General features: G+C 43.9%; 353 protein-coding genes, 12 tRNA genes, 39 pseudogenes and 1 riboswitch (1 of these 405 running past the window's edge). Of the genes and pseudogenes, 175 read left to right on the forward strand and 229 right to left on the reverse strand.

Features of this window, described 5'->3' with window-relative positions; genetic code table 11:
- The 4 genes from OCV19_RS18585 to OCV19_RS18600 all read right to left on the reverse strand — a co-directional run.
- Positions 1–1,525 carry the 5' portion of an ABC-F family ATPase gene (locus OCV19_RS18585; RefSeq protein ID WP_081090187.1) on the reverse strand. The gene continues 83 nt to the left of window position 1, outside the view, so the window shows 1,525 of its 1,608 coding nt (coding positions 1–1,525); its start codon is at positions 1,523–1,525; the stop codon falls past the left edge of the window.
- Between the two features lie 324 nt (positions 1,526–1,849).
- A complete protein-coding gene (locus OCV19_RS18590) occupies positions 1,850–2,536 on the reverse strand; it encodes a putative ATP-dependent zinc protease (RefSeq protein WP_065677059.1) in 687 nt (228 codons plus the stop codon).
- An 11-nt stretch (positions 2,537–2,547) separates the two neighbouring features.
- Complete coding sequence (locus OCV19_RS18595; protein WP_065677060.1) at positions 2,548–3,732, reverse strand: amino acid aminotransferase; 1,185 nt, start codon at positions 3,730–3,732, stop codon at positions 2,548–2,550.
- A gap of 217 nt (positions 3,733–3,949) precedes the next feature.
- A complete protein-coding gene (locus OCV19_RS18600; RefSeq protein ID WP_065677061.1) occupies positions 3,950–4,786 on the reverse strand; it encodes an AraC family transcriptional regulator in 837 nt (278 codons plus the stop codon).
- Between the two features lie 211 nt (positions 4,787–4,997).
- On the opposite strand from OCV19_RS18600, the gene OCV19_RS18605 reads away from it, so the two are divergent.
- Positions 4,998–6,383, forward strand: a complete 1,386-nt coding sequence (locus OCV19_RS18605) for an MATE family efflux transporter (protein WP_065677062.1) — start codon at positions 4,998–5,000, stop codon at positions 6,381–6,383.
- Between the two features lie 153 nt (positions 6,384–6,536).
- Here the strand turns inward: OCV19_RS18605 and nrdG are convergent, their stop codons facing one another.
- Complete coding sequence (gene nrdG, locus OCV19_RS18610; RefSeq protein WP_065677063.1) at positions 6,537–7,007, reverse strand: anaerobic ribonucleoside-triphosphate reductase-activating protein; 471 nt, start codon at positions 7,005–7,007, stop codon at positions 6,537–6,539.
- Between the two features lie 155 nt (positions 7,008–7,162).
- Positions 7,163–9,283 (reverse strand): anaerobic ribonucleoside-triphosphate reductase, encoded by a 2,121-nt coding sequence (nrdD, locus tag OCV19_RS18615; RefSeq protein WP_017109601.1) that lies wholly within the window; start codon positions 9,281–9,283, stop codon positions 7,163–7,165.
- 303 nt (positions 9,284–9,586) lie between these two features.
- On the opposite strand from nrdD, the gene OCV19_RS18620 reads away from it, so the two are divergent.
- A complete protein-coding gene (locus OCV19_RS18620) occupies positions 9,587–10,462 on the forward strand; it encodes an endonuclease/exonuclease/phosphatase family protein (protein ID WP_065677064.1) in 876 nt (291 codons plus the stop codon).
- A gap of 89 nt (positions 10,463–10,551) precedes the next feature.
- Here OCV19_RS18620 and OCV19_RS18625 read toward each other — a convergent pair whose 3' ends face one another.
- The 5 genes from OCV19_RS18625 to OCV19_RS18645 form a co-directional block, all read right to left on the reverse strand.
- Positions 10,552–10,983, reverse strand: a complete 432-nt coding sequence (locus tag OCV19_RS18625) for a YeeE/YedE family protein (protein WP_065677065.1) — start codon at positions 10,981–10,983, stop codon at positions 10,552–10,554.
- Entirely contained in the window at positions 10,983–11,444 is a 462-nt protein-coding gene (locus OCV19_RS18630; RefSeq protein ID WP_065677066.1) for a YeeE/YedE family protein, read from the reverse strand. Before OCV19_RS18630 ends, OCV19_RS18625 begins: the two co-directional genes overlap by 1 nt.
- Before the next feature lie 210 nt (positions 11,445–11,654).
- Positions 11,655–12,887: a glycosyltransferase gene (locus OCV19_RS18635; protein ID WP_065677067.1), complete on the reverse strand. Its 1,233-nt coding sequence runs from the start codon at positions 12,885–12,887 to the stop codon at positions 11,655–11,657.
- A gap of 99 nt (positions 12,888–12,986) precedes the next feature.
- Positions 12,987–13,451 (reverse strand): GNAT family N-acetyltransferase, encoded by a 465-nt coding sequence (locus tag OCV19_RS18640; protein WP_065677068.1) that lies wholly within the window; start codon positions 13,449–13,451, stop codon positions 12,987–12,989.
- A gap of 32 nt (positions 13,452–13,483) precedes the next feature.
- Complete coding sequence (locus OCV19_RS18645) at positions 13,484–14,581, reverse strand: ketoacyl-ACP synthase III (RefSeq protein ID WP_016785269.1); 1,098 nt, start codon at positions 14,579–14,581, stop codon at positions 13,484–13,486.
- Positions 14,582–14,703: 122 nt separating this feature from the next.
- Here OCV19_RS18645 and trxC point away from each other — a divergent pair, with 122 nt between their 5' ends.
- Positions 14,704–15,138, forward strand: coding sequence for a thioredoxin TrxC (gene trxC / locus OCV19_RS18650; protein ID WP_004731082.1), 435 nt, complete (start codon positions 14,704–14,706; stop codon positions 15,136–15,138).
- Between the two features lie 131 nt (positions 15,139–15,269).
- On the opposite strand, the gene OCV19_RS18655 is transcribed toward trxC, so the two are convergent.
- Together OCV19_RS18655 and OCV19_RS18660 are read right to left on the reverse strand one after the other, a co-directional pair.
- Positions 15,270–16,919: a GMC family oxidoreductase gene (locus OCV19_RS18655; protein ID WP_065677069.1), complete on the reverse strand. Its 1,650-nt coding sequence runs from the start codon at positions 16,917–16,919 to the stop codon at positions 15,270–15,272.
- Positions 16,912–18,498 (reverse strand): long-chain-fatty-acid--CoA ligase, encoded by a 1,587-nt coding sequence (locus OCV19_RS18660; RefSeq protein ID WP_065677070.1) that lies wholly within the window; start codon positions 18,496–18,498, stop codon positions 16,912–16,914. The genes OCV19_RS18655 and OCV19_RS18660 overlap by 8 nt, the downstream gene beginning before the upstream one ends.
- 389 nt (positions 18,499–18,887) lie before the next feature.
- Here OCV19_RS18660 and OCV19_RS18665 point away from each other — a divergent pair, with 389 nt between their 5' ends.
- On the forward strand, positions 18,888–19,913 hold the full coding sequence (locus OCV19_RS18665; protein WP_065677071.1) for an AraC family transcriptional regulator: 1,026 nt from the start codon (positions 18,888–18,890) through the stop codon (positions 19,911–19,913).
- Between the two features lie 269 nt (positions 19,914–20,182).
- Entirely contained in the window at positions 20,183–21,334 is a 1,152-nt protein-coding gene (locus OCV19_RS18670) for an MFS transporter (protein ID WP_065677072.1), read from the forward strand.
- A gap of 119 nt (positions 21,335–21,453) precedes the next feature.
- Here the strand turns inward: OCV19_RS18670 and OCV19_RS18675 are convergent, their stop codons facing one another.
- The 3 genes from OCV19_RS18675 to OCV19_RS18685 form a co-directional block, all read right to left on the reverse strand.
- Complete coding sequence (locus tag OCV19_RS18675) at positions 21,454–21,789, reverse strand: winged helix-turn-helix domain-containing protein (protein WP_065677073.1); 336 nt, start codon at positions 21,787–21,789, stop codon at positions 21,454–21,456.
- A 176-nt stretch (positions 21,790–21,965) separates the two neighbouring features.
- On the reverse strand, positions 21,966–22,295 hold the full coding sequence (locus OCV19_RS18680) for a winged helix-turn-helix domain-containing protein (RefSeq protein WP_086738384.1): 330 nt from the start codon (positions 22,293–22,295) through the stop codon (positions 21,966–21,968).
- Positions 22,296–22,443: 148 nt separating this feature from the next.
- Complete coding sequence (locus OCV19_RS18685) at positions 22,444–23,337, reverse strand: helix-turn-helix domain-containing protein (RefSeq protein ID WP_048660132.1); 894 nt, start codon at positions 23,335–23,337, stop codon at positions 22,444–22,446.
- 50 nt (positions 23,338–23,387) lie between these two features.
- On the opposite strand from OCV19_RS18685, the gene OCV19_RS18690 reads away from it, so the two are divergent.
- A complete protein-coding gene (locus tag OCV19_RS18690) occupies positions 23,388–24,785 on the forward strand; it encodes an MATE family efflux transporter (RefSeq protein WP_048660131.1) in 1,398 nt (465 codons plus the stop codon).
- A gap of 109 nt (positions 24,786–24,894) precedes the next feature.
- Here OCV19_RS18690 and OCV19_RS18695 read toward each other — a convergent pair whose 3' ends face one another.
- Both OCV19_RS18695 and OCV19_RS18700 read right to left on the reverse strand, forming a co-directional pair.
- The gene (locus tag OCV19_RS18695; RefSeq protein WP_017060975.1) at positions 24,895–25,290 is read right to left on the reverse strand and encodes a nitrous oxide-stimulated promoter family protein; all 396 of its coding nucleotides are present in this window, start codon (positions 25,288–25,290) and stop codon (positions 24,895–24,897) included.
- Positions 25,291–25,293: 3 nt separating this feature from the next.
- Complete coding sequence (locus OCV19_RS18700) at positions 25,294–25,809, reverse strand: GNAT family N-acetyltransferase (protein ID WP_048660129.1); 516 nt, start codon at positions 25,807–25,809, stop codon at positions 25,294–25,296.
- Between the two features lie 97 nt (positions 25,810–25,906).
- Between OCV19_RS18700 and OCV19_RS18705 the strand changes: the two genes are divergently transcribed.
- A complete protein-coding gene (locus tag OCV19_RS18705) occupies positions 25,907–26,116 on the forward strand; it encodes a DUF2986 domain-containing protein (protein WP_048662822.1) in 210 nt (69 codons plus the stop codon).
- Positions 26,117–26,229: 113 nt separating this feature from the next.
- On the opposite strand, the gene OCV19_RS18710 is transcribed toward OCV19_RS18705, so the two are convergent.
- From OCV19_RS18710 to OCV19_RS18750, 9 genes are all read right to left on the reverse strand, one after another.
- On the reverse strand, positions 26,230–27,153 hold the full coding sequence (locus tag OCV19_RS18710) for a metal ABC transporter substrate-binding protein (protein WP_065677074.1): 924 nt from the start codon (positions 27,151–27,153) through the stop codon (positions 26,230–26,232).
- 2 nt (positions 27,154–27,155) lie between these two features.
- The gene (locus OCV19_RS18715; protein WP_065206162.1) at positions 27,156–28,031 is read right to left on the reverse strand and encodes a metal ABC transporter permease; all 876 of its coding nucleotides are present in this window, start codon (positions 28,029–28,031) and stop codon (positions 27,156–27,158) included.
- On the reverse strand, positions 28,031–28,765 hold the full coding sequence (locus OCV19_RS18720; RefSeq protein ID WP_065677075.1) for a metal ABC transporter ATP-binding protein: 735 nt from the start codon (positions 28,763–28,765) through the stop codon (positions 28,031–28,033). Before OCV19_RS18720 ends, OCV19_RS18715 begins: the two co-directional genes overlap by 1 nt.
- Positions 28,765–29,700 carry a metal ABC transporter solute-binding protein, Zn/Mn family gene (locus tag OCV19_RS18725; RefSeq protein WP_050622351.1) on the reverse strand — a complete coding sequence of 312 codons (936 nt, stop codon included), beginning with the start codon at positions 29,698–29,700 and terminating at the stop codon, positions 28,765–28,767. Before OCV19_RS18725 ends, OCV19_RS18720 begins: the two co-directional genes overlap by 1 nt.
- A gap of 45 nt (positions 29,701–29,745) precedes the next feature.
- Positions 29,746–30,339 (reverse strand): DUF6162 family protein, encoded by a 594-nt coding sequence (locus OCV19_RS18730; RefSeq protein WP_065677076.1) that lies wholly within the window; start codon positions 30,337–30,339, stop codon positions 29,746–29,748.
- Positions 30,336–30,671 carry a hypothetical protein gene (locus OCV19_RS18735; RefSeq protein ID WP_065677077.1) on the reverse strand — a complete coding sequence of 112 codons (336 nt, stop codon included), beginning with the start codon at positions 30,669–30,671 and terminating at the stop codon, positions 30,336–30,338. Before OCV19_RS18735 ends, OCV19_RS18730 begins: the two co-directional genes overlap by 4 nt.
- Positions 30,672–30,787: 116 nt before the next feature.
- Entirely contained in the window at positions 30,788–31,624 is an 837-nt protein-coding gene (locus tag OCV19_RS18740) for a DUF4198 domain-containing protein (protein ID WP_065677078.1), read from the reverse strand.
- A 100-nt stretch (positions 31,625–31,724) separates the two neighbouring features.
- Positions 31,725–32,243 (reverse strand): DUF2271 domain-containing protein, encoded by a 519-nt coding sequence (locus OCV19_RS18745; protein WP_065677079.1) that lies wholly within the window; start codon positions 32,241–32,243, stop codon positions 31,725–31,727.
- Between the two features lie 71 nt (positions 32,244–32,314).
- Positions 32,315–32,944, reverse strand: coding sequence for a PepSY-associated TM helix domain-containing protein (locus OCV19_RS18750; RefSeq protein ID WP_065677080.1), 630 nt, complete (start codon positions 32,942–32,944; stop codon positions 32,315–32,317).
- Positions 32,945–33,395: 451 nt separating this feature from the next.
- On the opposite strand from OCV19_RS18750, the gene OCV19_RS18755 reads away from it, so the two are divergent.
- Complete coding sequence (locus OCV19_RS18755) at positions 33,396–33,716, forward strand: hypothetical protein (RefSeq protein WP_048612629.1); 321 nt, start codon at positions 33,396–33,398, stop codon at positions 33,714–33,716.
- Between the two features lie 160 nt (positions 33,717–33,876).
- Here OCV19_RS18755 and OCV19_RS18760 read toward each other — a convergent pair whose 3' ends face one another.
- The 7 genes from OCV19_RS18760 to OCV19_RS18790 all read right to left on the reverse strand — a co-directional run bounded on the left by OCV19_RS18760 (position 33,877) and on the right by OCV19_RS18790 (position 41,087).
- The gene (locus OCV19_RS18760; RefSeq protein WP_065677081.1) at positions 33,877–35,055 is read right to left on the reverse strand and encodes a tetratricopeptide repeat protein; all 1,179 of its coding nucleotides are present in this window, start codon (positions 35,053–35,055) and stop codon (positions 33,877–33,879) included.
- A complete protein-coding gene (locus OCV19_RS18765) occupies positions 35,052–35,672 on the reverse strand; it encodes an energy transducer TonB (RefSeq protein ID WP_065677082.1) in 621 nt (206 codons plus the stop codon). Before OCV19_RS18765 ends, OCV19_RS18760 begins: the two co-directional genes overlap by 4 nt.
- Before the next feature lie 19 nt (positions 35,673–35,691).
- The gene (locus OCV19_RS18770) at positions 35,692–36,096 is read right to left on the reverse strand and encodes an ExbD/TolR family protein (RefSeq protein WP_004731145.1); all 405 of its coding nucleotides are present in this window, start codon (positions 36,094–36,096) and stop codon (positions 35,692–35,694) included.
- Positions 36,093–36,653, reverse strand: a complete 561-nt coding sequence (locus tag OCV19_RS18775) for a MotA/TolQ/ExbB proton channel family protein (RefSeq protein WP_004731144.1) — start codon at positions 36,651–36,653, stop codon at positions 36,093–36,095. Before OCV19_RS18775 ends, OCV19_RS18770 begins: the two co-directional genes overlap by 4 nt.
- Positions 36,653–38,029 (reverse strand): MotA/TolQ/ExbB proton channel family protein, encoded by a 1,377-nt coding sequence (locus OCV19_RS18780; protein ID WP_065677083.1) that lies wholly within the window; start codon positions 38,027–38,029, stop codon positions 36,653–36,655. Before OCV19_RS18780 ends, OCV19_RS18775 begins: the two co-directional genes overlap by 1 nt.
- A complete protein-coding gene (locus tag OCV19_RS18785) occupies positions 38,029–38,796 on the reverse strand; it encodes a DUF3450 domain-containing protein (RefSeq protein WP_050622345.1) in 768 nt (255 codons plus the stop codon). The genes OCV19_RS18780 and OCV19_RS18785 overlap by 1 nt, the downstream gene beginning before the upstream one ends.
- Positions 38,797–38,990: 194 nt before the next feature.
- The gene (locus tag OCV19_RS18790; protein ID WP_065677084.1) at positions 38,991–41,087 is read right to left on the reverse strand and encodes a TonB-dependent siderophore receptor; all 2,097 of its coding nucleotides are present in this window, start codon (positions 41,085–41,087) and stop codon (positions 38,991–38,993) included.
- Positions 41,088–41,647: 560 nt separating this feature from the next.
- Here OCV19_RS18790 and OCV19_RS18795 point away from each other — a divergent pair.
- Entirely contained in the window at positions 41,648–42,952 is a 1,305-nt protein-coding gene (locus OCV19_RS18795; RefSeq protein ID WP_065677085.1) for a dicarboxylate/amino acid:cation symporter, read from the forward strand.
- Between the two features lie 185 nt (positions 42,953–43,137).
- Here the strand turns inward: OCV19_RS18795 and OCV19_RS18800 are convergent, their stop codons facing one another.
- The 3 genes from OCV19_RS18800 to OCV19_RS18810 form a co-directional block, all read right to left on the reverse strand.
- Positions 43,138–44,523: a sensor histidine kinase gene (locus OCV19_RS18800; protein WP_048668964.1), complete on the reverse strand. Its 1,386-nt coding sequence runs from the start codon at positions 44,521–44,523 to the stop codon at positions 43,138–43,140.
- Positions 44,520–45,185: a response regulator transcription factor gene (locus tag OCV19_RS18805; RefSeq protein WP_017062555.1), complete on the reverse strand. Its 666-nt coding sequence runs from the start codon at positions 45,183–45,185 to the stop codon at positions 44,520–44,522. Before OCV19_RS18805 ends, OCV19_RS18800 begins: the two co-directional genes overlap by 4 nt.
- 80 nt (positions 45,186–45,265) lie before the next feature.
- Entirely contained in the window at positions 45,266–45,739 is a 474-nt protein-coding gene (locus OCV19_RS18810; RefSeq protein WP_004731130.1) for a LabA-like NYN domain-containing protein, read from the reverse strand.
- Positions 45,740–46,008: 269 nt separating this feature from the next.
- Between OCV19_RS18810 and OCV19_RS18815 the strand changes: the two genes are divergently transcribed.
- Positions 46,009–46,560 carry a DUF4174 domain-containing protein gene (locus tag OCV19_RS18815; protein ID WP_065677086.1) on the forward strand — a complete coding sequence of 184 codons (552 nt, stop codon included), beginning with the start codon at positions 46,009–46,011 and terminating at the stop codon, positions 46,558–46,560.
- 51 nt (positions 46,561–46,611) lie between these two features.
- On the opposite strand, the gene cobA is transcribed toward OCV19_RS18815, so the two are convergent.
- The 9 genes from cobA to OCV19_RS18860 all read right to left on the reverse strand — a co-directional run bounded on the left by cobA (position 46,612) and on the right by OCV19_RS18860 (position 56,481).
- Positions 46,612–47,388, reverse strand: coding sequence for a uroporphyrinogen-III C-methyltransferase (gene cobA, locus OCV19_RS18820; protein ID WP_065677087.1), 777 nt, complete (start codon positions 47,386–47,388; stop codon positions 46,612–46,614).
- A gap of 278 nt (positions 47,389–47,666) precedes the next feature.
- Positions 47,667–48,482 (reverse strand): formate/nitrite transporter family protein, encoded by an 816-nt coding sequence (locus OCV19_RS18825; RefSeq protein WP_017062558.1) that lies wholly within the window; start codon positions 48,480–48,482, stop codon positions 47,667–47,669.
- Positions 48,483–48,605: 123 nt separating this feature from the next.
- A complete protein-coding gene (gene nirD, locus OCV19_RS18830) occupies positions 48,606–48,929 on the reverse strand; it encodes a nitrite reductase small subunit NirD (RefSeq protein WP_065677088.1) in 324 nt (107 codons plus the stop codon).
- A gap of 15 nt (positions 48,930–48,944) precedes the next feature.
- A complete protein-coding gene (nirB, locus tag OCV19_RS18835; RefSeq protein WP_065677089.1) occupies positions 48,945–51,503 on the reverse strand; it encodes a nitrite reductase large subunit NirB in 2,559 nt (852 codons plus the stop codon).
- A gap of 679 nt (positions 51,504–52,182) precedes the next feature.
- A tRNA-Cys gene (locus OCV19_RS18840) sits at positions 52,183–52,256 on the reverse strand.
- A 64-nt stretch (positions 52,257–52,320) separates the two neighbouring features.
- Positions 52,321–52,407: transfer RNA gene (locus OCV19_RS18845), tRNA-Leu, on the reverse strand.
- 367 nt (positions 52,408–52,774) lie between these two features.
- A complete protein-coding gene (locus tag OCV19_RS18850; RefSeq protein ID WP_065677090.1) occupies positions 52,775–54,736 on the reverse strand; it encodes a DUF3732 domain-containing protein in 1,962 nt (653 codons plus the stop codon).
- Complete coding sequence (locus OCV19_RS18855) at positions 54,733–55,215, reverse strand: three component ABC system middle component (RefSeq protein ID WP_065677091.1); 483 nt, start codon at positions 55,213–55,215, stop codon at positions 54,733–54,735. Before OCV19_RS18855 ends, OCV19_RS18850 begins: the two co-directional genes overlap by 4 nt.
- 3 nt (positions 55,216–55,218) lie before the next feature.
- Entirely contained in the window at positions 55,219–56,481 is a 1,263-nt protein-coding gene (locus OCV19_RS18860) for an ABC-three component system protein (protein WP_065677092.1), read from the reverse strand.
- A gap of 611 nt (positions 56,482–57,092) precedes the next feature.
- Here OCV19_RS18860 and OCV19_RS18865 point away from each other — a divergent pair.
- The 8 genes and pseudogenes from OCV19_RS18865 (at position 57,093) to OCV19_RS18900 (ending at position 71,810) form a co-directional block, all read left to right on the forward strand.
- Positions 57,093–58,363 (forward strand): annotated as a pseudogene (locus tag OCV19_RS18865) (IS4 family transposase).
- Between the two features lie 302 nt (positions 58,364–58,665).
- Positions 58,666–59,426: pseudogene (locus tag OCV19_RS18870) on the forward strand (IS5 family transposase).
- Positions 59,427–59,984: 558 nt separating this feature from the next.
- On the forward strand, positions 59,985–60,539 hold the full coding sequence (locus OCV19_RS18875; RefSeq protein WP_065677659.1) for a hypothetical protein: 555 nt from the start codon (positions 59,985–59,987) through the stop codon (positions 60,537–60,539).
- Between the two features lie 39 nt (positions 60,540–60,578).
- Positions 60,579–60,833, forward strand: coding sequence for a hypothetical protein (locus OCV19_RS18880; protein WP_065677658.1), 255 nt, complete (start codon positions 60,579–60,581; stop codon positions 60,831–60,833).
- A gap of 127 nt (positions 60,834–60,960) precedes the next feature.
- Positions 60,961–61,584 (forward strand): hypothetical protein, encoded by a 624-nt coding sequence (locus tag OCV19_RS18885; RefSeq protein ID WP_132968478.1) that lies wholly within the window; start codon positions 60,961–60,963, stop codon positions 61,582–61,584.
- A 476-nt stretch (positions 61,585–62,060) separates the two neighbouring features.
- The gene (locus OCV19_RS18890; protein ID WP_261875731.1) at positions 62,061–63,398 is read left to right on the forward strand and encodes a helix-turn-helix domain-containing protein; all 1,338 of its coding nucleotides are present in this window, start codon (positions 62,061–62,063) and stop codon (positions 63,396–63,398) included.
- Positions 63,399–63,463: 65 nt separating this feature from the next.
- The gene (locus tag OCV19_RS18895) at positions 63,464–65,494 is read left to right on the forward strand and encodes a DNA polymerase (protein WP_065677660.1); all 2,031 of its coding nucleotides are present in this window, start codon (positions 63,464–63,466) and stop codon (positions 65,492–65,494) included.
- A gap of 586 nt (positions 65,495–66,080) precedes the next feature.
- On the forward strand, positions 66,081–71,810 hold the full coding sequence (locus tag OCV19_RS18900; protein WP_139093589.1) for an ATP-binding protein: 5,730 nt from the start codon (positions 66,081–66,083) through the stop codon (positions 71,808–71,810).
- A 341-nt stretch (positions 71,811–72,151) separates the two neighbouring features.
- On the opposite strand, the gene OCV19_RS18905 is transcribed toward OCV19_RS18900, so the two are convergent.
- The 3 genes from OCV19_RS18905 to OCV19_RS18915 form a co-directional block, all read right to left on the reverse strand.
- Complete coding sequence (locus OCV19_RS18905) at positions 72,152–72,415, reverse strand: hypothetical protein (protein WP_065677654.1); 264 nt, start codon at positions 72,413–72,415, stop codon at positions 72,152–72,154.
- A gap of 207 nt (positions 72,416–72,622) precedes the next feature.
- Positions 72,623–72,817 carry a hypothetical protein gene (locus OCV19_RS18910; RefSeq protein ID WP_010434944.1) on the reverse strand — a complete coding sequence of 65 codons (195 nt, stop codon included), beginning with the start codon at positions 72,815–72,817 and terminating at the stop codon, positions 72,623–72,625.
- Positions 72,818–73,119: 302 nt separating this feature from the next.
- Positions 73,120–73,377, reverse strand: coding sequence for a hypothetical protein (locus tag OCV19_RS18915; protein WP_065677653.1), 258 nt, complete (start codon positions 73,375–73,377; stop codon positions 73,120–73,122).
- 267 nt (positions 73,378–73,644) lie between these two features.
- Between OCV19_RS18915 and OCV19_RS18920 the strand changes: the two genes are divergently transcribed.
- The gene (locus tag OCV19_RS18920; RefSeq protein ID WP_065677652.1) at positions 73,645–74,526 is read left to right on the forward strand and encodes a helix-turn-helix transcriptional regulator; all 882 of its coding nucleotides are present in this window, start codon (positions 73,645–73,647) and stop codon (positions 74,524–74,526) included.
- A gap of 772 nt (positions 74,527–75,298) precedes the next feature.
- Here OCV19_RS18920 and OCV19_RS18925 read toward each other — a convergent pair.
- From OCV19_RS18925 to OCV19_RS18940, 4 genes and pseudogenes are all read right to left on the reverse strand, one after another.
- Positions 75,299–75,751 (reverse strand): DUF2787 family protein, encoded by a 453-nt coding sequence (locus OCV19_RS18925; protein WP_065677651.1) that lies wholly within the window; start codon positions 75,749–75,751, stop codon positions 75,299–75,301.
- Between the two features lie 65 nt (positions 75,752–75,816).
- Positions 75,817–76,374, reverse strand: coding sequence for a hypothetical protein (locus OCV19_RS18930; RefSeq protein WP_065677650.1), 558 nt, complete (start codon positions 76,372–76,374; stop codon positions 75,817–75,819).
- 29 nt (positions 76,375–76,403) lie between these two features.
- Complete coding sequence (locus OCV19_RS18935) at positions 76,404–76,793, reverse strand: hypothetical protein (protein ID WP_065677649.1); 390 nt, start codon at positions 76,791–76,793, stop codon at positions 76,404–76,406.
- Between the two features lie 79 nt (positions 76,794–76,872).
- Positions 76,873–77,421, reverse strand: a pseudogene (locus OCV19_RS18940) (tyrosine-type recombinase/integrase); the annotation flags it as partial.
- A gap of 111 nt (positions 77,422–77,532) precedes the next feature.
- Here OCV19_RS18940 and tnpA point away from each other — a divergent pair.
- From tnpA to OCV19_RS18965, 7 genes and pseudogenes are all read left to right on the forward strand, one after another.
- Positions 77,533–77,832 (forward strand): IS66 family insertion sequence element accessory protein TnpA, encoded by a 300-nt coding sequence (tnpA, locus tag OCV19_RS18945; RefSeq protein ID WP_065677713.1) that lies wholly within the window; start codon positions 77,533–77,535, stop codon positions 77,830–77,832.
- Positions 77,833–77,872: 40 nt separating this feature from the next.
- Positions 77,873–78,046: an IS66 family insertion sequence element accessory protein TnpB gene (gene tnpB / locus OCV19_RS25040; RefSeq protein WP_390904197.1), complete on the forward strand. Its 174-nt coding sequence runs from the start codon at positions 77,873–77,875 to the stop codon at positions 78,044–78,046.
- A pseudogene (gene tnpB / locus OCV19_RS25045) lies at positions 78,000–78,182 on the forward strand (IS66 family insertion sequence element accessory protein TnpB); the annotation flags it as partial. The gene tnpB (OCV19_RS25040) and the pseudogene tnpB (OCV19_RS25045), both read left to right, overlap by 47 nt.
- 73 nt (positions 78,183–78,255) lie before the next feature.
- Positions 78,256–78,516 (forward strand): hypothetical protein, encoded by a 261-nt coding sequence (locus OCV19_RS18950; RefSeq protein WP_261875732.1) that lies wholly within the window; start codon positions 78,256–78,258, stop codon positions 78,514–78,516.
- Positions 78,517–78,612: 96 nt separating this feature from the next.
- Complete coding sequence (locus tag OCV19_RS18955) at positions 78,613–78,804, forward strand: IS66 family transposase zinc-finger binding domain-containing protein (protein WP_261875733.1); 192 nt, start codon at positions 78,613–78,615, stop codon at positions 78,802–78,804.
- Positions 78,771–79,553: pseudogene (tnpC, locus tag OCV19_RS18960) on the forward strand (IS66 family transposase); the annotation flags it as partial. The gene OCV19_RS18955 and the pseudogene tnpC, both read left to right, overlap by 34 nt.
- Before the next feature lie 87 nt (positions 79,554–79,640).
- Positions 79,641–79,775, forward strand: a complete 135-nt coding sequence (locus OCV19_RS18965) for a transposase domain-containing protein (RefSeq protein WP_261875739.1) — start codon at positions 79,641–79,643, stop codon at positions 79,773–79,775.
- A gap of 23 nt (positions 79,776–79,798) precedes the next feature.
- Here the strand turns inward: OCV19_RS18965 and OCV19_RS18970 are convergent, their stop codons facing one another.
- The 7 genes from OCV19_RS18970 to OCV19_RS19000 form a co-directional block, all read right to left on the reverse strand.
- On the reverse strand, positions 79,799–80,416 hold the full coding sequence (locus OCV19_RS18970) for an Arm DNA-binding domain-containing protein (RefSeq protein WP_240508238.1): 618 nt from the start codon (positions 80,414–80,416) through the stop codon (positions 79,799–79,801).
- Positions 80,417–80,517: 101 nt separating this feature from the next.
- A complete protein-coding gene (locus OCV19_RS18975) occupies positions 80,518–81,138 on the reverse strand; it encodes an HNH endonuclease (RefSeq protein ID WP_065677664.1) in 621 nt (206 codons plus the stop codon).
- Between the two features lie 3 nt (positions 81,139–81,141).
- Positions 81,142–82,653, reverse strand: coding sequence for an ATP-binding protein (locus tag OCV19_RS18980; RefSeq protein ID WP_065677665.1), 1,512 nt, complete (start codon positions 82,651–82,653; stop codon positions 81,142–81,144).
- Between the two features lie 454 nt (positions 82,654–83,107).
- Positions 83,108–83,187: transfer RNA gene (locus OCV19_RS18985), tRNA-Leu, on the reverse strand.
- A gap of 84 nt (positions 83,188–83,271) precedes the next feature.
- A tRNA-Gly gene (locus OCV19_RS18990) sits at positions 83,272–83,347 on the reverse strand.
- 50 nt (positions 83,348–83,397) lie between these two features.
- Positions 83,398–83,471: transfer RNA gene (locus OCV19_RS18995), tRNA-Cys, on the reverse strand.
- 83 nt (positions 83,472–83,554) lie between these two features.
- Positions 83,555–83,641 (reverse strand) — tRNA-Leu (locus OCV19_RS19000).
- A 348-nt stretch (positions 83,642–83,989) separates the two neighbouring features.
- On the opposite strand from OCV19_RS19000, the gene OCV19_RS19005 reads away from it, so the two are divergent.
- Complete coding sequence (locus tag OCV19_RS19005; RefSeq protein ID WP_065677666.1) at positions 83,990–84,778, forward strand: lipase family protein; 789 nt, start codon at positions 83,990–83,992, stop codon at positions 84,776–84,778.
- A gap of 77 nt (positions 84,779–84,855) precedes the next feature.
- Here OCV19_RS19005 and OCV19_RS19010 read toward each other — a convergent pair.
- The 6 genes from OCV19_RS19010 to OCV19_RS19035 all read right to left on the reverse strand — a co-directional run bounded on the left by OCV19_RS19010 (position 84,856) and on the right by OCV19_RS19035 (position 88,668).
- Positions 84,856–84,929: transfer RNA gene (locus OCV19_RS19010), tRNA-Cys, on the reverse strand.
- Positions 84,930–84,993: 64 nt separating this feature from the next.
- A tRNA-Leu gene (locus OCV19_RS19015) sits at positions 84,994–85,080 on the reverse strand.
- An 80-nt stretch (positions 85,081–85,160) separates the two neighbouring features.
- Positions 85,161–85,236: transfer RNA gene (locus tag OCV19_RS19020), tRNA-Gly, on the reverse strand.
- Between the two features lie 46 nt (positions 85,237–85,282).
- Positions 85,283–85,356, reverse strand: a tRNA-Cys gene (locus OCV19_RS19025).
- A gap of 199 nt (positions 85,357–85,555) precedes the next feature.
- A complete protein-coding gene (gene viaA / locus OCV19_RS19030) occupies positions 85,556–87,001 on the reverse strand; it encodes an ATPase RavA stimulator ViaA (RefSeq protein ID WP_065677667.1) in 1,446 nt (481 codons plus the stop codon).
- An 11-nt stretch (positions 87,002–87,012) separates the two neighbouring features.
- On the reverse strand, positions 87,013–88,668 hold the full coding sequence (locus tag OCV19_RS19035) for an ATPase RavA domain-containing protein (RefSeq protein ID WP_065677668.1): 1,656 nt from the start codon (positions 88,666–88,668) through the stop codon (positions 87,013–87,015).
- Positions 88,669–88,956: 288 nt separating this feature from the next.
- On the opposite strand from OCV19_RS19035, the gene OCV19_RS19040 reads away from it, so the two are divergent.
- The 14 genes and pseudogenes from OCV19_RS19040 to OCV19_RS19105 all read left to right on the forward strand — a co-directional run bounded on the left by OCV19_RS19040 (position 88,957) and on the right by OCV19_RS19105 (position 102,992).
- Positions 88,957–89,472 (forward strand): NUDIX hydrolase, encoded by a 516-nt coding sequence (locus OCV19_RS19040; RefSeq protein ID WP_050620708.1) that lies wholly within the window; start codon positions 88,957–88,959, stop codon positions 89,470–89,472.
- A gap of 39 nt (positions 89,473–89,511) precedes the next feature.
- Positions 89,512–90,516: a low-specificity L-threonine aldolase gene (gene ltaE / locus OCV19_RS19045; RefSeq protein ID WP_065677669.1), complete on the forward strand. Its 1,005-nt coding sequence runs from the start codon at positions 89,512–89,514 to the stop codon at positions 90,514–90,516.
- A gap of 638 nt (positions 90,517–91,154) precedes the next feature.
- Positions 91,155–92,063, forward strand: a complete 909-nt coding sequence (locus tag OCV19_RS19050) for an IS5 family transposase (protein WP_261875676.1) — start codon at positions 91,155–91,157, stop codon at positions 92,061–92,063.
- Positions 92,064–92,353: 290 nt separating this feature from the next.
- Entirely contained in the window at positions 92,354–92,878 is a 525-nt protein-coding gene (locus OCV19_RS19055; protein WP_240508230.1) for a hypothetical protein, read from the forward strand.
- A 78-nt stretch (positions 92,879–92,956) separates the two neighbouring features.
- Entirely contained in the window at positions 92,957–93,454 is a 498-nt protein-coding gene (locus OCV19_RS19060; protein WP_065677675.1) for a hypothetical protein, read from the forward strand.
- Positions 93,455–93,549: 95 nt separating this feature from the next.
- Positions 93,550–94,275 carry a fimbrial biogenesis chaperone gene (locus tag OCV19_RS19065; protein WP_048613484.1) on the forward strand — a complete coding sequence of 242 codons (726 nt, stop codon included), beginning with the start codon at positions 93,550–93,552 and terminating at the stop codon, positions 94,273–94,275.
- A 2-nt stretch (positions 94,276–94,277) separates the two neighbouring features.
- Positions 94,278–94,823 (forward strand): annotated as a pseudogene (locus tag OCV19_RS19070) (molecular chaperone); the annotation flags it as partial.
- Positions 94,824–94,927: 104 nt separating this feature from the next.
- Positions 94,928–96,193, forward strand: a pseudogene (locus tag OCV19_RS19075) (IS4 family transposase).
- A gap of 15 nt (positions 96,194–96,208) precedes the next feature.
- Positions 96,209–96,361: pseudogene (locus OCV19_RS19080) on the forward strand (molecular chaperone); the annotation flags it as partial.
- A 91-nt stretch (positions 96,362–96,452) separates the two neighbouring features.
- Positions 96,453–98,837, forward strand: a complete 2,385-nt coding sequence (locus tag OCV19_RS19085) for a fimbria/pilus outer membrane usher protein (RefSeq protein ID WP_065675427.1) — start codon at positions 96,453–96,455, stop codon at positions 98,835–98,837.
- The gene (locus OCV19_RS19090) at positions 98,827–99,708 is read left to right on the forward strand and encodes a hypothetical protein (RefSeq protein WP_050634209.1); all 882 of its coding nucleotides are present in this window, start codon (positions 98,827–98,829) and stop codon (positions 99,706–99,708) included. The genes OCV19_RS19085 and OCV19_RS19090 overlap by 11 nt, the downstream gene beginning before the upstream one ends.
- 95 nt (positions 99,709–99,803) lie before the next feature.
- Positions 99,804–100,493, forward strand: a complete 690-nt coding sequence (locus tag OCV19_RS19095; RefSeq protein WP_065675426.1) for a helix-turn-helix domain-containing protein — start codon at positions 99,804–99,806, stop codon at positions 100,491–100,493.
- Between the two features lie 255 nt (positions 100,494–100,748).
- Positions 100,749–101,684, forward strand: a complete 936-nt coding sequence (gene ylqF / locus OCV19_RS19100; RefSeq protein ID WP_029405588.1) for a ribosome biogenesis GTPase YlqF — start codon at positions 100,749–100,751, stop codon at positions 101,682–101,684.
- Positions 101,685–101,966: 282 nt separating this feature from the next.
- Positions 101,967–102,992, forward strand: coding sequence for a GGDEF domain-containing protein (locus OCV19_RS19105; protein WP_164091088.1), 1,026 nt, complete (start codon positions 101,967–101,969; stop codon positions 102,990–102,992).
- Between the two features lie 168 nt (positions 102,993–103,160).
- On the opposite strand, the gene OCV19_RS19110 is transcribed toward OCV19_RS19105, so the two are convergent.
- Positions 103,161–103,706: a GNAT family N-acetyltransferase gene (locus tag OCV19_RS19110; protein ID WP_048613495.1), complete on the reverse strand. Its 546-nt coding sequence runs from the start codon at positions 103,704–103,706 to the stop codon at positions 103,161–103,163.
- Positions 103,707–103,873: 167 nt separating this feature from the next.
- Here OCV19_RS19110 and OCV19_RS19115 point away from each other — a divergent pair, with 167 nt between their 5' ends.
- From OCV19_RS19115 to OCV19_RS19125, 3 genes and pseudogenes are all read left to right on the forward strand, one after another.
- Positions 103,874–105,016 carry an acyl-CoA desaturase gene (locus OCV19_RS19115; protein WP_065675425.1) on the forward strand — a complete coding sequence of 381 codons (1,143 nt, stop codon included), beginning with the start codon at positions 103,874–103,876 and terminating at the stop codon, positions 105,014–105,016.
- 237 nt (positions 105,017–105,253) lie between these two features.
- Complete coding sequence (locus OCV19_RS19120) at positions 105,254–105,544, forward strand: putative quinol monooxygenase (protein WP_065675424.1); 291 nt, start codon at positions 105,254–105,256, stop codon at positions 105,542–105,544.
- A gap of 278 nt (positions 105,545–105,822) precedes the next feature.
- A pseudogene (locus tag OCV19_RS19125) lies at positions 105,823–106,341 on the forward strand (hypothetical protein); the annotation flags it as partial.
- A 54-nt stretch (positions 106,342–106,395) separates the two neighbouring features.
- On the opposite strand, the gene OCV19_RS19130 reads toward OCV19_RS19125, so the two are convergent.
- Complete coding sequence (locus OCV19_RS19130; protein ID WP_065675423.1) at positions 106,396–107,316, reverse strand: IS5 family transposase; 921 nt, start codon at positions 107,314–107,316, stop codon at positions 106,396–106,398.
- Positions 107,317–107,379: 63 nt separating this feature from the next.
- Between OCV19_RS19130 and OCV19_RS19135 the strand changes: the two genes are divergently transcribed.
- Both OCV19_RS19135 and dcuC read left to right on the forward strand, forming a co-directional pair.
- The gene (locus tag OCV19_RS19135) at positions 107,380–107,847 is read left to right on the forward strand and encodes a hypothetical protein (RefSeq protein WP_065675422.1); all 468 of its coding nucleotides are present in this window, start codon (positions 107,380–107,382) and stop codon (positions 107,845–107,847) included.
- A 462-nt stretch (positions 107,848–108,309) separates the two neighbouring features.
- Positions 108,310–109,677: an anaerobic C4-dicarboxylate transporter DcuC gene (dcuC, locus tag OCV19_RS19140; protein ID WP_029405584.1), complete on the forward strand. Its 1,368-nt coding sequence runs from the start codon at positions 108,310–108,312 to the stop codon at positions 109,675–109,677.
- A 170-nt stretch (positions 109,678–109,847) separates the two neighbouring features.
- On the opposite strand, the gene OCV19_RS19145 is transcribed toward dcuC, so the two are convergent.
- Together OCV19_RS19145 and narQ are read right to left on the reverse strand one after the other, a co-directional pair.
- Positions 109,848–110,480, reverse strand: a complete 633-nt coding sequence (locus OCV19_RS19145) for a response regulator (RefSeq protein ID WP_008219279.1) — start codon at positions 110,478–110,480, stop codon at positions 109,848–109,850.
- A complete protein-coding gene (narQ, locus tag OCV19_RS19150; protein WP_065675421.1) occupies positions 110,467–112,197 on the reverse strand; it encodes a nitrate/nitrite two-component system sensor histidine kinase NarQ in 1,731 nt (576 codons plus the stop codon). Before narQ ends, OCV19_RS19145 begins: the two co-directional genes overlap by 14 nt.
- A 253-nt stretch (positions 112,198–112,450) precedes the next feature.
- On the opposite strand from narQ, the gene napF reads away from it, so the two are divergent.
- From napF to OCV19_RS19180, 6 genes are all read left to right on the forward strand, one after another.
- Positions 112,451–112,930, forward strand: a complete 480-nt coding sequence (gene napF, locus OCV19_RS19155; RefSeq protein WP_048606369.1) for a ferredoxin-type protein NapF — start codon at positions 112,451–112,453, stop codon at positions 112,928–112,930.
- 23 nt (positions 112,931–112,953) lie between these two features.
- Positions 112,954–113,259: a chaperone NapD gene (locus OCV19_RS19160; protein ID WP_019824440.1), complete on the forward strand. Its 306-nt coding sequence runs from the start codon at positions 112,954–112,956 to the stop codon at positions 113,257–113,259.
- Complete coding sequence (gene napA / locus OCV19_RS19165) at positions 113,256–115,745, forward strand: periplasmic nitrate reductase subunit alpha (RefSeq protein ID WP_065675420.1); 2,490 nt, start codon at positions 113,256–113,258, stop codon at positions 115,743–115,745. Before OCV19_RS19160 ends, napA begins: the two co-directional genes overlap by 4 nt.
- Positions 115,746–115,870: 125 nt before the next feature.
- The gene (locus OCV19_RS19170) at positions 115,871–116,332 is read left to right on the forward strand and encodes a nitrate reductase cytochrome c-type subunit (protein ID WP_017062614.1); all 462 of its coding nucleotides are present in this window, start codon (positions 115,871–115,873) and stop codon (positions 116,330–116,332) included.
- A gap of 29 nt (positions 116,333–116,361) precedes the next feature.
- The gene (locus OCV19_RS19175) at positions 116,362–116,943 is read left to right on the forward strand and encodes a NapC/NirT family cytochrome c (protein WP_009845456.1); all 582 of its coding nucleotides are present in this window, start codon (positions 116,362–116,364) and stop codon (positions 116,941–116,943) included.
- An 11-nt stretch (positions 116,944–116,954) separates the two neighbouring features.
- Positions 116,955–117,092, forward strand: a complete 138-nt coding sequence (locus OCV19_RS19180; protein WP_065675419.1) for a TIGR02808 family protein — start codon at positions 116,955–116,957, stop codon at positions 117,090–117,092.
- A gap of 175 nt (positions 117,093–117,267) precedes the next feature.
- Here OCV19_RS19180 and phaC read toward each other — a convergent pair whose 3' ends face one another.
- The 4 genes from phaC to OCV19_RS19200 form a co-directional block, all read right to left on the reverse strand.
- Complete coding sequence (gene phaC, locus OCV19_RS19185) at positions 117,268–119,094, reverse strand: class I poly(R)-hydroxyalkanoic acid synthase (protein ID WP_065675418.1); 1,827 nt, start codon at positions 119,092–119,094, stop codon at positions 117,268–117,270.
- A gap of 75 nt (positions 119,095–119,169) precedes the next feature.
- Positions 119,170–119,517: a phasin family protein gene (locus OCV19_RS19190; protein WP_048613546.1), complete on the reverse strand. Its 348-nt coding sequence runs from the start codon at positions 119,515–119,517 to the stop codon at positions 119,170–119,172.
- Positions 119,518–119,647: 130 nt separating this feature from the next.
- A complete protein-coding gene (locus tag OCV19_RS19195) occupies positions 119,648–120,859 on the reverse strand; it encodes an acetyl-CoA C-acetyltransferase (protein ID WP_065675417.1) in 1,212 nt (403 codons plus the stop codon).
- A gap of 26 nt (positions 120,860–120,885) precedes the next feature.
- Positions 120,886–121,626, reverse strand: coding sequence for an SDR family oxidoreductase (locus OCV19_RS19200; RefSeq protein ID WP_065675416.1), 741 nt, complete (start codon positions 121,624–121,626; stop codon positions 120,886–120,888).
- A 551-nt stretch (positions 121,627–122,177) separates the two neighbouring features.
- Between OCV19_RS19200 and OCV19_RS19205 the strand changes: the two are divergent.
- A pseudogene (locus OCV19_RS19205) lies at positions 122,178–123,276 on the forward strand (ISAs1 family transposase).
- Positions 123,277–123,358: 82 nt separating this feature from the next.
- On the opposite strand, the gene OCV19_RS19210 reads toward OCV19_RS19205, so the two are convergent.
- Entirely contained in the window at positions 123,359–124,042 is a 684-nt protein-coding gene (locus OCV19_RS19210) for an SH3 domain-containing protein (protein WP_017072234.1), read from the reverse strand.
- Between the two features lie 96 nt (positions 124,043–124,138).
- Between OCV19_RS19210 and OCV19_RS19215 the strand changes: the two genes are divergently transcribed.
- The gene (locus OCV19_RS19215; RefSeq protein WP_065675447.1) at positions 124,139–124,714 is read left to right on the forward strand and encodes a hypothetical protein; all 576 of its coding nucleotides are present in this window, start codon (positions 124,139–124,141) and stop codon (positions 124,712–124,714) included.
- 269 nt (positions 124,715–124,983) lie between these two features.
- Positions 124,984–125,226, forward strand: coding sequence for a hypothetical protein (locus OCV19_RS19220; protein ID WP_065675446.1), 243 nt, complete (start codon positions 124,984–124,986; stop codon positions 125,224–125,226).
- Between the two features lie 169 nt (positions 125,227–125,395).
- Here OCV19_RS19220 and OCV19_RS19225 read toward each other — a convergent pair whose 3' ends face one another.
- Entirely contained in the window at positions 125,396–125,854 is a 459-nt protein-coding gene (locus tag OCV19_RS19225; protein ID WP_017062622.1) for an Lrp/AsnC family transcriptional regulator, read from the reverse strand.
- 149 nt (positions 125,855–126,003) lie between these two features.
- Between OCV19_RS19225 and OCV19_RS19230 the strand changes: the two genes are divergently transcribed.
- Together OCV19_RS19230 and OCV19_RS19235 are read left to right on the forward strand one after the other, a co-directional pair.
- Complete coding sequence (locus tag OCV19_RS19230; protein ID WP_065675445.1) at positions 126,004–126,933, forward strand: DMT family transporter; 930 nt, start codon at positions 126,004–126,006, stop codon at positions 126,931–126,933.
- A gap of 158 nt (positions 126,934–127,091) precedes the next feature.
- Positions 127,092–127,547 (forward strand): exoribonuclease R, encoded by a 456-nt coding sequence (locus OCV19_RS19235; RefSeq protein WP_065675444.1) that lies wholly within the window; start codon positions 127,092–127,094, stop codon positions 127,545–127,547.
- A 49-nt stretch (positions 127,548–127,596) separates the two neighbouring features.
- On the opposite strand, the gene OCV19_RS19240 is transcribed toward OCV19_RS19235, so the two are convergent.
- Complete coding sequence (locus OCV19_RS19240; RefSeq protein WP_065675443.1) at positions 127,597–127,824, reverse strand: hypothetical protein; 228 nt, start codon at positions 127,822–127,824, stop codon at positions 127,597–127,599.
- Between the two features lie 266 nt (positions 127,825–128,090).
- Positions 128,091–128,432, reverse strand: coding sequence for a YggL 50S ribosome-binding family protein (locus tag OCV19_RS19245; RefSeq protein ID WP_008219317.1), 342 nt, complete (start codon positions 128,430–128,432; stop codon positions 128,091–128,093).
- Between the two features lie 242 nt (positions 128,433–128,674).
- On the opposite strand from OCV19_RS19245, the gene OCV19_RS19250 reads away from it, so the two are divergent.
- Positions 128,675–130,702, forward strand: a complete 2,028-nt coding sequence (locus tag OCV19_RS19250; RefSeq protein ID WP_065675442.1) for a PhoX family protein — start codon at positions 128,675–128,677, stop codon at positions 130,700–130,702.
- A gap of 256 nt (positions 130,703–130,958) precedes the next feature.
- Here OCV19_RS19250 and OCV19_RS19255 read toward each other — a convergent pair whose 3' ends face one another.
- The 3 genes from OCV19_RS19255 to OCV19_RS19265 all read right to left on the reverse strand — a co-directional run bounded on the left by OCV19_RS19255 (position 130,959) and on the right by OCV19_RS19265 (position 134,196).
- Positions 130,959–131,579 carry a LysE family translocator gene (locus OCV19_RS19255; protein ID WP_065675441.1) on the reverse strand — a complete coding sequence of 207 codons (621 nt, stop codon included), beginning with the start codon at positions 131,577–131,579 and terminating at the stop codon, positions 130,959–130,961.
- A 164-nt stretch (positions 131,580–131,743) separates the two neighbouring features.
- On the reverse strand, positions 131,744–133,030 hold the full coding sequence (locus OCV19_RS19260) for a DEAD/DEAH box helicase (RefSeq protein WP_019821956.1): 1,287 nt from the start codon (positions 133,028–133,030) through the stop codon (positions 131,744–131,746).
- 182 nt (positions 133,031–133,212) lie between these two features.
- A complete protein-coding gene (locus OCV19_RS19265; RefSeq protein ID WP_065675440.1) occupies positions 133,213–134,196 on the reverse strand; it encodes a CobW family GTP-binding protein in 984 nt (327 codons plus the stop codon).
- Between the two features lie 540 nt (positions 134,197–134,736).
- Here OCV19_RS19265 and clcA point away from each other — a divergent pair.
- Together clcA and OCV19_RS19275 are read left to right on the forward strand one after the other, a co-directional pair.
- Complete coding sequence (gene clcA / locus OCV19_RS19270) at positions 134,737–136,143, forward strand: H(+)/Cl(-) exchange transporter ClcA (protein WP_017064484.1); 1,407 nt, start codon at positions 134,737–134,739, stop codon at positions 136,141–136,143.
- A 206-nt stretch (positions 136,144–136,349) separates the two neighbouring features.
- Positions 136,350–137,330: a TDT family transporter gene (locus OCV19_RS19275; protein WP_170926852.1), complete on the forward strand. Its 981-nt coding sequence runs from the start codon at positions 136,350–136,352 to the stop codon at positions 137,328–137,330.
- A gap of 130 nt (positions 137,331–137,460) precedes the next feature.
- Here the strand turns inward: OCV19_RS19275 and hmpA are convergent, their stop codons facing one another.
- Positions 137,461–138,657, reverse strand: a complete 1,197-nt coding sequence (gene hmpA / locus OCV19_RS19280) for an NO-inducible flavohemoprotein (protein ID WP_065675438.1) — start codon at positions 138,655–138,657, stop codon at positions 137,461–137,463.
- A gap of 368 nt (positions 138,658–139,025) precedes the next feature.
- On the opposite strand from hmpA, the gene norR reads away from it, so the two are divergent.
- Together norR and OCV19_RS19290 are read left to right on the forward strand one after the other, a co-directional pair.
- Positions 139,026–140,618: a nitric oxide reductase transcriptional regulator NorR gene (gene norR, locus OCV19_RS19285; protein ID WP_017072223.1), complete on the forward strand. Its 1,593-nt coding sequence runs from the start codon at positions 139,026–139,028 to the stop codon at positions 140,616–140,618.
- 89 nt (positions 140,619–140,707) lie between these two features.
- Positions 140,708–141,067, forward strand: a complete 360-nt coding sequence (locus OCV19_RS19290) for a glutaredoxin family protein (protein ID WP_017062638.1) — start codon at positions 140,708–140,710, stop codon at positions 141,065–141,067.
- 109 nt (positions 141,068–141,176) lie between these two features.
- Here OCV19_RS19290 and OCV19_RS19295 read toward each other — a convergent pair whose 3' ends face one another.
- Complete coding sequence (locus OCV19_RS19295; protein WP_017631828.1) at positions 141,177–141,812, reverse strand: OmpA family protein; 636 nt, start codon at positions 141,810–141,812, stop codon at positions 141,177–141,179.
- 258 nt (positions 141,813–142,070) lie between these two features.
- Between OCV19_RS19295 and OCV19_RS19300 the strand changes: the two genes are divergently transcribed.
- The 6 genes from OCV19_RS19300 (at position 142,071) to OCV19_RS19325 (ending at position 147,663) form a co-directional block, all read left to right on the forward strand.
- Positions 142,071–142,697, forward strand: coding sequence for a thioredoxin domain-containing protein (locus tag OCV19_RS19300; RefSeq protein ID WP_004731367.1), 627 nt, complete (start codon positions 142,071–142,073; stop codon positions 142,695–142,697).
- A gap of 76 nt (positions 142,698–142,773) precedes the next feature.
- Positions 142,774–143,247 (forward strand): FKBP-type peptidyl-prolyl cis-trans isomerase, encoded by a 474-nt coding sequence (locus OCV19_RS19305; protein ID WP_050634254.1) that lies wholly within the window; start codon positions 142,774–142,776, stop codon positions 143,245–143,247.
- Positions 143,248–143,411: 164 nt separating this feature from the next.
- The gene (locus OCV19_RS19310) at positions 143,412–144,002 is read left to right on the forward strand and encodes a TetR/AcrR family transcriptional regulator (protein ID WP_065675437.1); all 591 of its coding nucleotides are present in this window, start codon (positions 143,412–143,414) and stop codon (positions 144,000–144,002) included.
- Positions 144,003–144,145: 143 nt separating this feature from the next.
- On the forward strand, positions 144,146–145,177 hold the full coding sequence (locus OCV19_RS19315) for an NADP-dependent oxidoreductase (RefSeq protein WP_065675436.1): 1,032 nt from the start codon (positions 144,146–144,148) through the stop codon (positions 145,175–145,177).
- Between the two features lie 37 nt (positions 145,178–145,214).
- A complete protein-coding gene (locus OCV19_RS19320) occupies positions 145,215–145,835 on the forward strand; it encodes a glutathione S-transferase family protein (protein ID WP_065675435.1) in 621 nt (206 codons plus the stop codon).
- A 151-nt stretch (positions 145,836–145,986) separates the two neighbouring features.
- Entirely contained in the window at positions 145,987–147,663 is a 1,677-nt protein-coding gene (locus tag OCV19_RS19325) for an RluA family pseudouridine synthase (RefSeq protein ID WP_065675434.1), read from the forward strand.
- Positions 147,664–147,829: 166 nt separating this feature from the next.
- Here OCV19_RS19325 and OCV19_RS19330 read toward each other — a convergent pair whose 3' ends face one another.
- The 3 genes from OCV19_RS19330 to OCV19_RS19340 form a co-directional block, all read right to left on the reverse strand.
- On the reverse strand, positions 147,830–148,123 hold the full coding sequence (locus tag OCV19_RS19330; RefSeq protein ID WP_081090056.1) for a YkgJ family cysteine cluster protein: 294 nt from the start codon (positions 148,121–148,123) through the stop codon (positions 147,830–147,832).
- Between the two features lie 175 nt (positions 148,124–148,298).
- On the reverse strand, positions 148,299–149,483 hold the full coding sequence (locus OCV19_RS19335) for a D-alanyl-D-alanine carboxypeptidase family protein (protein ID WP_065675433.1): 1,185 nt from the start codon (positions 149,481–149,483) through the stop codon (positions 148,299–148,301).
- A 178-nt stretch (positions 149,484–149,661) separates the two neighbouring features.
- Positions 149,662–150,252, reverse strand: coding sequence for a DUF4136 domain-containing protein (locus tag OCV19_RS19340; protein ID WP_017085600.1), 591 nt, complete (start codon positions 150,250–150,252; stop codon positions 149,662–149,664).
- A 268-nt stretch (positions 150,253–150,520) separates the two neighbouring features.
- Between OCV19_RS19340 and OCV19_RS19345 the strand changes: the two genes are divergently transcribed.
- Positions 150,521–150,775, forward strand: a complete 255-nt coding sequence (locus tag OCV19_RS19345) for a YgjV family protein (RefSeq protein ID WP_010430226.1) — start codon at positions 150,521–150,523, stop codon at positions 150,773–150,775.
- A gap of 134 nt (positions 150,776–150,909) precedes the next feature.
- On the opposite strand, the gene OCV19_RS19350 is transcribed toward OCV19_RS19345, so the two are convergent.
- Entirely contained in the window at positions 150,910–152,373 is a 1,464-nt protein-coding gene (locus OCV19_RS19350) for a sensor domain-containing diguanylate cyclase (RefSeq protein ID WP_065675432.1), read from the reverse strand.
- A 239-nt stretch (positions 152,374–152,612) separates the two neighbouring features.
- On the reverse strand, positions 152,613–155,780 hold the full coding sequence (locus OCV19_RS19355) for a chitinase C-terminal domain-containing protein (RefSeq protein ID WP_065675431.1): 3,168 nt from the start codon (positions 155,778–155,780) through the stop codon (positions 152,613–152,615).
- 451 nt (positions 155,781–156,231) lie between these two features.
- On the opposite strand from OCV19_RS19355, the gene OCV19_RS19360 reads away from it, so the two are divergent.
- Positions 156,232–157,818 (forward strand): BCCT family transporter, encoded by a 1,587-nt coding sequence (locus tag OCV19_RS19360; protein WP_065675430.1) that lies wholly within the window; start codon positions 156,232–156,234, stop codon positions 157,816–157,818.
- A gap of 264 nt (positions 157,819–158,082) precedes the next feature.
- On the opposite strand, the gene OCV19_RS19365 is transcribed toward OCV19_RS19360, so the two are convergent.
- The 7 genes and pseudogenes from OCV19_RS19365 to OCV19_RS19395 all read right to left on the reverse strand — a co-directional run bounded on the left by OCV19_RS19365 (position 158,083) and on the right by OCV19_RS19395 (position 164,171).
- Positions 158,083–158,601 (reverse strand): GNAT family N-acetyltransferase, encoded by a 519-nt coding sequence (locus OCV19_RS19365; RefSeq protein ID WP_065675429.1) that lies wholly within the window; start codon positions 158,599–158,601, stop codon positions 158,083–158,085.
- Between the two features lie 71 nt (positions 158,602–158,672).
- Complete coding sequence (locus OCV19_RS19370; protein WP_065675428.1) at positions 158,673–159,137, reverse strand: acyltransferase; 465 nt, start codon at positions 159,135–159,137, stop codon at positions 158,673–158,675.
- A 118-nt stretch (positions 159,138–159,255) separates the two neighbouring features.
- The gene (locus OCV19_RS19375) at positions 159,256–159,405 is read right to left on the reverse strand and encodes a hypothetical protein (protein ID WP_167352277.1); all 150 of its coding nucleotides are present in this window, start codon (positions 159,403–159,405) and stop codon (positions 159,256–159,258) included.
- 46 nt (positions 159,406–159,451) lie between these two features.
- Positions 159,452–160,719, reverse strand: a pseudogene (locus OCV19_RS19380) (IS4 family transposase).
- Between the two features lie 179 nt (positions 160,720–160,898).
- Positions 160,899–161,255 carry a hypothetical protein gene (locus OCV19_RS19385; RefSeq protein WP_065677553.1) on the reverse strand — a complete coding sequence of 119 codons (357 nt, stop codon included), beginning with the start codon at positions 161,253–161,255 and terminating at the stop codon, positions 160,899–160,901.
- A 214-nt stretch (positions 161,256–161,469) separates the two neighbouring features.
- Positions 161,470–162,717 carry a RidA family protein gene (locus OCV19_RS19390; RefSeq protein WP_065677552.1) on the reverse strand — a complete coding sequence of 416 codons (1,248 nt, stop codon included), beginning with the start codon at positions 162,715–162,717 and terminating at the stop codon, positions 161,470–161,472.
- A gap of 569 nt (positions 162,718–163,286) precedes the next feature.
- Positions 163,287–164,171, reverse strand: a complete 885-nt coding sequence (locus tag OCV19_RS19395; protein ID WP_065677551.1) for an AraC family transcriptional regulator — start codon at positions 164,169–164,171, stop codon at positions 163,287–163,289.
- A gap of 193 nt (positions 164,172–164,364) precedes the next feature.
- Between OCV19_RS19395 and OCV19_RS19400 the strand changes: the two genes are divergently transcribed.
- The 6 genes from OCV19_RS19400 to OCV19_RS19425 all read left to right on the forward strand — a co-directional run bounded on the left by OCV19_RS19400 (position 164,365) and on the right by OCV19_RS19425 (position 170,302).
- Positions 164,365–165,513, forward strand: a complete 1,149-nt coding sequence (locus OCV19_RS19400) for an iron-containing alcohol dehydrogenase (RefSeq protein ID WP_004731461.1) — start codon at positions 164,365–164,367, stop codon at positions 165,511–165,513.
- A 225-nt stretch (positions 165,514–165,738) separates the two neighbouring features.
- A complete protein-coding gene (locus OCV19_RS19405; RefSeq protein ID WP_017082064.1) occupies positions 165,739–166,485 on the forward strand; it encodes an amino acid ABC transporter ATP-binding protein in 747 nt (248 codons plus the stop codon).
- A complete protein-coding gene (locus OCV19_RS19410) occupies positions 166,485–167,282 on the forward strand; it encodes an amino acid ABC transporter permease (protein ID WP_065677550.1) in 798 nt (265 codons plus the stop codon). Before OCV19_RS19405 ends, OCV19_RS19410 begins: the two co-directional genes overlap by 1 nt.
- Positions 167,283–167,294: 12 nt before the next feature.
- On the forward strand, positions 167,295–168,104 hold the full coding sequence (locus OCV19_RS19415; RefSeq protein WP_012600468.1) for a transporter substrate-binding domain-containing protein: 810 nt from the start codon (positions 167,295–167,297) through the stop codon (positions 168,102–168,104).
- Between the two features lie 134 nt (positions 168,105–168,238).
- The gene (locus OCV19_RS19420) at positions 168,239–169,165 is read left to right on the forward strand and encodes an amino acid ABC transporter permease (protein ID WP_017081503.1); all 927 of its coding nucleotides are present in this window, start codon (positions 168,239–168,241) and stop codon (positions 169,163–169,165) included.
- Between the two features lie 192 nt (positions 169,166–169,357).
- Entirely contained in the window at positions 169,358–170,302 is a 945-nt protein-coding gene (locus tag OCV19_RS19425; protein ID WP_065677549.1) for an ADP-ribosylglycohydrolase family protein, read from the forward strand.
- 54 nt (positions 170,303–170,356) lie between these two features.
- Here OCV19_RS19425 and OCV19_RS19430 read toward each other — a convergent pair whose 3' ends face one another.
- From OCV19_RS19430 to OCV19_RS19440, 3 genes are all read right to left on the reverse strand, one after another.
- Positions 170,357–170,788 (reverse strand): GNAT family N-acetyltransferase, encoded by a 432-nt coding sequence (locus OCV19_RS19430; RefSeq protein WP_065677548.1) that lies wholly within the window; start codon positions 170,786–170,788, stop codon positions 170,357–170,359.
- Positions 170,789–170,910: 122 nt separating this feature from the next.
- Entirely contained in the window at positions 170,911–171,405 is a 495-nt protein-coding gene (locus OCV19_RS19435) for a GNAT family N-acetyltransferase (RefSeq protein WP_065677547.1), read from the reverse strand.
- Positions 171,406–171,475: 70 nt separating this feature from the next.
- The gene (locus OCV19_RS19440) at positions 171,476–171,814 is read right to left on the reverse strand and encodes a zinc ribbon domain-containing protein YjdM (RefSeq protein WP_004731484.1); all 339 of its coding nucleotides are present in this window, start codon (positions 171,812–171,814) and stop codon (positions 171,476–171,478) included.
- A 259-nt stretch (positions 171,815–172,073) separates the two neighbouring features.
- On the opposite strand from OCV19_RS19440, the pseudogene OCV19_RS19445 reads away from it, so the two are divergent.
- Positions 172,074–173,339 (forward strand): annotated as a pseudogene (locus OCV19_RS19445) (IS4 family transposase).
- Positions 173,340–173,390: 51 nt separating this feature from the next.
- On the opposite strand, the gene OCV19_RS19450 reads toward OCV19_RS19445, so the two are convergent.
- Positions 173,391–174,554 (reverse strand): threonine/serine exporter family protein, encoded by a 1,164-nt coding sequence (locus tag OCV19_RS19450; RefSeq protein WP_017058966.1) that lies wholly within the window; start codon positions 174,552–174,554, stop codon positions 173,391–173,393.
- 331 nt (positions 174,555–174,885) lie between these two features.
- Here OCV19_RS19450 and OCV19_RS19455 point away from each other — a divergent pair.
- From OCV19_RS19455 to OCV19_RS19475, 5 genes and pseudogenes are all read left to right on the forward strand, one after another.
- Positions 174,886–175,789 (forward strand): annotated as a pseudogene (locus OCV19_RS19455) (IS5 family transposase).
- A gap of 122 nt (positions 175,790–175,911) precedes the next feature.
- On the forward strand, positions 175,912–177,426 hold the full coding sequence (locus tag OCV19_RS19460) for a DUF1800 family protein (protein WP_065677597.1): 1,515 nt from the start codon (positions 175,912–175,914) through the stop codon (positions 177,424–177,426).
- A gap of 4 nt (positions 177,427–177,430) precedes the next feature.
- Complete coding sequence (locus tag OCV19_RS19465) at positions 177,431–178,771, forward strand: DUF1501 domain-containing protein (protein WP_065677596.1); 1,341 nt, start codon at positions 177,431–177,433, stop codon at positions 178,769–178,771.
- Positions 178,772–179,240: 469 nt separating this feature from the next.
- Positions 179,241–179,315 (forward strand) — tRNA-Gly (locus tag OCV19_RS19470).
- 38 nt (positions 179,316–179,353) lie between these two features.
- A tRNA-Gly gene (locus tag OCV19_RS19475) sits at positions 179,354–179,428 on the forward strand.
- Positions 179,429–179,606: 178 nt separating this feature from the next.
- On the opposite strand, the gene OCV19_RS19480 is transcribed toward OCV19_RS19475, so the two are convergent.
- Positions 179,607–181,892 (reverse strand): glycoside hydrolase family 9 protein, encoded by a 2,286-nt coding sequence (locus OCV19_RS19480; RefSeq protein WP_065677595.1) that lies wholly within the window; start codon positions 181,890–181,892, stop codon positions 179,607–179,609.
- 300 nt (positions 181,893–182,192) lie between these two features.
- Between OCV19_RS19480 and OCV19_RS19485 the strand changes: the two genes are divergently transcribed.
- The gene (locus tag OCV19_RS19485) at positions 182,193–182,450 is read left to right on the forward strand and encodes a hypothetical protein (protein ID WP_017078262.1); all 258 of its coding nucleotides are present in this window, start codon (positions 182,193–182,195) and stop codon (positions 182,448–182,450) included.
- Positions 182,451–182,577: 127 nt separating this feature from the next.
- Here the strand turns inward: OCV19_RS19485 and copI are convergent, their stop codons facing one another.
- From copI to OCV19_RS19510, 5 genes are all read right to left on the reverse strand, one after another.
- Entirely contained in the window at positions 182,578–183,147 is a 570-nt protein-coding gene (gene copI / locus OCV19_RS19490) for a copper-resistant cuproprotein CopI (RefSeq protein ID WP_065677594.1), read from the reverse strand.
- Between the two features lie 106 nt (positions 183,148–183,253).
- Entirely contained in the window at positions 183,254–186,397 is a 3,144-nt protein-coding gene (locus OCV19_RS19495; protein WP_065677593.1) for an efflux RND transporter permease subunit, read from the reverse strand.
- The gene (locus OCV19_RS19500; protein WP_065677592.1) at positions 186,394–188,136 is read right to left on the reverse strand and encodes an efflux RND transporter periplasmic adaptor subunit; all 1,743 of its coding nucleotides are present in this window, start codon (positions 188,134–188,136) and stop codon (positions 186,394–186,396) included. The genes OCV19_RS19495 and OCV19_RS19500 overlap by 4 nt, the downstream gene beginning before the upstream one ends.
- Before the next feature lie 11 nt (positions 188,137–188,147).
- Positions 188,148–189,590: a TolC family protein gene (locus OCV19_RS19505; RefSeq protein ID WP_065677591.1), complete on the reverse strand. Its 1,443-nt coding sequence runs from the start codon at positions 189,588–189,590 to the stop codon at positions 188,148–188,150.
- 99 nt (positions 189,591–189,689) lie between these two features.
- Positions 189,690–190,154 (reverse strand): hypothetical protein, encoded by a 465-nt coding sequence (locus tag OCV19_RS19510; RefSeq protein ID WP_065677590.1) that lies wholly within the window; start codon positions 190,152–190,154, stop codon positions 189,690–189,692.
- Between the two features lie 233 nt (positions 190,155–190,387).
- On the opposite strand from OCV19_RS19510, the gene OCV19_RS19515 reads away from it, so the two are divergent.
- From OCV19_RS19515 to OCV19_RS19540, 6 genes are read left to right on the forward strand one after another with little or no spacing between them, the layout of a single operon-like run.
- Positions 190,388–197,746, forward strand: a complete 7,359-nt coding sequence (locus OCV19_RS19515) for a VCBS domain-containing protein (protein WP_261875734.1) — start codon at positions 190,388–190,390, stop codon at positions 197,744–197,746.
- Complete coding sequence (locus tag OCV19_RS19520; RefSeq protein ID WP_261875740.1) at positions 197,674–201,861, forward strand: beta strand repeat-containing protein; 4,188 nt, start codon at positions 197,674–197,676, stop codon at positions 201,859–201,861. The genes OCV19_RS19515 and OCV19_RS19520 overlap by 73 nt, the downstream gene beginning before the upstream one ends.
- A complete protein-coding gene (locus OCV19_RS19525) occupies positions 201,789–207,740 on the forward strand; it encodes a VCBS domain-containing protein (protein WP_261875741.1) in 5,952 nt (1,983 codons plus the stop codon). The genes OCV19_RS19520 and OCV19_RS19525 overlap by 73 nt, the downstream gene beginning before the upstream one ends.
- Positions 207,668–209,062: a VCBS domain-containing protein gene (locus tag OCV19_RS19530; protein WP_261875742.1), complete on the forward strand. Its 1,395-nt coding sequence runs from the start codon at positions 207,668–207,670 to the stop codon at positions 209,060–209,062. Before OCV19_RS19525 ends, OCV19_RS19530 begins: the two co-directional genes overlap by 73 nt.
- On the forward strand, positions 209,029–209,502 hold the full coding sequence (locus OCV19_RS19535) for a VCBS domain-containing protein (protein WP_261875735.1): 474 nt from the start codon (positions 209,029–209,031) through the stop codon (positions 209,500–209,502). Before OCV19_RS19530 ends, OCV19_RS19535 begins: the two co-directional genes overlap by 34 nt.
- The gene (locus OCV19_RS19540; protein ID WP_261875743.1) at positions 209,430–219,506 is read left to right on the forward strand and encodes a VCBS domain-containing protein; all 10,077 of its coding nucleotides are present in this window, start codon (positions 209,430–209,432) and stop codon (positions 219,504–219,506) included. Before OCV19_RS19535 ends, OCV19_RS19540 begins: the two co-directional genes overlap by 73 nt.
- Positions 219,507–219,600: 94 nt before the next feature.
- Here the strand turns inward: OCV19_RS19540 and OCV19_RS19545 are convergent, their stop codons facing one another.
- The 12 genes and pseudogenes from OCV19_RS19545 to OCV19_RS19600 form a co-directional block, all read right to left on the reverse strand.
- Complete coding sequence (locus tag OCV19_RS19545; RefSeq protein WP_065676240.1) at positions 219,601–220,914, reverse strand: HlyD family type I secretion periplasmic adaptor subunit; 1,314 nt, start codon at positions 220,912–220,914, stop codon at positions 219,601–219,603.
- A complete protein-coding gene (locus OCV19_RS19550) occupies positions 220,907–223,159 on the reverse strand; it encodes an ABC transporter transmembrane domain-containing protein (RefSeq protein WP_065676239.1) in 2,253 nt (750 codons plus the stop codon). Before OCV19_RS19550 ends, OCV19_RS19545 begins: the two co-directional genes overlap by 8 nt.
- Positions 223,156–224,802 carry an ABC transporter transmembrane domain-containing protein gene (locus OCV19_RS19555; RefSeq protein WP_065676238.1) on the reverse strand — a complete coding sequence of 549 codons (1,647 nt, stop codon included), beginning with the start codon at positions 224,800–224,802 and terminating at the stop codon, positions 223,156–223,158. The genes OCV19_RS19550 and OCV19_RS19555 overlap by 4 nt, the downstream gene beginning before the upstream one ends.
- Positions 224,803–224,967: 165 nt before the next feature.
- Positions 224,968–225,603, reverse strand: a complete 636-nt coding sequence (locus tag OCV19_RS19560) for a CatB-related O-acetyltransferase (RefSeq protein ID WP_065676237.1) — start codon at positions 225,601–225,603, stop codon at positions 224,968–224,970.
- A 419-nt stretch (positions 225,604–226,022) separates the two neighbouring features.
- Positions 226,023–227,135, reverse strand: coding sequence for an NADH:flavin oxidoreductase (locus tag OCV19_RS19565; RefSeq protein WP_065676236.1), 1,113 nt, complete (start codon positions 227,133–227,135; stop codon positions 226,023–226,025).
- A 241-nt stretch (positions 227,136–227,376) separates the two neighbouring features.
- A complete protein-coding gene (locus OCV19_RS19570) occupies positions 227,377–228,066 on the reverse strand; it encodes a hypothetical protein (RefSeq protein ID WP_065676235.1) in 690 nt (229 codons plus the stop codon).
- A complete protein-coding gene (locus tag OCV19_RS19575) occupies positions 228,066–229,241 on the reverse strand; it encodes an OmpP1/FadL family transporter (RefSeq protein WP_065676234.1) in 1,176 nt (391 codons plus the stop codon). The genes OCV19_RS19570 and OCV19_RS19575 overlap by 1 nt, the downstream gene beginning before the upstream one ends.
- A 93-nt stretch (positions 229,242–229,334) precedes the next feature.
- Entirely contained in the window at positions 229,335–230,147 is an 813-nt protein-coding gene (locus tag OCV19_RS19580) for a crotonase/enoyl-CoA hydratase family protein (RefSeq protein WP_017094755.1), read from the reverse strand.
- A gap of 221 nt (positions 230,148–230,368) precedes the next feature.
- Positions 230,369–232,367 (reverse strand): annotated as a pseudogene (gene fhuB, locus OCV19_RS19585) (Fe(3+)-hydroxamate ABC transporter permease FhuB).
- A complete protein-coding gene (locus tag OCV19_RS19590; protein WP_065676233.1) occupies positions 232,367–233,305 on the reverse strand; it encodes an iron-siderophore ABC transporter substrate-binding protein in 939 nt (312 codons plus the stop codon). Before OCV19_RS19590 ends, fhuB begins: the two are co-directional and overlap by 1 nt.
- A gap of 82 nt (positions 233,306–233,387) precedes the next feature.
- A complete protein-coding gene (locus tag OCV19_RS19595) occupies positions 233,388–235,535 on the reverse strand; it encodes a TonB-dependent siderophore receptor (RefSeq protein WP_065676232.1) in 2,148 nt (715 codons plus the stop codon).
- A 206-nt stretch (positions 235,536–235,741) separates the two neighbouring features.
- On the reverse strand, positions 235,742–236,650 hold the full coding sequence (locus tag OCV19_RS19600) for an AraC family transcriptional regulator (protein ID WP_065676231.1): 909 nt from the start codon (positions 236,648–236,650) through the stop codon (positions 235,742–235,744).
- Positions 236,651–236,869: 219 nt separating this feature from the next.
- Here OCV19_RS19600 and OCV19_RS19605 point away from each other — a divergent pair, with 219 nt between their 5' ends.
- Together OCV19_RS19605 and OCV19_RS19610 are read left to right on the forward strand one after the other, a co-directional pair.
- On the forward strand, positions 236,870–237,631 hold the full coding sequence (locus OCV19_RS19605) for a siderophore ferric iron reductase (RefSeq protein WP_065676230.1): 762 nt from the start codon (positions 236,870–236,872) through the stop codon (positions 237,629–237,631).
- A 77-nt stretch (positions 237,632–237,708) separates the two neighbouring features.
- Positions 237,709–238,494 carry an ABC transporter ATP-binding protein gene (locus OCV19_RS19610; RefSeq protein WP_065676229.1) on the forward strand — a complete coding sequence of 262 codons (786 nt, stop codon included), beginning with the start codon at positions 237,709–237,711 and terminating at the stop codon, positions 238,492–238,494.
- A 151-nt stretch (positions 238,495–238,645) separates the two neighbouring features.
- On the opposite strand, the gene OCV19_RS19615 is transcribed toward OCV19_RS19610, so the two are convergent.
- Positions 238,646–239,839, reverse strand: a complete 1,194-nt coding sequence (locus OCV19_RS19615; RefSeq protein ID WP_065676228.1) for a multidrug effflux MFS transporter — start codon at positions 239,837–239,839, stop codon at positions 238,646–238,648.
- A gap of 270 nt (positions 239,840–240,109) precedes the next feature.
- Here OCV19_RS19615 and OCV19_RS19620 point away from each other — a divergent pair, with 270 nt between their 5' ends.
- The 4 genes from OCV19_RS19620 to OCV19_RS19635 all read left to right on the forward strand — a co-directional run bounded on the left by OCV19_RS19620 (position 240,110) and on the right by OCV19_RS19635 (position 243,085).
- Positions 240,110–241,195, forward strand: a complete 1,086-nt coding sequence (locus OCV19_RS19620) for a PQQ-dependent sugar dehydrogenase (RefSeq protein ID WP_065676227.1) — start codon at positions 240,110–240,112, stop codon at positions 241,193–241,195.
- 448 nt (positions 241,196–241,643) lie between these two features.
- Positions 241,644–241,853 (forward strand): cold-shock protein, encoded by a 210-nt coding sequence (locus OCV19_RS19625; RefSeq protein WP_010430417.1) that lies wholly within the window; start codon positions 241,644–241,646, stop codon positions 241,851–241,853.
- Between the two features lie 118 nt (positions 241,854–241,971).
- Positions 241,972–242,511, forward strand: coding sequence for a YaeQ family protein (locus tag OCV19_RS19630; RefSeq protein WP_004731545.1), 540 nt, complete (start codon positions 241,972–241,974; stop codon positions 242,509–242,511).
- Positions 242,504–243,085 (forward strand): hypothetical protein, encoded by a 582-nt coding sequence (locus tag OCV19_RS19635; protein ID WP_065676226.1) that lies wholly within the window; start codon positions 242,504–242,506, stop codon positions 243,083–243,085. Before OCV19_RS19630 ends, OCV19_RS19635 begins: the two co-directional genes overlap by 8 nt.
- A 396-nt stretch (positions 243,086–243,481) precedes the next feature.
- Here OCV19_RS19635 and folE read toward each other — a convergent pair whose 3' ends face one another.
- Complete coding sequence (gene folE / locus OCV19_RS19640) at positions 243,482–244,135, reverse strand: GTP cyclohydrolase I FolE (RefSeq protein WP_017061725.1); 654 nt, start codon at positions 244,133–244,135, stop codon at positions 243,482–243,484.
- 216 nt (positions 244,136–244,351) lie between these two features.
- Here folE and moeA point away from each other — a divergent pair, with 216 nt between their 5' ends.
- The 7 genes from moeA to OCV19_RS19675 all read left to right on the forward strand — a co-directional run bounded on the left by moeA (position 244,352) and on the right by OCV19_RS19675 (position 253,546).
- Positions 244,352–245,587: a molybdopterin molybdotransferase MoeA gene (moeA, locus tag OCV19_RS19645; protein ID WP_065676225.1), complete on the forward strand. Its 1,236-nt coding sequence runs from the start codon at positions 244,352–244,354 to the stop codon at positions 245,585–245,587.
- 12 nt (positions 245,588–245,599) lie between these two features.
- On the forward strand, positions 245,600–246,349 hold the full coding sequence (moeB, locus tag OCV19_RS19650; protein ID WP_065676224.1) for a molybdopterin-synthase adenylyltransferase MoeB: 750 nt from the start codon (positions 245,600–245,602) through the stop codon (positions 246,347–246,349).
- A gap of 255 nt (positions 246,350–246,604) precedes the next feature.
- A complete protein-coding gene (locus OCV19_RS19655) occupies positions 246,605–248,740 on the forward strand; it encodes an LruC domain-containing protein (protein ID WP_065676223.1) in 2,136 nt (711 codons plus the stop codon).
- An 11-nt stretch (positions 248,741–248,751) separates the two neighbouring features.
- A complete protein-coding gene (locus tag OCV19_RS19660) occupies positions 248,752–249,363 on the forward strand; it encodes a hypothetical protein (protein WP_065676222.1) in 612 nt (203 codons plus the stop codon).
- Between the two features lie 206 nt (positions 249,364–249,569).
- Positions 249,570–249,884, forward strand: coding sequence for a hypothetical protein (locus OCV19_RS19665; protein ID WP_065676221.1), 315 nt, complete (start codon positions 249,570–249,572; stop codon positions 249,882–249,884).
- A 124-nt stretch (positions 249,885–250,008) separates the two neighbouring features.
- A complete protein-coding gene (locus OCV19_RS19670) occupies positions 250,009–250,857 on the forward strand; it encodes a sulfurtransferase (RefSeq protein ID WP_065676220.1) in 849 nt (282 codons plus the stop codon).
- A gap of 385 nt (positions 250,858–251,242) precedes the next feature.
- The gene (locus OCV19_RS19675; RefSeq protein WP_065676219.1) at positions 251,243–253,546 is read left to right on the forward strand and encodes a putative bifunctional diguanylate cyclase/phosphodiesterase; all 2,304 of its coding nucleotides are present in this window, start codon (positions 251,243–251,245) and stop codon (positions 253,544–253,546) included.
- Positions 253,547–253,655: 109 nt separating this feature from the next.
- On the opposite strand, the gene OCV19_RS19680 is transcribed toward OCV19_RS19675, so the two are convergent.
- The 3 genes from OCV19_RS19680 to OCV19_RS19690 are packed head-to-tail and all read right to left on the reverse strand — an operon-like array spanning position 253,656 to position 256,900.
- On the reverse strand, positions 253,656–254,816 hold the full coding sequence (locus tag OCV19_RS19680) for a patatin-like phospholipase family protein (protein ID WP_065676218.1): 1,161 nt from the start codon (positions 254,814–254,816) through the stop codon (positions 253,656–253,658).
- Positions 254,816–255,826: a DUF2955 domain-containing protein gene (locus tag OCV19_RS19685; protein WP_065676217.1), complete on the reverse strand. Its 1,011-nt coding sequence runs from the start codon at positions 255,824–255,826 to the stop codon at positions 254,816–254,818. The genes OCV19_RS19680 and OCV19_RS19685 overlap by 1 nt, the downstream gene beginning before the upstream one ends.
- 9 nt (positions 255,827–255,835) lie before the next feature.
- Positions 255,836–256,900, reverse strand: coding sequence for an HlyD family secretion protein (locus OCV19_RS19690; RefSeq protein WP_065676216.1), 1,065 nt, complete (start codon positions 256,898–256,900; stop codon positions 255,836–255,838).
- A 99-nt stretch (positions 256,901–256,999) separates the two neighbouring features.
- Between OCV19_RS19690 and OCV19_RS19695 the strand changes: the two genes are divergently transcribed.
- On the forward strand, positions 257,000–257,878 hold the full coding sequence (locus OCV19_RS19695) for a LysR family transcriptional regulator (RefSeq protein ID WP_065676215.1): 879 nt from the start codon (positions 257,000–257,002) through the stop codon (positions 257,876–257,878).
- A 126-nt stretch (positions 257,879–258,004) separates the two neighbouring features.
- On the opposite strand, the gene OCV19_RS19700 is transcribed toward OCV19_RS19695, so the two are convergent.
- Entirely contained in the window at positions 258,005–258,994 is a 990-nt protein-coding gene (locus OCV19_RS19700; RefSeq protein ID WP_065676214.1) for a sugar-binding transcriptional regulator, read from the reverse strand.
- 459 nt (positions 258,995–259,453) lie between these two features.
- Between OCV19_RS19700 and tal the strand changes: the two genes are divergently transcribed.
- On the forward strand, positions 259,454–260,404 hold the full coding sequence (gene tal / locus OCV19_RS19705; protein WP_009845571.1) for a transaldolase: 951 nt from the start codon (positions 259,454–259,456) through the stop codon (positions 260,402–260,404).
- An 87-nt stretch (positions 260,405–260,491) separates the two neighbouring features.
- Positions 260,492–262,483 (forward strand): transketolase, encoded by a 1,992-nt coding sequence (tkt, locus tag OCV19_RS19710; RefSeq protein WP_050052425.1) that lies wholly within the window; start codon positions 260,492–260,494, stop codon positions 262,481–262,483.
- A 107-nt stretch (positions 262,484–262,590) separates the two neighbouring features.
- Here the strand turns inward: tkt and OCV19_RS19715 are convergent, their stop codons facing one another.
- Entirely contained in the window at positions 262,591–264,153 is a 1,563-nt protein-coding gene (locus tag OCV19_RS19715) for a methyl-accepting chemotaxis protein (protein ID WP_065676213.1), read from the reverse strand.
- Between the two features lie 165 nt (positions 264,154–264,318).
- Positions 264,319–264,786, reverse strand: coding sequence for an Lrp/AsnC family transcriptional regulator (locus tag OCV19_RS19720; protein WP_048606174.1), 468 nt, complete (start codon positions 264,784–264,786; stop codon positions 264,319–264,321).
- A 153-nt stretch (positions 264,787–264,939) separates the two neighbouring features.
- Here OCV19_RS19720 and OCV19_RS19725 point away from each other — a divergent pair, with 153 nt between their 5' ends.
- From OCV19_RS19725 to OCV19_RS19735, 3 genes are all read left to right on the forward strand, one after another.
- On the forward strand, positions 264,940–265,905 hold the full coding sequence (locus OCV19_RS19725; RefSeq protein WP_065676212.1) for a hypothetical protein: 966 nt from the start codon (positions 264,940–264,942) through the stop codon (positions 265,903–265,905).
- Between the two features lie 502 nt (positions 265,906–266,407).
- Complete coding sequence (locus OCV19_RS19730) at positions 266,408–266,734, forward strand: hypothetical protein (protein WP_017064423.1); 327 nt, start codon at positions 266,408–266,410, stop codon at positions 266,732–266,734.
- Between the two features lie 47 nt (positions 266,735–266,781).
- On the forward strand, positions 266,782–269,538 hold the full coding sequence (locus OCV19_RS19735; protein ID WP_065676211.1) for an immune inhibitor A domain-containing protein: 2,757 nt from the start codon (positions 266,782–266,784) through the stop codon (positions 269,536–269,538).
- A 226-nt stretch (positions 269,539–269,764) separates the two neighbouring features.
- Here the strand turns inward: OCV19_RS19735 and OCV19_RS19740 are convergent, their stop codons facing one another.
- Positions 269,765–270,940 carry an MFS transporter gene (locus OCV19_RS19740; RefSeq protein ID WP_065676210.1) on the reverse strand — a complete coding sequence of 392 codons (1,176 nt, stop codon included), beginning with the start codon at positions 270,938–270,940 and terminating at the stop codon, positions 269,765–269,767.
- Positions 270,941–271,192: 252 nt separating this feature from the next.
- Here OCV19_RS19740 and OCV19_RS19745 point away from each other — a divergent pair, with 252 nt between their 5' ends.
- Positions 271,193–272,083, forward strand: a complete 891-nt coding sequence (locus OCV19_RS19745; RefSeq protein ID WP_050619689.1) for a LysR family transcriptional regulator — start codon at positions 271,193–271,195, stop codon at positions 272,081–272,083.
- Between the two features lie 94 nt (positions 272,084–272,177).
- On the opposite strand, the gene OCV19_RS19750 is transcribed toward OCV19_RS19745, so the two are convergent.
- From OCV19_RS19750 to OCV19_RS19775, 6 genes are all read right to left on the reverse strand, one after another.
- On the reverse strand, positions 272,178–277,157 hold the full coding sequence (locus OCV19_RS19750) for an ATP-binding protein (protein WP_065676209.1): 4,980 nt from the start codon (positions 277,155–277,157) through the stop codon (positions 272,178–272,180).
- Positions 277,150–278,175, reverse strand: a complete 1,026-nt coding sequence (locus tag OCV19_RS19755) for an HD-GYP domain-containing protein (RefSeq protein WP_065676208.1) — start codon at positions 278,173–278,175, stop codon at positions 277,150–277,152. Before OCV19_RS19755 ends, OCV19_RS19750 begins: the two co-directional genes overlap by 8 nt.
- Positions 278,176–278,485: 310 nt before the next feature.
- Positions 278,486–279,250, reverse strand: a complete 765-nt coding sequence (locus OCV19_RS19760; RefSeq protein ID WP_017061894.1) for an iron ABC transporter ATP-binding protein — start codon at positions 279,248–279,250, stop codon at positions 278,486–278,488.
- A gap of 12 nt (positions 279,251–279,262) precedes the next feature.
- Positions 279,263–280,213: an iron chelate uptake ABC transporter family permease subunit gene (locus tag OCV19_RS19765; RefSeq protein WP_048610914.1), complete on the reverse strand. Its 951-nt coding sequence runs from the start codon at positions 280,211–280,213 to the stop codon at positions 279,263–279,265.
- A complete protein-coding gene (locus tag OCV19_RS19770; protein WP_048606150.1) occupies positions 280,206–281,159 on the reverse strand; it encodes an ABC transporter permease in 954 nt (317 codons plus the stop codon). The genes OCV19_RS19765 and OCV19_RS19770 overlap by 8 nt, the downstream gene beginning before the upstream one ends.
- Positions 281,160–281,259: 100 nt before the next feature.
- The gene (locus OCV19_RS19775; protein WP_065676207.1) at positions 281,260–282,192 is read right to left on the reverse strand and encodes a siderophore ABC transporter substrate-binding protein; all 933 of its coding nucleotides are present in this window, start codon (positions 282,190–282,192) and stop codon (positions 281,260–281,262) included.
- Positions 282,193–283,120: 928 nt separating this feature from the next.
- Between OCV19_RS19775 and OCV19_RS19780 the strand changes: the two genes are divergently transcribed.
- Positions 283,121–283,330: a hypothetical protein gene (locus OCV19_RS19780; protein ID WP_004731601.1), complete on the forward strand. Its 210-nt coding sequence runs from the start codon at positions 283,121–283,123 to the stop codon at positions 283,328–283,330.
- A gap of 230 nt (positions 283,331–283,560) precedes the next feature.
- Here OCV19_RS19780 and OCV19_RS19785 read toward each other — a convergent pair whose 3' ends face one another.
- Positions 283,561–284,154, reverse strand: a complete 594-nt coding sequence (locus tag OCV19_RS19785) for a hypothetical protein (protein ID WP_065676206.1) — start codon at positions 284,152–284,154, stop codon at positions 283,561–283,563.
- 652 nt (positions 284,155–284,806) lie between these two features.
- Here OCV19_RS19785 and OCV19_RS19790 point away from each other — a divergent pair.
- Entirely contained in the window at positions 284,807–285,346 is a 540-nt protein-coding gene (locus OCV19_RS19790) for a DUF3332 domain-containing protein (RefSeq protein WP_052878650.1), read from the forward strand.
- Positions 285,347–285,458: 112 nt separating this feature from the next.
- Here OCV19_RS19790 and OCV19_RS19795 read toward each other — a convergent pair whose 3' ends face one another.
- The 4 genes from OCV19_RS19795 to OCV19_RS19810 are packed head-to-tail and all read right to left on the reverse strand — an operon-like array spanning position 285,459 to position 289,372.
- On the reverse strand, positions 285,459–286,118 hold the full coding sequence (locus tag OCV19_RS19795) for a potassium channel family protein (RefSeq protein ID WP_017064414.1): 660 nt from the start codon (positions 286,116–286,118) through the stop codon (positions 285,459–285,461).
- On the reverse strand, positions 286,119–287,219 hold the full coding sequence (locus OCV19_RS19800; RefSeq protein WP_065676205.1) for an AI-2E family transporter: 1,101 nt from the start codon (positions 287,217–287,219) through the stop codon (positions 286,119–286,121).
- A gap of 22 nt (positions 287,220–287,241) precedes the next feature.
- Positions 287,242–288,261: a DUF2955 domain-containing protein gene (locus tag OCV19_RS19805; RefSeq protein WP_048606138.1), complete on the reverse strand. Its 1,020-nt coding sequence runs from the start codon at positions 288,259–288,261 to the stop codon at positions 287,242–287,244.
- The gene (locus OCV19_RS19810; protein ID WP_065676204.1) at positions 288,251–289,372 is read right to left on the reverse strand and encodes an HlyD family secretion protein; all 1,122 of its coding nucleotides are present in this window, start codon (positions 289,370–289,372) and stop codon (positions 288,251–288,253) included. The genes OCV19_RS19805 and OCV19_RS19810 overlap by 11 nt, the downstream gene beginning before the upstream one ends.
- Positions 289,373–289,530: 158 nt before the next feature.
- Here OCV19_RS19810 and OCV19_RS19815 point away from each other — a divergent pair, with 158 nt between their 5' ends.
- Positions 289,531–290,526: a helix-turn-helix domain-containing protein gene (locus OCV19_RS19815; RefSeq protein ID WP_065676203.1), complete on the forward strand. Its 996-nt coding sequence runs from the start codon at positions 289,531–289,533 to the stop codon at positions 290,524–290,526.
- Positions 290,527–290,563: 37 nt separating this feature from the next.
- Here the strand turns inward: OCV19_RS19815 and OCV19_RS19820 are convergent, their stop codons facing one another.
- Positions 290,564–291,625 (reverse strand): sensor domain-containing diguanylate cyclase, encoded by a 1,062-nt coding sequence (locus tag OCV19_RS19820; protein WP_048606132.1) that lies wholly within the window; start codon positions 291,623–291,625, stop codon positions 290,564–290,566.
- Positions 291,626–291,743: 118 nt separating this feature from the next.
- Complete coding sequence (locus OCV19_RS19825) at positions 291,744–292,748, reverse strand: Solitary outer membrane autotransporter beta-barrel domain (RefSeq protein WP_065676202.1); 1,005 nt, start codon at positions 292,746–292,748, stop codon at positions 291,744–291,746.
- A gap of 343 nt (positions 292,749–293,091) precedes the next feature.
- Between OCV19_RS19825 and OCV19_RS19830 the strand changes: the two genes are divergently transcribed.
- Positions 293,092–293,559, forward strand: a complete 468-nt coding sequence (locus OCV19_RS19830; RefSeq protein ID WP_019821783.1) for a hypothetical protein — start codon at positions 293,092–293,094, stop codon at positions 293,557–293,559.
- A 96-nt stretch (positions 293,560–293,655) separates the two neighbouring features.
- On the opposite strand, the gene OCV19_RS19835 is transcribed toward OCV19_RS19830, so the two are convergent.
- From OCV19_RS19835 to OCV19_RS19855, 5 genes are all read right to left on the reverse strand, one after another.
- On the reverse strand, positions 293,656–294,855 hold the full coding sequence (locus OCV19_RS19835; protein ID WP_065676241.1) for a carbohydrate porin: 1,200 nt from the start codon (positions 294,853–294,855) through the stop codon (positions 293,656–293,658).
- Between the two features lie 165 nt (positions 294,856–295,020).
- Positions 295,021–295,569, reverse strand: a complete 549-nt coding sequence (locus OCV19_RS19840) for a DUF3299 domain-containing protein (RefSeq protein WP_420823092.1) — start codon at positions 295,567–295,569, stop codon at positions 295,021–295,023.
- Between the two features lie 203 nt (positions 295,570–295,772).
- On the reverse strand, positions 295,773–297,149 hold the full coding sequence (locus OCV19_RS19845) for a metal-dependent hydrolase family protein (RefSeq protein WP_065676200.1): 1,377 nt from the start codon (positions 297,147–297,149) through the stop codon (positions 295,773–295,775).
- A gap of 268 nt (positions 297,150–297,417) precedes the next feature.
- The gene (locus OCV19_RS19850; protein ID WP_083994292.1) at positions 297,418–298,398 is read right to left on the reverse strand and encodes a helix-turn-helix transcriptional regulator; all 981 of its coding nucleotides are present in this window, start codon (positions 298,396–298,398) and stop codon (positions 297,418–297,420) included.
- A gap of 180 nt (positions 298,399–298,578) precedes the next feature.
- Positions 298,579–299,007, reverse strand: a complete 429-nt coding sequence (locus OCV19_RS19855) for a PACE efflux transporter (RefSeq protein ID WP_065676198.1) — start codon at positions 299,005–299,007, stop codon at positions 298,579–298,581.
- 138 nt (positions 299,008–299,145) lie between these two features.
- Here OCV19_RS19855 and OCV19_RS19860 point away from each other — a divergent pair, with 138 nt between their 5' ends.
- Both OCV19_RS19860 and OCV19_RS19865 read left to right on the forward strand, forming a co-directional pair.
- Positions 299,146–300,048, forward strand: coding sequence for a LysR family transcriptional regulator (locus OCV19_RS19860; RefSeq protein ID WP_065676197.1), 903 nt, complete (start codon positions 299,146–299,148; stop codon positions 300,046–300,048).
- A gap of 418 nt (positions 300,049–300,466) precedes the next feature.
- Positions 300,467–300,811 carry a thiamine-phosphate diphosphorylase gene (locus OCV19_RS19865; RefSeq protein WP_065676196.1) on the forward strand — a complete coding sequence of 115 codons (345 nt, stop codon included), beginning with the start codon at positions 300,467–300,469 and terminating at the stop codon, positions 300,809–300,811.
- A gap of 203 nt (positions 300,812–301,014) precedes the next feature.
- On the opposite strand, the gene thiE is transcribed toward OCV19_RS19865, so the two are convergent.
- The gene (thiE, locus tag OCV19_RS19870; protein ID WP_065676195.1) at positions 301,015–301,632 is read right to left on the reverse strand and encodes a thiamine phosphate synthase; all 618 of its coding nucleotides are present in this window, start codon (positions 301,630–301,632) and stop codon (positions 301,015–301,017) included.
- 262 nt (positions 301,633–301,894) lie between these two features.
- On the opposite strand from thiE, the gene OCV19_RS19875 reads away from it, so the two are divergent.
- The 3 genes and pseudogenes from OCV19_RS19875 to OCV19_RS19885 all read left to right on the forward strand — a co-directional run.
- Positions 301,895–303,838: a methyl-accepting chemotaxis protein gene (locus tag OCV19_RS19875; RefSeq protein WP_065676194.1), complete on the forward strand. Its 1,944-nt coding sequence runs from the start codon at positions 301,895–301,897 to the stop codon at positions 303,836–303,838.
- A gap of 131 nt (positions 303,839–303,969) precedes the next feature.
- Positions 303,970–304,479: a helix-turn-helix domain-containing protein gene (locus OCV19_RS19880; protein ID WP_261875688.1), complete on the forward strand. Its 510-nt coding sequence runs from the start codon at positions 303,970–303,972 to the stop codon at positions 304,477–304,479.
- Positions 304,446–305,318 (forward strand): annotated as a pseudogene (locus OCV19_RS19885) (IS3 family transposase); the annotation flags it as partial. The gene OCV19_RS19880 and the pseudogene OCV19_RS19885, both read left to right, overlap by 34 nt.
- A gap of 87 nt (positions 305,319–305,405) precedes the next feature.
- Here the strand turns inward: OCV19_RS19885 and thiM are convergent.
- The 11 genes from thiM to OCV19_RS19940 form a co-directional block, all read right to left on the reverse strand.
- Positions 305,406–306,191, reverse strand: a complete 786-nt coding sequence (thiM, locus tag OCV19_RS19890) for a hydroxyethylthiazole kinase (RefSeq protein ID WP_065677013.1) — start codon at positions 306,189–306,191, stop codon at positions 305,406–305,408.
- Between the two features lie 29 nt (positions 306,192–306,220).
- Complete coding sequence (gene tenA, locus OCV19_RS19895; protein ID WP_065677012.1) at positions 306,221–306,901, reverse strand: thiaminase II; 681 nt, start codon at positions 306,899–306,901, stop codon at positions 306,221–306,223.
- A gap of 8 nt (positions 306,902–306,909) precedes the next feature.
- Positions 306,910–307,866, reverse strand: coding sequence for an ABC transporter substrate-binding protein (locus OCV19_RS19900; RefSeq protein WP_065677011.1), 957 nt, complete (start codon positions 307,864–307,866; stop codon positions 306,910–306,912).
- 114 nt (positions 307,867–307,980) lie between these two features.
- Positions 307,981–308,796 carry an ABC transporter permease gene (locus OCV19_RS19905; protein ID WP_065677010.1) on the reverse strand — a complete coding sequence of 272 codons (816 nt, stop codon included), beginning with the start codon at positions 308,794–308,796 and terminating at the stop codon, positions 307,981–307,983.
- Positions 308,789–309,547 (reverse strand): ABC transporter ATP-binding protein, encoded by a 759-nt coding sequence (locus tag OCV19_RS19910; protein WP_065677009.1) that lies wholly within the window; start codon positions 309,545–309,547, stop codon positions 308,789–308,791. The genes OCV19_RS19905 and OCV19_RS19910 overlap by 8 nt, the downstream gene beginning before the upstream one ends.
- Positions 309,537–310,430 carry a bifunctional hydroxymethylpyrimidine kinase/phosphomethylpyrimidine kinase gene (thiD, locus tag OCV19_RS19915; RefSeq protein ID WP_065677008.1) on the reverse strand — a complete coding sequence of 298 codons (894 nt, stop codon included), beginning with the start codon at positions 310,428–310,430 and terminating at the stop codon, positions 309,537–309,539. Before thiD ends, OCV19_RS19910 begins: the two co-directional genes overlap by 11 nt.
- A gap of 97 nt (positions 310,431–310,527) precedes the next feature.
- Positions 310,528–310,639: riboswitch (TPP riboswitch) on the reverse strand.
- A 98-nt stretch (positions 310,640–310,737) separates the two neighbouring features.
- On the reverse strand, positions 310,738–311,655 hold the full coding sequence (locus tag OCV19_RS19920; protein ID WP_065677007.1) for a DMT family transporter: 918 nt from the start codon (positions 311,653–311,655) through the stop codon (positions 310,738–310,740).
- A gap of 85 nt (positions 311,656–311,740) precedes the next feature.
- Positions 311,741–312,469 carry a helix-turn-helix domain-containing protein gene (locus OCV19_RS19925; protein WP_065677006.1) on the reverse strand — a complete coding sequence of 243 codons (729 nt, stop codon included), beginning with the start codon at positions 312,467–312,469 and terminating at the stop codon, positions 311,741–311,743.
- Positions 312,470–312,642: 173 nt separating this feature from the next.
- Positions 312,643–313,671: a DUF4382 domain-containing protein gene (locus tag OCV19_RS19930; RefSeq protein WP_065677005.1), complete on the reverse strand. Its 1,029-nt coding sequence runs from the start codon at positions 313,669–313,671 to the stop codon at positions 312,643–312,645.
- Positions 313,672–314,093: 422 nt separating this feature from the next.
- Positions 314,094–314,345 carry a DUF2999 family protein gene (locus OCV19_RS19935; protein WP_009844829.1) on the reverse strand — a complete coding sequence of 84 codons (252 nt, stop codon included), beginning with the start codon at positions 314,343–314,345 and terminating at the stop codon, positions 314,094–314,096.
- 130 nt (positions 314,346–314,475) lie between these two features.
- Positions 314,476–315,573 (reverse strand): YdcF family protein, encoded by a 1,098-nt coding sequence (locus tag OCV19_RS19940; RefSeq protein WP_017096383.1) that lies wholly within the window; start codon positions 315,571–315,573, stop codon positions 314,476–314,478.
- 483 nt (positions 315,574–316,056) lie between these two features.
- Here OCV19_RS19940 and OCV19_RS19945 point away from each other — a divergent pair, with 483 nt between their 5' ends.
- Entirely contained in the window at positions 316,057–316,731 is a 675-nt protein-coding gene (locus tag OCV19_RS19945; RefSeq protein ID WP_065677004.1) for a glutathione S-transferase family protein, read from the forward strand.
- A gap of 961 nt (positions 316,732–317,692) precedes the next feature.
- Positions 317,693–319,063 (forward strand): MATE family efflux transporter, encoded by a 1,371-nt coding sequence (locus tag OCV19_RS19950; RefSeq protein WP_083994355.1) that lies wholly within the window; start codon positions 317,693–317,695, stop codon positions 319,061–319,063.
- Positions 319,064–319,171: 108 nt separating this feature from the next.
- On the opposite strand, the gene OCV19_RS19955 is transcribed toward OCV19_RS19950, so the two are convergent.
- The 8 genes and pseudogenes from OCV19_RS19955 to OCV19_RS19990 form a co-directional block, all read right to left on the reverse strand.
- Positions 319,172–321,169, reverse strand: a complete 1,998-nt coding sequence (locus OCV19_RS19955) for a right-handed parallel beta-helix repeat-containing protein (RefSeq protein WP_065677003.1) — start codon at positions 321,167–321,169, stop codon at positions 319,172–319,174.
- A gap of 192 nt (positions 321,170–321,361) precedes the next feature.
- Positions 321,362–322,036, reverse strand: a complete 675-nt coding sequence (locus OCV19_RS19960; RefSeq protein WP_240508226.1) for a hypothetical protein — start codon at positions 322,034–322,036, stop codon at positions 321,362–321,364.
- Between the two features lie 14 nt (positions 322,037–322,050).
- Positions 322,051–323,320, reverse strand: a pseudogene (locus OCV19_RS19965) (IS4 family transposase).
- Positions 323,321–323,428: 108 nt separating this feature from the next.
- A pseudogene (locus OCV19_RS19970) lies at positions 323,429–324,529 on the reverse strand (sodium:solute symporter family transporter); the annotation flags it as partial.
- Between the two features lie 23 nt (positions 324,530–324,552).
- Positions 324,553–325,819 (reverse strand): annotated as a pseudogene (locus OCV19_RS19975) (IS4 family transposase).
- 595 nt (positions 325,820–326,414) lie between these two features.
- Positions 326,415–328,184 carry a sodium:solute symporter family protein gene (locus tag OCV19_RS19980; protein WP_065677359.1) on the reverse strand — a complete coding sequence of 590 codons (1,770 nt, stop codon included), beginning with the start codon at positions 328,182–328,184 and terminating at the stop codon, positions 326,415–326,417.
- 265 nt (positions 328,185–328,449) lie between these two features.
- Positions 328,450–329,013, reverse strand: coding sequence for an oligogalacturonate-specific porin KdgM family protein (locus tag OCV19_RS19985; protein ID WP_083994376.1), 564 nt, complete (start codon positions 329,011–329,013; stop codon positions 328,450–328,452).
- Between the two features lie 24 nt (positions 329,014–329,037).
- Positions 329,038–329,172 (reverse strand): annotated as a pseudogene (locus OCV19_RS19990) (IS5/IS1182 family transposase); the annotation flags it as partial.
- 251 nt (positions 329,173–329,423) lie between these two features.
- Here OCV19_RS19990 and istA point away from each other — a divergent pair.
- Both istA and istB read left to right on the forward strand, forming a co-directional pair.
- Positions 329,424–330,931 (forward strand): annotated as a pseudogene (istA, locus tag OCV19_RS19995) (IS21 family transposase).
- A gap of 10 nt (positions 330,932–330,941) precedes the next feature.
- A pseudogene (gene istB / locus OCV19_RS20000) lies at positions 330,942–331,683 on the forward strand (IS21-like element ISVch3 family helper ATPase IstB).
- A gap of 79 nt (positions 331,684–331,762) precedes the next feature.
- Here the strand turns inward: istB and OCV19_RS20005 are convergent.
- The 6 genes and pseudogenes from OCV19_RS20005 to OCV19_RS20030 form a co-directional block, all read right to left on the reverse strand.
- Positions 331,763–332,551, reverse strand: a pseudogene (locus OCV19_RS20005) (IS5 family transposase); the annotation flags it as partial.
- A gap of 30 nt (positions 332,552–332,581) precedes the next feature.
- Positions 332,582–332,761 carry an oligogalacturonate-specific porin KdgM family protein gene (locus tag OCV19_RS20010; protein WP_065677919.1) on the reverse strand — a complete coding sequence of 60 codons (180 nt, stop codon included), beginning with the start codon at positions 332,759–332,761 and terminating at the stop codon, positions 332,582–332,584.
- 318 nt (positions 332,762–333,079) lie between these two features.
- A complete protein-coding gene (locus OCV19_RS20015; RefSeq protein ID WP_065677918.1) occupies positions 333,080–335,080 on the reverse strand; it encodes a heparinase II/III domain-containing protein in 2,001 nt (666 codons plus the stop codon).
- Between the two features lie 7 nt (positions 335,081–335,087).
- Positions 335,088–336,527 (reverse strand): glucuronate isomerase, encoded by a 1,440-nt coding sequence (uxaC, locus tag OCV19_RS20020; RefSeq protein ID WP_240508237.1) that lies wholly within the window; start codon positions 336,525–336,527, stop codon positions 335,088–335,090.
- A gap of 328 nt (positions 336,528–336,855) precedes the next feature.
- Entirely contained in the window at positions 336,856–338,262 is a 1,407-nt protein-coding gene (gene uxaC, locus OCV19_RS20025) for a glucuronate isomerase (protein ID WP_065677916.1), read from the reverse strand.
- A gap of 66 nt (positions 338,263–338,328) precedes the next feature.
- A complete protein-coding gene (locus tag OCV19_RS20030; protein WP_065677915.1) occupies positions 338,329–339,315 on the reverse strand; it encodes a TRAP transporter substrate-binding protein in 987 nt (328 codons plus the stop codon).
- Positions 339,316–339,575: 260 nt separating this feature from the next.
- Between OCV19_RS20030 and OCV19_RS20035 the strand changes: the two genes are divergently transcribed.
- From OCV19_RS20035 to OCV19_RS20050, 4 genes and pseudogenes are all read left to right on the forward strand, one after another.
- Positions 339,576–340,040 (forward strand): TRAP transporter small permease, encoded by a 465-nt coding sequence (locus tag OCV19_RS20035; RefSeq protein WP_065677914.1) that lies wholly within the window; start codon positions 339,576–339,578, stop codon positions 340,038–340,040.
- A 6-nt stretch (positions 340,041–340,046) separates the two neighbouring features.
- Complete coding sequence (locus OCV19_RS20040) at positions 340,047–341,360, forward strand: TRAP transporter large permease (protein ID WP_065677913.1); 1,314 nt, start codon at positions 340,047–340,049, stop codon at positions 341,358–341,360.
- A 167-nt stretch (positions 341,361–341,527) separates the two neighbouring features.
- A pseudogene (locus OCV19_RS20045) lies at positions 341,528–343,060 on the forward strand (IS3 family transposase).
- 154 nt (positions 343,061–343,214) lie between these two features.
- Positions 343,215–344,123, forward strand: a pseudogene (locus OCV19_RS20050) (IS5 family transposase).
- 189 nt (positions 344,124–344,312) lie between these two features.
- Here OCV19_RS20050 and OCV19_RS20055 read toward each other — a convergent pair.
- The 12 genes and pseudogenes from OCV19_RS20055 to OCV19_RS20110 form a co-directional block, all read right to left on the reverse strand.
- On the reverse strand, positions 344,313–344,936 hold the full coding sequence (locus tag OCV19_RS20055; RefSeq protein ID WP_065677275.1) for a bifunctional 4-hydroxy-2-oxoglutarate aldolase/2-dehydro-3-deoxy-phosphogluconate aldolase: 624 nt from the start codon (positions 344,934–344,936) through the stop codon (positions 344,313–344,315).
- A 31-nt stretch (positions 344,937–344,967) separates the two neighbouring features.
- Positions 344,968–345,897, reverse strand: a complete 930-nt coding sequence (gene kdgK / locus OCV19_RS20060; RefSeq protein WP_065677274.1) for a 2-dehydro-3-deoxygluconokinase — start codon at positions 345,895–345,897, stop codon at positions 344,968–344,970.
- A 154-nt stretch (positions 345,898–346,051) separates the two neighbouring features.
- Positions 346,052–346,687 (reverse strand): RpiB/LacA/LacB family sugar-phosphate isomerase, encoded by a 636-nt coding sequence (locus OCV19_RS20065; RefSeq protein ID WP_065677273.1) that lies wholly within the window; start codon positions 346,685–346,687, stop codon positions 346,052–346,054.
- A gap of 45 nt (positions 346,688–346,732) precedes the next feature.
- On the reverse strand, positions 346,733–347,053 hold the full coding sequence (locus tag OCV19_RS20070) for a cupin domain-containing protein (protein WP_065677272.1): 321 nt from the start codon (positions 347,051–347,053) through the stop codon (positions 346,733–346,735).
- 18 nt (positions 347,054–347,071) lie between these two features.
- On the reverse strand, positions 347,072–347,575 hold the full coding sequence (locus OCV19_RS20075; RefSeq protein ID WP_065677271.1) for a YgjV family protein: 504 nt from the start codon (positions 347,573–347,575) through the stop codon (positions 347,072–347,074).
- Positions 347,576–347,620: 45 nt separating this feature from the next.
- Positions 347,621–348,382 carry a 2-dehydro-3-deoxy-D-gluconate 5-dehydrogenase KduD gene (gene kduD, locus OCV19_RS20080; protein WP_065677270.1) on the reverse strand — a complete coding sequence of 254 codons (762 nt, stop codon included), beginning with the start codon at positions 348,380–348,382 and terminating at the stop codon, positions 347,621–347,623.
- A 236-nt stretch (positions 348,383–348,618) separates the two neighbouring features.
- Positions 348,619–349,134, reverse strand: a pseudogene (locus OCV19_RS20085) (IS5 family transposase); the annotation flags it as partial.
- A gap of 37 nt (positions 349,135–349,171) precedes the next feature.
- A protein-coding gene (locus OCV19_RS20090; protein WP_390904201.1) for an IS3 family transposase occupies positions 349,172–350,706 on the reverse strand; the annotation gives its coding sequence in 2 pieces (ribosomal slippage) (positions 349,172–350,253 and positions 350,253–350,706; 1,536 coding nt in all).
- Positions 350,707–350,769: 63 nt separating this feature from the next.
- A pseudogene (locus tag OCV19_RS20095) lies at positions 350,770–351,180 on the reverse strand (IS5 family transposase); the annotation flags it as partial.
- A gap of 578 nt (positions 351,181–351,758) precedes the next feature.
- Complete coding sequence (locus OCV19_RS20100; protein WP_009844818.1) at positions 351,759–352,802, reverse strand: GMP reductase; 1,044 nt, start codon at positions 352,800–352,802, stop codon at positions 351,759–351,761.
- An 865-nt stretch (positions 352,803–353,667) separates the two neighbouring features.
- A complete protein-coding gene (locus OCV19_RS20105; protein ID WP_004731659.1) occupies positions 353,668–354,105 on the reverse strand; it encodes a PAS domain-containing protein in 438 nt (145 codons plus the stop codon).
- 1 nt (position 354,106) lies between these two features.
- Positions 354,107–355,111, reverse strand: a complete 1,005-nt coding sequence (locus OCV19_RS20110) for a response regulator (RefSeq protein WP_004731662.1) — start codon at positions 355,109–355,111, stop codon at positions 354,107–354,109.
- A gap of 102 nt (positions 355,112–355,213) precedes the next feature.
- Here OCV19_RS20110 and OCV19_RS20115 point away from each other — a divergent pair, with 102 nt between their 5' ends.
- Positions 355,214–355,411, forward strand: coding sequence for a hypothetical protein (locus OCV19_RS20115; RefSeq protein WP_065677727.1), 198 nt, complete (start codon positions 355,214–355,216; stop codon positions 355,409–355,411).
- Between the two features lie 27 nt (positions 355,412–355,438).
- Here the strand turns inward: OCV19_RS20115 and OCV19_RS20120 are convergent, their stop codons facing one another.
- Positions 355,439–355,684 (reverse strand): hypothetical protein, encoded by a 246-nt coding sequence (locus tag OCV19_RS20120; protein WP_004731665.1) that lies wholly within the window; start codon positions 355,682–355,684, stop codon positions 355,439–355,441.
- A gap of 226 nt (positions 355,685–355,910) precedes the next feature.
- Here OCV19_RS20120 and OCV19_RS20125 point away from each other — a divergent pair, with 226 nt between their 5' ends.
- Positions 355,911–356,348 (forward strand): Spy/CpxP family protein refolding chaperone, encoded by a 438-nt coding sequence (locus OCV19_RS20125; protein ID WP_017087288.1) that lies wholly within the window; start codon positions 355,911–355,913, stop codon positions 356,346–356,348.
- Between the two features lie 186 nt (positions 356,349–356,534).
- On the opposite strand, the gene OCV19_RS20130 is transcribed toward OCV19_RS20125, so the two are convergent.
- Entirely contained in the window at positions 356,535–357,887 is a 1,353-nt protein-coding gene (locus OCV19_RS20130; protein WP_065677728.1) for an MATE family efflux transporter, read from the reverse strand.
- A 100-nt stretch (positions 357,888–357,987) separates the two neighbouring features.
- On the opposite strand from OCV19_RS20130, the gene OCV19_RS20135 reads away from it, so the two are divergent.
- Complete coding sequence (locus OCV19_RS20135; protein ID WP_065677729.1) at positions 357,988–358,950, forward strand: LysR family transcriptional regulator; 963 nt, start codon at positions 357,988–357,990, stop codon at positions 358,948–358,950.
- Between the two features lie 19 nt (positions 358,951–358,969).
- Here the strand turns inward: OCV19_RS20135 and OCV19_RS20140 are convergent.
- Both OCV19_RS20140 and OCV19_RS20145 read right to left on the reverse strand, forming a co-directional pair.
- Positions 358,970–360,237 (reverse strand): annotated as a pseudogene (locus OCV19_RS20140) (IS4 family transposase).
- Positions 360,238–360,433: 196 nt separating this feature from the next.
- On the reverse strand, positions 360,434–361,834 hold the full coding sequence (locus OCV19_RS20145; RefSeq protein WP_065677694.1) for an alpha-amylase family protein: 1,401 nt from the start codon (positions 361,832–361,834) through the stop codon (positions 360,434–360,436).
- Positions 361,835–362,102: 268 nt separating this feature from the next.
- On the opposite strand from OCV19_RS20145, the gene OCV19_RS20150 reads away from it, so the two are divergent.
- A complete protein-coding gene (locus OCV19_RS20150; RefSeq protein WP_083994414.1) occupies positions 362,103–363,002 on the forward strand; it encodes a DMT family transporter in 900 nt (299 codons plus the stop codon).
- Positions 363,003–363,102: 100 nt separating this feature from the next.
- On the opposite strand, the gene OCV19_RS20155 is transcribed toward OCV19_RS20150, so the two are convergent.
- Entirely contained in the window at positions 363,103–363,522 is a 420-nt protein-coding gene (locus OCV19_RS20155; protein WP_048659886.1) for a VOC family protein, read from the reverse strand.
- A gap of 398 nt (positions 363,523–363,920) precedes the next feature.
- On the opposite strand from OCV19_RS20155, the gene OCV19_RS20160 reads away from it, so the two are divergent.
- The 3 genes and pseudogenes from OCV19_RS20160 (at position 363,921) to OCV19_RS20170 (ending at position 366,900) form a co-directional block, all read left to right on the forward strand.
- Positions 363,921–364,541 carry a heme-binding beta-barrel domain-containing protein gene (locus OCV19_RS20160; protein WP_065677696.1) on the forward strand — a complete coding sequence of 207 codons (621 nt, stop codon included), beginning with the start codon at positions 363,921–363,923 and terminating at the stop codon, positions 364,539–364,541.
- Between the two features lie 146 nt (positions 364,542–364,687).
- Positions 364,688–365,953: pseudogene (locus OCV19_RS20165) on the forward strand (IS4 family transposase).
- Positions 365,954–366,273: 320 nt separating this feature from the next.
- Entirely contained in the window at positions 366,274–366,900 is a 627-nt protein-coding gene (locus tag OCV19_RS20170) for a LysE family translocator (protein WP_083994370.1), read from the forward strand.
- Between the two features lie 70 nt (positions 366,901–366,970).
- On the opposite strand, the gene OCV19_RS20175 is transcribed toward OCV19_RS20170, so the two are convergent.
- Positions 366,971–367,951, reverse strand: coding sequence for a bile acid:sodium symporter family protein (locus OCV19_RS20175; protein ID WP_083994372.1), 981 nt, complete (start codon positions 367,949–367,951; stop codon positions 366,971–366,973).
- Positions 367,952–368,296: 345 nt separating this feature from the next.
- Between OCV19_RS20175 and OCV19_RS20180 the strand changes: the two genes are divergently transcribed.
- The gene (locus OCV19_RS20180; protein WP_065677306.1) at positions 368,297–368,563 is read left to right on the forward strand and encodes a DUF3081 domain-containing protein; all 267 of its coding nucleotides are present in this window, start codon (positions 368,297–368,299) and stop codon (positions 368,561–368,563) included.
- Between the two features lie 34 nt (positions 368,564–368,597).
- Positions 368,598–369,209, forward strand: a complete 612-nt coding sequence (locus tag OCV19_RS20185; protein WP_065677307.1) for a CIA30 family protein — start codon at positions 368,598–368,600, stop codon at positions 369,207–369,209.
- A 122-nt stretch (positions 369,210–369,331) separates the two neighbouring features.
- Here the strand turns inward: OCV19_RS20185 and OCV19_RS20190 are convergent, their stop codons facing one another.
- Entirely contained in the window at positions 369,332–370,357 is a 1,026-nt protein-coding gene (locus tag OCV19_RS20190) for a zinc-binding alcohol dehydrogenase family protein (RefSeq protein ID WP_065677308.1), read from the reverse strand.
- A 156-nt stretch (positions 370,358–370,513) separates the two neighbouring features.
- Complete coding sequence (locus tag OCV19_RS20195) at positions 370,514–371,281, reverse strand: glycine betaine ABC transporter substrate-binding protein (protein ID WP_065677309.1); 768 nt, start codon at positions 371,279–371,281, stop codon at positions 370,514–370,516.
- 268 nt (positions 371,282–371,549) lie between these two features.
- Between OCV19_RS20195 and OCV19_RS20200 the strand changes: the two genes are divergently transcribed.
- Complete coding sequence (locus OCV19_RS20200; protein ID WP_065677310.1) at positions 371,550–372,482, forward strand: LysR family transcriptional regulator; 933 nt, start codon at positions 371,550–371,552, stop codon at positions 372,480–372,482.
- A 147-nt stretch (positions 372,483–372,629) separates the two neighbouring features.
- On the opposite strand, the gene OCV19_RS20205 is transcribed toward OCV19_RS20200, so the two are convergent.
- Entirely contained in the window at positions 372,630–373,016 is a 387-nt protein-coding gene (locus OCV19_RS20205; protein WP_052878696.1) for a hypothetical protein, read from the reverse strand.
- A gap of 253 nt (positions 373,017–373,269) precedes the next feature.
- Positions 373,270–374,088 carry a hypothetical protein gene (locus OCV19_RS20210; protein WP_065677311.1) on the reverse strand — a complete coding sequence of 273 codons (819 nt, stop codon included), beginning with the start codon at positions 374,086–374,088 and terminating at the stop codon, positions 373,270–373,272.
- Positions 374,089–374,510: 422 nt separating this feature from the next.
- Here OCV19_RS20210 and OCV19_RS20215 point away from each other — a divergent pair, with 422 nt between their 5' ends.
- The 4 genes from OCV19_RS20215 to OCV19_RS20230 all read left to right on the forward strand — a co-directional run bounded on the left by OCV19_RS20215 (position 374,511) and on the right by OCV19_RS20230 (position 379,221).
- Positions 374,511–375,233 (forward strand): winged helix-turn-helix domain-containing protein, encoded by a 723-nt coding sequence (locus tag OCV19_RS20215; protein ID WP_065677312.1) that lies wholly within the window; start codon positions 374,511–374,513, stop codon positions 375,231–375,233.
- Positions 375,212–375,694 (forward strand): hypothetical protein, encoded by a 483-nt coding sequence (locus OCV19_RS20220; RefSeq protein WP_065677313.1) that lies wholly within the window; start codon positions 375,212–375,214, stop codon positions 375,692–375,694. The genes OCV19_RS20215 and OCV19_RS20220 overlap by 22 nt, the downstream gene beginning before the upstream one ends.
- 169 nt (positions 375,695–375,863) lie before the next feature.
- Complete coding sequence (locus tag OCV19_RS20225; RefSeq protein ID WP_065677314.1) at positions 375,864–377,489, forward strand: MFS transporter; 1,626 nt, start codon at positions 375,864–375,866, stop codon at positions 377,487–377,489.
- Positions 377,490–377,562: 73 nt separating this feature from the next.
- Complete coding sequence (locus OCV19_RS20230) at positions 377,563–379,221, forward strand: MFS transporter (RefSeq protein ID WP_065677315.1); 1,659 nt, start codon at positions 377,563–377,565, stop codon at positions 379,219–379,221.
- Between the two features lie 579 nt (positions 379,222–379,800).
- On the opposite strand, the gene OCV19_RS20235 is transcribed toward OCV19_RS20230, so the two are convergent.
- Positions 379,801–381,537 (reverse strand): amidohydrolase, encoded by a 1,737-nt coding sequence (locus OCV19_RS20235; RefSeq protein ID WP_065677316.1) that lies wholly within the window; start codon positions 381,535–381,537, stop codon positions 379,801–379,803.
- A gap of 574 nt (positions 381,538–382,111) precedes the next feature.
- Positions 382,112–383,756: pseudogene (locus tag OCV19_RS20240) on the reverse strand (alkyl/aryl-sulfatase); the annotation flags it as partial.
- Between the two features lie 102 nt (positions 383,757–383,858).
- Between OCV19_RS20240 and OCV19_RS20245 the strand changes: the two are divergent.
- Positions 383,859–385,124, forward strand: a pseudogene (locus OCV19_RS20245) (IS4 family transposase).
- Positions 385,125–385,132: 8 nt separating this feature from the next.
- On the opposite strand, the gene OCV19_RS20250 reads toward OCV19_RS20245, so the two are convergent.
- Positions 385,133–385,363: a hypothetical protein gene (locus OCV19_RS20250; RefSeq protein ID WP_065676884.1), complete on the reverse strand. Its 231-nt coding sequence runs from the start codon at positions 385,361–385,363 to the stop codon at positions 385,133–385,135.
- Positions 385,364–385,606: 243 nt separating this feature from the next.
- On the opposite strand from OCV19_RS20250, the gene OCV19_RS20255 reads away from it, so the two are divergent.
- Positions 385,607–386,509: a LysR family transcriptional regulator gene (locus OCV19_RS20255; protein ID WP_065676883.1), complete on the forward strand. Its 903-nt coding sequence runs from the start codon at positions 385,607–385,609 to the stop codon at positions 386,507–386,509.
- A gap of 103 nt (positions 386,510–386,612) precedes the next feature.
- Here OCV19_RS20255 and OCV19_RS20260 read toward each other — a convergent pair whose 3' ends face one another.
- Together OCV19_RS20260 and OCV19_RS20265 are read right to left on the reverse strand one after the other, a co-directional pair.
- Positions 386,613–387,806, reverse strand: coding sequence for an acetate/propionate family kinase (locus OCV19_RS20260; RefSeq protein WP_065676882.1), 1,194 nt, complete (start codon positions 387,804–387,806; stop codon positions 386,613–386,615).
- 722 nt (positions 387,807–388,528) lie between these two features.
- Positions 388,529–390,598 (reverse strand): DEAD/DEAH box helicase, encoded by a 2,070-nt coding sequence (locus OCV19_RS20265; RefSeq protein ID WP_080582207.1) that lies wholly within the window; start codon positions 390,596–390,598, stop codon positions 388,529–388,531.
- A gap of 308 nt (positions 390,599–390,906) precedes the next feature.
- On the opposite strand from OCV19_RS20265, the gene rnb reads away from it, so the two are divergent.
- Both rnb and OCV19_RS20275 read left to right on the forward strand, forming a co-directional pair.
- Entirely contained in the window at positions 390,907–392,913 is a 2,007-nt protein-coding gene (rnb, locus tag OCV19_RS20270) for an exoribonuclease II (protein ID WP_065676881.1), read from the forward strand.
- A gap of 172 nt (positions 392,914–393,085) precedes the next feature.
- Entirely contained in the window at positions 393,086–393,916 is an 831-nt protein-coding gene (locus OCV19_RS20275; RefSeq protein WP_019826406.1) for a helix-turn-helix domain-containing protein, read from the forward strand.
- Positions 393,917–394,117: 201 nt separating this feature from the next.
- Here OCV19_RS20275 and OCV19_RS20280 read toward each other — a convergent pair whose 3' ends face one another.
- Complete coding sequence (locus OCV19_RS20280; protein WP_019826408.1) at positions 394,118–394,480, reverse strand: DUF3024 domain-containing protein; 363 nt, start codon at positions 394,478–394,480, stop codon at positions 394,118–394,120.
- A 253-nt stretch (positions 394,481–394,733) separates the two neighbouring features.
- Here OCV19_RS20280 and OCV19_RS20285 point away from each other — a divergent pair, with 253 nt between their 5' ends.
- A complete protein-coding gene (locus tag OCV19_RS20285) occupies positions 394,734–395,549 on the forward strand; it encodes a phosphate ABC transporter substrate-binding protein (protein ID WP_065676880.1) in 816 nt (271 codons plus the stop codon).
- Between the two features lie 74 nt (positions 395,550–395,623).
- Here OCV19_RS20285 and OCV19_RS20290 read toward each other — a convergent pair whose 3' ends face one another.
- The 3 genes from OCV19_RS20290 to OCV19_RS20300 all read right to left on the reverse strand — a co-directional run bounded on the left by OCV19_RS20290 (position 395,624) and on the right by OCV19_RS20300 (position 400,944).
- Positions 395,624–396,310, reverse strand: coding sequence for a MaoC family dehydratase (locus tag OCV19_RS20290; RefSeq protein ID WP_065676879.1), 687 nt, complete (start codon positions 396,308–396,310; stop codon positions 395,624–395,626).
- 333 nt (positions 396,311–396,643) lie between these two features.
- Positions 396,644–399,796 carry an efflux RND transporter permease subunit gene (locus OCV19_RS20295; protein WP_065676878.1) on the reverse strand — a complete coding sequence of 1,051 codons (3,153 nt, stop codon included), beginning with the start codon at positions 399,794–399,796 and terminating at the stop codon, positions 396,644–396,646.
- Positions 399,797–399,807: 11 nt separating this feature from the next.
- Positions 399,808–400,944 (reverse strand): efflux RND transporter periplasmic adaptor subunit, encoded by a 1,137-nt coding sequence (locus OCV19_RS20300; RefSeq protein WP_065676877.1) that lies wholly within the window; start codon positions 400,942–400,944, stop codon positions 399,808–399,810.
- A gap of 259 nt (positions 400,945–401,203) precedes the next feature.
- Between OCV19_RS20300 and OCV19_RS20305 the strand changes: the two genes are divergently transcribed.
- On the forward strand, positions 401,204–401,647 hold the full coding sequence (locus tag OCV19_RS20305) for a dCMP deaminase family protein (RefSeq protein WP_004737813.1): 444 nt from the start codon (positions 401,204–401,206) through the stop codon (positions 401,645–401,647).
- Between the two features lie 130 nt (positions 401,648–401,777).
- Here OCV19_RS20305 and OCV19_RS20310 read toward each other — a convergent pair whose 3' ends face one another.
- From OCV19_RS20310 to pepT, 3 genes are all read right to left on the reverse strand, one after another.
- Complete coding sequence (locus tag OCV19_RS20310) at positions 401,778–402,620, reverse strand: mechanosensitive ion channel family protein (RefSeq protein ID WP_065676876.1); 843 nt, start codon at positions 402,618–402,620, stop codon at positions 401,778–401,780.
- Positions 402,621–402,726: 106 nt separating this feature from the next.
- The gene (locus OCV19_RS20315; protein WP_065676875.1) at positions 402,727–403,194 is read right to left on the reverse strand and encodes a DM13 domain-containing protein; all 468 of its coding nucleotides are present in this window, start codon (positions 403,192–403,194) and stop codon (positions 402,727–402,729) included.
- A gap of 76 nt (positions 403,195–403,270) precedes the next feature.
- Positions 403,271–404,503, reverse strand: a complete 1,233-nt coding sequence (pepT, locus tag OCV19_RS20320; RefSeq protein ID WP_065676874.1) for a peptidase T — start codon at positions 404,501–404,503, stop codon at positions 403,271–403,273.
- Between the two features lie 347 nt (positions 404,504–404,850).
- On the opposite strand from pepT, the gene OCV19_RS20325 reads away from it, so the two are divergent.
- The 3 genes from OCV19_RS20325 (at position 404,851) to OCV19_RS20335 (ending at position 407,330) form a co-directional block, all read left to right on the forward strand.
- Positions 404,851–404,997 (forward strand): hypothetical protein, encoded by a 147-nt coding sequence (locus tag OCV19_RS20325; protein ID WP_017068404.1) that lies wholly within the window; start codon positions 404,851–404,853, stop codon positions 404,995–404,997.
- 372 nt (positions 404,998–405,369) lie between these two features.
- The gene (locus OCV19_RS20330; RefSeq protein ID WP_065676873.1) at positions 405,370–406,422 is read left to right on the forward strand and encodes an aldo/keto reductase; all 1,053 of its coding nucleotides are present in this window, start codon (positions 405,370–405,372) and stop codon (positions 406,420–406,422) included.
- Positions 406,423–406,595: 173 nt separating this feature from the next.
- Positions 406,596–407,330 (forward strand): RNA methyltransferase, encoded by a 735-nt coding sequence (locus OCV19_RS20335; RefSeq protein ID WP_065676872.1) that lies wholly within the window; start codon positions 406,596–406,598, stop codon positions 407,328–407,330.
- A 95-nt stretch (positions 407,331–407,425) separates the two neighbouring features.
- Here OCV19_RS20335 and fdxA read toward each other — a convergent pair whose 3' ends face one another.
- Positions 407,426–407,749, reverse strand: coding sequence for a ferredoxin FdxA (gene fdxA / locus OCV19_RS20340; RefSeq protein ID WP_065676871.1), 324 nt, complete (start codon positions 407,747–407,749; stop codon positions 407,426–407,428).
- A 253-nt stretch (positions 407,750–408,002) separates the two neighbouring features.
- Here fdxA and OCV19_RS20345 point away from each other — a divergent pair, with 253 nt between their 5' ends.
- Positions 408,003–409,634, forward strand: coding sequence for an NAD(P)/FAD-dependent oxidoreductase (locus tag OCV19_RS20345; protein ID WP_048606003.1), 1,632 nt, complete (start codon positions 408,003–408,005; stop codon positions 409,632–409,634).
- A gap of 124 nt (positions 409,635–409,758) precedes the next feature.
- On the opposite strand, the pseudogene OCV19_RS20350 reads toward OCV19_RS20345, so the two are convergent.
- Positions 409,759–411,015: pseudogene (locus tag OCV19_RS20350) on the reverse strand (hypothetical protein); the annotation flags it as partial.
- Between the two features lie 168 nt (positions 411,016–411,183).
- Between OCV19_RS20350 and OCV19_RS20355 the strand changes: the two are divergent.
- From OCV19_RS20355 to OCV19_RS20365, 3 genes and pseudogenes are all read left to right on the forward strand, one after another.
- A pseudogene (locus OCV19_RS20355) lies at positions 411,184–412,095 on the forward strand (ISAs1 family transposase); the annotation flags it as partial.
- A 569-nt stretch (positions 412,096–412,664) separates the two neighbouring features.
- Complete coding sequence (gene ltrA / locus OCV19_RS20360) at positions 412,665–413,912, forward strand: group II intron reverse transcriptase/maturase (protein WP_065676566.1); 1,248 nt, start codon at positions 412,665–412,667, stop codon at positions 413,910–413,912.
- A 79-nt stretch (positions 413,913–413,991) separates the two neighbouring features.
- Positions 413,992–414,207, forward strand: a pseudogene (locus OCV19_RS20365) (transposase); the annotation flags it as partial.
- A gap of 9 nt (positions 414,208–414,216) precedes the next feature.
- Here the strand turns inward: OCV19_RS20365 and OCV19_RS20370 are convergent.
- Both OCV19_RS20370 and OCV19_RS20375 read right to left on the reverse strand, forming a co-directional pair.
- Positions 414,217–414,429, reverse strand: a pseudogene (locus tag OCV19_RS20370) (hypothetical protein); the annotation flags it as partial.
- 197 nt (positions 414,430–414,626) lie between these two features.
- Positions 414,627–416,075 (reverse strand): ABC transporter substrate-binding protein, encoded by a 1,449-nt coding sequence (locus OCV19_RS20375; protein ID WP_065677711.1) that lies wholly within the window; start codon positions 416,073–416,075, stop codon positions 414,627–414,629.
- Between the two features lie 124 nt (positions 416,076–416,199).
- Here OCV19_RS20375 and OCV19_RS20380 point away from each other — a divergent pair.
- Both OCV19_RS20380 and OCV19_RS20385 read left to right on the forward strand, forming a co-directional pair.
- Positions 416,200–417,465, forward strand: a pseudogene (locus OCV19_RS20380) (IS4 family transposase).
- Between the two features lie 327 nt (positions 417,466–417,792).
- The gene (locus OCV19_RS20385) at positions 417,793–418,629 is read left to right on the forward strand and encodes a DUF6279 family lipoprotein (protein ID WP_065677407.1); all 837 of its coding nucleotides are present in this window, start codon (positions 417,793–417,795) and stop codon (positions 418,627–418,629) included.
- 72 nt (positions 418,630–418,701) lie between these two features.
- Here OCV19_RS20385 and OCV19_RS20390 read toward each other — a convergent pair whose 3' ends face one another.
- From OCV19_RS20390 to OCV19_RS20400, 3 genes are all read right to left on the reverse strand, one after another.
- Positions 418,702–419,325 (reverse strand): 3'-5' exonuclease, encoded by a 624-nt coding sequence (locus tag OCV19_RS20390; protein WP_019825080.1) that lies wholly within the window; start codon positions 419,323–419,325, stop codon positions 418,702–418,704.
- Positions 419,326–419,395: 70 nt separating this feature from the next.
- Entirely contained in the window at positions 419,396–419,797 is a 402-nt protein-coding gene (locus tag OCV19_RS20395; RefSeq protein ID WP_065677406.1) for a PPC domain-containing DNA-binding protein, read from the reverse strand.
- 133 nt (positions 419,798–419,930) lie between these two features.
- The gene (locus OCV19_RS20400) at positions 419,931–421,127 is read right to left on the reverse strand and encodes a DEAD/DEAH box helicase (protein ID WP_065584754.1); all 1,197 of its coding nucleotides are present in this window, start codon (positions 421,125–421,127) and stop codon (positions 419,931–419,933) included.
- A 407-nt stretch (positions 421,128–421,534) separates the two neighbouring features.
- Here OCV19_RS20400 and OCV19_RS20405 point away from each other — a divergent pair.
- A pseudogene (locus OCV19_RS20405) lies at positions 421,535–421,744 on the forward strand (SgrR family transcriptional regulator); the annotation flags it as partial.
- A gap of 4 nt (positions 421,745–421,748) precedes the next feature.
- Here OCV19_RS20405 and OCV19_RS20410 read toward each other — a convergent pair.
- A pseudogene (locus tag OCV19_RS20410) lies at positions 421,749–423,013 on the reverse strand (IS4 family transposase).
- 108 nt (positions 423,014–423,121) lie between these two features.
- Here OCV19_RS20410 and OCV19_RS20415 point away from each other — a divergent pair.
- A complete protein-coding gene (locus OCV19_RS20415; RefSeq protein ID WP_065677708.1) occupies positions 423,122–423,295 on the forward strand; it encodes an RNA helicase in 174 nt (57 codons plus the stop codon).
- 140 nt (positions 423,296–423,435) lie between these two features.
- Here the strand turns inward: OCV19_RS20415 and dbpA are convergent, their stop codons facing one another.
- On the reverse strand, positions 423,436–424,815 hold the full coding sequence (gene dbpA, locus OCV19_RS20420) for an ATP-dependent RNA helicase DbpA (protein ID WP_017064348.1): 1,380 nt from the start codon (positions 424,813–424,815) through the stop codon (positions 423,436–423,438).
- A gap of 181 nt (positions 424,816–424,996) precedes the next feature.
- Here dbpA and OCV19_RS25050 point away from each other — a divergent pair, with 181 nt between their 5' ends.
- Positions 424,997–425,419: a prepilin-type N-terminal cleavage/methylation domain-containing protein gene (locus OCV19_RS25050; protein WP_370736630.1), complete on the forward strand. Its 423-nt coding sequence runs from the start codon at positions 424,997–424,999 to the stop codon at positions 425,417–425,419.
- 39 nt (positions 425,420–425,458) lie between these two features.
- Here OCV19_RS25050 and OCV19_RS20430 read toward each other — a convergent pair.
- Positions 425,459–426,379, reverse strand: a pseudogene (locus OCV19_RS20430) (IS5 family transposase).
- Positions 426,380–426,458: 79 nt separating this feature from the next.
- Between OCV19_RS20430 and OCV19_RS20435 the strand changes: the two are divergent.
- Positions 426,459–426,683 (forward strand): annotated as a pseudogene (locus tag OCV19_RS20435) (transposase); the annotation flags it as partial.
- 60 nt (positions 426,684–426,743) lie between these two features.
- Here the strand turns inward: OCV19_RS20435 and OCV19_RS20440 are convergent.
- From OCV19_RS20440 to OCV19_RS20460, 5 genes are all read right to left on the reverse strand, one after another.
- Complete coding sequence (locus tag OCV19_RS20440; protein ID WP_065677269.1) at positions 426,744–427,178, reverse strand: hypothetical protein; 435 nt, start codon at positions 427,176–427,178, stop codon at positions 426,744–426,746.
- Positions 427,179–427,294: 116 nt separating this feature from the next.
- Positions 427,295–427,561, reverse strand: a complete 267-nt coding sequence (locus OCV19_RS20445) for a hypothetical protein (protein WP_017059525.1) — start codon at positions 427,559–427,561, stop codon at positions 427,295–427,297.
- A gap of 234 nt (positions 427,562–427,795) precedes the next feature.
- On the reverse strand, positions 427,796–429,580 hold the full coding sequence (locus OCV19_RS20450; RefSeq protein ID WP_065677268.1) for an ABC transporter ATP-binding protein: 1,785 nt from the start codon (positions 429,578–429,580) through the stop codon (positions 427,796–427,798).
- A complete protein-coding gene (locus OCV19_RS20455) occupies positions 429,574–431,337 on the reverse strand; it encodes an ABC transporter ATP-binding protein (protein ID WP_065677267.1) in 1,764 nt (587 codons plus the stop codon). The genes OCV19_RS20450 and OCV19_RS20455 overlap by 7 nt, the downstream gene beginning before the upstream one ends.
- 494 nt (positions 431,338–431,831) lie before the next feature.
- The gene (locus OCV19_RS20460) at positions 431,832–432,350 is read right to left on the reverse strand and encodes an NUDIX hydrolase (RefSeq protein ID WP_017059522.1); all 519 of its coding nucleotides are present in this window, start codon (positions 432,348–432,350) and stop codon (positions 431,832–431,834) included.
- 302 nt (positions 432,351–432,652) lie between these two features.
- On the opposite strand from OCV19_RS20460, the gene OCV19_RS20465 reads away from it, so the two are divergent.
- On the forward strand, positions 432,653–432,913 hold the full coding sequence (locus OCV19_RS20465) for a putative hemolysin (protein WP_017059521.1): 261 nt from the start codon (positions 432,653–432,655) through the stop codon (positions 432,911–432,913).
- A 166-nt stretch (positions 432,914–433,079) separates the two neighbouring features.
- Here OCV19_RS20465 and OCV19_RS20470 read toward each other — a convergent pair whose 3' ends face one another.
- The gene (locus OCV19_RS20470; protein ID WP_065677266.1) at positions 433,080–433,958 is read right to left on the reverse strand and encodes a YdcF family protein; all 879 of its coding nucleotides are present in this window, start codon (positions 433,956–433,958) and stop codon (positions 433,080–433,082) included.
- Between the two features lie 356 nt (positions 433,959–434,314).
- On the opposite strand from OCV19_RS20470, the gene OCV19_RS20475 reads away from it, so the two are divergent.
- From OCV19_RS20475 to OCV19_RS20485, 3 genes are all read left to right on the forward strand, one after another.
- On the forward strand, positions 434,315–435,685 hold the full coding sequence (locus tag OCV19_RS20475; RefSeq protein WP_065677265.1) for an L-serine ammonia-lyase: 1,371 nt from the start codon (positions 434,315–434,317) through the stop codon (positions 435,683–435,685).
- A 413-nt stretch (positions 435,686–436,098) separates the two neighbouring features.
- On the forward strand, positions 436,099–437,577 hold the full coding sequence (locus tag OCV19_RS20480; protein WP_048669525.1) for a peptide MFS transporter: 1,479 nt from the start codon (positions 436,099–436,101) through the stop codon (positions 437,575–437,577).
- Between the two features lie 203 nt (positions 437,578–437,780).
- On the forward strand, positions 437,781–438,563 hold the full coding sequence (locus tag OCV19_RS20485) for a siderophore-interacting protein (RefSeq protein ID WP_065677264.1): 783 nt from the start codon (positions 437,781–437,783) through the stop codon (positions 438,561–438,563).
- A gap of 133 nt (positions 438,564–438,696) precedes the next feature.
- Here the strand turns inward: OCV19_RS20485 and OCV19_RS20490 are convergent, their stop codons facing one another.
- From OCV19_RS20490 to OCV19_RS20515, 6 genes are all read right to left on the reverse strand, one after another.
- Positions 438,697–439,599, reverse strand: coding sequence for an EamA family transporter (locus OCV19_RS20490; RefSeq protein WP_065677263.1), 903 nt, complete (start codon positions 439,597–439,599; stop codon positions 438,697–438,699).
- Between the two features lie 137 nt (positions 439,600–439,736).
- Positions 439,737–440,441 (reverse strand): phosphonate utilization transcriptional regulator PhnR, encoded by a 705-nt coding sequence (gene phnR, locus OCV19_RS20495; protein WP_004730140.1) that lies wholly within the window; start codon positions 440,439–440,441, stop codon positions 439,737–439,739.
- Between the two features lie 68 nt (positions 440,442–440,509).
- Complete coding sequence (locus OCV19_RS20500; protein ID WP_370736627.1) at positions 440,510–442,219, reverse strand: putative 2-aminoethylphosphonate ABC transporter permease subunit; 1,710 nt, start codon at positions 442,217–442,219, stop codon at positions 440,510–440,512.
- 21 nt (positions 442,220–442,240) lie between these two features.
- The gene (locus tag OCV19_RS20505; protein ID WP_017082456.1) at positions 442,241–443,350 is read right to left on the reverse strand and encodes a putative 2-aminoethylphosphonate ABC transporter ATP-binding protein; all 1,110 of its coding nucleotides are present in this window, start codon (positions 443,348–443,350) and stop codon (positions 442,241–442,243) included.
- A 227-nt stretch (positions 443,351–443,577) separates the two neighbouring features.
- Positions 443,578–444,999 (reverse strand): FAD-dependent oxidoreductase, encoded by a 1,422-nt coding sequence (locus OCV19_RS20510; RefSeq protein ID WP_065677261.1) that lies wholly within the window; start codon positions 444,997–444,999, stop codon positions 443,578–443,580.
- A gap of 128 nt (positions 445,000–445,127) precedes the next feature.
- Complete coding sequence (locus OCV19_RS20515) at positions 445,128–446,138, reverse strand: putative 2-aminoethylphosphonate ABC transporter substrate-binding protein (protein WP_065677260.1); 1,011 nt, start codon at positions 446,136–446,138, stop codon at positions 445,128–445,130.
- Positions 446,139–446,463: 325 nt separating this feature from the next.
- On the opposite strand from OCV19_RS20515, the gene phnW reads away from it, so the two are divergent.
- From phnW to OCV19_RS20535, 4 genes are all read left to right on the forward strand, one after another.
- Positions 446,464–447,567: a 2-aminoethylphosphonate--pyruvate transaminase gene (phnW, locus tag OCV19_RS20520; RefSeq protein ID WP_065677259.1), complete on the forward strand. Its 1,104-nt coding sequence runs from the start codon at positions 446,464–446,466 to the stop codon at positions 447,565–447,567.
- Positions 447,567–449,024: an aspartate aminotransferase family protein gene (locus tag OCV19_RS20525; protein WP_065677258.1), complete on the forward strand. Its 1,458-nt coding sequence runs from the start codon at positions 447,567–447,569 to the stop codon at positions 449,022–449,024. The genes phnW and OCV19_RS20525 overlap by 1 nt, the downstream gene beginning before the upstream one ends.
- 113 nt (positions 449,025–449,137) lie before the next feature.
- The gene (phnX, locus tag OCV19_RS20530; protein WP_065677257.1) at positions 449,138–449,956 is read left to right on the forward strand and encodes a phosphonoacetaldehyde hydrolase; all 819 of its coding nucleotides are present in this window, start codon (positions 449,138–449,140) and stop codon (positions 449,954–449,956) included.
- Between the two features lie 440 nt (positions 449,957–450,396).
- Positions 450,397–451,467, forward strand: coding sequence for an OmpA family protein (locus OCV19_RS20535; RefSeq protein WP_017095002.1), 1,071 nt, complete (start codon positions 450,397–450,399; stop codon positions 451,465–451,467).
- A gap of 144 nt (positions 451,468–451,611) precedes the next feature.
- Here the strand turns inward: OCV19_RS20535 and OCV19_RS20540 are convergent, their stop codons facing one another.
- Entirely contained in the window at positions 451,612–452,010 is a 399-nt protein-coding gene (locus OCV19_RS20540) for an OsmC family protein (RefSeq protein ID WP_065677256.1), read from the reverse strand.
- Positions 452,011–452,210: 200 nt separating this feature from the next.
- On the opposite strand from OCV19_RS20540, the gene msrB reads away from it, so the two are divergent.
- The 5 genes from msrB to OCV19_RS20565 all read left to right on the forward strand — a co-directional run bounded on the left by msrB (position 452,211) and on the right by OCV19_RS20565 (position 454,788).
- Positions 452,211–453,353, forward strand: a complete 1,143-nt coding sequence (msrB, locus tag OCV19_RS20545; protein ID WP_065677255.1) for a peptide-methionine (R)-S-oxide reductase MsrB — start codon at positions 452,211–452,213, stop codon at positions 453,351–453,353.
- Positions 453,354–453,445: 92 nt separating this feature from the next.
- Positions 453,446–453,796: a transposase gene (locus OCV19_RS20550; protein ID WP_261875698.1), complete on the forward strand. Its 351-nt coding sequence runs from the start codon at positions 453,446–453,448 to the stop codon at positions 453,794–453,796.
- Positions 453,793–453,963, forward strand: coding sequence for a hypothetical protein (locus tag OCV19_RS25055; RefSeq protein WP_261875699.1), 171 nt, complete (start codon positions 453,793–453,795; stop codon positions 453,961–453,963). The genes OCV19_RS20550 and OCV19_RS25055 overlap by 4 nt, the downstream gene beginning before the upstream one ends.
- Before the next feature lie 13 nt (positions 453,964–453,976).
- A complete protein-coding gene (locus OCV19_RS20560) occupies positions 453,977–454,546 on the forward strand; it encodes an IS3 family transposase (RefSeq protein ID WP_261875700.1) in 570 nt (189 codons plus the stop codon).
- A complete protein-coding gene (locus OCV19_RS20565) occupies positions 454,510–454,788 on the forward strand; it encodes an IS3 family transposase (protein WP_390904179.1) in 279 nt (92 codons plus the stop codon). The genes OCV19_RS20560 and OCV19_RS20565 overlap by 37 nt, the downstream gene beginning before the upstream one ends.
- Positions 454,789–454,857: 69 nt before the next feature.
- Here the strand turns inward: OCV19_RS20565 and OCV19_RS20570 are convergent, their stop codons facing one another.
- Positions 454,858–456,225: a TrkH family potassium uptake protein gene (locus tag OCV19_RS20570; protein ID WP_065675873.1), complete on the reverse strand. Its 1,368-nt coding sequence runs from the start codon at positions 456,223–456,225 to the stop codon at positions 454,858–454,860.
- A gap of 40 nt (positions 456,226–456,265) precedes the next feature.
- Entirely contained in the window at positions 456,266–456,922 is a 657-nt protein-coding gene (locus OCV19_RS20575; protein WP_048612923.1) for a potassium channel family protein, read from the reverse strand.
- Between the two features lie 186 nt (positions 456,923–457,108).
- On the opposite strand from OCV19_RS20575, the gene OCV19_RS20580 reads away from it, so the two are divergent.
- The 3 genes from OCV19_RS20580 (at position 457,109) to OCV19_RS20590 (ending at position 461,340) form a co-directional block, all read left to right on the forward strand.
- On the forward strand, positions 457,109–458,278 hold the full coding sequence (locus tag OCV19_RS20580) for a mechanosensitive ion channel family protein (protein ID WP_065675872.1): 1,170 nt from the start codon (positions 457,109–457,111) through the stop codon (positions 458,276–458,278).
- A gap of 86 nt (positions 458,279–458,364) precedes the next feature.
- A complete protein-coding gene (locus tag OCV19_RS20585) occupies positions 458,365–459,900 on the forward strand; it encodes a mannose-1-phosphate guanylyltransferase/mannose-6-phosphate isomerase (RefSeq protein ID WP_065675871.1) in 1,536 nt (511 codons plus the stop codon).
- A gap of 15 nt (positions 459,901–459,915) precedes the next feature.
- Complete coding sequence (locus OCV19_RS20590; protein WP_065675870.1) at positions 459,916–461,340, forward strand: phosphohexomutase domain-containing protein; 1,425 nt, start codon at positions 459,916–459,918, stop codon at positions 461,338–461,340.
- The last annotated feature ends 33 nt before the right edge of the window (positions 461,341–461,373 follow it).

Below are 461,373 nucleotides of genomic sequence, written 5' to 3' on the forward strand. Positions count from 1 at the left end.
TCACATCGATGATGTGTGTTGCCAGTGAAGAAACGAACTCACGGTCATGACTTACGAAGATAAGCGTCCCCGTATAAACCTTCAACGCGTCGTTCAGGGCTTGGATTGCTTCCATGTCCATATGGTTCGTTGGTTCGTCCATTACCAGCACGTTGATGTCTTGCATCATTAGCTTGCCGAACAACAGACGGTTCTTCTCACCACCAGAACAGTTGCGCGCTTTTTTGTTCGCATCGTCAGCAGTAAACAATAGACGACCTAGAATGCCACGTACCATAAGATCATCGTGCTTCACGGTGCGCCATTGCGAGATCCAATCGAAGATGCTCAGGTCGTTATCAAAATCCTTAGTGCTATCTTGCGGGCAGTAGCCTACCGATGCGTTTTCAGACCATTTAACGATGCCTTCGTTTTGTTCTAGCTCTTGAACTAGGCAACGTAGCAGCGTGGTTTTACCCACACCGTTCTCACCGATAACCGCAAGACGAGTACCTGCTTCAAGTAGCAAGTTACCACCAGCAAACAATGTTTCACCATCGAAGCCGTGACCAAGGTCTTGAAGTTCAAGCGCTTGACGGTGCAGTTTTTTGCCTTCACCAAAATCAATTGATGGGCTCATACGGCTCGATGATTTCACTTCATCAAGCGTGATCTTGTCCATTTTCTTAGCACGAGAACTTGCTTGTTTCGCTTTCGATGCGTTCGCACCAAAACGGTTTACGAAGTCTTGAAGCTCACTGATTTCAGCCGCTTTCTTAGCGTTGCTTGCTAGAAGCTGCTCTCGAATCAAACCAGACGCTTCTAGGAAGTACTCGTAGTTACCAGGGTAAACGCGTAGCTCACCGTAATCGATATCCGCCATGTGCGTACACACAGAGTTCAGGAAGTGTCTATCGTGCGATATGATGATCATTGTACATTTACGCTGGTTCAGCTCTTCAGCAAGCCAGTTGATCGTATGAATGTCCAAGTTGTTGGTTGGTTCATCAAGTAGCAAGATATCTGGGTTTGCAAACAGAGCTTGTGCCAATAGCACACGCAGTTTCCAACCTGGAGCAACTTGCTGCATCAGACCGAAATGGAACTCTTCTTCGATACCGGCTTGGATTAGAATATCGCCAGCACGGCTTTCTGCTGTGTAGCCATCCATTTCCGCGAATTCGCTTTCAAGTTCTGCGACTTTCATACCATCGTCTTCGCTCATTTCTGGCAAAGAATAAATGCGGTCACGTTCTTGTTTTACTTCCCACAGTTTTCTGTCACCCATGATTACAACGTCGATAACGCTGTATTGTTCGAAAGCGAACTGATCTTGGCTAAGCACACCCAGTTTTTCTCCTGGGGTGATAGAAACGTTGCCCGAACTTGGCGTTAATGCGCCACTTAGGATTTTCATGAACGTTGATTTGCCGCAACCATTGGCGCCGATCAAACCATAACGGTTGCCGTTACCAAATTTAGCAGAGATGTTTTCAAACAGCGGCTCTGCGCCAAATTGCATTGTGATGTTCGCGGTAGATATCAAAGAACTAATTCCTAAGCGTGTACTGACAGATAATTATTAGACTATTTCAATAACCTAAATAAGAAGTACGAAAGTATGGATTAAACAAAAATCGAAGCGCGGATTATATAGAGATCTCGATCACGTTGTCGAGGTTAAACAGTAAACGAATAGTAAACATAGACCATTTAGATGCTTTTCATACGTTATTGGGGTGTAAATAGAAAAATCCCCACCAGCAGAACCGGCAGGGATTTCATTTATCAACACTAAAAGTCTTTTAAGCTCGTCACTTTTGAAACTATAGCTCTTCCAAACGAAAAGCTTTGATGACTAGCAGAACTGTTATTTAGTTATTTTCTTTTGAACGTATTTTTGGCTTACATCTACTACCGCAACATCTCTAAAGAAGCTTCTACCCAACAGAAGTGGGAATGAAAGATGCGTTCGGTCCGCTAGAGTAAACTCAGTTTTGTCTTTCAGGTCACCGATTTGAATTGAAGCGACAACCACAGCACGTCGTTGTGTACCTTCCGCGCTCGACTGCTTAATCTTAACCCAACGCTCTACCGGTAAGCTGATCTCTTCCGTAGTGATGCCGTCATGTTCGATTTTGAACTTAACCCAGTCTTTTCCGTCACGTTCAAAATCAACAACATCAACCGCACTGATTGAAGAGGTTGTTGCGCCTGTATCGACACGTGCTTTAAACGCTTCTTTCAAACCTGGTACAAACACCCACTCTTCTTCACCAAGAATCAGTTTGCCATCGCTTGTTTTAGTCGGCTTTGGAGCTGGCTTTTCTTCAGGCTTTGGTTTCACTTCTGGTTCAGTTGGTTTTACTTCTTCAGGCTTCTCTGTAGGTTCCGTTACTTTCTCGCCTTCAGTTGCGTCAGTCTTTGAAGAGTCATCCACAACAGGTTGTTCTACTTGAGGCTTTTGCTCTGGCTCGACAGGAGCTTGAGTCGTCGTCGAACAAGCAAACAGGCCACCACTTAGCATCAAAACTACAATCGCTTTCCAGTTATACATTCAGTCACCTTCTATTTTGAAACGTTGGCTATCGCTTTAGCTACATAAGGAATATGAGATTCGGAAAGGCCTGCAATATTGATGCGTCCATCACCAACACCATAGACTCCATACTCTTCACGTAATTGATTCATTTGAGTTTCTTTAAAGCCTAGTACACTAAACATGCCTTTATGGCTTTCAATGAAATCAAATTGTGACGTGTTATAAGTATTTCGCAATTCATCACATAAACTTTGGCGCAGATTTAACAAACGTTGCTGCATTTCACTCAATTCTTGCTTCCAAATCGATGTTAGCTCTTGATTCTGAAGAATTGTTTTAACCAAAGCGGCACCATGATCTGGCGGCATTGTATAAGTTGAACGAGCAAGCGTAAGAAGCTTACCTTTAGCATTACCAACGTGTTCGCTGTTCTTGCCAATCACGATAGCGGCACCCGTTCTTTCACGGTATAAACCGAAGTTCTTCGAGCAAGATGTCGTAATCAACATCTCTTCGACGTTGTTAGCCATGTGTTGAAGACCTTTAGCATCTTCTTCTAGGCCATCACCAAAACCTTGGTAGGCAATATCAACGAACGGTAAGAAACCATTCTTCTGAGATAATTTGGTGATTTCCTGCCACGCTTCAAAGTCGATATCTGCACCCGTTGGGTTATGGCAGCAACCGTGCAGTAGTACCACGTCGGATGGACCCGCTTTCGAAAGGTCATCCAACATTCTTGCAGTATCAACTTGCTTCGTTTCAGGACTGAAGTAATTGTAGTATCGAACTTTTAAGCCTGCCGCTTCCATCACCGGTTTGTGGTTAACGTAGCTTGGGTTTGAAATCCAAACTGTGGTGTCTGGTTGAGAAACTTTCATTAAGTCACCCAACATGCGAAGTGCACCACTTGCACCAGGTGTTTGAATCGCAGCAACGCGATCCATTGCAGAAGTCCCTTTAAGCAGCAGATCAACCATGCTCTGGTTAAACTCTTCACAGCCTGCTAGGCCAACGTAAGCTTTGGTTTTCTGCGTATCAACAACGATATCTTGAGCCATAGAAACGGCTTTCATGATCGGTGTTTCGCCTTGTTCGTTTTTGTAAACGCCAATGCCTAAGTCGACTTTATCAGTACGAGTATCGCCGCGGTAAGCAACAGAAAGAGATAGAATTGGATCTAAAGTTGGTTTTGGTAGATGTGAAAACATGAAAGTCACAACCCTTTGAAATTCAAGTAATGAGTTTCACGTTAACATTATCGTAGACAAATCAGAAACATTTTTTAATAGAAGCGCTTAGTTACCATAAGTAATCAGAGATTGGTCATTTCAAACGGATAAATAGTGAAAATTTCAAACACCTAATGACATATTTAACAATTTAAAGCGCTTTATTTCTATGTGTCTTATGTTCCCATGTGCCCTATTAAGCACTTTGTTTGAATTGCCTTGGTGTCATTCCCGACCACGCCTTAAATCGGGTACTGAAGTTGGCAGCATTGGGATATCCCACTATCTCACCGATATGTTGAATCGACCAATCACTCGATTTCAACAAACGTGCTGCGTATTCCATTCTCATGCGCATGATATGAGTCATTGGGCTGTGTGAGTAATAGCGCTGGCACAAGCGATGGAAATGCGGCTCTGAGCAAGGGAACAAGCTCGCAAGCTCGTGAACGTTCCACTCTTTGTGAAGCTGCTTTTGTACGTTGTCGAACACGCGTCTTAAACGAATCAAATTGCGTGATTGCTGCTGCGGGACTGGCGCATTAATCATGAACTCGATTTGAGCGACACTGTGATTGGCGATCGCTCCCCCCAAATCGATCGGCAGCGCAATGCTTCTCAATAGAGTGTGAATGCACGACGAGACGACTTCTGCGGCCGGAGACAACGTGTAACTCACTTCATCACTCACTACTTTATCCCATTGCTTATCTGGCGAGAGAAAGATCCATGCGATTTGCCATGTCTCTTCTTCAATCCCAAAGCCATTCTCTGTGCCCGCTGGCACGGTAATACACGACCCTGACTCTAGAGTATAGCGACACGACCCGCTTTCTAACCACCCTTTCCCCCTAACCGTGTATAGCAGCATGTGTTTCTGTGGATTCTTCCTATGGACCGAAAAGAAATCTCGGCACGACGCCGTCCCACACTGAACGATACCCAACTCTTCGAATGCCAATACATGGCTTTGATCGACAAACTCTTGGTGTGTCTGATCAGAGATCTCGTACCGTTCGTGTTTCTCACTCATTTCACTGGTCGCTCATTAGGTTTGTCTGCAATTAAATCGCCACATTAGTCATTCGATAGTTTTGAAATAGATGATTCTGAAAACAGATCGTTTTGACAAATAGGCAGCTTTTGAGAATAGATAGTTTGGCAAAAGTTTGTGATGAACCTGAACAATACAGCCAAAACAAATACCGATAAACTTCTCGCATATTAACCACAGGGGAAATGCGATGCGCTCGACATATCGTCATCTAGACAAAGATTTTTGGCAAAAGCTTTTACACATCGTTTTGCCTGTATCGCTACAAACTATGTTGTTTTCATTACTTGGCGTAGTCGATATTTTTATGGTTAACCAACTGGGTGACTCTGCAACCGCAGCGGTTGGCGTGGGTAACCGTATATTTTTCTTCAACTTAATCATGGTATCTGGGATTAGCGGCGCTGTCAGTGTGCTAGCTTCGCAATATTTCGGTGCGGGAGATTTCAACGGAATTAGACGCACATTAGCGCAATCATGGGCATTGTCTGTCTTTGCCATCATCCCCTTTGTGTTCATTTATACATTGGCTCCTGAATCAGTCGTGTCTGTGGTGGCCTCAGATCCTGATTACGTCCGCTTGGCAACGGATTACCTTTGGATAACAGGAGCCAGCCTTATTGGTACGGCTATCGTAGTGCCACTAGAAAGCGCACTGCGATCGGTCGGCGAAGCCAAGCTACCTACCAAGATCAGCATCTGGGCGATCATCATCAACGCGATTCTCAATGCATTGCTGATATTCGGATTATTTGGCTTCCCTGAACTAGGTGTTGTAGGAGCTGCAATTGGCACCACTGTCTCTCGATTCTTTCAAACGATTGCCCTACTTGTGATGGCGAAGAGACACTACGCTCACTTGTTCCCAACACTGAGTAATTGGCGCGATACGATATTGCCGAAGCATAGAAAGAAGTATTTCAAGATAGCAATTCCGATGTTGGTTCATGATACGGCTTGGGCGGGCGGAATACTGATTTATAACGTTATTGTTGGTCAGATGGGTGTTGGCGAGCTTGCGATCATTTCACTGTTATCGCCTGTCGAAAGCATCTTGATCTCAGCGTTCATGGGCTTTGCCGTCGCTGCTTCGATCATTTTAGGCAACGAGATCGGCGCAAAGAACTATCAACGTGTTGAGAATACCGCTTGGGGATATGTCTTGGTCAGCTGTGGGCTCGCCGCTCTATTAGCCTTGTTATGCTGGTTTGCCAAACCCGCGATCGTATACATGATCGGTCTTACTCACTTAGAGCTCAAAGACACGGCCGTTAACGTCACCTTAGTCATGGCACTCGGCATGATACTAAGAGTCTTCAATATGGTCGGTATTGGTGGCGTGCTGAAAAGTGGTGGAGACATCAACTACAGCATCTTCATCGACCTGTTTGGCCAATGGGCAATCGGTATCCCCCTTGCCTACTTTACTGCGCTGGTGTTGGGTTGGCCGCTAGAATGGGTTTTGATGATTCTACTGCTGGAAGAGCTCGCCAAAATAATTCTGACCAGTCATAGGATTCAATCCAAGAAATGGATAAACAACCTAATCGACGAGCCTGAGCACATTCCTATTTAAGCAAGCGCCAAACTGACATTGATGTGCAGGCGATCGATTCAAAAGAACTCACACTCAAGGGCTGATTTGTAGCATTGCGCTAACGATGGTGCCCTTTTTTCGGTTTCTGTTTACGAGAGTACTAAATTAGAACAAGCTTATAAGTCAGCAAAGCTATAAGTCAGTAAATCGATGAATGATTTGGTTTGAACTACCACGCCAATCCAACATTGGATCTGCTTTATCTTGCTCAAAGCGGCCATCAATCAAAGTATCAACGTATTCCAGTACTTGCTTCTGTTTTTCATCAAGCTCACCTAACTCGTAACCAGTCCACATCCAGATGTCTTTACCCTCACATTCTGCTTTCACACGCTGAACCAACGTAAGAACTTCAGACACGTTTGCAGGATGCAAAGGATCACCACCAGAAAGCGACAAGCCACGACGCTTGATTCGCGGATCATTCAGATCAGCGATAATGTGGTCTTGCAGCTCTTGAGTAAACAAATGCCCAGAGTCCAACCTTTGCGTCGATTGGTTATAACACCCGCGACACTGGTGCACACAACCCGACACAAACAAAGTGCAGCGTGTTCCTGGGCCATTTACAACGTCGATTGGGTGATATTGGTGATAATTCATAAGGCAGTATTGAGAACTCGTGATGGCTTAATGGTTTAACTCGAAAAGTAGCGAGAGTTGAAACAAATGAATTGGTATCGACATAGCGCCGATACCAATCATATTTCTTGAAACCTAGCTCTTCTAAGTAAGCTAGATAATGATCTTAGCGGTTACTAAAGATGCTTCACGCGACGTTTAACTTCTTCTTGCTTACCGAAGTTAAATGGTCGTGCATCTGGGCTACCAAGGTAACCGCAAACACGGCGTGTTACCGATACTTTCGTAGAATCATGGTTGCCACACTTAGGACACGTAAAGCCCTTACTTGTACAGTCAAACTCACCGTTGTAACCACACTCGTAGCACTCATCAATAGGCGTGTTGGTGCCGTAGTAAGGTACGCGTGTGTAGCTGTAGTCCCATACGTTTTCTAGCGCTTCGATGTTCTTCTGCATGTTAGGGAATTCACCGTAACAAATGAAACCACCGCTAGAGATTTCAGGGTAAGGCATCTCGAAATCGATCTTGTCGTATGGGTTCACTTTCTTCTGCACATCTAAGTGGAAGCTGTTAGTGTAGTAACCGCGGTCTGTTACACCATCGATCACACCAAACTCTTTGGTATCGATGCTGCAGAAACGGCTACATAGGTTTTCACTTGGTGTGCCATATAGGCTGAATGCGTAACCTGTCTCTTTTGTCCAAGATTCCACTTCACGCTTCATGTATTCTACCAACTCAAGCGCTTTAGCACGCATTTCGCCATCGTCGTACAAGTGAACGTCAGTGCCGTAAAGCGCTGTCATTGCTTCGTGGATACCAATGTAACCAAGAGAAACAGATGCACGGCCGTTCTTGAAGATATCAGCAATAGAGTCGTCTGCTTTCAAGCGAACACCACACGCACCTTCCATGTATAGGATTGGAGCAACACGTGCTTTCACGTTTTCTAGACGAGAAATACGTGTTTCTAATGCACGACGAGCCAGCTTGAGTTTTTCATCAAGCAGTTCGTAGAACTTAGCCATATCTTGCTTTGCGTTAATCGCGATACGTGGCAAGTTCAAGCTCACAACACCTAGGTTGTTACGGCCTTCATGAATCAGCTCACCGTTTTCTTCGTAAGTATTCAAGAAGCTACGGCAACCCATCGGTGTTTTGAATGACCCTGTCACTTCTACTACTTTGTCGTAGTTTAGAATGTCTGGGTACATACGCTTAGATGCGCACTCTAGCGCTAGTTGCTTGATGTCGTAGTTTGGATCTTGCTTCTGGTGGTTCAAACCATCTTTGATTGCAAAAACCAGTTTAGGGAATACGGCTGTTTTACGGTTCTTACCCAAACCTGCAATGCGGTTTTTCAAGATAGATTGCTGGATAAGTTTTGAACCCCAGCTTTCGCCTAAACCAAAACCAAACGTCACGAATGGTGTTTGACCGTTAGCAGTGTGTAGCGTGTTTACTTCGTATTCCAATGACTGGAACGCGTCGTAACACTCTTTCTCTGTACGAGAGATAGCAAAAGCTTCTGGGCTATGAATGTCCCACTCTTTCGCTAACGATAAATGCTTCTCGTAGCTCGCCATTACATAAGGCTCTAGAACCTCATCGATACGGTTAATCGTAGTACCGCCGTATATATGGCTCGCCACTTGCGCGATGATTTGCGCTGTAACCGCAGTCGCCGTAGAGATCGACTTCGGAGTGTCGATTTCCGCGTTACCCATCTTGAAGCCATGCGTTAACATGCCTTTCAGATCGATAAGCATACAGTTAAACATTGGGAAGAACGGTGCGTAGTCTAGATCGTGGTAATGAATGTCACCACATTCGTGAGCTTGTACGATGTCACGCGGCAAAATGTGAGTTTTCGCATAGTGTTTAGCCACGATACCCGCCAGCAGGTCACGCTGAGTTGGGATAACTTTGCCGTCTTTGTTGGCATTCTCATTGATCAGATCAACATTGCTTTCCTCGATCAAACCTTCGATCTCACGAGTTAAAGCACTTTGCTTTTCACGTGCGATGTCGCGGTCATGACGATATTCAATGTAAGCACGAGCCAGAGACTTATATGGCCCCTGCATTAGCTCGTTCTCGACCATGGTTTGAATTTCAGAGATATGAACTTCATCGTAGTCTTCGAGCTTCAACTCAACTGCTAATGCCACATTCAGTGCATAAATAGCAATTTCCTTATCGGCTTTGTCTGATGCTGCTTCCACTGCAGCTTGGATGCGATCTCTACTGAATGGAGCTCTTGAGCCATCACGCTTGATTACGATTGATTTCACCACTTCTCCTTACTCTTGAGGTATTCACAGACTTATCCACAAACACACTATATAGAGCGATTTATCGTTTAACTAACACTAGATATTGTGGCGTATTTAACGAGAACCACCAACTTTGAGTATTGATTTGGATCAATAAAACTCTCACGCTGACTAAGATCAATTCAATATTATTACGCCAGTTCTCAAGTCGAAAAGAAACAATGTAACAATAAAAAAACTGCTAAAAAGAGTTGAATTTTTGGTAAGTGTTGTAGGATAACGGCTCATCAATATTGGCAGAGAAAATTAGGGATATTTGGCATGAAACGACTTCGAAACTGGATGATGTTAGGTTGCTTACTCAGTAGCCACGCATTTGCTGAACCTTTGACCATATCCAATTGGAATATCGAATGGTTATCAACCAACGAGGCTGTGAATAAGTTTTCCGCCCAACGTGATCAAGCTGATTTCGACAAACTTGAAGAATACTTTCAGTCTTTAGATGCAGATGTGGTCGCCTTTCAGGAAGTCGACGACTTAAATGCCATTCAGCGCGTGGCTGGCGATCAATACAAGATATTGATGTCTGACCGAGCATTACCAGAAAACAGTAACCGCCAGTTCAAAGAAGTGAACCAATACACAGGCTTCGCAGTTCGCAAAGGAATCACACTCACCGACTACGCTGACTTTCCTCTGGAGTTGGATTCTAACAGCAAGCTTAGGTTTGCCAGCTATGTGGTCGTTGAAACGGACTCAAAACCAATTCACATGCTGTCTGTGCATTTAAAGGCAGGCTGCAGCGGAGCGTATAAGTCTAACCGCGATTGTTCGCGCCTAAAAGACCAAGCACAGCAACTGAATAAATGGATACAAAAAAGAGAACGTAACGGTGAAGACTACGCGATCTTAGGCGACTTCAACCATAACCTATCCTACTCAAGAGATTGGATGTGGAAGGATTTAACTGAAAACACGGATGCTCGTTTGGCGACAAGGAAGACCCGTGCAGATTGTAAGGTTCGCTCAAATCGTAATAACCACCGCACGCACCAGTTCCGTTCTGTAATAGACCATATTGTGGTGAGCAAGTCCTTAGATGCTACTCCTGCGAAACAAAAGGTATTTGAAACGCAAGATGTGCTGGACTACAAACTCAGTGACCACTGCCCAGTTTCAACGACTATCAACTAATTGTTGTAGATCTAAAAAGAGACCGACTGGCTGCGAGTCGGCCTCTCTAATGCTTATATCAAGCCAATTCGATACACGATAGGTTTACCCTAACAGGTTTTATTCGTTCGACCTGCCAACCACATCCCCGCCAGCATGCTTATCATAAACACCCACACGGTTGGGTTACCGCCACTAAGACTCGTAACAGCAGGTCCTGGACAAAAGCCTGCAAGCCCCCAACCTAATCCAAACGCTGTTGAACCTAGAATCAGTTTTCTGTCGATTAGCGGATTGTTACGGCTATCTAACGGCTCACCATTGATCGCTTTAGCGCGCTTTTTAATGACTAAGTGATAAAACGGAGCGAACACCAGTAGCGCACCGCCCATCACAAATGCCAAGCTGATATCCCAATTGCCAGTCACATCTAAGAAGCCAAGTACTTTCTTTGGATCAACCATACCTGAGATGATCATACCCGAGCCAAACAAGATTCCAGCAAGTAAACCAACAACGATACTAAATGAAGAATTTTTCATTATGCCCCCAACCCTATCAGGTTCTTGATAAGCACGGTTGCTATTGCCACACCCATGAATACACACGTTGCGATAATGGAGCGTTTAGACAAACGCGCCATGCCGACAATGCCATGCCCACTAGTACAGCCGTTTGCCGTTTTAGTGCCAAAACCGACTAACAGACCAGCAATAACGACTACCAAAAGGTTCATCTCTTCCAATTGAGGGAGTTGGTAACCGGTAGGAATTAACAACCAACCACTAACTACCATTCCAACAACAAACGCGATACGCCAATGCTTTTCAGTTTTTTCTGCATCCGTGTCTTTGCTTTCTTTGTTGCTGGTGCGAACTGGTAATAAACGGCTGACAATGCCACTAATACCTGCAACTCGACCAATGCCCAACATTAAAACAATGGCCGACACACCTAACAACATGCCACCGAAAAAAGCATCCCAAGGAATAAAACTAACCACTGACCTCTCCTATCCACAAACTCTAATCTAACTCACCACAAGTCACATTAGAGTTTACTAATAAATATAAATTAGTCAATGCTAATGTAATGACACTATGTTTCGGTTTGCAAGTCTAGTGTCTAAAGCCAAGAAGCTTCACCCATGAAAAAGCCCCTAGGCGTTAACCTAGGGGCCTAAGATTTATTCTGTCTTTGTGGTAAAGAACAGCTATTTGATCTTGTTCTTCTCAGCAATCCACTGCGACATGTACTTAGTGCTCGCCATGCTGTGGTGCTTAAGCATCGAACCGAAGAAGTTATCCAGTCGATGTGATTCAAGCTCAGACTCTAGCGCAATCAATCGCTCGATCAATTTGTCGCCCAGTTGATTCTGTTCGTAGTGCGCTTCAAGAATTGAATGACACTGGCTTTGAGCCTTGAGCCACTTCTCTTCATCTTTATAAAGAGCAACAGCTTGTTCAACAAACTCGTCGATATCGTCTGCAACCGCGCCCGGCCATTGCAAATCACCTTGCGGCAACATGCCTTCACTACCAATTTCACTGGTCACGTTTGGAGTCTGAAGCTTCATTGCATCAAGCAACTTACCTTTAATGCCCGCACCAAAACGCAGTGGCGCTACACACACACGTGCCTGCTCCATCACTTCTTGAGCATCTTTCGCCCAACCTTTGATATGGAAACCGGTTTTAGGGTTGTGTAATGCGGTCGCTTTTGGCGGCGGATACGATCCATAAATATGAAGTTCAGTGTCAGGCAACTGCTTGCGAATCTTCGGCCAAATCTTCTGTAACTGAAGCACAGCATCCCAATTCGGTGCGTGTCTAAAGTTACCTATTGTCATGAAATGCTGACGTTCTTCAAAGCTTTTCGTGCTTACAGGAAGCGTATTAAGATCAACCATGAACGGCAGATGATGAAGCAGTTTGGGATCGATATTGAACTCGGCTTGAAGTAGTTCCATCTCGTAACTTGAAATGATCAACGAAAGATCACAGCGCAAAATCGCGGCAATTTCACGTTTAGCTAAATCACTGTACAAGTGTGCTTTGGTCAGTTCCGTCTCTTTCTTAACGGCTTCATGGCGCGCATTACGCAGGAACTGCAAGTCTTCGGTATCCAACAGCTTAAACGCATTCGGACATACCTTCTCAACACGCCAACCAAACTGTTCTTCCATCATAAAACGGTCAAACATCACGACATCGGGCTGCAGCTCTTCAATATAATCGTCAAAGCTATCGCAATTTAACTGTATAGATTGGCTTGTAATGCCCTCTTCAAAGAGATCGATCATGTGCTCGGTTTCTTGAGCTGGCGTTGCAAATTCAACGGACCAACCTTGTCTCTTGAACAGGCGTAAAAGAGACATCATATGGCTGCCCGCCGCCGATGAATTCGGTTCTGGCCAAACGTAGCCAATTGCTAAAACTTTCTTCAAAACACTTCCTAAGAAATAACAAAAGGGACTGTAGAAGTCCCTAATTAAACGTAAGTCGATTTATACCGCTGATTATAATGAGTTCTAAAAACTCAGCGATCAGATTCGCTCACCTACATTGCGAGCTATCATAAGCACTTCATCAGCTGAGTACAGGTTTGAAATCGTGGTTTCGACTTCTGCACCCAACGTAGATTGATAAAGCTTTTGTGCAAAGTTGTCTGCTCTGGTGGTCACTAGCACGTGTTTGAGCGTCGAGCCTTGATCCGCCAAATGCTGTTTTACCTGCGGCAGGGAATCTAGAATCAGCGTTTTACCCAATCCTTGCCCCTGCGCGCTTGGTAACACGGCAAGTTGCTCTAGCTCCAAAACAGCCTCAGGTCTAAACCCACTCTTTTGAACCCAAATAATGTAGCCGACAATTTCGCCATCGCTTTCAGCAACAAAGTTAAGAAAGCGTGGTGAAGCGTTTAAGTTACATTGTAACCAAGTTTTTGAGTTTTGCTGTCGAACAAAAGTAGCTTGGTGAACTAAAGCCGCCCCATCGAGGTCGGCTTTCGTCATAAGACGTACTTTGACGACTGTACCCATCAACGTTATTCGCTCGCTGAATTCGGGTGTGTTTTACAGTGTAAAATGGCTCTTTCTAGAAGCTCTAAAGCAGATTTGTCGGCTTCTGGAAGCTTAGCATCTGATTGACCTAGCGGCTCAACACGGCTACCCCATTTAATATGGCCAGCACCCCACGTCAAACCCGCACCAAACGCTGCAACAAGAATATTGTCGTTAGGCTTAACGAAACCTTGCTCTAGCGATTCACACAATGCGATTGGTACAGTCGCAGCGGATGTGTTGCCGTAATTTTGGATGTTAACAAACGCTTTCTCGCGATCGATACCCGCCATATCACACAGAGTTTGAATGATTCGGATGTTCGCTTGGTGCGGAATCACAACGTCAATGTTGTCGGTTGAGATACCAGTGCGGCTCAATACTGTGTGTGCCGCTGCACCCATGCCTTTCACTGCACGTTTGAAGATCTCTTTACCAACGAAGTCAAAGTCCCAATAACCGTTGTCAGCAGCAAAGCGATCCATAGATGTACCGAATTTTGGTACCGCTAGAATATCGCGGCCTTCGGCGTCACAACCGATCTGAGCTTCTTGTAAGCCAACTTGTTCTTCGGTGCGAGATAGAACCACAGCGCCAGCGCCATCACCGAAAAGAACCGCGGTATCACGCTTGGTCCAATCAATGAAGAATGACAGACGTTCTGCGCCCACAACGATAGCGTTGCGGTAGTTACCCGCTTGAATCAGTCGAGTCGCCGTTTCAACACCGTAAATGAAGCCAGTACACGCTGCATTAAGGTCGAAAGCCGCTGCACTCTTAATGCCTAGGTTCTGTTGAACCTTAGACGCAGTGTTTGGGATCAGTGAGTCTGGGCTGCACGTCGCGATGATAACAAGATCGATATCTTCAGCAGTTAGGCCAGCACACGCCATTGCATGCTTCGCTGCAACAGTCGCAAGTTCAGAGGTATTTACATGACTGATACGACGGTTTTCGATACCAGTTCGAGTTCGAATCCACTCGTCAGACGTATCAATGAAAGTGCTTAGATCATCATTGGACAGCACGGCTGGTGGCAGACACTTTCCCCAGCCAGTAATTTCGGCGTAAAATTTTGTCATCATTTACCTGTTTATTGTTTGTTTTTATTTAAGTATCGTATTCTAGTTTTAAACAGTATAAGCGCTCCGTGCGTGATTCGTAAATCGCGTTAGACACGGAGTTACAATAAAAAGAGAAAGTTATGTCTACATTCAACACACGTTGCCCTTCTTGTAATGGCGTAAACCGAGTTCCTTCAGAAAGAATTTCAGAAAGCCCAACTTGTGGTAAGTGCAAAACAGCGCTGCTCGATGGCGCTCCTATCGAGGGAACGTCACTTAATTTCCAATCTATCTTGAACAGTTCACAACCTGTAGTTGTCGATTTCTGGGCAACATGGTGTAACCCATGTGTGGGCTTCGCGCCTGTGTTCAGCGACGTTGCAAAAGAGCGTTCTGGAGATGTTCGATTCGTTAAGATTGATACTGAAGCTCAACAGCAGCTCGCGGCAATGTATCAAATCAGAAGCATCCCTACTGTTATGGTATTTAAGGACGGAAAACGTGTCGACACGATCAACGGTGCGTTACCAAAAGGTCAATTTGATCAATGGCTTAATCAAGCTCTAACTAAGTAACACTATTGGTTAAGCTATTGATCTGCCTTACTTAATTCTAAGTAAGCTCGCAAAAATAGGTTAGAGAGTCCTATCAAACCAAGACTTTCTAACCTACTGTTTTATTTAGGGTTATCACTTAATTTCTTGAATCACACCACAGCTTCGCCTTTCGCTTGAATGCCAGATTCTTGCTTGCCAAACCCGTATTGCTCTTTAATCTGATCAGCGACTTTTTCAGCAATCATAATGGTTGGCGCATTAGTGTTTGCCCCAATCAGTGTCGGCATAACAGAAGCATCAATGACTCTTAAGCTATTCAAACCATATACCTTGAGATCTTTATCCACCACGGCTAATGAATCACTATTAGGTCCCATTTTACAGGTACCTACTGGGTGATACTGAGTGTCTGCACGGTTACGGATATCTTGCTCTATAGCCTCGTCATCACTAGCGTCAACCGGATAGAAAGCATTGCCACGAATATCTTCAAACGCCGAACTCTCTAACATTTGATACTGCTTCTTCCAGCCCTTAATCATGATCTCCATGTCTTCAGGATGGCTGAAAAACGCAGGATCGATCTTAGGCGGATCATAGGGATCATTACTATTGAGCGTTACTGTGCCATGGCTCTTCGGTCGCAACAAGGTGACATGAGAGGTAAAGCCATGACTAGTATGGATTTTTCGGGCATGATCATCCACAACAGCAACGACAAATACAAACTCTAAATCAGGCACGGCGATATGATCATCAGAGCAAAGAAAGCCGATTCCCTCTGCAAAGTTACTGCTCATCTTGCCACGGCGCTCTTTGTGCCATAGCGGTAAGGCTTTGGTCATTTCAGAGGCCATTTGCAGCGAGATGCCGAAGGTTTCACGCTTTTCACTGCATTTGTACGAATGGACTAAGTCGATATGGTCTTGCAGATTCTTGCCCACTCCAGGTAATTCATGAACTTGTTCGATGCCATGTGTCTCTAATTCAGTTTGAGCACCGACACCAGACAGTAATAGCAATTGGGGAGAACCAAACGCGCCTGCAGATAAAATGACTTCTTTGTTACTCCGGATTTGATAACGTTTGCCTTTCGAGCCATATTCAACGCCAACCGCCTTCTTGCCTTCAAATAAGACCTTATGTGTGGTTGCTTTGGTAACGACAATGAGATTCGATCGTGACAGGTTTGGGGTTAGGTAAGCCTTGGCAGCACTACACCGTTCGCCATTTAACTGTGTTACCTGCGTCGGCATTGCCCCAAACTGAGCGACACCATTAATATCCTCGTTACGCGGGACACCTATCGACTCACAGGCTGTTAAATAGCGTTCCAACATAGGGCTTGGCGATCTAAGGTTCGCCACATTTAAAGGGCCACCTTGACCATGAAACTCATCTTGGTGGACTTCGTTATTCTCTGCTTTTTTAAAGTAAGGCAGACACGATTCATACTTCCAGCCAGCATTGCCTAAACTTTCCCATGTATCGTAGTCATAGCGATGTCCACGGGCGTACATCATGGCATTGATAGAACTGGAGCCACCGAGAGTCTTGCCCCTCGGTTGATAGCCCTTCCTACCATTTAAACCCGGCTGTTCGACTGTCTCGAAAGCCCAGTTATTGAGCTTGGTCGGCATCATAGCCACAACGCCAACCGGCGTATGAATAAATGGGCTCGTATCTTTACCGCCAGCTTCTAACAAGCAAACCGTCACATTAGGGTCTTCCGACAATCGAGAAGCCATCACACAACCAGCCGAACCGCCACCTACGATGATAAAGTCATAGTTATCCATTGATTGCCTCCGCAACTTCTAAAGGGTGTAGCTCTCGTTTTAAGACTTTTCCGGTAGCAGTCATGGGTAAGGCGCTACGAATAAACACCTTACGCGGGTATTTGTAGTCGGCGAGTTGCTCACGACACCAAGCCATCAAAGATTTGCTATCACACTGAGTATGCTCGTGAAGTACAACATGGGCGTGAATCTCTTCACCCAACTGCTCATGGTGCTCGCCCACCACCGCCACCATCTCCACATCAGGGTGACACATCAATACTTCTTCAATTTCTCGTGGATAAACGTTGTAACCACCACGGATGATCATGTCTTTAACACGATCAACAATAAACAAGTTACCGTGCTCATCGACGCGTCCGATGTCACCCGTTAAAAACCAGCCGTCTCTGATCGCTTCTGCCGTTGCTTCAGGTCGTTGATAATAACCTTTCATGACACTTGGGCTTTTAATGCAGACTTCTCCCAAATCCCCCATAGCGACTGAGTTGCCTTGTATCTCAGTAATCTTAATGAGGTGGCCACATAAAGGCTGACCCACACTGCCCGTCAAACGATCGCCATCAATATGGTTAAAGGTCGCAACCGGCGCCGTTTCTGAGAGCCCATACCCTTCTAAGACTGGTAATTCGAAACGAGATTCAAACTGTCGAATAACCTCAAGTGGCATCGAAGCACCACCAGACACACCAAGCCTCAAGCTGTGTTTGACTTGCTCTGAGCGCTCTAAAGACCCTTCTCCAGCTTTTAGAAGCGCAATATACATCGTAGGAACGCCCGCAAACACACTGACTTTATGGTTAATGATCTGCTCGATCACCAAGGACGGCTCAAAGCGCGGAATCAACACCATGGTAGAGCCCGTTAACACGCTCGCGTTCATCATCACGGTTTGGCCAAAACTGTGGAATAGAGGAAGTGTGGCCATTGTGGTATCGCTATATTCCAATCTCATAAGATACTGCGAAGACATCGCATTGGTTTGCATGTTGGTGTGGGAAAGCTCAGCCCCTTTTGGCTGCCCAGTCGTACCAGAGGTATAAAGGATCACAGCAGTATCATCGCCATGACAAGCCACAGATTCAAAAGGAGTCAAAGGTTGTGCTAACCAATCAGCTATTGATTCATGCTGCTCATGGTTTTCTGAAAGCAAGGATGTTGCGCCGTTTGGTATTGGCATAGACACGAAATGTTCGCAGTTATCGGCCTGTACAAAACCTTGTAATCCATAGCGTCCGATAGGTAACTCTTCACTGCCCTCAAAGCATAAATAAGCTTTCGCATCTGAATCATTAAGGTGATAAGCGATCTCTCTGGCCTTGAATAACACATTCAAAGGCACCACCACACAGCCCGCTTTTAGAATCCCGTAATAAGCGATTGGAAAATACGTGACGTTCGGACACGACAGCGCGACCTTATCTCCCTTTTTTAACCCGAGCCTTTTAAGGTTCGCGGCCACGTTTCCAGAAAGTTGTTCTAACTGAGAAAAGCTGACTTCATCCGATCCCATACGCAGAGCGGCTTTAGTTGGAAAAAGCGAAGCGCTGCGCTCCAAGTTAACAGCAAGATTGTGCATCCATGATCTCCTTATTCGGCTTGACCTTGCGGTCACATTCGCCTTAGACGTTTTAATCGTTGTAATAAGTGTTGTCTTTGTTGCTATCAGAGCCTGCACATTGGCGTGTCATGTAGGTAAGAATACTTATTGAGCAAAATAGTAGGTATCGAGCAAAATGTTTAAGATGTTCCAATATGCAACCCATCAAATTACAACATTTTGATAACATTTCGAACAGGTTTCAAAAAGACAAAAACCGGTGATATTCGGACGCAGCTCTATCAGGCCTTGTAAAACCTTGGACACATAAAGCAAAAGTTTGAACAAGCTTGGAAAAGTGAGAACAGGCGACAAGCGTAAATGTTAAGAGTTCGGTTAAGATGGGAATATTCAACAAGAGGCATCCTATGGAATACACCGCAGTCTACGAACCCGATATGCAAGCATTCGGTATTCTTGATCTTCAATTACTGCATCGCTATATGTCACCCGCCCTCAATATCGAAGCATTATTGGAAGGCAGTAACATTGATGCTCTGCAACTCAACACGCCAGACACCCACATTACCTTGGCGCAAAAGTTGGCGGTGTTCAGTAACGCATTGGCGAATACTGATGAAGGCGGTTTAGGGTTAAGAGTCGGCCAACAAGCACGGTTTAGCGACTTTGGTGTTCTAGGTTATGCAGTATTCAGTAGTGAAACGCTTTTAGATGCTTTGTTGATCGGATTTAAATATCTGCAGCTTGCCGGTCCTGTACTTAGAAAAACGATGTCAGTAAAAGATAACGTTGGATACTTTAGAGCCGAGCAGCTGATCGACTTGGACTCGCTGCTGCCATTTTGTTGCGAATATTGGTTCACCGCAATTCAAAGCCTGTGTGAAGAAGTACTACAACAACCATTCCCATCCCAAGTGATCCGCTTCCCTTACCCGAAGCCAGAATACGGCGACCTCTACACAGAGATTTTCCGTTGCCCTGTTGAATTCAATAGTGATCGCCTTGAATGGCAGTTTGATGCAACAAGTTTGTACTCGCCTCTTCCTACCGCCAATACCATCACGCTGCAGATGTGTCTGAAATCGTGTGACGACATGTTGGCAAAAGTCAGTGCGTCCACCAGCCTAAAAGAAAAAGTCTCTCAAATGCTACTAGAGAGACCTGGATGTTACCCTTCGATAGAATCTATTTCATCAGAATTGGGGATGTCTTCTCGAACTCTGCGTCGTCACCTGAAAGCAGCGGATACGAGCTACCAGAAGATACTGGATCATGTTCGCTTTCATCTTTCCCGGCACTATCTTTCTTCAACTCGAATGAGTATTGAAGAGATATCTGAGCGCGTTGGGTTTTCAGACAGCGCTAACTTTCGACATGCCTTTCGTAAGTGGAGTGGAAGCTCGCCCAGACAATACCGAAAAGAAGTGGTCTAACACGATTAAACGCCCTAAATTAAAATCTGATGAATACAACGAACCTCTCTCCGTCTTTCAAATTAAATAGTCGTTTGAACAACGCTTTATCGGCTATTTAACCGCAGAAAATATCGCGAAAACATGAAATATCACAACGGTATTTTAGCTAACAAACACGATAAATTTCTTTTATCTTAACGACCATTTTTATTCGTTTTACCCAATTCAGTTTCTCCCCCATAGTCGCGGAAAATTCATCGTTTCTTTCACTATCAGAGGCTCCTGCATTGGACAACATCCAACCAACAACTCGCATAACTGTTCCTGTTATTGCATTGTCTTTTTACGCGATAACTTCAGGCTACTTAATGAGTTCATTACCATTAATGCTGTCTGAGTATGGCTTAGACAAAGATCTATCGAGTTGGTTGGCGAGTGCCTTTTATGCAGGTCTTCTAGCGGGTACGTTATTGATTGAACGCGCCATCGCTCGTATTGGTCATAAAGACGCATTCGTGGTGGCACTGAGCGCATTCATTGCAACGATCCTTGTATTGCCATTGATCCCACATCAAGCGGTATGGCTATTGGCTCGTTTTGTTGCTGGTGTTGCGGTAGCGGGCATCTTCGTAATTGTTGAATCTTGGCTAATGAGCGGTGATGAATCTCAGCGTGCGAAACGTTTAGGGGTTTACATGTGTTCGCTATACGGCGGATCTGCCGTTGGTCAACTTGGCATTGGATACCTTGGTATTACAGGCGGCGTGCCTTTCATTGCAATGTTCACCTTGTTGTTTGGTGCAATCATTGTGTTGATGTACGGACAAGCGACAGCACCACAAATTCACGATGCTAAGTCTTTATCACTGAAGCAAATCAGCAAACTGAGCCACAGCGCACTAATTGGTTGTATTGTATCGGGGCTAACACTTGGTTCTATTTATGGCTTGATGCCTGTAGAACTGGCTCAGCGCAACATCGCACACCAAGATATTGGTGGTTTGATGGCGTTAGTAATTATGGGTGGTATGGCTGTTCAGCCGATGGTGACATGGTTATCTCACCACATAGGACAAGTGTTATTAATGGCTCTGTTCAGCTTACTAGGGGTTGCAAGCATTGGTGTACTAACGATAAACCATGATTTCTACGTACTAGGCATGAGCCTATTCGTACTGGGCATGGCAACATTCGCACTTTACCCAATTGCGATTAACTTAGGTTGTCGTAACTTAGACCCAAGCTATCTGGTGTCAGTGACTCAGGTTATGCTGTTGTGTTACAGCATCGGTTCAGTCGCAGGGCCATTAGTTGCAGATAGCTTTATGGACTCTCAAGCAGGACTATTTACTTACCTGTTTGCGTCTCTGCTAGCGACAACGATTTACATGTTAATCGCAAGTCTAAAGCGTTCTCCTCTACAGATTGCTGGCGAGTGATATAGCAAGTTCATTAGATAGAGAATAGTGGGGCTCTTCGTGATGACTAATCGTCTAAATGAAGCGCCCTTTTCTTTAACTGTAATAATGCGGAGAAATATAAAACCAGCGAACAGTGTTTAAGGTTGGAACACGTAACCTTCACCCGTTATCGTCATGATCAGCCCATCACCAAACAAAGACCGAATTTCCGATATGGCGACGATCACAGAAGAATTGGTGACTTTCTCACTTTCCCAGCCAATCTTCTTTAATTGACCAACACTGAACAATTCACCTCGATGTCGATTCATAAATAAAATGATCTTTCGGTATGCCAAAGGCATGGTAGCCAGTACGTAGCCATTCTCTACATTGCGAATAAGTTTGGTGTTGAGTTCAACAATTTTACCGTTTAATTCAAGTATTACGTTGTTTTCAGAGTGGTTCGTTTCTATTCCAGGATAAGAGTCCATTTTTAGATAATTCCCTTACTATATAGCCAGCGACAATGTCAGATTTGTTCGTATTTATATAACGTCGCTTATATGTGGACGTTTTAGATTTGACGATAATCAATGGAATTTGTACGGTAAAGAGATTAAATTTTTATTATTAAAATATTAATAGGATATCAATAGGAGATTATTTATCACTCCATAACATACCCTTCGTTGGAAACGGTTTGTATACAACGGCAGTCGAGAATCCTTCGTATCTCGTAAATAGCCACCAATACAGACGCACATGTCACAGCTTTACCAGCCCAGCCTACGCTCTTCAATATTTGCTTGCTAACTACTTGACCTCTGTTCAGGTAAAGATAGAAAAGCACTTTACGATGAGGCTCAGAAAGCGTTCCTATTATTGAACCACAGCCCTGTTTTCGAACAATTTTTGTGCCTGATTGAAACTCTTTACTATTTAAAATGAGCTTTGATGGAAGAACAAAATCATCCACCTCGCCGATATCTTGTTGCATTTATACCTCACCCTGCATATGCAGTCGTGCTTTTAGATGTTTCTGATAGTACCGAATAGGGCAAAAATACTAAATTGATAGATAGCTCAATACAGTAATATTACTGCAAAGTTTGATCTTGCGTAATTGATCGAGGAAATAAGCATGGCTAACCGGGCAGTCGATGACTCTTTCGATATTGACTAGGTGACAGACCGAAATGCTTTTTGAAACGATGTGAGAAGTTATATGGGTCTTTATAGCCTAGACGATTGGCTATCATCGACACCGACCAATCTTGCTGCTTCAACAAACTGGTGGCTTTATCCATTCTCAACTGAATCAATTTGCTGCGTGGTGATAGGTCGAATAGCGTCTTGGTGACTCGATTAAGTTGCTCTTCGCTGATAAACACCCTTTGTGCCATGCCAGCGACGGTCCATGGTTGGTGCAGACTGCTTTCAATCTCATTATAGAGTGCTTGAACACGTGCAGTAGTACTGGTCGACTTAGGCTCAAATCCCGTCAATGTTCGGATAATTTCACTCAAGAGTAACTTACGGTAACTGGCTCGACCGCCTATCTCAAAGTAAACCAAGTTCATTAATGACCAGATCTGCTCACACTCTCCGAACGGCACAATCCCCTGACCTAAACTTGCTATGTGCTGCCATTGCTGCGTATCGGGCGTCAGCATCCACGCCATTTTCCAATAATTATATTGAGGATCAAGTTCAAAACGAAATGGGGTTTCAGCAGGAAGAACCACCAGCGTATAAGGTGTAATCTCTTGTACCGATGTTGCGGTTGTTAGAATACCGCCACCTTCCATAGTGAAAATCAACGTATGAACATTAACGGATTCTCGCTCAACCCAATAACCATCATATAGCTTCGCCATACCTCCCATGTAGACACCAAAGCTTTTCATCTCTGGAATATCTTCAACGGTCAAAAAACGTTCTTTGCACTGTTCAGCGAGAAAAACATCATCGTGCCAAGTTGATTTTGGTCTCATTGAATCAATGACAGATTCGCACAGGTTTTGTTGTTTTTTAAACATGTTGTTACTTCGCTCAAATCACTATAGTTCTGCCATAAATCGGAGAGCTTATGACAACTAACATCAACCCTAACTCATCTATGAATAACAAGCCAGAGAGCATATTACCTCGTATCGTTAAACTTGGTTTACCTGTTGCTTTACAAAGTGCGCTTGTCGCTATTCTTGCCCTTGCTGACGTATTAATGGTCAGTGACTATGGTATGGAAGCAGCTGCGGCTGTGGGAATTGCATCAAAATGGCACTTCGTTGCTATTATGATTATGGCAGGGTTGGCTTCAGCAAACGGTACATTAGTCGCTCAATATTGGGGAAAGAATGACCGAAAAAGCGCACGAACGGTATCATCTATCGCGATGGTGTTTGGCCTAAAAGTTCTATTGCCTGTGACTGCAATCATCACTCTTGGTTCTCAGTTTTTAATGATGTTGCAAACCAGCGATCAAACCGTGATTAAGCTTGGCGCGACTTACCTTTGGTATGGATTCCCTGTTCTACTTCTGACTCACATTGTTGTCGTAGTAGAAGCAAGCATGCGCTCATCAGGTGACACCGTAACTCCATTATTGCTTGGTGCGGTGACAATTGCCCTCAACATCGCACTTAACTTCGTGCTCATCAAAGGTGCCTTCGGTATTCCAGCGATGGGTGTTGCAGGTGCGGCATTAGCAACAACTTTAGCGCGCTTGATTCAAGTGGGTTTGATGTATGGCTACATGCGTATGCGTAACCACTGGCTGTTAACGACACCGAGTTCACCACATCGCCCGTCGCTTTGGTTGTCTTACCGTCGTATTGCGCTACCACTTACTATGAATGCCGTTTTATGGGCAATGGGTACCATGGCATACCAAATGATCTTTGGTCACATGGGCACAACAGAACTCGCAGTCTTCTCAATGCTCGCGCCGTTTGAGTCGCTGTGTTACTCGATATTCTTTGGTATCTCGGTTGCGTGTTCAGTGTTGCTTGGCCACTCACTAGGTCGTGACGAATTTGATGACGCCATGAGTATGGGTCTGACCTTCATTAAAGCCGTGGTTGGTTTTGGTGCGGTTGTAGGTTTGCTACTGTTTATGGGTAAAGAGCATGTTCTATCATGGCTAAACCTGACCACAGACGCTTTATACCCGCTTGCTTCACCAGCGATGATGATCATGTGCTTTGCGGTTGTGATTCGTATGCTCAACATGGTAATCATTAACGGTATTATTCGTGCTGGTGGTGATAATGCGTTCTGCCTTCGCATGGATTTCATCGCGATGTGGATGGTAGGCATTCCAGTATGTGTTTACGGCGCATTTATCGCTGGATGGGACTTCAAATACATCTATGGTCTGATGTTAGTAGAAGAAGTAGTGAAACTAGCTATCTGTTCACACCGTTACTTGAGCCGACGCTGGATCAACAACCTAACGGTTACTTATGAAGAACCACAAGCGGCGTAAGTTACAGTTACCTGGCTATATTCAAGCTTAGATAAATCGTATCTACATCAAAAAAGGTCTGAGAAATCAGACCTTTTTCGTTTCTTTAGAAATTACTTTCAAGCGCCACTTACTTCTTGTTCATTCGGATATGACGATTAGATACGTTCGGCAGCGGCTTTTCAGGCACTTTCCGCTTCTCATGAATCAGATGTCGAATCGCTAAAATAGGATGCTTAAGTAGCATTCTTGGCCCGGCATAGCGCATCACTAAACGCATTTGCTCTTTCGGATCAGGTTTATAGCAATGAATCGGACACTTATTACAGGTCGGTTTTGCTTCGCCATAAGGACATCTATCCAGTCGTGTTTCGGCATAACGCAGCAGTTGCTCACACTCCTCACATAACGCATTATTCTGACGAACTTCACCGTGGTGATCTTTGCAATAGATGTGCACCATCGCAATAACGGTTTTGTACTCCGTTGCGAGCTCGCCTTGTAGAATATTGTTATGTTGGAACATGTTTTAATTACCTAATGAGAAACCGTACAGGTTGAGATTAACACTTTCGCTTATCACATCTTCAACTCGCTCAAACACAAAGCCTAATTTAGTCAGTAGTGCGATACTTCGAATGTTATCAGAGGTTGTGATGGCAACTAAATGATCGATATCAGCATTCTGCTTAGCTTGTTCAATTATCGCCTCCGCTGCTTCTTGGGCAAAGCCTTGACCATAAAACTCAGGAACAAACCCATAGCCAATATCATGCGACTCTAAGGTGTCTCTTTTTATTAGCCCGCAGATACCAATTGGTGTTGAACAATCCTTGATTTCAACCATCAACAAACAGACTCCCTTCTCTTCGTGCATCTTAAGAATGTTGTTTTCGATGTATTCGACAGCCTTGTCAGTGTCGCTGATTTCCTTATCACCAATGTAACGCAGGAAATCTTCTGAGCTGTATAATCGCTGAATAAACGCCGCATCTTGAGGCGTGATCATTCTTAATCGTAAACGTTCGGTCTCGACGGCCTGCATAGTGATATTTTCCTTGCTGAATACCATGTAAATATTGAGTTCTAGAGCTAAAATGATTATCCTCCACCGCCTAAACTAAATACAAGGCTATGCAGCAATGAACCGTAAGAAAAAAATCAATCAAATTCTAAAAAAGAAGCAGAAACAGGCGAATTCTAAACTGCATAGTAGCAACAAGCCTCGCTACATTTCTAAAGCTGACCGCGCAAAAATGGAAGCTGAAGAACAAGCTAAAGCGGCTCAAGAGCACGCTGAAGGTTCAGTAGAAGCGACTGTCGAAGCTGAAGAGACAAAAGCTGCAGAGTAAGTTAAAACTCGCAGTCCTCTTGTCCAAATCTCCGTACTGAGTCAATGGATAAGAACAAAAAAGCAGCCTTTATTTGGGCTGCTTTTTTGATCCTACCATTTTAATCGCGCTGATTAGCCTTTGAAAGGCTGTACTTCCCAACGGGTAAACGGTGATTTTTTGTTGATTCCTGCTCTACCCCAACGATCAACAGAATCCACCACTAAGATACGCTCATTCGGTACCAATGATTTAATCAAGTTAGTTGGCTTTTTCGCTGTGACTAACCATAGAGTATCGTCTTCCGAAAACATCTCTTTAAGCTTGGCTTTGTCTTCGTCTGTCCATTCCAGTTCAGCTTTGAACATACGCTCTTCAACAAACAGTTGGCTGCCAGAGACAAAATCTTCCAAGCTTTCTGAAAGCAGCAATACTGAATCTACGTCATTATCTAGTAATACCGCTTGCTGCTTGTTGATCAGTTCACGAACATCCAACATCACACGCTGTAAGTTGCTATCAATCGTTTCAGCTTGCGCAGGCCACAACAACTTAAAGTCGTCAGCCACAATTGCAGCCATACGCGTTAAGTTGGTCGGATTTAACCACGCGTATTTAGACACATCACCATTCGACAATGTAAGCGCTGCAACACCTTGTGCACGCGGTGTGATCGCTTGAGCCGCATCCACCTCAACCAAACGGATATTGCCTTGTCTTGCGTATACAAAGGTAGGATCCGCTTGCCAGATGGATGACAGTGTTACCGCAACGGTCGCCTTTTCGCCCGATTGAAGCACTTTACTCGCACCCTTTGTACCAAACCAATTCGGCAGGCGGTCAATACCGTAACGCTTGGGTGGTAGATATTCGGTCGTAATGTCGGTGCCTTTGGTTAGCTCTGTCGCTAACGCGTAAGTCACAGGTGTACTGGTTAGGATGTCTTCTGCATTCACGTTCAGTGACAGCACAGAACCAGCCATTAACACACTACCAAGAACACTCACTTGAGCCGTTGCTTTTACTGAGCTAGCGATACGATTCATTAAACAAGTCATGATTACGCCTTTCTTACAATTCGGTAAAGCGTTGCTGCTAGGAAAAACGTTGCAGAAACGATGATGATTGACGCGCCCGATGGCACTGGCAGTTTTAGCTCCATAGGCAACACAGTTCCGACTAAACACGCGATGGTTGCGAGTAATGCTGAAAGCAGTACAAAGCTCCCCATGCGTTTAGTCAGCAATCGAGCGGTCGCACCTGGAATCAGCAACAACGCACCCACTAAAACCGCACCCACTATTTTCACCGCTGCAATCGTTACTAAGGTGATCATCATGACAAACAGGTAGTCGTAGAAGCTGGTGTTATAACCACGAACCTTGGCAATATCAGGGCTGATACAAGTAAGGAGAATACGGTTGAACGTCGGTATCAAGAGCAAAATGATGATCGCGCAGCTGCCCGCGAGAATCGCTAAGTCTTGGTCTGTTACCGTTAGAATCGAGCCAAACAGTACGTTCTCAAGCATATGGATGTTGATCTTGCGCGCTACGTACATCAGCAATGCCGCACCCACTGCCAGCGCTAGCGCTAGAAAAACGCCAACTAAGGTATCGTATGGCACATTGGTTCTGTTTCTTACAAAATGAAGAAGCAGAGCGAAGATCATACAAAAGCTAAACAGACCAATGATTGGGTTTTCCGGTGGCTCGCCAAGCAAAACACCAATAGCGATACCGGTTAATGCTGCGTGGCCAACGGCTTCTGAGAAGAAGGCCAGACGCTTAGCAATCACCAAAGTACCGAGGCCACCTAGTAACGGGCCAAGTAATAGCGCCGCCACCAAGGCGTTCACCATGAAGGCATACATGAAGCTGTCGGATAACCAGCCCGCTTCCACACCACTAATGGCAAGTTGTCGTAACCAATCCATTACGCAACCTCCTTCGATTTGGTCATGGCAGAGCCACTGCTGTAGTGCTGGAATAAGCTTTCAATCTTACTTGGATGTAGTACCTGTTCGTGTGGACCACTATCCACCAAGAATCGATTCACAACATGTACGTTAGCTTCAAGGCGACGCACTGCGGTTACATCATGGTGAACCGCAAGGATCGTACGATCTTCATTAACACATTCACGAATCAGTGATTCAAGATAACGAACGCCCTGCTCATCCATACCGGTCGTTGGTTCATCCAAAACCAGTAGGCTTGGATTATCCAATAGCGCTTGAGCAAACAACACACGTTGCTGCTCACCACCCGACAACTGTCCCATTCGGCGATCGCTACGAGTCGCCATACCCACTCGATCCAATTGCGCGAGTGCGAGATCCAATTGCTTAGATTTACGACGCCAAAATAGAGGAATTCGAGTTTGGTTAAGCAATACAAAATCCATTACCGTCAAAGGTAAGCTTGATTCGAAGGTCGCTTTTTGTGGAACGTAACCGATGCTTGGCTTTTCTGGCCAATGAATATTGATTTGACCAGAGAAAGGCGTCAAACCAAGAACAGAGCGTAGCAAAGAGGTTTTACCACCGCCGTTTGGCCCCATGATCACATGGCACTCACCCGCTTTAAGTTCTAGTGAAATTTCGTCAAGAATGACGTTGTTGTCGTATTGCAGACCAAGTTGATTGATTGAAATCGATGGACCTAACATTATGCGTTCCCGCTTTTAGCTTGGTTCGCCGCCGCAAATTTCATTGCTTCGATTAACGTCTCAAGGTTCTTTTTCATCTCAACTTCGACTTTATCGTCTTCATATTCGCCGTGCGTCATGTGAGAAAAACGGTAAAGCTGAACACCTGTTTCCGCTTCAATCGTGTCAACAAAACGGTTTGGCATGTTTAGCTCGTAGAACAGAACATCAATGCCCGATGCACGGATCTTTTCGATCGTCTCTTGCAGCTGGCTCGCACTTGGTTCAACACCGTGTGCAGGCTCAATCACCGCCGCAACATCCACACCAAACTCTTGCAAAATATAGCCATAAGCATTGTGCGTGGTCGCTACCTTCATACCTGATGTATCTAGCTCACCTAATGACAACATCGCATCGCGCTTCATAAAGCGAAATTGCTTTGCGTATTTACGTGCATTCTTACGATAAAAAGCCGCGTTGTCTGGGTCGAGCTTAGAGACTTCACTCGCGATGGTGTAAACCTTTTGAATTGTTGTCGAAAGTCCAACAAACGTGTGCGGATTCACCGCGCCTTGACCCACAGATTGACCTAATGCGGGAAGTAAAGGCACTTCTTTGTTCGCTTCGATCACCACTAAGTCATCACGTTGCGCAGCTGAGATTACTTTTAGTGCGAAGTCGTCATGGCCAATACCGTTTACCACGATGGCGTCCATCTGGCTCAATCGCTTCAAGTCGTTCGGTTGTGGCAAGTAGTTATGCGGATTAAAGCCAGCATCAACCAAAGGAAGGATGTTCACTTTGTCACCCACCACGGCTTTTACGTAACTGTAGTAAGGCTGAAGGGTTATGCCAATCGTCAGCTTATCGCTGTCGACCTTGTATTCTTTTGCCAATGCATTGGGTGTCATTAACACCGCCAATAACGACATCAATAGAGTCATAATTCGCATAGTAATTCTCTTATTATTAGTGAGCATTTTTATAAGCCGGATTGTTTAATGAGAAGAAGCATCATGCTGCTCAACTTCTGATTCATTGACGACCACTTTCCAGCCAGCAGATTCAAGTGTGTTCTCATCAAAATTAGTCGGTTGACTTGCTACGCCGCCAAAGAAAATCCAGATTTCAGGAGAGACACTGTTGGCGTTCAAAATAAAGGAATCAGCGAAGCCGTGTTCGGTTGGCGTAGCTTGTTCACTTGGTGCAGTATCTTCACTTGGCGTAGAAAAGTAATAACCACGCTCGTCCAATAACCAAGTATGAGAACCTTTGCGCTTCCAACTCTGGTCTTCAACAAATGGCGCGACCCATTCATCTTTCAGTGACGCAACACTTGGCCATTCGCCGTCAGAGTCCATATGCAGGTCGCGAATCTCTTCATGAGCCAAGCGAAGCTCTGATAACATCGCCAAGTTTTCTTGCTCGACATCGGTCACTAAGATTTGATGATCAAGTACCGCTTTGATATGCGATTCTGCTTGATGAAATGGGATAGCAACCGTGGCAAAGCTCAGAATGAACGCAATGATCAGCCCTACCCATTTGCCTTCTCTGCCGCCCGTGTCAGCACGTACGCCTTGAATCATCATTTTTCGCTGATCTCAACAACGTCTACTTCAACAGGAAACTCGTGGCCTGAATCAAACACAAGGTAGAACTCAGTGTCAGGGTTTGGAAACTCAACAATAGAGCGCTTATCCGTCATCTCTTTTGCAATCAAGTTGTCTTCGTAGTCATACATCTCAACCGCGTAATCAATCGCTTTACTACCGTCTGAATAGCCCGCTTCGCAAGCCACAGTTTTGCCTTCAAACCAGCAGCTCATCAATGGAAAGTGTGCTTGCGCAGGTAATGCAGCGAATCCAAGTCCCAGAGCCAAGCATGGAGTGATTATCGATTTTAGTTTTATTTTTATTGTCATGGTTCGTACCCTAGCCACAGTGCAAATTCTCAGTAGTAAACTGAGCGATAAAGGGCTCAAATGAGCCCTTAAGTTTTTTGGTTGCTTAATCAGGGATCTAGCCCCGACATCACAGACTATTGAAGCAGTGCTTCGAACGTTAGGTGAACGTTCGCGCTTGCTTTGTCTGCCAGTGGGTTGTCAATCAACTCACCTTTGTAGTTCGCTTTCATTACGTAACGACCCGCTACATCTGGAGTGAACGTGATTTCGCCGTTCTCGTCGCTCACTACATCAATCTGTTCTTGGTGGTTGCGGTAAAGCGTGCCTTCACGAGTGATCTCAGCTTTCACGTCTTTTTGAATTTCACCGTTGTAGAAGAATTGGAACGTTACTGGTTCGCCTTCAACGATGTCTGAAGGGTGTGTCACAGGCTTCATTTCTAGAAGCTTCCCTTCAATTTTGAATACTGAATCCGTTGGCATACCTACTGTGATGTAGCTTTCAGCGCGAGTGAAGCTGATTTGTGTTACCACGTCACGTGATTTTTCAGGAAGTACAGAGTCACGTTCCGCTTTGTTTGCTTTGATCCATTTCACAGTGTCACGACGGCCCGCTTTGTACTGTGTGTAGTAAGATGGCTGGTTGTTAATTGCAACTTTGTGTGTACCTTCTTCTTCAAAGTAGAAATCGAAGATTGAACGACGTTTACCGCGAACAACAAAGTTAGGACGCTCGCTACGGCCATCAGGCATGATGACATGTGCATTTTCGCTGCCTGCAGGCTTATCAAAAACAAACGTACCGTGAGACGCAGTCACATCGAACGTTAGCCAATCACCGCCTTCTTTCGATACGGTAAAGTGTGATGGCAAAATCCAACGTGGGTGAGCTTGTGCCGTTGTCGTTGCTGCTAGGCCGAATGCCATCACACCCGCTAGAGCAAGTGCTTTGATTTTTGTCTGTTTCATCATGTTCAATTCCATTATTTATAATTGTTAGCCGTGTCGCTCTATCTGAGCCTACGATGACCACTGTCTATTCTGTTCTGCTTGGTTTTACTGTTCGCACTTACTATTTAGCGATGTAATTCAGTGTGATTTCACCCGTCTCTTCTGTTGCCTTTAGCTCATAAGAAGCGTTTGAATCTGTGAGTGATACTTTTTGACGAAGATAGTTACGGCCGCCGTGTTCACGAACAACTTCGATATGAACCGTGTATTCGCCTTGCTCTAGTGCTTGGCCATCATCACTCTTACCATCCCAAACGAAACGGTACTTGCCAGCTGGACGCGTAGCGGATGTTACAGCATCAACGAGTTCGCGATCGTAACGTCCAACTTTTCTCCACCAGCTGCGTAGATCTTTCAGCCATTCATCTTTACCGACCCAAAGCTCAATGGTTTTCACTGATTTTCGTTCGCTGTTCTCTACCCACACCGCCACATAAGGACGCGCATACATAGAGGTATCAATCTTTGGAAGCTCGAAGCTCACATCAAGTTTTGCCGTATCAGAAATCGCTTGTGCCATGCCTAGGCTTGGCAAAAGAGATAAAGCAAGAAGCGCCTTGCTCCAGTTCATTTTTTTCATGTTTAACAACCTTTTAAATCCGTTTAACCTTAAGTTCGTTCTTCAATCCGATTCATCAATCGAACCAAGCGTTAAGGCACGGCGACAAAATAGATAGCAAGTGAGATTACAGAGCCAAATACCGTCCATTTAATGGAAGTATTAAGCGTCTTTTTCTTAGGTAACAGTAAGCACACGCCAGTCAGCACAAAGAAGACCATCAGTAGTGCTGTGATATCGATGAACCATTTCCACACTTCACCGCTGTTACGACCTTTGTGTAGGTCGTTCAACAGGGCAATCACGCCGTAATTCGTGGTTTCGACCTCGACCATTTCAGATGTCACGTCAACAAATACAGATGCGTTGTAACCTGGTCCTTTGAAGTCCATGGACACTTCACCGATCAGCAACTCACCGTCTTCAATTTCAGCGTAGATGTCTAAACCAGAAGGAACACCGGATAAATTAGCCTCTTCAAACAGAAATGCTTCGAAGGCACTTTCGTCGGCTTTTAATCGCCCGTCTTGGATCGTGAACAAACTCGTTGGAAGCTCTAAAGTAGAGCGTTGGATATTGGGTTGGCTTGATTCAAATAACTCAGGTCGGTTCAGGGTGATACCTGTGACTGAGAAAAAAAGAACCACGAACAGAAGCGCCATAGAAATATAAACATGAAGTCGACGAGCCCATGACTGAACCGCCCTACTTTTTAACGACATACAAACCAATACCTATAAATTTTATGGCGACAATTTAGTTGATAATCATTCGTATTGGCATTCAATTTACATTGTTTACGTTTGCCGAGTGGCGTAAGGAAATTTACATAACATTACATGGGAAGTAATCGAACTGTATGCATATTCTTGCTAACGTGTACTAAAGGGATTTGATTCGTTCTATTAGAGGTTATCGATAACAGGGGGCAAAGCTCAAAAAACTCAATCTCAACACGCTTGATTGAGATGGGTTTAAGGTAGCAGTTGTGGCTTTAAGGATAGAAAGTTGGAGCTATTTAAGCTTCGTGACTATTAACCTTCGGAGCTATTTGATCTTTGGATCATTTTGAAGATCATACACAAACGGCGGACTCTTCGGTTGATGCGGTTTGTTAAATACAGACGAATAACCAGTTTAACGATAGCTAATTAGGCTTAAAGGGATTTTGAAATGCGTATTATTGTTTTGGCTTTTACCGCGCTTGTAACAGCGTGCAGTAGCCAAATGAGCAACACAGAAGAGCACGTCCAAGAATACATCGGTTCAGACATAACCGATGCACAAGAGCAATATCTAACCGAACGCTCACGTCCTATCAGCTTTTGGGCATCTCGAAACTATGCTTGGGTTGAAACAAAGAAACCACTAGATAATGGTTACACTTTACATGCCTTTAAGAACCCTTATCGAGACTGCACCATTAACTGGGTCGCTAACACCAGTGGCGCAATTCAAAGTGCAACGCTTAGTGGCACGATGTGCGAGCCTTAAACAATCCAATCCAATCCAATCCAAGGCTAGATGAGCTAAAGTCCCAAGATGGGCTTAAGTCGCCTAAATTAAAAAGGGTGTCATTTGAACGATCAAATGACACCCTTTTGCTTTTGTTGGTTCTTATGTGCTGTTCTTGTCTTCTGTTTGCGATGAGCGGTTAGACGTTTCCGTTATCGCTTACCGTTCTAAGCTGAGTCAGGTATTTGATCCAACCTTTCGCCTCAGAAGATGGCTCAATGTTGTTCGCACGCTTGGCTTGAGCAAGGGCGTTATCAAGATTCTTTAACTTGTACCATGAACGCACTTTCGCTAACGCAACGTCGGCTTGTTTGTTTTTGTCTTTCACTTTATCTAAAACAACCAGAGCTCGGTCGTAGTAACCTTGCTGAACCAATAGCTGAGCCACATTCCAATGATACTGAGTGTCTTTTTTAGACGCTAACGTCCACACTTCAATCGCATTGTCCCACTCTTTCGCTAGCTGCCAGTAGGTTGCTTGCTCTGCTAGAAGTTGAACGTCGCTGTTCGCATCATCTAGCTTACTAATTTCTTGTGCTGCGCGCTCTGGAATACCACGTTTCGCGTAAAGCTGTGCAAGCAAGCGGCGATCTGAGTTCTTCAGATCAACACCTTGTAAATCAGCCAGTGCTAACGTGTTCAATGCATCGCGATTACGTTCTAGTCTTAACTGAATACCCACAAGTTGACGCCACCAGTTATCTTTCTCTGGTTGAAGTTCAATCAGGCTTTCCAGTGTAGGAATCGACTGTTTCCACTGCTTTAACTGAAGCTGTGCGCCCAGTTTTAGCGATAGAGGTGATAACTCTGGTTTTGAATTGAACTTGTCATGATTACCGATGGCCACTAGTACTTTCGACCAGTTTTCAATTTGGTATTCAGCTTGTGCAATTCGCATCCAAAGCGTGTCTTTCTTTTCCTTTTCAGGCGCTGTTTTCACTAACTCGTAGTAGTGCGGAAGCGCGTTTTTGAACTGCTGATCATTTAATAACAGATCAGCAAGCATACGCTTCGTTATCCAAGCTTGTTCATCCACCAGTAAATTGGTATCGACGGCGTATGTAAGCTGCTTAATCGCCGCGTCGGTTTTGCCATCTTGCCAGTAAAAAACACCCAACATACGAGCTACGTATGCTTTGTCGTAACCTTTAGAAAGCTCTAAACCTGCAAGTACATCAATTGCCTGTTTAACCTGTTCATCTTGAGCAAGCTTATGCGCCTTTTGAACACGAATGGCAGTATATTGAGATAGCTCTTGCGCTTGTGTTGTAAGGGGCATTAACAACAAGCCCACTAATATCCATATCTGTTTCATCATTTTGCCAACTTAAACTCTAGTTTCACGGTTTGACCAACCTGAGCTATCGCTTTTCCATCGACGACTTTTGGTTGATATTTCCATTTTTTAAGTGCTCTCATCGCTTCACGTTCAAACATACGACGTGGGTTTGCTTCAGTGACTTGAATGTCAATTGGGCGTCCCGTTTCGTCGATGGTAAAAGACATAATCACATGACCTTCAGCGCCACGCTTCAGCGCTTTAGCTGGGTAACGAGGTTCTACTCGATACAGAGGCATTGCCTGTTGGTTTGACCCAAAATCAGAAAATGTCGGAGCGTTAATCGCTAGGCCGTCAATCGATGTATTCAAATCCAAAGAAGGCAGTGAAGACATCGAATTCAGAGGCGCAACTTCAGCTTGTGACTGAGACGTTTGCGCTTCCGGTGGCGGCTCTGGCATTTCTGGTTTTTCAGGAACTGCACGTTGTCTTCTTTGGACTTCTTGTTCTTGTTCCACCATTACCATGTTGAAACTTAACGTCTCACTGTTGTCTGGTGAACGTTGGTGGCCATTATCGACCATCCAAGCCATAAAGGAAAACAGAGCTAAGCCCAATGCACCCGCTAGAGGTAAAGCAAGAAATAGGCGAATCATTTATGAAGATCCTCCAAGATCATCGCTTTTCAGCAGCAAGCGCGATGTTTTTAACACCCGCACCTTTAGCGGCGTCCATCACTTTAACAACCGTACCGTTGTAAGCGTGTTCATCCGCTTGAATAACCAAAGAAGCATCAGGTTGTTCTAGCAACAAGTGTTCTAATGTCGCTTGAACACGCTCAACATCAACAACACGTTTATCGATGAAGATGTCATTCGCAGAAGTAATCGCAACAAAGATGCCCGCATCCTTTTGGCTTACCACGTTAGACGCTTGTGGGCGATTGACTTCAACCCCTGATTCACGAACAAATGAACTGGTCACAATAAAGAAAATAAGCATGATAAATACAATATCAAGCATCGAAGTAAGGTCTATTTGAGCCTCTTCGTTTTTTGAATGACGTCGACCGAGTCTCATCGTTGACTCCTTAAAGATTTTTCTAATTTCAATTCTAAGCGGTTACACACTTTCGCTAAACGAGCGTGAACAAACATGCCTGCTAATGCAGCAACCATACCCGCCATGGTTGGCAGTGTTGCCAACGAGATACCTGAAGCCATCAATTTAGGGTCACTGCTTCCTTGAGTCGCCATGACATCAAAAACAGAGATCATACCGGTGACGGTACCTAGCAAACCCAGCATCGGACAAATAGCGACTAACAACTTAATAAAGTTCAAGTTTTGGTTAAGTAAGATACTCGCTTGCCCCAACCAACCTTCACGAATGGCTTTGGCATGCCAAGAAGAGTGATCTTCTCTTTCATGCCACTTAGTAATCCAAGCTTGGCGCTGCTTTGGAAAGTAGAACGCAAGATAAAGCACGCGTTCTACCACAAGCACCCAATAAACTAGGACGACAGCCGCTAGCCACCACAGGACGAAACCGCCCTGCTCCATAAAGCTTGATAAAGACAGCAGCCAGTCACTCGTTAACCAACTCGCTGGTAATAGAGAACCCGACAAAATATCCATTACGCAGCAGTCCCAACTGGTGAAACCACAGCTTTTGATTCAACCGTTTTTTCTGCCTGCTCAGCAACAAGGCCAATACCTTGTTTCTCAAGAATGTTGCGAATGTTTTCAGCCTGAGTGCTAAGAATGTTGTGTGCTAATAGCAGAGGCATTGCTGCAACAAGACCAAGTACGGTTGTTACCAGCGCCATCGAAATACCACCCGCCATCACTTTAGGGTCGCCATTACCGAACTGTGTGATCACTTGGAATGTTTCGATCATGCCAGTTACGGTACCTAGAAGACCTAACATTGGAGCAAGTGCCGCTAGAAGTTTTAGCATCGATAAACCTTTCTCTAGGTGAGTTTGTTCATCCACTACCGCTTCTAAAAGTCGTAACTCTAGTGCTTCAACGGTTTGGTTTTGCTCTTTGTTGTAAACCGCAAGAACACGACCTAGAGGGTTATCACCCGCTTGCTCTGGGTTCTTAAGTTGAGCGCGAATTTTCTGACGAGCGATAGCCAAAGAAATACCACGAACTAATGCGATGATTAAGCCAATTGCAAGCAAGCCAAGAATCACTTTACCAACCACACCACCCGCTTGAAGGCGATCAGTTAAGCTTGGTGTTAGCGCTAGTTGCTCTAGCATGAACCCACGAGAAGGATCGACAAACACATTAGATACTTCGCCATTCGCAATTGAAGAAAGCGATGCCAGTGTTGGACCATTTGATGGCTGTTTCAGATACGCAATCGCATCTTCACGCTGAGTGTTCCAGCTAACATAGCCTTGGTCTGTTACTAGGCCGATTGAACCTAAACGATAAGCGTCGACAGTTTGTGTGTTGCCTTCACCATTGATGAATGCAATTTGAGATTTGCTAAGCTCAGAGCTCGCTTGGATCTGTTCAACCATGCTCATCCACAAACCGGTCAGCTGTGGCATTGAAGGCAGTGATTTAGCATCAATGATTTGATCAACAGTTGCAGTGTGTTCCGCACGATCAACACTATTCACGGTTGAGCTAAGCTCTGCGCCGAGTTCTTTTGCGTTTTGACGAACGACACCGAACAGCTCGCCTAAGCTACCGGTTTCTAAACGCAGCTTCTCTTCTAAGCGAGCAAGCTTGTTTTCGTTATCACTGAAGGTTTGAGTCAGAACATCTGTCGCACCTTGGATAGAGGTACGTTTCGCTTCAAGCTGAGCTTTGATCGCTTTCAGTTCTTGTTCTGTCTTTTTGAAATCAGCTTCACGCACTACGTTGTGAGAAGCTTGAGTTCGACTCTCTGATTTTACTTTATTAACTAGCTGAGCCGTCATGTCTGATGCAGAATAAGCAGAAAATGAAATAGACGTAATGCAAAGCAATGCTGCTAATGGTTTTAAGTTCATTACTTAACCTCCGCAACAGTTAGAGAAACAGGTAAAGTAATTAGGCTTGGAGCCGCTTGTTGGCTTGCAATGTCGTAAGCTTTATCTAGCTCAGATTTCATTGAAGAATCTAGCTCCTGCCACTGATTTTGTGTTTGATTCCAAGACCAGTATTGGCTGCCATTTAGGTTACGAGCCACCAAAGAGATACGACCTAAGTGCAACACGTCAGCTTCAATCGTTCTGTCGCTGCTCAATGCAACGCGGCCTTGATAAGCACCAAGCTTGATGCCGTAGTCCATCTCGATTTGGTAAGCTTCTAGGATACGACGGTATTTCTCAGCATCACTCACATCAGCACGAGTCATCATTGCTTGCAGCTTTTCAACTCTTTCTAGACGCTGCTCTTTCCTGATTGGCACATCTTGCTCAACTAACTGTTGAAGGCCATCAATCATCTGATACATCAAAGGCACGACACCTTGACGTGTGTATTTGATCTCGTCGATCTGCCCTTCAATGCTCTGAGCTTCTTGATTCTGGCTTTCAACCAATGCAGCAAGGTGATCGTGATAGATTTCTAAGTTTTTAACTTCTTCTTGCAGACGCTCAATCTCAGCTTGAAGCATTAAAGTCGCTTGTGAGCTTTTATCAATAACCTTTTGGCTCGAAGCCGACGCGTTATTGGTCTTGTTTTGAATTGATTGAGCTTGATCCAAGCTGTTTGCCATAGAAGACGTTGCAACCAAACTGATGGCAAGCGCTAGGCTAGTTTTTAAAAGATTCATAATTGTAGTCATTTACTATAGAAGAAGGTCAAATACATTTTATTGATAAATACTATTATTGATAAGCACTCTCATTATCATTAAAAGTCACTCGCATTACTAGGGATATTTTTACTGAATAGCAGAATCACGAAAGGGGAAAGCCGAAACTTTCCCCTTAGTATTTAGGCTAACAATAGTACCCTACTAACAAATTAGTATTTTACCTGTAAAGTCGCCATGTAGTTACGGCCTTCGCCGATTACTACGTCTTCAGCAAATTGGTGGTTTGAAGATGTTGAACCGCCGCCCGCTAGGTATTCTTTATCAAATACGTTCTCTACTGTTAGACGCGCTACGAAATCAAGAGAATCGTCGTACTTAAGTGTGTATGCAGCACCCATATCTACACGAGCGTAACCGTCTTTCTTGAACGTGTTCGAACTATCACCGTAACGAGAACCTTCGTAGATAAGACCCAGGTTCACATCAACTTCGTTTGTTGCTGCATAAGTAGACCAAACGCTTGCTGCGAACTCAGGTACGTCTACTGGACGGTTACCTTCATATGTTTCATGATTCGTGATTTCAGCATCTAAGTACATTGCAGAACCAGACATTGAGAAGCGCTCTGAAATAAAGCCTTGTGCTCCTAGCTCAGCACCACGGTGAACTTGTTCGCCACCTTGTGTCTTAGTCCAATCACCTGATGCTGTATCTTCTACATCCATAGAGATGTTTTCTTGTGTAATATCGAATACCGCACCTGAAACGAATAGACGCTCGTCCATCAGTTCCCACTTAGTACCGACTTCGTAAGATACACCTGTCGCAGCATCAAGAAGTTCGCCATCGTTCGTGTAATTACGGCTACCGCTAGAGACAACACCTTGTGGTTCAAAGCTTTCAGAGTAAGAAGCGTAAATGCTACCGTTTGATGCTGGGTGGTAAATCACGCCAAGCTTAGGTGCAACGTTTTCTTCTGCAACACCATCACTTACTTTACGGTCGAAACGAGCGCCCGCAAGAACTTGCCATTCGTCATTGATAGTAATCAGATCTTGAATGTAGAAACCCCAAGTATCGTAAGTGCTCATCTTACCTAGCGATGTTGGACCCACTGACGGTGCTGGTACCGTTGCATCTGGTGCGTATTCACCGCTGCTGAAGCGATCCATACCACGATAATAGCTGTAGCCTAACCAGTTAGCGCCGAATAATAGTTGGTGCTCTGTGCCCGCAAGATCAGCGGTTGTTGTTAGATCGACGTAAGCCGTTCTGAAACGCCATTTATCGTGACGGTAGTTACCACCTTGAGTGACTGTACCCGAACCATCAGGGTTCATATTTTTAAAGCTTGGGTAGCTTTCCATATCGATACGTTCGAAATCTTGGTAGTTGAAACCTGTTTTTAAAGACCATGTGTCAGTCAGGTTAGCAGCAATATCAAAACCAATGTTCTCAACATCGTTTTCAATCTGTGACCACTGCGCATCCCAGATGTGTTTGTCGCTACCTACTCGATTGCCATCTAGTGTGTATAGCGCACCAGAATCTACGCTGCCTTCATCGTTGGTCTTGTCGTAGTGAACAGAAACCATTACGTCTTCAGTTACATCGTAATCAACAAATACACCACCAACAAAACGCTCTGTTTGTGGTTCAGTACCGTCACCGTATGTTCTCCAAGAGCCGTAGCTTTCTTTAGACACAATTGCACGACCACGTAAAGTTTCAGCATCGTTCAATGCGCCACTTACATCAACAGTCGTACGAGAGTGATCATTCGATCCTATGTCTTGGCTTAAGCTTACTTGCGTATCATAAGTAGGCTTCTTGCTTACCATGTTGATCAAACCACCTGGTGCAGAAATTCCGTAAAGAAGACCAGAAGGTCCTTTAAGTACTTCAACACGTTCTAGAAGCTCGATTGGCTGACGGTAGTGAGACCAATGTTGCTGGCCATTTTTAAGGAATCCCGAAGAGCTTTGTACCGAAAAACCACGCAAAGAAAAACGCTCGCGGTTACGGCTTGTACCACCCGCACTTACACTTGCGTCATTCTTAAGAACGTCACCTAGCGTTGTTGCACGCTGTTCATCGATGATTTGCTCATCGATTACTGAAACTTGTCCCGGAGTCTCTAATTGAGTCGCCTCCATGCGCATTGCTGTTGTGTTCGTGTCGGCTTTATAACCGTAGTCACGACCTTCAACAACCATATGCTCGTCTGTTTTTACTGTTTCTGCCAATACTGCTGGTGAAGCTAATACTGCGCCGATCACTAAAGCCAATGGGCTCTTTGAAAACATGTCCTTTACTCCGCTTTTATTCTTTTAGACGAGCACTCTGTTAGTTATTCGATGTGCTCGCTGAACCGTTTCCGGTACCACTGAATTATTTCGGGAGAGAATATAAGTGATAATTATTACCATTTGCATTAAATTTACATTCTTTGCATTCGTAAAGTTTTGTAAAGGCGTGGCGGAAAGGCGTTTTTATAAAGTTAAACAAAACCAATTCAATACAGATATTTAGAGAACATTTACGCTTGAAAGTGGTTGTCGCCATCCAGTTTTTTTGAAACTGCGTTATTGGCCGGGTCAATTTAAGGTGCGACGATCCATAAGAAAATCATCTCTTCTTATTTACTACCTTTGAAACGACAGCTTTATGTATAAAATTCTCGATAAATGTAAATATGTGGTGAATTATTTTGTTTGATTTTGTTTGATTAACGGAATTATCAGTGATTTTGATCACATCTATAATTCCAAACTCATTTTTTGTTTTTCGATTTGAACAACCGACTGCTAATCTCCTGCTCACTTTGAAAAGGTATCAAAGTTATAAATAATAAGGAGTGTTCTAAATGAATACCAAGAAACCTATGTCTCTGACTGGTCGAGTAATCCTCGGTATGGTCGTAGGTATATTAACGGGATTCGCCATTCAATCCCTTTTTGCAGACAGCGGATTTGTTAACAACTACATCGTTAACGGACTCTTTGAAGTAGGCGGACAAATCTTTGTCGCCAGTTTAAAAATGCTTGTTGTGCCTCTAGTCTTCGTTTCACTAGTGTGCGGTACAAGTTCTCTTAAAGACTTATCAACTCTTGGCCGTATGGGTGGCAAAACGCTTGCACTTTATATCGGTACTACTGCCGTTGCCATCACTCTAGCATTAACTATCGGTAACCTGTTCCAACCTGGAGCTGGTGCGGATCTTACTGCTGCGAGCTCTTTCAAATCAGCGGATGCCCCATCTTTAGGCCAAGTTATCATCGACATGTTCCCAACCAACCCTATTCAGGCGATGGCTGAGGGCAAAACGTTACAAGTTATCGTATTTGCAGTGTTGTTTGGTATCGCAATCAGTGCAGCGGGCAAACCCGGTGAACGTATCGCTGCAGTTTTCTCTGATCTAAACGAAGTGATCATGAAGCTAGTTGCGCTACTGATGAACCTTGCTCCTTACGGCGTATTCTTCTTGATGGCGAAACTGTTCTCTGGCCTTGGCTTAGGTGCAATTTGGAACCTAGCAGAATACTTCTTAGTACTTGCAGGTACCCTACTGTTACACGGCTTGGTGACTTACAGTGCGATGCTTAAAGGATTCACAGGTCTTAGTCCGATTACGTTCCTACGTAAGATGGAAGATGCAATCATGTTTGCATTCTCAACGGCATCTTCGAACGCAACAATTCCAGTAACAATGGAAACAGCTAAGAACCGCATGGGCGTAGACAACAAAGTCGCCTCTTTCACAGTACCACTAGGTGCAACTGTGAACATGGACGGCACTGCAATCATGCAAGGTGTTGCGACGGCGTTTATCGCGCAAGCGTACAACATCGACCTTTCAATGGCTGATTACCTAATGGTTATCCTAACGGCGACACTGGCGTCTGTTGGTACTGCAGGTGTCCCTGGTGTTGGTCTTGTTATGCTAGCAATGGTATTGAACCAAGTGGGTCTGCCGCTTGAAGGTATTGCTCTAATTATGGGTGTTGACCGCCTTCTTGATATGATTCGTACCGCTGTAAACATCACAGGTGATAGTGCCGTATCTATCATCGTTGCTAAGTCTGAAGGCGCTCTAGACGAGTCTCGCTTCAACGACCCAGCAGCAGGTGAGAAAGAAGAAGAAGTTAAGCTAGCTCGCCAACAAGCATAATCTCGCTTATCTTATGCTCTTGTCTTCAAGCTTAGGCGTAATTAATGGCTACGCCTAGCCCATACCAAAGCGCATAAAGAAAAACGCCACTGCAGATGCAGTGGCGTTTTTTATTGGGTATCGCTTAAGTCAGTACTACTGAGTTGGGACAGTTATCAATTTAAGGTAATTATCAATAGGGAAAGCTAATCACCGATTGGGAACATCAAGTTCACTCTCAATCCCCCACCTTCTCTATTCTCAGCGGTTACATGTCCATTCATCACACCCATCGCTTCTTTAACAATCGCAAGACCTAGACCGTAACCACCAGACTGTTTGTCTCGGGCTGATTCTATTCGTGTAAACGGGTCGAATATACCTGCAATCTTGTTATCAGGAATACCATCACCGTCATCTTCTACAGATATGACACTGTAACGTTTATCTATTACCTGTTCATATGTCGTCACGACAACATGAGCGTTTTCACCCGCGTATTTAATGGCATTCCCGACCAAGTTACCAATCACTCGAAGCAGCAGCCTCTCATCCACGTTCACCATTGAGGTCGGTGTCTCTAGAGAGCCAATCAAAGTTTGATTCGGTTTTAAATCGTTTTGCATCTGCGCGATCAACATTGAACAATAGTGCTCAAGATGCATTAAACTTAACTTGGAGTCATAGCGAGAGGTTTCTAAGCGGCTAAATTCAAGTATCTCACCCACCAGCTTGTTCATCTCTTCTGTTTCATTTTCCATTCGCTCTAGCAAACCAATGCTTTTATCATCAACCTTGCTTCGCAGCAGGTGTAGTGCGAGGTTTTGCCTTGCTAATGGTGTTCTTAACTCGTGTGAGACATCACGAATCAAACGACGTTGCTTTTCAGCCAGAGATTTAATCTCAAAGGTCATATGATCAAAATCGTGTGCAAGCTCGTTGAATTCGCGCGTGGTGGAGTTCAACTCCGACACCACACTGACCGTGAAGTCACCTTGAGCCAGTCTGCGGCTCGCTTCCCTTAATCTATCCAACGGTTGCTGAAGGCTTTTGGCCATGATAATCGAGAACAGAGACAGTACGACCAATGCAATCAATGCTTTAAGCATATAGGAGTATGGCGCAAAAGATTTAGCGGGATGAAATTGGTGCGGTAGTTGGATAACCAGTGTTTTACCGTTATCCAATGGCAGACCGAAAATCGGCTTACTCACACGATCACTAAGTTGGTGATCTAATGTTCTTAAGTATTTGAGCTTAAATTCAAAATGGGGGTGCATGTGACGATGTGTGATCGGACGATTGTCTTTGTCGATGACGAACAGATAATACTGCTGAGCATTACCCCAGTCCGCGAGTTCATCCATGTCCCCTTCTTCAATCAACACATTCGCTTGGTAAGCAAGGTCGAGCATTTCCGCCTTAACCGATTCTGGCACTTTAAGCAGCGCTTTCATCAAGGCTCTTTCTGCTACCCCTTGCAGAATCAAAATACTCACCAAAATGACGGTTAGGTAACTGAACAGTTGGAAAGTGAGTCCGTCTTTACGCTTAGCAATAAAATCAGGGCAACGCAGCAGCTTTTTACTCATGCTCCGACCGACTCTAGGTAACTGTAACCTTTACCACGAACGGTTTTAATATGTTGTTTAGACAAACCCGCCTGAACGAGCTTTCTACGTATATTGCTGATATGCATATCTAAATTACGATCAAAAGGACATAGTTCTTTCTTCAGTACATGGATTTGCAAATCAGATTTTGAGACGACAATACCATCGTTTTTAACTAGGTAATCAAGCAAGTCTTTTTCAGTGCCGGTTAATGGCAAACGAGAGAGTTGTTCGCACAAGCCGTGATTAGAGGAAGCTAAAGATTGTCTTTGGCGTTCAAAACCCACTCGGCGCAAGATCACCTTAATACGGGTTAAGAGTTCAGGAACATTGAAAGGTTTAGCGATGTACTGGTCGGCCCCAGCTTGGTAACCATCGAGCATTGAGGCATCGTCGTTAAGCGCGGTTAGCATAAGAATGGGAGTAGCAAAACGCTGACAAATACGTCTTGCTACTTGAATGCCACTTAGGTTCGGAAGCATTACATCGAGTAGAACCAAGTCGACGGGGTGAGATTGAATAAACTCAAGCGCGGACTCACCGCAATGAACAGTATCAACGTGATACCCCTCATTTTCTAACACTTCACCCAGTAACTCACACAACTGAATATCATCATCAACAACTAAAACGCGAGACATTGCACACACCGATAAATAAGAACTGTTTGCATTCTAATTATCGTTATTATTGATTTCAATTATAAAGTGCCCAATTTCCTCTATAGAAGAAAATCTTTTTCAATCGGTACAAATTTTGAGGCAGAATCGATAAGATTTTGAGCAGTTAACCCCGGAACACCATACACTTCAACAGGCTTGCCAAAGCGCTCTTTGATTCGCTCTACAAGGATTTCGAAATCACCGTCTCCTGATACCAAAACAATCGTATCAACCGTCTCAGCAAGTTCTATCGCGTCTAACGCAATACCCACATCCCAATCGCCTTTTGCACTGCCATCTCGACGCTGAATAAACGGCTTTAACTTCACATTAAAACCCACACCACGAAGGATATGGTGAAATTGACGCTGCTTTGGATCTTGGCTTGAGATTGCGTAAGCATTAGCGGCAACAACGTTACGCCCTTCCGTGGCAACATACCAAAACTGGTTATAGTCGAAGTTAGAACGGTATTTGTCGCGCGTCGTGTAGTAAACGTTCTGAACGTCGACCAAAATTGCTATGTTTTCCATAAATTCATACCTTTAGATTTTCCGTATACCCTATTCTATTCACTTATAAAATGCGAGTCGCTTTACTCAATAAAAATGAACCTGCCAGCTATCGTTAACGTAAATCTAATATCTTTAGCGTAAAGCTAAGTGTCTTCACGTAATCCTAACTATGCTTATTGTAAGTGGATTTGTTTTGAACGTTTCTTAGGTGGGTCTGATCTTCACCTTCTTCTTTACGTAGCATTCAAATCGTACTGAGGCTTAGAACTTTTAAAGGGAGGTTGGCAATGCTGCACCGACAAACACACAAATCGAACGTAAGCATCGACACAACCAAAGCGATGCAAACTTTAAATCAACCATCAAACTCTGGTGTCTGGTTTAGTTTGCTTAAACTACTGACCATCAGCACGGTATTAATCATGAGCTTAACCATCAATTCAGTACTCGCCTACCCCGCCTATTCTCACTCAAAGCCTGTGCCGCACCGCAGTGTGATTTATTTCGCTCCAAAGGAAGATTCAGTCATTAAAGAGTTTCTGAATGAAGTGTTGCTCAATAACTGTCAATTAGACGAGCGAGACGTCGTCATTATGGTTATTGCAGAGAGTGGTTATACAGTCCCGACTTGGCTAGAAGAAGAGTTTAACTTAGAGGCTGTCACTAGCATTTATGAAATCCCGAAAGGATCACATACCGCTGTTTTGATTGGCAAAGACGGAAAAGAGAAGCACCGGTGGAGTGGCAAAACAGATTGGAAACAGATCACCAATATCATTGACGAAATGCCGATGCGCCAACAAGAAATGCAGCGACAAGGCAGCCGCTGCAGTATTTGATTCTTGCTGAGCTCAGTAGTGGCTTAGAGAGCCAACTAGAAGGTCAAACGATTAAGCTTGCTTGTTAAACCAAGCCAGTTTTTCATGGAGCTGAGCCACGCTGCCTACAACAATCAATGCTGGGCTCTTTGCGACACTAGCAAGGTCAGCCAAATCACGTAACCCACCTCTAAACACCTTTTGGTCTTGGCGAGTACCGTTTTCGATGATCGCAACCGGCATGTCCGCTCGCATACCGTTATCCAGTAAGTTTTTCTGAATGTTTGGACTCTCTTTCAAGCCCATGTAAAACACGATGGTATGGTTGTGCTGAGCAAGAGATTGCCAGTCAATATCTTCGCCATCTTTCTTCAAGTGGCCGGTAATAAACTGCACGCTTTGTGCATGATCACGGTGCGTCAACGGAATGCCCGCATAAGCCGTTGCGCCTGCAGCTGCTGTGATGCCCGGAATCACTTCAAATCTCACATCATTCTCAGCTAACGTTTCACACTCTTCACCACCACGGCCAAAGATAAACGAGTCACCACCTTTTAGGCGTACTACGTGCTTGTTCTCTTGCGCTTTAGTGACCAACAGTTGGTTGATCTGATCTTGCGGTACACAGTGATGATCAAGCTTTTTACCCACATACAGCATTTCTGCTTCTGGGTTAGCCATCGCCAAAATATCTTTTGATACCAAGCGGTCATAAACGACTACATCAGCCTGTTGAATAACACGTGCCGCTTTTAGGGTAAGTAAGTCTGGGTCACCAGGGCCCGCTCCTACTAATGAAACCAATCCTTTGGTTACTTCTTTAACATTCGATGACGATACTTCTGACATGCTGTGCTCCGAAGGTTTGCTTGTTTTATCTCAAGCTTCAATCTATATGATAAGTCACTGTATTCATGATGACTTATCCAAATCCTTAACCCTTAGACTATCAGGTGTTGATATAAATATTCAGTCTAAATACTAACGAAGATAGAAGTAATTATAACAAAACAGTCTATTGCGAGTAATTTGCGCAATAATCTAAGGACTTTCGAACTAAAAAAGCCCCAAACATATTGTTGGGGCTCTTAATCTCATACTAAATTACGTTTCACCCTAAATTAGGATTACTTAGCACCTAGAGAAGGTGCAGTTTTAGCGTGAGTTAGGTATAGAGGAACACACGTCATTAATAGACCACCAACGATGTTACCTAGGATTGTTGGGATAAGGTTGAAGTTCAACCATGTCGCGATACCAAAATCAGCGCCAAGAATCATACCTAGTGGGAATAGGAACATGTTTACCACTGTGTGCTCAAATACGAGTGCGAAGAAGATGAAGATTGGGAACCACATCATTGCTACACGGCCTGACACTGTACGAGCAGTCATGTTGCCAATCACACCTAGACATACCATAAGGTTACAGAAGATGCCGCGTACGAAACACGTGATCCATCCGTCCATTCCCATATTTTCAAAACCTAGGCTACGGCCCGTAGAAACAGCAATGAACTTTTGAGCAACAGCGTTTGGTTCTAGAGAGAAGTTACCTGTTAAAGAAACAGCCACTAGGAAAGCAACAATCAAAGAACCGATAAGGTTACCAAGACCAACAATACCCCAACAACGCAGGATACGGCCCCAAGTGATGCCTGGACGGTTGTCGAATTTAGCCAAAGGAGCAAGGCCGAAAACGCCAGTTACTAGGTCATAACCCATCACACTTAGAATCACGAAGCCAACTGGGAACACTAGTGCGCCAACAAGACCAATGCCTGTTTGTACCATTGCTGTAATTGCAACAACAACCGCTAGAGAAAGGATGATACCAGCCATAGTGCTTCGAATCAGAAGATCGCGAGTACTTGTTTTAGTTTTCGCTTCACCCACATCAATCATCGTTTGAACGAATTCAGCTGGTTTGTAATCAGGAGACATAAGGTTGTCCTTAAAAAGTTTAAATTAAAAGTTAAAATTGGATAGGAAAAGGCTCTAGTTGCCGAGTTAAGGCAATATCGAGAACTAGAACCCTTGAACTATCAAATCTTACTCATCCGAAGATTAAGCAGAGATTTCTACAGCGCCTTTGGCAACACGAGCTTTGTACGCTTTCACGTTGAAGTTGTCGTCTTCCATGCACAAACCTGTTGCTAGGTTAAAGCGTTGCTTCTTAAGTGGGCTTGCCACCCAAAGCTCTTCTTTGTGCTCAACAATCAAACCACGTGATAGCACGTTAGATTGGAAGTATGGGTCTGTGTTGCTAATCGCGAATACTTCTTCAGCCTTAGTTGGGCGGAAGATAGCTACTTGCTCACCACCAACCAATGCACAAACACCAGTACCTGGGATAATGTCTTCGATCTTACAAACTTTGGTAAATGCCATGATGTCGTCTCCCAATTAAACCAGTTCAACGTGAAGGATATCGCCCTTCGCTTCAGGATGTTTCTCAGTGAATGTCGCTGGACGGTGTTGTTCACGACCATCTTCAACAAACACAACGTTATCATCACGGTCATCAGCATTGATGAAGTGTGCAAAGCGCTTAAGTTGAGCTTCGTCGTTGATTGTATCTGTCCATTCACAAGCGAAGTTATCAACTAGGCCAGCAATGTCAGTTTCAAGTTGGTCATTAATACCAAGCTTGTTGTCTACAATCACTTCACGTAGGTAATCAACACCACCTTCTAGGTTGTCCATCCATACCGAAGTACGTTGTAGTGGCGCAGCCGTACGGATGTAGAACATCATGAAACGGTCGATGTACTTGATTAGCGTTTCTTGGTCTAGGTCGCTTGCAAGTAAGTCTGCGTGACGAGGCTTCATACCACCGTTACCACACACGTACATATTCCAACCTGCATCAGTCGCGATGATACCTAAGTCTTTACCTTGAGCTTCAGCACACTCACGAGTACAACCAGACACACCAAACTTCATCTTATGAGGCGTACGGATGCCTTTGTAACGATTCTCGATCATCACGCCAAGACCAACTGAATCTTGAACGCCGTAACGACACCAAGTAGAACCAACACATGTCTTAGCCATACGAAGTGCTTTTGCGTAAGCTTGACCCGTTTCGTAACCTGCGGCGATTAACTTTTTCCAGATTGCTGGTAAGTCATCTTTTTGAGCACCGAACAGGCCGATACGTTGTGCACCAGTGATCTTAGTGTAAAGGTTATATTCAGCCGCAACATCAGCCAGAACGCTTAGCGCTTGAGGCGTTACTTCACCACCCGCCATACGAGGGATAACAGAGTAAGTACCGTCTTTTTGCATGTTACCTAAGAAGTTATCGTTGGTATCGTGCAACTTCACTAGCTCAGGCTTAAGGATGTGTTCACCCCAGCAAGAAGCAAGGATAGAACCTGCTAGAGGCTTACATACTTCACAACCGTAGCCTTTACCGTATTTCTCTAGTAGCTCATCGAACGTTTTGATTTCTTCGATGCGAATTAGGTGGAAAAGCTCTTGGCGAGAGTAAGCAAAGTGCTCACACACATCGTTCTTAACTTCTACGCCTGCTTTAGCAAGTTCAGCATTAAGTACTGAAGTCACTAGTGGAATACAACCACCACAGCCAGTACCCGCACCCGTTACTGCTTTGATATCTCCGATTGTGTGGTGACCTTCAGCAACCGCTTGAGCGATCTTGCCTTTCGTTACATCGAAACAAGAACAGATAACTGCAGATTCAGGAAGAGAGTCTGCGCCAAGTGTTGGTTTTTCAGCACCAGCGTGTGCAGGAAGAATCAACGCATCTGGGTGTTCTGGCAGGTCAATTTCATTCAGCATAAGCTGTAGAAGATCACCGTAGTCAGACGTGTCACCAACCATTACCGCACCAAGAAGCTTCTTGTTGTCTTCAGAAACGATTAGGCGCTTGTAAACTTCTTGTTCTTCGTTTTGGTAAACGTAGCTCTTACAGCCAGGAGTACGACCGTTCGCATCACCGATAGAGCCTACTTTCACGCCTAGAAGCTTAAGCTTCGCAGACATGTCAGCACCTTCAAATGTGCTTTCGTTGCCAACAATGTGGTCAACTGCGACTGTCGCCATTTTGTAACCAGGAGCCACTAGGCCGTAGAACGTTTGGTTCCAAGAGGCACACTCACCGATTGCGTAGATGTCTTTGTCTGTCGTTTGACAGTGGTCGTTAATCTCAATACCGCCACGAGGCGCAATACCCAGCCCCATTTGACGAGCAAGTTTGTCTTGAGGGCGAATACCGGCAGAGAATACGATGAAATCAGTTTCTAGCTCAGTACCGTCTGCAAAGCGCATTACGTTACGAGCTTCAGTGCCTTCAGGAGCAATCTCAAGCGTGTTCTTACTCGTATGTACGTTAACGCCCATACGTTCGATTTTTTGACGAAGTTGGTTACCACCCGCTTGGTCAAGCTGCTCAGCCATTAGCTTTGGAGCAAACTCAACAACGTGTGTGGTTACGCCAAGTGCTTTAAGTGCGCCTGCCGCTTCAAGGCCAAGTAGGCCACCACCAACAACAACGCCAGATTTAGAGTTCTTAGCCGTCGCTTCGATAGCTTTTAGATCTTCGATGGTGCGGTAAACAAAACAGTCTTTACCTTCGTTGCCTTTGATTGGCGGAACGAATGGGAAAGAACCGGTAGCAAGGATAAGTTTGTCGTATTGAATTTCACGACCAGTGCTTGAGTAAACTGTTTTCTTTTCACGGTTAACGTTAATAGCACGTTCGCCGATCAGCATGTTGATGCCGTGTTTCTCGTAGAAGCCTTCTTTAACTAAAGAAAGTTCGTCCGCAGTATGGTGTGAAAAATAAGAAGAAAGGTGTACACGGTCATAGGCTACGCGAGGCTCTTCACAGAACACCGTAATGTCCATGTTAGCAACGTCTGTCTTCTCGACTAAATCTTCGATATAGCGATGACCGACCATCCCGTTACCGATTACGACTAGCTTCATCTTGCTCATAAGAATTCCTGAAGGTTATATATTTCTTAACTGAGCGAATAATGAATTATGAAAGAAAATGAAAATATGATGTAAATCAATTACGAAATCGAACTACCCAAAAGGGGTAGAACAAAAGAGGTAGAAGTGGCTAATTTTACGCCATAGCAAACGAATAACCATAGGTTTGATAAGGTTTAGAGGCGTTTTATAGGCAATTTCACACACAAGCATGCTTGTTGTAATATTTCACAATAGACTAGCAACAACGCAAGTAAATGACAATCATTTTCATTTGTAGTCATAAGAAGTGTAATAACTCATGAAAGCGTTACAGGTTCATGAGCAACTGTGTATAAATGTGAAGAACTGGATAACCAAAAACAGAGTCGTCCCGCTCCCCTACCCATTAATTCCATTTATAAATCGCACACTCGATTAGCTTAGGTTGTCTTACTGAGCTACTAACAGTTTTCGTCAAACAATTTTCTCAGAAATACGTTTGGCCAACTTATACAACTTGTGCAATAAAGCGCCTTGATAACGTAGAACTCCGTAAAGCAGATCAATCAGATCGAGTAATTTAGCCAGAAGTTCGATCTAATGAATGGACGGCGTTAAAAATTAGGAAAGCGGGAAGAAATGGAATTTCAGATAGCAAAAAGGCCAGCATTTCTGCTGGCCTTTCAACGTTGAATAGTGGAGGCGCCTCCCGGAGTCGAACCGAGGTCCACGGATTTGCAATCCGCTGCATAGCCACTCTGCCAAGGCGCCTTCAATAGTGTTTTAAGAGAACAACTCTTTTGAACATTACCCAAAAAGGTAATAATCAAATAGATGGTGCCCCGGGCCGGACTTGAACCGGCACAACGCGAACGTCGAGGGATTTTAAATCCCTTGTGTCTACCAATTCCACCACCAGGGCACGCAATTCTTTATTGCGATGCCGATTACTGAAAAGTAAAACACCATCTTAATGTCGACATGAATCAACATTACAAAATTCTTTATCTCTAGAACTGTGTTGTCCTGAGAACGAGGCGTACTTTAACTGATTAAGATAATGAGTCAATAAAAAAATTTATTTATTGGATTCAATTGGTTAAAAACCGTTCCAACGTTTGTTTTTCGACCTAAAATCGAGAGAGAATTATACACAACAATTAAGCACAGGATAAACTGGCAATGAGCAGCGCACAAAGAATGCAGCACAGGATGTTTATTCGATTAACATGAAAATGAAGCGGACAGAATATTCTATCCAATGTCCGCTTCGAAACTTTGTACATAAATTAAGACACAGGCCACTCTTCTGGAATTAACTTTTCTGTCCCAACCTTATGCCATCGATATTTAACCGCATTTTTATATCTTTTATCATCAGAAAAATACGCATGCTCCAAGACTAGAACTTGTAGTCCACTACGACGTTCAACTTCATCAAATAGAAAGTCAAAATATTGTTTTAGGGCTAAGGTATCTTCATCCATTTGTGTATTACTCACGCCTACTTTTAACTCAACTTCAGACTCATTACCTTCTTTCATTGAGAAGTATGGGCGACTAACTTGGTCAATTACAACAAAATTAGGAACTGGTCTCTTAGCTTCTTTAAGATATCTTTGCATTCCAAATATTAACGATAAATGTATAGTGAGATAGTTTTCATCAGATCCTACATCATCAAACTGATACTCTCTCCCAGCTTCATTATCGTAAAGAACCACGCTAGGCTTCTTTGAGAAAAACTGTATTTTGCTTGTATCACAAGGAATTCCTCTCGGTAAATCTTTCATAACCTCCGATGCATAATTAGATATTGTATTTTCAATTATACTTAATCTTTGCATCTTCCTCTCAATATTAAACCTTTCCTCTAGCTCTTCTTTTTCTTCTATATACGCATTGAGCCTTGTTGAATCAAATGAAGAGTTGAAATCATGCGAATCCAAAAAATATGAAATCCTACCCGAAATCCTTGCTGCTCTCTGTGAAAGGTTATTAAATCTTTTCGCTTCCTCTGACTCAGCAATTAATGATTTTATATTGTTATCTAAATTCACTATTTCTCGCGTATTTAATTCAATTTCTTCGTCGATACTACGAATTAGGTTATCGACATTAGGTTTATGTTTTGATACAACTTTTCTTTCAAACTCTAACGACTTAAATGAACCATTAATTTTTTCAACAACTTCGTTAACTTCTGCAATATTAGAGTCACAGATAGGACATACATGAACATCATAACAGTTATAAAGGTCTAAGGATTTTAATTTTTTAGTTTGACTTTCTACTGTTGACTTAAATGATGACGATTCACTTCCAATATTTAACGCCGACTTCCTTTTTCTCTTCAATCGACTGATCTCAGAATGAATACAAGACTTATCTTTAATTAAACTATTGATTTCATCTTCATTTGGTATATTAACTTTTTTGAAATCCCATTTGGAAACATTTAGTAACCTTTCAATCAAAGCGTCTGCCTCTACAGGAAGCTCTTGATTCTCGTATATACCAACTTGACGTGACTCCCTAAGTAAGGAATGGCATTTATTAATAAAATCCAAGTTCGACTTATTTAAGTTTTCTTTTCGCTTCACCTCAGCTTCAATCATTTTTTCCAGTTGCTTTAGCCTGCGCTCCGCCGCTATTTCATCTTCCTTTTGAGCCCCAAGGAAGAACGGCATTGCACCTACAATCATTGGTGCAGCTCGAGAATCATCCAGTCCATGCATTAGAATCGTATCACTATCCACTACGTTTTTAGTGAGATACATGTACGGAGTCGCTTGACGTATAGATATTCTATTTCTGTCTGCTATCGAACTATCGCCACCTTGGTAAGCATTGCCGATTCCAAATAGCTTCTCAATAGCTAAGCGTGCCTGCTCTAAACTGGCCCTTCCTTTTAAGTCTTCGATTTTTCCCGGTACGTTAACACAAGCACCATATTCAACGAACATTTTAGTGGACGTCTTTGCACTTTTCTTAGGAATAGCCCTAGAAACAATCAGATCTACGTCTCCATTTGTCCATTTCGTAAGTACAAATGAAGTTCTATCTTTAATAAATGAAGGAATTCTACAAGATGAGGAACCCAAACAATAATCAATTACTCTAATTATTGCTGTTTTACCAGTATTAGAGTCGCCAGTTATTATATTTACTTCTCCTAATGAGAAGTTTAAGTCACGCGTTTTACCATCAAGGCTATAAAATCTAATACTTTCTAAATTCCAACTTTTCATATTTCCAGCCCTAGATGATTATATATTGTACTTGTAGAATCAACTTGACCTAGCCATTGGCCAAATCTATATGATTTAGTTATTATTCTGCCCAACTCGCTACTCGTCGACACCTTTTTTGGAGGTATAATATTTTCACCATCAGAGATCAATCTTCCAAAAGAATTTATTCCTATAATCTTTTTTGCAGCTCCGAATTTAATTGCACTCTTAGTAATTATTTTTGTATTTGATATTAAGTCAGCCAACTCAATAATAATATTAGGATTTCTATCAACCCAAGTAAAAAAACCAGTATCTACACGCGTATTCTTGAAAGATGTATCGTAATTACTTGACATCGAAATAGGTAGTGCTAGAAACGCTAATGGAAATTCGACACCTTGCGAAGACTCACTTTGAAAACCTTGAATATAGCCATGTAATATTAACGCACAATATGCAGGATTGGTTTCCACAAAAACATCATCATAGATCAAAATTTAGTCCTCATCAGTAATACGTTCCATATAGTCAGGATGCCATCCTACTGATTTCTTCGCAGATAATATTTGGTAACTGCCTCGCACCAAATCAGGGTTTGTCCAACCATACCGGATAGGTGGAACTTCATTATGAGCTTCAAAGTGAGACCACTTTAGCAGCTTTTTACCAACTTCAACCTTCTGAGCTTCTTGTTCTATATCTTCTGTCACTTCTTCGAAAAGATCTTTCCATTCGCTTACCAATCTCGAATCATATTGCGTTATCTTGGTTGCCAACGATAACCTTCGTTCAATCCATTGTCTTCTTTGGTTTCTAGCCTTCATTTCAGTTACTGCTGATCTTCTTTTCTGGCTATCAGTCGCGTTAATCAAGTCAAGTTGCTTTTCGAGCATCGGCGTCAAATTAGGCTCAGGAAAGATATCATTAAGAATATCAGAGTCATCTGTAAGCCCATCATCAATTAAAATAGCAGCCTTTTCTGCGATAAACTGTTTTAGTTCTTCCGCATATATAGCTCTAGCTCTTTCCCCAGTGAGACTTTCAATTACTTCTCTATCCCACCAAGACAATATTAATTTTGCTAGTTCCATTCTAATATATTCCGGATATAATTTACTTATAACCTTTTCAACTTCTTTTCTACCTTCATGTATCTGAAAAGCGCCTTTTTTATGAGTTATATTATTAACAAGTTTAACTTGATCAGGATTTGACATATCTAAAAAAGACTTACAGCCTTTGTATTTATTTTCATAGGGTAACGAATTTGGTTTTTGACTATTTTTTATTCGTTGTTTGTTATCTAGCTCCACTTCCTTCCTGGCATCTATAACTTTTTTGGCCTCTTTCCGCATCTCTTCAACTAAAATACTTCTATCACTTGACGTATCAGAAAGAACCTTAAGTGGCGAGTCCTCTTTAATATCAGCAACCGTCACTAACACAAACAAACCTTGGGATAAGGAATGTTTACTAATGAAATCAACCCAAACATTAATTGTTGACCAAAATTCTCGACTGGCTACACTTATTTTCTTTTCAGCATCAATAGAATGTTTAAGCTGATGGAGCTCTTTACTAGCACCATCACACAATTCAACATCATCCCATGTCTCCACTGAGACAAAAGCTTTGTCATTTGTTGAATCAAATAAGAGAGTAAGGGCATAAACACTCTGGTAGTAATAACCTAAAGCGGGGCCAGTTGCAGAATGCACATTACTGCCGGAGGAACTCTCCCCGTGTAAGTCTTCTTCCATACCTATTTCCTAAGCATAATAAAACGTCCGTCGACAACTTAGCCTCGAACGGGTTCAAAGTAGAAGTACGTGCAATGATCCAGCAACGTGCTCTCACCGAAACTATGAACAACAGGGTATTATGAAGATGTACGAACATCAACAACACTCATCTTAATATATCAGAATATGTTGTCATGGACCCGCGCACCAAAGCTCAAAACTCTGTTTTTAGTCTTATTTTTGAGCTATGGACGAAGTGAACGATATTTCTGGCCATTAGACCTTATCTATCCTTAGTAGAGGCTCGGCAACCTTAAATGCCCCAAAGATCAATAGCATTTTCCGCGCATTCTCCATGCTCTAGTTATAGCTTGCGGGTCGTTTACACCGAATTAGCTATGGAATGGCTCTTGACCTTATTCTGCGAAAATTTCTATATGATTTAATCAGCAACGTTGTTTTCTGTCTGGTTTTAATCATGTTTTGTAAGTCAATTTTTTGGCCATTATTTAGGTGGACATCATAGACAGGATCTTAAGCTCTAAGCTATTTATTTAGATAGAAAAAAGGCTTCATTTATGATCAGATAATCGTCGCCAAACAAACCACCCATATCAACCGTGAAGCCGATGACGATTATCTCCCTACAAAAGCAGTTTAAGCAATTCTTTAATGCTGATAGCCTTCAAAAAATGGCGAAAAGTACAGGACTTATGAAGCGATGTCGGGCTATCTTACCCGACCAGCTAGTAGTAAGCCTAGTGGCCGCTTTGAGCAAAGGAAACTGCTCATCTATTGCCGATTTACTAAGGCAATTCAATGGGATGTGCTTAAGCGCTAAAGATACTGTGGCTTATAAGCCCTACCATAACCAGTTAAGAAAAGAAGAATTTCCGATATTCATGCGCCAATTGGCCATGCGAGCGATAGCTCAGTTTGCTCGCCAGCAGAGTGCCAACCTACCAGATAAACTCGCCACCTTTGATGATGTGCTGCTTCAAGATGGTAGCTCTTTCCACATTCATCGTGACCTTTCGAACGTTTACCCGAGCCGATTTAAACGCAATCCAGCCGCAGTTGAATGCCATATGACAATGTCTTTAAAAAAGCTTTTCTCCAGTCGCAATGAGCATCAGCGCTGATACAGCATCAGAAAGAGACTTTTTGCCCGCCCCCAAAACAATGAGTAACAAATTGTTGTTGGCTGACGCAGGGTACCCTGACTTCCAATTCTTTACTGAGCTTGAACTGTATGGTGGTTTCTATATTTTTTCGAGGAGCAAAGTCCCTGAATCCTCATGTTATAGAAGCGAGAAACGGTCAGGGCCGGCATTTATCTAAACTAGAAGGAAAGAAGCTCAAAGACATCACTCGAGGTACTAATCGCTCACAGGTACTCGACCTTAAAGTTCGTAGTGGTAAGCAAGAATTTAGAGTGGTAAGACGTTGGTTTGCAGAAGAAAAGCGATTCTGTATTTGGTTAACTAACTTGCCTTCAGGTACCTATACTGCTGATGACATAATGGCGATCTACCGCTGTCGATGGCAGGTGGAGTTGCTTTTTAAAGAATTAAAATCTCACACAAACTGGCAACGATTTGTCACCGCACAAAAGGCCATCGTTGATGGGCTTATCTGGGCCAGTTTACTCTCGCTGATCATCAGGCGCAGTACTGCGCTTCAGATAATGCCATCGGTCTCGCTGTTTAAGGCGGCAAAAAATGTGGATGTGTGGCTGTTGCCCATATTTGAATGTATCAGCCACAAGGCATGGTCAGAAATAGGCAATAAACTGGAATGGGCCTCTAGCTATATATTTAAGAACGCACAAAAGTCCGCCCAGAGGAAGTCAAAGAAAAACATCACGTTAGACGGGATTTATGCTGGTCTTAATGCTTAAGGTTCAGTCTATGAGGTGGACATAAATCCTTTCTATAACTTTTATTTAGGTTTTTCGTCCAGTTTACGTTGCTCGATATTTACGACACTGGTGACTGGTGTATATCCATTAGATTTTATGTTCCAATCCAAATCTAACTCCTGACTCATGCCAGATTAGCTCTGTAGTGCTATCTGCCGTTGGGGCTTTTATCGGCTTCATTATGAAACAACAATTCTAGGCCGGCTTTGTTGCTTAAGTCGATGGAACTTAATCTAGAAGCTACGATTTGTGCGGCTATCCCTATCAATCGTCGCAACCTCATGTCTAAACCTCGTTACAAAACAACCAACTGGAAGCAGTGTAATCAAGCCTTAATAAGCCGTGGTTCTCTGACCTTTTAGATTGACGCGGAAGCGATTTCCGAGTGGAAACAAGGCAAACGGGTTAGACCACGCCGATTCAGCGACATATCCTTAATTACCACACTAATGGCGAAACGAGTTTTCTCTATGCAATTGTTGCTACAGGTCTCAAGGTTTATTGCGAAGGTGAATGGAAGGTCAAAAAGCATGATACTGGGGGGAAGCGTAGAGTCTGGCGTAAACTGCATATCGCAGTAGATACAAGCACCCACGAAATAGTCGCAGCAGAGCTGAGTTTATCTAACGTAACTGATACCGAAGTGCTCCCCAACTTACTCAAACAGACACGTCGCAAAATCATTGAGATATCAGGTGATGGCGCTTATGACACAAGAAATTGCTTTGATGCCATACGGATAAAGCGAGCGGTTCCGCTTATCCCGCCACGAGAAGGAGCTGCATTCTGGGAGCTAGGGCACCCTCGCAATTTAGCAGTAGGTTGTCAGAAGCTCTACGGCTCCAACAAGAAATGGAAAAAGCGTTATGGTTATCACAAGCGTTCGCTCTCTGAAACAGCCATGTATCGCGTGAAGCAGTTGCTAGGTGGGAGGTTAAGCCTGAGAAACTTCAATGCTCAAGTTGGCGAAACCTACGCCATGATTAAAGCGCTGAACAAGCTTACAGGTCTTGGTATGCCTGAAACTCAGTGTATTGTTTAATAATCACTCAATCTCGGCTATTTGATTTTCTGTCCGAATTACGCAACAAAGCCCATAGAAACCCTACCCCGAATCACTCCGAAATTCACCAGCAAAATCACATCACCTGATTATCCGCATGAGTTTACTGACGTCGACGGCGGCGCCACTAAAACAAAAAATCCGGCATCGATGACCAAAGCCACCAATGCCGGTCGTATTGACTTGGTTAAATATTAGGCTCATATAAAACAATGAGATAAAGCTCTAAGCCGGATTTAGTAGTATCGATCGGTAACACCACAACTAAAAAACCAGACTTTCATCACAAAAGTAAAAGTTCACTCGCTCTCAGAACGTCTTTAAACAAGCGGATAAACTCAATTTTCCTTTCAAAAAGCGTCTACCCTCGCGAGAACCATTCTGAGGGGCTATCAACCATGTTTAAAAAAAATCAAGAACAAATTTCCTGCCATTTATACGCACTTTTCAAAATCAATTTTATAGGGCAAATTTATGTTCATCAGGAAAACTTAACTCCTGATTTAATTGAATAAATCATACTATCGGAATTAAAGAATGAATACTAAATTAACAACATTAACTAACTCTGTTTCACCATCTAACGTCGCTCACTACGTTAAGCTGGCGTACAACTTGGTGTTCGCTCCATCAAAATTACCTGCTGACATCGATAACATTATTGATTCAGAAGAGTGCTATAACGGCGAATGCGATTACTCAAACGGATCCACAGCAATCACCATCGCTCAAAACCATTACTTGAGCGAAATTGGTGATCCCATTGAACATATTTTTGAAATGAAAGAATGGATTGGTTCCCATGCAGAAGCCATCAACGATGCAGATATTGAAGTAACTACAAATGTTGTGTTTCCCAATCTGGAAAGAGCTTCGTTCAGTTGTATTCACAATAAAAGCAACCTAAAAGGGCTACCTCAGTCCATCTACGATGCAATGGCATATGTGATCGAGCATATTGAAATGACTAAGGTTGAAATACTCGAACTTTTTTCTGCTGCCACCCATTCACTGGCTATCGACTGCTTTTACTCAATTGATGATTTTGACTTTAATGTCAAATCCGCACTTGAGCACGACCTAAACAAATAACTGATTCAATATATCAATAAAACCCAAGGAAAAAATCTCATGCCATTTAGTACTCAAGCTCTACTCATCACTTACACAAACAAAGCCAAACGACACACCTGCAAAGGTCAGAAAGTCCGAATGGAAGAATTTGTCGAATCCGCAATCGAAGTACAGGCGCAAGTTGGCCGTATAGACAACCTAGACGCCATCACTCGTGAGTTTGAACAACGCTTAACTATTAAGTCGAATTGGGGATATAAGCTGGCTGCTGAGCAACTATCCGAAGCCATTAAAACCGTCGAAAAACACTAACCCTTTAGCAACACCACTTTTTTACTTTGATTTTTGACTAGCCGAGCCTCTCGGTGACGGCCTTCTTATACCTCAAATTCGGCAGCCAATATATTGGCTGCCGAATCAAGAATAAATTTTGGAGCACATGATGAACTACTCAAACAACACACATACTTCGGCAAACTACGAAACACATGGCCGCAACTCTATGGTGAATTTCAACGATTTTCCTAACGGCGATTCAAGTAACCAACCTAACTTTGCACCTCTGGCACTTCAGGCTGTTGATTTAAAGAATTCGTCCGCAGAGCTGACCTTCTTTACGCCTATGGCAGAGAAAGTCTACTTTCACTACATGAATGGCTTCGGGTTCCTTCAGTGCAGTGGATCCGATTGTCTGATGTGCCGCGCTCAAATTAAATTAGATAGCCGCTACCTATTTCCCGTCTACGATCACATTGAGGGAGAGGTGAAGGTGTTGGCTGTTCCACCATCCGAAAAGCCAAAATCCTTGTTTCCGCAGATCAAGCCTTACGTCACCAAGGGCGGTCAACTCGTGTCAATTGAGAAAAATGGCTTCAACTATGATGTTCATGCGACTGCCCTCCCCGAGTACGCCACTATCGATGAAGATAAAATTACCGCGTTTTCCGACTCATTCGATTCTGGCGAAATACGCTTGTCTGATATCTACCGTATTTTGACCGACGACGAACTGCGAGATATCCCAGAGATCGAGAGACGCCTACGTTTCAAAGGTGTGGCTTGATTATGGTTAATCCAGTCATCATCAGCGGGGCCGAAAGCCTCGCTGAATTTCGTTTTAATAATAGTGCTCAGGCTATGCTTGAGATGCTGACGCGACACCACTACGTGCTCAACGACTGGATGGTAGGCGTTGGTAAGTCGTACCAACTGGATAAGTTGACCACTTTGGCGTTGGAGTCGAAAACATATGATTGCGTCATTGTCTCGGCGCCGACTCGAAGAATTCTTGAAGAAAGAAAGCCCCTTCAAAGCCCTCCAGCCGATGTTAAAGTTGTCAATATACAACCCCGTCCCAGCAAGTTGTGTGGTGAAACTCGCGATCTGAGCTGGAAAGGCTACGAATGTAGAAACTTAGGTCTACTGGGCAAAAAGCACATTTGCGCCCTTTGTCCAAATAAAGATAAGTGTTTTTGGCCCGACCAATACGGCAAGAATTTGAATGGGGCGAAAATTGTATATGCAGCTCAATCCCACTTCGTGCGTAACCCCTACTTCATCCAACACATCGTAACGATGGCGAAAGCAAACAATGCTTTAGTCATTTTCGATGAAGCCAATGTGAGCATAAACCATTACAGTCGATGCATATCGCCCATATCGATTGAACAAACCCTAGAAGCCGTGCAAGAGAGTCATCTATCAGACTATGTAAAAGGCACTCTAACGCACTACCTAGAATGTTTACGACAGGCCTCGACGGAGGAACTGCGCGATATTTCTGCGTGGCGCTGCCCTGCAATTTTTCCAGATCAGATCACTCAAATCACCAGTATTGGCGATCGCATATTTGGCGATCGTTTCATCAATATTCTGTATGACATTCAAAGCTTCGGAGTGTCTGAGGTAGAATCACGCGAAAAATTAGCGGATGGTTCAATTCACTTTCCTGCGCCGCCAGTCAATGCGGGATACGACACAGTGCTATACAGCGGCACCACCTACCCGGACATACTCAAACTTAAGCTCGGGATGGATTTTTATAGCCCTTACTCTCACATTGAGTTCCGAGGGGAATCGACGATTTGGCACAATATCGCGTCCTCAATTGGGACTGCGACAAACTTTAAGAAAAACTCACCACAAATCCTAGATACCTTCGCCCAATTGACGCTCCAACGAGTGAGAGAAGGAAAACGCGTATTGTTGGTCTCTAAACAGAAACACGTCGACCACTGCGTTTCCTTGTTCAATCAATTTCTGGCAGAGGAAGGGGTTCAGGATATTCGTGTGGTTCCCGCAAGCGCTTACGCAGAGTGTGACGATATGACCTTAGTCCCCATGATCCATTACGGGGTCATCGGTATTAATCAATTCGAGGAGTTCGATTGCTGCTACTGCCTAAACAGCTATTACGTAACCCAAGACATACTTAACAACGCGATTCAGGATCTACGAGCCGAGGATGAGCGAATAGACGTGGCGATTGCAACCACTGACAACCCTCGACGGCGTTATGGCGTCATCACAGATCAAAAGTATCGGTACTCTGATGTCGCTAAAGTCGTAAACCCAATGCTGCAAACATTAGAAATGGGTGTCGTCATCCAAGCCATTGGACGTGTTCGCCCATTTACAAAATCGCGTGAAATCATCACGTTTCAAAATAACGATGCACCAAAGTCGGGTTACGACCATGAGTACACCAATCTAGATCAACTGCGAAAACACTTCTGTTTAAAAAGCAAGCAAGCCCGAACGTCGGCAAGCCTGTCAGAGCAGATCAATCAGATGATAGCCGACGGGATTAAGCAGCAAGAGATTGCTTCAACTCTTGGGATCAGCACTCGAACCGTTCGACGCCATAAGACCGGATAACCAACACTAACTCAGCAAGGAAGGCATTGTCAGAAATGCTTTCCTTACAACTTAAAGGTCATGCAATGGAATTATTACCTGGAACCCAAGCGCATCTAAAAAAGAGAACAAACCCACCATCGAGTGCCTTGATTCTGCCTCAAGATACGTCACATACCATCGGGAAAACTCAGTTCATTCAGCATGAAGCCGAGCTCGAACAATTGATTGATCTGGCATACCAATTAACTCTATCCGCTGTCAGTCTCAGCTTTCAATTCACTTACTCGACTCCGGTAGTCACGCTACCGAACGGCAATGACAGATATGATATTTCGTCCATGACTCCACGCTTACTCAGCATGACGCTGATGGAGAACACAAGTAACTCACTAGCGCTGCACTCGTTCGTCATTGACGTTGCGACTCCCTCGATTAGTCCAAAACTACAAAGCCTTTTCGATCTGCCTGTGACCTACGTAACCCACGACGCCAAATCTGACCTGCACTGTATTTGGTCATTGGGCCTACACGAGCCCAGATATTGGTGGGATACCTGCATTGCAGAAAAAGCCAGATATCTTGGTCAACACAATAACGCTAAGCCCGCACAAGGTATTTCAACGGTCGAAAAGATACAAGCCCAAAAAACATTGGCTGAACAGAACATGGTGTTTTATGGCTTAGCGGAGACAGCTCAACGTTACAATGTACAAAACGGCCTCGCTTCCAGCGTGAAGTTACAGATGGGCTCTGAGCAAGACCACCAGTCTTTTTCTGCCTTCCAGATTGAACGGACGTCGCAGCTCAGCATCACGGTGGCAAAACTGTATCTACCACAAAGCCAATCCTGCCTCATCTTTGGTATCCACCAACACCTTATCAGTATTGAGATGCCTTGGATCGTGACTAACGCCGCTATCGAGTGGAACGGCTTTAAAGTATGCAGAGATAAGTGCAGTCAAATTCTCGAAGCGTGCGAGCGTAAATTTAATCTATACAGTCAAGAGCTCGCACAACTAGGGATGACAAACCCCAATAGCCAGCATCAAAAACAAGCGCTTTTTGCTTCACTCGGATTACTACATCACTTCAAAGATGGTGACGACTATAATTTTAAACGTGAAATGCTAAGCAAAAACTATGCTTTGCACCCTGCTGTGGCATTCTTGGCCAAATATACGCATATCGATTCTGTCTACAAAGACGTCATTTTACAGCCCGGTATTGTCGGTAGTGACGGACGCGTTCACCCAGAACAAAAACAGCTTACGGCTGCGACAGGCCGACAGGCTACCGTTGCGCCGAATATCTTAGGTCTTCCTGCTGTCCTTCGTCCGTTAGTGGTTGCACAAGACGGTTACGCGATTGGAGAAGTCGATCTGGCACAGATTGAGGTGGCGATTGCTGCTGGCGTGTATGGCGACTCAAACTTAGTCAAGATGTACAACCAAGGCGACCTATACACAGCCATGGCACAAGAGTTCTTCAGCGAAGAGTTAGAATCAGAATACCGCAGCTGCGATTCGTCGGCCTTCAAAGAGAAACATCCAGAGAAACGAGCCATCATGAAGCAATGTACACTTGGCCTAATTTACGGTATCACCAGCTTCGGAATAGCGAAAAAACTCAATATCAGTGTCAACAAGGCCACGGAGCTGATGGATAAGTTTCTATCGATGTTTCCCGAACTGCAAAAAGCCATTAAGAGAATGCCCCGGTATGGCACTCTGCGAGGGCATGTCAGCACTGCAACGGGATTGCACCGATACCGCCAATTGGATGCTAAGCGCGGCCACACTGAGAAAAATTGGATGGTAAACATGCCAGTACAAGGTACAGCAGCAGCCTTGTTCAAAGCAGCCGGAAATCGACTTCATCAGTTATATAAAGGTTACAACGCCAAATTGATCGTTGCGATGCACGATGCCTTTGTTTTCGAAGTACCTAAAGAACACTTAAATGTAGTCAGTGAGTTAACAGCGCAGATCATGACCCAAGTGGTTCAGGAAATGTACCCACAGTTGAAGATAAGGTCTGATATCAACATAAGCCAACCAGACTGTTGGACCAAAGATGGTGATCCGAACACACTTGATGTGTGGCTAGCCAAATGACCAGAACTGGACGCAAAGCCTAATAAGTTTGAATTTAGGTTTTGTGGCCGACTCTTTTGGTTCTCAATCGTGACTGGTAGGTAAATCGATACTTAGTTGATTGGATAGTCAACTTTACTAGTGATCACATTTAGTGGTATCAAAGCTCTAGCTCACTTATACCCCAATATCGTTTAGTGCAAAAAAAATTAGTCCATCATATCAACTCGAGTGAGACTTACTTCAACTAACCCAAAGATCTTAAAACTATTGTCTGCTGAATATAAACCGTGAGCTTACGACTTATTAATGCATAGATTTTTTAAGTAAAATCTCCTTACTTGGTATTGCGACCTGATAATACGCATCAGAACACACAATTATCGTTCTTGCTATTTACGCTTAGGAGTGGTTTTTGTTATTTTAGTCAGTGACTTAAAGTGGTCAATAGTGCGGAGGCTGAAGTGGTTTTCGCTAAATTACTCCCGTATTTGTAATGATCAGACATGACTACCCAATACTAATCGTGACCTTATAAGAATGGTTGCCCTTGGAAGAGGTAATCCTTGTCATTTTTTAGAAAGTATATACATAAAGGATCTCTCTCTTGACAAGACTTTCAGGAATAAAGCCATCTCAGTTGACACGAGTTGGATATACGTATCAAGATCTTATGTGTATTCGTATGCTGATAAATTGGTATCACGAGCCAGAAAAATACCAATGGATGAGTATTGAGGATAACCAAGGGCTAGGTGGTGTAAAAAGCCTAGATGATGTTATTTGTTTTACAGCTAGTGGTGAGTATGAGCTTTATCAAGTCAAATTCACAATCGATTCAACTCGTGAAGACCTAAGGCTTGATTTTGATTGGCTATTAAAGAAAAAGCCGAAGGGTACTTCTTTAATAGAGAAATGGTCTGCTGATCTTGAAAGGTTCGGCGATTCAAATGTGATATCGATAGCCAAGCTCATTACGAATAGGAAGCCCGACACTGTTCTATCCAATTGTCTTCATGAAAACAAGATCGATTACAACTTAGTTCCAGACGAAGTAAAGTCTAGAGTATCTACCCAGCTTGGCGACGAACGAAAAGCCATAACATTCTTCGAAAACCTAATTTTTGAGCACAGCCAACACGAAATCGAAGATTTAGAATTCAAGCTTCAGGACTCACTAGTTCCCGATCATGCAAATAATGAAAGTTGGCTTCAGCTATTAAAAACGGTTGAGCGTTGGGCAACTCGAAAAAACGAGCCATCCCCAGACGGGAGAATTTGCCTCGAGCATATTCACGAGATCTTATCCCTTGGTTCAAAAAGGACTATATCTCAGTTTTTTGAGGTACCGGGAGGCTACATACCACCTTTAGAAGAATTCCATAGCGAAATACTAGAAAGAACCACCAAGCCTGGCTGCTCGGTTATCTCAGGTCTTCCAGGCATGGGGAAGAGTACATATCTTTCTTTCTTGACCGACCAACTTATAGAGAAGAAGACACCAGTTATAAGGCATCATTATTATTTGTCTCCACATTTTATAGGAGACAGGATTGCCTTCAATAACGCAGCACAATCCCTACAAAGCCAGATAAAGAGCCTATACCCATCTGATTTTTCTCAGGATGAACTCGATCCAGAGAAATTAGACATGTGGATTCGCAAGGCTGCTGACATGGCGACTGAAAGTAATGAAATACTTGTCGTCATCATTGATGGGCTAGACCATGTTTATCGTGAAAGATCAGATATCAGTCAACTTGAACATCTAGTTAATCGAATTGATCCACTCAAAGAAAAAATTTGCTTACTCTATGGTACACAACCAATAAGTGACGAATATTTACCTAATTCGTTATTACGATCAGCGCCAAGAGATAAGTCATGGCTCGATATTCCAGCTATGGGACTAGCTGCTATTAAGGATAGAGTAGACTTCTTGGTCTCAATTGAAGAAATAAATGTTGTTGGTGTGGATGAGCACAGAAGGCAAGAAGTCGTAGAAATATCACAGGCATTGCTAGACATTTCAAAAGGATATCCCCTCCATATTATTTATTCTCTGAACAGCATGAAGTTGGCTAGAAATAAAATCAATAAATATGACGTGGAAAGGCTTCCAACCTGCCCTGATGGGGATATACACGCATACTATGAGAATTTGTGGGTTTCACTATCTGAAAGTGCGAAAGAAATTCTCCTTCTTATTGTGAATGCTGACTTTTCATGGCCGGATAAAACGCATTTGGAATTTTGTTTTGATGACAGTCTTATTTTTAGGAATAGCTTTTCTGAAATTCAACACCTCATTGAAAATAGACTTAGCGGAATAACGCCATTTCATAACAGCTTGTTTGTTTATCTAAAGCGAAAAGATGCTTTTTCCAAATCAAAAGAAAGGCTAAATAAGAAATCAAAAACCTGGATCGACCGACATGCCCCCGAATACTGGAAATGGGGTTGGGATTGGATAATTCAAGCAAATTTAGGGAATGCTACTCCTCTACTACAAGGGATCACCAAAGAATGGCTCGTCCGGTCACTCTGCAAAGCATATCCATTAGAGCATATAGAACACATAGTCGGTGTTGCTGAAAGTATAGCCTTCGAACAATCACTATATTCTGAGCTATTAAGACTTCGGACTTTGAAAATGAGATTGCTTAATGGTCCTGAATTTCAGATACAGGACTTTAGTCAATTTTTGGACTGTTCACTTAACTGTTCATCAGATACTTTCGGGCTTCTTTGGAGAGCCGATAATCTGAGGATTATTCCTGATAATGAAATAGTAATCGTTGCTAAGCATTTACAAGGAAAAAATGAAAGAATCGTCAAAGATTGTGAAAGAGAAATTTATCGCAGGATACAATTTTATGCTCGACTGGAGGACTCTAATCACTATCAGACATTAAACAGTCTTGTTGATGACTATTTACAAGTCTTGATGAGTTATGAGAATCCTGATTTAGAGGTCATCAATGAATTTTATGAAAGACTTACTGATAAGTCATCGTCCTTCACTAGGATCGTAGAACTTCTTATCCAATATGGGCATAGACATTTACTACTAGATTTATCTGTCTTTGATATACCAAAGAGTATTTCCTCAAAAATAATTGATGAAATTGTTTTAGCAGCTTGCATTGAAGGTGTATCGTTAACAGAAGCATTCCCAAACCTTCGTATTTCCAATTCCAGCCTAGGACTACTCCATTTATTACTAAATGGGAAAGATGTTGAATCTGATGAACTCCCGCAATTAGAGTGTCCAGAGGAATATGAAGGTGCTACTTATAATCTTTTCTATCAGTACTTCTTCAATACTCTTGCTCACAGGTTTAGTAACTCGGTCGTGATTGAGGAACCGCATTTGGTCGAACCGAACAGTATCGAAGAGTTTATTAAAAATGCGTGGGTCACTTTTCAATATGCATCGACCACTATCGCTGAAAAACTTAAGGCAGGGGATAAATTCGAAGTATCGGATCTATACAATTGTTTCGTCATTCTTGCACTACCAGATCAATACCGGATGGGTTATAAGTTAACGTCCATATTATTCAATATAAGGAAATCTCTAGCTAAGATATCCTTACATCTAAGCATTATCTGTGACTCGGTTGACGAGCTTACTATGTTCAATGAAAGCGACTTTTCAATGATTACAGAAAGCCTCTGGTGGAGTTCGCATGTATTTTTCGATGTTTCAGCTCAAAATTCTATTATTAGCTTTCCTAAAGGTATTACATCTCAAGCATTTCACAAGCTCTTTGATGCCGAGATTCTCCGCAGAGAGGACACTGCCACACTAGCAAATGACAGCCTTGCAATAGGAATTTTGGCAAGCAAGTACGGACTTCACGATGAAGCTAGCCTATTTCTCAAACGTGCCGCTTTGAATATGGTCGGGTATGGCCATAGAAAAGACATTACCCTACATGAAGTTTTTGAAGCCATTGACGAGTGCTCGAACTCGAACTGTCCTCAAGTACCAGGTTGGTTGAGGCGCGTAGCAACATTTACAACAGATGTTTTTGATTTTTCAGAACGAGAAATAGGGCATATTCCAAATTGGTTCACAAAATTATTAGCAAAACACAACCCAGAACGTCTGGTTGATGAATTTGACTATCATTTGTCAGAAGAAAATTGGCATCGAACAGATGTTATTCTTGAGAACATAATCAAGACATTTCCACTGTCTACACAATCAGAGCATTCATTTCTACGTTGTATGACCACAGTTGATTCACTCAGAGCATTAAAAGAAAGGGCTGAGGGAAACGCAACACTAGACACAATTTATCAAGAGCAATACAAAATTCTTGGTGGTATTCCCCCACTTCTTAGAGAACTAAATTCGACAGAACATGAAGAAACATCTGAATTCTCTGACGTTAAGACTATCCAGCCGAACAACCTGGATGAATTTAGGTCTACTTTACACTCCATATCATACAAGGTTCGCAAGAAATTTGTCATAGATTGGATAACGTACTGGAAAGAGCAAGGTCAGGGGGCCATTATTCTCAATTCGTTTAACGAATATTATGAACAAGAAAAATCAGACTATGAGCTTGATAGGTGTCTACATGAAATATTTCTATTGAGTAAAGATATTAATGGCAAGACAAAAGCATATACATGGGCCGTTAGGGATATAAAACTAAACAATAGCTGGAATCGGTATTCTCACTCCCAATCAGAAGAATCATTAAGAGAATATGGCTCAACATATAAGAACAAATGGGAAAATATTTTACGAGATACAATGCCGGCAGGCTCATCGAAGGTACAAAGAGACGAGGCAATAATTGTTCCCTCTACTCAACTTGTGACTTATTTAGTTGCCGCAGGCCAATTGGATCTTGCTGCTGAAATTACAGAAGCCATGGTTAGTGGTCTTGAGGGAGATATTGCACATCTTCCACTAAATGAACTGTATTGGTATAAGCAACCTATTGAAAAAAGACTTGCACCCTTACATCTAATATATCTTCATTATAAATGGCCTGACCGCTATGCTAGACTCCAAACTGCAAAGCAAATCTCAATGCTCTTGCAAGACGATGCTAATACTGAGTTTCGTTCGCTATATATCCAATACCTATCAAAACAGCAGTACGAAGTTGATATCGTAGATTACTTGTCAATTCTCTTACTTATTGAAAAATCTCCCTTTCACAAAGAAGAGATAGTTCAAAACATACGTTTCCCTTCTATTATATCGGATGAACTGATATCAAAGCTGGGCTATATGGATGCAGGAAGAGATGATTTAACACCTTTATATTCTGAGTTTTTGGAAGGTCTAATTCCAAATAGAGCAAAGTATGAAAGATATGCCAATGGCCTTGCATTGAGGTACATAATGACTATCGAAGAGTTGGAAAAAGAACATAAAGCACCGCTAGTTAAGCATTTCCTTCTTGAATGGGAACAAATTCAGGAAAGGCACTTTTGTCCTGTTTTCAACCCCCATAATTTCTGTGGTGATCAGTTTTCCTCTCGAGATAAAATTAGCTGTAGTTTTTCATGGACTGCAGAGTCATCAATATTATCTGCGTATACTAGGACGTTGGCTTACGCTATCGATCAATACTCTATTCCAGTAGATATGGCTTTGATGCATGCTGAAGAAGTATTACCCTTTGGTTCCATTGCAATAAATCTCTCACCTTCAGATTCGCCTAAGCTCTGGCCTAGGTTAGATGATTTAAAGAAGGATGATCTTTTACCTGGTCAAAGTGAACTTGAGCAATACCTTTCCCAGATAGCCAACTCTGACGAAATATTATTACATGCCAATGGTCCTGTTCTCAGAAACTATACCGGTGTTTGTATTGATCTGAGGGTAATCTTAGTCTCTCTACATGAGATCGAAATGGTCGACCCTCATTACATATTCGATTCAATTAATAGTGCAAGGAATACTAAAGAAGGTATTTTTCCTTTAGCCAAGTGGACTTGGCCGTCTTCTTTTGGGCGGTGGGAAATTGATTGGCTATCTAGGGGTTATTTCCGTCCTACTTATTGTGTTGGAGATTTACCAATAAGCTCAGTAACCCAGAATGAATCCAGCGTAGAATATTTTGGCGGTACGGTAAGTAATGGTGTCTGGAGGTATTGGGTAGAACACTGGTATCCAGCGCATCGAATAGAAGTTGGTAGCTCATTGGGAACTTACATGACTGTATCTAAGGACTTTTTTTCAAAGTTCAAAGAGCACACTAACAGTAATTATTATTTAGTTGCTGAAATGACTTGTGTTGACCGTCGTGAATTCATGCGTGATGAGGACTCTATTGTAACTTTCGCCATACAGCCTATTTAGGAAATCATGTTCGTAATAGTTACATTGAACAATATGGTGAAAAAGGTAAAGTTCACTATTACCATATTAATAGCGGAAAAGTTAATGTAGAACCTACGCTTAGGAGTTCCATTACGGAAATTCAGGCTGAGCGCTAACATACGTTTAAGGTTTCAAGATACTTTTCTAATTTGAACTAAGTACTTTAGACCAAAATACCTAAAACGTTTGTGTCAAAAACAATTCAGTATCCGTAAACACAAGTAAAAAGCGGACTCGAAACCTAAAAATATATCTACTTAGGCTTTGTGTCCGCTTTTGGCGCAGATAGAGATAAGATCTCGATACGCCACATGTGGTTTTTATCTCTCGCCAACCTTGTGGAACCAACGTTTGATATAAGTCTTGAATTGCCTGCGGCCAAAGGAGTCGTAACCTCCTTTCTTGGCTAGATCATTGCGGAAGCAAGACCGAACGTAGTTACGTAGATAAGCTCTGCCTTTCATCGGAGCATACCTTTCCTCGTATTGATAAATACTGTCTTCCAGCACAGCCAAATATGCACTCATATTGCCGTTCTTAAGTTCACTTGTGTTGTGTTCGATAATATTATTGAAGTTTTCCATGACCTTATCCTTAATGATTAATTAAAAGTAATCCCTGTACAGCGAAGTGCTATCTAACAGGGTTATTACTTTGTTAAGAGTCACGGACAAAACTTGAAATACCGTAAGAGGCTTTTAGTTACCCCCGCAGTCTGCACCACTTGACCATATGGTTTGTTCTTGTCGATATAAAAAAACAGAAACATGCGTCCCTGCTTTATTGATTAACTAGTCCTCCAGTACCTCATCAATCAAAATTCCTGCTGAAAATCCGCAGATTGTCCCAATTAACATTCCATATGGCCCACCAAATCGAAGGCCTATAGCACCACCAAGCTGAGCAGCTTTAAATCCTAATTCTTTCCTACTTTTAGATAGAGTCTCTGATCCTTTTTGTGGTTCAGAATAGTTGTCTTTATCCACGTACTTACTCCTTTTCTGTAGATATGATACGAAAAGGGCCATGCTCAATGAAGAACATGACCCCTTAGATTTTTACCAATACAGCTTTAGTGAGAGTGACCGCACACCTGACAGCTACCATCATCATATGCACGCTCACCACATGCAGGACAGGTTTTAACTAGTGTTGTTATTGATTTAATCGCCATGTAAAGGTTCCTTCTTGTTGGTTTATTAGGGTGTTGCAGAGCTCATTGATACCTCAGCCTAGAGAGTTCCAATTTCGAAACTGAGATATCGTGAGCCAAGCTCCGCAACAAAACTTATTGTGCTTTACCTTTCGGGGTATCTGGGCTGCATTGAGTCACATCAGTGACATGACCATTCATTGTTCCACAGGCATCGGCATACCACTCAATACGTTGGCCAGACTGAGAGTAAACTTGTTTACCTGCTTTCCCATTCCAGGATTTTTCTATCTTCGAAATGTCAGCCGGATTACCGCCGAGCGTACCGCCAGCGAATGATGATGTGGTAACGAATAGACACGATAGACCTAGCAGGATGATTGATTTTTTCATTGTGTTGTTTCCTTGAATACGTCATGACGCCATCGGTAAAGGCACCGAAAGCGAGAATGGTTAATAGTTTAAAGAGGGTGATCGACAGGTAATGTCGAGACGAGTGAATCAATTTCACTCAAGTTACATATGCCTTGTCAGACATACGCTTTGGCGACCAATAAAAGCTATAGCAATATCAGTAACCTTATGAAGTTTCGCTAGAAATAATCGGATTCTCTCAAAGCACGACATGCCCTGACGAGTGGTCTATCTAAAATGCGTAGCATGAAAGAACACGACACCCTAGCGAAAAGACTTGGTATTATTTTGACCCGTTTGAATACGGGAGAACGGCTATGTCTGGAAGAATTGAGGCGAGAGTTCGGTGTGAGTGAAAGAACCCTGCAGCGGGATTTCAATGAGCGATTAAATTACCTCCCTATTCAACGCGAAGGTGCATGTTATTTTCTTGATCCAAAAGTCTTGGGTAAGCAGACTAGCCACGAAATATCAACATTACTTGCCAACATGGGACTAGACACCCTGTTTTCGGGCAAGCACTACCTGAGTAACGGAGTGCTTAACAACAAATCGACGCCGCCGTTTCTATTCAAGAACCCACGGATTGAAGACATCAGCGAAAACGCTTCTATGTTCCAGAAACTTATCGAATCGGTTCAACTACGGCACGTAATCAGCTTTGTCTGCGATGGACAGGCCTATGATCAGTTCCACCCATACCGGTTGGTGAACGATAGAGGACTCTGGTATCTCGCCGGAGCACACAGAAACCGCCTAGATTTACTCAGAGTTGCCAGAATTTCCGAGTTAGTCCGATATGAGGACAAATACTCTCCCGATACTAACGTCGAGCAGATCATCACTGGTTGGCGATCAGATGTTGAGTCAATAACTCCTGTCGACGTGGTTATACAGATTCGAGGACGCATTGCCGATGCCTTCTTCAATGAAAGCACCGACCATGATTTTCGAGTGTTGAAAGTACTGAATTCCGGAGACGTATTAGCCTGTAACCAAACCAATAACATTCCACACTTGCTTCGTCAGCTAAAGGCGTGGCTTCCTGATGCAGAGGTATTGTCACCCGACTGGTTACGGTACCAGTTGAAGCAAGAACTTCAGATCTACCTGAACACCGTCATGTAAAAGCCACAGTTCCTAGTCAATCACCGTCTAAATCTTGGTGTTGGCTGGCATCTCCGTCGTAGACATCCCGCTACATAATCAAGCCGCGAGTTACCCAACTCCTCGGCCCTAGCCTTGAACATTCCAGTATGAACCATTTTCTTGTCTTTCCATGCTCCGCATGCAAAGCCCTTGACTTGATGGAATCGTAGACTGATACCGAATAAGGGAAAACTTAAAACGTTGCCATTTTTTAGTACATCCTAATAAACTAATAAATAACCCGCTAGGGGCCGAATTGTTAATAATATATAGCTATTGAAATTACAGATTCAATCACCTCTGGCTATCGTTAGAGTGCATCACGTTTAACGAAAGTTGTCCGTTTGGCGATCCATTACCCTTCCTCATTGCCAGTAATGGTAATGGGGCCGGAATAGCCGATTACTAATCCGTCCCCCATCAACCGGCCAGTTCACCTTATAACAATGTGATTTAGGCTCCGTGGCCGCTTTGACCTTCCACAAACACAACGCACCTGTTTTCAGCCCTTACTTTTACATGTAGCCATGAGTCGAACGCTAACTTTCTCGGGAATTTTCCCTGACAGTTCCAACTACTGATTTGACACAAGGTCATTCAGATCTCCTCCTTTGGCTTTGAAGTTCAAGGATTTTCTAATCCCTTGGCTTAGTAACCTGTAATGAAAAGGCAAAAGCCATCACACCTTGTTTTCACTGGTATGATGGCTTGTCCAATTCACAGACCAGAACAACGTGAAAATTTCTCCTGTTCATTTCTTGTCCCGGTCTGGTACTTGGTTCCAGTCAACAGTTAGCTTAACGTCATCGTAAGCTTCCATTTCTACATAACTGATAAAGTTAGCCTGGTAGGTGTTAAAGAAGTCTTGAACATCTGGCCTGCTTAGTGGCACTTCCCCCATGAACCGTATAAAGGCAACACCGTGAATCACATCGAAATCAACTTCTTTCTCAAGTTCGGAGTAAAGGCCAGCATAGGAAAAGTCCGTCAGGTAAGACAGATACCAGCAGTCACCTTTCTTTTCGAAACGTAACTCGATTGGGTGGAATCCTCCATCTTCAGTGGAATATAAACTATCACTGTAATTAAGCGTAATTGCGGTAACATCATCGCTAATTTGATGTTCACCGACTTCATCATTGATTAGTTGTTTAAAAGCGTCAGACACAGGTATCCCTAGCTTTTCGCCATAGGTCAGTTTCATAATAATTGCTCTTTGATTTTACGTGTACTGCACTCTTGGTTTGTGCGCAGTATGAAAGGGGGGTTTTATGCAGTGGTTTTAGGGGTTCCGTCAGCGTCAACTAATGCGATCAGTTCATCACAACGTACATCAAAATCTGGCGACAGAACGTGAAGAAACAAACTATTTGGCGCAGCCTTTATTAGTCCCATCGCATCAGATCTTAGCGTACTAGCTATAAATGATGGATTATTCGCACTTCCGCCGATTATTGCTGGTTTTAACACTGTACTTTTAAATGATTTATCTTTGTACTCCTTAAGAATATTTATCAGTTTTTTCATTGGAATAAGCTCTTTGGTGAATAATCCCCCACTGTCATTACCCGTTAGCTTTAGATACAGTTCTTCATCTCCTCTCATTTTGACCAAGTCGAAATAAATGCAACTTTCGCTCTTTGGACTAAGCTTTTTTGCTTTCCCAGATAACAGAATGGAAGTATTCTCACACTCTATTGCTTCCTGATTATCTTGGTCTTGTGTCTCTTGTACTTTCTCCGGTTCCGCTCCTGTCTGTAAACTTTCTTCCATAACTTCGATTTCACTATCGGCTTTATTTTTATTGCTGGCGATTTTGCGGGACATAAATACTTATCCTTATTGTTTGGCTTGAGTTATAACGATTCTGCGTGCGGTAACAAAATCCGTACAGGGTGAGACGTATTTGATATTGGACTAACTAAATAAACGCCGCCCCCTGCTGATGTGATGATTGCAAGGGCAATTATAAAACCCGTGTCAATACTGTTAATTAGGTAAACTGTTTCGGGGTAGTTTTGTACAAAACGAATAAGGTGCTGAACACTCTCCGGTTGCTGACTAATGGTTTCATCCGTATCTGACTCTTCGATTAATATCAGGCTAGTGCTGACTTCTTGCCAGAATTCGGTAGTAATTACATCATCAAATTCGAATGGTTCAGTCATGTGGTGTCGTAAAGCTGCTATCGTCACTTCTGGTAGAGGCAATGAATCAAGCTCATTAAATTGTGTAATTATTTTCATTTTCTAAACTCCATATATGAGAAAGCCCGAACTCATTCGTTGAGTTCGGGCTTGATATGTTGATTTAATATTGAAGCGATTAGGCTTCGTCGATTAATTGGATTAGAACTTGCGAAGATTGACGAAGAGACTCATTCCCAGCTCTCGCATAACGCATTGTGCTACTAATGGACTTATGGCCGAGAAGTTGCTTTAGCACACCAACATCAACGCCTGCAGATATAAGTGATGATGCATAAGAGTGACGCGCCGTATGAAAAACGATCTGTTCGGGTTCTTTAAGCATCAATTCTTTTTTGATCTTGTTGAATAAATGTCGAGGTTGGCTTATGTGTGACTTTTCTTTTTGCCCTGGAAATACATATGGGTTCCCCTTCTTCTTGAGCCTTAGCAAAAACCGAAACTCTTGAATCGCCTGGGGTGTAAGCTGGATCTGGTGTTGAAATCCATTCTTTGAGTCTTCCCTTGGTATACGCATCACACCATTTTCAAGGTCAATATTTGGCCAACGAGCAGCCCTGAGACTGCGTTCTCTGCATCCCAGCATGAAAAGCAGAATAATAAACCGGCTACGAATAGGACAATAATCCGGTTTTCTTAGCTCTTCGAAAATCCGTTTTATCTCCTGAGGCGATAGCCATCGCTCCCTAGCTCCTGTTTCTGGGTAAGCGTCTAATTAACCACACGTTCTAATTCCAACCAGCCTTTGTCATAGTTTTTCCAACCTAACGGAGGAACTATGACTCAATCTGAAAAACACCAACATTGGACGACCATTGTCTCTAACCAGCAAGAAAGCGGACTTTCTGTTCCGCAGTTTTGCAAAGAGCACGACATCAATTACGCCACTTTTCATTATTGGTTGAAGAAACTCAAACAAACTGATGATGAACAAATCGCCCACCAAGTGGTAATGAATGATCGTCCATCATTAAGTGCAGAGACGGTTGTTGTTCATCTACCGAATGGACTTAAAGCAGAGCTGCCGACCTCGTTATCACTGACACAAATTCAAACTTGGCTTAAGGCGCTGCAATGATCCCAAGTGGTGCCGTTTATCTCGTCTCGGTATTACCGACATGAGAAAGTCGATTGATGGTCTGTCTCTCATTGTCGCAGACGTGTTAGAAATGGATCCATTAAGCAGCGCGTGGTTCATCTTTGCAATCGTGGCCGAGATAAAATCAAAATTCTCTTTGGGACACCAACGGATTTTGGCTCTACTATCGCCGATTAGAGAAAGGCCGCTTTAAATGGCCCAGACCTACAGCAGCGGGTCATATCCATATCTCAACTCAACAACTTAACTGGCTATTATCTGGGCTGAATCTTGAAAACCCTAAGGCTCATCAGCCCTTTATGGTCGAGAAGTGTGAGCTAGAATACTGATCATCATATTGGGCTTGAACGATCCTTTTTCGCTGTCAGACTAAGTGGAAATGATAGATAACGAGCCCTAACCATGACCGAACTTCCTGATGATGTAGAACAACTCAAAGCGATGCTGCTTAAGCTACAGGAAGAGAACAGTGCACTCAAAAAGACGGTCGACACTCAAGCTGAGGAAGTCGTTGAGTTAGAAAACAAAATGCAGTTGCTCCTTGAGCAGCTTAACTTGAGTAAATCAAACGCTTCTCGGCCAAAAGCGAAAAAGAGCCCAAAGGCACTTTCAACGAAGCCGAGCAGCAGAATGCATTACCAAACCAGCTCCCAAGCATCATAAGAAGGGCCGAAAGTGCTCCCTGCAGAGTTAGAGCGTGAAGTACATCAGCACACTCAATGCCCCTTACTGTGAATGCTGTAATGAACCGCTGCATGAATGCGGTACCGAAGTCTCGGAAGAGCTAAAATCATCCCTCAGAAAGTCAGCGTCGTGCGCCATGAGCGTACCAAGTACGCTTGCCGTCAGTGTGAAAAGACACAAACCAGCAGCAAAATTATCACAGCGCCTCGACCAGCCAATATGCTCCCGAAAGCATGGGTAGCCCTGAAGCTTTCGCCGCAGTCGTGACAGCGAAGTATGTTGATGCGCTGCCGCTGTATCGTCAGGTTGAGATTTTAAAACGTTCTGATATTGACTTAAGCCGTGGGACGCTTGCCAACTGGTGTGTGCAACTGGGTAATAAGGTGAATGTCATCGTTGAAGCGATGAAAGCCCATTTACTGAATGAGAAGCTAATCTGCGCCGATGAAACCACCGTTCAAGTACTGCGAGAGCAAGACCGAAGTGCTCAGAGCAAATCTTACATGTGGGTCTATCGTAGCGGCGAGTTCGTCAAACAGCCTGTGGTGATTTACGACTATCAACCAAGTCGAGCGGGACAATGCGTCAAAGACTTCTTAGGTGATTATTCCGGTTACCTGCTTACCGACGGTTATCAAGCTTATAACGGTCTCGACAATGTCAGCCAAGCCGGTTGCTTAGCGCATGTCAGGCGCAAATTTACTGATGCACAAAAGCCCAACCGAAGAAGAAATCAGGCCGTATTGAAAGGCAATTAACTTTATCGCCAAGCTTTATGGCATTGAGCAAGAAGCTAAAGGCTTAAGTGCTATCGAAAGGCAGCAGTTACGCCAACAAAATCAAAACCTATCTTAGACAAGTTCCACGAGTGGTTGCTGGAAAGCCAGGAAAAAGTGCTACCGAAAAGTCAGCTCGGTGGCGCCATCAATTACACGGTCAATCAATGGCCTAAGTTGCTCACCTATCTAGAAGATGGCGACATCAGCATTGATAATAATGTGACTGAGCGAGACATCCGCCCGTTTACAACGGGCCGGAAAAACTGGATGTTCTCAACCTCGGTTGAGGGCGCTACAGCAAGTGCCAACTTGTATAGCTTAGTGATGACGTGTCGGGCGAATAATATCAACCCGTATTACTACTTCGCACACTTGTTCAAAGTGCTACCAACGCGATCCCTTCAAGACGATCTGAACGATCTTATGCCTTGGAACTTAGAAATAGATGAGGTTGAATAAGGCCTCACTGCTTAATTAGACGCTTACGTTTCTGGAAACAACTTAACACGAGCCGCAACGTTGGGAATGGAGTACTCTTCTTCTATCATGCGGCCCATTAGCTTGAGCAAACATAACACACGGTTAATTGTTGAACGACTTAGCTTCTTACCACGTAAATGAACCTTGTCTATCAATCCTGCGACCATGGACTGTATGTGTGAGACTCTAAGCTGGTCATAACTGATATCCCAAATTTCAACACAGTGGTTAAATCTTGCTATATCATGTCGCCAACTTTTCTTGCGTGACTTAGAAATTTTAATGAAGTGATTGTTGAAGTATTCGGATACAGTAGGTATGTCTGGTTTGACAGTTGAGTTTTTTGGATCTACTCCTTCAGCAACCATTAGCTTAGTACGTTGTGCTTGCTTCCTTGCATCCGCCAACGAAACTTCAGGAAACGTCCCAAGAGATAAAGAGCCTTTTCTACCATTCAAGGTATATCGAACCAGCCACTTCTTTCGCCCATTCTTACCAACCAGAACCTTGAAGCCCGATAATTCGGAGCAGGAATACTCTGCTTCAGTGGATCGAGAATTAGGATCATTAGGCGGTAAACTCGCGATCTTATTAGTAGTAAATTTAAAGCGTTTCTCCATTGAGCAACCTCATTACATTAGAGACTGCTTTATTAATATAAATCTACACTTATTTTTAATCCGGATAGATCATCAATACTTATACAAGTAAGAAAATAGAACTACGCACCTCCAATCAATTCATTTATAGCCGCAGCTAGTTCAACACGATCTTCTTGAGATGCTGTTCTTAATTCCTCAACCAACTGTTTTATTCGGGTATCTTTAGTTGCTATTTCCTGTTTTTTCTTTAAAACCTTTTTTAATCTATATAATTTACATTTCTTGATGGTCTCACAACCTTTATCATCAAGCCCTTCATATACAGCCCCATCATGAATTTCGACACTTTTGTAATAGTTATCAAAATGTGGATGAATTATCTTTATATTACTCCCAGTTCTAGGGTAATAGGTAATGCTTTTAAATAGAACCTTCTTTTTACCTTTTGAGGTATTGCAACCTGGACAAGATAAAGCAAGATTTCTTGCATGAAAAGTAAACTGACTATACTCTGATTTAGGTATTATATGTTCGATATCTACTTCTTTTATATCAAACCCTAACTCCCAACGACAATAGCAACATTTATTCTCCTGCTTTATTCTTAGATAATCAATTATATTCCCTTTAATCCCATCAAATACGGACTTAGTCCAATCATCATGTGATGTAAAATTACCTTGTATAATTTTTTTTTCATCATTTGTAAACTTATAAGGGGTAGAAATCTTGCTATACATTGACTACCTCTCTAAAGAAATCAGTGTAACTAGTACATCTTTGAGTGGATCAACATCTTTTACATGCAAAATATATCTTTTAAACTTGCTAACAAGGAACTTAAACCTTTCACTATCTCGACCTCCTTCTGCAACTATTTCCAACGCTTCAGAGACCTCATTTGACAAGTAATAATTTCTGGTAGAAGGCATATCAAATATATTTAGTAAAATATCTTCCGCTGATAATCCATGAGTCTCACTTTCAATGTAATCACATTCTACACTTTTACCATTGTTCGCTTTAAAGTGAACCACACTCGATCTACCCATAGGTAGGTCTGATATTACAAAATGAGAATGCGTTGCAATCACAACATGGCATCCTCGTTTTCTAGACAGTATTTTATCAATCAGCTCAATGTATCTATACTGCCAAGATGGATGAAGGCTAATTTCAGGTTCGTCAATTACTATTAGGGAATCATTTTCCACATTTGGCGTCAGCGCAATCAGAGTAGATAGAATACTGGCCTCTCCGGAACTAGCATCGTTAAAGTCAAACTCACCACCATCTTTTTTATAAAGTTTAGTTGTTGGACCTCTAACTAAATCATATTTTCTTAATTCTTCTAACTTCAAGTAAAGATCAAGGTTTAACTCATCTGAACCTTGTGTATCTCTTACTTCATTTCTTTCAGAGAAGTTAACAAGCAATGAAAATTTATTCTTGTGCCTGTCTTTGTGGGACGATATTTTGATATATTGATAAACTTTCGCAAGCTCATCCCAGTGGCTATCAGAGTAACGGTTTAAACTTCTCTCAATAGAATCCTTTCGAAAACCTCCTCGACTCGATGAATAGTCATGAAGAAATTCTTTAAAGTCTTTACCTGTAATCTCAATTAAATCACCAGATAAATTTCTTGGGATGCGAACTTCGTAACTGAGCTTTACTACTGGTTCGTAATTTAGATAGTCAAAAATATACCTGTAACTTTCACTATGTTCTTGGTAACCAACATTTACCACTAAAGCCGATATAGCCTTATCCATTAATATTCTAGTGGACATGCCATTAATGGCTCTGGGACCTAAGTAAAGGTAGTAGTCGTCTCCATTTTCTTGTAACTCGGTTGGTCTAAGTTGATGGTAACCATCCCTCGGAAATTTGTCAGACAGGCTTGTTGTTATAGTGATAACGCGGTTGGGTGAACACGGCTCTCGGTTTACAGATAGTTCCGTTTTGTATCTACGACCATTTTTACTTTCAACAAACTTTCTTTCTATTTCATACAAATAACCATCTCTTACGTAATCCAAGCGATATTCTGTAAGGTCCCGCCTTTTTTTTTCATTAACGTCACGAAACGCATCAACAAGATTACTTACAAATCGACTTTTACCAGCACCATTGTTACCAATAACTACCGTGAAATAATTTTCATCTTGAGCACTATCATTCCTTGCCAACTCTACTAAAGGTGTTTTAAAACTATCACTTTCATAAGAGAAACTAACTACTCGAAAACTCATCCAATTAACTCTTTAACTGCCTAAATCACCATCAGTATATAGTCAATTAAATTACAATAAAACAATGTGTTTCTAAAATAGTATCCACTCTTTCAATACCATGTTTTTAACAGTCATTTTACTAATAAAAAATACTTGCTATTGATAACCAATGGAGACGTAAAATCGAGCTCATAGCAGGGCTAACCGGACACTAACCCTTTAGTAAGATTTTTATTAGGGTTCGCGTCCACTTTATTGCGTCCCTGTCTACAGGACTAAGACAAGAGACGCACAGAAATTCAACCTTAAGTATGCTAGCAAGAGATTTCCGCACAACACATCAGCACAGGAGATCCTTGGCACTTAACTCGCACAGGAAATCTGCACAGGGAACAGGAGATAGACAGGAGAAAGGATTCTGAGGAGAGGTTTATCTGAATTTTAGGTACAAAAAAACCAGCATTAAGCTGGCTTGATAATTCCGGACTTGAACCGGCACAGCGCGAACGCCGAGGGATTTTAAATCCCTTGTGTCTACCAATTCCACCACCAGGGCACGCAATTCTTTATTGCGATGCCGATTACTGAAAAGTAAAACACCATCTTTATGTCAAAATGAATCAACATTACAAAATTTGGAGCGATACATCGGGTTCGAACCGATGACCTCAACCTTGGCAAGGTTGCGCTCTACCAACTGAGCTAGTATCGCATTTTCATTCTACTAATTTCTTACCTTATCAAAACGTAAGAGAAAGAGAATGGAGGCGCCTCCCGGAGTCGAACCGAGGTCCACGGATTTGCAATCCGCTGCATAGCCACTCTGCCAAGGCGCCTTTATCAACATAAAAATATATTGAAGTGTTTTAAGAGGACTACTCTTTGTTCAACACTCTACTCAAAGTAGAAACTAGATAGATGGTGCCCCGGGCCGGACTTGAACCGGCACAGCGCGAACGCCGAGGGATTTTAAATCCCTTGTGTCTACCAATTCCACCACCAGGGCAACGCAATCATGCGATGCTGATTACCGAAGAGTAAAACACCATCTCTCTGCGACCTAAGCCGTGAGAACGAGGTGTACTTTAACGGATAGAAAAAATTCGTCAACAGTAAATTTTATCTTTTAATTCAAGTGATTAATTATCGAACTCAAAAGAATAAATTTAGTGCAGCTTGTACGGTTCTTATACTTGGATTTCTAATTTAAACGGACAACTCACTGACAACCCTTGATTCAAATACCAATTCCATACGGTGATTTTATTGTTTTAATCCAAGCAAATGGCGTTTTCATGTGCATTTCACATTCAACGACTAGAGTTTTAAGTAACTCTTATTAAGAAGTAAACATGTGAAACCACTAAAACGATATCAATATGAGCGCTATGCCGTTCTTTGTAACCTCGCCTACCCCAGAGTTTTTAAACAAACTCGCTATGGTTTTGACCCTAATGGACAACGCATCATCAAGAACCAGTTTGGTAAAACCATGATTCGAGTGTTGTGGAGTAGCGACAAAGATGAAGTAGTTGTGGTTATCAAAGGATCGCACAGTATCTCAGATTGGCTACTGACCTTTGCTCTATGGACAAGAAGCTGCAAGAGGATTGGGCTCAATTATCGTGTGCATGCGGGCTTCTACCATCTGATGTTTCAAGAGAGCCAGCCAAGTCGGAATGAAGATAAGCTTGGCTTGACCGTTATTGAACGCTTGGAAGCCACGCTCACTCCTCTCATCGAACAAGGCAAAAGAGTGTCTATTACTGGCCACTCTTCCGGTGGCGCTATCGGTTGTGTCTTCGCTGATTACTTTGATCAAAAGTACCCTGGCTGTATTAAGCGAATAGTGACTTTTGGCCAACCCGCCATTGGTGATTGGAGCTTTCGAAAGCACTATCGCATGAGTAAGAAGACCTACCGAATTTGCTGTGATATCGACATCGTGACCTTCATGCCACCGGTACCCTTACTCTATTGGCATGTAGGTAAAGTACTTTGGCTTTATAACGGGCGTATCTACGAGAACACCCCAACCTTAATCCGCCTTGGTCGCTCTATCTTTAGTTGGTTGATAAGACCTTTATCTTACCACTTAATGAGCAAGTATATCCGTAACAAAGATTTCTTTGATAAGCATTAAAATGGGTACGTAGGAAGCTTTTAGCGGGGCCAGAAACGAAAAAACCAGTCACTAGGACTGGTTTTTTTTCTGAATGATGGAGGCGCCTCCCGGAGTCGAACCGAGGTCCACGGATTTGCAATCCGCTGCATAGCCACTCTGCCAAGGCGCCTTCAATAGTGTTTTAAGAGAACAACTCTTTTGATTAATACCAAGCGAGGTAATAATCAAATAGATGGTGCCCCGGGCCGGACTTGAACCGGCACAACGCGAACGTCGAGGGATTTTAAATCCCTTGTGTCTACCAATTCCACCACCAGGGCACGCAATTCTTTATTGCGATGCCGATTACTGAAAAGTAAAACACCATCTTAATGTCGAAATGAATCAACATTACAAAATTTGGAGCGATACATCGGGTTCGAACCGATGACCTCAACCTTGGCAAGGTTGCACTCTACCAACTGAGCTAGTATCGCATTTTCATTCTTAATATATCTTAACTTATCAAGCTAAGAAAAAGAATGGAGGCGCCTCCCGGAGTCGAACCGAGGTCCACGGATTTGCAATCCGCTGCATAGCCACTCTGCCAAGGCGCCTTTTTAATTCAACACGTTAGGGGCTTAAGTAAGCCGCACCGCTGTGTTCGGGTGCCTACTTTACGGATTGAGGAGAGATAGTCAAACAAAAAAGTGAATTTAAATTCCGTTTGCTGACATTTAAATCAAATTGCTGCATGTTCGATCTCTTTAATCAAAAAACACACAGCAAAATCGAGTTAAACAAGATGTTCTAGCGCTACCACTTCTTCATGAAACGACCGACAAGACTCGGATGATACGCCCAGCAGTGGTCAAACATAGTCATAAGTTGAGGGTTACCATACTTAGAAAGACTAACCGCATGGAAACGGTTTTTGTGTTCTCTCAACTTTTCAACCTGAGCAATCATTTCGTCTGATTGTTTCGGTGCAATAAAGTCAGAAAGTACGATTAAATCGGCATTCTTGTATTTATCACCAGTCATCAGGTCAATCGACTTCATGAGAACAGGTTCCAAATCCGTACCGCCGTGGAATGAGTAACTTAAGAAGTCGCTCGCTTCACGTAGGCCATCTTGCCTTGTTAACTCATAGGTAATCTGCTCAGAAGAGAACAGAATCACGTAACAGTCTCTCTCTTCCGCAAGAGCGATTTGCATCAAAGCATAAGCCATTGCTTTAGCGGACTGCTCAGGGAAACCACTCATAGAGCCCGAAGCGTCCACACAGACGATAAACGGACCCTTTTCAATATCGATGTTCTTGCTATCTGGTTTTTGCGCTTTCACTTTGCGTAACGTGCGTGATTTACCTTGCGAACGATAGCTCAGTAAACGCTTGTCGGCCAAGTGCTTGTAAAAGATAACCTCAAGTTCAGGATAAGCTAGGAACATGGTTTCGTTTGGCAGCATTTTGTTCAGGTCATCACTTTCATGAATTCCTACAATATCATCAACCGCTTCATCGCTTTTCTCTTCAACCATCTGCAATTCTTCTACAGGGGCTTTGTGTAGCGAAGGATCATCTTCCTCACCAGCCATACGGCCTAGCTTTTCAGCGATCTCTTGCAAGCCCTTGTGCTTATTCAAGAACTCAGCATGACGCTTCATGATGGTAAGGTCTGTTTTGCTTAATTTGGCAGAAGCCATGTCCCACAAGCGACCTACACTGCCTTCATCACCCGACTCAGTCACTTTGTCCATGTTTTTCATGGTTTCCATGCGCTGATAAAGATCGGCTAAGACTTTTTCTTTGCTTGTTTCAAGTTCGGTTACTTGAGCTTGCTTAATCGCATCAGAAAGTGATTGGTACCATTGGTCGCAAAAGTAGTGTGGAAACATCGCGTTATAAACGCCCTTGTTGTTCTCCATAAGGCGTCGAGCTTGTAGATAAAACGCGGAATGCCACTCCAGCTTTTTGATAACGCTGTCAATCTCATCAAAGAACTGAGGTTCATCCCAGTAAATTACTTCTTGATAAAGGGCGATTTCCTCTTGGAATCGATCAGTTTCACACACCTTAGTAACGCGTTTTTTAACTTTACCGCGCCATTTAACTAAGTGGTTTTTCACTGAGGTTTTCACACCTTTGTTCTCAGCAGCCATCATGACTTGAGAACGAGCGATGAGATCATTCATCGCGGTATCAATGATTCCTGAGTCAGCTACCATCAAAGCGAGGTTTAAGCCGTCTGCTCCTAACATATGCTCTCCTCTTACTCGAAGTACTGGCTCATAAACTTAATACGCTGAGCGATCTTGGCACTCTTCACTTTCGTGGTTTCAAGATCTTGCGTTACCGCCTGCAAACTTGCTTCCATTGCCTTTGGTAAATCAGGATCAATATAGTTATGAGGCAGCGCATCATGGAATTCAGTACGAACGCGTTTTAACTTGAATTCAGCTTCAGTTAACTGTTCTAAGGCTTTCTCAGCGCCACTCAACCACTTGTTGTACAGTTCTTGGTCTAAACCGTCAGTAGTAACCACACTCACCAATACAGAGCGATTGGCGATGTCTTTAATCACTAATTGGTTTGATGCATCCAAGTCGAGTTTTAAACGGCACAGGTTTTTGTTTTCGTTTACGTAACCGTAAATATCCCCGTGGCCTTCTTTAAGAACACGATCAAAATCGTCTTTGGCTACGTATACCCAACGGCTATCGCCTTTCTCAGATTCAGAAACCGACATGTTGCTTTGCAGCATAACCAGTTTCACTAGATTGTAAGCACTGCCCACGCTGTACATTTTCGCGTTCTTGATGTCATTCTGGTAAACATCTTTACGCAACAAGCCACTGGTTGACTCCATAGAAAGCGACACCGACAACGTTGATTCAACATCGTCTTGAATCTCTTCTAACTCTTCACGAGCCATTTCAATTTGAGCTTTCGACTCTTGTTGATCAAACGCTCGGTTCAATGCAAAGTCTTTCACCACGCTACGAACCACATCACGTGATTCTGGGCTATGCCACAAACAATCTTGCAGAAGCATGATATCTAGCGGGTTCACGCTATCACGACCACTGAAGAACGCACTCGCTTTCAATAGTTTAACGGCCTTCTTCCAGCGTCTGTCTGATACATACAATTCTGACTCTGAGGCAGAGCCTTGCTTCTTAACCGTCTCTTCAAGCATGGTTTTTAGTTCAAACAACTTATCAAACGAATTATCAGTCAGTTCCAGCTTATCGAGCTCTTTCTGCCATTGATGGTATTCAATATCCGTAATCGCCAAACCTTTTGGAATTACCGCTTCTTGAGAAGTACCCGTTGTCAGCATCGATTTGAAGTTTTGTTTGTTTTGAATACGGTTTACGAACACACGTACCAACATACGGTCATAAAGTGCTTCCAAGCCGCTGTCTTCATCTGGAAGTTCGTTGGATGCCGACACGAGTAGACGCATCGGTACACGTTCAATATCGCTGCCGTTTTTGAAAGTCTTTTCGTTAACGACAGTAAGTAGTGTGTTTAGGATTGCAGGGCCGGCTTTCCAGATCTCATCGAGGAAGACGACTTGTGCGGTTGGTAGGTAACCCTCGGTCAGTCTTACGTAACGACCGTTGTCTTTTAATTCTTGGATACTTAGTGGGCCGAACACTTCCTCGGGAGTAGAGAAACGAGTCATCAAATATTCGAAGTAACTACTGTTGTCAAAAGCCTGAATGAGACGTTTAGCGATAAGGCTTTTTGCGATGCCCGGAGGGCCTAATAGAAACACACTTTCACCAGCCAAAGCAGCCAGTAAACAAAGTTTAATCGTGTCTTCTCTTTCGTAGACACCATCAGAGAGAGCATGCGCTAATTTATTGATTCTTTCAGAGAGTAGCGCCTTGTCAGCATGTGAAGAAATAGAAGGGTTCATGCGTTACTCCGAAAATCTTTGAACAGTTGAGAGTGTAGAATTGTTTTTATACATTTGTTAGCACTTTGTTACAAGTGTATTTTATTATTGAGTTGCATTTATATCAGATGGTTACGTCGGTAATTTTGGCGCAATCATAGATTCCAATTATGAGAGTAACATCACGAACGGCGTGAAACTAAATCTAATGCGAAACCTAATTTTTCTTTTATTTTCGACACCATAGACGTTATGGTGGTGCACGTCTTCCGTTATACGAAAAATTGGCAAGGAATGTGGCCAGACTGCATGAGTAAAGTTATCCATAAATGGAAAAGTATTTCTCTCATAGAAGAGAACGTGACGCTCCCTACGAACGTCGTGGTAAAACATACAACAATCAACCACCCTGGCGCGGCAGTTATTCTTCCTATCACTTCGTCTGGAAAAATCATCCTCATAAACCAGTTTCGCCCTTCTCTTAAAAAATGGCTTTTAGAACTACCCGCAGGCACGATGGAAATAGATGAGACACCTCTTCAATGTGCCCAACGAGAGCTAGAAGAAGAAACAGGTTACAGTGCAACTTCTTTTCAAAGCTTAGGGCAAGTCACCCCTTTAGCTGGCTTCTGTGATGAGATACAACATCTGTTTGTCGCGAAAGACTTAAGCCTCACTACCCGCTTTGAATGCGATGAAGATGAAGTAATAGAAGTGATCGAACTGAGTTTAGAAGAACTGCACGATAAAATACGACACGATCAAATCACCGATACCAAAACTATCGCTTGTTTAAGCAAAGCCCAATTATGTGGCCATCTATAGCCAATTATATGGCTACCTAAAGTACTCTAGGAGAGAAACATGGACTTTCGTTCTGATACCGTAACTAAACCCTCACAAGCAATGCGCGATGTAATGGCAAGCGCAGAAGTCGGTGATGATGTATATGGTGATGACCCAACAGTAAACGAGCTTGAGCAGTGGGCAGCCAAAGAAACTGGCTTTGAAGCCGCTATGTTCACCTCTTCAGGTACGCAAGCCAACCTACTTGGTTTGATGGCGCACTGTGAGCGTGGTGATGAATACCTGTGTGGCCAGCAGGCGCACAACTACAAATACGAAGCTGGCGGCGCTGCAGTACTTGGTTCTATTCAACCTCAACCAATCGAGAACAACCCAGACGGCACATTGGACTTTAAAAAGCTTGCCGCTGCAATTAAGCCCGATGACAGCCACTTTGCTCGCACTAAGCTTCTTAGTTTAGAAAACACGATCAATGGCAAAGTACTGCCGATGTCTTATCTAGAGGAAGCGCGTGAGTTCGTAAACCAACACGGACTTCAAATGCACCTAGATGGCGCTCGCGTCTATAACGCCGCAGTAGCATTAGACGTGCACATCAAAGAGATCGCACAACACTTCGATTCTATGACGATTTGCTTATCGAAGGGTTTAGGCGCTCCAATCGGTTCACTACTTCTTGGCAGCAAAGAATACATCGCCAAAGCACGTCGACTGCGCAAAATGGTCGGCGGCGGTATGCGCCAAGCTGGTATTCTTGCGGCTGCGGGTAAAATGGCTCTAACAGAGAACGTGACTCAGCTTAAAGCAGACCATGAGAACGCAAAAAACCTAGCGATTGGTTTAAACAAGCTAGAAGGTTTTTCTGTTAACCCTGATTTTATTCAAACTAACATTGTGTTTGCTAAGTTAGATGAGTCTGTGGATATCAACCGAATCGCACGCGAACTGGGCGAACAGGGAATTACGATGTCACCAGGGAACCCAGTGCGCTTTGTCACTCACCGTGACATTAGCGCAGAAGACATTTCTCGATTCCTCACTGAATTGGAAAATGCGCTTTAACTCTTTAATGAGATTAGCCTCTACCGTAATCAAGACTAAAGCTTCCTGTGACAAGCTTTAGTCTTTCAAAAAATTCATTCAACAATTCCACAGTAAATCATCTTCTCGACACAGACGAGTTTTCTAATAAGCACACTAAATTGACTGGAACAGAACGCGATCTCGTTTTGGCCTATGTGAATACCTTCTAAGAATCATTCCCCACATTTCAGCATTCTATTACCGCTCAAGTTTGACTTGCATTAATGAAATAGAACATTGAATGGTCGCTGAAGATAAATAATTCAGCTACAACAGTTAATTTTTTAATCAACACGCATGCGGTAATTAGAAACAGATTACATCATTCCTAATTATACTTCTGTAAACATCTAATTTTAATTGATAAATTGCCACCAGCTTAGGTAATCACTCTCCGTTAATAAAATTTTCAATTACACATTCATATTAAAATCAAATTACAAAATCCTTATTTACTTAATAATACTGTCAATTTTAAGACACCAAAAACAGTGGCTCATCGGAAAGTTCAATACAAATCATCATCGGTAGACCATAACGGCGTTGTTGCCTAAATCAGTTGAACCTTTTCCAAGATCTGCGATCTGATCCTTTGTGATGATTAGAATGGTGGTGACATGGGCAAAGCGAAAAAGAAGATTACTAACTGGGCGGAGTATAATAAGGCTCTGTGTAAACGTGGTTCGGTTACGTTCTGGATAGATGACTCAGCCATAGATGCATGGAAATGCAAAACCCATCATGGCAAGCGTGGTAGAGGCTTTCAGTACTCTGATACAGCGATTGAAACCGCCTTGATGATTAAAGGGGTCTTCTCTCTGCCATTGCGTGCTCTTCAAGGCTTTATCGACTCTATCTTTGAGTTATTAGATGTTCCGCTGACATCCCCTGATTACACCTGTATCAGTAAACGTTCGAAGACAGTTCAGGTCAAATATCGTAATAAATCCAGAGGAGCTATTCGCCATATAGCCATTGATTCGACTGGTCTTAAAGTCTTTGGCGAGGGTGAGTGGAAAGTGAAAAAGCATGGTGCAGAAAAACGTAGAACATGGCGCAAACTGCACTTAGCTGTTGATGTAGATACTCACGAAACGATTAGTGCGGAAGTCAGCCTTGTAAATGTTGGCGATAGTGAAGTGCTACCGACGTTGCTCAATCCACTACGCAGAAAGGTCATTGCCGTATCTGCCGATGGAGCATATGACACTAAAAACTGCCATGAGACTCTGAAAAATAAAGGCTGTATTCCGCTAATACCGCCTCGAAAGAATGCGGCGCTTTGGGAAGATGGGCATCCCAGAAACGAAGCTGTAGAGGCTCTGAAAAATGGAACAATAGCGGAGTGGAAATCGGAGTCTGGTTACCACTATCGCTCAATATCTGAGACCGCAATGTCTCGATATAAAGGACTAACCAGCGGTAAATTGAGCTTGAGATGTTACAACGCTCAAGTGGGAGAAATCATGGCGAATGTCAAAGCTATAAACAAAGTCATAGGACTAGGTATGCCTGTTAGAAGCTAACGGCTAGTCATATATGGCTTCGTTGATCTTCAAGCTGATTTGATCAACAACGCCGACCATAACCCTAATTTTATCAATTAAATAAAAAGCCCTCGTAAACCAGAATCTTCAACGGAAAACACCTATCTAATTGAATGTAATATTATTATCTAATTCTTCAGCCTCTACTCCTCAAGTTAAAATCATACTAAAACTCATACTTCTCTTAAATAATAAACTTTTTTTACTACTTCACCATTTTTTAAAGCACATATAGTTTTCAAAGTTAAGCAACAAGTTACATTCAATCGCTGAGAGGTGAAATTATGGTTAGAGTATTTAGGACCCTTCATAACTTCATCGTCTACATGTTTATTTTTAGTATGCCATTCTCATTATATGTTAGTGCTAATAGTTTAACGTTAGGAATTAGCGGTCAGATCAAAGATCGATGCGAAATAAACTTTTTTTCTGGCAACACTATGAATTTTACGGAACACCATGATGTGCAATCGTTGCCTTTTAATATCTATTGTAACCGTCCGTTGGGTATAACAATCAACTCAAAAAATGGAGGCTTAAAATATCAACATCAAGGGGTTGATATTATTGAAAGTTACAATTTGTCATTACAAATAGACGAAATTCGTCTTTATGAAAGTAGGCACAGCAGTCAACTTACTTCACCAGTAATGATAGACAGTTCTGGTGTTATTCCGTTCTCTCAACATGGGAGTCTTAGGGTAGCACTCGAAAATAGCTTGCGTTTCGCAGGTTATTATCAAGACGTTATTGAGATCGAAGTTTACCCTTCGATTCATAGCGTGACAAAGTGAAATCTCTGCAATGTATCTGCAGATACAACATACGCTCAGCAGTATTCGAGCAAATCATTTAAGATAAAGGAATTTCTAATGAAAAAGCTAACACTCTATGCAGCAACAGTCACAGCTATTTTTGGTGCTCAAGTCCAAGCCGCTCCTGGTGATGTCCAGTTAGTTGGATTTGTTTCACCTGTATGTGAGGTTACTGGTCTTTCAACACAATTGATGGACTTTGGTAACGTATCTCAAATTCAAAACCTTTCTGTTAGTGGCCTTAACATGAAGTGTAATGACGTCGATGGTGCAACGGTAACACTAACAAGTGCTGAAGGTGGTCTAGAGTCAGACGATAGCGAAGACTACGCTCTTACATATGATGCAACATTCAACCCGTCAGGCTTAGCTCCTTTCACGCTTAATGCACCAGGGGGTCCAGGTCAAAATGATGTTTCAATCAGTAACTCTTATGGCGGTTCTGGAGCATTAGCGACAGGTGTTGCCGCATCTATTGATATTGTGACGACAGAAACCTCGCCGTGGGCAGGTGGTTACTCAGATACATTGACCGTAAATATCACCTCGAATTAGAGGCTAATAAGTCGGGGGCTTTTATTTGGCCTCCGACTTAATCTCAATCTCAATCTCAATCTCAACGACATAAGTTTAATTTGGAGCTCTTCGCTATGTATAAATGGATCATGCATAAATGGATCGTTCTTTTCCTATTGTCATTCACTTGTTTGTCTGCTCATGCGTTCAAAGTAGAGCCGATGTCTATGGAAATGACACCGCTTGGCAAAAGAGCTCAAATGACCATGAGGGTTGAGAACTCATCTCAAGAACCACTCACGGTTGAGCTGTCACCTGTTTACATGACAATGGACAAATATGGCAAAGAGACCACCACTCCTGCTGATGATGAACTACTAGTGATTCCAGTGACCGCAATTATTGAGCCTGGACGATCACAATCGATTATGGTCCGGTATTTAGGCGATCCTTCTATCACAGAATCTAAGGCGTATCGCATTGCTGTTAAGCAAGTGAAAGTCCAAAGGGCTAGCAGCAATCAGGGGCAAGTAAGCCTTTTGCTTCAATTTAATACACTTATCAACGTCCGACCTCAGAACACGGCTTCTCAGCTAGAAGTCAAAAGTATCGAACAAAATGACAAAAGGAATAAATGGGTTCTTGAAGTACTTAACAGTGGTAATAGTTATGGTCGATTAACCAATACAACATGGAAAATATCTGATGGTAAAAATTCAACCTATTTAAAAGGCGTAGAAATCGCAAAACGAATTCCGGGAACTTTAGTCCTTCCCTACTCCACGCGTTTTTTTGAAATGCAGCCTCTTAAAAATTATGACGTAAACACCCTATCGATTGAAATAGAGCAGGATCAATAGTAATGAGACGTTATATTTGGGGAGCGCTCATTTCTTGCTTTCTGTGTGCACAAGCGTTTGGCATAACACTGTTTCCAACCGTCATCGAACTCAACACCGATCACCGGGCAGCATCTCAACTGGTTGTGACTAACAACTCAACACAAGCTCTCCCACTTGAAGCTAACGTTCGTCGTTTGAACTTCTTATCAGATGGTACATTCGAGACATCTGATCTAGCGAGTGAAGAGATGTTTGTGTTTCCACCAGCGGCGATGTTAGCCCCCGGAGAACGTCAAGTCTTCCGTATACAATGGTTGGGAAACAGAACACTCGAAACCTCTCAAAGTTATTTCATTCGTTTCAGTACCGTGAATATTGGACAGAACAACGCAAGAATAGATAAGCCCATCGGTTTAACCACCGGTATCAATTTGCAAGTTCACTACAATGCGTTGTTGCACATTCACTCATCCTCGTTAAAACCTGACGTGAAATTGCACGTAGATAAACAAGGCAAGCTAAGACTTACTAATTCAGGGTCACGATTTACCTATACATCGTTCATAGACAGGATCTTAAGCTCTAAGCTATTTATTTAGATAGAAAAAAGGCTTCATTTATGATCAGATAATCGTCGCCAAACAAACCACCCATATCAACCGTGAAGCCGATGACGATTATCTCCCTACAAAAGCAGTTTAAGCAATTCTTTAATGCTGATAGCCTTCAAAAAATGGCGAAAAGTACAGGACTTATGAAGCGATGTCGGGCTATCTTACCCGACCAGCTAGTAGTAAGCCTAGTGGCCGCTTTGAGCAAAGGAAACTGCTCATCTATTGCCGATTTACTAAGGCAATTCAATGGGATGTGCTTAAGCGCTAAAGATACTGTGGCTTATAAGCCCTACCATAACCAGTTAAGAAAGAAGAATTTCCGATATTCATGCGCCAATTAGCCATGCGAGCGATAGCTCAGTTTGCTCGCCAGCAGAGTGCCAACCTACCAGATAAACTCGCCACCTTTGATGATGTGCTGCTTCAAGATGGTAGCTCTTTCCACATTCATCGTGACCTTTCGAACGTTTACCCGAGCCGATTTAAACGCAATCCAGCCGCAGTTGAATGCCATATGACAATGTCTTTAAAAAGCTTTTCTCCAGTCGCAATGAGCATCAGCGCTGATACAGCATCAGAAAGAGACTTTTGCCCGCCCCCAAACAATGAGTAACAAATTGTTGTTGGCTGACGCAGGGTACCCTGACTTCCAATTCTTTACTGAGCTTGAACTGTATGGTGGTTTCTATATTTTTCGAGGAGCAAAGTCCCTGAATCCTCATGTTATAGAAGCGAGAAACGGTCAGGGCCGGCATTTATCTAAACTAGAAGGAAAGAAGCTCAAAGACATCACTCGAGGTACTAATCGCTCACAGGTACTCGACCTTAAAGTTCGTAGTGGTAAGCAAGAATTTAGAGTGGTAAGACGTTGGTTTGCCGAAGAAAAGCGATTCTGTATTTGGTTAACTAACTTGCCTTCAGGTACCTATACTGCTGATGACATAATGGCGATCTACCGCTGTCGATGGCAGGTGGAGTTGCTTTTTAAAGAATTAAAATCTCACACAAACTGGCAACGATTTGTCACCGCACAAAAGGCCATCGTTGATGGGCTTATCTGGGCCAGTTTACTCTCGCTGATCATCAGGCGCAGTACTGCGCTTCAGATAATGCCATCGGTCTCGCTGTTTAAGGCGGCAAAAAATGTGGATGTGTGGCTGTTGCCCATATTTGAATGTATCAGCCACAAGGCATGGTCAGAAATAGGCAATAAACTGGAATGGGCCTCTAGCTATATATTTAAGAACGCACAAAAGTCCGCCCAGAGGAAGTCAAAGAAAAACATCACGTTAGACGGGATTTATGCTGGTCTTAATGCTTAAGGTTCAGTCTATGATACATCGTTACTTAATTTTGCGGGGCTCGAATCTCAGAGCCAAAAAGTACATGCGGCTTTAGGTGAGCAATTTATTCCACCACACTCCACTATTACTTTCCCTTCTTCTTTAAATTACTTACCAATGGGCACTTACCATGGGCATGAAAACTGAAACCCATCACAAGATGTGGCGAGTTTTGTATGTCTTGGGATTAGTACTTCTATATTGTGCCGCCTTAAGCCCTGCAGCTTGGGGCCAGGAAATGGTCTTGAATCCAACAGGGCGAGATATTCAACTTACCTCTTTACTGAGGATAAGTGACACCATACTGGGGGAAGCGGACATTATCATTACCGCAAACAACGAGATCTTGTTACCCAAGGAAAGTACGCTTTCTCTCCTTTCTTCCGTCGTAACTCATGAAGGTATTGCGAGACTCAATGACACGACAGACGATGAGATGCTGTCTCAGCATCATTTTGAGAGCGTAGGATTAGATCTGAGTTTCGATTTCTCATCATTAGAATGCATCGTGACGGTACCACCTGAATTTAGCTTAACCCAACAACTGTCTATGAACGGCGCAGATGATTTTTATAACTATGCCGAACCAAGTTTATTAAGTGGGTACGTTAACTTTGCCCTTTCAGCCAATGAGACCCAATATGTGGACCAGAATTCGTCAAGGCAAGATCTCTATCGCGGTCAATTCGACTCCGCACTTAACATTGGTTTTCTAAACTTTGAGTACGAATCCTATTTAGAAAACAGCTCATCACAAGATTCGAGATACGTAAGAGAAGGATCTCGTCTTAATATTGACTTTGCAGAGCAAGGCACACGACTTGTCCTCGGCGATATGTACAACAGTGGTCAATCTTTTCAGGACAGTACCGACATACTTGGTATTGGGTTAACGCGAGATTTCACACTCATTCCAACCAGAAATGCGCGACCACGAGCCAATCAATCATTCACCCTTCAAAGGGCATCAAATGTCGATGTCTATATAGATGGGATCGCAGTCCAACGATTAACCCTCGGCGCTGGTAGCTATAACCTTAGTGATATCCCCCTGGCGCAAGGTAGCAATGATATTGTACTCGTCATCACCGACCGCTCCGGGAATGAAGAACGTATCGAGTTTTCTATTGCAACCGGTAACGACTTGCTCAATAGCGGTGAGTTTGAATATAGCATCATGTATGGAGCGCCTTCTGAATTACAAAATGGACAACTAGAGTACCTAACCGACGAGCGTATTTTCCATGGTTATATTGATGTGGGTATTAGCCCTTGGTTAACGTTGGGTACGAACTTTCAAACCCGTGAAGATCTTTATCAATATGGTGCCACCGCGTTACTCGCTTCTATATGGGGCGTCACTGAACTCACTGCCTCTCGTAGCGAACACCCTACATTTGGAACTGGCGACGCTTACAAATTTGCATTCGACGCGGAGTTTTCCAATACCAACACTCTGCCCCCACAACTGAGTTTTAGTTATGAATATCTGGCCAACAATTTTACTGGGGTCTCAGGGTTTGATGCTTCCGATATCGATATCAACTTAACCACTCATTATGTGTCTGCATTCAGCTCCATTTACCTTGGTCAGTCTTTACGTGCCGCCATGACCCTAAATTACCGATCAGGAATAGACAAAGAGAACGATTATTGGCTGATTAGCCCGAGTTTATCGGACGGACTGTTTGATACTCCCGCTACCTGGAGTGCACGCGTTAACTATCGACATAACGCAAGCGAAGACGATGACATCAGCACGACTGTCACCATAAGTTGGCCTCTTAGTCGACAAACTCGTGTTGTCGGTCGTTACACCACAGAGCTCAATGAAGCCGCCTTAGATTACAGCTATCAGAATAATATTGGTAACACAGGAGGGGTGTCGGCGTTTGCGAGTGTTATTACTAACGAAGAGACGGATGCCGATATGGATGCTGGGATTAACTACACGGCCAACCGTTATGAATTGAATGCGACCCACGCTTCGCGGCTTGAAGAAATTAGTGGTGAAACACGAAACCACAGTACCGACGTAACTATTAGTAGTTCACTTGCTTTTGCAGGTTCATCTGTGGCAGTCGGCAGACCAGTACGCGAAGCGTTTGCGATTGTCACTAAACATAAGAGTCTGAAAGAGAATGACGTGGCTATCGATCCCGCAAGAGACGGTGAGTACGCACGCGTTTATCTTAAAGGAGATGCAAGTGCTATGGTCCCAGACCTTGTTGCTTACAATGGCCAAGTAATCAGTTACGAGGTCGATAACTTGCCGCCCGGGTATGACTTAGGTGATGGCGCTTTTTGGATTAAGCCGGGTTATAAACGGGGCTTCCAACTCCAGATTGGATCTGATGCTGTATTAACCGTTATTGGCAAGCTATTCGATCGTCAAAGTAACAACCCTATTTCACTTGTCGCTGGTGTAGCACATTACCTTGGTGAGGCAAAACAGTTGCCCATTGACTTCTTTACCAATCGTAACGGCATATTTGCAATCTCTGGATTAAAGCCAGGTAAATATCAATTGGTACTAGACACTAAAGAACAAGAGTCAGTCATCATTTCCCTCAGTGAACGCAGTGACAACTTGATAAGACTAGGAGATGTATATGTTGAATAAACACGTACTTTGGGGATCCTTTTTCCTCATCGCCACAAACCATCTGCCTTATGCATTTGCGTGTGAAGCTAATGCGTTGACTATTCAACCCGTCTCATCTAAATCACAATATGATGTTTTCAGTGCAGGCACATTCGCGACAATTAACACTTACCGAATAGATGCAAACATAATTGGCGAACCATGCGAGTTAAGCTTAATTTTGCAGCTTAACGATACCAGTCGCTCGTTAAAAGGGTCGAACCAAGACAAACTCAACTTTGAGTGGTCAGGGCAGATTGGCATGCCGGTTGCTAATCAATGGCACTTATCAATAACCGATAGCCACCCTTCGGCAACGATACAAATGCGATTTCCGAGCAAGCAATGGTTAGCGTCAGGAACCTATCGAGGGCTTTTAGAAGTCTCGCCTTCTTATACCTCTGATAGTAAACAAGTGGAAATTAGCCCTAGTTCCATTCCGGTATCGGTTAACGTTCCGCCTGCTGCGAAAATTCATTTTTATGGATTGACCCAACAACATTATGACCTTGATCTAGGGACATTATATTCAAACAAGATTATTCGCTCTGCACCTAACCTATGGGTTCAAAGCAATACAGCTTATACCATCGTATTCGAATCATCCCATCAAGGAATGCTACGTCATGAATCTAATGAGACTAAGTGGGATATTCCATACCAACTTTCCCTCGATAGCGACAGAATAAACCTTGAGCAACTGGATGCGAGAATTCAACGTCTTTCCGCAACGATTGGTCAACCTATTCCTTTGAATTTTGTCATTGGTGAAACAGAGAACAAACCAGGAGGGAAATATGACGATACATTACAAATTTCTATTGAACCTCGACTTTCACAGCAACCATAATTATGCAATTATGTAAAAATTAAGCCGCAGAGCTCAATTTTATAAAACACAACGTCATAGAATCAAAACTTGATTTACCAGGCTCGGGATAAGTTATGCATAGAAATAATTTAAAGCACATGCTCCTAATTGGTGACAACGGTATTAACAACCAGTTTATTCAGCGCGAAATAGAAAAATACAGTGATTTTTCTTTTAGCAGAGAATGTATGACAAGCATTGGCCGCTCGAGTAACCGTAAGACTTTCGATGTCATCCTTATTAGCTACTTACTATTAGCAAATATCGAAGATATCAATATCATTTTATCAAAAGTAGAATCAAATAAATGGGTAGTCTACGATGTTCCTGCTGACATTACCGGACAGAGTATTACCGTAATGCAGTTATTCCACTTGTTTAATATAAAAGGAATCATCTATCAGGACGCTCCTGTTGATCACCTTACCCGTTGTCTAAAAACAGTGTGTGACGACGATTTGTGGCTACCGAGAAAGTTAATGTCACATATTCTATCTAATAGACACGATTACACTTTCAAGTCAAAAGTAATACTATCTAGCCTTACGAAAAGAGAAGTTCAAATATTTAAGCGCGTGATTAGAGGAGATTCAAATTCAGAAATTTCAAACGAACTATTTATTTCAGAAAGTACGGTAAAGACGCACGTATACAATATATATAAAAAAATAAATGTCACAAACCGCAAAGAAGCGATAAGAAAAGCATATTTTATCAATAGTTTAGAGACTATTATACAACCTGATATGAAGCTCAAGGTATAACCACAATACAAAGATAATAGTAAATTAGAGTTACCAACAAGCACTATGGCAGTTGAGGAAAGTCCCCTTTCAAAGCTTGGTGCAAGTTTCCCGTGAACAAATTTCTGCTCTGAGATCCAACAACTGCGCATCAACAAGTCGCCTATACTTCAAGCAAACTTACTGAGCTCATTGAAGGTCGGGATAGATATACCTTTACACGTATCATCCAACCCTTACAATGTGCAGCAAATATATTTATCAAGGTTTATCTCTATGTCTATTCAATGGTTTCCGGGTCACATGCATAAAGCCCGCAAAGAAATCGAAGAAGTTATCCCACAAGTTGATGTGATCATCGAAGTACTGGACGCTCGTATCCCGTTCAGTAGTGAAAACCCAATGATCTCTTCACTGCGCGGCGATAAGCCTTGTGTAAAAGTGCTGAACAAGCGTGACCTTGCAGATCCAGAACTGACTCAACGTTGGATTGAACACTTCGAGAAAGAGCAAGGCGTTAAAGCGATTGCGATTACGACTAGCGTAAAAGAAGAAGTTAACCACGTTATGGAGCTGGTACGTAAACTGGCACCGCACCGTGAACAGATGGGCAAAAACATTCGTACAATGATCATGGGCATCCCGAACGTGGGTAAATCGACCATCATCAACTGCTTGGCTGGACGTACGATTGCGGTTACTGGTAACCAACCTGCGGTAACTCGTCGCCAACAACGTATCAATCTGCAAAATGGCGTGATCCTTTCAGATACTCCAGGAATCCTTTGGCCTAAAGTAGAAAACCCACACAGTGGCTTCCGCTTGGCTGCAACAGGTGCTGTAAAAGATACAGCAATGGAATACGATGAAGTGGCATTTTACACAGTAGAGTACCTAGCAAAACAGTACCCTAACCTTTTGCAAGAGCGCTACCAAATTGAAGAGCTGCCTGAGTCTGACATCGAGCTGATGGAAGCGATTGGCCGTAAGCGTGGTGCACTTCGTGCCGGTGGTCATATCGACATTCACAAATGTTCAGAAATCCTGCTTCACGAATTGCGTAATGGCACTTTAGGTAAGGTAACGCTTGAGTTGCCAGAAATGATCACACAAGAGCTGATCGAAGTTGAAGAAGCGGCTGCGCTGAAAGCCGAACAACAGATCAAGAAAAAAGAAGAGCGTCGTAAGCGTTATTTGAAGAACAAGCGTTAATCGCGATTAGTTTTTATAATCTGCTTTAATTTCTGTTTACCACTCTTACACCAGCCTCTAGATATTCACGCTCTATCGATAATAGAGCGTGAATATTGCCCGCTACCGTTTGTTGATCTAGCTAACATACTGACAAATCTATAGAAATGGTCGTTTACAATCCCAAAGACTGTGACATACTACGCAAATTATTGTGTATCAATCTCGGCTAATTTCTCAATGCGCTCTTATTCTGGGTTCAAGAATCAAAGATTTAAAACCTATTTCGATAATGAAATTTATTTGCCGTACATAAATTTCATCTACATCCCTATCTCAATATTCTGTGCTTTTATCGTCACCGACTACATCCACTTTGGTAGCGAGTGCATTACGCCTATCATTTTCCGAGTCATACTTTTTTTATTGATGATGGCCGCCGCCAGATACTGTATTACAAACAAACCCAACGTATTGGAACTCGTAGAAAGTGCCTTCCTTGTAATTAGCTCACTTTTCTTGGTCTATGTCGGTCGACTAGCCATCGAGCTGAACAACTTCGATTACCAAGGTGGGATCATTTTAGTGATGATCTACATTGGTACGTTTTCAAGATTGTCAGCCAGATACAGTATATCTACGCTGTCGTTTATCTTTTTGGCTTATCTCATCGGCCTTGCGCCACTGCTTTATGAAGTGGAGCCAGAGCATGAAATAGAAACAATTTCCGTTTATATTTCGGCTTACATCCTGATCTCAGCGGCTTGTATAAGACGTGACTTGGAAGTACACAAGCGTTTCGCTCAATCCGAGCAACTGCGCAAACAAGCGATTCAGCTTCGCAAGCAATCTAATATGTTCGAGGCCCTTTCCTATCAAGACGCACTAACGGGCTGCTACAACCGCCTTTATCTTCATCAGGTGATAGAACCGAGCATAGACCGTCAGCGATCCATTACATCGATCATGATAGATATTGATCATTTCAAATCGATTAACGACACCTACGGCCATCAAATGGGTGACATGGTGATTAAAGAACTGGCCGATGAGATTCAAAAACGACTACCGACTAGCAGTAACTGCTTTCGATACGGCGGTGAAGAGTTTTTGGTGCTGGTCCAAGGAGAAACCGAGGCTTCAATTGAATCGCTGGTTAATGCCCTTTTAGAATCCCCTACTCGCCTTAGATTAGAAGTAACAATTTCAATCGGTGTGAAACATGCCCCTCAAGCCCTTGGTTCTGTCGAGCAGCTTATCGACGACGCTGACCAAGCACTCTACATTTCGAAGAAAGGCGGTAGGAATAAGATCACATGGTGTGATTAGTCGGCCAATATTTCACGCTCCTTCGAGAATCATTAAAACGACCACAGATCCAAAGACAAAAGCCCCGAGCAACTTAATACTCAGGGCTTTTGTCTTTGTTCTTCTGCTTTAAATTAGCTTCGTTAAGAACCTGCTACTCAGCAAATAAAAAGTACTCACAAGAATCGACTAAGAATACACGACGCTTGCTGTTTTCTGTTCAAGTTCAACGGGAGAGTTCCAAGAAATCACTTTCTCGTTCACTTGGCTGCCGCATGGCGCGTTCCAAACTTGCTCTAGTTCTTCTTTACCACCAATCGCTTCATAAAAAGCTATCGCTTGATGGTTCTCAGACATCACCTCTAAGTAGAGCCCTGAGTCCGAATAGTATTGCTGCAACCACTTCGATAATTCAGACAACAGACGCTTGCCTACACCTCGACCGCGATAATTATTGTCTACGTGTAACGCATCAATGAACGTGCCACGCTCAAAGTTGTGATTACCAAACGCGCAGACGAAACCAACCAGTAAACCACCTTCTTCAAGCAATAAAACATGTTGGTTGAAAGGAGGATTAATCAAACGAGTCTGCCAAATAACAGATCTGTCCTCCAAAACATCATTTTCTAAGTAATCATCAGCAAGAATGCCACGGTAATATAGCTTCCAGCTATCCGCGTGTAATTGGGCAATCCGCTCATAATCTTTATATTCAGCTACCTTAATTTCCATTTATTAGCCCTTAGTACTTCCATTTATGACTTGCTACTACATTTCACACTACCTTTATACAATATTTAAGCAAAACATACTAATACACGTTTACACTTTCAATATTGACTTACACGTGTACGCTGATATTCTAGCGCACAGATGTAAGCCCAATTGGAAATTTGCTAATGAATAGTGCCGACAAACAATCTACAAGAAAGCCGCCATTAATCTGGCTCAATATTTTTGTGTTCTCTTTTAGTATGCTGCTTGCTGTTGTAGCTGCTCCCGTTTATGGCTACTTTTTTGGCTATGGCATGGAGCACTGGATATGGCTAGCAATCTGCTTTACGTTCTGTAACCTTTCAATCACGACGGGTTATCACCGCTTATGGTCACACAAAGCGTTTGAAGCGCATTCAAGCCTAAGATTCCTGTTTGCTTTAGGTGGCGCATTTGCCCTGCAGAACAGCGCGCTACACTGGTCTTCTGATCACCGTGTCCATCATAAGCATGTCGATAACAACAACAAAGACCCATACTCTGCAAAACGTGGGTTTTGGTACTCACACATTGGCTGGATGATTCGTAATTACAGCACTTCAATGTACGAAAACTACGAAAACTGCCGTGACCTTAAAAAAGACAAGATTGTTATGTGGCAGCACAAACACTATGTTCTGTTGGCATTACTAATGAACTTCGGTGTTCCTATCGCTTTAGGTGTTATTTACGGTGACGTAATTGGCATGTTGTTAATCGTAGGCGCTGTTCGTTTGGTACTTAATCACCACACAACATTCTTCATTAACTCTCTTGCTCACATCTGGGGTAGCCAACCTTTTACCGATAAAAACACGGCCCGTGATAACGGTGTGTTAGCGGTTCTTACTTTTGGCGAAGGCTACCATAACTTCCACCACATCTTTGAGAACGACTACCGTAACGGCATCTACTGGTGGCAATACGATCCAACAAAGTGGCTGATCAAGAGTGCTTCGTTGATGGGGCTGGCAAGTAAGCTTAAGAAAACCCCTCAAGCTCGTATTGAGAAAGCTGAAGCGTCAATGTTACTTAAACGCACCCAGCAAAAAATCATGCATCGTGCCGACAAGCAACAAATCGCAGAGAAGCTTCAACAAGAGTTTGATGCTCTAGTATCAAACATGAACGAGTATTACGAAGTTAAAAAGCAGCTACTTGAAAGTAAGCGCGAAGACGTTGTGAAGAAGTACGAACATTCAGTTCTTAAGGTTCGTTATCAGCAAATCAAGATGAACTTTGAACAACAGAAGAAAAATTGGGCAATGACGGTTGAGCAATACGCTTAAGGTAAAACAGTACGCTTAACACCCCAGTAACAACACAGTTTGATTCTTATTCAAAAGCCCTCATATTGCTATGAGGGCTTTTTTAATAAGCTTGACCGCTTGCCCTTGGCTTTATGCTCTCGAGTTTGAATTGTGGATGGTAAGAACCATAGTTATTGGATTTCAGAACTCTTTCTTCATTCTGAATTTATACTTATATTACTTGAACTTATCGAGTTTAAAGCCGAGGAATTGAAAATGAGCAAACTGACTATTATTGCAACGATCGTCTCTAAAGAAGACAAAACTGAGCTTGTAAAAGCTGAGATGATTAAATTGATCGATAAAACCCGTGTTGAAGACGGCTGTATTAACTACGATCTGCACCAAGACAACAGTAACCCTGCTCACTTCATTTTTCATGAGAACTGGGAGTCTGAAGCTCATCTAGAGAAACACTTAGCGAGCCAACACATCGCCGAGTACATGGCTGCGACTGAAGGTTGTATTGAAACCTTTGTGCTTAATAAAATGACGCACATTGCTTAACCAGTCACTCAGTACTTATTCAATAAAAACCCTGCTCTGATCGCAGGGTTTCGTTTTTCTTACGTGTTAGGTTTTTTAGAGCTCATTAAATTCCTTTCTCTCCGCGCTATTTATACTCCTTAAACAACCAGAAACGAGACTCTCCACTGCCCAAATATTCCTAAACCAATATCAAGTAACCTCACGAAAGATCATTCACATTCATTTAAATACTGTTCGCGCGCTTTGACCATAAACTAAGCGCCAAATTACAAGAAAAACAGTCGGCAGGAATGTAGATGAATACCAAACAACTTGAGGACGCGGTAAGCGAAGTGAGCTTATTCAATCAGCACCTCCACTTAATCCAATCCGTGCATACCATTCCAACCCCAAAAATGAATTGGGAGTCGATTGCGATGGAACCTGCGCCGGCAATACCAACGGTCCGATTCGATCATAAAGTCAAAGCCATGGAAGCACTCGATGAGTATAAGCCTAACTGGCTAGATATGCTGTTGGGCAGCAAGTCGAAGTTGTACACCCTCACCAACAATATTGAGCGTGCCGCCGAACAAGACATCGAACAATACAAAAATGAGTTTATAAGTTGGGTTCAACACTACAGCTACTGGGCCAAAGGTAATCAGTTGTCGAAAGGCGTTTTGAATAACGATAGCGAATCAAAGCTGTCTGCCCTTTCTGAAGCTCAGCAGAACTCGATTAACGCCGCGGTAGTCGACACTAAGCTGATTAACCATAACTTCAATACCTATAAAAATGGTCACCTGCTAGAAATCAATATTCAGGTTAATAAGGGCTTTGTTGCGTAATTAAGTTTAGAGATAGAGCCACCCCGTTTCGCGTATTTCTTAGTCAATACGACAAGTTTCAGGCATACCTAACCCAGTAAGCTTGTTCAACGCTTTTATCATCGCGTAAGTTTCACCCACCTGGGCATTGTAATTTCTTAAGCTCAGTTTCCCTCCTAGCAACTGTTTAACTCGATACATCGCTGTTTCTGAGAGTGAACGTTTGTGGTATCCATACCGCTCTTTCCAATACTTATTTGAGCCGTATAATTTCTGGCAACCCACGGCGAGATTTCGAGGGTGACCACGCTCCCAGAAGGCTGCCCCTTCTCTTGGGGGAATAAGCGCAATGGCTCCCTTAATCTTAATAGCAGCGTGACACGCTCTCGTGTCGTAAGCGCCATCACCAGACACCTCAAGGATACTTCGGCGTGTTTGTTTCAGTAAGTTAGGGAGCACTTCTCCATCTGTAACCCTCGATAAACTTAGCTCGGCGGCAATGATCTCATGAGTGTTGGTATCGACGGCAATATGAAGCTTTCGCCAGACTCTACGCTTGCCATCCGTCCCATGTTTTTTGACTTTCCATTCACCTTCGCCATAAACCTTAAGGCCAGTAACATCAATAGCTAGGTGCTGTATCGCTCCTCTCGTTTTAGTCTTAAATGAAACCTCAACTTGCTTGGCTCTACGACTGATGCAGGTGTAATGCGGACAACTTAACGGTACATTGGCTAACCTAAATATCGAGTCGATAAATCCTTGAAGCGCTCTCAATGGCATAGAAAAAACTCGTTTCACCATGAGTGCTGTCGTGATAGCTAAGTCACTGAACCGACGCGGCCTCCCGCCCTTATTCTGTTTACTTTGCGCCCACCCGCATATTGCTTCTTCATCAATCCAAAAGGTCAGAGAGCCACGGTTAATGAGTGATTGGTTGTATTGCTTCCAGTTGGTTGTTTTGTAACGAGGCTTAGGCATAGGGCTACGAGAGAGGGTGGAGGTAGCTGATCAGATCGTAGGTTCTTGATTTAGTTCCATTGAATTACGCAACAAAGCCGCTGGGTTTCTACCTTTATTCCCAAGTCACATCTTGAAGGGCATTATTTAGCCAATACAGCATCAATTATTAACCCGTCCAATAATATGATTCATAACCAGTCTGCTATTAACATCGAGTTTAAGAAGAATGACAGTTATGACCTATTGTACGTATCGACTCAGCAAGTCGGCTTTACGTCATGGGGAGCTTACTCTGTCACTCAACACGACATCTCACTGGATGAGAACCAACACCAACAAATCATCCCGAATCGCGAGTTGTCGTTTTACGAAAAGGTGATGATAAGTGAAGGGTCTACCCTATCTTCTGACGCCATGCCTTACATTCCATTGAATAGAGAAGAGTTTTTACTCATTACTCGCTATGGGATGATTCATTTTTGTAAGAAGGTTATCTGTTCTGAGCTGCCAACGTATTCAAATGACACTCCTGACGTTGATATAAACTAAACTCGCTCGCTATTTTTAAACCTAATTATATTTGAGTGCCAACTTGTGTTTTAGCGCTTACTTATGGGAAATAAGTAGGCGTTAAACATAAGTAACCTTTAAATGTAAGTAAGCTTAAAAGCTAAGATTCTCACCTCTTTACTCCGATAAATACCCAGTTCGTTACACGTTCCCTTCCAAAGTACAAAAAACACTCACGATTTATAAAACAACACCACCATATGCAACTAGAACAATTAAAGGTGATCCAAGTTATATTCTAACAAGCCACAAAATTTGTTTATTAACATCTAAACAACAGTAGTTAATCACGATTTACAACCACAATTAACATCGAAAAAAATGTTTGTCTTAGATCATATCAACCTCAACTATGCCTCGTGCCACAGTGCAGTTTTCTGTACATTCATTGTCATATTCTGAAACACTTTCTTATATTTTTTAAACTTTGTGGAGATTTCTATGTTAGAGCTCTTGATCGGATTAGTGATTACTATTGCTGTTGGTTACTTTATTGTAAAAGGCTATAAAGCGGCGGGTGTATTACTAACTGCTGGCCTTGCCCTACTTCTTATCACCGGCCTTATTGGTCACACAGTCTTACCAGCTAAAATCGCTTCAACAGGTAACATGGTTACCGACTCACTAGAATTTGTTAAGTACATGCTTCAATACCGCGGGGGCGGCCTAGGCATGCAAATCATGCTTCTTTGTGGTTTTGCTTCTTACATGACGCACATTGGCGCTAACAACGTGGTAGTGAAGCAGTTCTCTAAACCACTTGCTGCGATCAAATCTCCCTATGTACTTCTTGTTGCGGCTTACATCGTAGCGTGTCTGATGTCTCTAGCAGTAAGTTCTGCAACGGGTCTTGGTGTGCTATTGATGGCAACCCTATTCCCAATGATGACGGCAATGGGTATTTCTCGCCCAGCGGCAGTTGCAGTTTGTGCATCACCTGCAGCCATCATTCTTTCACCAACCTCTGGTGATGTGGTTATCGCGGCAGAAAAATCAGGCATGTCTCTTGATGTGTTTGCTGTGCAAACGGTACTGCCTGTTTCTATCTGTGCGATCATCGTGATGGCGGGTGCGGCTTTCTTCTGGAACAAATACCTAGATAAGAAAGAAAACACACCAATGGAAAAAGTAGACGTTTCTGAAATCGAAACAACGGCGCCGGCTTTCTACGCTGCACTTCCATTCCTACCTATCATCGGCGTTTTCCTATTCAACGGTCGTACGATTCCAGGGCTGTCACTTGATATCTACACTATTGTGGTCGGTTCTATCTTCGTGGGCGCAGTTATCGATTACGTTGTTAAGAAGTTTGACGGCGAGAAAACACTAGAAGATCTAGACTCTTGCTACCAAGGCATGGCTGACGCGTTCAAAGGCGTGGTAATGCTGTTGGTTGCGGCGGGCGTATTTGCTCAAGGTCTAATGTCTATCGGTGCAATTGATAACCTAATCGGTCTTGCTGAATCTGCAGGCGCAGGTGGCATTGCATTGATGCTTATCCTGACGGGTCTAACGGTGGCTGCTGCCATCGCGACAGGTTCTGGTAACGCGCCATTCTATGCATTCGTAGAACTAGCTCCATCATTAGCGGCGAAAATGGGCTTGAACCCAGCGTTCCTAATCATCCCAATGCTTCAAGCATCGAACCTAGGCCGTACTATTTCACCAGTATCTGGTGTAATTGTTGCGACATCTGGTATGGGTAAAATCAGCCCATTTGAAGTCGTAAAACGTACTTCTGTACCCGTAATTTGTGGTCTTATTACGGTTATCTTCGGTACTCTTGTTCTAGTGCCAATGGCAGCTTAATTCTCAGTAAAACAGATATGATAATCTAGATATAAAATGCGTAAACAAAAAGGCGCTGAACCTAATAAGTTCAGCGCCTTTTTTAATATCACTTTCTCAATATAGTTAAAACTATCGAGATATGTATAAACAGTCAGGCTTGAAATAGTGTTATCTCAAAGAAACAAGCCCTACTTCATTTCACCATAGCGTTCTAGATACAGAACCGTTGCAGCGGTACGGGAAGGCACCTGCAGCTTTTTCAACAAGCTTTTCATATGTACCTTAACTGTCGATTCAGAAATAAACAGGTGATCGGCGATCTGCTTATTGCGGTAACCTTTCGCGACTTCTTGAAGGATTTGCATTTCGCGTTCAGTCAGTTGGTCGAAGATATCATTGCGGCTACCAGCGTCATTTAAGTAACGAGCAACCACACTGCTGTAAGCCTTGTCACCGCTGTGTGCTTGCTTTAGCAGTTCAATTAACTCATCGGGTTCTGTGTCTTTCAACAAGTAGCCATCAGCGCCTGCTTTTACAATCGCTTCAATGTCTGCAGGGCTATCAGAAACCGTTAGAATAACGATGTTAGCGCTTGAGCCATCAGTACGAAGTGCTTTCAGCGTATCAAGTCCAGACATGCCTTTCATATTAAGATCCAATAGGATCAAGTCAGGTTCTTCTTCATGGGCAAGAGCGACTGCTTCAGTACCGTTACTTGCTTCTGCAATCACTTCGAATTCATCTTCAAAGCTCAGTAATTGGCTTATACCTCTGCGCATCAATGGATGATCATCAACCAGCATTACTTTACAAATCGTCAACTTTAACTTCCTTCAAACTTTTATATTTCAATATGACTGTACAGCCTTCACCTTGAGCCGCTTCAATCGATAAGTCGCCATTCAGTCTTGCCGCACGCTCCTGCATAATGCTCATCCCGTAGTGGTTCATCTTAGAACTACTTGAGTCAAAGCCATCTCCATTATCTTTAATCACGACGAATACTTCACCTTCCTCATCGATACAGCATACATCTATCAAGTCGGCATTGGCGTGTTTTATTGCGTTTATTGTTGCTTCACGAATCAATTGAAGCAAATGAACCTGACTGTGTGCATCAAGCTCTATGGATGAAAGATTATTGGTTAGGTTAATCTTTGCATCTGTTCTTTCACTGAGCTCTTCAAGCATGGTGCTTAAAGCATCTCCGAAGTTGCCCTCTTTTATGGTCAACCTAAAGGTTGTGAGCAACTCTCGTAATTGAGTATAGGCATCCGCTAAACCGTTGCCGATTTCCGACGCTATTTGTTCAGATTGCTCTCGGTGCTGTTGTTCTGGCAATTTGCCAATCACACGCTTCAACAACGTCACTTGGATTTTCAGATACGACAGTGATTGAGCCAATGAATCGTGAAGTTCACGCGCAATCGTTGCACGCTCTTCCATTATAATAAGCTGTTCTGCTTTCTTCTGCGCGCGATTATAATAGATCGCTCGTGATAACAGTTGGATAAAGCTCTCAATCAGCGTCTTGGTTGAATGACCATGATGATATGAACAATATAAATAGCCCAAGATAAGCTCGTTATCATCCAACTTCATTTCAAACTTTTCATAGTCCAAGTTCGAATCATACCCTTCGTCCATAATCAATGAACGACCCGAACTATCAGCTATCTCAAGCCTTAACGACTCTATTCCTTCTAGACTGACCAGGTGTTGCAGAATAGCTCGGAAGTTTTCTGGCGCGATACGTGTAACCGTGAGCTCTTGTGAAGAGTGATAAAGCGCCTGCAAAGATTGGTTGGCGTTTTGCAACTCGACCGTCTTAGCGTCGACAACTGACTCAAGGTTTCGATAGAGCACGCCCAAATCTTTGGCCATCGAGTTAAACGTCTTAGTCAGAATACCCAGTTCATTGTTATTCGTGACCTTTAATTCCACCTCAAAGTCACTGTTTTTGATCCGCTGGCTGGCACCAACGAGCGCATGGAGTGGCTTAACAACTTGTTTACGTACAAAGTGAACAACAAAAAGAGATATGACCAGAATTCCACCAAGGCCGATCCCACCAGCCCACGCTAACTTTATTAACTTGTCTTCAGAGAACTCTTGTAGCTTATAAACGAAGCCATCGATTTCAGCCACGAAGTTTTCAACCAACACGAGATAATGATCGCGCTCTTCGCTATTTAAGACCTGTTTCAGTTCATGCCAACGGCCGATAATTAAATAGTAATCTTCTGTGATGTCTGTCGGAACATTCCAACTGACCAAATTAGTCATGGATGGCGAGTAAAGAGAACTTTCGAATTCACGAATATGAGATTCGTAATCGACGGATTCTATTTGAATATCATGGGCTAAACGGTAGCTTTGCATTCGCATTGAACCCGCCACGTTAACCGCTTCCGCATCATTCAAACTTGAAGCCAAAGTAAAGATGGCAAAGCCAGTCGTAGCAACCGACAACAGCAGTATAGAGAGCAAAGATTTTGCTATCGTACTTGTTACAGATGAAACCGGTTTTATAAGCAAAAGTGCCTTCCTATTGATAAATGACTTGCCAGCGATATCGTATTGTCACACATCAAAAATCATAGCTCCATTCAATATGTGATCACTCGCTCCGCAATTTATTGATCTAAGACAATATATACCCCTAATTAGCCCTTAGGGGGTATTTATACAATTGTTTCTAAAACTACACTACTTATGAGGACAAATTACAAGATATTAATAGAATAATGACCTACAATTACAACATCTTAGCAACATCTATAGGTATCTAGTGGTAGATCTATCAAAACGCCGTCTTTTTTCAAGACGAAAAGTTGACTCAAGCCAGATTCGTTTACCTTGGATTAACAGCCTAGAAAGCTTTACAGATGACTGTACTCGCTGCGGTAAATGCATCGAGAGTTGTGAGACTAAGATAATCATTGTAGGCGATGGTGGTTTTCCCACTGTAGATTTCTCTATTGATGAGTGTACGTTCTGCTATCAATGTGCAGATGTTTGTCCCGAACCCATTTTTAAGCCAAAGCAAGGAGAGCCTTGGCAAGCAAAAGCACAAATCTCTGATAAGTGTTTAGCGCAACAAAATGTTGAATGCCGAAGCTGTGGTGACATGTGTGAACCTATGGCCATTCAATTTCAACTTAGAGCAGGCAGTGTTGCTCTACCAAAAATCAAGTTAGATGAGTGTAGCGGTTGTGGCGCCTGCGTAGCAGTTTGCCCTACTTCAGCTATTCTTGTGAGTAATGCATAAAACAAAAATAACGAGAGCAATTTATGGCACTAAATGAAGTGCATATATCAAGTTTAGTCGTGCATGTGAGCCCAGAGCATCTAGACGAGATCAAAGCACAAATCGAACAGTTCGATAATGCAGAGATTTACGGTAGTAGCCCTGAAGGCAAAATCATAGTGGTCCTAGAAACCGAAAACCAAGGTTTTGTAACGGATACCATCGAAGAAATTAATAATATTACGAACGTTTTAGGGACAGCTTTGGTTTATCACCAAATCGAAACTGGACTGGACGAAACGGATTTAGAAACTGGAAGCAACAATTCTCAACTTGAGGGTGAAGTATGAAAATGACAAGACGTGCGTTTGTGAAAGCAAACGCAGCTGCATCAGCGGCAGCCGTTGCAGGTGTAACTCTACCGGCAACAGCAACCAACCTGATTGCTAGCTCTGATCAAACAAAAATCACGTGGGATAAAGCGCCTTGTCGTTTTTGTGGTACGGGCTGTTCAGTACTAGTAGGTACTCAAAACGGTAAAGTGGTTGCGACTCAAGGCGATCCAGAAGCTCCTGTAAACAAAGGCCTTAACTGTATTAAAGGCTACTTCCTTTCAAAAATCATGTACGGTAAAGACCGTCTTGAGACTCCTCTACTTCGTATGAAAGACGGTGAGTTCCATAAAGATGGTGATTTCGCACCTGTATCTTGGGACAAAGCTTTCGATGTAATGGCTGAGAAATGGAAAGCATCTCTTAAGAAGAACGGTCCAACAGGTGTTGGTATGTTCGGTTCAGGCCAATGGACAGTAATGGAAGGCTACGCAGCCGTTAAGATGATGAAAGCGGGTTTCCGTTCAAACAACATCGATCCAAACGCTCGTCACTGTATGGCTTCAGCGGTAGGCGCATTCATGCGTACTTTCGGTATCGATGAGCCAATGGGTTGTTACGATGACTTTGAACACGCAGACGCATTCGTACTGTGGGGTTCAAACATGGCAGAAATGCACCCAGTACTATGGACTCGTATTACAGACCGTCGTCTAAGCCACCCACACGTTAAAGTAAACGTACTGTCTACTTACTACCACCGTTCTTTCGAGCTTGCAGACACAGGTTACATCTTCGAACCTCAATCAGATCTAGCAATTGCTAACTTCATTGCTAACTACATCATTCAAAACGATGCAGTTAACTGGGACTTCGTGAACAAACACACGAACTTCAAGCAAGCAACGACAGACATCGGTTACGGCCTTCGTGACGATGATCCACTACAGAAAGCAGCAGCAAACCCTAACTCAGGTGAAATGACTGCTATCTCTTTCGAAGACTACAAAGCGTCTGTTGCTGAGTACACCGTTGAGAAAGCGTCTGAAATGTCAGGTGTATCTCAAGATGACCTTATCAAGCTGGCTAAGCAATATGCCGATCCAAACATCAAAGTAATGTCACTTTGGACTATGGGTATGAACCAACATACTCGTGGCGTATGGATGAACAGCCTTGTGTACAACATCCACCTTCTAACAGGTAAGATTTCTACTCCAGGTAACAGCCCATTCTCACTAACTGGCCAACCATCTGCGTGTGGTACAGCTCGTGAAGTTGGTACGTTCTCTCACCGTCTACCGGCAGATATGGTTGTTGCTAACCCTAAACACCGTAAGATTGCAGAAGACATCTGGAAACTTCCAGAAGGCACTATCCCTGCTAAACCAGGTGCTCACGCTGTTGTTCAAGACCGCATGCTTAAAGACGGTAAGATCAACGCTTACTGGGTAATGTGTAACAACAACATGCAAGCTGGTCCAAACATCAACACTGAACGTCTGCCAGGTTACCGTAACCCAGATAACTTCATTGTATGTTCTGACCCGTACCCAACGGCAACAGCTCAAGCGGCTGACCTTATCCTTCCAACAGCAATGTGGATCGAGAAAGAAGGTGCTTACGGTAACGCAGAGCGTCGTACACAAGCATGGTACCAACAAGTGAAAACCGTAGGTGAAGCTAAGTCTGATCTATGGCAAATCATGGAATTCTCTAAGCGCTTCACTATTGAAGAAGTTTGGGGTGAAGAACTGGTTGCGAAAATGCCTGAGTACCGTGGCAAAACCATGTACGACGTGCTTTACAAAAACGGCAATGTTGATGCATTCCCACTGTCTGAAGCTCAAGAGCTTAACGACGACGCACAAGCTCAAGGTTTCTACGTTCAAAAAGGTCTATTCGAAGAATACGCAGCCTTTGGTCGCGGCCACGGTCACGATTTAGCACCATACGATCGCTACCACCAAGTTCGTGGTCTACGTTGGCCTGTTGTTGACGGTAAAGAGACACTATGGCGCTTTAAAGAAGGTTCAGATCCATACGCTAAGAAAGGTTCTGATTGGGACTTCTACGGCAAGCCAGATGGTAAAGCACTGATCATCAATGCACCATACGAAGCGCCACCTGAAGTACCAAACGATGAATACGATATGTGGCTATGTACTGGTCGTGTTCTTGAGCACTGGCACACAGGTACTATGACTCGTCGTGTACCAGAACTTTACAAAGCAGTACCGGATGCACTTTGTTACATCCACCCTGCTGATGCTAAAGCTCGTGGTCTTCGCCGTGGTGATGAAGTTCTTATCGAAAACAAACGTGGCGAAGTACGTGTTCGTGTTGAAACTCGTGGTCGTAACCGTCCACCACAAGGCTTGGTATTCGTACCATTCTTTGATGCAAGAATTCTGATCAACAAGTTGATCTTGGATGCAACGGATCCTCTGTCTAAACAGACGGATTACAAGAAGTGTCCAGTTAAGATCACTAAGGTCGCTTAAGGACAATATGTTCTTACCACTTAGCTCGTAGATCTGACGTATTTAATATTGCGACTGCTTTTTTCGTTACTTTTTGAAAGAAGTAGTCCACTCAAAGAATTAGCCTTTAGGCGGAGAAATTAACCATGAAAAAACTGATTACTGCCCTACTATCAGCTGGTCTTTTGCTAGCTGGTGCAGTTCAAGCTGAAGCTGAGCTGGATAACCCAGGCGGCATTGGTGGCGTAGAATCTCTACGTGGTGCAAGTGAACTTGAAGCAACTCGCGCAGCAGATGACTTCAAAAAGTTCCCTCGTGACCAAGTACTTGAGAGTGACTACGTATACCAACCACCTCTAGTGCCTCATACTATTCGTAGCTATGAAGTTTCTCTTAACGCTAACAAGTGTCTTTCTTGCCACAGCTGGAAAAACGCAAAAGAAATGGGTGCTACTAAAGTGAGTGTAACTCACTACATGAACCGCGAAGATGCGGTACTTGCAGACGTATCACCTCGTCGTTACTTCTGTCTACAGTGTCACGTACCTCAAGCTAATGCTAAGCCACTAGTTGAGAACGAGTTCAAACCTGTAGATTCACTGCGTTAATCGTAGCCGGACTGTAAGAGAGGCTATATATGATAAAATTACTTAAAGCGTTTTGGAAAAGACTCGCGACACCAAGTAAAGCAGCCGTAGGCGTTGTTTTATTCTTGGGTTTCTCGGGTGGTCTTTTGTTCTGGGGTGCATTCAACACGGGTATGGAGGCAACCAACACGGAAGAATTCTGTTCTGGCTGTCACGCACCTATCGTTGCTGAAATCCAAGAGACAATTCACTACTCTAACCGTTCTGGTGTTCGTGCTATCTGTTCAGACTGTCACGTACCTCATGAATGGACTGATAAAATTGTTCGTAAGGTTCAAGCATCTAAAGAGCTATACGCACACTTTATTGCGAAAACCATCAATACTGAAGAAAAGTTCAAAGCACGTCGTGCTCACCTAGCGGAACGCGAATGGGCTCGATTGAAAAAGAACGATTCACTTGAGTGTCGTAACTGTCACCAGTTCGATTACATGGACTTCTCAGAGCAGAGCCCTCGTAGTGCGAAACAACACTCGACTGCGCTAGCTTCTGGTGAAAAAACGTGTGTAGACTGTCACAAAGGTATTGCACACAAACTACCAGACATGCACGGCGTTGAAGGCTGGCAATAAGGAGCGATTGAATGAGTACTTTAGAAAGCGTAATTTGGCACATCCTAGGTTACAGCGCTATGCCAGTTATCATTCTTGGCGGCTTCGCAGGTGTTGCAGCCGTATCTCTTTGGCTTTTATCTATGACTAAAGACAAAGAAGTCGATTAGAAATCGAAATTGCTTCAACTTAGGCCAATTATCTTTGGGATGAGTTGATACTAAAAAGCCACTGATTTCAGTGGCTTTTTTATTATCTGGCGTTTCTGTTTACTGCTAGGGGGATGATGAAACCTTAGTAAAGCGACATCGCAGCTAATATAAAGAAAGCCTTATATAACAAAATCTAAGCTTCGTTTTTCGGAGCTTCTGTGTCAGCAGGCTCTTTATCGACAGCTTCTGTATCAACAATCGGCAGTACCTGTTTTACATAGTTGCCTGGCGCTTTGCCTATCACAGGATTAAGCTCTGAACCTTGATTGAAAGGTTCGACTTTTTCGTCAGTTTCAAAACCTTGTAGCCACTGATTCCAGTGTGTCCACCAAGACCCCTCATTATGAGTCGCATTAGTTAGCCACTCATCCGCCGAGTCGTCTAGGTTGTCATTCAGCCAGAACCCGTACTTCTTCTTATCTGGATGGTTAACAATACCCGCAATATGACCAGATTCACCAAGCACGAACGTCTTGTTGCCACCAGTATTCAAGGCACCACGGTAAGTCCCCTGCCAAAGCGCGATATGATCTTCTTTAGCTGAAATGAAGTAGCTTGGTATTTTTATCTTATTGAGATCAATCCAAACACCGCCCACTTTCACACCTTTGTCTTGAACCAGTTTGTTTTCAAGATAAAGCTCTCGCAGCAAGAAGTTATGACACTTGGCCGCCACGTTTGTGCTGTCACTGTTCCAGTAGAGAAGATCAAACTCCATCGGGCTGCTGCCTTTGAGGTAATTATCAATGTAGTAGTTCCAGTACAGGCTGTTTTCGCGAAGCAAACTGAACGTCACGCTCAATGAGCGACCATCCATATAGCCTTTGCCATCGTTCTGCTTCTCAATCGCGTTAATGATCGTTTCGTTGATATACGCACCCACCTCACCCGGCTGCGAGAAATCCAACAAGGTGGTAAAGAAGGTCGCGGTTTTAATACGTTTCTTCATGCGTTTTGCAGCGTAGTAAGCCACCGTAGAAGCCAACACCGTACCGCCAATACAGTAACCCGCCGCGTTGATTTGCTCTTTACCTGTGATGTCTTCAATCGCAGCAACGGCTTTAACCACGCCTTCAGTGACATAGTCACCAAACTCAGTGTCTTTCTGCGCTTCACCTGGGTTGCGCCAAGACATCATGAATACGCTATGTCCTTGCTCAAGTAACCAGCGCACCATCGAGTTCTTCTCACGAAGATCAAGAATGTAGTACTTATTGATGAACGGAGGAACGATCAACAAAGGTGTAGCGTTAACCTGAGGTGTCTTTGGGTAGTATTGAATAAGCTCAAACAGCTCGTTTTGAAAGACAACATCACCTTCCGTGTTCGCAACATCAACACCTAATCGGAAGGCGTTATTGTTGGTCATGCGGATCTTGAGTATATCGGCGCTTGCTTCAACGTCAGCTTGTAACTGCTTTAACCCATCGAGAAGGTTTTCACCATTTCGCTCAAGCGTCAGTTTCATCAACTCTGGATTCGTTGCAATAAAGTTACTTGGAGAAAGTGCATTGATTGCCTGACGAGAAAAGAACGCCACTCGCTCTTTGGTTTTTTCGTCAATACCTTCGATCGAGTTGATGGTGTCGATATAGCTTTTACTGAACAACAAATAGGATTGTTTGATAAAGCTGTAGAACGGGTCGTTTTTCCACGCTTCATCAATAAAGCGCTTGTCGCTGCGGTCTTCTGAGATAACACTCTCGGTGTTGCCCATCAGCGCGGCATTCTGCCAGATCTTAAGTTGCTGTTCCCACCATTGAGATTGTAACTGAAGCAGAACGGCGGGTTGGTTGGCGGCTTGCTCGAAGATTTTTGATGCATCATCAAAGTTCAATTCTTGCATCGCTTGGTTTAGGGGAGATTGCGCGGCTTCCTTGTTTTGTTCAAAGCTTTCCCACCATTGCTGGTTCGTTTGTTGAAGTTTAACAAGGTAGTCCGAAAAGAAGTGTTGAAACATAACATGACTCCAATAATCGGAAAATCGCCACCGAGCCTCACAGTAAAAACTGCGCTAACTCGATGGCGATTAAATTTATGCAGGTGTAACTGTTTTCAAGTTTTCAGTTGTTAGTGTTTCAACATCTTCTTTGAACTCTTTTGCAGCAGCTTGCATTTTTGAGCTATCACTCATCATCTGTTGAGACAGTTGAGTTAGCGCTGCTAGTTGCTGGCTGTTGAACGCCGTTAGGCTAGTCACGTCTTTGATTTCAGTCACTGCTTTCATTTGTGCAAGACCCATGTCCGTGTAAGTCTGCATTGCATTCATTTGCAGTTCAGTCATCGTTTGGACGTTCTTTGCAACCAACTTGTTGAACTTTAAGTACGGTTCAAATTGCTTTTCAGTTTGGTCAGTAATTGTTTTGAAAATATCCGTGTACATAAGTAACTCCTGATGAATACATAGTTTAATAAATTTGTGTCACTATCGTTTCAGCCAACGCTCATCGATTAACTCACGATGCTTTGAAAAGCTGATCCGATATTTAAGCTTGCTACCGATATATCAGGCTCTAACCTTCAATACCTTTTAGCAAAACAGCGGTTCCCATTCCTCCACCCACACAGAGTGAAGCAACGCCATAAGTCGTTTTCTGTTCAAGCATTTCATGGATGAGTGAAACAATAATTCGATTGCCTGAAGCACCTAAAGGATGGCCAAGCGCGATTGCACCACCATTCACATTGACCTTTGGCTTGAACTCATCAAGCGGTAAGTCATGCTGCTCTGACAATTGGTACATTACGCCAAGAGCTTGTGCTGCAAACGCTTCATTCAATTCAAACAAATCTACTTCTTCTAGAGTGAGATTCGCCTTATCAAGCGTTTTAGAAACGGCTTCTACTGGGCCTAAACCCATAATCTTTGGATCTAATCCAGACTGTGCGTAGCTCGTTAGCTCTACCATTGGTGTCAGTCCGTATTTCGCTACTGCACTCTCTGAGGCTAAGATAATTGCACTCGCACCATCGTTGATGCCCGAAGCATTACCCGCCGTGACAGACCCTTCACGGTCAAAAGCTGGACGAAGCTTTTGCAGACCTTCGAATGTCGCGTCTGACTTCGGATACTCATCGGTCTCAAAAGTGACGGTTTGTCTGCGCTGCTTAACTTCTACAGGCACGATTTGCTCGTTAAACTTACCCGCTTCAATCGCAGCAACGGCTTTCAGTTGGCTTTCTAAGGCATAGTTATCTTGAGCTAGACGAGAAATATTCAACGTGTTCGCAATATTTTCAGCGGTCATGCCCATGTGGTAGTGATTAAACGCATCGGTTAAGCCATCACTAACCAGTAAGTCTTTCATTGAGATGTCACCCATTTTGTGACCATTACGAACGCTCGCTGGTACCACAAACGGAATTTGGGACATCACTTCAACGCCAGCAGCAATAACCACTTCAGCATCTTGTGCTTTGATGTGCGCCGCTGCGTCCATCACTGATTTCATTCCGCTGCCGCAAATCATGTTCACGCCGTATGCTGGTGTTTCCTCAGGAAGCCCTGCATAGATGGAAGCCTGACGAGCAACCCCCATTCCTTGACCTGCCGAAATCACGTTGCCCACGATCACTTCATCAATCGCATCTAACGAAAGATCGACAGACTCAAGTACACCTTTGATCGCAACGCCAGCTAACTCACCCGCAGATACGTTTTTTAGCGACCCGGTAAATGCACCAATAGGAGTACGCTTAGCCGCAACAATAAATACTTTTTCCATCATTCCAACCCCTTCAGTTCCGCCAATTACTGCATGTACAAGCCGCCATTCACAGACAATGTTTCGCCTGTAATGTACGCGCCAGATTCACTCGCTAAAAAGCCCACTGCGTCTGCAATTTCAACAGGTGTTGCTAAGCGTTTCATCGGGATTTGGTTCTTGATTGAATCCAGTACTTCAGGCTTCATTTGCTCAACCATAGGAGTTGCTGTGTAGCCAGGGGCAATCACGTTCACGGTTACGCCGCTACGAGCGCCTTCTGCAGCCAAAGCTTTAGAAAAACCAATCATTCCAGCTTTCGCTGCTGAGTAGTTAGTCTGTCCAAATTGACCTTTAAGACCATTGACGGAAGAGATGTTGATGACACGGCAGTTACCCTTTTCACACATAGGAGCGAACAAAGGTTGAGTCACGTTGAACAAACTGTTTAAGTTCGTTTCAATCACATCTTTCCACGCTTCGGCATCCATCTTTCTAAAGACGCTATCACGTGTAATACCTGCGTTATTGACCAGCACATCCACCGTGCCTTCTTCTTCTAACAACTTGCTTAAGCTCAGCGCACATTCCGCAGTATTGGTAACATCTAATTCAAACAATCTCACTTGATCTTCGGTGAATTGTTTTCCGTTAAACCAATCCAAGGCACATTGGTAATTTCCAGTAAAATAAGTCGCGATAACACGATAGCCGTCTGCAACTAATTTAGAGGAAATTGCTGAGCCGATACCGCCTTTTGACCCTGTAATTAAAGCAAGCTTTTTCATTAATGGTTCCATCCCTTACAAGCAATTAAATAACAATAATGTTAATAAGATAATGTCTTAGTTGATAATTAAACTTTACGTTTTGCTTTAATTAAACCCTACAACTCAAAATCAAAAATTATTATTACAAATATAAAATATTTTCGTATTATGATTAAAAACTAGACTTGCATCCCAAAACCAATGAAATGTTACGATTATGTAAATCAACGCAAGACTCTGATATTAATAAGGTTTGTTTAATTTCACTTTTATCACCAAGCAGATAAGCCTTTGTAAATACGAGATAAATCTATATCTCTCAGCTTGTTTCAAGAATAATGCAATGTGGGAATTTGAAATGATTGATCACGAGAATAATAACAAAACTCTTATTAGCCATTAATAAATGGTTCCTAATTATTCTATATAACCTTCGATATAATTAACGTTCTAAATGGGAAAGATGAACATTATGGATAGACAAAAAAGCCCACTCAACCTCAGGGCGGGATCGCACTTTGTTAACTAATGTGATCTAATAGTGGCAAATCCTCAGATACACAGCAATTTTGAACCTTATTGAATACTTATCTGTCGTCGAAGACACTCGCTCGGACATCAATCAGAAACACAACCTCATCGATGTCATGTTTCTAGTGATTAGCGCTATCGCATCGGGATGTGAAGGTTGGCAAGACATTGAATTTTATGGAGAAGAAAAGCTCGATTGGTTAAGGAAATATAGACCTTTCGAACATGGTATCCCTCGTAGACACACAATAGCTCGCATCTTGCGTTCCGTTGTTGCTGAGTCACTGCTCGAAGCTTTAGCCCTTTGGATAAACGAGCAGCGAACTAGCCATAACAAGCCCATTATCGCATTTGACGGTAAGGTGTTGCGGGGCTCCTATCGTAACGACAGAAAAACTGCGTTGCAGTTGGTCACCGCTTACGATACCGAGCGTGGTCTAGTTCTGAGCCAGAAGCCGACTGAGAACAAGAATGGTGAGATAAACATTGTACGCCAAATGCTTGATGTTATTAATGTAAAGGGTAGCGTTGTCACGGTTGACGCCTTACATTGCCAGCGTGAAACACTAGAGAAAATCAAAGACAAACAGGCACATGTCGTCGTCCAGGTTAAGAATAATCAGCCCAAGCTTCGAGCGGCTGTTGTGGAGCAGTTCAAACAGTTTTGATGCTGGCAAAGAGAAAATAGTCACCGAAATCAAAGAGAAAAAACATGGTCGCAGTGAAGAGCGATACGTGTTTCAGCTCAAGGCTAAATTGCCCGATGACTTAGCTAAGAAGTGGCCAACGGTAAGAAGCATCATAGCAGTGGAGCGCCATCGAGTGATCAACGGTAAAGGCACTGTAGATACGTCCTACTACATTAGTTCTTTGTCGCCGAACAACAAACTCCTGGGTCATTATATTCGCCAGCATTGGCGGATCGAGAACAGTCAGCATTACGTGTTAGATGTTGTTTTTAAAGAGGATAGTTCACGCATCACTTTAGATGGTGCAGTGGAAAACATAGCGTTGTTCAGGCGCTTTGTGATGAATATGCTCAAGCAATGTGACTGTGGTGCGCCAAGCCAAAAAGTGAAATTGAAAAAAGCGGCATGGAACGACGATTATCGGGCTAGAGTATTCTTTGGGTTATAAATCCATCAAAGTATGCTCCCGCCCTGCACTCAACCTATGAGTGGGCTTTAGTAAATAGCATTATTAAATAGAGCGTGGGATCTTACTTCGTAAATATTTCATTTGTATTTACATCAAGATAAATTTTGTTTTCAAGGGACAACCCACCACAATAAATAAAATATACATCTCGATTGCTGTACTTAACAGATTTCACCCATCCGCCTAATTCTTCAAAATCACTTGGGGCACACTCCCCCTCAGAGATCAGTTTAGCCACCGAATTACGGAATTTTTCTTGATGGATCTTGAGATCATCAGACTTAACCAAATAGGAATCCAATATCTCTTTGCTTTCTTTTTCCGAAATAATGACTTCATCATTCGATAAGCCTGACATAGAGACCCATTCCGCCGTCTGTGGGCCGCCATCTTTAAGGACAATATAGTCTGAGATACGAGCCCATTCTCCCTGTTTCTCGAGTACCTCCACCTTTTCCCCTTTGTAGAGGTAATCCGTTATCAAGCCATCAATTTCAGGTTGCTCGACCACTTCTAGCTTTCTCTCCAAAACGTAAAATTCCGTCTGCTCTGGTTCAGGCTGAAGATCCATGATGGGTACGAGGTCAGATTCAGATTGCTCGGTAGCTTCTAACGCCGGCTCTTCCGTTTTCTCTTGTGGGATTGGGTCTTTATTCATGACCAAGAAGTAGTATGCCGCTCCTCCCCCTCCGCCCAATATCAACAACACAAGTAAAGCGATCAGCGCTTTTTTCATCAAATCCACCAGCTCTTCCGTTATAGGGTTGTCTCAAGTGTACATCAACTCATGCTGCTGCTCATCTATACTCTCAATAGAGCGCACGGTAAGTAGAGGAAAGTCATGAGTTTTTGGGGGAAGGTTATCATTGTAAGCGTAACTTTGAGTACCAATGTCGCTCTAGCGAATCATTGTGACCGTGAAAACTGGCAAATGCTGTTGGATCGTCAGCTCTCTTTTGAAGGTCGCTATAATCAGTACACCAAAGAGTTCAACCAAGTTCTCTCAACTTATGAGTCACAAACATTATTATCTAAACACTTTAATGAAAAGCAGATCATTGAGCTTTGGGCAAAGTACGAAGGAAGGTTTAATGTGCAGCTCAATAGTCATATGAATACCGCGTATGACGTCTCTGAGGTTTTGTTACAACAGGCATATGTTGTGTCTACAGAACTTGAAGGCGCTCAATCTCTAGCGTATTCATGGAAAGCTGTCGCTAAACACTGCACTAAAGCAAAACTCACGCGCCAGGCAGAAAGCGCAAAGGTGCACGTGCAAAGCTCTCAATCACTCTCCCGAGATCTCCATACACTCAGTGAAAAATTCCGTCAGCTATCTTCAAAATATCGCAGAGAAGCGACGATGATTGATGAAGCACGCCACACAAACCAACCGGTAAACGATGCATCAAACTGAAATCACCATTAAATTCTCTCACTCGTTCGACTGGACTTTTCCGATAAATATGCTTAACCCCATTCATAATATTCTAAGAAATCGTTAATCAAAGCTTTATCAATAGGTTGTAAAATTAATGTGCTATCTATCAACAATGAAGTTCAATTTCCGACCAATACAAGCGAGCATGTGAGATATTCATCACAAAATAGATTTACAAACGCCAAAAAATTGTTATCATGAATCTTCATATAACTTAATAACAAGAAACATTTTGGCTAGGTAATATGCAAAAGACTATGGCTTTCAACTGCTTGAGTAACACGGAATGGACTGCAGAGACAAGAGGTAAACTTTTATCTGTAGCTAAACACATGGAAGAGTTCGGTTCAGTAAGTGAGCTAGAGCTATGTAAGATATTTGGAGAGACAATTTGGAATGACGGCGTGGATTATCATTCACATGCTTTTTCATTCAGAATTAACGCACAAACTGGGGATTGTTCAATCTCTAACTTTAAGTATCACTAAGTTTTGCACCTATCATATACGGAGTACCTTTCACGAGGTGCTACGTTTTTTATTGCCTGAAGCCTGACAACTTATTGATGAGTTTTTATATTGACCGAGCTTCTACTTCAAGAACAAACCATTTCGTTTTCAGCTCATTCTGCCTTTGTGTTACTGCTCAGAGTTTGGCTTAATCTGTATAAATTGGCAGTGGTGCATTGCCTTTTACTTGTCTTATCGCAAGGTGGGTATGAATATCTTTCACGTTAGAGAGCCTTTGAAGTTTTCTTGTAAATGCCTCGTAGGCCATCAAGTTCGGGCTAACTACTTCTAGCAGATAATCATAAGCCCCAGATACAACGTGACAACTGATCACCTCTTCCATCTCTACAACAGCCGCTTCAAACTTATCTATCGACACTTCTTGGTGGTTGTTTAGGCTCACCTCAACAAACACACTCATTGCGATGCCGACTTGTTCTCGTGACAAGCTCACACGATAACCGTCAATAATGCCCTTTTCTTCTAGCCTTTTGACTCGTCTTGCACAAGGCGAAGGCGATAAACCCACTTCATCAGCAAGTTCGGCCGTGGTTAACCTGCCATCTTTTTGTAGCAGTTCGAGAAGATGTCTATCAATTCTATCCATAGTAAATGCCAAACATTAGTTAAATCCGTTAATTATTTGGTAAATATTAGCAGAAATCATCAACGATAGTTCAAGTTAGGCCAAAACTTGCCAACCTGTGGCACAACAACTATTCCATAATGAGTCATCACCCATCCTCCTTCAATATTATGAATCTTGGCTATTTATCTATTACTGTCACCCTACTCATTTGGGCGAGCTTTTTTCTGTCTCTTAAAGGCGGCGCAAATTCAGATTTAACACCTGCCGATATCGCTCTCACAAGATTTCTCATACCGGCTGTGGTGTTATTGCCTTTGATGTGGAAAGCACGCAGCACGATTGTTCAAGTCCCTAAACGATATCTAACGGGTATGTTGGTGGGTAGCGGGTTGCCTTATCTGCTTGTTGCAGGAACGGCGATGCAGTTTGTTCCGGTATCACATGGCAGTGCTCTTGTTCCGGGCACGCTCCCTCTGTTCGTCACAGGAATTGCGGTACTCTTTTTTAAGCAGCCACTCAGCCGACATCGTGTTGTTGGTTTAGGTTTGGTTTTGCTCGGCATACTGTTGTTTTTAGGGAGTAGCTTAAGCAGCTTCAACTTCGAATACACCAAAGGTCATTTGTTGTTTTTATGCGGAAGCTTAATGTGGGCGATGTTCACCATCTCAGCCCGTGTCGTTAATCTTAATGCGTTAGTCAGTGCCGGTTTTATTTCTCTCTGTTCTACTTTGCTTTTACTCGTCCTAATCCTGACTGGAACCCTCCCAAGCCACCTAATGGACACACCAATCGCTAATTGGCCCTTCACAGAGCTGGCCATTCATTCAGCAATACAAGGCGTTGGGGCGGGTTTAATCGCGGCGTTCACTTACCTTTATGCGGTTAATACCTTAGGGGCTGAACGCTCTGCCGCTTTTGGCAGTGCAACACCCGCAGTGGCGACCTTGTTGGCGATCCCACTATTCAACGAGATTCCTGATGCGATGACTTGGCTCGCCCTTGGTTCTATTTGCATCGGCAGTTTGGTCGCGAGCAACATATTCATGAGAAACGACCAGTCGATGCAGTACCAACCGCCAAGCCATAGCAAAGCCTGATACTGGGTTCAAACCTAAATACAGTTCCCCTAAGCATCGATTTTAGGGCTTGTAGTACACAGATAAGCCTACAAACGTAGGCTTATCTAAAATCTGCTTTTTCTAAACTCGCTTCTCCATTAAACTGTCCGACCTTTTTGCAGATCCAAGAGAACACCATGCAACGCGACTACACCTTAAATTGCTTAATTACCATGCCTCGCCATGAACTAGAAGAATTTAGTTTAAGAATGATTCATCGCCTTGTTCCTGAAGATGCAATGACGGAATTATTTACGTTCGAGCAAGAAGAAGTCACCAGCGAAGAACGCATGCAATCAGCAAAATTTGACGCAATGCTTCGAATGACCGCTATCGCGCTTGGTGAAGTGAACCTAGCCTTCTCTGAGTCAGATAACTCGCAACAGAACATCGAGCGTATGACTCGCCTACTGCTTTGGCACTTCTACTCAATTTCTTTCAACCTTGAAGAAGCAATCGCAATCGAAGTGCACTGTGAGAAAGTTGAGAAGATCTTAAAGAACGCACCTAAAGATGCGTTTGGCTGGGTTAAAGAATTAACTGAGCTGCTTCACTTCTACGCGAAAGTGAACGAACGCAACGAAGGCGCTTAGCGTTAGTTCTACGTAAGAACACATCAAGCTAAACCGAAGGCAGACAGAGCTATACCGAAGGCAAGTAAAAGCTTTGCTGGAAGGAGTTCCCTGCCTTTGTTGTTTCTAGCACACTGTGATGTAACATCAGTATCGACTGCGTGATTTGATTCCATCCTTTATCGAGTCCTATCGTTACCAACAAAACGAGTAATGGCGATATACCGTTACCTTTGCCAGAACGAACTGTGGTGTTGTTGACTCTAAGAATGGCGATCAAATCTATCAGCAACTTCATTGAATTCTCATAAAACTCTCACAAGTTTATCCAAACTTATTACTGCCAATAAAAGTAGCGATAAGGTACTCATATTTAAAAGAAAAGTATCAATTCATTATTTACGTAGGACGGGATAGAAAAGAAGGTAAAGAATAGAAATAGAACGAATAAAACGCAAAAAGGCCGAATCGATTTAACGATTCGGCCTTTATTCTGGCGTACTGCTGTTACTCTTTCATAAGCCGTATTTGGCCTGTCAATCGAGCGAACAACACCACCTCAAATTAGAACGCGTAGTTTGCGTCAATAAGCTCGCTTACTTCAACTTTCGTTACTTCAGCACGCGCTTCAAGCCATTGTGCAACTTGCAGTTGTTCTGCTTCTGTAACTGAACGGTAGCGCTCAATTGAGCATAAGAAACCTTCAAACAGCTCAAGGCCGCCACCACCAAAACACAGACCGATGCTGTCGATGAAATCAATGAACTCGTCAATGAACACATCGTATTGGTCAAAATCAGCAATCGAAGTCTTGCAGCTTACTTCAAAACCCAGAATCGCGAATTCACCTAGGTATAGCTTTTTGCGTAGGCGGCGATTTTTGTTTTCGATTTTATCTAATTTCATAACTGTCTCTCTTTTCGTTTGATAAAGCATTTATACACAGTTCTACCCTAATCCCCAAGAGTTTTGTATTGCACGAGAATGTTAATAGCAAAATTCGTGCTACAGAAACAAAACCTTAATCAAATCTATAAAAATCTGTCACTTAACTGCTTCACGATTAGTCACACATTGACCAAACTTATTAACTCATGAGTTAGTCATGAATAACGAATAATAAAATCAGCCAATAGGAAGCAGTCGAGATGAGCAAGGAAACATTTGATAGCACTCGTTTTAATAAGAGCAAAAACAAACCCTTCGAAGAAGTTCTAGATGCGAACCTTTCAAGAAGAAACGTTCTCAAAGGCGGATTAGGCATCAGTGCAATGACTGCATTTGGCGCTTTTGGTTTAGCAGGTCACAGTACAGCGCACGCGGCGACAGCATCATCTAGCGCTCCGCAAAAAAGCACTGCTACACTTGCATTCGAATCGGTTAAAGGCTCACTGACAGACAGTGTTGTTGTGCCAAATGGCTATACAGCTCAAGTATTGGTTCCTTGGGGCACTCCACTTAATAAGCAAGGCAAGGCTTGGTTAAAAGACGGAACCAACAACGCACAAGATCAAGCAAACTCACTGGGCATGCACCACGACGGCATGCACTTCTTCCCACTTAATGGCAACAGCAACGATGGTTTGTTGGTGATTAACCACGAATACATCGACCAAAAAGCACTTCACGCTAATGGCCCTACATACGATGAAGGCAACCGCCCTAGCCTTGATGAAGTACGTAAAGAGATCAACGCGCACGGCGTCAGTGTGGTTCGTGTGAAACTGGAAGGTAACCAATGGGTGATGGTCGATAACGACCCTCTGAACCGCCGTTACACGGGCGCGACCGTAATGGATCTATCTGGTCCTGTTGCTCATAGTGAATTTACCAAAACCAAATTCTCACAAGACGGCAGCCAAGCTCGTGGCACGTTGAACAACTGTGGTAATGGCTACACACCATGGGGCACTTACCTAACGTGTGAAGAAAACTGGCCGGGTTATTTCGTTAACAAAGGCGAGACAACACCAGCGCAAGAACGTATTGGTATCGCTACTGACAAAACACGTTACGGTTGGGACACGCTTTCAGGTAACAAACAAGAACGCCTAGACGAATTTGCTCGCTTTGACGTAACACCAACAGGTGAGTCAGCAATGGACGATTACCGTAACGAAGCACACGGTCACGGCTACATTGTTGAAATAGACCCATACACAGCAAACTCTCGCGCTAAGAAACGTTCTGCACTGGGTTGTTTCCGTCACGAAGGCTGTACGTTTGGTAAGTTGACCGAAGGCGAGCCAATCGTATTCTATTCTGGTCACGATTCTCGCTTTGAATACCTATACAAATTCGTTTCTGAAGAGAAATGGGACCCGCGTGACGCAGAACCGAGTAATCGCCTAAGTGCGGGTGACAAGTACATGGATAAAGGCACGCTGTATGTGGCTAAGTTCAACGATGACGGTTCAGGTACGTGGCTACCACTGAATCTGAGCAGCAAGACAACAAACGGCGGCAAGCTAGGTGATTCATTTGACTCTCAAGCAGCGCTTATCATCAATACAGCGGGCGCTGCCGACCTTGTTGGTGCAACGCCAATGGATCGCCCTGAATGGTGCTCTGTTGACCCAATGACGGGTACGGCTTACCTAACGCTGACTAATAACAACAAGCGTAAAGAAGCGAACTCTGCGAACCCTCGCGTAGACAACAAGTTCGGTCATGTTATCCGTTGGGATGAAGGCAAAACGGCAGGCGAGTTCGATTGGGATATCTTCGTATTTGGTTCACCAGCAGTGGAAGACAAGTCTATTAACCGCTCTGGTCTAACAGACATGAACCAATTCGCGAGCCCTGACGGCTTAGCGTTTGATGCTCGTGGCATCTTGTGGATTCAGACAGATAACGGCGCAGACGAAGTAACTGGCTACACCAATGACCAAATGCTGGCAGTGGTTCCATCTCAGTTAACGGATGACAACGGCAACAGTGCGGTGATTGATGCAAACAACCAAGCACAGCTTAAACGCTTCTTTGTGGGTCCAAACGGTTGTGAAGTGACTGGCTTTACCATCAGCCCAGATTTCAAATCACTGTTTGTGAACATTCAACACCCTGCAAACTGGCCATCGTCTGAAGATGCAACAGCACAAACTCAAGGCAATGTCCGCCCAAGAGCATCTACGGTTGTGATTCGTCGAGAAGACGGCGGTGAAATCGCGGTTTAAATATACAACGCAAGCTAAGATCAGAAACATTTCTGTTATCTAGTCTCTGTTCGCTAGCTAAGTAAAATCAAAAAGAGCGATAAGGCCAAATGCCCTATCGCTCTTTTTATATTCTATGCATTCTTCGGTTTAAGTAAGAATCCGAATTTTCAAAACTCACCGTAATCCTAAGTAGTCATCATCCCAAGTACGCGTCACCCTCGAGAAGGAGGAACGACTGAGTCGGGGATCTCTGCTCGTCTTAGGCTAACTAGAATTAGCTCACAAACAACCAAACACCAACACCCATCATTAACGTGCCCGCAATACGGTTCATCAACTTAACGTTATCGGCTTTGCCCAGCATATGCTTTAAGCTCTTTCCACCTGTCGCGTATAAGGTCATGCAAACAAACTCAGAAACCAGAATAATCGACACGAGAATGAACAACTGCGGTGCTAAATCTTTATTGCTGTTAATAAAAGGAGGCAGTAGAGAAATCATAAACGCCCAGCCTTTCGGATTAGCAATAGCTGTCACGAAACCTTGAACCACCAAGTCCCAATCATTGCTGACTTTTGTTGTTTGGTTATCAGTACTGATCGCCAGCTTGCCTCTCGAACGCCACATCTGAACACCTAAATAAAATAGGTAAGCTGCGCCCACAAATTTAAAGCCCGTAAATAACCATGGGTAGTTCAACATGATAGAAGCGATACCCAATACCGCGGCAATAGAAACCACAGCGACACCAGCCAACTCACCTATCATCATCCATAATGTACGCTTGTATCCAACACTCATCCCCAGTGTCAGAGCTAAAGTCATACACATACCGGGCGTGATTGACACGAAGAAAAACGTGGGAATAAAAGCCCAAAGTAGTGCGCTATCCATATTATTACCTTATCGACTTATTTTTATTTAATAGTTCTTGTTTCTTGATCGGGCTTGAAATGAAGCGAGGTTGAAACGAAGCAGTAATGACAATAAACAATATTACGATCAATACAAACGAAAAGAGCCACATAACAGTGGCTCTTTTCAATCACCAACCGTAATTACTTACGACGGTTTTTAATTCGCTTCATCATAGTCAAACGACGTTCAGCGCTTGCTTGATCTTGCGGCTCTTCGTTCGCGTTGTTCTTACGACCCTGACGGTTTTTGTAAGCCGATTTAGTGTTCAGCTTCTCGATGTAAGCATCACGTTTCTTCGGTTCATAACCCGGTTGTTCAACACGGCGAATACGTTGTTGAATCAGTTTTTCAACTTGAACAACAGTCAGCTCTTCTTCGCGGTTAACGAAAGAGATTGCGTGACCTTGTTTACCAGCACGACCTGTACGGCCAATACGGTGAACGTAATCTTCCGCTAGGAAAGGCATGTCGTAGTTAATTACGTGTGGTAAGTCTTCAATATCAAGACCACGAGCCGCAACGTCGGTTGCTACCATCACACGTGCTCTACCTTCTTTGAAGTCATCCAAAGCACGACGACGAGCGCTTTGCGCTTTATCACCGTGACAAAGTACCGCTTTAATACCGTCAAGCTTAAGCTCTTTAACCACATCGTTTGCAGTTTCTTTGTAGTTCACAAATACAAGCACCTGACGCCAGTTTTTACGGCCGATAAGCTCAGAAAGCAGTTCAGTTTTACGTTCTTGATCCACTGGGTAAACCACGTGACCAACAGTAGCAGCCGTTGAGTTTTCGCGCTCAACACTAATACGTTTTGGTTTACGCAGAATATCAACAGACAGTTGGTTTAACTGAGTAGAAGTCGTTGCAGAGAACATCATGATTTGCGGTGATGTTTCTACATCCAACATGATCTTACGAACGGCATTGATAAAGCCCATATCAAGGATACGGTCAGCTTCATCAAATACTAGGAATTCTAGGTTAGCGATAGACACGTTACCCGCTTCTAAGTGCTCTTCTAAACGGCCAGGTGTTGCAACCAAAATATCCACACCCAGTTCTAGTTGACGAACTTGTGAAGACATCTTGTTACCACCGTAAACCGCAGAAACGCTTAGATCCGTGTATTTAACGTAGTCTTTAATGTTTTGAGCGATCTGCGCAGCAAGCTCACGAGTTGGAGCAAGAATAAGGCCGCGAGCCGTTCCTCTAGACGCTTTTTTACCGCTGTTCAAAAGGTGTTGAATAACAGGCAATGAAAATGCCGCTGTTTTACCCGTACCGGTTTGAGCAGTAGCAAAAATATCATGGCCTTTACGAGCCATTGGAATCGCTTTTTGTTGAATTGGAGTGAGTTTTTCATAACCACACTCAGTCAACGCTTTGACTAATTCAGGAGCAAAACCTTGAGAGGAAAATGACATTGTTACGGGTTCCTTAAGCAGACAGCCTACATTCTTATTTCAGCCGAGCACTATAAAGTAATTAGAGTGATTTATCTCACATTTATCGTGATATAACGCAAACTTTCTCATTTAATCTGGTGTTTATCCCGCCTTCAACGAGGTAAACACCAAGATCCTTGGTTCAAACAGCAAAAACAGGGCTATTTGATGCCACACAGCTTGAGTAGAATCTGCTCGAGATCGCCCCATGGCATGAGCTGCGAGTCGATCACTTCCAGTCGAGATTCAAAGCCATCAAGCGTAATTTCGTTCACAGACACGACTTGATTCGCCACATTGAATGCGTAGCAACCTTGGTCGGTGTTCACGACGGCTTTTACACGTTCAGCGGTTAGATCCGACAACATAGAGAATAGCGCATCGAAGTCGAACTTATGCTCTGCGCCAAACAACCAACCACAACTGAAATAGCCCTGCCCTTTATTCTCTTTACGGATGAAGGCTTCACCGGGAGGAAGTTGGAATTGAGGCTCTTGTTCAGCGTGATCGTGATGATGTGCTTCAATATGAGAGGAAGCACTGCCGTATACTCTTTCAATGTCTAACACTTCCAATGGCACTTCACCGTCATGGATTAGCTTGTGGAAGACTTTTGCTGGCGTTTGATCCGTCACCCAATCGTTAAACACATCGATGTCTTCAGAATGAACAAGGTCAACCTTAGTACCAAGAATCACATCTGCACTATTTAGTTGATCATTAAAATTCTGATTCGAGGTGTACTTTTCATTAGACAGATTTCGTGGGTCAACCAAACCAAGCGTCGCTTTTAAATCAACATAAGGCGTGTACTGATCGGAAGTCAGTGTCGCAATCACTTGTTTAGGGTGACCAAGCCCTGTCGGCTCAATCAATAGACGGTCTGGCTTTTGGCGAAGTAAGGCATTAATACCTACCGACATAGGCACGCCCGCAGTACAACACATGCAACCACCCGGTACTTCTTTAATCAAAGCACCTTGATCTGTCATCAATGCGCCGTCAATGCCGATTTCCCCGAACTCATTAACCAGAACAGCCCAGTTTTCCTTCTCAGGTTTATTTTTTAGCAGGTTCAAGATGGCTGTCGTTTTACCAACACCCAAGAAACCCGTAATTATGTTTGTAGGAACTTTTTTGGTCATATCAGTTCTCCTTTTTTAAGGAGTATATACACAATCACGGAGAAATTGACCCCAATCGCTTGTTTATACGGAGAATGATTTAAGCCAGAAGTAGTGTGAGTGTCACTAGAAAAAGGGGGAACGAAGAAAAATGAATGCTCCAGACGAACTAAAGGCGTACCTAAAGTACGCCTCACTCTCGTTACTCAATCGTGAGTTCGCGAATCAGGAAGCCTTAAATATCGACCTGAACAATTAACGAGAAACTAAAACTTTGTATCTGAATCCATCCAAATTGTGTGTAAAACCTCACGTCTCCTTGCGGTCTGTTATGTTGCTTTACGATTTAACTATGGTTCATTTCTGGGGATATTCAAGCTGCCACCAGAGAAACGATCAAAATTGTGACGGTGATACCACTATTGCCTATAGATTCCATTTATGTAACACGTATATTCCATAAATGAAATTCAACTTTGCATCTTTGTTGCTATAGGATATGCAGAGGAAGCGTATAATTTAATGCAACCCCGCCTTAACTCATTCAGGAAACTTATTTCTATGACCAGAAGAGAGAAAATTAAGCAGTCCTTACTAGCAAAAATGCCAAGGGATGCTATTAATCAATTTCTCTCAAGAGATAAGACCCCAGCTTCCGTTCTCTTTCTTTCTTGTATTGTGGGTGTACTTGCAGGTGTAGTGGGTACCTATTTCGAAGTTGCGGTTCATTTCATCACAGAAACTCGTACCGATTGGCTGAAAGATGAAATCGGTAGCCATTTACCATTGTGGCTTGCTGCTTTCCTTATTAGTGCTGCATTCGCCTTTATTGGTTATTTCCTCGTTCACCGATTTGCTCCAGAAGCTGCTGGTTCAGGTATCCCTGAAATCGAAGGCGCAATGGACGGAATGCGTCCTGTTCGATGGTGGAGAGTATTACCCGTAAAATTCTTTGGCGGCATGGGCGCGTTAGGCTCTGGTATGGTTTTAGGCCGCGAAGGACCAACCGTTCAAATGGGCGGCAGTATCGGTCGTATGGTCACTGATATCTTTCGTGTCAAAGATGATGACACTCGCCACTCACTGTTGGCTTCAGGTGCTGCTGGTGGCTTAGCCGCCGCATTCAACGCACCGCTAGCTGGCATCATGTTTGTGGTTGAGGAGATGAGACCACAGTTTCGCTACTCACTCATATCAATCAAAGCCGTCATCATCTCAGCAGTTTCGGCCAACATTGTATTTCGTTCTATCAATGGCCAATCTGCCGTTATCACAATGCCCCAATACCAGCCGCCTGAACTCGACGCACTTTGGTTGTTCTTATTGTTAGGTGTGTTATTCGGCTTGTTTGGTGTGATTTTCAATAAGCTGATTACGCTTTCCCAAGACCTGTTTGTGGCGATCCACAAGAATGACCGTAAACGCTACTTGATGACAGGCACCCTACTTGGCGGTTGCTTTGGCTTGTTGCTGCTCTATATACCTGAACTAACTGGTGGTGGTATTGGTATCATCCCGAACATCACGAATGGCAGCTACAGCGCAAATGTGTTGTTGTTGATTTTCTTAGGCCGAGTCCTCACAACCCTGCTTTGTTTCGGCTCTGGTGCGCCAGGCGGCATCTTTGCACCAATGCTTGCGCTAGGAACACTCTTTGGTTATGCGTTCGGGCTTATCGCAGCGGCATTCTTTCCTGAACTGAATATTGAACCGGGTATGTTTGCCATTGCTGGCATGGGAGCATTATTTGCCGCCACCGTGCGAGCACCTATCACTGGTATTCTGTTGGTTATTGAAATGACCAATAACTACTACCTGATCCTACCGTTGATCATTACCTGCTTAGGTGCGGTAATCATTGCTCAAATGTTAGGTGGGCAGCCAATTTACAGTCAACTGCTTAACCGTACGCTGAAAAACGAAAAACTAAGACAACAAGATCTCCCTCAGCAAGAGGAAGTACGTTAATTACAAATGACTCATAAAACAAAAGCACACATTCAACGTGCTTAATCTCCCGATTCCGTATCAAAATCAAAAAAGCAAACGTTAAACTTGGTATCATCCACTCAAAATTAGTTGAGTGCCCTCAAAATCAATTGACGAAAGACCTAGACACTCTAACTAAAGCAAATAATCTAAAAGTCTTTAATTAACTGAGTCGGAGTAAGTCGTTGAACTGGAGAAGATTAACCCAAGTAAAAAATGTGCCGCCATCTCAGGCGTCTTTAGCACTTGGCGTTATTGGGTTAGGACAAGCTTGGGCGTTATATATCCCGGGCATTGGTGAGATAATTCGTCCCTACCTAGCTGCATTCGGCGCGCTATTATTGCTGCCTGTTTTACTGCGCTATTTAACGAACTTTAATACCTTCCTTAATGATATTCGCCACCCGTTAAGCGGAAGCTTGATGGCACCAATGAGCATGGCTTTACTGATTCTGTGCGACTATTTAGCCGAGATATCGCCAGCTATCGCCTACCCAGTTTGGTTCTGCGCGCTATTGCTGCACTTTACCATGATGGTGTTGTTCTTCAGTTTTCAGATCATCAACTTCAAAATGTCGAACATTGTACCGAGTTGGTTTCTGTATCCGGTCGGTTTGATCAGCAGTTCCTTAGCTGGCACACAGTTCGGGCACACCGTATTTTCAGAAACACTTGCGGTCACTTGTATTGGTATCTATTTCCTTATGTTGCCAGTGGTGTTGTACCGCTTGGTGTTCGAAGGCAATCTTCCTCGCCGAGCAAGACCAACACTTGCTATCATGGCAGCTCCGGTTAACTTATCTTTAGCTGCTTACTTGGTTAACTTCGACAATCCAGATCCGATTCTAACAGGCGCATTGGCGGGCATTGCCATCACCATGACGCTACTGATCTACTTGTGTTACATACGATTGATGCGTCTGAAATTCCAACCTTCAATTGCTGCCGTCACCTTCCCATCTGTGATCAGCGCTATTGCCATGCATCGTCTAACCACATTTTTCGGCGCGGAATACCCGCAATGGTACTGGCTGCACAAGTTCGGATTCTTTGAGCTAACCATCGCCACCATCCTAGTAATTTGGGTCGCAGGTGGTTACGTGAAAATGTACTGGCCTGAATTTTTTGATTCCGACTACATGTCTAAGAAGGTGAAACGTTCTTAGATAGAAGAGAAAAGATCTTAGCTGAACCATCGTGTTCTGCAGTAGTCGATGATTCAGACAAAACCAACCAAACCCAAAAAGGCAAGGTATTAATAGTTCAGGCGAGTGTTAATAGAACTCTCGAGAACTATTAGAAGTTAGCGTGAGGGCCGAATACTTCGTAGTGTACACGTGAACGATCAACTTTAAGTGCGTCTAGTTGATCCACGATGTTCTTCATGAAACCAACAGGACCACAGATGTAGAAATCGCTCTCTTCAAAGCCTTTAGTATCAGAGATAGACGCTAGATCCATTTGGCCTTGATGCGTATTTTCACATGCAGATTCATCTTTGTTCATGTACCACGTTTTCGCTTCCCAACCTTTGTCGGCAACAATATCTTTAACACGAGTCGTGAAAGAGTGTTGGCCTACGTTCTCACAAGCGTGAAGGTAAAGTACTGGCTCGTTTTTATCTTCCGTGTTTAGGAACTCAAGCATAGACTGCATTGGCGTTACACCAACACCTGCAGAGATAAGCGTTACTGGCTTACTGCGCTCTTGATACATGAAGTCACCTGCTGGTGCGTATAGGCTAACTTCATCACCAACAGCAACCGTATCGTGTAGGTGGTTAGATACAACGCCTTGTGTCTCTTGGCCTTGTCCTTCACGTTTAACAGAAATACGGTATTGCTTGCCGTTTGGCTTATCAGACAGTGAGTATTGACGAATCTCGCTGTATTGAGAGCCTTCCGGTTTCACTTCGATACCGATGTATTGACCTGGTGTGTAATCCAGAACTTCACCGCCGTCTTTTGGCTGTAAGATGAAGCTTGTTACTAGCGCTGACTCTTCGATTTTGTCTGCAATTACAAACGCACGCGCTGCTTCCCAACCACCAACAGCTTGCTTACGCTGTAGGTAAAGTTCAGCTTCACGATCGATGAATACTTGCGCTAAGAATAGGTAAGCGGCTGTCCATGCTTCTTCCACTTCTGGAGTAAAGGCGTCAGCAGCTAGTTCACGTAATGTCTCAATCAGGTGTAAACCAACAATTTGGTAGTGCTCTGGTTGAATGTTAAAGCTTGTGTGTTTCTGAGCAATACGTTCAACGGCTGTTGTTAACGCTGCTAGGTTTTCAATGTTCTTTGCATATGCCGCGATAGCTTCAAACAGTGCTACACCTTGGCGACCTGCTCTTTGGTGAGTCATATTGAAGATATCTTTCAACTCAGGGTTATGCGTGAACATACGTTGATAAAAATGCTGAGTTAAAGCTGGGCCTGCGCTCTCAAGTAGAGGGATAGTAGATTTGATGATTTCGATATGTGCATTGTTAAGCATGAATTTACTCCGAACACTGAGCCTTATGACCTATATGTCATTTTGACTACTAAAAATTAAGAATGACTTATCGATTTTCTGAAACCTTAGTTATTTTTAGAAACTGAGTTATTTTGACTCGTTTTTATTTCAAAAAATCGTGAAACCTGATTAATGCCACCTGATTGATTGAGATCAAGAATAATCTGTTTAATCAGCGCTATAATTGGGCTTCGCTGTATCTTCTGCACAATCAGTGCCAACTTTATCAATCCCCGTTATTACTGGTTTTCTTCTCAAAACTCATCTTATAAAAATGTCAAAAAGACCTTTTTTTTAAGTCAATAAGACTCTATTATGTTTATAAACACACACAGTTAGAGTTTTTTATGCAAGATATCTCCGCATCTACCCTCATGGAAATGACCATTGGCCTCGCAAGTGGTGTGAACGATCAAGATCGTTTCAATCGCCTGATCGATGCCATTCGCAAAACCATAACGTGTGATTGTGTCGCGCTTTTAAGCCTTCAAGGCGACACGCTAGTACCTATCGCAATGCAAGGGCTCAGCCGAGATACATTCGGTCGTCGCTTTATCATTTCAGAACACCCACGGTTTGAAGAGATCTGCGCGTCTCGCTCTCCTGTTCGTTTCGATGCTGACAGCTCCTTACCCGATCCTTTCGATGGTTTGCTTATTGACCATGATGGCGATTTACCAATGCATGCTTGTATGGGCTTGCCTTTGCTATTTGGCGACAAGTTATTGGGCATTCTGACTCTAGATAGCTTGAAACCTGATGTCTTCGCGAATATTCCGGCGCGTAACCTTGAAGTGCTGGCGGCTATTGCAGCCTCAACCATGCAGATGGCACTGACCTTCTCGCAACTTGAACATCAAGCAAAACAGTCAAAGCAATTACTGGAAGAGTTGAACGTAGAAGCGTGGGAACGTGATGGCGGCGAGTTGATTGGTAACAGTGACACCATGGTCGCGCTTAAGAACGACATCGCTGTTGTCGCGCCGTCTGAGTTTAATATCTTGATTCATGGTGACACGGGGGTTGGTAAAGAGCTCGTGGCTCGTACCCTGCACCATCAATCTCAACGTAAACGTAACCCACTCGTCTACGTAAACTGTGCTGCAATTCCTGAAAACTTAGTAGAGAGTGAACTGTTTGGTCACGTTCGTGGCGCGTTCACTGGCGCAGACAAAAACCGCTTAGGTAAGTTTGCTTTAGCCGATGGTGGCACACTGTTCCTTGATGAGATTGGTGAGTTGCCTTTGGCTGCTCAAAGTAAGCTCCTGCGTGCTCTACAAAACAACGAAATTCAACCTGTTGGCCAAGACAACATTCAAACCATTGATGTGCGAGTATTGGCAGCGACAAACCGAGATCTAAAACAAGAAGTTGAAGACGGTCGATTCAGAGCCGATTTGTACCACCGACTGAGTGTGTACCCTATCGCGGTGCCTGCACTGAAAGATCGTGGTGACGACATCAGCCTATTAGCGGGTTTCTTCTTAGAACAAGCGCGTCGTAAGCTTGGTATCAACCAAGTTAAGTTCCGCTCTGACGTTCTTTCGTTCCTAAACCGTTATGGTTGGCCGGGTAACGTGCGTGAACTTGAGCACGTGATCAGTCGTTCAGCATTGAAAGCGTTAGCGCGCAGCACCAATAAAAACTTAGTGACAATCACCAAGGAAGATTGTGGTCCACTCGACCAAGATCAGCCTATTGCGACGACACAGGTGAAGAACACACCGTTATCGACACCAACGATCGACCTTTCTGCAGGGCTACGTGGTGCAACGGACGATTTTCAACGCAGTATCATTACTGAGGTGTTGGAAGATGCCAACTTTAACTGGGCACAAGCAGGGCGAGTTCTGAAAACAGACCGAGCAAACCTGACTCGACTGTCTAAGCGTTTAGGGCTAAATGTGGCGAAGTCTCACACGATCGAACGGACAAAATAGATATTAGCGGTTTGTTGCGAGCATCTGACAAAACTTGTGTATATAATGCTGCAAATTGTAACGCTAATTTTAAATATGTAGAGAGAGTTATGAAGTTTATCCGTTGGTTCTTAGGTCGTGTCATCTTGTTATTGAATTTTGTTTTCAGCCCACGTGGTGTGAAGCGTTCTCAAGAAGAACAAAGCAAAGTGAATGAGCAAGCAAAAACGCACACGTTATACCAATTCGAAGCGTGCCCATTTTGTGTGAAAGTGCGCCGCGCGATGAAACGTCAGTCGGTTCAATTTGAACTTCGTGATGCAAAAAACAACGAGCAACACCGTGCTGAGCTTGAAGCTGGCGGCGGTCGTGTGAAAGTGCCTTGTCTACGTATCGAAAAAGACGGCAAAACTGAGTGGATGTACGAATCTTCAGATATCGTGACTTACTTAGAAAAGCAGTTTGCATAAGCAATAAAGCGACAAAATCTAGATACAAAAAATCCCTCTAATGTGAGGGATTTTTTATGTCTGTTATTTGGCGTTAATCGCTTCAAATTGGGCGCGAAAGTTCAAACCACTACTTCGCTACAATCAGCATCAATTCCACACGGCGGTTACACGCCTTGCCTTGGGCAGAAGCGTTGGTGCAAGCTGGAACATACTCACCGAAGCCACGAGTATAAATGGAACGACTCGACACATAGTTACTCTCTAATCGAGCCTTCACTTCTTTTGCGCGCTGCTCTGAAAGCGGATCATTGATTCGATCTGTGCCCGTGTTATCGGTGTGCCCTTCAATCACCACATCAATATCTTGGCGCTGAGCAAGGTAGCTGCCTAGCGTATCTAGCCATTGATTATAAGCTGGCTCGGGGAATGCTGAGCCTGTTTTAAAGTTCACGTGCTGCTCAAGCTTTACCATCACATGGTTACCCGGCAACACTTCAAAATCGATACGGTTTTGTCTTAAAAAGACTTCCAGTGGATCGTTAGTCGAAACGCCACGTCCGTAGTTGGTCGTGATGGTTCTTTGTTGATGAGTGCTGCTCTGAATCGAGTACCCACGATTGCTTGCTACATGAGTCGTTTGAACCACACCCCATTCAGGATGCATCAAGTCGTAATCGGTTTGCGGCGCAGTTTCTAGCATGTCACCGCCAAGTAAATCAGTTGGTGACGTGGCTTCACACCCCGCCAAAGCTATGCTTAACATTATCGCTAAATATCTCATTACTTCACCAACCACTCATGCAGATAAACCATTCACTAATGTCTATATCGGCACCGAGGGAAAAACTTTAGACGAAAAGAAAGCAGAACCCAAAAAAGTGCTGTTGATCACAGTTAACCGTCTACTAGCCTGTCTTCAGCCGCTAGTTCAAACTGTTTGCATTTATTTACCCTATAATTGTTTTCCAATTCGTACTAAATAGTTAGAATCTCACGACTTCTCAACGCTAGAGCAAACATTATGTTTAAACCATTTACTAAATTCATCACAGCACTCGCTGCCGTACTCATTATCGCGGGTTGTAGTGAAACAGACGAGCCACAAAAAGGCGTTCAATACGAAGCACTTCCTACTGCTCTAACAGAATTTAACTTGTCTCCGATCACGGAAATCTTCTCTCTTAACTGTGGTCACTGCCGTCAAATGGAAAGTGCCATTCCAGAGATTGAATCTTTAACAGACCAAACTATTGGCAAGATGCACGTGACGTTCAACGAAAGCGCTCAAATCAGCGCAATGATCTACTACACAGCAGTGATGCAGCTTGATGCGACGCCTGACCACGCGTTCATGGACGACCTATTTGGTGCCGTTCAAATGGGTGCAGATGCAACACCAGAGCAGCGTCAACAAGCACTAGAGACAGCGTTTACTTCTCGTGGTTTGGTTAGCCCATACCAACTGAACAAAGAACAGCAAGTCGCTCTTTTCGACTACGTTAAAAAAGCAGAAGAGATCTCAGTAAAAGGTCAGATCAACTCAGTACCAACCTTTATCATCAACGGTAAATACCAAGTACTAACAGCAGGTCACCAAGACGTTGCTGGCATTGCAAAAACGATCAACTACCTTTTGACTCAACCATAATCACGGCTTTAGTCAACTGATTAACACATTTTGTATTAACTACGAAATTCAGCATTCAATATAAATAGGTTTTACTATGTCTAAATTTGTCATCCCGGTCATTGTCTTTCTTTTGGCGGGTTTCATGATTTACCGTACTTGGACGAATCATAAGTCTGGTGCAGAGAACTTCGAACAAGGTCAACAGTTCCTTATCGAGAACGGCGCTAAAGAAGGTGTTGTAACGACTGAAAGCGGTCTTCAATACCTTGTTCTTGAGGAAGGCACAGGCACAGAGCACCCAACTAAGAACAGCAAAGTAACGGTTCACTACCACGGTACGCTGATCGACGGCACTGTTTTCGATAGCTCTGTTGAGCGCGGCGAGCCAATCTCATTTGCTCTTAAGCAAGTAATCAAAGGCTGGCAAGAAGGTTTGACTTACATGGTTGAAGGCCAAAAAGTTCGTCTATTTATTCCAAGCACTCTAGCTTACGGTAAAGGCGGTTCTGGCCCTATCCCACCATCATCGACTCTGATTTTTGATGTAGAACTCATCTCTATCAAATAATCGAAGTAACTGATTTAAGCCCCAACATACGCGCTATGTTGGGGCTTTTTTATATCTGAACATTTGAAGCCTCTTTAGATATTGAGCGACTTTAACAACGACCAAATATACCCTCGAAAACCCATCACTAGACGACTGGTCTAATTTAAATTATAGTACTGACCATGAACGAAAAAACGAATGACACACGCCTACATGTTTTAGATGTGGGCTATCAACTAATAGTAAACAACGGCTTTAACGGCGTTGGCCTATCGCAATTGCTTAAAGAAGCGGACGTGCCGAAAGGGTCGTTTTACCACTACTTTAAATCTAAAGAGCAATTTGGCGAGGCGTTGATTCAGCACTATTTTGAAAACTACATCATTAAGATTGAAGCAATTTTAGTACACGGTGAAGGTAATCATTATCAGCGAATCTTGAGCTATTTCTCGCTATGGGCCAAGACCGAAAACGGTACCTGTAATGCTCATAAATGCTTAGTGGTTAAACTCAGCGCGGAAGTTTCTGATCTTTCTGATCCTATGCGCCAAGCGCTACTAAAGGGTGCTGAGAAAGTGACGAATACCATCGAGCAGTGCATTGTCGGCGGTATCGAAGATGGATCTATAAAGGTTGAAGACAGCCAAGAAGCCGCTCAGAACCTATACTCAATGTGGTTAGGCGCGAGCTTATTGAGCAAGCTGAGCCAAAGTTCACATAGCTTACAGTCGGTTTTGAGCCTTACCGAACGAATTTTAAAAGGTGAAAGCTAATAACGCGCAGCGCGCTTTATTGGTTTTAACTTAAAAGAAATCACCCGCCCTCTTATCAATTTGATGACGGCGGGATTTTTAGACAGCAAAACTAGACGACTGGTCTAATTCTAAATATATAAAACATAGATTAAGGATATCCAATGACTCAACAAGACAATCGCCGCATCGTATTGGCTTCTCGCCCAGTTGGCGCACCAACTCAAGACAACTTCCGTTTAGAGACAGTAGCTGCGCCAAGCATCAAAGACGGCGAGATGTTACTTCGCTCAGTTTACCTTTCTCTAGACCCCTACATGCGTGGTCGTATGAGCGATGTTAAATCCTACGCAGACCCTGTTGCGATTGATGAAGTGATGGTTGGCGCAACCGTATGTCAGGTTGAAGATTCAAACCACGCTGATTACGAAGTTGGCGAATGGGTACTGGCTTACACAGGTTGGCAAGATCTTGGTGTGTCTAACGGTGAAGGCCTAATCAAACTCGGCAAAGAACCAACGCACCCTTCTTACGCGCTTGGCATCATGGGTATGCCTGGTTTTACCGCTTACATGGGCTTGCTTGATATCGGCCAACCTAAAGAAGGCGACACGCTAGTCGTTGCAGCAGCAACAGGTGCTGTAGGCGCAACCGTTGGACAAATCGGCAAACTAAAAGGCTGTCGTGTTATCGGCGTTGCAGGCGGTCAAGAGAAGTGTCAGTACGCGAAAGACGTGCTTGGCTTTGACGAATGTATCGACCACAAAGCTGATGACTTCGCGGAGCAACTGGCTAAAGCATGTGACAACGGCATCGACGTTTATTTTGAAAACGTTGGCGGCAAGGTTTTCGATGCCGTAATGCCATTGCTTAACACCGGTGCTCGTATTCCTGTATGTGGCCTTATCTCTCAATACAATGCGACATCACTGCCTGAAGGCCCGGATCGTATGTCTAGCCTTATGGGTACGCTGCTGGTCAAGCGTATTAAGATGCAAGGCTTCATTATCTTTGATGACTACGCGCACCGTTATAACGAGTTTGCTGTTCAAATGACCGAATGGTTGTCTCAAGGCAAGATGCACTATCGTGAGCACCTAATTGAAGGTCTAGACGAGGCGCCACAAGCATTCATGGGGCTATTAGAAGGCCAAAACTTCGGTAAGCTTGTTATCAAAACAAACGAAGCTAAATAAATTCAAAACTGAACCCGTTAGTTAACTAGGTAGAATCATGATTACTTTGCATCACCTGAATAAATCACGCTCAAAGCGCATCATCTGGCTGTTGGAAGAGCTTGGGGTAGATTACCAGATCAAACCATACCAACGAGACAGTGTCACTTTTCTTGCGCCACCAGAGCTTAAGTCCGTTCACCCATTGGGTAAATCTCCTGTCATTGAAGACGATGGCATCGTGATCACTGAATCAGGCGCTATCACGGAATACCTAATCGACAAATACGGTCAGGGTAAGTTCGCACCAACACGCGGCACAGCTGACTACGTAGAATATTCACAGTGGCTACATTTTGCTGAGAGTTCAGGTATTCTCCCGATGCTGCTTAAAATCTTTGTGATGAAAGACGGTTGCAAGACTAATTTCCTTGGCGGCTACGCTGACGATGAAAACCAAAAGATCTTAACTTACGTGAATAATGCACTTGAAGGTAAAACCTACTTGGTTGCAGACACACTAACAGGTGCAGACTTTATGATGTCGTTCATCGTAGAAATCGTTGGTAACTTTGGTGCAACTGCGCTTTACCCTAACATTGCTAAATACGGTAAGCTTTTGGCTGACCACCCTGCTTACCAAAAAGCAGAGCAAGTAGAGCTAGAACACTCGAACTGATCGAGTTTCAATCAAGCTCGGACGCACTTAGGCTAAGCACAAGAAACTAAATGAAGCCAAAGCCGATTTATCTTCTGCTTTGGCTTCTCATTTGTCTTCATTTCGACAACAATACTGAACTCTAACTGAACAGCCATAGAGTTTGATCTAAATGCCAGCAAACCTCGCTCAATACACAACTCTGCACCTAGCAAACACGAATGTCGATTTAGCACTACCGACTCGTTTTACGTTTCCGTATTACTATACGCCGCACCCTACGTGTGAATTAGCTATGCTGCAGCTTCAGCAGTCACTCGTCGAATGTGGTGTGAATGAAAACTCGCAAGGTAATCTCTACGCTGTGCTTCTTGTTCAGAATCCGATCACACAAGAGTTAGGCTACCTTTCTGCGTTTTCAGGCTTGCAGTTAGATCCGGCTTTGGTCTCTCAGTTAAACAACATTCACTTTGTTCCACCAGCCTTAGATTCAGAAAAGTTTCAATCTCAGAACAGTGCGAACCTTGCTCGCCAGTTGCAACTCGCGGACGACATTGAAAAGCTGCAACAGTCGCACAATCTAGACGCATTATTGGCCGGTCTTGAAGGGTTAAAAATCGAATCAGCACAAGCTATCGAAGCCTTTCAGTTAGCTATGGCCGCGAACAAAGCCCAACGTAACGAACTCAGAGAGCAAGCAAACCAAGAAAAAGCATTAGGGAATCTAGGGTCAGCGGCAAACTTGCTCAAACAACTGGGTAATCAAAGTAGCCAAGAGAAACGTGACCTAAAAGCACTTCGTATTGAGTGGAAACAGAAGATCGCAGAGCGCCAATCACACGTTGATTTGATTGAAAGCGAACTGAAATACCGTAAGCAAGATCACCAAGCAGTTTCACAGCAGTTGGAAACTCAACGTCTCTCTCACTATCGCTTTATCAATCAAGCCAAGCAATCTAAGAATTTACTCGAATTGCTCGATGGTAAAGACGCGCTTGAAGGCTCTGGTGACTGCTGCCTACCTAAGCTGCTTAACTTTGCGTTTGGACACGGGTTCAAGCCGTTAGCATTATCTGAGTTTTGGTGGGGATTACCGCCTACAGATATCATTCGACAACACGCAAACCTCTACCCGGTTTGTCAGAGTAAAAGTTTTGAGATCCTCGACCACCAGCTAAGTGATATTGAACTTGAAGATAACCCGCTTATCGTGAACCCTGCGGTTGGTAAGTCTTTTGATATTGTTTATGAAGACAACGAGATCGTGGTCGTCAATAAGCCTGAAGAGTTCTTGTCGGTTCCCGGTAAGTTCATCGAAGATTCTGTTTATACACGCATTAAAGCGCGTTACCCGGATGCGACTGGTCCTTTGATTATCCATAGATTGGATATGTCGACGTCAGGTTTGTTGATCTTGGCGCTCACGGCGGAGTCAAACAAGCACATTCAGAAGCAGTTCATTGATAGAACCGTAGAGAAGCGCTACACCGCTTTGTTAGATGGTGAGATAACGGGCGAATCTGGCGATATCAGCCTTCCTTTGCGCGGCGACATCACAGACAGACCAAGACAACTAGTTTGCCACCAACACGGCCGAAATGCAGAAACCCACTGGCAGGCGGTGAGCACTCATAATGGCAAAACCAAGGTTCACCTGTACCCTAAAACAGGGCGAACCCACCAGCTGCGAGTGCACTGTGCTCATCCATTAGGGCTTGGCGTGCCTATTCGTGGTGACGACTTATACGGATACAAACGCGAGCGCTTACACCTACACGCTGGCTACTTAAAGTTGATTCACCCGACAACCGGTGAATGGATGGAGTTTGAAGTGCCTTCTGAGTTCTAAACTCTAACTTATCGAGCTAAGACTCTTATCTCACTCAATATTTGGTCTCATAAAACGCATCAGGTTTCTACAACTGCTTAAGGTATAGAACCCTGATATTTAATTTTAATGTGATTATCACAGTTCATTAGCGTACTTTAGTTACTGAGTTCAATACTGCAGACGCCTAGCCCATTACGTCCTTGCGCTGATCAACGCATTCATAAGAGCCCATTTCGAACTCACGACAGATCCATGGTCGGTTTTCGTAGATAGTACACATCAGTGTTTCTCTATCTACCGCAGAACACCAGCCGTCATCTAAGCGCTTCATGGTTTCACCGCCCCATTCATCGTAAGCGATGTGCTCTTCAGGTACGCCCGTATCTGTGATGATCATAACCTCTAAGCGACAACAGCATGCCTGACAATTGGCACAGGTTACTTCGGGTTCGGTTACGTTCTTTATCTCTATCGTCATAAGTGACTACACTGCTAAATTTTGCGTATAGTAATCGAAACCGCCCGCTACGGCTAATAAAGATAGTGCGGCGCGGCGTTTTCATTGATTTAGAAATAACAAAGGGCGCTGTGATTCACTCACAACACCCATAATATTTTGGCTTTTCAGCGCGGCTTATCGTCACAGGCTCTATTTAGAATAGGCTTGCGAAGAACAGCTTAACGTAGTCTATTAAACGTTTGAACAAACCGCCCTGTTCAACCGCTTCAAGCGCGATCAAAGGCTGAGTTTGAACATCTTCGCCATCAACGGTGTAATGAACCACACCTAGAGTTTGACCTTCTGCAATTGGCGCTTTCAGTTCAGAGTTAAGCTCGATAGATGCAGTCAGCTTTTTACTGTCTGACTTAGGCAGTGTGATAAACGTGTCTTCTGCAACACCCAGCTTCAATGTATCTTTGGCACCAAACCATACCTTCTCTTCAGCGACTTCATCTCCACCTTGATGTGGGTTTAGCGTATCGAAGAAGCGGAAGCCATAACTCAACAACTGTTTGCTGTCTGATTCACGGCTCTTAACGCTTGATGCGCCCATCACAACCGCGATAAGTCTCATCTCACCTTGTGTCGCCGAACTCGCTAAACTGTAGCCAGCTCCCGAGGTATAGCCCGTTTTCATGCCATCAACAGTCAAGCTTCTATCACGCAGTAAGCCATTACGGTTGTGTTGTGTGATGCCGTTGTAACTGAACGAACGTTCGCTGTATAAGCCATAAACATCCGGTAAGTCACGAATAATCGCACGACCTAATAATGCAATATCGTAAGGAGTCGAATAAAGATCGTCAGCGTCTAAACCATGCGCGTTCGCAAAATGGGTGTTTTCTAGTTTCAGAGACGTAGCCCAAGAGTTCATAAGATCCACAAATGCATCTTGTGAGCCCGCAACGTGTTCCGCAATCGCAACACTCGCATCATTACCTGATTGAATAATCAGGCCGCGGTAAAGGTCCATCATTGCTACATCGGTGTTCACTTCGATGAACATTTTTGAAGAGTCAGGGAAGTTCTTCGCCCACGCGTTCTCGCTGATTCGTACCTGATCGTCAGCTGAGATGTTGCCTCGTTGCATCTCTTGCCCAGCCACATAGCTAGTCATCAGTTTGGTCAAACTCGCTGGGTTTAACTTAGTGTGTGCGTTTTTTTCTACCAGCACATCACCAGAATTAAAATCAATTAACACATACCCTTTTGCGCCTAGGCTAGGAGGGCTTGGTACTATAGAAGGTGCTGCGATAGCTGCATTACTTACCATCGCTGCGTTACTTACAATGAATATACTTAATAGAGGGAGAGAGTATTTGGAAAACAGTTTCATTGAATCAAACCTAAGTTAACGTTTTGAGCAGTATAGACAAATGCTAGCAAAAGAAGCGCGAACTTTACGTTGCTTTACGTATTTGTACCATTCGTTACAAATAAAAAAGTATAATCTGCGATCTGACCATATTTTCAACAACTAATATTGACTCAACGAATGCATCCAACGCCTAATTCTATCGCTCAGGCATGCGTCTAAATAACATTTCAACAAAGCCAGTAATACGCTGTTTGCTCTCGCTTGGCTCTAAATCAGGTTGAATGCCAGACTGTGCTAATGCTTGCCATTGTACGACCTGAGAGTTAGGTACGAAAAAAGCAATGTACAGCGATCCTTTCTCGGCGACCTTTCCGTCACCATCATAAAATGGCACCCCAGTTGAAAGCTTAATCGCATCGAAAATCGAGTCATCATTTAACTCTGATTCTTCGGCCAATCCAAAACCGACAACAACATCACCAACTGCACCATTTTGATTCAGTTGATAACCTTTCGTAGCGAGTTGATCTTCAATCGCATCACGCACTAGATCGGTTACTACGGTCTCATCGTATTTTTGAGAAAGGTAAACCTGCTCTGATTCAGGGTGCCAAGAGTACGTCGTTACTCCGTGTTCCATGAACTCAAAATCACCACTGGTGACCACACCATAATTGTGCGTTGGCGGCATTTCTTGTGTGGTACATGCTGTCAGTCCAATCGCTATCAAAGCCAATAACGCTGCTTTTTTTATGCTTTTTGTTGCACAAATGGATCGTTTTATCATTCGCGGCCTCCTTACCTATATAAGAATAAATATCAATTAACCTCCCAACATAAATAGTAATTATGTTAATAGAAAGGTCATTAAACGTTTGCGTAATCGCTAACCTTCACTTCTGCCCGTTTTGGGGGTTTAATCACAAAAACAGAGTTGGTATAGTCTACCTCGTTAAACATAACCAGACCATTCGAGGCACGGAGCTTCCTCAATCATCTCATGAAGAGAAGAATTGGTACCGACAAAGTATCGGCAAATTTAAGAGGGTCAAACAATGGAATTCAATATGGTTGAAATTTTAGGTTACGCGGCATCTATTATGGTCGCAATTTCATTAACAATGAAAGATATCGTTCGTCTGCGTGTCCTTAACTTTATTGGCTGTACTCTCTTTACAGCATACGGCGTTATGATTGACGCATGGCCAGTGGTCGCGACCAACGGTTTCATCGCTTGTGTAAACATCTACTTCCTTGCAAAAATGCAAAAGGAAAAAAAAACGGAAGCGATGAAAGCAGCGAAAGCTTAAATTAGCGATTAGCATTTCAAATATTTCTGAAAAAGCCCAAATAGAGCGATCTATTTGGGCTTTTTTGTGTTTGTCGTTCTCAAGAGCATGATTTCCAATCTTCCAACCTCGAAGACATCGATTCTTTCAACTGATCACATATAAGCAACGCGATATTCGTTCTTTTGATACGTCTGAGTGTTGTTACGTCCCCTCTCTTTTGCTTGATAAAGCGCTTTGTCAGCTTTATCGATCGCTGTTTCAATATCGGTGAGCGCTCGATCGTGACAACAGCCAGCACTGATTGTGACAGGTGACACCAAACCTTGCAGTTGCTCTACACTTCGTCTGAGTTCCTCAGACAATTCGAATAACTCACGCTCATCACAATCAAACGTCACCAAAATAAACTCTTCACCGCCATAGCGTGCAATCAAGCGACGACGATTAACAAATCTCTTCAGTGATTTTGCGACCTCACAGATAACCCTATCGCCTTGAGCATGACCATATTGATCGTTGACCCGTTTGAAATGGTCAATATCAAGCAAAATGACACCGACATTTGTTAGCGGGTAAGGCGACCTTTGAGCAATTTTCAGCTTTAACTGCTCGATAAAACTCCGCCGGCTAGGAAGATCAGTGAGGTAATCGAGGCTCGCAACATCCAAGATTTTGAGATGACGATGCCGCAGGTAAAGCACCACCACGATGATAATGCTCAATAGGCTCACGACCAAAGCCATTAAACTAATGAACAGCAAACTATGATTTCTATTGAGCTCCTGCTCTAAAATACCGGCGGAAATGACCCAATTCAGATAGGGGTAAAACTTATAGAAGACGTTTTTGTTGGTCGTACCATTGTCACTGGAAATTGAATAGCTAAAGTGACCTTCTGGCTGGGTTGCGATTCGATCAATTAGCAGTTCGGACGAGTAGCCTATCAAAGCTTTCAATGACTTGTGTTCATAATCAGGATGAAGCACTAAGTTGCCCTGAAGATCAATAATGTACACATATCCGCTATCACCGAATGCGTAATTTCTCAGCTTGTCTTTTAAGCCTTCAAGATCGACCAAATACATCAATTCTTCTTTATAGGTCGTCGCGACCAAAGTATTACCACTCGGTAGCCTCATCGAATAGGCAACTTTTGCGCGCCGACTTATCTCATGAGGATTAGCATGAAAGTATTCGATCATACCAGAGTCGATACTGAGCTGTTTTTGGATATGAGTAAGATGCCCGCGCTTCTTTCCTTGCAAGAAAGGATGGTAGAGGTGAACGCCTTGCGGTGACATCAAATAGATATAACCTGATTGTCCAATGTGCAGTTCACTGGCGATCTGGCTTACTTGTTCAATTTCTTGTTCCGGTGTGGCATGCCATACATGGGACGCAACGGTATCCGTAATTCCTTTAAGATATGTCTTTATCGCCTCATTAACTGTGGTGTCGACAATATCGTAACTCGCGTTCACAATCGTACGAAAAAACAGTTGGTTAGATTCCAACAATGACCTTTCAGTTCGATTAAATTGAAAGGCAGAAAGAATCATCGACACGACGGCGAGCGCAATTGAAAAATTAAGAATGTATTTACGTCTGACTTTCAAGATTACCCCGTAGATTTATAATTTCAGGTAACGCTGTGACTTCTCTTATATACAGACTGTTTTATATCATGTTTTTATTTTTTACTGAACGAGTGTCGATATTTTTAAGGGTTTCTATACGCAATCTGTGACTTATGACAAAAACGCCGAACTGGATTCAGTTCGGCGTTTTAATTTTACGTTTAAATTGATGACTTGATTGATACTAAGCCCTGTTAAATTGACTTAAAAGCATCAAATTAAGAACAAACCTGAGTCCAGCTACCATCGCTACCCGGTTCAGAACTTGTCCACCAGTTTGCTTGATAAACACTACCGTTGTGAACCACTTGGTCGCCGGTGTTGGCATGGCTTGGGTTACCCGCCCAATCTTTCTGAGGTAAGTCTGGGTAAACCGCTAAACCAGCTGTATCACATGTACCTGGATTAGTGCCGCCATCGCCAGGGTTACCGCCACCTGAACTGATATCACCTAATGGTAGATCTGGCTGTTCGAAGCTAAACGCGTAATCAACGCCACCGACATTCACCGCGTAGTTAGCTGGGCCAGAGATTGGCAAGTAATACACCATATCTAGCTCATACACACCGCCAGCAGGAAGCTCTTCCCATGTCGGCAAAGTAAACGCCACTCGGTGCATGGTTCCATCTAACCCGCCGATGTTATCCGCACGAGTATGACCTGAAGCAATCACCGTCAAACCACCACCCGATTGATCTTTTGCATTATCAGGCGCAGACACAGGAATATCGAATTGGAACTCGGTACCGCCCGGAAGTGCTTGCCCTGTGTTGTTCGTGAACGTGATCTTAGGGTTGATTGGGTAGTTTTGGTCACCGACTTTGAAGCCACCAACCGATACCGCGATATCCAGCGCTTCTGTTGGGATAGCACCCGTCGCTACCTTGTTTCCGTATGGAGTCGCAGACTTAAACTTATCGTAAATAGCTTTCGTCATGGTGTTACCCATGTGGAACTCACCGTTACCACTATTACACGCTTGCTCAGTCGTATCGATAGAGGTTCGATTGCCATTCGCATCGAGTACATAACAGTTGTAATCCCCTGCTAGTTCCCAGAACATGATGCCGCCGATCTCTTTGTCGATAACGTAGTCCGCTTTCACGTCGATAGACTGTTTATCTTCCGTTGAAAGGAATACGCCCTTCTCTGCGTTCCACAACCAAGGTGCAACCGCCACGCTGTCGTAGTTTCTCGTGTAAGTGCCTCTTAGAACATCTGAAGGATCGTTTACAGGATCTAGCTTGTAGGCGTCCGCATAAGAGCCCCAAATACCTTTCTCTAGGTTCTTCGCATGCCACATTGGGTTCGAACCTGCGCCCATTTCGTTTCCTTTAGGGTCGGTATCATGCCACATGTTATCGATACCAATCGCACCGTGACCACAGTTGTTCTTCTCACCTTCACCAGTACCAGCGGCACATTCAGATTGGTTAGGCAATGCAGCGCGGCCCCAAAGGCCATTTTCGCCGCCCGTTACACCCTGCCAACCACGCGTGTAGTAAGGCACACCGATGTTAATACGACCAGCTGGCATTGAACCGCGGAAGTAATGGTAAGCCCAATCCGTGTTCAGGTAGCCAATACCGCCATAAGCCGCCGTGCCGTAAACGTTCCACTGTGCTAACTCTGAATCTTTACCCGTATCAAACAGGGCTGCGTTGTGACCTACGTGATCGTTCCACGCACCGTGAAGGTCATAAGACATGATGTTCACGTAATCGAGATACTTAGTCACATCGAATGTTTCCATACCGCGCAACAGGTAACCAGAAGAAGGCGCCGCGATCGTTAACATGTAATGATTGCCATCTTGCGCAGACGCCGCATCAAGCTTCTCACGAAGCACTTTCATCAACACTTGGTACGAAGCCCATAGGTATTGACGACGCGGCTCCATGAAGTCTTTGTCGTAAGGGTTACCGGCACCCGCCATTGAGGTTGGGTACTCGTAATCGATATCTAGACCATCGAACTGATATTTACGCAGCATTTCAACAGCGGAAGTGGCGAATGTTTCGATACCTTGATGGTTAATAGAACCGTCGGCATTGGTTGTCATTGTGTAGAAACCACCATCAGCCACTCGGCTGCCGTCAGTGGCAAAGTGACCACCGGTTTCAGCCCAACCACCGATTGAGATTAGCGTCTTCACGCCGTGTTTTTTCTTCGCTGTCGCTAATGCACCAAAGTGACCTTTGAAGCCTAATGCAGGATCAACTTCCACACCCGGCCACTCTTTGCCAACCGCTGCGTTTCCAGGATCATTCACATCACCGACGTTTACTTTGCCATCTGAGCCGATGCTCACAAAAGCATAGTTAATGTGGGTGAGTTGTTCCCAAGGGATGTCATTTACTAAGTAAGCCGCTTGTGGGTCGTCCCCTGCACGCCAACTTGTGAAGTAACCAATCACACGACGTGGGTGATCCGCGCCCATTTTCTCACGACCTTCATCATCGTAAATCGTACAGTAAGGAACATCGACACCTTGCGTTTGATATAAGCCATCAGGGCGACATGTGCTCACTGTTGGAGCGCCATTCACAGTCAACGATGCCAACGCAGAATCTGCAGTCGCACCTTGGTCGTCTGTTGCTTTCGCGTAAACCGCTAAAGAACCCGCTTGAGTCGTTGTGTAATCTAACGTGTAAGGGCTCGTTGCTGCTGTACCCACAAGAGCACCCGCTACGTAGAAATCAACCTTATCAACCGTGCCATCGCTATCTGCTGCCGTTGCTGTCAGTGTTACTACACCACCAACATCGACCGAAGCTGCTGAAAGCGCAACCGAAACCGTCGGTGCTTCGTTTCCAGGCGTAACGGAATCGACAGAGACAGAAACCGCACTTGCTAGACTTGCTGCGCCTTCATTATCCGTTGCAACAACAGAAACCTGATGATTACCCGACGTTGCAGCCCAAGTCGCTTCGAAAGGTGCCGCTGTGACTACCGCAACAGATGCGCCATCAACAAAGAACTCAACCGAAGCCACACTGCCATCAGAATCTAGCGCTGTTGCACTCAACACAACATTGTCGCCTTCAGTAATCACGTCAGAAGCAGAGGGTGCCGTTAGTGAAGCCGTTGGTACTTCATTCGGCGTACCGCCACCTCCGTCGCCGCTACACACATCGACTTTCTTCCATTGTGCGTAGTCGCCTTCAAATTGGCTTGGGTTGTTATTTTGATTCCAGTAATTTGCCGTATAAGCACTGCCGTCATGTGAAACCTGATCACCACCTGTGTATACAGTGGCAGAGTCCCACGTTTCTAACGTTGAGCAATCCACAGCCGCATAGCTGTTGAACGCCATTAAGCATGACGCGGTGAGCGTACTGAGTGTAAAAACCTTCTTGGCCACTCTTCCTTGATTTAGGTGCATGTTAGCTATCCCTTAAGTTGTTGTTTCAAGATGTTTAATTTAAATGGGACTTTCCTCACCACTTAAATCTCTTCGCAAAACAACTGTAGGTAACAGCGCCAATTTAACACCTAAAATATTCAGTATTTATAAAATGACTCGCATTAATTTGTCTATAGCATGCAATGAGTCGACACTTATTTTGCACCAACAACTAATATTAATTTATTTCGGAAAGCTAAAAAATAACGTCTCAAAAATCAGAAATGTGATTTGGATTCGAGAAAAAAATTCGTATCAAAACTAGCCAAAAAGTAGTGATTTAAAGGCGATTTGGGATTCTTTTGGGAATTCGCCCACTTTTTGATAACAAATGTGTTAGTATCGGCGGCTTTTTTGACGAACCTCACATTTCTATGCAAGTGTGGGAGAAATACATAGGCTTGAAAGAGCCAAATATAGCGAAGAAATAATGTCCAACTTGACGCAAGTCGCCAACGAAAACATCAACGCAGAATCTACTTCTATCGATTTCAATAAAGCTCAATCTTTGGGTGAAAAACTGGAACTCGGAAACCCAGTCTTTTGGCTGAGTGGCAGTTTTTTAACCCTCTTTGTCATCCTAGCCTTCACCAACACCTCCGTGTTGTCCGAACTTGTAAACATCGGCTTTAGTTATTCAACTAAATGGTTCGGTGCTTTCTGGCAAGTCCTACTACTTCTCAACTTCATTATCGGTTTAGTGCTTGCACTAGGTCGCATCGGCCACGTTCGCTTAGGAACGCTTGCCCTACCTGAAATGACCACCTTTAAATGGATGTCTATCGTCCTATGTACGCTGCTAGCCGGCGGTGGTGTGTTCTGGGCAGCCGCAGAGCCTATCGCTCACTTTGTTTCAGCTCCGCCACTGTATGGCAACGCAGATCCTCAAGCGATGGCGTTCAATGCTCTATCACAATCTTTCATGCACTGGGGTTTCCTTGCATGGGCAATCTTAGGTGGTTTGTCTTCCATCGTGTTAATGCACTTGCATTACGACAAAGGCCTTCCTCTTAAGCCTCGCACGCTGCTTTACCCAGTACTTGGCGACAAAGCGATTAACAGCTGGGTTGGTAACGTTGTCGACGCATGCAGCATCGTGGCTGTAGCCGCAGGTACTATCGGCCCTATCGGCTTCCTTGGCCTACAAATCAGCTACGCGCTTAGCGAACTGTTTGGCATTTCAGACAGCTTTGCAACTCAAAGTGTTGTTATTATCTTTGCTATCGCAATGTACACGCTTTCTGCTTTGAGCGGCGTGAACAAAGGTATCCAACTGGTCAGCCGTTACAACATCATCTTGTCTGTGTGTCTAATCGGCTACATCCTTCTTGTTGGTCCAACGAGCTTCATCGTTGATGGCTACCTGCAAGGTATGGGCGAAATGGTTGATAACTTCATCCCAATGGCGCTATACCGCCAAGATACAGCGTGGTTAGGTGGCTGGACGGTATTCTTCTGGGGTTGGTTCTTAGGTTATGGCCCAATGATGGCGATCTTCATTGCTCGTATCTCACGTGGCCGTACTATTCGCCAAATGATCGTTTCTATTAGCATCGTTGCACCGCTTGTAACGTGTTTCTGGTTCAGCATCGTTGGTGGTAGTGGTCTAGCGTTTGAATTAGATAACCCAGGTGTGATCTCTAGTGCATTCGAAGGCTTTAACCTTCCTGCTGTGCTACTAGCAATTACCTCGCAACTGCCGTTCCCAACTCTGATTGCAATTCTGTTCCTGATCCTGACGACCACGTTCATCGTGACAACAGGTGACTCAATGACTTACACCATCAGTGTGGTAATGACGGGTACGACAGAGCCAAACGCAGCGGTACGTACCTTCTGGGGTATAATCATGGGTGCGGTAGCGATCGCACTTATCTCAATGGGGTCAGGCGGCATCTCCGCTCTACAGTCGTTCATTGTAATCACAGCGGTTCCGGTATCGTTTATCTTGCTCCCGTGTCTATGGCACGCGCCGAAGATCGCGAAGCAGATGGCAAGAGATCAAGGTCTCGCTTAATGCCTAATCCGATTTAGTTTCGGATAACGTAGAACACTAAAAAGCCACTCAAGTGATTCACCTGAGTGGCTTTGTTTTATCTGGTCGCTGTTTAATTGATTAATGCTTGTGAAGTGCAAGATAGTCTAACTTCTTACTAGTGAATGATATCCTGTTATTCGCGATTGCAATTAGCGTCATTGAACATAACAAAACTCAACAGTAAGCATAAAGCTCGAAGCTGGCTGAAAAGCACCATCAGCTTCTGAGGGGGTCAGTAAACATCTAATTAGGTATTACTTTACGGTAATAATGAGCATCTTGACTCTTCCCTTTGAACACGGCGTAACCTTCAACGCGCTCAACTAACTCAAATCCTGTATTGGATAATATTTTATTTGAGCCGACATTACCCACTAACGCATAGGCATCGACAAATTTAAGTGTTGAGTGCTCAGCCAAGTAGACAAGCAATTTCCTCACGGCACTAGAAGCTATACCTTTAGAAGCAAAGGAATGACCAACTCGATAACCTAGTTCTCCACTTCCAGCGTTCTGGTCAATATCACGAACATTGATTCGCCCACAAATAGTGCCATTAGCGTCTTTGATCAACATAGGGATCATCTCGCCGTTCTTATATTCGGTGAGAAAGCTCGTGATTTGCTCGGTCACACCTGCATTTGAATAGAAGCTATCATCCCTAGCTGGGACAAGTTGCTCAAACCACTCTCTATTTTCGACCTCAAAATCCAAGAGCGCACTTGCGTCATTCAGTTGAAGTAAGTGTAAAAATACATCCATGACAAATACTCTAATGTTTCCCTAAAAAGCCGCACCTTATGATTCATGAACCACGGCTTATTAATTCAGACTTACGGTAAGTCTCTTAACTTCTTGGCTGGGTTACCTGCGTAGATACCTTTTTCGGTGATGTCTTTCGTTACCACACTGCCCGCGCCAATTACTGCACCTTCACAAATGCTGACAGACAGAACCGTAGCGTTAGAACCGATCGTGACGTTGTCAGCTATCAAGGTACGACCCCAACTGTTTGGGTTAGGATCTGGTTTGCCCTCTTTGAATAAGTCGTTGGCAAACATGACTCCATGACCAACAAAGCAGTCTCTGCCAATAGTCACATACTCGCAGATAAAGGTGTGAGATTGAATCTTACTTCTCGCACCTATCACGGTGTTCTTTTGAATCTCAACAAAGGGGCCAACGAACACATCATCTTTAAGCTCACAGCTATAAACGTTACTTGGTTCGATAATAGTGACATTCTCGCCACAGGTAATATCAGTAATCTGTGACTTTAATACTCTTGGACTTGCCATACTTCACTTCCTCTCGACATTAGCGTCACAATTCAACCTAAGCGATTGTGCCGTATGCATTAAAGTGCATCAAATAGATATGTTGAGAGTTGGTAATGGATCAAAGATTCTGCATAAATTAAAACAGTCCCACCAGCACAACTGACAACAGTACGCCACCAATAAAACTTGGAGCGTGGAATGGCCGAGCTTTAGATCTAACGTACTCTTTTTGAAGGTCTTCTTGGTAAGTTTTAATGGCGAGTTCTTTTACGTAGTTATTTTGCATAATAAGCTCCTTCTTAATCAGTAAGAGAAGCTTCATAGACTGAACCTTAAGCATTAAGACCAGCATAAATCCCGTCTAACGTGATGTTTTTCTTTGACTTCCTCTGGGCGGACTTTTGTGCGTTCTTAAATATATAGCTAGAGGCCCATTCCAGTTTATTGCCTATTTCTGACCATGCCTTGTGGCTGATACATTCAAATATGGGCAACAGCCACACATCCACATTTTTTGCCGCCTTAAACAGCGAGACCGATGGCATTATCTGAAGCGCAGTACTGCGCCTGATGATCAGCGAGAGTAAACTGGCCCAGATAAGCCCATCAACGATGGCCTTTTGTGCGGTGACAAATCGTTGCCAGTTTGTGTGAGATTTTAATTCTTTAAAAAGCAACTCCACCTGCCATCGACAGCGGTAGATCGCCATTATGTCATCAGCAGTATAGGTACCTGAAGGCAAGTTAGTTAACCAAATACAGAATCGCTTTTCTTCGGCAAACCAACGTCTTACCACTCTAAATTCTTGCTTACCACTACGAACTTTAAGGTCGAGTACCTGTGAGCGATTAGTACCTCGAGTGATGTCTTTGAGCTTCTTTCCTTCTAGTTTAGATAAATGCCGGCCCTGACCGTTTCTCGCTTCTATAACATGAGGATTCAGGGACTTTGCTCCTCGAAAATATAGAAACCACCATACAGTTCAAGCTCAGTAAAGAATTGGAAGTCAGGGTACCCTGCGTCAGCCAACAACAATTTGTTACTCATTGTTTTGGGGGCGGGCAAAAAGTCTCTTTCTGATGCTGTATCAGCGCTGATGCTCATTGCGACTGGAGAAAAGCTTTTTAAAGACATTGTCATATGGCATTCAACTGCGGCTGGATTGCGTTTAAATCGGCTCGGGTAAACGTTCGAAAGGTCACGATGAATGTGGAAAGAGCTACCATCTTGAAGCAGCACATCATCAAAGGTGGCGAGTTTATCTGGTAGGTTGGCACTCTGCTGGTGAGCAAACTGAGCTATCGCTCGCATGGCCAATTGGCGCATGAATATCGGAAATTCTTCTTTTCTTAACTGGTTATGGTAGGGCTTATAAGCCACAGTATTTTTAGCGCTTAAGCACATCCCATTGAATTGCCTTAGTAAATCGGCAATAGATGAGCAGTTTCCTTTGCTCAAAGCGGCCACTAGGCTTACTACTAGCTGGTCGGGTAAGATAGCCCGACATCGCTTCATAAGTCCTGTATTTTTCGCCATTTTTTGAAGGCTATCAGCATTAAAGAATTGCTTAAACTGCTTTTGTAGGGAGATAATCGTCATCGGCTTCACGGTTGATATGGGTGGTTTGTTTGGCGACGATTATCTGATCATAAATGAAGCCTTTTTTCTATCTAAATAAATAGCTTAGAGCTTAAGATCCTGTCTATGAGAGAAGCTTAAGACTTGAAGTTAGGTTGAGGTAAAGCAAAAAATCAGATTAATTGAACACTTTATTTTTGTTACTCGAGGATTACCCTGAACACATCGTTATTCACGCCGCCAACATCTACTAACTCTCCCGGTATCATTAGAAGCGAGGTGTTCAGCTGTCGTGTTGAACGTGGCTCTTTTGTTTCTCGAATCACTAACATATCGACAAAATAACCTGAGTCTTGCTTTGATATTGAGCCCGAAAATGTAACGCTTTCAACCCTATCGGCAAGGACTGAATTGAATGTTTTATCCTCTAAAACACCTGCGGAGATGGATGTATCACCATAAAATAGCGTGATGGTTGTTGGGTCGGGTACCAACTCTTGATTGGACGAACACCCTATTAGGGTAAGGCATAGCAGTAAAATGGCTCGAAATTGCATAAGCTGGTTTTCTTTATTACGTTAAGCGTCTGTTTTTCATATTAAAACACTTCAACCTTATAAATACCATATTTACGGGATAAGCTTAGGTGTATCGCTTCGATGGACTTGAGTAATGAGGTGAACGGATCAGATCACGGCCTGTTGAATTTGCTCCCTGTTTGGAAACTAAAGCCGAGATCTGATCGATATTATCGAGAAGGATTCAATTGATTTAAGCAACAACGTCTTGGGGAGGCGTGCCTTCACAATTAGAAACGACAGCATCAATTTGTACTAAAGCATTCATTGGGATTTCTGAAACCCCAACCACCGTTCTTGCCGGTAATTCAGCATTAAAGAATGTTGTGTAGACCTCGTTCACTGTATCAATGTCTGAAACATTTTTAAGCTGAATATTGATTTTCACTGTATCGTCCATACTATGACCAACACTTTCAATGATCGCCTTAATATTTTTCAAACATTGTTCAGCTTGCTCTTTTACACCACCAACAACAATTTCATTTGTTTTCGGGTCTAAAGGCAATTGTCCTGAAATATGATTGTAGTGAGAGAAAGCAACAGTATGCGAATAAGGCATGAATGGTGCTGCAACAGTATTATTGGTTTCAATAACCAGTAAGCGAGTGTCTTCTGGTAATTGCGGCGGTGTACCGTCGCCATGTGAAACGGATGTATCAATTTGAATTAAAGCACCCATTGGTAATTCAGCTGCGTTAACAACAGTACGAGCAGGAACGTAGCTTGGGAAGAATTTAGCACATACTTCATTTACCACTTCCGCATCTGCGATATTTTTTACGTAGATAGTCGTTTTAACCACATCATTCATGACATGTCCGATGCTTTCTAAAATAGCTTTAATGTTTGATAGACATTGGGCCGTTTGCGCTTCGATACCACCATCAACCAACTCACCTGTGGTTACATCTATCGGTAACTGAGCTGAAAGATTGTTGTAGTGAGAAAAAGCCGCAGTCTGCGTGGACACAGCACTTTGAGGCGCATTATCCGTATTTCTTGAGACCTTAATTAGAGCGCAAGGTGCTTGTGGCTTAGTGCCTTCACCGTTAGAAATCAGAGCATCCATTTGAACCAGCGCATCGCTGTTTGGCAGTGCAGCGACACCCACGACAGTACGTGTTGGCAGGCTGTTGTGGAAGAAGCTTTTGTAAACTTCATCAATAGCATCGATATCAGAAATATTCTTAACGAAAACATTAATCTTCACGACATCATCCATAACATGGTCGATGCTTTCAACAATCGCTTTAATATTATTCAAACATTGTGCTGCTTGATCTTTAATATCACCGATGACTATTTCACCCGTTTTAGGGTCAATCGGAAGTTGAGCAGAAAAGTTATTATAATGAGAAAAAGCGACCGTTTGTGTAGATACAGAATTAATTGGTGCGTTTTCAGTGTTTCTTGAAATTTTAATGATATCGCTACTCATCGGTATTATCCTTTTAATAAAATAGGTATACGTATTTATATTTAACAATCGTATTTGGAAGAATGATTAAAGTAGCGCCATGTTAAGTGAATTATTTTAGGGTAAACGTGATATCCATCAGACTCTCAGTTGACTATAAATCAGCAAGTTACAGAATAATTAGTCATCAAACGACTAATTATCCGTCGTACTAGGCTTTATCAACTGCTAAATTATCTTTAATTTTAAGTCTATTCAATAATCCTGAATACACTCTCTGATAGTACGGTGAGAAATTCCAGAATTTTAGATAATATTTGATAGGTTGTTCACACTAAAACTTCGTTAATAGCTAAGTTAGTGAGTTTCTCCCCTATACCTGTGCATAAACTCTTAGGCTATTTAATTAATTATTTTCGAGAGCTTATTTTATATAAGTACGTTAATAATATATTCGAGAATCAAATACCTACAATCTGACAATGCCTATGATTAGATACATTTACTCATATAATTCAACAAATATGAGCAATCGTCACCATAGCTTTTGGCATTATAGCTCTCAACACATAGTTTCGTTGAAAGAAGAACTAAACCGCTCTTGGAGTAGTATTGAAGTGGCGCTTAAATTCGCGGCTAAATTGAGATGGGCTGGAGTAACCGACTCGACGCGCAGCATCACTAATACGAAGGCCTTCTAGTTGAATCAGCTCTTTCGCTTTGTTGAGCCTAACCTTCTTCAAATATTGCAGTGGTGATTCAAAAGTGACATTACGGAATGCATAGTGGAAGGCAGACACGCTCATGTTGGCTTCGTCAGCGAGCGATTGAACAGTGATGGTTTGGTCGTATTCTTCATGCACTTTAGACAGCGCTTTAGCGACACGTGCGTAATGGCCATCATGATGAGCTAAATCAAACAGCACACGCCCTTCTGAACCTGTTAATGCGCGGTAGACAATCTCGCTGACCATGGCATCACCCAATATGTTGGCTTCAATGTCACAATGTAGAGTTTTGACCAATCGAGTAAAGCTCTCCAGCATTTGCTCTTCCATTGGCGCCGATTCTAAGCCGCTCGAATTCTGCTTGTGCTTGTTGCAGTAGCTCTCTAGAAAGCCTTGGTCTTCCAGCTTTTTGACTAAGCTATGCAAGCGCTGAGAATCGATGCTTATCGACAAACCAAGCAATGGTTCGCCATTTACAGGCAAGGCTTCACACTCCAATGGCATTGGCACGCCTACCACAAGATAATCACCAGCAGCGTAAGTAACGGGTCTGTCGCCAATGTAGATGTTCTTTTTGCCCTGCCCGAGCATGATAATACCCGACTGGTAAGTGAATGGCTGACGCTGATTCCCGCCACTGCTTCTATACAACCACACACCACCAATTTCAGTTTCTCTGATCCCTTCAAGATCATCCCAACCTTTGTGTTCTACATAAGACTGTAACAACTGCGCGAGTGTTTTCATAAGTGGCGACTTTCCATTCCAAGTGCTAAGAGTAAGTAAGCTAAAGCAGAGAAAGAATATCAATTTTGTAGAAATAGGCAATTTATTTGGAGGATCAGCTCTTCATCACCCTAGATTACTGTACTAATATGCAAATATAGAAATTGAGCAATCAAATAAAATAACAAATTGAGCTTTACACAAGGAATCTCTAATGCAATTCACTTATGTTAACCCTACAGTTATCCACTTCGGCCAAGGCCAAATCAACGCTATCAGCCAAGCGGTTGATACTTCGAAGAAGGTACTAGTCATCTACGGTGGCGGTTCAATCAAAAGCAACGGTGTTTACGACCAAGTTGTCGCTTCTCTAAAGGATCACGCTTGGATTGAGTTCGCTGGTGTCGAAGCTAACCCAACGAAAGAGACGCTAGATAAAGCCGTCGCTCTTGTTAAAGAAGAAAACGTAGAATTCATTATCGCTGTTGGCGGTGGTTCGGTAATCGACGGTTCTAAGTACGTTGCTGCAGCGGCTAAATACGACGGCGACGGTTGGGATATCCTAGCGGGCAAACACCAAGTAACTGAAGCAACTCCTATTGGTGCAGTACTGACACTTCCTGCGACAGGTTCTGAATCTAACATGGGTGCGGTAATCACTCGTAAAGAGACTCAAGAGAAACTGGCATTCATGAACCCTGCGGTACAGCCTAAATTTGCGGTTATGGACCCAGACGTAATGAAGTCTCTGCCAGAGCGCCAACTGATCAACGGTCTAGTTGATGCATGGGTTCACGTATGTGAGCAATACATCACAATGCCAACAGACGCGATGGTTCAAGACGGTTACGCAGAAACACTGCTTAAGAACCTACTTGTACTGGGTAAGCAATACGACGAGCGTGACAACGACGCTTGGCGTGCAAACCTAATGTGGACAGCAAACCAAGCGCTTAACGGCCTGATTGGTACGGGTGTTCCTCAAGATTGGGCAACACACATGATTGGCCACGAATTCACTGCGCTATGGCACGTAGACCACGCGCGTTCGCTTGCGATTGTTCAACCTTCACTACTTCGTAATCAAATCGAAGCGAAGCGTGGCAAGCTAGAGCAAATGGGTCGTAACGTATTTGGCCTAGAAGCGGGTGCTGATTTAGCCGAGCGTACAATCGCGGCAATCGAAGCCTTCTACCACAGCCTAGACGTTCCAACCATGTTCGACGGTTACGAAGCAACGAAAGCGGCAGCAATCGACAACGTTGTTGCTCAACTTGAATCACACGGTTACCTGCAACTTGGCGAAAACCAAGCAATCACGCCAGAGAAAACGCGTGAGATTTTAGAGTCTGCGATTCACTAAGAATTGCTAAAATAGAGAGAAAGCAAAGGCAATGGTCACACAAAGATGATTTTTTACACCTGACTGAACCCATTACTTATTTCTTTCGTACAAACAAAGCAGCGTTCATTTTGGGCGCTGCTTTTTAATTTGCCCTACAAGATGCTATTAAATTCTCATAAGTCCTTAATTTTATGTGCATTCAGATTTCTATATTGGTAAGGTAAACCTGTCTCTTTACTAGGTATGAACAACGATTTGAACAATCTCAAGGAAATGGTTAAGTTTAAGTCACTTAACAAGTGGTATGGTGATTTTCATGCCCTAAAGGATATCGATTTAAATATTGAACAAGGAGAGATAGTGGTGATTTGCGGGCCATCAGGTTCGGGCAAATCAACCTTAATCCGTTGTATCAATCAGCTAGAACCTTTCGAAAGTGGCGAGCTTTGCGTGTTAGAACAAGTGCTTCCGAGTAAATTCAACACACCTGGCCAAGTCGGAATGGTGTTTCAGCATTTTCATTTATTCCCTCATCTTACCGTGCTTGAAAACCTGACACTGTCTCCAATACGTACGCTTAAAAAAAGCAAACGAGAAGCCGAGAAGCTTGCAATGCACTATCTCGAGCGCGTACACATCGCTGAACAAGCCAACAAATACCCAGTGCAACTTTCTGGCGGTCAGCAACAACGTGTAGCTATCGCCCGTTCGCTGTGCATGAAGCCTGAATTACTGCTTTTTGATGAACCGACTTCAGCGCTTGATCCTGAGATGATCAACGAAGTGCTCGACGTGATGGTTGAACTGGCGAGCGAAGGTATCACCATGGTGTGTGTGACCCACGAAATGGGCTTTGCGAAACAAGTGGCCGACCGCGTTATCTTCATGGATGAAGGACAAATTGTGGAATCGAATACGCCACAAGCGCTCTTTGAAAACCCTCAACATGAACGCACTCAAGCGTTCCTAAATCAGATCCTGACTTATTGATGTTGATTCGAATTATTAAACCCGCCCTATCTGCTTTGGTACAGATTGTTATACTGGTGGCTGCTGTTGTTTGGATTCTAGACTCTGGCGCACAAACCATGGGATACAGCTGGCAATGGGAGCGTGTGCCGGACTATATTGCTTTCTATGAAGATGGTGAATGGTGGCCTGCAGAATTAGTTGAAGGGCTACTGGTTACCATCAATATCTCTTTGATTTCTTTGGTTGCCACACTGATCATTGGTTTAACGACAGCGCTATTGAGAAACTCAAATTCTGTGGTTGGACGCACCTTAGCCACCAGCTATGTTGAGTTGATTCGTAACACGCCGTTATTAGTACAAATTTATTTGCTCTATTTTGTATTTGGCCCCGTATTAGGGCTCGATCGCTTTAGCACTGCCGTTTTAGCCTTGGCACTTTTCCAAGGCGCTTATACCGCCGAGATATTTCGTGCCGGTTTAAATGGTATTGCGAGAGGACAATTTGAAGCAGCTCAATCCTTGGGCTTATCAAAGACCTATACTTACTGGGATGTGATTCTTCCTCAGGTGGTGCAACGCACCTTGCCACCTTTGACCAATGAAGTGATCTCTCTTATTAAAAACTCTTCAATTGTGAGTGTCATGGCTATTTTTGACCTGACGACTGAAGCCAGAAACATCGTTTCTGAAACCGCGATGCCATTCGAGATTTGGTTCTCTGTGGCGATCATTTATCTTGCTCTTACACTTTCACTTTCTGCCGTTGCTGCTTGGCTTGAGCATAAGCTCGGGGCTAACTGGCGAACACAATAAGGATTTATCAGCATGAAGCTATTTAAAACCGCGATTACAGCCCTACTTGCGCTTGCCGTAAGTTTGCCTGCACTTGCTTCTGAAACGCCTAACCTCGATAAAATCAACGAACGTGGCTCACTGCGCGTTGGTATGTCGACATTTGTTCCTTGGGCGATGCGTAACAAACAAGGCGATCTCGTTGGCTTTGAAATCGACGTGGCGAAACGCCTTGCCGAAGACTCTGGTTGGAAAGTCGAATTTGTACCTACGGCATGGGACGGTATTATCCCTTCTCTATTATCGAAAAAATTTGATGTAATCATCGGCGGTATGTCTATCACTGAAGCTCGTGCTAAAAGCGTATTGTTCACTGAACCTTACTCGCACTCTGGCGTTCAACTGGCGGCTAATAAAGAGCTAGCGGAAGGTTTTACTCAGATCTCTGATTTTGATTCTCGCCGTGTAAAAATTGCAGCACGTCGTGGAGCATTCACGGTTCAAGTCGCTCGTGAAACCTTCCCTAAAGCGAAAGTTCTACAGTTCGATGACGATGCTCAAGCATTCCAAGAAGTGTTGAACGGCAACGCACACGCGGTTATCGCGTCTAGCCCGAAACCAGAACACGAAACGATCAAAAACGCAGACACGCTATTTATTCCATTTGAAGAGCGTCTGTCAAAAGGTAACGAAGCATTTGCAGTTCGCCTAGGTGAAACTGACAAGGCAGAATTCTTCAACGAATGGATCAAAGCACGTACTGAAGACGGTTGGTTGAAAGAGCGTTACGAGTACTGGTTCTCTACTCTAGATTGGCAAGACCAGATTGCTCAAGGTCAGTAATCAGAACTTTTGCTAGTGAATCGAGGCAGTGCGTTGTCTGCACTGCCTTCTCATCGGCAACTTGATTCGCTTTATTGATGATCTAAAACTCAACAAAACAGCCTACTAATTATTATTGTTTAAACAGGAATGACGTGAGTAGTACTAGCGCATTGACAACACCTAAGCCCAACGTTCATATGAAGCCTTGGTATCAACGCCTTAACCTTTTGGATGGCGTGTTACTCGCTGTCATGTGTGTGTTTGCAGGCTGGCTTTATTATCGCTCTGCTGTTGGTATTAACTACCAATGGCGCTGGGAAGATGCGTTTACCCTGATTTTTATTCCGCCTTCTCAAGGCAGTATTCCCTATTTTTTCCAAGGCTTGATCGCAACGCTGCGCTTAAGTTTATGGAGTATGGTGTTAGCACTCTCTTTTGGCACATTGTTAGGTGTGGCAAGACACTCAAAGATCGCTTTCTTCAAAACACCGGCACTGATTTTCATTCAGTTGGTTCGTAATATTCCGCCGCTGGTGTTTGTCTTTATCTTTTACTTCTTTGTTTCTAACCAACTGATTCCATTACTTGGTTTAGAAAGCATTTTACGTGAACACAACGGCGAGATTAATGCTGTTCAAGATTTCCTGTTCGGCCCAGCTAACCTTTGGGAAAACTTGGCGTCTGGTGTTATCTGTATTGGCTTGCTCTCTTCTGCTTATATTGCTGAAGTAATTAGAGCTGGCTTAGAAGGTATTCCTAAAGGCCAATGGGAAGCGGCCGATTCACTCGGTCTGTCTGCATTGTCTAAGTATCGATTTGTGGTCGGCCCGCAAGTATTAACGGCCATCACACCGCCATTGGCTGGCCAAGCAATATCTTTGGTTAAAGACACGTCGATTGTGTCTCTGATTTCTATCCAAGAGATGACGTTTGTTGGTACTGAGATGGCAAACTCTTCAGGTTTGATCTTTGAGATCTGGCTCATTGTTGGCTTCGTATATTTTGCTTTGTGCTTTGCGCTTTCACGTCTTTTCAAAGTGATTGAGCAGCGCTCTAGTGCCTATCTCAACCATCAATAACACCACCAATCAAAAATACGAATTCACCAGACTATTCATCGCCCTTATCAATTTCACCTGATTGGTTTAAGTTATTGACCAATCAGGATTTATTCCTTCATATTTCTTCTTAGAAACACAGCAAAATACTCGGCTAATCACTATACTTAACGTATCGAATTACGTTGATTCATCTCAAGGACATCGCTCAACATGGACAATCATAAAGAAAGAGCTTTTTACGCCGTTGTTGGCGCATTGGTTGGAGACGCCGCTTCAATGGGGCTGCACTGGCTATATGACCAAGAGAGGATCTTACACGTAGCGGGTTTTGAGCCAGAATTTCGTTCACCGAATCAGTTCGATTACCAAGACAAGGGCTACTTTGCGCACCAAGGTAAAACCGCAGGCGAGCAATCGCAATATGGTGCTCAGCTATTGGCGATGGTCGATAGCTTAGTCGACAACCAAAAATACGATGAAGCGAACTACATCAAGCACTTCCGCTTCTGGTTTGATTTTGGTGGTAGTTGGAAAGGCTACATTGATAAAGCGACTCGTATGAGCTTGTTGAACATCCATCAATTAGAATTGGAAAACTCCCCGATTACAGCGTGTGGCGCGGATGATACTCAATTGCCAGCTGTTTCAAAAATCATTCCTTTGGTCGCGTGTACTTACACCTCTCACACCTTGCCAGCGATGGTAGAGAGTGCGGTACGAGTGACCAACAATAACGACAAAGCCGTCGAATGGGCGCAGGCCATCACTCTACTGGTTCAAGCGGCAATTCAAGGCAACTCGCCACTGCAATCGGTAGAAATGGTGCGACAAACTTGTAGCAAGTTTATACACGATCAAATCGACGAAGCACTGGCTGATCCAGAGCTTTCGATTACAGATGCCGCGAAGAAGTTTGGATTGCATTGTGAACTGAGTGCCGCGTTCCCCTTGCTAATTCGCATCATTGCAGGTGCTCAAAGTTATCAACAAGGCATTCGCGACAACATCTTATGCGGTGGTGACAGCTGCGGTCGTGCGATTGTAATTGGCGCGGTATTAGCGGCGTGTTTCTGCGAAGAAGATGGCGAAATTCCAACCGAATGGCTAAAACAAGTCGAACTCAATGGCGGTGTATTGTCTTTGCCTATTGAGTGACGATGACAACACAACGGCACATTGTGCCGTTGAGGTTATAACTAACGCTTGGGGTTACTGACGCCACATATAGACAAACTGATCGTTTTGCGAAGTGATTTCGAAGCCAAACCTAAGATACAACTCCCCAACTCGATTACCTTGCAGGTAACAAAGTTCGACGGGTTTATTGAGGCTGTCAGCCTTAGCTAAGCAATCTTTCAATACTTGGCTGCCAATGCCCTTTCCATGATACTCAGGCAGCAAGAAGAATCGACAAAAATAGAAGTGCTCGCCTTTGTCTTGCAACAACACACTCCCAATCGCTTTACCTTGATATTCAATGATTTCAGGTCGTTCTTCTGCCCACTCTTCGGCGTGTATATCTCGTTGAGTTTGCTCATCCCAGCCAAATACGGCTTTGATAGGTTCAAATTCAGCTGCCTTTTTTAGCTCGAACAGAAATTCATGATCTGATGACTGAGCAGGTCTTGTCGAATACTTCAAAATATCTCCAACAATAATCGATGAACTATAACCAAAGAAACCACCATCAATGGTGGTTTCAATTTAATAAAATCTCGCTAAAGGAAAGTAAGTGAACATAAGCAAGTGCCATGCTTTAGTGTTCATTTTGATTCTAGTTGGTAACGTAAGACTTCGTGTTTATCTTGCTCTGAATAAAAGGTATTCAGGAATTGTCCACCGCACTTCTCAATCACTTTTTGCGAAGCAATATTGCCCCTCTCACAGGTAATGATAACGCTTTCGGTCAATACGTGTCGTTGAATCCAAGACAACATATGACTTGCGATACCCCGCCTTCTGGCTTGCGACAGCGTCTCATATCCGATATGTCCTATGACATCGTGAATGTACGGACTGGTACCATGACGAACTCTTATCACCCCAAGAATACGCCCAGACTCGAAACAAAAATAGGTAGAAGCAGGCGTCCACCCTTCAGGCAAACCCTCACCTTTTGAATAAGCAATTCGTCTTTCTAAATAGGCATCACTGCCATCGGAAATCCCCGTGTAAATATCTAACCCATCCTCAGCGCACGCGTTCACATAGTGATGAAAGGCCGTTGAATGTGAAAGAGCAGCTTTAACCATGTCCATATGATGTTGATTCTCCAACGGCCTACGCTATTAAGTTCAGGAGTGACTCGCTATTTTGACCCATTATCGACTATTGCTTCTTAACGTACTTCGCTGTAACCAGCATTTCACCACCACCATCCAGCTTGCAATCTAGCTGGTGATCTTTGCCTTCATTGATGCGTCGAATCACGGCTTTAGTGCCGATTTTCAATACGCTAGAACTGCCTTTAATTTTTAGATCTTTAATGAAGGTAACTTTATCGCCACTTTCCAATACAACGCCATTCACGTCCTTAACACGCGCGGCTTCTCTTTCTAAACGCTCTTCTTCTGGGTTCCATTCGTAGGCGCACTCAGGGCAGATTAGGTTGTTTTGGTCTGGGTAGACATATTCAGATTGGCATTGCGGACAAGGAGGTAGAGACATACGTTAATACTTCATTTAAATAGAATTTGTTCCATTTTAATGGCTCTTGTCAGGCTTAGCGAGCATAAATCTAACAAGTTTTACGCAGAGCTAATTGTCTTTAAAAAAGAGCCGTTCCTAAAATGAACAAACACAGCCGCTAAGCTGTGTTCATAGACAGGATCTTAAGCTCTAAGCTATTTATTTAGATAGAAAAAAGGCTTCATTTATGATCAGATAATCGTCGCCAAACAAACCACCCATATCAACCGTGAAGCCGATGACGATTATCTCCCTACAAAAACAGTTTAAGCAATTCTTTAATGCTGATAGCCTTCAAAAAATGGCGAAAAGTACAGGACTTATGAAGCGATGTCGGGCTATCTTACCCGACCAGCTAGTAGTAAGCCTAGTGGCCGCTTTGAGCAAAGGAAACTGCTCATCTATTGCCGATTTACTAAGGCAATTCAATGGGATGTGCTTAAGCGCTAAAGATACTGTGGCTTATAAGCCCTACCATAACCAGTTAAGAAAAGAAGAATTTCCGATATTCATGCGCCAATTGGCCATGCGAGCGATAGCTCAGTTTGCTCGCCAGCAGAGTGCCAACCTACCAGATAAACTCGCCACCTTTGATGATGTGCTGCTTCAAGATGGTAGCTCTTTCCACATTCATCGTGACCTTTCGAACGTTTACCCGAGCCGATTTAAACGCAATCCAGCCGCAGTTGAATGCCATATGACAATGTCTTTAAAAAGCTTTTCTCCAGTCGCAATGAGCATCAGCGCTGATACAGCATCAGAAAGAGACTTTTGCCCGCCCCAAAACAATGAGTAACAAATTGTTGTTGGCTGACGCAGGGTACCCTGACTTCCAATTCTTTACTGAGCTTGAACTGTATGGTGGTTTCTATATTTTCGAGGAGCAAAGTCCCTGAATCCTCATGTTATAGAAGCGAGAAACGGTCAGGGCCGGCATTTATCTAAACTAGAAGGAAAGAAGCTCAAAGACATCACTCGAGGTACTAATCGCTCACAGGTACTCGACCTTAAAGTTCGTAGTGGTAAGCAAGAATTTAGAGTGGTAAGACGTTGGTTTGCAGAAGAAAAGCGATTCTGTATTTGGTTAACTAACTTGCCTTCAGGTACCTATACTGCTGATGACATAATGGCGATCTACCGCTGTCGATGGCAGGTGGAGTTGCTTTTTAAAGAATTAAAATCTCACACAAACTGGCAACGATTTGTCACCGCACAAAAGGCCATCGTTGATGGGCTTATCTGGGCCAGTTTACTCTCGCTGATCATCAGGCGCAGTACTGCGCTTCAGATAATGCCATCGGTCTCGCTGTTTAAGGCGGCAAAAAATGTGGATGTGTGGCTGTTGCCCATATTTGAATGTATCAGCCACAAGGCATGGTCAGAAATAGGTAATAAACTGGAATGGGCCTCTAGCTATATATTTAAGAACGCACAAAAGTCCGCCCAGAGGAAGTCAAAGAAAAACATCACGTTAGACGGGATTTATGCTGGTCTTAATGCTTAAGGTTCAGTCTATGAAGCTGTGTTTGTTTAAAAACTTGAGAAGCAAAAAGGTTTAACGTTCGACTTTTGGTGAGTAAATCGAGTAAGCGGTGATTTGCCCTGCCACGATTGCCGAGAACATGAATAACGCCGACAAACCAATACTCGGGATAGGCAAAATCGATTGTTCAAACACCGACTGGCTGGCACTCACTAATACTCGGCTACCCGGAACCAAGATGATGATCCCTTGCACGATATAAATAGAGCCCGTGAGCTCCATCTTTTTAGCAATCCAAGTTCCGTACAAAGTAATAAGAACCGTCGTAACCCAAGTACCGACAACCCAACCACTATCAAAACCTAGATAGAATGGGCCCCACATACCGAGAACAGCTACTGGCAAGCCAAGCAAGATGTCTTTAGGGCGAGCATTGAACATTACACCGATAGACACAGAAATAAGCACCAAGCCAGATATGTGCATCCACATCGGTACCGCATTGGTATAGTCGATGGAGACCGCTTGTCCCCATATCGCTTCACCGATGTTGAGCCCCATGATAATCCCAACAAACAGCTTAATCAGCGTTAAGGCACTCTGCCCTAGCAAGCTGGTACCAGAAACCAAGTCATTAAAGGCCAAACATTCTAATGCGTTGGCTATGGATAACCCGGGGACAAACAAGACAATCGAGGCGATACATAACGCCCACACCGGAATCGGCAACCCTGTACTCGCCAGAAACGCCACAAAGATACCCGTTAACAGTGCCGAGATGAATTCAACCGCGATAGCGCGACGTGAATGAAGAACTTGCTGACATACCCACACCATCAAACCCAATAACGCGGAAAAGCCGACCGCTTCCAACGTACTGCCCACCAGCATCAAATACGCAGGCGGAATACCCATATTGGCAAGTGCCGTCACAAATTTAGAGTAGCCGACAGGCTCAGGTACTGGCTCACTGCTCGGTTGGTTAATACGAATGATCGTATTGGCCAGCAAACTCAGGTTAATTGACGCAGGCTTTAGACGCTTAAGAATAACGGCGTTGTTATCGTCTGGAAATTGATAGTTAATCGCAGTTGGCGTTGCTTGGATCATCACATCCACACCATGCTTTTTAGCATAATATTGTGTATATTTTTCAAGCTTATACGGAGCGCAACCACTGCGGTGAAGAGTGTCACCAATTTCAACAATTTTGTTAATTCGGAACTGAGAAGGCATGGGTATTTTAGGGGAGACAAAATGTGCGGCAAATGTACCAAACGATAGATGGAATGACGAGACTTTTGCGTAAATTATCAACTGAACTCGTTACTTTTTTCTGCAAAGGCTTAGAAGTCTCTATAACTCTACTCATTTGGGATTAGTTTACTGAATGTTTTGACAAATTAATAAGTTAAATTTATGCATTCAGATTGTTATTAACGGACGCCAAAACACGATTAAAAATCAGTTTATGTTAACACTCCAAATAGGCGCTGTTGCCTAAATCAGTTGAACCTTTTCCAAGATCTGCGATCTGAACCTTTGTGATGATTAGAACGGTGGTGACATGGGCAAAGCGAAAAAGAAGATTACCAACTGGGCGGAATACAATAAGGCTCTGTGTAAACGTAGTTCGGTTACGTTCTGGATAGATGACTCAGCCATAGATGCATGGAAATGCAAAACCCATCATGGCAAGCGAGGTAGAGGCTTTCAGTACTCTGATACAGCGATTGAAACCGCCTTGATGATTAAGGGGATCTTCTCTCTGCCATTGCGTGCTCTTCAAGGCTTGATCGACTCTATCTTTGAGTTATTAGATGTTCCGCTGACATCCCCTGATTACATCTGTATCAGTAAACGTTCGAAGACAGTTCAGGTCAAATATCGTAATAAATCCAGAGGAGCTATTCGCCATATAGCCATTGATTCGACTGGTCTTAAAGTCTTTGGCGAGGGTGAGTGGAAAGTGAAAAAGCATGGTGCAGAAAAACGTAGAACATGGCGCAAACTGCGCTTAGCTGTTGATGTATATACTCACGAAACGATTAGTACGGAAGTCAGCCTTGTAAATGTTGGCGATAGTGAAGTGCTACCGACGTTGCTCAATCCACTACGCAGAAAGGTCATTGCCGTATCTGCCGATGGAGCATATGACACTAAAAACTGCCATGAGACTCTGAAAAATAAGGGCTGTACTCCGTTAATACCGCCTCGAAAGAATGCGGCGCTTTGGGAAGATAGGCATCCCAGAAACGAAGCTGTAGAGGCTCTGAAAAATGGAACAATAGCGGAGTGGAAATCGGAGCCTGGTTACCACTATCGCTCAATATCTGAGACCGCAATGTCTCGATATAAAGGGCTAACCAGCGGTAAATTGAGCTTGAGATGTTACAACGCTCAAGTGGGAGCAAATCATGGCGAATGTCAGTGTGACGGTGGTTTGTGGAATCGATATATCACTTTTGTAATATCTAAACAAACTATCACTCAAGGCTGACATAAATCGATTTTTGTCATCTACGATGCTCCTCTTCGAAAAAAGCGGGTAGAAAGTATGCCTGCATAACGTCAATAACGAAAAGGAAGAGCAATGAGTATCGACACCTTATCTGCCTATCGTACGCTTTGTCAGTGTACGTTTGGGCCCAATCAAACCGATATCGGAGAGCTCCAATCCAGTGGCTCCATCGAAATGTGGATCGAGAGCCAAACCAACAAACCGATAAGCAGTTGGTATAAACGTTTTGAACGAGACCAGAACCGAAGTGACCACCGCGATGGTGTGTTATACGCGACAAGTTGGACAGGACTGACGCTAGACAGTGATTATGAAAAGCAAGAATACGTTGATCACTTAAGGCAGCGTGTTGCTTATATTCTGACGCAACTGTTTGTCGTAAGTACAAGAGATCCGGCACTCTCACCTGTTGCAAGACGTTCCGCATTTTGCCTCTATTTTGATGGGTTATCAGAACGGGCTTTTGGTAATTTCCGCGAGCTACTAAAATTTGTTTCCACATCTCCTGTTATGGGGGAGTACCTAACGTTTATTGACAACATGTCAAACGAGGCTCATCAAGCCGATGAAAACTACGCCCGAGAGATACTGCAGCTTTTTACTCTTGGTCCCGTCAAGCTCGAAGGCAATGGCAAGCCGGTTCTTGACAGCGAAGGGAGACCTGTGCCGACTTACACACAGGAAGACATCGAGCAATTGGCCAAAGTATTTACCGGCTGGAAGTTTGCAAAGAGGACAAGTGGTCACGAACGTTACATGGAACCATTAGAGCCGATTGGTGAGCACAATCAGGATGAAAAACGCATTCTTGGGAAAACCTTTCCAGCGGGTCAATCGGCCTCGGAAGATCTCGACAGTTTTGTCGAACATTTAATGAATCAAAGTAATCTATACACTTACATCGCCTATTTCTTTATCAGTAAAATGGTCACCAGTAACCCCAAACCGGGCCATGTAAGAAGGGTGCGTAATGCTTTTATAAACAGTGGTGGAGATATGCAAACGCTAATCACCGCAATATTAACCGACCAAGTTGCGTTACACAGTAGCGATACCGATGGCAAGGTTCGAGATCCTCTCATTGTGTTCACTCACTCTCTACGTGCATTGGGGGCAAAGCTTTCTCGAGGAGAGTCAGTGTGGGCGAAAAACTTTAACTGGTACGACAGAATGTTACCAATGAGTGCACCTTCGGTCTTCTATTACTATCAACACGACGATGCCCCGTCTGATCCCGCGTTAGAAGGACATTTTGCACCCGAATTTAACATCTATGAGTGGAACAATATCTACCAGTACGGCCGTGAAATTAAAGAACTAGTCGTCCAATTCAATCATCACCAAAAAGGGTGGGAAATTGATAGCAAATGGGACGACCTCTATTGGAAGAACACACCAGAAACCGATTTGGACCTGATCAACGCGTTTGATGACCGCTTATTTGCTGGACAAATGACAGCAACGACAAAAAGCGCATGTCTGGCGTTTCTAGAAGAGTGCCCTCGACATAACGAAAGTTATTACGCTGATATTCGTGCGCTCGTTATGAATCTTGTTATTTCACCAGAATTTATTGTCCAGAGGTAATCTTATGTCCATTTCAAGAAGACGATTTTTGCAAGGTACCGCAGCCGCGGCAGGCGTAACCGTACTGAACTTCACCTCAATGCCAGCATATGCTCACCTATTTAACGACTGTAATGATGGACGTTACAAGGCGCTGATAGGGATAGATTTTGCGGGCGGCAATGATGGGTTCAATATGATCATTCCTCAATCAGACAGTGTTTATACAAACTACCAACGTTTACGTGGAAACCTACAAATAGGCAAAGGCGATGGAGAAAATCTGACAAACGAGTTCAATCTAAACCCTGCGTTAGACGCGATGGCGGAACTGTGGAACAAAAACGAGCTATTACCTATTTTGAATGTTGGCCCTTTGATTGTGCCTAGAGGAGAGAGCGGTCTGACCGACGAGCTAAAACCCGCGCATTTATTTAGCCACAATCACCAATCGGCCATGGTTCAAACATCGTCCCGCGTCAGTCTCGATAAGCAAGGGTTTGGTGCCAATGGTGAGATAGCTTTAGGGTCAACCTCTCGAGGGTTTGAAGGCTATTCTCCTCTGTTCGATATCGGTGGCGGGCAAGAGTGGACGAACAACTTAAACATGCAATCCAACAAAGTCGGCAGCTCTGCACCACACGATATCTTTATTAACAATGAAAGCAATCGTGACAAGCGGTTGTTTGAAAGGATACAGCAACAGAACAATTACCAACATGTGTTCCAACGCCATTACGCCAAGCTCGCGGCTAATGCGCCAGATACGCATGGTAAAATGAGCGATATCTTCAATACCGTTCTCGATGCGTCTATTGTGTTCCCAGAGACCGCCATTGGCCGACAACTTGAAGCGGTCGTTAAATTGATTCTGAATCAAGAAGCCTTTGGTCAGCAAAGGCAATACTTCAGCTGCAAGTTGGGTGGCTTTGATACGCATTCAAATCAATTAGCACAACAGTCTCAACTTCTAATGGAGTACAGTGAAGCCATTACCGTTTTCCATCAAGCACTACGACTCTACAAACTAGATTCGCAAGTTACCTCTTTTACCCATTCTGAATTCGGTCGTACCTTGATCCCCAATGCAAATGGCGGATCCGATCATGGCTGGGGCAGTCACTCTTTCGTGATTGGCGGTGCGGTTTCAGGGAAACGTTTTGTGGGCGCATACCCAAGCCTAGAAGAAGGAAGCGATCATTTATTGTCGAGGGGACGGGTTATACCGACCACGTCGACCGATCAAGTGCACGCTACCTTGCTGAGTTGGTTGGGGTTAAGGAATGAAGATATAACAAACATCTTTCCAGCGTTGGAAAGTGATGAGTTCACAGAGAAAACACTCGATATTTTCAGCTGCGTTTAACAACTTTTAAACGATAAATAATAGAGAGGCAATTGCTCTCTATTATCTTCACCATCAATGTCTTGCAAGGTTGCTTAACTATAAATCCCGCAAATAATTAACACACACTACTTTAAGTGAAGAAAATACGCTCACATCTATTTATCAATCTCATTAATAGCGCTATTTTGTTCCGCAAGCTAAATATATGAGTTAAAGAATGAAACTCTCGATATCAGGGAAGTTGCAGCTCAGTTTTCTGTTACTTGCAGTACTTTTTATCGCATCCGCATTTTTTGCATATCAAAGGTTCCAATATACATTTGATACTTGAGTACATACAAGTTCAGGTTGATTAGTGAAGGGAATGAGCAATTAAAGAGCATGGAGAACAAAAAGCACGCAAACAAACACTTAACATTGATTTAGTCCTTTTAATTTTTGGAAACTGTGGCATGATAACTTCGCTTTCAAGAGATACCTAAGAAAAGCGTACATCGTATAATGGCTATTACCTCAGCCTTCCAAGCTGATGATGCGGGTTCGATTCCCGCTGTACGCTCCAAATATCTTAATGCCTCAGTCTTACTCATAAGACAGTGTGCGTGCATCGTATAATGGCTATTACCTCAGCCTTCCAAGCTGATGATGCGGGTTCGATTCCCGCTGCACGCTCCAACCTCTATTTAGTTTCAAATTATCTTTAGTTACAATCCCCCTTTAGATTCACCATCTCCGCTTAGCTTAAAGTCTAAAACAATTAAAACTGCGCACTTCATTGTGTGATTTTTTGTATTAAAAAAGAGCAATACCAAATGATATTACTCTTTGAATATTCTTAATTTAATTGATTACCTCAATCAAGCTGCCCTTCATCTAAAGCAGAAGTAACCCATACTAGCGGCGCATTCCAGTTGATGGTTATCTCGTTCAACGTCCAAGCTCCAATATTATCGCTGTAACACGTTTGTCCAACACATTTGCCTTTCATCACAGCGGCAATAGGATCACTAAAACTTACCGAATTTGGGCCTCCAATTAACGCACCCGGCGCTGGTTTTGGTGAACTTTCATCAGCAGCGTAAGCCCAGAATCGATGATGAGGATTCTCTGCAGGTTTCGTTCCATAACCAGTAACATAAGAGATATTCATCGGGTTACCTCCGAGGATATAATCCATCGCACTAGCCGCCGCTTTGATGTATCGAACATCATTGGAAAAATCGTTAGCATAAATCAAAAAGATACTTCGGTTTACAAGGTTGGAGTTTGAGCCCCACGAATACTCTTCTACGGTATAAGGAATGTTATAGCCTTCATTGGCAACTTGCTTGGTATAAGATTCAGCCGTTTTAATGATGTTCTTACGTGCTTGTTCAATAGCCTGGCTGTCTAATGAGTTAGGTACCACGGCTAAACTCACAGTGCCCGCAGGCGCTATATACTGCCAATACATATCACCATCCGCATTGATGTTCCCCTTCGGCACTTCAAGATAGTGTGGAGAATCAATCAATACTTTTTTATAAACCTCATCATTGGTTGTGATAAAGAGCTCGGCCGCAGCCCAGTATCGCTCATCACTCAATTCGATATCATCATACGGCCCAGAGCCTGTGAAGTTGTCGTAAGCATAGATATCTTGATGTTGATTTGCGGCGTTCCACGCTTTGATCGCTGAATCCAAACATAACTGTGAGAAATCACTGTCGATATCTTTCCAAATACGTGCGCACTGAGCACCGATTGCCGCCAGATTCAGCGAAGCCGCAGTAGTAGGATAACCAACATAACGTTTCTGAGTATCTTTGTGTGGCGGTAATGGCATGCCCGTCCAAGATTCATCCGCAATCTTATGGAATGCCAGCCCTCTCGCGTTAATCTCGGTAAGTTTTAGCTGTTTACTGGCAGACTGATTACCAACAGGGACAGAGATAGGCGTGTCAGAGTCGACTTGCATCGCTAACATGAACTCTATGTTCCAGCGTGCTTCAGACAACAACGGGTTAACGCCATTGGTTGCTTCAGGGATTTTTACTTTACCCTCTGAAAAAGGAAGTGATTTGTTTTCTAAGAACTTACCTCGTTCGTATAAGTTCAGAAGTGTCCATGTTGAGATGCCACTGTTCACCGTGTATTTACCATGATCGCCTGCATCATACCAACCACCAGTCGCATCAATAGTCAGGTCGCAGCCAGGCCATTTATTTCCCCAACTATCAACTTTATCAAAGCATGTTGCCGTATCAGACATATGGCCACCGGGCCTCGCAAGATCTTCACGTTGAACGAACTCTGGCTTTATTTCAATGCCGCTGCGATTTTGATAGAAGTAAGACAACGCATCGAGCTTCAACTTGCTATAAACATCATTTCGAATATCGAAAGGATAGCTAACATCGTCATCGACCTTGACCGTTAAACCTCTCATCGTGTCTGTATATTTTGAAAGGTTAACTCGGTGAATGTGCTCACCCGACGCTTTATTCAAACCGAATACTTCTGTTTTTCCGAGATCAAGGCTGATCCCTGATTGTGAGACTAATGTCCATTTCAAAGGTGTCGTCGAGGTATTTTCAACAAAGATATATTTATCGGATTTCGGTAAGAAACCTACTTGATTGGCTCGAATCGGCATCTTAGTCGCTGTTTTTACAAATGGCTTACCTACAACAGAAACGTTATCAACACAGATGACACCAGTTTTCTGTGCGCCTAATTGAAACTGGAATTCTGTATCGGCGTCACTATCAAGTTCGTGTACAAAATCAAACGTATAGCTTTGCTTGTCTGTTGATATACCCACGTCACTTAGAAAATAATGTGTATAAGGAGGCCCTTCATGTTGGATCAAGGCTTTCATCTCAGTATCAATATTTGCATATGCATCGAACGATACTTGGTACCTTTGACCTTGCTCTAAACCAATGCCAATGTGACCTAAAATGACATCCCAAGAATTCTTTCCTGGGTTTTTTATATCAATACACGCTTCATTACTTTCTGTTGCTATGTTGGCGCCGGCATTCCACCAGCCATCCATATTGCCTTTAAAGTGACTATTCCTAATCTGCTCTTCTGCGTAAGTTACTCCAGAAGATAAAATCATGAAAACCGCGAGAGATAACGTTCCTTTTTTCATCATTATTCCTTAAAGATGTTTCATATCTCCAAGGAAACTAGCGAAATAGATTCAATAATAGAGAGTTAACATTCGCAAAAAATAGACTCGTAAAAATAAATATTATGATTTCTTGTGATGTTTAACACTAAGGATCAAGCTCATGAATCAATTGCATGGATAGACAAAACGATATTGTGCTAGTGCCTCTCAATTAAACTCAGATTTCATAAAAGTGCGGGTTTAATAATCTTGGTCAATATCTGGAAAAACAGTTGTGGTAATGTGCGCGCATTAGCAACAACCCATAAATAATAAAAAATGTTTAAAAGCAATGAGTTAACAATTAATATCGATGCAATTAATGTCGCACTGTCAAAAGTAGAAAATGCGAACAAAATTCAGCTAGATACATTGAAAGGTTATGTGAACAGCGAGCCTGAACAGGCTGTACTGGCTTTTCGATCGCTGAATGAAGCAGAATCAATCGACGACAAGTTTAAAAAGATCATGGCAGAGCTACCGCACCTAAGCGGCGAAGCACACCACCTGCTTGAAACTTCTATCTTGCTACAGTGACTATGAATAAAGATAAGCCTCAACGAATCCCTCTCAGCAAAGCGCTTTGGGCATAAGTTAAAACTTATCTTTCATTTTCTTGCCCCCATTGAATTATCTAATTCAACAAAGCACTATTAATTAACGTCTAAAGCGTTAACGACTTCACCATACCCGCTTCAGCGTGACCAGGAATATTGCACGCGAACTCTACGTTATTATCACCATGGAAATGCCACAGCAATTGCTTCGCTTTACCCGGCTTAACTGTCACTGTGCTGCCCGAGTCATGAGCGTGATTACCCATATTTTTCATCATTTCACGGTGCTCTAATTGCTCTGAAGCAGAACCAATCGAGAATTCATGATCAATCTTACCTGTGTTCATCACAACGAACTGCACCACGTCGTTCGGCTCAATATCAACCTTGTTCTTAAATGTGATTTTCATATCGTCACTTAGCAGAACATGAACCACTTTATCCGGCTTTGCGCCTGTCGCAGGCATACCCACTTCAGACATGCCTTCCATATTCATCATCGAATGGTCCATCTTTCCACCCTTCATCATGCTGTGGTCCATTTTTGAATGATCCATCTCTCCACTCTTCATCATCGAGTGGTCCATGCTTGAATGGTCAACAGCTGAGTGGTCCATTTCAGCAAAAGCCGTTGCGGTAGTTAACGTCAGTGCAATCGCAATAAGTGTCTTTTTCATGATCGTTCCTTAGATAAATTCAGTTATTTATTTGTTAGTTTCACATGTTTGTGTGGTACGCCCTTACCCACTCTGTTTTGGTCAGTAAGGGCTAATAATCAATACGTTATTTGTTTGTCTCGTTTTGGCTATGCGTAATCTCACGCTGTTTCCAGAGCTTAAAGATTGCAGGCAAAACCAGTAGGGTAAGCAACAGTGCCGACGCCATTCCGCCTATCATCGGCGCGGCAATTCGCTGCATCACTTCAGAGCCCGTTCCCTCGCCATACATAATTGGAATGAGGCCAATGATCACCGTAAGTACTGTCATCATCACTGGGCGAACACGCAGTCCTGCACCCTCACGAATCGCATCCGTTAAGTCTTCACTCTGAAGTGCTTGCTGGTTCTGCTCCGCATCCAATTTTTTGTAGTGCCATGCTTGGTTTAGGTAGACCAACATGATCACACCTATCTCAACAGCTACCCCGGCAAGGGCGATGAAGCCCACCCCCACTGCAATGGAGAAGTTGTAATTGAGGATATGCATTAGCCATAAACCACCAACCATCGCGAGTGGTAATGTCAGCATGATCATCATCACCTCACCGACACGGCGGAAACTGAGGTAGAGCAACAACATGATGATGGCGATGGTAATTGGCACGACGACACTTAAACGTTCTTTGGCGCGCTCCATGTATTCGTATTGACCAGACCACGCCAGTGAATAACCCGCAGGTAAGACGATTTGATCTGTAACGACTTTTTGCGCCTCTGCCACATAAGAACCAAGGTCGCGACCTTCGATGTCAACGAACACCCAACCATTAGGACGAGCGTTCTCCGTCTTAATCATTGGTGGTCCATCTTCATAGCGAATATCTGCAACATCAGACAAAGCAATTCGCGCTCCATTTGGTGTCACTAACGGCAGGTTCTGCAGCTTAACGACAGAATCACGATAGCTTTGTGGGTAACGGACATTGATTGGATAACGTTCTAGCCCCTCAACGGTTTCACCCACGTTCATGCCACCAACCGCCGTCGAGATAACCTGTTGCACTTCTTTAATGCTCAAGCCATATCGCGCAGCAGAGCGGCGTTTAATGTCTATCGTCACATAACGACCGCCAGCTACACGCTCGGCATAGACAGAAGCCGTACCACCAACGTTGTTGAGGATGGGTTCAAGTTGCGAACCAATATCTTCAATCACACTCAGCTCTGGGCCAGCGATTTTGATACCGATTGGGGTTTTGATACCGGTCGCTAACATGTCGATACGGGTTTTGATTGGCATAACCCACGCATTGGTTAAACCTGGGAACTGAATCAGATCATCAAACTCTTTACGCAGAGACTCAGTAGTGACACCGTCACGCCACTCATCTCGCGATTTAAGCTGAATCACGGTTTCAATCATGGTTAACGGTGCAGGATCGGTTGCCGTCTCTGCTCGACCAATTTTGCCCCACGTGGTTTCGACTTCTGGAATGGTTTTGATGAGCTTGTTGGTTTGTTGCAACAACTCACGAGCCTTACCTATTGAGATGCCCGGATACGTGGTTGGCATGTACATCAAATCCCCTTCGTCCAAAGGAGGGATGAACTCACTACCAAGCTTACTGGTTGGGTAATAAGCAGACGCCATTAAGCCAAGTGCGATAACAATCATCACCTTTGGATATTTTAGGCTGAGGTTCAAAAGCGGCTTGTACATCGCCACTAGGCTGCGGTTGACTGGGTTTTTGTGTTCAGGTAGTACGTTGCCGCGAATGAAGTAACCCATTAGCACAGGCACAAGCGTGATAGCCAAACCCGCCGCTGCGGCCATCGCATACGTCTTGGTAAATGCAAGTGGCGAGAACATCTTTCCCTCTTGCCCTTCTAGCGCGAACACAGGCACAAAACTCAAGGTAATGATTATCAAAGAGAAGAACAGCGGTGCGCCAACTTCTTCTGCTGCCTTACCAATCACCTGCCAACGGTTTTTGTCAGTGAGCGGAGTCCGTTCAATGTGTTTATGAACGTTCTCGATCATCACTATGGCACCATCCACCATGGCGCCAATCGCAATCGCGATCCCGCCAAGAGACATGATATTGGCGTTAATACCCTGCCAATGCATCACAATGAATGCACCTAAGATACCAACAGGCTGACTTAGAGCGATAACCAGCGATGAACGAATATGGAACAAGAACAGCGCACACACCACGGCGACCACGATGAACTCTTCAGCCAGCTTCTTCCAAAGGTTTTCAACGGCTGAATCAATCAAAGTCGAACGGTCATAAGTCGCGACAATCTCGACACCATCAGGTAAGCCGGCTTGCAACTCAGCGAGTTTGGATTTCACCGAGTCGATCACTTCACTGGCATTTTCACCAAAGCGCATCACGATAACGCCGCCAACCGCCTCGCCCTCACCATTGAGTTCAGAGATACCACGACGCATCTGCGGGCCAAGGTTAATGTCAGCAATGTCACCTAATAGCAGCGGTGTACCTTTGTCTGTCACTTTTAACGGCAGAGATTGAATGTCTTCGATGCTTGTCAGGTAACCGGTGGTACGAACCATATGTTCGGCTTCCGCAATTTCGACGACAGACGCTCCTGTTTCTTGATTACCATCTTGGATTGCCTTGTTGACTTGCTGAAGCGTTAGGTCGTAAGCACGTAACTTGGCAGGATCAATCTGTACTTGGTACTGCTTCACCATGCCACCAACGGTCGCCACTTCAGACACGCCTTCTACAGTTTGCAATTCATACTTCAAGAACCAATCTTGCAAACTACGAAGTTCCGCTAAGTCGTGCTGACCTGTTTTATCTTGCAACACGTAGCTGTAAACCCAGCCCACACCGGTTGCATCGGGTCCTAGTGTTGGCTTGGCACTCGATGGCAAGTTAGGTGCAACTTGGCTTAAGTACTCCAACACTCGTGAACGCGCCCAGTACATATCGGTATCGTCATTGAAGATGATATAGACATAGGAATCACCAAAGAACGAGTAGCCACGAACTGTTTCAGCACCCGGTACAGCTAACATGGCGGTGGTCAATGGATAGGTCACCTGATCCTCGACCACCTGTGGGGCTTGACCCGGATAACTGGTTTTGATGATTACCTGAACATCTGACAAATCAGGAATGGCATCAACCGGTGTATTTTTAACGCTGTATAAACCGCCAAATACGATGGCGACAGTGGCAACCAGCACTAAGAAACGGTTGCTAATAGACCAGCGAATAATTGCATTGATCATAGTTCGCCCTCACCCGTGCTATTCGTCGGTTCGAGAGATTGGAGCACATAATCAGAACCCTGCTTCGCCACTAGAAACCGAATGGTTTGACCCTCGGCAAACTCAGATAAATCAAGGTCATCACTGGCTTGGAAATTCATTTCACCCGCTTTCCAATTCCACTCAGGGACTGGCTGATGTTTTACAGTGATCATGCCAAAATCTGCCATCAACATGGTGATATCACCCGTTACCCAAACTTCGCCGGCGATCTTGTGTTTGTTGACCTTGTAATCAACAACCTCGTACTGCCCTGACTCTGTCTTTCTCATCTCAAAATCAATCGCCTTACCACGTTTCACATCACTCATGTCTAAGCCTTCCGCAAAGGTGAAATTCATCACCATACCCGGCCAATCCCATTCAGGAACAGGCTGATGGTTAATCGTCACCATGCGACTGCCTTGCATAACATCGGAAATTTCGCCATTTGCCCACACGGTTTCAGCTTCTTCCTCAACACCATTGATGCGTGACAGATCAGCAGATTGGCTCGATTCAGAATCCAACATGAAGTGCGCAGAAGTGACAATACTCTCACCTTGCTCTAGCCCTTGAAGCACCTCTATTTTTTCGCCAGCTTCACGACCAACCTCAATACGAGCAGAACGATACTTGCCAAAACCTTCTGACATCACCACTCGAGTCATTCCACCGGAGTGAATAACCGACGATCTTGGGATAGTAAGAACGGCTTCATCACTGATGGGTTTCAGCGCAATATTGGCGAACATATTTGGCTTAAGCTCGCCATTTGGATTGGAGAACTTCAAACGAACGCGCAAGGTTCGAGTTTTTGGATCAAGGATTGGGTAAACGTAATCGACATTACCCAACCACTCTTTGCCAGGAATGGCATCTAGCGTCATCACCGCATTGCTGCCTGACGAGATCCAGTGCGCTTGACGCTCAAACACCTCAGCATCAACCCATACTTCGCCTAATGGACCAGCACTGATCACCGCTTGTGCAGGTGAAAGATAACCACCTTCTCGGATATTCAGGCTTGCGATGACACCATCGGCTGGCGCTTTGACTTCAATGGTTTGTGAGGCTTTGCCTTTGCGCGTAATAGCGCGGATTTGAGTCTTATCAACACCCAAGGTAATTAAGCGTTCAGTCGAGCCCTTGATCAAACCTTTACGACCCGTTTTATAAGCACTGATCAACTCTTCTTGTGCTTTAACAAGCTCTGGAGAATAGAGTGTAAAAAGCACATCACCTTTGTTTACCTTCTCACCCACTGCGTTGATGTAGAGCTTCTCAACCCAACCAGAAACACGCACGTTGGTTTGCCACAATGTACTTTCATCGAACGCCACATAACCCACGGTTTCAATCCGAGGAGACAGCGCTTCGAACTTAACTTTCGCTGTTTTGACACCCAGATTATTTTCTACCGACGAATCAATGAACACGGTACCGGGCTTATCTTTTGCTCCGCCGTTCACATCGTCGGCATACACAGGGATAAGATCCATCCCCATTGGCGATTGACCTGGCTTATCACGCTGATAATTTGGATCCATCGGAGCCACCCAATACAGAGGTTCATCCTTGGTTTGTTTACTTACTTCGGCGTCTGTACTCGTTGCCATTGCTGACATGTCGTGTGCTGGATTAATTAGAAAATGGTTCACACCAAAACCCAATGCACCACCGACCAATAAAGCGATTGTTGCTACTTTTACTGTATTCATTGTCTATTCCCTTATTGATTGGCTGTGTGTTTAGTTGCGCTTGAGCTGAGTTGTGGTTGGTTTAGTTGGTATTCAAAGCCACTGACTAACGCCGCCAGTTTGCTGTTAACGATGTTGAGATCGGTGATCAAACGTTGTTTCTCTAACTTAAGCGCCAGCTCATCGGTCGTTGCTGAAATAACATCGTTAAACTGGGCGGTATTGTTTTGATAGCCCCTCTCAACCGCGCTGATTCGGGCTGCGGTTTGAGGAAGCAAGGACGTTTGATAGCGATCTAATCGCTGGATCAGATTTGATCTGTCCACCAGCAATGCGTTCACTTGCGCGTTCATTTGGGAAAGTAAGGTGTCTTTTTGAGATTTGGCCGCACCAACTTGATACTGAGCAGCCGATAAGTTTTTATCTTGTCGGTTCCCTGTAAACAGAGGGATGTCGACTGTCACATAAGCACTCACCAGATCAGAAGCTGTTTCACCCGCCATGTTATTGGCTTGACGGCGTGCATACATCACTTCCACCCCAAACTGCGGGGTATAAGCTTGCTCTGCTAACTCGACCTGAGTTTGATTGGAGGAAATACTGACATCGGAGATCTTAACCAAAGGATGGTCAGTCAGTAGCTGGTAGTGCTTGGTTGAATCGATATTGGTCGCTAATTTGCTTTCCAACAATGACCAATCGATTTGGTTAGTTGCATTCAGTGTGCCCTGAGAATCAAGAACCTGAGAGCCTAGCCAATCAGAACCCAACCATTCAGAAAGCTGAGAGATTAAGCGGCGCTGAACTTGCTGGTTTGCCTGAAGTTTCTCATCAAGCTTGCTCACTTGAAGCTGAGCGTTAAGCAGATCTTGCGCTTCACTTTTACCAATCGAGTAATTGGTTTGTACATAGTTTTCAAGCTCAACCAACAAACGACGATTTTGACGAATCACCGACTCAGCCTTTTGCTGATAACCTAACTCAAGCCAAAGCTGCGTCATGCTATTCGCAACCGTCAATTCTCTTGCTTGCACCTGCAAAGCTAAAGCATCAGCCTGCTGGCCTGCCTTTTTCTGTTGGAGGTTAAGCGTATCGCCACGCTCAAACTGCTGCATCAGCCCTACCGATATATTAGTCATCGGGTCTTCGTCGAATTGAAAGCTATCGACAGGCAAACCGCCAAATCCAACTTTCAATTTCGGGTCCATTAAGGTCGAGCTGGCAATACCCGTTTCTCGCATCGCTTGAGACTGAGCAAAGTACTGCTTGCGATTTCCATCTTCGCTTAAAGCAATCTCAATCAGTGTATTGAGGTGCTGCGTCGAGCTTGCTTGGTCATGTGCTGAAATGTGTTGAGCGTTTGAAGCTGACGCCGTGGTAGCCGCGAGCGTAGCACTTGAAAACAAGGCCATAGGCAAGGCAGCAGCAACCACTAAGCTCGTGTTCATGACAAACACAGAGGTTGTTGGTTTCATATTCACAATGAATGTCCATATCTAACGCTAATTAGCGCATAAAAAAGAATGGCTTATCAGATTTATCTAACTGATAGAGCTGTATTTTTAGATATAGATTTATGCGGAAGGTGGGCGTAGCAAAGATTGAGCGCGTGCGACTTTCTGGCCAATCGTGACCGATTGAAAACGAGCTAATGAAAAGGAAAGTTGATCAACGGCTTGAACAGCCTGAATTGGATAGGGACTTGCAGAACACATTGAGGCACAGCAATCGACACTCGAACAATGGTTACCCATCATCGGACTGCCGTCTTCGCTCATTGAAGGCATATCGAATTGAGCCATCAAAGCATGGGCACTCATGTTAGAGTCTTCAGCGTGTACTTCTTCACTCATCACATGACACCCTGCCATTGAATCATTAACCGAAGTATCGCTGTGGTAACAAGCCGACTTGCTCGACCCCATTTCCATCATCATTACTTCAGTCATCAAGGCTGAGGAGCTTGAGGCATAGCTAGACATCAACATCGCAATGATGCTGAAAACAATAATCCAAGTTTTTCGGAATGTGTTTGTCATAGCTTACCTTTGAATTTACAACGCAACTATAAACGTTCCCCTTAGGGTAAGGTCAATGCCATTGTGCCGATATTTACCTGACCGTTGAAAAAGTATTCATCCTCTCTTTCATCAAAATGAGATAATTCTTCGACTTTGCAGTTTTTTCTTTAAAAATTATCCAATTAGCTAGCGAAACCTCTATCTGTGTATTTTACTTAAGATAGTGCAACCACGATTCACGGATGATAAAAATGGCTAACAAAAAAAACGTCGAAACAAACAAGAAAAATACAGAAATCAAAAATAAGAAAAGTAACGAGCTAGAGCAAAAGAAACCAACACAAAAAAAGAAGCGCAGACTGCATTCACATCTAAAAGTGAATATCCCACTTTTTCAGTCACTCATGATGATTTTGCCATCATTGGCTAAACACTCTGCTGCAGAGAGTATAGACAATTCCAGCGACGCTGCAGATCAAGTAATCGCAAATAACGTGACCGAAAAAGATGTCACCGATGACCATAGCAAGGCGGACTCATCAGCGGTTGCTCTCCAAGAAGCTCAGACGAGTGACAACGACGTAAACTCAACCTTAAGTGCAAGTCATGCCGCCCATGGTTCGAGCTCTCACTTGGTTCCTTCTCATCATTTATCGACGCTTTCTCACCCGCAAGTCCATTACATTCCTTCGGTATCGATGCCGACTATCTCCTCAGGAAGTAACGGTCAGCCGATTCATTCGAATGCGCCTACGACGCCCGCTTTACCCGTCACCTTTATGCCAGAAGTCATAAAAGGTACGTACGGAGAGCTTCATGTTGATGCAAATGGTCAATACACATTCGTATTGAATCCAAATTCTCCTCAATACATACTGTTGAATCAGCACCAACCAGGTACTGACCATTTTGCGTTACACCTATCTAATGGCTCGAGCATCATTGTTCAGATACCGGTAACAGGTAAGCAAGACACGCCAAGTATTTCTGGAGACTTAACAGGTGTCGTCACAGAAGATCACAATATTGATTCACAAGGCTTGTTACATGCGAACGGCAAAATCGATGTCATAGACCCTGACCAAAATGAAAGTTCGGTTACACCGGAAGTTATCTCAGGTAAATATGGTTCATTAACTATCGATGCTGATGGACATTGGCAGTATCAAGTTGATAACTCGCTCTCTAATGTTCAAGCTTTAACCGCAGCCACTTCACTGCATGAAAGTTTCACAATTCACACCAAAGATGGCACACCGCAAACCATCGATATGACGATTGGCGGGAACGACGACAATGCAGTAATTACGGGTGTGGATGCTGGCACGTTAACTGAAGATTTAACGACACAAGTTCAAGGGCAGCTTTCGGTAACGGACTCTGATCTTGGAGAGGACCACTTTCAAGCCTCACAAGTGACTAGTAATTTCGGTACGCTAAGCATCACCAAAGACGGTGCGTGGACATACAGTTTAGACAACAATAACCCAGTAGTTCAAAGACTTGGCCAAGGTTCAACTGCGACAGACATCGTCACTGTTCACTCAGCTGATGGTACAGCGCATCAAGTTATGGTTACGATCAATGGCACCAACGACCATGCAGTAATCACGAGTAGTACAGCAAATTCACCAAGTTCGTTTTTCGCTATCGGGACAAATAATGGCTCAAGCCAAGTTACTGAAGATAAAGACCTAACGGTTTCAGGCCAACTCAACATCACCGATATCGACTCAAAAGAGGCGCATTTTTCTAATTCCGACCTCAAGGGGAGACTGGGTACTTTACACCTTAAAGACAATGGCGATTGGACCTACGATCTAGATAATAAAAATCCACAAGTTCAGGCTCTTGGTCAAGGCTCTGCAACAACAGACATCATAACCATCCACTCCGCCGACGGCACTCCTCATCAAATTGCAATTACCGTTAACGGCACCAATGATAAAGCCGTGATAAGTGGAACCAGTGCCGGCGCGGTAACCGAAGAGTCCCAACTTCAGACCTCGGGCATACTGACTGTTACGGATGTGGATACCGGTGAAGCGCACTTCGCTACTTCATCCACAGGAAGTACCGATATTGCAGGCTCGTTTGGTACGCTTCATCTGACCGATACTGGTTCTTGGACGTACGATCTTGATAACACTAACCCGACCGTTCAAGCATTAGGTAAGGGCTCGACAGCTACTGATACCATCACCGTTCATTCTGCTGATGGCACGCCGCATCAAGTGACTATCACAGTAAATGGCACTAATGACGCAGCTACTGTCAGCAGTGCGACCGTTGCCATCTATGAAACCGACAAAGCGGTAACCACCTCAGGCACACTAACCAGTACTGACGTGGATAACCCAGACAATGCGTTTACGCCGGATTCGATTACTGGCACCAATGGCGACCTGACTATTGATGCTAATGGTCATTGGACATTCACCGCCAACAGCGCATTTAATCAATTGAATGTTGGCGATAAAGTCGAAGAGACCTTCACGGTGTCGTCTATTGATGGCACATCCTCGACCATCAAAGTCACGATTAACGGCACTAACGATACCGCAACTGTTAGCAGTGCGACCGTCGCCATTGATGAAACCGACAAAGCAGTAACGACATCAGGCACCCTCACCAGTATCGACGTCGATAATCCAGATAATACCTTCACACCGGATTCGATTTCAGGCACCAACGGTGACCTCACTATTGATGCCAGTGGGCATTGGGTGTTCACCGCCAACAGTTCGTTTAATCAATTGAATGTTGGCGATAAAGTCGAAGAGACCTTTACTGTGTCGTCTGTAGATGGCACACCGTCCACCATCAAGGTGACGATCAACGGCACTAACGATGCCGCAACTGTCAGCAGTGCGACCATTGCCATCGATGAGACCGACAAAGCAGTAACTACCTCAGGCACGCTAACCAGTACCGATGTGGACAACCCAGACAATACGTTTACGCCGGATTCAATTACTGGCACCAACGGTGACCTGACTATTGATGCCAGTGGACATTGGGTGTTCACCGCCAACAGTTCGTTTAATCAATTGAATGTTGGCGATAAAGTCGAAGAGACCTTTACTGTGTCGTCTGTAGATGGCACACCGTCCACCATCAAGGTTACGATTAATGGCACTAACGATGCAGCGACAGTCAGTACCGCAACAGTCAGTGTGGATGAAACGGACAGCGCCATAACAACTTCTGGAACCCTCACCAGTATCGACGTCGATAATCCAGATAATACATTCACACCGGATTCGATTTCAGGCACCAACGGTGACCTGACTATTGATGCCAATGGTCACTGGGTATTTACCGCGAACAGCGCGTTTAATCAGCTAAACGTCGGCGATAAGGTCGAAGAGACCTTCACGGTGTCGTCTATTGATGGCACATCCTCGACCATCAAAGTCACGATTAACGGCACTAACGACGCCGCAACTGTCAGTAGCGCGACCGTTGCCATCGATGAAACCGACAAAGCGGTAACAACTTCAGGCACCCTCACCAGTACCGACGTGGATAATCAAGATAATGCGTTTACACCGGATTCGATTACTGGCACCAATGGCGACCTGACTATTGATGCTAATGGTCATTGGGCGTTCACCGCCAACAGCGCGTTTAACCAATTAAACGTCGGCGATAAAGTCGAAGAGACCTTTACGGTATCGTCCATCGATGGCACACCGTCGACCATAAAAGTGACGATTAACGGCACTAACGACGCCGCAACTGTTAGCAGTGCGACCGTTGCTATCGATGAGACAGACAAAGTGGTAACGACATCAGGAACATTGACTAGTACCGATGTTGATAATCCAGATAATACCTTCACGCCGGATTCTATTTCAGGCACCAACGGTGACCTGACTATTGATGCCAATGGTCATTGGATGTTCACCGCGAACAGTGCGTTTAACCAATTAAACGTCGGCGACAAAGTCGAAGAGACCTTCACTGTCTCGTCTATTGATGGCACTGCGTCAACGATCAAAGTGACAATTAATGGCACCAATGATAAAGCGACGGTCAGTACCGCAACTGTAAGTGTGGATGAAACCGACAAAGCAGTAACCACATCAGGCACGTTAACCAGTACTGACGTGGATAACCCAGACAATACCTTCACACCCGACTCGATTACTGGATCTAACGGCGACCTGACTATTGATGCTAATGGGCATTGGACATTCACAGCCAACAACGCGTTTAACCAATTAAACGTCGGCGATAAAGTCGAAGAGACCTTCACGGTATCGTCGGTTGATGGCACACCCTCGACCATCAAAGTGACGATTAATGGCACCAACGATGCAGCGACAGTCAGTACCGCAACAGTCAGCGTGGATGAGACTGATAAAGCGGTAACGACATCAGGAACATTGACTAGTACCGATGTAGACAACCCAGACAATACGTTTACGCCGGATTCGATTGCAGGCACCAACGGTGACCTGACTATTGATGCTAATGGTCATTGGGTATTTACTGCCAACAGCGCGTTTAATCAATTAAACATCGGCGATAAAGTCGAAGAAACCTTCACTGTCTCGTCCATCGATGGCACACCTTCCACCATAAAAGTCACGATTAACGGTACTAACGACACCGCTACTGTCAGCAGTGCGACCGTCGCCATCGATGAAACCGACAAAGCAGTAACCACATCAGGCACGCTAACCAGTACTGACGTGGATAACCCAGACAATACCTTCACACCCGACTCGATTACTGGATCTAACGGCGACCTGACTATTGATGCTAATGGGCATTGGGTGTTCACCTCGAACAACGCATTTAACCAATTAAACGTCGGCGATAAAGTCGAAGAGACTTTCACTGTCTCGTCTATTGATGGCACAACGTCAACGATCAAAGTGATGATTAACGGTACTAACGATGCAGCGACAGTCAGTACCGCAACAGCCAGTGTGGATGAAACGGACAGCGCTATAACAACTTCTGGAACCCTCACCAGTACCGATGTGGACAACCCAGACAACACGTTTACTCCTGATTCGATTACTGGCACCAATGGCGACCTGACTATTGATGCTAATGGTCATTGGACATTCACCGCCAACAGCGCATTTAATCAATTAAACGTCGGCGATAAAGTCGAAGAGACCTTCACGGTGTCGTCTATTGATGGCACATCCTCGACCATCAAAGTCACGATTAACGGCACTAACGATGCCGCAACTGTTAGCAGTGCGACCGTCGCCATTGATGAAACCGACAAAGCAGTAACGACATCAGGCACCCTCACCAGTATCGACGTCGATAATCCAGATAATACCTTCACACCGGATTCGATTTCAGGCACCAACGGTGACCTCACTATTGATGCCAGTGGGCATTGGGTGTTCACCGCCAACAGTTCGTTTAATCAATTGAATGTTGGCGATAAAGTCGAAGAGACCTTTACTGTGTCGTCTGTAGATGGCACACCGTCCACCATCAAGGTGACGATCAACGGCACTAACGATGCCGCAACTGTCAGCAGTGCGACCATTGCCATCGATGAGACCGACAAAGCAGTAACTACCTCAGGCACGCTAACCAGTACCGATGTGGACAACCCAGACAATACGTTTACGCCGGATTCAATTACTGGCACCAACGGTGACCTGACTATTGATGCCAATGGTCATTGGATGTTCACCGCGAACAGTGCGTTTAACCAATTAAACGTCGGCGACAAAGTCGAAGAGACCTTCACTGTCTCGTCTATTGATGGCACTGCGTCAACGATCAAAGTGACAATTAATGGCACCAATGATAAAGCGACGGTCAGTACCGCAACTGTAAGTGTGGATGAAACCGACAAAGCAGTAACCACATCAGGCACGTTAACCAGTACTGACGTGGATAACCCAGACAATACCTTCACACCCGACTCGATTACTGGATCTAACGGCGACCTGACTATTGATGCTAATGGGCATTGGACATTCACAGCCAACAACGCGTTTAACCAATTAAACGTCGGCGATAAAGTCGAAGAGACCTTCACGGTATCGTCGGTTGATGGCACACCCTCGACCATCAAAGTGACGATTAATGGCACCAACGATGCAGCGACAGTCAGTACCGCAACAGTCAGCGTGGATGAGACTGATAAAGCGGTAACGACATCAGGAACATTGACTAGTACCGATGTAGACAACCCAGACAATACGTTTACGCCGGATTCGATTGCAGGCACCAACGGTGACCTGACTATTGATGCCAGTGGTCATTGGGTATTTACTGCCAACAGCGCGTTTAATCAATTAAACATCGGCGATAAAGTCGAAGAAACCTTCACTGTCTCGTCCATCGATGGCACACCTTCCACCATAAAAGTCACGATTAACGGTACTAACGACACCGCTACTGTCAGCAGTGCGACCGTCGCCATCGATGAAACCGACAAAGCGGTAACCACCTCAGGCACACTAACCAGTACTGACGTGGATAACCCAGACAATGCGTTTACGCCGGATTCGATTACTGGCACCAATGGCGACCTGACTATTGATGCTAATGGTCATTGGACATTCACCGCCAACAGCGCATTTAATCAATTAAACGTCGGCGATAAAGTCGAAGAGACCTTCACGGTGTCGTCTATTGATGGCACATCCTCGACCATCAAAGTCACGATTAACGGCACTAACGATACCGCAACTGTTAGCAGTGCGACCGTCGCCATTGATGAAACCGACAAAGCAGTAACGACATCAGGCACCCTCACCAGTATCGACGTCGATAATCCAGATAATACCTTCACACCGGATTCGATTTCAGGCACCAACGGTGACCTGACTATTGATGCTAATGGTCATTGGGTATTTACTGCCAACAGCGCGTTTAATCAATTAAACATCGGCGATAAAGTCGAAGAAACCTTCACTGTCTCGTCCATCGATGGCACACCTTCCACCATAAAAGTCACGATTAACGGTACTAACGACACCGCTACTGTCAGCAGTGCGACCGTCGCCATCGATGAAACCGACAAAGCAGTAACCACATCAGGCACGCTAACCAGTACTGACGTGGATAACCCAGATAATACCTTCACACCGGATTCGATTTCAGGCACCAACGGTGACCTCACTATTGATGCCAGTGGGCATTGGGTGTTCACCGCCAACAGTTCGTTTAATCAATTGAATGTTGGCGATAAAGTCGAAGAGACCTTTACTGTGTCGTCTGTAGATGGCACACCGTCCACCATCAAGGTGACGATCAACGGCACTAACGATGCCGCAACTGTCAGCAGTGCGACCATTGCCATCGATGAGACCGACAAAGCAGTAACTACCTCAGGCACGCTAACCAGTACCGATGTGGACAACCCAGACAATACGTTTACGCCGGATTCAATTACTGGCACCAACGGTGACCTCACTATTGATGCTAATGGGCATTGGGTGTTCACCGCCAACAGTGCGTTTAATCAATTGAACGTCGGCGACAAGATCGAAGAGACCTTCACGGTGTCGCCCATCGATGGCACCCTTCGACGATCAAGGTCACAATTAATGGCACTAACGACGCTGCTACTGTCAGCAGTGCGACCGTCGCCATTGATGAAACCGACAAAGCAGTAACCACATCAGGCACATTAACCAGTACTGACGTGGATAACCCAGACAATACCTTCACACCAGATTCGATTACTGGCACCAATGGCGACCTGACTATTGATGCTAATGGTCATTGGGCGTTCACCGCCAACAGCGCGTTTAACCAATTAAACGTCGGCGATAAAGTCGAAGAGACCTTTACGGTATCGTCAGTTGATGGCACACCGTCGACCATAAAAGTGACGATTAACGGCACTAACGACGCCGCAACTGTTAGCAGTGCGACCGTCGCCATTGATGAAACCGACAAAGCAGTAACGACATCAGGAACATTGACCAGTACCGACGTAGATAATCCAGATAACACTTTCACACCTGACTCGATTACTGGAGCTAACGGTGACCTCACTATTGATGCCAGTGGACGTTGGGTGTTCACCGCCAACAGTTCGTTTAATCAATTGAATGTTGGCGATAAAGTCGAAGAGACCTTTACTGTGTCGTCTGTAGATGGCACACCGTCCACCATCAAGGTGACGATCAACGGCACTAACGATGCCGCAACTGTCAGCAGTGCGACCGTCGCTATCGATGAAACCGACAAAGCAGTAACGACTTCAGGAACATTGACTAGTACCGATGTAGACAACCCAGACAACACGTTTACGCCGGATTCTATTTCAGGCACCAATGGCGACCTTATTATTGATGCCAATGGTCATTGGGCGTTCACCGCCAACAGCGCGTTTAACCAATTAAACGTCGGCGATAAAGTCGAAGAGACCTTTACGGTATCGTCAGTTGATGGCACACCGTCGACCATAAAAGTGACGATTAACGGCACTAACGACGCCGCAACTGTTAGCAGTGCGACCGTCGCCATTGATGAAACCGACAAAGCAGTAACGACATCAGGAACATTGACCAGTACCGACGTAGATAATCCAGATAACACTTTCACACCTGACTCGATTACTGGAGCTAACGGTGACCTCACTATTGATGCCAGTGGACATTGGGTGTTCACCGCCAACAGTTCGTTTAATCAATTGAATGTTGGCGATAAAGTCGAAGAGACCTTTACTGTGTCGTCTGTAGATGGCACACCTTCGACCATCAAAGTCACGATTAACGGCACTAACGATGCCGCAACTGTTAGCAGTGCGACCGTCGCCATTGATGAAACCGACAAAGCAGTAACGACATCAGGCACCCTCACCAGTATCGACGTCGATAATCCAGATAATACCTTCACACCGGATTCGATTTCAGGCACCAACGGTGACCTCACTATTGATGCCAGTGGACATTGGGTGTTCACCGCCAACAGTTCGTTTAATCAATTGAATGTTGGCGATAAAGTCGAAGAGACCTTTACTGTGTCGTCTGTAGATGGCACACCGTCCACCATCAAGGTGACGATCAACGGCACTAACGATGCCGCAACTGTCAGCAGTGCGACCATTGCCATCGATGAGACCGACAAAGCAGTAACTACCTCAGGCACGCTAACCAGTACCGATGTGGACAACCCAGACAATACGTTTACGCCGGATTCAATTACTGGCACCAACGGTGACCTAACTATTGATGCTAATGGGCATTGGGTGTTCACCGCCAACAGTGCGTTTAATCAATTGAACGTCGGCGACAAGATCGAAGAGACCTTCACGGTGTCGTCCATCGATGGCACCCCTTCGACGATCAAGGTCACAATTAATGGCACTAACGACGCTGCTACTGTCAGCAGTGCGACCGTCGCCATTGATGAAACCGACAAAGCAGTAACCACATCAGGCACATTAACCAGTACTGACGTGGATAACCCAGACAATACCTTCACACCAGATTCGATTACTGGCACCAATGGCGACCTGACTATTGATGCTAATGGTCATTGGGCGTTCACCGCCAACAGCGCGTTTAACCAATTAAACGTCGGCGATAAAGTCGAAGAGACCTTTACGGTATCGTCAGTTGATGGCACACCGTCGACCATAAAAGTGACGATTAACGGCACTAACGACGCCGCAACTGTTAGCAGTGCGACCGTCGCCATTGATGAAACCGACAAAGCAGTAACGACATCAGGAACATTGACCAGTACCGACGTAGATAATCCAGATAACACTTTCACACCTGACTCGATTACTGGAGCTAACGGTGACCTCACTATTGATGCCAGTGGACGTTGGGTGTTCACCGCCAACAGTTCGTTTAATCAATTGAATGTTGGCGATAAAGTCGAAGAGACCTTTACTGTGTCGTCTGTAGATGGCACACCGTCCACCATCAAGGTGACGATCAACGGCACTAACGATGCCGCAACTGTCAGCAGTGCGACCGTCGCTATCGATGAAACCGACAAAGCAGTAACGACTTCAGGAACATTGACTAGTACCGATGTAGACAACCCAGACAACACGTTTACGCCGGATTCTATTTCAGGCACCAATGGCGACCTTATTATTGATGCCAATGGTCATTGGGCGTTCACCGCCAACAGCGCGTTTAACCAATTAAACGTCGGCGATAAAGTCGAAGAGACCTTTACGGTATCGTCAGTTGATGGCACACCGTCGACCATAAAAGTGACGATTAACGGCACTAACGACGCCGCAACTGTTAGCAGTGCGACCGTCGCCATTGATGAAACCGACAAAGCAGTAACGACATCAGGAACATTGACCAGTACCGACGTAGATAATCCAGATAACACTTTCACACCTGACTCGATTACTGGAGCTAACGGTGACCTCACTATTGATGCTAATGGTCATTGGACATTCACCGCCAACAGTGCGTTTAATCAATTGAATGTTGGCGATAAAGTCGAAGAGACCTTTACTGTGTCGTCTGTAGATGGCACACCTTCGACCATCAAAGTCACGATTAACGGCACTAACGATGCCGCAACTGTTAGCAGTGCGACCGTCGCCATTGATGAAACCGACAAAGCAGTAACGACATCAGGCACCCTCACCAGTATCGACGTCGATAATCCAGATAATACCTTCACACCGGATTCGATTTCAGGCACCAACGGTGACCTCACTATTGATGCCAGTGGACATTGGGTGTTCACCGCCAACAGTTCGTTTAATCAATTGAATGTTGGCGATAAAGTCGAAGAGACCTTTACTGTGTCGTCTGTAGATGGCACACCGTCCACCATCAAGGTGACGATCAACGGCACTAACGATGCCGCAACTGTCAGCAGTGCGACCATTGCCATCGATGAGACCGACAAAGCAGTAACTACCTCAGGCACGCTAACCAGTACCGATGTGGACAACCCAGACAATACGTTTACGCCGGATTCAATTACTGGCACCAACGGTGACCTAACTATTGATGCTAATGGGCATTGGGTGTTCACCGCCAACAGCGCATTTAATCAATTAAACGTCGGCGATAAAGTCGAAGAGACCTTCACGGTGTCGTCTATTGATGGCACATCCTCGACCATCAAAGTCACGATTAACGGCACTAACGATGCCGCAACTGTTAGCAGTGCGACCGTCGCCATTGATGAAACCGACAAAGCAGTAACGACATCAGGCACCCTCACCAGTATCGACGTCGATAATCCAGATAATACCTTCACACCGGATTCGATTTCAGGCACCAACGGTGACCTCACTATTGATGCCAGTGGGCATTGGGTGTTCACCGCCAACAGTTCGTTTAATCAATTGAATGTTGGCGATAAAGTCGAAGAGACCTTTACTGTGTCGTCTGTAGATGGCACACCGTCCACCATCAAGGTGACGATCAACGGCACTAACGATGCCGCAACTGTCAGCAGTGCGACCATTGCCATCGATGAGACCGACAAAGCAGTAACTACCTCAGGCACGCTAACCAGTACCGATGTGGACAACCCAGACAATACGTTTACGCCGGATTCAATTACTGGCACCAACGGTGACCTAACTATTGATGCTAATGGGCATTGGGTGTTCACCGCCAACAGTGCGTTTAATCAATTGAACGTCGGCGACAAGATCGAAGAGACCTTCACGGTGTCGCCCATCGATGGCACCCTTCGACGATCAAGGTCACAATTAATGGCACTAACGACGCTGCTACTGTCAGCAGTGCGACCGTCGCCATTGATGAAACCGACAAAGCAGTAACCACATCAGGCACATTAACCAGTACTGACGTGGATAACCCAGACAATACCTTCACACCAGATTCGATTACTGGCACCAATGGCGACCTGACTATTGATGCTAATGGTCATTGGGCGTTCACCGCCAACAGCGCGTTTAACCAATTAAACGTCGGCGATAAAGTCGAAGAGACCTTTACGGTATCGTCAGTTGATGGCACACCGTCGACCATAAAAGTGACGATTAACGGCACTAACGACGCCGCAACTGTTAGCAGTGCGACCGTCGCCATTGATGAAACCGACAAAGCAGTAACGACATCAGGAACATTGACCAGTACCGACGTAGATAATCCAGATAACACTTTCACACCTGACTCGATTACTGGAGCTAACGGTGACCTCACTATTGATGCCAGTGGACGTTGGGTGTTCACCGCCAACAGTGCGTTTAATCAATTGAATGTTGGCGATAAAGTCGAAGAGACCTTTACTGTGTCGTCTGTAGATGGCACACCGTCCACCATCAAGGTGACGATCAACGGCACTAACGATGCCGCAACTGTCAGCAGTGCGACCGTCGCTATCGATGAAACCGACAAAGCAGTAACGACTTCAGGAACATTGACTAGTACCGATGTAGACAACCCAGACAACACGTTTACGCCGGATTCTATTTCAGGCACCAATGGCGACCTTATTATTGATGCCAATGGTCATTGGGCGTTCACCGCCAACAGCGCGTTTAACCAATTAAACGTCGGCGATAAAGTCGAAGAGACCTTTACGGTATCGTCAGTTGATGGCACACCGTCGACCATAAAAGTGACGATTAACGGCACTAACGACGCCGCAACTGTTAGCAGTGCGACCGTCGCCATTGATGAAACCGACAAAGCAGTAACTACCTCAGGCACGCTAACCAGTACCGATGTGGACAACCCAGACAATACGTTTACGCCGGATTCAATTACTGGCACCAACGGTGACCTCACTATTGATGCTAATGGGCATTGGGTGTTCACCGCCAACAGCGCATTTAATCAATTAAACGTCGGCGATAAAGTCGAAGAGACCTTCACGGTGTCGTCTATTGATGGCACATCCTCGACCATCAAAGTCACGATTAACGGCACTAACGATGCCGCAACTGTTAGCAGTGCGACCGTCGCCATTGATGAAACCGACAAAGCAGTAACGACATCAGGCACCCTCACCAGTATCGACGTCGATAATCCAGATAATACCTTCACACCGGATTCGATTTCAGGCACCAACGGTGACCTCACTATTGATGCCAGTGGGCATTGGGTGTTCACCGCCAACAGTTCGTTTAATCAATTGAATGTTGGCGATAAAGTCGAAGAGACCTTTACTGTGTCGTCTGTAGATGGCACACCGTCCACCATCAAGGTGACGATCAACGGCACTAACGATGCCGCAACTGTCAGCAGTGCGACCATTGCCATCGATGAGACCGACAAAGCAGTAACTACCTCAGGCACGCTAACCAGTACCGATGTGGACAACCCAGACAATACGTTTACGCCGGATTCAATTACTGGCACCAACGGTGACCTAACTATTGATGCTAATGGGCATTGGGTGTTCACCGCCAACAGTGCGTTTAATCAATTGAACGTCGGCGACAAGATCGAAGAGACCTTCACGGTGTCGCCCATCGATGGCACCCCTTCGACGATCAAGGTCACAATTAATGGCACTAACGACGCTGCTACTGTCAGCAGTGCGACCGTCGCCATTGATGAAACCGACAAAGCAGTAACCACATCAGGCACATTAACCAGTACTGACGTGGATAACCCAGACAATACCTTCACACCAGATTCGATTACTGGCACCAATGGCGACCTGACTATTGATGCTAATGGTCATTGGGCGTTCACCGCCAACAGCGCGTTTAACCAATTAAACGTCGGCGATAAAGTCGAAGAGACCTTTACGGTATCGTCAGTTGATGGCACACCGTCGACCATAAAAGTGACGATTAACGGCACTAACGACGCCGCAACTGTTAGCAGTGCGACCGTCGCCATTGATGAAACCGACAAAGCAGTAACGACATCAGGAACATTGACCAGTACCGACGTAGATAATCCAGATAACACTTTCACACCTGACTCGATTACTGGAGCTAACGGTGACCTCACTATTGATGCCAGTGGACGTTGGGTGTTCACCGCCAACAGTGCGTTTAATCAATTGAATGTTGGCGATAAAGTCGAAGAGACCTTTACTGTGTCGTCTGTAGATGGCACACCGTCCACCATCAAGGTGACGATCAACGGCACTAACGATGCCGCAACTGTCAGCAGTGCGACCGTCGCTATCGATGAAACCGACAAAGCAGTAACGACTTCAGGAACATTGACTAGTACCGATGTAGACAACCCAGACAACACGTTTACGCCGGATTCTATTTCAGGCACCAATGGCGACCTTATTATTGATGCCAATGGTCATTGGGCGTTCACCGCCAACAGCGCGTTTAACCAATTAAACGTCGGCGATAAAGTCGAAGAGACCTTTACGGTATCGTCAGTTGATGGCACACCGTCGACCATCAAAGTGACGATTAACGGCACTAACGACGCCGCAACTGTTAGCAGTGCGACCGTCGCCATTGATGAAACCGACAAAGCAGTAACGACATCAGGAACATTGACCAGTACCGACGTAGATAATCCAGATAACACTTTCACACCTGACTCGATTACTGGAGCTAACGGTGACCTCACTATTGATGCCAGTGGACATTGGGTGTTCACCGCCAACAGTTCGTTTAATCAATTGAATGTTGGCGATAAAGTCGAAGAGACCTTTACTGTGTCGTCTGTAGATGGCACACCTTCGACCATCAAAGTCACGATTAACGGCACTAACGATGCCGCAACTGTTAGCAGTGCGACCGTCGCCATTGATGAAACCGACAAAGCAGTAACGACATCAGGCACCCTCACCAGTATCGACGTCGATAATCCAGATAATACCTTCACACCGGATTCGATTTCAGGCACCAACGGTGACCTCACTATTGATGCCAGTGGACATTGGGTGTTCACCGCCAACAGTTCGTTTAATCAATTGAATGTTGGCGATAAAGTCGAAGAGACCTTTACTGTGTCGTCTGTAGATGGCACACCGTCCACCATCAAGGTGACGATCAACGGCACTAACGATGCCGCAACTGTCAGCAGTGCGACCATTGCCATCGATGAGACCGACAAAGCAGTAACTACCTCAGGCACGCTAACCAGTACCGATGTGGACAACCCAGACAATACGTTTACGCCGGATTCAATTACTGGCACCAACGGTGACCTAACTATTGATGCTAATGGGCATTGGGTGTTCACCGCCAACAGCGCATTTAATCAATTAAACGTCGGCGATAAAGTCGAAGAGACCTTCACGGTGTCGTCTATTGATGGCACATCCTCGACCATCAAAGTCACGATTAACGGCACTAACGATGCCGCAACTGTTAGCAGTGCGACCGTCGCCATTGATGAAACCGACAAAGCAGTAACGACATCAGGCACCCTCACCAGTATCGACGTCGATAATCCAGATAATACCTTCACACCGGATTCGATTTCAGGCACCAACGGTGACCTCACTATTGATGCCAGTGGGCATTGGGTGTTCACCGCCAACAGTTCGTTTAATCAATTGAATGTTGGCGATAAAGTCGAAGAGACCTTTACTGTGTCGTCTGTAGATGGCACACCGTCCACCATCAAGGTGACGATCAACGGCACTAACGATGCCGCAACTGTCAGCAGTGCGACCATTGCCATCGATGAGACCGACAAAGCAGTAACTACCTCAGGCACGCTAACCAGTACCGATGTGGACAACCCAGACAATACGTTTACGCCGGATTCAATTACTGGCACCAACGGTGACCTAACTATTGATGCTAATGGGCATTGGGTGTTCACCGCCAACAGTGCGTTTAATCAATTGAACGTCGGCGACAAGATCGAAGAGACCTTCACGGTGTCGCCCATCGATGGCACCCCTTCGACGATCAAGGTCACAATTAATGGCACTAACGACGCTGCTACTGTCAGCAGTGCGACCGTCGCCATTGATGAAACCGACAAAGCAGTAACCACATCAGGCACATTAACCAGTACTGACGTGGATAACCCAGACAATACCTTCACACCAGATTCGATTACTGGCACCAATGGCGACCTGACTATTGATGCTAATGGTCATTGGGCGTTCACCGCCAACAGCGCGTTTAACCAATTAAACGTCGGCGATAAAGTCGAAGAGACCTTTACGGTATCGTCAGTTGATGGCACACCGTCGACCATAAAAGTGACGATTAACGGCACTAACGACGCCGCAACTGTTAGCAGTGCGACCGTCGCCATTGATGAAACCGACAAAGCAGTAACGACATCAGGAACATTGACCAGTACCGACGTAGATAATCCAGATAACACTTTCACACCTGACTCGATTACTGGAGCTAACGGTGACCTCACTATTGATGCCAGTGGACGTTGGGTGTTCACCGCCAACAGTGCGTTTAATCAATTGAATGTTGGCGATAAAGTCGAAGAGACCTTTACTGTGTCGTCTGTAGATGGCACACCGTCCACCATCAAGGTGACGATCAACGGCACTAACGATGCCGCAACTGTCAGCAGTGCGACCGTCGCTATCGATGAAACCGACAAAGCAGTAACGACTTCAGGAACATTGACTAGTACCGATGTAGACAACCCAGACAACACGTTTACGCCGGATTCTATTTCAGGCACCAATGGCGACCTTATTATTGATGCCAATGGTCATTGGGCGTTCACCGCCAACAGCGCGTTTAACCAATTAAACGTCGGCGATAAAGTCGAAGAGACCTTTACGGTATCGTCAGTTGATGGCACACCGTCGACCATAAAAGTGACGATTAACGGCACTAACGACGCCGCAACTGTTAGCAGTGCGACCGTCGCCATTGATGAAACCGACAAAGCAGTAACTACCTCAGGCACGCTAACCAGTACCGATGTGGACAACCCAGACAATACGTTTACGCCGGATTCAATTACTGGCACCAACGGTGACCTCACTATTGATGCTAATGGGCATTGGGTGTTCACCGCCAACAGCGCATTTAATCAATTAAACGTCGGCGATAAAGTCGAAGAGACCTTCACGGTGTCGTCTATTGATGGCACATCCTCGACCATCAAAGTCACGATTAACGGCACTAACGATGCCGCAACTGTTAGCAGTGCGACCGTCGCCATTGATGAAACCGACAAAGCAGTAACGACATCAGGCACCCTCACCAGTATCGACGTCGATAATCCAGATAATACCTTCACACCGGATTCGATTTCAGGCACCAACGGTGACCTCACTATTGATGCCAGTGGGCATTGGGTGTTCACCGCCAACAGTTCGTTTAATCAATTGAATGTTGGCGATAAAGTCGAAGAGACCTTTACTGTGTCGTCTGTAGATGGCACACCGTCCACCATCAAGGTGACGATCAACGGCACTAACGATGCCGCAACTGTCAGCAGTGCGACCATTGCCATCGATGAGACCGACAAAGCAGTAACTACCTCAGGCACGCTAACCAGTACCGATGTGGACAACCCAGACAATACGTTTACGCCGGATTCAATTACTGGCACCAACGGTGACCTAACTATTGATGCTAATGGGCATTGGGTGTTCACCGCCAACAGTGCGTTTAATCAATTGAACGTCGGCGACAAGATCGAAGAGACCTTCACGGTGTCGCCCATCGATGGCACCCTTCGACGATCAAGGTCACAATTAATGGCACTAACGACGCTGCTACTGTCAGCAGTGCGACCGTCGCCATTGATGAAACCGACAAAGCAGTAACCACATCAGGCACATTAACCAGTACTGACGTGGATAACCCAGACAATACCTTCACACCAGATTCGATTACTGGCACCAATGGCGACCTGACTATTGATGCTAATGGTCATTGGGCGTTCACCGCCAACAGCGCGTTTAACCAATTAAACGTCGGCGATAAAGTCGAAGAGACCTTTACGGTATCGTCAGTTGATGGCACACCGTCGACCATAAAAGTGACGATTAACGGCACTAACGACGCCGCAACTGTTAGCAGTGCGACCGTCGCCATTGATGAAACCGACAAAGCAGTAACGACATCAGGAACATTGACCAGTACCGACGTAGATAATCCAGATAACACTTTCACACCTGACTCGATTACTGGAGCTAACGGTGACCTCACTATTGATGCCAGTGGACGTTGGGTGTTCACCGCCAACAGTGCGTTTAATCAATTGAATGTTGGCGATAAAGTCGAAGAGACCTTTACTGTGTCGTCTGTAGATGGCACACCGTCCACCATCAAGGTGACGATCAACGGCACTAACGATGCCGCAACTGTCAGCAGTGCGACCGTCGCTATCGATGAAACCGACAAAGCAGTAACGACTTCAGGAACATTGACTAGTACCGATGTAGACAACCCAGACAACACGTTTACGCCGGATTCTATTTCAGGCACCAATGGCGACCTTATTATTGATGCCAATGGTCATTGGGCGTTCACCGCCAACAGCGCGTTTAACCAATTAAACGTCGGCGATAAAGTCGAAGAGACCTTTACGGTATCGTCAGTTGATGGCACACCGTCGACCATCAAAGTGACGATTAACGGCACTAACGACGCCGCAACTGTTAGCAGTGCGACCGTCGCCATTGATGAAACCGACAAAGCAGTAACGACATCAGGAACATTGACCAGTACCGACGTAGATAATCCAGATAACACTTTCACACCTGACTCGATTACTGGAGCTAACGGTGACCTCACTATTGATGCCAGTGGACATTGGGTGTTCACCGCCAACAGTTCGTTTAATCAATTGAATGTTGGCGATAAAGTCGAAGAGACCTTTACTGTGTCGTCTGTAGATGGCACACCTTCGACCATCAAAGTCACGATTAACGGCACTAACGATGCCGCAACTGTTAGCAGTGCGACCGTCGCCATTGATGAAACCGACAAAGCAGTAACGACATCAGGCACCCTCACCAGTATCGACGTCGATAATCCAGATAATACCTTCACACCGGATTCGATTTCAGGCACCAACGGTGACCTCACTATTGATGCCAGTGGACATTGGTGTTCACCGCCAACAGTTCGTTTAATCAATTGAATGTTGGCGATAAAGTCGAAGAGACCTTTACTGTGTCGTCTGTAGATGGCACACCGTCCACCATCAAGGTGACGATCAACGGCACTAACGATGCCGCAACTGTCAGCAGTGCGACCATTGCCATCGATGAGACCGACAAAGCAGTAACTACCTCAGGCACGCTAACCAGTACCGATGTGGACAACCCAGACAATACGTTTACGCCGGATTCAATTACTGGCACCAACGGTGACCTAACTATTGATGCTAATGGGCATTGGGTGTTCACCGCCAACAGTGCGTTTAATCAATTGAACGTCGGCGACAAGATCGAAGAGACCTTCACGGTGTCGTCCATCGATGGCACCCTTCGACGATCAAGGTCACAATTAATGGCACTAACGACGCTGCTACTGTCAGCAGTGCGACCGTCGCCATTGATGAAACCGACAAAGCAGTAACCACATCAGGCACATTAACCAGTACTGACGTGGATAACCCAGACAATACCTTCACACCAGATTCGATTACTGGCACCAATGGCGACCTGACTATTGATGCTAATGGTCATTGGGCGTTCACCGCCAACAGCGCGTTTAACCAATTAAACGTCGGCGATAAAGTCGAAGAGACCTTTACGGTATCGTCAGTTGATGGCACACCGTCGACCATAAAAGTGACGATTAACGGCACTAACGACGCCGCAACTGTTAGCAGTGCGACCGTCGCCATTGATGAAACCGACAAAGCAGTAACGACATCAGGAACATTGACCAGTACCGACGTAGATAATCCAGATAACACTTTCACACCTGACTCGATTACTGGAGCTAACGGTGACCTCACTATTGATGCCAGTGGACGTTGGGTGTTCACCGCCAACAGTTCGTTTAATCAATTGAATGTTGGCGATAAAGTCGAAGAGACCTTTACTGTGTCGTCTGTAGATGGCACACCGTCCACCATCAAGGTGACGATTAATGGCACCAACGATGCAGCGACAGTCAGTACCGCAACAGTCAGCGTGGATGAGACTGATAAAGCGGTAACGACATCAGGAACATTGACTAGTACCGATGTAGACAATCCAGACAATACGTTTACGCCGGATTCGATTGCAGGCACCAACGGTGACCTGACTATTGATGCTAATGGTCATTGGGTATTTACTGCCAACAGCGCGTTTAATCAATTAAACATCGGCGATAAAGTCGAAGAAACCTTCACTGTCTCGTCCATCGATGGCACACCTTCCACCATAAAAGTCACGATTAACGGTACTAACGACACCGCTACTGTCAGCAGTGCGACCGTCGCCATCGATGAAACCGACAAAGCAGTAACCACATCAGGCACGCTAACCAGTACTGACGTGGATAACCCAGACAATACCTTCACACCCGACTCGATTACTGGATCTAACGGCGACCTGACTATTGATGCTAATGGGCATTGGGTGTTCACCTCGAACAACGCATTTAACCAATTAAACGTCGGCGATAAAGTCGAAGAGACTTTCACTGTCTCGTCTATTGATGGCACAACGTCAACGATCAAAGTGATGATTAACGGTACTAACGATGCAGCGACAGTCAGTACCGCAACAGCCAGTGTGGATGAAACGGACAGCGCTATAACAACTTCTGGAACCCTCACCAGTACCGATGTGGACAACCCAGACAACACGTTTACTCCTGATTCGATTACTGGCACCAATGGCGACCTGACTATTGATGCTAATGGTCATTGGACATTCACCGCCAACAGCGCATTTAATCAATTAAACGTCGGCGATAAAGTCGAAGAGACCTTCACGGTGTCGTCTGTTGATGGCACACCGTCCACTATCAAGGTGACAATTAACGGAACCAATGACAAAGCCGTGATAAGCGGAACAAGTGCCGGCGCGGTCACCGAAGAATCTCAACTTCAAACCTCTGGCTCACTGACTGTGACTGATGTTGATGCAGACGAAGCACACTTCTCCAATACCGATATTGCTGGAACTCTAGGCACCTTACATCTCAATGATTCGGGTACATGGACCTACGCTCTTGATAACACAAACCACACAGTTCAAGCGTTAAGTAATGGGGCAACCGCCACCGATACTATTACTGTCCATTCCGCTGACGGCACACCACACCAAGTGACGATTACGGTTAACGGTACTAACGATTCCGCTGTAATCGGTGGCACCAACTCCGGTGCGGTGACTGAAGAGTCTCAGCTTCAAACCTCTGGTACGCTGACTGTCACTGATGTCGATACTGGCGAAGCACACTTCTCCAACACAGATATCGTAGGCAACTTGGGGACTCTACATCTGACCGATTCAGGCGCTTGGACTTACGACCTCGATAACACAAACCCTAGCGTTCAAACGTTAGGCGTGAATAAAACTGCTACCGATACCATTACTGTTCACTCTGCAGATGGCACGCCGCATCAAGTGACTATCACAGTAAATGGCACTAATGATTCCGCTGTAATCGGTGGGACAAACTCAGGTGCAGTAACCGAAGAATCTCAGCTTCAAACCTCTGGCATCCTTACTGTAACCGATGTTGATACCGGCGAAGCACACTTCTCCAATACCGACATAAAAGGCTCACTAGGTACTTTACACCTGACTGACAGTGGTGCTTGGACGTATGATCTCGACAACTCAAATCCTTCAGTTCAAGCACTAGCTAAAGGCCAGCAAGTTAAAGATATCATTACGGTTCAGTCAGCAGATAGTACACCACACCAGATTTCAATAGTTGTAAACGGTCAGAATGATGCAGCTGTTATTACGGGTACAACCACAGGTACGGTAACAGAAGATCGTATCAATGGTATGAATTGGTTGTTAGCAGGTGGGACAATGCATGTCTCCGACATTGATTCTGGAGAGGCTAAGTTTGATCCTGTTCTACATGCCCACAATTATGCGGGAATTGGTTATACCTCCACACTCGGTGCAGAGGTTGTCGTAACTCCGGATGGCGACTGGGACTACCAACTCGATAATAATATTACTCAAGTGCAGTCTCTAGGACAGGGACAATCCTATATCGATAAAGTCACGGTGCATACTGTTGATGGAACCACGCAAGAGCTACAAATCACCATAACAGGGACCAATGATGCACCTACCGTTACTGGAAGTCGCGTGTTGCCTGCAGGTACCGAGGATCAGACTCTTCGTATCACACAAACTCAGTTATTAGCAGGTGCGACTGATATCGATAAAAACGATGCTGGCACTTTGCACGTTGATGCAGTAACTGCCGATCACGGTACGGTCACGCAAAATGCCGATGGTTCATTTACGTTCCATCCAGACCAAGACTATAACGGTCAGGTTCATTTCACTTATGATGTGCAAGATGCTCACGGCGGGGTTACGCATACTAGCGCAACCACTTCATTGAGTGCAGTAGGTGATGCAGCGGTTATTACAGGCTCCGGTTCTGGGGTTAAAGAGGATATCAATGTGGATATCTCCAGTGGGCATCTCCTTGGAGCTTCTGGTGTGTTCCATGTTGTTGACCCTGATGGTCCTGCACAGTCGCAATTCCCAGATGTGCTCTATGGTGGTATTTATCAAGGGTCTCATGGTGGAGATCTTCAGGTTAATAGTAATGGTAACTATTACTACCATATGAGTAATTATTTAGTACAACATCTCTCAGAGGGTGAAATACTCAAAGAGGAGTATACAATTCACAGCGTTGATGGAACTCAACACAAAGTGGAGTTTACCGTTGAGGGGACCAATGATAAACCAGTCCTCTCAGCCCAATCACAATCGGTAACTGAAGGTGGAACCCTTTTATCTGGTCAGATGCATGCCACGGATGTGGATACAAAAGACACGCATACCTTCACTATTGAGAAACCTGTAGATGGCTTAACCTTTAACAATGATGGTAGTTACACTTTTGACCCTTCCCATGCAAGTTATCAAAACTTGGGAGCAAACAATGACCAAGTTATACATGTTCAGGTAAAAGTGGATGATCATAATGGTGGTACGGATACGAAGACTCTAACGTTAGTTGTACACGGAACGAATGACGGTGCAACAATTGGTGGACAAGACACCTTTACTGTTCAAGAGGATCATAACCTTACCCTAAACTCCGGTAATACGATCATATACAACGGTCAATTGACCATTACTGACGCCGATGCTGGAGAAGATCATTTTGATGGGAATCTTCATCAAAACCAACAAACAGGCACATGGGATACCGGATATACGACACAGGAAGGTGGAAAACTCATTCTTCAATCCAATGGTTCATATCGCTATGAGATTGATAATAGCCTCGCAAAGATTCAATCTCTCGGTAGTAATGAAACGTTAATTGATACTGTTACTGTGCGTTCTGCTGATGGTACACCTCATCAAATTCAAGTCACTATCCTAGGTGACAATGATGCTCCCGTTGTTAGCTCCGCAGTTACACTTGCGGCTGGTACTGAAGATACAGATGTCGTTCTACACGTTTCTGATTTACTCGCCAACGCTACAGACATCGACCACAATGATGCAGGGCAACTCTCTGTGGCCAATCTCACCGCCGACCATGGCAATATCACCGATAACCATGACGGAACCTTCACCTTTCATCCTACACAAGATTACAACGGTAAAGTCTCCTTTACCTATGATGTGCAGGATACACATGGTGGAAGTGTCGCTACATCAGCCTCAATCACTCTGGCTCCCACCCGTGATTCTGCTGTGATTTCTGGCAACGATACTGGTTCAATTATAGAAGATCATAATGTTGGGCACAGCTCAGCTCAAAAGATTGCAATATCAGGCTCTTTGTCTGTAACTGATCCTGACACAGGCGAAGATCATTTCCGGTTTAACCAATTTGGTGAGAAAGCGATACATGACCCCTTTGGTGGAGATCTAAGAATAACTCCAGCTGGAAGTTGGGGGTATGAGGTTTCAAACAGTCGCTTGCAATCATTAGCTGAAGGTGAAGTAGAAAAGGTTGTATATCGTGTTTATTCTGCAGACCACACTGCCCACGATATAACAATAACGGTGACAGGCACCAATGATCAGCCGACCATCATTGCGACAACACTTGCACATGGCACTGAAGACACGCACTACCAAATGCAAGCCAGTCAATTTGGGTTCACCGATATCGACACTGGCGATACGCTACACTCCATAGCAATCACAGATCTACCATCAGCAACACAAGGTAAGTTTGTGCTTGATGGACACGATGTTACAGCGGGGCAACACATCTCTACAACTGACATCACTAAACTTCAGTTCGTTCCTGCGCAAGATTTTAATGGCGATGTTCAGTTTAAATATACTGTTAACGATGGGCATGATGACTCACAAGAGGCTACTAACACTCTTCATATTGATGCGGTTGGTGACACAGCAGTAATCACTGGAAAGACAATTGGCGATGTCGATGAAGGGCATGGTACCTATCAAGACCGATCCCCAAACTACGCACAGCCGGGGATGGGTAAATTAACCAATGACCCTTTATACACTGATGGTAAGTTAGAGATTATTGACCCTGATAATGGCGAAGCACAATTTGACACAAAAGGCGTAGGCTACTCATACCACGGAACCTATGGTCAATTAATATTAAATGCAGATGGTAATTGGCACTATATGGTCACCGTCGGTAGTAACCAACAAAACGTGGCCACACAGATCGATCAATTAGGCGATGGGCAGCAATTAACGGATACGATTACCGTTTATTCTAAAGATGGTACGGCTCAAGACATTGTGATTACCATTCACGGCGATAATGATAGACCTTATATCAGCTCAGAAGTGACACTGAACGCAGGTACTGAAGATACCCGCCAAACTCTTACCACAGCGCAACTATTAGCGAATACCGTCGATGTCGATAAAAACGATGCCGGATTACTGTCTATTGAAAATCTTCATGCTGACCATGGTTCCATTCTAAACAATGCCGATGGCACCTTCACCTTTACCCCAGAAAAAGACTATAACGGCGATGTACACTTTAGCTACGACGTCAAAGATGCGCACGGCGGTGTTACACATACCGGAGCGAGTACGACACTTGCGGCAGTCGATGACAAAACCATTATTTCTGGTGTTGATCATGGTGTTGCAACTGAAGATGTCGCCACACACATGCTTACGCATGTAAACATAATGGACGCTGTTGATTGGCAAGCGCTACAAATTACGGATGTAGACAGCCCTAATACTCAAGTAACGGTCGAATTTGCAGGTAAGCAATACACATGGAATATAGGCAGTGGCCTAGATGTCACGACTCCTTATGGCAAATTCCAGTTCCACACTATCGCAAGTGGATCTCACAAAGGTGAGCATTCTTGGAGTTATATTGGCGACAATAATAATGTTCACGTTCAAGAATTAAAGCATGGTGAATCATTAACTGAATCTATAAAGCTAATAGCAACCGATGGTACTGAATTCCCTATTACGGTTAAGGTTAACGGCACAGAGGATGGGGTCGTCATCGATTCCAATTCAGAACTGGGTCATGTTGTAGAAAATGCCCAAACAGGTGCTTCAGTTTCCGGCAATGTGGTCGCCCACGATGTTGATCTCCACGATACGGTAAGTTGGACACAAACACCGACAGCAGGCATTAGCGGTCAGTATGGTACGTTCCATCTAAGTGCCGACGGACAATGGCATTATGACGTTGACCAGAGCAAAGCGACAACATTAGGAGACGGTACCGAGTATTGGGAACACTTTACGGTTGAGGCCGTATCGACTGATGGTAGCCATGTCTCGGAAAGTGTCTCCGTTGTTGTGCATGGCAATAATGATGTACCAACAGTTAGTGGCGAGGTCACTTTACCTTCAGGTAAGGAAGATACTTCAATACATATTACACAAGCTGAATTAATCGCTAATGCGACAGATGTTGATACTAACGATAGAGGTTGGTTACACGCTCAAAACTTGACGGCAGACCACGGCAGCTTGGTATCAAATTCAGATGGCAGTTTTACCTTTAACCCTGATCCTAATTACAACGGAGTGGTCCACTTTACTTACGATGTTGCCGATAGACACGGTGGCATCGCACATACGGGAGCGAGCACAACCCTAGCCGCAGTCAATGATTTGGCTATCATCACAGGGACAGGGGGGCATCTGCTTGAGGAAGATAATCTCTATTATGGCTACACGATTAAAACAAGCGGCCAGTTTCATGTCGTTGATCCTGATGGGCCAAGCCAGTCGAAGTTTCCGGACGGTTTGCATCACCACACCGGAAGTCTTGGTGGAACGTTGCAACTCTATGGTAATGGTAACTATTTTTACCATATTGATAATAGCGCGGTTAATCATCTTGCGAAGGGACAGGAGGCTAAGGAAACCTTTACTATTCACAGTGTCGATGGAACATCACATCAGGTTGAATTCGTCATCGAAGGTACCAATGATGCGCCTTTTGTGCACGGGGACGTTACTCTCTCGCCTGGTACTGAAGATACTGCTGTCACACTACATGTATCGGACTTGCTCGCACAAGCCGGTGACTATGATGATGGTGAAACAGCGCGGCTCAGTGTGCATAACCTAAGTGCAGATCACGGTACGGTCACAGACAATAAAGATGGCACCTACACTTTCAACCCAGATGCTGATTATAATGGACCGGTCCACTTTAGCTACGATGTACAAGATCCTCAAGGTGCGACTGTAGCCACATCAGCCTCGATGAATCTTGCAGCAGTGGATGACGCTGCTGCGATTACTGGGCAAGACACCGCGGTCGCGATTGAAGATCACCATGCTGTTGAAATTAATACCATCAAAGGACTTACTAATATCCAACACGGTATTGGAACGTCTGGATTATTAACTATCATTGACGCTGATGTTGGTGAAGAACATTTTATTAGCCAGCGTAGTACTCAGGCACATGGTAACTTTATTTTGACCTCTAGTGGTCAATGGCATTATACCGTTGACAATTCTAGACAAGATGTTCAAACACTTGGCGTTAACCAAAGTATTACGGATCATATCCTAGTATCTTCCGCTGATGGTACAACTCATACAATCAACATAACTATAAAAGGTACTAACGACGTCCCCACCGTCACTAGTGAAGTCATTATCACTTCGGGTACTGAAGATACGAAAATGAATATTACCACCGCAGATCTTCTGACTAATGCGGCTGATATCGATCTCAATGACGCAGGTCAATTAAGCGTGTCGAATTTAGTCGCAGACCACGGCTCTGTCGTTGACAACAAAGATGGTACATTTACATTCACACCAACTAAAGACTATAACGGCCAAGTTCATTTCACTTATGACGTGCAAGATGCACACGGCGGTGTAACCCATACCGGGGCATCAACGACACTCTCGGCGGTCAATGATGTGGCTATCATCACAGGGACAGGGGGGCATCTGCTTGAGGAAGATAATCTCTATTATGGCTACACGATTAAAACAAGCGGCCAGTTTCATGTCGTTGATCCTGATGGGCCAAGCCAGTCGAAGTTTCCGGACGGTTTGCATCACCACACCGGAAGTCTTGGTGGAACGTTGCAACTCTATGGTAATGGTAACTATTTTTACCATATTGATAATAGCGCGGTTAATCATCTTGCGAAGGGACAGGAGGCTAAGGAAACCTTTACTATTCACAGTGTCGATGGAACATCACATCAGGTTGAATTCGTCATCGAAGGTACCAATGATGCGCCTTTTGTGCACGGGGACGTTACTCTCTCGCCTGGTACTGAAGATACTGCTGTCACACTACATGTATCGGACTTGCTCGCACAAGCCGGTGACTATGATGATGGTGAAACAGCGCGGCTCAGTGTGCATAACCTAAGTGCAGATCACGGTACGGTCACAGACAATAAAGATGGCACCTACACTTTCAACCCAGATGCAGATTATAACGGGACGGTACACTTTACCTACGATGTTCAAGACCCTCAGGGTGCGACGGTTGCTACCTCGGCATCCATGGCTTTAGCCGCAGTGGCCGATACGCCTGTCTTGAGTGTCGACATTACGGATACTTCTGATAATACCGTAAATGCCAGCGAATCTGGTGCGGCCGCTATCTCAGGTACGCTTGATCCGAGCGTAGCCTCAACACTGGACCGCATTGAGATCACCGATGGCACAACGACGGTCACCGTCGACAAGGCCAATATCACTGTTGCTACAGACGGTACCTATCAAACAACGGCAGACCTTACCTCGTTGAAAGACGGAACGTTGACTGTGACGGCGCATGCGACCAGTCATGACGGTACAACCGCAACTTCGACTGACACGATTCTCAAAGACACACAGGTTAGCCTTCCTACGATTACTTTTGAAAGCGCAGGGGCAGACAACTTATACAGCAAAGCTGAAATTGCCCGAGGACAGGCAAATACGATTACAGCCACTGTTACGCCTCCTAGTGATGCCAAAATCGGTGAGCATCTTGTCGTTAACGGACAAGATCATGTATTAGATGCTCACAGTCTTCAGCATGGAATACAAATTGAAGTTCATCCGGGTTCTAATGTACAAGCAACAATGACTGACGAACACGGTAATACCGCAGGTAGTCAAGGTTTTGCTGCAAGCGCCATACCTGAACCGATCGTTGTCAGACCACCATCCGGAAGCCACCAAGTATCTGGCACGCTTGGGGTTCCACCACTATTACCTTCATTAACTCCGGTACCAACAGCACAAAGCGGTTGGCGAATCCATTTACCTAACGGACAGTACGTCACTAGCCATCATGGCCAATACGGTACATTAACCATTGACCCTCAGACTGGTCATTTACATTATCAAGAGCAAGCCCAAGTTCACACGGGCCCTCATGGCAGCGCTTCTGGTATAGGTCAACATGAAGATAAATTTGAAGTAGCATTGCAAGGGACAAATCAAGATGAAGTTGTCGCCCATGTGAATATCCAGATACTCAGTCATGGGCCTGGACATAGTGGAAAGCTGACAGTTGGAACTGAAGTGGTTGATATGACAATCACACCTTTGGTCCATACATCACACCCAGCTCCCCCACCACCGCCTCCTGTACAACATAACGAGCCAGACATGGCTTCGCAAGCCGACTTTACGGTCACACTAAGCGATGATAGTAATCTAGATTTAACCCTGCAGACCCATCAAGAACCCGATCAGAAAACCAGCCACCATGGTGCAGCCGCTTATCTGGATGCATTGGGCATTAAACCCGATTCGACATCGACAACGGCTCACGATCAACCTGCGGATATGGATATCGTACTTGCACAAGTCGACCAACCAGATGCAGTAACACATGACCAAGCACACTTGGATATGTCAGACGCGCTGGAACACCATGATGCAAATATCAACCATAACCAAGATGATGAGCACCATCATCACAACGATGTAGACGGGCTACCGGACATTGATCCAAATAGTTAACCGATAACGAGACTAAACAGAAGGGAGCACATAATGTGCTCCCTTTTTATTATTTGCTGTTGTTATTCGTTTACTCTCAGCGACTCTATAACGATTACCTTTCACCAAATGCGACACTCACATTGGTGTAGATCGGTTTCCATAAATACTGGAACACAGATTTTTCACCGGTTGTGATGTCTACCTCACCCGTCATACCTGGCAAAATAGAAAAGCTTTCTGGGTTATCGCGGAAGTATGGCGTATCAACCGATACCACAACCTCATAGTAAATCTCGCCACGCTCGCTTTGACTGGTGGTCGGTGAAATACTCTCAACCTCCCCTTTTAGCGCCCCAAAGCGGCTGTAATCAAACGCATCAATTTTGATACGAGTCGGCTGCCCTACACTCACAAAGCCAATATCTCTTGGCGATAAACGCGCTTTAAAGTCGGCTTTCCCACCAACAGGAACGATTTCAACCACAGTGCCACCAGGCTGAATAACACCACCGTTTTGCGTGCTTGGCAGGCTTTGCACCAAGCCTTGTAGCGGTGACACCAACATGGTGTTGGTCAATTTAGCTTGGCTTGAACGAACTCTAGCATTCAATGCTGATAAGTCAGATACGGCTTTTGAACGATCGTCGCTCACTTTAGCTTTCGCTTCTGCCAGAAGCTGTATGATTTTTTGGTCATTACTGTCAGCTTGTCTAATCAATACCGACTTCTTGCCACGAGCTTCTTCGATTTTCTGTTCGATACTGGCCAATTTTTGTCGCATTTCAAGCACACGTAAACGTGAAATGTTACCCGCTTTATAACCCTTCTCCAGTATGTTCAACTCTTGCTTAGTCGCATTTAACTCTTTCTCATAACTCGGCAAGGCCTTTTCTACGCTACGAAGCTGCTCTGCAATTTGCTCGCTCTCTTTCTCAAGTACCACACGCTTTTGAAAATAGAGGGCTTTTTGTGCGTTCAGCTGTGCTTTTTGTTGGCTAACGATCTCGGGGTAATCGACTTCAAACTCAGCAAGGTTTGGCTCACGTTGTTCTAGCAGAGCATTCATACGTTCTACACTGGCTAGAAGCGTCACTTGTTGAGATTTCAATTCTTCAAGAGCGGTACGTTGGAAGGTCGCATCAAACTCAACAAGCGGCTGGCCTTTCTCGACAAGCTGTCCTTCTTTAACGAGAATTTGCTTTAACTTACCGCCAATCGCGCTTTGAAGTACTTGCTTCTCGCCTTCTGGAATAACTGCGCCTTTGGCTTTGGCAATTTCATCAACTTGAGTGACTACAGACCAAGTGGCAAAAGCAATAACACACAAGGCAACCGACCATGTGGCCAGTGCCAATGTACGAGCCGTATTTTGTGATTCAACAAGTTCACCGTAGCGCTTGCCCTTCTCGATAGATTGTTTAGTCATTAGCGACTCCTTGCTTAGACTCTGATTGTTCTTGTTGGGCTGTATTTTGTTGAGCAGACGCCTCTTGAGTTGACGGCTGTAGCTCTTGAGATAACGGTTGCTCAGATAACTGCGGTTCTTGAGAAGCTTGAGGCTCTGAAGGCTGTTCCTGCTTCGAAGACTGCTCCGGCTCTAATGGACCGGCATAAACCACTGCACCTTCATTTAATACCACCACTTTATCGGCAAGCTTGATTAAATCCGGATCGTGGGACGTGTAAATCACCGTTGCTTTTCCTTTTTTCGATTGCACAAACTCACCAAATATACGTTTAGCATTTGGGTGAGCATCAGGCACAGGATTATCCATTAAGAACATTGGGTAGTCATAAACCAGCGCTTTCGCGTCAATGAGGATCTGCGCGACGCTGCCAGACAACATGTCAAAAAGGCTGTCCGGCTGAATACTGCTGATGGAAGTATCGAGCCCACCTGATAATGTCTCGAACCAACGCTTTCCACCGACCATTTCAATTGCAGAGATCATTTTCTGATCTTCGACTTTGTGACCGTCGTTTAGCCACTCTCGAATACTCAGCGTGAGCAAATCAGGATATGCGGCTCGAATGAAACACCAGTGGCGATAAAGCTGCGGATCGTATTGAACGAGGTTAACGCCTTCAAGCTCGACCATGCCATTTTGGATAGGCTGCAAGCCAGACAGCACTTCAATTAATGTTGATTTACCGCTCCCAGAAGGGCCGGTAATCGCGACAATTTCACCGGCTTCAATATCAAAACTCACACCATTCAAGGCCGGGCGACTCTGTTTGGGATAGCGCAGTGTCACTTGGTCTAATTTCAAATTAGGCGCTACCACAGGTAACGGGTGATGCTGGTAACTGAATTCACGCTCAGACGGCTGAGACAAAATACGGTTCACTTGCAGCTTGGATTGATTAAAGCTATTAAAACGCATCGCACTGTTTGCCAACACCTGAGCAGGACCCGTCACCTTAGATATCAACATCATTGAAGCAATCAAACCACCAGGGGTCATCACTTGTTCAAAAATAAGTCCTATACCTAACCCCATCACGGCGAGTGTCGACCCCACACCAATGAAATAGTAAATCGAGGTGTAACGACTCTGGAGAACCGATTGATTAAAGGTCACTGTTGAAGCAAGAAGATTGGCTTTTTTGAAACGTTGAATCCAGTGCTCTGAGAATCCAGCACTGCGAATAAAGGCAAGCTTGGATGACAGCTCATTAGTCATGTTTTGACGATTCGTACCTGCCACTGTCGATTGCATAGAGCGCTTGCTGCTAGAGCGTATCGAGCGTTTTGCTAGCAAGTAATAAAGGATTAAAGAGACGACTGGAACCAGTACCAACCACCCGCCTAAAACACCTATCGCAAGTACAAAAATAAGAATGAATGGCAGATCAAACAGCGCATTTCCTAATGGCCCCGATAGCACACCTGAAATACGCTCTGACAGCATCACTTGGTTTTGCTGACTAGAAGAAGCTGTTTGCTGATTTTGAGCATAGCTATTACGAAGCAGACGCTGCACGAGGGATTGAGAAATCTCACGACTTACTCGGTTGGAAACTGAAGCAAACACTCGGCTACGTAATGTTCTCAACCAACCCATCATCACAAACAACAACGCCGCGCCAATGGCGATACCTTGCAACTCATGCCCTGCATCACCACCAATCACATGGTCATAAATCGACATCGTGATGAAGGGAACAGCAAGCGCAAATAAGTTAGTGATAAAACTGACTAGCAGCAATTTAGGAATAATGGGGCGAAACGCATGTAGTCGTTCGCCAACCCAATCAGGAGAAGCCTTCTCTAGTGGTGCTCCTTCGATAACAATACAAAACTGAGGGACATCGGTAATGTCGTCATTGGCATTAAAGGCAACAAATTGCTTGGATTCTAAATGACCAGAGACCAGCTCATGTTCACCAAGTACCAGTAAGACCAATTTATGTTCACCAACTTCATCTAGGTTGGCAACCAAGCGATAAGGCAGTGCAAGCCTGTCGAACAAGGCAAACATATCGTCGATTGATTCAATGCCATTTTCATCGACCCATTGATGCGCGAACAACTGGATATTAGCATTAACTTCCAACTGCTTAAGAACGGAAAGGCTCTCGGTTTCTAAATGGTTCATCACCTCTTGTCGACCGCTGGTATCTGCACGGTTGTTCGTACCTGAAGGGTTACCAATATCTAAACGATTCATACGACGGCCTCCTGATTGCTCTCGCTGTCGACCGTAATAGCTCGACTTTCCACTGTAATGATTCGATTAGCAAATTCGCGAAGCTTCGAATGGTAGCTCACCATCAGTATCGTGCGTCCTGCCGTTACTTCTTCCTCCAACACCTTAGCTAGATTCCCAAGGGCGTCTAAATCAAGTGAAGAATCCGGCCTTTCCAACATGATTATGGGTTTATCACTTGCCAATTGAGCCGCGATATTGAGCATTTTCACGTTGCCCATACTCAGCAGAGACGCACTCGTATGGCCAATTTGTGTCTCTAGTCCATCAGGTAATCGAGTGATTTCCTTGGTCAAACCCAAACGCTTAGCGTAGTCACTGGCGCTTTGCGTTTTCTCAGGGTCAAACCCGCACAAGTTGTCGAGAATAGTACCCGACACCAACTGACCTTTAACGCCGCAGTAGGCAGCAATGTCGGTTACGGATGCGATTGAAACGGCTGTTCCGTTAATGAAGCACTCACCTGCTTTCAGATCATCAATACCTGCAATCGACGACAATAAATGACTGTTGGTGTGGCGGTCTTCACTCTCTAACAATACCAACTCACCTTTATTCAATGTGACATCTGCATGAGCGAGTTCACCGTATCTTTCAACGGTCGCTTGCTTGATTTCCAACACCTCAAAGTCAGATAAGTGGCTCTCAGCTTGCTCAGAATCTGAAGATTCCGATAGTGACAAGTCACTCAATTTTTCTATTGCCTGATTGGCACTGTGTATTGAATTAAGCTTGATTCGAACTCCCACTAAAGCACTTAACGGCGCAACTGCTCGACCAGATAAGATAGAACATGCTGCCAGCCCACCTGTGGTCAACTGTCCATCCAGCACCCACAAACTCCCCGTAATCACGAGTAAAACTGACGTCGCTAATGCGGCAAGCTGAATACACTCTTGGGCAAAGGCATTCTGTTCCTCTTCTCTCGCTTTAGACTGAGAACGGACGTTGTTGAGGGATTTAAATTGATTGAAGATTCGAGACTCAACAGCCTGACGTTTGATTCCTTGAATGGTTTGGCTTAGCAAAATCAAAAACGCTTTTCGCTCCTGCTCATCTTGGGAAGCTTCTTCACTTAGGCTTTTAACGCGAATAGAAGATAACCAAACAATTCCGAGAGTAATCAGCCAAACTGCCAAAGGTATTGCCACCAGCTCACCACCGATGTAAGCCACTAAACCCAAGAAGATCAATGCGAAAGGCAAATCAATAAAGCCTGCAATCACACCACCGGAATACCAATCTTTGACTTTAGATACCGACCCTAACCCCTCTTCGACACCACCTACACCGAGCTTACGAAGGTGGCCTGATGATGCAGTCGTCACCCTTTCAACCAAGGTTTGGTAAGTGGCTTTTTCTGTATTACTAGCCGCCGCAGACAAAAGCCAAGTGCGGACAAACCGAATTAGCGCTTCCATAGCGACAGCCAACATCGCACCCGCTAATAACAGAGTGGCAGTCCCATAACTCTGGTTAGGTAAGATACGATCGTAAATTTGTAAAACCGTTAGCGGAACGGCGAGAGAAAGAAGATTTATGAGTAAAGAAGGCAGTAGGACTTTCCCCACCACCCCTTTGTTTTTCATTGAACTTGCGGGCATACACAATCCTTATCCATGCTTATGAAATAAGATTGGTACACCATGTTGAGTATTGCAAGGTAACGGACTGATTTAACGTGTTTTTCAATATAAATATGACACAGATCTTTCTACAAAAATCTGTGGCTATACCCGTACCTTAAAAACGCTCGTTACAAGTGCTCCTTACAAACAATTGTCGTAATCCGTTATCGCCTGCTTTAACTTTGAGAAATCCGAGTTACATAAATACGGTTTCAGCGCATCAAATTTATCTGAGGGCCACTCGTATATTTTGAATGAAATGAGCTCGTCAATAACAGACTCATCAAAGCGGTATTTGACGACTTTAGCTGGTGAACCACCGACAATGCTGTATGGAGCGACGTCTTTAGTCACCACACTATTCGCTGCAACTACAGCGCCTTCGCCAATCGTCACACCGGGCATCACCATCGCTCTCATACCTAACCACACCCCATCTTCAATGTGAGTATCACCTTTGCCAATGTAGGCGTCGTCGATGACATCCATAAATGGATACAGTGAAAACCAATCAACTCTGTGGGTATGGTTGCCACCCATCAAAATCACGACCTCTGCGCCAATACAGACATAATCACCGATATGGAGTTCGTCGATTTCCCATCGAGGCTCCCACTGGCGGCTGACTTCGTCGCCGTGTAAATAGCGCACTACCGATTGTTCAAAACCATTATCCCAGCAATCGCTGTAATAACTGTGTTGACCTTTTACATGAATATTGGGGTTGGTTACGACTTCATGCAGCAACTCGAATTTGGACCAATGCTTCTTTTGCATTTTTACCTCTGAATGATCTATTTAGTTTTATTCGTTAACTATCAAAATGTTCGACGATGCAAATCCAAGGTGCACAAACTAGCACCCCATAAACACAGGGTTCACTGGGATAAATAGTGAGTATCACGCTTAAATCATAGCAATGTCGCTAAAACTAAAGAGACGTCAGTGGATTCGAGGTTGCTTAAGAAGAGGAAGTAGTTTCAAAGTTTGCCCAGTTTTTTACGATAACTTGGTTGGACAATTTACAGGCTTAGTGTATCTGTTTAACCGCGCCAATTTGACAGGAAGATGTGATTAATAAGGTTTCAAATTTCATTTCATATAATATGAAATAAATAAAAGCCTGCACGATTACACAGGCTCAAACTTAGACTCAGTTATAAACTCCGGCTCACGCTTGGAGCTGGGTTCAGCGACTACATACGAGCAAGCTGTACTTTTCTGTCTTTGTTGACCACGCAGAAGTTACCGCGCTTAGTGCGACACTTAGAGCATCGTTCGCATTCAACAGGACTTTTATCCCCTTCTTTCCAACGCTTCACTAAGTGCGGCTCAGAAAGCAGAGGTCGTGAAAGTGCGAAGTACTCAATGCCCGTGTTGTTCGCAATCGCTTCGATAGCATCAAAATCCGTCAGGCCGCCAACCGTGATAACTGGGATGTTAACGTCTTGGCTAATTGCGTGGCCGTATTCATGGAAGTAACCTTCAGCTTGGATAGTAAATCCGTCGTGTGACTCGCCAATCATGGTGTCGGCTTTACCATGAATGTTGCCAGAAACGACAATGCCATCAACGCCTACTTCTTCAAGCTTTTTACACACCAAACGCGTTTCATCGAAGGTCACACCGCCCTCAAAAAACTCAGAAGCGGTCAGCTTAACCAAGATTGGGAAATCGTCGCCAACTAGCTTGCGCGTTGCCGTGTAGATCTCTAGCAAAAATCTCATGCGATTTTCTAAGCTACCGCCGTATTCGTCCTCACGCTGGTTGTAATAAGGACTTAAGAACTGGTTAATCAGATAGGTATGAGCAGCATGAACCTCAACACCATCAAAACCCGCTTGCTTCGCTCTTAGTGACGCTTTGGCAAAGGCATCAACGATGTAATCAATATCCTCTTTGGTCATTGCTTTACCCTGTGTCTGTGTCCCTTTTTCTGGAACTTCACTCGGTGCATAGATCACTCGCTCGCCAAGGTTATACGTGGTTTTCGTGCCACCATAAGCCAATTGCATCACGATTTTAGAGTCGTTGTCGTGCACAAGTTGAGTCAGCTTCTGATACTCTTCAATGAATGAATCGTTATACATCCCCATCATGCCCGCATTCGGCTTTTCTTCTTCAACGATGTTCGCGTAACCCGTCACGATCAAGCCGACTTCACCTTGAGCCAACTCTTCATAGATAGCGTAAAGTTTATCTGTCATATGACCATCTTCGGTGGCCATATTTTCCCACGTCGCGCTTCTCATGAAACGGTTCTTTAGTGTCATCTTGCCAATGTGGGTTTCTGTAAACAAAGTGCTCAAGTGTCTTCCTCTCAAAATCGTGTTAAGCGAGTTACCCATTACGCATGGGCACTGATTCTGGCGGATACTACAGAGAATATGGCAGGCAAAACTTAATCTAGATTAAGAGAGCGGCACTCTCATATAAGAAACAGGCAACTATTGCTCACAAAGATAGGATTAGGATAGATTCTAAGAATAGGCTCACCCAATCGGTAAGCCTACTCTCAGTTCTAACTATTTAAGACAATACGCAGAAAAGCTATTTAAACTCGTAGGTATAAGATGCGCCAACACTGTTATTTTCACCGAAATCATCCTCAGCAAAGATAGTGAAGAAGTTGAATGACTGGGCATCACTCAGCTTATAGCTAGCGCCAACGCCCGCCCAATAACCCGAATAGTCATCAGAGCCCATAGAGCCACCGCCAAAACCAATCAGTGACCACTCATCAGTGATCGTTTTTAAGCCAAACGCCCCAATGTAGCCACCGTGTGTTGAACTCGGCATCAATACATAGTCAGAACCAACATTATCATCATCGAACACGGCCACTTCGCCATCATTATAACTGTAACCAGCCATAGGGAAGATTTGCCATCCGAACGGCTCAATGTCGAAATAACTCAGTGGTATAAACGTCCCGATACTGTAGTTGTTCTTATAAGCATCGTTGTCATATTCAGAACGGCTAAAGTTGAAGTTCACGATACCCATAGGCAGCAGCCATGAACCGCCTAATCGCCACTCTTCGCCATCGGCATTGACACGAGCGTTGATCATTCGCGCTTCATCAAGCCCAATAGACCCAGAGAACTGCAAATCTTCGTTATAAGCAACGCCAGCTTTTGTCACGATTTTAGTCGGATCATCAGGGTGCTTCTCTTCAGCCAAAGCACCCATCGATCCGAGCGTTGCCGTAACAACAAGTAATAGATTACGTAATGTCATCAGAAGGTCGCACTAACGCCAACGAAGTGGATACGGCCATCGAACGAACCATCAACCATTAGACGATCCATTTCAACCGAATCCAAGTCAGCGTATTCGTAGAACACGTCGATCAAGATATCATCCCAATACGTTGAAGCACCTACTGAGTAGCGATATTGCTCGCCAACAGGGAGGTCAACCCATTGCATTGACGGATCATCTTGTGGCGAGGTCTCGTAAGAGAAGCCCGCTTTTAAACGCCAGTCTGAGTTAAGTTGGTAATCAGCACCAACCGCAAATTTCCAAACATCATCCCAGTCACGCTTGATTGGAATTCCGCCTACAGGGTCACCACCAACTGATGCACCAAAGTCTAGTACTGTCTCGTCCCACGCGCTCCAACGGTGGAGCTGAACACTTGCCAATAAATCTAACTGAGAGTTCAATGCATAACTCGCACTGACATCGATAATTTCAGGTAAAGCAATATCTGTCGATAACGAATTCAAAGCGTCAGCACCTAACTTACCGTTTACATCATTGTTGAATTCATGCTCGAGTTTAGAACGGTAGCTCGCACCTAATTTGAGTTTATCTGTCGGTGTGTACATTACGCCAAAGTTATAACCGTATGCCCAGTCAGTATCTTGCTTAGCAGTAAGCATTGACGTTGTTTGTTGAAACGCAGCCCAACTGAATTGAACACCCGCGCCCACTGACCACTGGTCATTCAGTTTATAACTCAGTGATGGATTCACTTGCATGGCAGTAAGAGTGATATCTTCCAGCAACAAGCGACCAGCCCATTCACTGCCATAATCTAGGCTTGAGCCACCCACAGCGCCAAGCGCAATACCAAGGTGTAATTTGTCTGTGACTTGATGCGCGTGGAAAGCACCAAATGAAGGCATGACTGAATGAGCTTTACCATCTTGCTTGTCGCCGTTGTCTTGATATTGCATCTCAAGATCAAACGCCATGGTATTGATAGTCGTTTTGCTTTCGCCCATATGTGACATGGTGGCAGGGTTCGTCCACATCGCAGCAGCAGAGCGAGTGTAAACACCATCACCGGCGCCGGTAGTACCAGCATTGGCGACGACAGCTTCTTGTAAAAACAAACCACTTGCGAAAGCATTTAAACTTGTAAAAATTGCGGTGGCAGCTAGCGAGTAAGTAAAAGTTTTGTTCATCAGATTGCTCATTTAGCCTTAGACATTAAATTGCTCTAAGGTTACCGCAAAGCCCCATAAACAAATGGAATATCCGTTATTCCTGTACAAACGCTATTTGAACTTTCTCGCGACGTATGAACGTGGCTTGTCTCGATGAATTTCACGTTGAGCAGCGATTGCTCTATTCTTGCCTAACCCTACCTTTATCTGATACCAGGTCTCGTAAAATACGGCCATGCCAGGGCTTGACCACCAAGTCTTGTTGTAGAGTTTCTTATTAGCAGCGACAACATCTGGCGACCGATTCGCACACTCAAGTGCCAACGCATAAGCTTCAGCGTAAGGATCTTCGGCAATCTTGGTTACCAGCCCATAGTCTTTCGCTGTTTCACAGTCGATCTCTTTAGCGGTCATCGCCATTTCTAAGGTGTGATCTTTACGCATTAACTCTCGAAATGCGATGGCGCCTCCCATGTCAGGAATCAAACCCCATTTGGCTTCCAATATCGAGAAAGTCGCGTCTGGACTGGCCATCCTAAAATCACCACCACTGGCTAATTGAAGGCCGCCTCCCCAACAACGACCATGAATCGCAAAAATGACAGGACATGGGATCTCTCGCCAACCAAGCGAAAAGCGCTGCGCAGCATTGGGTAATGTCGGTAACCATTTGAACAAGAGCTTCATCGCCCCTACTTTACTGTTCAATAACGATTTAACATCTAAACCAGAACAAAAATCTGAACCACTGCCTTTAACAATAACAGCTCGAATATCTCTGTTCTTCTTGAGCTCACTTATCATGTCATTAACGGCTTCAAACATCGCCATATCAATAGCATTGAGCTTATCGGGTCGATTCAACACAACCGTCGCAATTTGGTTTTCATCGATAGAACAAGTAATACGATCGAGGTTTGGCATGGTGGCTACCTTATAAGTGGTCAGACCTTTAGATTATACATTTTATTAACATATACCAAACTTGCACATTAAGAAGCGAGACCTGTGTTGCTTAACGCCGCCCCCTTACACAAACAACATCAATAAAAAAGCAGTGATGGATCGCTCTATTCACTGCTTTTCATTCGTAGCTTTTATTACCAATAGCTTTGATAATCAAGGACTCTCAGTTTTGGTAGAACCTATGTTCTTCGAGATTTCAATAACAAGAAGATGAAGTAGCTACCACCAATAATGGAAACTAACGTCCCTGCCGCAAGCTGCGCCGGAAACACCACCACTTGCCCTAACCAGTCTGCAAATAGCATGATGAGTGCAGCACCAATTAAAAACGACAATATGACCTGCTCTCGAACCAAACGAGCCCCCACAATTGCAGCGATATGCGGAGCTAACAAGCCGACAAACGCAACAGGTCCCATTGTGGTTGTCACGACCGAACATAAGATCGCAACAATACACAACAATGCCACGTAAGCGATATTAATATTCAACCCTCTGGCACTCGCGAACTGCCGTCCAGTCGCAATTAAGGTCACCCAACGACTCAGCAGCAGAGCAACACCAATACAAGCCGTTATCACGACAGCCATTATAGTGGCAGACTCAGGCTCCACACGGTAAGTAGAGCCAGCTAGCCAAGCCAATAATGTGTATTTCCCCTCACCCACTCGTGTTAAAGAGAATTGCACCAAAGCTTCCAATACCGCGGTCAGCGAGATACCTGTCAGAATTAGAATAGACGGAGCAAACTGATGCTTCTTGCCAAGGAACAATAACAAACAGAGTGCAATCGCACTGCCCAGAAACGCAACCCACGGGCTTAGCGAGTGAATCGAATAGCCCATGAATAAGCTACTGAAAATCAACGCCAGAACCGCACCCGCCGACACACCAAGAATATCTGGACTTGCGAGCGGGTTGTAGACCAAATTTTTGGAAAATCACACCCGCCACCGCTAAGCCACCACCAGCGAATATCGCGGTTAACATTCTCGGCCAACGAATAGACCATTCAAATGCGTCTGGGATAACAAAGTAGCCCATATCAGAAGAAGGCTGTGACAATGTACTCAACGCCAGCAATCCGACGATCATCGTGCCCAATAAGAAGTAAGCCAAAGATGAAATAAACTTTGGCCCTTTAAGCATTGAGAAAAACAGCTGATCTTGAGCAGACATTTGCTTGCGAGCAATAATGATCAAAGCTGGAGCACCAATCACCGCAGTTGCCGTTCCTGTTGGAATCATGTCCAAAGACCATTGCGCCAAGAAGATCGCCAAGCTGTCGGTGACACAAAGTAATAGCGCACCTAATACGCAGCTTGCGACGAGTTCAGATTTGGCCTTTAGAAAACCTAGATGCCTAGCGATGTTCGGAGCTATCAAGCCGATAAAGCTGATCACGCCCACCGAGGTAATAGATACTGAAGCCAACCAAACGCCAACCGCCATCAATACAAAGAATGTTGCGCCAATATTGAGCCCGCGCGCCGCAGCCCCTTCAGTGCCGATGGAAAGCAAAGTCAGAACTCGCGGAGCTAAGAAGAATATGGCAAAAATCGGCAACAGCTTAGGCATCAACCAAAGCACTTGTTCCCAGCCATTTTGCCCTAGGTCGCCCGCTCCCCATACAAACAGATTCTGTGCGTACTGGTCGTTGAGTAGAATAATCGCCGTTGCAAATGCCCCTAGCAATAAGTTGACCGCCATACCCGCCAATACAATTGGCAAGCCGCTCATATTTTTGATGCCAACAATGGAAACGATAAGCCCCATCGCAAGCAGCGCACCAATTAGAGCAAACCAAACTGAATACTGAGCGACCAACATCGGCGCAACCACATTCAGAATAACCAGACCAAGCCATGCACCTGACGACGTACCTAAGGTAAGCGGAGACATCATGCGATTCTGTGTCAGTTGTTGAAACAAGCTGCCGATGGTGCCAAGTGTTGCGCCAACCAAGATTGCCATCACCAAGCGAGGTAAGTTGACATAGGCTAACGCCATCAACTCGAATGAATCATCGACCATTAAGTTGAATGTTGCGATATCACTGATCTGTGAGGCTTGCTGAAGCAACTCTCCAATAGGGCCAAATTCCGACTGCCCTAACCATAAATGAACAAGAGCAGCACAAAGCAGCGCAGCCCCCATCATAAAACCACTGGATTTCATTACTGCTCCGCTAACGTCAGCAGCGATTGCGCCATGGCTTCTGCGTTATACAAAATCGACATTGCACCGCCGTAACTCCAACTAGCCGCGACCGGGCTAAATTGACCATTGCGAACGAAAGGCATGCTCTTCCAAACCGGAGAACGGTCTAGCTTGTCTTGATATGGGAAAGGTTCAAAGTAAAGCGCAATACCGTTCTTCACGTTCTTAAGCTCGGTCATGCGTTTTTGACTGATGCCCCACTGACTTGCAGGAAGATCCATCGCATTATCAAAGCCAAGCTGCTCAAGTGCATATTGTGGAATCGAGTTATCGCCGTAAATAAACACAGAAGTTGTACTCGCAAAACGGAAAGAGGTGACTTTCGGCTTGTCGCCCGAATACGCTTTATCTAGTTCAGCTTTTAGAACCGCGATACGCTCATCCATTGCGGCCAGCTTTTGGTTCGCTTGTTCTTCTTTACCAAGCAACTGGCCGATCTTCTTGAAATTCTCAATAGCAGCCGCTGCATTGCTGTGCTGTTCGCTGTACGTTTGGTAGTAAAGCACGGGCGCAATTTCAGAGAGTCGATCCTGAAGATCTTTCTGCGGTGAAGCGATAAGAATCACATCAGGGTTTAGCTTCTTCAAAGCAGAGAAATTAGGCTCAGTTCGAGTGCCAATGTCCGCCACGCCTTCTGGAATCGCAGGTTGAGCAACCCAATCGGTATAACCTGCAATATCAGGTACTGCTACTGGCGTAACACCGAGTTCGATAACTTGTTCTGCAATGTCCCAGTTCAGCGCCGCGACTCTAACCGGTTGAGCTTCAAGGGTTTTAACACCCTCACTGTCTTCAACTTGAAAGTTGGCCATCGCTTGAGCTGATAACAACAAGCTCAATGAGACAATGAACGAACTCACTTTAGGAAAACGAGAAGTAAAATAGTTGGCTTTCATATAATCACTGTCACTTTTTAATTGTTTATTTAACGACAAAAGCAGCCTACACAGGCTGCTTAGATTTATGTATTCAAATGAATTAGAACTCGTAGTTCACGCTGAGCTCTACAGACTGCTCAGCACCGAACCAACAGTTCGATTGGTCGTAGCAGGTGTAGTACTCTTCATTAAACAGGTTATTAACGAGCAAGTTAGCCGTTGCACCTGACAGAGTTTCACTTGCTTCCCCTAGGTCATAACCTACGGATAAATCGACAACCGTATATGATGGTACTTTTCCTTGAGTATTGGTTGCATCCATCTCCATTTCACCCATGTAACGAGCACCTGCACTGAAGCGAGTTCCTGATAAAGCACCACCATAGACATAGTAATTGCTCCATAGATTAGCGGCATGTGTCGGTACATAGATTGGTGTAGTGCCTTCTAGATCTGGGTTCGCATCTTCAGTCACTTCCATGTCGACATACGTATAGCTCGCATTAACATCCCAATCTTCCGTTACAAACCATCTGCCTTCGACTTCGACACCTTGAGAACGCACTTCGCCTAACTGAATCTTAGAGCGATACGTTGGATCCGATGGATCGGCAGCAATTGAATCTTTCTTAGTAATGTAAAAGTATGATGCTGTAAGTTGCTGTGCCATATCAGCAGACAGGTATTTCACACCGAATTCGACTTGCTCACCCAGCTGAGGTTTCAACGAGTTACCGTTAATATCGGTACCAGCAGCTGGTTCAAAACTCGTCGCGTAACTTACAAATGGAGAGATGCCATTATCTAACTCATACAAAGCACCTACGCGGTAAGAGAACTGATTGTGATCCGCTTTTTCTGTGCCATCGCTTGTTGGATAAATGCTCGTTTTTTCGTCACTCGCTCTGAACATGTCGTAACGTCCACCAGCAAGTAAAACCAGCGCGTCGTAGCGAACTTGATCTTGGAAATATAATCCTAACTGCTCGGTAGTAATGTCGTGGGATTCACGGTAATTCTCTTGAAGCTGACTTTTATCCAAAAGGTCGTTATTTGGATTGTATGCGTTGAAATCACCGAAACTACTGTTTGCATCAAACTCTTTGTACAAAGAGTCACCTGTTAGCTTTAGGTAGTCGACACCGAATAGTAAATTGTGCTCTAAGCCACTAATTTCGACGCGGCCTGAAACTTGGTTATCGATAACAAAGCTTTGAGAGTCTTCATCCGTGCTATACACATTTCGAATTAAGCTACCAGTTGCGGCGTTAAAATTCGTACCACGATGGTAGGTGTTTTCTTGATATAGCGACGCATCGGAATAACGAGCGTTCTGAAGGAAAGTCCAGTTGTCATTGATTTGGTGGTTAATTTTGTAACCTAACATCAAGACTTCACGTTCAAAGGTACTCCAGTTCTTGTCGCCCATGGACACAGATGGATCACTTGCCTTCAGCACTTCAAGCGGCATTGCAGAATTAGTACCCATTGACGGGTCATTCTGATAGTAAAGATTGAAGTTAATAAGTGTTCTATCAGATACCTGCCAATCTAGCGATGGAGCAATCACATAACGCTCTTCTTCAGCGTTATCAACTTGGCTCTCTTGTTTACGTGCGAGTGCAACTAAACGATATGAAAAGTCACTGTCACCTAACTGACCTGAAGTATCAATTGACGCTTCCATCAAGTTTCTTGAGCCTGTAGATACACCCACTTTTGTCGACCCGTCTTCTTGCGGTGCCTTCGCGATCATGTTGACCATACCACCCGGCGGCATCGATCCATATAACACAGACGTAGGGCCTTTAAACACTTCAACTTGCTGAGTCGCAATAGGGTCGATCTGAGGTTGCAGGTTCCATCCAGTCAGAAACGGCAGAATCAAGCCATCGTAGTAACTCTGATTGTTACTAAACCCACGAATCGAGAACGTATCGTACATGGTTACTGATGCGCCCTTTTGCTCAGTCACAACACCCGGCGCGTATCTAAGCGCTTGGTTAAGAGACTTTACACCTCGTTGATCTAACTGTTCTTCATCAATGACTGTAATACCTTGAGGTGTTTCTTCTGGCTCAAGTGCCGATTTAGTTGCTGTATTACGATACGCTTTACCCATAACTGTAATAGTTTCTACATTCGAATCTGCCGAAGTAGCGGTATCTTCCGCGAATGCTTGCGCTGAAAACGCAGTCAGCAACGCGACTGCCAATGATGAATACTTAAAACGAGTGTGAGTGGTCATAATTCCCTCGGCACCAATGCTTAATATAAATAATAATAAATATCATTTGCATTGTATGTATCTAGAGGTGGGATAATTAACAATTTGGTGCAAATTCAAAAAGAACTTGACCTATTTTTAGTAGAAAACGGTCAATTGGTGATTAAAAAGACAATTGACCCTATTAATAGGAAGGCTTTGCTAGAAGAGAGTGAGCGGGAATATGACTACGATTTAATAATAGGAACCCAGTACTCCATTTCAGCGTCAGAGGCATGTGCTTGATAGGCAAACGGGTACACTTCAAGCTCATATCCATCGACGCCACGATAACCTGAACTTGGCATCCAATTCAGCACAAACCAACTCAAGGTGTGTCGTAAATTCTCAATTGGACCACAGTGCTTCACTACAGCATAAGTTTGCTTAGGAACCGTCAGTACCTCTAATCTTTCAGAGATAATACTCGGTAATTGCGGGATTGAAATTCCTTCCTGAAGTTCTACCCCTGCCCAATAGTGAATATTCGTCCCGTCAAAGCAAGACTGAGTCAGGTCAACCACGCCAATGAACTGGAGCACGTTGTCGTCAGGGATCTCAACCTCACCTTCTAAACGTGACCATAGCTGAGGGACTTTCTGAGCGAAGTCTTGCGTGAGTGAAAACAAACCACTGATTTCTGATGTCATACCTTTCACTAGGAAAGACTCTCTTTCATCAATGCGCACTTCCACAAAGCTTAACGCCCCTTTTTCAGAAGTACTCGCTGTTTCAGATACTTGTATCGGCTTTCTTAGCCCGACTCTTTTTCCTGCTTTTCTATACTGACTTGGGCTTGCCCCAAACATCTGCTTAAAGGAACGACTAAAGCTAATTTCTGAATTAAATCCGAGTTCAAGTGCGATATCGATCACTCGCGTTTTGCTGTCCAACAGTTCTTCAGCCGCTTGGCTTAGCTTTAGCTCCCTCACGTAGTTTGCCACAGTAAGCCCTGTTTCAGCTTGAAACACTCTTTGCAGCTGCCAGCGAGACCAACAGCTCTGTTTCGCAATATCTTCTAGCGATAGTGCCGAACTAAGGTTCGCATGGATATAAGCTAGAACGCGGCTGATACGGTCAAATGCAGGAGTGTTCATAGTCACGCTTTTATAATCTCGATAGTGGTAACAATTAAGTCGATACAGGAATACTTTTTAACATTTAAAGCGACTTTTATCACTTAATAATGGCCAAGGCGCACTCAATTTATAAATCTTTTAAACCAAGAGTTCTCTGAAGAGATGCACCATTTTGTATGGTTATCGTCAATGAGGTTCGCTATGATAACGCAACTGATTCTCATTTAATGGTTTAAAATGCTTTCCCAGCTGCACAATATTACCACTCGTCGCAGAGCCCCCTCCCTGCACCAGAAAATCTTCGCTTACTCAAAACAAATAACGCCTTATCTAAGCGGAAGTTATGGCTCTCTGAGCAGCAAAAGCATCGCAATGACAAACGATAAAAGCCATATCGAGATCAAACGCGTTTACGATGGCTTAGCGGAAAATCACCCTGAAGCAGGCAAAGCCTATTGGTTAACCCGAACGTGGGATCTGGTTTGCTGGCAACCAATCTACGTGACCTTCATATCTATCTACGGCCTTCACTCACTGCCTGATATTAAGAATATCGGCCAGTTTAGGTACAAAGAATTTGTCACGGGCTACCGTTTCTTTAATGGTGATCATCAACACGGTTCACCAGAAAAACTGATTCCACAAGCAGGCCAAGCTATTCTTGCACTCACAGAGTTTTATCGTAGCCAGATTAGTGAGTGGACACGTATTCGTCCGGGGTTTACCAATCATCTACTTGCTGATCTGTTACTAGGCAGCTTGATAAAACTACAGCAGCACGAGCCGAGCCTAACCAACGATTATATCACTGAACAAGCTAAGCTTTGGTTAGAAGCATGCCAGTTACCTGAAAATCATTTAGACAGCCTTAAAATAGACGCTGATTCGGGGATGCTAAAACTGATCAGAATCAGCTGCTGCTTAGTTTATAAGTGCGACTCTAGAAAGTATTGCGACGATTGCCCAAGACACCCCGACAACAAAAAAACAGCTCAATAACACCCTCTATTTTTAAAAGCTAATAAAGCTCGTTTAATTTCACTGAAGCGCTTTATTGGTCTAGGCACAGGACTGACATGTTTCAGCTTTCAAACATCAAAATTGTTCGTGATGAACGAACCATTCTCTCAATCGAAAACCTCACGATTCCGACCAACGAACTGACCGTCGTTCTTGGCCATAATGGTTCAGGTAAATCTACACTCGTTAATTTACTCTCAGGGCAGATGTCACCAGATCATGGCAGCGTGGAACTAGACGGCGCTTCCCTCTCTTCATTCAAAAGCAAAGACTTAGCCAAGCAGATTGCTTATTTACCGCAAAAGCTCCCAGCCTCTGCTGGCTTAACTGTCGAAGAACTGGTTCGTTTAGGGCGTTTCCCATGGAGAGGCGCACTAGGCCGTTGGAATTCAGAAGATAAGTCGATCATCCAGCAAGCAATGGAAAGAACCGGGGTTACTGAATTCTCACAAGCATTAGCGGATGACTTATCTGGCGGTGAACGTCAACGCGCGTGGGTCTCTATGTTGCTGGCTCAACAGTCTCCAGTATTGATCCTTGATGAACCGACTTCTGCATTGGATGTTCATCACCAATTCCAATTGATGAGTTTATTGTCTGAACTCAACAAAAATGAAGACGTTGGCGTTATCGTGATTCTGCACGACTTAAACCTTGCACTGCGCTACGCGACACACATCGTTGCTCTGAAGAAAGGTCAGATTGCCTTTGAAGGCAGCGCAGATAAGTTACTCGATGAACAGGCTTTGTCTGCACTGTATGAATCCCCTATCCGACTGATCGATCATCCAGTTCCAGCTAAGACAGCAGCAAGCGAAAAGGTCGCCGTTGTTTGTGAATAGTTCGAATATTTAAGTCCAAACTCTAAGCTCTAAGCTCTAAGCTCTAAGCTCTAAGCTCTAAGCTCTAAGCATAAAAAGGCCATTGAAATCGTAGAACTTCAATGGCCTTTTCGTTTCTACTAGCCAGGCAGCTAGCTAATTAACTAAACAACTAACTAAGCTGAGACTCTCTCGCTTCTTGGCTACTAAAACCACGCAAAATGTTAAACAGGGTAATCAATGTGAACAGCATGATGACGAGCGATAAATGCCACGCTTCCCCTAACCCTAACTGAACCAGCCCCATACTCACCATTGAAGAGACCACCATCTGCCCGCCGCCAGACATCGCTGCCGCCGCGCCAGCGTTCTTCTTGTAAGGCAGCATCACTAACGCCTGAGCACAAGGTAACGCAATACCATTACCAAGGATCATCAAGAACTGGCCAAGCATGAGATACAGAGGTTCGAGTGGACAGAAGAACAGCCACAACGCCGCAGCAACATGTAATACAGGTGTGCATAACAGAGTTTTCTTGTTACCCAACATAGGGCGAATACGGTTACATAAGCTTGTTCCACCCAGCATGCCTAATGCTGGAATGACGGCCCACATCGCGTATTCATCTGACGTCATGCCAATCTGGTTTTGCATGATAAACGGCATCACTGATACGGTGGTGATCATCAAGCTAAAGTTAAGCCAACCGATACTCGCAAAGCTCATAAAATAACGAGAAGTGAGTAGCTCTTTATATTGAGAAGCCATTTTCTTCGGTGAAGGGATTGCCGAAACCTGAGTCACGGTTTCCTTAAATTTGAACGCTAATACCACCCAAGCTACAGAGGCATAGCCAAGTAGTGAGATAAACACCATGCTCCAGCCAAAATGGAAGTTAATGAATCCACCGATAACGGGCGCGATCAAAGGTGTTATAGACGCAACCATAGCAATGTAAGACATCGCCAAAGGCAAGTCTGCCCCACTGAATCTGTCTCGCGTGGACGCACGGGCAAGTACCGCGCAACAACCAGTACCTAAACCTTGCAGGAATCGCCCCATCACCATACTGGTAAAGGAGTGGCTGAAAAAGATGATCATCAAGAGGCCTAGCATGGCGATCAACAAGCCGCTTAGCAGTACCTTTTTGCGCCCGAGGGCATCAGAGATAGGGCCATAAATAAACTGGGAAGGACCAAAGCCTAATAAATACACACTCACCAAAAGCTGAGCTTGCTCTAGCGAGACATCAAAGTCTTTGGCGATCCAAGGTAAAGAAGGAAACACCAAGCCCATACTGAGCTGGCCGATACTGATGACCAAACACGCAAGTAAGATCGATTTAAAATCAAATCCACGACTCATCGTTTAATACGTCCATTTGAAAAAAAATCGTGCGTATCTAACTCACAACATAGAAACTGAGAAAATAGCGAAAATGCTGCTGACGAGTTGTTCATAATGCTCCGACGGGATCAAACAGAGAAAGGCACAGTAAACATACGTGAGCTTGTATAATCATACAATAGGCGTTCAATTAAATATGTGAATAGTCACTTTTCAGCAACCTCGGCTTTCCGCCAATCGGTCACAAGCGCTAGACTAACACTAGATGCTCATAATCAAGGGACTTCAATGAACACTCATCACCGTATTTTTTCATGTGCTTTAGCGCTGCTTGCCTCTGGTCATATAACGTCAGCCTTTGCGTGGCAGGCAGAGAAGATCACCGACGGACTCGTGATCCCTTGGGGGCTGGCTTATGTCAACGATAAGTCCATGCTAGTAACAGAAAAATCAGGCGTCATTAAACATGTCGATTTAAAAACAGGCGATCAAAACACACTGTTCAGGCTGCCCAATGTATGGGCGAAAGGCCAAGGTGGATTATTGGATATCGCACTCTCCCCTTTTGAAAACGGAAAGTTCTACGTCACTTACAGTAAAGACGTCGATGGTGAAGGCGTAACGACACTGGCTTCTGCTAATTACAGCAATAATGAAGTTACCAATTGGACAGACGTGTTTGTGTCGAAATCCAGAACGGACACAGGGCGTCACTTTGGTAGCCGAATCACCTTTGATGATAGCCACCTGTATTTTTCAATCGGCGATCGAGGTGATCGAGACAACGGCCAAGACACCATGACTCACGCCGGATCAATATTACGATTGAATGCTGATGGAAGCACACCAAGCGATAACCCATTCACGGATAACAACAAAGTGCTCAATGAAATTTGGAGCTTTGGCCATCGCAATCCACAAGGTCTGTATTACGATTTCCCGACTCAAAAGCTTTGGTCGATTGAACACGGTCCTCGCGGTGGTGATGAAATTGACCTAATAAAAGCAGGTGCCAACTATGGGTGGCCAGTCACCTCACACGGAAAAGAGTATTGGGGCCCTATCAGCGTTGGCGAATCGGAAACCAAAGATGGTATTGAAGCGCCTAAAAAAGTCTATGTTCCTTCAATCGCTCCGGGCAGTTTGATTGTTTACCAAGGAGACAAATACCCAGAGCTGAAAGGCAAACTGCTGGCTGGCGCACTAAAACTTACTCACATCAATATTGTGACAGTCAATGAACAAGGTGAGGCAATCGAGGAAGAACGCATTTTAGAGGACTTGGGCGAAAGGGTAAGAGACATCGAAACTTCACCAAACGGAGACATCTTCTTCAGCACTGATAATGGCAACCTGTACCGCTTGAAAAAGTAGCCGAGACCTCGTTCAAGTAAAGGCATTTACCTTACAACGACATTTATAAATATAAGCCGTTAAAAGTGGGCTCAATGCACAGTTAGCGGCTTTAAATTTGCAAAAATGAATGCGCTAAAACAGTGCATTTACTCCAAATTCGTCATCAATTTCGACCACCTTTTTCACAAAAACTACAACAAATCACCATACAACTGTAACTCCATGATATTTAAGGAATGCAAAGTTTGACTACCCCCAAGTTTCTGCAACCTTTCCCTATGTATTCGATTGACTATCCCCTGATTTGATTTAGACTCGTTCCCGGCTAGAAAGAAAGTTCTTTGTATATAAACATTTCGTTGGATTACTAGTAACCCCGTTGTGTTGTACGCAATAGCAATAAACTTTTCCGCGCTATCAGTGCCACAATTGGCTCAAAATAAAAATTTAATTTTAGGATATCATCATGTCTAACACAGTTACTGGTACAGTAAAATGGTTCAACGAAACTAAAGGCTTCGGCTTCATTCAACAAGAAAACGGTCCAGACGTATTCGCACACTTCTCTGCTATCACTGGCGACGGTTTCAAAACTCTTGCTGAAGGCCAAAAAGTTGAGTTCGTAGTATCTCAAGGTCAAAAAGGCCCTCAAGCTGACAGCATCAAAGTACTTTAATTTAGTATTTTAAAGCTTTCTAAAAATAGCCAGCCTCTGCTGGCTATTTTTTTACCCGCTATTCAGAGATTTAAGGTAATATTCCCCTCTCACTATTTCTACCTAAGACACCCTATCAATGGCTCTTAAACCGACAATCTATAAGTTTCGTATCTCTTTAACCGATATGAATCGCGACTACTACGACTCTTTTAATCTAACGGTTGCACAACACCCTTCTGAAACAGAACAGCGCATGATGGCGCGTATCATTGCTTTCTGTATCAATGCATCTCCTGAACTTGAGTTCACTAAAGGGTTGTCTAGCATTGAAGAACCCGATTTATGGCAGAAGTCGTTAGATGACCAAATCTTAGAGTGGATTGATGTTGGCGAACCCGATCCAGAACGCGTTAAGAAAGCGACTCGCTTATCTAAGTCTGTGAGCGTGTTCAGCTTCAACACTAAATCGAATGTTTGGTGGGAACAAAACAAAGGTAAGTTCGGTTACCTGAAAGCTCAGATCGTTCGCCTAGACAACGATGGTATTGAGCAACTAGCAGCGATGACACAACGTACTATGGACCTTTCAGTCATGCTGTCGGGTAACTCTGCGTTCGTAAACAGCGACACGCAATCTGCAGAAGTAACGTGGGAAGAGCTACAGAGTAATGACTGAGATCCAAACTCAGACTGAACCTCAGCGCCAAACTAAGCTCGAAGCGTGTTTGCAGCTCGCAGGCCTCGATTCAGTAAAAGCGCTCTCAACAGGCTACGAGAAAGAGCTGTCATCATTTATTGATGAAAACCATGCTCTGTTTAAGCACGCTTGCGAGAACAAGCCGGACAACTCTGCACGTCAGACGTTGCTTGGCCTGTTAACCAAGGTACATATCGATGCAAGCTATCGCTTTGAAAGTAATAAAGAAGCGAATGAAGCGATGCAAAATGTATTCGATAATACAATGGGTACTGAGCACAGCGACAAGTTTCAAAACTCTAACGCTCAGCAGTTAAAACTAGTCACGCATTTGTGGTTGTTCATTCAAGGACGACTCGGTATGGATTACAGCCTAGCCAATGATCATGCAGCTGTAGCCGCTACACTGCTGTCTCGCTTATCACGAAGCTCAAACGATGAGATCCGAGTGGAGTTCATGGCGAGTTTTTATGATGGCTTGAACATCTATCAAGCCGAGAACAAACCATCAGGTATTGTTCACCACTTAAAGCGTTTGTTTAACCTTTCTTAAGCACTCCACCAGCGATCGATTCTAGTTACGCTCTATATTTTTATAGAGCGTACTTATTCTGCTTAGCCGCCAGAGATTCCCTATTACGCTCGTTCCTCACTTTAGGGAATGACGAAAAGTTTTTCGAGTTAAAACGTGTCAATTTGCTAATCTTGGCCGTCATCCCCGAGAAGGAGGAACGACTGAGTCGGGGATCTCATACCACGTCAGAAAGCACACAGACAAACAGATTCCCTACTCGCTCATTCTTCACGCTAAGGAATGACGACATTCGCAGCCATTTCAGTTAACTTCATTACAAGCACAAAAAAGCCCCGCAGAAAGCGAGGCTTAGAATATTTTCAACGAACATCAATTTACAGAGGCTAAATCGAGTTCATCAAATAACGAAACGTATTAACGCAGGCCGTGTAAGAATTCGTGACGCGTTGCTGGGTTTGATCTGAAAATACCGCCCAGAGCTGTTGTTGTCGTTTCGCTTGTCGCGTCCATTACACCGCGAGACTTCACACAGTAGTGAACGGCATCCATGGTGACAGCAACGTCATCGGTCTCGAGTAGCGTTTGCAATGCAACAAGGATCTGCTGAGTCATACGCTCTTGAACTTGTGGACGCTGAGCAAAGAATCGAACAATACGATTAATCTTTGAAAGGCCGATGATTTTCCCACGCGGAATATAAGCGACCGCAGTCTTACCATCAATCGTGACTAAGTGGTGCTCACAAGTACTGGTCACAGTAATGTCTTTTACTCGTACCATCTCACGAACGCCCATCTTGTTTTCGATTACCGTAATTTTAGGGAAATTAGCGTAATCCAAACCAGAGAAAATTTCATCAACGTACATTTTAGCAATACGTTGCGGTGTTTCTTCCAGACTATCGTCCGTAAGATCAAGTTCAAGGAGAGTTAGAATCTCACGCATATGGTGTTCGATTCGTTCCTTTTTCTCTTCTCGGCTAACCTGGTTAGGACTCATTGGTGTCTCTAATCCGCGGCTTGCTAGCGCATCTTTAACCAACTTCGCTGATTCGCTAAGACCTGACATTGAACTTCCTCTTTTATTACCCCTTCTGGATGGCAAACAAGGATACTCGGAATTTTGAATAAATACACCCATATTTTAAGGGAGGTCATTATTTACGGGGCTCAAACTATGCTAAAGTGGCTGCAATTTCGTTGGCGAACCATCATGATTTGATAATTATTGAATCCCTATTGCCAACCACCAAATCAAAATAATAACGACCAAAGGATTTCAATTATGGGCTGTTGCGACGCTCCGGGCTTGATGCCAATTGAAGAAGCACTAGATAAGCTGCTATCACCAATTCAACCTATTCAAACGACCTTATCACTGCCATTAGCAGAAGCATTGGGTTACGTACTTGCTGAAGATATTCTATCCCCTATTTTTGTACCTCCTTTTGATAACTCAGCAATGGACGGCTATGCACTGCGCTTAGCAGACCTAGAGAACGGCAAAGTGCTGCCTTTAGCGGGTAAGTCCTTTGCAGGTCAGCCATTTGACGATGAATGGCCTGCAAACACCTGTATTCGCATTATGACTGGCGCAAAGATCCCGGAAGGTTGTAACGCGGTAATCATGCAAGAAAACACGACTGAAACTGACGCTGGCATTGATATTCAGCAAGACGACATCAAGCTGAACAATAACATTCGCCCTACTGGTGACGACATCAAACAAGGCGATATCGTTCTTAGCCGCGGCGAACGTTTAACACCTCGTGACATTCCAATGATTGCTTCGCTCGGTGTGAGTCATGTAACTGTGGCACACAAGCCTAAAGTCGCTTTCTTCTCTACTGGCGATGAGCTCAAGCCATTAGGCCAGCCTCTTGAAGACGGTCAGATCTACGACAGCAACCGCTACGGCATTAAACCGCTGATTGAAGCATTTGGTTGTGAAGCGATTGACCTAGGCATCATCCCTGATTGCCCTGCAACGCTTAAAGAAACCTTCGAGAAAGCTCAAGAACTCGCAGATGTTGTTGTGACTTCTGGCGGTGTGAGTGTTGGTGAAGCGGATTACACCAAAGATATTTTGGAAGAACTCGGCCAAATCGGCTTTTGGAAGCTCGCTATCAAACCAGGTAAACCGTTCGCATTTGGTGAATTGGATAACGCGTGGTTCTGTGGCTTACCGGGTAACCCAGTGTCGGCGATGATGACCATGTACGTTTTAGTTCAGCCTATGCTGGCTAAATTGGCTGGCCACACCGCATGGACAGTACCAGAGTCTATTCCTGCTATCACTAAGTCTGCATTCAAAAAAGGCCCAGGTCGTACTGATTACCAACGTGGCATCTACTCGATTGAAAACGGTCAGTTTGTAGTAGAAACAACAGGTAACCAAAGCTCTGGCGCTTTCCGCTCAATGAGCTTAGCAAACTGCTTTGTGGTACTAGAGCGCGAACGTGGCCGTGTTGAAGTCGGTGAAACGGTTCAGATTCAACTGTTTAACTCGACGCTTTACTAACGAGGCTTGCTGATGGAAATACTGTCTGACGCAGAGATGCTTCGTTACAATCGCCAGATCATTCTCAAACAGTTTGATTTTGAAGGCCAAGAAGCGCTGAAACAGAGCTCAATCTTAGTGTTAGGTGCAGGTGGTTTAGGCTGTGCCTCTGCTCAATACCTTGCGACGGCGGGCATTGGTACGCTAATGCTGATCGACGACGATGTTGTCGAGCTTTCAAATTTGCAGCGACAAGTACTTCACACCGATACTGATATTGGTAAGAAGAAGGTCGATTCTGCCGCTGAATCTTTGCAGGTATTGAACCCGCACCTGACGATTGAAACTGTCGAACACAGGCTTGATGACGAGGCACTTGGCAAGTTAATTGAAGCACACTCGCTTGTTCTTGATGCCAGTGACAACGTCGAAACGCGCAATCAGTTGAACCGCTTATGTTACGCATCAAAAACGCCTCTAGTATCGGGCGCTGCGATTCGCATGGAAGGTCAGATTAGCGTATTCACTTATCAAGATGAAAATGCACCTTGCTACCAGTGCTTGAGCGCTCTATTCGGCAACGCTGCTCTAAGCTGTGTTGAAGCCGGTGTGATGGCACCTGTTGTTGGCATGGTTGGCGCGGCTCAGGCTTTGGAAGCTATCAAGGTTATTGCCGGGTTTGGACAACCAAAGCAAGGCAAGCTTTTGATTCTCGATGCCATGTCTCACAGCTGGCGTGAAATGAATTTAATGAAGATGCCTAATTGTTCGGTGTGTGGATAAGCTAAATCATATCCCCTCTTATCGAAAACTTAAGCCTTGACTATATGTTGGGGCTTTTTTATATCTCAACGTCAGCATCTCAACTCGCTTTATCAATTTGAAATACTCTATGAGAGATTAGTTTCATTTGAGTTCTCATTTTGAGAATACAATGAAAAAATCAGCACCACAAAATATAATCGTTAAAAATCAACATCTTAAATTTGGCACATAACTTGTAACTGTATCTGTACCTTCCATCACAAGGATGTAGATATGAGAATTACAACGTTAAGTTTGCTATTAAGTGCCCCTCTAGTCGCCAACGCAGCGCCATTCGATACCTGCCCTAGTCAAGCATACCTCTTTCAGTCGAAACCCGTTGAAGTTTGGGGTGTAAACCTAGTAACAGGTTCAACCACACTGTTAGAAGACGATACGGGTATGAATGCCAATATCAATGGTGTCGGTTTCGACTTTCAAGACAGATATATTTATGGCTATGACACCACCAACAAACGTTTAGTGCGTCTTGGTCAAGACTTCCAAGCAGAAGTTATCAATACCAGTGGCTTACCAACCGATCACACCTTCTATGTCGGCGACGTATATGACCATGTGTATTACCTGTACCGCACAGGGAAAGGTTTATTCACCGTTGACCTATCGCCGTTAGACGCTGACCCAAACGCGACTGTTACAGTTAACAAAATCGCAGGCAGCCCTGCAACTGTAAAACTGACTGATTTTGCTTTCCATCCAAGTGATGGCTCTTTATATGGTATCGACAATAACTCGGGTGGCTTGTACAGCTTCAACCCGACTACAGGTGCAGAAACCTATATTGGTGATACCGGAGAAACAGGGACGTTTGGCGCAGGTTATTTTGATGTGAACGGCTACTACTACGTATCGAGAAATCAAGACGGTAAGATCTACCGTATCAACCTATCCCCAGATAACGCTGCAAACATCGCTGCAGGTGTCGTTCCTGCTGTAGAGTTTGTATCGAATGGCCCTTCTTCTAATCAAAATGATGGTGCTCGCTGTGCGAATGCACCTGTCGTAGATGAAGATTCCAACATCGACTTCGGTGACGCTCCAGATACTTACCTAACGTTATTAGCAAGTAACGGTCCTCGACATGAACTAGATGGTGTGACTTGGTTAGGTACAGACGCGCCCGACGCCGATCTTGACGGCTACGTAACACCGCAATCGGATGAAAGCGTGGGTATTGATGATGAGTGGGCGAACGGTGGTATCGGTTTTGTAACCGCACTTGAAGCTGGTCTTGATTCAAAAGTGGTGATTGAAGCTTCAACAACCGGTTACCTTTCAGCTTGGATAGACTGGAACCAAGATGGCAGCTTCGATGGCGCCAACGAGCAAGTGTTTACCGATTACGCGCTCGATGCTGGTGAAAACGATCTGTTCCTAAATGTCGATATCAACGCACTGACCGGTACGACTTGGGCTCGATTTAGATTCAGTCAACAAACCAACCTAAGTTACTTTGGCGGTTCAACCTCTGGTGAGGTGGTCGATATTCAAGTCGATGTTCTTAACGATGGTGCCACAGCTCGTTACTTCCCGAGTGCTTCCGGCTACGCAACGCTCGCGTACGAAGATAACTGGCCATATAAAGCCGACTACGACATGAACGATGCTGTTCTTATGTATCGTATTACTGAAATCCTTAAAGATGGAAAAGTCGTTAAGTCAACTATCGACGGCCGCCTAGCTGCTGTCGGGGCATCGTACAGAAATGGTTTTGCTGTTCGACTTCCTAACCTTGACCCGAGCTTGGTGAGTAGTGGCAGCTCTTACATGAAACACAATGGCGTATTCACTGACCTCGATCTAGAAGATGGACGTAGCGAAGCAATCTTTGTTATCGCCAATGACCTGACAGAAAAAATCAGCACTGGCTGTACCTTCTACCGCACCAGTAATGGATGTAAAGAGGATGAGCAGTTCTCGTTCCAAATTGGTATTACCTTAGCCGGTGACGGTGTGAGTACTGGCAGCTGGACCGATATGCCTTACGACCCGTTCATCTTCGCAACGCCTGGGTATTATCACGGTGAAAACCTACCTCTACATCCAGGACGCAGCTGGGAGGTTCACTTGCCAGACCAAGCGCCAACAGAAGCATTTGATACCACTAACCTCTTTGAAGCTGGATTAGGCGTTGATGACAGTAATCCATCAACAGGTAAATACTTCAAAACAGTAGAAAATCACCCTTGGGCGCTAATAGTGACTTCAGATGACGAATGGGAGTGGCCTTTAGAGTACGTCGATATTGTTACCGCTTATCCAGAGTTTAAAGAATACGCAGAATCCGGCGGTGAAACGAACCAGACATGGTACCAATCACCTGCAGACAACCAACGTTACGAACCTTAAGGAGAGACGTTATGACTATTCACACTAAACAATATCGAGACAATCATTGCGTTGATTCAAGTCGCAATCTCTCTGAGGAAAAACGTATGTCTGTACAAAGCACTTGGAACATGAAGAAGTCACTAGCCGTTATTTTAGCAGCAGCGCCATTAGTATTAGCCGGTTGTGGTGGTGGTGGCGGTAGCAGTGCATCTACTCCATCGCCATCTACACCGTCGGCACCTGCAACCCCGTCGACTCCGGTAACAGCAACGCCTTCGCCGTCTCCCGCGACAAGTGCGGTAGCAGCGCAAAGCTATACGATGAGTGATTTGGTGGTACCTGACGGGTTTGACTACAACTCTGTTGAACAGTTTGATCTCGACATCGACATCAGCAGCATTTCGACAGACCGTTCTTTTGTGACCGTTTATAGCCGATTTAGTACAAGAGATGACTCAACCTTGAAGCCAGATTACTCCAGCAAGGTCATTGCTGGCCCATTAGATAATGGTGTGTTCGCCTCTAACTTTGCAGCACCGGTAAACCATGAAGCACTCTTGATAGAGATTTGGTTCTACGATGGTCAACCTCCATTACAACAAGTGGTTTCCAGTGGTGACTCTCAGATTGTCTGGCAGTAAGTCGTTTAGCAGCAGGTAACTTGTCGTTAACTAGACCTATGGCGAAACAGAGTCAAAATTGATTGTTTGTAAGCAGGAAGTGAGCAGAAATGCTCACTTTTTTGTCTTCGCCGAAGTGTGGTTAATTCAGCTTTCTTAGCGAGTAGCATTCACTTTACCACCAATCTCACTTATATTTTCAACATAACCTTCAAAGACTTACTCTCATGAAACAGTTAAAAATAGGTCTATTTATCTTAATGTGTGGCGTAGGCGTGTTAGTTGCCCTTGCCTATTTCCCGCTAACATCAGAGACGGGGCAACGCATTCAAGCCAAAGTGATTTCGAACACGCTGACTCAATCCTTAGATGGACACAGGCGTTATCTTACGGTTCAGACAAAAGATAATGACGTATTTCGGGTCTCTATTGCTCTTACCACAGACTGCCCTATTGATTCTGTGGTCGCGCTTGATACATTAAACAATCAAATAACCGGACAAAGCAGTTATCAGTTCATCCACTGTCGAGCTGCACAGTAGCCATCGATACAACAACGGTATTCGTACAAGCAACTGTATTCGCAAAAGCAACAGTAATCGCTCTAACACTGTATTTGCTATAACAGCAAGAATCGCTAAAACAACAAGAATGGATATAACAATAATGAATCAGCCACTCATCTCACCAGAACAACTTCAACAACGTTTGCTAGAAAAAGACAATATCATCCTCCTCGACGCCAGTATCGAGTTTCAAATTCCAAGCGAGTCCGAGAAGATCAAAGGAGAAATGATTCCTGGGGCTATTCGTTTTGACTACGACAAGGACTTTTGTAACAAGCACACTCTGCTTCCTCACATGTTCCCGAGCGAAAAACACTTCAACACTCGCGCAAAAGAAATTGGCATCAATCAAGACAGTACGATTGTGGTTTACGATAACTCCGGAACCTTCGCTTCTCCCCGTGCGTGGTGGATGTTTATGGCAATGGGACACAACGACGTATTCATCTTAGATGGCGGTTTGCCAGCTTGGATCGAAGCTGGTTGCGCGACCGAGACTGACTATCGCACCGAAGTAAAGGCAGGCAATTTTGAAGGCCATCTTCAAGACAACTACTTTGTCAGTGCTCAGCAAATTGAAAGTTACTCAACTGACAAGAGCGCAAACATTGTAGATGCTCGTTCTAAAGCTCGTTTCGATTCAGAAGTTCCTGAACCACGTGAAGGCTTGCGTAGTGGCCATATACCGAATTCTATTTGCCTACCATTTGCCCAAGTACTCAAAAACGGCAAGTTAAAGTCCCAAGAAGAGCTTATTGATATCTTTTCAACGCTAGAATTAACGCCTTCTCAACCTATGTTCTTTAGCTGTGGCTCTGGCGTAACAGCTTGCATCATATTATTAGCCGCTAAACTCGCTGGCTATAACGGTGAAATGGGTGTTTACGATGGTTCATGGACGGAATGGGGTGCTAACGACAAACTCCCTATCGCCATGACTAAAAAGTAATTCAACTTCGCCTAATGCAACTATTAGAATATACTGCGCATGCATAAAGAGCTTACTGATAATGATGGCCCCACGTCTCATGAAGTAAGCCTCTATGTCGCAGTTAACGCTATGTTCATTTGAGACCAAGACTCGATTCACGCCGTTTGATTTGTAACCCACATCAACTTGCTAACCATAATTCGTGATTAATCATAAACTAATCGTTATCGACGTTATGAATACTAATTTTTCACTCAAGAATCTCTGCTCGTAGTCGTTACACTATTTAATCATTAATACTTTCATCATTGATGTTTGTATTTTTCGTTGCATGAATCGCGCTGACAACCCAATAGTTTGTCACTTGCAGTCTGTTAAAAGTAGTAACCAATAAAGGCATCTCATGGCTCTATTTAAGCAAAATATCTGGTCGCTGTACGCGTTTGTCGTACTACTGACCCTGATACTTTTCGCCGCGTTGGGAATAACAAACTGGAAAGCGAACAGAGACGACTTCATAGAGCAGCAACACATCCAGGTTGAGATTTTTTCTAGCTCCGTCAACTCGCTGCTGACCAGTCAAGAAGCCTTGTTAGAAGTGGTTGGCCATCAACTTGCTCAACAGTCTGATTTCACACGTACTGCATCTATCCAGATCAGGCCAATATTAGACAAGCTACTTGAGACCCACCCTGCGATAGCAGCGTTTGGCTTGTTGAATACCGACGGTGATTACCTATCGATCAGCTCAAATCTCCAACTTGCGAATCAAAGGAACTTACTGCAATACGCGCCAACGAAAGACTCCTTTTTAGACGCCCTATCAAGCAGTAGCATGGTGCTTGGCCGTACCTATTTTCAAGAATCGTTGAATAGCTTGGTTATCCCGCTGAGAAAATCCATTTCGATCGATGGTAATAAAATCGATGCAGTAATGACCGCAGGGCTGCGGTTAGACGCCCCGATCGTATTTGAAAATAATGCTCACGCCGGAAGTTTCAATACACTAAGCCTGATCAGAACAGACAATTATCGCCAGTTTTATTCGAGTGATATCGAATCTGAGAGTGCATATTCCTCTCCAGTCGGCAAAGATGTCCTACAACGTATTGCACGGACCTTTACCGACCACTTCGGAATCAGCGTGCAAGAAGCGATGAATGGGCAAGAAACCTACTCTTTTGTCGTCGACGATGAACAATACCACTCTTTAATGAGCGCAAAATACATCCCAAACTACAAATTATGGGTGGTTGGACGTACGGATCTAACTCACGTCGATAGCATATTTATACAAGAGTTCAGCATTCTTTTCGTTGCCTTTATTTTTCTTCAATTTGGTTTCTACTTTTTGGTTAAGTCGATTGCCAAGAATGAACAGCGCACTCGTAGCCAACTCATTTATCAGGCTAACCATGATCCATTAACCTCTCTACCAAACCGCTTGTACATGCGTAAAAATATTGGTAAATGGATTGAGGATGAGTCAGAGCAGTTCTCGCTGTTGTTTATTGATATCGATAACTTTAAATGTGTCAATGATACCCACGGACACGACTTCGGCGACAAGGTGCTCAAACAAATAGCTTTGCGTTTGATGCGATTCCGATCTCGACTCAGCCTCTTAGTACGTGAATCAAGCGATGAGTTTTTGTTCTTAACGCCATTGTCGAATGAAGCTGAGGTAAAACGACTCGCCAAGCGTATTATTGAAGTGCTTTCTCAACCTTATGAAGTTGAAAGCGCTCAGTTTTTGTTAGGTTGCAGCATCGGCGTAGCACGTTTCCCTGAACACGGAAAAGATCTGGATAGCCTGTTACGTTCTGCCGATATTTCGATGTACAAAGCGAAACAGCAGCAAAACTCGTACAGTATTTTCACAACGGAAATGCAAGACGCGCACCTCTACAAAATGAAAGTAGAACAAAGGCTACGCATCGCTATCGAGAAACAAACGCTGTTCATGGTTTTCCAACCGCTGGTTCGTGCAAATGAAAGTATTCATGGTGTAGAAGCACTCGTGCGCTGGATTGATGACGAATTGGGCTTTGTTCCACCAGAAGTCTTTATACCTATAGCAGAGAACACAGGCTTAATGCAAAAACTGGGGACTTTTATTATTGAGTCCAGCATTATGCAGATCGCCCACTTGCACCGAACAACAGAACAAAAGATCGGGCTGTCGATCAACATATCAGTGCGTCAGTTTTCTCATCAATCCTTCTCTGAGCACTTGTTCGCGACGCTAGAAAAGTATCAGCTCTCTCCTAGCTGTTTAACGCTAGAAATTACGGAGAGCTTGTTCATTGAAGATGTGACTTTGGTGAAACCGACTTTTGAAGCCCTCAAAGAGAAGAATATAAAGATCTCTTTAGATGATTTCGGTACAGGCTATTCATCACTCAGCATGTTGAAAGCACTGCCTATCGATGAGCTTAAAATCGATAAGAGCTTTATTGAGAACATTGCTGTCGATCAGCAGTCACTCACAATGGTGCAAAACATCATCGCAATCGGTAAGAATTTCGGCATGGTGGTATTGGCTGAAGGCGTAGAATCAAACGAACACTTCGCGATTCTAAAGGCGTGTGGATGTGACTTAATGCAAGGCTATTACTTCTCTCGCCCTATTCCTTACGATGAGCTGTGTGAGTTTTTATCTCCAGCTTTAGCAAAGGAAGTCGAGCTGACAGAATCCGAAAGTTAACGAGTAGCGTCACGATTCAAACCTCTAGACATTGGCTGAATCAAGCAGATGGGGAAAGTAGATTTACATCTATGCTTCCCCAAAAACCATAGATGCATTTAAAGCTCATTCAATCTGGATTCGGTAAATTTTGGCTCCATAAGTCACTCTCTATCTTTTTTTGATATCCGTACGCAAACAACTTTTGCATATACTCTAGGCTAAACGAGTTAAGATTATCTTTCGAAAAATCATCGTCTATGTAAGCAAGATGAAAGCCAATCTGATTTCGCTCACTGTAATTATAGATATGTTCTATATCACCAATACTTTGCCGGCGAATCAAAATCGATAAAGCACGGTAAGAGACTGACGCTAAACCATTTTCCACTTCTTCGAATTCTGGCTTCAGGAAACCATTACGTATGACGTAGATGTTCCTTTTTACGTCTCTTGACGTTGACGCCAAAGGTGTTTGAAAACCTTGAGGAATGAGAAACACTTGTCGTGACACGCCACCATCTACATGCAACTCATCTAGCGTTCCTCCTTCATAAGGCAACACAATTCGAGTCGCAGGGAACAGGCCTGGTACAGCACTACTCGCGATAATAATATCTTGAATCAAATACTGTGCTTCAGGCGTACCGATCTGCGCTATTTTTCCAATGTCCCAAATTGCCATTTTTTGATTGTCTAAACTGGTTGTTGCTATCAGCAATAACCGCCCTTTACTTCTCTCAAGTGCAAGCTGATTAAGCATAGTGACATCGACAGCGTGACGCACTTTGCGTTCAAAGCCACTCACATCCACCATTGAGTTACGAAAAGGTAACTTAAAAATCGAGTTACGCTTAAACATCTCTTCAGCTGACGTTCTCGTATAGTAGTACTCTAGTGCTTGATCGTAATCACTTCCTAAAAAGGCAAACACCGACACAATTGCACCGGTTGAAACTCCCGTGACCACGTCGAACTCGGGTCGAGTACCGCTTTTGGTCCATGCATTCAAAACACCAGCAGAGAAAGCTCCATCAAACCCGCCCCCAGACAAAGCAAGATGATTCACCTGTCCAGACAAGTTACTGTGCTCAACTAATGAATCTATCGCGTTATCGATATCGTAATTATCAGCAGAGTTGACAGACTCATCCCAAAATCTCAACCCAGGAGTATTAAGGGGATTTATCTGCTCAGACTTTAAGGAGATGTTTCGCTCAGGGGTTTGTGCGCACCCAGACGTGACGAGTATCAGTAACAGCGTAATAACTACCGCATAATGTGGCGTCATTATCGTTTCTCTTTCAAACTTGGGGAGTTATCTAACGCTTTATATTCAAGTATTTTTTGCATCAACAAAATAAATAAAGCGCTGACGACAACTGCAATAAAAATTGAACTAAACCTATATAAAATAGAAAAAATAGCGTCTTGCTCACTTGGGGTTAAAGCAGTTGTCAAAGGTACCGTTAATGAAGCCATCCCGGCAGAGGCAACGGCAGATTTTAATTTACCTTGTGTGTGCCAATAACAGAATGGCCCCATAGCAATTGTGAATAATAACCAATACAAAATTGCATTTTCGTACCATGGTCCAAGAATCAATTGCACAGCCAATCCTGTAATACAGCCCAGCGCTGTACCAATCACTCTCACTTTGGCCATTTGCACTGCACCTGAACAAGTTAAAGGTGCCAAAATTACAAGTATTGATGCGTATGCAGCCGATGAGTCATAAAGATCAACAACTTGAAATACGATAAAAGACAGCATCACGACAACCCAAATCACCATGATTTGCGTTGCATCGTACTGAATAGGCAGTGCTGTTTCTTCTGGCTGTTGGTTCTTGTCTGTCGCGTCCGGGAATAGCCAATATGCCATAGAACAGATCACAATATTCATAAAGCAATACACGCCAATCGTGATTGATATTTCTTCTATGTCGATAAAGTCGTAACTACTTAGATGCAATAAAATAGATATCGCAATCAATCCCATATACCCGATAATAAAGGTTTGTTTTTTTGTCATCGCAATACATTTAAAGAGAAATACTCCCGCTACAGCGATCAACAAAGCAAAGGGATAACTTCCGAAAGCTCCCCATAGTAAATTAGCCTGAATTATTGACCAAAGTGCACTAGCCGCAATGATCAACAACAGAGGTAGGTTCAAGCTATCACTTAGGCTAAGTACAAAAAGGGGCAGCAGAATCGCCAAAAAGCCCAGTTCCCAGCCCATACTCATACTTATGGCTAAACCGAATGAACAACCAAACCATATTCGAAACGTCTTCATCGCGACCGCCTAATAGATGAAATGAAACCAGCTAACCAAACGGATACGCATCTTAGCGACAAGCCCCCAAAAGCGATTATCGTTTGAGTACAAGGCTAACGTCGCTCTAGAACCAACAAATAGTGGGCTCGGCAACACACCGTCACTCTGTAGATTAATTCTTGTTCGTTGCGCATCGCGTACCCAACGGTTATTCCCTTCAATTTGAGTTAACGTACCGTTTGGGGTTTGGTGAGCGGAAGCAACACCTAAATCTCGGCTCGCGACACGATAGTCAAATATCTGTCCGGGATGAGCATCAAACGTAACAAGCGCTCGATAGCTTTCTTGAACATGCGCCACAGACTTTTCTCTAAAATCAGCCGCGACCCACATAGAACCATCAGATATTAATGTAATCAACGGCATATTGGCTGTCGCCATTGCTCCAACTTCTAAACGTAGGTTAGTAACGACACCATCGCTTTGTGAACGTACTGTGGTATTCATTAAATCAAGCTGTGCTTGCTTAACTCTATTTTCAGCCAGCAATACATCAGTTGTTGGCTGACCCGCTTCTCCTAAACGAGCGACCAAAGTGCTAAGGTTATGCTTTTCAATCTCAAGTACCGAGCTTGCAACTTGGTATTGTTTAAAAACATTGTCTAGATATGATGCCGACACTGCTTGATTTTTGGCAAGCTCGGCAATTCGTAGATAGTCTGTTTGTGCATTTTTATAACTGGCTTCGGCCCTAGATATGCTCGCTATCGCCATCTTTTTCTGAGCATATAAAGAACGTTCTTGTTCTTTTGCCGCTTTCAATGACAACTCAGCTTGCTCCAGCGCTATTTGGTATCGACTCGAGTCCAGTTCGAATAGCACGTCGCCCTTTTCAACCACCTCATTGTTCTCAACGAATACTCGTATGACTCGACTTGTCACCTCTGGCGCTATCTGCACAACTTGTCCATAAACACGTCCTTCTGTTGTGAAAGGAGCTCGACGATCCGCGATAATTAAATACACAAATAAGACAACAAATACGCTACCCAAAATTTTCATAGTGCGCTTAAATACTTGCTTTTGCTTCATGCTACATCCTAACCGAAAAGATTTTTGTGCAATTATAGTCAAAACAAAATTGTTCTGGTACGCTCATAAAGAGCCCGCACTTGAGCTAAAAATAGGACAATGAAAGCAAGTTTTGACGATATCAGACTATTTTCCCAAGTCGTACTTCATGGAGGGATCAGTGCTGCAGCTAAGGCAAATAATATGCAGCGCTCAAAGGTCAGCCGCCGCTTAAAAGCGTTAGAATCCTCTCTAGGTACAGAGCTCTTGATTCGTACCACACGGAATATTGAACTAACTGGGGCTGGGAAACACTTGTACGAATTGGTGGCTAAGCAGGTTTATCACATTGAGCAAGGAGTTGAAGCCTTACAAGAAAGTCAGCGTGATTTTAATGGCCTTTTACGTCTCGCTATCCCTTCAGCTTTGATGAGCTCTCCTATCTTTCACTCAACCATCGATGACTATTCGGCACAATTCCCGAATGTTCAAATCGAAATTGAAAATTACCAAGACAGTGTGGACTTGAGACGAAATAGGTTTGATCTACAGATACTCCCCAATACTGTCAAAATCATAGATGATAGTTACATACAATTTAACTTGTTACATTACGGCTCAAGGCTCGTCGCAACCAAGCAATATCTCGACTCTCATCCCTTTTGTGACAGCTTAAATGACCTTAAGCTGCACCGTATTCTATCCAATCGATACAGCGCTGACTTTCTGGATAAGTCCATTCAAATCCATTTAAATTCCGACGATCTAAACCTTTTACTCAAGTTAGCGTTACAACACCGCGGGATTGCCTTTCTACCGGATATCTATCTAATGCGATCAGGGGATGAATCCAACTTAGTACATGTTTTGCCAGAAATTGATTTCCCTAAATTGAGTTTGACCATGATCTACCCTTCCGCGAATTCGTTATCGAAAAAGACTCGCTCATTCATAGACCTATTTAAGTTAAACCTGGAACAGGCTATGGCAGCAAATTAGTAGTTCAAACAACGGGAAGGAAATGATGTTTGTGGTGTTCTTTAAAGTTGTAGTTACGTGATGGAAAAAGGGAGCTGGTACCAGCTCCCTTTCATTTAATGACGATTATATTCTAGCGACTTGCATTTAACTCACATGCTTCATCTGCTCATCCAAGTTAAGCACCGTCAAAGCATTGCTTACGCTAGTTGCAATCACGTCTACCACGCCGGTTCTTAGAGCTCCTAATAGAGCTAATGGCTTACTGTTCTCGGCGGCGATAGCAATCACTTCCGCTATTGGGCGAAACTCTTCCAAACCTAAACCGATCACACGGTCACTCATTACTGTGTTTGCCGCTTTGCCATGCACATCAAAAAAGTCATAACCAGCAAAGTCACCGACGACACCTTGCAATAAACGAGATTGAACAACCTCACCCGCCGTAAACCAACCTAAGTCGACCATGTAGCTGTTTTCACTCATATCACCGATACCGACTAAAGCGACATCGGCTTTTCGAGCGAGATCGAGGGTCTGCTTAACGGTGCTGTTTTCCATGAATGCGGTTTTTTGCGCTTTATTCTCGGCATAAGCAGGTGCGTATAAGGTTTCAGAAGATCCACCGTACTTTTTGGCTAGCTGCCTGCATATATGGTCGGCATTAAACATACCGCCTCTTGGGTGAATACCGCCGATACCACACACGAATTTACAGTCTCGTGGCGTAATGACGCCAGTGTGGTGAGCAACAGACGATACGTTTCGACCTTGGCCAACCGTCACCACCATCCCGTTTTTCAGTGTACTGGTAAGATAATTAGACACTAAACCGGCTACTTGGAGTCTCTGCTTCTCTTCATTTGGTTGGTCTAGTGCCACAAGAGCACGCTTAACACCAAACCGTTCGATCAAACGTTGCTCGATCTTCGCGCTAAAGACGGGGTGGTATTTCACGGTGATCTCAACAATGCCCTCATCTCGGGCTTGCTTGAGCATTCGACCAACCTTTGCACGGGATATAGAGAACTTTTTGGAGATCTCTTCTTGTGTCGCGCCATCCTGATAATAAGCAACCGCCACTTCAGTGAGGAGATCAGTGTTTTCTTCGGAAACATCTTGGATATTCTTACTCATATACCACGCAACCTATATTTAACAATTAATTTACCTACTTTGAGATCAAATGTTCGACGCCTAAGCAAATGATGCACAAGTTTACACCTTGAACATATGTAACGGCAAGGTACATTTGTTCAGTATGGTAACCTTGATTTTATTGTTGATTAATTCGCCTTACTTTGTTCGTTAAACGTTTGCTTGCATAGCCCATGATTACTAGAGCGAAATATATTTGACTGAAGTCACCATACAGCACTATTTACCGTTGACTTTGATGCTAGATCGGATAAATATGGCTACATCATTTACTCATCGAGCGATCAAATGTTCTGTGCAAATGTTCGTTCGGAGAAAAATTTAAATTAATGTAAGTTTGGCTCACTGGTACAACCATTGAGAACTTCATTAGTTAGCTTGCAAATGCCCACACCTCTCCCATTAACGAGGTGTTATGCGATACATAGGATGATCAAAATGAGCAATAAATTAGAGCAACTTCGTAAACTAACAACTGTTGTAGCTGACACTGGCGATATCGAAGCTATCAGCAAGTACACTCCTGAAGATGCAACAACTAACCCATCTCTAATTCTTAAAGCTGCTCAAATTGCTGAGTACGCTCCTCTAATCGATGCTTCTATCGAATACGCAAAAGCGCAAAGCGGTGATAAAGCACAGCAAGTTCAAGATACTTGCGACATGCTTAACGTGAACATCGGTAAAGAAATCCTGAAAGTTGTACCTGGCCGTATCTCTACTGAAGTAGATGCTCGTCTTTCTTACGACATGGAAGGCAGCGTTGCTAAAGCTCGTCAACTTATCAAAATGTACAACGACGCTGGCATCACTAACGACCGCATCCTTATCAAACTGGCTTCTACTTGGGAAGGCATCCGTGCTGCTGAAATCCTAGAGAAAGAAGGCATCAACTGTAACCTAACGCTTCTATTCTCTTTCGCTCAAGCTCGTGCTTGTGCTGAAGCTGGCGTATTCCTAATCTCTCCTTTCGTAGGTCGCATCATGGACTGGTACAAAGCGAAAGAAGGTCGTGATTTCGAAGCTTCAGAAGATCCAGGCGTAATCTCAGTTTCAGATATCTACAACTACTACAAAGACCACGGCTACAAGACTGTTGTTATGGGCGCAAGCTTCCGTAACATCGGCGAGATCCTTGAACTTGCTGGTTGTGACCGTCTAACTATCGCTCCGCAACTTCTAGCAGACCTAGAAGCAGCAGAAGGCGAAGTAGTAGAGAAGCTTATCGACTCTAACGGTACTAAAGAGCGTCCAGCAGCGATGACTCACGCTGAGTTCCTATGGGACCACAACCAAGATGCAATGGCTGTTGAGAAACTGGCTGAAGGCATCCGCAACTTCGCCGTTGACCAAGGCAAACTAGAAGACATGATCGCAGCTAAGCTGTAATCACTCTTACCAAATTCAAATAGGGGAACGTTCAGTTCCCCTACTTTTATCAATTTTGTTTTTCTTAATTTTTATTCGGAAGTTCTTATGAATCGCAAACATCTAGCTAACGCTATTCGTGCTCTAAGCATGGACGGCGTACAACAAGCAAACTCTGGTCACCCAGGCGCACCTATGGGTATGGCTGACATCGCTGAAGTACTTTGGCGTTCTCACCTAAACCACAACCCAGCAAACCCAGAGTGGGCTGACCGCGACCGTTTTATCCTGTCGAATGGCCACGGCTCAATGTTGATTTACTCTCTGCTTCACCTAGCAGGTTACGAGCTTTCAATTGAAGACCTTAAAAACTTCCGTCAACTGCACTCTAAGACTCCAGGTCACCCAGAGTACGGCTACGCACCAGGCATCGAAACAACGACTGGTCCTCTAGGTCAAGGCATCACTAACGCTGTTGGTATGGCTATGGCAGAGAAAGCGCTAGCTGCACAGTTCAACAAAGAAGGCCACGACATCGTAGACCACTACACTTATGCATTCATGGGTGATGGCTGTCTGATGGAAGGCATTTCTCACGAAGCATGTTCTCTAGCAGGTACGCTTGGTCTTGGTAAGCTGGTTGCTTTCTGGGATGACAACGGTATCTCTATCGATGGCGAAGTTGAAGGTTGGTTCTCTGACGATACACCTAAGCGTTTCGAAGCTTACGGCTGGCACGTAATCCCAGCGGTAGATGGCCACGACTCTGACGCTATCAACGCAGCGATTGAAGCGGCTAAAGCAGACCCTCGCCCTACTCTAATCTGTACTAAAACAGTAATTGGCTTTGGTTCTCCAAACAAAGCAGGTACGCACGACTGTCACGGTGCACCACTAGGCGCTGAAGAAATTGCAGCAACACGTAAAGAATTAGGTTGGGAGCACGGTCCTTTTGAAATTCCGTCGGAAGTTTACTCAGAGTGGGATGCGAAAGAAGCAGGCGCAGCTAAGGAAGCAGCGTGGAACGAGAAACTTGCAGCTTATGAAGCAGCATACCCTGAGCTGGCAGCTGAATTCAAACGCCGCGTAAACGGTGAACTACCTGCTGAGTGGGAAGAGAAAGCATCGGCAATCATCGCTGATCTTCAAGCTAACCCAGCAAACATCGCATCACGTAAAGCATCTCAAAATGCTCTAGAAGCGTTCGGTGCTATGCTACCTGAATTCATGGGCGGCTCTGCTGACCTTGCGCCTTCTAACCTGACTATGTGGTCTGGTTCTAAGTCTCTTGAAGCAAACGACTTCTCTGGTAACTACATCCACTACGGTGTACGTGAATTCGGTATGACGGCTATCATGAACGGTATCGCTCTGCACGGTGGTTTCGTACCATACGGCGCAACGTTCCTAATGTTCATGGAATACGCTCGTAACGCTATGCGTATGGCTGCTCTGATGAAAACTCAGAACATCCAAGTTTACACGCATGACTCTATCGGCCTAGGCGAAGATGGTCCAACTCACCAACCAGTTGAGCAGATCGCTTCTCTACGTCTAACTCCAAACATGAGCACATGGCGTCCATGTGACCAAGTTGAGTCTGCTGTTGCCTGGAAACTAGCAATCGAGCGTAAAGATGGTCCTTCTGCGCTTATCTTCTCTCGTCAAAACCTTGCACAACAAGATCGTGACGCTGAGCAAGTGGCAAACATCGCTAAGGGTGGTTACATCCTGAAAGATTGTGAAGGCAAGCCAGAGCTTATCCTTATCGCAACGGGTTCTGAAGTTGAGCTAGCGGTTAACGCTGCTGCTGAGCTAACAGCTGAAGGTAAGAAAGTACGCGTAGTTTCTATGCCTGCTACTGACGCGTTCGACAAGCAAGACGCGCAGTACCGTGAGTCTGTACTTCCATCTGACGTTACAGCACGTATCGCTGTAGAAGCTGGCATCGCTGACTTCTGGTACAAGTACGTTGGTTTTGGTGGCAAGATCATCGGTATGACAACGTTCGGCGAGTCTGCACCAGCAGGTGAACTATTCAAGATGTTTGGTTTCACTACTGAAAACGTAGTAAACACAGCGAAAGAGCTTCTAGCTTAATCTTGAATACATTATCTCGCCTTTAAATGGGTTGATACATACTGAAAGCCCCGCATGAAAATGCGGGGCTTTTTTGTCTTTTCTCTCATTCGGATTAAATCTAACGGCTATTTTTCTTCGAAACGCTTTGCCAGTTGGTAGAACTCATTGACTTGTTCTTTTAGCTCTGTGGAGTGGTCTTTCACAGAATGCGTAGCAACCAAATTTTGTTCTGCCGTAGACGCGATAGACTGCATATGCAGGTTGACTTCACTCGACAGCTCACGTTGTTTACGAGCAGAACTTTCAACAGACTGCATGAGTTCATTCATGGATTGCATTAGGTTTTCGACTTCCGACAAGCGCTCTGCACTCACCTTCGCAACATCACCACACGCATCCGTTTGCTCTCGGTTCGCCAGAATGTCTTTTTGCCACCCTTCAATCGTCGTTAGCATGGTATCGATGCTCTCTTTGATCTGAACCGTCGCCTTTGAGGTTCGACCCGACAACGCGCGCACTTCGTCGGCAACGACAGCAAAACCTCGTCCTTGCTCGCCTGCTCTCGCCGCTTCAATCGCAGCGTTCAGGGCCAACAAGTTGGTTTGTTCGGCGATTCCACCAATCTCTTCCATTATCTTGCTCACGCTCTGAGCTTGGTCGCTCAGTTGGTAAGTCGTTTGAGTCGCCTTTTCGGCCTGAGAAGCTAGGCTCTCTAAGTTTTGATGAGTTTGATTAATACTCTCTTTAGCGCCAGCACAGGTTTGCAAAGTCACATCGACAATCTGGTGCGCTTCTTCTGTGCGAGAAGAGACCTCATTGGCGGTGACTTCAACCTCTTCAGTCGCCTCTCGTACTTGAAGAATGTCTTTTGTTTGTTGATCTAAAGCTTCAGATACTTCAAATGACGTGGCATTCAAGTTGTCAGCCAAATCTTGTAACGGCTTGGCAGAGTCTGTCATACGACCTAACACGGTGCGGATTCTTGCAGACAATAGTTTTAAGTGAAAGTCGGCAATAGAGAACTGACTATTACCTGAATAAACAAGACGACTGACACTATCGAATTTCGATTGCAGCTTTTTCAACTGCAGTGGAGTATCTATCAGCTCTTGTCGGAAAAGTAACGCCAATGCTGAAACAGGAAGTAGGCTCAACAACCATTGGGATACTTGCCCTACTTCGATAAGATTTGAAACCAGAGGCGCAGCCAAAGAACCTAACAACACGGCGTAACGAACACTGTCACTGATCTTTAAGGACCATTGGCGACCCGACTTTTCAGCCTTCAAGAGGCCTTGGTAAGCCTTGTCTGCAACTTGTATCCATTCATTCTTTGGCTTAACACGAACAGATTGGTAGCCACTCACCTTACCATTGTCGTAAATCGGAGTTACGTAAGCATCGACCCAATAAAACCCACCGGATTTGGTTTTGTTTTTTACGATGCCACGCCACGCTTTACCTTGCTTTAGGTTAACCCACATATCGGCAAAAGCGGCTTTCGGCATATCGTTATGCCTTACGATATTGTGGTGTTGCCCTAGCAATTCTTGTTGGCTGTATTCCGCTATGCGACAAAAAGCATCATTACTGTACGTAATCACGCCTTTTAAATCAGTGGTAGAGACAAGCTGTTCGTTTTCGCTGAGAAGCGTTTCACGAGATTGAGTAGATGAGCTGACAGTCATTATATTAACTTAGGTTAATTATTATTTTAGGCGAGGAATATATACAATTATTAAAGTTATGACAAAATGTGAACGTCACATTTTGTGTAAATGCCTGCTATTTATACAAATATTAGCTAAGTACCTCACAAAGCTAATAACTTCACTATCTTCTCATGCCAACAGTCATGACTCATCTAAGTTTACTGCAGTGGTAAATTTCACGGTTCTCATTGAGACTGAGGTATGGAATTTACGAATATTCAGATCTTTGCGTAGTACTCGCTCCACAAAGTCTTCGTAGGCTTGAATGTCTTTGACCGTCACAATCAGCATGAAATCAAAGCTGCCTGATATCTGATAGCACTGCGTGACCTCTTCTGCCTTTGAAATAGAATGGCGAAAGATTTGGTAAATATCCCCTCGGTCACGCTCCATTTCCACGGACACAACCAAAGTCATCTTACTTCCGGTCAGTTCTGGGTTAATGATGGACACATCACCGACTATCACGCCCTCTTCTCTCAGCCGTTTCACTCGCTTTAAGCAAGCAGGCGGTGACAACCCGACCAGCTCAGCCAATGTCTGATTAGGAATTCGGTTGTTCTTTTGCAGTTCAACCAGAATGCTTCTATCTATACGGTCAATTACCATAATTTCTTAAACCAATACATTTATGACTTATAATTTTTAATACTACGATAATTAAAAAATATATCGCAACTTTAAAGGTCAATTTAGAAATCTTAATCACAACAATCACGGTAAGATCTTCTCATACCAAACAATCGAACCATGGTCGTAACTATGAAATCAACCTATCAATTTTTTAAAGAACTCCTTAGAGAGATTTTCGATGTCACCTCGACTCTTTTCCGAATCATGATTCCAATTATCATCGTGATAAAGGTCGTTGAAGAGCTCGGCGGCATCGTGATTCTTAGCGAATGGCTGAGCCCAATAATGGAAAGCGTCGGCTTACCGAAAGAAATGGGCTTGGTATGGGCTACCACCATACTCACTAACATCTATGCGGGGCTGATTATTCTCATCAATTCCGACGCTCCCTTAACGGTTGCTCAAGCCTCGGTTTTAGGCAGCATGATTCTACTAGCACATTCATTACCGATTGAGGGGGCGATAGCCAAAAAAGCAGGCGTGAGCTGGTTGGCTACCCTGTCGGTGCGAGTCGGTGGTAGCTTGGTGCTGGCTTGGCTACTTAATCTCAGTTATCAATATGGGGATTTGCTCAACTACCCAGCAACGGTGCTTTGGCAGCCTGAAGTATCAGGAGACACGAGCTATTTGGGTTGGGCTATTGAACAGCTCAAGAGTTTTGCCGTTATCTTCATGGTGATTTCAGCGCTATTACTGCTACTCAAGGTTTTAAAGATTCTCGGCATTGAAAAGCTCATGGCAATATTATTAAGACCGTTCTTGAGACTGCTAGGAATCAGCAAGGACGCAACCAACCTAACGATCATCGGAATCACGCTTGGTCTTTCGTTCGGCGGCGGCTTATTGATCAACGAAGCCAAGAAAGGACATATCTCCGCGAGGGATGTATTCACCGCAATCATGCTGCTCAACTTGCTCCACAGCTTGATTGAAGATACGTTGTTGATCATGCTCATTGGGGCTGACTTCTACACCATATTTTGGGGAAGGTTAGTATTCTCAGTGCTGGTTATCGCTTTAATATCCAACATCATTAAGCGCATGAATCCAAGCACTTGCGAACGTTACTTTTATCGCGATGTCTCTCAGTCATAAGTAAAAACACTAACGAAACTAAAAGTAAAAGAGCTCAAATACGGGCTCTTTTTTTCTACTTGGTGCTCCTTTCACCTCCACTATTGTTAAATTTCACGTCATTGAAACACTGAAAATTACTCTCAATACCCTAATTATTGATATTTTGAGTAAAAATAATTTGAGCATGGGTATTTACTAATGACTCAGTTATTACATGCGTATTTTAAAACACCGATAATAAAAAATCATCTTATTAGTTAGAACCCAACGCCTTGTATAAAGCGTCCTCCAGAATAATAACCACGACCTAATCAATGTTATTAAACATCCAAACTATCAACTATTCATTCAACAAAACCCATTAAATAACTGACAATAGAATAAATAACACTCCTTATTTTATATTAACTCTAAATGTTGAAACCGGAACGAATAATTAATTGTAATAATTATCCGTTTGATTGGTAAATTTTATAAATATATTTTGTTACATAATAAAAACTGATGGCTTGATATAAGAATGTCACACAAAACAATGGCTTTAATGGTTCTAATTTTTTCCTCACTGTCACAGGCTTCCACTATTGAGAACGACGAACTATTGCTGAAGTCATTGATTAAACAAGGTGTTATCTGTTCAGGCTTAACCTATGAGGAAAATCAAGAAGCTTTGCGTATCTATCTCAACGCTAAAAAAGTGAAGAGCACTCCGTTTGATTCAAAAAATAGAAAAGAGACAACCAATACAAAAGAGATAGAAGGTAAAAAACATACAACAAACACACGTCAGTTAAATAAGACACCACAAGAGTGTATTAGGCCAAACTCGGACAACAGATCCGAATAAGGCAAGTTGATACTGATATCGACATGGAAATATAAAAAGGAAATATAATGAAAATGATGAGAAGAACATTGTTGGCTTCAGCAATGCTTACTCTATTTAGCGTCAGTGGTTATGCAAAAACACCTATTGATTTAGGTGTCGTTAATGAAGACAAACTCATTGAAATGCTAGTTAGACAAGGCTTAGTCGACCAAGATGCAACCGATGTGGCAAAGCAGGATGCACTTGACCGTTACTTGAAAAATAAAATCAATTCTGGTTTTAAAGGCGATGCTCAATTCGGTAAAAAAGCACTTGAGCAACGCGCGAAAATACTCAAAGCCATAGAAAAAGGGTCTGGTGTTAAAAAAGCGAGTGTCTTTGCTTTAGAAGTCGGCACCAAGCGCACCGACAAAGTGCTCGCTCTATTGGTCGATTTCCCTGATTTGAACTGGGATGACAACAAGCTGACCGAAGAGCACACGCAGATGCTCTACGAGAGCTACAACCCAGAGCATTATCAAGAGCTGTTGTTCTCAAATTCTGGCTACACAGGGCCAAATGGCGAAAATCTAATCTCGATGCGCCAGTATTACCAAAGTGAATCAGGTGACAGTTACAGCGTTGCAGGTCAAGCTGCGGGTTGGTATCGCGCCTCGAAGCCTGCGTCATTCTACGGTGGCAACTCCCCGACGACCGACAACGACTTAAACGCACAGGAACTGGTTCGTGAAGCGCTGAATCAACTGGCGCAAGACCCAAGTATCAACCTTGCCGATTACGACATCGAAGATCGTTACGATTACGACGGTGACGGAAATTTCCGCGAACCCGATGGTGTGATTGATCACCTGATGGTGTTTCATGCATCGGTAGGCGAAGAAGCCGGTGGTGGCGTGTTAGGCCCTGATGCGATTTGGTCTCACCGATTCAACCTTGGTCGCACTCATGTACTGGAAGGTACTTCTAGCTCGCTTCCAGATCGTTTTGGTGGCCAATACGCGGCGTTCGATTACACCATTCAACCGATTGATGCGGCTGCAGGTGTCTGTGCTCACGAGTATGGCCATGATTTAAGCTTACCAGACGAGTACGACACGCAATACACGGGCAAGGGCGAACCTGTCTCTTACTGGTCAATCATGTCTTCGGGCAGTTGGGCTGGTCAAATTGGCGGTACACAACCAACGGCATTCAGCTCTTGGGCAAAACACTTTCTACAGAAATCGATTGGCGGACGTTGGGTTAACGATGATCAGATCTCGATTGATGACCTAGAAGACAATCCACAAGTTTATACGCTGTTCCAAACAACGGATAACAGCCGTCCGAACATGATTAAAGTGGATCTTCCAGAGAAACAAATCGAGGGTTTAAAACCGTTTGCTGGTGAATACTCTTTCCACTCTCAAAAAGGCGATGACCTAAAAAACAGCATGACTCGTAAGGTGATAATTCCAGCGGGTGATTCAGCGCTGCTTTCATTCAAAACTTGGTACGAAATCGAGAAAGATTACGACTTTGCACGCGTGCTCGTGAATGGACAAGCCATCGCAGGCAACATCACCTCAATGGATGACCCATACAATACGGGCCTAGTCCCTGCGATTGGTGGTGAGTCTGGCGACTGGATTGATGCTGAGTTCGACGTTTCACAATGGGCAGGCCAAGAAGTTGAACTGTCTTTTGAATACATCACCGATGGCGGCTTAGCAATGGAAGGCTTCTATTTAGATAACTTTGCTGTGGTTGTCGATGGTGAAGTGACTCCAATAGACGATGCTGAAAGCAACTCCACCTTCGCCCTAAATGGCTACAAGTTGAGTAATGGATTCCATCAAGCGCAGCACTACTATCTTCTGCAATGGCGCAGTCACATGGATGTTGATGAAGGCCTAGCGAACATCAAACGCATGGGACAACTGATGTCATTCGACCCAGGCTTGATCATTTGGTACGTCGACGAATCACTAACCGACAACTGGGTAGGTAAACACCCTGGTGAAGGTTGGTTAGGCGTGGTCGATGCAGACCAAAATGCCATGGTGTGGGCAAATTCTGGTGAAGTGGCTCAAACACGCTACCAAGTTCGAGACGCAGCGTTTTCACTCAAAGATCATACTCCAATGCGTCTTGTAAACAGCGACAATGATGTGCTCGAAGATACCAGTTTGGTTGGCAATGCTAGCTTCTCGGATGACCAAGATTACACATCGCCTCAAGCACCAGATTCAGGACGCATCCTGACGAAGTTTGGTTTAGCGGTCGATATTGTTAATCAGAGTGATAACAACGAATACGGCGTGGTTCGCTTATCTAAAGTAAACCAACACAACGTCGCTCCTACTGCGAACTTCGAGCTGAATGTGACTGGCCTAAATGTTTCTGTAAACAACTTCAGCTCAGACCAAGACGGTGAGATCACCCGTTACCTATGGGACTTTGGCAACGGCACAACAAGTAACGTAGTGGCACCAACTTGGTCTTACGAGCAAGCCGGTGAATACACGGTGAACTTGACTGTTGTTGACGACAAAGGCGCTACCGATTCATTTAGCTCCGTAGTGAGTGTTGAATCTCCAAACACCCTTCCAGAAGCGAGCGCGAAGTACATTCACTTGGGCCGCTGGGTAACCATGTGGTCTACAAGTTCAGACAGCGATGGTCGTATTGTTGATACCGAGTGGACACTTCCAAACGGAAAGGTGAAACGTGGTCGCACATTCACGTCAATCTTCCCTTCGTACGGAAAGCACGAAGTGACGCTAAAGATAATCGATGACCAAGGTGGAATTACCACCAAAACGATTTTGGTCGACCTGTAAATCATCGCAGGCTCTGTCGTGCGTATTTACAACACAAGCTTAAGTACTGTTGTCAAAGGATATAAGCTACGACAGCAGTTTTAAGAAAACGTTATTATTTAAGCCGTAAGCAAAAGCCCTACCTTATTGGTAGGGCTTTTTATTTGTCTGTGCTTAGATAGCATTATTAACACTGTAGAGAGATTACCGTAGCAATACGTTCAATTTTCAGCGGTTCAACTAGTCCTTAAACCGGTTGTTTTTGAATGTGTGATTTACGTGCGCTGAACGCGAACAACAAGATAACAGCTAACACGAATGGTAATACGTAAATATTGAGATTCTGCCATCCTACTGTCGATTCTAACCAACCAGAGAGCATGGCGGTAATCGTCACACACCCAAAGACAACAAATTCATTAAACGCTTGTGCCTTTGCTTTGTTCTGCGATTGGTAAGACTGACTAAACAAACCCGTGGCTGCGATAAACATGAAGTTCCAACCCACACCAAGCACGACCAAGGCCGCTCTGAAGTGCCAGATGGATTCGCCATGAATGTTAATCGCGATACAGACAACGAACAGCACCCCGCCCGCTAAGATCATCATTCTTGAGCCAAACTTCTCGATAAGTGAACCAGTAAAGAATGCAGGTACAAACATGCCCAGCACGTGCCACTCAATCACACCTGCCGCTTTAGTAAAGTCAAAACCACAGCCAATCATTGCCAATGGCGTTGCTGTCATCAGGATATTCATCACCGCATAAGCGACCATGGCAGCAAACACGGCACCAATAAAGTTAGGCGATTTCACTATCACACTGAGAGGATCGGATTTAGGCGCCTGACTATTAAAAGAGACTTTTGGGAAATGAATGGTTTGTAAGATGAGTAACGCAAGAATGTTCAATCCAATCAAAGAAGCAAAAGCACCAATGTACAAACCATCTTGCGACCACTGTTGGGACATAATCGCCAAGTTTGGCCCTAATACTGCTGCTAAAACGCCACCAGCCATCGAGATAGAGATCGCTCGATGACGGGCATTTTCATCACACACCTCGATTGCAGCAAAGCGATAAAGCGTACCAAAACCTATGCCTATCCCAAGTAAGAACGTGGCGAAACAAAACAGATAGAAATTTTGCTGAGACAGTGCGTAGGTGGCAAGACTAGCCCCTGTAATGCCAACCACATTACCAATGCTAAATCCTCGCTTTCTCCCTAACTTGCCTGAAATTAAAGATGCAGGAATAGTGGCTGCCATTAGACCCAAAAACTGCAGTGCAACCGGCAAGGTAATCATGCTGACACTGGGCGCAATCTGCTTACCGATCAAACCAATCACAGAGATCAGTAATATGTTACCCGTCATCAACAGGGCCTGACACAGTGAAAGCAGCCAAACATTTCTATTCATCTTCGTTCCTAAATATGAGCACAGTTGGTCAATAGACCAAAAAATCAACAAAGTCGCAACACTTTGTTACTCATAGCAACTCTACAAGTCGACCAATAGACCAATAGACCAATAGACCAATAGACCAATATAAATAGTTACAACCACATTGACTTTGATTAGCGTTACTAAAGACGCTAGAGTTGAAATTATCATTACTTAAGATAATAATAATTTTCTGTTATTTATAGGCTTTAGCATTTGAAGGTGAGTATGATTAATCCACTTTGGCTCAATACATTTAAGACTCTGGTTGAAGTTGGTCATTTCACCCAAACGGCTGAAAAACTGTATATGACACAACCTGGAGTCAGCCAACACATCAAGAAACTTGAACAGGCTTGTAATTGTGACCTGCTCTCTCGAGAAAATAAAAGCTTCGAGCTGACCGAACAAGGTCGGATTATGTATCGCTATGCACTCAAGCTAGAAAAAGACCAAGAAGATCTTTTTGAGTCTCTGAGTTTTGATAATCCTTATGCTGGGCAATGTCACTTATCTTGCTCTGGTTCACTCTCTTTACGTCTGTATCCCAAGCTTCTTGAACTTCAACAGCAACACCAAGAGCTCAGCATTAACTTAGAAGCCGCTCCAAACAAAAAGATATTGAATGACCTAATCGAAGGCACTACCGATATCGGCATTGTTAGGCATTCCCCGAATGACAGCTACTACCAAAGCCAAGTCATCGGCAAAGAAGCGCTGTGTCTTATTGTTCACCACAGCCTTGCTGATTTAGAGATAACACCACAAGTACTTCATGACATTGGCCTGATTGCGCACCCAGATTCTGCACACTATCTGTCTTTGTATTTCGACCTTTGCGGAGATAAAGACTTAGCGAACATCAACGTTAATGAGATACCAAGATCTGGCTACATCAATCAGCTTCACCAGATCTTGCTACCCGTATCAAAAGGGTTAGGTTTTACCGTGTTACCGGCTGGCGCGGTTGAGCATTTCCCAGATAGAGACAAGCTACACGTTGTGCCGCCAAAGGTAGAAGTTGAGGAAACGCTGTATTTGGTTCAAAAACGAAACCGAAAACTGCCGCACCGATACGATACGGTTGTTGAGCTAATCAAACAGAACGTGAGTGGTTAGTTCGGTATAGATAGACTTAAAGCCTTTAGCTAGCTCGTTATTTCGCTGTAAGAGCTAAAGGCTTTAATGTTGAAGTGATATTTATAAAAGACAACTACTCAGAAGCGCCAAGTCCCTCTTTGGCTCGTTCAAAGTCATAATTATCTAACGCACTTTGAACATCTTTGAGAACAACAGAATGTGGATACTGTGCCAGTAACTCAGTCACATATTGAGTTGCATCGTTATCATAAGCATCCAGCAGTGATAGCAACTGAGCATGCTGTTCTGACGTGATACTCGGTGAATCAGAGGTATTAGTAAGACTCGCATCGGCTTCTTCAGTACTTGTCGTATTGAATCCCTCAACACCAGACACGTCAAAGCTGATCTCAACTGCTTTAATCAGTTCGATTAACCCAAGTTCGCCTTGCTTAAGATCTTCTTCATCACACGCCTTGTTATGAGCTTTGCTTTCTAAATCACTGAGTAGTTCGGCTAATCGCAACCCACCAATCGCAGCTGCCATGCTTTTTAAGGTATGTAGATTACGCTCTAACGTCTCCCATTCGCCTTGTACTAAGTTATCAAAAGCTTCCGACATCATGTCTGGCGAGCCTTGGCAGAACCTATCAAGCATTTTGGCTTGCAGCTGCACATCATGATAAGTCAGTTGCTCAAACCTCGACTGAGAGAAAACTGGCGGTTCTATGTGAGTATCGGAGTGTAATTCCGCACTCTCACCAGAATCACCTGTCTGGATCGCATCTGAAGACGTGTCTGATGGCGCTCGACCTTCAACTAATACCTCAGGAACAATGTATCGAGTAATCAAAGACATCGCTTTATCAATAACAATTGGCTTATCCAAGAAGTCTGTGACACCCGATGCCCTCGCTCGTTGTTTCGCATCAGCAAAAACATTGGCCGACATTGCAATAATCGGTACATCTATATCGAATTCACGAATCAAACGGGTAGCTTCAAAGCCGTCCATAATTGGCATTTGAAGATCCATGAAGATTATTTCGTAGTCGTTGTTTTTAGCTAACTCCAGCGCTTCCTTTCCGTCTTCAGCAAGATCGGCATTTAATTTAGAGCGACTGAAAAATGCTAAAGCTAGATCTTGGTTCAGCTCATTGTCTTCAACCAATAGCACTCTTTGGCCTTTGAACTCTATCTGATAATCCAGTTGCAGCTCTTGGGCTTTGAAGTTGGCTAACGCATCCGAGCTTGATCGTGGCAATGTCAGCACAAAGGAGAACTCACTGCCTTGCCCGTAAACACTCTCCACCGTAATTTGACTGCCCATCGCATGCACTAATTTCTGGCTAATGTTGAGCCCAAGCCCTGTACCGCCAAACCGACGTGTTGTTGTGGTATCCGCTTGGCTAAAGGCTTCAAACAGCTTGTGACGGTTCTCATCCGAGATGCCTATCCCGGTATCCATCACACTCACCTTCATGGTTAGACTGCTATCGTTCGAGTCAACATGCTCCACCGTTAACGCTACGCTGCCTTTTTCCGTAAACTTAATCGCGTTACCCACAAGGTTGAGTATGACTTGGAACAACCTCAAGGGATCGCCTTGCAATGGCGTGTCTAACTCTGGGTCTATGACCATCGACAAATTGAGTTGTTTCTCAGCCGCTTTCGATTCCATCAGCTCAATCACATCTTTAAAGGTCGTCACGGGATCAAACGGGATGTTATCAATAACAAGTTGCCCTGCTTCTATCTTTGAAAAATCAAGGATGTCATTGATGATACTGAGTAACGAATGGCCAGAACGGTGCACTTTCTCGATGTAATTTCGAGCAACAGGATTCGATATTTCGCCAATCGCCAGATAAGACAAACCAATAATGGCGTTCATTGGTGTTCTTATCTCATGGCTCATATTGGCTAAGAATTCTGATTTAGCTTGGCTCGCTAAATCGGCTCTCTGTTTTTCTTCTTCCAATTGTTCGTTAAGGCGCTTCATTTCTGAAATATCAAATGCCCAAAATAGTGTGGCGACTTCCCCATCAATCTCAAAAAGATAGTAACTGACCAAAGCAACAAATCGGGTTCCATCAGACTTTCTAAGAACCAACTCCCTATTTTCAACTTTACCGTTAAGGTCGAGCTCTTTATGCACGCCATCACGAACGCTCAGCGAGTCATGGATAGCAGCGACGTCGATAGAAGACAACGCCTGATCTTCCACGCCAAACAGACGTTTCGCAGTATCATTCGCATAACGAACCTGATCCCCGACAACCACACTCGCAGCTATAGGTGAAGTGTTCAGAATGTTATAAAGCTGATTTTGGGCTTTTTGAAGGGCTTCGGTCGCTTCCTTAGCAATACTGATCTGCTTCGCTAGTTTACGATTCCAGAAAATAATAAGAAGGAGGATCACCAGAGAAAAAACCGAAATGGTGTAAACCATTTGATAGTCAACTCTTTCTATCGCTTTAGGCGCCGCCCACTTTGCTGAGATCTTCTGGTGTTCTTCAGCCGAGATACTGCCTATCGCTTTATTCACAATAGACAACAATAATGGTTCAGACTTGATGACATGCAGAGTTGGCGACAGGAAGAAATCTAATCGGCCGATAATGCCAATCCCTCGATAGCCAAATGAGTCGATTAGGTAAGTTAGGACGTCAACGGTATCAATCATCGCATCAAACTCACCCGACTCGACGAGCTCTAAGCCGTCATTAGTCGAGGACACCATCGCCCAGTTGATCTCAGGGTAACTATCCACGATAGCTCCTGTGTTGGCTCCACCCTCTAAAATACCTATTTTCCATCCCGCAGCTTCTTCTAAGACAAGGCTATTCACATCTCGTCTTGAGGCAATGGCCAAGCGACTAGAAAATAACGGTTTACCCGCCTTCACGCTCTCGCTAAGTGAACGATTCTCCACAGCGGCCGAGACAAGGTGCACTTTTCTATGATCAACGAGTCGTCGAGTCTCCTGCCAACTGCCGACACCAACATGTTCCAAGCGTAAACCTGTTTTCTGTTCGATCAGCTTTAGGTAATCATCGATCATGCCGATGTATTCCCCTTTGCTCGATACTGCCTCATAAGGCAAAGAGTTAGGATCAATACCGATTTTTAATACTGGATGAGACTTTATCCACTGACGTTCATTTTGACTAAGGTTAAGAAGTTCACCGGCTAAGCTATTTGATTGGTAAATATCTGAAATATAACGTTTTGCGCCATCTCCGAATGAATTGAACTGCTCAATGGCTGGGAAATAAACATAGCTCCCTTCCACGGAATCCACATCGAAATAGAAGGTCATAAACCCAGCATTGGTGCTGCCCGTCTGCGTTTTATAGCCAGCGCCTTTCGTCACGGATGACAATTTAGATGTGTTTTTCTTGTCCAATGATGACGTTGATACATCTCCTAGGAACCAAGATTCAAGCGGTCGCTTATTATTATCAGCCAGTGCAGAAATCACCGTGAAGGTATTATCTGCGTCAAATATGTCAAAAATCTTAGGCAATTCGTCAAAGCGATCATTGACGATAAAGTACGCTGAGATTTGAGCAATAATATCGGCCTTCTTCAGAACCGGAGTCAGGTCGTTCTTAATTTGTCGTCTAAGAATCGGTTCAAATTCCCCGTCTTCCCTTTTCAGGTTTGCCAATGCGGCATTGAAACGGTCTCTTAATTCCGCCCCCCTGAAATCCACGTAGATGGGATAACTGACTTTATAATCTTCATGGAGCTGTATCTCGCGCATTTCAATAAACCGGGTATTGGTGACAAACCAGGTTAATACGCGCCTTTCTACCATCAGGAGATCAACATTTTGAGCTCTCAGCTGGGAAAATGCCGACTCTAAGCTGTCGAGATCATCTATCCGATCAATGCTCAATTGGCTTTCCAACACTTCTACGGAGTTTTTAATCGGCGATGTTTCATCGAACAGCAAAGCTCCCAATGACAAATTTTTTGCCGATTTCAAATCCAGCTTACGCCTCTTTAATGACACTGGCACAAAATCAACATCCATCACCTTGTCACTGACAAAGTGCAATGAAGAGTCATCCAGTTGAACGCCAGAAACAAACGATATTGAGCTATTGCTATCAATGGCTTGACGAGCCGCACTACGAGGCAAGGTGACAACGTCACCCAATCGATACCCCATATCGTTCAAAGCCCTTTGCATAATGTCATGCTCTAAGCCGACAGAAGTACTGTCTGGGTACATGTAAGGCGGGTTGCCGAAACCAAATACACCTTTAACGGGAGAGCGATAAGGAGAGTCATCTAACCATTTAGATAAAATGCGGTTCTTTTTACTGATATCAAACGTTGCAATCTGTTGATTCAATAAGTTAAGCAGCTCATTGTCGTTTGAACGAATAACCATAGCTGCTTTGATGCTCTTCCAGCGATCAAGTACATGATTGACCGCTAAATTCTCTACTCCACTTTTATGAGCAAGATCCATGGTGGTTACAGGTTCAGCCAGCAAACCATCAACCGAGCCGTCTTCTAATGCGCGAATAGCATCAATGGCCGTATCGAACTCAACTCTCTCAATCGAACTAAGCTGCACGCCAGATCGCTCAAGGTCGATGCTTTCACGAACCATGGCAATTCGTCTCTTAGCCTCTTGCTCAATTTTATTGTTGAGGTGGTCATCGGTAGGAAGAATGACAGCAATTTGGTACGAGATATAAGGATCGGTTTGAAGGAAACGACCTCCTTCGCTGGGATCAAACTGTTGAAACGGAAACACATCGCCTTTCCCGTCTAACAAAGCTTGCTTTGCTTCAGCGTGAGAATCTACGCTGATGAAGTTGGTTTTTACGTTGAAACGCTCTTCAAGATCGTAAGCCCAATCTCGGATAATACCGTCGACTTTTCCGTCATCACCAATAAATGAGTAAGGATAATGACTGGATAGCGCAACAAACGTGATTTCACGATCAGGATCTTGCCATAGGTTTGATTGTTGCTCTGGAGCAGCCTCAGCGTTAACGCTAGCGGCACGAACAACGAAGACAACAAACAAAATTATGGCGATGACATAACGCTTACCCCACTTACCCCACATCTGCCAGAGGTCACTCATCTTTGAACTTCTCTTTAATCTCTAGAATCTCAGGCAATTTAATGAAAAACAGATCAACGATAGTCGGGTCAAAATGCTTGCCTTTCTGCTCAGTGATTAAGGCTAAAGCATCTTCGACACTCCAAGCCTTTTTATAAGGGCGCTCTGCCGTCAGTGCATCAAACACATCTGCCACAGCAGCGATTCTGCCAACCAGTGGGATGTCTTCCCCTGCCACTTGACTCGGGTAACCGGAACCATCCCATTTTTCATGGTGATACTGCGCCACTTGAATCGCCATGCGCATCAGTTTTGAATCACTCTGCCTACCGAGTATATCAACACCATATTCGACATGCTTTTGCATAATTGTCCACTCGTCGGCGTCCAATTTACCCGGCTTGAGTAATACGCTATCAGGAATACCGATCTTGCCAATATCATGCATTGGTGCTGCATCACGCAACGTCTCGGCATCTTCGTCAGTCATTCCCAAGGCTTTAGCTAGCACTTCACAGTAGTGACTCATACGCTTAACGTGCATGCCTGTTTCATTGTCTTTAAATTCAGCAGCTCTACCCAGTATGTTCAGTGTTTCTAGCTTACCGAGATTGATCTCTTGAGTTTTCTCTTTTACCTGACTAAACAACGCGCGTTGTTGGTCATAAAGTGCGATATGCGTTTTCACACGCTGGAGTGCAATTGCAGGGGTTATCGGCTTGGTTAGGTAATCGACAGCCCCCAAGGAGAGCCCTTTTACTTCGGCTTCTGGACCAATTGTGGCGGTCACGAAAATGATAGGAATGTGAGCCGTATTCGGCTGAGCTTTAAGTTGGCGGCACACCTCGTAACCATCAATGTCAGGCATCATGATATCAAGAAGAATAAGGTCTGGCTGCGGCACCATCTTCGCAATCTTGATACCAATTGTACCGTTAATCGCTACTTTCACTTGATAAGTATCTTTGAGTATTGCCGTTAACACATCCAAGTTACTTGGGGTGTCATCCACGACTAACACTATAGGTTTCCGACTCATTGATACCTCGTATACAAATCAAACAGTTATAACCCTAGTGTAGAACGATTTCCAGAGGTTAAGTAGAAAAAAAAGCAATTGATTTTCAAAAATGAAGAGTAGATCTGTGAGTGACTTCAAACCGGCGTTATTAGAAGTACGACCAGTCAATATTACGTCAGTTAAGTTATTATTATACAAGGGGAATTACCTTTGTATTGCAACATTTCACTAACAACACAGATACTATCCGAAAACAAAAAGAGCTCCTCATATGGGAGCTCTTTTCGTTCAACGGCTAGAAAGCAAAACAACCGAGTTATTCAGTAATCTAACGACCAGAATAATACATACAGATTCGAACACCATCGAACTCACGAATCTCAAATGGGATCTCGTAGATAGACTCCATCACTGATTTTTCAACCACTTCCGAAACCTTACCCGACTTAACCACTTTGCCTTTCTTCATCGCAACAATGTTATCTGAGTAACAAGAAGCGAAGTTGATGTCATGAATCACGATAACGACCGCTTTATTGAACTCATGCGCTAAACGACGCAACGTCTGCATAATTTCGACCGAGTGTTTAATATCAAGATTGTTCAGTGGCTCATCTAAGAACACATAATCCGTATCTTGCGCCACAACCATCGCGATAAACGCCATTTGACGCTGACCGCCACTCAACTCATCAAGGTATTTATTTTGGATGTCAGTAATGCCAAGGTGTTCTAATGCTGTGTCGACAATCTTATGATCTTCGTCTTTCAAGCGACCTTGAGAGTGTGGGAAGCGACCAAAACAGACCAATTCACGAATCGTAAATCGCATATTGATGTTGTTTGATTGTCTTAATACCGCAAGGTGCTTCGCTAGCTCTTTGGTATCCCACTCAGCCAGTAACTTATCGCCAATGACCACTTCACCTGCGTCACTGTCGGTTAAGCGGCTCGCCATTGAAAGCAGTGTACTTTTACCCGCACCATTTGGGCCAATGATAGAAGTCACTTCGCCTTTCGGGAACATAGCACTGGCATCATCAACCACGAGTGACTTGCCATATTTCTTACTTAAACCTGTTAATTTAATCACTACTTACTACCTTTACTGAATTCTGGTGCGTAACAACAAGAACATAAAATACAAACCGCCGACCAAGTTAATGATCACACTCACAGTGGTTTCAAACGCCATCACTTTTTCGATAAACCATTGGCCAGAAACCAATAGCACGATCGCTAACAAGCTGCTTGCGATGATAAGCACACGATGCTGATAAGATCGGAATATCTGGCGAGCTAAGCTTACGGTGATCAGGCCAAAGAACAGCACAGGGCCAACCAGAGCCGTCGACACCGCGACCATCACTGACACAATCACCAAGGTAATCTGAGTCAGTCGCTTGGTATTCACGCCCAAGCTTGTCGCGTTATCAACACCAAGCCAAAGTACGTCAAGCTTAGGCGCCAACAGCCACAGGCCAAGTAAGCTCAAACCCAATGGAATAAGGCTGAGGTAAACCAGTTCGCCTTTCACGTTATTGAAGCTTGCGAACATCACATTCTGCAGCACCGCAAATTCATTGGGATCAATCAACATCGCAAGGAAATTCGCTAAGCTCGAGAATACGCTGCCACATACGATGCCAATCAAAAGCAGTGTGAATACGTTATTTCGCTTGCTCTTAAAGTAGAAATGGAACAGAGCAAACGAGAACAAGATCATCACAGTCACAGACATCGAAAAGTTTGCGATTGAGTCAATTACCCAGAAGCTAGCACTGCCAAACACAAACAGAAGTACCGTTTGTACCAGCATATACAAGCTGTCAAAGCCCAAGATGGATGGGGTTAGAATTCGGTTATTAGTAATGGTTTGGAAAACCAATGACGACGCCGAGATCGCTACCGCCGCCAACACAATCGACAGCAGTTTTGGTAGTCGCAGAGACAAGAAGAACTCGTAGTTATCCCACGTCAGCCCCTGCCCGATGAATAGCGCTGCCATACCCAAAGACGCGATAGCCAGAATCGCAATTTTTACTGAATCACGCATTCGACTTGTCTCTCATGATTAGGTAGATAAAAATCAAGCCACCAAAGATGCTGATTACCATTGAGATTGGAATCTCATAAGGGAAGATGACGATTCGAGCTAACAGGTCACAAGCCAACACCAAGATCACGCCCCAGTAGGCCGTCCAAGGCAGAATCTTCTTCATGTTATCGCCCATCATCAGCGACACGATATTCGGCACGATAAGGCCAAGGAATGGGATAACACCAACGATCATCACCACAGAAGAGGCGCAGATAGCGACCAATGCAACACCAATGAAGACGATCTTCTGGTAATTCAAGCCGATGTTTTTCGCGAAGCTCTCACCGATGCTCGCCGCACTGAACTGGCTCGCAAAGTAGTAAGCCAGCACACAAGCAGGCACTGCGAGATAAAGGATTTCATAGCTGCCCTGCAACACGCTCGCAAAGTTCGCCATCGTCCATGCAGACATAGTTTGTACTAAGTCGTGTTTGTAGGCGATAAATGTGGTCAACGCTGAAACTACGTTTCCGTACATGATGCCAATCAAAGGCACCAATACCGCGTTCTTAAACTTGAGGTGTTGCAGGAAGCGTACCAATAGCATGGTGCCAAACACTGCAAATGCGAAGATAAAGCCTAAGTAGCTCCATTGCGCAGCATTGCCTAGCACGAGAATACCGACTATGTAGCCCAACATCGCACAGTCAATGGTGCCCATCGTCGAAGGCGCGGCAAACTTGTTCTGTACGATTTGTTGCATGATCAAGCCAGAAACACTTAATCCCGCTCCGGCAAGCACGATCGCAAGTAGTCGAGGGATCCGACTAACAATATAAATAGAGTTGGCGTGTTGGTTGCCATTGAAGAAGTCACTAAAACTGATTTCAGCGACTCCAATCATCAATGACGCAACGCATAACACAACAAGAAATACAGCAGCTGCAATGGGTTTCAACATAGAAATAATACTAAAGGTAGGTCTCGGGTAGCCCGTATAAAAAAGTGAAAAAGGGCTTATAAGAACACTCTTATAAGCCCGAAAATCTGATGGTTAATAACTATTGAATCGTACGTTCAATGTCACTAAGCATTCTGTGAATCGCCGTCACACCGCCACCAGCCAGATACCAAGCACTTGAATCAAGGTAAACGATGTTGCCGTGCTGCGCTGCAGGTGTTGCCGCAACCAGTGGGTTATCAAACAGTTGTTGAGCGCGTCCTTCTGATTTGCCAATCGCTTTTTCGCGGTCAAGCACGTAAAGCACTTCAGGTTTTGCATCAGCAATGTATTCAAAAGAGATTAAGTTGCCGTGTGTTCCTTTGATCGGAGCCACGGCTGCACTCTTTGATTCCACGAAACCAAAGTCATCAAAGATGATTGAGAAACGGCTGCCTTTGTTGAACATCGCAATGTTGTTGCCGTTGTTCATTAGCATCATTGCTGAAGTTTCGTCAGACGCTACTTTGTCGTTTACCGCAGTAATAGAAGCTTGAGTTTCTTTAATGATCGCTTCGACTTCAGCTTGCTTACCAAAGATGTCACCTAGCGCGCGCCAGTTTTGCTGAGCATCAGCCCAGTATTCGTCGCCTTCAATAGAGAACATGATGGTCGGAGCAATTTGTGCCAGTTTGTCGTAAACCTTAAGCATGCGGTTTTCCGCGATGATGATGTCAGGCTTCAACATGTAGATAGCTTCAAAGTCAGGTTCGCTTAAAGAGCCTGTATTTGCCGTCGTATCTTTGTACGAAGCTAGGTAATCAGGCAGCAAGCTATGAGGCGCGCCAACTGGCCGCACACCAATTTTATCAAGCACGTCTAAGCTACCGTGGCCTAGAACCACTACTCGCTGTGGTACTTCAGTAAATTGCGCAGTACCTTTTACATGCTCAATGGTGACGGTTTCCGCATGCGCGGTCATCATGAATGATGATGCTAGAACGATGGCAAGCCCGCTCAACAACTGGCGAACTGAATTGATTGTTTTCTTCATGTTTCTTCCTTTGCCATTGAGACAAACCACCACTAATGACAATGAAAGTCACACTACTCATAGACGAGCATGGGGCGTACACAACTGCTAAATAACGATAATTTAAAGTCTGTCATTGAATTGACAACAAACTTGTAACGCAAGTGAGAACTATTATCAATTATATTTGCACTAAATTGGCGACACAACAACTTTATTATTCAGAAACGTAAAAGTGAGTATTCATATTTTGCGTAGTCAGGAGAGGTATTAGGAATCAGAAATAGCAAAAAGACGCGAAGAGGAAAATACTCATCAACCTGAAGAAAAAAACAGCTGGGGAAAGCACCCAAAAACCCTGCAATTACAACGCTGAACCCCAAAATTATGGATTGTAATTTACAATGTAAAGTTCATATATAACAGAGACTTAATCATCACCAAATTAGCTACTCAATTAAACCCACTAATGACAACGAATACGAACAGCTGAAAAGCCAAGCCTCAGTCAGATATCATGGTCAAATCCCTGACCTTCGCTCATTTAACCTTCAGTAAGCGATGACAAATCACCCAAAAATATTTTTTAATTTAATTGAAATTAGGGTTGTAATTTTAAAAACTAGGCGTATAGTTCGCCACCTGGCTCTAATCTATAGAGCTGTTAATGCTAAAGTAAGTCCAAGTTCCACATAGACAGTTCTCGATTCCCTCGTTACACCATCTCTGCGTCAGCTTTCACCCAGATAGTCATTCAATAGCTTTTAAATTCGATCCTACTACCGATCTATCGTCATTTGCTCTTTTGTCAGCGAAGTCAGAATAGATCGAGCACTTAAATACAAATGTAATAAACACAAGGCACAGTTATGTCACGCAGAACAACACGACAAACCCATTGGTACCAACTATCACGCGAAAAAACAGTCAATAAACTAAAAGGTAATAAATGCTCAAGATTAAAATAGACTTACACAAAGAAGAGATTTCATGGGTCACCGAGATTCGACAGCTCAATAGCGATATACTCCACCGCCACATATTGCCCAAGCTACAACATCACAGTTATCTCATCGACTTTGAATTTAATGAACGAGAAAGCATCGGAACTATCGTTTCAGGCAACGGAAACACCCTAGGACATTTCACACTCCTATAGCATTTCCCAAAGGCTACAAAAGAAACACCATCTAGTCCCAAAGATGTAAAAGATGTCACCCTCAATTCGCTCTAGCAGAACAAAATAGAGTAGAAGTAAAACAGATCAGAAACCTAGCCCTTTTTGCATTTCACACGCGGCTAACGCTAGCTAGGTTATCGTGCTTCTATTGAAACCAACTTATATCAAACTCTGAATCACCAATGAGTCATTATCAGTGCATTCATGGACTAATAAGTTAACGGCATCGACCTTAACTTCTGATCAAGAGTATATAAGTGTTCTGCAGCTTGCATGTGTTGAGGGTAATCACTGAATTTCTCGCGATTCTCCTCATTCATCTTACATGTCTCATCCACCAGCATTAACTTCCAATACAGCTTTGTTGTATGCAGCATCGCCAGTAACGGTTTGAACACCTCTTTCTCATAAGCTTGAATCAACTCTTCAATCAACTCGTCACGTTCGTCTTCGCTTGCGATTGAACCCTCGATTGCCGACAACACTTTTTGATACTTCAGGTTTTGTTGCAGCTTATCCATGACCGTTTGGTTTTCTTCCGCTAACTCAACAAGCTTCGACTTAATGATGTTTACCCAATTGGCTTGGCTCAGTACTGCGTCATCAACACTGGTAAAGTCTTCTCGTATTTGTCGTTCAACGTCTTTTTGAGCTTTCTTTAAAACCGCACGCACCTTTTGGAAAGGCAGCTGATACTCCTTACTTAGCTCGATAATCAGTTTATGAAAACCACCGTTTGGAAGGTGTAAGTTTTCCTTAAACGTCGCCATTGCAGCTTCTTGCTGTTCGGTAAGGTGAGTCATTCTGTTTCCTATTCTTTATCACTTATGGTGCTGAGCCCGCGATCATACCACTATTACCCTCGTTTTTTCGGTAACTTGATCAGTTACACCTCGCGATGCCGTTAAATTCTCCCAACCCTTTACCTTTTGCCTAGTTATTAAGCCATATGGCATGAAATGGTAAATCTCTAGCGGTGAAAGTTCGTACATTACGCGCTCAGGGGATATCGCCAGACAGGAGTCGTTACTTATATATGAAAGACAACCGCGAGAAATGAGAAAACAGATGACCTATTCAGAATACAAAGAATCCGATTTGCATAAGTGCGTAAGCGTTGGTGCAGAAGCAATGGTATCCATTGCCAAATTTGCCTTTAAAGCCACTACCCTTTTATTTCGATTTTTCCGCTGGCTTGTCGTATCGGCTTATACCTACGTGATGAAGTAATTCTATATTAGAGTCGTTGTTTTCATTACGACTTATCTAAATACCCCAAAGCGCGCCCTATTAGGTCGCGCTTTTTTTGTGCCCAGTTTTATCCCTAGCTTGATGCCAAAAATCCGAGTGCATTTTATATCGTCAGTGGCGCTAAATGGTAAAACTGACCATCGAATAAAAACCATACTACACCTGTTCCAACGAAACAGACTTCTAACTTATACAGGTACTAAAATGAAAAAGATTGCACTTAAAATTGTAGGACTAACGGTTTTGGCTTCTGCGCTAACTGGTTGTATCGGTAGTAACGCCGTAACAGGGAAAGTGATGAAATTTAACGTTGAAGTTGTCGATAACCGCTATGCTCGTGCAGGTGTAAACTTCTTATTAGCGCCTGTATACGGTATTACTACCGCTGCAGACTATGTCGTATTCAACTCACTTGAATTTTGGACAGGTAAAAACCCTATCAGCGGTTCGCCACACGTATTTGATACAAAAACAGATACACACTTCGAAGTGAACGACGACCTAGACCCAAGCCTGAAAGAAGCCCCTGTAGGCCCAATTTCAAACAATCGCACCATTGAAACGGGTGAGATGATTAAGATTGACGAAAACACAATTCAAATGGACATCGTCTATACCTCTGGTGAAACAGCGACTCTAACGGGCATAAAAGACGGTCAAAACGTTACCTATTACATGGATGGTCAGCTTGTATCGCAAACGACTATTGCTGAATTAGAGAAGATTCAAGGTACTGAAGCTTAAGGTTCATCGCCCACAAAGAGTTCAAACTTAGACAGACTTTGAAGCTCATAAAATAGAACAAGCCCGGCAATTGTCGGGCTTGTTTGTATGTGCTCTATTATTTGTAAATGCTCTATTGGGACTGAGACTGTGCAAGTCGAATGCTCACCAAACTCGCCACCATGATAGCTAAGTAAAAGCTGCCGATAATGGATTCCATAAAAACGAAGAACTGAGCAATAGGCAGAGCTGGTGATATGTCGCCGTAACCAACCGTAGTCAAGGTGATAAAGCTAAAGTACATCGCATTGAACAAGTTTGTCAGCCAGACTTGCTCTTCTAACCCGTTAAAGGCATTCGGAAAGATCTCTAAAATTAACAAGTAGATGGTCGACCAAGCAAACCCTAACAACAAGTAGATACAGATTGAGCCGATGATGTGATTAGGCGTCACCGTTTTTGCTTTCATCACCTGCTTCAACGCTGAGTAAATGTGTGAAAACAAAAACACAGCCAGCGCCGATAGCGTCACTATCGACAGGTTATAACCTTCCAAAAACGAAAACACACCAGACACGAGCGCCGTAATCAATAACAGTCCGTACCAAGAGCGATACAAGGCTCGCTCTTTATGAATACCTGCAATTGAACTCGCCAACGTAATAATGATAAGAAATAGGATTGTTTTTTGGCCTTGCGGATAAAACTGCTGCATCACCGCGCAACCAAAAAACAACACCAACAGTGCATAGAATAAGAAGTAGAAGTTGTCGTCTTTAGAGACTGGCTTCATCTATTTTTCCTCGACCTCTGCAGGTTTTTCCTCAGTTTCTTCTTGGTTTTTCTCTTCAAATCCAAGCCACGCCATCATAAGCTCATAGCTTAAACTCAGTATCACAGCACCGACAAACAGACCGACGATGCCTGACATCGCCATGCCGCCCAGCGCGCCCAATAGAATAACCAACATTGGAATGTGAGAGCCACGGCTCAGCAATACTGGCTTTAAGATAGCGTCACTGCCGCTCACCAAAATACACCACACTAAGAACAAGCTCGCCGCCAGTGTCGATTCAACGCTGAACATGTAGATGATCGCCGGTAATAGAGCGAGAATCGGTGGAAGTTGGATTATCGCAATGAGCAGCACAGCTAGCGCCCAAAACGCAGCTGCTGGAACGCCTGCAATCACCAAACCGATTGCCGACATCATGGATTGAATCACAGCCACACCAATCACACCTTGCACAACGCTTCGCACGGTCGATTTAGAGAGCTCTACCAATTCTTCACCTTTACCGCCCGTTAAACGCGCCACTAGGTGAGTCACACCAGTTTTGCATTTATCCGCATTACTCATGAATGCACCCGCAATGATGGTAGAGATAATAAACTGAATGAAACCACCACCTAACGAGCCAAGAACAGAAGCGGCTTTCGTCGCGAACTGTTTAACTTCGTCTGCATACTTTATGAAAGTGCCTTCAATATTGTTCGAGGCGGCAACCAAGGTTGAATAAACCTTTTCCCCTATTAATGGAATATCTTGTAAAGACTCTTTCGGTTTAGGCAATGACAATGTGCCATCTTGAAGCCCTGTCATCAGGTCTGTCGCGCTGGTGTAGATACCAGAAGAAAGCGCCGCCAAAGGAATAAATAGAAGAATCACACCAATAAAGCTCAGCAATGCACTGGCTTTACCTTTCGACATCCCGGTTTTATTTGAAATTGCGACCGCCACTGGATACAACGCAGTCGCAATGATCGCACCCCATATCACCAAAAGAATGAATGGGCGCAAAATCGAAAAACACCAATACACGAGCATGGCAATCGCTGCGATCTTAATGGCAGCGTCTATCGCCTGTTTTGAAAAATCATCGGTTAACTTCATGAGACGTCCTTGTTAGACAAAATTAAGGCTGATTTTGTAGGAACTTCCAATTCCGTGTTTCTAGGAATAAAGAAGCCAAAATCATATATATGCCAATTAACACTAATTGGAATATGCGTATAAGGGTGTTGCTATCGATATCACCGGAGCTCATCAATGTGCTACCAACAAGTACGAGCAACGTACTAAATGCAGTGGCGAAAATAGGTGCTTTTTCGGGAACCGTGTAGATCTTGGTAGCCATAAGAATGGCAATAAGTCCTATAAACAAAGAATAGAAGACAATGTTGGGTACTATAGAAAGAATTGAAAAAGCAGCAATCGCCAGCAATCCCCCGATACCGTTACTTATCACCAGAAAAGCGCTCAACTTTATCGACTTCTCTGACGTAATCATCAACGATAACAACGCAATGAACATCATTGTCAGCAAAGCTTCAGATATTTGAAAAATAAAGAAAAAGCACACCACTGGATAGGAGATAATCATCGCCCTAAAGGCCGCATACCAACGCTGTTTCTTTTCGAGTGGCGCAGCAGCGAAGCCTGAGAACGCCGATTTTGGCTCAGGGAAAAACACATGCACTAACGCAAAAAGCATGACTGAAACCACACCAGAGGTCGCTAAGCCAGAGGCCAGCATTACTGACACGCCGGGGTTATCAATCGCCATGAATGGCAACATCAAAACCGCAATCAACAGTATGGTGGCAAACAGGTTCCATTTTGGGTCGACAAACAAGTAGTAGCCCCAAAGCATCATTAGCCCCACTAAAATCAGCAATGGGATTGGATAATGGGTAATTCCTCGCGACAGCAATAAACCTAACCCCATTGTCACCACAACGGCCAAGAGCAATTCGTAGACCGTTTCCTTATGGAGATTTGGTTTATCAATTAAGAACTTAGCTGTGAACACTGGCGCCACAAACGCAAGTGGCCAGTTTATCCACGCCGCCAAGAAAACAGCCAACGTGACCCCGACCGTAAATCGCAGGATCCGTTGCTGTGTTTGTTGGTCAGGAATCGGCTTATCGGACATAAGACAATACGCTAATCAAACGAATCCATACCTTGCCTATCGCGTTGAACACAAAGTTATCGCCGCTATAAACAATCACATCCGCTTGGCCACCCACTCGGAGCATGCCTGTCACTTCTTCATTATCAAATTCAATGGTGATAGGAAGCATCTGTGTTTGGCGCAACCAACCCGTTTGTTGGCTAGCTTGCGCAAGCTTACCTGCTTGATCATTTTGCCCCCAATCAACACCCCAATCGATACTACTTACGCGCCCTTTTACCACTTTGCCCGGTGCGAAATCCAATGCCACTTCAACTTCATCACCAACGGCAACATTACCTAGGCTGTTCTCTCGATAATAAGCTTCAATCCAAATATCTTCGGTTGAAACAAAGGTCATGATTGCTTGCCCTGCCGATGCATAAAACCCTTCAGACAGGCTAAAGTTAGAGACACCACCTTGTGTTGGTGCGGTAATCACGGTGCGCTCTAGGTTCAATTGAGCTTGTTCAAGTGCCAGCAACGCCGCTTTCACTTGGCTATTTTCTTCGCCTTCTTTACCCATTTGTTTCTTAGCACGGTCAAGGTCAGCTTCTGCATTCACAACCGCCGCACGAGACGTTGCTAATGCTGCTCGCGCTTTATCTGCATCTGATTTAGAAACGACACCTTTATCGGCCATCTCTAAAACACGCTTAGCTTGCAGTTTGGTATTTTGTCTTTCAACAATGGCTGAGGTGAGTTTCGCTTGTGCTGAAGCAATGCTCGCGGTTTGAGCGCCGACATTTTGGCCTGCAATCTCTAAATTTTGCTCGGCTTGTTGGACGGCTATTTGGTAATCAGACTCGTCTAAAATGGCTAACTTGTCGCCCTGATTAACGAGTTGGTTAGGTTGAACAAGAATATCGAGTACTTTACCCGACACCTCAGGCTTGATTGGAACGATATAACCTTTTACACGAGCATTATCAGTAATAGGAATGATGCGGTCTGAAATAATACTGAAGATCAACATGAACGCCACGAACAACAGTAAGTAGTTGGTGACCTTTCTTACTTTGTCTTTTCCATTTTCTTGCTGGCCAACTTCTTCCTTGGCTTCTTGCGTATTCCCGTTGACTTCTGACATGGGACTCCCTTCTAGATAACTAACATCAACAAAATTAATACTTTAAAAATAAACCCGGCGATGGAAAACTCAAGTAAATAGGGTTAGATTTAGTAAACAAAACGTTGCAAATGATATGCACGTCTAATAATGCAACTATATACAAGGATTGTATGCTCATGACCTCCAGTCATTACCAAGTCCCGGTAATTCAAACGAACTACGCCAAGATTCTGGTTCAGGTGTTTTCTGACTATGGTCTCGATTTACACCTTTTGCTCAAAGATTCAGGTTTACCGCCCGATCTCATTGAATCAGAAAGCGATTTTGTGCCCTCGGAATCAATTAAACGTTTGATTTATCTAACATCCGCACAACTTGGTGTTTCTCGGTTCACCGATATTCTAGGACTCGCATTTCGACGTCGAATCATCCCAAATGTCTTGCATCAATTTACCGAATTCGAAACCATTGGTGATGCACTAAAACAGATCAATTCAATCTTTGCCTATGATTCACCAGGCAGTAGAGTCGAGTTTATTCAAGAACACGGTCAGAACTGGTTTTGCCGTACGTCCCCTGAAGATAATTCCCCTATGTTTCAATGGGGTGAAGCTTTCGCTGTTATTTATATCATTGAATTAATAACCATTTTATCTCAGTCGCCATGGTTACCGACTAAGGTTCGCTTGCAAGGTAATGACATCGATGTCGTCAAAACACTGGTATCAAGTAACTGCCAACTGTTTGTTGATCATTCGTCGACTGCTGTGCTGATTCCTGAAGAGATCTTACAACTCCCAATCCGTCTTACTTCTAAAGAACTCAGTGCAAAACCGACGCTTATTGAGTGGCATACTAGCTTTACCGATAGTATTTATGAGCTTCTAAAACCGTACATGAAAGAACAAGACCTCTCTCTTGAAGAGGCGGCAGAGCTACTCAACTTTTCAGTGCGAACGTTCCAACGCAAACTCAAGAACGAAAACACCACTTATCGAAAGATCAAAGAGAACCTGATGTTTTCTGTGGCTTGCGAACTGATGGAAGAAGGCCACACCCTGACCTACATTTCTAGCCAGCTCGGTTACACCAACATCTCGCATTTTTCTCGTGCGTTTAAGCGTGTGTCTGGCCTTACTCCGAAGATTTACCAACGCTCAATCTCGGCTTAGATACCACTCTCACAGATTAGCTAAGTGCGACCAACTCTTAGCCAAGCGCTATGGAGGTCGCACAGCCTGAGCTAGAGCTACACACTCTATTTCGCCCGTTACCTTTAGCGCGGTAAAGTGCCTTATCTGCACTGCGATAGGTCGCTTCGGCTTGCGCCTGTATTTCAGACACACCACTGCTCACGGTCAGATTCAATGTAGTCCCTTTGGTAATCACTTCTTTCAATCGATACATCGCCTCAAACGCTTCTGCCAAATTGGTTTCAGGCATCAAGATAGCGAACTCTTCTCCGCCTACTCGCGCGACGATGTCAGTGTCTCGACTATTGTTTCTCAACAGTTCTGCGACCTCTTTCAGCGCGGAATCACCTTGGTCATGACCGTGATTATCATTGATGGCCTTGAAGTGATCTAAATCGATCAACGCCAAACAGGAATGCGTGTAACCATAACGCTCTGCCAGATTTGAATAATGTTTTAAGTCGTTATCAAAACGGCGTCGATTCCAGCACCCTGTCAGTGAATCCGTTTCCACCAGCATTCTTAATCGACGCTCCAATATCTTGCGTCGGCTAATATCCGTAAAGGTCACCACGTACTTATTATTGTGCGGCAGGATTTCGGTTAGCTTTTCCACCACAACGTTTACGGTAAACTGCTCACCAAGTCGACTTACACCACTCAACTCACCTTTCCATCTCTGGTTTTCTTTAAGTGAGCGAGTAATGGTCGCAATTAGACTGCTGTTATTCATAAAACAGAGATCAGAAATCGGACGAGATTCGACTTGGTCAAAGGCATAACCTGAAACCCGAGAGAACTGTTGATTGACTTGTATGACCCTCAATTGACTATCGAGGACGATAAAACCTGCGACACCATCAATGATCGCTTCCGACAAGTTATTCTTACTTTGAGCCATTTCATGTCGATAAAGGCGTGCGGTAATCAGAGTGCTAAGTAAAAACAACGCACACACCGAAAAAACCATGGCTGACGTAGAAGCAATACTCAGCAACCACAAGCTAAATGCCATATTGAGGACAAGTGCAGACACCACGTATAGCGGCATTTTTCGGTCATAACTTAACTTGTTCATAGTTTGCTCTGGTGATGGGCGAATGACTATGATGGCTAAGTTTTGATTAAGATATTTACCATTTTACGACACATACAAATTCAAATTATATGGGTACTTTGAAGATCAACAACTTATGCTAATTATTGAGTAAGAAGAGCAAACTACCACCGCTGAGTGAGCTGCCATAATTGAAGTTAATCCCGACACCGAAGTTATCAAAAAAGTAAGAGTCATAAGGGACATCGAACACCAACCCAGCGCCGAATTCATAGTAATAGTGTGTGTCTAAAGGATCCGTTAAATCCCCCGCTATATCGATTCTTCTAAAGTTATAGTGGACCTGAGGGTTGTTTAACGACCAAGCATCGAGCGCGACATTTTGCCTAAACTCTAGTTCATTAATAAATCGCATCCCTTCAGGGTTACCGATATCACCATCGTTCGCTTCACCCCATCCAGTGCCATAGAAATAACGCACTCTAGAAGAGACATTCCAGCTTCCCCACTCTTGCTTCTTTAAATACTTGAGTTTGACCGACGGCTCACCTATCAATGCCCATGCTGAGGTATTTAGCGCGTAGCCGTCTAGCTGAGACTGAAATGCTTGAGAGTAACTGTTGTTGTATTCGTATTTATTGCGGTAATAGAGCAAGTGGGTGCCTAAGCCATACGCGATAGACCAGTGCTGGTTGAGATGATTTTGAACCCCGAAAAAGCCATACAGGCCCAACACTGAGTCTTTATTCGGATTCACACGACGGTCAGAGGTCACTTCCGGTGAGATTTCAATATCCTGTTCAGAAAGCGCATAAGACCCTCGCACCGACCAAATAAGGTCAAGATCAGGATCATCGGTGTTAATCACGGAAGAATAAGGAATGGAGCCCACACTCACTTGGCTTCGAGTATCGATGGTTTTATCGGAGCCAAAACCATTGTCGTTCAAATTGATAAATGAATTTGGGTCAAAATCAACAAAGCCAATAGAAACCGCATCACTGTCAGTCAACGCTATAGAAGCCGAGAATATCTTCTCTAAACGATTTTGAATCGCTTCATTTGAGGCATAGGCCGAGGATGAAAAAAGGCCAGTTAAGATCAGAGCAATAGAAGAGGAATACAGCGATTGGGGTGAAAGCATTAAGTTGACTCCATTCAAACTTATGCTTCAAGTGTAATTGGTAACTTAACTATTTCAATCAGAGAGTTAACGGTGTGGTTGATACTGCTCTCAGTTCCAACTGCAAGAGCGTTGCCAAATCAATGGATCCCCAAAGCTCTTCTACGTCTTGGATTCTAAAATGAATAATCATATGCGCCTCTGTCTAAATTGGAGTCTTATATTGGATCATTCTTAAAACCCTTACTTACCATAATACGCCAAGCCGACTTTAAGACCTGTTTCGCATATAAAAGAATAAGCGTTTGAAAATTATAAGATTAACTCCTAAGTTTTTTATAACCCTTTACTCAGGAAGAAGTAGATGAGCAATATAGAAAAAGTATATGGATTTAATACGCCCCAACGACTCTTTGTCGGATACACGCTTGCGGTACTCGTCGATTTAACGGTTCTTAATTTTTTTGATGAATACTGGGACTTCGTCAATATCGAGTCATTCACCATCTCATTTGCAGCTGCGATTTTGCTTCAACTCCTACTCAAATTGTCTATAGGCTTAGAACATAAGCTGGCAGATTACTTCAAATCTAAACCGGGGACTGCGCCTAAGATTTATCGCGGTTTATCCAGTTACGTGATTCTGGTGGGCTCTAAGTTTGTGATGTTGGAAGCCATTAATATCTTATTTGGCGACAAGGTAGATTTCACAGGCCCTTGGAATGGTGTGGTGGCGTTCTTCGCTGTGGTATTCACGATTTTGGTCGCAGAGATTGTTGTTTCAAAGATCTACTTCGCACTTGATGACACGCCCAAAGCCGAAAAAGCATAGTCGCTTTTGACACACACCTAAGACGAAAAAGTGAGCCTATCAAGGCTCACTTTTTACATATATTCTTTACGTTTCAGCGATTAACAAGCAGAGAAGTTAGATAAAGACTCTCGCTCTAATACCGAATACCCAAGCGCTGCTTTCATTGGAGAATGCAGGATCTTTGATGTATTGAATATCAGGTGTCACTTGGATGAAATCGTTGAGTTGCATGTTGTAGTAGATCTCCGCTGTCCATTGCTCTGTGCTACCGCTTATTGCTTTCGCATCAGCTGCAAAAGAGTCACCATTCACTTCCGCCCAGTTTAGCGCTACACCAAGGTTGTTGGTCGGCTTTCCTAATCCAAAGTACCCCATACCAACAGAAATCGATTTATCGTAAAGGGCAACATCCCCTTCTGAGAAACCACCACGAACAAACGGCATCACTTGATCAGTCATGAACTGACTCCATGAGAAGTTAACGCCCGAGCCACCTTCCGCAGCAAGGCTATTACTATGACGAGTATCGTCACCAAAGTCCCAAAAAGTCACATGAAAGTTATCGGTATAGATCTGCTCTCGCGAAGCCGTCCAACCTAATTCCAGTGTGGTGAAGTAAGACGCATCGCTACCGAAGGCAGTATCAAAGCCATCAAAAATATCATCTGACTGACCATTTGCATCCGCGATACCACCGACCACATAAAAGTTCTCGCCCAACATATGACCAGCAGAAAGGGCAAGTACACCATCATCAGGTAAGCCCATCGCACCAGAGCCTGTCGAGAATACCAAATTAGTAAAACCAGACCACGGGCTTGCTAGAGCGTAAACATCGGCGTAGTTCGTTACATCCTGCCAACCAACAACAATAGTGCCTTTGCCATCGTTGATTTTTTGCTTCCAATTTAAGTCCGTAACACGAAACCCTTGGTCACTGTATGCAGGGCCAATTGAACCGACATAGCCAAGTGGGCCGAATGAATAGTCTTTTGGCGCAGTATCACCATAGGCATGCCTATGTTCCACCTTCCAAACTAAGCTACCTGAGTTCTGTGTGTCCTTTCCCAATAGATGCCATGAACCGTATAATCGTGCCACACCCGACGATGCATCAACGCTATCGCCGCCAACCCCATCTCCTGAGGTCAGCCCCAAAGCAAAGTAATCCGCACCAAATGTAAAACCATCTTCAGCTAATGACTCCCTCCAAGATTTCTTTAGTGCTTTCTGCTCTGCAATTGTATTTTCAACAGAATCTGGGCCTTCAAAGTTAGCGCCGTAAACAACGCCGCTCATTGGGCTAGCCGCCATCACAATTGCGATACTTATTTTAGAGAATCTTGAGTTCATCATGTCACCAGTGCTTTTTAAGTTAGTTTTATTTTAGTTATTACTCACATTGAAAATTGTCATTTGATGACACTGGGTGATTTAAATACTTCCAACATGAGATTGGAGCGCACTAGATGCGCTAGTTTAAGGTTGATACTGCTCTATACCGTCCGCTTTCATCGCATAGACCGACTGCACGTTGGCTGCGCCGTCAGAGTAATTCACATTTTCTTTCGATTGATGCCCTGTTAACTCACCTTCAACCCAAACTGGCGTCATTAAGCTCACCAATTCAATGCCTTGAGGGTAATCTATCAGCACCAATTGATTCGCTGGAGGTGGTGGTGTGTGGATACAAGCTCCTGCAGAAGGCACTAAGAAGAACTTAGTAACTTTAGTTCCGTCCATTTCAATCGGAGTGATATAGCCAGGGATTCGATGTTTACTACCTACTACCCCTGTATTGGGTTTCGAACCTAACGCTTCTCTTTGCTTCATAATCTGTTCGCGAGCTACAAATAACGCTTCAACATCCACGTCCTGCTTTTTGAGCCTTTCTGTTACTTCCACTATTTCCTGTTTTGCTTCGTCACTTGCGACAAAACCGTCTTCAGTTTGCGCGTCTTTAAAGCGAGCAATGGTCGCCATATCAAACATCTGATTCCGATCAAGCTTTTGAAATGGGTCTTCTATCAACTCCATGCTTGGAACTAGCTCGTCCCAGTATGTAACCTTCACTTCGTTAGCTAGTGATGGAAACGACAAACAACACAATACAAACAGCGAAAAAATTGGCTTCAAAATAACCATGAAACTTTACCTCACAAAAACATCGTTAAGCTAAGTTAGGTAGAGGAGACACTCCCCTACCTAACTATTAAACATCAAGCCAAAGATTACATTTCGTTGCGGTATACAACGCCATCTTTCATTACCAATTTAATCGTATCGATAGTTTTGTATTCAGGATCAGCGTCAAACCACTCGGTGGTCGCACCTAATACCTTCATGTCTTCCAATGGGTTACCATCTACTAATAAAATATCTGCAACGGCACCTTTTTCGATAACACCTAACTTACCTTGGGTTGTGCCTCTAGGACCTGACATCGCTAACATTTCACCAGCTGTAGAAGTCATTTGTTTCAGCACTTCGAAGTTGCTTCCAAACGCTTCTGTTCTCCAGTAAATTTCGTAACGACGAGCTCTCTCGGCATCCGAGTCTGCACCTACATAGTCTGATGCAAAAACAACTTTCACGTTATTTTCAAGTAGGCGTTTACCGTAGTCACCATACTGCTCTTGAAGCTGAGCAACCATCGGCAGTTTTTCTGCAGGCATAAGTGGATTCTTTGCTAGATCTGGTGATAGTCCCCACATCTGTGGAACAACGTATCCGCCCTCTTTTGCAATTCTCTTCATCGTGTCGTCATTAATAAAGAACCCGTGCTCGAAGGTTTTTACGCCACAATCAAGCAGACGATTTACCGAGCGATCATTGAATGTATGCGCAGCAACATAAGTGTTCCAATCTTTTGCTGCTTCAACGATGGCACAGGTTTCGTCTACCGAGTATTGAGTTGTATCAATCGGGTCAAATCGAGATGAACCACCACCACCGGCCATGATCTTTATCTGAGTCGCACCATTACGTAAGTTCAGTCTTGTCGCTTTGAGTACTTCAGGCACACCATCGGCTACAGCGCCAATGCCCATTCTTTCAAAGTTAGAAATATCTCCAACCGAATTAGGCGTGAAACCGGGATCACTTCTATCTCGGAAATCACCGTGACCTGATGTTTGAGAGATAAATGCGCCAGACGGATAAATTCGAGGACCAACGACATTACCACTCTCAATTTCACGTGCCAAACCAAAAGCGGGTCCGCCCATATCACGAACGGTAGTAAAGCCATCATCTAGGTAGCGCTTAGCTACTTGAGTCGCATGAATTGAGATGTCAGTGAGATCTTTGTTGGTTTCGATGTCACCAAAATTATAGTTAATCATGACATGGGCATGGCCATCGATTAAGCCGGGCATCAAAGTCTTGCCCTCGCCATCAATCACTTTAGCTTCACCGGCTTCTATTGGATTTGCGGAGATTTGCTTGATCAGGTTGTCTTCAACCAATACGTGATGGTCTTCGTACAATTTGTTTTCAGTACCATTGAACACATCGACGTTAGTAAATAGCGTTGATGCCGCATTTGCAGAAAGAGCAAATGAACACGAAAGAGCAACAACAGAGAGTTTTAAGCCTGCATTTTTCATTTATACACCTTGATTCCGTTTATGAGTGGAGTCCACTTCCCATAACGATTCCGTAACTACTAATGAGTGTTATGAGGTTTCAAAGGTGTTTTTATTAGCCGCGATAATCACAAAAATCTAATCAAAATTCCGGGAGAAAATCGAGTAAAAACAACTCATCCACATTCAATAACTTAGTAGTGATACTGCCAGTGTTCAAGGTTGATAAATGGCCATTTGGTGACAATAAATAAATCTGCGTGCAGGCTCCTGTTTTTGCTTACCGACGTTAGCTGTGCTCTTTTCGGTACTGTCTTGGCGTCATGTTCATCTGTCGTTTGAACGCTCGGGTAAAGTGGGAAGAATCGGAATACCCCATCTTCGCGCCCACTTGCGTGATCGATAGATCGGACTGCTCTAGCAATTCCAAGATCAGCTCAAGAACCATCTCTTCAATCAAGGTTTTGTAGACCACCCCTTCACTTTCCAACCGACGCTGGATCGTCCTAACATGAATATTCAGAATCTCAGAAGCTAAGCTAATTGGGAGTTTCCCCATCGTGAGATAAGGTTTAATAACAAGCTTAAAAGCGCTCAGGAATGAGCTAGGTAAAGGCTTAGTGAATTCTGATACTTGAGCAATTTTGGGTAAAACAATCGGCGCATGCATGATCTCTCTTGGAATTTCAAAGGCAGTGACCGGTCTATGCGTATAAAACTGAGCACTGCCCATTTGTGGTAGAGATTGAAAGCATTCGAGATCGCCATTCTGAATTCCAACCTCAGACGGCTTCCAACGACCTTGCGTTAATACTGAAAGTAGCTCGTTAATGAAAATAACAGAGAACAGTTCAGCGAACTTAAACCAAGGTGCGTTAGTAAATGGCTTCTCGCGAACCAACCACCACTTGCCTCCGGATTGCTTGGTATAGACATTCGCACCATTGGATACGAGCTTCAGCTGCTCGCCAAATTGGTCTAGCGCGCTTTTCAATGAATCCTGCTGGCTTAGCTTAGCCACAAACCTTGGCACATAGGTTTGCTTACAAAAACTCCACATAAACAGCGAAAACTCTTCTCTCGACGCAGATTCCCCCATAATCTTGACCACGTTCTTAACCGTTGTCTCAGGGAGATAATCGTAATGGTCATTACTGGTGAGAATATCATTAGGGATTTTGGCACTGCGTAACAAGGTGTAGATTTCACCATCGATATGTTTGAACAGTTCCGCAAACAGCTCGACTTCCTTCTTATCTACCACTGTCATTATCTGAGGGGTATTTGGCATCCTTTCCCTTATCTATTCGTTCACGAACTCAAATTATCACCTTCTTTAAGATAGCAGAACAAACGCCGCGTTACCTAGAGTTACTAACCGAATATCTCCGCCAAAATAACGAATAAACAAACGGTTAGTAGCCAAGATCATGTCTAATGACTTGGTAGATTACTGAACGGCTAAGTCCGCTCTGCGTACCCAGAATGCTCGTATATGATCGTAAATCAGATTAAACACAAACGCGTAAATGGTAATAAAAATGGTCACGCCGATATCCATTAAAAATGCCTGCCAAATCCCCACATCAAGTAAGTAAGCCATCACTGGGATCGTCGCTATCAACAAGCCTGCCTCAAATAGCACGACATGAAATACACGTAACTTAAGCGAACGCTGAGATTTTTCACCCGTAAAGTAGCGATCAAAAATGCGGTTAAAACAATAATTCCAAATCATAGCGATTGTCGCGACAACTATCATGGTTCCTGATAAGGCATTCACATCATGATCAGTAAATATCGCTAAGCCAATAATTGATAGTGTGACGGCCAATACTTCAAATAACACAGAGTGAAACACTCTTTCTAACGTACTCATACATTCCTCTAAATAATCTATTACGTGTTGGATTGGTCGAGATTATGTCACCTGAAATAATAAGAGAAAGTTAACAGCCATCACGATTGGTGATAGGCTGAGCGTTATCAACCCATTTGGTATTGAGCGAGATATAACATGTACAGTTTTGAGCAATTAAAAGTCTTCGTCACGGTGTGTGAAAGTGGCTCTTTCTCTGCCGCCGCTCGCAAACTGAAACGAGCTCAATCTGGAGTCAGCCAGTCGATCGCCAACCTAGAAATTGCCATCGACCAAGAGCTGTTTAACCGAGAGAAAAGCATCCCCGTTTTGACCAACACAGGTAAAGCGTTATTACCTGTCGCTAAGTCGATTCTCGACCAACAAAAGTACTTCGACCAAAAAGTAGAATCGCTCACACAAGAAGATGAGCACGAACTGATCATTGCGGTTGATGAAAGCATCATAGATAAGAATTTCATTAAGATCATCAGCTCACTGGCCGATCAGTTCCCAATCACACACTTCGATATTATTACCACCTCAACCTTCGATGTTGAAGACCTGGTGAGACGCGGCAAAGCGCAGATTGGCATCATCTATGCGGATGGTGAACTTAAAGTGGATATGGACTTCTTCTTACTGGGCCAAGCCCGATTTCTTACGGTTAGCTCCGCCACTCACGAACTCAGCCAAATGTCGGTAGTACAAGACTCAGATCTAAAGCGTTACCGCCAATGTGTGCATCGCAGTTCAAAGCAGCGCGAACTGTGGTTCACCTACGGTATTAGTTCAATGCTTTGGTATGCCAACAATCACAAAACGATCATCGATCTCGTTGAACAGAACGTTGGCTGGGCAAATGTGCCTGAAATGATGGTGATGGAAGGCATTCAAAAAGGCGAACTTGTGGCGTTACCTGTCTCACACGAGCATGGTGGTTGGATTACTCCAGTAGGTTGCTTAGTGTCTCGCAGCCATATCAATGGCCCAGTGTTAACAAGTTTACTTGAAAAACTAAAAGGCCACTCATTAGAAAACAATCAATGGCAAGCCAACTAGCCTCCCCCAATTCTTGAGTTCAGCCTATTTCAGCAACTGAATCCTAAGTCAATGACGGTGGTGTTTTCTCCAGCACTACCTCATTTCCGCTTTTAGTGCCGATAATTTTCTTTGTCGTGTGGATAAAACACCCTAGTTGATGTCCCAAAGTGACATAACTACTATGCGATCCCAACAGGTTTGTCTTTTCAAACGAATATAGACAGACCCAAATCGCTCTTTAACACCACTGACCCAACTTCAAATCTCCCAGATAAGCGCTCAGCCTTGCTGTTGCTTGTGTCGGTTTCAAATAGATCACTTTTTGAATATTAATTCGCACCCAGTTTATGAGCGCTCTTTGAGTGCTTTTTTATATCTAAATGAACCTTTTGGAAAATTTGTCGTGAACGTTTTAAGAAATATTTGCCCTGAGAAAATGGGTAAAGAGCGTAACAAACGAGAGTATGATTTACGCGTACTTAATTGTGTCAGTGAAAGCGAATATGAATCGCGTATGGCAGTTTGGAATAGCTTAACTTTGGTTGCTACTCCGTCTGTTTCAGAAACAAAAGGCTTCATCGATGAGGCTTTCAACAAACTTCAGCATGACTTGAAAGAAGCGAGCCGTGAGTTATCGATTAACTACACAGACTTCATTGCAATGGCGCATGAAGAGCTCAACTATATTAAGGTGTTTGTTGCTGATAAAACTGCACAATACGGTTGGTACGCTGCGATCGTTCTTATGGTCATCGGCACTATTGCTCTGTGTGCTCAGTAGATCAAACTGTGTATTCAATAGACGCTTTCAGGATCAATAAAAACTTCATGTTCCACAAACAGTATGGCGCTCTTAATAGATTGTCTTAGAAGCTCAGTCGATAACCTTAAAAGCTCAAGCGATAAACATAAGCACATCTCTGTGCTTATGTTTTAGCTAGAAAACAAACAGTTAAACTCATTTATTTTCTAGTCTAAAAGCCTTCACTCTCCCATTAGAGACAACAAATCCTGCGTCGCTTGTTTTGGGCTTTCAGCGTGACATATCGCTGATACCAAGGCTAATCCATGAATACCAGTCTTAACCAACTGCGGAATGTTCGACTCGTTAATTCCACCAATACCGACAATCGGTAGCTTCGTTGTCTCCAACGCCATTTTAATTCCATCATAGCCCCAATGTTTCTTTAGATTCGTCTTGGTTGGTGTGGTAAAAAGCGCACTGAGGCCAATGTAATCGATCGGCAAGCTATCGGCTTCTTGTAGCTGTTGTTCAGTTTCAATCGATAACCCAAGAATCTTATCCGGACCAATCAACTGACGTGCTAACTCTGCAGGCATATCCGATTGCCCTAAGTGCAAACCATCGGCGTCGACAGCCAATGCAACGTCCACTCGGTCATTGATGATCAGCGGAACACCTGAGCCAACCAAAATCGACTTTACGGCTTGTGCTCGTTCAATGAAGGCTCTTACATCCCCATGTTTCTCTCTTACTTGAACCATAGTGACGCCACCCGCGACCGCTTGTTCGACCACGACCTTAAGCGTTTCTAAATCTTGCTGGTCATCCGTTACTAAATAGAGCTTATAAGGGTTCATATCGTACCTTTGGAGTCGATGTCTAAAATTGGCGTTGTACTATTTTACCGACAAATCGCATCATGTGCATGGAAGTTAATACTAAATTAGCTCAATTACACACGCACCATCAAATACGCAACTCGTTGAAAGCATACCGAAAAATCTGAACTTTTTAACTAAAGCGTTACTTATTACACAAAGTATTCACTTCAAGCATGCCCAGAACGCTGTTTTATGAAATACTCTGCTGTGAAGGAATCAGGTAAATATAGGGATAGTTATGCGCCACCTTTCTATAGCGCTCAAGATCAAGCTGGGTTATGCCATCTGCTTGCTCTTTTTCGTCATTTCAGGCTTTGTGAGTTACAAAGGTATCCAAACCTTGTCGAACGGCTTTAGCCAATACAGTGAACTCAGCCAAAAAGCGACATTATCAAGCAACATTCAAGTGCACTTTCTTCAGATGCGTTTAGCCTCTGAACGTTACTTAGAGTCATTGGATGAACAGTACGAAACGAATTATCAATCAAGCAAACTTGCGATTGATGAACTGCTCAACAACTTAATCCAATCCACCACCAAAACCGATAGCCTAGCTAGCCTGCAATTAGTGCAAGACAGTGTGGCGGCGTTTGATGTGGCTTATGGTTCAATGAAACAGAGTGAGCTTCTCATAGACCAACTGGTCAACGTTGAGATGGTCCAACGAGAAACCAACGCACTGAAAGCTGCTCAAAGTTTGTTGTATGAGTCTTACAATAACAATGATCCAAACGCGAGCTTATACGCGGGCATGTTGATGGAGAATTTCCTCGCAGCCAAGATCACCGTACTCAGTTATTCAAACAACAATGACCTCAAAACCTATGAAGCGGGTAAAGATATCTTTGAATACGCGCTACCAGGTATTGAAGGCGATATTGAATCTCTCAAATCATCGCCTTATCAAAGTGAGCTGATTGAAGACTTCTCAAACCAACGTGAAGCGTATGCAAAAGGCTTTGAGCAAGTTCATCAACAGATGCTTGAGAACACTCAAAGAACCGCTAGCCTTGCCTCTATTGGTGACAGCTTAGCGATTGCGGTAGCGGATGCTCAAAGTATTCTCGAGCAGCAGAAACAAGCACTCACGCCAGTACTGCAAGCCAGTGAAAAACGTTCAGTTCAAATCATCATCTTGCTAACGGGTGTCGCTTTAGTTATTGGCATGACGAGCGCCGTTTTGGTGACTCGCTCTATCACCAAAGGCATCGCACAAGTTAAACAGATCACCAATGAGCTTTCTCAGGGCAACCTGAATGTGGAAGTGAACATTGAGAGCAAAAATGAGATTGGTGAACTGCTGACTAATATGGAGATCACCATTGAATCTCTGCGCGATATTGTTGGCCAAGTGAACCGCTCTAGCGTGCGTATTGGTGAGATGTCGGAGTCGCTTAATCAAGTGACAAACAACAGCTCGACCAATGCAACACAATTGAACAGTGAAATGATCAACATATCTTCTGCCGTTGATCAATTGGCTTCCAGCACTTCAGAAATTGCTGCAAGTGCTAACCACGCGTCTCAAGTTGCTAACCAAGCAACCGAGAATGTGGCAATGGGACTCAAAGAAGTAGACAAAACACTGCATGAAATTGGCAGCGCCGATGAAAGCATGCAGGTCAGCAGCCAAAAAGTGACTGACCTACACAAAGAGTCGATGAACATTGGTGCCATTCTTGAAGTAATTAAAGGCGTTTCTGAACAAACCAACCTACTGGCATTGAACGCTGCCATTGAAGCCGCACGTGCGGGTGAGCAAGGCCGTGGGTTTGCCGTGGTAGCCGATGAAGTGAGAACGCTCGCTAAGCGCACTCAAGACTCTGCAAGCCAGATTGATGAACTCATCACCTCGTTACAGCGTGGCGCTAAAGACGCACTCGAGTCGATCAAAGAGAGCCACAGCACGGTTTCAGATGCTTCAACTCAGGCACAACAAGCCTCTCAGAACCTGCATGTGATTAACCAACACATCCAAGATTTGAATCAAGCTAACAGCCAGATCGCAGTATCTGTTGACGAGCAAGATTGCTTGACCAAGTCACTGGGTGAAAATGCGCAAGGTGCAAACACCATCGCACAAAGCAACCAAGAGTCGGTCAGCAGCATTTCTGGTGCCGCGAGTGACTTAACCGAGGTTGCTCATCACTTAGAAAGCCAAGTGAATCGATTTAGAACCTAACTAAACCAATTGCTCAAATAACGAGATAGCTAACGCGACGAGATAGTTAATACGGCTTTGAAGCAATAATAGAAAAGCCCTCAACTGAACTGACCCCCAATAGTTGGACACCAATTATTGGGGGTCTTTTTATGTCCAAATATAGCCGAGAGCTAAAATGTATCATTGCTAAGCAATACTTAGATGGCACGTCATCTCTCTACTTAGCAAAACAATATTCAATTTCTTCAAGGCAGATACGGTATTGGGCTCAAGTCTTTGCCATCCATGGTACTGATTCATTTTTACCAACTAAGCATGCCGCGACTGCTCAAACAAAACGAAAAGCATTGAATTTAATGTGGGCGAATGAATGGTCTCTCACGCACACTAGCGCTGTATTAAACCTCTCATCCCCTGGGATACTCTCTGTCTGGCTCAAACGATTTAATGAGCTCGGTATCAAGGGGCTCAAAATGCGCCAGAAAGGAAGACCCTCAATGAAACAGCAACCTCAACGAACCACTAAGCCTGATAATGAAATGACACTTGAGGAGCTAAAAGAGGAGTTAGTCTACTTACGAACCGAGAATGCTGTTTTAAAAAAGTTGGAAGAGTTGGAGCAGGAAAAAAACCGTCGAACAAAGAAAAAGCGGTCATAGCTCTAACTCTTAAAGGCAAGTACCCGTTGAAGCACTTACTGCAGACTCTACAGCTGTCAAAAAGTGTCTTTTATTATCAGGCTCAAACGAGCAAGCGCCCAAATAGCTACGAACGTGAGCTGCGGTTGATAAAGTCAATTTATCATGAACATAAGGGCCGATACGGTTATCGTCGTATTCATTTAGAACTAAAAAATCAGGGGGTCGCGCTTAATCACAAAACGGTTCAAAGGCTTATGGCTCAGCTCAACCTTAAATCGACGGTCAGGATTAAAAAGTACCGTTCATACCGAGGAGAGTCTGGAACAGCTGCTCCCAACGTGCTTGAAAGAGATTTTAGTGCGACTCAACCCGATGAAAAGTGGGTAACTGATGTCACGGAGTTCAAAGTCAAAGAGCAGAAAGTATACTTGTCTCCCGTTGTCGACTTGTTTACTCAGGAAGTGGTAGCTTATAGAGTGGCCAAAAATGCCTGCTTGCCGCTTGTCACGGATATGCTGACGGAGGCTATATCAACGCTTAAACCCAACTCAAAGCCAATTATACACAGCGATCAAGGTTGGCAATATCGCCATCGACAGTATCAGAAAAAGGTAGCGGAGAGTGGGTTAACGCAAAGCATGTCGAGAAAAGGTAACTGCTTGGATAATGCTGTTGCTGAAAACTTTTTTGCTTTACTCAAAACCGAGATGTATCACAACCAAAGCTTTGAAGATGCAGATGCTCTGATAGAGCAAATTAAAGAATACATCGAGTACTACAATACCAAACGTATAAAAGTGAAACTAAAAGGCCTGACTCCGATAGAATATCGAACTCAGGCCTTGAAAGCCGCTTAACAGAAATGTCCAACTTTATGGGGTCACTTCAAACACATATGTGCTGAGGGCTTTTTAATAAGCTACGAATGCAGATCTAGATTGAATCTACTGAATCTTCAAACGTTGGATCAACGTCTCTTCATCTAGTTGATACAGTTCATCAAGCAAGTTCATTTGCAAGCTACCCGGGCCACGAGAGTTCTCAGCCGCGATTTCGCCAACCACACCCAATACCGCTGCAGCAGCCAAACCACTGTCATCACCGACAGCCGCGAAAGCACCCGTCAGCGCTGTTAGCGTACAACCCATGCCCGTCACATACGGCATCATTGGATGACCATTGTTTAACGTCACAACACTGTCTTTAGTGACAACGTAATCTGTCTCACCAGAAATAACCACATTCGCACCGTATTCAGCCACTAAGCATTGCGCTGCGCCTAATGCAGCATCGCTGCTATCCAGCGCATCAACGTCTTTGCTCTGTGCTTGCTCACCCGCTAGCGCGATAATCTCAGACGCGTTACCACGAATGATTAACTTATCGGCTAAGCGGGCAATTTCACGAGAAGTCTCGGTACGCAGCGTGCTTGCACCACAACCCACAGGATCAAGAACCACAACCTTGTTGCTCGCGTTGGCTTGTTCAACCGCGAAACGCATTCTTGGCGTCCAAACACTGTCTAACGTGCCAATGTTAATCACAAGCGCGCCAGAGAAAGACATCATCTCAGCCAGTTCTTGCTGCGAGTGCGCCATGATAGGCGAAGCGCCAATCGCCAATAACGCATTGGCCGTGTTGTTCATCACGACGTAGTTAGTAATGTTCACAACCAGTGGCTTTTGCTCTCGTACTGCGCGCAACGATTGAATAATTTGTTCAGTAAGCATGGGTAAATCCTTATTCGTGAAAGTCGCTTTTAAGCCGAGGTTGAGTCATTAAGTGCGTTCAGCCCTTGCTGCCAAAAAGCCACTTCCATACGCGTTGCCGTTTTAAAGATATGAACGATGTTTTGACCGCGCTCGCTGTTGATATCAATTTCAGCAAGCAGTTGATTGAAGTATTCCGCGCCCGTTGCTACGCCAGACTGGAACTCTTCTCCGCCGTAAAGCTGTAGCCAGCTTGCGTACGGGTTGCCTTCCAAAACAGTATCACGGCTTTCTAACAGCGCTTTACCGATCACAGCGTAACCAATTGAACACGGAGCCAGTGCCGCGTAAAGGTCGACAAGATCACCCGTCATACCCGCATCTAGAACGTAGCGCGTGTAAGCGACTGTGCCGAAATCTTCCGGTTCGTTTTCTAAGTCAGATTCGGTTAAACCCCATTGACCACAGTAAGTCACGTGGTGAGAGATTTCAGAATCAAGCAGAGCATGAACACTAGGCAGTGCACGACGCATATCAGCCAAGGTTTTAGCCTTGTAAATTGCCAATGCATAAGCACGTGCATACTGCTTCAAAAACAGAAAATCTTGCTTCAAGTAATGTAGAAAACACGGCTGAGCGAGATTACCGTTTGCCAACATTTTAACAAAATCATGCTCAGTGTAGTCTTGCCAATCTTGTTGACATGCTTGGATTAAGTCTTGGTATTTCATGAGATTCCTTAGTCAAAAGTCGGCACGTAGTCAGCGGCTTTTGGTAGTGATTTGATGATGCCTTTGTCGAACATGAACTGCGCATAGTCATCGTAACGTTTTAGGTCAACTGCTGAAGGGCGAAGTGCAAAACGAGTCAGTGTGTCGTTCCATGCGCGCTGGTTAAGTTCGTTGTTTAACGTATCTGGTGAATACGCAACAAACTCACTCCATGACTCTTGTGGGTGGTTCACGATGTAAGTCGTAGCTTGCTCAAGTGCTTTATTGAACGCTTTGATCGCTTTATCATCGTGCTGCTTTGCGTTCGCAACAAAGATCAGCTCATCGTAAGCGGGAACACCGTGCTCTTCTGGGAAGAATGCCTTCGCTTTAAAGCCTTCAAGGGCTAGCTGATTGGTTTCGAAGTTACGTAAGCCACCCCAGATTGCGTCTACCTTGCCTGATGCCAATGAAGATGAAAGTGCCCAACCGACATTGATGGTTTGCACGTCTGTAAACGCTACATTTTCTTGCGCTAACATAGTGCCAATAGTCGCTTCTTCGTTTCCTGCGATCGCAATACCGATCTTCTTGCCTTTCAGGTCCGCTAGCGAATCGTTCTTGCCGTTATCCAGTACCATTAGTGTGTTTAGTGGCGTCGCGATAAGGGTTGATGCACGAACCAAAGGAAGACCCGCCGCTACATCCATAGTTAAACTTGGTTGGTAAGTTACCGCTAAATCGACCTTACCTGCCGCAACCAATTTTGCTGGCGTGCTTGGGTCAGCTGGTTCTTGGATTTCAACCTCTAGGCCTTGGTCAGCAAAATAGCCACGCTCTTGAGCAATCACAATTGGGCCGTGGTTCGGGTTCACAAACCAATCCAACATCAGTGTCAGTTTCTTTTGTTCAGAATCCGCTAATGCATGACCTGAAACTAGCGAAGCAAGCAGTGCCACTGCACCTACCAATTTGGTATTTTTCATAGTTAACCTTTCCTTTTGAATATTATTATTGTGTTTATAGAGCTAATTTTTAACGAAGTTTTGTTTAGATAAATAGCGTGAGCGGAGCTTTATTAAACAAGTGTTATCGAACCATTACTGGTTCTCCCAAGGGATAGCTTTTTTGAGTAACTTGTCTGTGATGAAGTAGAGCGAGATAGAGAGCACCGCCAAGATAAACAAGGCCGCAAACATCTCATCAATGATCATTCGCGCGTTGGCCTGTAGCATTAGGTAACCCAGCCCTTCACTCGAACCCACCCACTCCCCGACGACCGCGCCAATTGGGGCAATAACCACCGCTACACGAATGCCAGACGCTAATGTTGGCAGCGCAGCAGGCAGTTGGATATAACGCAGTAATTGCCATTTCGATGCGCCCATCGTTTTGGCAAGATCGAGATAGCCTGTCGGTGTATTACGTAAGCCGTCGTAGCAACATGTGGTCACAGGGAAGAAGATAATGATCGCCGCCATCACCACTTTTGAGGCGATGCCATAACCAAGCCACAGCATCAATACTGGCGCAATCGCAAACACAGGGATCGCTTGACTAGCGATTAAGATAGGTAACAGCCAGCGTTTTAGTGGTTCGAACATCAACATCTGCAGGGCGAAAAATAGCCCCATCGACAAACCGAGTAGCAAGCCAAGTAAGATCTCTTGCGCAGTCACCCATGTATGTTTGAGTAACACATCGTAACGTTCGATTAGCTTAATAAAGACTTCTGCAGGCGCTGGCAGAATGAAGCTCGGCATCTCGAAGATAACGACCACCATTTGCCATAAACCGAGAATCACAGCACTGCTGATCATCAAACGCATAACGGGATTCATCTGACGAGGGCGTTCAGTGCTAGCCTGTATGTCGGTTGAACGAGCCCCAACTTCGCTTCGCGTTAGATCATTCATAGTCACGCTCCAACTGATCTAAGATCGCTTGTTGTAACTCAGCGCATTCACCGTCTAACACTCGTGGTGTTGATGTGAGAGGCACAGATAAAGACTGAGCATTCGCAGGTGTGCCTTGCAACACATACAAATTATCCGCCAAGCGCACCGCTTCTTGTGGATCATGGGTGATCAACACAACGGTTTTACCTTTTAGCAGTTCACACGCTAAACTTTGCAGCTTGTGTCTTGTTACCGCATCCAGCGCAGAGAACGGCTCATCCATCAGCACGACTGGCTTGTCTTGCATTAAGGTGCGAGCCAAAGCAACACGCTGGCGCATGCCACCAGACAACTGATCCGGCATCGCATTCGCATAATCAGCCAAACCAACTGCAGCTAACAGCTCTAGTGCTTGGTTGGTTTGCTGTTCTTTATCAGAAACTGGATTTTGAAAGCGATGACTCAGGCATACATTGTCGATAACCGATAGCCATGGCAGTAACAAGTCTTGCTGTGCCATGTAAGCGATGCGGTCCGTTAAAGGCAATTCATCGGACGTTGCCAATGTACCCTGCCACTCCACCTTGTCGTCCAGCAAGCCTGCCAGATAACGCAATACCGTAGTTTTTCCGCAGCCACTTCGACCCAACAATACCGTCCACTTACCTGCGTTTAAGCTAAGCGACAACCCAGACAAAGTCGCGTGCTCGCTGTCGTTATAACGTAAGGAGGCATTGCTGAGCTGAACACCAACCGTATTAACGGACATTACCGTGTCCAGCGAAGAAGTGATTTACCGGGCCATGACCTTGACCGACTTGTAACTCATCAGCGTGAGCAATCGCGCGAGAAATGTATTGTTTGCCTAGGTCAACAGCTTCTGCCAGCGTGTTGCCCTGAGCCAAGAAAGAAGCAATGGCAGATGAAAGCGTACAGCCCGTGCCATGGGTGTTTTTAGTCGGGAAACGCTTCGCGCTAATCAAGGCAGACGTCGTCGGGAGAATCAGTAGGTCGTTACTGTTCTCATCCTTCTCTAAGTGGCCGCCTTTTAGGAGTACCGCTTTCGCCCCCAAAGCACGTAAGTCTTCAATCATGCCCTGCATTTCAGCTTCGCTTTCAGGTACTGGCTTGCCTGTTAATGCCGCGCCTTCTGGCAAGTTAGGAGTAATGATGTCTGCCAGCGGAATCAGTTCTTGCTTTAGCGTGGTGATAGCCGAGTTTTCTAAGAGAAGGTCACCACTTGTCGCGACCATTACAGGGTCAATCACAAGATGCTTAGGTTGGTACTGCTTAATTTTGTCAGCGACGACTTTGATGATTTGCGAATCAGCCAACATGCCGACTTTTACTGCCACGATATTCAGATCAGTAAAAACCGCATCTAACTGACTGGCAACATGGTCGAGTGGAATAGGAAAAATGGCGGAAACGCCTTGCGTGTTCTGAGAAGTGATCGCGGTAATTACCGAACAAGCAAAACTACCTGTAGCAGACATAGCTTTAATATCAGCTTGAATACCCGCACCGCCGCCACTGTCTGAGCCAGCGATCGTCAATACAATCGGAGTGTTCGTTCGAATCGAACCATCAGCAGAGTGCTGTGAAACTGAGGTTTTTGGTGTTAAATCTTTTGAAATAGAACTGTGTGTCATTGTCGCTCCTACTATCTTACAAGACGTAGGAGAACGAACACCGATCGAAGGAGAAGTCGCAATAGATTCATGAACAGTCTTCATGAGTGCAGACGTAGATCGAGTGCTTATAGTTCCCTACGCCAGTGTTAACTGAATCAGGTTCAACGGGTCTCGACTAACGATCTCAGCAAACACCAAATAAGGTATATGCCCCCCGACTATTGATAGCGATAGTAACAGCACTCTCACAACTGAGATACTGATTTTATTCAATTATAAGAATTACGCATGAATAAATTTCAATTAGGCATTACAAAACAAATACTTATAACGTTCCTTTAGCTGGCTTCGACTGTATCAACAAGCACAGCACAATCAGAAACATACCTAGCCAACCTATAAAAGGAATCAGCTCACCGACAACGCAGACGGCAAGCACCGCTGCAACTACTGGTTCAAACAGAGTCAGCAGATTGGCGCTACTCGCGGTCACGTGGCGTAAACCAAAACTGAACGCGATATAGCCCAAGCATTGTGGAATTAACGTCAGATAACTGATGACTAATACGTTAATCTGCGAGGAAAACAGGTTCTCCCCCGTAAACCAGAGCGTTGGTAGCAACAGCATCGCACCAAGGCCAAAAATACTGCCCATCGCCGCTTGAGACTCAATGTCCTTGTCTATCAGTGCTTTTGTCGCCCAAGAATAAATGGCGTAACACAACCCTGCTAGCAAACCTAAAGCAATACCCAACAGCTTGAGATCATCACCTGACTCATTCGTAGATGAAGATTCTGAAAACACCAACAACCCAATACCCACCACACCAATCGCAAAGCTAGTGAACCAACGTTTGTTGATATTATTCTTTTTGCTAATCAGACACTCTAACAATGCCGAAAAGAAAGGTGCGGTTGCAATCGAAACCACGGTACCAATCGCCACGCCTGATAATTTCATTGAAGAATAGAAAGCTAAAGGATAGATCGCCAAAGCCAAAGCGCTCACTGCCAACAGCTTCTTGTTCTGCAAAAGTTTATCGAAGGCGAGTAGGATTTTTCGATACGCTAAGCCCGCTTGCATTAGGCCGCCGACCCCCATAGAGAAAGCACCAATCGCTAATGGGCTTAGATCAGGAGCAAAACTTGCGGCGGTGCCTGTCGTGCCCCATAAAATGGAAGCAAAGAAGATGGCTAAAGTGCCTGTTTGGAATTCGTTAACGCGATTGATGGTAAGATTCATTTCTATTACCTAATTTTCAGTTCTGAAATAGATAATAGTGAAGATTGATAAAAGTTAGTTTGCCGAAAGGACGCTATTGTTGTTTCTAAAGACTCTCTTTCATTGAGCCTAGAAACGCCCTTGGGGACATTCCAAAGTGCTGAGAGAAGCGACGACTGAAAGCAGAAACATCACTATAACCCACATTTTCAGCAATCAATTGAACCGGTAAATCAGTATGAGTTAACAAGGCTTGGGCTTTCTCCATACGATAGCGAGTGATGTATTTAAGCGCACTGATGCCCAGGCACTCTTTGAAGCGTTTTTTAAATTGAGTGGGGCTCAAACAGGCCGTTTCTGCAAGTTGTGAAATGGATAACGGCTGCGTGTAATTATCCGCGATCAGTCTTTGTACCGCCCGGATTCGAGGATCGATGTTCTTGCTCACTTGTTGTTGCTCTAACAGCAGTGAAAACACATCCACGATTGATGACTCAATACCGCTATCGACCTGATATTCCAGCTGCTTCTCAACAAACAACAAGAAGCTCATCAAAGGTGGCGTTATCGTGAAAACCGAGAGCTCATGCTCCAACAAGTGCTGCGGCAACTCCGCCATATCCGCGACAATAAACCGCGCCGCCTCATCCGCCTTAAACGCATGCGCTGTGGTTACCGGAATTACGACACATTCGCCCACGGCCACTTTGCCGACATACCCCACCATCTCGATATTGATACTGCCTTGGATCGGCAATACCAATTGGTGATGGTCATCATGAGCATGGGTATTAAATTGCTTGGTGTAAGATCGAATGCTTAAGCTAGATTTCATGAGCAACGCCGGAGTACATTTCGCTAGATTAAAGTAATAGAGACAACGTTACATTATCACTTCCCTAGAGTCACATTCAATGCTCATCAAATTCATGCTAGCTAGGTGACATGATCAAAAACGACCTCCAAATAAGAGGCCGTTTTGATTAAAAAGCGTCATTCACATAAAGGTTAGAATGACACTTGGCTGTCTTGACCAACAGTGACTTGCACACCATTTTCAGCTTCGTATATTGCGAACCCAGCGGCTAGTGGCGCTGCATTGTCTTCATCACTGTCATGCTGCGCAGTACAGGTATAACCTAATGAATAAGTACCTGGATCAATAAAGCCCAGTGAGAATTCAAAATTAGTTTGGTCTTCACCAAGCACAACGGAAGCTGAAGTGACGGGTTTTACTTCCTCACTACCACCAATCGGTGTCATGTCATCTTTGTCGATGTTGCCTTCATACAAGTAGACCGCCTGAACAAAGGTGTTATCGGTTGTAAGCCTACAAGCATCAAAGGTTTGCTTCGCAACAGTACCTTCAATATTTCCGGTCTCAACCGTATTGATAAGGCTTACAGACGTTCTTTGAATAGTGTAATCAGGGAAAGTCGAACTGTTCTTTAGGCCGCGTCGAAGATCGAACTCGACAACAAAATCGTTACTTTGCTGGTTCACATTAAATGAGTTATTAAAGTAAAGTACGCCAGCGTTATCTTCTTTGCCCACACCTTGCGGGCACGCGCCTTCACCTTTCACTGTTAACTCACGGGTCATATCATCGTTTTCTATCACGTAAGATGGATCTGTTGGGTGATCGCCATCATTCGCAAACACACACAACTTATAGCTGCCTACCGGAATGACCTCATTTTCAATCAAAGGAAGCGCATCGCTGCCTTGGTAATCTAGCAAATTCACACTTAATGGAATCGGATCCTCACCATCTGGCAATGGATCGCCATTTTCATCAACGTAATCGCCGTTTTCGTCCGTTTTATACACATCATAAATCAGTGGTGAACCTCCCCCTTGAGGAAGTAAAGCGACCTTACTGAATGTCACGGTGACGTCTTTAACATCATCAATGGGCGCATCACTCACGCTCAAGGTAATGGGTGTCGTGCTGCTTGATGAACCTGAATCACCGCCACAACCAACAAGCCCAGCCAGCACAAGGCTCGCTAAAGCGGTTTCCTTTAAATACTTCATAACTCATTTCCTATAAATCACTGCTCAATAAAGGGCTTAGTTTGTTGCCCTCTTATTCTTTTCCTTAATGTGACTCATAGATAAACCGCGCTTATGGCCAAAATCGGTTAGCCCTATTATTTAGGGATTTCTTCATCCAAAAACTCTGTTCATCAAGGTGCACATATCAGGTCGCACATAGGTTAATTAAGTCTAGTAAGTAAATTGTCAGTAGTCGCACGTATTTGGCAAGGTTGCTGTCAATTGTGTTGGAATGGTCGGTATGTATAGGGTCGGAGAGGATGATTGAGAGCACTCAAATCAAAGTCAAAAATCGCCACCAAGATCAAAAAAGGCCGTTAAGACAACCTGTTGCTGAACTTAAACGACCTTTTTATTGAATGTGGATTAAGCTAATTCGATATTAGCTCATTCAAATTCACTTATTTTTGAAGTTGCTCTTTAGCGGCTTCAACCTTAGAAAAATCTAGGCCAAGCTCTTCAACTGCTTCTTTGATTAGCGCAGGGTTTTGCATTACCTGGCCCATCAGCATTTGAAGTTTGTCTTGAGGTAAACCAAGTTGGCTGATTGTCGCCATTGCTGCAAGAGGGTTCTCGGTCAACGTCTTGAATATCTCGCTGATCTGCTCGTCGCTAATATTGTTCTCTTTCAACATTGCTAAAATCGGGTTCATTTTTTTGCCTTTGAAACACTAAATTAAGTAGGAGCACAGCATACCATCTAGCTGTGCTCGATTGTACTAACAAGTGACGCTTTGGTTTAACGCGAACCGCACTTTTCCCAAACGCAAATAATGCTTGGGCTTAGCGAGACTCTAATGGGTAAGAGCGGTAGCTCCACATACCATACGTTCTAAGAGCGTCACGGTAGATGCCTAGAAGCTCACCACTGCTCGCTTTCTTAAGATCTTCTAACGGCTTATCTGGGTAAGAAACCGTATCGAAGGTAATACCCTGAGGGCCCGTTTGCCAGCTCGCAATTTCAAACAGAGTTTGACCACGACGAACATGGCTTGCCGAGCTAATAATGGTCGCGTGTTTAATATCATGACGAGCAAGCGCATAGCTACTGAACAAGGCGTTGCCTACCGTGCTGGTCGCGTAGTTCTCTTCAATGATGCGGTCTTTGCTTACCCCTTTTGAGATAAGCCAATCCGCCATTAACTTGCCTTCAGTCTTATGATTCTTTGGCACTCCGCCCGTCAACACGATCATCGCATCAGGGTTAGCTTTCGACATTGCTAATGTGGTTTCAAGACGTTCAATCAAGATTTCATGCATAGAGCCATCAGGGTTAAGCGCGTAGCCCAAAGTGACGATGGCACCGTGATCGCTCAACAGTCCCTTATCTGCAGACTCTTTAAGAGGTGTTTCTAACACGCGGTCAACCGTTGCAAAAATACGTTTGATGTCTTCAGCCTTGCCTTTATTCAGGCTTTCCAGTTTATCCATGTGCTTGTTGGATTCACTTTCATTGCCTTCAAATCGCTGCCAAACCGCAAGATACGCATGCAAGTCGACATCGTCTGGCGCAACCGTCAGTGCTTGTTCAAACAACTCAATAGCGCGTTCTGCGTTCTTGTTGTAGATCTGAGCGTTCGCCGCCGAAATCAACAAGTCAGTACGGTAAGGTTCTAGCTGGTACGCTTCTAACAATCGGTTAGTCACAATTTCCATGTTGCTTGGCATTTTAGCCGTGAAGCCCGCGTGAGAAATTCTTGCCGGAGACTTAAACGCCTGCAACGCATCAAGAAGTAGTTGGTCTACAACTTGTCGCTTAGTCACCAACTGTGCGTAGTCCGCAGAAGCCTGTACAGCGCCATCGTTAGCAGCAAAAGAATAAGGTGTTGCGCCAAAAGCGAGCATGCCACCAAGAGCGAGGGCGATAATGTTCTTTTTCATGGAAAGATCCTGTGTCGTTAAGTGTTTCACATCAGATTTGCTCACCAATGTAAGCCCCCAAGATTAAAAAACCGTGAACCAAACCTTACTCTCCAAGGTTGATATTCATTTGTTGCATAAGGTGTGGCTGCAGATCACGATTTTATGCGACAGAGTAGGCTCAAATATCCAGATAGCTTCGAGTTATGAGGAGCTCCCTTGATACTTTGGAATATTAAACTTCGCCCCCCTACATGCCTATTCCATCTAAATCCGTAAGCTTCGAAGCTCAACCTCGAATCTAAACGTGCGTTTATGTTCATTATTTCAGCAACTTAAAACGCGATTCCCCTACCAGTCGACGCTAATTCACGTTTACACAGCCAAGTTCAAAGGCACAGAGTTTGGTATCAAATCAGTCAATTCACAGAAAATTCAAAAATCATTTATTGAACGATCGTTCAAGTGATGCTTTAATGAATCACCAATACAAGGAGTTACCCCATGCTTAAGTTCTATTTTCACCAAACACCCAACCCAATGAAGATCGCTCTGTTTCTAGAAGAGACAGGCCTAGATTTTGAACTTGTTCCTGTCGATACCTTAAAAGGCGAGCAACACACACCGGAATATCGTTTGATCAATCCAAACGGCAAAACGCCCGCGATTGAAGATGATGGACAACGTGTATTCGACTCTAACGCTATCCTGCTGTACCTATCTGAGAAAACAGGCAAGCTAGCTGGTCAGCCAGAAGACAGAGCTGAACTATTATCTTGGATGATGTTTATCGCGAGCGGCCTTGGTCCATACTCTGGGCAGTCTGTACACTTCCGTCATGCTGCGCCGGCAGGCTTAGATTACGCGGTAAATCGTTATCTACGCGAAGCACAACGTCACTACGAAGTGTTAGAGAAACATATGGAAGGTCGTGAGTTTTTCGTTGGAAATGAGTACACCATCGTCGATGTCGCGGCATGGGGTTGGATTGATAAAGCACCTTTCGTGCTTGGTGAAGAAGGCCTAGAACCTTACCCGAATTTGAAGCGCTGGTTCGATGCAATCAACGCCCGCCCTGCTGCACTGCGTGCTCGCGAAATCGGCAAAGGCATTGAGTTTAAAACCGAACGTGATGAAGAGGCAAAACGAGCACTGTTTCCTTCGAATTATGCGAAGTAGAAAAATTGATAGTTAACACTCTTCTGAGTGATAGCTAAAACTCAAACATAAAGAGCCGCTAAAAAGCGGCTCTTCGTACTTAAACCATTTAGCTTGTACGACTTAAGTGGTTTAAACAAGGTGAGTATCAAAAATCCAAATCGGCAGTTCTCATATCCTTGAACATAGCTTGTTTCTGCAAGTTTAGAATTCAGTAAGCACATGATTCAACGTTGCATACATAGAAAAACAAATGACAGGAATAGTTAGGATCCATAAACAAGTAGCTGCAAGTAGCTCTATATAGTACCAATACCTTTCCAAGACACTAACTCCTGAAGTCAAATTCCCGTTTTCTATCTTAGTGAGTCCAGCCGCACGTTGAAAATGAGCTAAACGTCAACCTTCTCATACGATCAGTATCGTTCACATACGAACAGCCCTATTCGTGATCGATGACCGCAATTTGGCATTTTTTATTGCATCAATCTTGAGCCAAACCCCACTTCATAAAACGACGTTTCAAAATAAATATTGCAAATAGCGACTTATGAGTATTGCTACAATATACTTATTACTAATTCCTGCTATAAAGCGACTCTGCTTTTGACTTTGTTACAGGTACCAATCAATTCATTTGGGTGACTACGGACAATAAAACTCGACAAGACAAGTTCCTACTCGTCAAGTTTTGTCAATGTGTCATCTGTAATTCAACCTTCTCTGTTTCTGGATGATCCCTATGTGTAGGAATATAAATCTATCGACCACATCGTTAATAAACCAGGTTTCATTATTATTGACCAATGTGTTCACAGTATGTTTCGTTTTGGTGTAGGAAGCACCTATTCCAAGCGTAAGACTTGAATAATTGCCGTTCTATGGTGATCGTTTGTCTAGTCAACTAGGCCTGTTAAATGGGTATGTGGGAACTAAGATTATCCATCAAAGCCCTTATCTCAAATATTTGTAGGTTTGAATTTTGTTGTCACAACCTTATGTAAAAAAGAATTTTGCCCTCGCTTGGCCATTAGCTATTAATGGCTTGCTCATGCAATCAATGTTGCTCATCGACACTTTTATGGTGTCACCACTTGGGGAAATCTCATTAGCAGCAATGGGGATTTCCACTGCTGTTCTAGCCACACTGTTAGCAATACAAATGGCATTGGCAAATGGTAGCCAGCTCGTTTTGAGCAGAGCAGTAGGGTCGAAAAGCGAGAGTAATCTGTCTAAATCTTTTTGGGCTGGTCTGTTAATTAACTGCTTAGCTGCCATTCTGTTTTTACTCACCCTCACTCTGTTTGATGAGCAGTTGGCCTCGTTGCTCGCCGACGATCCTCAGTTGCGTCAAGAGATTCAACACTATTTAAGCATTTCTAAATACCTAGTCATTCTCACTGCGTTAACACAAGTTATGATCGCCTTACTTAACAGCCTTGGGAAAACAAAGGTTCCTCTAAAAGGTTTTCTATTAGAACTGCCTTTAAACGCAGTCCTATCGTATGGTTTTATCTACGGTATAAGTTTGGGTGATATTGACTTGGAAGGACTTGGTGTACAGGGTGCAGCTATAGGCAGCGTAATGAGCATAACATCTAGGTTATTCTATTTAGTGCTTGCGATAAGAGCAATTCAAGGTGTGACACTCCATCGAGTTAAATTAAACCGTTCGATGGTTATTAATATTAAACAACACTTTAATGAGATTTTTCCTGTTGCAGCTAACGTCACAATTTTAATGCTTGGCGCCAATATGTACCAGCTTTTGTATACTCAGCTAGACATCTATGCTTACGTAGCCATCACACTTATCACGCCTTGGATTCGTTCTGGAACTCAATTTGTAGCCTCATGGTCTCAATCATCAGCGATTACTATCAGTCAAGCTATAGGCTCAAAAAACCTATTAAACTTAACGAAGAACGTTAACATTAGTATCAAAATCGCTGTTGGAATATCTTTCATCATCGCTTGTTTATTTTTAATAATGAGTATCGGAATTACTACGGCCTACCCAAACCTTGAAGAGTCTACTTATCGCGCACTTGCTACTATCGCCCCGTTATACATAATTTTACCAGTCGCTAGGGGATACAACTCAGTACAAGGAAATATCCTTAGAGCATTAGGTCAAACCAAAGCCGTATTCAAAATCAACTTTATTGGTCAATGGTTAATTTCAATACCATTATGCGCGATACTAATTCTAGTGTTCGATTGTTCAGTATTTTGGGCCTTCGCAGTTCAGCCATTCGAAGAGATAATCCGCTCACTTCCTCTACGCCACTTAGCACAAAAAACATTGACTTCATTTGACCAAAAATCCGCTAATGAACTCATGCATAGCTAAAACGCTTGTCCGTTTTTCTTCGTTGCCATAAAAAAGCCATCACTCCAAAATCAAGCTATTAACGGCTGAGGGGGGAGAGTGATGGCCTGCTAAAACTTCTAAAGACGGTTAATACGCTCTAATCTTGAGGTATTGACAGTTATTGCTCGTGTTAAACCCAAGCAATGTTCCAGAAAGAGAAGATTCGCTAACATAGTTACTGTTGATGTTTAAAGATCCCGCTCCATTTAGCGACACCACCGTGCCTCTATAGTCGCAACTCGTATTTGAATCGCTATCCCACACTTGTACTGTCTTACCATCCAGATCTCTGTCAATGAGCAAACACGAACCATTTGCCAACGACAATTCTTTTTTATCTCCCCAGGAATAGTTAAGAACCTCATTACAATCAGTATGAGATGGTGGCTCTACTGGCTCATCCGGTTTGATTTCGGTCTTAGGTCTTACCCATGAGCCACCGGTAATACTCACACCAGAGTTAGGTATCTGTGCATAAACCGCTTCCGCCAATGATTGATTCCATGTTGGTATAGCATCTCCATCGACATTGAGATGCTTGTAACCTTCGCCATCCCAACCTAATGCATACTCAACGCCAGGGCTAGTAAACATACTCCATTTTGAAATTGCTGAACCTTCGATAAGTGCTTTTTTAAAGGAGTTGTTCACGAACACATTATTCGGGCCAGTTGGACCCGACCACTTACTCGCATGATCCCCTGAACCAACCCAAATAGGTTGCCAAGTTGAACCGATTTCAGGGGCACCATTTGCCCAGCTACGATGCTCAAATGGAACTTCAACTGTATTGTTTCTGATTAGATTATTCCGTTCCCAACCTCCGTGTAGATTCAAATCAGCATTTAGGATGTTACCTTCAACAATATTACCGGTAGCAGACCATTGAAGTGCCAAATGTCTAATGCCCTCTATTACGTTATCTTTAATTAAGCTGTCGTACAACTTTGAGCCACGAAGGTAGCCATTGCCCCCGGCTCCTTTGTTCCACGATCCATTAATTTGGTTATTGGATATTGTCACGTCTTTTGCAAACTCAGTAACGATTGGATGCGAACCAATCATTTCAATATTAAGGTTATCTACCCAACCGTTGTATGCCCATTTCATTATTACCCCGTGGATAGCGTCTTGAGAGCAGACGTTCTCGTAACGATATCGAACTCCTTTAGGGTTGCTGTCTGAATACTTCCACTGGTTATAACCTTCACAGTTCGTCCCTTCTGGATCAAGGGTCATGTAAAAGTTTTGTAATCCAAAGCTTTCAACCGCTGTTACAGGCATTGCACGACTGTTGTAACCTGATTCGTTACTCAAAGGAATGTCAAATTCAAGAGGTCTATCAAGCGTTACTTTATCCGTTGAGGGATCTACTTTTATAACCTTAAAGATCTGTGTTCTCATATGCCCTGTAGACATATGAGAGGCACTTCGGCGAGATTGAGGCACTTGTCCTTTATCTAAGAATGCCTTGTCATTTGCTGCACCAATGTAGATTAGATCACCAACTGAAAACTCGGCTCCTTTACGCTTCTCCAAAGACACCGTTGTATCGCCAGTTCTAGCAACTTCAGAAAACTCGATGGAGTGTTTCCAATGATAGTTGATACTGCCTTCATAACTCTGTTCATTCTCATGCTTTTTTCGTGTTTCGACTCGGAATACACCAAACCCAGGCCAATACTTCTTATCAAAATCAGGAGCATTATCGTCAGATACTCCGTAAGGCGACCATGATGTTACGACAATCTTTGTACCTGATTCAGGATCACTACCCATTCCGCTTATAACAACTCCTGAACGGTCAATATGAATTTCATTTCCAATATTGATTTCACCCGCTGGTAATTGAATCAATGTAAGATTGTCTGGCGAGTTACTTATCGAAATTTCAGTGTCAATAATTGCTTGAAGAGCCATTGAATCATCAAGCCCATCATCAGCTACCACTCCATGCTCTTCGGCATTGATTATTCGGTTAAATTGCGTTGGTAAATTGCCTCCCTCATTAAAACCCGGTGACGCATTCGCACCATTAATAAAAAGAGTATTACTTAACAATAAAAAAATGACTGTTTTCCTCATTTGTCATGTCCTTTAATTCATTACATTCATGAGACACAATGCAAGAGCTAGAACAGGTTTACCTGCCTACAGCAGCCGTAACATCAGTTGGATAGAGCGACAAACAAACCAACTTTTCCAAAAGCAGTTTTCGCTACTTACCTATACCAAGCTATTTAATGAACCTGGTATAGGCATGATTGGTTGAGTAGACTAACTAACCATTCTTGATTCGAGCTTTGGTGATTGACGAGCACTCTTAAGCAGCAGGGTACCCACAGTAACAATAACCACGCCACAGAAAACAAATGCCATTCGACCCCAGAAAGGATTAGGTATCAGTACCATCGCTGTTACCAGTGCACCAAATACCAAAATTAGTTTGCCTAACATATCTCTTTGTTGGCGGTCCATTTCATCTTGGCCTTCACCTTCAACAACCGGTGTATCAACATCATTCCAAAACTCGACTAATTCTTGGCTTCTCGCGCCTTCTGGTTTCTTATAGAATTTGGTAGTTAAACAGAAGAAACCACCCGTAATAACCAAATGGCCTACGATACCGAGTAATACTTTAAGGTCCTTAGCTTCTCGGCCAGTAAACGGGGCTTCTAGGTTCAACCAAGAATTAACAACTTCCGCCGTTATTACGAAGCTAACAAGATAAGACACAACGGCTCCTACAGCCAAAGTTGCCCAACCAGCCCAGTCTGGTGTCTTTTTAATGAACATGCCAAAGAACAAAGGCACTAAGATTGGCATTTGAAGAAGTGTACTGACATACATCATGGCGTCGAACAAACTCAAACCTCTTAGCGAGTTGATAAACAGTGCCACACCTATGATTAAAATACCGAACACCATAGTGACGATCTGACTTACGCGCATTCATAGACTGAACCTTAAGCATTAAGACCAGCATAAATCCCGTCTAACGTGATGTTTTTCTTTGACTTCCTCTGGGCGGACTTTTGTGCGTTCTTAAATATATAGCTAGAGGCCCATTCCAGTTTATTGCCTATTTCTGACCATGCCTTGTGGCTGATACATTCAAATATGGGCAACAGCCACACATCCACATTTTTTGCCGCCTTAAACAGCGAGACCGATGGCATTATCTGAAGCGCAGTACTGCGCCTGATGATCAGCGAGAGTAAACTGGCCCAGATAAGCCCATCAACGATGGCCTTTTGTGCGGTGACAAATCGTTGCCAGTTTGTGTGAGATTTTAATTCTTTAAAAAGCAACTCCACCTGCCATCGACAGCGGTAGATCGCCATTATGTCATCAGCAGTATAGGTACCTGAAGGCAAGTTAGTTAACCAAATACAGAATCGCTTTTCTTCGGCAAACCAACGTCTTACCACTCTAAATTCTTGCTTACCACTACGAACTTTAAGGTCGAGTACCTGTGAGCGATTAGTACCTCGAGTGATGTCTTTGAGCTTCTTTCCTTCTAGTTTAGATAAATGCCGGCCCTGACCGTTTCTCGCTTCTATAACATGAGGATTCAGGGACTTTGCTCCTCGAAAAATATAGAAACCACCATACAGTTCAAGCTCAGTAAAGAATTGGAAGTCAGGGTACCCTGCGTCAGCCAACAACAATTTGTTACTCATTGTTTTGGGGGCGGGCAAAAAGTCTCTTTCTGATGCTGTATCAGCGCTGATGCTCATTGCGACTGGAGAAAAGCTTTTTTAAAGACATTGTCATATGGCATTCAACTGCGGCTGGATTGCGTTTAAATCGGCTCGGGTAAACGTTCGAAAGGTCACGATGAATGTGGAAAGAGCTACCATCTTGAAGCAGCACATCATCAAAGGTGGCGAGTTTATCTGGTAGGTTGGCACTCTGCTGGCGAGCAAACTGAGCTATCGCTCGCATGGCCAATTGGCGCATGAATATCGGAAATTCTTCTTTTCTTAACTGGTTATGGTAGGGCTTATAAGCCACAGTATCTTTAGCGCTTAAGCACATCCCATTGAATTGCCTTAGTAAATCGGCAATAGATGAGCAGTTTCCTTTGCTCAAAGCGGCCACTAGGCTTACTACTAGCTGGTCGGGTAAGATAGCCCGACATCGCTTCATAAGTCCTGTACTTTTCGCCATTTTTTGAAGGCTATCAGCATTAAAGAATTGCTTAAACTGCTTTTGTAGGGAGATAATCGTCATCGGCTTCACGGTTGATATGGGTGGTTTGTTTGGCGACGATTATCTGATCATAAATGAAGCCTTTTTTCTATCTAAATAAATAGCTTAGAGCTTAAGATCCTGTCTATGTACGCGCATTAGCTTCTTATCATCGGCGGACTTATCAAGTACAGGCTTGTAAAAGTTACGAACAAACACACCTGAATTTCGGTTAAGGCCAGAATCCATGGAAGACATCGTTGCAGCAAACACAGCCGACATCAAAAGACCTACCATGCCCACTGGCATAGCATTTTCAACAAAGACCAGATACACAGCATCTGCCGCTTTTCCGCCTAGCTCTGCTGCATGCGCCGTCGCGGCTTCAGGGTAGATAACGGCAGTAACCCAAGGAGGAAGGAACCAGATAGCTGGGCCAACCAGCATGAGAACAAACGCAAGTAAAGCAGCTTTACGTGCGTTGATAGAATCTTTCGCCGTCAAAAAGCGATAAGAATCTTGCATATTGTTGATATTTTGTAGCTGTTTAACAAACATGAAGATAAACCAAGAAACAAACAGTAATGGGTAATTCATCCCAGAGCCCATTATGCTATCTGCCGGAAACTGTTCGATTAGATTCGACGGACCGCCAATCTTAACAAGGGCTGCTACCGCACACACAACTGTCACGGCCATAATAACAACCATTTGAACAAAATCAGAAGCCACAACTCCCCACGCCCCACCAATCACCGATATAAACAATACAATCAGGCCTGTAGCAACAATTGTCGTTTCAATGTCTATTTTGAAAACGGCACTGACAAATAAGGCCAAACCATTTAGCCAAATACCTGTATATACGATGCTGGTTGGCATCTTCGCCCAAGTAAAGACTTGTTCATTCGTTGCTCCAAAACGACGACGAACGCCTTCAATAGGAGTAACAACTCTCATCTGACGGAAGCGATACGAAAAAAACAGCCAAGATAATAGGAAGCCAAACGCATTTGCCATAAACACAACCATGATAGGGAAACCGTCGGTAAATGCTTTACCCGCAGCGCCCGTAAAGGTCCACGCACTAAATTGAGTCATAAACGCTGTAGAGCCTACCATCCACCATAACATCTTGCCCCCGCCCCGGAAGTAATCGATCGTGGAGCTGCCTGCAAAACGTTTAAAAATTACACCTATCGCTATCATAAAGATAAAATAGACGCCAACCACAAGCATATCTATATTCATAATCAGTCCTCATAGACTGAACCTTAAGCATTAAGACCAGCATAAATCCCGTCTAACGTGATGTTTTTCTTTGACTTCCTCTGGGCGGACTTTTGTGCGTTCTTAAATATATAGCTAGAGGCCCATTCCAGTTTATTGCCTATTTCTGACCATGCCTTGTGGCTGATACATTCAAATATGGGCAACAGCCACACATCCACATTTTTTGCCGCTTTAAACAGCGAGACCGATGGCATTATCTGAAGCGCAGTACTGCGCCTGATGATCAGCGAGTAAACTGGCCCAGATAAGCCCATCAACGATGGCCTTTTGTGCGGTGACAAATCGTTGCCAGTTTGTGTGAGATTTTAATTCTTTAAAAAGCAACTCCACCTGCCATCGACAGCGGTAGATCGCCATTATGTCATCAGCAGTATAGGTACCTGAGGGCAAGTTAGTTAACCAAATACAGAATCGCTTTTCTTCTGCAAACCAACGTCTTACCACTCTAAATTCTTGCTTACCACTACGAACTTTAAGGTCGAGTACCTGTGAGCGATTAGTACCTCGAGTGATGTCTTTGAGCTTCTTTCCTTCTAGTTTAGATAAATGCCGGCCCTGACCGTTTCTCGCTTCTATAACATGAGGATTCAGGGACTTTGCTCCTCGAAAAATATAGAAACCACCATACAGTTCAAGCTCAGTAAAGAATTGGAAGTCAGGGTACCCTGCGTCAGCCAACAACAATTTGTTACTCATTGTTTTGGGGGCGGGCAAAAAGTCTCTTTCTGATGCTGTATCAGCGCTGATGCTCATTGCGACTGGAGAAAAGCTTTTTAAAGACATTGTCATATGGCATTCAACTGCGGCTGGATTGCGTTTAAATCGGCTCGGGTAAACGTTCGAAAGGTCACGATGAATGTGGAAAGAGCTACCATCTTGAAGCAGCACATCATCAAAGGTGGCGAGTTTATCTGGTAGGTTGGCACTCTGCTGGCGAGCAAACTGAGCTATCGCTCGCATGGCCAATTGGCGCATGAATATCGGAAATTCTTCTTTTCTTAACTGGTTATAGTAGGGCTTATAAGCCACAGTATCTTTAGCGCTTAAACACATCCCATTGAATTGCCTTAGTAAATCGGCAATAGATGAGCAGTTTCCTTTGCTCAAAGCGGCCACTAGGCTTACTACTAGCTGGTCGGGTAAGATAGCCCGACATCGCTTCATAAGTCCTGTACTTTTCGCCATTTTTTGAAGGCTATCAGCATTAAAGAATTGCTTAAACTGCTTTTGTAGGGAGATAATCGTCATCGGCTTCACGGTTGATATGGGTGGTTTGTTTGGCGACGATTATCTGATCATAAATGAAGCCTTTTTTCTATCTAAATAAATAGCTTAGAGCTTAAGATCCTGTCTATGAATCAGTCCTTTAATTAATATGAAACTCCATTTCATTATTGTAGAAATATTGATTTATAAATGAGATCGGATTCACACTGGTGATATTTAGTGCCCACTCATTGACCGGGCGGTAGGTGGGTCACACTATGTAGGCACTTCCTTGAAATAACCATGAAATTTTTTTGTCAGGAAGTTCAATGATTCGCATAGATAACCAAAGTAAGACATAACATGAGGAGGTTGAGGACGAGATATTGTTTTCTGTTAAAAGACATTTATGCTTACTTCTCTAGATAGATATTTTCCTTATTTGTTAATTTTTAAGAAACTAGGTTCCTTGATTAGATCCTTAAACAGCAAAAATATCTGTAATTTCTCACAGTCAAAAAAAAGAAAGCCAGATGGAGTATCCAACTGGCTCTCAAGAAGCGCTATTAGTCGTTACGCTTTAATGTTACTGGTGAAATTAATCTAAATAAATAAGTGTTAATCTACTTTTCTAGTCTTAAGAATAAATTCGTTTATTCACTTCAAGGCTTTCTTCTACCCGTGCGCTTCTTTTCAATGCATAACCCACAGCAAAGATGGCAGCGGCACAGCAAAGAAATACCATTCGTCCCCACATTGGGTTTGGAATCAATACCATCAGTACAAGTCCAGCAGCCATTACCATCACCAATGTACCTAACTTATTACGCTGCATTCTATCGAAGGTATCTTGATCATCAGCCGCCACTACTTCTGTTTGAAGGTCAGTAAAAAACTCATCTGTGCTCTGTTTATTCAGATCTTTTTCTTCGCTATAGAACAATGTCGTTGCCCAGAAGAAACCTGCCGTTAAGAATAGATGAGCAACAATGGTAATTACCGTCCTCATTTCTGAAATTTCACGACCTGTTAGGTTTTCCATACCAAACCATGTGCCGACTACTTGTGGAGTGAAAATATTGATCACTGACCAAGAGACGAAACCTCCGAATACAACTGTCGCCCACGGTGCCCATCTTGGCGTTTTACGAATAATCATACCGAAACACAGTGGAACCAAAATTGGACCTTGTAAGAGAGTCGTTACTTGCATCATTAAATCAAACAAACTGAGTTCTTTCAGTGACAAGAAAAACTGAGCCATTAAAATTACAAGAAACCCATTCGCAATACAGGCAATCTGGCCTGCGCGGAGTAGTTCTTTATCCGTCGCTTTGCCTTTACGCATAATGTTTGCGTAAAAGCTACGAACAAAGATTCCTGAATTTCGATTTAAAGCAGAGTCCATTGATGACATAGTCGCTGCGAACAAACCTGCCATAAGTAGCCCCACGGTTCCAACAGGCATTGCTTCACGAGCAAACACCAGATATACCGCATCACTTGCTTTTGCACCCAGCTCTGAATACTGTTCAGCTGCATCCGGGTAAAGAATGGCTGAAGCCCAAGGAGGCACAAACCAAATAACACAGCCCGCTAACATCATGACTCCTGCAAACAGCGCGGCTTTTGAAGCATTGTCAGAATCTTTAGCATTTAGAAAACGGTAGGAATCCTGCATATTATTCAAGCTTTGTAATTGTTTTACTACAAAGAATAAGAACGAACACACCATGAGTAATGGATAATTCATGTCTGGACCGATCCAAAAACCAGAGGGGAAATTCGTAACAATTTCACCAGGCCCACCAACTTTAATTACAGCGACAATCGCACATGCTATAGAAATAACGGCAATTACCAGTGTCTGAATAAAGTCAGAAGCGACAACTCCCCAAGCTCCACTCAATAAAGAGATTATCAGTACGATAATACCCGTTACCCAGATTGTCGTAGAAATATCCGCATCAAATACAGCTGAGGCAAAAACCCCAAGGCCATTCAACCAAACCGCCGCCACAATCACACTAAGAGGAATGATCATCCAAGTGAAGAATTGTTCATTCGTTGAATCAAAGCGACGTTTCACACCTTCGGTAGGAGTATCAACGCGCATTTGACGAAAGCGCTTAGCAAAATAAAAATAGGCAAAAACATACGCCATAAAATTACCTAGAAAGATCCCCAAAACAGCAAAGCCATCATTGAAAGCCTTCCCCGCAGCACCTGTAAAAGTAAAAGCAGAAAATTGGGTCATGAACGCTGTCGAACCCACCATCCACCAGAGCATTTTACCGCCCCCACGAAAGTAATCGCTAGCGCTGTTGCTTGCCATTTTTTTGAACAATAAACTGATTGCTACCATAAGAGCAAAGTAGCCAGCTATGACAAGGTAATCGTATTCCATAGTATCAACTCCGAAACGGTGTTTTAATTTGAATGAAGTATAGGTTTATATACCCAGCATATCCGTGACTAAAATCGAAACATCAGTTTATTATTTTAAAAACTTAAGGTTCATTGATGTAGATCACACTTAGTTGGTCGATCCTTTTAAGAAAACCCGATTCATTATCAGTTTCAAATTGTCAAAAATAACAAGGTGCATAATACTGCACCCTGTTAGTAAATCAATTATGTAAATTAGTTATTAATTAATAGCTAACCTTTGATCAAAAGCTGTACTTCACACCAACACGATAGCGGAGAGAATGCTCATCTTTAACTCCATTCTTATTCTTGTCATGGGTGACAAATCCAACTTCCGCAAACGGTACCCAACCGCTTTCTAGTTGACTGTATTCACCAAAGAAATTCACTAGGTGATCAGTATCTTTATCCTTCCAGCCACCTTGACCCGATTCGAGGTCCTTGTACTCTAGGTCAACTCCAATTTTACCCCAGCTTAAGCTGTAATCAGTAACTAGGTTAAATTGATGATAACTAGAATTATCAGCATCTACTCGACGTTGGTCACCATAACGGTAGCGAACGTTAGCTCCCCAGTTGTCTGTAAGCTTCGCAATTGCGCGAATGTTATATTTGTGCGTTGTTGAAGAACTTGCTGCATCAGCTGCGTACGATGGCTGCAATGTAAAAGTATCGTTAATCTTGTAGTTGTAACTTAAACCAACCTCATGACCAGCACTTTTAAGACTGCTTAAGAAATCATCGTCATCGTGCTTCCATTTGGCTTCTACTGAAAAGGGCTTTGTTGCGTAATTAAATTTAGAGATAGAGCAACCCGTTTCGCTTGTTTTTTAGTCAACGCGACAAGTTTCAGGCATACCTAACCCAGTAAGCTTGTTCAACGCTTTTATCATCGCGTAAGTTTCACCCACCTGGGCATTGTAATTTCTTAAGCTCAGTTTCCCTCCTAGCAACTGTTTAACTCGATTGCATATTTCGGAGCATTCCGATCAGTCATTTCGGGATTATCCGATCACCCATTTCGGTTTAAACCGATCACTGATTCCGCGATTATCCGATCACTTTTAGTCAAACTCCGAAATCGGTGATCGGAATAGCGAAAACCGCGATCGTAATGGCCGAAATCCTTCCTTTTTCTCTTTTAAATCAATAGCTCGCTATTCTTTACTTCTTAAACAAGAAGGAAAGGAAGCGACAATGGCCAAAGAGAACTCCAATGAACAAAATCAAAGAGGTATTACGCCTTAAATACGACTGCGGTCTCTCAAATCGTGGTATCGCTTCTTGCCTTAAACTCGGCCCGTCCACCGTATCAGAACTCCTTACTCGCTTTAAACAAAGCCAACTTGGTTGGCCTCTACCCGACAGTTGCAGCGATGCAGATCTCACACAGGCGCTGTATCACGGCAAGAAAGTCAGTCGAGATAAAGTTATGCCAGACTTCACTCAATACGCAGTCGAACTCAGGCGTAAAGGTATGACAAAGATGCTGCTCTGGCAGGAGTATCATGAGCAATATCAAGAGCAAGCTTACGCTTACACTCAGTTCTGCGAGCACTTCACTCGTTGGTTCAAAACCCAAAAACGCAGCATGCGCCAGCTTCATGTTGCAGGTGATAAACTGTTTATCGATTACTGTGGGCCTCGGCTTCAGGTGGTCAACCCTGACACAGGCGAAGTGCGCGAAGCGGAGGTGTTCGTCGCGACTTTAGGCGCGTCCAATTACTTATGTTGAAGCCTTCCCCAGCCAAGGGAAGCCCTACTGGTTAGAGGCGCATGCGAATGCGTTCGAACACTTCGGTGGCGTACCACAACTCTTAGTTCCCGATAACCTACGCAGCGCAGTCACCAAAGCCAATCGTTATGAGCCGAGACTGAACGACAGCTATCAAAAGCTGGCTAATCACTATCAAACAGCCGTGATGCCTGCTCGCCCCTACAAACCGAAAGACAAAGCCAAGGCAGAGAATGCCGTGCTCCTAGTAGAACGCTGGATCATGATGCGGTTGCGACACCAAGCCTTCCACACTTTTAAAGAGTTGAATCTCGCCATCCGTGAACTCATGAATGAGTTAAATCAGCGTGAGATGAAACAGTATGGCGCCAGCCGCCAAGCGCTGTTCGATAAACTCGACAAACCTGCATTAAAGCCACTGCCTAGGCAGCGTTACCTGTATACCGAAACTAAACGAGCCAAAGTTGGCCCTGACTATCACATCGAATATCGCCGTCATTACTACTCGGTTCCCCATCAACTTGTTGGTCACCATGTCGAGTTGGAAGCCTCTAATCGCCTGGTGCAGATCTACCATCAAGGTAACTTGGTGGCCCAGCATCCACGTAGCCAAAGAGAGCGAGGAAACAGCACAACCAGAGCACATGCCAAGCAACCATCAACATCAGAAGTGGTCGCCAGGGCGCTTGCTTAGCTGGGGAGCCAATATCGGCCCAGCCACACGAGAAGTCGTCAATAAGATGCTGAACTCCAAGCCTCATCCAGAGCAGTCTTATCGTTCCTGCCTTGGCTTGCTCAGCCTCAGTAAAACCTATGGCGAATCGCGCCTAGAGCAAGCCTGTAAAGATGCGCTGATGCTGACAAAATCCAATTACACCTTCATCAGCAATTTGTTGAAAAACAATCGTGAAGGACAACTGAGTAAAGACAACACGAGTACGCCAAATCTTGTTCATAGCAATGTTCGTGGCCCGAACAGTTATCACTAGGAGAAAGGATATGAATGCACTGAACGACCAACTCAAAACCCTACGCTTGAGCCATGCAGCGAAAGCATTAGAGCAGCAGCAAGAGCAACTGACCACCTACGCAGAACTGGACTTCGAGGAAAGGCTAAGCCTACTTCTGGAAAGCGAGATCTTGAATCGCAATCAGAGCAAAATCCAACGCTTAAAACGACAAGCCAAGCTGAGAGTAGATGCGCAGCCGAGCCAACTTATCTATAAGGAGGGACGAAACCTCAATCGTAAACAGATGAGCGAACTTCTGACGGGCAGTTATCTATACAAACACCAGAACATCTTGGTTACAGGCCCAACAGGCGCAGGCAAAACGTATCTTGCCTGCGCACTGGCAACTCAGCGCCTGTGACCAACAACAAACGGTTAAGTACTACCGATTAACTCGCTTGCTTGACGACCTGACCGCTGGTCGTCTGGATGGTAGCTATCAAAAGCAACTCCAATCGCTGGCTAAGAAAGCCTTACTGATCCTCGACGACTGGGGGATGGAAAAACTCACTCAAGAGCATGCGGGTCACTTATTAGAAGTGCTGGAAGAGCGTTATCAAAACAGCAGCACAATCGTCATCAGCCAGTTACCTGTAAGGGAGTGGTACAACATGATCGGCAACGCCACCGTCGCGGACGCGCTAATGGATCGGCTAGTACACAATAGTCATAGAATAGAACTGGGAGGTGAGTCAATGAGAAAACTGGCGCAATCCGATCACTTAGAGTAAAAATAAGAAGAGGGAAAAACGGTAGGATCAGGTGATCGGAATAAACCGAAACGAGCGATCGCAATCACCGAAATACGCATCGATACATCGCTGTTTCTGAGAGTGAACGTTTGTAGTATCCATACCGCTCTTTCCAATACTTATTTGAGCCGTATAATTTCTGGCAATCCACGGCGAGATTTCGAGGGTGACCTCGCTCCCAGAAGGCTGCCCCTTCTCTTGGGGGAATAAGCGCAATAGCTCCCTTAATCTTAATAGCAGCGTGACACGCTCTCGTGTCGTAAGCGCCATCACCAGACACCTCAAGGATACTTCGGCGTGTTTGTTTCAGTAAGTTAGGGAGTACTTCTCCATCTGTAACCGTCGATAAACTTAGCTCAGCGGCAATGATCTCATGAGTGTTGGTATCGACGGCAATATGAAGCTTTCGCCAGACTCTACGCTTGCCATCCGTCCCATGTTTTTTGACTTTCCATTCACCTTCGCCATAAACCTTAAGGCCAGTAGCATCAATAGCTAGGTGCTGTATCGCTCCTCTCGTTTTAGCCTTAAATGAAACCTCAACTTGCTTGGCTCTACGACTGATGCAGGTGTAATGCGGACAACTTAACGGTACATGGGCTAACCTAAATATCGAGTCGATAAATCCTTGCAGCGCTCTCAATGGCATAGAAAAAACTCGTTTCACCATGAGTGCTGTCGTGATAGCTAAATCACTGAACCGACGCGGCCTCCCGCGCTTATTCTGTTTACTTTGCGCCCACCCGCTTATTGCTTCTTCATCAATCCAAAAGGTCAGAGAGCCACGGTTAATGAGTGATTGGTTGTATTGCTTCCAGTTGGTTGTTTTGTAACGAGGCTTAAGCATAGGGCTACGAGAGAGGGTGGAGGTAGCTGATCAGATCGTAGGTTCTTGATTTAGTTCCATTGAATTACGCAACAAAGCCACTGAAAAGCCTATGCCGTTATCAAATCGATGCCCGACAGTAATTCGATCACGATGTTTGTCACCATCACGATCCGGCATGTACTCATGGCGTAAATTAATAGACGCTGCCGAAGCTGCCGTTGATGTCATTACAATAAACAAAGATGAAACAAATAGCTTTTTATTAATTTAAAACACCGCTTTATTTTTAATTAACACAAGGGTAAATATAATGATAATCGCTAATAATTAAAGAGGAACATAAGCAAATTGTGATAAATGAAACGTCATTTCACTATTAAAAATTAAAGATGTGAACTTTGATTCCAGCGTTCGTTTTTTTGTTTGTAAAAGTATTTATAAATCAATACTAGAATAAAAAATACACTTTGTTTAACACTTGGTATAGATGTAAAAAAGCCCATTCAATGAATGGGCAAACCTACACAACAAATTAGTCGCTATAGGCTACTCAAAAGTGACCTCTCCGGTATCGAAACGAACCGTCATGACCTGACGTATTCCTTTTTGATCCATTGCGATTGTGAGCCTATTACCCATCCACTCAACACTAGCGATCGATCTATCACCCTCTAAATCATGCAATACCATACTTTTCAGTTTTGCTTGCTTGCTACGAAGTAGGACATAACTTAAATCTGACGTAGCGGGATTATCAGGGGCCTTACCCGTCAAAATAGAGTCAGCTCCCTCAGAGAAAATAGTTTGGGAATAGGCAGTGTCCAATGCGACATCGTAGTCAAACTTAATGAGGCTAGGCAATTCGGTAATTGCTTTGCAATCCTTCATTCGAACCAAAGGGCCTTCAAGAGGGTTATCGACGGTTTCCAACTCTACAGAAGAATCTATCATTTCTCCTCGAGTATGCAGGGTGAGGTCAAGTTGTTGCTCATGAGGGTTACTCACTTGGTTGATCTCAATAGCCGCATCTCCAAGCCACAAAATCGATCGTCTAAACTCTATATCTTTGTAGCTTTCTTCATCCCAGTGCACCAATGTGTGGCTATCAACTGTGGCTGCTGGCAAGCCCCAATCCACAAGCGCATCCACAAACGTAAATTCATAACGTTCAATGTAATGCTTCAATTGTGGTACTGTAGGTGTTTGGTTACTTTGATTGACCACCAACGTATTATGGCTTGAGGTATTTTTGTAATAACCGTAATGAAGCTCAGCACCATACCCCGTAGTACCTAAATCTGGCAGAATCTCTTTACCGTCTTTTATCAGTATTAAGCCTAAGCGATCATAATGATCATGCTCACCACCATAAGGCGCGTGCTTGTAAAGCATGGAATGATTACGCTCTTGATTAACACAAATCGTAATGCCTGAGTCAGGGGCGTGAATTGCATCTCCAGTAATTGTAGGTAATTTTGGTAGTTCATCAACGCCATATAGTAATGCATCTATATTGTCTCGAGACATGCTTTGATAAATCGTATTTAACGCGGCCCCAAATATCGGGGTTTGGAACTCCGCGTAGGCAAACTCAAATAGATGAACATGGTTAAGCTTCTCTTGACCTGCAATGCAGTCATTAAGCTTCGGGAAATCACCTGTATTTAGCACTAGCTTTAATGGAAACTGAAGCATAGTGTGGTAATTCGGGTTACTTCTTACTGAGTAGTCAGTATTTCGAGCCAATTTTTCAAAGGCCAATAACGCTTGCAGAGCATAATAGTGGTAGTGAACCGAACCTTCGAACCATAAACCCTCTGCACTCATGCCATGCTCTAGCTGGTAGTGGATGCCATATTTACTATGAAGCGCAAAATCAAGATATTTCTCTTCATTTAATAAAAGACCAATTACACCGATCGTCGCATTAATCTTCATTTCATGATTATGCAGCTGATCAGTTCGATGCTGCATTAAAAACTCAGCCCCTTCTCTTAATAACCGCTCTTCAATGTATTGGCGCTCTTCACCACTCAACGCTTCACAGACAAAGTCATATCCTAGAGCGAAATCCAAGTTACAATTTGCTTCACACAGGGTTTGTGCATTCGCTTTACCTGGTCCATTGTAGGGAATACCACCATGTTCTTCATAGTCAGGGTAGTATTTTGCGTATTGAAGTAAAATCGCTTTTACTTTATCAAAATAATGCTGCTCTCCCGTTATTTGCCACAATAATCCGAGCTCGCGACACGCTTTTGCATTTAACCCGTTTAACCAACGCCACCATGCGCCATCATACGGTTCACCTGTAAATACTTTGCCATCAACTGGGCAGCAATGCTCTTCTGAGTTGTGGCGATTCCACGTCAAACGTACACCATGCTCAGGACAAAAATAATAGAGATTCCATGTCGCTCTATTATCTTCAGGAACCAAGATTTCATTTTCAAGAACAACTTGGTTATCTTGCTTAATTTGCTTAATCGTAGATGGTGTCGCTTTTCTACGAATACGCTCTAATTGCGGTTGGGAAAATTGAATCATGGTTACCTCAATGAAAGTCAAAATACTGTTGTGCATTATTAAAACAGATGTTTTTTATAGTCTCAGAAAGCAATGCTTCATTATTGGGCACATCACCAGAGAGTGCCCAATCTGCGAGCATGTCACATAACACGCGGCGAAAATAATCATGGCGAGACATTGATAAAATATTACGAGAGTCAGTTAACATACCAATGAAACACCCTAAAGCACCTAAATTCGCTAACGCTGTCATTTGAGCGATCATTCCATGCTTATGATCGTTGAACCACCAACCAGCACCCAGTTGTATTTTACTCGCACTGCCAGATTCTTGAAAAGCGCCTATCAATGAAGCTAATGGCCATGTATCTTTCGGATTCAAACTATAAAGAATGGTGTTTGGTAGCTTATTAGCTAGGTCTAACTGACTAAGAAGTTTTGATAACGGTCTAATAAGCGGTGCGTCGTCCATAACGCTAAAGCCTGTCGCTGGTCCTAGCGTTTCAAAGCGTCTCTCATTAACATTCATTAATACTCCATGATGAATCTGCATAGACCAACCGAATTCGCAGAAGCATTGCCCTAAAAAGACTAAGAGATGGCTTCTTATCGCTAGGCACTCTTCTTCCAATAACGGGATCCCCGAACGCATTAATTCAAAAGAAGCGGCAACGCTTTCCTCTGATGAAACGGTGAATTGAAAGTCATTTAAGCCAACGTCAGAGATCTTACAACCTACTGAGTCAAAAAAAGCTATTCGTTCTCTGATGGCAGATTTGAGTGAGGCTAGATTTTTGATTTCATAATCAACACATTCCGAAAGCCTATCGAGGTAATGCCCATAGTTCTCTAGATTAGATAGGTTGATCAAACCATCGAAGCGAAAGGTTGGTAGAACATTAGCAGAACATGGTTCGTTCGCGAGCTTTTGATGAAACTCTAAACTACTTGTTGGATCATCGGTCGTGCAGACCGTATGGACCTTATTCATCTTCAAAACATTTTGTGGGGTTAACGCCTGAGTAGCGATCACTTCGTTACATTGATTCCACAAGAATTCTTGGTTTTCTGGGCAAATCAATACATCAATATTGAAGTATTTTTTTAACTCTAAGTGGCACCATTGATATAAAGGGCTGCCAATGAGCTTAGGCATGGCTTCACACCACTTTACGAACTTATCTTGATCGTTGGCACTACCGGTAATGTAATGTTCATCAATTCCCACGCTGCGCATCGCTCGCCAAATATAGTGATCGGATGCTAGCCAAACCTGAGTGATATTTTCGTGGGACTTATTGAGATAAATGTCTTCAGCTTCAAGATGACTATGGTAATCAATGATAGGCATAGTAGAGGCATGCTGATGATATAACTGCTCAGCCAAAGGCGTTTTTAGAAGGAAGTCTTCGGATACATAACAATGTGCCATTGAGGTGTTCTCATTCTCTTGTATACAACTCATGCGATCTTGTACGTACTAACTCCCAACAAGATTGCGTGAAATAATAAAACTACGGTTCATTTATAACGATACTGGATTTTAATTGTATAGCTTTTACAGTTAGGAATACAGGGTAAAAGATTGAAAATGTGATATTTGAAACGATGTTTTATTTTTGTGAATTTACAGTTACTTTCAAGTCCTTTGATGAATAAAGCCGATACCGAAGATCAGATATCGACTTTTGCTACAAGTCATCATTAGCATAGAGCATTACTAGACTGTATCGAGGTCCGTGCACAATTTAGCCAGTAACTAACCTCTAGAACTAAATGAAAGACAATCCACTCTAAAGCTTAAAGTACTGCTTAGCATTTGCATAACAAATACCTTCTACTGTTTGTTTTAGCAAAGCTTCGTCATTAGGCAGTTCACCATCTTCAACCCACTGACCAATCAAATTACACAATATACGGCGAAAATATTCATGCCTCGGCATTGATAGCAAACTACGAGAATCAGTTAACATGCCAACGAAGCGACCAAGCATACCAATGCTACCAAGAGTTTTAAGCTGCTCTTCCATTCCCTGTTTTTGATCGTTGAACCACCACGCTGAGCCAAATTGTATCTTGCCAGGGCCAAAATCACTGTCTTGATATGCGCCAATCAGTGTCGCTATTACGGCATTATCACGAGGATTTAGAGCATAAATGATCGTTTTGCTTAACTTACGTTGGTAATCTAAGTCACTCAACAATTTACTGAGATTCTGTGCAAAGGTTGTATCATCAATCGAGCTAAAACCAGTCGCAGGTCCTAATTCTTCAAATCGTCGCTGGTTAGGGTCTTGAAGTACCCCGATATGCAGTTGCATCGTCCAGCCAAGTTCGTGATTCTTTTTCCCTATGAAGTTGAAAATTTGTGTTTTGAAGACATCAACTTCACGTTGGCTAATCGATTGCCCTTCGAGAGCCTTCTTGAACACTGCATCCGCATCGTCTTTACTCGATTTAACATAGGGTACAGTTTTGATCCCCATATCAGACAATCGACAACCCATCTCATGAAAATAGGTAAATCGCTGATCCAACGCTAAAAACAGTTCATCAAGCGTTTCAATATTTGATTGTGTTTTCTGTGCTAATCGCGATACCCAGTTAAGAAACTTTTCTGAATTCTCAATATAAAAGAGGTCATCTGATCGAAAAGTGGGTAGCACTTTAATCTCGAATCCTTCATCTGCTAAGGCCTTGTGATATTCAAGGTCGCTAAGAGGGTCATCTGTCGTACACAGTGATTCGACATTCCTCATTCGTAACAGGTTACGAGCACTGTGGCTTGGTTGAGATAATTGCAAGTTACAACTTTCCCAGATTTGCGCGCCATTCTCTTCATTTATAATTAAATCAACATCGAAATAACGCTTCAACTCCAAGTGATTCCAGTGATACAGCGGATTACCAATAAGGTAAGGAACGCTTTGGCACCACTTATCAAATTTGTCACGCGCTTCGGCCTCACCTGTTATGTAATGCTCAGTGATACCATTAGCTCTCATCGCTCTCCATTTATAATGGTCATGGCCTAGCCATGCTTCAGAAATAGACGAAAATTGGATGTCTTCATAAATCTCTTTTGCACTAAGGTGATTATGATAATCAATGATTGGTAACTGTTTTGCGTAACTGTGGAAAAGATGCTGGGATGTTTCGTTATTAAGTAAAAAATTTTCGCCGATAAAAGGACTATTCATACAGAGTTCCATTGAGAAATGTTTGCTACCTACTGGATAGTGGTAAGTAGCAACTACCGTTATATATTATTGCTGAGCAAGCTTAATTTTATTAATGAATTCATAAACACCAGGTTCGCTGTCTAACAACTCTTTGTACATAGGCTTAACCGCTTCAATCATTTGTGATCTTTGCTCTTCACTAGGCTGAACAATGGTAACCCCCATTGTATCTACCGCTTTTTGTTGCAATGCCATTTCCATATCCCAGCCCGTTGTGTAGCTATAGTTCATAGCATCAACTGCTGCTTCATTAATGATGGTTTGTTGCTCTTCTGACAAACGATCCCATGCTCGAGTGCTAATCGTAATTACGTTCGCCATTTGTACGTGGTTATCTTCATAAAAATACTTAGCAATTTCACCGTGTCGAGCGGTATACAACGTTGGTCCAGCTCCTTCTACACCATCAACCATCCCTTGCTGTAAAGATGAAAATACTTCGCCATATGGTGTTGGTGTTGGAATACCACCAATGTTTTCGATTAAGCGAATCATCGTATTAGATTGCTGAACTCGAAGCTTCATCCCTTTTAGATCTTCAGGGCGATTGATTGGTTTAGGTGAATAATAACCGCGAGGCGTCATCATGATGTAACCAAGACCGAAGAAGCCACGATCTTTCGTAGATTCCAATAACTCTTGCCCAATACTGGACGTCAATACCTCATGCATTTTTTCGTTACTCTCAAATACAAACGGATAATTGAGCGCTTTGTACATTGGCTCGATATTCTCTAGCATTGCAGTATCAACTTTTGTCATGTCAAGTAGTCCACTACTTACCTGCTCTAACATCTCTCTTTGCGTACCAAGCTGAGAATTTGGGAAAATGCGAATTCGTAGATCGCCATTCGACTTTTCCTCTACCGCTTGCTTAAACATCTCAAAATACTGACCCGTTGGACCATTAGGGTTGGTATTGTGACCTAGGCGCAGAGTAGTAGCGTTAGCTACGAACGAGCTAATAGCTAAGCTAGCCACTATAGCCATATTAAGTTTAGATACTTTCATTTCGATTCCTTTAAAATATGTATTAATTAACCGCATTTACACTAAATACAAAAGTGTCAAATCACAAAGATCCACCTCACATTTTCATTTTTTTGAAACGCTTTTTTATTTTAGCTTGAATCAGATCTTGTTTTTGCAATTTAAAATTTGAAATTACATTTCAAAAATCAGAAGATGATTTCAGTTTCTATTTCTGGAGTAGGCAATTGTTAAATAATATAAGAAGAATTTTCGACAAAACTATAGGGGTAAGTGTTAGTATGCTAACTATTGCACTTGTCGTCTGTGTTGTATGGCAAGTTATTTCTCGCTTTATCTTACATTCACCAAGTACGACGACTGATGAAATAGCAAGATTTCTACTAATGTGGTGTGGTCTAACAGGCTCAGCGTATATGGTTGGACAGCACCAGCATTTGGCAATTGAGGTATTAGGTACACGATTGAAAGGTGTTAAAAAACTGTCTTTAAATATTTTAGTTCAGTTGTTTATAGCCAAGTTTTCGATAATGGTTATGATTTACGGCGGAATGATTCAATACTCAAATATATCAATGACAGGTCAATTAACTCCTTCATTAGGACTTCCTATGTCATATATATATGTTGTGGTACCTATTTCTGGGTTAATTATCCTTATCTATAACATCCTTAATATCCTTGACAATGTTAAAGATATTTTAGACATCAAATCTAGCTTAACACCATCACAGGTACAAGGGTAAAATTAAATGAGTTTAGAAATTCAAATGATGCTCGTCATGCTAGTAACATTCGTCGTTACGGCATTTGGAATAGGTGTTCCGGTCGCGTTTTCCATTGGTTTATCCACCATAGCTGCAACGTTACTGATGTTTCCACTTGAACAATCAATATTGATCGTTGCTCAAAAAATGGTAACAGGCGTAGATAATTTTGCATTTTTGGCGCTACCGTTTTTCATGCTTGCCGGAAACATTATGCGAGTAGGTGGTATTGCAGATAAGCTAATCAATGTTGCTTTGTTACTCGTAGGTCGCTTACCTGGCGCTTTATCGCATACCAATATTGTTGCCAACACTATGTTTGGTACGGTTTCAGGCTCAGCAATAGGTTCCGCAGCTGCCGTGGGCGGTGTCATGGTTCCCGCGCAGAAAGCTAAAGGATATGACCCCGCTTTTGCAACCGCCGTTAATATTGCTTCCTGCCCAATAGGAATGATAATCCCACCATCAGGCGCATTAATTACTTATTCATTATTAAGTGGAGGAACTTCAATTGCAGGCCTTTTCTTAGCGGGTTATATCCCAGGCCTACTTATTGCGTTATCTCTAATGTTTGTAACCTATTTTTGGACAAACAAAAGAGGTTATCCGAAAGAAGATAGAATCACATTTGAAATCGTTAAACGTACGTTAAAAGAAGCACTACCAGCCCTAGGTTTAGTTGTGATTATTCTAGGTGGTATTATCGGCGGAATATTCACAGCGACTGAAGCATCTGCGATTGCGGTTGTGTATTCGCTTGGGTTAGCCATGTTTTACTACAAACAGCTATCTTTTTCAGATATCCCCAAAGTATTTGGTGAAGCGATGCTATCAGCAACGGTAATACTAATATTGATTGGTATTTCTAGTTCAATGTCATGGACCATGTCTATTGCTGATATTCCTTACATGGTGGGTAGCGCAATGTTAGGTTTCTCAGAAAACCCTATCGTTGTACTGCTACTGATCAACATTATGTTGTTGTTCATTGGCGTATTTATGGACGGTGCCCCGGCTAAACTCATCTTCATCCCAATATTGTTACCAATCGTCACTCAGTTCGGAATGGACCCAATTCAGTTTGGTATTTTAATCACTTTCAACCTATGTATTGGTTTATGTACTCCACCTGTTGGAACCGCATTATTTGCCGGGTGTAAGATCGGTGACGTACCAGTGGCTAAGGTTATTAAACCATTGGTTCCATTATGGATTGCGCAAATAGCCGTTCTCATGTTAATAACTTACGTGCCTTGGGTAACCATGTGGCTTCCAAACTTATTTGGTTACGGATTGTAGTAACAAATTAACCAAGAAGAAACTAAGAGAGTCAGCATATTTTCTATGTTGGCTCTTTTTTTATTGCGGATAAACGAAAATTCATCGTTGATAAATAACGGCACCCCTATCTGGCAGGGTAGTTGTCACTGTTAAAATTTAACCAGTTTGGGCGATAAAGAGTAATTGTGTCTCGTATCTCAGTAGAAAGAAAAGAAGCTATATTGAAGAAGCTGTTGCCTCCCTATTCAATGTCAGTTAAAGAAGTGTCGGAAGAGGAAGGAATTAGCACTGCGACCCTGTATCATTGGCGCAAGCAACTCAGACGTTCAGGAGCCGCAGTGCCAAATAGCAACACTTCATCAGAGCAGTGGTCTGCTCAAACTAAACTCGCCATCGTCGCTGAAACCTACTCAATGACAGAAAGTGAACTCAGCCAATATTGTCGTGAAAAAGGTCTTTTTCCAGAGCAAATCCAAAGCTGGCGCAGCGATTGTATGCAAGGGTTTAAGTCGAGTAAAGAGCAGGAAGCTGAAGCAAAGAAGCAGGCTAAAGCTGACAAACTTGAAATCAAAGAGTTGAAGAAAGATTTACGACTCAAAGAAAAAGCACTCGCTGAAACGGCCGCTCTCTTGGTACTAAGAAAAAAGCTGAGAGCCTTTTACGGGGAAGAGCCAGAGGACGACTAACCTCAACCGATGAAAGGCAGACCATAGTGACTCTTATCCTTGAAGCGAAGCAATGCGGATGTCGTTTAGAGCCAGCTTGCCATGAAGTTCAAATCGACTTGAGAACGTATCGTCGCTGGTATCAGCAAGGTGAAGTTCAAGCTGACAAAAGGCCAATATGCCTCAGACCTGAGCCTGCTAACAAGCTGTCGCAGGAAGAGCGTGATGCGATAATCGAGGTGTGTAACCGCTCTGAGTTCGCAAGCTTGCCTCCAACTCAAATCGTCCCGACACTGCTTGATAGAGGTGAGTATATCGCCTCTGAGTCGAGCTACTACCGAGTGTTGAGTACGCAGGGGCAACTTCACAAACGAGGTCGTCAGCGGAGCAGACAGAAGCAAGCGAAGCCAACCAGTTACACAGCGACGGACTCGAACCAAGTCTATACGTGGATATCACTTACTTACCTTCAAAGTTCGAGGCCAACATTATTACCTGTATGTCATTGAGGACATCTACAGTCGAAAAATTGTTGGTTATGAAGTGTATGAGCATGAATGCGGTGAGCTGGCGTCACAACTTCTGCAACGAACGTTGATGCGAGAGCAGTGCTTCAATCAAGCGCTGGTTCTTCACTCCGATAATGGTGCGCCGATGAAGTCGTTGACGTTCAAAGCCAAAATGGAAGAGTTAGGTATTACTTCATCGTATAGTCGCCCAAGAGTCAGTGATGATAACCCGTATGTTGAGTCATTGTTCCGCACGGTAAAGTACATGCCAAGCTGGCCAACAAAGGGCTTTGAAACAATCGATAGTAGCCGAAGTTGGGTTGAAGCCTTCGTACGCTGGTACAACACCGAGCACAAGCACAGTCAGCTAAATTACGTCACGCCTTCAGAGCGTCACAATGGAAAAGATAAAGAGATCTTGAAGCGTCGTGTAGAGGTATTGCTCGCTGCAAAACAGCGAAAGCCTGAGCGGTGGTCTGGTGATATCAGGAACTGTGCGCCTGTTGGTGACGTTCACCTAAATCCAGAAAGAGAAGCTGCTTAATAAGTAAGCAAATGATGACAACTACCTTGAAAAACACCGGCACGATACAGCCAAAAAATAATTACCAATGAAGAGTGGCGTTGTTGCCTAAATCAGTTGAACCTTTTCCAAGATCTGCGATCTGATCCTTCGTGATGATTAGAACGGTGGTGGCATGGGCAAAGCGAAAAAGAAGATTACTAACTGGGCGGAATACAATAAGGCTCTGTGTAAACGTGGTTCGGTTACTTTCTAGATAGATGACTCAGCCATAGATGCATGGAAATGCAAAACCCATCATGGCAAGCGAGGTAGAGGCTTTCAGTACTCTGATACAGCGATTGAAACCGCCTTGATGATTAAGGGGATCTTCTCTCTGCCATTGCGTGCTCTTCAAGGCTTTATCGACTCTCTCTTTGAGTTATTAGATGTTCCGCTGACATCCCCTGATTACACCTGTATCAGTAAACGTTCGAAGACAGTTCAGGTCAAATATCGTAATAAATCCAGAGGAGCGATTCGCCATATAGCCATTGATTCGACTGGTCTTAAAGTCTTTGGCGAGGGTGAGTGGAAAGTGAAAAAGCATGGTGCAGAAAAACGTAGAACATGGCGCAAACTGCACTTAGCTGTTGATGTATATACTCACGAAACGATTAGTTCGGAAGTCAGCCTTGTAAATGTTGGCGATAGTGAAGAGCTACCGACGTTGCTCAATCCACTACGCAGAAAGGTCATTGCCGTATCTGCCGATGGAGCATATGACACTAAAAACTGCCATGAGACTCTGAAAAATAAGGGCTGTACTCCGTTAATACCGCCTCGAAAGAATGCGGCGCTTTGGGAAGATAGGCATCCCAGAAACGAAGCTGTAGAGGCTCTGAAAAATGGAACAATAGCGGAGTGGAAATCGGAGTCTGGTTACCACTATCGCTCAATATCTGAGATCGCAATGTCTCGATATAAAGGGCTAACTAACGGTAAATTGAGTTTAAGATGTTACAACGCTCAAGTGGGAGAAGTCATGGCGAATGTCAAAGCTATAAACAAAGTCATAGGACTAGGTATGCCTGTTAGAAGCTAACGGCTAGTCATTTATGGCTTCTTTGATCTTCAAGCTGATTTGATCAACAACGCCATGAAGAGTCATAACGGTTGGAATGAGTTACTGAAAAATATTTAAGCAGAGAGGCTATAAAAGATTGAAACAGTATTCATCACTAGGGGTTATCCTTAATGATGAATACTAGATTATTGATAGTAGGGCAGAAGTTTAATCGATAATCCCAGCAACTTCGCGAACCAGAGTCGCAAGCTCATCCCACTTCTCATTATCGATTAGTTCGTTTGGCACCATCCACGTACCGCCACAAGCCAATACACTTGGAATTGCTAGGTAATCATTCACATTCTTTGGATTCACGCCACCTGTAGGCATAAAATTAACTGGGTACACAGCCGTTAGCGCTTTCAGCATGTTAACGCCACCAGAAGGTTCAGCAGGGAAGAACTTCAATGTACGTAAGCCCATTTCCATCGCTTGCTCAACTAGGCTTGGGTTATTCACACCCGGAACAATCGTTACGTTACGTTGCTGGCAGTACTTAACCGTTGTCGGATTAAAGCCAGGACTAACAACGAAATCAACACCCGCTTCAATTGACTGGTCTACTTGCTCTGTTGTCAGCACAGTACCTGAGCCGATCAACATTTCAGGGAACGCATCTCGCATTGCTTTGATGGCATCGAACGCTTGCTCAGTGCGAAAAGTTACTTCGGCGCACGGTAAACCATTTTCAATCAATACTTCAGCTAGCTTAGATGCTTTAGACGCGTCTTTGATTGCAATCACGGGTACTACTTTGATTTCAGATAGTCTTTCATTCAATGTTTTCATTCTGATTCTCTTCATTTTTAGTTGAGTTCGTTTAGATTGTCGGCATGACTTCCGATGGGATAATCGCACCACGATATTGGATAACAGTTCCTGCAACCAGATGACCGGAGCGGGCAGATTCTGCCATATCACCACCGATGATACGTTTCGCTAGATAGCCCGCGCTAAACGAGTCACCTGCTGCCGTGGTATCGACGATCTTTTCAATCTTATTCGCCGCTACGGACTCAAACGTATCGTTCGTTACCACGAAACATTCGTCACCACCGCGTTTCACGACAATCTCTTCAACGCCAAGCGCTAGCGTACGATCAATGGCTTGTTGTTCCGTCTCATCGCCCCAGAGCAGGACTTCATCATCAAACGTTAAAAACGCTATGTCAGTGAGTGATAGAATTTCTTTATATACGGAACGAGCAACGTCTAAGTCACCCCACAGAGCAGGACGGAAGTTGTTATCAAACGCGATCTTCACCCCTTCATTGCGACAAATCTTCAGTAATTTAATAAGAGACTCTAAACAATCCTGCGGCAAAATCGCTAAACTGATGCCACTTAAGTAGATCATTTGATGTTGCCAAAATTGATTGGCTAATGCTTCGACTGAATGATCACGTAACCAATATTTCGCTGCGGAGTCATTTCTCCAGTAATGGAAACTACGCTCACCATCGTCTGCAGTTTCAATCGCATACATACCCGGTAGCTTGTCTTTAGATAAGTTGACCATCTCTGTATTGATCTTCTCTTGTTGCCAAGCGGTTAACATTTCTTGGCTGAACGAGTCTCGCCCTAACCCAGTCACGTATGACGTGATCACTCCATGCTGCTCAGTTAATCTTGACAGGTAAACCGCCGTATTTAGTGTATCACCACCAAAGCTCTGTTTTAACTCACCTTGATTCTTGGTTAATTCAACCATGCATTCGCCGATTATAGCGACACGAGTAATTGGGCTCATAGGAAATCCTCTTAACGTTACTGATCTTATTATTACATAGTAGAAAACAAAATGAAACAGTGGTTCATTTTTTTGCGTGGAGCAAAAAAAACTAGCCGATTAAGGCTAGCTTTCATAACTCAACTTATTTCCCGATAAATGAGTTCGGCCGTGATTAGTCCAGTAGAGACTTCACGTACTCAGCGATCTCAGAAACTTGGCAGTTTGCGAAGAAAAACTCTTGGAAGTGCGCGCCACCGATAGCCGCTTTCACTAGATCTTGATCTAAAGAACGAAGGCCTTCAACCACATCTTTAGCAACTGCTGCTTTTACATCATTTAGGATTACTGCGTTTGCTTGTTGTGGAACAGCTCGCTCGACTGGGTAGCCTTCACCACGGTTGCCAGTGAATGCTTTTTCGAAGATGTAACGAACGTTTAGTTCACCAGCCCAACCAAAGCCTTTAGCGAATGCTAGAGAAATGGCGTTACCATTGTTGATTTGGTTAAATAGGAAAGCATCAGATGGCTCAAGTGCGTAACCACAAACAACACCTGGGTGTAGGTTGCTTGCCATCATTGCACCTTGGCCTGTGCCACAACCTGTTACAACAAAGTCCGCTGCTTTAGAGTTAAGTACAAGGCTAGCTAGTATGCCGAGGTGAATGTAAGTTAAGTGGTGATCGTTTTCATCTGTCATACCTACGTTGAACACATCGTGACCAAGGCCGCCAGCAACATTGTTTAGTTCACCTGCAACCATAGCGTTTTTTGGTGCTTGGCTGTTTTCCATCATTAGAGCGATTTTCATGGGTTTCTCCTGCAGTTCACACTGCGATAAATTAAATTTTATAAATTAAACGAAGTCTTTGCGCATTGGAGTAAAGTTATCGATCAATACTCCCGCTTCTAGGCATACACAGCCATGTTCAATACTCGGCTCTTTGTACATGGTGTCGCCCGCTTTAACGATTTTAGTTTCGTCGCCGATCGTAAATTCAAACGCACCAGAAAGAACGTAAGTTAGCTGCTCATGAGGATGATTATGCATCGCGCCAATCGCACCTTTTTCAAAGTGAACTTCTACAGCCATCATATTGTCGTTGTGTGCAAGAACTTTGCGAGAAATACCATCGCCAAGATCTTCTAATTGAACCTCATTGTTGTATACAAACATGAGTCACCTAATTGTTTATTATTTACTTGTCGCAAGTGTTTGCCGTTGATCTTTAAGTAGGCGAAATATTGTCATCAAATTCACGCTGATAAGAGGCACTTCTAATAGCGTACCTCCTATCGAACCTACTAAAATATTGTTGGTTAACCAACACGTTGCGCCAATTAAAAAGCCGATTCTCATCTGAATACCTTTCAGTACAAAGACAGAATAAGTCCCAATTATCGTCCCTAATATTGGCCAGAATTCCCAAATGTCGTTGGACAACCAAACGCCACTGACCAAACTTATAGAAATAAATATCACAGCAACCACTTTAGATGAAACATATATCGCGGTTGCACTTCTCAGCGCTGAAAGCAAAGCGCTCAACGCCGAAACTATCGAGCCTAGCAATAAGTAATGAAGCATATGGTTGAGGTTAAACACAACCATAACGATTTTTAGTTTCCTATCGTCTTTCTGATAGAAAGTTGAAATACCTAGAATGAAACTTATATAGCCTACAACTTGTAGCCAAATTTAGATATTCCAATTGTTACTCCATTACTTAATTTATCTAGGGTCTTAGCGAGCTAACCAGCCACCATCAACAGCGATAGTGTAGCCATTAATGTAGTCCGAAGCTGACGATGCTAGGAAAACACAAGGGCCAGCTACGTCAGTTGGTGTACCCCAGCGGTCTGCAGGAATACGCTCTAAGATAGCTTGATTTCGCTCAGCATCTTCACGCAAAGCTTGAGTATTATTTGTTGCCATATAACCTGGTGCGATTGCATTCACGTTAATGTTATGTCGAGCCCATTCATTAGCCATAGCACGTGTGATGCCCATTACTGCACTTTTAGAAGCCGTGTAAGAAGGAACACGAATGCCACCTTGGAATGAAAGCATAGAAGCGATGTTAATGATTTTACCGCCCTTACCTTGTGCCATGAATTGCTTAGCAACGGCTTGAGACATGAAGAAAACTGTTTTTGAGTTGATGTTCATTACGTCATCCCAATTTTGCTCTGAAAACTCTACAGCATCTTCACGACGAATGATTCCAGCATTGTTAACTAGAATATCAACTTGGCCAAACTCAGTCAGAGCTTTATCAATCACTGTTGGAATATCTTCTTGCTTAAGAAGGTTAGCGCGTACATCTAAAAACACATGCCCAGCGCTGTTCATTTTCTCAATCGTTTCTGTTGGCTCAACATAGTTAACGCCAACAACTTTACATCCAGCCTCAGCTAGACCGATGGCCATACCTTGACCAAGTCCAGTATCACAACCAGTAACAATCGCGACTTTCCCTTTTAGATTAAACGATTCTAGCATCATCTTGTTGACCTCAATTATGTGTTCACTCGTGGCAACCGAAATCAGTTGCCGTCTTCATTTTGTATCACAATAAAGGATATTTCCCGTTACTGCAAATAATTTTAAAACATCATTTCAAAATTATTTATGGCAATGCAAAATATGTGAACTATGCATACTTGTGGTTCTTTTAAATTAAAAAGCGGCTTTGTTGCGTAATTAAATTTAGAGATAGAGCAACCCGTTTCGCTTGTTTTTTAGTCAACACGACAAGTTTCAGGCATACCTAACCCAGTAAGCTTGTTCAACGCTTTTATCATCGCGTAAGTTTCACCCACCTGTGCATTGTAATTTCTTAAACTCAGTTGCCCTCCTAGCAACTGTTTAACTCGATACATCGCTGTTTCTGAGAGTAAACGTTTGTGGTATCCATACCGCTCTTTCCAATACTTATTTGAGCCGTATAATTTCTGGCAACCCACGGCGAGATTTCGAAGGTGACCACGCTCCCAGAAGGCTGCCCCTTCTCTTGGGGGAATAAGCGCAATGGCTCCCTTAATCTTAATAGCAGCGTGACACGCTCTCGTGTCGTAAGCGCCATCACCAGATACCTCAAGGATACTTCGGCGTGTTTGTTTCAGTAAGTTAGGGAGTACTTCTCCATCTGTAACTGTCGATAAACTTAGCTCGGCGGCAATGATCTCATGAGTGTTGGTATCGACGGCAATATGAAGCTTTCGCCAGACTCTACGCTTGCCATTCGTCCCATGTCGGTGTTTTTCAAGGTAGTTGTCATCATTTGCTTACTTATTAAGCAGCTTCTCTTTCTGGATTTAGGTGAACGTCACCAACAGGCGCACAGTTCCTGATATCACCAGACCACCGCTCAGGCTTTCGCTGTTTTGCAGCGAGCAATACCTCTACACGACGCTTCAAGATCTCTTTATCTTTTCCATTGTGACGCTCTGAAGGCGTGACGTAATTTAGCTGACTGTGCTTGTGCTCGGTGTTGTACCAGCGTACGAAGGCTTCAACCCAACTTCGGCTACTATCGATTGTTTCAAAGCCCTTTGTTGGCCAGCTTGGCATGTACTTTACCGTGCGGAACAATGACTCAACATACGGGTTATCATCACTGACTCTTGGGCGACTATACGATGAAGTAATACCTAACTCTTCCATTTTGGCTTTGAACGTCAACGACTTCATCGGCGCACCATTATCGGAGTGAAGAACCAGCGCTTGATTGAAGCACTGCTCTCGCATCAACGTTCGTTGCAGAAGTTGTGACGCCAGCTCACCGCATTCATGCTCATACACTTCATAACCAACAATTTTTCGACTGTAGATGTCCTCAATGACATACAGGTAATAATGTTGGCCTCGAACTTTTGAAGGTAAGTAAGTGATATCCCACGTATAGACTTGGTTCGAGTCCGTCGCTGTGTAACTGGTTGGCTTCGCTTGCTTCTGTCTGCTCCGCTGACGACCTCGTTTGTGAAGTTGCCCCTGCGTACTCAACACTCGGTAGTAGCTCGACTCAGAGGCGATATACTCACCTCTATCAAGCAGTGTCGGGACGATTTGAGTTGGAGGCAAGCTTGCGAACTCAGAGCGGTTACACACCTCGATTATCGCATCACGCTCTTCCTGCGACAGCTTGTTAGCAGGCTCAGGTCTGAGGCATATTGGCCTTTTGTCAGCTTGAACTTCACCTTGCTGATACCAGCGACGATACGTTCTCAAGTCGATTTGAACTTCATGGCAAGCTGGCTCTAAACGACATCCGCATTGCTTCGCTTCAAGGATAAGAGTCACTATGGTCTGCCTTTCATCGGTTGAGGTTAGTCGTCCTCTGGCTCTTCCCCGTAAAAGGCTCTCAGCTTTTTTCTTAGTACCAAGAGAGCGGCCGTTTCAGCGAGTGCTTTTTCTTTGAGTCGTAAATCTTTCTTCAACTCTTTGATTTCAAGTTTGTCAGCTTTAGCCTGCTTCTTTGCTTCAGCTTCCTGCTCTTTACTCGACTTAAACCCTTGCATACAATCGCTGCGCCAGCTTTGGATTTGCTCTGGAAAAAGACCTTTTTCACGACAATATTGGCTGAGTTCACTTTCTGTCATTGAGTAGGTTTCAGCGACGATGGCGAGTTTAGTTTGAGCAGACCACTGCTCTGATGAAGTGTTGCTATTTGGCACTGCGGCTCCTGAACGTCTGAGTTGCTTGCGCCAATGATACAGGGTCGCAGTGCTAATTCCTTCCTCTTCCGACACTTCTTTAACTGACATTGAATAGGGAGGCAACAGCTTCTTCAATATAGCTTCTTTTCTTTCTACTGAGATACGAGACACAATTACTCTTTATCGCCCAAACTGGTTAAATTTTAACAGTGACAACTACCCTGCCAGATAGGGATGTTTTTTGACTTTCCATTCACCTTCGCCATAAACCTTAAGGCCAGTAGCATCAATAGCTAGGTGCTGTATCGCTCCTCTCGTTTTAGTCTTAAATGAAACCTCAACTTGCTTGGCTCTACGACTGATGCAGGTGTAATGCGGACAACTTAACGGTACATGGGCTAACTTAAATATCGAGTCGATAAATCCTTGAAGCGCTCTCAATGGCATAGAAAAAACTCGTTTCACCATGAGTGCTGTCGTGATAGCTAAATCACTGAACCGACGCGGCTTCCCGCGCTTATTCTGTTTACTTTGCGCCCACCCGCTTATTGCTTCTTCATCAATCCAAAAGGTCAGAGAGCCACGGTTAATGAGTGATTGGTTGTATTGCTTCCAGTTGGTTGTTTTGTAACGAGGCTTAGGCATAGGGCTACGAGAGAGGGTGGAGGTAGCTGATCAGATCGTAGGTTCTTGATTTAGTTCCATTGAATTACGCAACAAAGCCTCTGTCAATACGTGTAGATCTTTACCGCCGCCCAATGCTTGTTCTTTCTAAGTTCTAAACTTTTCTTTAAATTCATCTTTTTCTGCAATGTGCTTGGGCTTTATCTCATAAAATAATTGGTATGAATCTTTGTATGTGACTAAAAATTGGGCGTATACCTATGCAGCTTACCTTCGATAAAATATTCAAAACCGATAGGCTGCGCTTCGAAAGTTATAATCTGTGGCGAAAATTCGAAGTGGAAACATGCGTCAAACTCCAAGTCGGATTCGACTGTATGGATAGAGTTCGTTTTGAGGTTGACAAAGCGTGAGATGTTTTTTACTGACGAGTTTCTAAGAATCCGTTTTTTCATAATAAACAACCATACCTGTAGTAAAACCTCTCAAGTGTTGTACACTTTATAAGCATCTTCAAGGTATGGTTGTTTTTATTTGAGCGTATGGTTTCGTAAGATCAACGTATGGTTTTTTTTACAAACTATTCCAATCCGTTCAGATTACTCTTTACCGAATACGTTGTTCTCTTGCTCTTGTACACGGATGAAAGTTGTACGCTTAGTTAGCTCTTTAAGCTTCGCTGCGCCTACGTATGTACAAGTTGAACGTACACCACCAAGGATGTCAGAAATTGTGTTGTGAACAGAACCACGGTATGGAAGTAAAACAGTTTTACCTTCCGCAGCACGGTACTTAGCAACACCACCTGAGTGCTTGTCCATAGCCGACTGTGAAGACATGCCGTAGAACTTCATGTATTGCTTACCGTCTTGCTCTACCACTTCGCCGCCTGACTCAGAGTGGCCAGCCAGCATGCCGCCTAGCATTACGAAGTCAGCACCGCCGCCGAACGCTTTAGATACGTCACCCGCACATGAACAGCCACCGTCACCGATGATCATGCCGCCAAGGCCGTGTGCTGCGTCGCCACACTCGATGATTGCAGAAAGTTGAGGGTAACCTACGCCAGTTTTAACACGTGTAGTACAAACAGAACCAGGGCCGATACCAACCTTAACGATGTCTGCGCCAGCTAGAATTAGCTCTTCAACCATGTCACCCGTTACAACGTTACCCGCAGAGATAACTTTAGTCGGAAATTCTGCACGTACTTTCTGTACGAACTCAACAAGGTGCTCTGAGTAACCGTTAGCGATATCAATACAGATAAATACAAACTCTTCGCTAAGAGCCATGATCTTCTTAACTTTCTCGAACTCAGCTTCAGATGTACCCGTTGATACAAATACGTTGTTCAGAGTTTTCTTGTCTGCTGTTTTAGCGAACTCAGCCCACTGCTCTACTGTGTAGTGCTTGTGTACTGCAGTCATAACACCGTGCTCTGCTAGAGCAGCTGCCATTTCAAAGCTTGCTACCGAATCCATGTTCGCTGCAATTACTGGAGTACCAGACCATTGACGACCGCTATGCTTGAATGTAAAATCGCGGGTTAATTCAACTTGAGAACGGCTTTTAAGGGTAGAACGCTTCGGACGGAAGAGTACATCTTTGAAACCTAACTTAAGTTCTTGTTCGATACGCATGGTGTTTTCCTTGATTCATAAAATTATGTGTCTCTCGCGAAATGCGTAGTAAAACCGTTGGCAGACGAGTTTACTTTTCTTCGGACACAAAAAAACCGGAGCGTTGGCAGACGCTCCGGTTTTCAGCATTATAGGTCGTGATTTAGTAACAGCAAGTCTGATATTTCACTTTTTTTTATGCTATCCTCTCAAAGATTCCATATCCGCTAAAACTCTCTCAGTTACACTTACCTACTAAATTCTTATTAATTAATAACTTAGCGAACCATTCGCGCAAACGCTGTTGGTTTATTGCGCAACCGTTTTCGTCCCTTTTTTACGTAATATCCCCCTCACAAAGCAAATATGTGAAGAAAGTGCCTCGAAATCACATAAAAACCACACTTTTATCCAACAAAAAAATGCCTTTTTTCTTAAATAAATTCGATTATTTTCCAATTTTTATCTGTTTTTGACCAAATTGGCTAATCTCGTGACGTTTCTGTTTTGCGGTCACTTAGAAAAGTAGAGTGAAAAGGACTCAATCTAGAGACCAATATTCACTTGGGTTTGAGAGTCGAGCCCTCGCACTCCATTAAATGAAGCTTTCAAGCTTGGACTTTATAAATCCAATTTCTATTCACCCATAGCATTACCGTTCCAAAGCACGTTTCGTGGCTGCCCTTTCGTTCATTTAACCTGGAAGACTCTGCAAAGCGCTCAGAAAAAGAGGATTGGTTGACGTGAAAAACTGGGGAAAAGATAAGATTTGAAGAATAGAAAGCAAAAAAATGGCTAAGGTGGTTAACCTTAGCCATTTTTATTCGCTGATCAGACCGATGCTAATACGCACATAGAAAAGTGCTGTTTAGTGAATAGAGCAGTGTTAGTTCTTTTGAGAGACTAACGCTTCTGCAGTCGCATCTTGAATAGACAAGAACAATGAGCTGACTTGTCCTGTTGGTGAGCGCATCGGGTTTAGCGTCACGTTCTGATACATGAAATCAGCTTGTTGGGTGACAGGCCTAACGTTACGACACTTAAACAGATAAGGCCGTTGTTGCCATGTAATGAAGCTACGGCAGCCTAAATCGTAGACTGGCTTGGTTTTCAGCCTAAACCACTCTTCTGGGATCTCAGGGAACAGTTCAAAGATAGACTTACCGATCGCATCATGCGATTGCTTACCGCTATGGTGCGTCATAAAGCCATTCCAAACTTGTACCTGAAAGTCACGGTTAATGACCACCAGCCCCATATCGACGTTTTGAACCATGTCCACCATCCAGTGGAACTGTTCAAATTCAGCAGGAAGATTCAGCATATTAAAACTCCTCCATTAGGTAGGCCAATTTGTTGTCTAGAAGAGGCAGAGACTCATCAACGAACATAAACAGAAGGTCACAACGGATGGAAGTGCCGTCTATGTTATAGCTGACTTCGAACGTCATGGTCTTCTTAAATGAGCCGCTGGTATTTTCGATGACCGAATCAATCGAGATGTGTTGACCTAGCAGTACAGGAGAGCTCTGGAAGAAACGAACTTCTGACTGCTCCCCTAGCCCATTCAAGAATGAACCAACTAAGATGTTCGACACATCCATCAGTAGCTCTAACTCTTCTAGCTGCTCGCTTTCAGTTGGTACCTTCATGAGCTTCTTAAGATCGCTCACACTAGAATCACTCAACAAGACTAATGCTTCGCCTGCAATGCCTTCTCCGCTGAAGCCTTGGCAAACACCCGACACTTGGTCGTTGTCGGCTAGGTCACGAAGTGCCATGTGCAATTCACTCACTTCGAAGATATTAACGTTCGGCAGTGGTAAGTGAACAAATACATTAAAGTGACGAGCCAGTGCATCAGCGGCACGGCCTATCGCAACATTCGCGACTTCCATATAGATATCGCGTCTGCGAAGTATTGGCAGTTCTAAAGCGGTTGGAGTAATGATCTGAGGCTGTTTTGGCGGCTCAACATGCTCACGTAAAATAGCTTTTAGTGCTTCTTTATCGATCGGCTTTTGTAAAAACGCTTTGGCGCCGAGATCCAGCACCTTCTGTTGCGCTTTTGGTTGTATGTCACCCGAAACAACGACAACAGGCGTGGTATCACCCAAACGTTGCATCTCTTCCAATGTGCCATAGCCGTCCAATTCCGGCATGGTGAGGTCGAGGAACATCAATTTAAATTGGTTTTGAGCTAACTCTTCAAGTGCATTAAGCCCATGAACAGCAAAAGTTATATCTGCATTTAGAGAACTAGGCAGTGATCGAGCCATCTGCTTCCTTGCTAACGCAGAATCATCACATATAAGAACTGGGAACGACATAAATGCACCACTGACAAATTAAAGCTAATTCGAACGAGTGTAACAGAACATTATAGTATCAGGTACGGGGTGAATGAATTTATGTGTAGATTATTAGTAAGAATGATGGAACAAGCAGGTGAGCTATTATCTGGCATTATTCTTCATGAAAAACAATATGCTACAAAGGTAATAACCGTTGATCATTATAGAGTAATAGCACTTTTTGATAGAGCAATAGAGCTAATTTATGAAATGACAGCCTTAATAAGTGAGTTTATTAAGGCTCGGTTTGCTCATTCATTTATCGGCTTTATGTAGCCATGATAAGAGACGTAATGTGAAGAACTAGAACTGGTATGAAGGCCATAGGATCAGTAATGCGAAACGTATAACCACAGCAAACACCAATAAAGCGATACCTAAACGATACCATTTGTATTCCGCGATACTCATTGGGATACGCTTATAAAACATCGTAATCACGCCCTTCCAATCGCTACTGCGCCTTCCGTACTGCATCATGCTCGTCAAAACAAACAGTGCGCCAAGCACTAACATTCCTTTTTCAGCCCAGAACAATCCAACTTCCATTTGTGTATTCCTTGATAAAACGGTGAGCAACTCAAATCATTCTAGTCACCTTTACGCTCAGTTTCTGTAAGACCAAGGTCTAACCCACTCTCTACTTACTTGAAGGTACTTATCTGAACGAATTTAAGTGAACGTAAATCGCTGAGCACACTTAACTGAACAGCGTGTTCATATCGAGTTCAGCTTCGCCATCTATACTCATGTTTCCACTAACAGGAGAAATTCAATGAAATCACTGAAAAAGTCGCTTTGTGTATTAACTGCTTCAGCTCTACTCGTTACCGCTCCGTTTGTGAGTGCTTCATCACCACAACAACCGCCACAACCCGCAGTGAGCCCACTGCAAATGGTTATTGCTTCTTTAAACCTAAGCGAAGAGCAACACGCGGAAGTCATCTCCCTTGTTGAAGGCTACCAATCTGATAGAACACAGATTGACATGGATAGCGCGATCGAGCTCAAGAAGAAACAGATCAGCCTTGTGACTCAACCTGATTTCAATGAAGCCGAGATGGAAAAGATCATCGACACCGTTCAAGCAACCGAGAAGTCAATGGTGATGCAAGAGATGCGTCTCAAGAACAACATTTATAATGTGTTAACTGAAGAGCAGAAAGAGCAATTCAAAACCATGATGAAGTCTGCGCTCTCTGGTGGAAAGTAGTCTGGTAGAAAATAGTTTGATAGAAAGTAGTCTGGCAATAAGTCGTCTGGTAGAAAATAGCTGCCCTTAATCCTGATATTGATTCTTCCCATCTCCCCCAGAAAAGGGAGAATCTGAATAGACAACAAAAAGCCGCAGTCATTATGATGACTGCGGCTTTTTTGTGTTCAGTGCGCCATTAGCAAATCACGTATAAGCATGATTCGACAAATCTGGAGATTGGTTGTTCTTTTGAATGACACGCATCAATTGGATAAGCAGCAGAATACCTGTCACGCCTAAACCCACGCCGATTCCGCCCCAGATCCCCGCCAATTCGAATTTTGGCATCAAATACCAAGCTGCAGGTAGGCCAAATACCCAATAACCGATGGCAGTCATCACGGTTGGCATAGAGACAATCTTCATGCCTCTTAGCAGGTTAATCGCCAGTAGCTGCCAAGCATCAACAATAAAGCACAACGCCACTACCCAGATAACAGAAGCTAATAGCGAAGTCATTGCACCCGTACCATCATCTAACTTGAAGATAGAAGCGATCATCTCAGGCCATATAATGAACACAGCCGACAACGCCACACTCAACACCGACACCAATATGAAGCTTTGAATCGAGGTTCTTTTTATTCCTTCGTAGTTACCCGCGCCGAAATCACGACCAACCAAAATCGCCGCAGCTTGTGAGAAACCGAAATTGAAGTTCCAAGTAAAGCTTAAGCATTGCAGCAGGATTTGGTGCAGCGCGAGAGAAGCAATACTGATCGTCCCCGCCATCAGAGTTCCGCCGTATATCAAGCCATGTTCAAGTAATGCAGCGAGCCCAATAGGCAAACCCATCATCAAAAGCGGGCTCATTAACTTGATTGAATACTCTTCTGTGTTTAACCAAGGGGCGAACTGCTTAAACTCGTCACGCTTGAATACCCACACCGTGTATCCAACCATCACGATAAAGGCCGCGATAGCCGTACCTAGCCCTAAACCGGTTAAACCCATGTCTAATTGGAAAGTTAAGAAGTAGCTCACTGGCACATTCAGAATTACCGTGATAATAGACATCACCAGAATAGAGCGCACATTACCAAACGCACTGGTTAATCCACGCAGTACCAACAAAATAAGCGAAGGCAGCATCACCCATTTCAAGGCATGCACATATTCCATTGCTAAAGTAATCACTTCTTGGGGCTGTTTTGCTGCCTCTAATACCAACGGAGCAAACCAAAAGCTGGCCATTAAGGTCACACTCAACACAAATGCCAACATTGTTGCGCCTTTAACGGCTAATCTAATTTGTGTGTTACCAAACTCAGGACGAGCCACTCGCTGACCGTAAGCGATCGCAATCAAGTTCGCGACACAACCCACGGTGCTGCTCGCAATAATAAAGATGAAAAAGTAGATAGAGGCGCCTAGGCCACCAGCCGCAAGGGCTGACACACTGATACGCGACATCATCCAAACATCAGTAAGGACTAACGCCATAGAGATCAGCTGTGAAATGATCAAAGGGAATGCGAGTGTGAGTATTTTTTTCATGAGCGCCTCAGATAATTTCGCCCAAAATACGATCGATGAGGCTGGCGTTCAATTGATAAATTTGCGACTCTAACATTCCATAAACTCATGCGAACGAATTATGACCCCATACCCTAGCTTGCCATCCTCACATAATGGCTTAAAAGCCTTTGAAGCTGCCGCAAGGCTTATGAGCTTTACTCTGGCTGCCGAAGAACTGCATGTGACACAAAGTGCGATCAGCCGACAGATCAAACAGCTTGAAGATGAGTTAAACGCATCACTGGTTATTCGTAAGCATCGAGCGATTGAATTAACGGTACAAGGTCATGATTTGTATATAGCTTTGCGAGAAAGCTACGCCAATATCGAAGCTGTTATCGCCTCTTGGAGTGAGCCGAAGCAGAAGCGTATAGTGATCAAAGCGACCTTGAGTTTCGCAACGCGAGTATTGATCTCCAAAGTGCGAGAATTAAACGAGCGTTATCAAGATCATGAGATCGTCATAGTTCCTGTAATTGAGGAAGACGAATCAATCAATAGCAGCGAGTATGACCTACTGATCTTCCATACGCGCTTCAAAAAACGCTATGACAAAGCACCAGACATTACCTTCTTGCGTGAAGAGTTCATGGCACCGGTTTGCTCAACTAGCCTAACCACCAAAGACACCGACCTTGATTCGATCTTAACCTTGCCAAGGCTGCATCCAACCTTAGATCATCACGACTGGAAAGTGTGGTTGGCCGATGTTGAATTCCCACCAAAGAAACCTGTCAGAAATACCAGCTTCTTGTCTTTAGATATGGCGCTCAGTGCCTGTCTATCCGGTGAAGGGGTTACGGTCACGGATCTGTTGTTAGTTCAACAAGATCTCCAACGAGGCTTCTTGTACTGCCCTAGAAATGCAAAAATCCAACACAGTGCTTGGACTTACTTCATGCACCAGCGTAGTCATACGCCTATCATCAACGACCTTATTGAATGGCTTAGAGAAGAGACAACAAAAGAGATCGAGTTGCTGAAAGCACTGTCTCATCAGAATCATTGGTTTGGTGTTATTAGCGATCAACAGCAACGATAAGCCTTACATAGACTGAACCTTAAGCATTAAGACCAGCATAAATCCCGTCTAACGTGATGTTTTTCTTTGACTTCCTCTGGGCGGACTTTTGTGCGTTCTTAAATATATAGCTAGAGGCCCATTCCAGTTTATTGCCTATTTCTGACCATGCCTTGTGGCTGATACATTCAAATATGGGCAACAGCCACACATCCACATTTTTTGCCGCCTTAAACAGCGAGACCGATGGCATTATCTGAAGCGCAGTACTGCGCCTGATGATCAGCGAGAGTAAACTGGCCCAGATAAGCCCATCAACGATGGCCTTTTGTGCGGTGACAAATCGTTGCCAGTTTGTGTGAGATTTTAATTCTTTAAAAAGCAACTCCACCTGCCATCGACAGCGGTAGATCGCCATTATGTCATCAGCAGTATAGGTACCTGAAGGCAAGTTAGTTAACCAAATACAGAATCGCTTTTCTTCGGCAAACCAACGTCTTACCACTCTAAATTCTTGCTTACCACTACGAACTTTAAGGTCGAGTACCTGTGAGCGATTAGTACCTCGAGTGATGTCTTTGAGCTTCTTTCCTTCTAGTTTAGATAAATGCCGGCCCTGACCGTTTCTCGCTTCTATAACATGAGGATTCAGGGACTTTGCTCCTCGAAAATATAGAAACCACCATACAGTTCAAGCTCAGTAAAGAATTGGAAGTCAGGGTACCCTGCGTCAGCCAACAACAATTTGTTACTCATTGTTTTGGGGGCGGGCAAAAAGTCTCTTTCTGATGCTGTATCAGCGCTGATGCTCATTGCGACTGGAGAAAAGCTTTTTAAAGACATTGTCATATGGCATTCAACTGCGGCTGGATTGCGTTTAAATCGGCTCGGGTAAACGTTCGAAAGGTCACGATGAATGTGGAAAGAGCTACCATCTTGAAGCAGCACATCATCAAAGGTGGCGAGTTTATCTGGTAGGTTGGCACTCTGCTGGCGAGCAAACTGAGCTATCGCTCGCATGGCTAATTGGCGCATGAATATCGGAAATTCTTCTTTTCTTAACTGGTTATGGTAGGGCTTATAAGCCACAGTATCTTTAGCGCTTAAGCACATCCCATTGAATTGCCTTAGTAAATCGGCAATAGATGAGCAGTTTCCTTTGCTCAAAGCGGCCACTAGGCTTACTACTAGCTGGTCGGGTAAGATAGCCCGACATCGCTTCATAAGTCCTGTACTTTTCGCCATTTTTTGAAGGCTATCAGCATTAAAGAATTGCTTAAACTGCTTTTGTAGGGAGATAATCGTCATCGGCTTCACGGTTGATATGGGTGGTTTGTTTGGCGACGATTATCTGATCATAAATGAAGCCTTTTTTCTATCTAAATAAATAGCTTAGAGCTTAAGATCCTGTCTATGATAAGCCTTAAGCTTAGATACAAATAAGCCGCAGAACTTGCTACGGCTTATGCTTTTTACCAGTGGTGTTCGCTCTAGAGAATAATCATTAAAGCTTAAACATACGTGCACTGCGCGGTGGTAGATTGAACGTATGGTAGCGAGAAGAAATGATTTCTGTCGCGCTGCTTAATACGTCTTTGTATTGAACATGCCAATTGAACTCATGTTGGTAGGTATCAACCGTCACGCCACGCGTTTCGCCACACTTGTTAATACCCACAACGCCTTCTTTGCCGCGCTTAAATAGCAAAGTACATTGGTCGCTCGAAATCATCGTCATTGATTTACCTTGCATCGCGTTATGGAAGCCCAGCATATTCTTCATATTCGAGCTATTCCAAACATTGCCCCAACGACCGTTATCCTTGTCTTCAGAATCCGGTAGATCATCACTGTAGATCAGTGGCGTGCCACCATCTTTACCAAGGATGTAAGCGTAAGCAAGCTGCTCGTCTTGTGGGTCCATAATTTGGTAACGGAAGCCGTCGTTGGTTGGAATGTCATGTGTGATCGCAAAAGTGATCGAACGGTTGTCATCGAGTGCTTGGCCGTACGCTTTTGGATCATGCAATTGGTTCAAGCCACCGCCCATAGAGAATGCAGCTCGAATCGACGCAAACAGAGGGAAGTCATACGCGGAGTGATTGGTGTTGTTTAAGTATGGTGCTAAGAACGACTCATAGCCGCTGTTCCCTGCTCCACCGCTGGTAATCACTTCACCGAACACATGCATGTTCGCAGTAATTTCAGGCGTGAACACTTGGTCGATCTGGTACTGGCTCATGTGTTTGACGGCATCAATTCGGAGACCTTTGATACCCATATCCTTTAACGCTTTCAGATATAAGCGCTGCTGTGAAACCACCCAATTATTTGGGTCGAGATCAGGCAAACCTACATCGCCATCAGCCCCACACAAACGCCAATATTGAACATGACCAGGGTCGTTCCAGTCTGAAATACAGCCCGCGGCATGGAAGTCATTAGCGGAGACAAAACCTTGCGCTAAATTGCCAAACAGAGTCTGGTCAGCATAGTAGCTTGAACGGCTCGCATAATCGTTTAGCACTTCTGTGCCTGGGTAATCCAAGTCACTTCGCTTCCAGCTTTCATTCGCCATATGGTTCAACACCACATCGGCATACACATCAACACCCACACCTTTGAGTGCGGCAATCATTGCGGCTAAATCTTGTTTGTTGCCGAGAGGTGAATCAATGGTACGAAGGTCTTGAGGTTGGTAACGCGCCCACCATTCGCTGCCACTAGACTTCATCGCAGGTGCGACAAGCACCTTCTTATAGCCAGCTTGTGCAATTTGATCGGCGTTGGCTGTCACATCTGAATATTTCCAGTTGAAAGCATGCAAAATGGTGTCGGCGTAAGTGGCTGAACTAAAAGAGCAAAGCGCGAGCGTGGATATGAGTAGGGTATTGATTTGTTTCATAGAACATATCTCTTATTATAAATTCACGAGAATGATATGACTAAGAACGACAATTAAAACGACCGATAAATCAGAGTTGAATTAGCGTCACCTTCTGTTGATGTTGATTTTATAAAATTGAGCTATAACCGATCTTATGTGAGATAAAAAACGAAGTAATCTGAAATGAGAATTAATTGGATCAAGTTGACCAGAACAGGACAAAGACTTTGGTCGGCTCTTCTAAACTAAGTTATGATTCCTGTTCCCTCAACCGATTGATATTTTTATGCCTTCTTTCTCTTTTTCAATGATCCCTGTAGGGGTTAGGTTCATGATCCTCTCTGCTTTTGGATTCGCACTGATGTCAGCGTGTGTGAAATACATCAGCAACTACGGCATACCTGTATTCGAAATTGTTGCAGCAAGGGCTTTGGTGTCTTTGATCATCAGTTATATCGACGTTAAACGAAAAGGCATTTCGATCTGGGGAAATAACAAACCTTTGTTGTTTGTTCGAGGTGCAGTTGGCACCGCAGCACTGATGTGTGTTTACTACGCTGTGACCACGCTACCGTTAGCAGAAGCGACCATTCTACAATACGTACATCCCGTATTTACCGCATTGCTCGGTGTGCTATTTCTGAAAGAACGCGTCCAAAAATCGACCATGATCTGCATTGCGTTCTGCTTAGCAGGGTTATTAGTAATGGTTCAGCCAAGCATGAGCAGTGGCACGAGTAGCGAGTTACCGCTATTTAGCATAATGGTGGCGTTATGTGGCGCATTTGGTAGCTCAATTGCTTATGTGATTGTGAGAAAGCTGAGCCAAACGGAAGACAGCTCTGTCATCATCTTCTACTTCCCACTGGTTGCTCTACCAATCTCTACAGCCCTTATCTGGAACGACTTTGTATGGCCGAGCCTATTCTTAACCGTGATGCTCGTGTTAGTCGGTATTTTCACTCAAATAGGCCAATACGGTTTAACCAAAGCGATGCAAACTCAGGCAGCAGGCAAGGCTTCAGCTTACTCATACGTGCAGATCGTCTTCTCAGCACTATTAGGTGTGTGGATCTTCAACGAAATCCCATCAGTTTGGACTTACCGAGGTGGTGGTCTAATCGTAACTGGCGCGCTAATCAATGTGTTTGGCAAACAACTATTGGTGCCATTTAAAGCTAAGTAGACAACCAAACTAACCCTCAGCTAGTCAATTGATCTAAAAAAGGGCATTGCGGAAAATTCCACAATGCCCTTTAAGTACTTTCTACCCTACTATCATTCTACTAACTTGTCGCATTACGAAGTTTGGGATCATCACTCAGATATTCAACGAACTCGATTTCAAAGCCAGCCGGATCCACAAAGTAGACGTTCTTGCGATAAGGTTCTTCGGCACCGGGCTTAGCAATCGGGAAACCTGCATCAATAAGGCGTTGAGTGACGCTTTCAATGTTATTGGTTACATAAGCGAAGTGTGCGAGGCCAACAGAATGCCCAGCCAAATCTCTATTTTCACCTTCGCCGTGATCGCTCAACGCTATGTATTGGTACTCGTCACCAAAATGCAGCCAGTTACGAGGCTTACCTGACCACTCCCCTTTTCCCTCATCACGGACATACCAATGAGGGAACGCCGCTTTATAGAAAACCAGCATTTCTGGGATGTCTTTTACCACTAAATTCACATGTTCAAGTTGGATCATTCTTCTCTCCTTAAAGTATTCTCGTAAGCAACGTTGTACATCCTAATACCTCAAGTTAAGTTGAGGTAAAGCACTAATTTGCATTTATTTCGAGAAGGTCTTTAGAGCCCAAATTGTCGTATTTGCTGCGATACAAGCTTTAAGTTTAGACGACCTATTCCAATGTGACTGAACTCAGTCATAAGAGTCAGCAAACCCATGATGTATGACAAAGATTAGACGAGTCATTACTCCTTTTTGCTCAAAATATACACACATTAATATCCCCTTATTGACTGATACATCAAGTTACAATTCGATTTCATATTGGCCAACAACACTGATCTGGGTTAATAAACTGGTTTCACAATAGCCTTATTTTTGTTGAGGTCAGATAATTACAAAAAAAGGAAGTTACAGTGAAAAAATTATTAGTACTTGGTATTGCAGCAGCAATCTCGGTTCCAGCAGTAGCCGACCACAATACAATCAATGGTATGGATTTCGGTCCACTAGCAAAGCTAGTCGGCACATGGAAATCAGTCGAAACTGGCGGCGTTGATATTTCACCGGGTCAAGAAGGGACTGATGTGGGTGCGGGTGGCCCAGCAGTCACACCATTTTATGAAGTGATGACGTTTGAGGTAGCTGCAGATGCCACCAACGCAAGCGACCAATATCTTGTTGCTCTGTACTACAAGCAGGAAGTATTCAGAAAGACTGACGATTCTAAATTCCACGATCAACGTGGTTACTTCATCTACGACCAAAAGAATCAGATCGTATACAACTCTTACTGTGTGCCTCGCACCACATGTGTCACCGCAGAAGGCCCTGCTGGCGATACAATGACGTTAGTTGCGTCTAAACGTGGCATCGCTGAGTCCGAATACATGACGGACAACGCAACCACCACAGGCTTCACGATGAACATTAGCATTTCAGACGATACACTGACGTACTCTCAAACAACAGGCTTAGAGATCTACGACAGTGCATTTGCTCACACCGACTCAAGTACATTGGTTAAAGTGGAATAAGCTAATCGTAGAGAATTGATAAAAACCTAAATTCGCATCATAGACAGGATCTTAAGCTCTAAGCTATTTATTTAGATAGAAAAAAGGCTTCATTTATGATCAGATAATCGTCGCCAAACAAACCACCCATATCAACCGTGAAGCCGATGACGATTATCTCCCTACAAAAGCAGTTTAAGCAATTCTTTAATGCTGATAGCCTTCAAAAAATGGCGAAAAGTACAGGACTTATGAAGCGATGTCGGGCTATCTTACCCGACCAGCTAGTAGTAAGCCTAGTGGCCGCTTTGAGCAAAGGAAACTGCTCATCTATTGCCGATTTACTAAGGCAATTCAATGGGATGTGCTTAAGCGCTAAAGATACTGTGGCTTATAAGCCCTACCATAACCAGTTAAGAAAGAAGAATTTCCGATATTCATGCGCCAATTGGCCATGCGAGCGATAGCTCAGTTTGCTCGCCAGCAGAGTGCCAACCTACCAGATAAACTCGCCACCTTTGATGATGTGCTGCTTCAAGATGGTAGCTCTTTCCACATTCATCGTGACCTTTCGAACGTTTACCCGAGCCGATTTAAACGCAATCCAGCCGCAGTTGAATGCCATATGACAATGTCTTTAAAAAGCTTTTCTCCAGTCGCAATGAGCATCAGCGCTGATACAGCATCAGAAAGAGACTTTTGCCCGCCCCAAAACAATGAGTAACAAATTGTTGTTGGCTGACGCAGGGTACCCTGACTTCCAATTCTTTACTGAGCTTGAACTGTATGGTGGTTTCTATATTTTTCGAGGAGCAAAGTCCCTGAATCCTCATGTTATAGAAGCGAGAAACGGTCAGGGCCGGCATTTATCTAAACTAGAAGGAAAGAAGCTCAAAGACATCACTCGAGGTACTAATCGCTCACAGGTACTCGACCTTAAAGTTCGTAGTGGTAAGCAAGAATTTAGAGTGGTAAGACGTTGGTTTGCCGAAGAAAAGCGATTCTGTATTTGGTTAACTAACTTGCCTTCAGGTACCTATACTGCTGATGACATAATGGCGATCTACCGCTGTCGATGGCAGGTGGAGTTGCTTTTTAAAGAATTAAAATCTCACACAAACTGGCAACGATTTGTCACCGCACAAAAGGCCATCGTTGATGGGCTTATCTGGGCCAGTTTACTCTCGCTGATCATCAGGCGCAGTACTGCGCTTCAGATAATGCCATCGGTCTCGCTGTTTAAGGCGGCAAAAAATGTGGATGTGTGGCTGTTGCCCATATTTGAATGTATCAGCCACAAGGCATGGTCAGAAATAGGCAATAAACTGGAATGGGCCTCTAGCTATATATTTAAGAACGCACAAAAGTCCGCCCAGAGGAAGTCAAAGAAAAACATCACGTTAGACGGGATTTATGCTGGTCTTAATGCTTAAGGTTCAGTCTATGAAATTCGCATAACTCGTAAACCGCCTTTCACCATTAAGTGAAAGGCGGTTTTCTTTATAACGATATGAAACTTGATTCAAAAAAGCTGATGTTTACCTGCCTTTTAAAAATTGGCTTACTATTAAATTGGTCTTCGAGGAATTGACAGCATTTTTACTGCGCCATCGTAAATCTATGGCTTCACATTGATAAGATCCCAACCTTTGATGCTCTGTTCAGTTGTTCGCTATTCTTTTTTAAATTATACAACTACATTCAAGATGCATCGTTTAACAATGGCAAGTAGAGATTTAGAAGGGGGTTCAATGTGGCTGAACTGTTTACATTTTTTATGATTGCACTCGTTTTGGTTATCTCGCCAGGCGCTAACCTAGTTCTGTTGCTAAAAACAGTGTCAACCAAGGGACGAAATGCGGGGCTTTTAAACGTGAGTGGGTTTGTTCTAGCGGCTTTCATTCATGGAACACTGGCAATTTTAGGATTGTCTCAAGTGATTATTAAATCAGCAGAGTTGTTCTTTGTTGTAAAAGCGGTCGGTTCGATTTATTTAGCCTACCTTGGCGCAAAAATGATCTATCAAACTTTTATCGTTAAGGATCTCAACACATCGACAACAGCGGTTTATCAAGGTGATCAGAGTTCATTCAAGAGTTTCAGCGAGGGTTTCTTAACACAGATGCTAAACCCTAAAGGAACTCTGTTTTACATTTCTGTGTTTCCGCAGTTCATCAACTTTGATTCATTTGTATATGCAGATGCGTTCGCGTTAATTTCAATTCACGCGGCGCTAATGATTACTTGGTTTGGCGCGGTTTGTTTTATGATTTCTAAGGTCAAAAATTTGGGTCAAGGCGCTATAGGCCGTTGGGTTCAGCGTTGCTGTGGTAGTGCCCTCTTGGTATTTGGCGCACTATTATTGAGACCAACAACGTAGAACTCATACCCAAAAAAAGCGAGCCAGAAATGAATAACTGACTCGCTTCTTTTATATTAGTTCGACTACGTTAACTCGATTGCAGTTCAACCTTGGCATAACGATTGGCTAGCACCGCACAGTAAAAGATCTGAATTGGGTGATAAAGCATGATTGGCAGTAATATCATCCCTAGATTAGGGTTGTGAGCAAAGATCACCTTAGCCATAGGAATACCTGCCGCTAAGGTCTTCTTGGTACCACAGAATACCGCCGCGACTTCATCTTGATGATTGAATCCGACCTTACGGGCACTCCACTGAATGCCGTGTACCATCACCATCAATACCACTAAACAAATCACCGCTGACAGCAACAACAGCATTGGTGAAAAGTCGCTCCAAATACCGTGTTCAATAGAGTCACAGAAAGCACTGTAGACGATCAGAAGTATCACGTATTTATCTAACTTATTGACCACTGACTTGTGTTTCTGAGTCCATTCAAAAAGTAACGGGCGCATCAACTGGCCGACAATCATTGGCAATAGCAGCATTTTAGATATAGAGATCACCGATTCCGTCAGGTTTAGCTCTGCACCTTCCAACCCCATAAAGAGCTGGATCAGTAGAGGCGTAATGAACACGCCTAAAATACTAGAAAGTGATGCATTGAATATCGCACCCGGTAGGTTTCCTTTTCCAATCACCGTCATCGCAACCGAAGACGAAATCGTACTCGGTAATACGAAGAGGTAACAGAAACCAAAGGCCAGAGCTGCTGGCATATAAGCGACAAAGCCTTGCCCGAATATCACCCAAAGCAGTGGGTAAACTAAGAATGTCGCGCTTTGTACAAAAACATGCAGCTTCCAATTCGAAAGCCCCTCAAGAATGGCTTTGGGAGACAAACCCAAACCGTGTAAGAAAAACACCAAAGCGATGCCGAGAACGGTCACCGTATCGAGATGAAGTACCCCACCCGATTTGCCCCAATCCGGCGTAAAAACAGCAACGACCATAGCCACCACCATCCCTACAAGAAACCATTCCTTTTTCAATTTTTCTATCATGTTGACACGCACTTTCTATAGATTCTATTTCAGCCAATAACCCGGCTCCGATGCTATTTATCCTATCGACTCTAATTTTAATTAACCACCATAAACGCAAATTAAGCTCGTCTTTATCTTGAGGGTTAACGTTGTTATTCGAGTTTGTTACGCACGCTTTGCTCTGGATTGAACAGATGTATGGAATGATGATGAAATATTAGAAAACAGCGGTTTATCGAGAAGGTAAGACCCTTTCAGTGATCGGGGCACAGAGGTAAGCCGTAAGGATATGAAAGAAAGACGTAGGCAATCTAAACACTAAAGAGCAGCCTATTCTCAAAGATGACGCAGCGGGAGTTGTACATGGACAACAGAATCACCATTTTAGAATTTCTCAGAGTGTTTGAGTTTATTCGCTCTTCCGGTGAGCAACAGAACAACAAATATCAAGTTGGCGAAATGACGGCGTGGCATGATTACGACGGTTACACCTGTTGGCTAAGCTATAAAGACGTCACGGTGACGCTGATGTTTCACGGTTCGCTAAAAATTGAGTACGACAATGCTTCAAATTATTCTGAATTTATTGAGCATTGTCTGGGTATGCTTGCCACTGAACCTTTTCCATAAAACGCGAACAGACTAACGGCTAACGGAGACAATCATGAACGAAACGACTTCATTGCTTAAGCGAAGACACCCTTTGTGGCTAGTAATCAGCCTCTCTTTTTTATGGTCTCAAGTATCTGTAGCAGGCATAGGTATGATTGACTTTACACAACCGAACGAACATAAGAATTGGACAGTGACCAACGACGATGTAATGGGCGGCATCTCAACAGGCGAGCTCATTTATCTTGATAATATGAGTCAGTTTAGGGGCGAGCTATCGTTAGAAAACAATGGTGGTTTCAGTTCTGTAAAGCGCTCCATTGAACCACCTGCCCATGAAATAGATAGCGCAGAGCTAGTTTTTGTCGGTGATGGTCGCACCTACCAACTGAGGTTCACAACATCGAAGGACGGCAATCGAGTTCAATACAAACACGATTTTGATACCATTAAGGGAGAGCAGTTTATCAAGGTGTTCCACTTCAATGATTTTCAAGCGGTGTTCAGAGGTCGGCTACTGAGCGATGCTCCGGAACTTAAGGCACAAGACATCAAACAAGTCGGCTTTTTGATTGCAGACAAACAGCCCTCGCCTTTTGAGCTAGACCTAATCCAGCTTCACTTCAGAACATCGAAACCTATCACATCACCAGAAGCTAACTAAACTGACTAAACTGAAAACAAACATAAGCCCTTGATAACTTTTGACTAGCATTAAGATATCAGGGGCTTCATCTATTTAAACCGTCAACGACTCAAAACAACGACGGATTAAAGCATCAGCAATTAGTATTTGATGGCTGTTTTACCAATCGAGGCACTGCTTTCAATACGTTGGTGTGCATCTTTGATTGTATCCACACTAAAGCCATTTAGGGTCGTGGTTAGCGTCGTTTTAATACGGCCCGCATCAATCAGATTCGCGGCTTGGAATAGGATGTCTTGCTGCTTCTGGATATCCTCTGTATTGAACAGTGAACGTGTGAACATCAGCTCCCAAACAAAGCCTGCTGATTTGCCTTGCAGCGCTGATAAGTCAATGCCACCATCAAATTCAACAATCGAACTGATCATGCCTTGCGGTGCGATCAACTCAACCATCGCATCCCAGTGCCCTTTTGTATCAGCAACACTGAAGATGTAATCGACATGTTGAATGCCTTGCTCTCGCACAGACTCGACAAGGTTACGGTGGTTCACCACATAGTCCGCCCCCATATCTCTTACCCACTGCTCCGTTTCAGGTCTTGAAGCTGTAGCGATAACATTTAGGTTGGTGAGTTGCTTAGCCAGTTGAATCGTAATTGAACCAACGCCGCCCGCTCCACCAATGATCAGGATAGACTTTTTCTCTTCAGGACGAACTCGCAGGCGGTCAAACAACGCTTCCCAAGCGGTAAGTGTTGCTAGTGGCATAACGGCTGCAGCCTCATCAGAAAGGCTCTTAGGCGCTTTAGCGGTAATACGGTAGTCCACAGCTTGGTATTCTGCATTAGCCCCCATGCGTGTTACGTCACCCGCATAGTACACACGGTCACCGACTTCGAAGCCTTCAACGTCTGCGCCTTTACCAACAACTTCACCGACTGCGTCATAGCCCAGTACTTTTGGCTGCTCAAGAGTTTTATCTTTAGCATTACGAATGCGAATTTTTGCGTCAGCAGGGTTGATAGAAGTCGCACTCACTTTTACCAGCAAGTCATTATTTTTTAGTTCTGGCAGACTCGTTTCAAACTCAAATAAACTGTCTTGCTCTGTAATCGCAAGTGATTGAGTAAATCCAATAGCTTTCATTTTTGATGGTACTGACATTGTGCTTTCTCCTTGAATTAGACGAGTTAATCTTAGTTAATTCCCACCCGAGATAAACCGCCTAATATTTGAATGATTCTCAAATAATTTTTGATAATAGTATTGCCGCTATCTGGGTAATGCAGACATCTAACTGCATTACCAACGCCTTAGAAGTTAAATCAGGCCTTTCTCAATCAACCAATCATGTGTTACTTGATCTTGTGGTTTACCTTCACGACAAACTTTGTAATCCAGTTCGGCAATAATATCGTTCGAGAAACGCAGTGAATCCAGCTTCTGAATCTGTTCTTCATTGAACAAGTGCTTCTTGTCATCTCTTAAAAGAAGTACCGCTCTGTCCACAATTCCGAGTAGGCCTTTTGGCTCTTTGAGTTCACGAATATCGTAACGATAGTGCAAAAATTGAGGTTTCCACAGTGGCACCACCACCCACTCTTTGTTTGCGACCGCACTTTCAAAGGCACTGAAACAATCGTCTTCACTGCCAGGAAAGAACTCGTAGCCGGCATCGCTCAGGCCATAGTCTTTCATCATCTGGATAGAGAAACGTGTGATACCAGCTCCGGGGTTGATACCTTGGATAGTCGAGTTCATTTTCTCGATCACTTCAGCTTTTAATAAATCAGAGACTTCAGAAACCGCCGCTTCAGGCACATAGTCTGGTACGCCCCACAAGGCATAAGGTTCATAATGAAGCCCAAGCTCGATAAGTGACTCAACTTCTTCAACGCCTGCTTTGTAGATACCGTGACTTGATGGCAACCACGCAGAAGAAAGCATATCCACTTGGCCTGTTTTCAGCTTTTCAAAGTTCTCCTGATGTGGAGAGAAAATACGCTCTACCTCAAAACCCATGGCTTTCAATACATTGGCAACCAATGATGCGGTCGTACGGTGGAACGACAAATCCGTTACACCCATTGTGATTTTCTTAGTCATCTTACCCCCCTAGATCGTAGGCTTCGTCCATACCGTGCGTACTGCGCTACGTTGTCGATATGGGAAAATGATAGTGAGAAAATTACTAATGAAAAACAGCCTCACATTTGAATTATTATCAAATTATTTTTGACAATTAAGTGTTTGAAGCTAACTTAGAAGCGATAGGTAGAGATAACCCATCTGCAGATTGTGATGGGGAAATATCCCAACGCCATGTTTAGAACATAATTCAATACAGGTAGATAACATGCTTCTTGAAGACTTACAGGTCATTTTGAAAGTGGCGGAGTTTCGCAGTATCACCGCTGCAGCCACCAACCTCGATATGCGTACTGCCACAGCAAGTGCAGCGGTAAAACGTGTTGAAGCGGCACTCGGTGCTGAGTTATTTGTAAGAACCACGCGCCATCTGAGACTCTCTTCAGCAGGCGAGCGTTATTTACCGGAATGCGAACAAGCCTTGAAGATGTTGGAGCAAGCAAAGCTCAACATGCGAGAAGAGCTTGGGATTGTCGACGGTGAAATTCGTATTGCGCTTTCATCGGATCTAGGGCGTAACCTAATCATACCTTGGTTAGATGAGTTCTTGCTTGAATACCCAAAAGCGACGCTTCGCACTAGCATCAGCGATAGCAATATCGACTTCTACCGAGATTCCGTCGATATGGCGCTGCGTTACGGTTCCCCAACCGATGCGAACATGTATGGTTTCAAGATATGCGATGTGCCGAGGATATTGTGTGCGGCTCCTGACTACTTGGCTGAAATGGGAACACCAAAACACCCGAGTGACTTAGCGCAGCACAATGGGTTGCTTTACCAACTCCATGACATGTTACAAGACGAGTGGGTGTTTAACGATGGTACTCAAGATCATAAAGTGAAACTAAAAGGAAATCGCGCTTCGAACGACGCAGACCTTGTAAGGCGTTGGTGTATTGCGGGTAAAGGAGTGGCAATAAAATCTTGTTTAGACATGTCACCTCATCTGCTTTCAGGTGAAGTGGTTAAAGTTATGTCTGAGTTTAAGCCGACCCCTACCGAGCTGTGGTTAGTGTGTCCAAGTCGCCAATCCATCACCCCGACTGTTCGTCTACTGAGAGATTTATTCAGAGAGAAAACAGCTGAGATCCTTTCGCAGCTGAGCAAACAAGGCATTATACAAAGCACAGCATCTTAAGATTGAATGCCGCTTAAAGATAAGAAACAGAGAGACAAAAAAGGCGTTAGCGAACTTCAATCCGCTAACGCCTTTCATCATTAGACATCATAGCTTCATGATGAAGCTTAATAAGAGTACTTAGTTTAATACTCTTAATACGAGTGCTTAGTTTGACTCGTCTTCAACATCACAGTCAGCACAGCACTGAAGAGCAATCTCATGTTCGAAGGTGATGGTGTCTTTACCTTCTTCTACTAGCTCTGCGATTTCGTCTGCCACTTCTTTTTCATCATCCGCTTCGATTCCGCTTGCCAGCTCTTCCTCTGAATAGCCGAAGAAGTTAAGCAGTAAGTACTCGCGAGCTTCATCTTTCGTACAAACCACGTCTGCTGAAAGATCTGGTGTAACCTCGCCTTGTGCAAGTGTCGCTGTCACTTGTGCGATAGCATCATCTTTCATCGCAGGCGTTAACCAACCAAGATCAGTACTTACTGTCGTTTTTTTACAGTCGAAGCAAGGCAGTTGGTGAAAGTAGTATTGAAAGGTAGTCATAGGTAAATTCTTCTTTAAATGTTGTATAGCGAGATTATGCGCGTTTTGTAGCAAAATACTATCTCAATCAACGTTGGACGTTAATTCTTGCTTATTATTTGCACTGAGAGTGAGGCAAGATGATGATATGACCTCGGAGTTGCAATATACCTATCTAGAATTTACTTACGAAAAATTAAATGCTCTAGCGATTAAAGTCGCAAGAGCATTTTCTTAGTGTATTTGAAATACTGAAGGGAGGAGATCAACCAAGTTAGAAGTAGTAACTGTAGGTAAACTTCAGCTCAGTTCCCTGTCTGTTGTGACCAAAGCTTTGCTCTGCATCATCGAAGAATTCAGTGTAGGTAACTTTACCCCAGTGCTTACGGTTGTCAGCAAGTGGCCCTTGGAAAGCGAGATCGAGTTGTAGTTGGTTTATTGTTCCAACACTGCCACCGAAGTCAAGGGAGCTGTATTGAGGGTTTATTTGTACATGAGTGCCGTTTTCATGCAAATAAATCGAGTTCAAGAAATTAAATTGAACTCCATAGGTATAGTCATCGGTAAGACCTAAGCGGCTAAAGTCGCTATTGTTTTGCCCTACTGCACCCGCCAAAATCGGAAAAGATAACCAATTATCAAAAGGGGTATTTACACGAATCAATCCGCCGATTGCGAACAAGCGGTCTGATATAGCATCAGTAAAACTGGTTTCTATATAATCTAGTGACACACCAACCATTGGCGCATGTTGCCAATCAGTTCGACTGACTTCGAAATAGCGAGCTCTAACTTGAGATAAGTTAAAATCTTCACTTCCCACTTTTCCGTTATCTTGACCTTGTATCGTTAGCTGTCCTAAGAACAAATTTTCATTACTCTTCTGTCCGGACATCTGGCCTTGAATTTGTACAAAGTCATTGTCTTGCTCTCTAAAGCTTTGTTTGCCATATGTAATGTTGACCACGGAAGAAACTTTTGTGTGATCACCAGGGTCAGGGGCATCTTCAGGTGTGATGTGATCATCTGACACTGCAAAAGAGGAGAAAAGAATAAGGGCGCTACTGAGTGTTATTTTTTTATAGTTAGCCATGGTCAAAAACCTATAGTACGTTATTGGGCTCTCAGCCTAAGTAGGCCAAGTTCCAAAACACTCTAGAGAAATTAAACCCAGCGAGATAACAAAATAAAAAAACAAAAAATAAAAAAAAGTATGTCCTTATTATTTTTAGTGTCTAAGTGTGGAATAACGTCAATCTTATCACTTTTCCGAATAGATAATTTCAATCCTGACCATAACTAAGATTGAAGGCTTTGATACATAAAGCTATATGTATATTTAACAGACGTAATATCGAACATATTTATTTACACATTGACACTTTCACTTGTGCTTAGTTTCTCATTTTTAAAAATTCGATTTTTGATGCGATGCATTTATTGCTGTGGATCAAAATGAGAAACAACGAATCCCAGTTAGCATATTTAGAGACGTTATGTAAATGAGAACACTCAATGGTCAAACTATACTTGGAGCCACCCATATACAAAGTCGGTGAACTCTATTACTCACCAACATCTGCCGTAATCGACAACCAAGGAGAACGAAGTCGCCTACGAGCCAGAGAAGCTAACCTGTTCCATGAGTTAATCAAAACATTTCCTGAAGTACTCTCCCGCTCATTGATTGAAGAAACACTATGGAAAGACTCATATGCTACGAACGCGACCATCAATCAAACAGTCAAAGCGCTCAGGTTTTCTCTCGAAGATGTAGATAGAACCATGATCAGAACGATTCCAAAACTAGGCTATGTGCTCGCTGTTGCCCCGCAGCTTGAGGAAAGTATCGCTCAACAGACACCTGACGACTCTAACACTAGTGAACCTCAAGCAGACAAACAACAGGCTATAGAGAAGGCCAAGGTTGATGACGAGAATACGGAACAGCAAAAGGCCAGTATTCCACAAAATATCATTCCTTCAGTCTCCGCCCTGCTAGCTGTTGCAATAGCCACTTTCGCCCAAGCGGCTTCTGGAGTTTTTACTGCATCAAACGAACGTATCAGCCACCAATATGGAAATCACTGGATACTGTTCAATGCAACAGAACAAGAGCTCAAATCACTACCGCTTAAAGGTTACGACCCTGCAATGTATGTCATTAAGCACGAGTCTTCCTACAGAACCTGTACCGAGGTAAAAGGAGTATTAGAATGCAAAAAAATCGAATTTTAATCTTTTTTTCTCTGACTGTTATCATATTGATTTCTGCCGTACTAGGTACCTACGTTTATCAATATTTGAATAACCCCTTGCGTGTTAATGAAGGGGCATGGCAAGGCAAAGGTTCTATCTATATTGATAATGCAAAAATCGATAGCAACGCACTGATGCTGGTTGAGAATAATAAAGTTCGACTTTCAATAAACAATCAGTACAACGAATTTAACTTCACCTATGATGTCACTTTAATACTAAGACGCTTCGAACATGTGAGTTCGGACTTCGATATCGAGAAGAGAGAGGTTCGTGGATTAGATGCCTTTATTGAAAATACTAATATTGATATACCCACAGGCGGAAATCTGATTCGAGTGCACGCTTGGCACCTAGACGAAGGCCGGATATTTATTGACGTAGAACAAAGTACAGGCTTAGGTGTTTCTTACATTTTGACTGATAAATCAGACAGTTAATTGTAATTTACTTTTTTTTATACCTCAATTTACAAATACAATTTTTTTTCTTCTAAAGATACTTTTTTTGGTTGGAGAGTAAGTGCACTCACAGGGTTAAATGGTGATGAAGATTATTTCATAACTATAACGACTTGAGCTTTCGCTCTTCAACTTAAAGGTATCTACAATGACGGTATCCGCATCTACACTCCCTACTCCGGAAGAAAAATCAGGGTTAGCCAAATGGTTTCCTTTGATTGTCCTTCTTGCAGCTCAGTTCTCAACGATGGCTGACAACTCTGGGTTAGCTATCTCTACTGAGGCACTTATTGCACTTCACGGTGCAAGTATGCCACAAATTCAAATGGCCAATGCAATGTACCCGCTTATTGCTGGCGCAGGCATGATCGCTGGTGGTCTCATCGGTCTGATTATTGGTTGGAAACGCCAGATGGTCATCGGGGCAGGTATGCTTGCTGTTGGTTCATTTGCTGCAGCATTCGCTCCAAACATGGAAGTCTTAAACTATGGTGCTCGTGTGGGTTCAGGTTTAGGCGCTTGTTTACTTATCCCAGCGGTACTCGCAAACGTTGCAGGTATCTATAAAGGCAAAGATCAAGCGATCGCATTCTCTGCGATTGCAGCCCTGGTAGGTCTAGCAAGTGCTGTTACTCCTTTGCTATTTGGTTTTATTTTGGATGTCGCTAGTTTCCAGGTCGCTTTTTGTGGTCTAGGTATCTACTGTCTATTCGTAATGTTCGGTAGCATGAAATTGCCAACCCTTGAGTCAAGCCCTTTTAAAGGTAAGCTAGATACTTTGGGTATCGTACTTGCGGGTATTGGCCTTCTTTGTTTTGTGACTGGTTTACTTAAAATTTCTGAATGGGGTTTAATCAAACCTCTAACAGACTTCAGTATTCTGGGTATCTCTCCAGCGATTCCAACAGTACTAGTAGGTGCAGCACTTCTTAAAATACTTATGGTTTGGGAACGTCGTTTTGAAGAACAAGGCGGTACCCCACTACTTCCTTCTTCTTATGTTAAGAATCCACAAGTTGTTGTTGGCCTAGTGCTTTGTGCGACGATTTTCCTACTGTTCGGTGCAACTGGATTTATCAATGTTTCTTACATGCAGCTCGTTGCCGGTATGAGTGCATTTTCTTCTGGTATAGCTCTATGTGCCTTCGCACTTGGTATGATGATTGGTTCGCTTGGCGCTCCTGCGAAGCTATCTCACCTAACCTGCCAACGTATCTGCCAGCTTGGCTTTGTTATTGCAGCTACGGGCACAGCTCTAATGTTCTTGGGCTTCACCGCTGATGGCATTACTTTCTGGCAATACATTTCTTTAACTATCTTTGGTACAGGTGCTGGCCTGTTGGCTTCTCAAGCATCTATCGTTGTGACTTCAGCACTAAGTGAACGTGAAGCTCAGCAGTCTGGGGGGATTCAAGCAACGTCTCGTAATGTTGGACAAGCATTTGGAGTGGCTATTCTAGGTTCAGTAATGCTGTTCTCTTTGACTGGTGCAATTAAATCAAATGTCGCTGAACATGAAGCATTATCAGCACAGACGAAACAAATCATTATTGAGCAACCTTCATTACCATTTGTATCAAATGCCATGGCTATTGACCTTATGGAAAATTTGATTGCTGACAAAGAAGAGCAACGAATTGTGATTGAGGTAATGGCGGAGTCTCGCTTACAGTCAGTTCGTTACGCGCTATTTACTTTGATTGGATTGATGCTTGGTGGATTGGCACTGTGTTCTAAACTTCCCCAACGCTCATTGATGAAGAGCGAAGAGTAACGTTTTAAGCCTCGGCACTGCCGGGGCTTTATTCGTTTCACAACACCCAATTTCCACCACCTAGTGAGTTTTTATGGATAAGACGAATGACAGTAAAACAACTTGGTTACTCATCGCGCTCTGCTTAGCTCAGTTTACGCTATCTGCCGATGTGGCTAACCTTTCTATTTCCACTTCGGCTCTAGTTAATGTCTTCCAAACCGACATTTCCAACATCCAACTTCTAAGCAGTGTTCAGCCTCTTGTTGGCGCAGCATTCATGCTCTCGGCCAGTATTTTCGGTTTAATTATCGGTTGGCGAAGATTGCTCATTCTTGGCACAAGCCTTGGTTTTATATCCACGATGGGATTTATCGCCATTGATGACATAACCACCATTTCCCTTGTCGTCCGTCCACTTACAGGTATTGCTTCAGCTTTAATACTTCCAGCCGTTCTCGCGCTTGTGGTCGCGCACTTCCCAGGCAAAAATCGTGCTATAGGCTTCGGACTAATGGCGGCAGCAACGGGACTCGCAGCAGCTATTATCCCGCTACTAAGTGGCTGGCTACACGATAATACAGATTGGTATTGGCCTTTTATTATTATCGCAACTTGTTACCTGTCTAGCTTAGTGACTGCAATTTTTGGCATACGTCCAATTCATACTAACAGACCAACCAAGTTTGATTTTGTCGGTGCATTGCTTGGCGCAGTGAGCACTGTCGCTATTTTTCTAGGGCTAATTAAAATGCCTTATTGGGGTGTTCTTACTATTTTAAATGGTGCAGATTTCCCAAACTGGTTGAGTTTCGTTCTTCCTATGAGCCCTGCATTATTTCTATTAGGCGTTGGTGGTTTCCTATTTACACTGTTTGTAGTGCAACAAATTCGGTTTGAAAAACAACACGGCTTTGCTTTATTGCCATTAAGCTGGTTTAAAAATAGTGCTTCTAGAATAGGATTCATCATCCTTTCATTAATGTACATTGTATTGGGGGGCAGCAGCTTTGTCATTGTCACTTATTTGCAAGTAGCAATATCACTCTCTTCAGCTCACTCTGGCAGTATCATTCTTCTATTCTCGGCCTGCATGATTGTTTTCTCAGTGGCAACCCCAATCATTTTTAAAACACAATCACCCAAAAAGCTCTGTCAGTTCGCCTTCACAACGATGTTTATCGCAGGTTTAACGCTCATCCTATCTAGCCAAAATCAGCAAATATTGATGTCATTTTATTTTGGGATGGCGTTACTAGGCGCTGCAATGGGCATATTGGCTTCCCAATGCCCAGTTATCATTACGAGCGCTTTGGGAGAAAGAGACGCAGAACAGTCAGGCGGCTTGCAAGCTACGGTTCGAAACATCGGCTTGGTGTTGGGTATCAGCTTGTTTGGTGGCTTAAATCAGGGGGCAATGGACCACACTATTCGTTCTAACAATGAGATCATTACTTATTATCCGAGCGCCTTTGTCTCTGATTTAAAGCAATTGTCTCATGTTCCTTATATTGACGACAGCAGGGTAAAAAACCTTATTGAGCGCTATCAACTCGATAAGCATCAAACTAACTATCTACTCAAAGAAAATGCTAAAGCACGGGCTTTTGGGTTTAACTTGGCGATGATAATTTTGGTGTTCATTGCACTTCTGGGAGGGTATGTCAGCTCCCGAATAGACAATCCTCAACAAAGGCTTATTCCCGAGTCTGGAGAAGCTAGGCGCTCTAAGAGTCCCTTAGTAGAAGGTTAACCATAATGCGTTGGCCTTCTTCACACTATTCAGTGATTCCGGAAAACAAATACAAAACCTGATATTTTTAGTTAGCCACTTCTTTCCTATTTTTTCCACCAAACTAGCACTACCAAACCTATCATACTGAATCGCGATAATGGCATATCATTATCGCGGTCACTGTCGCTCCCGACTATCACCAACACTATACATGACAACGCCTACTCGAAAATATTCCGGTCTCACTTTCGTGGTCAACAAATTCCGTACACTTCCAGGCCTTTTTCGAGAGCCTAACTTAATCGCTATCTAGCGTGACCTCTACCGACTTAAGTTTTAGAAATAATTCACTTCAGCCGTAACCATCGTTAGTGAGTTATAGGTTATAGATAGCAATTATGGGGTTACTTGATCTCTGAACACTTACTCCAGAATATATTGAATCTAGTCAGCTCGCGGGCATAGAGAAACAACGCTCGCAGCGCTCTTGAATATGCCAACTACCCTATTGGGTTCTGATGAATTATGACTTTCTACATATACAAAAAAAGAGCACTTACGTGCTCTTTGAGTTGGTGTGAAAGTCTATTTTTATGATTAAGCCATTTCTGGTTCTTTCACTGACGTTGTTGCATTCTGGTGTACGGTGACATCACCACCTAGCATTGTTGCATGCACACGAATGTCTTTAATTTCTAGCTTAGGCACCTCTAGAGGATTGGCATCCAGAACTGCAAAATCAGCTAGCTTTCCTGCACATATAGAGCCCTTGCTGTCTTCATGCCCCATAAGGTAAGCAGCCCCTAGTGTAACCGCATGAAGAGCTTGTTCCGCAGTTAAACACTCCTCTTCACCGTATACATTGCCAGAGAAAATGCACTTACGGTTCATAGCGCCCCACATCATAAACAACGGATTAACCTGAGTTACGCCATCGTCACAGTGAATAGAGAACGGAATACCTTTCTTTGCAGAAGTTTGGAATGGGTTCAATCGTTTAACGAACTCAGGCCCTACAGTTTGTGTAGCGTGTACATCTCCCCAGACTGGAATGTGAGTACCAAACAGGTTGTGACAAACACCTAATTCAACCATTCTATCCATTTGATCGTCTGTCACCATTTGGTTGTGCTCTAGACAGTGACGAGCCTCTGGCATTGGCGTATCTTTCTGCATACGCTCAATAAGATTAAGTAACGTTTCTGTTGTTCCGTTGCCATTACAGTGGAAAGAGATGTTGTAACCTGCTTTATGAAACGGTAATACCGATTCGTAGATTTCTTCAACATCACGCGTTAGTGAAGTACTTGGTTTACCATTGTAGTAGCTTTGACCTTCTAATAAATTAGCCGTAAAGCCCTGAATAGAGCCGTCTGTGTTCACATACTTGACGCTACCAATGCAAAGTCTGTCGGTATCGTCTTGCTTCATCGTATGTACATCTTCCAAGTTAAACGGACCAATCAAAGGGTAAGCCGTAATACGCAATTTAAACGCAGGGTTTTTGCTCAATGCTTGATACAGTGGGTATGGATTTGAAGGCAAACCCATTCCGCAATCTGATACGGTCGTTACACCCAGTGAATGCGCAATATTCGCGTAATCTACTAACGTCTTTCCGATAACCGCAGGGTCTGAACCATAGTTAAATGCACCAACATTGAGTGCGCGGTAGATGTCTTTCATTTCCGCAATATCACCCGTTAAGCGACCATTTTCACGCAATACAAATTCAGGGTTGTCGTCCAAGCTAAAACCCGACTTTTCAAGTGCTAATGTATTTAGCCCTGCAAGGTGACAGCTTGCGTGCATGAAGAATACTGGAGAGTCATCAATCACTGAATCTAAGAAATCACGGTTCACAACAGTGCCATCTGTCATCAATAATGGATCTAGACCCCACAGATTGATCCACTCTCCCGTTTTTCCTGCCTCGTCGTGTTCTTGTTTAAGCTCTTTTAGGTGCGCTTTTAATGTTTCACCCGTTGCACAACCCTTTAGTAACTTACCTTCTACACCGAGACGGTCGTATTGTCCGCCATATTCGAACATACCAGTAAACAGTGCAGCAAGCAGTGGATGCATATGCGCTTCAATGAAGCCTGGAACAATTGTTTTACCTTCGAACTGCGAATCTAAACGATATTCTAAGTTCTTATCGGTTAAAAATGTTTCAGCCTGATCTTTGGTACCTGTGAATAGTATCTTTCCATCTTGTACAACGGTAGCCGCTGCCTTTGGAAGCTCTTCATTCATAGTAATAAAGTTGCCCGTGTAAAGTACGGTTTCTGCGTTGTATTGAATACCAGGCTTAAGAGCTGTTTTAATTGTCATAGTTAAACTCCAAATGTGTAGGGTTCATTGTAATTTTTGTTCCTCTTCAACTTGCCTTAACCTGCATTTCGTTTCGAGAATTTTAAAATGAAATAAAATGATGAAATAAAATAGCGATATAAAAAAAGATAAAGATGATGATTTATATGGACTTTTAACTATAAGGAATGCCAATGCTGATCAAAAAATGCTTGGACTTCAAAACTACCGATGGGGTACTCATGCTCCATCTCCGGTGCAAAAGCAAAGGCAGATAACTCTAGGAAAACAAAAAAACTTAATAGTGATCCAATTATTGCGACAACGAACAACTTAAGATAAAAACTCATCACTGCATTCCTTATTTATTAGTAATGCAGCCTTTATAAGGCTTTTTTAGCCACCGTTTATTGACAATCCACGCTATAAAACAAATTCTCATCTATTGTCATTTTAATTGGTTTTACTCGATATCATGAATAGAGATATTTAGTAAAAAAGCGAACCATATAGGTTCGCTTTTGAATAGTATTTCACTCAATTAAAACTAATCTTTACAAGCTATCACAGCACCATAAAACATCTACTTATAGAGCTACTTGTTCATTGGCATTGGCATTGGCATTGGCACAATATCAAAGTCTGGTGTGAACTTGTCGATTGATGTTGCCATCTTCTGGAACGACTCTACGTCTCCTTTGATACCTGCTTGGCCAGATTCAAATAGAGCCTGCTGCGTTGTCTCTCAAGATATAATTCGAGTCATGTCCGCTTTGTGTAGCTATAAACTAGTGTCCGCTTTTTCTATTGAATCTGTTTGAATAGCCGTTAAGTTACCGTTGCTTACTTCCGCGTAGAAGTTCTCTTTCACATCTGGGTGAACAATGGTTAGGCTGAAATCAAGGCCAAGTTCAATCGCTTTAGGACCGTTCATCGATACAGACAAGAAGTCTAAGAAACCTGTCGTTGGTGTATTAGCAATGATATCAACCGATGCCATCTTGATTGTCTCACCAATAATGCCAGTACGAAGCTCATACGCACCTTGTAGGTACGAGTTACGCCATGCCATTGTCTCAGACTGGTAACCTTGCTGCTCCCATGTATCTGCTAGCATTTCACGAACAGGTTCATTGCTATGGTCACATTGAAGAACGTCATTCAACAGTTGTGATGCCTCTTGGTAACGGCCCGCTTCGAAGTGCGCCTTACCGGCTTGGGTTAATGTCTCAGCACCTGCAGCTTCAACATAAACACAAGACTTGTCGATCGTTTGCAGCGGATTGATCGTTGTTGGGTTTAAGTCTAAGTAACCTAAATATAGGTTCATGATTGCGCGAGCGTTATGGCTATATGAGCCGTGGTAACCACGTGAATACCAAGTTTGCTGCTGAACTTCTGGAATGATCTTCTCGATTTCACGTCCCATATCGTTAACTGTTACACCTTGGTTTGCAAGACGCATTGTCTGGTTATGTAGGAAACCGTAGTTATCACGTTGAAGTGTTAGGTACTCAGAAATCTCAGTACCGTTGTCATTCCATACTGGCGCACTGTGTGCTTGGTGTAGAACTTCGGCTTCATCAGCAAAGCGCATTTTCATTTCATGTAGGTACTTAGACCATACCAAAGCATCACGTATCTTAGCGCCACGGAATGTGTAAATATTATGTTGGCCGTCGTACGTTAGCTCTGCCGTGTGCAGCGCTTTGTACTCTGGGATCCAGTGGATATGCTCAGAAGGTGCTTCCGCATCAGGCATATTGATGAACAAAATATCAAGGCCATCAACATTGTGCCACTCTTCACGTTCATTGATCTCAACAGTATGAGGGACTAACGTTACCGCACCGTGTGAGTGAGAAAGACCCAGTGCGTTATCAACAATACCCGTCTCAGATGCTGGTAGTGTCGAACCGTATTGATATTGCGCTCGTCGACTCATCAATAATGCCGCGAGATCCGCCAAAGTGATCTTGGTGTGAGTGAGAGTAGATAACACCTGTTATTTTGTGCTCACCGTTTATTTTTGGAAGGTTTGCCTTAGCAAATTCCCATGCAGCAGCACCCGCCGCTTCTGTTAACAGTGGATCATGAATTAGGTAACCATTATCAGTGCGGTAGATGGTCATGTTTGTAATGTCTGCACCACGTACTTGCCAGATACCATCACGAACTTTGTATAAGCCATTGGCTTCATAGTTAACCATACCTTGGCGGAACAAAGACGGGTTCATAGACAGGATCTTAAGCTCTAAGCTATTTATTTAGATAGAAAAAAGGCTTCATTTATGATCAGATAATCGTCGCCAAACAAACCACCCATATCAACCGTGAAGCCGATGACGATTATCTCCCTACAAAAGCAGTTTAAGCAATTCTTTAATGCTGATAGCCTTCAAAAAATGGCGAAAAATACAGGACTTATGAAGCGATGTCGGGCTATCTTACCCGACCAGCTAGTAGTAAGCCTAGTGGCCGCTTTGAGCAAAGGAAACTGCTCATCTATTGCCGATTTACTAAGGCAATTCAATGGGATGTGCTTAAGCGCTAAAAATACTGTGGCTTATAAGCCCTACCATAACCAGTTAAGAAAGAAGAATTTCCGATATTCATGCGCCAATTGGCCATGCGAGCGATAGCTCAGTTTGCTCGCCAGCAGAGTGCCAACCTACCAGATAAACTCGCCACCTTTGATGATGTGCTGCTTCAAGATGGTAGCTCTTTCCACATTCATCGTGACCTTTCGAACGTTTACCCGAGCCGATTTAAACGCAATCCAGCCGCAGTTGAATGCCATATGACAATGTCTTTAAAAAGCTTTTCTCCAGTCGCAATGAGCATCAGCGCTGATACAGCATCAGAAAGAGACTTTTGCCCGCCCCAAAACAATGAGTAACAAATTGTTGTTGGCTGACGCAGGGTACCCTGACTTCCAATTCTTTACTGAGCTTGAACTGTATGGTGGTTTCTATATTTTTCGAGGAGCAAAGTCCCTGAATCCTCATGTTATAGAAGCGAGAAACGGTCAGGGCCGGCATTTATCTAAACTAGAAGGAAAGAAGCTCAAAGACATCACTCGAGGTACTAATCGCTCACAGGTACTCGACCTTAAAGTTCGTAGTGGTAAGCAAGAATTTAGAGTGGTAAGACGTTGGTTTGCCGAAGAAAAGCGATTCTGTATTTGGTTAACTAACTTGCCTTCAGGTACCTATACTGCTGATGACATAATGGCGATCTACCGCTGTCGATGGCAGGTGGAGTTGCTTTTTAAAGAATTAAAATCTCACACAAACTGGCAACGATTTGTCACCGCACAAAAGGCCATCGTTGATGGGCTTATCTGGGCCAGTTTACTCTCGCTGATCATCAGGCGCAGTACTGCGCTTCAGATAATGCCATCGGTCTCGCTGTTTAAGGCGGCAAAAAATGTGGATGTGTGGCTGTTGCCCATATTTGAATGTATCAGCCACAAGGCATGGTCAGAAATAGGCAATAAACTGGAATGGGCCTCTAGCTATATATTTAAGAACGCACAAAAGTCCGCCCAGAGGAAGTCAAAGAAAAACATCACGTTAGACGGGATTTATGCTGGTCTTAATGCTTAAGGTTCAGTCTATGAAGACGGGTTAACCGTATTTGGAATCTCATCTACAGACATATCTGCGTAATGTGGAAATTCGTCACGAACAATTGCAGCATCACCAGTGAGCTCAGCGATCAAACCACGAGTTTGACGATCAAATGCCGTAGTATCTTTCCAAGGTAGGTTCTCAGCAAACGCTTTATTGACTTCAATCGTGTGGCTGCGTTGCTGGCTTTCCTTGATAGTTACTGATCGAATCATAGTCAGCCAATGCAATATGTGGAACAACTCCAATGGCGATAGCTAATACTGTTTTGTTCATAACGTTTCCTCAGGAATACAAATAAATAATAAATGAGGAGCCCTACCAATCTCTCGTGCGAAGTTTTTCTTCTTCAAGGTGAGCGTCCTGTCGATAAGGGAACTTTAACAACTTTCTGAGATAATCAAAATTAACTAAAGTGTATCTCGGAGGTAAATATTGATTACCTGGAGGGCGGTGTAATGGACTTTTCAAAGTTTGATCTTAACTTGTTTAAGGTCTTCATTAAGGTGATGGAAACGGGTAGCTACGCGCAAGCAAGTGAAGCATTAGATGTGTCTCCACCTGCCATTAGCTTGGCTATGAGCCGCTTACAGAAGGCGTTACAACAAGAACTGTTCACCCGCAGTAATGGAAAGGTACAGCCAACCTCCGCGGCATTGGCACTATACGAGAATGTACGCGGTGAGTTACTCACCTTTGAGGCAGTACTCAGTTCATTCGATGATTTTGACCCTCTATCTTCTACCAAGCAATTTTTCATCGCACTACCGGAGGAGTTCCATACTCAATTTTTACAAAAATCACCCAATGAAGAGAACCAGAATATTACCTACTCATTATGTGAACAGATCTATGATGAAGAGTTAGGTATTGCGGAGCTTAGAAATAGGAAGCTCGACTTAATCGTTGATAGCTACTTACTCGCAGACAAAAGCCTAGATCACGAGCTACTTTTTGAAGATGAGATAGTACTGATTGTGGCAAATTCCCACCCTCACAGTAGCATTGGAATCAACTTTGATGACTATCAGACCCTGCCGCAATCAGTGCTAAATTTACGTCGTAATAATAAATTGGCACTTGATCTGTTTTTCGAGAAAGAAACAAACATCAAACGTCACATTGTCAATCAAGCCAGCTCAATGCTAGCAAACATGTTAGTTGTCAGCGAAACCAATCTATTCTGCCATGTGACTAAAAGCCTCGCTATGCAGTACAAAGATAAACTCGGCCTAACCATTATCGAGCCTCCTATTCGCCTCAAATCCATTCCTTTTTACTTACAATGGCACAAGGCAAATTCTTCGTCCTCTGCACATCAATGGCTAAGAAAAAAAATAAAGTTTCTCATTGAGAAGTAAATTTAGCATTGAAGCTCTTACGTTTTGAGTCTCTATTGCACACATAAACAAAAAAGCGAGCCACTTGGGCTCGCTTTTCGTTATCTGATTTTCTTAGAATCTATTACAGAAGTTCTACCGACTGTTGAGCAATCACGAACTCTTCGTTTGTTGGGATAACCATAGCTAATGCGTCTAGCATTTCAGACTTACCGATGATGCCTTCAGCACCAAAGCGAGCAGATTCGTTACCTGCTACATCTTCAACGAAACCAAGAATCTTAAGGTTGCTTAGGATCTCACGACGAATTGGTAGAGAGTTCTCACCGATACCGCCAGTGAAGATGATGCCGTCTAAAGAATCTAACGTTGCAAGGTAAGAAGCAATGTATTTTGATACGCGGTAAGTAAACACCTCAAATGCTAACTTAGCACCTTCATGGCCCTCTTCCATTGCCTCTAAAATGCCACGAGCATCGCTCGTTAGGCCAGACACGCCTAGGAAGCCTGATTCCTTGTTTAGAGAGTTGAAGACTTGCTCTTGTGACCAACCTTTCTTAAGTAGGTACTCGATGATGCCTGGGTCTAGATCACCACAACGTGTGCCCATCATTAGGCCAGAAAGCGGTGTGAAGCCCATTGATGTATCAACACTGTTACCATCTTTGATAGCACATACAGACGCACCGTTACCTAGGTGAACAGAGATGAAACTCGCTTCTTCAACTGGCTTGTTTACCATCTTCGCAGCTTCACGACTAACAAAGTAGTGGCTCGTACCGTGGAAGCCGTAACGACGAACACCAAAGTCTGTGTATAGTTCTTTTGCGATTGCACCAGTAAATGCACGTTGTGGCATTGTTTGGTGGAAAGCCGTATCAAATACAGCAAATTGAGGTAGAGAAGGGAAAGCTTCAATCGCAGCACGAATGCCGACAGCTCCTGCAGGGTTATGAAGTGGAGCTAGATCAGATAGGCTTTCAATTTCGTTCGTTACTTCTTCAGTAATACGAACGGTTTGAGTGAACTTCTCACCACCGTGAACGATACGATGACCGATAGCCACGATATCAGCAGTGAAGCCTAGATCTTCCATCAGGCCAACCAATTTGCCAATGGCAATTTTGTGGTGGTTATCTTCGCCTTGAATGGCAATTTCAGTTTTCTCGCCTTGATATTTCCAGCTCATACGAGCATCTTCAAGACCAAAACACTCCCCTAGGCCACTTAATACTGCTTCACCAGAAACAGAATCGATTACAGCAAATTTTAGGGATGAACTACCCGAGTTAATAACCAGAACAAACGAATTAGACATTGGATATGGATCCTGTTTCAGTACGAATTGGATGAAGTGTTTACTTCAATTTTAGTTAAGTCCATTATTCAATAATTTTTGAATCTTTCAACTTTTGTTTTGAAAAAATCACCAAATGAACACAATTAAGTTGATCTTAGTCATCAAATTATTTATTTTGAGAGCGAAATTAAAAAATAGTTGAATAAGAAAATTAATGAACAGGTGACGCAAACGAGTGCTCACATTATTTTTAACTTGATTCAGTTAATTAGAGCGACTCGAACAAATGCAGGTAATTCGCTTAAAAAACAACCGCCCTTCCCTTTCGTCTGCTTATCATTACCGATAACTTTTTGCTCGATTTCTCAATTGCTCAGTGCTTGAGTCAAAAAGCTCCCGGGAGTTGAGAATAGTGATCCGATCTCTTTTGATAGCCTTCGAGCACAACTCTACGAACAAATGCATTGTAATGTCGCTTAGATAGCCTTCACTCTTTGTTTTAGTATCTTGTAGCACGTTCTTTTAGTATAGGCTTAGAACGCGATACAGCTAAGTTTAGGCACTAACATTCGTTCTAGGCGCGATGCTTAGTTTCATGGACGAAGCTTGATTAAAGTAAGTTAGCTACGAATATCGAGCCTACCAAAGCTTAAGTTCAAATAGCAGGCACAAAAAAGCCGAGCATTACGCTCGGCTTTTAAATTCAGTGTCTAGACTAAAGCGTCTAAGCGACAGGTTGATTAACCTTCGTTGCGCTCTGGACGACGACCACGGTTACCACCGCCATTGCCGTTACCATGGCCACGTTCGCCACGGAAGTTACCACGGTGATCGCCACCACGGTTACGGTCGAAACGACGTTCGCCATCACGTCCGCCAGCAGAGTTACCATCGCGAGCACCATCACGGTTGCCACGGTATCCACCACGACCGCCTTCACGGTTACCACCTTCGCGGTTGCCGCCTTCACGGTTACCACGGTAGCCGCCACCATCACGACCGCCACGGTTGCCACCACGGTTGCCATCACGACCGCCGCCGCCACGACGAGGCTCACGGAAGTCATTGAAATCAACAACTACAGCGCCAGCTTCTTTTTGACGAATGCGAAGTTTGCTTAGCTTACCAGCAGTTTCAGAGTTCATTGCTTTTGGCAGTTGAACGTAAGTAGAACCTTGGTCTAGCTTGATAGCACCGATAGAACCTTTAGTTAGGCCAAGTTCGTTTGCTAGTGCGCCAACGATGTCTTTAACCTGAACGCCTTGCTCACGGCCAACTTGTAGTTGGTAAGTATCCCAATCTTGAGTATTGAAGTTGCGACCACCACCGTCACGGCCGTTGTCACGATCTTCACGACGTTCTTTGCGACGGTTCTTATCACGCTCAATAGCAGCGATCATTGGGTCTTCGCCAACGTAGAATAGTGGGCTCTTACCTTGCTGACGCTTAAGAAGCATTGCAGCTAGAGTAGCAGCATCAACTTCTAGAGACTCTTGAAGAGTAGAGATAAGACCTGCAAAGTTTTCTAGTGCTTTGCTTTCTTTTTCAGTTTCAAGTTCAGCGCCAAGCTTAGCAACACGTGCAGCAGCAACTTGGTCACGTAGAGGAAGTTGGATTTCTTCCATTTGAGACTTAGTCACGCGCTCGATTGTGCGAAGCATACGAATTTGGTTAGTGCGAACTAGTAGGATCGCTTTACCTTTACGTCCAGCACGGCCAGTACGACCAATACGGTGGATGTAAGATTCAACATCGAATGGGATGTCGTAGTTGAATACGTGAGTGATACGTGGAACATCAAGACCACGAGCTACAACGTCAGTTGCAACTAGGATGTCGATAACACCTTGTTTGATGTGATCAACAGTACGCTCACGTAGAGACTGAGGAATATCACCGTGCAGTGCAGCAGCTTTGAAGCCACGTGCAGATAGCCAATCAGCTAGACGCTCAGTGTCTTGACGAGTACGTACGAATACGATTGACGCGTCAGTTTCTTCAGTTTCTAGAAGACGAGACATTGCTTCGTCTTTTTCTACGCCTTTAACAACCCAGAAGTTCTGCGCTACTTTATCAACTGTGTGGTTAGTACCAGCAACGTCAACTTTAGCCGGGTTACGTAGGTAACGGTCAACAATAGTCTTAACCATTGGAGGCATAGTTGCAGAGAAAAGTACACGTTGTGCAGATTCTGGAGCTTGCTCTAGGATCCAAGTAACGTCATCTACGAAGCCCATTTTTAGCATTTCATCTGCTTCATCAAGAACAAATGTGTGTGCTTCATCTAGGTGTAGACGGTCACGAGTTAGTAAGTCTTTAACACGACCTGGAGTACCAACAACAATGTGAGCACCGCGGCTTAGAGCACGCATTTGGTCAACAATTGAAGCACCACCGTAGATTTCAATAACTTTAAGACCTTTGATATCACGGCCAAGGTTTTTGATTTCCGCAGCAACTTGAATCGCTAGCTCACGAGTAGGAGCCATGATGATTGCTTGTGGTTTGTGTTGGTTCAGGTTGATTTTGTTAAGTAAAGGTAGAGAGAATGCTGCTGTTTTACCAGTACCAGTCTGTGCTTTACCTAGTGCGTCACGGCCTTCAAGAAGAAGAGGAATAGCTGCTGCTTGGATTGGAGTCGGAGAAACGAAACCCATGCTATCAAGAGCTGAAAGAATGTTATCGTTTAGGGCTAATTCATTAAATTGAATTACAGATTCGGACATTGGGATCCCACTATATATAAGTAAACAAAAGGTCCCGGGAGCTCTATCAATTCCAATACTGATCCAATCAGATACTGATTCCATTCAGAGTTACGAAGCAGTAATAAAACACTTCAAGCCATTAGGGACGTCTAAGGGAGGCGGATTATTCCCTAAATGCATAAAAAAAGCCAGAAAAAATTGAAATACATCACATATTTTTCGGTTTTCTATCAATACTGGCTATCATATCGTCAAAACTTGATGAATATCTCGTCAGGGCGATAGAGTTCGACCAAATTGATAGAGTTAAATAAGAGGGCAATTAATTTACGCTCTCTTCGGCTTTAAGTAGTAATCGGGCCTCGCAATGATTATAGTGTGCTCAATTGTTCTCGTTAGATAAAAGTAAGATGTTTCAAGATAATCCTCTACTCGCTCAGCTCAAGCAGCAAATCCAAGAAACCCTCCCTAAAAAGGAAGGTACTATCAAAGCCACTGAAAAAGGCTTTGGTTTTCTCGAAGTTGATAGCAAAACAAGCTTCTTTATCCCACCTCCATACATGAAGAAATGTGTGCACGGTGACAAGGTGATTGCCATCATTCGCACAGAGAAAGAGCGCGAAGTAGCAGAGCCTGAGGAATTAGTAGAACAAGGTCTTACTCGCTTTATTGCGCGAGTTAAGCTTTTCAAAGGCCGATTGAACGTTGTTCCTGATCACCCGCAGCTCAAAAAACTGCAACTTAAAGCGAAAGCAATGAAGGGGCTAAACCCTGAAACGCTTAAAGAAGGTGACTGGGTTGTTGCTCATATCGTTCAACACCCATTAAAAGGTGATAATGGCTTCTTGGCTCAGATCTCTGAGAAAATCACAGATGCTGATGACAAGATCGCACCTTGGTGGGTAACGCTGGCACAAAACGACCTACCTAACAGCGAACCTGAAGGTATCGATGATTGGAAGATCAATGACGACGCCGATCTTGAACGTATCGACATGACACACGTCCCTTTTGTGACCATTGATGGTGAAAGCACAAAAGATATGGATGATGCGCTTTACGCGAAGAAGAAAGAGAACGGTGATTTTGAACTGACTATCGCGATTGCCGATCCTACCGCTTACATCTCTCCAGATGATGCGATGGATAAAGTGGCTCGCGAGCGCGGCTTCACTATCTACCTTCCTGGTCGCAACATCCCAATGTTACCTCGTGATCTTGCTGACAACCTATGTTCACTGATCGAGAACGAAGTTCGCCCTGCACTTTGCTGCACAGTAACGGTATCTAAAGATGGCGTTATCGGTGATGACATTAAATTCTTCGCTGCAAACATCAAATCTCATGCTCGTCTTGCTTACGACAACGTATCAGACTGGCTAGAGACAGGTACATCAGAGAAATGGCAACCATCAGAAGAGATTGCTGCAATTGTTTCTGATCTTCACCAATTTGCTCAAGCACGTTCAGCATGGCGCTCAGCAAATGCTGTTGTGTTCCCAGATCGCCCTGACTACCGTTTTGAACTGAGCGAAGATAACGATGTTGTCGCTATCCACGCTGACATGCGTCGTAGCGCAAACAAGCTGGTTGAAGAATCAATGATCAGCGCGAACATCTGTGCGGGCCGAGTACTAAAAGAAAGCTTCAACCAAGGTGTGTTTAACTGCCACTCTGGCTTCAAGGCTGAGAAAGTCTCTGACGTTCTTGAACTGGTAAACCCGCAAGCGGAAACACCGTTCACTGAAGAGCAAATCGTTTCTCTAGAAGGTTTTGCTACTCTACGTCGTTGGTTAGGCTCTCTAGACAATAGCTACTACGACAACCGTATTCGTAAATTCCAAGCGTACAGCGAGATCAGCAATGAGCCTGCTCCGCACTACGCGATGGGTTTAGATATTTACGCAACTTGGACTTCTCCAATTCGTAAATATGGCGACATGATTAACCACCGTATGCTGAAAGCACACATCCTAGGTAAAGCGCCAATTCAAACACCAGATGAAACTATCGGTGATGAACTTGCCCTGCACCGCCGTCACCACGGCATGGCTGAACGTAATGTTGGTGATTGGTTGTATGCTCGCACTCTAGCTAATGCTCCAGCAGAAGAAACTCGTTTCCAAGCTGAGATTTTCGATATTAACCGTGCAGGTATGCGTGTACGTTTACTTGAAAATGGTGCGGCTGCATTTATCCCTGGATCTCTCATTCTTAATAATAAAGAAAGAATAGAGTGCAACGGTGATATGGGTACTGTATCTATCGATAAAGAAATGGTATACAAACTGGGAGACGTTTTAGAAGTAGTTCTCTCAGAAGTTAATCAGGAAAACCGTAACTTAGTAGCAAAACCTACTCAAGTATTTGCGGACTTGCCTAGCGAGCCTGAAACGACAAACGAAACCGAAGCTTAAAGGCTTTAACAGCTACAGCTTTTAAGGTTACGGCTTTCAAGGTCAAAAGCTTCAAAGGTTAACTTCTATAGGCGCTAATTATTAGCGCCTTTTTTGTAAATGTCTCATGCTTAAACAATACTTAAAAAAACAATCAATAAGCAATCAATTTACAACGTCAAAGAAGCTCACTATGTCATCAATCACAGTTACTCAATTCAGAAACTTCATTCCCAGGAGACGAGAACGTTATCCTGCCTCTAAAAACGGTATCTTTATGGTATCGAAAGGCAGCATTTCTTTTGTGTTACCCAATGGTACTCAAGCCTCGTTGCAAGCCGGAGATTTCACCCTTTACAATTCTGGTCAGATTAAAGACATCACGGTTAACACTGAAAATGGCGAATTCAGCGCAACCTGCTTAGATTTTGATTTGGCTATCTTTCAGAAGTTCATTAATCAGTTCAGCGATTTAGAGTCCGCTCGAATCCCAGACAAGTACATTAAGTTCAATCAAACGGATACTGAGCTCTGTCAGTTGAAAGATCTCATCATGTCACTCGCCAACTCTTCTTCTCAGAATGACTACGCACTCACTCAATTAGGTTTAAGTTTGCTGTCTTTGATGGTGGAACAGTACCCTGCTCTATTGGCTATTATTGCTCGAGCTTCAAGGTTAACCGTGACCCAAAGAGTCATTCATTACATCGAGCAAAACATTGAAAACAATATCTCTTTGGATACGCTCGCCAGTTACATGGGAATGTCACCGGCTACGCTTAAACGTCGCTTATCGGCTGAAGATCTGTCGTTCTCAAACTTATTAAAGATAAAACGTATTGCTCATGCGGCCACTCAGCTAAGAACATCGGATAAGTCGATCACTCAAATCGCGTATGAGTCCGGTTTTAAAAGTGCCGCTCACTTCAGCACGGCCTTTAAAACGTATCACGGAAAAACACCAAAAGACTTCCGATCGTTAGTGGCACAAGCACAACTGCAAAGCGTAAAGCCGCAAGTTTAAACAAAGCGATAGATTGATGTGAACGTCTTAGTTGGGAACGGGTGTAAACCAAGTGGCTTCAATATTAAGCCACTTGGGTGTGGGATGAGATCATTTGGCTTTGGGATTCAGTGGTTGAGTTTTGAAACTCATTGATTCAGCTTTGGGGTTCAGGGGTTTAGCTTTGATAACAGGCCACCAGCAAACGTGAAAACAGAGAGACTATGACCAGAAGTACGATTTAGGGTCTTTTTCTATTTCCGCCAAAATAGCATCAAGATCCTTCGATTTAGGCAGGTACGGATAAGGTCCCCAATTCACAGAGTCGGTTTCGACATCCCCTTCAAGTGGCACCATCACTAACCAACAAGATAACGACTCATCAAAAGTTACACAGGCGATCTCGTTTGTATAATCGCTATGAGATGAGTCGAGCAGGTAATGCGCCTGAGAAAACAGCACACCACCCTCACACTCTTCATATAGGGATTTGCCTAGCTCGACAGGTAAACTTCGATTTCGAGATGTACAGAGCCTCTCGGCCCCAATTAAAAGACGATTCAGCTCGATATGAATGACGGACATAACACCCCTTGTAACTTCATAGAAACTTCTAAGTAGTGAATTCCTCTACTTAGCTTAGGACTCAACAAACATTTTAGCGAACAAGCGTAATCAAAATACCTGCCCTGCTCCCAGAAACGAATCTTGCTTTCGTAAACACAAAAAGCTATGACTCATCAAATGAACAGCTATACATCAAGCGTATGGAATTTCACAAAAGTGTCATATAACCGACCTATCATATGCGACAAATGTTATTAACTAGGAGTTGTTTATGTTACGAGTCGCGCTTGCCTCTCTTTTATCCTTAGCCCTGTCTTCTCATGCTGCTTTAGCACAAGAAACCACTATTTCGGGCTCCACTTCAGTATCGCGAGTGATGGATGTATTAGCTGAGGAGTACAACAAGACTCACCCTGATAACTATATTGCGGTTCAGGGCATTGGTTCTACAGCAGGTATTACCATGGTTAATAAAGGTGTCTCTGACATCGGTATGAGCTCGCGTTATTTAACCGACCGCGAACAGGACGATAAGTTGAAGGTATTTCCAATTGCCTTTGACGGCCTAGCTGTCGTAACTAACCGCTCAAACGCTGTAAGCAACGTTACACGTGAGCAGCTGTTCGATACCTACAAAGGCAAAATCACGAACTGGAAAGCTATGGGTGGCGCAGATCAGCCTATCGCAGTTGTCACTCGCGAAGCGTCTTCTGGTTCCCGCTACAGCTTCGAAAGCTTGCTTGGTTTAACAAAGATCATTAACGACCGTCTAGTGTCTGACATCAACCCAAATAACTTGGTTGTAAACAGCAACAGCATGGTTAAAACGATTGTTAACCATAACCCGCACGCGATTGGTTTTATCTCTGTTGGTTCGATCGACCGTTCGATTAAAGCAATTACATTTGAAGGCGTAGAGCCAACATCTAAGAACATTGCTAACCACAGCTATGAATTGGCTCGCCCATTCTTGTTGCTGCACAAGACAGACTCAGTTTCTGACGAGAGCAAAGACTTCATCAAGTTCGTGAAGTCAAAGCAAGGGCAAGACCTTATCGAAGAGTACGGCTACACTCGCATTAAATAAGTGAGTGAGTTTTATCTTATGAAAAAAAAGAGAGAGCATTAAGCTCTCTCTTTTTTGGAATCTATAGAGTTCGTTTAGAAGTGAAGTTGAATCACGGAAACGATCACAGCGCCAGGACGACGAATACCTTCGATTTCTACGCGAATTTCGCGTTCAATCTCTAGGCCTTTCTTGATTGGCGTTACTTTTGTTAGCGTACTCTTAGCACGAACGTTACTGCCCGATTTAACAGGGTATGGGAAACGTACTTGGTTAAGACCAATGTTTACGACCATCTTCGCTGTTGGGAATTGAGATTTGTCAGGGTCAACACTGTCAGTCAATCGAGGAAGCAGAGATAAAGTTAAAAAACCATGTGCGATGGTTGTTTTGAACGGAGAGTCTGTTTCCGCTTTTTCAGGCTCAGTGTGGATCCACTGCATATCTTCAGTAACAAGGCCGAACTGGTTAATACGGTCTTGACTTACATTGATCCAGTCGCCAATATGGATGACTTCACCGATCTGTTGATTAAGCTCATCAAACACAAGTTGTGCTTCTGGCTTAAGTACGATCGGCTGTTCCACCGGCATCTCTGGTGCATCTTCATTGACAGCAGGTTTGTGGTGATCACGAACCCACGCAAAGAAATGACTATTTTGCGTACGATTAAGAAAGTCGCCCCAGTAATCTCTAAGAGCTGGAGACATCCATTGCATAAACTCTGAGTGTTGCGAAGACATGCTATCGCCTCGGTGTTTAAATAAATCAATGACTTTCATAAGAACCTCAATGCACAAAAAATTTCAATATAACTTCGTAATTTTGAAACACTTCACACTATTGTGCAAATGTTTTCGAGCATACAACCGTTAGCCGAACCTTGTTAAAATCATATTAAACATACACTTACCAATAAAACATCATTTTATTACAAAACCCAAATTAGAGTGTTAGCTCTATCACATAGCAAACATTTGTTTATATAAAAGGCGTTTTTATTCATCAGTGGAATAAAAAAGGCTTAGCGCAATGCTAAGCCTTAGTTTTTACAAGGAATTGATTTCCCAAGGGTTGGTCTTGTAAGAGACGAATCTTACAAGACACTCAATCCCCTATTCGTCATCAAGCGGAACCAGCTTGGTATTACCACCGTGTGCTTTCTCACGCTTACGTTGCACGAATGCGTAGAAGCCAGGGATTAGGAACGTACCCGCCAGTAACACACATAACAGGCCGCCGATCAGTGAAATACCCAAAGAGTTCTGACTCACGTGACCTGCGCCCGCAGCAAAGATAAGCGGGAAGATACCTAAGATGAACGACCAAGACGTCATGTTCACAGCACGGAAACGTAAAGTACCGCCCTTCACCGCCGCATCTTCAATCGGTGCGTCTTTCTCTTCACGTTCAACCTTTGCGAATTCCACAATCAAGATTGCGTTCTTCGCGGCCAAGGCTATCAAGAGAACCAAACCTATTTGTGCATAAAGGTTCAGCGGTGTGCCCGTTAGATTCAACGCTAAGAAGGAGCCTAAGGTTGCGACAGGTACCACGAGGATAATCGCAATCGGTATTGTCCAACTCTCGTATTGAGCCACCATAAATAGGTAGATGAAGATCAGAGCCAGTGCGAAAGCAAAGATCGCTTGGTTACCTGCTAGTACTTCTTGGTAAGCCATGCCTGTCCATTCGTACTGATAACCCTGAGGCAATACTTCTGCAGCTACGCGTTCCATTGCCGCAATCGCATCACCACTTGAGTAACCTTCTGCAGGTTGACCTTGAATCACCGCACTGCGGTACATGTTGTAACGCCATGCTACATCTGGTTCAAAGATCTGGTCGTAAGTCACCAATGTGCTTAACGGGATCATCTCTCCATTAGACGAACGAACGTGGAATCGTTGTAGGTCATCCATGCTGCTACGGTGTTCACTGTCAGCTTGCATGGTTACGCGGAAGTTCTTACCAAACATGGTGAAATCATTCACGTACAGAGAACCTAGGTTACCTTGTAGTGTTTGGAAGATTTCCGACAACGGAATACCAAGTTGCTGCGCTTTCTCACGGTCAATGTCGACATAGTAGTGCGGTACATTGGCACGGAAGGTACTGAATGTATGTGAAATCTCGGGCTGTTTAGCGGCCTCTGCAATCACGTCATTCATAACCATCGCTAGATCAGTTCGGCTACGACCTAATGTATCTTCAAGAACGAACTCAAAACCAGAAGCTGCACCCATACCCGGTACTGCTGGAGGTCCCATTGCAAATACAATCGCTTGAGGCAATTCTGTTGCTGCTCGACCGTTAATACGTTGTGAGATAGCTTGCGCTGAATGTTGACCGTCCAGTGCGTTACGCATATCCCAATCATGCAGTTTGATAAATAGCGACGCACCATTCGAAGCAGAAGCGCCCGTCATGAATGCATAGCCATTAACCAGTGTTACGCCATCAACACCCGGCTCTTGCTCAACCATCTCAAGCAATTGCTCAGTCACATCTTCTGTACGAGACAGTGATGCCGCGTCAGGAAGCTGTACGTTAACCAGCAAGATGCCTTTATCTTCTTGAGGTACAAATGCCGTAGACGTGGTTTTCGCGAAGTAAGTTACCGCCGCTAGCGCCACAACAAAGAAGGTAAACAGTAGAACACCCTTTTTCACAAGGAAGCCTGCAATTTGACCGTATTTGTTGGTTACGGATTCAAGACCACGGTTAAACGCTTGGTACCAACGTGCGGTGTTACCACCGCCCTGTTTAAGAACTAATGAACACAATGCTGGTGACAGCGTTAGAGCGTTAATAGAAGAGATAACAACCGCAATACAGATAGTCAGAGCAAACTGACGATACATGATGCCGGTGATACCTGGCAGCATCGCTACTGGAATGAATACTGCTAACAGAACCAATGTAGAAGTAATGATCGGACCCGTTACTTCTTTCATCGCGATGAGCGTTGCTTTACGCGGTGAAATGGTTGGGTCTTTAGCCATCGTGGTATCAACGTTCTCGATAACCAAGATCGCATCATCTACTACGATACCAATTGCTAGTATCAAACCAAACAGGGTTACCGTGTTGATGGTGAAACCGGTCATCTGCATGATGGCAAACGTACCAATCAAAGATACCGGAATCGCAACCACAGGAATCAAGGTTGCACGCGCACTACCCAAGAACAGGTACGTTACCGCAATAACCAGCAAGATAGCTTCGATAAGTGTTTTGACTACGCCTTTAATCGACTCAGCAACGAAGAGTGTAGTGTCATAGCTCGCCTCATAAGCAACGCCTTCAGGGAAGTTTTTGCTTAAATTGTCCAACATCGCCATTACCGCTTTACCACTTTCCAGCGCGTTAGCGTCTGATTGAAGTGACAACGTTACGATTGAAGCGTCTTGACCACGGTATTTACCATTGCCGTCGTAGAACTTTTTACCAAGCTCAACACGTGCGATATCTTTTAAGTAAACCGTTGAACCATCTTGGCTAGCGCGAAGCACAACATTTTCAAACTCATCAGCCGTTTCTAGTCGGCCTTTGGTTACCAAGTTGAACTGCACTTCTTGTGCGCTGTCGTAAGGTGCTGCACCAATACGGCCAGCCGCTACCTGAACGTTCTGTTCAGCCAAGGCGCGATTCACGTCAGAGGTGGTTATATTGAGGTTAGCCATTTTCTCAGGATCTAACCAAACACGCATCGCGTATTCACCACCACCCAATACGTTAACTTCACTGATGCCCTTCACACGAGCCAGCTGATCTTTAATGTTCAAGTTCACGTAGTTGATCAGGAATTGGTCGTTGTACTCACCGTTTGGCGAGTAGAAGTTCAATACCATCAGCAGGTCAGGAGAACGCTTCTTAACCGTTACCCCCACCATTCTTACTTCTTGTGGAAGCTTCGATTCGATCTGAGCAACTCGGTTCTGAACGTTGACCTGAGCCATATCTGGATCAGTACCGACATCAAAGGTCACGTTAAGGTTGTATGAACCATCGTTAGCACTTTTAGAAGACATGTAGATCATATCTTCTACGCCGTTAACCGACGTTTCTATGGGGTCGGCTATCGCCTGTTCCACCACTTCAGCACTTGCGCCCGTGTAGAATGCCGACACACTGACCGACGGTGGGCTTATTTTTGGATATTCAGCCACTGGCAATATAGCGAGAGAAATCGCACCCGCCAGCGTTAAGATTATGGATATAACAAGGGCGAACTTAGGCCTTTGAATAAAGAAACGACTTAACATAACTACGCCCCTTACTCAGCTTGTTCAGCAGAAGCTTGAATACGAACAGACATACCATTACGTACACGCTGTAGGCCTTGAGTGATGACCGCGTCGTTTTTCTCTAATCCAGAATGAACAATCACGCCACCTTCAATCTGACGACCCATCTCGATGTTTCTGCGCTCAGCAACAGGTTCAGCTTCGCTTTCAACCAATACCATCACGAAGTCACCTTCGAGGTCGGTTTGCACTGCGCGACGAGGAATAGTCACAACATCAATAGATTGTTTCTCACGTAGATCAACGCGAACGTGTTGGCCTGGAAGTAGTTGCTGATTCGGGTTATCGGCAATCGCACGCATCGCGATCGTACCAGTATTGAGGTTTATACGGTTGCCTAAGAAGTCAAGCTGACCTAGATGTTCGAACGCTTCACCGTTCTCAAGCATGATCTGAACTTCAACACCTTCAGAGTCGCTGCTGCCATCGCCTTCGATGCGGTCCATACCCAGCTCAATACGCTCACGCTCACTGATGCTGAACGATGCGTGGATTGGGTCTAGGCTAACCAACGTAGTCAATACACCTGAAGACGGTGAAACCAGATCACCCGTGCTCACTTTGGTATCACTAATACGGCCAGAGAACGGCGCGATGATTTTGGTATGAGAAAGCTGAACATTCGCAGCATTTAGCTGTGCTTGGCTTGCTTCAAGCTGTGCTTGAGAACCTAACAAGTTTGCGGTTAATGCATCAAATTCAGATTGAGAGATACTGCCTTTCGGAAGTAGATTTTTACCACGATTAAAATCAAGCTCAGCTTTTTTAAGGTTCGCGTTCGCTTGAGCAACAGACGCTTTTGCGCTTGCTACTTCGGCTTCAAACGAAGAAGGTTCAATCGAGTAAAGCAATTGACCCTTTTCAACCATTTGGCCTTCATTGAAATGACGGCTTTGTAGATAGCCCGAAACTTGCGCTGTGATAGCCGTGTCTTCAACGGCTTCAATACGACCGATATACGACTTACTTTGCTGGTGAGAAACAACGCTAACATCCTGTACTGCTACGAGAGGTAGAGGCGCTTGCTTGGCATTTTGAGCATCTTGCCCACATCCAGCAAGAATAAGAGAGCTTGCAAGAGCCGTAAGGATCAACTTTTTACGCATGGTTATACCGTCACTTATTAGTATTTGAACAGCATAAAATTTACGTAACACACTCGTTACCATTGTCCGAGGAATATCAATTATAACTAGCTAAAGTGTATCAATATGTTAATTGAAACCAAGTGTTTATAAAGTGATTACAAACACGCTACAATTCCTAAGTAAATCAATCTCTCAGCTTTTGTTCTCTATGGATATTGTCTAACATAATGTATTGTCAGGCAGATAAGCATTCACATTTAATTGTTAAGGAATTTTCATGATTTCAAAATGGGCTAAACGTTTCTATCAAATGGCGGAATTGGTCGGTTCTTGGAGTAAAGATCCTTCAACTCAAGTCGGCGCCGTAATCACTAAGCACAACCGTATTGTTTCCGTTGGTTTTAATGGCTACCCACATGGCGTGTCTGATAGTGCGGATACTGATGACAGAGAGATGAAGTACCTCAAGACACTTCACGCTGAAGAAAATGCGATCTTATTCGCCAAGCGTGATTTGGACAGTTGTGAGATCTGGGTGACGCATTTCCCTTGTCCAAACTGTGCAGCAAAAATCATCCAAACAGGTATTTCAGCAGTACATTGCCCAGAGCAAAGTGAAGATTTCCTTTCTCGCTGGGGCGACAAGATTAAAGTTAGCCAAGATATGTTTGAGCAAGCTGGTGTACAAGTGGATTGGTTACCACTCGCTGATCTAGACTAAACTAATAGATAGCAAGAACAAAAAAGCCGAGAGTCGATAATATCGCTCTCGGCTTTCTTATGTTTGGGCTTATAGTTTGGACGCTATAGTTTAGAGGCTATAGCTTGGTCACTGTAAACTGATGAGCAAACTAAGCGTTCGTTGGGAATGCTTCCGCGTACGCTTCCATAAAGTCTTTACGAATATCTTGCTCTAAATGAATCGCTTTTTCGGTCGGACAGAAGATCATAAAGTGCACTTCTTGCTCACCTGTCGAACTGCTTGTGATATGGATGTGAGGCTCAGAACCCGGAAGGTCGACGCCAGCGTGCTTTTCGATCACACCGTTATAACGGCGGGCAACATCGATAAACTCTTCGCAATGCTCTTCAATTTTCTCAATAAGACCCGGCAACATAGGGTATAGGTTTACAAAGTCTTTTACCGTCACAAAAAAGTTATGATAAACATAACGCTTCATGAAGTTGAGGTTCTTAACCGGGTAAGTGAAGAACATGCTATTAGGCAGCGTGGCTGTCTTGCCAGTGAAATGATATTGCCCATGATACAAATCGATTTCTTGAATCACAGTCGCCATCAAATTGTGCTCAATCACCTCACCGCTGATTTTACCCACTTCGATCCAGTCGCCGATTCTAAATGAACGAGAACTCGCACGTTGAATAGAACCGGTGAAACACAAAATGATCTCTTTAGATGCGACGACTATAGCAACAGCAATGGCCGTTACTGACAGCGCAAACTCGCTGATTTCGGATTTCCACAACACAAATAACGTTACAACAATAATCGCGAATGTGCCGTTTTTGGTTCGTGACATCCAGTTACGTTGGTCTTCGCTAAGGAAAGCAACATCACCTCTTATTTGAGATAAGGTGATTCGGCGAATGATTAAAATAATAGTGATAATCAACGCACTAAAAATAAACTTATGAGCGAGTAGAAAATCAATTACTTGCCACACTTTTTCCATTACTTATTCCTTTAGCTTTATAACGATTAGCGGAGACTTCGCTATGAAAAAGCGCTCAAAAATAGAGCGCTTTTTTACGTGCCTAAATCAGCTATTGGTAAGGCTATCATTTTATCTTGGCAGAAGTAATAAATTGACCAAAAGTTTCACACCAAATCACAACCGTATTAAATCGATTAAGATCAGTACCTTCGGGAAGTTCAACCATAAAACGGTCGAATGTTTTCACATCTCCGACTCTCAATAACTCGTTCTTGCTTTCATTGAAAGCTTGCTCGGTTTCAATGAACTTTGGTGAGAGGTAAACCTTGTAATCAGGCCCCGGCGCCAATTCACCTTCAAAAGCGATCGCACTTTCAGATACTGAGACGATGCCTTCTCCCCAGTGCAAGAAATCACTGTCTTGTCGATCTTTAGTGAACTCACCCGTGTAGATAGCCTGCTCACTGATCGCTTCAACAGAACTTGAGGAAGGAGAATCAGGCTCAATCAAGATAGGTAATGCGTAAACACCCAGCCCAAAACCAAAAGCACCCACGGCTAAGTGGGTGCAAAGTAAAACTAACTTTTTCATCGCGTACTCCCTTATGCTTAAAGAGAGTATTATTGAATACTCTCAAAAATACAAAGAGATATAACGCTCCGATGTTCTATTTTTGGTAATGCGTTGCTGTACGTTGAGACAATTCGACAATCACTTTTACCGCTTGCTCCATGCCTTGAATGGTAATGAACTCATGAATACCGTGGAAGTTGTAGCCGCCAGTAAAGATATTCGGACATGGTAGCCCCATGAAAGATAAGCGAGCACCGTCTGTACCACCTCGGATAGGCTTAATCATTGGCTCAACATCGCACTCAATCATCGCTTGCTTCGCCAATTCGATAATATGTTGATGCGGTTCAACCATCTCTTTCATATTGAAGTAGCTATCGGTTAGCACCAGCTCAACACGGCCTTTCTCAAGACGCTCATTCAGCTCATCGACTTTCTGCTGCATGAATGCCTTACGCGCTTCTACACCCTCACGTTCAAAATCACGGATGATGTATCCCAGTTCAGAGCGAGCCACACCCATTTCCGCCGATTTCAGGTGGTAGAAGCCTTCATAACCTTCTGTGCACTCAGGTGTTTCTTGCGCAGGCATCATCAATTGGAATTGCGCTGCAATGTTCATCGAGTTCACCATTTTACCTTTTGCGGTGCCCGGGTGAACGTTCACGCCATGACAGATAACATCGGCGCTCGTGGCATTGAAGTTCTCAAATTCCAACTCCCCTACTGGGCCACCATCGATGGTGTACGCCCACTCGGCGCCAAATTTTTCAACGTCAAACAGGTTCGCACCGCGACCAATCTCTTCATCCGGCGTGAAACCAATGCAGATGTCGCCGTGTTTGATGTCTGGATTCGCTTTCAGGTAAGCAATTGCACTGATGATTTCAGCGATGCCCGCTTTGTTGTCGGCACCAAGTAAAGTTGTGCCGTCAGTCGTAATAAGGTCGTGACCATGTAAAGAATCAAGATCTGGGTATTGGCTTGGGTTCAAACTCTCGCCACTTTCCCCTAATTCAATCGTTCCACCTCGGTAATCTTTAATCACTTGTGGTTTCACGTTGGCGCCTGAGGCGTCAGGAGCGGTATCCATGTGCGCCACAAAGCCAATCGCAGGTACTGGATAATCGACATTCGACGGCAGTTTCGCCATCAAGTATCCATTGTCGTCTAAAGACACATCAACTAAGTCTAATGCCACCAATTCTAACTTTAAGGCTTCAGCAAAGGTAATTTGACCCGGTGAACTTGGGCATTGCTGATTAGAAGGATCGGATTTGGTATCAAAAGTAACGTAATTAAGAAAACGTTCTACAAGCTTTTCCATAATTCATCTCACCATGGATTAAGTAATTGATTTACTGACTTATATTTTTTTCGGTATACGATGCATCGTTAAATAAATACAAACACAGAGTCAGTAGCGAGGTTTTTCATCTTACGCCCCTGACCATGTATGTAATTGCTCTAAATCATTATTGTGCGAAATTAGATACGCTTCCTATACTTGAAAACAGAGGGTTTCGTCAGTTCAACATTGCATACGGATGATAAGAGATCGCTTTGTACGCATTCTACGCCCTCCGCTCTCAGCCTAACAAAAGTACAAAGTGGATGATGATCACAATTTATCCTTGATGCAGAATCTGTCATACGTTTCACGGAGACACAGTTATGACGATTAATAAATATTTCATTTTCTCTCCTCAAGCCTCTGAGGAAACGCTTCAACCAGTACTAACTGAGAAAGAAGTTCAAAGGCAGGAAGCTCTAAGACAGGCGCAAATCCAGGGTGGATTAGACACAAACGCGACCTCGTAACTCAATGAATACCTAGCACTATTAAGACCCCTATAAAAAAGCTCTACGCTCTATCCTGTAGAGCTTTTTTTATTCTTGATCTGTTATCCTCTCCCCCGCCCCAACAAAAAGTTGATCATTAAACCTTCATTCATTACTTCTTGTTCTTTACTTCTCAATCACCATTTGGCTCATAATTTCTTGCGAATGTAATTTCACGCATTGCACACGCTAACTTACGACACTGAGAAATGACTCACTAAACTCCCCGATGCCATACCTTGTCGTGTCATTTTGTGTTAATAATTCATATTCGTTTTCATTCCTCACTCGCCCTCTTTTCAAAACTATATGCGAGTACCAGAGAACCTAACCACAGGAACCCCGAATTCAATGGAATATTCAAAACTAGGAAGTAGTCAAATTCCCGTTTCCCGTATCTGCCTTGGTAGCATGACTTGGGGGCTACAAAATACGCAACAGCAAGCCGACCAACAGATCGAATACGCATTAAGCCAAGGTATTAACTTTATCGATACTGCAGAGATGTACGCGGTTCCACCTTCTCCAGATACCTACGGAAAAACAGAAGCGATCATTGGTAACTGGTTATCGCGTAACCCACAGCGTCGACAAGAGTTGATCATTGCGAGCAAAATTGCCGGGCCTGGGCTTCCTTGGGTTCGAGATGGTGGCCCGATAACGGGTGAAGCCGTGATCGCCGCGGTTGATGCATCATTAAAACGCCTACAAACTGACTATATCGACCTTTACCAACTTCATTGGCCAAATCGCACAACGCCTCACTTTGGTAAGCATTTCCCGAATCACATTCGATTCAGTGATATTGACCGAAAGCAGCATGAAGCTGAGATGTTGGAAATCCTAAAAGCACTGGCAAGCTGCATTAAGGCGGGTAAAATTCGCCATGTCGGGCTTTCAGATGATTCTACTTGGGGCATTAACACATACCTCAAGCTGAGCGAGAAACACGATTTGCCACGTATGGTTTCGATCCAGAATGAATTTAGCCTACTGCACGCAAAAGACTGGCCATATTTGATTGAAAACTGTGTGCATGAAGATGTCGCTTACCTGCCATGGTCGCCTTTAGCTGCAGGCATGTTGAGTGGAAAGTACATCGATGGCGCAAGACCGGAAGGCAGCCGTTGGACTTACATGCAACGTAAAGGCATCTTCCGTGACACTGAATCTGCCAACGAAGCGGTTAAAGGCTATGTTGAAGTGGCTCATGCTCACGGGTTCACTCCAAGCCAACTGGCATTAGCTTGGTGTAATCAAGTTGATGGGGTGACGTCCACCATCATTGGTGCTACCACCATGGAGCAGCTAAAAGAGAACGTAGCCGCTTTCAGTAAACCGTTATCAGAAGAGATCCTGACTGATATCAACACGGTCTTTAAGCGCTATCCTGCTCCGTATTAGGCTGCAGTTCAGCTTAACTTAGGTGAGTGAATCCCATAAGAGCGCGCTATTTAGTGCGCTTTTCTTTTTTAAGTGGATCGCTTTTGCTTTTATATGGATCGCATTGAGTCATCACGCTTTTGGTTCGCCAACCTTTGCTCTATAATGCGCGGGCTTATATCTAGGATAAAAACATGATTTCAAAAAACCAATTAAAACTCCTTCGTGCTTTGGGCCAAAAGAAACAACGTAAAGCCCACAGCCTGTTTCTAGTTCAAGGTGAAAAGAACGTTCTTGAGCTGTTCAATAGTGACTTAGTGGTGAAGAACGTCTTTGCTACCGCTGATTTCTTATCTGAAAATCATGCTTCACTGATTGAGTTTGATTGTGTTGAAGCCTCGCTGGATGATCTAACCAAAGCGAGCACTTTGGTCAGTAACAATGCCGCGATTGCGGTTGTTGAGATCCCAACCTTTGAACTACCAGAAGCGACAGGACTGATGATTGCACTTGATGGCGTTTCAGACCCGGGCAACCTAGGTACGATTATTCGTGTAGCAGACTGGTATGGCATCAAGCATATCGTTGCGAGCAGCGATTGCGCAGACCCATATAACCCTAAAACGATCAGTGCAACTATGGGCAGCTTTGGCCGCGTGCACGTAAGCCAAACAGACTTACCCGCTTACTTAGAGCAAGCGAACCTGCCTGTTTACGGTGCTTTCTTAGAAGGAGAAAGTGTTCATAAGACTGAGTTTACTGCTAACGGTATTTTGTTGATGGGCAGCGAGTCTCACGGCATCCGTGAACACGCGGCTAAATACGTGACTGATAAGATTACGATTCCAGCATTCGGTGGCGCAGAGTCTTTGAACGTTGCAATGGCGACAGGTATTATTCTCGACAACATGCGTCGTCAGCACAGCTAGACCTCTAAGCTAACTAGCCAATCGACAGTGTTCAGATATTAAAAAAGGCGTATTGATTAAATCAGTACGCCTTTTTATTAAGTTCTTTTCAACAATTACTTTTCTAGCATTGCCAACTTATCAGCGACACCATTCCACTTTTCAGCTTCTTCCATTGGTGCTTTTACTTCCGTTTGTACAGGCCAAATCTCAGCAAGTTCTGCGTTCACTTCGATGAAGATCTTTTGATCTTCTGGCAGTTCATCTTCTTGGAAGATTGCTTGAGCATCACATTCAGGTACACACAAGCCACAATCAATACATTCGATTGGGTTGATTACCATGAAATTTGGGCCTTCATGGAACGCATCTGCGGGGCACACTGCCACACAGTCTGTGTATTTACATTGAATACAATTATCGCCTACGACAAATGCCATGATGCTCTGCTCTATAAGTTAGTCAAAATTGAAGAATGGGGATAATACTCATCCCAAAGCAAAATTCAACATCATACGGCTCTAATATCGTATCTATTTGCTCCATGTTTCCAAATTAGTATGACAGATAAATCAATTTCTCGTAAAATGCGCGCCATTGTGAGCTTATCGCTTCTTTGAGCATCAGCGTTTTCATCAAACTCTGTATTAAGAAACGATCTAGCTAAGACACCTATAAAAACGAGACATCGAAATGATACGTTTAACCGAAATTAAACTCCCTCTAGACCATGAAGAGTCAGCGATTCAAGACGCTATTGAAGCGAAACTTGGTATTAACTCTGATCAGGTACTCTCTTTTAATATCTTTAAACGTGGCTACGATGCTCGTAAGAAATCAAAGATCTTACTTATCTACACGCTTGACGTTCTCGTTGAAAACGAAGCTGAGTTGTTAGAACAATTCATTAGCGACCCGCACGTAAAAGTGACTCCTGATATGGAGTACAAGTTTGTTGCTAAAGCGGTTGAGAACCAAACTGAGCGCCCTGTGGTTATCGGTTTTGGCCCTTGTGGTCTATTCGCTGGCCTAGTGCTTGCTCAAATGGGTTTCAACCCAATCATCGTTGAGCGCGGTAAAGAAGTTCGTGAACGTACTAAAGATACCTTTGGTTTCTGGCGTAAGCGTACACTGAACACTGAATCAAATGTGCAGTTTGGTGAAGGCGGAGCAGGTACATTCTCGGACGGTAAGCTATACAGCCAAGTTAAAGATCCAAAGCACTACGGCCGTAAGGTAATCGAAGAATTCGTTGCTGCTGGCGCACCAGAAGAAATTCTATACGTAAGTAAGCCACACATCGGTACCTTTAAACTGGTTACCATGATCGAGAAGATGCGTGCTTCCATCATTGAACTTGGTGGCGAAATCCGTTTCAGCACTCGTGTAGACGACGTTCATATGGAAGATGGTCAAATCACTGGCCTAACGCTTTCTAACGGTGAAGAGATCAAATCTCGTCACGTGGTATTGGCTGTTGGACACAGTGCTCGTGACACGTTTGAAATGCTGTACGATCGTGGCGTTTACATGGAAGCGAAGCCTTTCTCTGTTGGTTTCCGTATCGAACACAAACAATCGATGATCGATGAAGCTCGTTTCGGTAAGAACGCAGGCAACCCAATCCTAGGTGCTGCGGACTACAAACTGGTTCACCACTGTAAGAATGGCCGCACTGTATACAGCTTCTGTATGTGCCCAGGCGGTACTGTAGTTGCTGCAACGTCTGAAGAAGGCCGCGTTGTAACTAACGGAATGAGCCAATACTCTCGTGCAGAGCGTAACGCAAACAGTGCAATCGTTGTAGGTATCGACCCAGAACGTGATTACCCAGGTGATGCATTGGCTGGTATCCGTTTACAACGTGAATTAGAAAGCGGTGCTTATGTTCTTGGTGGCGAAAACTACGATGCACCAGCACAGAAAATCGGTGACTTCTTGAAAGGTCGCGATCCAAGTGCAATCGGTGAAGTACAACCGTCATTCACGCCGGGTATCCACCTGACTGATATTTCAAAAGCGCTGCCTGATTTTGCTATCGAAGCGATTCGTGAAGCAATCCCAGCGTTCGAGAAGAAGATCAAAGGTTTCTCTACGCCAGACGGCCTACTTACCGGTGTTGAGACACGTACGTCTTCTCCTGTATGCATCAAACGTGGCAAAGACTTCCAAAGCATCAACCTTAAGGGCTTCTTCCCCGCTGGTGAAGGTGCAGGCTACGCAGGCGGTATCCTGTCTGCTGGTATCGACGGCATTAAGGCCGCAGAAGCGCTAGCACTATCAATGGTAGAACAGAACCAAGCTGAGAAGATTGAGATCGCTTAAGCGCTTTCGATAAAGTAAAGCTAGATAGCGAACAACCAAAACTAAAAATCCAGTGTCTTGTCGACACTGGATTTTTTTATTACATAAAGGTATCCAGAGTTATTAAGTCACGACTTCGTCAGCGTTACTTACAAGTCTCTTTTGACCAATTCACACCATCATCTGAACACTCAAATAGACTTGTTCCATTTTGGTAATGATAACCTTTAGTCCAGCTACCATGAGAATCTCTAGACGTTATCGTTTGAGTATAATCAAACGGCGTATTTTCAATGTACGCATACTTATGTCGGCTCCAGCTGTCAGAACCATATGAACTGTTGTCATTAAAATCTACCGATAGGTAGTTGAGTGCATCAAAGTCGCTGCGCGACACACTATCCAATGAATCACCGAGATTAACCCACTCTGGATGTGGTGCGTTATTCTCAAAATTAAATTTCGCTTGTACTTGGGTAAACTGATCTTTGTAGTCACCGACAAGATCTGCCGACAAGGTTTGCATGAATCCAGCACCGACATTTTGACGTGAACAACTGTCCCAATCAGGTTGTTTAGACCAACCACGGTTCAACACACCAAAGGTCGTGAGTGAGTTAGGTAAAACCTGTTGCTTGATGGTCTCTTTCACCGAACATGAATATTCCGTTCCATCACTATCCAATGAGAACCAAGCTTCTTTGTCATATTCCAAGCCATTTTTCTTTTGGCTATTACGCTCAATATGCTTATTTAACGCCAGTTCGGTCTGCAAATCAGCGGACACTTCATGTTCAATAACAATTAGCTTGTCCGCGGTCATTACTGTTTTAACTTTATACCACTTATTAATTTCGTTCTTCTTAGTGTAATCCCAATGCTCCCAGTAATAATCAACATAGGCTTGCTGGGCTGTTGGGTTCTCTTTTTGAATCTCTTTCGTCTCTTGATAGGACTTTTTAATGGCAGGCATCATCTTCTGCGCTAAATCGTAGAGCTCAGTGTTTTGATCTTTAACGAAATCACCATACAAGTCCTCGACTGCGATGTTGTATCGGTTCGCAATTCGGAAGTCATGCTCTTTCACATTTTGGATAATGCTATTTTGGGTATTCACGGCTTGCTTCAAAGCAGAGCAACTGTTTAAACCACCTTTATACAAGTCGGCTTGGATCTCATTCCATAACACGGTCGTAAGTGGCGTAGTCGACTTAATTTCTTGCTCAGAACTCACCGTCATGACTGGCGGAAATATTAACTGATAAGGTTCAGTAATCGGTGAGTTTGGGCTGTCTGCATCAATAGCGCCTACTGGCACATTCAATACGATGGGTGCATAGTCCATACAGTCTGAGTTAGAGCCCGTCAAAGATAGCTCATAGCTGCCCTCATGGTCCGTGACACCAGGGCAAGATCATGAAAACCCCTTATGAAATAAGGGATGACGTGAAGTCATATTTTCACTAATTAGATACTGAAGTCACAATAATCTCAATACATCCAAGATCGATTTGATGATCAGATTTAGGTGTGATCATATACTGTTTTTTAACAGCAGATATTTAGCCTAATGAACGGATTAAGCCTTTTGGACCATATTTCAGTTATTCGAGACCCTCGCCAAGCCTGGAAAATAGAGCACACGCTAACCGACATTATCTTCTTAACAATTGCAGCAGTGATTGCTGGTGCTGAAGGTTGGGAGGATATTGAAGATTTTGGTGAAGATAACTTGGAATGGCTTAGACAGTATGGTGATTTCAAACAAGGCATACCAGTACACGATACCATTGCCCGAGTTATCAATCTTATTTCCGCCAAGCAACTGCAACGATGCTTTACTGCGTGGATGAAAGACTGTCATGAGGTGACTGAGGGTGAAGTGATTGCTATCGACGGCAAAACTCTCAGAGGCACATACAACAAAGACAAGCGTTGTGGTGCAATCCATATGGTTAGTGCGTTTAGTGCTGCAAATCAAGTTGTGTTAGGGCAGGTTAAAACAGCAGACAAAAGCAATGAAATCAAAGCGATCCCCGAACTGCTTGAAATGCTTTCCTTACGAGGTTGCTTAGTGACGATTGATGCTATGGGATGCCAGAAGGATATAGCTGAAAAGATAGTCGGCCAAGATGCAGATTACCTCTTAGCGGTAAAAGGTAATCAAAAACGATTGGAGCAAGCGATTAGCCAAGTCTTTAATTCTAGTATGCTTAATAGTTTTGAAGGTGATAAATACGTCACTCAAGAGAAAGGACATGGTCGTACAGAAACGCGTTTGAGTATGGTTGTTCACAATACAGATTTCTTAGGCGATATAGCGCTTGATTGGGCGGGACTCTCCACCATTGGTATGGTCGTTTCAATTCGTCAAGAAGGTGATAAGCCAGCAGAAACAATGCAAATCAAGCACTACATAAGCTCAGCAAAACTGACGGCTAAAGCTTTACTAGAGAGCACGCGAGCACATTGGAGCATTGAAAGTGTGCCGCAGGCACATAGGTTAGCAGCATAAGGATGTGTTTCTAGTCTTGAGCATAAGCTCATGAAGAGATGGTGGTAGGTCCACCGAAGTCTGCTGTCGGAAGCTGGCTTCAAACCACTTCAAGTGGCTGTCATTAAGAGTGATGGTCATAAGCGTTGAAGTAAAAGTACGAACTCAAGTTCGGCAGGTAGGGTACAAAGAGATGAGTTATAGCGAACCTATGTTGACGCGTCGTAATCCAGAGACTGACATCAAAATCGAGGGCGTTTCTATCTCTCGAGATAAGTTTGCAGGTTAATTCCGAATGCTGTGTAAGCGGTGTCCGGCGTATAGTGGGCATGACTTTGTATCGGGCTCTTTGTGGGAACTGCGGGAACCAGTCATCACAATGCTAAGGAAGAAGTACAAGTAACTGAATTTATGAGTATGAGAGTACCGATGTGTGATACTGGGACGGAGCAACTCGTAGTAGTGTTGAAGTGTTTGTAATGAACATGGAGCGAAGGGGTTGCGTCAAGCTGCTTGCATGTTTAGCTCAACTACCAAATGGTAGGAGGAAGCTATAGATGGAAGCAAAACCATTTACCATTTCAAAGTGGGCAGTGAAGCACGCCTACGAATTAGTTAAAGCTAATAAAGGAAGTGCAGGAGTTGATAATCAATCTATTGAAGGTTTCGAAAGAAATCTAAAAGGTAATCTTTATAAGATCTGGAATCGATTATCTTCTGGCACCTATTTTCCACCTCCAGTTAAAGCGGTAAGTATACCGAAGAAAAGTGGAGGAGAACGGATTTTAGGTATACCAACGGTAAGCGATCGGATCGCACAAATGGTCGTAAAACTTGAATTTGAGCCAAAGGTTGAGCGGATCTTTTTGCCAGACTCATATGGGTATAGACCTAATAAATCAGCGCTTGATGCTATAGGTGTCACTCGTAAGCGATGTTGGAACTATAACTGGGTACTTGAGTTTGATATTAAAGGGCTGTTCGATAACATTCGGCATGATCTGTTACTTAAAGCGGTATATAAACACACCAATCTCACTTGGGTAAGGTTGTATATAGAGCGCTGGCTAGTAGCACCGATGCAAATGGAAGATGGCGACCTCAAAACTAGGCAGATGGGGACACCGCAAGGTGGCGTTATTAGCCCTGTATTAGCGAACCTATTTCTACATTATGTTTTTGATAAATGGCTACAAAAGCATTTCCCCAAAACATTATGGTGCCGTTATGCTGATGATGGTTTGGTTCATTGTAATACTGAAAGCGAAGCTCAGCAGATGCTTGAGGCTCTGAAAGCTCGTTTTGAGGATTGTGGACTTGAGCTCCACCCCACAAAAACCAAAATAGTATATTGTAAAGATGGGAGTAGAAAAGGTGATTCGGAACATACCAGTTTCGACTTTCTTGGCTATACCTTTATGCGTAGGGTTTGCAAAAACTGGAAACGCAATAGCTTATTTTTAAGCTTCTCGCCGGCAGTGAGCAAATCAGCATTAAAATCAATGAGATTGAAAATTAGAAAGTTACGAGTGCGGATGAAAACAGAACTTAGCATAGCGCAAATGGCTAAGTGGTTAAACCCAATGATAAACGGGTGGATCAACTACTATGGTCGCTACTATCGCTCGGCACTGTATGGCATGTGCAGGCACGTAAATAAAGCTCTGGTTCGTTGGGCGAGACGAAAGTTTAAGCCATTACGACGTCACAAAACACAAGCAATGAGATTCTTGGAAAGGATTTCAGAGCAGAACCCCCACTTGTTTGCCCATTGGAAGCAAGGAATGTTAGGTGCGTTTGCTTGATGGGAGCGGTATGAATTGAGAGGTTCACGTACCGTTCTGCGAGAGGCTGTGGGGGAAGCTCCCACGGTCTACTCACCATCAGATGCACTGGCGATTAGACGTAGGTTTTAAAGAAGATGAATGTCGGATTCGTCGAGAGCAAGCTGGTGAGAATTTAGCAGTTATAAGACATATAGCTTTAAATCTGCTGACGGAAGAAACCAGCTTCAAAGCAGGGATCAAAAGAAAGCAGAAAAAAGCAAACCGTAGCAATAGCTACCTTTCGCAAGTCCTTGCAGTACAAGGGGCTTCGTAATCTTGCCCTGTCCGTGACACTGCTAGGCTCACCTTCATCTAATACGCCATTATAATTGATATCTAGAAACGCGGTCGCCCCGGAAATATACCCGTCAATGGCGACACCTTGTAAGGTTCTCGTTTGAGGAGCAGGAGCACTTGTGTTGCTACCACCGCCTCCTCCGCCACAAGCCGTAAGGCAACCAGCTATAAGTGCGATAGAAATAAGCCTAAGTTTCATTCGATTAGATCCTAATGAAATACATTATAAATGGAATTGTCATTGGGGGGATGACCGGAAATGACTGTGATAGTCATAGCCAGCCATAATAGCGATTGGCATTAGAAAGAAACACGAAAGGGTGATAGCCGATTCGTGCATGTTTTCATTTTGAACAGAAACTAAAAGATAGGGAAATGGGGTTAAAAATGGACTAATTACTTCTCGTTCGAAGCTATCCAAAGCTTATAAAAATCACTATAACCGGTTTGGTTAATCTCTACGCCATGAACCTCAACACTGTTAAAAACCTTCTCTTTACCGTGAAATAACGGACAAAGTAACTTCTGTTGATAAAGCGAACCTTCAATCTCTTTCAGCTCGCTCATTGGGTCCTCGCCACTCACAGCAGCTCTAACTCTCTCGCAATGCGCCTTCATCTCAGAATTGTTGAAAATGAATCTGAGCCCAGAGGAAGCAAGTAGCCAATCGTAAAGGCCATAATCGGCTGGCTGTTCGATAACTTCTTCAATGAATAACAAGTCTGCCGACTCACTCATGGAGCTAGGGTCACTAATATTAGGAAGCTCAATGACTTCAATCGTCACGCCAGTCTTTGCAATCGTTTGTTGCAGCCAGTCAGCCATCTCTTGAAGTAAAGGAATCGTCATTCTAGGTCGTGTTAACACAACAGTGCCGGTCAAAATAGGAATGGGATTGCTGCGTATTAATTTACTCGGCGAGAAAGACAGATCATCCGTCACCATATCAGCATCAAACTCTTTACTGCTGGACTTGATAAACGATACCAGCCTGTCGAGTTCTTCAGGGGTGATGCCCGAGTTTTCTCTACGATTAACCGCAACATACGAAAGCGCATTGATTGTGGTTTCTTCAGCGACGCCAGATTGATTAAAACTCAGGGTGTGGTCATTTAAATCTTCTATGTCGGTGAGCGTTATCTGTTCTAACAAGGCATTTTGAGCAAAGTAACCTCGGTGACGTTTAAGAACCAAGCGCTCTTCGCTCCAATCATCCAATGAGAAAGGACCGGTTCCGATATAGGCACTGCGCCCGCTCGAAAAATAAGTACGCTTGCAACGATAAATAGACGCGTGAGGACTACTTAATGCATAGAGAAACATTGGGTTTGCGTGTGTTAGTTCAATAGTCAGTTGTTTATCACCCACCACTTGAACATCACTGACCTGATCAAATAAAGATTGTACTGGCCCTTCGATATTTTTTAGCTGCAACAAACATTGAGCAACATCTTTGGCCGTTAAAGTTTCACCGTCATGGAATAACACATTCGGTCTCAACCAAAAATGCAGAAGGCGTCCTTCCATCTTCCAATGGTGCGCGAGGCTCGCTTGAGGATTTCCCTCATGATCTTGGACGAGTAACGTATTGTAGACACTTCTTAAGATGTGATGTTCGGCGGTTCGGTATGTTTTGGCTGGATCAAGGTTATCAACCCACGGATATTGAGTGATCAGCAAATGGTCATGTTGTTGATTGAACAAACTATGTTTTTCAGTCGCTAGCGTCAGTGCCTTTATTGCAGCATCACCATAGCTTTCTAGAAGACGAGGAATAACGTTAAAGCACCCTTGTTCTAACTGAAGCGCTAACACCTGTTCTAATGCTTCGGGAACGCTGACCAAAATTCTAAACTGGCTACATAGACAGGATCTTAAGCTCTAAGCTATTTATTTAGATAGAAAAAAGGCTTCATTTATGATCAGATAATCGTCGCCAAACAAACCACCCATATCAACCGTGAAGCCGATGACGATTATCTCCCTACAAAAGCAGTTTAAGCAATTCTTTAATGCTGATAGCCTTCAAAAAATGGCGAAAAGTACAGGACTTATGAAGCGATGTCGGGCTATCTTACCCGACCAGCTAGTAGTAAGCCTAGTGGCCGCTTTGAGCAAAGGAAACTGCTCATCTATTGCCGATTTACTAAGGCAATTCAATGGGATGTGCTTAAGCGCTAAAAATACTGTGGCTTATAAGCCCTACCATAACCAGTTAAGAAAAGAAGAATTTCCGATATTCATGCGCCAATTGGCCATGCGAGCGATAGCTCAGTTTGCTCGCCAGCAGAGTGCCAACCTACCAGATAAACTCGCCACCTTTGATGATGTGCTGCTTCAAGATGGTAGCTCTTTCCACATTCATCGTGACCTTTCGAACGTTTACCCGAGCCGATTTAAACGCAATCCAGCCGCAGTTGAATGCCATATGACAATGTCTTTAAAAAGCTTTTCTCCAGTCGCAATGAGCATCAGCGCTGATACAGCATCAGAAAGAGACTTTTGCCCGCCCCAAAACAATGAGTAACAAATTGTTGTTGGCTGACGCAGGGTACCCTGACTTCCAATTCTTTACTGAGCTTGAACTGTATGGTGGTTTCTATATTTTCGAGGAGCAAAGTCCCTGAATCCTCATGTTATAGAAGCGAGAAACGGTCAGGGCCGGCATTTATCTAAACTAGAAGGAAAGAAGCTCAAAGACATCACTCGAGGTACTAATCGCTCACAGGTACTCGACCTTAAAGTTCGTAGTGGTAAGCAAGAATTTAGAGTGGTAAGACGTTGGTTTGCCGAAGAAAAGCGATTCTGTATTTGGTTAACTAACTTGCCTTCAGGTACCTATACTGCTGATGACATAATGGCGATCTACCGCTGTCGATGGCAGGTGGAGTTGCTTTTTAAAGAATTAAAATCTCACACAAACTGGCAACGATTTGTCACCGCACAAAAGGCCATCGTTGATGGGCTTATCTGGGCCAGTTTACTCTCGCTGATCATCAGGCGCAGTACTGCGCTTCAGATAATGCCATCGGTCTCGCTGTTTAAGGCGGCAAAAAATGTGGATGTGTGGCTGTTGCCCATATTTGAATGTATCAGCCACAAGGCATGGTCAGAAATAGGTAATAAACTGGAATGGGCCTCTAGCTATATATTTAAGAACGCACAAAAGTCCGCCCAGAGGAAGTCAAAGAAAAACATCACGTTAGACGGGATTTATGCTGGTCTTAATGCTTAAGGTTCAGTCTATGTAGCGGCCATAGCTTCCCTCCCAAATATTAATCATTTGAAAATGCGTTACCCTAACTCTTTTAAAGGGTCGTATTACGTCAAATGAGTAATAAAAATCAAGTTACATCACTGCTGTTAATTATTTTTAGTTTAATCATTTGCCTAAATAGCTAGATTAGCAAGTCTGGCTCTCAATTTATCTCAAAGTTTTTACGACCACTGTTTATTAAGGCTACTTTTATAAGAGCTAGAATTAGCGTTATAAGAACTGGGCTAACCTTAAAGTGATGAGTTAATCGGTTTGTGGCTTTGTTGAATGTCGTGAGAGGGTAGAATGAGAAAGTGTCGATGGTTAGTCTTATTAGTCTGTTTTGTATTCGCTGGTTGCGGGACTAAACTTGCCTACAACAATATAAGCTGGTTTGCGGTTAGCTATATTGAAGACTTTGTTTCTCTATCCAACAGTCAAGAATCAGAGCTCGAAGAGCGCCTCGACTTATTACAGCAATGGCACAAAGAAACTCAGCTACCTCTGTATATCTCGCAATTAGAAGCGATTCAGAACGTAGATCGGTCGGATATGAATCCCGCTTTTATTGTGGGTCAAAGTGAAGAAACTAAAGAGCATATTCGCTCAATCGTTAATAAGTTCGCTCCAGATATTTACGCCTTGAGTATGCAGCTTAGCCCTGAGCAAGACAGAGAATTTTTAAAGAACTTTCGTGAAAAGCAGCAAGACTATTATGAAGAAAGGTTGTCGTTGAACGATGAAGATTCGAGAGAGCGATACAGAACTAGAATAGAAGAGCGGGCAGAGCGGTGGTTAGGTTCGGTGTCTAAAGAACAAAAACAGATTATTCTGGCTTGGTCTCAAGAGTGGGTAAACACCAATAACAGCTGGCGACAATATCAAAACAACACCTATCAAGAGCTAACGACGCTGATGGCAAAGAAGAGCGACCTGCATATTGCTCAGCCGATTATCATGAAATTGCTTTTAAACAATGAAGCTTATTATCCTGATGAACTTGAGTCACAACTCAACCAAAATATGGAAACATCAGCCAAGTTTTTAGTAGATATCGCCGCGACCAGCAGTAACAAGCAGTGGGCGTATTTTATGAATGAATTAGAAAGCCTCAAAGGAACGTTGAAGTCATTGCAAGAGTAGAGCGTCCCTTTTAAAGGCTAGCGGTTATTGTCGAGCTAGCCTTTCATCCCACTTTAAGGTGAATTTCGGAACCTAACCCCTGTTGCTCATCAGTAGTTTTGGAATCGAACCTTTGGCTGTCTTCGATATTTTCTGCATCAATTGGAAGCTCGGCTGTTGAATACCGTGGTCACTCTGCAGCTCATCGATCATTAATAACCACAACCTTGCTGTCATTTCTGAATCGGCTAATGCTCGGTGGAAAGTGCCGTCGTTATCTATTTGCTTGAATCGAACTAGGTCGCCCAACTTATGGGTCGGAGCGTCTTGGATTAGCCGACGAGCAATCAACATTGAGCATGCAAACTGTCCATTGTAATCACGCCCAATATTGTCTAATTCTGCGTCGAGAAAGCGTTTATCAAACGAGGCATTATGAGCCACAAGCTGACTGTCTTGAATAAAGCCTGCAAACTCATCCATCACTTCACTGCAACTGGCCGCGGTACTTAGCATTCGGTTAGTAATGCCGGTGTAGCTTTCAATGAAGCCACTCACACGAAACCCTGGGTTCATGAGTTGTTGGAAGGTGTCGACGACTTCGCCGTTAACGAGTTTTACCGCACCGATCTCAATCGCTCGATCGCCCATATTGGGTGATAAGCCTGTGGTTTCGAAATCGAGAACGATAACGGAATCTGCGGAGTTTGAAGCCATCGTGTTTCCTAATTGCTGTTTGGGAGTATCGCTTTATATGGGGCGTTTGGTGTTGCTATGGGTAAATCCGTTATTTGCTAGTGCCGATAACAAGCTCAGTGTACCCCGTTGAATCGTCATGCTCTCTGTTGAAGGTCAAAGTATCGTAGCGGTGAACGATCAGTTCAGCCGTGGTTGCGATAATCGTCCCTTCAAGCAAATGCCCACCAATCACATTGCCATTTTCATCAGCAACGGATATATGAACATGCTGGTGGTTTGGGGTTAGCGTTGCCATCACCGAGACTATTTCGAACGGAGCTTGGACGAGCTTGGTGTTGTTCGCATTAGCTAGACGAATATTGAGCTGAGAGACACAACCAACACAAGACGCGATAGAGCCTGCCGAGATGTTGTGTGTGGTCACTAACCTTTGGATCTCAAGCTTTAGGTCTTGCCCGCGGGTTAATCTCGTTGCGATAGGAGTGATCATCTTATTGCCTCAGCGTTATATGTATTTCAAAGAACAAAACGAAGCCACATAGGGCTTCGTTTTATTTTCATTTTGGCTAACGCGACTTTTCTTTTGGTTAATGCAACTTTGCATTTTCTGTCGCTGAAATTACTTAGTCTTGTTGCTGTTCTCTTTTCTTCTTAGGAACGAAGTTCAATACTGAGATTGGCACTTCTTTGCGTGGTTCGAAACCTTCAACAACGCGACGTTCAATCAAGTGACCCAGACGCTTTTCAATAATGCACAGGTTTTTGAAGTTATCTTTCGATAGGAAAGAGATCGCTTCGCCAGATGCATCAGCACGGCCTGTACGACCAATACGGTGAACATAGTCATCTGCAGGGAAAGGCATGTCGTAGTTCACTACGCGGCTTAGGTTGTCGATATCGATACCACGAGCAGCAACCCCCGTCGCGACTAAGTATTTTAGGCGGCCTTTCTTGAAGTCAGCCAAGATCTTTTCACGAATTGCTTGGCTACGTCCACTGTGGAAAGCTTCAGCTTGAATGCCACGTTTCTCAAGTTGAGCAACCAACTTAGCCGCGCCATGTTTAGTTTCGATAAATATAAGCGCTTGGTCCCAGTTACCTTCGGTAATCATGTGGCTCAATAGTGCTGACTTACGGTCTTTATCTACGGTTACCAACCATTGCTCAATGTTCGCTTTAGAAGCGTCAGTTTTGGCAATTGAAATCTCTTCTGCTTCACTGATAGCACTTTTCGCTAGCGCACGCACTGGCGTTGAAAGCGTTGCTGAGAACAGTAAGTTTTGGATGTCTTGTGGTAAACGAGCAATGATCTTGTTGATGTCTTCAATGAAACCCATGTCTAGCATGCGGTCTGCTTCATCTAGAACCAGTACTTCCACTTCATCAAAGTGAACAGCACGTTGACCGTACATGTCGATCAAACGACCTGGTGTTGCCACAAGAATGTCGACACCTTCAATCAAGCGATCTTTCTGGTGTTGGTAAGATACGCCACCGTACATCGCTAGTGATGTTAGGTTTAGGAACTTCGCGTACTTAGTGATGTTCTGTTCAACCTGAATCGCAAGCTCACGAGTTGGTGTCAGAATAACAGCGCGAATACGTTTTTTACGTTGTGTTTCACCTTTACTTAGCATTTCTAAGATAGGGAGAACAAAGCTCGCAGTTTTACCTGTACCTGTTTGTGCTGCCGCAATAAGGTTCTTACCAGAAAGTACAATCGGAATTGCTTTTTCTTGAATAGAGGTTGGCTTTTCATAGCCTTGTTTTGCAACGGCTTTAACAATAGGTGAGCTTAATCCAAGCTTGGAAAATGGCATAAGTTTCTCGGTATGATTTGGCTAAATAGCGATGGAAAGGTTTAACAATCTTATACAAGGATAAGATTAATGGCGGCATTCTACCATGTTGCTTGTATACCGCTAGTAACATAGACACTTTAGTTGGATAATACTGGCTCAATAGCACAACGATAAGGCAGGAATGTAGAGCAAATAACAAATAGCAAATCCGGTGGAGGATTAATCTCCCACTTATTTTTGCCACTGAATATGCACGATCAGTGATTATTTTGTTTGCTAAAAGAGGTGTTTATCAATTAAGTTGGATCTTGATATTATTTATATCAACAGTTTCATACAGCATATTCCAACTTGAATGAGTAAATAGACCTCCCATTTGGGTTACAGCTATTCTCGTTCCACTAGACGCTTGATTCGGATATCCATTGAACGACGCTAACTTACGTAGACTTCAGCAGCTTATTGCAAAGTATGAATTAGGTGAAGAGTATCACCTAACGATCGATGATCTAGAGCACTCGCTATCGACTTCTCGCAGAAACACTTCGATCATTCTTAAATGCTTATCGGAATATCGCTGGATTTGTTGGATTCCGTCCAAAGGAAGAGGGAAGCTTAGCCAGTTTCATAGACTGAACCTTAAGCATTAAGACCAGCATAAATCCCGTCTAACGTGATGTTTTTCTTTGACTTCCTCTGGGCGGACTTTTGTGCGTTCTTAAATATATAGCTAGAGGCCCATTCCAGTTTATTGCCTATTTCTGACCATGCCTTGTGGCTGATACATTCAAATATGGGCAACAGCCACACATCCACATTTTTTGCCGCCTTAAACAGCGAGACCGATGGCATTATCTGAAGCGCAGTACTGCGCCTGATGATCAGCGAGAGTAAACTGGCCCAGATAAGCCCATCAACGATGGCCTTTTGTGCGGTGACAAATCGTTGCCAGTTTGTGTGAGATTTTAATTCTTTAAAAAGCAACTCCACCTGCCATCGACAGCGGTAGATCGCCATTATGTCATCAGCAGTATAGGTACCTGAAGGCAAGTTAGTTAACCAAATACAGAATCGCTTTTCTTCGGCAAACCAACGTCTTACCACTCTAAATTCTTGCTTACCACTACGAACTTTAAGGTCGAGTACCTGTGAGCGATTAGTACCTCGAGTGATGTCTTTGAGCTTCTTTCCTTCTAGTTTAGATAAATGCCGGCCCTGACCGTTTCTCGCTTCTATAACATGAGGATTCAGGGACTTTGCTCCTCGAAAATATAGAAACCACCATACAGTTCAAGCTCAGTAAAGAATTGGAAGTCAGGGTACCCTGCGTCAGCCAACAACAATTTGTTACTCATTGTTTTGGGGCGGGCAAAAGTCTCTTTCTGATGCTGTATCAGCGCTGATGCTCATTGCGACTGGAGAAAAGCTTTTTAAAGACATTGTCATATGGCATTCAACTGCGGCTGGATTGCGTTTAAATCGGCTCGGGTAAACGTTCGAAAGGTCACGATGAATGTGGAAAGAGCTACCATCTTGAAGCAGCACATCATCAAAGGTGGCGAGTTTATCTGGTAGGTTGGCACTCTGCTGGCGAGCAAACTGAGCTATCGCTCGCATGGCCAATTGGCGCATGAATATCGGAAATTCTTCTTTCTTAACTGGTTATGGTAGGGCTTATAAGCCACAGTATCTTTAGCGCTTAAGCACATCCCATTGAATTGCCTTAGTAAATCGGCAATAGATGAGCAGTTTCCTTTGCTCAAAGCGGCCACTAGGCTTACTACTAGCTGGTCGGGTAAGATAGCCCGACATCGCTTCATAAGTCCTGTACTTTTCGCCATTTTTTGAAGGCTATCAGCATTAAAGAATTGCTTAAACTGCTTTTGTAGGGAGATAATCGTCATCGGCTTCACGGTTGATATGGGTGGTTTGTTTGGCGACGATTATCTGATCATAAATGAAGCCTTTTTTCTATCTAAATAAATAGCTTAGAGCTTAAGATCCTGTCTATGATGGCCGCTATTCCTGATCATACAAGCGATTTAGAATATGAGCTTTGTTATTTTGACGATGGATCAATAACCACAATCACGATATTCGTTCACAATCGACAGGAAGCGATGACTTGGTATCTTAGCGAAGGAAAACATATCAACGATCTTTATTCGATAAGACCCGATGAATAATGCTTTGGTATAGAGGACTAGGTCGATAAACCTAAGAGAAGAAACTTGAGTGGCATTTTGTGGAACACCCTTTACTGCAATGCCATTAATTAGCAATGTCATTAATTAGACATATCGCAGCAAAGGGGTTCAGTCTCGAATTACTTCAGGATTCGGGCGCGGAATTGACGACCCTTCATTTTACCTGATTCGATTTTGTTCAGTGCTTTCTTAGCCACAGATCTTTCTACCGCTACGTAAGCACGCATTGCGAACAGATTGATCTTACCTACTGATTTACCATCAATGCCGCCTTGGCCCGTCAATGCGCCAAGAATATCACCAGCACGAAGCTTAGCTTTCTTACCGCCATCAATCTGGATGGTAACCATGTTCGAGTAGTACGGCTTAGCAATTGGTTTTGCTGGAAGCTCAGATGGCTCGATTGGCATGTCCATGTACTCATCGATTTGAGCAACACGGTACATCTCTTTTTCGCTAAAGAAGCTGATCGCTACTCCTTTGCTTCCTGCACGACCAGTACGACCAATGCGGTGTACGTGAACTTCAGGGTCGCGAGACAATTCAAAGTTGAACACAGCATCTAGGTTATCAACATCAAGACCACGAGCCGCAACGTCTGTCGCCACTAGAATCGAGATGGTTTTGTTTGAGAACTGAACCAAAGCTTGGTCACGTTCACGCTGTTCCATGTCACCATGAAGTTCGATAACGCTGAAACCACGGTGGCTTAGCTCATCGTTTACGTTCTGCACTTCTTTCTTAGTGTTACAGAACACAACCGCAGATTCCGGTTGATGATGAAGTAACAGCAACTCTAGAGCGTCATCACGAGCTTCAGAACCTTCTAACTTGTAGAAGTGTTGTTGGATGCTTGAGTGGTCATGTGTTGATTCAACCTTCACCATTTCTGGATTGCGCATGATGCGGTCTGCAACAGATTTGATCTGTTTAGGGAAAGTCGCACTGAATAGTAGAGTTTGGCGTTCTTTTGGCGCCGCTTCAATCACAGCATCCAAAGCGTCTTGGAAGCCCATTTCTAGCATGCGGTCAGCTTCATCTAACACAAGTGTGTTCAGCTCAGACAGGTCAATACGACCTTTCTCTAGGTGATCAAGAATACGACCAGGTGTGCCTACAAGAATGTGTGCGCCATGCTCTAGTGAACCAATCTGAGGGCCCATTGGCATACCGCCACATAGTGTCAGCACTTTAATGTTGTGAATACCACGAGCAAGAGTACGAATCTCTTTTGCTACTTGGTCTGCAAGCTCACGAGTCGGACATAACACTAAAGACTGAACACGGAAACGCTTAACGCGTAGGTTCTGCAGCACGCCTAAACCGAAAGCAGCTGTTTTACCTGAACCCGTTTTACCCTGACCGATAACGTCCTTGCCATTTAGGATAGTAGGAAGACTTAACGCTTGGATCGGCGTCATTTCAGTATAACCAAGAGAATCTAACGTGTTTAGAAGCTCTGGTTTAAGGGCGATTGAAGAGAATTTTGAAGTGCTCAATGGAAATATCCAACTGGTGAAAAACAGAGTGCATTATGAGTGTTTTTGAAAATTATTCCACCTTAATCACAGTTTTGAACGAACAAACAACCATAACAAATATTTATCAGTTGGCAGTGTTAATTACAATTAAAATACGGGATACCATAAAAGTGTAATTTACCCCTGAGGATTGAACAGTATGAAAAGATCACCGTTACAAAAAGGCTTCACACTTTTGGAACTGATCGTCGTTATTGTCATACTCGCCGTTATCGCTGTGGTCGCCGCTCCACGCTTTTTGTCTATTGCAGATGATGCAAGAGAAGCGACTAGCCGAGCACTGTTTGACAACTTCCGTGCCGGAGCAGAGATCTATCAAGGAGCTTGTTTAGCTCGAGGCGGAGATGTAACCGAATTGCGAGGACAGGATACTTCAGATTTCAATATCGACGGCATTTACTCGAACTTCTCGGGCAGTTGCTACCCAGTGCGTAATAGCAATGCAGGTGTGCGTAGAGATATTAACAATGCGAGAGGCTGTTACGAACTGTTCCAAGACATCGTCAACAGCGATCATTTCGAAGATGTTAACTTTGGTAGTGGCGGCGGCTTTGTTGCGTAATTAAGTTTAGAGATAGAGCCACCCCGTTTCGCGTATTTCTTAGTCAATACGACAAGTTTCAGGCATACCTAACCCAGTAAGCTTGTTCAACGCTTTTATCATCGCGTAAGTTTCACCCACCTGTGCATTGTAATTTCTTAAGCTCAGTTGCCCTCCTAGCAACTGTTTAACTCGATACATCACTGTTTCTGAGAGTGAACGTTTGTGGTATCCATACCGCTCTTTCCAATACTTATTTGAGCCGTATAATTTCTGGCAACCCACGGCGAGATTTCGAGGGTGACTACGTTCCCAGAAGGATGCCCCTTATCTTGGGGGAATAAGCGCAATGGCTCCCTTAATCTTAATAGCAGCGTGACACGCTCTCGTGTCGTAAGCGCCATCACCAGACACCTCAAGGATACTTCGGCGTGTTTGTTTCAGTAAGTTAGGGAGTACTTCTCCATCTGTAACCCTCGATAAACTTAGCTCGGCGGCAATGATCTCATGAGTGTTGGTATCGACGGCAATATGAAGCTTTCGCCAGACTCTACGCTTGCCATCCGTCCCATGTTTTTTGACTTTCCATTCACCTTCGCCATAAACCTTAAGGCCAGTAGCATCAATAGCTAGGTGCTGTATAGCTCCTCTCGTTTTAGTCCTAAATGAAACCTCAACTTGCTTGGCTCTACGACTGATGCAGGTGTCATGCGGACAACTTAACGGTACATTGGCTAACCTAAATATCGAGTCGATAAATCCTTGAAGCGCTCTCAATGGCATAGAAAAAACTCGTTTCACCATGAGTGCTGTCGTGATAGCTAAATCACTGAACCGACGCGGCCTCCCGCGCTTATTCTGTTTACTTTGCGCCCACCCGCTTATTGCTTCTTCATCAATCCAAAAGGTCAGAGAGCCACGGTTAATGAGTGATTGGTTGTATTGCTTCCAGTTGGTTGTTTTGTAACGAGGCTTAGGCATAGGGCTACGAGAGAGGGTGGAGGTAGCTGATCAGATCGTAGGTTCTTGATTTAGTTCCATTGAATTACGCAACAAAGCCCAAAGCATGTCGAGAAAAGGTAACTGCTTGGATAATGCTGTTGCTGAAAACTTTTTTGCTTTACTCAAAACCGAGATGTATCACAACCAAAGCTTTGAAGATGCAGATGCTCTGATAGAACAAATTAAAGAATACATCGAGTACTACAATACCAAACGTATAAAAGTGAAACTAAAAGGCCTGACTCCGATAGAATATCAAACTCAGGCCTTGAAAGCCGCTTAACAGAAATGTCCAACTTTATGGGGTCACTTCATGTTGGCTGGCTTTCTTATTTCTATTTGATTACTTGGTTTGAGTATCAAGCATCACTTGCCAGTATTCACACTTGGCCAAGAACTCTTTTAAATAAAGCTCTGGGTTAGCAAGCTTCTCACCGCCCTTAACATCAGCGCCAGTCACTCGCCAAAATCCACGAGTGACCAAGTTTCGATGATAAATAAAATCGTTGAGTTCATTGGTCTTCAAAGGAAGTTGCTCACCAAACGTATTTTCGTAGCGGCTCAGAGTCGAGGCTTGTTCACTTGGCTTCTCCCTTAAAAAGGTATCCAAATCCAAACCTAATGACTGTTGCTGCTCTTTTGATAGGGCTTTAGCTAATTTAGAGATCACACTGAACAGAGCCAACTCAACTTTTTGAGACGCTAATAACGATGCACCTAATAGCGCATGCTCGTTGGAAATGTGTTGTTCTGTTGATGAAACGGTTGCTGTTGTCACTGTGTTAACCTCAAATAATCATAACGGGTGTTACTGAACTGGATAGAGTCTTTTCACTAAGCTGAATCTTATTCTTGTCATTAAGAAGAATCTTGCAGCTAAGTAGAGTCTTGCAACTAAGCAGAATCTTTTAGCAGAACACGGTCAGCATCAATAATGGTGAAGCCTGATGCATCTTCATTCTTTTCGACTTGCACTAAACCTTTAAAACCAATCTGCGACAGCTTCTTCGCAAGTTGATCTGGTGCTGTTTCAAAAACAACATTCATAAAAGGTAAAGACTCAGCATCAACAAAACCATGCTCGTTAAACAGTTCCATTGCTTGAGATAAATGGTCTGAGTCGGTTAATTCGATAATTTCTACAACTTCTTCCAACAACATTTTCGATTCCATATTCGCCAGAAAGTGACTGACACAAGCACTTACGTTTTGCTCGCATACATCCCGATGCCCGAAGACACCCCTTTAGTAGTAGGGAGATCATAACATATTAATAATCGAAAAATATGTTTAATTTCCCTAACCTATTGGGAATATTAGAATAACAATAGAAATTGGTGAAGCATAGACAAGACCAATTCATCTTATCGAAAGCAACAGCCTGATTTGAGGCAATCAGGCCACCGTAGCTTGAGAATCGCCCGTTTCTACAATCGATTCTTGTAACAAGCCAGCATAAATACCATTGTGCGCCACCAGCTGTTGATGATTACCTTGCTCAACAATTTCACCCTTTTCCAACACCAAAATCGTATCTGAGTGACGAACGGTACTCAAACGGTGTGCAATCGCAATCACGGTTTTTTCCTTGAAAAGGCGCTGCATTGCTTTTTGAATCAGGTCTTCGGTGATTGAATCTACCGAACTGGTCGCCTCATCAAGCATCATCAATTGACCACCCTGTGCAACCGCTCGAGCGAACGAGATAAGCTGCGTTTGCCCTACAGACAAGTTGGATCCGTTCTTTTCCAAGTGGAAGTCATAACCTTGTGGCAATTGTTCAATAAACTTATCGGCATAAACATAGCGCGCCGCCTGCTCAACCTCAGTTCTAGATAGATGCGTTTTACCCAGCGCGATATTGAATTGGATGGTCTCTTCAAATAAGTGCACGTCTTGCATCATCATTGAGAACAAATGAGCAGAGTCTTCGCTTGAGATCTGTGACAGCTCTATTCCATTCAACAAAATGCTGCCTTCATAGTCTTGGTAGGTTTTAGAGATCAGACGCAGAATCGTCGACTTGCCCGAGCCCGTCGAACCCACAAGCGCGATTTGATGCCCTTTCTCCAATACAAACGAGACATTCTTTAGAACGTAGGGAGAGTCGTCTTTGTAGCGGAAGCTTACGTTCTTAAACTCTAGGCTCACAAACTGTTCAAGCTGTTTCTCAACCTTGTTAGATGGCAGCAGGTTGCGTCCTTCCTCTTCAGTAGGCTCAACAAACAGCTCTTCAATATGGTCAAACGCTGCAAATGAACTCTGAATCGAAGCTATCTGCGAAGTAAAGTCACGAATCGGAACAAACACTTTCTCTAAGGTGTTGATGAACGCAATCAGCACACCCAATGTGAGTGCCCCTTCTATCACTTGCTCAGAGCCATACCAGATCATAATCGCGATGGTGATAGAGGTGATGCCAGAGATAAACGAGAACAAAATCGCATCGTATTTATTGATCTTCTTCTGCGCTCTTAAAAACTCATCGGTATAGCCTTGGTAACGTTGTTCGACTTGCTCTTCCGCTCGGTACATCTGAACGGTTTTCATGCCAAATAAGACTTCTTGCAAAAAGCCAATACCGCGAGCGAGCGAAGAACGAGTCACCTTATAGAGAGCACGAAGTCGGTTTCTCACATACACCGTCAAATACATCACTGGCGGCATAATGATCAATACAATCATCGTTAACTGCCAATCAATGAAGAACATCATCACCAACAGAGCAATGGTATTGATGCTGTCTTTAACTAGCCCGACAACCGACTGAACAAACGTCTCGCCGATGGTTTCCAAGTCACTGGTTAATCGTGAGAGCGTTACTCCAATCGGTGTGTTATCAAAATAGCTGCGCGGCAGTTTGAGCACGCGAGCAAACAATACTGATCGCATGTCAGTTATCGTGTATTGACCAGTTTTACGCAGGTTGTACGAATAGGTGGTATCCACCACATAACTCGCCACCAGCACGGCAACGAGATAGAAGACGTATTCGAGCAGACCATCCATATCCCCGTGACTCAAGTGAACATCTATCACTTGAATGATCAGCCAAGGGAACAACAAGCTCGTGATGACAGAAAGAGGAAGCATAACGATGCCCAGAATCGCAGAGCCTTTGTATTTCTTAGCAAACTTAAAAAAGTGCTTGAGGTACTTGAGATCAACACCTTTTAACATGCTACTGCCTCCGTTTCATTCTGCTGTAGCTGCCATGTATCGTAATAGTAATCACAGGTTTTCAATAATGTGGCGTGGTCGCCCTTCGCGATCACTTTACCTTCGTTCAACACGATGACTTCATCCATATATTCAAGGGCATTAACGCGGTGTGAAACCACAAGAACCGATTGATTTTCCAAGCGCTTAAACAAGCCTTCCAAGATCTTACGTTCTGTTTCATAGTCGACAGCCGATAGAACGTTATCCATGATGATCAGGTCGGTGGGTTGCAATAAAGCACGCGCAATACTTAAACGCTGCTTCTGGCCACCAGACAACATGATCCCTTTCTCACCGACTAAGGTTTGATCGCCGTGTTCAAAACGTGTCACATCACTGGCCAACTGACTGAGCTCTAGCACTTCATCAACCTGACTCTTTGCCAAATCGGTATCTAGGCTACCAAAGCGGATATTGTCTTCGACGGTTGCTGAAAACAGGTAAGGGTCCTGAGTCACGGTTTTAACATAACGGCGTAAGTCACTGCGTGAGAAGCTAGTGACATCTCTTTCACCAAGGAAAACAGAACCTTCTGGTACATCCAAGTGATGATTTAAGCAGTTCACTAACGTCGTTTTACCCGCTCCGATACCGCCTAACACACCCACTTTCTTACCAGCTGGAATATCAAAGCTGATGTCATCGAGAATCAAGCGTTCTTCACCTGAATAGCTGAAGCTGAGGTTACGAACAGAAAACGTTTTTCCCTTCAGCGATTCAACATCTAATTCAGTGAGCTTATCTTCATCTAGCTCTGGGACTTTGGCATTAAGAATGGTTTGTGCACTTTGAATGCCCACCATGCCACGCTGATAAATGGTCGCGATTCTGCCAAGCTGCATCAATGGCATAGCGAGCAAAACCGAGTAAGTCAGAAAGGCAGTTATCTCACCAAGTGTAAGTTCCTGTCTCATTAACATGTAGCCACCAAGCCCAAGAATGATGATTTTCATCAGGTCATTGGCGTAGTCGAGTACCGGCATAAAGAAGACTTGAATGCGTGTAATTTTAAGGCGGCATTCAAGCAATAACTGGTTCAGTTTTTCAGTTTCGGCTTTCACCCAAGGTGACATCTGCTGGCTCTTAATCAAATCAATCCCAGACAGGTAACTCATTAGCTGAGCAGACAAGTTTTGTAGACGTTTCATGTGTTCTAAATGCAGTGTTTTCATTCGCTTGAAGCCCACACGGAAAATCACAAAAGCGATTGAGATAGGAATAATCGAATACAGTGTGAGTTCTGGCGATATGCGCCACATGTAAAAAGGCGTCAGCGACAACGCAAGCAACGCATTGAAGAACTGCAAGAAGCCAACACCAAACAGCAGTCGAATGCCACTAAGGTCATTGTTGATAATCGAGATCAGTCGACCCGAAGCAAAGCGTTCGTGAAAGCTGCTCGGTAAGCGATTCAGCTTTTGTAAAAGAGTACTTTTGAGCGCAGCCTCTGTAATTCGCCCCGGATTAAGCGCATAGATACGAGACAGAATTCTCACCACCACCATGGCAACCGACATCCCGACCACAATCCAAACATAGGTTTGAAGCTGTTGGTGGCCAGTTGAAGAGGCATCATCAATCAAATCTATCGCCAATTGGATATAGCGAGGGATCTCTACTTGTAACCAGTTGACGAGAAAGATAAACACAATCGCCAATAAGTACGAGGTGCGATTCATGCGCAGATAATGGGCAATAAACTGTCTTTTATTCATAGTATTCTTTGTTTAGGGCAGGCTCACAGCAAGATTTAGCGATATGACCAGTCAGTTAAGCTCTATAGGGTCATCACTGAGCTAAAGATACATTAAAAACACTTAGTTGACAATATCAACCATATTCAATAATTGATTACCGCTATTACATTTTAGCATTGCTAGAAACAACTTTGCCGCCAAAAGTGGCGGCAAATAAATTGCTTAGCAGGCCTGGGGCTGTTGACCTTTCGAGCTGGGTTTTGCAGCATCTTGTGGGAAATTTATACAAGGAAGAGGTTTTGACGTGTAGTTGGCCTACATGAAAAGCCGATAACGCAGTAGAAATGAACCACAAGAGCTGCCCGAAGGGTTCGGCTAAAATCGTTTTATGCTTTGTTGAAGAATATTTGCTTAGAATGACTAGGCTACATACTCTTCGCCGCGCCTAAAACGATTTTATATCGAACAAAACTTAACCACGAAAGGTCAACAGCCCCAAGTATTGATAACGTCTAAAGCATCTCTTTGGCAATCAAGTGCAGCAAAAAGGTTTCACGTTCAATACTCATGCCTTTCTTAGGGCTCTCTGCCATGGTCTTTTCGTTGTGAGCGATCGCTTCATGGATATTCATCCACACCGGTTTCATCCCGTTTTTCACTTCATAATCTTCGTAAGCCGTTTCACCAAGCTCACGATCAATCTTGCATGAGTAGCAGTAAGAAATCATGTGCATCATGTCTGCATCGTCTTTGTACCAAGGACGAAACTCTTCAAAAATGCCGAACGGCTTGATGCTATGGATATTCTTCGCGCCAGTCTCTTCTTCGAGTTCACGAACCATACCTGCGATCACATCTTCCCCTTCATCCAAACCACCACCAGGAATGGTGTAGTCGTGATAACGCTCTGTATACAGCATCAGAATGTCTTCACCATCTAACACAATGGCACGGGCAGCGTTGCGCTTGTAGACCGTTTTATTGTCTAGATGGTCGATATCAGGGTGGATGGTTGTTTTTAGGTGTCTCATGATTCTGACTGCTCTACTGAATTTGGCGGCATCATATCATAATCCTCAATAGATTCGAGGCTCACAACCGCCAACAAGAACTGATCGGACGGGGATATTCCTACGGTAACTTGAATCCACTTAGCTTGATCTAACACTCAAAAAGTCGTTAAACATGAAGAAATATCAACCTATTTCAATATCTTGACCAAATTAGGACAACCTTTTCTGAAATCTAAAATATACTAATTTCATAGAGCTTCTCATTTGGTTCTGTAGAACTTAACGCATTCGATTATAGAGTTATCACGTAGGAGATAGACATGAAGAAAATTGGTTTGATGGCTGTATGTGCCGTTGTATTGGGCGGTTGTGCAAACGACTATGCAGAATATAGCGAAGGCCAACGTGTTTCAGTCGCTAACCCAGCAGCGGTTTATTGTGTTCAACAGGACGGTGAATTAGACACGGTTACTGAAAACAATCAGCGTACAACTTACTGTGTATTCGATGACGGCGAGCGCATTGAACAGTGGGAGTACTACCGCAATAACCATGAGCAAGATTCAGAAAACCAAAGTTAATCACTGTAAAAAAACACATGAGCCTTCTGGCACAATGTTATGGGCGATGATTACGTTCGAGCGGTTAAAAACATCGCTGAAGAAGGCACTGAGCTTCTAGCTTAATGTCTGATTGCCTTTGCGAGCTTAAAGACCGTTATTGGCATCACGAGAAAGAAATAACCACCTATCGCCACCAGCGATGTGTGTTATCCGATTCCGGGTCTAAATAACGATTCAATAAAGTCAGGTTAGTATCGAGTAATGCTAGGTATTCCCTGACTTTTTTTATATCGGTACCCACTGAAGTCTGCTGGATACAGCGCCCTAATATTGGGAGTAAACTCTCCACAATGTCAAAGTCAGATGAACGTCCAACTAGCTCCTTGGCAGTTATCAATGCTTCCAAAGACAGTCTTTCTGGCTCTCGTCTAACCAACTCTAAATCTCGCTTAAATGCGCCCGCACAAACACCTTCAAGATAAACTCGGTAGGTCGTCAGTACGTCCATCAACAGAAACAATTGCCCTTGAGCACTTTGATGTGGGTATGGCACCGCAACATGAGCATCCAACCTGCGATCTATTTGCAGCTCTATCCCAAGTGCGGAACACTTCTCGACGAGAACTTTAAGCAAACCTTGCTCGTCCATGAGCGATTGAATCTCGAATATACGTTGTAAGTGGTAGTCATTAGAAACGAATGTCACTTGCACACTTTGCCCGCGAGTAAACAGCCCGCTTGCAATCATCTCTGAGGCCAAGTTTTGTATGTTCTCGACAGTGTTGGTCGAATGCTGCTCGAGCAAAATCGCTCCTAAGAAAAACGGATGTTCACGCCGCTTTTCAAGCTTCCTAAAATATTGGTGCATCGCATCGGCTTCAGACAGAGTTTGCCCTTTCGTTATCCCACCACAAAATGCAACCGCGGTTTGCTGATTCGACTCTTCTACCAAAGGCTCCGCCAGATACTCAAACAAAGCATCAACTCGACTGATTCCTTCATCAGTCAATTTATTCTCATTCAGTCGCTTACCCAGCACAATAAGGAGGTGATTAATGCTCATTTTATGTTCAAGTCTCGTTTTGGGGATTAGATGGAGTGAATTATGTATACAATACTTGTTAACAAAAGTATTTTGAAATTCTTATATGTTGCTCGCAATAATGCTCACTATTGATAGCGACATCTTAGGTAATACAAGAATAGACGTGTCGCTTTACAGCAAACATAGCACGCTCTTGTATTTCATCGCTCTATGCTTGTTAGCACTAGTCGATAAAAGAGCCCTTTCAATCAATGAATACGCTCTATCGCATAACTGTTTCACCCACAGAACAGGTTCACTCAAAGAAGTGCAACTAACCAAATACAAATTTTACACAGAGTTCGTCCATCGAACCGTCTTCACAGGAAGTTACTATGCTGTCTATTTTTGATATCTACAAAATTGGGGTTGGACCATCCAGCTCCCACACAAATGGACCAATGATCGCTGGGTTTAACTTTACCCAAAAAATTGATGCTCAGCTTAAGCAAGTGAAGCGTATTCAAATCGACTTATACGGCTCGTTATCATTGACGGGTATTGGTCACCACACAGACAGAGCGACCTTGTTAGGTTTACTAGGTAACCGCCCCGACACCATTAAAATCACCAGTGCTAACCAAGCTATGCGCAAGGCGATTGAAGATAAATCTCTATTGGTTAGCGGTAACCATGAAATTCATTTCGATGTAGAAAGCGACCTTCTCTTCCACAAAACTAACCTTCCGTTGCATGAAAATGGCATGACTATCTCTGCCTTTGACGCAAGCGGTAGTCTTCTGGATATGGAAACCTACTACTCGATTGGTGGTGGCTTTATCGCAACCGCTGATGAGCTACAAAACGGCAAACAGGAATCAGAAACACAAGTTGAGTTCCCTTTCTCTTCTGCCAACCAGTTACTTGAACTATCAGAACAACAAGGACTTAGCCTTGGTGGCTTAATTCTGCGTAACGAAGTGTCTTTCCAAGGTATGGATGTAATTGACCAGAAAGCCGACCAAATTTGGAAGGTGATGTCTCTGTGTATGCAGCGTGGCTTTGACACGGAAGGCATCCTTGATGGCGGCCTAGAAGTCACTCGTCGAGCACCTGCTCTGCTTAAAAAGCTTGAAGCGAATGCCTCGATTGAAAACGATCCAATGGAGATCATGGATTGGATTAACCTATTTGCCTTTGCCGTGAGTGAAGAGAATGCAGCAGGTGGCCAGGTTGTCACATCACCTACTAATGGTGCGGCTGGCGTTATTCCTGCGGTTTTGATGTACTACCATCGTTTCATCAAAGAGCTAGACACTAAGCAACTTAAAGACTTCTTGGCGGTCTCTGGTGCAATCGGCATCTTATACAAAACCAACGCTTCGATTTCTGGCGCAGAGGTAGGTTGTCAGGGTGAAGTCGGCGTTTCTTCTTCAATGGCAGCTGCTGGCCTAACTGCCCTGCGTGGTGGTAGCAACGAGCAAATCTGTATTGCCGCTGAGATCGCGATGGAACACTCACTGGGCATGACATGCGATCCGATCGGCGGGCTTGTTCAGGTGCCATGTATCGAACGTAACGCAATGGGTGCAATGAAAGCAATTAATGCATCGCGCATGGCATTGAAACGTACCAGCAAGTGTCTTATCTCGTTAGACAAGGTTATCGAGACCATGTACCAAACAGGTAAAGACATGAACAAGAAGTATCGTGAAACTTCTTTAGGTGGCTTGGCCGTGATCCACATGGCACCCCCGTGTGAGTAACAGACAGGAACACGAGTGGAGAAAGCCTCTATAGAGACGGCATTCGTGTAAACTTAGTTTTCAATATCTCAACAAAGCCAGCCACCAAGCTGGCTTTTTTATTGGCTAAATCCCAGCAGCCAATTGAAAGTGATACTCACTCAAAACTTTACAGAATGACCACCTCTAATTTTCCCTTAATTAGTTCATTACTTAGCCGCAAGTGATGATGGCTGCATTTCACACAGCTATGCATCCACTAGCAAAATCTAACATTGCAAATTTCATTCATAAGAAATATGAATGCACTCATAAGAAAAGATATATCGAGCAAAGTCCTGTTTGAGACAGATGTTTCAGTTTATGTATTACTAGTAATGATATTATAATCGGGTAATTACACTACATATTAATACAAATGTGAGAATAAAATAATGTGGAATAGATTAAACAAATCAATGATGTTCTGCCAGATGATGTTTGGACTTTCGTTCTATGGCGTCATGGTGATCTTGACTCGTTTCTTCCTTGAAGATCTGAACTACAATGAAGCCGACACCATGATGGTTGTTGGTGCTTTCTCTGCAATCGGACCGCTATTTGCTATCGCAGGTGGCTTTATCGCCGACAAGTTTTTAGGCGCTTACCGATCTTTAACCATTGCCTTCCTAGGGTTCGCAAGTGGTTACGTTCTACTGGTACTTGGTGCAGCAGCAACCAATGTTCCGATGGCATTATGTGGTATTGCGTTAGCAAGTTATGCACGTGGTTTGATGTCTCCTTCTTACCCAAGTCTTTACAAACGCACGTTCAAAACTCAAGAAGATTTTGAGAACTGCTACCCAATCAACTACTCAGTAAACAACATTGGCGCTCTACTAGGTCAATACCTGTTCCCAATGCTAGTGCTTGTTGTTGGTTTCCACGGTGGTTTCCTTCTTTCTGCTGTTCTAGCAGGCGCTGCGCTTCTAATGATGATCTTTGTTCGCAAGGGCCTTGTTGAAGCAAGTGCTGAAATCGATCAACAACCAGTAAGCACTAAAAACTGGGCAGCCTTCCTTGGCCTTTCTGCAGCTATGATTGGCTTGGTATTTTTCATGTTCTCTAACATGGATATTGGCCAAAACATCGTATATGCAATTGGCGGTGCAGCGATCATCTACTTTGTCTCTTTGATGATGAAATCGAAGAAGTCAGACATGCTGAAAATGGGCACAATCTTAATAATCACATTCCTGACGACCTGTTTCTTCGTGTACTACGGCCAGATGATGACGTCGATGACTATGGTAGCAATCAACACCATGCGTGGTGACCTATTTGGCTTCATTCCTGTTGCACCAGAAGCGTCAATGGCGATGAACCCACTATGGTGTATGGTTGCGGGCCCTATCATCGCGGGTATCTTCTCTAACCTAGAAAAGAAAAACATTAACTTCTCTACGGCAACGAAAGTCGGTTTCTCATTCATTCTAACGGCTATCGCTTTCGGTATCCTAACAATGGCAGTAACCACAGTTGGTGATGACGTTCTGATTCGCCCTGAAGTATTCCTAGCGATTCACTTCTTCCTAGCATTTGGTGAAGTAATTGTTGGCTCTATGGTTGTAGCCTTCATCCTGTCAGTTGCACCTAAGCACATCGAGAACTTCTCAGTAAGCTTGTTCTCTGTTGCTATCGCACTATCGGGCATTGTTGGTGCCGTATTCTCAACGTCTATTGCACTAGAGAAAGGCCAAGAGATCACACAAGAGATCGTGCAAACGGTTTACGGTGATTACTTCCAAATGCTGACTGTTCTTGCAGTCGTGATGGTAGGTATCGCAATGGCAGCATCGTTCATTATTCGTAAGATGCTAGAAGCTGCGAAAGCCGCTGATGAAACAATTGAACTAGAGCAAGCTAACAGCTGATTACTCTCACGTTCAACCGCTCTAACACATCAAGCCCTTTAGTTTTCTAAAGGGCTTTTTTTGTCAATGAGTTTGACCCACACAGATCGAGGAGTTCTGGTTAGATTGCATTTATGTAAATTATAGTAAATGATAATTATTAGTATTGAGAGTTTTCTGGTTCAGGATTATGATGTCGAAATCAAAATCCAAGAGAGCCTTATATGAGCAAGCCTAGCCCTATCACATTAACCGTTACTCAAACCTTAACCATTACTCCAAACATGCAGCGTATAACGCTTAGCGGTGAGGGATTAAGTAAATACCCGACAGAATGTGCCGGCGGCTACATCAAGCTTTTATTCTCGCCACTCCGCACCACAGATTTGAGCCAATTGAATGAAGGTGAGCGTCCTACCATGCGCACTTACACTATTCGTCAGTACAACCCAGTAGAGCAATTTATCGAAGTCGATTTCGTTCGCCACATCACTACAGATATGCAATGTGGTTTTGCTGCAAGATGGGCAATGAACGCACAAGTGGGTGATACTATTTCCGTGGCTGGTCCGGGTCTAATCCAAGGGCTAAACCTTGAGTCGGATTGGTTCTTCTTAGTCGCAGACATGACTTCACTCCCTGCGCTTTCCGCAAAAGTAAAATCACTTCCAGAGCACGCGAAAGGTCACGCTGTGGTTCAAATCAACTCAGCAGCAGACAAGCAAACTCTTGAAGCGCCTAAAGGCATCAAAATCACTTGGTTGATTGAAGATGAAACTGAAGAAACACTATCACAAACCGTTCGCAGCATAGAATGGTTAGACGGTCAGGTTTCAGTATGGACAGCATGTGAATTTGAAAGCATGCGCGAGCTAAGACAATACTTCCGCAACGAAAAAGAAGTCGCAAAAGAGAACATCTACATCAGCAGTTACTGGAAACGTGGCGTCACCGAAGATGGCCATAAAGTGCTGAAACAACAAGATGCTCAAGCTTTAGCGGGTTAAGTCTTTTACTACCTACAGCTTCTTACTAGATAAAGAGAAAACGCCCTTGACGAAGTTTGTATCGCTAAGGGCGTTTTTGATTTAGCTTAATATAGATGCCTCTGCACAAATATCCAATCGTTCCGGCGAGCTTTTAAGTCAATGAGATAACTAAGCCAGCAATAATTAGAGAGACGCCTACACCGCGAGTCGCGTGCCACTTTTCCTTTAAAAAGTAGATCCCCATCACTACGCCGAAGATGATACTTACTTGCCTAAGTGCCACAACCAAGCTGACGTTCTCTGTCATAGTCATCGCAAATAACACCAAACCATAAGTCGAAGCCATCATAATGCCTGCAAGCGTGGCTTTCTTTCGCAGTATCCAAGCATTAGTAAACTCGATTCTTTGGTTGGTTACGAATAACCAAACACTCAACGGAATCACAATTGCCCAGAACTGGATACCTAGGTAGAAAATCGCGGTGTGCTTGTTAGTTATAACTGGTGTGATCAAAGGATCGAGTAACAGAAGCGCTTCTTTATCAATGATGGAATAGCCCGTGGTACCAATGGCCGCGATTAACGCCCACAGTACGCCAAGGTTGAGATACGCTTTTAACCTAAGATCTGAAAACTTCTTAAGTGGTACAAACAAACAACCCAAGGTAATCAAGGTGAAGCCAAACCATTGATTAGGTGACAGCTCATAGCCTATCAACACCGTGCCTAAACCCACCGTCAACACGGGCAGCGCTCGTGCCATCGGGTAAATCACCCCAATATCGGCCTGTTTATATGCAGCACCTAGCCCAATTAGATAAACAATTTGGCAAATCCCACTCAACAAAACCAATTGCCAGAATGGAAGTAAGATATTTGACAGTCCAACACTGTGAACATACCAGATCAAGTAAGGCGTCAATATCGCGGCAGCGGCAAAGCCAGAGGCTAAGAAGAAAGACGAGCCCGAGCCTTGATTAGATTTACCTAGAACATTCCAACCCGCATGAAGCAGAGCCGAAATGATCACGATGACAATGGCAGAGAATTCCATTTCATTCCTAAATTATTGATGAATTAGCACAACGGCTGACAACAGGTGATAAAAAAGGCCTCCGAATAAGAGACCTTTGAGCGTTTCAATTGGGCAATCCTGCATAATTGCAGGTATGCCAACGTTATAACGTATGACTATCGCTCTAGCTGTGCGATCGACTCAATGCTGATCGCGTCATGACGCCAATATTCAATATCGCAATCAATCAAGTCGCCGTTTTGGTTGTAGTTCACACGCTCTACGACCATTGCAGGAGAACCAGAAGTCGCACGCAGGGCTTGCGCTGTCTCGCCAAGTAAAGACGTTGTGCTCACTCGGTAACGGATCTTCTGATACACCACGCCAAAGTGCTCACGGTAGATGTCCGTCAACGATTTAGACAAGTCATAATCAAGCAAATTAGGGAACAGCTCAGGTCGAATGTAGTTAGTCACATACACAACGGGTCTGTCTTCAAGATAACGAACTCTGTCTACTCGATAAACATCCGAAAAAGGTTGCAGCTCAAGAAGCCTAGTTGCTTCCTTGGTTGCTAACATGCCTTTCGCCGCCACCAACTCTGTTTTTGGCTTACGATTCTGCGACAAAGCCATATTCGTGAAGTTCAGCGTTTGTGTTGGATCGTAGCGCAGTGGCGCAGGAGAGATAAACCAACCACGTCGGTCTTCTCGATAAATACGCCCTTCCGCTTCAAGTGAAGACAAGGCTTCACGTAACGTAACTCGTGTTGTATCAAACGATTCAGCCAGTTTTCGCTCCGCAGGCAGCTTCTGTCGTGGTGTTAACATCCCCGACTCTATCTGCTCTACGATGACATCTTTGATTTTTACGTACTGCACTTCATTTCCTTTTATTCTTGTTCTTGTCGTCAGCCACTCCTTGGCCAACTGCAATATAAAATGGTTCGCTAGCGTTTACGCCAAGCTTGTGTGCGCTTCTCGAATAACTTGTTGATTAACATATGAATCAACTTCGCGCTCGCTGCCGATATCATGATCATCACCGCCATGGCAGCAGCTGCACCCGTTTGCCCCGCATCATCCATATTCAGTACTGAAACTGACGCAGGTATCGTATCGGTAGAATACAAGAATACTACCGCAGATGTCGTGGTAAGTGCATTAATAAACAGGTATGTCGCAATATCTAAAATCGCAGGCAAACAAACCGGCACCGTCACTTTAAAGAACAGCTTGTATTGCGGTAGGTTAACCGAAGCCGCCGTAGCTTCTATTTCCTCAGGCAGCTGTTTTAATGCGGTTAACGCTGTCATGTGGCCGACTGTGTAGTAGTGAACCACGGTGTTGATCACCAAGAACGCCATCGTGCCATACAAGAAGTTGAGTGGGTTACTCAAATCATTGAAGTAAAAGATATACCCCAAGCCCAACACCATACCCGGAACAGCCATCGGAACAACGCTGAGCATTTGCATCGCTTGTCGAACAGGACCGAAGGCGCGACCTTTCTCAATGCAGTACGCGCCTAAGAAAATCAATACGGTACCGATGATCGCAGTCCAAGCACCGAGGGTTAAAGAGTTGAAAAATGGCGTCCAACCATAAGTACTCATCTCTGCGAAGTTATAGTTATTTAGCGTTAGCGTTTTATTCCAAGGCCAGAAAGTGACCATAGATCCGTATATCGCCATGCCTAGCACGATAACAACAGCCACTGAAATTACGGTGCAATAGAGTAAACACACGCCATCACGTAGAGTGTTTGGCTCTGGTTGGTAAGCGACGGAGCGAGTATCAAACAAGCTCTTTTGTTTCTTTTGAACCCAGCGGTCAACGGTAAACGCAAGCAACGCAGGCAATAGCAATAGGATGCTAGTCACCGCGCCCATAGAGAAATTCTGTTGCCCTACTACCTGCTTAAAGATATCGGTAGACAGAACGTTGTAGCTACCACCGATCACCTTTGGCACACCAAAATCACAAACCACCAGCGTAAACACAACGATCAAGGTACTTATCAAACCGTATTTTGCCGCAGGTAACGTCACCATGAAGAAGGTTTTTAGCGATGAAGTATTGAGTGCACGTGCCGCCTCATAAAGGCGAGCGTCAGACGTTCTTAACGAAGTGGTCAGAATCATCAAGGCATGTGGAAACGTCCAGAATATCAAGCCCAGTGAGATACCAATCAAGCCATACACCGAGTTACCACCCAAGACTTCTTTAGCGATACCTTGGTTACCAAATAAGAAGATCAAACTGATCGCTGGAAGCAATGAAGGAGCCAGAATAGGCGCTGAACCTAGCACTTGAAAAAGCCCCTTAAAAGGCATGCATGAACGAGTCAAAGCATAGGCATAACCAAACGCTAGTACCCCCACGACAACGGTCACTAACAACCCAAGCGTGAACGTATTGCCTACCGACTGCCACAGGCTTTGAGAAGCAAAATACGTTGCGAAATTCTGTAAACCTACAAATTCGCCATCTGCGTTCTGAACACTCTTTTTCAACATTGCCCACAGTGGCATCAGGATAAACAGCGTCATGAACACAGACAAAAAGGCCAACAGCCCAAATAGGATTACGTTGTCTTTACTTAATCGAGCAAGAAAAAGCTGTACTCGTCGTTGAATTAGCAGCTTAGATTGCATCATTTGAGTCGATTCCATGATTATTTACGCCGCCTCGTCTTTCATCACTTGCAGGCTTTTCGATGGGTAAGCTCTAAGGCCATCTTGATCAAACGCCACGTAACGAATATCACTGCGACGCAGCTTCAATCGGTTGAACTCTTTGACTGATACATCAACGATGATCTCTTTCGCCGTTGAGTCATGTTGCAATTGACACTCAACACGATAAAACGCCCCTAAGAATTCGCTTGATACGATTCTCACTGGCAAGGATTCACTAAAACGATCCACAAACTGGATTTGCTCTGGACGAACGGCAATATCGAAAACATCACCAAGTTTTGGAGTCAGGTTATCTAAACCCGGCAACGGTAACATCGACTCAGCAATACGTATCTTGCCTTGCGCTGCGACAGAAGCTTGAATGAAGTTCATGCTACCAACAAACTCAGCCACAAAACGACTGACTGGTTTTTGGTAGATCTCTTGTGGGGCACCTACTTGCTCAATGACACCATGGTTCATCACCACAATTCGGTCTGCCATCGTCAAGGCTTCATCTTGGTCGTGCGTCACCATAATAGTGGTGATACCTAGCTTGCGTTGCAGTTGGCAGATCTCGTCACGCAAATGTGTTCTTACCTTCGCATCCAACGCAGAAAGAGGCTCATCGAGTAGCAACAAGCCTGGAGACAACGCTAACGCGCGAGCCAGAGCAACACGCTGCTGCTGTCCACCAGATAGCTGATTTGGGAATTTCTGACCAGACGTTGGTAAGCCGATAGTCTCTAACCAAGACTCAACCGTCTCAAGGGCTTCTTTGGTCGACATGCCTTGGTTTTTTAGACCAATCGCAATGTTTTCTTCCACAGTGAGATTTGGAAACAAAGCGTAAGATTGGAACACGATGCCAAAGTCGCGCTTTTCTGGTGGCAAGAAGGTCGTATCATTACCGTTCTGCTCAATAGAACCTGAAGTTGGCAAGTCTAGACCTGCAATCGCACGTAATAAGGTGGTTTTTCCACAGCCAGATGGGCCAAGGAAGCAGACGAACTCGCCTTTATCTATCGATAGGGAGATGTCTTTTAACGCTGTAAATTGGCCAAATTGCTTTACAACGTTTTCAATATTCAAATAAGTTTGGTTGCTCATACTACAGCACTCTCTATATGGTATATACCAAATTTAAACTGAGAATATTGCAGTTGAGTGACAAATTTATAGAAGCTAAATGACAGTTATATTGCAGATATAATAAGCATTAAAGATTGCTATTTGTTCAGCTTTAAAAGTTAGTTCAACGTTGAAAGCCCTCAATGACGAACAAAAAAGTCACTGAGAGCCTAAATGTAAACTTCTAATTTAAACGCTAGATTAATCTATGATTCAACCTTGTCGGCTTTGCCCGCCGCACCTGCGAGTTTGGATAACTGTTTATCCAGCCACAATGGCGTGTTACCAGAATCTTCCGCGTTCTCTTTTCTTCGAACTGCATCTCTAACCATCATTGCTCCAACCCAACGAAATGGCTCTGGTGGGAAGTGTCCTAATGGGCCTTTGGTTAAACCGCTTCGTGTCCATGCATTGTCGATATCGAGTACCATTGCTGACAAAATTTTTCCGCCCATACGGGTTTGAGCAACGCCATTGCCTGAATAACCAAGCCCATAATAGATGTTGCTTTGGCCTTTTAGGTTACCGAAAAATGGCAATCCGGTGACCGAACGATCTGAGCCGCCAGACCAATTGTAATCGAATTCACTTTGTTCCAATTTAGGGAACAGTTTTTGAAACGATTGATAGAGAATCGGCAGGTAGTTGGTCGTTTGGTTAAACATGCTTTCAACTTGATTGGCAAACGAGAACTTATTACCGCCTTTGCCCAACATGAGTCGTCCGTCCTGGGTATCTCGGTAATAGTGGACAAAGATACGCGAATCTACCACCGCTGCCCCTTTCTCTGGACCAAACTGCTTGAGCTTTTCAGGAATAGGCTTGGTCACCACCATATCTGAAGAAACAACCACTATGCTGCGTTTGAACTCTTTAAAGTGATCGAGCATCCATGCATTGAGTGCCAAAATCACTTTATCCGCAAATACGGAACCGCCTTTGGTTTGAATTCGAGCTGGGAAGCCATAGTCGAGTGATGTCATTTCTGTGTTTTCGTAAATTTCGACACCCAGTTCGAGCGCGACTCGGCGCAAACCTCTAGCCAATAACGCTGGCTGCACACTACCCGCAGCCTCTGAGTAGTAACCCTCAATATGGCGATCTGATCCCGCTTTATCAGCCAAAGAATTGTCGCACTTCTTCCAGCTATTGATACCCTGCTTAACCAGCTCATTAACAACAGGCTCCATTCCACCCTTTTGAACTTCATTGGTCGCCGTGTAGTAAGTTCCGCTGCGATATAGATGCGCGTCAATGTTGTGTTCGTTACAGAAGGCTTCGATCTCGTATATAACCTTTTCCGATTCCTTAACCAACCATTTAGCTTGTTCTTTTCCGTAGAGCTTTTTCAGCGTCGGATACTTAGTTGACCACGTCAGCATACAACCGCCGTTCGCACCAGAAGCACCGCTCCCACATAGACCTTTTTCAATCACGACAACATGTTTTTTGGGTTGCTGTTGTTTTATTAAAATCGCCGTCCATAAACCCGTATAGCCACCGCCAACAATGGCGATATCACAGTTGACGTCTTTTTGGAGCGGCTTAGCCGAATCTAGCCCCGCATTGATGTTGCCAAACTCTTGTTCCAACGCTTGCTTGAACCAATATGAGTAGTGCTTTGTCATTTGTTGTACCTTACTTAAAACCTAAAGGCGTAAAACTAAAAAAGGAAGACCGAAGCCTTCCTTTACTGATTTCTAACTTCGAATGAACTAAATAGCTAAATAGTTAAGTAACTGAATAGGTCGTCAGATTAAGATTTTGGCTCTGATTTAGCGTCAAACTTCTCAGACCATGTTTTAAGAACGTCGGCACGTTCGCTGCCCATGCGAGCGAAGTCCATTTTTGCCATGTTCTTTTCTACATTAGGGAAGTTCTCTGCTTTGCCTGTCACATCTTTGTGACCAACAACTGGGTACATTTCGATGTAAAGCTCATTCGCCGCTTTAGAAATAGACCAATCGATAACACGTTGTGCTGCATCAGAAGGCTTAACAAGGCCTACCGCTTCAGATTCCCAGCCGATGCCTTCAGGCGTAATCACTGAAAGTGGAGCGCCTTGAGTTTTCAGCTTAGCACCACGGCTCGCCATAGAAATACCGATAGCGACTTCGCCCATGCCCGCTTGAACACATGGCTTAGAGCCTGAGTGCGTGTAGTGAGCAATGTTTTGATCTAGCTTCTGCATGTAGTTCCAACCTTGGTCTTCACCCATGTTTTGTAACCAAGCCGAAACCTGCATGTAGCCCGTACCAGAAGATGCTGGGTTTGGCATCGCAATGTGACCTTTATAGATAGGCTTCGTTAGGTCATCCCAAGATTTAGGTGCAGGTAAGTTAAGTTGCTTAGCAACCACTTCGTTGAAACAAACCGCATTAAAGAATGCGTCATTGCCATACCAAGCTTGAGTAGACTGTGGGTCGTTAAGATTAGCGCGTAATGCTTCTACACCTTGAGGCGCATAAGGTTTCAAGATGCCCTCTTCTTTAAGCAGTGCCATTGAAGAACCAGCAAGTCCCCAAACTACCTCTGCGCGCGGGTTGTTTTTTTCGGCCAATAATTTTGCCGTCATGATCCCAGTTGAATCACGTACCCACTTGATGTTGATGTCTGGGTTTTCACTTTCAAATGCGTTCTTGTACTTCGCCAAAATGTCAGTTTCAAAAGCGGTGTAAACCGTCACTTCCTGTGCTGCATAAGCATTACCAGCTAATAGAGTAACTAATGCTGCAAGTGATCCTTTCATAAAACGGTTTTTCATCATTTTCTCCAGTCAGGCCCGATGCCAAGGTTAGAAGTTAGAAGCTCCATCTAGAGGCTTCTATATCCATAAATTCATTTAGGTTGTGAGCACACACCTTTATTTGGTATGTACCAGATAGCGAGTATTAACCTAATCGACTTTTATGACGATTAAATGAACAAAAAATGGCAGTTTCAAGATCGGAAAATTTCTCAACACAAGTGACAAATTTGAATATGAAGCTTTTGTGAAAATAACGTTTTGGCTATTTACGACCGTTTAAATTGGTTGTTAAAGTAATTGCAAATATTGGTATAGTCCAAAATATAAATCACGAGAATTGAACATGAGAAACGAATACCTACTACTGACACCGGGTCCTCTATCTACTTCTGAAACCGTTCGCCAAGCGATGCTAAAAGATTGGTGTACGTGGGATGATGAATACAACAAAGACGTTGTTGAAGTGATTCGTAGCAAGCTAGTGACTTTGGCGACTAAGCAAACGGGTTACACGAGCGTACTAATGCAAGGTAGCGGCACCGCTTCAGTTGAAGCAACAATCGGTAGCGTTATTTCTAAAAACGGTAAGCTTCTTGTTGTTGACAACGGTGCGTATGGGGCTCGGATTGCTCAAATCGCAGAATACTTAAACATTCCATGCCATGTCGTTTCCCCAGGTGAAACATCACAACCTGACTTGAACGAAATGGAAACGGCATTGGCCATGGATTCAGACATTACTCACGTGGCGATTGTCCACTGTGAGACCACCACTGGCATGCTGAATCCAATTGAAGAGATTGCCAAATTGGCAAAACAGCACAACAAAACTGTCATTCTAGATGCGATGTCGAGCTTTGGTGGCATTCCTATGGATATTGCTGACTTAGGTATCGATTACATGATCAGCTCGGCAAACAAGTGTATTCAAGGTGTACCCGGATTCGGCTTTGTTATTGCGAAGCAATCGGAACTGGAAAAATGCAAAGGCCAAGCTCGTTCATTAAGCCTTGACCTGTTTGACCAATGGCACTGCATGGAAAGCAACCATGGTAAATGGCGCTTCACCTCTCCGACTCATACAGTGCGTGCTTTCTACCAAGCTCTACTTGAATTGGAACAAGAAGGCGGCATCGAAGCTCGTCATAGTCGCTACCAAACCAACCAAACCACATTGGTTGCAGGTATGTGTTCTCTTGGTTTTGAACCGCTGCTTAATGATGACCTTCATTCACCTATCATCACCTCTTTCTATTCTCCAACTCATAGCGATTACCAATTCAAGGAATTCTATGACCGTTTGAAAGAGCAAGGATTTGTGATTTATCCGGGCAAGGTTTCAAACGCAGACTGCTTCCGTATCGGTAACATCGGTGAAGTTTACCCGTCAGACATTGAAGCTCTCATTGGCGCGGTGAAAAACGCTATGTACTGGGACATCAAATAATGACGACGACCAATCAAGAGCCGACTCTAAAGGCCACACACTTTCGAAGCGAAGGCGATGTGAACACCACGCCAGCACGCGAAAAATGGAACGAATCGCTAAACGATGATGCGACTCAAGTAATGTTAAAGCGTGATGCTGACGTGTTTCTTCATCAAGCCATGTCAACGCCTTGCCTAGACACACTTGAAGCCGCAGAAGGCATCTACATTCAAGATACGACTGGCAAGAAGTACATGGACTTTCACGGTAACAACGTTCATCAGTTGGGTTATGGTCACCCACACATCATTAATAAAGTGACTCAGCAAATGGCGTCATTGCCGTTTTCACCGCGTCGCTTTACCAATGAAACTGCGGTTCAGTGCGCTGAAAAGCTGACACAGATCTGTGGTGGTGACTTGAATCGTGTGTTGTTTGCTCCAGGTGGCACATCGGTGATTGGTATGGCACTCAAACTGGCTCGACATGTCACCAACAACTTCAAAGTCGTTTCATTGTGGGATTCCTTCCATGGCGCGTCACTCGATGCAATTTCAGTAGGTGGCGAAGCGTGTTTCCGCGAGGGTATGGGGCCGTTAATGGCTGGCGTAGAACGTATTCCACCAGCAGTCTCTTATCGTGGTGCTTTTCCGCTTAGAGACTCTTTTTCGCCTCGCGATAGTTTTCCGTTAAGTGAGAGTAGCGCAGGCGGTGAAAGTGAGACCTCATGTGATGTGCATTATGCGGATTACCTAGAGTACGTGATTGAAAAAGAAGGCGGTATTGGAGCCTTCATTGCAGAAGCGGTTCGTAACACAGACGTTCAAGTACCAAGTAAGGCTTATTGGAAGCGCATTCGTGAGATCTGTGACAAACACAACGTCATATTGATCATTGACGACATCCCAAATGGCATGGGTCGTAGCGGCGAATGGTTTACTCACCAAGCGTTTGATATCGAACCTGACATCCTATGTATCGGTAAAGGTTTTGGCGGCGGCTTAGTACCAATCGCAGCCATAATCACAAAAGACAAATACAACACGGCAGCGCAAGTATCTCTTGGTCACTACACCCACGAAAAAAGCCCAATTGGTTGCGCGGCAGCACTCGCCACCATGGAAGTGATTGAGCAAGAAAACCTACTTGAAAAAGTACAAGCGGACAGCGCATTCGTGCGTGGACAGCTGCTTCAAATGAAAGAGAAGTACCCAGTCATTGGTGACGTTCGCGGCATCGGCCTGCTCTGGGGGGTGGAGTTGGTCACTGACCACATCACCAAAACCCGAGCTTTCGATGAAGCAGAAGCCGTGCTTTACCAATGTCTAAACGATGGCCTGAGCTTTAAGGTATCACAAGGTAATGTGATTCAGTTGAGCCCACCATTGATCATCAGTCGCAGCGAACTAGAAGTCGCTCTGGCTGTATTCGAAAAAGCGATAGCAAAAGTCTGCAAAGACTTTGAGTACCTTTAAACCACCTTTTAAAGTATGTCTTGAAGCAATAATTTCAAGCAATTAATAACCTAAAAAATCATTCGTCCCCCAGTACTTTTGAACTGGCAGTGACACAAAAATAGGACATTATTATGAACACAACATCACCTATCCAAGCGGTTATCTTTGACTGGGCTGGCACTATCGTTGATTTTGGATCGTTTGCTCCAACCAGCATTTTCGTTGAAGCATTCAGACAAGGTTTCGACTTTGATATCGACTTAGCAGAAGCGCGTGAACCTATGGGGATCGGCAAATGGGACCACATCCAAGCAGTTGGTCGAATTCCTGCTGTTGACGCTCGTTGGAAGGCTCAGTTCGGACTCTCGATGACCAGTGAAGACGTTGACGCGATCTACGCGGCATTCATGCCTCTTCAAAAAGCGAAAGTAGCCGATCACGCAGCACCTATTTTGAATGCGATAGAAGTGGTCAATAACCTAAAAGAGAAGAACGTGAAGATCGGATCTTGTTCAGGTTACCCACGTGAAGTGATGGATGTTTTAATTCCTGCTGCTGCAGATTACGGTTACCGACCAGATAACGTGGTAGCGACCGATGACTTACCTCAAGGTGGTCGCCCTGCTCCATTTATGGCACTGAAAAACGTAATCGACCTAGGTGTAACTAGCGTTGCTGCGTGTGTAAAAGTAGACGACGCAGCACCGGGGATCGATGAAGGTCACAACGCAGGGATGTGGACAGTTGGACTTGTATTATCGGGGAACGAAGCAGGCTTAACGTATCAAGAATATTTAGATGCAGACGAGACAACACTTGCGGCTGCACGTGAAAAAGCAAGCGTTAAGCTAAACAAATCAAATCCGCACTACCTGATCGATACCATTGCAGACCTACCAGGCGTCATTGCAGATATTGAACAGCGTTTACTGGCAGGAGAGCGCCCATAAGCAAAAGCGAGATGTTCACGTGATATAAAGTACGTGAAAAACATCTCTAATCGCTTTAATTCAAACCCCTACCCAATCATGTATTCATTCGAGTTATACATATTGGGTGGGGATTTTTGCTTTATAAGCATGATAAAGCGCAAGTTTTTTACTTATTACCCGTAGGGCCACTGGTAAATAGACGAGGTTAGGCTATAGCTTAGATATAAGCATTCCAACAAATGATAAAATCAACAATTAAAACATCTTAAATATATAATATTTAACAATTTCATTGACTCTAATACGCAATCAGATTAACAATATAAGTAGCAAGAAAGAAATAGGTTCACCTGAACCAACACCTTGATTTACTTATTATAAGCAGTGTCGTAACCCAATAAGTGATCGTTTTACTGGTAAGTTCAGATAACAATAATAGCTAATCCAAGGATAAGATTATGAAAAGACTGTCAAAAATCATGTGTGCTGTTGTTGCCGCTTCAGGCCTAGCAGCAGCGCCTTCTATTGCTGCAACCACTTATGTAGGTGCAAAAGTGGGTATAGGCTGGCTAGACAGCGCATGTGTAGCCGGTGCTAAATGTGATGATGATGCAATTGGTGCAGGCATCTACTCTGGTTACAATTTTAATGACAAATTTGGTATTGAGCTAAGCTCAGACTTCCTTGGCGACTACAAGACAAGCTTTTCAAAAAACGGTACAACAGCTGCGTTCAGCGACCCACTAATCGCAATCTCGCTAACTCCAATGTACCGTCTAGCAGTACAACAAGAGTTTGATGTATTCTTCAAAGCGGGCCCGGCATACATTTCACACGGTGGCGAAGATGACGTTGTTCTTTCTGCTGGCATCGGTCTAGAGAAGCAGCTTTCTTCTGATTGGGCATTGCGTGTTGAATACCAATATTTTGATGATTTCGACGACAACTACGTTCAAGACCTGAACTCGAACCTACTATCAGTTGGTGTTAGCTACAACTTCGGTACTGGCAACACAACAGCATCAGCGGCGGCTGCAACAGCTTCTGCAGTAGCAGTGACTCAAGCGCCATCTGAGCCAATCACAGAGCCTGCAGTTGTTGTTGAAGAGAAAACGACTGTCGTTGTAACTAAAGCGCAAACAGAGAGCTACTCTCAAGAAATGTTCGCGACTAACAGTACTGAACTGTCTACAGATGGCAAAATTGCATTAATGCCATTAGTTGAAGTACTTAAAGCTCACCCTCAATCAACAGTTGATGTTGTTGGTCACACAGACTCAACAGGCGCAGCTGAATACAACATGATGATCTCTAAGAAGCGTGCAGCAGCTGTAGCGGCATACATCGAAGAGCAAGGCATTGAAGCAGACCGAATTACAGCGTCAGGTGAAGGCGAAGAGAATCCAATCGCATCAAACGATACAGCAGAAGGCCGTGCTCAAAACCGTCGTGTTGACGCAACGATCCCTGGCTTTGAATACCAAGAAGAAGTCAAAGTTGAAGAAGTTGTCGTAGAAGCTACTGAATAATAGCACTCTACCTTAGTTAAAATAATAAGGGCGGAGCACTTTAAAGTGCTCCGCCCTTTTCTTTATCTGTCTTTGTCCATAAACCGTAAGCCGTAAGCCGTAAGCCGTAAAGATTAGCCTAACGCCAAGCTGTACAATCAGAGACTAGACGATTTCCCAACTATGAGTCATCTCTACGCCAGCACCCAACATTAGACATACAGAACAGTACTTTTCTAATGAATCCGCACAGACTTTAGCAACCTGATCAGGATCAAGGTTGTCACCAGACACTTCAAAGTGAATATTAATCACAGTAAAGATTTTCGGCGCTGTTTCACGACGTTTGGTTTCAAGCTTTGCATTACAACCAGTGATGCTTTGACCCGCAGATTTCAAACCGTCCACTACATCAACAGAGCTACAACCACCAGCGGCCATGAGCACCATCTCCATAGGGCTTGGCGCTGTAGCACCGCCGCTTCCATCCATAACAATAGAATGGCCTGATTGAGAGTGACCTAGGAATTTAAAGCCTTCGACCCATTTAACTTCTGCTTGCATGTTGTTCCTTAGATGTACGAAAACGTCATCATTATTTGGTATTTTATATCAATGCCTACACCCTACTACTGGCGGCATTTATGAGCAAGATTTTCTATTTGAGATATTTTTTTCATGAATAGTGTAATTTTTTCCATCTAAAACCTGTCTCTATTCGTACATTCAAAATCGAATGAGAAAAACGTCAAGATGAGGTATCTATGAATAAATTATCTAAAATATTGGTATCACTCGTGGTTGCACTACCACTGATTTCGCTGTTTGTAAGCCAGACTGGCACTGCCAATACAATGGATAAAACGGCTAATTCAGGTAAAACTGAAATCGCGACACTGGCTGGTGGTTGTTTTTGGTGTACAGAATCCGATCTAGAAAAACTGACAGGCGTGACAGACGTTATCTCTGGGTATTCTGGTGGTGAATTAGAAAACCCAACCTACAAACAAGTTTCATCGGGTAAATCTGGCCACATCGAAGTAATCAATGTGACCTATAACCCTGATGTGGTCAGCTATGAACAGGTGCTTGACCAATTATTCCAACACATCGACCCAACCGACGACAAAGGTTCTTTCGTAGATAGAGGTCCACAATATCGACCTGCTATTTTCTATCATAACCAAGAACAGAAAGACGTCGCTCAAAACTTCATGATGGAGATAGACAAAGCTCAGATCTTTGGTGAACCACTAAAAACAGAACTGATTAAGTTTGAAAAATTCTGGCCAGCAGAAGATTACCACCAAGATTATTACAAGAAGAGCAAAGTTCGTTATAACTACTACCGCTACGCCTCTGGTCGTGATCAGTACCTAGATAAAGTCTTCGGCGATGATAGAAAAGAAAACCCGCAAACGATCCGTCAGATCATCGATGGTAAGAATACGACAGCCAATGCTAAGACATACAGCAAGCCGTCTGATGCAGAGATCAAAGCTTCTCTAACCTCACTGCAATACAATGTCACACAAGACGACGCAACAGAGCGCCCATTTGACAACAAATACTGGGATAACAAGCAAGAAGGTATTTACGTCGATATCGTGACTGGTGAGCCATTGTTCTCTTCAAAAGACAAATACAAATCAGGTACCGGTTGGCCGAGCTTTACACAGCCAATCAGCGAGACTTATGTTGTAACGACTACTGACTACAAGCTGCTTTACCCAAGAACTGAGGTTCGCAGTAAGTTTGGTGATTCTCACCTAGGACATGTATTTAAAGATGGTCCAAAACCAACGGGTTTACGTTACTGCATGAACTCTGCCGCAATGCGCTTTATTCCAGCGGATAAACTGGCTGAAGAAGGGTATGAAGAATACGTTGAGATGTTTGAGGGCTAAGCACTCAGCGATTAACGCTACACCTATAACAACAAAGCCAGCATAATGAACTGACCCCCAATAGTTGGACACCAATTATTGGGGGTCTTTTTATGTCCAAATATAGCCGAGAGCTAAAATGTATCATTGCTAAGCAATACTTAGATGGCACGTCATCTCTCTACTTAGCAAAACAATATTCAATTTCTTCAAGGCAGATACGGTATTGGGCTCAAGTCTTTGCCATCCATGGTACTGATTCATTTTTACCAACTAAGCATGCCGCGACTGCTCAAACAAAACGAAAAGCATTGAATTTAATGTGGGCGAATGAATGGTCTCTCACGCACACTAGCGCTGTATTAAACCTCTCATCCCTGGGATACTCTCTGTCTGGCTCAAACGATTTAATGAGCTCGGTATCAAGGGGCTCAAAATGCGCCAGAAAGGAAGACCCTCAATGAAACAGCAACCTCAACGAACCACTAAGCCTGATAATGAAATGACACTTGAGGAGCTAAAAGAGGAGTTAGTCTACTTACGAACCGAGAATGCTGTTTTAAAAAGTTGGAAGAGTTGGAGCAGGAAAAACCGTCGAACAAAGAAAAGCGGTCATAGCTCTAACTCTTAAAGGCAAGTACCCGTTGAAGCACTTACTGCAGACTCTACAGCTGTCAAAAAGTGTCTTTTATTATCAGGCTCAAACGAGCAAGCGCCCAAATAGCTACGAACGTGAGCTGCGGTTGATAAAGTCAATTTATCATGAACATAAGGGCCGATACGGTTATCGTCGTATTCATTTAGAACTAAAAAATCAGGGGGTCGCGCTTAATCACAAAACGGTTCAAAGGCTTATGGCTCAGCTCAACCTTAAATCGACGGTCAGGATTAAAAAGTACCGTTCATACCGAGGAGAGTCTGGAACAGCTGCTCCCAACGTGCTTGAAAGAGATTTTAGTGCGACTCAACCCGATGAAAAGTGGGTAACTGATGTCACGGAGTTCAAAGTCAAAGAGCAGAAAGTATACTTGTCTCCCGTTGTCGACTTGTTTACTCAGGAAGTGGTAGCTTATAGAGTGGCCAAAAATGCCTGCTTGCCGCTTGTCACGGATATGCTGACGGAGGCTATATCAACGCTTAAACCCAACTCAAAGCCAATTATACACAGCGATCAAGGTTGGCAATATCGCCATCGACAGTATCAGAAAAGGTAGCGGAGAGTGGGTTAACGCAAAGCATGTCGAGAAAAGGTAACTGCTTGGATAATGCTGTTGCTGAAAACTTTTTTGCTTTACTCAAAACCGAGATGTATCACAACCAAAGCTTTGAAGATGCAGATGCTCTGATAGAGCAAATTAAAGAATACATCGAGTACTACAATACCAAACGTATAAAAGTGAAACTAAAAGGCCTGACTCCGATAGAATATCGAACTCAGGCCTTGAAAGCCGCTTAACAGAAATGTCCAACTTTATGGGGTCACTTCATAACGCTGGCTTTATGTTTTCTGATTCATTAACAAACGCTAGCCTGTTAGAACAGTGTCTTCTGGATACTTGAGCAGAGAAGGCTCTGGGCGAGCTAACATATACGCCAACGTCAAAGGACCGATACGACCAATAACCATCACAACAATCATAATGTATTTGCCAGGTTCGGTTAGATTTGCGGTTAACCCAGCCGTCAATCCTACCGTTGCAAAGGCAGAAATCACCTCGAACATGACTCGATCAAACGCTGCCTTTTCAGTAAGCATTAACAAAAACATTGCAGTGGTTAATAGCGCCCCACTTACCACAATAATGGCCAATGACTTTGTTACCGCTTGCCAGGTCACAGTACGTTTAAACATTACTACATGCTTTTTCTGACGTAAGAAGGTCCACGTTGCTACAAAAGCGACCGCAAAGGTCGAAACCTTAATACCACCACCAGTGGAAGTTGAACCAGCACCAATCAACATCAGTACTATCATCACCAACAATGCAGGCTGAGTGTACTGAGACAAATCCACACTATTAAAACCAGCAGTACGAGCACTCGCTGACTGGAAAAATGCCGCCAGCCACTGCCCTTGTGTCGACAAGCCCTCCATCGTCGCTGAGTTATTTCTCTCCAATAACCAAAACATCACCGTGCCCACCAACAATAACGTCGGTGTCGCCGTTAGCATAATCTTGGTGTGTAAATGAAGATGTCGAAAACCTTTACGCCAGTTACTCGATAGGTCGCCGACGACTGTGAAGCCTAGCCCGCCGAAAATAAACAAGCCAGCTAAGGTAAAGATCACCAGTGGATCATCAACAAAACTCATCATACTGTCTGAAAACAGTGCAAAACCTGCGTTATTGAATGCTGATATCGCATGAAAAAGCGCATAAAAGCTACCCGTTGACCATCCCATCTCAGGCACCCAGCGGAAACAGAGCAATACAAAGCCGATAAATTCAGCCACTAATGCAAAGATGATGATCTTCTTAACTAATTTGCGAAGGTTAATCTTACGATCTTGGCCAAGCGCTTCTTTCGCTAGTGCTTGTTGTTTAAGGCTTAACCGAACACCGAACATGTAAAGTAGTACCGCAGATAGAGTCATCTGCCCTAACCCACCGACTTGCATCAAGAACATCAGCAAGATTTTGCCCGCCAAGGTGAAATGCTCACCGGTATCGACAACACCTAATCCTGTCACACTGATCGCCGAGGTTGCTGTAAACAGTGCATCCGTAAAGCTTAGGCCTGTCACGGAGAATACAGGCATCGTCAACAATATTGCAGAGGGGATAAGTACGCCTAAGAAACTCGTAAGGATAATCTTAGGTTCAGAGCCTTTACGTGGCTTTTTATCACTCTTAAGCGTATAGAAAGTACCTTTTCGTTTTAACGAATTCATACTATTACCTTATTACCAATTACCAATTACCAATTACCAATTACCAATTGCGTAGCTTTCTAGATAAGGTCTCTTTCGGCCCAGCGATGATCACCACATCCCCAATTTCTAAACTCACATCCAATTCTGGTGCTTTAGTGAGGTTCGGTCCTCGCTTGAAGCCAAGTACCTCAACACCATTTTCTTTGCACAGCTTAAGGTCGCCAAGTTTCTTACCCAGCAACTTGGCGCCGATAACAATTTCGGTCATCGCTAAGCCACTACCGAGGTCGATAAATTCAAGAACGCGTCTATCCAGCATCTTCCTTGCGACACGAATACCCATGTCTCGCTCCGGCATGATGATATGGTCAGCGCCAATTTTAGAAAGGATCTTGCCGTGAAACTTATCGTTCGCCTTTACCCAAACAGCTTTTGCGCCTGACTCTTTTACCACCAGCGTAGTGAGAATACTGGAGTTAACGTCAGAGCCAATCGACACCATCACCATGTCGTAATCGTCGAGTCTTAACTCTTTGACGGTCTCCTCACTTGTACAGTTCGCAACAATCGCTTGTGAAACAAAGGCCGCCGCTTCTTTCACTCGCTCTTCATCAATATCGACGGCCAGTACCTGTGCCCCTGAACTTTGCAGCTCTTTGCAAACAGACAGACCAAATCGCCCTAAACCGATAACTGCATATTGTTTGTCGCTCATTTGAAATCCTGTTTAGAAATTTTAATTACACGGGATAGCCAAACCTACATTAGTTTCTATCTCAAAAAAAGTTAGTTCTGCAAGAATAAGGTTATACTATTGTCATAATCGCTTGATTTATAAAGGTAGAGAACAACTCGAGTTTCTGCTAATTTCCAATTCATAATTTCTGCGGCAGCACACACAATGAATGAATTCATAACCCAAGTACAAACCTACATCAACCAGAGCCATAGTGATTGGGCAAACAGCGTCCTATTCATCACTATTGCGAGTTTTCTCGCTTGGGTAGCTTGGCGAATTATCCATAATCGCTTAGAAATTCTGGTTCAGAAAACCCCTTTCCACTGGGATGATTTGCTACTAGAAGCACTGAAAACCCCAGTCAGCACATTACTTTGGTGTTGGCCTGCTACAGTATCTGTCGGACTCATCCTTCAAGACCAGTTTGGCAATGAAATCAACTGGTTAAAAACGCTTAAGCACATATTGATTATCTGTACCTTCGTTTGGTTTACCTTACGAATGATCACTAACACTGAAGCGTATGTCTTAGAGCAAAAAAACAGAGACGAAACTACAGTACAGGCAATTGCGAAAGTCGCTCGCCTGTTCTTTATGGTTATGGGCGGCCTAACCATTATGCAGGCATTTGGGCTCAGCCTTTCCGGCTTACTTACCTTTGGTGGTGTGGGTGGTTTGATCGTCGGTTTAGCGGCTAAGGACTTACTGTCGAATTTCTTCGGTGGCATGATGATTTACTTCGACCGCCCTTTTAAAGTCGGTGATTGGATACGCTCTCCCGATCGTCAAATCGAAGGCACTGTCGAACGCATTGGTTGGCGCATGACGATCATCCGCACTTTTGATAAGCGTCCTTTGTACGTGCCAAATTCGGTGTTCAGTAGTATTGTGGTAGAGAATCCATCGAGAATGTTGAATCGTAGAATCAATGAAACCTTTGGTCTTCGTTATCAAGATGCAGACAAATTGGCGCTCATTGTTGATGATGTAAGAACTATGCTCGAGACCCACCCAGATATTGATGCCAAACAGACGTTGATCGTTAACTTTGACAAATTTGGGCCATCAACGCTCAACTTCTTTATCTATACCTTTACAAAAACAGTCAACTGGATCAGGTACCACAAAGTGAAGCAAGACGTTCTGTTACAGGTTCTGGCGATTATTCATAAACACAATGCAGACATCGCGTTCCCAACACAGACACTCAAGATTGACCCTCAAGACTTTTCTAATGTTCAAGATCATAACAGCGTTCAAAGCCTAGGTGATAATCAGAATATTAGCGATCCCAAAGACATGTTGAACTCCCCTACGGAAGGTCATCGATAGTCATATCCTTCTTGGTTATCGATAAGTAATAAGCGTGAAGCGTGGTAATATGATGGTAGTATTCTTATGCACCTAATTACCACGCTATGATTTTACCTGTCATTCTAGCCGGCGGCTCCGGAAGTCGTCTCTGGCCACTGTCTCGCGAGCTTTACCCTAAGCAATTTCTCAATATTGCCGGCGACCAGTCAATGCTTCAGCACACACTTCAACGCCTGCAAGGCCTTGAAGAGCACTTGATGGATAGTAAATGCGATGCCCCATTCATTATCTGTAATGAAGAGCATCGCTTTATTGCCGCTGAACAAGCTCGATCAGCTAACATTCAACATAGTGGTATTCTGCTAGAGCCAGTCGGTAGAAATACAGCCCCAGCCATTGCGCTTGCCGCCCTAAAGGCTTTAAGTAAACCACCGCTTAATGAACAAAGCGCATCCGACCCTATCTTGTTAGTGCTGGCTGCTGATCATCACATCGCGAAAACCTCTGAATTCCAACAAGCGATTAGTCGTGGTGTTGATTATGCAAAACAAGGCAAGCTGGTGACATTCGGTATAACACCTAGCTCCCCTGAGACTGGCTATGGCTATATCAAGCAGGGAGAGCCTCTTTCCTCCAGTGCTCAAACTGATACTAATGGAACAGAGCAGCCAATCAATCACGCCTTCGCCATAGAATGCTTTGTAGAAAAGCCAGACACAGCAACAGCAGAAGAGTACATCCGCTCAGAACAATACTTATGGAACAGTGGCATGTTCATGTTTAAGGCATCGCGCTATGTTGAAGAACTCGCCGAACACCACCCTGAGATAGTAGCGGCTTGTAAACTCGCTCTTGCAACGCAAAATACCGACCTCGACTTTATCCGTATAGACGCTGAAGCATTCAAAAGCAGTCCAAGTGATTCAATCGATTACGCCGTGATGGAAAAGACCTCGCACGCCGCGGTGATCCCGATGGATGTCGGCTGGAACGATATTGGCTCATGGTCCGCGATCTGGGATGTAAGCGAAAAAGATCAGCACAATAACGTCATTGAAGGTGATGTGTTAACCGTCGACTCTCAACACAACTACATCCATGCTGAAAATAAGCTGGTTGCGACGGTAGGTGTCGACAACCTGATTATTGTCGAAACCAAAGACGCTATATTGGTTGCAAATAAAGACAAGGTTCAGGGTGTTAAATCGATTGTCAGTCAACTAAATCAAGCGGGTCGCACAGAACATGTGCATCATCGTGAGGTGTTTAGACCTTGGGGTAAATACGATGTTATCGACCTAGGCAAGCGCGACAAAGTTAAACGTATCACCGTTAAACCCGGTCACAAGTTGTCGTTACAAATGCACCACCATAGAGCGGAACATTGGGTAGTCGTGGCGGGTACTGCGAAAGTGACCAACAATGAGAAAACCTATCTGGTTGAAGAAGATCAATCCACTTACATCCCTTTAGGTCATATTCACAGCCTAGAGAACCCAGGGGATCTCCCACTCGAGATGATTGAAGTACAAACAGGTAGTCATTTAAGTGAAGGAGACATCATTCGATATCAAGACAGTTATGGGCGAGACGTGCGCAAGCAACAAGTCCACTCATCAAAGCACAACCAAACGAAATAAAGCAGCGACAAATCGATGAAACCAACATTAGACCTAAACTGCTTTAAGAACAACGATATCCGCGGCGTCATTGGTAAACAAATCAATGAGCCACTCGCCTACCTGCTCGGTAAGGCATTTGGCGAATACGTCCTATCCGCTAAGCCTGAAACCTCACTCGATGGTTTGGCGCAGGTAGTGATTGGTCGTGATAACCGCAAAACCTCCCTGTCATTACAAGAAGCCATGACCAAAGGCTTAATCGAGTCAGGGATTACCGTCATTGATCTAGGTATGACTGGCACTGAAGAGGTCTACTTTGCGACTCGTTACCTAAAAGCGATTGGCGGAATACAAATCACAGCCAGCCACAACCCAATCAATTACAACGGCATGAAAATGGTCGGTGTAGACGCTAGCCCTATCAGTAAAAACAGTGGTTTAGATGAAATCAAACGACGCATTGAAGAACTTAATCAAGAGCTGAACTGCAATTTACCGTTCGTTCATGCACAACCAAGTAACTCTAGTAGATCGAACAGTATTCTTGCTCCGTACGTCGAGCACCTACTCTCGTACATAACCCCATCAAAGCTGTCACCGATGAAGATTGTGGTTAATGCTGGGAACGGTGTTGCAGGACATATCATTGATGCTTTAGATAATAAATTTAACGAACTCGGTGTCCCTATCACCTTCATCAAAGTTCATCATAACCCTGATGGAAACTTCCCAAATGGTATTCCAAACCCTTTGATTAGAGAAAACCAAGCAGCCACTCGAGATGCCGTTTTAGAGCATTCTTCCAACCTTGGAATTGCTTGGGATGGAGACTTCGACCGATGCTTTTTCTTTGATGAGCAAGGTAATTACATCGAGGGTTATTACATTGTAGGGTTGCTTGCTGAAGCATTCTTGGTCAAACAGCCTAACACGAGTGTATTGCACGATATGCGCATGACCTGGAACACAATTGAAATCGCAAAAACGCATGGTGGAAAAGCGATTGGAATTAAAGCAGGACACGCACTGATCAAAGAGAAGATGCGTGAAACGAATGCCGTCTATGGGGGCGAAATGAGCGCACACCATTATTTTCGTGATTTTGGATATTGCGATTCAGGCATGATTCCTTGGCTATTGGTTATCGAGCTGATGTCGAAAACTCAACAATCTCTTCACCAATTAACGAGTACTAGTATAGATAGATTCCCCTCTTCCGGGGAGATCAATCGAAGAGTCTCAGACCCAGAGCAGGTCATGGCTTGCGTGTTATCGCACTACCAAGATAATGCCGTTGAGATCGATCACACAGACGGAATCAGCATGAATATGGGCTCATGGCGCTTCAACTTAAGAAAGTCCAATACCGAGCCATTAATACGCCTTAACGTTGAAACCAAACAAGATAAAGCTTTACTGTCACTTAAAGTCGACGAGTTACTGTCTTTTCTCATTTAAGAATACAGACACTTCCAGTTTTCAACTAAGATC

It is taken from the genome of Vibrio celticus, from assembly GCF_024347335.1.
Classification (GTDB): domain Bacteria; phylum Pseudomonadota; class Gammaproteobacteria; order Enterobacterales; family Vibrionaceae; genus Vibrio; species Vibrio celticus.

Excerpts from the sequence above, each read along its gene's own strand:
- OCV19_RS18590 (WP_065677059.1), bottom strand. The coding sequence starts at position 2,536 with ATGTATAACTGGAAAGCGATTGTAGTTTTGATGCTAAGTGGTGGCCTG.
- OCV19_RS18595 (WP_065677060.1), bottom strand. The coding sequence starts at position 3,732 with ATGTTTTCACATCTACCAAAACCAACTTTAGATCCAATTCTATCTCTT.
- OCV19_RS18600 (WP_065677061.1), bottom strand. The coding sequence starts at position 4,786 with ATGAGTGAGAAACACGAACGGTACGAGATCTCTGATCAGACACACCAA.
- OCV19_RS18605 (WP_065677062.1), top strand. The coding sequence starts at position 4,998 with ATGCGCTCGACATATCGTCATCTAGACAAAGATTTTTGGCAAAAGCTT.
- nrdG (WP_065677063.1), bottom strand. The coding sequence starts at position 7,007 with ATGAATTATCACCAATATCACCCAATCGACGTTGTAAATGGCCCAGGA.
- OCV19_RS18620 (WP_065677064.1), top strand. The coding sequence starts at position 9,587 with ATGAAACGACTTCGAAACTGGATGATGTTAGGTTGCTTACTCAGTAGC.
- OCV19_RS18625 (WP_065677065.1), bottom strand. The coding sequence starts at position 10,983 with ATGAAAAATTCTTCATTTAGTATCGTTGTTGGTTTACTTGCTGGAATC.
- OCV19_RS18640 (WP_065677068.1), bottom strand. The coding sequence starts at position 13,451 with ATGACGAAAGCCGACCTCGATGGGGCGGCTTTAGTTCACCAAGCTACT.
- OCV19_RS18645 (WP_016785269.1), bottom strand. The coding sequence starts at position 14,581 with ATGACAAAATTTTACGCCGAAATTACTGGCTGGGGAAAGTGTCTGCCA.
- trxC (WP_004731082.1), top strand. The coding sequence starts at position 14,704 with ATGTCTACATTCAACACACGTTGCCCTTCTTGTAATGGCGTAAACCGA.
- OCV19_RS18655 (WP_065677069.1), bottom strand. The coding sequence starts at position 16,919 with ATGGATAACTATGACTTTATCATCGTAGGTGGCGGTTCGGCTGGTTGT.
- OCV19_RS18660 (WP_065677070.1), bottom strand. The coding sequence starts at position 18,498 with ATGCACAATCTTGCTGTTAACTTGGAGCGCAGCGCTTCGCTTTTTCCA.
- OCV19_RS18665 (WP_065677071.1), top strand. The coding sequence starts at position 18,888 with ATGGAATACACCGCAGTCTACGAACCCGATATGCAAGCATTCGGTATT.
- OCV19_RS18675 (WP_065677073.1), bottom strand. The coding sequence starts at position 21,789 with ATGGACTCTTATCCTGGAATAGAAACGAACCACTCTGAAAACAACGTA.
- OCV19_RS18680 (WP_086738384.1), bottom strand. The coding sequence starts at position 22,295 with ATGCAACAAGATATCGGCGAGGTGGATGATTTTGTTCTTCCATCAAAG.
- OCV19_RS18685 (WP_048660132.1), bottom strand. The coding sequence starts at position 23,337 with ATGTTTAAAAAACAACAAAACCTGTGCGAATCTGTCATTGATTCAATG.
- OCV19_RS18690 (WP_048660131.1), top strand. The coding sequence starts at position 23,388 with ATGACAACTAACATCAACCCTAACTCATCTATGAATAACAAGCCAGAG.
- OCV19_RS18695 (WP_017060975.1), bottom strand. The coding sequence starts at position 25,290 with ATGTTCCAACATAACAATATTCTACAAGGCGAGCTCGCAACGGAGTAC.
- OCV19_RS18700 (WP_048660129.1), bottom strand. The coding sequence starts at position 25,809 with ATGCAGGCCGTCGAGACCGAACGTTTACGATTAAGAATGATCACGCCT.
- OCV19_RS18705 (WP_048662822.1), top strand. The coding sequence starts at position 25,907 with ATGAACCGTAAGAAAAAAATCAATCAAATTCTAAAAAAGAAGCAGAAA.
- OCV19_RS18710 (WP_065677074.1), bottom strand. The coding sequence starts at position 27,153 with ATGACTTGTTTAATGAATCGTATCGCTAGCTCAGTAAAAGCAACGGCT.
- OCV19_RS18715 (WP_065206162.1), bottom strand. The coding sequence starts at position 28,031 with ATGGATTGGTTACGACAACTTGCCATTAGTGGTGTGGAAGCGGGCTGG.
- OCV19_RS18720 (WP_065677075.1), bottom strand. The coding sequence starts at position 28,765 with ATGTTAGGTCCATCGATTTCAATCAATCAACTTGGTCTGCAATACGAC.
- OCV19_RS18725 (WP_050622351.1), bottom strand. The coding sequence starts at position 29,700 with ATGCGAATTATGACTCTATTGATGTCGTTATTGGCGGTGTTAATGACA.
- OCV19_RS18730 (WP_065677076.1), bottom strand. The coding sequence starts at position 30,339 with ATGATGATTCAAGGCGTACGTGCTGACACGGGCGGCAGAGAAGGCAAA.
- OCV19_RS18735 (WP_065677077.1), bottom strand. The coding sequence starts at position 30,671 with ATGACAATAAAAATAAAACTAAAATCGATAATCACTCCATGCTTGGCT.
- OCV19_RS18740 (WP_065677078.1), bottom strand. The coding sequence starts at position 31,624 with ATGATGAAACAGACAAAAATCAAAGCACTTGCTCTAGCGGGTGTGATG.
- OCV19_RS18745 (WP_065677079.1), bottom strand. The coding sequence starts at position 32,243 with ATGAAAAAAATGAACTGGAGCAAGGCGCTTCTTGCTTTATCTCTTTTG.
- OCV19_RS18750 (WP_065677080.1), bottom strand. The coding sequence starts at position 32,944 with ATGTCGTTAAAAAGTAGGGCGGTTCAGTCATGGGCTCGTCGACTTCAT.
- OCV19_RS18755 (WP_048612629.1), top strand. The coding sequence starts at position 33,396 with ATGCGTATTATTGTTTTGGCTTTTACCGCGCTTGTAACAGCGTGCAGT.
- OCV19_RS18760 (WP_065677081.1), bottom strand. The coding sequence starts at position 35,055 with ATGATGAAACAGATATGGATATTAGTGGGCTTGTTGTTAATGCCCCTT.
- OCV19_RS18765 (WP_065677082.1), bottom strand. The coding sequence starts at position 35,672 with ATGATTCGCCTATTTCTTGCTTTACCTCTAGCGGGTGCATTGGGCTTA.
- OCV19_RS18770 (WP_004731145.1), bottom strand. The coding sequence starts at position 36,096 with ATGAGACTCGGTCGACGTCATTCAAAAAACGAAGAGGCTCAAATAGAC.
- OCV19_RS18775 (WP_004731144.1), bottom strand. The coding sequence starts at position 36,653 with ATGGATATTTTGTCGGGTTCTCTATTACCAGCGAGTTGGTTAACGAGT.
- OCV19_RS18780 (WP_065677083.1), bottom strand. The coding sequence starts at position 38,029 with ATGAACTTAAAACCATTAGCAGCATTGCTTTGCATTACGTCTATTTCA.
- OCV19_RS18785 (WP_050622345.1), bottom strand. The coding sequence starts at position 38,796 with ATGAATCTTTTAAAAACTAGCCTAGCGCTTGCCATCAGTTTGGTTGCA.
- OCV19_RS18790 (WP_065677084.1), bottom strand. The coding sequence starts at position 41,087 with ATGTTTTCAAAGAGCCCATTGGCTTTAGTGATCGGCGCAGTATTAGCT.
- OCV19_RS18795 (WP_065677085.1), top strand. The coding sequence starts at position 41,648 with ATGAATACCAAGAAACCTATGTCTCTGACTGGTCGAGTAATCCTCGGT.
- OCV19_RS18800 (WP_048668964.1), bottom strand. The coding sequence starts at position 44,523 with ATGAGTAAAAAGCTGCTGCGTTGCCCTGATTTTATTGCTAAGCGTAAA.
- OCV19_RS18805 (WP_017062555.1), bottom strand. The coding sequence starts at position 45,185 with ATGTCTCGCGTTTTAGTTGTTGATGATGATATTCAGTTGTGTGAGTTA.
- OCV19_RS18810 (WP_004731130.1), bottom strand. The coding sequence starts at position 45,739 with ATGGAAAACATAGCAATTTTGGTCGACGTTCAGAACGTTTACTACACG.
- OCV19_RS18815 (WP_065677086.1), top strand. The coding sequence starts at position 46,009 with ATGCTGCACCGACAAACACACAAATCGAACGTAAGCATCGACACAACC.
- cobA (WP_065677087.1), bottom strand. The coding sequence starts at position 47,388 with ATGTCAGAAGTATCGTCATCGAATGTTAAAGAAGTAACCAAAGGATTG.
- OCV19_RS18825 (WP_017062558.1), bottom strand. The coding sequence starts at position 48,482 with ATGTCTCCTGATTACAAACCAGCTGAATTCGTTCAAACGATGATTGAT.
- nirD (WP_065677088.1), bottom strand. The coding sequence starts at position 48,929 with ATGGCATTTACCAAAGTTTGTAAGATCGAAGACATTATCCCAGGTACT.
- nirB (WP_065677089.1), bottom strand. The coding sequence starts at position 51,503 with ATGAGCAAGATGAAGCTAGTCGTAATCGGTAACGGGATGGTCGGTCAT.
- OCV19_RS18850 (WP_065677090.1), bottom strand. The coding sequence starts at position 54,736 with ATGAAAAGTTGGAATTTAGAAAGTATTAGATTTTATAGCCTTGATGGT.
- OCV19_RS18860 (WP_065677092.1), bottom strand. The coding sequence starts at position 56,481 with ATGGAAGAAGACTTACACGGGGAGAGTTCCTCCGGCAGTAATGTGCAT.
- OCV19_RS18875 (WP_065677659.1), top strand. The coding sequence starts at position 59,985 with ATGAATACTAAATTAACAACATTAACTAACTCTGTTTCACCATCTAAC.
- OCV19_RS18880 (WP_065677658.1), top strand. The coding sequence starts at position 60,579 with ATGCCATTTAGTACTCAAGCTCTACTCATCACTTACACAAACAAAGCC.
- OCV19_RS18885 (WP_132968478.1), top strand. The coding sequence starts at position 60,961 with ATGATGAACTACTCAAACAACACACATACTTCGGCAAACTACGAAACA.
- OCV19_RS18895 (WP_065677660.1), top strand. The coding sequence starts at position 63,464 with ATGGAATTATTACCTGGAACCCAAGCGCATCTAAAAAAGAGAACAAAC.
- OCV19_RS18905 (WP_065677654.1), bottom strand. The coding sequence starts at position 72,415 with ATGGAAAACTTCAATAATATTATCGAACACAACACAAGTGAACTTAAG.
- OCV19_RS18915 (WP_065677653.1), bottom strand. The coding sequence starts at position 73,377 with ATGAAAAAATCAATCATCCTGCTAGGTCTATCGTGTCTATTCGTTACC.
- OCV19_RS18920 (WP_065677652.1), top strand. The coding sequence starts at position 73,645 with ATGAAAGAACACGACACCCTAGCGAAAAGACTTGGTATTATTTTGACC.
- OCV19_RS18925 (WP_065677651.1), bottom strand. The coding sequence starts at position 75,751 with ATGAAACTGACCTATGGCGAAAAGCTAGGGATACCTGTGTCTGACGCT.
- OCV19_RS18930 (WP_065677650.1), bottom strand. The coding sequence starts at position 76,374 with ATGTCCCGCAAAATCGCCAGCAATAAAAATAAAGCCGATAGTGAAATC.
- OCV19_RS18935 (WP_065677649.1), bottom strand. The coding sequence starts at position 76,793 with ATGAAAATAATTACACAATTTAATGAGCTTGATTCATTGCCTCTACCA.
- tnpA (WP_065677713.1), top strand. The coding sequence starts at position 77,533 with ATGACTCAATCTGAAAAACACCAACATTGGACGACCATTGTCTCTAAC.
- tnpB (WP_390904197.1), top strand. The coding sequence starts at position 77,873 with ATGAGAAAGTCGATTGATGGTCTGTCTCTCATTGTCGCAGACGTGTTA.
- OCV19_RS18950 (WP_261875732.1), top strand. The coding sequence starts at position 78,256 with ATGACCGAACTTCCTGATGATGTAGAACAACTCAAAGCGATGCTGCTT.
- OCV19_RS18955 (WP_261875733.1), top strand. The coding sequence starts at position 78,613 with ATGCGGTACCGAAGTCTCGGAAGAGCTAAAATCATCCCTCAGAAAGTC.
- OCV19_RS18965 (WP_261875739.1), top strand. The coding sequence starts at position 79,641 with ATGACGTGTCGGGCGAATAATATCAACCCGTATTACTACTTCGCACAC.
- OCV19_RS18970 (WP_240508238.1), bottom strand. The coding sequence starts at position 80,416 with ATGGAGAAACGCTTTAAATTTACTACTAATAAGATCGCGAGTTTACCG.
- OCV19_RS18975 (WP_065677664.1), bottom strand. The coding sequence starts at position 81,138 with ATGTATAGCAAGATTTCTACCCCTTATAAGTTTACAAATGATGAAAAA.
- OCV19_RS18980 (WP_065677665.1), bottom strand. The coding sequence starts at position 82,653 with ATGAGTTTTCGAGTAGTTAGTTTCTCTTATGAAAGTGATAGTTTTAAA.
- viaA (WP_065677667.1), bottom strand. The coding sequence starts at position 87,001 with ATGTTAGGAGCAGACGGCTTAAACCTCGCTTTGATGGTAGCTGACTCA.
- OCV19_RS19035 (WP_065677668.1), bottom strand. The coding sequence starts at position 88,668 with ATGAACCCTTCTATTTCTTCACATGCTGACAAGGCGCTACTCTCTGAA.
- OCV19_RS19040 (WP_050620708.1), top strand. The coding sequence starts at position 88,957 with ATGAGTAAAGTTATCCATAAATGGAAAAGTATTTCTCTCATAGAAGAG.
- ltaE (WP_065677669.1), top strand. The coding sequence starts at position 89,512 with ATGGACTTTCGTTCTGATACCGTAACTAAACCCTCACAAGCAATGCGC.
- OCV19_RS19050 (WP_261875676.1), top strand. The coding sequence starts at position 91,155 with ATGGGCAAAGCGAAAAAGAAGATTACTAACTGGGCGGAGTATAATAAG.
- OCV19_RS19060 (WP_065677675.1), top strand. The coding sequence starts at position 92,957 with ATGAAAAAGCTAACACTCTATGCAGCAACAGTCACAGCTATTTTTGGT.
- OCV19_RS19065 (WP_048613484.1), top strand. The coding sequence starts at position 93,550 with ATGTATAAATGGATCATGCATAAATGGATCGTTCTTTTCCTATTGTCA.
- OCV19_RS19085 (WP_065675427.1), top strand. The coding sequence starts at position 96,453 with ATGGTCTTGAATCCAACAGGGCGAGATATTCAACTTACCTCTTTACTG.
- OCV19_RS19090 (WP_050634209.1), top strand. The coding sequence starts at position 98,827 with ATGTTGAATAAACACGTACTTTGGGGATCCTTTTTCCTCATCGCCACA.
- OCV19_RS19095 (WP_065675426.1), top strand. The coding sequence starts at position 99,804 with ATGCATAGAAATAATTTAAAGCACATGCTCCTAATTGGTGACAACGGT.
- ylqF (WP_029405588.1), top strand. The coding sequence starts at position 100,749 with ATGTCTATTCAATGGTTTCCGGGTCACATGCATAAAGCCCGCAAAGAA.
- OCV19_RS19110 (WP_048613495.1), bottom strand. The coding sequence starts at position 103,706 with ATGGAAATTAAGGTAGCTGAATATAAAGATTATGAGCGGATTGCCCAA.
- OCV19_RS19115 (WP_065675425.1), top strand. The coding sequence starts at position 103,874 with ATGAATAGTGCCGACAAACAATCTACAAGAAAGCCGCCATTAATCTGG.
- OCV19_RS19120 (WP_065675424.1), top strand. The coding sequence starts at position 105,254 with ATGAGCAAACTGACTATTATTGCAACGATCGTCTCTAAAGAAGACAAA.
- OCV19_RS19130 (WP_065675423.1), bottom strand. The coding sequence starts at position 107,316 with ATGCCTAAGCCTCGTTACAAAACAACCAACTGGAAGCAATACAACCAA.
- dcuC (WP_029405584.1), top strand. The coding sequence starts at position 108,310 with ATGTTAGAGCTCTTGATCGGATTAGTGATTACTATTGCTGTTGGTTAC.
- OCV19_RS19160 (WP_019824440.1), top strand. The coding sequence starts at position 112,954 with ATGGCACTAAATGAAGTGCATATATCAAGTTTAGTCGTGCATGTGAGC.
- napA (WP_065675420.1), top strand. The coding sequence starts at position 113,256 with ATGAAAATGACAAGACGTGCGTTTGTGAAAGCAAACGCAGCTGCATCA.
- OCV19_RS19170 (WP_017062614.1), top strand. The coding sequence starts at position 115,871 with ATGAAAAAACTGATTACTGCCCTACTATCAGCTGGTCTTTTGCTAGCT.
- OCV19_RS19175 (WP_009845456.1), top strand. The coding sequence starts at position 116,362 with ATGATAAAATTACTTAAAGCGTTTTGGAAAAGACTCGCGACACCAAGT.
- OCV19_RS19180 (WP_065675419.1), top strand. The coding sequence starts at position 116,955 with ATGAGTACTTTAGAAAGCGTAATTTGGCACATCCTAGGTTACAGCGCT.
- phaC (WP_065675418.1), bottom strand. The coding sequence starts at position 119,094 with ATGTTTCAACACTTCTTTTCGGACTACCTTGTTAAACTTCAACAAACG.
- OCV19_RS19190 (WP_048613546.1), bottom strand. The coding sequence starts at position 119,517 with ATGTACACGGATATTTTCAAAACAATTACTGACCAAACTGAAAAGCAA.
- OCV19_RS19195 (WP_065675417.1), bottom strand. The coding sequence starts at position 120,859 with ATGGAAAAAGTATTTATTGTTGCGGCTAAGCGTACTCCTATTGGTGCA.
- OCV19_RS19200 (WP_065675416.1), bottom strand. The coding sequence starts at position 121,626 with ATGAAAAAGCTTGCTTTAATTACAGGGTCAAAAGGCGGTATCGGCTCA.
- OCV19_RS19215 (WP_065675447.1), top strand. The coding sequence starts at position 124,139 with ATGAGTTTTTGGGGGAAGGTTATCATTGTAAGCGTAACTTTGAGTACC.
- OCV19_RS19220 (WP_065675446.1), top strand. The coding sequence starts at position 124,984 with ATGCAAAAGACTATGGCTTTCAACTGCTTGAGTAACACGGAATGGACT.
- OCV19_RS19225 (WP_017062622.1), bottom strand. The coding sequence starts at position 125,854 with ATGGATAGAATTGATAGACATCTTCTCGAACTGCTACAAAAAGATGGC.
- OCV19_RS19230 (WP_065675445.1), top strand. The coding sequence starts at position 126,004 with ATGAATCTTGGCTATTTATCTATTACTGTCACCCTACTCATTTGGGCG.
- OCV19_RS19235 (WP_065675444.1), top strand. The coding sequence starts at position 127,092 with ATGCAACGCGACTACACCTTAAATTGCTTAATTACCATGCCTCGCCAT.
- OCV19_RS19240 (WP_065675443.1), bottom strand. The coding sequence starts at position 127,824 with ATGAAGTTGCTGATAGATTTGATCGCCATTCTTAGAGTCAACAACACC.
- OCV19_RS19245 (WP_008219317.1), bottom strand. The coding sequence starts at position 128,432 with ATGAAATTAGATAAAATCGAAAACAAAAATCGCCGCCTACGCAAAAAG.
- OCV19_RS19250 (WP_065675442.1), top strand. The coding sequence starts at position 128,675 with ATGAGCAAGGAAACATTTGATAGCACTCGTTTTAATAAGAGCAAAAAC.
- OCV19_RS19255 (WP_065675441.1), bottom strand. The coding sequence starts at position 131,579 with ATGGATAGCGCACTACTTTGGGCTTTTATTCCCACGTTTTTCTTCGTG.
- OCV19_RS19260 (WP_019821956.1), bottom strand. The coding sequence starts at position 133,030 with ATGTCATTTTCCTCTCAAGGTTTTGCTCCTGAATTAGTCAAAGCGTTG.
- OCV19_RS19265 (WP_065675440.1), bottom strand. The coding sequence starts at position 134,196 with ATGACCAAAAAAGTTCCTACAAACATAATTACGGGTTTCTTGGGTGTT.
- clcA (WP_017064484.1), top strand. The coding sequence starts at position 134,737 with ATGACCAGAAGAGAGAAAATTAAGCAGTCCTTACTAGCAAAAATGCCA.
- hmpA (WP_065675438.1), bottom strand. The coding sequence starts at position 138,657 with ATGCTTAACAATGCACATATCGAAATCATCAAATCTACTATCCCTCTA.
- norR (WP_017072223.1), top strand. The coding sequence starts at position 139,026 with ATGCAAGATATCTCCGCATCTACCCTCATGGAAATGACCATTGGCCTC.
- OCV19_RS19290 (WP_017062638.1), top strand. The coding sequence starts at position 140,708 with ATGAAGTTTATCCGTTGGTTCTTAGGTCGTGTCATCTTGTTATTGAAT.
- OCV19_RS19295 (WP_017631828.1), bottom strand. The coding sequence starts at position 141,812 with ATGTTAAGCATAGCTTTGGCGGGGTGTGAAGCCACGTCACCAACTGAT.
- OCV19_RS19300 (WP_004731367.1), top strand. The coding sequence starts at position 142,071 with ATGTTTAAACCATTTACTAAATTCATCACAGCACTCGCTGCCGTACTC.
- OCV19_RS19305 (WP_050634254.1), top strand. The coding sequence starts at position 142,774 with ATGTCTAAATTTGTCATCCCGGTCATTGTCTTTCTTTTGGCGGGTTTC.
- OCV19_RS19310 (WP_065675437.1), top strand. The coding sequence starts at position 143,412 with ATGAACGAAAAAACGAATGACACACGCCTACATGTTTTAGATGTGGGC.
- OCV19_RS19315 (WP_065675436.1), top strand. The coding sequence starts at position 144,146 with ATGACTCAACAAGACAATCGCCGCATCGTATTGGCTTCTCGCCCAGTT.
- OCV19_RS19320 (WP_065675435.1), top strand. The coding sequence starts at position 145,215 with ATGATTACTTTGCATCACCTGAATAAATCACGCTCAAAGCGCATCATC.
- OCV19_RS19325 (WP_065675434.1), top strand. The coding sequence starts at position 145,987 with ATGCCAGCAAACCTCGCTCAATACACAACTCTGCACCTAGCAAACACG.
- OCV19_RS19330 (WP_081090056.1), bottom strand. The coding sequence starts at position 148,123 with ATGACGATAGAGATAAAGAACGTAACCGAACCCGAAGTAACCTGTGCC.
- OCV19_RS19335 (WP_065675433.1), bottom strand. The coding sequence starts at position 149,483 with ATGAAACTGTTTTCCAAATACTCTCTCCCTCTATTAAGTATATTCATT.
- OCV19_RS19340 (WP_017085600.1), bottom strand. The coding sequence starts at position 150,252 with ATGATAAAACGATCCATTTGTGCAACAAAAAGCATAAAAAAAGCAGCG.
- OCV19_RS19345 (WP_010430226.1), top strand. The coding sequence starts at position 150,521 with ATGGAATTCAATATGGTTGAAATTTTAGGTTACGCGGCATCTATTATG.
- OCV19_RS19355 (WP_065675431.1), bottom strand. The coding sequence starts at position 155,780 with ATGCACCTAAATCAAGGAAGAGTGGCCAAGAAGGTTTTTACACTCAGT.
- OCV19_RS19360 (WP_065675430.1), top strand. The coding sequence starts at position 156,232 with ATGTCCAACTTGACGCAAGTCGCCAACGAAAACATCAACGCAGAATCT.
- OCV19_RS19365 (WP_065675429.1), bottom strand. The coding sequence starts at position 158,601 with ATGGATGTATTTTTACACTTACTTCAACTGAATGACGCAAGTGCGCTC.
- OCV19_RS19370 (WP_065675428.1), bottom strand. The coding sequence starts at position 159,137 with ATGGCAAGTCCAAGAGTATTAAAGTCACAGATTACTGATATTACCTGT.
- OCV19_RS19375 (WP_167352277.1), bottom strand. The coding sequence starts at position 159,405 with ATGCAAAATAACTACGTAAAAGAACTCGCCATTAAAACTTACCAAGAA.
- OCV19_RS19385 (WP_065677553.1), bottom strand. The coding sequence starts at position 161,255 with ATGCAATTTCGAGCCATTTTACTGCTATGCCTTACCCTAATAGGGTGT.
- OCV19_RS19390 (WP_065677552.1), bottom strand. The coding sequence starts at position 162,717 with ATGAGTAGCGATATCATTAAAATTTCAAGAAACACTGAAAACGCACCA.
- OCV19_RS19395 (WP_065677551.1), bottom strand. The coding sequence starts at position 164,171 with ATGAAAACACTCGCGCAGTTGTTACAGTCTTATGTAGAACACAAAGGT.
- OCV19_RS19400 (WP_004731461.1), top strand. The coding sequence starts at position 164,365 with ATGCAATTCACTTATGTTAACCCTACAGTTATCCACTTCGGCCAAGGC.
- OCV19_RS19405 (WP_017082064.1), top strand. The coding sequence starts at position 165,739 with ATGAACAACGATTTGAACAATCTCAAGGAAATGGTTAAGTTTAAGTCA.
- OCV19_RS19410 (WP_065677550.1), top strand. The coding sequence starts at position 166,485 with ATGTTGATTCGAATTATTAAACCCGCCCTATCTGCTTTGGTACAGATT.
- OCV19_RS19415 (WP_012600468.1), top strand. The coding sequence starts at position 167,295 with ATGAAGCTATTTAAAACCGCGATTACAGCCCTACTTGCGCTTGCCGTA.
- OCV19_RS19425 (WP_065677549.1), top strand. The coding sequence starts at position 169,358 with ATGGACAATCATAAAGAAAGAGCTTTTTACGCCGTTGTTGGCGCATTG.
- OCV19_RS19435 (WP_065677547.1), bottom strand. The coding sequence starts at position 171,405 with ATGGACATGGTTAAAGCTGCTCTTTCACATTCAACGGCCTTTCATCAC.
- OCV19_RS19440 (WP_004731484.1), bottom strand. The coding sequence starts at position 171,814 with ATGTCTCTACCTCCTTGTCCGCAATGCCAATCTGAATATGTCTACCCA.
- OCV19_RS19450 (WP_017058966.1), bottom strand. The coding sequence starts at position 174,554 with ATGCCTTCTCAGTTCCGAATTAACAAAATTGTTGAAATTGGTGACACT.
- OCV19_RS19460 (WP_065677597.1), top strand. The coding sequence starts at position 175,912 with ATGAGTATCGACACCTTATCTGCCTATCGTACGCTTTGTCAGTGTACG.
- OCV19_RS19465 (WP_065677596.1), top strand. The coding sequence starts at position 177,431 with ATGTCCATTTCAAGAAGACGATTTTTGCAAGGTACCGCAGCCGCGGCA.
- OCV19_RS19480 (WP_065677595.1), bottom strand. The coding sequence starts at position 181,892 with ATGAAAAAAGGAACGTTATCTCTCGCGGTTTTCATGATTTTATCTTCT.
- OCV19_RS19485 (WP_017078262.1), top strand. The coding sequence starts at position 182,193 with ATGTTTAAAAGCAATGAGTTAACAATTAATATCGATGCAATTAATGTC.
- copI (WP_065677594.1), bottom strand. The coding sequence starts at position 183,147 with ATGAAAAAGACACTTATTGCGATTGCACTGACGTTAACTACCGCAACG.
- OCV19_RS19495 (WP_065677593.1), bottom strand. The coding sequence starts at position 186,397 with ATGATCAATGCAATTATTCGCTGGTCTATTAGCAACCGTTTCTTAGTG.
- OCV19_RS19500 (WP_065677592.1), bottom strand. The coding sequence starts at position 188,136 with ATGAATACAGTAAAAGTAGCAACAATCGCTTTATTGGTCGGTGGTGCA.
- OCV19_RS19505 (WP_065677591.1), bottom strand. The coding sequence starts at position 189,590 with ATGAAACCAACAACCTCTGTGTTTGTCATGAACACGAGCTTAGTGGTT.
- OCV19_RS19510 (WP_065677590.1), bottom strand. The coding sequence starts at position 190,154 with ATGACAAACACATTCCGAAAAACTTGGATTATTGTTTTCAGCATCATT.
- OCV19_RS19515 (WP_261875734.1), top strand. The coding sequence starts at position 190,388 with ATGGCTAACAAAAAAAACGTCGAAACAAACAAGAAAAATACAGAAATC.
- OCV19_RS19545 (WP_065676240.1), bottom strand. The coding sequence starts at position 220,914 with ATGACTAAACAATCTATCGAGAAGGGCAAGCGCTACGGTGAACTTGTT.
- OCV19_RS19550 (WP_065676239.1), bottom strand. The coding sequence starts at position 223,159 with ATGAATCGTTTAGATATTGGTAACCCTTCAGGTACGAACAACCGTGCA.
- OCV19_RS19555 (WP_065676238.1), bottom strand. The coding sequence starts at position 224,802 with ATGCCCGCAAGTTCAATGAAAAACAAAGGGGTGGTGGGGAAAGTCCTA.
- OCV19_RS19560 (WP_065676237.1), bottom strand. The coding sequence starts at position 225,603 with ATGCAAAAGAAGCATTGGTCCAAATTCGAGTTGCTGCATGAAGTCGTA.
- OCV19_RS19570 (WP_065676235.1), bottom strand. The coding sequence starts at position 228,066 with ATGACATTACGTAATCTATTACTTGTTGTTACGGCAACGCTCGGATCG.
- OCV19_RS19575 (WP_065676234.1), bottom strand. The coding sequence starts at position 229,241 with ATGAACAAAACTTTTACTTACTCGCTAGCTGCCACCGCAATTTTTACA.
- OCV19_RS19580 (WP_017094755.1), bottom strand. The coding sequence starts at position 230,147 with ATGCCAAACCTCGATCGTATTACTTGTTCTATCGATGAAAACCAAATT.
- OCV19_RS19590 (WP_065676233.1), bottom strand. The coding sequence starts at position 233,305 with ATGAAAGCCAACTATTTTACTTCTCGTTTTCCTAAAGTGAGTTCGTTC.
- OCV19_RS19595 (WP_065676232.1), bottom strand. The coding sequence starts at position 235,535 with ATGACCACTCACACTCGTTTTAAGTATTCATCATTGGCAGTCGCGTTG.
- OCV19_RS19600 (WP_065676231.1), bottom strand. The coding sequence starts at position 236,650 with ATGAACACTCCTGCATTTGACCGTATCAGCCGCGTTCTAGCTTATATC.
- OCV19_RS19605 (WP_065676230.1), top strand. The coding sequence starts at position 236,870 with ATGCTTTCCCAGCTGCACAATATTACCACTCGTCGCAGAGCCCCCTCC.
- OCV19_RS19610 (WP_065676229.1), top strand. The coding sequence starts at position 237,709 with ATGTTTCAGCTTTCAAACATCAAAATTGTTCGTGATGAACGAACCATT.
- OCV19_RS19615 (WP_065676228.1), bottom strand. The coding sequence starts at position 239,839 with ATGAGTCGTGGATTTGATTTTAAATCGATCTTACTTGCGTGTTTGGTC.
- OCV19_RS19620 (WP_065676227.1), top strand. The coding sequence starts at position 240,110 with ATGAACACTCATCACCGTATTTTTTCATGTGCTTTAGCGCTGCTTGCC.
- OCV19_RS19625 (WP_010430417.1), top strand. The coding sequence starts at position 241,644 with ATGTCTAACACAGTTACTGGTACAGTAAAATGGTTCAACGAAACTAAA.
- OCV19_RS19630 (WP_004731545.1), top strand. The coding sequence starts at position 241,972 with ATGGCTCTTAAACCGACAATCTATAAGTTTCGTATCTCTTTAACCGAT.
- OCV19_RS19635 (WP_065676226.1), top strand. The coding sequence starts at position 242,504 with ATGACTGAGATCCAAACTCAGACTGAACCTCAGCGCCAAACTAAGCTC.
- folE (WP_017061725.1), bottom strand. The coding sequence starts at position 244,135 with ATGTCAGGTCTTAGCGAATCAGCGAAGTTGGTTAAAGATGCGCTAGCA.
- moeA (WP_065676225.1), top strand. The coding sequence starts at position 244,352 with ATGGGCTGTTGCGACGCTCCGGGCTTGATGCCAATTGAAGAAGCACTA.
- moeB (WP_065676224.1), top strand. The coding sequence starts at position 245,600 with ATGGAAATACTGTCTGACGCAGAGATGCTTCGTTACAATCGCCAGATC.
- OCV19_RS19655 (WP_065676223.1), top strand. The coding sequence starts at position 246,605 with ATGAGAATTACAACGTTAAGTTTGCTATTAAGTGCCCCTCTAGTCGCC.
- OCV19_RS19660 (WP_065676222.1), top strand. The coding sequence starts at position 248,752 with ATGACTATTCACACTAAACAATATCGAGACAATCATTGCGTTGATTCA.
- OCV19_RS19665 (WP_065676221.1), top strand. The coding sequence starts at position 249,570 with ATGAAACAGTTAAAAATAGGTCTATTTATCTTAATGTGTGGCGTAGGC.
- OCV19_RS19670 (WP_065676220.1), top strand. The coding sequence starts at position 250,009 with ATGAATCAGCCACTCATCTCACCAGAACAACTTCAACAACGTTTGCTA.
- OCV19_RS19675 (WP_065676219.1), top strand. The coding sequence starts at position 251,243 with ATGGCTCTATTTAAGCAAAATATCTGGTCGCTGTACGCGTTTGTCGTA.
- OCV19_RS19680 (WP_065676218.1), bottom strand. The coding sequence starts at position 254,816 with ATGACGCCACATTATGCGGTAGTTATTACGCTGTTACTGATACTCGTC.
- OCV19_RS19685 (WP_065676217.1), bottom strand. The coding sequence starts at position 255,826 with ATGAAGACGTTTCGAATATGGTTTGGTTGTTCATTCGGTTTAGCCATA.
- OCV19_RS19690 (WP_065676216.1), bottom strand. The coding sequence starts at position 256,900 with ATGAAGCAAAAGCAAGTATTTAAGCGCACTATGAAAATTTTGGGTAGC.
- OCV19_RS19695 (WP_065676215.1), top strand. The coding sequence starts at position 257,000 with ATGAAAGCAAGTTTTGACGATATCAGACTATTTTCCCAAGTCGTACTT.
- OCV19_RS19700 (WP_065676214.1), bottom strand. The coding sequence starts at position 258,994 with ATGAGTAAGAATATCCAAGATGTTTCCGAAGAAAACACTGATCTCCTC.
- tal (WP_009845571.1), top strand. The coding sequence starts at position 259,454 with ATGAGCAATAAATTAGAGCAACTTCGTAAACTAACAACTGTTGTAGCT.
- tkt (WP_050052425.1), top strand. The coding sequence starts at position 260,492 with ATGAATCGCAAACATCTAGCTAACGCTATTCGTGCTCTAAGCATGGAC.
- OCV19_RS19715 (WP_065676213.1), bottom strand. The coding sequence starts at position 264,153 with ATGACTGTCAGCTCATCTACTCAATCTCGTGAAACGCTTCTCAGCGAA.
- OCV19_RS19720 (WP_048606174.1), bottom strand. The coding sequence starts at position 264,786 with ATGGTAATTGACCGTATAGATAGAAGCATTCTGGTTGAACTGCAAAAG.
- OCV19_RS19725 (WP_065676212.1), top strand. The coding sequence starts at position 264,940 with ATGAAATCAACCTATCAATTTTTTAAAGAACTCCTTAGAGAGATTTTC.
- OCV19_RS19730 (WP_017064423.1), top strand. The coding sequence starts at position 266,408 with ATGTCACACAAAACAATGGCTTTAATGGTTCTAATTTTTTCCTCACTG.
- OCV19_RS19735 (WP_065676211.1), top strand. The coding sequence starts at position 266,782 with ATGAAAATGATGAGAAGAACATTGTTGGCTTCAGCAATGCTTACTCTA.
- OCV19_RS19740 (WP_065676210.1), bottom strand. The coding sequence starts at position 270,940 with ATGAATAGAAATGTTTGGCTGCTTTCACTGTGTCAGGCCCTGTTGATG.
- OCV19_RS19745 (WP_050619689.1), top strand. The coding sequence starts at position 271,193 with ATGATTAATCCACTTTGGCTCAATACATTTAAGACTCTGGTTGAAGTT.
- OCV19_RS19750 (WP_065676209.1), bottom strand. The coding sequence starts at position 277,157 with ATGAGTGACCTCTGGCAGATGTGGGGTAAGTGGGGTAAGCGTTATGTC.
- OCV19_RS19755 (WP_065676208.1), bottom strand. The coding sequence starts at position 278,175 with ATGAGTCGGAAACCTATAGTGTTAGTCGTGGATGACACCCCAAGTAAC.
- OCV19_RS19765 (WP_048610914.1), bottom strand. The coding sequence starts at position 280,213 with ATGCGTGATTCAGTAAAAATTGCGATTCTGGCTATCGCGTCTTTGGGT.
- OCV19_RS19770 (WP_048606150.1), bottom strand. The coding sequence starts at position 281,159 with ATGTTGAAACCCATTGCAGCTGCTGTATTTCTTGTTGTGTTATGCGTT.
- OCV19_RS19775 (WP_065676207.1), bottom strand. The coding sequence starts at position 282,192 with ATGAAGAAAACAATCAATTCAGTTCGCCAGTTGTTGAGCGGGCTTGCC.
- OCV19_RS19780 (WP_004731601.1), top strand. The coding sequence starts at position 283,121 with ATGCTCAAGATTAAAATAGACTTACACAAAGAAGAGATTTCATGGGTC.
- OCV19_RS19785 (WP_065676206.1), bottom strand. The coding sequence starts at position 284,154 with ATGACTCACCTTACCGAACAGCAAGAAGCTGCAATGGCGACGTTTAAG.
- OCV19_RS19790 (WP_052878650.1), top strand. The coding sequence starts at position 284,807 with ATGAAAAAGATTGCACTTAAAATTGTAGGACTAACGGTTTTGGCTTCT.
- OCV19_RS19795 (WP_017064414.1), bottom strand. The coding sequence starts at position 286,118 with ATGAAGCCAGTCTCTAAAGACGACAACTTCTACTTCTTATTCTATGCA.
- OCV19_RS19800 (WP_065676205.1), bottom strand. The coding sequence starts at position 287,219 with ATGAAGTTAACCGATGATTTTTCAAAACAGGCGATAGACGCTGCCATT.
- OCV19_RS19805 (WP_048606138.1), bottom strand. The coding sequence starts at position 288,261 with ATGTCCGATAAGCCGATTCCTGACCAACAAACACAGCAACGGATCCTG.
- OCV19_RS19810 (WP_065676204.1), bottom strand. The coding sequence starts at position 289,372 with ATGTCAGAAGTCAACGGGAATACGCAAGAAGCCAAGGAAGAAGTTGGC.
- OCV19_RS19815 (WP_065676203.1), top strand. The coding sequence starts at position 289,531 with ATGACCTCCAGTCATTACCAAGTCCCGGTAATTCAAACGAACTACGCC.
- OCV19_RS19820 (WP_048606132.1), bottom strand. The coding sequence starts at position 291,625 with ATGAACAAGTTAAGTTATGACCGAAAAATGCCGCTATACGTGGTGTCT.
- OCV19_RS19825 (WP_065676202.1), bottom strand. The coding sequence starts at position 292,748 with ATGCTTTCACCCCAATCGCTGTATTCCTCTTCTATTGCTCTGATCTTA.
- OCV19_RS19830 (WP_019821783.1), top strand. The coding sequence starts at position 293,092 with ATGAGCAATATAGAAAAAGTATATGGATTTAATACGCCCCAACGACTC.
- OCV19_RS19835 (WP_065676241.1), bottom strand. The coding sequence starts at position 294,855 with ATGGCGGCTAGCCCAATGAGCGGCGTTGTTTACGGCGCTAACTTTGAA.
- OCV19_RS19845 (WP_065676200.1), bottom strand. The coding sequence starts at position 297,149 with ATGAAAAATGCAGGCTTAAAACTCTCTGTTGTTGCTCTTTCGTGTTCA.
- OCV19_RS19850 (WP_083994292.1), bottom strand. The coding sequence starts at position 298,398 with ATGACAGTGGTAGATAAGAAGGAAGTCGAGCTGTTTGCGGAACTGTTC.
- OCV19_RS19855 (WP_065676198.1), bottom strand. The coding sequence starts at position 299,007 with ATGAGTACGTTAGAAAGAGTGTTTCACTCTGTGTTATTTGAAGTATTG.
- OCV19_RS19860 (WP_065676197.1), top strand. The coding sequence starts at position 299,146 with ATGTACAGTTTTGAGCAATTAAAAGTCTTCGTCACGGTGTGTGAAAGT.
- OCV19_RS19865 (WP_065676196.1), top strand. The coding sequence starts at position 300,467 with ATGGGTAAAGAGCGTAACAAACGAGAGTATGATTTACGCGTACTTAAT.
- thiE (WP_065676195.1), bottom strand. The coding sequence starts at position 301,632 with ATGAACCCTTATAAGCTCTATTTAGTAACGGATGACCAGCAAGATTTA.
- OCV19_RS19875 (WP_065676194.1), top strand. The coding sequence starts at position 301,895 with ATGCGCCACCTTTCTATAGCGCTCAAGATCAAGCTGGGTTATGCCATC.
- OCV19_RS19880 (WP_261875688.1), top strand. The coding sequence starts at position 303,970 with ATGTCCAAATATAGCCGAGAGCTAAAATGTATCATTGCTAAGCAATAC.
- thiM (WP_065677013.1), bottom strand. The coding sequence starts at position 306,191 with ATGCTTACTGAACAAATTATTCAATCGTTGCGCGCAGTACGAGAGCAA.
- tenA (WP_065677012.1), bottom strand. The coding sequence starts at position 306,901 with ATGAAATACCAAGACTTAATCCAAGCATGTCAACAAGATTGGCAAGAC.
- OCV19_RS19900 (WP_065677011.1), bottom strand. The coding sequence starts at position 307,866 with ATGAAAAATACCAAATTGGTAGGTGCAGTGGCACTGCTTGCTTCGCTA.
- OCV19_RS19905 (WP_065677010.1), bottom strand. The coding sequence starts at position 308,796 with ATGAATGATCTAACGCGAAGCGAAGTTGGGGCTCGTTCAACCGACATA.
- OCV19_RS19910 (WP_065677009.1), bottom strand. The coding sequence starts at position 309,547 with ATGTCCGTTAATACGGTTGGTGTTCAGCTCAGCAATGCCTCCTTACGT.
- thiD (WP_065677008.1), bottom strand. The coding sequence starts at position 310,430 with ATGACACACAGTTCTATTTCAAAAGATTTAACACCAAAAACCTCAGTT.
- OCV19_RS19920 (WP_065677007.1), bottom strand. The coding sequence starts at position 311,655 with ATGAATCTTACCATCAATCGCGTTAACGAATTCCAAACAGGCACTTTA.
- OCV19_RS19925 (WP_065677006.1), bottom strand. The coding sequence starts at position 312,469 with ATGAAATCTAGCTTAAGCATTCGATCTTACACCAAGCAATTTAATACC.
- OCV19_RS19930 (WP_065677005.1), bottom strand. The coding sequence starts at position 313,671 with ATGAAGTATTTAAAGGAAACCGCTTTAGCGAGCCTTGTGCTGGCTGGG.
- OCV19_RS19935 (WP_009844829.1), bottom strand. The coding sequence starts at position 314,345 with ATGAACCCGATTTTAGCAATGTTGAAAGAGAACAATATTAGCGACGAG.
- OCV19_RS19940 (WP_017096383.1), bottom strand. The coding sequence starts at position 315,573 with ATGAAAAAGAACATTATCGCCCTCGCTCTTGGTGGCATGCTCGCTTTT.
- OCV19_RS19945 (WP_065677004.1), top strand. The coding sequence starts at position 316,057 with ATGCTTAAGTTCTATTTTCACCAAACACCCAACCCAATGAAGATCGCT.
- OCV19_RS19955 (WP_065677003.1), bottom strand. The coding sequence starts at position 321,169 with ATGAGGAAAACAGTCATTTTTTTATTGTTAAGTAATACTCTTTTTATT.
- OCV19_RS19960 (WP_240508226.1), bottom strand. The coding sequence starts at position 322,036 with ATGCGCGTAAGTCAGATCGTCACTATGGTGTTCGGTATTTTAATCATA.
- OCV19_RS19980 (WP_065677359.1), bottom strand. The coding sequence starts at position 328,184 with ATGGAATACGATTACCTTGTCATAGCTGGCTACTTTGCTCTTATGGTA.
- OCV19_RS20010 (WP_065677919.1), bottom strand. The coding sequence starts at position 332,761 with ATGACATCAACGGCAGCTTCGGCAGCGTCTATTAATTTACGCCATGAG.
- OCV19_RS20015 (WP_065677918.1), bottom strand. The coding sequence starts at position 335,080 with ATGATTCAATTTTCCCAACCGCAATTAGAGCGTATTCGTAGAAAAGCG.
- uxaC (WP_240508237.1), bottom strand. The coding sequence starts at position 336,527 with ATGAGTTGTATACAAGAGAATGAGAACACCTCAATGGCACATTGTTAT.
- uxaC (WP_065677916.1), bottom strand. The coding sequence starts at position 338,262 with ATGAATAGTCCTTTTATCGGCGAAAATTTTTTACTTAATAACGAAACA.
- OCV19_RS20030 (WP_065677915.1), bottom strand. The coding sequence starts at position 339,315 with ATGAAAGTATCTAAACTTAATATGGCTATAGTGGCTAGCTTAGCTATT.
- OCV19_RS20035 (WP_065677914.1), top strand. The coding sequence starts at position 339,576 with ATGCTAACTATTGCACTTGTCGTCTGTGTTGTATGGCAAGTTATTTCT.
- OCV19_RS20040 (WP_065677913.1), top strand. The coding sequence starts at position 340,047 with ATGAGTTTAGAAATTCAAATGATGCTCGTCATGCTAGTAACATTCGTC.
- OCV19_RS20055 (WP_065677275.1), bottom strand. The coding sequence starts at position 344,936 with ATGAAAACATTGAATGAAAGACTATCTGAAATCAAAGTAGTACCCGTG.
- kdgK (WP_065677274.1), bottom strand. The coding sequence starts at position 345,897 with ATGAGCCCAATTACTCGTGTCGCTATAATCGGCGAATGCATGGTTGAA.
- OCV19_RS20065 (WP_065677273.1), bottom strand. The coding sequence starts at position 346,687 with ATGAAAATCGCTCTAATGATGGAAAACAGCCAAGCACCAAAAAACGCT.
- OCV19_RS20070 (WP_065677272.1), bottom strand. The coding sequence starts at position 347,053 with ATGTTTGTATACAACAATGAGGTTCAATTAGAAGATCTTGGCGATGGT.
- kduD (WP_065677270.1), bottom strand. The coding sequence starts at position 348,382 with ATGATGCTAGAATCGTTTAATCTAAAAGGGAAAGTCGCGATTGTTACT.
- OCV19_RS20100 (WP_009844818.1), bottom strand. The coding sequence starts at position 352,802 with ATGCGTATCGAACAAGAACTTAAGTTAGGTTTCAAAGATGTACTCTTC.
- OCV19_RS20105 (WP_004731659.1), bottom strand. The coding sequence starts at position 354,105 with ATGCTGAATCTTCCTGCTGAATTTGAACAGTTCCACTGGATGGTGGAC.
- OCV19_RS20110 (WP_004731662.1), bottom strand. The coding sequence starts at position 355,111 with ATGTCGTTCCCAGTTCTTATATGTGATGATTCTGCGTTAGCAAGGAAG.
- OCV19_RS20115 (WP_065677727.1), top strand. The coding sequence starts at position 355,214 with ATGATGGAACAAGCAGGTGAGCTATTATCTGGCATTATTCTTCATGAA.
- OCV19_RS20120 (WP_004731665.1), bottom strand. The coding sequence starts at position 355,684 with ATGGAAGTTGGATTGTTCTGGGCTGAAAAAGGAATGTTAGTGCTTGGC.
- OCV19_RS20125 (WP_017087288.1), top strand. The coding sequence starts at position 355,911 with ATGAAATCACTGAAAAAGTCGCTTTGTGTATTAACTGCTTCAGCTCTA.
- OCV19_RS20130 (WP_065677728.1), bottom strand. The coding sequence starts at position 357,887 with ATGAAAAAAATACTCACACTCGCATTCCCTTTGATCATTTCACAGCTG.
- OCV19_RS20135 (WP_065677729.1), top strand. The coding sequence starts at position 357,988 with ATGACCCCATACCCTAGCTTGCCATCCTCACATAATGGCTTAAAAGCC.
- OCV19_RS20145 (WP_065677694.1), bottom strand. The coding sequence starts at position 361,834 with ATGAAACAAATCAATACCCTACTCATATCCACGCTCGCGCTTTGCTCT.
- OCV19_RS20150 (WP_083994414.1), top strand. The coding sequence starts at position 362,103 with ATGCCTTCTTTCTCTTTTTCAATGATCCCTGTAGGGGTTAGGTTCATG.
- OCV19_RS20155 (WP_048659886.1), bottom strand. The coding sequence starts at position 363,522 with ATGATCCAACTTGAACATGTGAATTTAGTGGTAAAAGACATCCCAGAA.
- OCV19_RS20175 (WP_083994372.1), bottom strand. The coding sequence starts at position 367,951 with ATGATAGAAAAATTGAAAAAGGAATGGTTTCTTGTAGGGATGGTGGTG.
- OCV19_RS20180 (WP_065677306.1), top strand. The coding sequence starts at position 368,297 with ATGGACAACAGAATCACCATTTTAGAATTTCTCAGAGTGTTTGAGTTT.
- OCV19_RS20185 (WP_065677307.1), top strand. The coding sequence starts at position 368,598 with ATGAACGAAACGACTTCATTGCTTAAGCGAAGACACCCTTTGTGGCTA.
- OCV19_RS20190 (WP_065677308.1), bottom strand. The coding sequence starts at position 370,357 with ATGTCAGTACCATCAAAAATGAAAGCTATTGGATTTACTCAATCACTT.
- OCV19_RS20195 (WP_065677309.1), bottom strand. The coding sequence starts at position 371,281 with ATGGGTGTAACGGATTTGTCGTTCCACCGTACGACCGCATCATTGGTT.
- OCV19_RS20200 (WP_065677310.1), top strand. The coding sequence starts at position 371,550 with ATGCTTCTTGAAGACTTACAGGTCATTTTGAAAGTGGCGGAGTTTCGC.
- OCV19_RS20205 (WP_052878696.1), bottom strand. The coding sequence starts at position 373,016 with ATGACTACCTTTCAATACTACTTTCACCAACTGCCTTGCTTCGACTGT.
- OCV19_RS20210 (WP_065677311.1), bottom strand. The coding sequence starts at position 374,088 with ATGGCTAACTATAAAAAAATAACACTCAGTAGCGCCCTTATTCTTTTC.
- OCV19_RS20215 (WP_065677312.1), top strand. The coding sequence starts at position 374,511 with ATGGTCAAACTATACTTGGAGCCACCCATATACAAAGTCGGTGAACTC.
- OCV19_RS20220 (WP_065677313.1), top strand. The coding sequence starts at position 375,212 with ATGCAAAAAAATCGAATTTTAATCTTTTTTTCTCTGACTGTTATCATA.
- OCV19_RS20225 (WP_065677314.1), top strand. The coding sequence starts at position 375,864 with ATGACGGTATCCGCATCTACACTCCCTACTCCGGAAGAAAAATCAGGG.
- OCV19_RS20230 (WP_065677315.1), top strand. The coding sequence starts at position 377,563 with ATGGATAAGACGAATGACAGTAAAACAACTTGGTTACTCATCGCGCTC.
- OCV19_RS20235 (WP_065677316.1), bottom strand. The coding sequence starts at position 381,537 with ATGACAATTAAAACAGCTCTTAAGCCTGGTATTCAATACAACGCAGAA.
- OCV19_RS20250 (WP_065676884.1), bottom strand. The coding sequence starts at position 385,363 with ATGATTCGATCAGTAACTATCAAGGAAAGCCAGCAACGCAGCCACACG.
- OCV19_RS20255 (WP_065676883.1), top strand. The coding sequence starts at position 385,607 with ATGGACTTTTCAAAGTTTGATCTTAACTTGTTTAAGGTCTTCATTAAG.
- OCV19_RS20260 (WP_065676882.1), bottom strand. The coding sequence starts at position 387,806 with ATGTCTAATTCGTTTGTTCTGGTTATTAACTCGGGTAGTTCATCCCTA.
- OCV19_RS20265 (WP_080582207.1), bottom strand. The coding sequence starts at position 390,598 with ATGGAATCAGTATCTGATTGGATCAGTATTGGAATTGATAGAGCTCCC.
- rnb (WP_065676881.1), top strand. The coding sequence starts at position 390,907 with ATGTTTCAAGATAATCCTCTACTCGCTCAGCTCAAGCAGCAAATCCAA.
- OCV19_RS20275 (WP_019826406.1), top strand. The coding sequence starts at position 393,086 with ATGTCATCAATCACAGTTACTCAATTCAGAAACTTCATTCCCAGGAGA.
- OCV19_RS20280 (WP_019826408.1), bottom strand. The coding sequence starts at position 394,480 with ATGTCCGTCATTCATATCGAGCTGAATCGTCTTTTAATTGGGGCCGAG.
- OCV19_RS20285 (WP_065676880.1), top strand. The coding sequence starts at position 394,734 with ATGTTACGAGTCGCGCTTGCCTCTCTTTTATCCTTAGCCCTGTCTTCT.
- OCV19_RS20290 (WP_065676879.1), bottom strand. The coding sequence starts at position 396,310 with ATGAAAGTCATTGATTTATTTAAACACCGAGGCGATAGCATGTCTTCG.
- OCV19_RS20295 (WP_065676878.1), bottom strand. The coding sequence starts at position 399,796 with ATGTTAAGTCGTTTCTTTATTCAAAGGCCTAAGTTCGCCCTTGTTATA.
- OCV19_RS20300 (WP_065676877.1), bottom strand. The coding sequence starts at position 400,944 with ATGCGTAAAAAGTTGATCCTTACGGCTCTTGCAAGCTCTCTTATTCTT.
- OCV19_RS20305 (WP_004737813.1), top strand. The coding sequence starts at position 401,204 with ATGATTTCAAAATGGGCTAAACGTTTCTATCAAATGGCGGAATTGGTC.
- OCV19_RS20310 (WP_065676876.1), bottom strand. The coding sequence starts at position 402,620 with ATGGAAAAAGTGTGGCAAGTAATTGATTTTCTACTCGCTCATAAGTTT.
- OCV19_RS20315 (WP_065676875.1), bottom strand. The coding sequence starts at position 403,194 with ATGAAAAAGTTAGTTTTACTTTGCACCCACTTAGCCGTGGGTGCTTTT.
- pepT (WP_065676874.1), bottom strand. The coding sequence starts at position 404,503 with ATGGAAAAGCTTGTAGAACGTTTTCTTAATTACGTTACTTTTGATACC.
- OCV19_RS20325 (WP_017068404.1), top strand. The coding sequence starts at position 404,851 with ATGACGATTAATAAATATTTCATTTTCTCTCCTCAAGCCTCTGAGGAA.
- OCV19_RS20330 (WP_065676873.1), top strand. The coding sequence starts at position 405,370 with ATGGAATATTCAAAACTAGGAAGTAGTCAAATTCCCGTTTCCCGTATC.
- OCV19_RS20335 (WP_065676872.1), top strand. The coding sequence starts at position 406,596 with ATGATTTCAAAAAACCAATTAAAACTCCTTCGTGCTTTGGGCCAAAAG.
- fdxA (WP_065676871.1), bottom strand. The coding sequence starts at position 407,749 with ATGGCATTTGTCGTAGGCGATAATTGTATTCAATGTAAATACACAGAC.
- OCV19_RS20345 (WP_048606003.1), top strand. The coding sequence starts at position 408,003 with ATGATACGTTTAACCGAAATTAAACTCCCTCTAGACCATGAAGAGTCA.
- ltrA (WP_065676566.1), top strand. The coding sequence starts at position 412,665 with ATGGAAGCAAAACCATTTACCATTTCAAAGTGGGCAGTGAAGCACGCC.
- OCV19_RS20385 (WP_065677407.1), top strand. The coding sequence starts at position 417,793 with ATGAGAAAGTGTCGATGGTTAGTCTTATTAGTCTGTTTTGTATTCGCT.
- OCV19_RS20390 (WP_019825080.1), bottom strand. The coding sequence starts at position 419,325 with ATGGCTTCAAACTCCGCAGATTCCGTTATCGTTCTCGATTTCGAAACC.
- OCV19_RS20395 (WP_065677406.1), bottom strand. The coding sequence starts at position 419,797 with ATGATCACTCCTATCGCAACGAGATTAACCCGCGGGCAAGACCTAAAG.
- OCV19_RS20400 (WP_065584754.1), bottom strand. The coding sequence starts at position 421,127 with ATGCCATTTTCCAAGCTTGGATTAAGCTCACCTATTGTTAAAGCCGTT.
- OCV19_RS20415 (WP_065677708.1), top strand. The coding sequence starts at position 423,122 with ATGGCCGCTATTCCTGATCATACAAGCGATTTAGAATATGAGCTTTGT.
- OCV19_RS25050 (WP_370736630.1), top strand. The coding sequence starts at position 424,997 with ATGAAAAGATCACCGTTACAAAAAGGCTTCACACTTTTGGAACTGATC.
- OCV19_RS20445 (WP_017059525.1), bottom strand. The coding sequence starts at position 427,561 with ATGTTGTTGGAAGAAGTTGTAGAAATTATCGAATTAACCGACTCAGAC.
- OCV19_RS20450 (WP_065677268.1), bottom strand. The coding sequence starts at position 429,580 with ATGTTAAAAGGTGTTGATCTCAAGTACCTCAAGCACTTTTTTAAGTTT.
- OCV19_RS20455 (WP_065677267.1), bottom strand. The coding sequence starts at position 431,337 with ATGAATAAAAGACAGTTTATTGCCCATTATCTGCGCATGAATCGCACC.
- OCV19_RS20460 (WP_017059522.1), bottom strand. The coding sequence starts at position 432,350 with ATGAGACACCTAAAAACAACCATCCACCCTGATATCGACCATCTAGAC.
- OCV19_RS20465 (WP_017059521.1), top strand. The coding sequence starts at position 432,653 with ATGAAGAAAATTGGTTTGATGGCTGTATGTGCCGTTGTATTGGGCGGT.
- OCV19_RS20470 (WP_065677266.1), bottom strand. The coding sequence starts at position 433,958 with ATGAGCATTAATCACCTCCTTATTGTGCTGGGTAAGCGACTGAATGAG.
- OCV19_RS20475 (WP_065677265.1), top strand. The coding sequence starts at position 434,315 with ATGCTGTCTATTTTTGATATCTACAAAATTGGGGTTGGACCATCCAGC.
- OCV19_RS20480 (WP_048669525.1), top strand. The coding sequence starts at position 436,099 with ATGTGGAATAGATTAAACAAATCAATGATGTTCTGCCAGATGATGTTT.
- OCV19_RS20485 (WP_065677264.1), top strand. The coding sequence starts at position 437,781 with ATGAGCAAGCCTAGCCCTATCACATTAACCGTTACTCAAACCTTAACC.
- OCV19_RS20490 (WP_065677263.1), bottom strand. The coding sequence starts at position 439,599 with ATGGAATTCTCTGCCATTGTCATCGTGATCATTTCGGCTCTGCTTCAT.
- OCV19_RS20500 (WP_370736627.1), bottom strand. The coding sequence starts at position 442,219 with ATGATGCAATCTAAGCTGCTAATTCAACGACGAGTACAGCTTTTTCTT.
- OCV19_RS20505 (WP_017082456.1), bottom strand. The coding sequence starts at position 443,350 with ATGAGCAACCAAACTTATTTGAATATTGAAAACGTTGTAAAGCAATTT.
- OCV19_RS20510 (WP_065677261.1), bottom strand. The coding sequence starts at position 444,999 with ATGACAAAGCACTACTCATATTGGTTCAAGCAAGCGTTGGAACAAGAG.
- OCV19_RS20515 (WP_065677260.1), bottom strand. The coding sequence starts at position 446,138 with ATGATGAAAAACCGTTTTATGAAAGGATCACTTGCAGCATTAGTTACT.
- phnW (WP_065677259.1), top strand. The coding sequence starts at position 446,464 with ATGAGAAACGAATACCTACTACTGACACCGGGTCCTCTATCTACTTCT.
- OCV19_RS20525 (WP_065677258.1), top strand. The coding sequence starts at position 447,567 with ATGACGACGACCAATCAAGAGCCGACTCTAAAGGCCACACACTTTCGA.
- phnX (WP_065677257.1), top strand. The coding sequence starts at position 449,138 with ATGAACACAACATCACCTATCCAAGCGGTTATCTTTGACTGGGCTGGC.
- OCV19_RS20535 (WP_017095002.1), top strand. The coding sequence starts at position 450,397 with ATGAAAAGACTGTCAAAAATCATGTGTGCTGTTGTTGCCGCTTCAGGC.
- OCV19_RS20540 (WP_065677256.1), bottom strand. The coding sequence starts at position 452,010 with ATGCAAGCAGAAGTTAAATGGGTCGAAGGCTTTAAATTCCTAGGTCAC.
- msrB (WP_065677255.1), top strand. The coding sequence starts at position 452,211 with ATGAATAAATTATCTAAAATATTGGTATCACTCGTGGTTGCACTACCA.
- OCV19_RS20550 (WP_261875698.1), top strand. The coding sequence starts at position 453,446 with ATGTCCAAATATAGCCGAGAGCTAAAATGTATCATTGCTAAGCAATAC.
- OCV19_RS25055 (WP_261875699.1), top strand. The coding sequence starts at position 453,793 with ATGAAACAGCAACCTCAACGAACCACTAAGCCTGATAATGAAATGACA.
- OCV19_RS20570 (WP_065675873.1), bottom strand. The coding sequence starts at position 456,225 with ATGAATTCGTTAAAACGAAAAGGTACTTTCTATACGCTTAAGAGTGAT.
- OCV19_RS20575 (WP_048612923.1), bottom strand. The coding sequence starts at position 456,922 with ATGAGCGACAAACAATATGCAGTTATCGGTTTAGGGCGATTTGGTCTG.
- OCV19_RS20580 (WP_065675872.1), top strand. The coding sequence starts at position 457,109 with ATGAATGAATTCATAACCCAAGTACAAACCTACATCAACCAGAGCCAT.
- OCV19_RS20585 (WP_065675871.1), top strand. The coding sequence starts at position 458,365 with ATGATTTTACCTGTCATTCTAGCCGGCGGCTCCGGAAGTCGTCTCTGG.
- OCV19_RS20590 (WP_065675870.1), top strand. The coding sequence starts at position 459,916 with ATGAAACCAACATTAGACCTAAACTGCTTTAAGAACAACGATATCCGC.